Source organism: Mesobaculum littorinae (assembly GCF_004011175.1).
In the GTDB taxonomy this organism is placed as follows: Bacteria; Pseudomonadota; Alphaproteobacteria; order Rhodobacterales; family Rhodobacteraceae; genus Tranquillimonas; species Tranquillimonas littorinae.
Map to the genome: position 1 here is coordinate 1 of NZ_RQXX01000002.1, position 450077 is coordinate 450077.

The window sequence follows — 450077 nt, forward strand, 5'->3', positions numbered from 1 at the left end:
ACTCAATGAGTCCAGAGCCTAGGGTGCCGCCTGTATGATGTGCTTCGAATGGGAATAGCTGATTATCGAAATGTCGCTCCATCCGCTCAGTTGACTTCCCAGCCCGACCGGGGTTCGCAATTGCGACGAACGGCAGCTCTGGCTGGCCGCGCTGCAGCAAATAGGCCAGAGGTTGAAGGTCAGCAACGGGCCGGGAACGCCATGTTGCCCTGCCATGGGGAGCGCTCACCGCTGCACCGCTCCATGACCGCTCCCAGGCCCAAATTCGACATTGCCCAAGGATTGGTGACAGACATCGGGGCCCGTATCCAGCTTAACTGTTGTCCTTGTTCGCAAACGCGCCGGGCGACAGGCCCTCGTGCCGAACAAAGGCCAGTCCGAAGGCGCTGGCGGACCCGTAACCGACCATCACGGCGATTTCGGAAATGGTCAGCCCGCCCTGCCGCAGCAAGGTCTTGGCCAAGGCCATGCGCCATTCGATGGCGTATTGCAGTGGTGCGCGGCCAACCTGCCTGCGGAACCGCTCGAAAAAGCCGGAGCGCGACATGCCCGCCGCCTTCGCCAGTTCTGAAACGGATAGTGGGCTGCCCGGCTCGGCGTGGATGCGTTGCAAAGCCCCCGAGAGCTGCGGATCCGACAGGCCGCGCAGCAGCCCGGGCGGCAGGGTCGTCGCCTGATCAGAGCGCAGGGCTTCAATGAGAAGGACCTCCAGCAATCGCTCGAGGATCATTCCTCGCCCCGGACGGTCGGCGCGGGTTTCCTCGTGGATCATGGGCACCAGGGCCGTCAGGCGGTTCTGATTGGCGACATGGATCATCTCCGGCAGCAGTGATGCGATAAGGCTCCTGGCTGGCGTTTCAAAGCGGCAATGCCCGACGAGGGCGCGCACATCGGCCGGGGTTTCGGTTGGGCCAAGCCGGAATTGTCCGGGACCGGTTTCAAGCGGCAGGCGGGGCACGTGGGGCGGCGGAGGCACCTCGCTGGACATGGTAAATCCCTGCAGGTGGGGGATCAGCACGAAATCTCCAGCCCTCAGCGTGACCGGATCGCGCCCGGTGACGTGCAGCCGGCACCGCCCCTCGACCATCGCGCAGTAGAAGGGGCTGACCATGTCGTGGCGCTCCACCAGCCACTGGCCACCAGCTTCGACCATCTTGGAGACGGAGACCGCAGGCTTGAGCAGGGTGACGACACTGGAAAGAGGATCTACGTGGCTGTCGAGCATCTACTCGGACGATCTATAAAGAATTATGGACGTCTCTGTATATCGAGGGCGAACGCTGCCGTCTATCTCCCTGTCGAACAAGACAAGGAGACCTCGAATGCCCCGTATCCTCATCACCGGTTGTTCCTCCGGTTTCGGTCAGGCCATCGCCGCTCAGTTCGTCGATCAGGGCTGGGAGGTCATTGCCACGATGCGCAGTCCCTCCGTCGAAGGGCTGCCCGAGTCCGAGCGCCTGCAGACGCTGGCCCTGGACGTCACCGACCCCGAAAGCATCGCGGCTGCGATTGCCGACGCGGGCCAGATAGATGTGCTGGTGAACAACGCCGGTGTCGGCATGCTCAATGTGCTCGAAGGCGCTGACATCGCCCGGGCCCGTGAGCTCTTCGAGACCAACGTGCTGGGCGCCATGGCCATGACCCGAGCCGTGATGCCCGCCATGCGCGCGCAACGCAGTGGCGTCGTCGTCAACGTCAGTTCCAGCGTGACGCTGCGCCCGTTGCCTGCGCTGTCGATCTACAGCGCCAGCAAGGCCGCGCTGAACGCCTTTACCGAAAGCTTCGCGCTTGAGGCCGCTGAATTCGGCATACGTGCCCGGCTGGTCCTGCCCGGCAGCGCGCCGTCGACATCCTTCGGACGCAATGCCGTGGCGCGGATGGGCATGGATGTGCCCGAGGCCTACGGCCCCTTCGTTCAGGCCTATTTTCAGAGCCTTCAGTCCGCGACCGAGAAGACCGAGGCGCAGGATGTCGCTCGGGCTGTCTGGCGCGCCGTCACGGACGAGACCGCGCCCATGAAGCTGCCTGCAGGCGCGGACGCAGAGACCTGGTTCCGCGAAGTCGGCCTTGCCACGGCGTGACGCGTCCGATGCCGATATCCCTCTCGATCGGAAACACCCATGAACCGACTGATCACTCTCTCCCGCGCCCTGCCGACACCAGAGCCAGAGATCACCGTAGCCTATACGCCGATCCTTCTGCCGATGCCCGGCCGTCAGCCGCTCGAGCTGCGCCTTACAGCACCTGCTACCGGGAGGGACCTGCCCATCGTGATCCTGTCGCATGGCTTCGGTCCCTCGAACTACATCCCTTCCAAGGACGGCTATGCCCCGCTTGCGCAGTTCTGGGCCGAACGGGGCTTGGCCGTCATCCAGCCGACCCACGCCAGCTCCCGGGTCGGCGGGCTCGACCCGGATTCGCCTGGCGGGCCCTTCTTCTGGCGCGAGAGGGTGGCGGAAATGCGCGCCATCCTCGACCAGTTGGCCGAGGTCGAGCGACAAGCACCCGCCGCGGCCGGGCGGCTGAACCACGACCGGATTGCGGTGGCCGGGCATTCCTTTGGCGGGTACACCTGCAGCCTGCTGCTTGGGGCCCGCCTGCAGGATGAGGAATTTTCCGATCCGCGGATCCGTGCCGGCATCCTGCTGGCCTCTCCTGGCCGTGGCGGTGCGGACCTGACTCCCGAAAATGCCGCGCGCTTTCCGTTCTTCGATGTGGATTTCAGCGGTATCAGCACCCCAACGCTCGTGGTTTGCGGTGCCGACGACGACCCGCATTTCACGCCCCGCGGCCCCGACTGGCACGCCGATCCGTTCCACGAGGCCCCCGGGGCCGAGGCTCTGCTGACGATCAACGGCGTCGGCCATGGCCTGGGCGGCATCGCAGGGTGGGACGCGCGCGAAACCGAAGCAGAAGACCCGGACGCGCTGGAGGCCACACGCCGGCTGACTTTGGCCTGGTTGAGGAGCACCTTTGCGATAGAGCCCGCCGCCTGGAAACAAAGCAAGCTTGAACTCGAAGAGAGCGCGGCATCCATAGCGGAAATCACATCAAGATAGAGGGGACTGTCAGGGGCAGATTTGTCCCGCGCTGCGGTCATTCAAACATTGAGAATGCTGCGCAACGGACGAATGACCGGTTCGGTGAAGTTGCATCGCGGCATGGCCGTACTCAGCTAAGGGCCGCTCTGGGCCTTGAGCGTGGTTCAATGCTACCCACCAGGGGTCCGGCCCGCCGCACTTCCGCACGTCGGCTTCGAACCGCGGGCGGGCGTCCGTTTATTTTCCGACGGTGGCCAGATAAGCCCGGCACATGGCTTTCAGCTCTGACTTCAGACCTAAGATCTCTTCCGGTCCGAGCCCCCTTTCGAAGACATTGCGGACAGAACCGTAGATGACGGTTGTCAGAAGTACGTTCACCTCGCTTGCGTCCGGCGACGAAAAGTCAGAGGCCCGACAGAACATGTCCGTCGTCGCTTTGTCCACGCGCGTGGCGAAAGCATGGAGCAGCGCGTCAGTCTCCAGTTCCGCGACAGAGCGATAGAGCGCTCGTGTCAACTCGGGACGCTCGGTCTTGGCGGCCCAGTAGGTGTCGATCAGCGCCTCGGCCGCCTCCGCAACCGGGCGCCCGTGCATTTGGGCGCAAGTGGCCTCCACGCGCTCGGCCAGTGTCGTCAGGAAGCGTTCGTTCAGGGCGTAGACGAGCGACTGCTTGTTGGGAAAGTACTGGTACATCGTGCCTACCGAGACACCGGCCCGTTCAGCCACGCCGGTGCTCGTCAGTCCGACCATGCCCTGTGACAGCAAAACCTGAATCGTCGCCTCGAAGATCGCATCAACGGTGACACGGGACCGCGGCTGAGACGGTGTTTTCCGGGGCTTCAGAGCCTTGGGCGGCTGCGCAGGCATATGCGAATCCAAAATCTGAAAGATCCTTCATATATTTGGTTAAATCCAAAGGAAGGAAGAACTTATGACACGGACGCGCATTGCCCTTGTGACCGGTGGCAACAAGGGGATCGGTTTCGAAATCGCCCGGAAGCTCGCCGAGGCCGGCGTTCACGTCCTGGTCGGCAGCCGCGACAGGGCGCGAGGGGACGCCGCCGCAGCCGCGCTGACCGAGAAAGGGCTTAGTGCTGAATGCCTTCATCTCGACCTCGACTCCGCAGAGGCCATCGCGGCCGCAACGGCCACGATAGAGTCCCGCTTCGGCCGGCTGGACATCCTCGTCAACAACGCCGGCATCTTCGATTTCGGCGACGCGGCGCCCGGCAAGGCCTCGGTTGAGGCTGTGCGCCGCGTCATGGAGGTCAACTTCATCGGGACGCTGGCGGTGACGCAGGCCATGCTCCCACTGTTGCGAGCCGCGCCGGCGGCAACAATCGTGAACCTCTCGAGCTCGATGGGCTCGCTTGCGGAAAACGCGGACCCCGAGGCGCCCTTCTATTCTCAGCGCTTCGTCGGCTACAACGCGTCGAAGGCGGCGCTGAACATGCTGACGATCCAGCTGCATGAGGAACTGCAGGCCGAAGGTATCAAGGTGAACTCGGTCAGCCCGGGCTTCGTCAAAACCGACCTCACGGGCTTCGGAAAGATGACGCCGGAAGAAGGTGCGCGGTTGCCAGCCGAATATGCGCTACGGGCCGAGGTCAGCGGCTGCTTCGTGGAGCCGGGTGGCACAACGCCTTGGTGAATGCCCGCAAAGTCCGCGCTGCGGACATTGGCGACAGGACAATGCTGCGCGATGCACGAATGGCCGATTCAGGGAAGCTGGGCTGCAGCGATGACCAGTCTTACGGATGACGGCAATGGGCCGGGAGCGACGGCCTAAGCCTGGGTTCCTCCCCCTCACGACGCCTGGCTGAACCGCGCGCCCTCGGGGACGTGGGCGTCGAACTGGCGGGCGATGAGGCGGGTCAGGGGGCGGCCCTCGGGGGGGATCTCCAGCACGTCGTCCGAGACCTCCACCATCTCGCCGAAGCGCTCGGCCAGGAGTGCGAGGTCGGGGCGCAGGGTATCGACCGCCCGCCCGTGATCCGCCCGCAGCGCGCCGAGGTCGAGCCGGAAGTCGCACATGATCATCTCGATCGCACGGGCGCGCAGAAGATCATCCGCCGTCATTACGTGGCCGCGGGCGCCGGCCAGCTGCCCGGCCTCGATCCGCTCGACATAGGCCGGGGTGGCGGCGGCGTTCTGCACATAGCCCGTGGGCAGGCGCGAGATCGATGAGGCGCCGAGCCCGATCAGCGTCGCGCAGGTGTCGTCGACATAGCCCTGGAAATTGCGCCGCAGCCGCCCGGTGCGTGCCGCCACCGCCAGCCCGTCGCCGGGGCGCGCGAAGTGGTCGATGCCGATCGCCGCCATCCCCGCGGCGCGGAACCGGCGGGCGGCGCGCCCGGCCAGCTCGTACCGCTCAAGCTCCCGCGGCAGGGCGGATTCGTCGATCAGCTTCTGCCGCTTCGACATCCACGGCACGTGGGCATAGCCGAACAGCGCGATGCGGTCGGGGGCGAGGTCCAGCACCTTCGACACCGTATCTTCAAGCCGCGCGGCGTCCTGATGCGGAAGGCCATAGACGAGGTCGGCGTTCAGCGACCCGATGCCGGCGGCGCGCAGGTCGTCCACGCAGGCGCGGGTGACGTCGAAGGGCTGCAGCCGCCCGATGGCCTGCTGCACGACGGGGTCGAAATCCTGGATGCCGATGCTGGCGCGGTTCATCCCCTCGGCCGCGAGGGCGTCGATCTTGGCCCGGTCGACCATGGTCGGATCGATCTCGACCGAGAACTCCCAGTCCGGCGTCGGCGGGATCACCGCCTTTACCGCCCGGGCCAGCCGGTGGATCAGCGCGGGGGGCAGGATGGTGGGCGTGCCGCCGCCCCAGTGCATCCGCCCCATGCGCAGCCCCGCGGGCAGGGTCTGGGCAAGCGTCGCAAGCTCCTGCTCCAGCGTGCCGATATAGGCCTCGACCGGGGTCAGCGTCTTGGTGCCCTGAGTGCGGCAGGCGCAGAACCAGCACAGCCGCTCGCAAAAGGGGATGTGGATGTAGACCGACACGGGGTCGGCGGGGTCGAGCGCCGCCAGCGCCCGCGCCTGCGCCGCGGCGCCGACGTCGGCCGAGAATACCGGCGCCGTGGGATAGGAGGTATAGCGGGGCACCCGGGCGTCGAAGAGGCCGAGGGATCTGAGGCGGTCGATCTGTTCCATGGGGGCCGGTATGGCCCGGACGCGCGCGCCGCACTTTGCGCAGGATCAAGTTCAGAGCGGGAAGGGCGACACGCCGATCACGTATTCGTGCAGGTGCAGCAGGCATACCCAAGAAAGCAGTCCCAGTCCCACGCGGATCGCCAGCGCGCGGCCATTGACCCGCAGCCATGCGCGGCGCAGCAGCGGGGCGGGGGACAGGATCGCGGTCGCCGCGAAGAAGGCGGGCGCGCGGGGCCCGAGGGTGCGGCGGGCCTTCGTGTCGAAAGCCGGGATCGCCGACAGCGCCATGGCCAGGAAGCTGCCGAAGAGGATCGCAAGCGCCAGATCCCCGTTCGCCACCAGATGCGCCCCGGACCAGAGCGCCAGCGCCAGAAACAGCGGATGGCGGGACACGGCGGCAAAGCCGGGGTCGGCGGGGTCGACGTCCGCGCCGCGCCGGCCGCCCAGGGTGAAGGGGCTGCGCAGCCCGACGCCGCAGGCAAGCAGCACCAACGCCAGCGGCATGGCAAGGTTCGGCACCCAGCGGGTCCAGGGCAGGGCGGGCCACAGCCCGACATAGGGCGCCCGGATCGCGGCCGAGATCACCCAGATCAGCAGCGCCAGCGACAAGATCCCGTAGGCGCCGAAATAGGCCCGTCGCCCCAGCGCACCGATCAGCCGCTGCCGCAGCCCGCCCACGCGGGGCAGGAAGTGGCTGGCCACGAAAAGCCCCAGCGCCAGTGCATATTCGCTCCACCCGGTCATCTGCCCGTCGCCTCTTCGTCCGCCTTCCGCATCAGTCGCGCGATGTGGCAGGCAAAGGCGTAGGTCGCGGGCAGGCCAAGCGCCAGCCCCCCCAGCACCGCCCCTCCCGGTGTCAGCACGGGCCAGCCCAGCCACGACCCGATGAGCGAGGCGAAGAAGAGGTTCACCGCCATCGCGCCGGCCCCGAACGGGTAGAGCGCGGCCAGAAGCCTTGGCGCGGGTCTCATCGCCGGCTGACCAGCCACTGCACCGCCGCCAGCGCGACGATCAGCGCGATCGAGGCGATCAGGAACCACAGCTCCGCCGCCTCGGTCTGGGGTTGGGGGATCGGCCGTTCGAATCCCGCGGCCCTCGCGGTGGCGGGCAGGACGAAGACGGCGCAGGTAAGCAGGCCCCGGAGGGGAACGCCCGGACGAAAGGGGGCTGGGGCCTCAGGCCGCTCGGTGTCCGGCGTGCCCGGAAGGCGGGCCGTCTGGACACAGTCGGTCGGGACAAAGCGGGTCGGGACACGGGACTTCGGCAGGCCCAATCCGAGCAGCGTCGGGAAGGGCCTCTTGAGGCCCGCCGAGATGGCCCGTGCGCCGCGCGCCGCGCGAGAGCGTCGCGGGGGTGCGACGGCGGTGGGCGACAGGGGGCCGCAACCGGAAAGCAGGGCGGGCACCAGGTCGGAGATCGGGGCGAAGGCGGGGCGGGTGCGTGTCATGTCAGCTCTCCTTTGTCAGGGTCTGGTAGATGTCGGGCAGGGTGCGCGGCAGCCGCGCAGGGTTCGGCATCAGGGTGAAGCCCGCGCGCCCGAAGATGCGGGCGAACCAGTCCTGCCCGTCCTGGTCGACGATGACGCCGTGCACCGCCTGGCCGCGCCCGCGCGCCTCGCGCACGGCCATGCGGCTGTCCTCGATGCCATGCTGTCCCTCGTAGTGGTCGAGGTCGTTGGGCTTGCCGTCGGTCAGCACCAGCAGCAGCCGCCGCGTCGCGCCCTCTTCGTCCAGTTGGGCCGAGACGTGGCGGACCGCGGCGCCCAGCCGGGTGTAGTGCCCCGGGGACAGCCCGCCGATGCGGGCGGTGACGGCGGGGGACATCGGTTCCGCGAAGCTCTTGGCGCGGTGCACGAAGACCCTGTCGCGCCGCAGCGAAGAGAAGCCCCAGATGCCCAGCCGGTCGCCCGCCGTGTCGATGCCCTGGGCCAGCGCGGCCAGCGCCTCGCGCGCGACCTCGATGACCGAGGTGTCGCCGATCGCCGCCTCGGTCGAGCGCGAGCAGTCCATCAGGATCGCGACCGACAGGTCCCGTGCCATCGGGCGGCTGGCCTGCCACACGCGGTCGCTGCCCTCGCGCCCCGAGGCAAGGTCGCTGCGCGAGGCGACGACGGCGTCGAGGTCGATGTCGTCGCCGTCGATCTGCCGGGGCAGCACCACGCGGCGGGGGTGCAGCGGGGCGAACTGGCGCTTCACCCGGGCGACCAGCGCGGGGTCGGGTGCGTATTCGGCGCGCGGCCGTGCCGGCGCCTCGAGGACGCGGGCATGGGCGGGCATGTAGGCCCCGCTGCGCCGGTTCCATTCGGGGTAGGTAAACCGCCCGGCTAGCCGTTCGTGCCGGGCGTCCTGCGGCGACAGGTCCAGCGACAGGCGCAGCCGCGTCGCCGCGCGCCGCATGTTCCGGCTGAGCGTCAGGTGGTCCTGATCCTCGGCCGCCTTGGCCGCGTTGTCCTGATCGTCGTCGTCCACCATCCGGTTGATGTTGAGGCTTTCGGCCCAGGACATGATCGTCTCGAACCGGTGGATGATGAAGCTGTCGGGCCGGTCCGCCTGGTCGCGATCCTCGCGCCGGGCATCCTTGCGCGTCGGCACCGCCATGGCGGGCGCGGGGGCTTGCGGATCCTCGGCCGCGGCCCGGCCCGCCGCCGCCGCGCCACGCCGCAGGCGCAGCCAGATCGGCACGGGGGCATAGCCGCGATAGCCGCGCGGGGCGGGGCAGCCGGGGCATTCGTCGGCGGGGAAGGCGCCGTTCAGCTGATCGAGGATCAGCCGTTCGATCCCCGCCTCGCAGCGGGGCAGGCCGGTGCGGCGCCGCTCGGCCACGATCTGGCGGCAAAGTCCGTCATAGGCCCGGCCCAGCCCCGGGCAGGCGGCATAGGCGCGGTCGGAGGCGGCGGCCATCGCCGCGATCTCGGCCCGGTCGGCGGCCAGCGGGTCGGACACCGGCTGCGGCATCCGGGCGAACGCCGCCAGCGCCGCCAGCCACAGATAGCAGGCGCGGTTCAGCTCCCGCGTCCCGAAGGCGTCGATCACCGGCGGCAGGCGCAGCCGCTCGCCGTCGAAGGCCGCGACATGCGCCTTTTCGCGCGGCGTGCCGATGCGCCGCAGCCGCCCCGTGCGGTGGTCCGAGGCGACGAGGGGCGCCGGCGCGATCTCGACCCCCGGCGCGCCGCCAAGCGCGCGGAAGAGGGCCGAGACCGAGGGCCGCACCGTTTCAAGCCGCACCGCCGTCGCGGCATCGCCTTCGGCCACCGCGCCCAGGCGCGAGGCCATGCCGTGCCAGAGGTTGCCGACCGTCTCTTCTGGCTCCATCAGGTCCGTGACGTGCAACATGGCCGCTACCCGTAGACCACGGCGGCAAGGTCGCGCAGCGCCTGCTGCGTCTCGGCCTCGTCGCTGAGCGGCTGGATGATCGCGGCTTCGATCGCGCGGTCCAGCGCCATGCCCCCCGCGATCAGCGTGCCCGCGTAAATCAGAAGCCGGGTCGACACGCCTTCCTCAAGGTCCATTCCCGACAGCGTGCGGATCCGCCCCGCCAGCCGCACCAGCGCGGCGGCGCGCGCTTCGTCAAGCCCGGCCTCGCGCGCGACGACGGGCGTCTCGACCTCTGCCGCGGGGAAGTCGAATTCGAGCGACACGAAGCGTTGCCGGGTCGACGGCTTCAGCTTCTTGAGGATGTTCTGGTAGCCGGGGTTGTAGCTGGCGACCAGCATGAAGCCCGGCGGCGCCGTAAGCTCTTCCCCGGTTCGGTCGATGACCAGCCGGCGCCGGTCGTCGGTCAGCGGGTGCAGCACGACGGTCACGTCCTTGCGCGCCTCGACCACCTCGTCGAGGTAGCAGATCCCGCCGTCCCGCACCGCCCGCGTCAGCGGCCCGTCGACCCACACGGTTTCGCCCCCCTTCAGAAGGTAGCGCCCGATGAGGTCGGCCGCCGACAGATCGTCATGGCAGGCGACGGTGTGCAGAGGCAGGTCCAGCCGCGCGGCCATGTGTTCGACGAACCGCGTCTTGCCGCAGCCGGTAGGCCCCTTCAGAAGAAGGGGCAGACCGTTGTCGTGGGCCGCCTTGAACACCGCGCGTTCGTCGGCCTGCGGCTGGTAGAAGGGCAGGCCCGGGGTTTGCAGGTCTTTCATCGATCACTCTCCCGGAACGGCCACGGGGCCGGGTTTCACCACCTCGCGGCGCACCACGAGCATCGAGTAGATGAAGAGCAGCGCCCCCAGCACCACCGCCACGCCCGAGCCGAAGCGCATGATGTAGAAGAGGCCCAGCTGGTCCTGCACATCCATGTAGTAGTCGCCGACGATGCGCTGCATGTGGGTCTGGATCGTGCCGGCGAAGGTCAGCGTGAAGGTCATGAAGGCCATGCCGCCGGTCATCAGCCAGAAGGACGCCATGTTCAGCACCTGGTTGTAGGGCGCGCGGTTCCGCAGGATCGGCATCGCGTAGCTGAACATCGCGAGGTTCAGCGCGACATAGGCGCCGTAGAAGGACAGGTGCCCGTGCGCGGCGGTGATCTGCGTGCCGTGGGTGTAGTAGTTCACCCCGTGCAGCGTGTGCAGGAAGCCCCAGACGCCGGCACCGAAGAAAGCGACGGTCGAGGATCCCAGCGACCACAGCAGCGCGGCCTTGTTGGGGTGGTTCTTGCGGCCCTTCCAGACCATCAGGAAGGCAAAGGACATCATCGCGAAGAACGGCACCACCTCGAAGGTCGAGAAGATCGAGCCGACCCATTGCCAGTAGCCCGGCGTGCCGATCCAGTAGAAGTGGTGGCCGGTGCCGAGGATGCCTGAAAACAGCGCGGTGGCGACGATGATGTAGAGCCATTTCTCGATCACTTCGCGGTCGACGCCCGTCAGCTTCAGCATCAAGAAACCCAGGATCGCGGCCATCACCAGCTCCCACGTGGCTTCGACCCACAGGTGCACGACGAACCACCAGTACATCTTGTCGAGGCTGAGGTTGTCGGGGTTGATGAAGGCGAAGACCCACAAAAGGCACAGCATCCACAGGCCCATCAGCAGGATGTTGGTGATCGCCGTCTTGCGCCCCGCGAGGAAGGTGATCGACACGTTGACGAGGAAGATCACCGCCGCGACGAGGATGCCGAACTTGACCCACAGCGGCTGTTCCAGGAACTCGCGCCCGCCGTGGATGCCCACGAGGTAGGACGCCACCGCCCCCAGTGTGCCGACGACGAGGATGGCCAGCTGGATGTAGGCAAGCCGGGTCGAGAAGATCTCGCGCTCGGATTCCTCGGGCACCAGGTAGTAGGCCGCGCCGAAGAAGCCCAGCAGCAGCCAGACGATCAGCGCGTTGGTATGGATCATGCGGATGACGTTGAAGGGCAGGATCTCGGACAGCGTGTTGGGCGCGATGTAGATCCAGCCGGCCATCAGCCCGCCCAGCACCTGGATGGCGAACAGCCCCATGGCGGCCAGGAAGTAGGCGTAGGCCACTTTCTGTGATTGGTATTTCATTTAGGTTCTCTCCTGTGCCCGGGGTGCGCTCAGCCCGCGTCGTTCGGCGGCCAGTTCTGGGTGTCGGTCTGGTCGGCCCAGCGAAGGAATTCGGCCAGCCCGCGCATCTCTTCCTCGGTGATCTCGAAATGCGGCATCTGGCGGCGCCCCTCGATCCCCGAGGGCTGCGCCTGCATCCATCCGTCCAGCATCTCATAGGCCAGGTCGGGGTCGTCGCTGACGCCCCAGCGGGTCATCACGTTGCCGACCTCGGGTGCGAAATACGCGCCTTCGCCGTGCAGCGTGTGGCAGTTGATGCAGGAGTTGCGTTCCCACACATGCTTGCCCAGCCGCACCTCGTCCGTCAGCGGCATGCCCGCGGTGGACCTTGCGACGATGTGGTGGTGGCTTTGCGTCGTCATGGCCACGAACACGACGACGAAGAAGATCGACCCTCCGTAGAACACGTTCCTGGCCCGCGATTTCGTTAGGATTTCTGACATTGCGCGGTTCCGGCGGCTGTTTTCCGATGCCGGGGGTCTAGCCGGGCCTGTCGCCCCGCTTTTTGCGCAAGCGCAAAGACCGGACCGAAAGCCGCTTGCAGGATCGCCGGGAAAGGAACACGCCCATGCGCCGGACCCGACCCGATCCAGACGATCCCGATCTGCCGCTGGCCGATCTCTTTGCCGCGTTTCCCCACGCGGCGCGCCCGTTCCTCGACCGTGGGCTGTTATGCCCCGGCTGCCCGATCGCGCCGTTTCACACGGTCATCAATACCTGCCGCGAATACGCGCTGGACGAAGACGGCTTCCGGGGCGAGATCGCCCGCGCCCTGCGCGGCGCGGCGGCGGCAGGCTAGGCGCTATTGCCAAGCCCCCCGGGGGCATGTGGGGCATCGATCTGTCCGGACGCCGCCGATGTCGCCAGGGGCCGGCGCCTCAGTCGGCGCCGCCGGCCAGGACGACAAGCCGGTGCGGGTCGGTGACGGTGATGTGCTTGCGCGTCGATTCCACCATGCCCGCCTTTTCCCAGCCCGACAGCAGCCGGCTGACAGTGTGCAGGGTCGTGCCCGTCATGTCGGCGATGTTCTGGCGCGTCACCGGAAACGCGATCTCGATCCCGCCGTCCGCCTTGCGCCCGCTTTGGTTGACCATCCGCAGCACCGCCGCGGCGACGCGCTTTTCCACGGCCTGCGTCGCCATCTCGGTCAGCGTCTGCTGCACCTGGCCTATCCGTTCGCCAAGCGTCTTGTAGGTCTCTGTCGCGAAGCCGGGATAGGCGTCGGCGAAGTCGGACCAAAGCCGCACGGGCCAGGACAGCGCGATCGATTCGGCCGCGGCGATGGCGGTGGCGGGGTAGGTGTCGCGCTGCAGCGCCGGGGCGATCCCGAACAGCTGGCCCGGCGAGATGTGCAGCACGATCACCTGATCGCCACCCGGGGTCGATCGCACGACGCGCAGGTACCCGTCGAGCAGCAGGAAGAAGCGGTCGGCGTCATGGCCTTCGCGGAAGACGGTCGCGCCCTCTTCGAACCGGCGCGACGCGGCCTGGTCCAGGATCTCGCGGATTTCTGCACGGTCGAGGCCGGCGAAGGGCGGCAGGCCGCTGAGAAGGCTTTCGTCGAGCTTCGGCAAGATAAAATCCGCGAGTTTGATCAAGAGCAACGTTGCCCGGCGTCGATTAGCCCAGAACGGCGTCAGACGAAACACGCGGACAATGACGAAAGGAAGTTCCGATGTTTGGCAAAGCAATGATGGCCGCCGCCCTTGCGATGACTGCCGCGATGGCCGCGCCGATGGCCAGCGCCGAAACCATCGAGGTCGAGATGCTCAACCGCGGCGAGGACGGGGTGATGGTGTTCGAACCGGCCTTCGTGAAGGCCGCGCCGGGCGACGTGATCCGGTTCCTGCCCACCGACAAGGGGCACAACGTCGAAAGCATCAAAGGCATGCTTCCCGAGGGGGCAGAGGCGTTCAAGTCCAAGATGAACGACACCTTTGAGCTGACCGTCGAGGCCGAGGGGATCTACGGCATCAAGTGCACCCCGCACTACGCCATGGGCATGGTCGGGCTGATCGAGGTGGGCGAGCCTGTGAACCTCGACGACGCCCAGGGCGTCGATCACAGGGGCAAGGCCAAGACCCGCATGGAGGCACTTTTCGAACAGGTCGAATGATCCTCGCTGTCCCTTTCGGACATTCGACCGGGACGGGCGGGGCCGATGGCACCGCCCGTTCTTTTTCGGGGGGCGTGCGGTGCGGCGCGTCCCGTCCGGCCCATCGGTGTCCTTCGCCCCGACAGCCGTCGCAGTCGATGCAGCATCCGGCCATCCCCCCTGATCCGGCCCCCACCCCCTTTTGGCCAAGAGGTTCCCCATGGTTTCCCGCAACAGCTATGACGGCCCGGCGCTGTTCTCCTACGGCTTCCGGCCCTTCTTTCTTTCGGCGGTGCTGTTCGCGCTGGCCGCGATCCCGGCATGGGCGCTGATCTGGCGCGGCACGCTCGGGCTGGCCAGCGGGCTTGCCCCCGTCGACTGGCATATTCACGAGATGGTCTTCGGCTACGGCGCGGCCGTGGTGGCCGGGTTCCTTTTCACCGCCGTGCCGAACTGGACCGGGCGGCTGCCCACGCGCGGCTGGCCCTTGGTGCTGCTGCTGGCGCTTTGGGCCGCGGGGCGGCTGGCCGTCGCGGGTCTGGGCGGGTTGCCGCCGCTTGCCGTCGCCGCGATCGACCAGCTGTTCCTGCTGGCCGTCGCGGCGATGATCGCGCGCGAGATCGTGGCGGGGAAGAACTGGCGCAACCTCAAGGTGCTGATCCCCGTGTCGCTTCTGTGGCTGTCGAACCTTCTGTTCCATGCCGAGGCGATGATGCAGGGCAGCGCCGACATGGGCCGCCGTCTGGGCCTTTCGCTGCTGGTGTTCCTGATCCTGCTGATCGGCGGGCGGATTATTCCCAGCTTCACCCGCAACTGGCTGGTGCAGCGCGGCGCATCCCGGCTGCCCGTGCCCTTCGCCCGCTTCGACGCGCTGTCGCTGCTGGCCGGGGCCTCGGCGCTGGTCGCCTGGACGGTCGCGCCGACAGGCTTTTCCTGCGCGGGGCTGGCCGGGCTGGCGGCGGTGCTGCACCTGCTTCGCCTTGCCCGCTGGCGCGGTGCGGCGACATGGCCCTCGCCGCTTTTGCTGATGCTGCACCTGGCCTATCTGATGGCGCCCCTGGGCCTTGCGCTGATCGCCGCCGCGGCGCTGGGCATGGCGGCCCCGGCCAGCGCGGCGCACGTCCTTGGCATCGGCGCCGTGGGCGGCATGACCGCCGCGGTGATGATGCGCGCCACCATGGGCCATACCGGGCGCCCGCTGGTCGCCGGCCCGGTGCTGAACTCTGCCTTCGTCCTTCTCGCCCTGGCCTGCGCGGCGCGGCTGGCGGGCGCGGCGCCGCTTCTGGGCCCGCTCGACGGGATCACGCTGTCGGCGACGCTTTGGACCGGGGGCTTCGCGTTGATGGCCGTGCAGCTCGGCCCGTGGCTGGCCGGGCCAAAGGTGGCGCGCAAGGCCCCGTCGGGGCGGTCTTGACGGCGCAAGGGACGCCGCCCATGTTATCCTAGGCAGGTGTGCGGGGGCGGCGCCAGCCTTTCGTCGCGGGGGAAGTTCGGGCCGGCAGTGTTCGGGCCGGGGGTGTCCAGGCCCGTGATCATGCGTCATGATGCACCGCGTGGATTTTACCTCAGGGATGGCAGATGCGCCTAACCTCCTTCACGGATTTCGGCCTGCGCATGTTGATGCGGATGGCCAGCGCCCCGGACCGGGCGTTCTCGACCGCCGAACTGGCGGAAGAGCTGCAGCTGTCGCGCAACCACCTGACCAAGATCATGCAAGCGCTGGGCAGGGCCGGGCTGGTGCAGACCCGGCGCGGGGGCGGGGGCGGAGCAACCCTCGCCCGCGCGCCTGAAGAGATCCGGCTGGGCGACGTCGTGCGCCTGCTTGAAGAGGGGCAGGGGCTGGTCGAATGCCTCAAACCCTCGGGCGGGGACTGCACGATCGACGGGTGCTGCCGGCTGAAGATGCGCCTGCGGATGGCCGAGATGGCGTTTATCGACCACCTCAACCGCTCGACCTTGGCCGACGTGGCGCTTTCGGGCCGTATGATCGCCTGAACGGGCACCCGGCGGCCGCTATCCGGGGGATGAGGCCTTCCCCGCGGCGAAGGTCCGGATGACAGCGCCGTCCTGACCGCAAGGCCGGGGGCGGCGCCGCGGTGGACGCGGGTGCGGTCCGCGTCGTCGTCGTCCGGGTCCTCTTCGGCGCCCCCTCCCGTATCGGCCGGATCCGGGCATCCTGCCCGTCGCCGTAAGGGAGGCAGGGAAAGGTATGGCCAAGGGACCAAGCAGGGTAAGGCAACCCCTGACGTCAGCCAGTGCAGCGCCCGAAATTGTCGTCCGAGGTCTCGTCGTCAAGATCGAAGTTGAAGGCCTCGACCGTCCGCTTGCGGCTGGCCTCCGGCCTGCCGCCCGCCACGACAGACAACTTGCGCGGCGCGGCTGCATCTTCGGCGGCCTGCACATGCCGATCTTCCTCGTGACAGCGTTCGCCAAGAACGAGGAAGACACCCCTGCGAAGGCGCAGCAGGCCGGGGCCGTTGAGCTCAGCAAGCGGGTCGTGGCCATGTACGAAGACGAGAGATGAAAGCGAGCGACAGCATCATGCAAGGCCGCGAAGAGGCGTTGCCGTCGCGCAAGGGTAGGGGGATGCATCCGTGACCGACGTCACTGTGCCGGGTATCAATGTCGCGGGGATCCGCCACGAGACAGGCCAGTCCCAACCCCAGTTCGCCCGCGGCATTAACGTGGCGAAGGGAACTCTCCTGGATCGGGACCAAGGCCGCCGCAGGCCCACCGGTCCAGCTCAGGTCCTGCGCGCCCTGATCGCCAAGGGACCCGGTGTGGTGCAGGGCTTGCTGCGATAGTCACATTGCGATGAACCAAAGGCATGGGGCCGAGAAACACCTGTTTTGGCTCCGTCCGCAGGCAGGACAGTTCACGCGCCGCTTGGCGACGTTCCTGATCTGACTTCTTTGGAACGGCGTGATGTACTTGATGCCGGTCCGGCGAGGCGGCCAACCCGTGTCAATGATGCCCTTCTCCAAGCCGTTGGTCTTCAAGACCCCTGCACATACAGGCCGATTATCGGACTGTCGAAAATGATGGCGCTGTCCGTTCCCCCGCCCGATGACGCCGGCGGAGGCGTGACGCCAATGCTGCAAGGTACGAAAGGCGCCCGCACGAGAAACGCGGAGGGGCCGGCGGCAGGGGTGGTCTTTGTCATCGGGGGGCGGCCCCGCCCGGCAAGCGGATCAGCCACATGTAGCCGGTGATCGGGCTTGGGGATGCGAATCCCGAGAAACCGTTTTCGAGCATGGTTGCAGCTGCTGCGAGGTCCCCTTGGGCCAGCGGCAGCATCGTCGGTCCGGTGATGTTCGTCCAAGGGGCTGGCCTGAGGACGGTCTTCCACGACGGTGCTGCGCCCGTATGCGGGTCTGGCTCCTTGATCGATCCGTTCATATCCGATCCGGGGCCCTGCGAGAACAATGGTGCGGCGTCGGCGCGGTCCGGCCCCCCGGGGCATCGGCCATGCCGGTCGTAATCGGGGACGTGCCCGGGGGACGGTGCCCTGGACAAGGAAGGACCCGGGTGCCAGCCACAGGCGTTCCCTGCCGCGCTTTGACGGGCATGGGCCGCCGCAGCTTGGCCCGTGCTGGCAGCTGCTATAGATCGGCCGGATGCTGGGGCCGGTGATCTTGCTGTTTCTCTCTCTCGCTGCGGCGGGCGCGACGCTGTGGGTGCCGGGGGCGGGCGATCTGATCGTGCTCGCGGGGCCCGCGGTGCTGGCCAGCCTGATCCTGCTTTGGCGGGCGGCGCGCCTGCGCCGGCCCCTGGCGCGCGGATGGATCGTCGTGGATGGCTCGAACGTCATGCACTGGAAGGCGGGATCGGCCGATCTTGCGCCGCTGCGCGAGGTTCTGAGGTACATCCGCGACCAGGGATATACGCCGCGCGTCGTCTTCGACGCGAACGCCGGCTACAAGCTGCGCGGCCGCTACATGGATGCGACGGCTTTGGCGAGAAATCTCGGGCTTGCCCGGGGAAATGTCATCGTCGTTGGCCGGGGCAACCCCGCCGATCCAGAGATACTGAAGGCGGCGCGGGATCTTGGGGCCCGGGTCGTTTCGAACGACCGGTTCCGGGACTGGGCCGAGGCCTATCCGCAGGCCACCCGCCCCGACCGGCTGGTCCGTGGCGGATATCGGGGCGGCACGCTCTGGATGGGCCTCGATCCGATATCCCGGGGTCGCGAAAGCCGAACCTCCCCCGCAAGACGGGGGCGGTGATGGGCCGCGTGGACCGACGCCGTTGCCGAAAGGACCGGCACAGCGGCGCGCGGGTGCGTCAGGCGCCGGTGCTGCCGCCCTCGGCCAGGGCAAGCAGGCCACGCAGCGGGATATCCACCCAGTCGGGACGCATGGCCATCTCGTAGCCGACCTCGTAGCCCGCCTTCTGGATCAGGAAGAGATCCAGCAGGGCCTGTTCGAACGCGGGATCCGAGGGGTGCAGGTCGCTGCCGCTGGCCGTTTCGCGGTAGGCGGAGAGGAAGCTGCCCTGCGTGGCGCCGCGCCAGCCCTCGACATGGGCCATTGTGCGCTCGGGGTCGGCACCCAGGTCGATCCGGCGGCGCAGGGTGGACCAGAGCGCGTAGTCGAAGCTGCGCAGCATGCCCGCCACGTCGCGCAGGGGCGACGTCTTGGCCTGCCGTTCCTGCAAGCTGCGCGCGGGCTCGCCTTCGAAATCGATGATCATCACGTCGGTTTCGACGACGAGGACCTGGCCCAGGTGGTAATCGCCGTGGATGCGGCCGATCCCGCCCGAGGGCTGCATGCCGCGCAAAGCCTCGATCCGGCCCAGAAGCGTGTCGCGCCGGTCGAGGACGGCCTGCGCCACGGCGCGGCTCGCCTCGGGGAGAGAGGACAAGTGCGCGCTCAGGCGGTCCAGCGTCCCTGTCAGCTCGGCCGACACGGTGTCGATCAGAGCAGAGACGCCGGCGCTGTCCAGCGGCTCGCGGGCGAAGGCGGTGTCGGGCGCACCGCTGGCCAGCGCCTGATGCAGCTCGGCCGTGCGGCGGCCGAGGACGGTGCCGATGTCGAGTGGACCGCCCAGGACCGGCTGATCCTCCTGCGCGGCGGGATCGGTTTCGCGGCCGCCCATCTCGCGCCGCTCGATGTCGCGGTCGAGCGCCTCGGTCACGTAGGTCCAGGCGTCGCCCTGGTTGCGCACGAAGGCCGAGGCGGCCGCCAACGTGGTGACGCCGCCGGTCCCGTCGATCCAGTCGATGGTGCCCAGAAGCGGCGGGCTGGCGGCGAAGTCCGTTTCCTCGGTCAGGAAGCGCGCGATCTCGATATCCGGCTGCACGCCAGCCTGAAGCCGGCGGTAGAGCTTCAGGATCATCTTGTCGCCGAAGGCGATCGACGCGTTCGACTGTTCGGCAGAGAGCAGACGCGGTTCGCCCGCCTCCTCGTCGTAGGTGTCGAAGCGGTCGGTGCGCTGGAACGCGATGCGCCCGCCGTCGCCATCGATTTCTTCCCCTGCCCGCAGCGCCGAGAGAAGCGCCGTCGCCATGGTTTCATCGACCGCACCGTCGAGGATCGCGCCCACGCGGTTGGCGCGGCGCAGCTTTGCCAACGTGGCGGGCAGGCGCGGCGACAGGGTTAGCGCATCCTCGCCCCAGACGGCGGCGAGCGGCAGGAAGTACTGCTGCGTGGCGCCCCCCGCGGTGACATCGGCCACGGCCAGCATGTGCTGTCCGCCGCCCATCGACGCGAGCGGGTGCAGCGCAACATCCGAGATCCGGCTTTCCTTGGCCGCGAACCAGCGTTGCAGGGGCAGGTAGTCGCGCAGGGTCTGCGAGACGAAGTCGCCAGACGCGCGGTCGGCCAAGGCGCCCGAAAGGGTGCCGTCGCGCGTCGTCAACGTCAGGAAGTCGGGCAGGGGCTGGGTCTGCGGCGTGTGCCAGCCCGGTGCATCCTCGGCATCCGTCAAAAGGAACCAGTAGAAGCCGTAGGCCGGAAGCGTCAGAAGATAAGGCAGGGCGCCCACGGGCGGGAAACTCGACTGGCCGGTCATCTCGATCGGGACGCGGCCCTCGAACGCCGACAGGTCGATCTCGGCCGCCTGGGCCTGGCGCGACAGGTTGGCAACGCACAGCACCGTCTCGCCCTCGGGCGACCGGCGCAGGTAGGCCAGCACCTTGCGGTTGGTGGGATACAGCAACTCGATCTCGCCGCGGCCAAAGACATCGTGGCGCTGGCGCACCGCGATCATCCGCTTGATCCAGTTCAGCAGAGAGGTGGGCGAGGATTGCTGCGCCTCGACGTTGATCGCCTGATAGCCGTGAACCGGGTCCTGGATCGTCGGCAGGTAAAGCTCTTGCGGCAGCGCGCGGGAGAAGCCCGCGTTGCGGTCGGCCGACCACTGCATCGGCGTGCGCACGCCGTCGCGGTCGCCAAGGTAATAGTTGTCGCCCATCCCGATCTCGTCCCCGTAATAGACGATGGGCGTGCCCGGCATCGACAGCAGCAGCGAATTCAGGAGCTCGATCTTGCGGCGGTCGTTCTGCAGAAGCGGCGCAAGGCGGCGGCGGATGCCCATGTTGATCCGTGCGCGCCTGTCTGAGGCGTAGAAATCCCACAGGTAGTCGCGTTCGCGGTCTGTCACCATTTCGAGCGTCAGCTCGTCATGGTTGCGCAGGAAGATCGCCCACTGGCAGTCCTCGGGGATTTCGGGCGTCTGTCGGATGATGTCCGAGATCGGGTAACGATCCTCCTGCGCCACGGCCATGTACATCCGCGGCATCAGCGGAAAGTGAAAGCCCATGTGGCATTCGTCGCCCTCGCCGAAATAGGGGCGCGTGTCCTCGGGCCACTGGTTGGCCTCGGCCAGCAGCATCCGCCCCTCGTAGTGCTTGTCGAGGTCGGCGCGGATCGCCTTCAGCACGTCGTGGGTTTCGGGCAGGTTCTCGTTGTTGGTGCCGTCGCGTTCGACGAGATAGGGGATCGCGTCCAGCCGCAGCCCGTCGACGCCCTTGTCCAGCCAGAAGTGCATGGCGTCCAGCACCGCCTCCATCACGGCGGGATTGTCGAAGTTGAGGTCGGGCTGGTGGTCGAAGAAACGGTGCCAGTAGAACTGCTCGGCCACCGGGTCCCAGGTCCAGTTGCTGTCATGCGTGTCGTTGAAGATCACGCGGGTCTTGTCCATCCACTTCTGCGGGTCGTCGGACCAGACGTAGAAGTCGCGCTCGGGGCTGCCCTTGGGGGCGCGTCGCGCGCGCTGGAACCAGTCGTGCTGATCGCTGGTGTGGTTGATGACAAGTTCGGTGATGACCTTGAGCCCGCGTTTGTGCGCTTCGTCCACCAGCGTCTCGAAATCCTCCATGGTGCCGTAGGAGGGGTTGATCGCCTTGTATTCAGAGATGTCGTAGCCGTCGTCGCGCAGGGGCGAGGGGTAGAACGGCAATAGCCAGATCGCCGTCGCGCCAAGCTCCTGGATATGGTCCAGGCGCTGCATCAGGCCGCGGAAATCGCCGATGCCGTCGCCGTTGGCGTCCTGGTAGGCCTTGATGTGCAACTGGTAGATCACCGCGTCCTTGTACCAGTCGGCGGTGTCGGTGGTCGTGCGGGCGGTCAGGCCCTGGTCCTGCATGTTCATTCAGCCGCCTCCGGGGGGCTCAGTTTCCAGATCGCGTAGGGCCGTTCGTGAGGATCGAGGCCCAGAAAGTGGGATTTTCCGTCCCAGTCGAAGGAATTGCCGTAAAGCATGTCGGTCACGCCGATGCTGCCGTCGTCGGGCAGGCCGAATTCCCACAGCGGCACCTCGAATTCGAAATGCGCGGGGTTCAGCGGGTCGATCAGCACGTGGAACAGCAGGTAGCTGCCCGCGGCCTCGTCGAAGCGGCCGTAGTAGAGCACCCGGTCGTCCGAGGCGTTGTAGAAGCGCAGGTTGCGGAAGTCCCTCATCGCGGGTTCCGTCCGCCGGATGCGGTTGATCAGGCGGATATCGTCCTTGATGTGCCCCGGCGCGTCGTAATCGCGGTGCTTCAGCTCGTATTTCTCGGAGTTCAGGTATTCGTCCTTGGGCGGCAGCCAGTCATCCTCGCACAGCTCGAACCCCGAGTAGAGGCCCCAGTTGCCCGACAGCGACGCCGCCATGATCGCGCGCGTGCGAAAGCCGGGGCGCCCCGAGCTGTGGTTGAAATACGGATTGATGTCGGGCGTGTTGGTGAAGAAGTTCGGCCGCATGTAATCGGCGCACTCTTCTGTCGTAAGCTCGGTCAGGTACTCCGCCAGCTCGCCCTTGGTGTTGCGCCAGGTGTAGTAGGTATAGCTTTGGTTGAAGCCGATCTTGGCCAGCCGCTTCATGATCTTCGGCCGCGTGAACGCCTCGCTGAGGAAGATGGCGCCCGGGTGCTGGGCGCGGACCTCGGTGATGATCCATTCCCAGAAGGGAAAGGGCTTCGTGTGCGGGTTGTCGACGCGGAAGCACAGCACGCCGTGCCCGGCCCAGAACAGGAAGATGTCGCGCACTGCCGCCCAGAACGGCGCGTTGGGCGTGCCGTCGTCGTTGTAGTAGCGGAAGTTGACGATGTCCTCGTACTTCTTCGGCGGGTTCTCGGCGAACTTGATCGTGCCGTCGGGGCGACGTTCGAACCAGTCGGGATGTTCGTCGATCCACGGATGGTCGGGCGAGGCGTTCAGCGCGATGTCGAGCGCGATTTCAAGATCCTTGTCCCGCGCCGCGGCGACCAGGGCATCGAAATCGTCCAGCGTGCCAAGCTCGGGGTGCACCTCCGTCATCCCGCCCTCGGGCGCGCCGATGGCGTAGGGCGAGCCGACGTCGCCGGGTTCGGCGCGCAGTGCGTTGTTCTTGCCCTTGCGGTTGGTCGTGCCGATGGGGTGGATCGGCGGAAAGTAGAGCACGTCGAAGCCCAGGTCGGCCACGTAGTCCAGCCGGTCGATCACGTCGCGAAAGGTGCCATGCCGTCCCTCGGGGCCGGCCGAGCGGGGGAAAAGCTCGTACCATGCGGAAAACGCCGCACGCTCGCGGTCGACCCAGACGGGCACGTCACGCTCGATCCGGGTGACGTTGGCGCGGGGGCCGATCCGGGCCATCAGCCGGGCCGCGTCGGGGGTCAGCAGGGTTTCGGCATCGCCCTTCCTGGCGGCGGTGGCCAGTGCCTTCAGCGCCTTCGCCTCGCCCTTGGGCGCCTTGGCCTGGGCGATGATCTGGGCGGCTTCCATCAGCTCGACCTTCACGTCCTGGCCGGCGTCGATCTTCTTGCGGGTGTCGCGGGCCCAGGCGCCCCACAGGTCGCGCCACGCGATGATCGAAAACCGCGCGGGGCCGGGGGTGTCGAACGTGACCTCGCAGCCCCAGCGGTCGTTGTCGATGAAGGCCATGCGCGTTTCGGATCCGTCGGGCAGGACGACGGCGGCGGCAAAAACTTCGTGTCCGTCGCCGAAGATGTCGGCCGAAACGGCCAGCGGCCAGCCTGCGACCGCCTTGGCGGCAAAGCGCCCGCCGTCGATCAGAGGCGAGACGGCTTCGATCACCATCCGCCGCTGCGCGAGGTCTTCCAATGAGCTGTTGGTGAATTTCGTATCAGGCGACATGCTTGAAGAACCCCGTGACGCAAGATCGTTTCTCACGGTCAAACAGGCGCGCCGCGGAACTGGTTCCACCAGTTGAGGGGCGGATCGGCCTTTGTCGCTTTCCTTGTGCGGGCGACGCTTTCGGCGGGCTCACGTGGGGCTTGCCCGCCGGGGCGTGCGCGCCATGGAGGCGGTCAAAGCCGCCAGATCCGCGGCGCGTTCCTTGAAAGAGCCTTGCGCGGTCTTCGGTCGGCAGTCGGCGACGAGGGTGCGGGGGACCGCGACCGGAGGGCGAGAGGCCCCCGCCCAGGGTGCAGACCGGCCAGTCCCCGCCCCGGCAGAGGCGGTCGGGTCCGAAGATGTCGGCGCCTTGAGCACATGGCTGCCCCGCGTCATGCCACCGTTCAGCATCATGTCCAGCATCACGTTCAGCCGGTCGCCCGCGGCCTGCACGACCCCGTCCAGCTGGTCACAGCGGGCGCGGCTGCCGTCCAGCTGCCGTCCGCCGTGGTTCGAGATCACGACGCCCTGGCTGCCGATATCTGCGGCGCGCACCGCGTCCTCGGCCGCCATCCGACCCTTGAGGCAGAAGGGCCGCCCCAAAGCACCACCATCTCGGTCACGCTTCCCAGGTCATCGCGGGGTTCAGCATTTCGGTGAAATACGGGCCGATGGAGGCGGTGCCGGTCCCCATGTCCACGTGGTCCTACAGCTGCGGCAGGGAGAAGCTTTCGTGCCGAAGGTAGTTCAGCGCCCATGCGGGTTTCGCGGCAAAGCCCGCGATGCCGCGCAGGTTCAGCCTGAACGGGATCGAAAAGCCCATGCGCTTGTCGCGTTCGCGGTTGCCGCCGGTGATCGGCTCCACCGTCAGCATCATCACCTCGCCGCCCGCCTCCTTGGCGCGCTGCATCATGGTGCGGTTCAGGCCGCGGTCCCGGTGGACGTAGAAGTGGTAGACTTGGGAGGTCTTGTACTTCTGCCGCATCTCCTCGATCGACACGGTGCCCAGCGACGACACGCCGAACATGGTGCCATAGGCCTCGGCCGCGGCGCCGACCGCCCTCGTGACGAAACAACCGCTGCAGCGCCGTGGGCGGGCAGAAGGCGGGCAGGTCGATCTTCTGGCCCATCACGGTGGTCCACAGATCGACGTCCCGTACCCTGTGCAAAATGTTCGGGATCAGGTCGACCTCGCCGAAGGACGCGGCATTGCGGGCATAGGTCGTCTCGTCGTCCGCGCCGCCGTCGATGTCGTCGAAAAACGGACCCGGCAGGCGCTGTCGCGCCAGCCTGCGGACGTCGTGGAAATTGTGGCAGTCGGAAAGGCGCAACGCATCGGCGCCCTGCTTGGCATCTGCCGGAGGCCCCCGGCGCGCGAGGCGGGCGCGCCGGGGCGGATCGGATCAGGTGTCGGCGGTCACGTCCTGACGCTGCTGGCCCAGACCTTCGATCCCCAGTTCGACCACGTCGCCGGCCTTCAGGAACCGTTGCGGGGACATGCCGAGGCCCACGCCCGGCGGGGTCCCGGTCGAGATCACGTCACCCGGATGCAGGGTCATGAACTGCGACAGGTAGCTGACCAGGAATGCCACGCCGTAGACCATGGTCGAGGTGGTGCCGTCCTGCATGGTTTCGCCGTTGACGGTCAGCCACATCTTGAGGTTCTGCGGATCGGCGACCTCGTCCGGGGTCACCAGCCAGGGGCCGATCTGGCCGAAGTTGTCGCAGCTTTTGCCCTTGGTCCACTGGCCCTGGCGTTCGGCCTGGAATGCGCGCTCGGACACGTCGTTGGTGATGGCGTAGCCCGCGACATGGGTCAGCGCATCGGCCTCGCTGACGTATTTCGCCTTCTTGCCGATCACGATGGCCAGTTCGACCTCCCAATCGGTTTTCTCCGACCCGCGGGGGATCACGATGGGGTCGTTGGGTCCGCAGATGGCGCTGGTGGCCTTCATGAAGATGATCGGCTCGGACGGGACGGTGGCGCCGGTTTCGGCGGCGTGGTCCGAGTAGTTGAGACCGATGCAGATGAACTTTCCCGTGCCGCCGATGCAGGGGCCGAGGCGGGGATTGCCTTCGACCTTGGGCAGGCTGTCGGGGTCCACGTTCAGCGCGCCGAGGTCGGTCAGGACGTCGCCCGACAGGTCGGCGGTGACGCCGGAGAGGTCACGCAGGCTGCCATCGGCGGCCAGGACGCCGGGCTTTTCCTGGCCGGGCTCTCCGTAGCGGAGGAATTTCATCGGGGTCTCCTTTTTCAGATGGTCCAGCCGCCATCGATACAGACGGCCTGTCCGGTGGTGTAGGTGGCGCGGGCAAGGTAGACGGCCAGGTCCGCGATCTCGTCCGCCTCGCCGATGCGACCCATGGGCTGGCGCGCGATGAAGGCGGTGCGCGCGGCGTCGTAGTCGCCCGTGGCCGCCAGCCGGTCGTCCAGCGACGGCGACTGCACCGTGCCGGGGCAGATGGCGTTGCAGCGGATGCCCTGGTCCACGTAGTCGGCGGCGACCGACTTGGTCAGCCCCAGCACCGCCGCCTTGGTGACGGAATAGGCAAAGCGGTTGGGCACGCCCTTCACCGCGCTCGCGACCGAGCTCATGTTGAGGATGCAGCCCGCGCCACGCTCCAGCATCCCCGGCAGGATGGCGCGGATCGTGCGGACCATCGCCTTGACGTTGAGGTCGAAGGCGAAGTCGAGGTCGGCGTCGCTGGCCTCGAGGATGGTGCCGTTGTGAACCACGCCCGCGCAGTTGAAGAGGATATCGACCGGGCCGATCTGGCTGACCAGCGTGGCGATGGCCGCGTCGTCCAGCACGTCCAGCCGGTGCGTCTGGCAGTCCGAGAGCCCTTGCAGTCCCGCCGCGTTGATGTCGGTGGCGTGGACCGTGGCGCCCGCGCGGGCAAAGGCCAGGGCGCTGGCGCGCCCGATGCCCTGTGCCGCTGCGGTGATCAGCACGGTCTTTCCTTCCAACTCAGCCATTCCGGGGCCTCCGTTCGACGATGTGGATATGTTCGCAGACAAGGCCGGTGTGGTGCCGTTCGTTCAGAACCTCGACCTTCTCGAACAGCCGGGCCGAGTTCGGGCGCTTCGGGTCATCCGCCATCCGCGCATCGGTCCGTCGCGTGCGGATGGTGTCACCGATGAAGACCGGCCGGATGTACCGCAGCCGGTCGTAGCCATGGGAAAACGCCACCGGGTCCACCCCGCTCGCCGTCAGGCCGATGGAGACGACCGGCGTGCCATGCGCGATGCGTCCCTTGAAGTCGCTCCGGGCCATGAACCCGGCGTCCATGTGGTGCATCTGCCCTGCCCCCAGCGGGTGATCCGGTTTCAGTCTTAGGGCATGACGGGTCTCGGTGTCACTGATGTTGGATAGAGCGGGCGTGACTGGACGGCACGGATGCTGAACCCGCGCCGGGTGGGAGGTGGCGAGGGTCTGCCCTTCCACCCGGACCGGTCGCGCGCCCATCTCTTCGGCGCCGAAACCGGCCGGTCGCTGCGCGCCTGAGGGCGCGGACCGAGGGGGAGGGGGCCGGGCCGGAATGGAAGATATCTTTCATGTCGAGTGATCTGCGTCGAAGACTTGCCGCCCCCGCAAAACGCCGCCCCATCGTGATCTTCGGCGCCGGATCCATCCTGGGCTGCAAGCATCTGCCCGCATGGGCTGAGGGCAGCTACGAGGTGGCGGGCACCTTCGACCCCGACGCGGCCAAGGCCGCCGAACCGGCCGCGGCGCACGGCACCAGGGCCTCGTCCGAGGCGCAGGCGCAGGCGGTCGACGGCGCGGTCTTCGACTTCTCCACGCTCTCCGGTTCCGGGGCGGCGAAGGCGGCGCCCTCCCAAAGGGCGCTCCCGATGCCGCCGTCCCCCACGCCGCACCGGCACGTGTGCAGACCCGCTGCCCCCCGGCCGGCCTCTGCCCCTTGTGCCGGGTCAGAATGCGGCCGGGGCGCGGCCGGAGCGCGGTCGTGGCGGTGGCTTCGCAGCCTTCGCACCACTGCCTGAGAGGCCCGCGGCCATGTCGGTGTCGGCCCCGGACCACGTGCTTTCCCCGGCTTTTCCCGGGTGGGCTTGACGTTGCTTTGGGACGGGTGCGGGGGCGTTCGACCCGCGGCCTGTGGAGCCTGCGGGGTCCGCGCCGGTCAGGCGGCGGCCGCGGCGACGCGGAAACCCGCGTTGCAGGTAGAGCTGTCGGGCGTATTGGCGGTGCGCGAGTGGACGTAGAAGCGTTCGCAGTAGCTGTCGTCGCACAGGAAAGACCCGCCGCGCTGGACCCGGCGATCGCCCGCCTCGGGGCCCGCGGGATCGCGCGACAGGCGCGGGGCGGGAGGGCGGCCGAACCAGTCGCCAACCCATTCCCAGACATTGCCGCAGGTGTTCCACAGGCCATAGTCGTTGGGGACGAAGGCGCGGACCGGCGCGGTGCCGACATGGCCGTCCTCGGCGCTGTTTTCCGTGGGGAACCGTCCCTGCCAGACGTTCATCGCGTGCCGTCCGCCGGGCGTGCGTTCGTTGCCCCAAGGAAACTTGGTCCGCGCGCGTCCGCCGCGGGCGGCGAATTCCCACTCCGCCTCGGTCGGCAGGCGCAGGCCGGCCCAGGTGCAGTAGGCCTGCGCGTCGAACCACGACACGTGCACCACCGGGTGGTCGCCGCGCCCCTCGAGGTCGCTGCCGGTACCTTCGGGCGCGGACCAGCAGGCGCCGTCGACCACGCGCCACCACGGCAGGCCGGGCGGATGGTCGGGCCAGCGCACCGGATCGGGCAGCAGCAGGTGGAACACCGACGACCAGCCATCTGTCTCGGCGATCGTGCGGTGCCCGGTCTCGGCCACGAAAGCCGCCCAGTCGTCGTTGGTGACCGCCGTCGCCGAGATGCGGAAGGGCGACACCCGTACCTTGCGCCGCGGCGCATCGAAATCGCCGGGATGGCGGGCGGTGCGCGCGCCCATGTCGAAGAACCCGCCCTTGAGCTCGATCAGCGCCGCGGCGAGGCGCGCGCGGGTTTCGGGCGCCGCCCGCGGCTGGGCGGAGGGCTCGGGCAGGGGGCCGGTGCGGCCGGACGGGGAACAGCAACTGGCGGACATGGAGCCTTGGCTTCGGTCTGGCGTATGGGCCGCGCCGTTCTAGCGCCGCTTCGGGGCGGTGTCACCTGCCGCACCCCACGGACGCCTGTTCAAACGCCGCGGGCTGCGGCATGACGGGCAGAGGGCAGAGGGCAGAGGGCGACGGCGCAGGCCGGAGGCTGCCCGCGACAAGGGGGAGGGCCCGGATGACGACCCGGAAGAACGTCGTTCTGATCAGTTTCGACGATGCGGTGTCCTACTGGCACTATCGCTCGGTCTTCGGTGTGCCGCTGCAGACCCCGAACCTGGACCGGATCTGCGCCGAAGCGACGGTGTTCGACGCGGCCTACTGCCAGGCGCCGATCTGCGGGCCGTCGCGGGCCAGTTTCATGTCCGGCAAGGCGCCGCCGCAGACCGGCATCTACGACAATACGGTCGATGTCTTCGACCGCGTCGCTCCCGAGGATATCTGGACCCGCCGCCTGCGGGACGCCGGCTGGTTCTGTTCCTCGGGCGGCAAGGTGCACCATGGCTATACCCCGCTGAAGCGCCGCCATCACGGACGCATCTACAGCGACCGGCAGAAAAGGTTCGATGCCGATACCAGCCTGCCGCCCGAGGCCGATCTGGTGAAGTTCGGCGGCCATCGCGGCGGCAAGGCCACCGCCGATCCGGCGCATGATGCCAGCTACTACGACCACCAGGTCGCGGACTCGGCCATCGAGTTCCTGACGACCTACGACGGCGACGCGCCGTTCTACCGCGAGGTCGGGTTCTATTCGCCGCACGGGCCGCACTACACGCCCGCCCGGTTCAAGGAGATGTACGACGAAGCCGCCTTTGTCCCCCCCGCAGACTGGGACGCGGGCTGGCCCGAGGACCTGTTCATCCGCGAGCGTGTTCCGCCGCGCGACCTGCTGGAGGAGGGGCGGGCGAAGTGGTGGCGCAAGTCGGTGCGCAACTACTTCTCGGCCATGACCCACGGGGATTACCACCTGGGCCGGGTGTGGGAGGCGCTGATGGCGTCACCGCACGCCGACAACACGCTGGTGCTGATCGTCGCGGATCACGGGTTCCACCTGGGCGACCGCAACAGGTTCTCGAAGTTCACGCTGTTCGATCAGGTGGGGCGGGTGCCCTTCATCCTGTGGGATCCCGCGCGTCGGCAGGGGCAGCGCGTGTCGGATCCCGTGGCGCTGCTGGATCTGGGGCCGACGGTGCTGGACCACCTGGGGCTTTCCCCGATCGAGGGCAGCCCCGGCCGGTCTCTGCGGCCGCTCTGCGACGGCGCGCGGGCGCCCGAGCGGGCGGTGCCGACCTTTTCCAACGACGGGATCGCGGTGCGCCATGGCCGCTACCGGCTGATCCGCTACGCCGACGGCAGCACCCAGTTCTTCGATCTCGAAACGGATTTCTGGCAGCAAAGGGACCTTGGCCAGGGCCATCCCGACTATGCCGCCACGCTGGCCGCACTGGAGCGTACCGCCCACGAGCACGGCGCCGCCTGAGGGGGCTGGGCAGACGGGGCGGAGCAGGCGGGGCGGAGCCCGCCGGACAGGGCAGTTGGGGGAGGGCATCCGGGCGGGGCGGGCATCCGGGGACGAGGCCGTCGAGGTGACCCGCAGAGAACGATCCGCCGTAGGGAGCCGGACGGCGCAAAACCAAACGGGCTGCGTCCGCAGGGATGAACCGACCGGCGCCCGGGCAGTCCCCGCAGCGCGGCGCGCTGGGCGGCGCGGAGGATGACTTGCGCCTCGGGGGCCGTGTCGTGCTCGGGCTCGGCGAAGACCCGGCTGATAGTCACCACCCCCAGCGCGAGAGATCGTGCTGCGCGCTCGGATCGAGGGCAGGGCGCGGTTGCGCTCAAGATGGTCGAGATAGCCCACGGACAAACCCGTGGCCCCGGCCAGCCGCTGCAGCATCAGGCCGCGGGCCCGGCGCGGATCGCGCATGCGCGCGTCGACGATCTCTTGCGTCTCGCGGTCCGGTCGGCTCATCTAGGAAGAGATCGCATTTTCGTACTGACGGCCAGAAATGCGGGTGCAGTAACAACTCTCTTTCAAGGTGGGATACCACCGGCCCGCCCGCCGCGCCCGTGACCGAAGGGGCGGCGCGCGACCCGGGTGCCCGGCCCTTGGCCGACAGAGCGGCTAACGCATCAGCGCGCCGCGAACCTGTATGACCTCGGCGGCGCAGCGCGCGGCGCTGCGCACGGCCTCGTCCGGGGCGGCGCCGTCCAGTGTCGCGGCCAGGAAGGTGCCGGCAAAGCTGTCGCCTGCCGCCGTGGTATCCACCACGCGCGCGACGGGCGCCACCGGAAGGCTGACAGGCTCGGCCCCTTGCGACCAGAGGACGACCGGACCGCCGCCGTTCTTGACCACCACCTGCCGAGCCCCCTGCGCGCGGTAGCGGGCGATGGTGTCGGCCGGCGTGGCATCGCCGAAAAGGGCGGTCTCTTCGTCGAAGCTGGGCAGCAGGATGTCCGAGACGGCGGCCGTGGCCATCACCTCGCGCTGCATGGTCGCGCGATCCTCCCACAGCGCGGGGCGCAGGTTGGTGTCGAAGGATACCGTGGTGCCCGCCGCCCGCGCCCGGGCCAGCGCCGCGCGCAGCGTGTCGCGCCCCGCGGGCGGCAGGATGGCGCAGGTGATCCCCGACAGGTGGACATGCGCGGCACCGTTCAGCACGCCCGCCAGCCAATCGGCGTCCTGGGCCAGCAGGCGGGCGGCGGAGTTGCCGCGCCAGTAGCTGAACGCGCGTTCGCCGTGGGTGAGCGAGATCATGTAAAGCCCGACGGTGCGTCCCGACACCCGGCGCAGGGTGTCCGCGGCGATGCCTTCGCCGGCGATGAACCCCGCCATCTCGTCCGAGATCGCGTCTTCGCCGAGGCAGCTGCCATAGGCCACACGCCAGCCGTCCCCCAGCGCGCGGCGCGCGTACCACGCCGCGTTGAAGGTGTCGCCCGCGAAGCCCCGGCGATAGGTGCCGTCGCCGGCGTCCGACAGCTCGACCATGCACTCGCCGAGGCAGAGCAGGGTGCGTGCGGCGGCCATCGCGCTCAGGCCCCGGCGAAGGTCAGGTGCACCTTGACCGACCTGCGGCGGTCGGCGGCGGCGGCGAAGGCGTCGATCGCCTGTTCCATCGGCCATGTCCCGGTGATCGCCGGGCGCACGTCGATCCGGCGGGTGCCGATGGCGGCGACCGCCTCGGCGAACTCGACGTCGAAGCGGAAGCTGCCCTGGGTCACGATTTCCTTGCCCACGATCTGGTTCAGCGGCACCTGCGTGGGCCCGGCCGAGCCTACCTGGATCAGCCCTCCGCGCGGGCGCAGGCAGGCCACGGCCTGGGCAATGGCCGGCGCCGCGGCCGAGCATTCGAAGACCAGGTCGATCTGCCCCTTGTCCGCGGTCAGCCGGTCGAGTGCAGACGCATCCGTGCGCACGTTCACGACCTCGGTCGCGCCCATCCGGCGCGCGACCTCCAGCGGCATGTCCTCGAGGTCGGTGACCACGATCTCGGCCGCGCCGGCCTGTGCGGCGACGGCGGTGCAGAACGCCCCGATCGGGCCCGCGCCGGTCACCAGCACCCGGCGGCCCGCGATGTCGCCCGCGATGCGCGCGGCATGCAGGCAGACGGCCAGCGGCTCGGCGCAGGCGGCCTCGGCCACCGAGACGTCGCCCCGCAGGGGGTGGCACTGGCCCGCGCCCACGGTCACCCGGTCGCGGAACAGCCCCTGCGCGTGGGGCAGGTACATGGCCGAGCCCAGGAAGGTCATGTTCGGGCATTGGTTCGCCATGCCCGCAGTACAGAAGGCGCAGGTGCCGCAGGGGTGGCTGGGGTTCACCGCGACCAGGTCGCCGGGGGCGAGCCCGGTCACCCCCTCGCCCAGCGCCACGACATGACCCGCGGCCTCGTGGCCGAGGATGATCGGCTCGCGCACCTGGATCGTGCCGATGCCGCCGTCGCGGAAGTAATGCATGTCCGACCCGCAGATCCCGCCGGCGCCGATGGCGACGGTGACCTGGCCGGGCCCGGGGGGCACGGCGCTCTGGGTTTCGATCCGCAGGTCGTCGCGCCCGTGCAGGCGGCAGATGCGGATGGTGTCGTCGGAGGCCATGGAAGCTCCTGTCATCAACGGATCAGTTCAGCAGCGAGGGCAGCCATGTCGCGATCGCCGGGATGTAGCTGACCGCGAACAGGACAACGAGGTTCGTCAGAAGAAAGGGCAGGATCGCCACCACGACGGGCGTCAGCGGGATCCGCGCGATGCCCGCACAGACGAAGAGGCAGACGCCCACGGGCGGGGTGGTCAGGCCGATCATCAGGTTCAGCACCGCGAAGGTGGCAAAGTGGATCGGGTCGATCCCCACGGTGAAGGCCAGCTGCGACAGCGGCACGAAGAGGATGATCAGCGCGGCGATGGTCTCCATGAACATGCCGACGAAGAGCAGCAGCAGGTTGATGATCAGGATCACCAGGATGCGGCTGTCGGTCATCGACAGCACCGCGTTGGCCAGCATCTGCGGAATACGCTCGGACACCAGGATCCAGCCGAAGACATTGGCAAATCCCACGAGCGCGAGGATCCCGGCCGAGGCGACGGCGCTGTCGATCACGATCGCGGGCAGGGCGCGCCAGTCCAGTTCGCGGTAGATCACGCCGCCCACGATCAGCGCGTAGACGCTGGCCACGATGGCGGTTTCGGTCGGCGTCGCCAGGCCCGAGATCAGGCCGTAGATGATGAATCCGGTCATCGCCAGCGCCCAGGACGCCGATCCGAAGGACCGCACGACCTCGCCCCAGCCCTGCCATTCCTGACGGGGGAAATTGCGGCGGCGCGAGATGATCCAGCAGGTGAGCATCATCGCCAGGCCCATCAGGATGCCAGGCACGGCGCCGGCCAAGAACATCTGCCCGACCGAGATCCCGGCCAGCGAGCCCACGATGATCATCGGCACCGACGGCGGGATGATCGGTCCCACGGTCGAGGACGCGGCGGTGACGGCGGCCGAGAAGTCGGCCGGATAGCCCGCCTTCTTCATCCCCGGGATCATCACGCCCCCGATCGAGGCCGCGTCGGCCACCGCGGTGCCGGTGATCCCGCCGAACAGCATCGAGGCGGCGATATTGGTCAGCCCCAGGCCGCCCCGCACCCAGCCGACCAGCGCGGTAGCAAAGCGGATGATCCGCTCGGTGATGCCGCCCTGGTTCATCAGGTTGCCGGCCAGGATGAAGCCGGGGATCGACAGCAGCACGAAGACGTCCATGCCGGCGTACATCTTCTGCGGAATGGCCACCGGGTTCAGCCCGGCGACGAAGATGTAGGCCAGCGACGACAGGCCCAGCGTCACCGCCACGGGCACGCCGATGACAAGCCCCGCGACGAAGACGGAAAACAGAACGGCGACATCCATGGCGTTACTCCTCGCCCTCGGGACGGGGCGCCCGCGGACGGCCGTCGGTTGTGCCGGCCAGCATTCCCACGATCCGCAGGACCGCGAAGAAGGCCAGAAGCGCCAGCATCAGGAAGATGCTGAAATGCACCCAGGCCATCTGCAGCCCCAGGGCGGGCGATCTCTGGAACCAGCCGATCGAGGTGTATTTCCACGCCATCGGCAGCAGGTAGATCCCAAGGAACGCGATCAGCGCCGCCGAGATCAGGCGCAGCGTCCATGACGCCCTTTCGGGCAGGCTTTCCGAGACGATGTCGACGTTGACCAGGTCACCGGTGCGCAGCGACAGGCCCGCGCCGATGGCGGCGAGGTAGAGCAGTGCGAAGCGCGTCAGCTCTTCGGTCCAGACGGGCGAGGCGCCCGACAGGCGTCCGATCACCTGCCACAGCACGGCGACGATCAAGACGAGAAAGGCGAGCCCGACGAGCGCGCGAAAGAACGCGACGACGGCACGTTGCAGCAAGTCGATCTGGCGCATGTCCGGTACCCTCGTTTTCCCGGGATCGTTGCCGCCGCCCCCGTGGTGTCGGGGGCGGCGGTCTTGACTGATCTCGGCGTCACCGCGCCGCCCGCCGTTTCGGGGCGGCGCAGCAGGCGGGCGACGCGGGCCGATCAGTTGCCCGAGGCCTGCGCGTCGAAGAGGTCCTGCACGATGGGGCGGATCTCGTCGCCGACGTTCGACAGGACCGCGTCGCGCGCGGCGGCGGCGAAGGCGGCGTTGTCGACCTCGTTGAAGGTCATGCCGTTGTCTTCGAGATAGGCGCGGTCGGCCTCGATGCTTTCGTTGAACAGCTCGCGCTCATACTCCTGCGCGGTGGCCGCCGCTTCCATGATCGCGTCCTGGTCTTCTTGCGACAGCTGGCCCCAGGTCTGTTCCGAGATGGTGAGGTAGATCCACGACCGGACGTGATCGGTCATGTTCACGTAGTCCTGCACCTCGGCGAAGCTGGCCGAGCGGATCAGCGCGAGCGGGTTCTCCTGCGCGTCGATGGTGCCGTTCTGAAGCGAGGTGAAGACCTCGGAAAACGCCATCGGCGTGGGCTGCGCGCCAAGCGCGGACCACACATCGACGAAAAGCGGCACGTTGGGCACGCGCATCCGCAGGCCGTCCAGATCCTCGGGGGTCGAGATCGCGCGGTTCGCGGTCAGTTCGCGCGGGCCGCGGGCGAAGTAGGCGATCGGCCGGATCTGGGCGCGCTCGATGATCTCCTGCTCGATCCGGTCGCCGATCTCGCCGCTTGCCACCTCGTCCATCTGCTCGAGCGAGCCGTAGGCGTAGGGCACCGCCAGAAGGGCGGCCATGGGCGACCAGTTCTGCAGCGATTCACCGGTGATCGTCATGTCGACGGTGCCCAGCTGCATGCCGTTGATCAGGTCGATCTCCTTGCCGAGGCTTTCGTTCGGGAACACCTCGACCGCGATGCGGCCGTCGGTCAGCCGCTCGACCTCTTCGGCGAACTTCAGCGAGGCCTGGTGCCACGAGTTGTCCTCGTTCGCGAGGTGGCCCAGCTGCAGCGTGCGTTCCTGCGCGGCCAGCGGCGCGGCGAGGGCGGTAAAGGCGGCGGCAAGCGCCAGTTTGCGGGTGAACATCATCATTCTCCTCCTCCGATGATAACGGTGCGGTCCTCGTCCCCGTCGGGGGCGTCGTCGAAGAACGCGGGGTTGGCGGTCACGATCTGCGGCAGGTCGCTCAGGACCTCGCGCAGGTGGTGGCGGGTCGCGGCCTCGGCCCGGGCGGGATCGCCCGCGGCGATGCCGGCGACGATGGCGGCATGCTGGTCGATCAGCTTGTTCACGGGGAATTGCGACAGCGACAGGACCCGCACCCGGTCCATCTGGGCCTTCAGCCCCTGGACCTTGCGCCAGATCCCGGCCTTGCCACCCATTTCCGCCAGCGTCCTGTGAAATGCCTCGTCGGCGCGGATGAACTCAAGCGGGTCGCCCGCGGCGACAGCCCGCTGGCGGTCGATATGGGCATCAAGCTCGGCGAGGTCGGCGCGCCCGGGCGCCTCGGCCAGCAGCCGCACAATGTCCGATTCCACCGCCTCGCGCAGGAACCGCGCCTCGCGCACCGCGACGACGTCGATCCGGCTGACCCGGGTGCCGCGCTGCGGCAGGACCGAGACGAGACCTTCCGAGGCGAGACGGATGAACGCCTCGCGCACCGGCTGGCGCGACACGTCGTATTGCTGCGCGATCTCGGATTCCGAAATCTTCTGGTCGGGGTGCAGGTCGTTGCGGATGATACGCTCGCGCAGGAACCGCGTCAGTTGCCGGGCGATGGGCGCGGTCTGGTCGATCTGGTCCTGTCGCATGATTCGTCCTCCCCGCGACTTGCTACCATACTGCCATACAAGTTATCAATCGGGCCGAGGCGGGCGGGAATCGCGCCGGGCCCGCGCAGCAGGGAGGTTTTGCGATGCGACAGACGTGGCGGTGGTTCGGACCGAAGGATCTGGTGAGTATCGACGATGTGCGCGAAGCCGGCGCCGAGGGTGTGGTGACCGCGCTGCACCACCTGCCGCCCGGGCAGGTCTGGAGCCGGGACGAGATCGCCCGCCGCAAGGACGAGGTCGCGCGTCGCCGCGACGGCCGCGCCTCTGGCCTGACATGGGACGTGGTCGAAAGCCTGCCCGTCTCCGAGGCGGTCAAGACCGCCGCGCCAGACCGCGCCGCCCATATCGCGGCCTGGACCGACAGCCTGCGTAACCTCGCCGCCGAAGGGATCGAGGTCGTGTGCTACAACTTCATGCCGGTGCTGGACTGGACCCGCACCGACCTGGCCTACGAGGTCGCCAGCGGCGCGACCTGCATGCGCTTCGACCTGATCGATTTCGCGGCCTTCGACCTCTTCGTGCTTGAACGTCCGGGCGCGGGCGATGACTACGACGCCGGGCTGCGCGCCGCCGCGAAGGCCCGCGCCGATGCGATGGACGCCGAAGCGCGCGAGGCGATCGCCCGCAACATCGTCTTCGGTCTGCCCGGGGCGGCGGACAACTTCACCCTGCCGGACGTGCGGGCGCGGCTGAACGACTATGCCGCCATCGGCGCGGACGAGCTGCGCGCCAACCTGATCGATTTCCTGTCGCAGGTCGCCCCGGTGGCCGAAGAGCTGGGCCTGCGCCTGTGCTGCCATCCCGACGATCCGCCGTTCCCGCTGCTGGGCCTGCCGCGGATCATGTCGACCGAATCCGACTATGCCCGGGTCATGCAGGCCGTGCCCGAGCGCGCCTCGGGCATCACGCTGTGCACCGGCTCGCTTGGCGCGCGGCCCGACAACGACCTGCCGGGCATGATCGACCGACTGGGCGACCGGGTTCATTTCCTGCACCTGCGCAACGTCACCCGCGAAAGCGACGCGATCCGCGGGTCGTTCTACGAGGCCGAGCATCTGGGCGGCGATACCGACATGGTCGCCGTCATCGCCGCCACGCTGCGCGAGGAACGCCGCCGCCGGGATGCCGGGCGGCCCGATGCCTCGATCCCGTTCCGCCCCGACCACGGGCAGGACATCCTGGACGACAAAACGCGCAAGGCGCAGCCCGGCTACCCTGCCATCGGGCGGCTGAAGGGGCTGGCCGAGCTGCGCGGCGTCATCGCCGGGCTGGGCCATGCGGGGGGCGGGCAGTGACCCGGCTGAGCGAAACGCAGGGCCTGCCGGACGACGTCCGCGTCCCCGCCTATGACCGTGCGGCGCTGGGCGAGGGGATCGTGCACCTGGGCCTTGGCGCTTTCCAGAAATCGCACCTCGCGGTCTATACCGACGACGCGCTGGCGCGCTCGGGCGGGGACTGGCGGATCGTCGGCGTCTCGCTCAGGTCCGATCAGGCGGTGCGCGACCTGACCCCGCAGAACGGGCTTTTCACCGTGATCGAGGCCGGGGTGGACGGGACGCAGGCGCGGGTCGTGGGGGCGGTGTCGCGCGCGCTGGCCCATGCGCATGGCGACGCCGAAGCGGTGCGCGCGGTGCTGGCCGACCCCGCGACGCGTATCGTCACCATCACCGTGACCGAAAAGGGCTACGGGCTGGACCGGGCCCGCGGCGGGGCCGACCCGCAGCATCCCGCCATCGCCCATGACCTGGTCCATCCCGAGGCGCCTGTGGGCGTCGCCGGGCTGCTGGTGCAGGCGCTGGCCGCGCGACGCGCCGCGGGCGTGCCGCCCTTCACGATCCTCAGCTGCGACAACCTGCCGGGCAACGGCGACCTCGTGCGCGGATTGATCCTCGATGTGGCGGGGCGCAGGGACCCCGCGTTGCGCGACTGGATCGCCGGGGCAGTCGCCTGCCCGAACGCGATGGTCGACCGGATCACCCCCGCGCCCGACGCGGAGGTCCGCGCGATGGCCGCGGCGATGACCGGGCGCACGGACGCCGGCGCGATCCTGACCGAGCGGTTCCGCCAGTGGGTGATCGAGGACCGCTTTCCCGAAGGCCGCCCCGACTGGGAGGCCGGCGGCGCGCTCTTCGTCGAGGACGTCGCGCCCTACGAGCACATGAAGCTGCGGATGCTGAACGGCAGCCATTCGATGATCGCCTATGCCGGGGTCCTGACGGGGCACACGCATGTGCGCGACGTGATGGCGGATGCCGCGCTGGCGCGTCTGGTGCGGCGTCACCTTGCAGCGGCCGCCGCCACGCTGGCGCCGTTGCCGGGTATCGATTTCGCCGCCTACGGCGACGATCTGGCGCGGCGGTTCGCCAATCCGCACCTTGCCCACCGGACCGCGCAGATCGCGATGGACGGGACCGAGAAGATGCCGCAGCGCATCTATGCCCCGGCCCGAGACGCACGGACGGGGGGGCAGGACCTGCGGCCCTTCGCCTTCGCCACGGCGCTGTGGATGCGCTTCGCGCTGGGTCGGCACGACGACGGCACCACCTTTGACCTGAACGACCCCCGCTCGGACGAGATCGCGGCGCGGCTGCAGGGCGCTACCACCGCGCCCGGGATCCTTGCCGCGCTGACCGGTGAGGGGAGCTTCTTGCCCACTGACCTGGCCGACGACACGACGTTTGCGGGCGTGGTCACCGACATCCTGGCCGACCTGCTGGAACGCGGCGCCGCCGCGACGATCGCCGACGAGGCACGGGCCGCCGGCTGATCGCCGGGACCTCCGCGGGCACACGGGGGGGGCGTGCTGCGCGCCGGATGCGGCCCCCAAGCGGCCGGGCCGGGCGGCGCGGGCTGCTGTCAGCGCGTGGCCATTCAGGAGCACATCCTATCCATGGCCCCGGGCTTCCGACCTATGGTCGAGCTGTCTTGCAACCTGTCGGGCACCGGAGGCGGTGCCCCGCGTCTTGCATGCCCGGTCCGTCGGTCAGGGCTGGGGAGGTGCCGGGATCTCGGGCGGGCGGCTGAAGATCTGGAAGTACTTCTGGAAGTTCGCGAGCGGCGCGTTGCCCACGTAGATCGCATCGCCGTCCTGAACCTGGAACCGCCCGGCGCGCAGACGCGCGGCGGGGTCGGCATAATCGACGCGGAAGATCACGTCGCCCGTGACCGTGCGCCGCGTGCCTTCGGTTTCGAGCAGGATGAAGGAGTCGCCCGGGTCGAGGTGACGGAACAGGAACACCGCGCGCGGGTTCGCCCGGCTGTCCTGCAGCCCGCCCGCCCGCGCCACCGCCTGCGCGAGGCTGAGCGACCCCTCGGCGAAATCGAAATCCCCCGTGGCGCCAAGCGCGCCGTCGGCGGTGAACTGCGCGTCGCCGCCGCCCACGATCACCGTGTCCCCGGGCAGTAGCGGGATGTTGCGCGCGGGATCCGAGATCACCCGTTCCATCACGTCCTGGCCCCGGCGGCCGCCGCGCAGCACCGTGACGACGCTTGCATCCGGCGCCTCGGTGGCGCCGCCGGCGGTGGCGATGCCGTCCAACACGGTTTCGCCCCGGGCGGTCAGGTTGAACATGCCCGCGGCGCCCACGGCCCCCTGCACGCTGTAGGTGTCGGTTTCCTTCCGGGCGATACTGACGGTGGTATAGGGGTCGACCGCCGACTGGCGCAGGTTCTCGGTGATGGTGCGTTCGGCCGTGGAAACCGACTGCCCACCCACGCGGATGCCGCCGACGAAGGGCAGGGTCACGCTGCCGGACTGAGACACGGTGAAGTCGCCCAGCGGCAGCGCGGCGCTTTCCGCGGCGTTGAAGAGCCCCGACTCTCCGGTGCCGAAGGCGGTGACGGTGATCGTGTCGCCGGGCTTGATGATCCCGGGCACGTAGGTGCCCGCCCCGAGCGACGCGAGCCCGCCGGACGCCCGCGGGCTGCCCAGTGCCCGCACCACCTGATCGCTGAGCGGCAGGATCGGCGTATCGCTCTGCCGCGCCTGCGAAACGACCTGACCCGTCTTGGGCCCGTCCGAGGGGGCGCAACCGACCGCGCCCAGAACCATGCAACATACCGCGAGCTTACGAATATTCATCTGCCTGTCCTGCCTGGTTGTCGGGGGTGTGCGGAAGGCCCCCGTCCTCGGTTGTTCTTGAGCGGAGGATTACTGCCAGGGCCGCAACGTCAAGCGACGCGCCGGCAATCAGGGCATCCTGCGTCAAATGAGTTGCAGCCTGTCGCGAGGTTGCCGCAGTCGCGAGGGTCCGGGCGATGTCGGGCTCGGGCAAAGCGGCGGCCAGCCCGCCCGAGCACAGCAAGAACCTGTCGCCCGGTCGCGCCTCGCCCAGGGCGCTTTCCAGCGACAGCTGCCGCGACGCCCCGACGGCGCGGGTGACGACCGAGGCCAGCACCGGATCGACATGGTCGCGCGTCAGCCGCGACATCTGGCCGTCGCGCAAAAGATAGCAGCGCACGTTGCCCGACCACAGCACCGCATGCCGGTTGCCCTGCACCAGCAGTGTCGCGGCCGAGGCGGCGAAGACCGTGTCGCTGGGCTGACCGCGGGCGCAGAGCATGGCATTGGCGCGCCCCAGCTTGCCCTTGGCCTCCGAGATGAGGTCGCTCATCGAAAACGGCCCGGCAATGGCGGCCAGCGCCTCGCGCACCGTCTCGACGGCGCCGGTAAGGCCGGGATGCGCGCCAAGCCCGCTGATCACGCTCATCGCCTGGCTGTCTTCGCCGATCGCGAAGGCGTCGGTCAGCATCGCGCTGCGGGTGCCTTTCAGCGCGGCGCCGGCGCTGTCGATGTCGATCAGCACCCGCGTCTCGGGCGGGCGCACCGGGGCGGCACCTTCGGGGTGCACGACCGCGGCCGGGCCCGCGGAGGATCCGGCCTGCGGCTGCGTCGTCGGTTTGGAGGCCGCAGTGGAGCCCGCAGAAGAGGTCGCGGATGAAGGGGGGCTTCCAGGCGGCCCCCCCAGGAACACTCGGTGGAACGTCTCGGGCGCGGGCAGGCCGTCGAAGCCCTGCATGGCGGCGGTATCCTCGCCCACCCACCACAGGCTGCGGGCGCCGTCCTGCGGCATGGTGCGCAGCGCGGGCTGGAACCAGCGCTGCGGGCTGAGAGTCTCGAGCGCGGAATCGAGCGTGGCGCGCCGGAACTCTGGCGCCAGCGTCGACAGGGCCAGCGCTTCGGCCCGGTCGAACCACCCCGCCATCTGGCGTGGCAGCGCGGTCAGCGGGCCGCGGTGGTCGGGCAGCGGCACGGCGAGGACCAGGGGAAAGTACCGCCCGATCCGGTCGACGCTGGGCATCATCACCAGCGCCAGCGGATCGGGGCCCAGTCTGTCGCGCGCCACCAGTCCGCGCCAGACCGGCGCCACGAGGAAGGCGTCCAGCCAGCCGCGCCCCAGGTGGCGCTGGCTTTCGCGCACGCATTGCCGCGTCCAGTCGTCCAGCCGGTCGACCACGCCGCGCGACAGGTTGCGTTGGACGAAATCGCCCTGCGTCGGGATCTTGCCGAAATATCCCGTCGCCTCGGTGCCCTGTGTCGGGTCGGGGGCCCCGCGTGCCATGCGCCTACTCCTACTCCAGCATCGTCGCGGGGCAGGCGAAATCGGCCAGCGCCGGCAGGGCAAAGGGGTTGTTCACGCTGCCTGCCGTCACCCGAAACGACACCCTACGCCCGTCGATGCGAAAGGCCGCATCGAATTCGTTGTCCGAGACGCGGGTGGTCGTGGCCGCGTCGAACAGGCGGAAGGGCGACCATTCGCCCCCCGTCTGAAGCGCATTGGCCCGGTCGCCGGGCAGCAGCGTGATGCGCGAGGTCGACGGTGCCTCGCCCGGCCAGGCCAGGGTGCGCTGCTCGGCCCGGTCGAGCCCGTGGACCGAATTGCCGCCGCCGATCTCGACCAGCGCGACGCGCGCGGCGGGGTCGAGGTCGCGCAGGTCGAAGGTGATCTCGACCCGCGGGGCGGTTTCGCCGCTGGGAAAGAAGGCCGTGCGGATCGCCGCGGCGCGCTGGAACTGCTGCAGCGCCTGCGAGCTTTCGCCGGTCGTGCCCAAGCCCCCCTTCCAGCTCCAGGGATCGGTCGAGACATCGACGAAATCCGCGAGGTTCTGGTCGAAGAAGGTCTGGAACATGCCCCCGGGGCCGAAGATCCGGGTAAAGTCGTCCAGCGTCACCTCGGCGGTGCCTTCCGGCGCAAAGGGGTAGCGGCCGGCGATGGCCCGGGTGCATTCCGGTGCCCCGTCGGCGGCCCAGAGCCGGGCGACCTCGTCACGTGCGCGGCCCATGGCGGTTCCGGCCAGCGAGGTGGCAAAGCCCACGGTCCAGGCATCGGCAGGCGCGGGCAGTCCGCGCCCCTTGGCCACCAGCGCCTGCACCGCGGTGTTCAGCTGGCTGTCGGCGGCAAAGACCTCGGTCGCGCGGGCGTCGGTGGCGCTGACGCGGCCCAGCTGCTGGTAGATCTCGTCGAAAAGCGGCCCGAGCGCGGCGATATCGTCGGGCTGGGCCGCCTGGTCGGAGCCTGCCCCGTCCGCAGCGCCATCCGTGGCCCCCGCCGTGCCGGCCCCGCCGGTGTCGAGCGTCCGGCGCAGCCGGCGGAACGGATCGGGGGCGGCCAGCGGGTCGAAGGGCAGATCCCCGGCGCCCGGCTCGGGGGCGGCGATCTCGGTCGCACCCTCGGCCGTCTCCCCCGCCAGGGCGGTCGCGGGCTGGGCCAGGTTCGTCGCGATCGCGATCTCGCGCGACAGCCGCCCGATGGGATCGGCCTGGGAGGCGAGCAGCGCCACCAGGTCGGACGCATCGGCAAGGTTCTCGGGCGAGCGGATCTTGAGGTCCGAGACAAGGTCGCGCCAGCGGCCGTCGAACTCGGTCCAGTAAAGCTGCATCGCATCGCGGGTGACGTCGCTGACATTGCTGACCCGCGCCGCGGCGGGGCCGCGCACCCAGGCCTCGTCGGCGGCGATCTCGGCCAGCGGCCCGATCGAGGCCAGCACGACCTCGCGGTAGCCTTCGCGGGTGAAGAGCCCCGGGATGCCCTGGTCCAGCGGCGTGCCCGAGGCGCGGACGAAGGCGCCGCTGCCGGCGGGACCCAGCGCCTCGGCCGGGGTCCAGAGACCCAGCGCGCGGGCCGATGTCCGCGTTTCCAGCAGATCGAGCGTGCGCTGCGCCGGGCTGCGGTTGCCGATCTCCTCGCGGATGTCGGCGACCAGCGCGTCGTCGATCGCCATCACCGGCAGGTCGCCGCGATCGAGCATCGCCGCCATGTGGCGCATCAGGGCGGCGCGGGTATCGGCCCGGCCAGACCCGGGGTAGAGGTCGGCAAAGACGGTTTCTGCCTGCGCCAGCAACGCGTCGGGGTCGATGGGCCCGAGACCGGCAAGCGCCAGGTAGTGCTTCAGCGTCTCGAAGGCCTCGGCCTCGCCCAGATCCGGGGTCTTCAGCCTGTCCTGCAGCGCCACCATGTAGCGCGGCAGCAGGTAGGCCCCCAGCGCATCGGCATAGACCTCGCCGTGGCGGGCGATGATGCGGTCCTCCTGGCCCAGCCCCATGCCCACACGGTAAAGCGCCGCGTCGTCGGTGCCGCCTTCAAAGGCGTCGGGGGCCTGCTCGATGGTGTTGAGCGCGGGCAGGACCCGCAGGAAATCAGAATCGGCGATGGAGTCGACGGGGATGTTGCGCGCCTGCTCGGTATACTGCGCCAGCTCGTTCTCAGCGTCGGCCAGGGCGCGGGAGTTGAACAGGAACGACGCCACCCAGGATGCCGTCAGCAGCAGCGCCGCCACCGTGACGGCCCCGTAGGCGGCGGTGGTCGCGAGCCGCTTGCGCCGGCTGACACGGCGGTCGCGCGACACCAGCGCCGCCTCGCCCAGGATCACCTCGCCGAACAGGCGGTTGACGAAGTAGCTGCGGTTCATCGACCGCGCCGGGCCGGCCCCGCTGCGCCGCGCCTCGGCCTCCTGCGTGGCGGAGGCGAAGTAGACGCCGCGGATCATCGGCTCGGACACGTTGGCATTGCCCGAGGCCAGCTCCTCGACGATTTCGAGAAGCGAGTCGTGCAGCGCCGCCACCTGCGCGGGAAAGCGGAAGATGGCCCCGCGTCGGGCGATGTCGGTTTCCTGCTGCAGCCGCTCCAGCAGCAGGCCGGACAGGCGATCCTGCAATGCGCGGTATTCGCGGCTGAAGCTCTCGGGCAGGGTGCCGGGCGCCGTCTTGTCCCAGTCGAAGGTCATGCCCCAGACCTGTTCGCGGGACTGGCCGCCCAGTTCCTCGAAGAACTGGGCAAAGCCGTTCAGCTTGTCGGCCTTGGTCAGCACCACGTAGACGGGAATGCGCGCGCCCAGGGACTCTTCGATCTCGGCCAGGCGCTGGCGTACCGCGCGCACTTCGCGCAGGCGGTCGTCGGGGTCCTGCGTCAGCAGGTCGGTCAGCGACAGGGTCAGGATGATGCCGTTGATCGGCTGCGCGCGGCGGTGCTTGCGCAGCATGCGCAGGAAGCCCAGGAACCCCTTGTTGTCGCGCTCGCGCTGGCTGTCCTGCGTGGTATAGCGCCCGGCGGTGTCGATCAGGATGGCGCGGTCGGTGAACCACCAGTTGCAGTTACGGGTGCCGCCCACGCCCTGCACCGGCTCGGCGCCCATCGCGTCGCCCAGGGGGAACTTCAGCCCGGAATTGGTCAGCAGCGTGGTCTTGCCGGCGCCGGGCGGGCCCATCATCAGGTACCACGGGAATTCGTAGGCATAGCCCGTGCGCCGCCGCGCGACCTTGCGCATCAGCGCCATCGCCGCCTTGAGCCGCGATTGCAGTTCCGCGATCTCGGCCCGGCTTTCGCTGGCGGCCCGCTCTTCCGGGGTTTCGGTGGCATCCTCGGCCAGTGCCCGGTCGGCGCGCCGCGCCCGGATCCACGCGATGAGCATCCAGAGGATCCAGCCCAGGATGACCACGCCAATCGCGATCAGGCGGGCCCGGATCGAGCTGAGCGGTGCCACGCCGCCCATCGCGAGGCGGGGGCCGAAGATCCAGATCAGCGCGCAGATCGCGCCGACCCAGATCACCGACAGGAAGCGCCGCCCCAGAACCCCCACGTAGCTGTCGAGGGTCGAGCGGAGGCTGGTCCACATCGCAAGGGGGTTCATGGCCGGGCCTCCTCGGTTGCGCCTGCATCCGCGGGCGTGTCCTGCTCGGTGTTGGGCACGGTGGGGGGCGCCGTGGGGTCAGCCATCCCGTCGGTTGGGGCTGCCTGCGTGTCTTCCGTCGCCCCTTCCGCCGTTTCGCTCGCCGTCTCGACCGCTGTCCCTTGCGTCGTGCCCGCGGGGGTGTCGCCGGATGCGGTCCCCGAGGTCTCCGTGGGCGTCGGGCGCGTCTCGCCGGCCGGTGCCTCGGGCGACGTCCCGGAGCTATCCCCGGGCGTCGTGCCGGATTGCAGCGGCTCCGGCCGCAGCGGGGCGTCGTCGGACACCGCCGCGGGGTCGGGTGCGGTGCCGTCGCCCCGGCTCAGCAGGTCGGGCGAGACGGAAGTGCCCGCGTTGCGCACGATGATCTCGGTCCGGCGGTTGGCCTCGCGCCCTTCGGGGGTGTCGTTGCTGGCGATGGGGCGGGTGTCGGCCTCGCCCCGCACGTCGATCCGGTCGGTGCCGATATAGCTGGCGAGGATGTCGCGCACCGCGCTGGCCCGCGCCTTGGATAGGTGGAAGTTCGACGGGAAGGGCGCCGAGCGGATCGGCAGGTCGTCGGTATGGCCCAGGATGGTGACGTCGAAATCCTCGGCCGTCAGCGCCTGGCCGATCCGGTCGAAGAGCGGCAGGAACTCTGGCGCGATGCGGGCGTCCCCCGGCCCGAAGGCGCCACTGTTGGCGATCCGCACCAGCACCGCGTCGCCGTCGCGGTAAAGCCGGACGAGGCCCTCCTCGACCTCGGGTTCGAGGAACGAGATGAAGGTTTCGATCGGCGCGACCTGCGGCTCCGGCTCTGGCTCGGGGGCCGGCGCAGGGGCCTCCGCGACCTCCGGTTCCGGCTCGGGTTCCGGCTCGGGCTCGGGGGCGGGTTCGGGGATGGCCAGGGTCGGCGTCTCACCGGGCGGCAGGGTTGCCATCCGCGCGAGCGTTTCGTCCGACGCCCGCCCCAGCACCAGCGAGAAGGCCAGGAACACCAGCGCCAGCACCAGCAGCAGCAGACCCAGGAGCAGCCAGAACAGCCGGCCGGTGCGCAGGGGCGCATGGGCGGCGTCCTCGCCGCGCCAGTGCGGCGACAGATCGCGTTCGGCTGTGCCGAACTGCGTGCGCAGGATGCGATAGAGGTTGTCCCGGGTCTGGGCCAGCTCCAGCCCGCCGCGCGCCGACACGCGGGTCCGCCCCTCGAACCCCAGCGAGAGGCAGAGATAGATCAGCAGCAGCACGTCGCGGTTGGCGCCGGGGCTGGCCTGGAAATGGCTCAGCAGTTCGAACACCTTGTCGCCGCCGGTGACGTCGTGGTGAAAGGTCGAGACCAGCCCCTCGACCGCCCAGCCCTCGCCCCAGGGGCGGTTGCGGATGACGTCGTCGAGCGTGGCGCAGACCACGTAGTGCGCCGCGCGGGCCTGCTGCGGCAGGATGCCCGCCGCGCTCAGCCGGGTTTCGTAGGCCTTGACCGCGCCGATGGTGTCGCGCCGCAGCTCGGCCATGCCGGGCGCGGTTTCGCGTTCGCGCAGCGCATGCGCGAGATTCAGAAGCGGCGCCGCCTCGGCCACCAGCGCGGGCACGCTGTCGCCGTCCAGCCGGAACCCCTGCAGGATGTCCGGCACGGAAAGCTGCGGCACCGGGTCCGGCGGCGGCGCCTCGGGCGCGGGCGCCTCGGCGTCGGGGTCGGGGTCGGGACGGCGCCGCCCCGGCGTCGGCAGGACGATGCGGGCCGGTTCGTCGTCCGAGGGGGCGCGGGCGCTCATGCCCGGATCCCCCAGAGTTCAAGCTCGAGGCCCGGAAACTCGGACGAGAAATGCATCGCGATGGTGCCCGAGGCGATGACCTCGCGCCAGATCTCGCCGGTGGTGTCGAGCTCGAAATACGTATTGCCCGATCGGAACGGCAGCTGTCGCGGGGCCACCGGCATCGGCCGGACCTCGACCCCGGGCAGGGCCACGTTGACCAGTTCGGATATCCGTTCGACCGGGCCGACCTTGATCTGGTTGGGCAGAAGGCGGCGCAGCCGTTCTCCGGGGATGTCGGCGCGCACCGCCAGTACCAGGCCTGCCTCGGCCTTCAGGCCCGCATCGGCCAGCATGCCGACGCGCACGCCATGGCGCCGCTCTTCCAGCGGGATCAGGACCGCGCTCTGGTCCAGCACCGCCGACAGGGCGCGCCGCAGCTCGGCCATCACCGGGTCGAAGGTGGCGGCGGGATCGGCGTGGCGATAGTCGGGCAGCTCGGCAGGTAGGCGGGTCGCCGCCGTGAAGGTCGCGAGCTCACCGGCCAGGCTTACCAGCGCGCGGTATGCGGTTTCGGGGTGGATCTGGCCCGCCTGTGCGGCCAGATGCGCGATGCCCGGCGTGTTGCGGTTCAGCGCCTGCAGCATCAGGTAATCGCCCAGCTCGGCCGAGCCGCGCAGCGACGGGTCGCCCGTGCGCCGCGCGATCGCGTCCGAGCGATGGCGCAAAAGGCCCAGAAGCTCGTTCAGATAGCCGGTCAGGCGGGGCGAGGCACCGACGGTCAAGACCGGCGGGATCATCTCGTCATCCAGCACCACGGCCAGGTCCGAGCGGACCTCGACCACCCGCGCGAGGGGGAGGGTTTCGAGGCCGGCAAGCTCTTCGTCGGCGCGCCGCAACGACAGGTCCATGCGCCCGATCTCGATCGCCGCGCTGAAGGAGGTGTCGGCATTGGCGTCGTCGGTGTCGACGTCCTGCCGGATCATCCGCGCGCCCGATCCGCCGCCCGATCCGCCGCCTGTGCCTTCGGTGCCGGCCCCGCCCGCCGGGTCCGGGCCCGGTGCGAATTCGGCGGCGCCGGGGCGCAGCATCGGCAGGGTCAGATGGATCCGCAGGTCCGAGATGCCCTCTTCCAGCTTCACCGGGGCGGGCAGGTCGCATTGTTCGGGCGCCGAAAACGGCGTGCCGTCCGGCAGGATGCCCTTGATCGAGCTCAGCCCGAAGCGTCCGATGCCCAGCGCGGCCCGGTCTACCGCCATCTCGAGGATGCCCCAGGGGTAGGGCGCCAGCGGGCGCGTGGCGTCGCGCACCAGCTGGTCGGTCCAGCGGTCGGCCTGCTGGAAATGCTGCACCCTCAGGAACATGCCTTCGGTCCAGGCGACACGGTTGCGGATTTTCGCCATCAGGGGTCCTCGGGTTGGTCGTCGATCCGCGCGGCGAGCTGGCGTCGCAGTGCGGCGGGGGTCAGGGGGGCATCCTCCGCCGTGCGGCGGCGGCAGTATTCGTCCCACGCCGCCCGTGCGGGCGACAGCCGTGCGGCCGCCCCCCCGCGCGATGCGACGGCGGCACGGATGGTTTCAGGGTCGAACATCTCGCGCGCGGCGGCGAGATCGGCCTGCAGGCTGTCGATCAGCGCGGTCTGCCGCGCCACGATCGCCTGCACCCGCCGCGACAGCGCAAGGCAGGTGTCGCCGCGGTGGTCGGACAGAAGGCTCCCCGGGTCGAGCGTCGCGTGATCCATCGCGGCGGGCAGGGGCTGCGGCACGTTGAGATCCGCCAGCGCCCGCGACAGCGCGCGCTCGATCTCGGCCAAACCGCCCAGGGACGTGGCCAGCGCGGTTCCCGCATTGGCCAGCTGGGTGGCATCGGGCGCGTCGATCTCGCCCTCGTAAAGCCCCAGCGCCTCGCGCAAAAGGCGTGCATCGGGGCCCGTGCGGCGGGCCGCGGGCTCTTGCGGGGCAGGGTCGCCGAAGCTGACCGACTGGCGGTTCGCGGCGCCCTGCGCGATCCGGTTGCCGGTATCGCTGACCGGAGCGTTCCAGTCGTCGGGCAGAAGCTGTCCGCGCGAAGAGCCCAGCGGGTCCGTCCCCGACGGACGGGCGGCCAGCGGATCGGGCTCTCGTGGAGCGGGCCCTAGCGGATCGGGGCCCAGCGCATCGGGCAGCGGCGTATCGGTCCGCGGTGCGGGGTGGGCGCCGCGGGGGGGCAAGGGGTTGTCGGCCCGGGGCACGCCGCCCTGCTCGGGCCCTGTCGCCGCGCCGAAGCGGCCCAGCCGGTCCCAGTCCGGCCTGCTGCTTCGGCTGGAGCCGGGGCCCGTGCTGGTCAGGCTGTCCAGCCACTCTTCGCCCGTGCGCCCGGGCAGCGGACCCGAGGCACCGTCGCCGCCCGGGCTGACGTCAGAAAGGATCGCGCTGATCGTCGGCTGGTGCGCGTCGAAGAACGCATCCGTGGGGCCGCGCCCCGCGTCGTCACCGGTCGAGGATTGCGAGACATGGACGCTCAGCCGGTGCGCGCCGATGACGAGGTCGCTGCCGTGGTGCAGCGGCACTTCGGCGCCGTCCTGCAACGGGTGGCCGCCGATTTCGACCATGCCGCTGCCTTCGACGACGAACCGGTCGCCCGAGCGGCGGATCGCGATCGACGCAGGCTCGGACGGCAGGGCCGCGCCGTCGTCCGGCGGCAGGGTCCAGGTGCAGCCCGGAGCGGTGCCGACCGAAAACGGGCGGCTGCCATCGGTCATCCGGGCGGCGCCCGCCGCGGCGCCGCTGCGCAGGGTGAGGGTCAGCGCGGTCATGCGAGCCCCTCGCTGGGAGGCGCCGCGCGGTGCAGCCGGGCCGAGCCGATCACCGCCTCGTTGCTGTCGCGCGTCGCCGGTTCGCTGCGCGCCCAGGCGTTCCAGCCTAGTCGCGGCGCGGGGCCGTCGCCGCCCAGCTGGGTGCGTGGAATGTCGCGACGGTCGAGGACCAGCTGGATGTCGAAATCCAGCACCGGTCCCACGTAGAACCGGATCAGCCGGCGCAGCCGCTCAAGCCGCGGCTGGCCTTCTTCGAGCGACAGGAAATCGGGATAGCGCACCGGGCCCACCACCAGCCGCACCTGCCCCGACCTGTCTGGAATGCGCGACCCCGCCCCGGTATCGCGCCCCAGCCGCGCGGTGCCGTCCATGCGGGTCTGTTCCTCCAGCGGCAGCGGGCGCCAGCGCAGGTGAAACTGCACGACACGCACCGGCAGGCCCAGTTCGGCCGCGACCAGCGCCTGCAACCCGGCGGCGCTGCGGGTGCGCTGCGCCAGCAGGCCGGCAAAGCGCAGCGTCTGGTCCTCGGGAAGCGGGGTGCGCGTCGTCATCCCGCCGGTGCCCAGCCCCACGAGGCTGCGCAGGACCGACACGATCCGCGGCGCGGCCTGGCCCGGGCCTGACCAGCGCAGCTGCCGGGCGATGTCGTATTTCTCGACCGCCGCGGCATAAAGGTGGGTCAGCCGGTCGGTGAAGACGTCGACGAAGGCGCCCAGCCCGCCCGCGCGGCGGCGCCGGTCCCGCGCGGCAAGCTCGCCGTAGATCGCAGGCAGCGGCGACAGCGGACCCAGAAGCCCCATCACCGGCACCGTCGCCACCACGGCCTCGGCCCGGTCGTCGATCGCCGTGATCGGCGCGGTTGCCGGGCGGTTGTCGGGCGGCGACACGATCAGAAGCGGCCGCCCCGTCCGGGCTGCGTGGGCCTGCGCCACGCGCAGCCCCGTCGCGGCGTCGAAGCGGTCGGGCGCGGCACGCAGGGCGACGATCGCACCGGCGTCCGCATATCCGGCCGGGCCGGTCGCCGGGTGCGGTCCGGCTGGGCCCGCGCAGGCCTCGACCGGCCGCATCGCGCCGGCGTCCTGCGGCGTGCCCCCGGGCGTGGCCGCCCCGGAGGCAAGGCGCGGATCCGCCGACCCGGTCATATCAGCGCCTCGGCGCCCGAGCGGGCGGGGAACCGGGCCAGCGTGTCGGTGCGGGCCTTCAGCCTAAGGGTCAGGCGGGTGAAGGTGTTGAGCGTCACGTAGCTGCCTAGGAACCGGTCCAGCACCGATCCGAAGAGATGCGCGGTCCCGTCATCGATCCGGTCCGGGTCGAAGGTGACCGTGACGTCGATGCCGCTGACCATGACCGACGCGATGCGGGTCACGGCCGGCGCGGTCGAGACATCGAGGATCGCGTCGATCATCTGCGTCGTCTCGCGGCTGTCGCCGGGGTCGTATAGCCGCAGGATCGCGCGCAGTGCCTCGGCCCCGTCGGCGTCGACCGACAGGTGGTTGAGCGACATGTGCGAGATCAGTTTCCAGATCAGGTCTGGCTCGGGCGCGGGGCGGTTCGGCCGCGTCACGGGGCGCAGCGCGGTGACGCTGGCGACGATGTCGAGCGGGGTCGACAGGGCCAGCCGGGGCTGGCCACCGCCGTAGGGCAGCGCGCGCGGCAGGTCGCCATTCGTGGCCAGCGCCTCGACCGAGGCGGTTCCGCCGGTGCGCGACACCGGGCGCGCGCGGTGATCCACGAAGGCAACCGAGGTCGCGCCGGGCCGGTCGTCGCCGTCGGCGCCGTGGCGGACAAGCTGGTAGAACATGCCGCCCGCACGCCGGTCGGCCAGCCGGCTGAAATAGGGAAGCGCGGCGTCGGTCGTGCCGTCGTCGTTGGCGATGGTCACCTGCGTGACCGAATGCACCTGCCGCGTCAGCGGCCGCCGCGCGTCGGCCAGCAGCGGCCACGCGCTGCGGCTGGCATCGAGGATCACCGGCTCGGCCCGCGTGTCGAAGAGGTTGACCACCGGCGTCGCCCCCAGCGTGAAGGCCTCGGGGCCGATGCGCCGCTCGAGATCGCCGGGCGCGGCGTCCAGGTAGACGTAGACGTCCATGCGGTCGGTCTGCTCGGGCGCGATGCCCCCGGCGGCCACGTCGATATCGACGAAGAGAAACTTTTCGGGCAGCGCAAAGAACTCGGACAGCAGGCGGTAGCCGGGCAGGGACCGTTCCGGCGCGGGCAGCACCGCCTCTTCGGGGGCGAAGCCCACGGGGCGCACCGCCGTGCGCGGCAGGTGCCGGGCCGCGGTGTCGCCCGCATGCGCCGCGACGGCCACGCCCGTGGCGTGCTGGGTCAGCAGGTGCGCCAAAGCGCCGGCCTGTCGCCCGGCCCGTCCGAGGTAGAGCCGCAGCGTCCCAAGCCCGAGGTCGGCTATCCGCGCCCGCCCGGTGGGCCGAAGCGTCAGGGCGAGACAGCCCAGCGGGCTTTGGCCGGGGCAGGGCGGCGCCTCGACCGGGCGGGCCATCAGCCGCGCCGCGTCGATGCGGACGGGGGCCAGCGTGACCTCTTGCGTGGTGCGGAACCGGCAGGTGTCGCCCTCGATCTCGTCCGACACGATCTGGGTGCCGCGGGGCACGCAGCGCAGCTCCTCGGTCCCCAGCGCGGGGTCGAAGGACACCACCGACATTGCCGGCACCGGGGCAAGGAAGTGCGGATAGAGCGTTTCCAGCAACCCCTCGCTCAGGTCGGGAAACCCGTCGTCCAGCTTCTGGCGCAGGCGCGCGGTGGAATAGGCGAAGCTCTGGATCAGCCGCTCGACATGGGGGTCGTCGCTGGTTTCGGGCGCAAGCCGCAGGCGCCCGGCGATCTTCGGGAAGGCGTCGGCGAACCGGGCGGCGCGGCGGCGCAGCGCGTCCAGTTCGTCAGAGTAGTGTTCCAGGAACCTGTCAGCCACGTCCGGCCCCGCTTACGATCCTGAAGTGATGCGTCACCGGATCGAGCCGGGTGTCGAAGACCAGCGGCGGCAGGCCCGGCTGCGCGCGGTAGCGCGCCTGGATCCGCAGGCGCAGGCTGCGCCGGTCATCGCCGTCGTTTCCGGGCAGCGACACCGACAGATCCTCGAGCCGCGGTTCGAACCGGGCAAGCCGCTGTTGCAGGCGCCGGGCGAAATGCTGCCTCTGGGTGTCGGTGACGAGGCTCGCGTTGAAGAAATCCTCGACCCCCAGGCTGACGAGGCTGTCGTCCAGATGCGGCAGCCGCGCCGGGGGCGAGACAGGTCGGCAGCGGGTATTGAGCAGGATCGACAGGTCGCGGCGCAGGCTTTCGCGCAGCCCGGCCAGCGTCTCGGCCTCAAGCACCGGCGGGTCGGCGGGACGGTCGGGGGCGTAATCCAGCAACCGGTCCAGCAGGGAGGCCGCGTGCCGGTCCGTCTGTGTCGCGCGGCGCTGCATCAGGCGCTGCCCGCCGTCTGCATCGCCCCCTCTGCCCCGCCGTGGGTCACGGGCGGAAAGCCGAGGGTCTGCGCCTCGTGGCAGGTCAGAACCCTGTCGCCCGCCAGCCAGCAGCGCAGGCCGCGCGCGCCGGTCAGGCCGCCGGGGAGGTCGAGGAAATCGGTGCCGCGGCCCAGCCGGAGGGCGATGTCGGCGGGGGCGGCGGAGGCGGGGGCGTTGGGCGCGGACGTGCCGCCCCGGGGCTCGGGGTAGATGGCGGGCACGCGGATATCCGCGGCCGACCCGTCCTGCAGCGTGACACGGGCGCGGCGCAGCACCATGTCGATCGGCCGGCTGGCGGGGTGAAAGGCAAGCTCGGATATCTGCGCGAAATCGAGCCAGAGGTAGTGGCCCCCCGCGCTCAGCGCCTCGATCGCGTGGGGCAGGCGGTCGTCGAGATCACGCAGGTCTCCGGCTTCGGTCCCGTCGTAGACCACGGGCTGCTCTCCGCGCAGGTCGTCAAGCGCGGCGAGCGCCTTGGCGGCCGCGGCGCCATCCTCGTCGCGCAGGGCGATGTTCAGTCGCAGCGCCAGCGCCGAGAGGGCGGAGGGGCCGGTGGGAAAGGTGGGCAGCGCGCCCTGTGTCCACCACGCGTCGCGGGCATGCAGCGCGCGCAGGTGCTGGCGGAAAACCCCGAGGCCGACCGCCGCGTCGGGCGCGGCTGTGGCGGCCAGCTTGGCGTGGGTTTCGGCACGGTCGAGCTCGCCCGCGATGACGCAGAGCTCGGCCAGGAACATCCGCGCCTCGACATCGCGCGGATGCGTCTTGACCCGCGCCGCGGCCAGGCCACGCGCCGCGGCAAGGTCGTCCTGCGAGAGCGCGGATTTGAGATCCTGGGCAAGTGTCATGCGGAAAGCCTTCTGCCGGTGTCGTCGGTTTCGGCCACGAGCTGGAAGCTCGTCGACACGTCGTCGAGCTGGAAGTGCGGCTGCAGGCGGATCGTGCAGCCAAAGCACCCCGGGCGCCCGGGCAGGGGACGTACGCCGACGCCGGCATCGCGCAGCGGATACTGCGCCTTCAGCTCGTCGTCGGCATCGTCGTTGCCCAGGCAATAGTCGCGCAACCAGTCGTCCAGCCGGCGTTCCAGCACGGCCGGATCGGCGAGCGTCCCGATCTCGTCGCGCATCATGACCTTGAGGTAATGGGCGAAGCGCGAGGTGCAGAGCACGTATTGCAGCATCGCCGCCAGCCGCGCGTTCTGGGTGGCGATGGCGGTGTCGTAGGCCTGTGGCGCATGCACCGACGGCAGTGTGTTGAAGACCGGGTCGGTGTCCAGGTAGAGCGTCGAAAGCGGCACTACGCCCAGCCGGACCATCGCATCCTCCTGCGCGTCGGTCAGCCGCCGGGTGACGGGCGGCTGCGCCGAAAGCCCGTGCAGGTCGGTGCCCATGTCGGCCGGTGTCAGCCCCGAGACGCGGCCGCCGCCCTCCATGTCCTGCCAAGCGCCCCGGATCGCGGCGAACCAGCCGCTGTCGCGGTAGGCGTCGAGGATCGTCGCAGCCAGCCCGAAGGCGCCGTTCAGCACGATGTGCCCCCCTGGCGCGCGGTCGGCCACGAACCCACGGGGCGTGGTGAAATCGATCGGACGGTCGAGCACGAGGTCGGGCGCGACGAGCCCCAGGAACCGCGTATCCGACGCCTGGCGCAAGGACTGCCAGCGGGCATAGGCGGGATCCTCGCGCAGGATCGCGGCGGCCTCGGGCAGGTCTGTCGTCATCTCCAGCGCGTCTGCCGCGCCCAGGCCCATGGTCTCGGGCCCGGCCCGGGCAATCGCGGGGCAGAAGGCCGCGGCGGCGACCGAGGACAGCCGCCGCACGGTTTCGACCGGGTCGGCGCTGCCCGCGTCGGCATGGTGCGACAGGGTGTAATCGCAGACCAGCAGGCCGAAGGGCAGCCCCCCGGGCATCCCGAATTCGCGGTCGTAGACCAGCTTGTGCAGGTGGCTCTGGTCGAAGTCGGCGGCGCGCTCAAGGTCGCGGGCCACCACCGGCCAGCTGGCGTTCAGAACGCGCACCAGCACCGTGTCGCCGGGACCGGTGCGCGCGACCAGTATCTCCAGCCCGCGCCAGCGCGCCTCGAGCCCCGCGAAGGCGGGATCGCGGCGCACCACCTCGACCTGCCGCGATATCGCCCGGTCGATCAGCGAGATCAGCCGGTCGATCCGCGCACAGGTCGCCCGCCGCCGCGCCGCGCCGCCTTCGGCGGCGCCCGGCCCGGCCAACGGCCCCGGCGCAATGGAGAGAGCCTGGTCCACGTCAGGACTTTTCGGGGATCCGGGCAACCATCCGCAGCGAGGTGGTCAGCTCCTCCATCTGAAGCCAAGGGCGCAGCCACGCCACGGCGTTGTAGCTCCCGGGCTTGCCCGGCACCTCTTCGACGGACACCTTGGCGTCGCGCAGCGGATAGGCGGCCCGCGCCTCGGGGCCGGCGCCGTCATTGGCGTTGACGTAGTTGTTGATCCACCGGTTCAGCCAGTCCTCGCAGTCCTCCGCTTCCATGAACGACCCGATCTTGTCGCGGCCGATGACCTTGAGGTAGTGGGCAAAGCGCGAGGTTGCCATCATGTAGGGCAGCCGCGACGAGATCGCGGCATTGGCGGTGGCGTCGGGGCGGTCGTATTTCTTGGGCTTGTGCGTCGTCTGCGCGCCGAAGAACACGGCATAGTCGGTGTTCTTGTAGTGGCAGAGCGGCAGGAACCCCATGCTGCCCAGTTCCGCGTCGCGCCGGTCGGTGATGCCGATTTCGGTGGGACACTTGATGTCGGTGTCGCCCTCGTCCGTCGAGAACAGGTGCGTGGGCAGGCCTTCGACCTTGCCGCCGTTCTCGGCCCCGCGGATGGCGGTGCACCAGCCGGTCTGGGAAAAGGCCTCGGCCATCCGCGTGGCCATGACGTAGGAGGCGTTCATCCAGCAATAGTTGTCGTGCGGGATCTTGGCGCCTTCGTAGGCGATGGCCTCGTCGTAGTCGAACTCGTCGATCCGGCGGCTTTCGTCGCCATAAGGCATCCGCGCGAGCACACGCGGCAGCGTCAGGGTGACGAAGCGGCTGTCGTCGCTGTCACGGAAACCACGCCACTTGGCGTATTCCGAGCTGTCGAAGATCTTCGACAGGTCGCGCGGCTTGGACAGCTCGGTAAAGTCCTCGAACCCGAAAAGCTTTGGCGACGCGGCCGAGATGAAGGGCGCGAAGGCGGCGGCCGAGACCTGGCTGAGACCGGTCAGGGTTTCGATGTCGTCGAAGCTGTTGTCGAACTCGTAATCGCCCACCAACGCGCCGATGGGTTCGCCGCCCGGGGTGCCGAATTCGTCTTCGTAGATCGACTTGAACAGGCGCGACTGGTCGAATTCGACCGCCTTCGACAGATCGCGGCCCAGATCGCGCTTGGATGCGTTCAGCACCCGGATCTTGAGCGTCGAGCCGGTGTTGCTTTCGCGGACGAGATGCCACAGGCCGCGCCAGGATCCTTCGAGGCGGGTGAACTTCTCGTCCTGCATCACGACCGCCAGCTGGCGCGAGATCTTGGCGTCGATGGCCTCGATCGCCTTGGTCAGCGTCACCGTCAGGTTGCGGTCGTAGGTCACCGTTCCCGACAGGGCCGCATCGGTCAGCGTGCGCATCAGTTCGCTGGCGCGGTCGGGTTCGGTCTGGCGAGTCGCCCCGATCACCTGGCTCAGCAGGCCGGGGGCCGCGTCCTGGGTTTCGGTGCCGGTGCCGGTATCGGTCTGGGCTTCCTGTGCCATTACTTGCTCTCCCCGGCGGCTTCGGGCTGCTGCGCCTTCAGTTCCTCGACCATGCGGCGGACGGCGTCGTTGTCCTGCAGGATCTCTTCGAGCAGCGTCTCCAGCTCTTCCGAGCGGTCAGCCTTGGTCAGCAGGTCGCGCAGCTGGTTGCGGCTTTCCAGAAGCGCCTTGAGCGCGGGGACCTGGTCCACCACCCGGGCGGGATCGAAATCCGCCATCGACGTGAAGGCCAGGTTCACAGGGATGGTCCCGCCGTCGTCCGACAGCGTGTTCTCGACCCGCAGGTTCAGACCGGGGCTCATCCGTTCCATCACCTGGTCGAAATTATCCTTGTCGATCTGCACGAACTTTCGATCGCCGAATGACGGAAGCTCTTTCGTCGGGTCGCCCGAGAAATCGCCGAGGACGCCGATCACGAAGGGCAATTCCTTTTCGACCATCGCGCCTTCGGTTTCGACCTCGTATTTGATGTGCACGCGAGGCTTGCGCACCTTGTCGAGCTTGTCATGGACACTGGCCACTAGCGGTCTCCTCTTTCGCGCTCGCAATTGTCGCGGCTATCGGCCACGCATCGCGCGACCAATATGACTGGGCTTAACTCAAACCGAAGGTTACCCTGTCGGACGCGCGTGTCGAGACCAATGTGCAAAGTATCGGCGGGGGCTTGCCGATATTTACAGAACCGTCATTCATGTCTCGGTGTCCGAGCGATCATCGACACGTTTAATGCCGGCGGTCGTGAAGACGTTTTCGCGGGTCATCTCGTCCGGGATCAGTTCGGCCAGCAGTGACATGAAGTCCATTCTGCCGCGGCGGATCAGCGTTTCCAGCGAATGCGACATGGGCGAGTGCGGCTCGGTCCGGCGAAAGAAGGCTGCGACGTCCGAGAGGGCGCGCAGCGCATCCTCGCGCGTTTCGATGCGGCCTGGCTGTGCGGGGGCGGCAGCAGGGGCGGCCGGCGCATTCGTGGTTTCCTGCGTTGCGGTGTCGGAGACCTCGGCGCCGGCGGTGTCAATCTGACCGAGTCGGCGAATCGTGCGGCACGCATCGTCGAGGATGTCGAGGATGCGCGCGAAGGGCGGGGCGTCGGCGCCGCGCAGGTCCGTCAGCGCGGCGTCGAGGTCGGCAAAGGCTGCGCGTGCCTCCTCGGCATGGGTCAGGTGCTGTGCCATCGCGGCAGGCCCGGCCTCGGCCATCGCGGCGGACACGGCGTCGGACCGGCCTGCCGTGCCGCAATCCCACAGGCTGTAGCTGCCGTATTCCCGCCCATGGACCAGCGACAGCAGCCTGAGCGGCTGGATCAGCGTGCCCTCGCGGCCCACCCCGTTCAGCCCGGCGACGGTGCTGAACGTGTCGTCATCGGCGTCCTCGGGTTGCGGGTGCAGCGATTCGCCGTGGCTGCGCACCATTCCGGCGAAGGCGATCGCGGCATCGCGCAGGCCCGCGAAGCCGTCGGTCCGCGCCGCGGCCTCGACCAGCCAGACGGCGATTTCGGCGTCGCGCGAGTGGTCGCGCAGGATCGAAACCGCAAGATCGTGGACCTCGTCCCACTCGGGCAGGCGGCCCAGAACGATGCGCCCGTCCTCGTCCGGGGTTTCCTGCGCGCGTTCCGCCGCGCGGGCTTTCGACCGGGCATCGCGCAGGTTGCGGTAATTCGCCAAAACCGCCGGATCGGTGCGCGGATCTTCGCCAGTGTCTTCTCCGGGTTCGAAAAGCACCTGTGTTTTCTCCTTTTTCAGATTTGGCGGCGGTCATAAATCCGACGCAATTCTGGACCTTTCGACCCGTGAATCGGGGTCGGTGCCGTTTCCCATTCGGTCGTTTCATGCCGATCCGCCAGCCGCGGGATTGCATATGCATGTGGCATTTGGAACTACTACGTCAATTCTTGGTTCATCGATGGTCCGCCTGTAAAAACCTTTTTTCCAGAGGGTCCCGATTTGTCGTCTATTGACCTGCATCTCCTGTTTCAAAGAGCATCGGAAGATGTCTCCGTGGTGTTTGAATCCGCGGCCGCGCTGGCGGTGCGTCATACCCATGGCGCGGTCGAGATCGTCCATCTTGTGTCGGCGCTGGCTGGACATCCGCAGGCGGCCGAGCTGATCGCCCGGGCCGGTGGCGATGCGGCGGCCTGCGGGGGCGAGGCGCGGTCGGCGCTTGAGCAGATGACGCGCGGATCGGCGGGGGCGCCATCGCTGTCGCAGCCGCTGGTCGCCCTGCTGCGCGAGGCCTGGCTGACGGCCACGCTGCGGTTTGGCCGCGACCGGGTAGGCGTGGCAAGTCTGCTTCTGACCATGGTGTCCGAGACCGAGCCGCGGGCGATCCTGCGCCGCACGGTTCCGTCGCTTCTGTCGTTGGACGCGGGCCTTCTGGAACAGGCGATCCGCGATGAAGAAACTGCTCCGACCTCCGGGCCGGTCACATCGCGGCCCGCCCCCTCGGGCGAGGATTTCCTGGCCGAGTATGCGACGGACCTGACGCAGGCGGCCCGGGACGGGCGCGTCGATGACATCGTCGGTCGCGACGCCGAGCTGCGGCAGATGATCGACGTGCTGGTGCGGCGGCGCCAGAACAACCCCATCCTCGTGGGCGAGGCCGGCGTCGGCAAGACCGCGATCGTCGAGGCGCTGGCCCTGGCCATCGCCCGTGGCGAGGTTCCGGGACGGCTGGCGCAGGTCTCTCTTCACGTGCTCGACCTTAGCCTTTTGCAGGCGGGGGCGGGCGTGAAGGGCGAATTCGAACGGCGGCTGAAGGGGGTCGTCGACCAGGTGGCCGCCAGCGAGACGCCCGTGATCCTGTTCATCGACGAGGCTCACACCATGGTGGGCGCAGGCGGTGCCGCGGGCCAGGGCGATGCGGCCAACATCCTCAAACCCGCGCTGGCGCGGGGAGATCTGCGCACCATCGCCGCGACAACCTGGTCGGAATACAAGAAGTACTTTGAAAAGGACCCCGCGCTCAGCCGCAGGTTCCAGACGGTCAAGGTGGATGAACCCGACATCGAACGCGCGATCCGCATGATCCGCGCCGTCGCGCCCAAGTTCCAGGACCACCACGGCGTCGCCATTCGCGACAGCGCCGTGCGCGCGGCGGTCGAACTGTCGGCGCGCTACCTGCCCGAACGGCAACTGCCCGACAAGGCGGTCAGCCTGATCGACACCGCCGGCGCGGCCGTATCCATGAGCCGCGAGACCGAGCCCGAGACGCTGGCGGCGCGGCGCAGCGAGCGTCGCTATCTTCAGGACGAGATCGCCGCGCTGGAGGCCGAACCCCTGACGACCGGTCGCGACACCCGGCTTGAGGAACTGCACCGCGATCTGGCCCGCGCCGAGGACGAGATCGCCCGCCTGGGCCAGGATCTCGATACCCAACGCGCGCTGGCCGACGAAGCCGATGCGGTGCTGACCGAGGGCGGCAGCGACGTGATGGCACGACTGGCCGAGCACGAGGCGCGGTTGGCCGAGGTCGCGGGCGAGGCGCCGATGGTGCATCGCGTCGTCGACGCCGAGGCCATTGCCGCCGTGATCGCCCGCTGGACCGGGATCCCCGCGGGACGGATGCTGCGCAGCCAGATCGAGGCCGTGACCGCGCTGCCCGACCGGATGAAGGCGCGGGTGCTGGGGCAGGACGCGGCGATCGACGCGCTGTGCCAGTCCGTTTCCGTGTCGCGCGCGGGCCTGCGCGATCCGCGGCGCCCGCAGGGGGTGTTCCTGATGCTCGGCACCTCGGGCATCGGCAAGACCGAGACGGCGCTGGCGCTGGCGGACGAGCTGCATGGCGGCAGCTCGGCGCTGACCGTGATCAACATGTCCGAGTTCAAGGAAGAGCATAAGGTCTCGCTGCTGATGGGCTCTCCCCCGGGCTACGTGGGCTATGGCGAGGGCGGCGTGCTGACCGAGGCGGTGCGCCGGCGTCCACATGGCGTTCTGCTGCTGGACGAAATCGACAAGGCGCACGAGGGCGTGCAGGAGATCTTCTACCAGGTGTTCGACAAGGGCGTGCTGCGCGACGGCGAGGGTCGCGACGTGGATTTTCGCAACGTGACGATCCTGATGACCGCGAACAGCGGCACCGAAACGCTGGCCACGCTGGCCGAGGACCCCGAGACGATGCCCGAGGGCGACGCGCTGGTCGAGGCGCTGCGCCCCGAGCTGGACCGCCGGTTCAAGCCCGCGTTTCTGGGGCGGCTCGAGATCCTGCCGTTCCTGCCGCTGGGCAAGGACGTGCTGGCCGGCATCGTCGACCTTCAGATCGACCGCATCGCCGACCGGATGCGCGACAGCCACGGCGCCGACCTGACCGTCACGCCGCAGGCGCGCGACGCGCTTGTCGACCGTGCCGTCGCCGGGGACACCGGCGCGCGCGCGATCGAGGCGATGCTGGGGCGGCAGGTCCTGCCCCGGCTTGCGGATTTCTTTCTGGCCTCGCTTCTGGGCGGGACCAGCCCCTCCACCGTCGAGCTGGGGCTCGACGCGGACGGGGCGTTCCGGGTGAGTTCACCCGATGGGGACGCGCAGCGCCGCGACCCCGAACCGGAGGCGCCCCGTAAAGTGAGCTGAGGTCCCCCAAGGGGCCCCGCTACGGGGCCCGCGTTTCAAAGGCCTCGATCCTGCAACTTCCAACCCGCTCCCACAGCAACCCAACCACGGAGAGAGACGACATGCCAATCTATCTTCAACTCGACGGCATCCCGGGCGACGCGACGCACGAGACCCACAAGAAGTGGATGGATATCGAGTCGCTTCACTGGAACGTGTCGCGCAACATGAACACCTCGGCCGGCTCGACCGCGAACCGCGAAGCCTCCGAGCCCACCGTCAGCGAAATCGTCCTGACCAAGGTGTCGGACAGCTCGTCGACCAAGCTGTTCGCCGAGGCCTGCACCGGCCGCACCGGCAAGACTACGACCATCCACCTGGTGACCACCGGCAACCCCGGCGACACCTACATCGAGTACAAGCTGACCAACACGCTGGTGGCGAACTACTCGGTCGATACCTCGGGCGACCGGCCGGTCGAAACGATCCGGCTGAACTTCACCAAGATGGAAGTGAAGTACATCCCGCACGACGAGAACCACAAGCCGATGTCGCCGATGATCGCCTCTTACGATCTGTCGACCACCAAGGCGGCCTGATCGCGACCGCGATCCTAGGGGAGGGGCGGTCGCCCGACCGCCCGTCCCGTGCCTTGACCCGCCGACCGATCTGCAAGGAACCCCCCCGATGCCCGATCTTCAGGATGTCCTAAACCGCGTCGAGAATACCGAACGCAAGTACGACACCAACTGGGTCCGCCCCCTGTCGAACGCCTACGTCATGGCCCACGCACGGGTCCGGGATGTGCTGGACGATCAGCGCAAGTTCGATGCGCTGGTGGCGGATCTGCTGATCACGGCGGTATCCATGGGGATGGGCGCTGGACTGGGCGCGCTGTTTGCCAAGACGACGCTGAAATCCGTCGCGGCCGATGCGGCGGTCAACTACGTGATCCGCCGCAACATGGTGCGCACCTTCAATGCCATAGCGGCGGTCGACGAGAACAAGGCGCTGAGCTTCCTCATCTCGCGTGGCTGGGACGAGGCCGAGCGCCGGCTGAGCGCGCAGGCCAAGACGGCGGTGGGCAACCTCGCCGCGCCGCGGCCCGGGCTGCAGGCGGCGCTGACCGATCCGCAGATCTTCCAGAACCGTCTAGCCACCTATGTCGACGAGGCGCTGATCGCGATCAGCTCGGTCGCGATGGACCTCAACGAATCCGACCTGCCCGCCGAGACGAAAGAGCGGCTGGCGCAGGCAATGCTCGACTCGGCCGTGATCCGCAACGCGCCGGTTACCCCGGTCTTTCCCGACGAACGCGTCGGCGCCCAGCGGCTTGAGCTGGGCATCTACATGACGCTGATCATGGACAGCGACCGGTTCGTGGAAGGCACCGGTTTCCTGATGGGTGGCGCGGGGGCCATGCGCTGGGACAAGGGACGCCCCATCAATGTGCCCACCGGACATCCCGATTACCCGCGGGCATACTCGCGGCATGAGATCTCGGGAAGCGGGGCGGCGCAATCGGCCAGCCTTGAGGCGGGACGGATCGAATACGATCAGCCGGGGCGCAAGATCGAAAGCCGGATCGATGACCTGCACGAGGCATACTACGGACGCCCCTTCTTTTCCGGCAGGTCGGACCGCGACGAGCTCGTGCGCGCGGAACGCGTCTACCAACGTCTTGCCGGGATGACCGCGCCGGCATTCTAGGCCGACATGCCGGGATGACGACCCGGCGCGGGTCCGCATGGGGCGGGCAATGCGAAAGGAGCGCATGGTGAACGCCGAAACGGATTTCGTTCAAGCCGACCGTATCCTGAGGGTCGAGACCCCGCTGGGCAATGATGTGCTTCTGGCGCAGAAGCTCAGCCTGCGCGAGGCGGTATCGGACCTTTTCACCGGGCGCGTCGCGGTGCGGTCGAAACTGCCCGAGCTGAAGCCCGACATCCTGCTGGGCAAGACCGTCGATGTCAGCCTTGAACTCAGCCATGGCGTGCGGCGGACCTGGAATGCGCTGGTCAGCGACCTGATCGCCGGCCCGCGCCAAAGCCGGGGTCTGCGCAGTTACGACCTGATCCTGAAGCCGCAGCTGTGGTTGCTGGCCCAGACCTCGGACTGTCGGATCTGGCGCGACAAGACCGCGCTCGACGTCGCGCGCGAGCTTCTCGGCGAACACGGCATCCCGGCGCCCGAAACCTCGGGCGTGGTCGATCCGGTCCCGCCGCAGCATTACTCGGTGCAGTGGAACGAAACCGATCTCGCCTACCTCACCCGGCGGCTGGAAGAAGACGGCCTGTTCTACTGGTTCACCCATGAACCGGGCGCACACCGGATGCACATCGCCTCGCACGCAGCGGGCTACATCGGCAACGAGGACGTGCGCTTTGCCGCCGGGTCGAGCGACCGCAACCACATCACCCGGTTCGAGACGACGTTTCGCTATACCCCCGGCCAGCATGCGGGGCGGGACTGGAACTTCGAAACCCCCGGCACGGTGCCGGCGGGCGCGACGCCCAGCCTGGTGTCGCTGGTCCGCAACGGCGGGTTCGAGCATTACGAGTACCCCGTGCAGGCCGGCTACGGCCCGGGCGTGCGCGCGAGCGAAGGGATCGAGGACGCCAATGTCGCGCGCGTCTCAAGGCTGCGGATGCAGGCGACCGAGGCCGATCATGCGCGGATCGAAGGTACCTCGGCCGTGCGTACGCTGGCGGCGGGGGCGCGGTTCACGCCCTATGACGTGGCCGACCCCGGGAACACGTTCGAGCCGCATGTCATGATCGCCATCGACCACGAGGCGGTCGACGTCAGCTATGAGAGCGTCGAGAACCAGCCCGAGTATCTCAACACCTTCACCGCCCTGCCGGCCGAGGTTCCGGCCACGCCGCGGCGCACGACGCCGCATCCGCGCATCGACGGTGCGCAGGTGGGCATCGTCGCCGGTCCCCCGGGCGAAGAGATCCACCCCGACGAATACGGGCGCATCAAGCTGTGGTTCCCCTGGGACCGCCGCGCGGCGAAGGACGGCAGCGACACCTGCTGGGTGCGTGTGGCGCAGAACTGGGCCGGTCCGGGCTGGGGCGGGCAGGTGATCCCGCGCATCGGGATGGAGGTGATGGTGACCTATCTCGACGGCGATCCCGACCGCCCCGTGGTCACCGGCGTCGTGCCCAATGCGCGCCAGCGCGTGCCCTACGAACTGCCCGCCCACAAGACCCGCAGCACCTTCAAGACCGACACCCACAAGGGTGAGGGTTTCAACGAGCTGCGGTTCGAGGATCTGGCCCAGCAGGAAGAGATCCGCGTCACCGCGCAGAAGGACCTCAACACCATCATCCGCAACAACGAGGCGCGCATCGTGATGAACGACGCCGCGCTTGCGGTCATGGACAACAAGCTGTCCGAGGTGATGGGGAACGAGATCAACTCGGTCGCCGGCAGCCTGACCTTTTACACCGGCGCCTCGGGGCCGGGGGCGATGGCAGCGCAGGGCATGGGGGTTCAGTCCAACCTTTTGTCCGAGATGGCCTACGCGCTGGACCGCCCGTCGCTGAAGGAGAACGGCGCGCCGGGGGATTTCACGATCATCTCGGACGGCTCGCATGACGTGACGGTCGGCAAGAGCGCGCAACACCACATCAACCGCAACTTCGACATGTCCGTGGGCGCCAACCACGCCACCCGCATCGTCGGCAACCGCTCGGCCCGGGTGGACGGGGATTCCAGCGAAAACGTCGGCAAGACCCGGACCGAGTTCGTGGGCGACCGCTACGTGCTGGTCTGCGGCCAAAGCCGGATCGAGATGAAGAGCTCGGGCGAGATCCTGATCTCGGGCGTCAACATCCGCGTCGAGGGCAGCAGCCACATCCAGCTGAGCGCACCCAAGATCGACCAGAACTAGGGATCCACGATGACGCCCGAGCAGCAAGCCTATCTGGAGAACCTCTGCCGCATCCTCGATGTGCCGATGTCGACGACCGAGCCCAATCCCGGACTGGCGCTGAACGTGCTGGCGCGGATGTTCCTCGTGCCCACGATCGAGGATCACGGCGAACGCAACCGGGCCCTGAACGAGATCCGCGGCAACCTTGCGCCCTACCGGCAGGAGATGGCCGATTTCATCGGGGTCACGGCCGGGCTGGCGGTGCAGATGCAGGAGTTTCCCTACTGGTTCGATCACCAGCACAGGGACACCGACGCCCTTGTCGAGCAGTACAAGACCCTGTCCTGGACTGTCTATGTGCTGGGCGTCCTAGGCATCGGCGCGGGTACGGGGGCCGCGGTCGCGGGCGCGGTCGAGGCCAGCAAGTCGGGGTCGGTCCGGCAGGGCGCAGCCCGGGCGACCGAGCGGCTTCTGGGCCGGGGGCCGGTGCTGGAAGAAATCCAGCGTCGCATGGGACCACGGATCGGAGTCGGACGGGCGGGCGTCGCCGGCGCCGTCGTCGCAGTGGGCGGCACCATCGCTTACTACAGCGCGATCGAACAGATGGAGGATATCCGCGCCGTCCTGATGCATCGCTTCCAGGAAGGCGACATGACCGACGACCAGTTCAGGGAGGTGTTCGGCGAGTACATAAGACCACAAGACATCAAGAAATACTGGGAGATGTAGGGTGCGGGTGAAACCGATCTATCTCAGTCTTCCGGTGTTCGTGTTCTGGGTCTGCCTCCTGGCACTGCTGATCGTCTCGCTCGCGGCCAGGGTCTTCGGCGTCTACTCCCTCTGGTGGTGGGTCTGCGTGATCCTGTTGTTTCTCTTCGCGCGCTACGGCCTTGGATACCTCGTTCGCGTGGACGACCGGGAATGATCCGGCAAAGCCATGAACACACGGGGCGTTGGGAGGGCCAAGGCGTGTCGACCCGCGGCGTCGCGGTCGGAAGCCCCATGTGCCGGGATCCCGCGGCCCGGGCCACCGCTCTGCTATACCTCGCGGGGATGGGTCCATCTGCGGGCCGCGGGGCATCGGCGGGGGGCGCACCATGTCGGTAAGCCGCACCTTCGACCTGCGCCGGATCCTTGCCGTCAGCGACAGCGGCGTGCCGCTGCTGGAAGGCACGAATGCCCGCATCCTCGCAACCTCGCCCTTCGGGGCAGGGGATGTCGGGCGGATCGCGGTTTGCCAAGCCGTGCTTGATCAGGACGAAGCGACCGTGGTCGCGCTGGGTGTCGTGCACGAGGACCCGGCCCCCGACGATGCGCCCCTGGTCCTGCGGGCGGGCGCCGCGTCGCTGGCGCTTCATCCCGACGGGCGGATCCGGCTTGAGGGCGAGGATGTCGCCGTCGACGCCGCCCGCACCCTGCGTCTGGCCGGCGCGCGCATAGATCTGAACTGATCTATGTGGCAGGTTCGCAACTCCACCCCCTTCGCCCACCACGCCGCAGCGTTCCGCGACCACCGCGGGCGCAGCTTCTGGGGGGTCTGGGTCGCGGCCACATTTGCCTTGCGCGAAGGCCTGCGGCCGCTTTTCGTGATGCCGCAACAGCCCGTGGCGCAGGCCCCCGTCTTTGCCGGCGACGACCCGCAGGGGGTCCTGCTGCGCGACCAGGAGGTCACGCCCGCGCGGGCATCGATCGACCTCGTCCTGCGCGGCGCGGGGCCCGCGACGCGGCGCGCACCGGCCGAGGTGTCCTTTCGCCTTGGCGGGTGGTCGAAGCGGTTGCGCATCTCGCCTGATCCCGATGACGGGGGCCGCGTCCCGCTGGACTGGACGCGCGCGCCGGGCGGGCCCGACGATCCCGACAACCCGCTGGGCCGCTCCGGACGTGGGAACGGTCGGGGGGAAGGCCGGGGGGACGGGCCTTTGCCGCGGCTGACGGCGGTGACGGGCCGGGTGCCCGCGCTGGGCCCGGTGCCGCGGGCATGGCCCGCGCGCGCGGCGCTGGGCGGCACCTACGACCGGGCGTGGCAGCGCACCCGCGCGCCGCTTCTGCCCACCGATTTCGATCCCGCCTTCTGGCAGGTCGCGCCCGAGGATCAGCGGATCGACCCGCCTTGGCCGGACGCGCCCGAGATCCTGATCGGCGGGCTGGAGGGCACCGGGCCGGTCGATGCGCCCTCGGCCTATCCGCTGCCAGCGCTGTCCCTGCTGACCTCGACCCGGATCGGCGGCCGCTGGCAGCCCCGCCCGGGCGCCGTGCAATCGGTCGAGATCGACCTTGAAACCGGGCTTGTCCGGTTGGTTCAGCTGACGACCTGGCCGATCCCCAGCGCGGCCGAAGACGTGACGATCGAACGGACGGTCATCGCGCTGGATGGCCGGACGCGCTTTGCCGTGGCGCCCGGACATGCGCGGCTGTTTCACGGCGCGACGGACCTGGAGGAGGCCCCGACATGAGCGTGACCGTCCGCATCAACGGCCTGACCCTGACCCATCGCGGATCGGGCGGCAGCCACAGCAACTCGACCCCCGATGTCTGCAGGACGCCGGGCGACGGAAAGCCGGTGCCCTACGGGATCACCGCGGTGAACCCCGATATCGTCAAGGGCACGACAACGGTCCTGGCAGACGGCGGCCACATGATCGCGCACAAGCCGTCCGAGTTCTCGCGTTGCACCGGGGACGAGGCGGGCTCGATGAAGGGCGTGTCTTCGGGCACGCACCTCGCGCAGTCGAACTGGATCACCTACTCGCCCAATGTCTACATGGAGGGTCAGAACGTCTGCCGCCTGTCGGACAAGCTTCACATGAACAACTACAACTGCATCTCGGGGCAGGGGGGGCAGGTCGAACGGGTTTTCGACACCGGCGACGAGGTTCTGAACGAGCTGTGCCGGATCTTCTGCGAGGTGCGCGAGGAATGGCAGGCCTGCCGCCGCAACCCGCCACCCGGTGGCTGCCGCCGCCCGTCCCACACCGCCAAGAGCCGCACCCGGACCGCACTGGAGCGCCCGGATTCCCGTCTCAATCGCGGGATCACCTCGCGCCGGGGGCCGCGGGCGCTGGGCGCCGCGGAACGCAGCATCTTCGTAGGGCGCACCCGGGCGATGGCCGAACAGATGGGGCGCCGCGCCTATAGCGAACGCGGGATGCGCAACTACCTGGAACGGCAGATGCGGCGCCTGATCCGTCGCGAAGGTCTCGCGGCGGTCAAGCGGGCGGGCCGCAAGATGTGGATGAAGTTCGTTCCCGGCCTCAACATCATCAGCGGCGTGATGGACGCCATCGACCTTGCCGTCACAGCCGCCGATATCTACCAGGCGGTGCGCAGCATGAACCTGCTGGAAAGCGAGGCGGTGCGCATCGTGCCCGATGTCTCGATCCTGGATCAGGACGGGGCGGTTCTTGATATCTACGACTACAAGTTCGACGCGCCCGGCTATCAGGACGATTTCCAGTCCGATCAGCTGGACCTTTACAAGAACAGGTCCCAAGGCGGTGTCTTCGAGGTCAGCGACGCGACCTGCTCCTGCGATGCCCATCCGGCGACCCCGATCAGCTAGGAGGCAAGTGATGCCGGAGTTTCTTTACCGCGATACCACGCAGGCGTCGGACCAGAAGGTGGGTGCGCCGATCCTGCGGATCACGGCCCTGACCGACCCTCTGGACGGCGCGACGCTGGCCGGTCCCGGGGGCGAGCTTCTGGATCTGTTCCTGACGCAGTTCGGGGCCGACGTCGCCTTCGTGGCGAAGGGCCCCACCACCGGCCGGTCGCGGGCCTCGCGCCTGACCAAGGCGACGGACAAGCGGATCGGTGAGCTGCGCGCGATTCTGCGCGACGGTGGGGTCGAGAAGTTCGGCCTGCGGATTTACGGTCCGGACGATACCGGTTTCGGCCGACCCCTGGCGCCCTATGCCTCGATCGCTCACATGATCGCCGAGACGGACGCGGGGGTGACTCCCTATGCGCAGATCGACTTTGCCCTCCCGCCCGAGGGGGAGGCATCGCAGCGGTTCCTGCACGACAGCGATGAAGTGCTGCGCCGGCTGCCCCTGCGCGCGGGGGTCCAGGGTCTGGGCTTTGCGGGGACGCCGGTCGAGGGGTCGCTGATGTTCCTCTATCCGCCCGCCTTCCGGCGCTATCGGGCCGCCGTGATCGCGGATTGGCGGATCCCATCGGCGCTGGTGTTTCACAACCCCAATGCGACGCAGGTGCACGGCGATTACACCGCGGGCCTGCCCGATATCGGATGGCGCACTTACGTCGGGCCCGAGTTTTCAGAACGGTTGCAGGGCCGCCCCCGCCACCCCGAAGTGACCGTCGAACAGGCGGGCGCGGCGACGGTCGTGACCGCCGGTGCCGCGCCGATCTGGGGCGATCTGAATACCGGTGAAGATATCGGGCCATTTCGCGCCGCGGCGCGGTTCCTTGAACCCGCTCTCGCCAGTCGCGGGCGCCGGATCCGGGAGGCGCCGTGCTACGTGAACGGCAATCCGGAACGCGAGGCGCTGGCGGCCGACTACCTCGACCGGTTCAAGGGGAGCGGGGCGTGACCCGACGCGTGCGGCGAAGCGGGGCGGGGAGCAGAGCCGAGCGCCTGTCTGCGGCGCGGGCCGGACACAGCTTCGCCTGCCGGATGAGCGGTGGGCCTGCGGGCCGCTCGGCCGTCGTCGCCCTGCCATCGTCGGCTTGCCGCGCGGTGCAGGGCCGGGGCAATGGTGGCGCAGCCAAGCCTGCCAAGACGCGAGTGATGATGCCATGACCGACAACGCTCACACCGGCACCCTTGCGGCCCGCGTGTTCGGCGCCGACGCGATCCCTGCGACGGTGACGGGCCTGACGCTGATCCTGCGCCAGACGCCCGCCGCCCTGGCGCGGGGGCTGCGCGACGAGGTTCTGGACGAGCTCGATTTCGCGCTGGGCGATATCGGCGCGCTTCTCGCCACCGGGTACGGCGCCCTCGCGGAGTTCGACCCCTCCGGGCTGTCCATCCACTGCCGCCCCGAGCCCGAGACGGGCCTGACGATCGAGGTGACGGGCGCCCGGCATGGCGCCTTGCTACCCAACCTGCTGATCCGGGCGCTTCATGGTCTGCACCAGACACCCGCGGGCAGCTTCGACCGTCTCCTCGCCATGCTCGACGGGGACGAGGCCGCGGCGCGGGACAGCCACGACCCCAAGGACTTCTCCGCGCTGGTCAAGCGGATCGACCTTTCCGTCCAAGGCGAAGGGCCGCACGCCCCCCTGCCGCTGGATCTGCCGCCGCCATCGCCCGATGCGGCTGCGCTGGTCGACGCGCTGTCGCGCACGGACGCCGCCCGAACCTTCCGCATGCCCGCAGGGGCGCAGCACCTGTCCGAGAGGGCCGAAAACGGCCTGATGTCTCTTTGGTCCTTCGGCGCGTTGCAGTCGCTGGCGGCGCCGGCCCCCGACGATGACGAACCGCTCTTCACGCTCGACCGGGATGCCGAGGGCACGCTCTGCACGGTCGAGGGCTGGAGCGCGGCGCCGGTTCACCTGGCCGAAACTCTGCGCTGCATGTGTCAGGAGCGGGGCACGGGCATCGTGGCGCTGGACGATGCCTGAGTTATCAAGGCCTGAGGTTTCCGTGGCTGAGGTTTCGGTGCCTGAAGCGTCGGAGCCTCGGATGCCGAAGAGTCGGCCGTCAGGGCCTGACCGGAGGGTGCCGCGCGTCTCCGAAGGGCAGCTCGGGGCTGCGTTGCCGCACTGGGCGCCGACGCGCCCCGTCGGGCGCGAGGGGGGCGCCCCGGGGCACGCGCACGCGTGTGAATCGGGGGACTTATGGCGCTTTACGTAACGGCTGCGGGCCTCGCCTCGGTGCTGGCCCCGACGCTTGCGGGGACGCGTGCGGCGCTGCGGGAGGGCCGGACCATGCTGCGCCGCCAGCGTGGTTTCCTGGGGCCGGACTGGGCGCCGCTGACCACGGCACTTGCCGGCGAGCCCGATCCCGCCGGCCCGGTGACCCGGATGACCGCCCTGGCCTGTCAAGCGCTCGACGATCTTGCAGCCGCGGCGCCTGACCTGCCCCAAGAGGACGTTGCCATCGCCGTCCTGCTGCCCGAACCTCGGGACGGGATCGATGCCGACATGGCCCAGAAACTGGGCGACGCGCTGGTGGCCGAGGCGGCGCAGCGTCTGGGGGTCAGGTTCGTCCAGCCGACCCTGCATCTCGATGCCGGGTGCGCGCTGGCCGCCGCCCTGTCCGCGCGCGCGGACGAGGTCGAAGCGGGCCAGACCCTGCTGGTGCTGGCCGTCGACAGCCACGCCGCGCGCGATCGGCTGAACGCCCTGAACAACGCACGGCGCCTGTTCTCGAAGGCCACACCCTACGGCGCGATCCCGGGCGAAGGCGCGGTGGCCCTGGTCGTCACCGCTCGCCCGGACGGGGCGCGCGCCCGGATCGAAGGCCTCGGCATCGACGTGGAAGAGGTCGGCGAATTCGACCTCGGCGACAGCGACTATGCCGCGATCACGGCCAGTTGCTGGGACGCGCTGCCCGACGACGGGCGCATGGTCGACGTCTGGGTGACGGACTGGAACAACAGCCGTTACCGCGCGGCGGAGCTGTCGTATCTGCGGGTGCGGCTGGGATCGGTCCTCGCCCCGGGATGCGCGCCTGCGCACCAGGCGCTCGACACCGGCGATATCGGCGCTGCCGGGCCGGCCTTTGCCGTGGCGCTCGCGCTCGGGACGCCGGGCCTGATGCTGGTGACGGCGGGCTCGCCGGGATCGAACCTGCGCGCCGCCATCGCCCTGACCTTGTTCGAGGTCTGAGGGAAAGGGCGGGCCGGCATGCCCTGTGGCGGGCGAGCCGTCCCGCCAGATCCCGCCGCGATGCCGGAACGACCCCACCAGTCTATCCGCTGAGGTCGAGGGACAGCAGCGCGTATTGATGCTGATCTCAATCTCCACGGACCCCACGCCCGGGGCCCGCAACCTGATGGAGGCCGCCAGCGCCGCACAGATCGAACGGATCGTCTGGAACGTCGACGCCCGCATCCGCAAGGCTGACACCGGCGATCCGGGGGGGAGAAGTGGCGCCCGATCCCGGCGGACCGCCGGGCCAGTGGCCTGCCCTTCACCGCGCTGCAGCCGACCGTCTGCATGGAGAACGTCCTGATCCCCGCGATGGCGGCCAAGGTGGCCGAGATGACCGTGCTGGCCTGCCCGATGCCCCGGGGGGCCAGGACCCGCGTGATCAGCCACCAGGATGCCGCCGCCCACACCGTCGCGGCCCTCTAGTCCGACAATCGCGGCACCCTGATGATTTAGGTGAGCGGGCCCCGAATGCTGACTGGTGCGCAGACTGCCGCGCGGTTCGGTCGCGCGCCTGGCCGCGGGATCACGTCTCCCTCGATGCCGCCCGGAGACGTCGCCAGGGTCATCGCCTTCGGCGGCACCGGCAAGGCGATCGTGACGCATCACCGTAACGTCTTCGATCCCCCCGAGATCATGGCGTCGAACGCCGATCACGCGGCCTCGCTGGCGCAACTGCCGATCACGGCCACCTCGGTCGAGGGCTGGGCCCGGCTTTTCAACGCGGCACTGACGCGCGACTGACGGCGCCCCCCGGCCGACATCGCCCCCTCCGGTCGGGCCCCCCGCGTTTTCGCAGGGAGATCCCATGCTGATCCAGAGCATCTGCTGCCCCCATTTCACCACGACGGACCTGATCTGAGTGCGGCAAACGCTGTCGATGCGGCCCGGCGTCTCTCTCGAGGACATCGCCGCCACGCCGGGCCCCGTGCCCACCGATGCCGGCACCTCGCTTCTGGCCGAGACGTCTTTCGAGCCGCCTCGCGTCAGCCCGACATGATCCTGGTGCCCAGCGGGCAGGCCCCGTCGGTCGACGTGCCCGAAGACCGGCGGATGGTCGACTTCGTTACCGCCAGGGGGAGAGGCCAAGTGGGTCTGCTCGGCTTGCTCGGGCGCACTGCTCCCGGGGGTGACGGGGCTGCTTGAGGGGTATCGCGCCGCCTCGCTCTGGACGGTGATCGGCACGCTCGACTCCTTCGGCGCCATGCCCACGCATGAACCTGTGGTGAACGATCGCAACCAGGCTACCGACGGCGGCGTCGCGGCGGGTGTCGATTTCGGCCCGCCCCTCGCGGCGACAATCGTCGGGGTGGAGTATGCCCGGGTGCTGGAACTGGCCGTCGACCCCAATCCGCAGCCGCCCTTCAGCACACGCTACCCCCCGATCGCCGACGCGGACACGCCGGCCCGCGCGCGGCCCGTGATCGAGGAGAGCGTGTCGCCCGCCCGCATCCGCGCCCCGGACCGGCAGCGTCTTTCGCGGGATAAAGGGGCTCTGTGATCCTCGATAGCCATCGCACCCTCATCCGTCCCGAGGGGCGCACCGGCGGGCCGCGGCGCGGAACGCCGCCGTCATCGCGGCGGATCGGAGGACGCTGGTCGAGGCGACGGCGGCGGACCTGCCGGTCCCGGGCGCCGTCTGCGACGCGGGGCTTGCTGTGGGCACCCTGCATTTCTGGCCCGACCGTCTTGCGCGCCCGTCCGAGCTGCGCCCCTTCGCCCCCTTCGCCCCCTTCCTCCGCGCCTTCACGCCGCCATCCGGCGGCTCGGTCGCCGGCTATCCGGCGCTGTTCTGCCACGCCGGATATCTCGCTGGTTCAGGTCCCCGCGGCGGCCATGATCACGGGGCGGGCCGGACCTGCGGTCGGGCGCGCGCTATCTTTGCGAGCAGGGAGAGCCCGTTGGGTAGGGGAGAGATACTTGCCGGAGCGCGGACGAAGCCGCGGCACGATGCCGTTGTCATTAGGAGCCGGGGCCGTGCAGGGCGCCGCGTCAGGGTGAAGCGGCGTTGCGGGATCAGGAGCATACCGGCACGCCCTCACGGGTGGCCCGTCTGACAGTGCGTGGCGGGCCCCTCGACCCGTCCGCCTTTTCTCGCATGCCTTCCGTGTCTCCGTGACCCTGTTCTCCCGGTTGCGGCACAGCGCTTCTCCACGCCCCAGAAGGTGGATAGCTAACTTCAGGCTCAAGCCATCTGGCCTTCAAAAGAAACGGTGACGCCCGGGCCTTCAAATGTGGCACGCAGGGATAAACTCGGGGTTTGCCGCCCGTATCCCCCTGAAACTACAACAAACGTACCCTCTGCAAGGCAACTGGCACTCGGCTTTCTGGTGTCCAGGGGAGCCCTCTCCTTCCCGTGATAAGGGGAGGGTGTGAAAGCCGATTCGATCGGTCCTTTCAAATGCATCAAATGACCGCGTCAAGAAACTTTCGCCCCTTCAAGCCACCCCTAAGGTGGTTGAAGGGAAAGCACCCGACGTCTTGTGAAAGCGGGGCAGGGTGGTGGTAAAGTTCAATAGCCGTCTCGGACGTTTCAGCCTCTTGCCTTCTCCATGATCGCCAGCCGGAATCCATCACTTTCAGAGGATAGAGTCGTCTTGTCGTAATCGCCGTCACCACGGTTCGCCCACGACCATTCAGGTAGGCGGGTCGAAATGGAGTCGGAAGAAAACTTGTTTTCGACGATCTTTTGCACCTCGTTGAGGTAGCGAATGCGGTCGACTTCGTGCCGCGCCAGTTCTCGGATAAGCGGTGCTACCTCCTCCGGCTTGCAATAGAAGGCAAGATTGGCAAAGACTTCCTCGAATTTTGAGGGCAGTATGCATGGGATACCGGCGATCATTGCTTCGACAATGGTGCGGCCAAAACCTTCGTTGAGGGATGTGTTCGGGAAATATACGAAGGCATCCAGGTTCTGCAGGTATTCCTTCGGCGATATGCTGCCGAACTCGTGTACGGTCCAGTTTGCGGGCAGTGCCCCGAGAATACGGGCGGCATTCTTGGCGCCGCCCAGGATCTCTATGTGAAAGTCATCATCAGTCGGATACGCCGAGAGTAGAAGGTATTTATCCTCAAGCCATTTCTCGCCACCGTCGCGACCATGCCTCCCAATCCGATAGGGCGGTCGAAGTTCAGCGCGGGGTGGTACGTTATAGCTTTCAAGATCGAAAGTGGGCGTCCAGTCTCGTCCCGAAAAAGCATGGTCCCGGACGTCGGAACAGAGCTCGCGACGCATGACCGGGCTGATCGGGCAGATTTCCTTCTTTTCTGCGGAAACGTGATCGATTGTTTCGACCATGTCTGCGATGGAGTAAACCGCCTCCCCGGATGTCCGTTTTTGCGAGTTGTTGATTACGAAGTAGGCGCTGTTTGCGTGAACTTTAGATTCGTGAGCTTGGAAAAGTTGCGAAACTATCACGCCTGGGCTGCGAACGATCAAGGTCTTGCAAGCCAGTCGTGAAAAGTCGCCGAACGTCTTTATCAAGTGACCAAATTCATAGTAGCGTTCGGATATCGGCTTTCCAAGATCCCGGTCGACCGGGCAATGGATGAGCGTGATGTTCAGGCCTTTGCTCTGGAAAAACTTCAGCTCATCAATGGTTGATGACGCGTTCCCGCCGGGGAATCGCAGATCCGTGATAACACAGATATCGGTCGAGACCTCTCGTTCGGAGGATGTCGACGCGACTTTCACGTGCTCTTGGAAAACCTCTGCCGCTTTCCCCGGGGTATTGAGCGCGCTTTCGGGCGCAGGAAAACGTCTGGTGCGTTGCGGGAAATCAAGGTAATATTTATTGCCGCTCAGGCTTTGATGCCATTTCTGGAACTCGGTCTTGTAGTCACGGCGCTCCTTCGCAACCTTTCCCCCCGGCCCGTGGCCGAACTGAGGGTGGTTGGTCAGTCCGTCCGGGTTGTCGAGGCAGAACATTCCCACGGAGTGAAACCTTGGAAGTTGGTCACCCAAGGACGCCTCTAGCCGGTGAATAAGCTCGGAATCCCCGCCGAAGCGCATTTCATCCCAATGCCCGACGCGCTGATCAAGGAATATACGGTCGCACATCATGGATATAAAGCCCGCGACGCAAGCGCCGTCTGCAGTGTTTTTCCCTATGGGGGAGAAACGGCAGAACTTGCCGCTGCCGGTCATGCGAACCATACCCATCAGCGACGCAGTTTTCTTGCTTGCTGTCAGAAATTTTATGTGGCTCTCGAGCCTCTGTGGATGTGCCCAGTCATCTGCATCATGTCCGGTGACCCAAAGCCCCTGTGCATATTTGAGGGCGATATTCTTCGAAACATAAGGGCCAACATTCTGCGTATTGCGCAGAGGCAGTATTCGATCATCCTCCGCTGCGAGGGTTTTGATTATTTGCCAAGTGGTGTCGGTGCTCGCGTCGTCAACGATGATTAGTTGAACCGGCTGCCATGTTTGGTTCAGGATCGAGCGTACGGCATATTCGATGGTGCTGGCGGCATTCCATGCGGGCATGATCACTGTCACGAGTGGCCCGTGTTGGATCTTAGGGAGCTCGGACGTAGTCAGCCGTTCGAACAGCGACCCCAGGTAACCTTTGAGCTTTATAGGAGCGAGGTCAAAGTGGGTCAGGAACTCGTTCACCTGATCCCGCCACGATTCAAAGTTCCGTTTCTTAGACGCCGCATTGGCCTTCAGCAAGCTGAGCGTATGCCGGGTTTTCTCTGAAAGATGTTCGTCGGCAAGTCGAATTGCCCGCGTGTCATGCCCCGCATCTGCATCAAGGCTGGCCGCCCACAGAACCTTGGCCGGGTCAGGTGCAAGATGAGGTTGAGGTTTGCGCGTCAGGTAGTGAAGGAACGGATCCAGATTGTTCTTCTTAACGGTTTTATGGGTGTTCAAGTAAAATTCAGTGGAAAAATCTGGGTTCGGGTCGCGCAGCATTGCTGCGCCATATTTCACATAGTGTTCGACCGGATCCATTCCAAGTGCGGCCACGTCTTGGTATGTTTCCAGATACCATTTTTCATCGCAAAGGCCGGAATCCCGAATTCGAGCGATGTTTTTCATAATCTCGTCATCAGTTTTCCAGTTCATTATTCTTCCTTTGAACTACTTTGAACATGAAAGTCGGATTAATTCTCGCAGATCGATGCTGATCGGCGTTTTGGCTGGGTAATGCCCGCACATACTGTCCGTGACAAGCGTGTTCCCTGCGTCGGCAAGGCTCTGAGATGTCTCGACAGCACAGGCCGTTCAAGGCTTGACCTGTCGGGGCGAGGTCACCCGGGTCGTCTACAGCGGTTTCATGCCGACCCTCCTCGGCCCAAGTATGCTCTGCGTCGTCTGACGATGGATCCGTCGGGGGTATGGGCGGAGGGACAGGATGTCCGGGCGTGGTTCCCCGACGAACAAACTCCGCCGCGGCTTCGGCCGAACAGCATGTTGTAAGCCATTCTGACGCAACGGTTGGGCCTTCTCGAAAGGTCCGATTGACCCGCAACAGCCGTTGATCTTGGTTAGCGTGGTCTTCCTGTAGGTTAGGTGCGTGGATCCGTCGTAACGGGGGGCGATGGAATGGAGTGCAGAGGATCAGAATGAAGGGTCGGACGCCTCGACCCAAGCACCCCGATCCCGATGGCCCCCTGCGGCTGGCCGCCGAGGGGTTGCTTGCCACCCTGACCAACCGCACGACCATCGCGACACCGATCGATTTCGCGGGGCTCGGGCCTTCTTCGATGCGCTGACGCTGGTGTATCGCGTCACCACCAGGGCGGTGGCGCCGCATCATGCGGCCTTCGCCACGGCGGTCGAGGCGCGAGATGTCCCGGCGATGATCGCCAGCAACCGCGAGTTTCATGCCGCCATCGCCGAGGCCGGGAGCACTGCCTGCTATGCCAACCTCATTCGCGGTCTCCTGGACGAAAAGCGGCGGATCCTGCGGCTCTATTGGCGCTCGTACGACGATGATCTGCCGCGCCGCTACGTGACCGAACACGAGGGTTTCCTGGTCGCCATCACCGCCCGCGACGTCGCGGGGGTGGCCGGCTGGCCCGCGCGCATGCCGACCGGATCATGCGTCAGATCCGGACCTTCATCGACACCGAGGGTCGCAGCGATCCGGACCTCGACCTGCCCTGGCAGTTTGTATTTTGTTTGTCGACCGGGCGCGGGCAGGCAGCTACGCTCGCCCCAGTGGCCCGCGGCCGGATGCCGATGCGCCCGCACTGCAAAGGACCCGACATGAGCGACACGATTTTCACCGGCTGCATCCCGGCCCTGATGACGCCCTGCAAGGCGGACCGGACGCCCGATTTCGACGCGCTCGCCCGCAAGGGGCAGGAGCTGATCGCGGCGGGGATGTCGGCGGTCGTCTACTGCGGGTCGATGGGCGACTGGCCGCTTCTGACCGACGCGCAGCGGATGGCGGGGGTCGAGGCGCTGGTGCAGGCGGGCGTGCCGGTCATCGTGGGGACGGGGGCGGTCAACTCGGCCTCTGCGGTGGCGCTGGCCGCGCATGCCGCGCAGGCGGGGGCGGCGGGGCTGATGGTGATCCCGCGGGTGCTGTCGCGCGGCACCTCGGTCGCGGCGCAGCGGGCGCATTTCGGGGCCATCCTCGATGCCGCGCCCGACCTGCCGGCGGTGATCTACAACAGCCCGCACTACGGTTTTGCCACCCGCGCCGACCTGTTCTTCGACCTGCGCAGCCACCATCCCAACCTGATCGGGTTCAAGGAGTTCGGCGGCGCCGCGGACCTGTCCTATGCGGCCGAGCACATCACCTCGGGCGATGCGGCGCTGACGCTGATGGTGGGCGTCGACACGCAGGTGTTCCACGGCTTCGTCAGGTGCGGCGCGACCGGCGCGATCACCGGGATCGGCAACGCCCTGCCGCGCGAGGTGCTGCATCTGGTTGACCTCTGCCGCGCGGCCGCGCGTGGCGATGCCGCGGCCCGGGCCCGCGCGCAGGAGCTGGAAGAGGCGTTGATGGTGCTGTCGAAGTTCGACGAGGGCGTCGACCTGGTCTTGTTCTACAAGTGGCTGATGGTCCTGAACGGCGACGAGGAATACAGCCTGCACTTCAACGAAACCGACGTGCTGACTCCGGCCCAGAAGGCCTTTGCCGAAACGCAGTACACCCAGTTCCGGGCGTGGTACGCCGACTGGGCGGCCTGACCGCGGGATCGAGGAGCGCGCTCCGATGCGGGTGATCGACAGCCATACCGGGGGCGAGCCCACGCGCGTCATCCTGGACGGGTTTCCCGATCTGGGCGCGGGGCCGCTTGCCGACCGGGCCGCGCGGCTGGCGGGGCCGCATCGCGACGCCTACCGCGCCGTGGTGCTTGAGCCACGCGGGCAGGTGGCGATGGTGGGGGCACTGCTGGTGCCGCCGACCGATCCCGGCTGCGTCACCGGTGTGATCTTCTTCGACGTGGCCGCGGTGCTGGGGATGTGCGGGCACGGCACCATCGGTGTGGCCGTGACGCTGGTCAGGCTGGGGCGCATCGGGATCGGGCGCCACCGGATCGAAACCCCTGCTGGCATCGTGACGGTCGAGGTGCATGACCCCGCCACCGTCACCGTGACCAACATCGAAAGCCGCCGGTCCGCGGCAGGCGTCGCGGTCGACGTGCCCGGGCTGGGGCGGTTGACGGGCGATGTCGCCTATGGCGGCAACTGGTTCTACCTGGTCGAGGACAGCCCCCTGCCGGTCGAGCCCGCCAACATTCCGCGCCTGACGGAGGCTGCGATCGCGACCCGCTCGGCGCTGGCGCAGGCCGGAATAACGGGCGATGACGGGGCGGCCATCGACCACGTCATCTTTTACGGGCCCGCGGGCGAAGGGGCGTCGCATGGCGAGCTGACCGCGCCGGAGCGGAGCCAGGCGGGGCGGAGACATGCGGAGCTGAGACAGGCGCATCTGAGACAGGCGGGGCCGGGCGAAACGGGATCGGCGGAGGCAGGCGCTTCCCGGGGCAGGGCGCCGCAGGCAGGCACCGCCCATGGCGGCAGCGCGCAGCCCGGGAGCAGGGCGGCAGCGTGGGCAGTGTCCGGGCCGGCGCCGTCGCCGTCCGCCCCCGGTAGTGCGGGGCAGCCCGGCATGGACCAGTCTGGGGCCGGCAGATCCGGGCCGGACCAACCCGGGGCGGGCCAACCCGGGGACGGCCAATCAATTCCGCCTCGGATGGGCCTCTCCGGCGAAGTGCCGTCCAGCCGCAACTTCGTGCTCTGCCCCGACGACGCCTATGACCGGTCGCCCTGCGGCACCGGGTGTTCGGCGCGGCTGGCCTGCCTTGCCGCCGACGGGCGTCTGGCCGAAGGGGTGGAGATCGTGCAGCACAGCATCATAGGGTCGACCTACCGCCTGTCGTGGCACAGGGGGGGCGCGGGCGGCGTGATCCCGTCCATCACCGGCCGCGCCTACGTGATGGCCGAGGCCACGCTGATCTTCGACCCGGCGGACCCGTTCCGCACCGGCATCGCGCTCTGACCGGGCGCGGCGCGCCGGGGCGGGGCAGGACACCGACAGGAGCCGCGCATGATCCTTCCTCCCGGGGCACACACCACTGGCCCGACCGACCAAGGGCACCACGGCAGCGATCCGCACGCGCCGGGCGCCCCGGGGCGCCGGGTCACCGTGATCGGCGCGGGGATCGTCGGCGTCACCACGGCACTCGCGCTGCAGATCGCCGGCCATGCCGTCACCCTGCTGGACCGTGGCGCGGTCGCGGGGGGCACCTCGGGCGGCAACGCGGGGGCCTTTGCCTTTTCGGACATCGAGCCGCTGGCCTCGCCGGGGATCCTGCGCAAGGCGCCGGGGTGGCTCATGGATCCGCTGGGCCCGCTGTCGCTGCGGCCGGGGCACGCGGTGCGGATGCTGCCGTGGCTCTACCATTTCTGGCGGTCGGGCCAGCCGGGGCGGCAGGCCGGGGCCATCGCCGCGCAGGCCCGGCTGATGGACCTGTCGCGCGCCGCGCTCGACCGGCTGCTCCCCGCCGTCGAGGGGGCGGCGCTGGTCCGGCGCGAAGGGCAGCTGCAGGTCTACGAAGGCGCGGCCGAGTTCCGCGCCAGCCTTCCCGCGTGGGAACTGAAGCGCGCCCACGGCATCGCCTTCGACCTGCTGGGCGGGCCCGGCGCCCTTGCCGAAATCCAGCCGGGGCTGGCGCCGCGCTTTACCCACGCGGGCTTTGTGCCCGGTTGGCTGAACGTCACCGACCCGCTGCTCTGGACGCGGCATCTGGCCCAATCCTTCGTCGCCGCCGGCGGCATGATTGCGCGGGGCGAGGTGCGGGGGCTGACCCAGCGCGACCACGGGGTCGAGATCGCCACGCCCGACGGCCCGCGCCACGCGGATCAGGTCGTGGTGGCGGCGGGGGCGTGGTCGCACCGGCTGGCCCGGACGCTGGGCGACCGGATCCCGCTGGAGACCGAGCGCGGCTACAACACGACCTTTCCCGACGCGCGCATCGCCGAGGGGATCGACCTGCGCACCCATGTCACCTTTGTCCGGCACGGCTTCGTCGTGTCGCGGGTGGGGGAGGGGCTGCGGATCGGCGGCGCGGTCGAGCTGGGCGGGCTGCGCCTGCCACCCGACTATCGCCGCGCCGACGTGCTGGTCGGCAAGGCAAGGACGTTCTTTCCCGGATTCGATCCCACGGGCGGCACGCGTTGGATGGGATTCCGCCCGTCGATGCCCGACAGCCTGCCCGCGATCGGCCGCTCGCCGCGCGCGCCCGGGGTGATCTATGCCTTCGGTCACGGGCACCTGGGCCTCACGCAATCCGCGGCGACGGCCGAGCTGGTCGCCGCGCTGGCCGCGGGCCGGCAACCCGCGCTCGACCTCGCGCCCTACGCGCCGCTGCGCTTCGGCGGAGCGCCGCGTGGCGACGGGACATGACGCGCAGGCGCGGAGCGCCCGACCACAGCTCCCAGCGCGGTCGATATTAAAGGTTGACCGAAACGGTCGGAAAAACTAGGCCTCGCATCGTTCGTCACCTGAGGTTTTCCGATGCACCTTCGTCTCATGCTCTGCGCCTCTGCGCTGGGCCTCTCCGCCGCCAGCCTTGCGCACGCCGATCCCATCACCCTGACCGACATCGCCGGTCGCGAGGTCACGGTCGACGCGCCGGTCGAGCGCGTGATCCTGGGCGAGGGCCGGCAGATCTTCTTCACCTCCGTTCTCGACGGGAATGATCCCTTTGCCCGCGTCGTGGGCTGGCGCGACGATCTGGCCGATGCCGCGCCGGAAAGCTATGCCGCCTATGCCGAGAAGTTTCCCGAACTGACCGAGATCCCGACCTTCGGCGGCTTCAAGGACGGCACCTTCGACATCGAACAGGCGGTGTCGCTCGATCCCGACGTGATGCTGATGAACCTTGAGTCCAAGGCCGCCACGGACGAGGCGGATTACGAGGAGAAGCTTGCCAAGGTCGGTATTCCGATCGTCTACGTGGATTTCCGAGAAAAGCCCTTTGAACACACCCAGCAGTCGATGGAGATCATCGGCGCGCTGTTCGGGGAAGAGGACCGCGCGGCCGAGTTCAACGCCTTCTACGACGCGCAGATGGCGCGGGTCACCGACGTGATCGACGCGCAGCAGGACCTGGAGCGCCCGCTGACCTTCGTCGAACGCGCGGGCGGGTATTCCGAGGATTGCTGCATGTCCTTCGGCGACGGCAATTTCGGCCGCTTCGTCGAACTGGCGGGCGGGCGGAACATGGCCAGCCCCTTCATCCCCGGCACCTTCGGCACGGTGAACCCCGAACAGGTCATCGCCTCGGATCCCGACCAGATCGTCGTGACGGGCGGCAACTGGGAGGCCTACGTGCCGGGCGGGGCCTGGGTCGGCGTGGGCCCCGGGCTCGATCAGGCCGAGGCGCGGCGCAAGCTGGCCGCCCTGACCGAACGGCCCGCCTTTACCGGCGTTGCGGCGGTCGAATCCGGGCAGGTCCATGCGATCTGGCACCAGTTCTACAACAACCCCTACAGCTTCGTCGCCGTGCAAAGGCTGGCGACATGGCTGCACCCCGATCTCTTTCCCGACCTCGACCCCGAGGCGACGCTGAAGGAGCTGCACGACCGCTTCCTGCCCGTCGACTACCAGCCGGGCTACTGGGTGTCGCTGGACGCGACGCCCGCGAACTGATCCCGACAGGGTGGCCCCCGTGCCGGGGCCGCCCCTTGCCCGAGGGCCGCGCATGACCAGCCTGTCGACCGACGCCATTCCCCATGCCCAAAGCTATCGCGGCCTCGTCGCGCGGCGGCTGGCGATCCTTGTCGGGCTTGCCGCGGTTCTGGTGCTGTCGGTCGCGGTGGACGTGTCGCTCGGGCCCGCGCGCTATGCGCTGGGCGACGTTCTGCGCACGATCGTCGCGCCCGGCGCGGCGGACCTGCAGATGCGCGTCGTGATCTGGGACATCCGCATGCCGATGGCCCTTCTGGCCGTGACGGTGGGCGCCAGCCTGTCGCTGGCGGGCGCGCAGATGCAGACGATCCTCGCCAACCCACTGGCCAGCCCCTTCACGCTGGGCCTTTCGGCGGCGGCGAGCTTCGGCGCCGCGCTGGCGATGGTGCTGGGCGTGGCTATCTTTCCCGCGGCGGTGGGGCTGATGGTGCCGATCAACGCCTTTGCCATGGCGATGGCCGCGTCGCTTTTGATCTTCGGGCTGTCCACGCTGCGGGGTGTCACGGTGGAAACCATCGTGCTTCTGGGCATCGCGCTGGTCTTTTCGTTCAACGCGGCGTTGGCACTGCTGCAATACTTCGCGTCCGACCAGGCGCTGTCGGCCGTGGTGTTCTGGACCATGGGGAGCCTGACCAAGGCGACCTGGGGCAAGGTGGCGATCACCGCCGCGATCCTGGCGCTGTGTACGCCGCTCTTTGCCCGCCGCGCCTGGGCGCTGACCGCGATCCGGCTGGGCGAGGCGCGCGCCGCGGCTATGGGTGTGCCGGTCCGGCGGCTGCGGCTCGAGGCGCTGGTGCTGGTGTCGGTGCTGGCGGCGGTGCCGGTCAGCTTTGTGGGCACCATCGGCTTCATCGGCATCGTCGGCCCGCACGTCGCGCGGCTGCTGCTGGGCGAGGATCAGAGGTTCTTCCTGCCCGGCGCCATGTTGTCGGGCGCCGTGATCCTGTCGGCTACCTCGGTGCTGTCCAAGGCGCTGTTGCCGGGGGCGGTCCTGCCCATCGGCATCATCACCGCGCTGGTCGGCGTGCCCTTCTTCGCGGCACTGATCCTGACGAAGGGACGCAAGGCATGGTAAGCCTCGCCCTCGAACAAGTGGGCGCCCGCTATGGCCGGCGCGAGATCCTGTCGGATGCCACATGCGCGCCCGTCGCGGGCGGCGGGCTGACCGCGCTGGTGGGGGCCAACGCGGCGGGGAAATCCACGCTTTTCCGCCGGATTGCCGGACAGTTGCGCGGGCCGGGCATCGTCCGGCTGGAGGGGGCCGCCCCCCATGACCTGCGCTACATGCCCCAAGACACGGGGATGAGCGCGGCGCTGACCGTCTACGAATCCGTCATCCTCGCGCTCAAGCAGGGCGGCGGCGGCTGGCGGCTGTCGGCGGCGGAGCTGGCGGCGGTGGACGACGTGCTGCACCGCTTCGGCCTGGCTGACCTGGCACAGCGGCAACTGCCCGAGCTGTCGGGCGGGCAGCGGCAGTCGGTGTCGATCGCGCAGACGCTGGTGTCGCAGCCCAAGGTGGTGCTTATGGACGAGCCGACATCGGCGCTCGACCTCTTCCGCCAGTACGAGATCCTCGAGGCGCTGCGCCGCTACGCCGAGGAGACAGGCGCGGTGGTTATCCTTGCGCTGCACGACCTTAACCAGGTGATGCGGGCCTGTGCCACGACCCTGGCACTGGCCGAGGGGCGGATCATCGCCGCGGGCCCGACGCTCGAGGTGCTGACGCCCGAGATGATCAGCAGGCTCTACGGCATCGACAGCCGGGTCGAGCGCTGTTCGCGCGGCTGCCCGATGATGATCGTCGATGGCCCGTCGGGCCAGGCGCGGGCGGGCTAGGGGGCCGCGCGCGGACCTGACTGCGGGGCGCTGCGTGGGTGGTCGGTCAAGCGAGGTCGGGCAAGCGAGGTCAGTCAGGCGAGGTCGATCAGCATCCGGTCGCGCGGCAGCCCGGGCAGGGATGTCATGTCAAGCGTCAGGTCCTGCGGCGGCACCTGCCAGTCACGGGCGGCAAGCCAGCGCGCGACCTCTTCCATGATGCCCTTCGTGAACCACTCGCCGGGGCAGCGATGCCCGGTGGCATGGTCGCCGCCGCCCTGCGGGATCAGCGTGAAGGCATCGCCGCGCCAGTCGTGAAACCTGTCCGGGCTGAACCGGCCCGGCGCGGCCCAGGCTCGCGCGTCCCGGTTGGTGCCCCAGATGTCCAGCACGGTGGGCGTGCCCGCAGGTATCGGCACCCCGTCCCAGTCGGTGTCGCGACGCGCCCGGGCGATCAGCATCGGAAAGAACGGCGCGGTGCGGCGCACCTCCTGCACGATATCGGGGATCCTGTCACGTGTCGCGTCGGGAGCCGTGCGCATCTGTTCGGCGACGTCGGGATGCGCGTGCATGGCATGGACGAGAAAGGTCACGAAGGCCGAGATCGCGACCGTGGGGCGCAGCACGTTCAAAAGCTCGACCGCCGCGGTGCGCGGAGGCAGTCGCCGCCCGGCGGGATCGCGCCAGAGCGCGATTTCGCGCAGCGCAGTGTTCGGGGGTGGGGACAGATCGCCCGAGCGCACCGCGGCGATCAGCCGCTCGGCCCAGTCGTCGGCGGCGCGGCGGGCCGTGATACCGCCCAGCACCGACGGCGAAACCGGCACCGCATGTTCGAAAAGCTCGGAGAGCATGCGCGTGCGCCGCCCGAGCTCGTGGTCGGGCAGGGGCACCCCGGCCCAGTCGCAGACGGCGCGGGTCAGCACCCGCTCGGCCGCGTCCTGCACCGCGATCCGGCCCGACAGCCGGTCAAGCCCGCGGCGCACCCGGTCGGTCAGTTCGCTCACCCGGTCCGGGCCCACCAGCCGCAGAAACAGGGCCTTGCGTGCGCGGTGGTCGGGCCCGTCCAGCCCCTGTACCCCGCCACGTCCGAAAAGCGTGAGCTTGAGGAACAGCGGCGCGGCCTCCGCGCGGTGAAAGGCGTCGGAATAGAAGTGCCGGGCGGCGGCGGGGCCGGTCAGGAACACGGTCTTCCGCAGCATCAGGCGCGCGGTGAAGGCATCGCCGTCGCACCCCCGGGCTTGGCGCGAGACAAAGCGATAGGGATCGCGGGCAAGGGCGAGCGAGACGTCGAAGGGCGCATGTCGGGTCATGCCGCCGCAACGGCGCACAGGCCCGGCGGTTCCCTCAGGGTCCCGCCGCGCCCGCCTCACGCCGCGCACTTGTCCCGCCGGTGTCGCGACCCTTCCGGTGGTCGCGCCCGGCTGCCCTGCGCCGGGTCCACAGGAGGGCCTGGGCCGTGGGCTCAGGCAGCGGCGCGCCTTTCGCCCAGAACGTCGGCCGCGATCTCGAACGAGCGTTTGCGCGCCTCGTGGTCGTGGATCTGGCCCGTCAGGATCACCTCGTCGGGGCGGTAGGCCTCGATGAACCCGTCCAGCTGGGTGCGCACGCTCGAAGGGCTGCCGACGGCGGTGATCCGCAGCGCCTCGTCCACGCCGGCGCGCAACTGCGGGCCGATCTCGGCATCGATATCCTCGACCGGGCGGGGCAGCTTGCCGGGCTGGCCCGACCGCAGCCGGGCAAAGGCCTGCTGCATCGAGGTGCGCAGGTACCGGCCCTCGTCGTCCGTGTCGGCGGCAAAGACGTTGACGGCCAGCATGAAATGCGGCCGGTCGAGCGTGGGCGACGGCTTGAAATACCGCCGATAGACCTCGGCCGCCTGATCCAGCGCACCGGGCGCGAAATGCGAGGCAAAGGCGTAGGGCAGTCCCAGGTGCGCCGCGAGCTGCGCGCCGTAAAGGGACGAGCCCAGCATCCACACGGGCACATGCGTGCCTTCGCCGGGAAGTGCGCGCACCGCGGCACCGGGGCGCGGGTCGCCCAGGTAGGTCATCAACTCGACCACGTCGTCGGGAAAGCTGTCGGTCATGTCGCGCGACCGGCGCAGCGCGCGGGCCACCGCCATGTCGCCGCCGGGCGCACGGCCAAGGCCAAGGTCGATGCGGCCGGGGTGGATCGTTGCCAGCGTGCCGAATTGTTCGGCGATGGCGAGAGGGGCGTGGTTGGGCAGCATCACGCCGCCCGCCCCGACGCGGATGGTCGAGGTCGCATCGGCCACGTGCCCCAGCAGGACCGAGGTCGCGGCGCTGGCGATTCCGGCCATGTTGTGGTGCTCGGCCATCCAGAACCGGTGATAGCCCCAGCTTTCTGCCGCGCGCGCAAGGTCGACGGAATTGGCGATGGCCTGACCTGCATCGCTGCCTTCGGGGACGGGCGCGAGATCGAGCATGGAATAGCGCATGGGATCGGATCCTGTTCTTCTGGTTCCTTCGAGATGGGCGCCCGGCAGCGTATCGACAAGGGTTGCCGCGGCTGCGCCCCCGACGTCGCGCGGCCGACGTGGCATACGACGACGCCTGCCGCCACTGCGGCCACCCGAACAGCAGGTGGCGGCCGTCTGCGTCGCGGCGGCGTGGGGAAGGGGGGCACTGGGCGAAACGGGAGAGTGTCGTGCGCGACGGTCACTCGGCCGGGCAGCCGGGGTTGGTATCGGGGCCGCCGTGCCCGGGCTCGTCCCCCCGGGACGGGGAGGGGGTGGGGCCCGTAAAACGCAAGGGGCGGATGCACAACGGATCGCCCCTCCTCTCCCGGTGCAGGGGGGAGGCTGGTTCAGCGTGGCGTCAGGCCCCGGACAGGCCGCGGATCTGGGCCACGATCATGTCGTGGTCGGACAGCGGCGTGCCGTCGGGCCCCAGCGCGGGGCGGATCTCGACCGGGCCGAGGTCGACCCCACGGGCGAGGAACCAGTCCAGCTTCATCGCCCGCTGGGGAAAGCGGGTGATGAGGCTGGGGCGCGTGGTGGGCTGATCTTCGTCACCGCCGTGACGGGCAAACCCCGCGGCCTCGGCCACGGCGAACAGCCCCTCGGCCCGCCAGTCGCCGCCCGCGTGGTTGCCGGTGTTGAGGTCTCCGCCGATCAGCACCGGCAATCCGGGGAAGGCCGTGTCGAGCGCCGCGATCAGGCCTGCGACCTGCGCCTCGCGATGGGCAGCCGGGCTTGCGCTTTCCAGGTGGGTCGAGACGATCAGCAGCGGCCCCGCCGCGGTGTCGATCCGGGCGCCGACGGCGACCCGTTCGCCCAGCCGCGGCTGTTCGGCGTCGGAAAACCACTGCCGGTGCCCGTGAAGACGTAGGGCGAAGGTCTGCGCCAGGGCGGTGCGGGCCAGCACCGCGTTGCCATGCAGCCCGATGGCGTTTTCGGGGTCGGTGGCAAAGGACGCCTCGACCGGCGAGCCGAGGCCGAGCTCCACGAACTCGACCGCGTATGCGTAGCCCATGCCGAGCTTGCCCGCGACGGTGGCGGTCGTGTGCTCTTGCGCGGTGCGGGCCATGCCGCAATCCATCTCGGACAGCAGCAGCACGTCGCAATCGGCGGCGTGACTGGCCGAGGCTTCGGGAAAGAGACAGCGTTCGAGGTTCCATGCCCCCACGGTCAGGGGCAGCGGCAGGGGCGCGGTGGCGGCGCCCTGCGCGACCTCGACCGCGTTCAGCGCCCCGATGCCCGCCGCGTGGGCGTCATGGCTGGCCACGTCGCGCGCCAGCCCCGCGATGTTGCGATCCGCGGCGGTGGGGGCGGGCAGGGCCGGAACGGTGTCGCGGATCATGCCAGTTCACGGGCAGGCTGGGCCGCGGCCTCGTCCATGCGGCGGCCGGTTGCGACGTCGAAAAGATGCAGGGCGCCCGGATCGACCGCCAGCCGCAGATCGGAGGGCAGTGAGTCCGCCCCGGTTTCGGTCACGGCGATCTGCTGGCCTTCGACGAATCCGTGGATGATGCGCTGCGCGCCCAGCTCCTCGACGTAGTCGACCCGCATCGGCAGGGCGCCATCGGCGGCGATGCGCAGATCCTCGGCGCGCAGGCCAAGCGTCACCTCGCCTGCGGGCACGGTGGCGGGGGCCACGGCATGCTCGCCCACCCAGACCCGGCCATCGGCCACCCGTGCGTCCAGAAGGCTCATCGCGGGCGACCCGATGAAGGCCGCGACGAAGGACGAGGCCGGGCGGCGATAGACGTCGAGTGGGGCACCGATCTGTTCGACCGCGCCGTCGCGCAGCACGATCAGCCGGTCGGCCAGTGTCATCGCCTCGAGCTGGTCGTGGGTGACGTAAAGCGACGTGGTGCCCAGCCGCTTCTGCAGGCGCCGGATCTCGCCGCGCATGCTGACGCGCAGCTTGGCATCGAGGTTCGACAGCGGCTCGTCGAACAGAAACGCCGAGGGCTGCCGCACGATGGCGCGCCCCATCGCGACACGCTGGCGCTGGCCGCCCGACAGCGCGCGCGGCTTGCGATCGAGATAGGGGGCAAGTTCCAGCATCCGGGCCGCCTCGTCCACGCGCCGGGTGATTTCGTCCTTGGGCGTGCGGCGGTTCTTGAGACCGTAGGCCATGTTGTCGCGCACGCTCATGTGCGGGTAGAGCGCGTAGTTCTGGAACACCATGGCGATGTCGCGGTCGGCGGGGTCGAGCGTGTTGACCACCCGGTCGCCGATGCGGATCTCGCCATGCGTCACCGTCTCAAGCCCCGCGACCATGCGCAGAAGCGTGGACTTGCCGCAGCCCGAGGGGCCCACCAGCACCACGAATTCGCCGTCCTTGATGTCGACATTCACGTCGCGCACCGCGTCGACGCCGCCTGCATAGGTCTTGCCGACCGCCGAAAGGGTAACCGTTGCCATTACTTGTCGCTTTCCGTCAGGCCCTTGATGAACATGCGCTGGAACACCACCACCACGATGACGGGGGGGATCATGGCCAGCACGGCCAAGGCAAAGGCTTCGTTGTAATCGGGGATCTGGCTGCCGACCCAGACCTGCAGGATCGACTTGATCCCGCGCATCAGGGTGTAGAACGACTCGTCCGTCGTCATGATCAGCGGCCAGAGGTACTGGTTCCAGCCATAGATGAACATGATGATGAAGATCGCCGCCATCATCGTCTTCGACAGCGGCACCAGCACGTCGATGAAGAACTTCCAGGGCCCCGCGCCGTCGATCCGCGCGGCCTCCAGCAGCTCGTCCGGGACGGACTTGAAGAACTGGCGGAAAAAGAAGGTGCCGGTGGCCGAGGCCAGAAGCGGCACGATGAGCCCGGTGTAGGAGTTCAGCAGGCCAAGCGTCGCCATCACCTGGTAGGACGGCATGATCCGCACTTCGAGCGGCAGCAGAAGCGTCGTGAAGATCGCCCAGAACAGGATCGTGGCAAAGCGGAAGCGAAAATAGACCAGCGCATAGGCCGCGGTCATCGACAGCACGATCTTGCCCACGGCAAAGCCGAGGCCCATGATCAGCGAGTTGCCCAGCATCAAAAGGCCGGTGACGTCGCCGGTAAAGCCGCCGCGGGCGGTCAGCACCTTTTCGTAGGTCTGCCCGCCGTCGCCGCCCGGCGTCAGGTAGAGACCGTTCGAATGGATCTCGACCGCCGAATGGGTCGAGGACATGAGCGCCACGATCACCGGCAGCCCCATGAAGAGCGCGCCGAGGATGAGGACAAGGTGGTCGAGGGGTTTCACGCGTTGCATTGGATCACCCGTAGTGGACGCGGCGTTCGAGAAAGCGGAACTGCACCACGGTCAGCGCCGCGACGACCAGCATCAGGATCACCGACTGCGCCGAGGATCCGCCGATGTCGTTGCCTTTGAACCCGTCGAGGTAGACCTTGTAGACCAGCGTCATCGGATTGTTGGCGGGCTTGTCCTTCACCACCACGTCGAAGATCGCGAAGGTGTCGAACATCGCGTAGGTGATGTTGATGATCAGCAGGAAGAACGCGGTCGGCGCCAGCAGCGGCAGCACGATGTCGCGGAACCGCCGCCAGCCCGACCGCGCATCGATCAGGGCCGCCTCGCGCACCGATACGGGCACGGTCTGCAGCCCCGACAGAAAGAAGATGAAGTTGTAGGGGATCTGTTTCCAGACCGAGATCGTGGTGACCGCGATCGTGGTGTCCCAGTAGTTCACGCCGACCTGCAGGTCGCGGCCGAAAAAGCCGAAGAGGGCGGTCATTGGCCCGATATGCTGGTCGAAGATCATCATGCCGATCAGCCCCGCGACGGGGGGCGCGATGGCGTAGACCGAGATCAGCACCGTCTTGTAGGGCCCCGCTCCGCGGATCACCTTGTCGGCCTTCACTGCCAGCAGCAGCCCGATGCCCAGCGACAGCGCCGTGACGACCACGCAGAAAAACGCGGTAAAGGCCGCCGTGGCCTGGTAGCGGGTGTCGGTCAGGGCGTTGGTATAGTTCTCCATCCCCACGAAGGTCGAGCCGAAGCCGAACGGGTCTTCGATGTAGAACGACGACACCACCGCCTGCACCGACGGCCAGTAGAAGAAGATCACGACGACCGCCAGCTGCGGGGCCAGGAACAGCCACGGCGTCAGGGGGCGGTCGAACTGGACCCGTTTCTGGGGCGTCGCGGCGCCGGCCTTGACCAGGCCGCGCATCAGTCGCGCGAAGGGGCGGCGCGGCGCGGAGGCAGGCGGATGAATGAGGCTCACAAGGGCATTTCCCGAAATCCGGAACGAAGAAAGGGACGGAGCGGCGGCCGCTCCGTCCCGTTATGGGGTCTGGTTCAGTTCGAGGCGGTGCGGCCGAACCGTTCCAGCAGCTTGTTGCCCTCGGTCTCGATGATCTCGAAGGCCTCGCCGACCTCGACCTCGTCCGAGAAGATGCGGTTGAACTCGCGCTCCATCACGGTGCGGATCTGCGGGTAGAAGCCCAGGCGATACCCCGAGGTCCATTCGCCGCCTTCAAGCTGCAGCTGCTGGATGCCGACTTCGGCGACGGGCTGCTCGTCGTAGTAGCCTTCGTCCTTGGCCATCTGGTAGGCGGCTTCGGTGACCGGCACGTAGCCCGTGTTCTTGTGGTAGTAGACCTGCACCTCGGGCGAGGTGAGGAAGGTGAAGAACTGCGCGGTGCAGGTGTTCTCTTCCTCGGGGTGGCCGGCCATCGCGAAGAGCGCGGCACCGCCGATGAAGCTTTGCGTGCCTGCGCCCTCGATGCTGTCCCAGTAGGGCATGAACACGGCCGAGAAGTCATCCGACATCGACTGCTGCAACCCGCCAAACGACCCCGAGGAGCCGATCCACATGGCGCTTTCGCCTTCCTCGAAGGGGCGCAGGTTGTCTGCCCAGCCGGCGCCGTAGAAGCCGAAGAGGTCCGCGTCGGCCCATTCCTTGAGCTTTTCGAACATCATCACCTGGTTTTCGTCGGTGACGATGATCTCGGTGCCTTCGATGGCGTCGTAGCCGTTGTTGTTGGTCGCGAACTGCTGGTTGTTCCGCGACTTGAAGTTCTCGACCATCATCCAGGTCAGCTGCGAGGCGGTCATCGGCAGGTAGCCGGCCTCTTTCAGCGCGGGCGCGATCTCTTCGAACTCTTCCCAGGTTTTCGGAGGCTCGACACCGGCCTCCTCGAAGGCCTTGGTGTTGTAGTACATGATCGGCGCGGACGAGTTGAACGGCATCCCGATGAACTTGCCATCGGAATCGGCGTAGAAGCCGCGCACGCCGGGAATGAAGTTCTCGCGGTCGAACTCTTCGCCCGCGTCGAGGATCAGATCCTCTGCCGCGATGGTCGCGCCGTCGGCCGAGATGATCGTCGCCGCGCCGGCGTCGAAGACCTGCAGGATGTTGGGCTGCTCGCCCGAGCGGAAGGCGGCGATGCCGGAGGACAGCGCCTCTTCGTAGGTGCCGCGCGAGATCGGCGTCAGGTTGCACTGGTCCTGCGCATCGTTGAACTGCTGCGAGATCTCGTTGATGACCTCGCCGTTGCGGCCGCCCATGCCGTGCCACCAGCTGATGTCGGTGGCCGCCATGGCGGTTGTGGCGGTCAGCATGGAACCGAGCGCGAGTGTGGTGGTTTTGAACATTACGTCCCCCAAGGTTTGATCGCGGCTTCCCTAGGCCTGCCACATAACAGATTGTTGACAGCTTCGCGACGCCGGGATGACATTGCCTATGCCTGCCGCAACGTCCGTCAGCCGCCGCGCGCGGGCGTTTGAACAGGGGGCGTGTGAATATGGCGAACCGCGGGTCGGGGCAGGGGTGAAGACCCTGGCAGGACGCGGTCAGCAGCCAGGCGACTTTGCCAGAGTTCCGAAGAGTGCAGGGCGTCCGTAGGGTGGGCCGCCCGGCAGCCGTGTCATGTAAGGTGCAGAAAGGCTGGAGCCGACACCGTTGCGGCGATGGGGGGAGAAGCACCGCCGGAGCGCGACGCCTGCGAAGGGCGCGTCAGTGCAGCAGCGTCATCGGGCCGTGGTTGGCCTGGTGTTCGCGCAGGTCGCGGCGGCGCAGGTAGTCGCGGGCGGGGGCGCCGTAGCCGTAGCGGTCGCGCGCGTCGGTCAGAAGGCCGGGGAAGATCTGAAGAAGCTCGCGCAGCGTCGGGTCGTCCAGCGCGGCCAGCCCGATGGGCCCGGGAAAGAAGCTTTCCGACGGCGTGCCTTCGGCAAAGATGATCTGGTGGCGGTCGAACATCAGGTGCACGTAGGTCACCTGCCGCCGCCCGCGCATCGGCGTGACATGACCGCCGGGAAAATCAACGAGGTGCTTGGCCCGGATCAGCCGTTCGCTGCCGTCGCCGGGCAGCTTCACCAGCATCCCGTGCTGGGGCGAGACCACCAGGTCCCGCTCGGTGTTCAACAGGCCCTTGCGGATCACGATGGGCTTCAGCTCGGGTTGGGCGCGCAAGTCGCGATGGCCGAGCACCCGGCGGCCGATCCAGGCCACGGGCTGGGGGCCGTTGTCCTTGGTCATCACCAGGTCGCCCGGCGTCAGCTCCTCGATCGGGCGATAGCCCGAGGGCGTCAGGATCGCGGTGCCCTCGGTATAGCAGGGGATGCCCGCGGCGCGCCGTTGCGCCCCGGTTTCCATCGACGAGGGCGCGACGCCCGACATCGTCACCCGCTCGCCCGTGGGGAAGGTCAAGACCGCGTTGCCCAGCCCGTCGTCGCCGACCTGCACGTCCCAGCTGCGCACCGGCGCGCCGCGCGCGGTCAGCATGCCGGTCACGTCGAACTGGTCCGCGCCGATCCAGCCGCCATTGCCGTCGGGCACCGGCGCCTCGAACCCGGCGATGGTGTCCGATCCGCTGCCGTTGCCCAGAACGACCTCGTCGACGGCGTTGTCATCGGCGCCGAGCGACAGGTGATCGTCGCCGCCACCACCGGTCAGCCGGTCCGCGCCACCGTCGCCGCGCAGCGTGTCGGCGCCCGACCCGCCGGTCAGGGTGTCGTCGCCCGCCCCGGCGTCGATCTCGGTCCCCGTGGACTGGCCGGAGGCATCGACGCTGTCATTGGCGGCGGTCAGGCGCAGCCGCTCGATCTCGGAAAAGCTCAAGGTGTCGGCGCCGTCGCTTGCGGACCCGGCCTCGTCACCCGTGAAGGTGACGGAAACAGGCGTGCCGACGTCGCTGAAATCCAGCGTGTCGTGGTCGTCCCCGGCTTCGCCACCCTCGACCGTGTCGGTGCCGAACCCGGAGTCGACCACGATGGTGTCGGCATCCGCCCCGCCCGAGACGAAATCGTCCCCCGTGCCGCCAGACAGGACATCGTTGCCCTCGTCGCCGTAAAGGCTGTCGCCGCCGCCCATGCCCGACAGCGTGTCGTCGCCGGCCCCGCCGTGGAACACGTTGGTGTAGCGGTCGCTTCCCCAGCCTTCCTTGTCGAAGCCGCTGATCGAATCGTCGAAATCCGACCCGATCACGCCATCGATGCCGGTATAGGTGTCGCCCTCTGCCGTGCCGCCCCGGCCCGTGCCGCCGTTGAGCTCTACCGTCACGGCAGCGTCGGAATCGCTGTAATCCGCGATGTCGAGCCCGGTTCCGCCGGAAAGCGTATCCGCGCCCACGCCGCCCCGCAGGGTGTCGTCGCCCGAGCCACCCGAAAGCCGGTCGCCCCCCGCCCCGCCCGAGAGGAAATCGTCACCCGATCCGCCGGACAGGGTGTCGGCACCGCCGTTTCCGGCAATGGTGTCGTCGTCCGCGCCGCCCTGAAGCGAATCGCCACGCTCCGTGCCGGTGATCTTGTTGGCCGCATCGGGGTCGTAGTCGGCAGAGTCGATTTCGGTGTAGGCGGGGCCCGTGCCGGGGTTGTGGGTCGAGACGATGTCGTAGGTGTTGCCGGGCTGGACAGGGCCGTCGGCGATGTACCCCATGGAATGGCCGCCGATCTCGACCGAGTAGACCGATACCATGTCGCCGTGTTCATCGGCGAAGGTCCACGCCTCATCCACGTAGACCCGCCCTTGGCCTACCACGTTCCCCGCCGCGTCGCGGACGACGGCGTACTGGTTCCCGTCGTCGCCCGACTCGTCGTGATAGCGGTCGCCGCCCAGGTGGCTGTCGTCGTCGGAGATCTCGAATGTCAGGGCATCCCGGTCGGCGTCGAATTCCGGGTCCAGCCGCATCTGCGTGCCCGAGACCGCGACATAGGAGTCGGGCCGGTAGCCTGCGAAGACATAACTCGTCATGCGTCCCACCTTGGTTGCGCAGGAATACCCCGGCCTCCCCCTCATGGGGCGACCCTGGTGAAGGGATTAACGTCCGCTGCGGGCGGAAATGTGGTGCGGGATGGCCGGTTTTCGGACGGTTTCGGCGCAGGCCTGCCGCTTTTCGCCGGACGGCGGGGCGCCTGGGCGGTCGTTTTCGGCCCGCATCGGCCCATGTCGCGCCCATCTCGCGCGCCCGCCGGCGCGTGGGGGCCCGCCCGGCAAGACCAGGCCTGCCCGGATCAGAGCGCGGCCCCCCTGCGCCAAAGCACATTGCGCCGCCGGGGGGGATGGGCATAGCTGGCAAGCGAAAGGACGCGCATCATGGCCCCCATCGTATCCGTCAAGGATCTTACCAAAACCTATACGGGCGGCGTGTCAGCGCTGAAGTCCGTGTCGCTCGACATCGAAGAGGGCGAGATCCTCGCGCTGCTGGGCCCGAACGGCGCCGGCAAGACGACGCTGATCTCGACCATCTGCGGCATGACCATGCCCAGTTCCGGCCGGATCACGGTCGGCGGGCACGACACCGTGCGCGACTATCGCAAGGCGCGCGACCTGATCGGGCTGGTGCCGCAGGAAATCTGGCTGGAGCCGTTCGAGAAGGTTCATGCCACCGTCGCCTTTTCCCGCGGGCTGTTCGGCAAGCGGCGCGACGACGCCCATATCGAACGCGTGCTGCGGCAGCTGTCGCTGTGGGACAAGCGCGACGCCAAGGTGATCGAGCTGTCGGGCGGGATGAAACGCCGGGTGCTGATCGCCAAGGCGCTCAGCCACGAACCGCGGGTGCTGTTCCTGGACGAACCCACCGCCGGTGTCGACGTCGAGTTGCGCAAGGAGATGTGGGAAACGGTGCGAGAGCTGAAATCGCGTGGCGTCACCATCATCCTGACCACCCACTATATCGAAGAGGCCGAGGCGATGGCCGACCGCATCGGCGTCATCGCGCACGGGCAGATCCTGCTGGTCGAGGACAAGACCGCGCTGATGCAGCGGCTGGGCGCCAAGCGCATGGAGATCGAGCTGCAGGAGCGGGTGACGGAGATTCCGCAGGGCCTCGCCGCCTACGACCTCGCGCTGGGCGACGAGGGCAGGCGGCTGGTCTACACCTACGACACCCAGGCCGAGCGGACGGGGATCGGTCGGCTGATGAACGACCTGCAATCGGCGGGGCTGGCGGTCCGCGACGTGCATACCACGCAAAGCAGCCTCGAGGATATCTTCGTCGACATGGTGAAGGAGGACGCGGCATGAACCTTCAGGCCGTCCGGTCGATCTATCTCTTCGAGATGGCGCGCACCTTCCGCACCATCCTGCAATCGATCATCTCTCCGGTGATCTCGACCTCGCTTTACTTCGTGGTTTTCGGCGCCGCCATCGGCAGCCGCATCGACCAGGTCGAGGGGGTCAGCTACGGCGCCTTCATCGTGCCGGGGCTGATCATGCTGAGCGTGCTGATGCAGTCCGTCAGCAATGCGTCCTTCGGGATCTACTTTCCCAAGTTCACCGGCACGATCTACGAGCTTTTGTCGGCGCCGGCGAGCTTTCTCGAAGTGACGGCGGGCTACGTGCTGGCGGCGGCGACGAAATCGCTGATGATCGGCACGATCATCCTGGCGACCGCGTTTCTGTTCGTCGACCTCACGATCCAGCACCCGGTCTGGATGGTAATGTTCCTCGTGCTGACCTGCATCAGCTTTTCGCTCTTCGGCTTCATCATCGGGATCTGGGCCAAGAACTTCGAACAGCTGCAGCTGGTGCCGCTGCTGGTGATCACCCCGCTCGTGTTCCTTGGGGGATCGTTCTACTCGATCTCGATGCTGCCGCCGGTGTGGCAGACGATCACCATGTTCAACCCGGTGGTCTACCTCGTCTCGGGCTTCCGCTGGGCGTTCTTCGGCGTGGCCGACGTGTCGCTGGGGCTGAGCCTTGCCGCGATCACGGGGTTCACGGCGCTGTGCCTCGTCGTGATCTGGGCGATCTTCCGGACCGGCTGGCGACTGCGCGATTGATCTTTCGCCGCCCCCGCTTCTTGTGACGGGGCAGAGGGCGGTCTACATCGCTTGGCATGAAGCGATTTCTTCCTTTCCTGAACCGGCCGCCACGGGTGGCCGTCCTGCGGCTGCAGGGCATGATCGCCACCTCCGGGGCGGGGCGTCTGAACGACGCCACGCTGGCGCCGATGATCGAAAAGGCGTTTCGCCGTGGCAAGCCGGTGGCGGTTGCGCTGGTCATCAACTCGCCCGGCGGCAGCCCGGTGCAATCCTCGCTGATTGCAGCACGCATCCGCCGGCTGGCCGAGGAAAAGGGCGTGCCGGTCTATGCCTTCGTCGAGGACGTGGCCGCCTCGGGCGGGTACTGGCTGGCGACGGCGGCCGACGAGATCTACGCCGACGAAAGCTCGATCCTTGGGTCGATCGGCGTGGTGTCGGCAGGCTTTGGCCTGAACAAGTTCATCAACCGCCACGGCATCGAACGGCGCGTGCATACCGCGGGCCGGTCGAAGACGATGCTGGACCCTTTCCAGCCCGAAAAGCCCGAGGATGTCGCCCGCCTGACGCAGCTGCAAGAGCAGATCCACGACAGCTTCATCGCGCAGGTCCGCGCCCGCCGCGGCGCCAAGCTGGCCGAGGGCGCGGATCTGTTCACGGGCGAGTTCTGGGTCGGGGCCCGGGCGGTCGAGCTTGGGCTGGCCGATGGCATCGGCCATGTCGTGCCGATGATGAAGGACCGCTTCGGCGACGATGTCCGACTGACGTCCTACAAGCAGCGCCGGCCGTTCCTGTCGCGCTTCACCTCGGCGCTGGTGCAGGACACCCTAACCGAGGTCGAGGATCGCGCGGCCCAAGCCCGCTTCGGGCTCTGATGATCGTCAAGATCGTCCTCCTCTTTCTTCTCGCCATGGCTGTGATGGCGATGTTCGGAAAGCTGCGCTTTCCGGGACAGAAACAACTTGCCTCGATGCGGTGCCCGAAATGCGGGCGCTATCGCATCGGCAAGGGACCATGCCCCTGCGGGCGGAAAGGTTGACCATTTGCCTGCGTATCTGAGCGTCGTCGTCGGGCTTGCCCTGCTTCTCGTTGCCGGGGATCTACTGGTCCGCGGGGCGGTCAACACCGCGCTGCGTCTGGGCGTGCCCGCCCTGATCGTCAGCCTGACCATCGTCGCCTTCGGCACATCGGCGCCCGAACTGCTGATCTCGGTCGGCGCGGTGCTCGACGGGGCGCCGGGGCTCGCACTGGGCAACGTGGTGGGGTCGAACATCGCCAACGTCTTCCTCGTCCTCGGGGTGCCGGCGCTGCTTGCGCGGCTGGGGACCGAGGGCGACACGCGGCAAAGCTTCTGGCTGATGATCGCGGCGACGGTGCTGTTCATTGTTCTCGCGTTCATGGGCCCGATCTCGGTGCCGTCGGGCATCATCCTGCTGGCCGGGCTGGCGGTGATGCTGGGGCTGCAGGCGCGCAACGCGCTGGCGCATCGCCGCAGCGCCAAGGCGCAGGCCGAGGCCGAGATGGAGCTTGAGGGCGCCGACCCCTCGCTGCGCTGGTGGAAGATCCTGCTGTTCCTGGCGCTGGGCCTTGTCGGTCTGCCAATCGGTGCGAACCTCCTGATCACCGGCGCGACCGAGATCGCGCTGGCCTGGGGGCTGAGTGAAACCGTGATCGGCCTGACGCTGGTGGCGATCGGGACCTCGCTGCCCGAGCTTGCGACGACCGTGATGGCCGCGATCCGGCGGCAGGCCGACGTCGCGCTGGGCAACGTCATCGGGTCGAACATGTTCAATCTTCTGGGCATTCTCGGGGTTGCGAGCCTGGTCGGGCCGATCCCGGTCGAAGACGCGGCGCTGCATTTCGACATCTGGGTGATGCTGGCTGCCGCCTTGGTCGTGGCGCCCTTCGCCCTGTGGAGCTGGCAGCTGGGGCGGCGTGCGGGCCTTGCGCTGACGCTGGCCTATGTCGCCTACCTGACGGTCACGATCATCTGGGGGACTTGAGGGGCATGCAGGAGAAACGCGCGCTTGTCACCGGCGGAGGAAAACGCCTGGGCCGGGCCATGGCGCTGTACCTCGCCGATCACGGCTTTGACGTGGCGGTGCATTACAACCACTCGGACGCCGCCGCGCGCGACACCGCCGACGAGATCCGCGCCAAGGGACGGGTCGCCGCCACGCTGGCGGCCGACCTGCTGGACGAGGCCAGCGTCGCCACGCTGGTCGACCGCGCGGCCGAGGCGCTGGGCGGGCGGCTGACGCTGCTGGTCAACAACGCCTCGATCTTCGAATACGACGACATGGACAGCATGTCCCGCGACAGCTGGGACCGTGCCATCGAAAGCAACCTGCGCGCGCCGATGCTGCTGACCCAGACCTTCGCGGCACAGGCGCCCGAGCCGGCGCGGGATGACCGCGGCGAACCCGTGGCGCAGGCGCTGGTCGTCAACATGATCGACGAACGTGTGCGCAAGCTGACGCCCTTCTTCATCAGCTACACGGTCGCCAAGATGGGGCTGTGGGCATTTACCCGTACCGCGGCACAGGCGCTGGCGCCGAAGGTCCGGGTGAACGGCATCGGCCCCGGCCCGACGCTGCAGGGCGCCAAGCAGAGCGATGAGCACTTCGCCAAGCAGCGCGCCAACACCATCCTCGAGCGCGGATCCAACCCCGAGGACATCACCGGTGCACTGGGCTACCTGCTGGCCGCCCGGGGCGTCACCGGGCAGCTTCTGTGCACCGACGGCGGCCAGCATCTGGCGTGGAACACCCCCGATATCGACCGCTGAGACTTGGCGCCTCGTCAAGTTACGCACGGGCGCCAAACGGCGTCACAAAGCTGTTAAGTATTATTTAGGGAATCCATCCACTTACGGGCGCGCAAAAAAATTACGTTTGTTATCAGCACCTTGCAGAACGGCCTAATTTTTAAGCGAAGTAACGAAAGCCCTTAAACACAATGCTGAAATCACTTCGCCCCAAACTTATCTGCAGACTTGTCCACAGTTTCGGGGGACATATTCCCTCTTGCCCTCGCCGGGCGCATGATCCTGCCCCACCACGGAATCACAGAGCCGCCCGATGACCACCGATTTCACCCCAGACAGCGACACGGACAGCCAACGTCCGCGGGGGCATGCCTGCGTCCAGAGCTACCTCAAGACGCTGGATTCCTCGCCCGGGGTCTACCGGATGCTCGATGAGAAGGGCGCGGTGCTTTACGTCGGCAAGGCACGCAATCTCAGGAACCGCGTGTCGAATTATGCCCGCCCCGCGGGGCATTCGGCGCGGATCTCGCGGATGATCGCCGACACCGCGTCGATGATGTTCCTGACCACCCGGACCGAGACCGAGGCGCTGCTGCTTGAACAGAACCTGATCAAGCAGCTCAAGCCCCGCTACAACGTGCTTCTGCGCGACGACAAGTCGTTCCCGAACATCCTCGTCGCCAAGGATCACAGCTATCCGCAGATCAAGAAGCACCGCGGCGCGAAAAGCGAGAAGGGCGCCTATTACGGCCCCTTCGCCAGCGCGGGCGCGGTGAACCGGACGCTGAACCAGTTGCAACGCGTCTTTCTGCTGCGCAACTGCACCGATTCCACATTCGAAACGCGCACGCGGCCCTGCCTGCTCTACCAGATCAAGCGGTGCAGCGCGCCCTGCGTCGGCCATATCTCAAAGGATGACTACGCCGGGCTGGTGCACGACGCCGAACGCTTCCTGCAGGGGCGGTCGACCAACGTGCAGTCCCAGCTTGCGAAAGAGATGGAGGAGGCGTCCGAGGCGATGGAGTTCGAGCGCGCCGCCGCCCTGCGCGACCGGATCCGCGCGCTGACGCAGGTGCAGTCGAACCAGGGCGTGAACCCGCAGGGCGTGTCCGAGGCCGACGTCATCGCGCTGCACATGGAGGGCGGGCAGGCCTGCGTGCAGGTTTTCTTCATCCGCGCGAACCAGAACTGGGGCAACCGCGACTACTATCCGCGCACCGGCTCGGGCGCCGACGCGGCCGAGGTGCTTCAGGCCTTCCTGGGCCAGTTCTACGACAATAAAGAGCCGCCGCGGATGCTGCTTCTGTCCGACGACATCGAAGAGACCGAGCTGATGTCCGAGGCGCTGGCCGAACGCGCCGGCCGCAAGGTCGAGATCCTCGTGCCGCAGCGGGGCGAGAAGAAGGAGCTGGTGGCCAACGCCCTGCGCAACGCCCGCGAAAGCCTGGCCCGGCGGATGGCCGAGACGGCGACGCAGACCAAGTTGCTCGCAGGTCTGGCCGAGGCCTTCGACCTGGCCGCGCCGCCGCAGCGGATCGAGGTCTACGACAACAGCCACATCCAGGGCACGAACGCCGTCGGCGGCATGATCGTCGCAGGCCCCGAGGGGCTGATGAAGAACCAGTATCGCAAGTTCAACATCCGCGGCACCGACCTGACGCCGGGCGACGACTTCGGCATGATGAAAGAGGTTCTGACCCGCCGATTCGCCCGCCTGCAGAAAGAGGACCCCGACCGCGAGCGGGGCATGTGGCCCGACCTGCTGCTGATCGACGGCGGCGCCGGGCAGGTGAGTGCCGTGCACGAGATCATGGCAGAGATGGGGGTCGAGGATATCGCCATGGTGGGCGTCGCCAAGGGCATTGATCGCGATGCCGGGAAGGAAGAATTCCACCGGACGGGCAAACGCCCCTTTGCCCTGCGCCACAACGATCCCGTCCTCTATTTCGTGCAACGCCTGCGGGACGAGGCGCACCGCTTTGCCATCGGCACCCACCGCGCGAAAAGGGCCAAGGGCGTCAGTGCAACGCCGCTGGACGAGGTCCCGGGCGTCGGCGCCACGCGCAAGCGCGCGCTGCTGACCCATTTCGGCAGCGCCAAGGCGGTCAGCCGGGCGGGATTGGCCGATCTCAAGGCCGTCGATGGCATCAGCGAAGGCCTGGCCGAGAAGATCTACGACTTTTTCCACGAACGCGGCTAGGCGGCGCGTCCGGCGGCGCTATTCGGGGGGCTTGGCGTGATCGGAGGGCCGCGAGGGGCGTGGTGGCCGCCCCCGACGCCCTCGCCAGGTCCGGAAATCTCTGGCAACGTGTCTTTCCCCGTGGACGGCAACGGACTACATCTGCGTCATGACATGGACCCTACCCAATATCCTTACGGTTCTTCGCCTGCTGGCCGCGCCCGGCGTCGCCGTGATGTTCCTCTTCTTCTTTCGGCCCTGGGCGGACTGGCTGGCGCTGATCCTCTTTGTCGGCGCCGCCGTCACCGACTGGTTCGACGGCTACCTTGCCCGCGCGTGGAAGCAGGAATCGAAGTTCGGCGCGATGCTCGACCCCATCGCCGACAAGGCGATGGTGGTGATCGCGCTGCTGGTCGTTACCGGCTTTTCCGGGATGAACCCCTGGATCCTGCTGCCCGCGACGGTCATCCTGTTCCGCGAGGTCTTCGTGTCCGGCCTGCGGGAATTCCTGGGCGCGAAGGCAGGAACGCTGAAGGTCACCAAGCTGGCCAAGTGGAAGACGACCGCGCAGATGGTGGCCATCGCGGTGCTGTTTCTGGGCACGGGGCTCGATTTCCTCGAACACGGGACCGGCGCCGAAGGCAGTGGCCTCGCCCGCCTGTCCGAGGGTCCGGCGGGCTGGGCAACCTTTCTCGGGATCATCCTTCTGTGGATCGCGGGCGTGCTGACGCTGATCACCGGCTGGGATTACTTCCGCAAGGCGCTGCCCTTCCTGCAGGGCCCGAAATAGGGGGCGCGCCATGATCGATGTCGTGTATTTCGCCTGGCTTCGCGAACGGATCGGTCTGCCGCGCGAACAGGTCGAAACCCGGGCCGAGACGGTCGCCGACCTCGTGGCCGAGCTGACCGCGCGCGAGCCGCGCTATGCCGCGGCATTTGCCGATACCGCCTCGGTGCGGGTGGCGCTTGACCAAAGTCTCGCGGGATTCGACGCGCCGTTGTCGGGCGTGCGCGAGGTCGCGTTCTTCCCGCCGATGACGGGCGGCTAGGCGATGCTGCGCGTCGATGCCGCAGCCTTCGATCCGGGCGCCGAGCTTAACGCCTTTTCTGCGGGTCTGACGACGGCAGGCGCCGTCGTGTCGTTCACCGGCATCGTGCGCGACACCCCGGCGGGCCTCGCTGCCATGGAGATCGAGCACTATCCGGCGATGACCGGCCCCGCCATCGCCGAGATGCAGACCACCGCCGCCCGACGCTGGGATCTGGCTGCAAGCCTGGTGATCCATCGGCACGGGCGGCTGGAGCCCGGCGAGACCATCATGATGGTCGCCACCGCCGCCCCGCACCGCGCCGCGGCCTTCGCGGCGACCGAGTACCTGATGGACTACCTGAAATCCCGCGCACCCTTCTGGAAGAAGGAAATTGCCCGCGACGGGACCGAGACATGGGTCGCGGCCACCCCCGAAGACGAAGACGCCTTGTCGCGCTGGGACTGAGCGCCCGGGCGCAGACACCGAAGCGGCGGCAGGGGTCGCAAAGGCGACCGGCAGGATGGTCCGAAAGGTCGGGACCGCCCTGGGCCCCGGTGTTTCAAGACAAGAGGATACAGGGGGGCGGCCCCCGCCCACCGTCGGGCCGACCCCAGGGAGCGTGCCGAGGGCCGGACGCCTTGGTGTCGGTTCAACCGGACATGCAGGAAGGGCGCGGCGTGCGGCGCGGGCTACCGTGGGTGATGAGCCGAGGGTGCCCAAGGCCCCGCCACGGTGATGACGTGCCGCGGCGCATGCGCGTCGCGCGTGCGCGGTGGCGGCGTCGCAGGGGGGTGATGTTTCCCGGCGCGATTGCCCGGGGCGGGCGCAGCAGGGCGAACGCTTGCTGCCGGGGCCGTGCGGGCGCCGGTCAGCCGGCCTTGTGCGTCCGTTCGATATAGGCGCGCAGCTCTTCGGATTCGTGGCGGGCGTCGCGCAGGCCGTCCATGGCGGCACGCAGCTCGGCCTCGGTCTGGGACAGTTGGCCGGTCATCTCGGCCTCGCGCTGCTGAAGGTAGACCAGTGCCTGATCGCGCGCTTCCTCGGCCTCGTGCAGCTGCTGCGCCATGTTGTCGATCTCGCCCAGATCGGCCTGGCTGACGCGGGTGAGGCGGTGCACCAGCCAGCAGGCGAACCAGCCCAGGGCAAAGGCGACGAAGAGGACGATCGCCGTGACGACGATGAATTCAGTTCTGTTCATTCACTCCGTGTCCCTCAGTCGTCCGTCTGCGGCCGGGGCCGCGGGGTCGGGTCGCCCTCGCCCGGGGTGCGCACCTCGGGCACGACCCCGCTTTCGTCGGGCCGATCCGCGGCGCTGTCATCGGCGGCACCGTCGCCGTTTTCGCCCTCCGCGTCACCGTCCTCGGCGCTGTCACCATCCTCCGCGCCGTCTGCGGCGGTCGCGTCGCTTTGCGTGTCGGTCGCAGCGTCGTCCGGGGTGCCCTCTTCTGCGTCGGCCTGGGCCTGAGCCTGAGCTTCGGCCTGGGCTGCTGCCTCTTCTTCCGACACCAGGAGGGCGAATTCAATACGTCGGTTCGCCTCGCGGCCCTCTTCGGTGCCGTTGTCGGCAATCGGTTCGCTTTCGCCGTAGCCGCGGGCAGTGAGGTTCGAGGTCGGCACGCGGCGGGCGCGCAGGGCGCCCAGCACGGCCTCGGCCCGGGCCTGCGACAGGTCGCGGTTCATCGTCTCGCGCCCCTGGCTGTCGGTATGGCCGCCGACCTCCATCGTCACGTCTTCGCATTTGCGCAGGATGTCGGCGATGCGGTCGACGGTGTCCCGGGCGGCGGAATCGATCATGTCCGAGCCGGGTTCGAAGGTGATCTGCCGCGCCGCGAGGACGGAGTTGGCCTGATCCACGCATTCCTGCGGCGTCGGCAGGCCCAGCGTGGGATCGAGCGTCTTGTCATAGGCCACGTCGATGGTGAAATCGGCCTCCTCGCCCAGCTTGCTGGCGAGGATCCGCGCGATTTCCGAGCGCGCCTTCTGCACGCCGGTCGTGCCCGAGACGGCGATGCTGTCGGGCTCGACGATCACGGTGCCGAACTCCAAAAGCGCCATGGCGTCCAGCGCGGCGAGGATGCGCGGGCCCCACCCCTCGGGCAGGTCGGCGACGGTGCGTGTGGCATCGGTCACCTCGCCATGGCCAAAGCGGGCGCGGGCAAAGGTTTCGATGGCGGCACGGGTGCGGGCGTCGGGCACGCGGCCGCGCAGCCGCACCTCGCCCTCTTCGGTCTGCGTGGCGATGAACTGCGGCGGTCCCTGCGGGGCGGGCGTGGCCTCTTCGGGCGGCGGGGGCAGGGTGGCCTGCAGGGCAAAGACCTCGGGCAGCGCGCCTTCCAGCGCGCCGACCTCGGCGTCGAAGAGCTCGGGCGCGGTGCCCTGCGCGGCGACAAGGCTGATATCGGCATCCGACACGGTCAGGGTTCCGCCGCCCAGCCGCCCCAGCGTTCCGATCGCGGCCGACATCGCCTCGGGCCAGTCGGGCGAGGGCACGCCCAGGCCGATGGTGCAGTCGCCGCCATCCTCCATCCCGGCGTCGGCGGCGGCCTTCAGGATGCGGTCGCGGCCCTGCGTTGTCGCGGCCGAGCACGCGTCGAACCGCGCGCCACGGTCGTCGATCAGGAAGCGCAGGGTGAAGGGGGTGATGACCGGCCGTGGCGCGGCGATGTCGAGCGCAAGGCGCAGCCCTTCGGGGCGGGTCCGCGACAGGCGGGATTCGATGCGCTCCCGGTCCTCGGGCGATTGCGAGATCGCGGTGACGGCGACCCGCCCGGCCGAGATCGAGACCTTGGATTGCGGCAGATTCTCAAGTGCTTCGATGCCGTAGTCGAGCGCGCTCTGCCAGCCTTTGGGAGAGGGGAAATCGGCGCTTTCCAGCAGGTCGGCGACGTCGTCGGTATCGGCAGCGTCCGAGATGCTGGCCGCCAGTGCCGCGCGGTCGGTCGCGGCGGGGATCAGCCCGATCACCGACACGCCGTTGTCGTTGCGCAGGATTTCGACCGAGAAGTCCGGCGCCGCGATGCGTTCGGCCTCGGCCACGGCCATGTCGTCGATCACCCGGGCCGAATCCACCACGCGCCCGGCGATCGACAGGGCGCGGAACCGCGTCGCCTCGGTCTGGGCGGTGCCGGTCAGGCGCAGTTGCAGCCCGTCGGCGCGCACCTCGACCCACTCCTCGCCCGCTGCCGTCAGGGCGCCGCGCACGTCGGTGACGGCCTGTTTCTCGATCTGCGCGACCGCCACCGAGGCGGCATAGAGGGCCGCCGCGGCGGCCACGAGAAGGACGAGGATCGTCGGAACGACGGAGCGAAGGCGCATAAGGCAGGTCTGGGGTCGGCTTCGGGCTGATCGGGGTCTAGTCTGCGGGAGCGGGGCGCACAATCAAACCATTTGTGCGATGGCGAGAAACAGCGCAGCCAAAAGGCCCGTGTCGCGGTTGGCGCGGAAGAGCCGCAGGCACCCCGCCGTGTCGTCGATGTCGAGCCGCGACATCTGCCAGGCCATGTGCCAGCCCAGAGCCCACGGCGCCCCCAGCGCCAGCACCAGCGCCAGCGCATGCACCCGTCCGGGCAGGGCGGTGACGATGGCGGCGGCCATGAAGAGCACGGCCGCCATCAGGAACAGCCGCAGCCAGCGGTAGGTGTCGGTGCCGAAGAGCCGGGCGGTGGACTTGACCCCGATCAGGGCGTCGTCCTCCTTGTCCTGGTGGGCGTAGATCGTGTCGTAGAACAGCGTCCAGGCGATGCCCGCGACGTAAAGCAGCACCGCCGGCAGGTCGAGCGACCCGGTCACCGCCGTCCAGGCCAGAAGCGCGCCCCAGTTGAAGGCGAGGCCCAGGAACACCTGCGGCCACCACGTGAAACGTTTGGCGAAAGGATAGATGCAGACCGGCGCCAGCGCCACGATCCCCATGGCGATCGCCGCCGGCGGAAAGGTCAGCAGGATCACGAAGGCCACGCCCGCCTGCGCCACCAGCCACAGCCGCGCCTGCCGGATCGTCACCTGCCCCGACGGCAGGGGGCGCGAGCGCGTGCGCGCCACGGCGGCGTCGAAATCGATGTCGGCAAGGTCGTTCCAGGTGCAGCCCGCCCCCCGCATCAGCACCGCGCCCAGGGCGCAGCCGATGCCGATCCAGAGGTCGTAAAGCGTGAACCGGCCCAGCGTCAGCGTCGCCAGCAGCAGCCCCCACCAGCAGGGCAAAAGCAGAAGCCATGTGCCGATCGGCCGGTCGGCGCGCGACAGCCGCAGGTAGGGCCGCCACGCCGCGGGGGCGCGCCTGTCGACCCAGTTGCCCTTGACGGCATCGGCGACGTGCCCTTCCTGTGCAGGGGGCGTGGCCTTCGGCGCGTCGTGCATGGAAGGGGATCCTCGAATGGCGGAAAAGGTCAGGCTTTATGTAGAGCATCCCCTCGGTGCGGGGCAAACCGTTCCGCTCGACCGGGGGCAGGCGCACTATCTCTTCGGCGTGATGCGGCTGGCGGCGGGGGCGACGCTGTCGCTTTTCAACGGTGCCGACGGCGAATGGCGGGCCGAGGTCACCGAAGCCGGCAAGCGTGGCGGCACGCTGACCTGCGTGGACCGGACCGCGGCGTTTTCCCGCCCGCCCGACCTGTGGCTGCTGTTCGCGCCGGTGAAGAAGACGCGCACCGATTTCATCGTCGAGAAGGCGACCGAGCTGGGGGTGCGCGACATCCGCCCCGTCAGCACGGATTTCACCAATTCCGAGCGTATCCGCCGCGACCGGCTGCAAGCCCACGCCGTCGAGGCGGCCGAGCAGTGCGGCGGCGTCTTCGTGCCCGAGGTGCACGAGCTGTCGCGACTGGATCGCCTGCTGGCGGACTGGCCCGACGGGCGCGCGCTTTGGTTCTGCGACGAGGCGCAGGCCGGCAGCTCATCGGGCCTTGCGCCCCTTTTCGCCGAGGCCGGCCTCGGCGCCCCGGCAGCCATACTGATCGGCCCCGAGGGCGGTTTTTCCGATGCCGAGCGCGCCCGGCTGCGGACCCACCCCGCGGCCCGCAGCCTGTCGCTGGGCCCGCGCATCCTGCGCGCCGATACCGCCGCGGTGGCCGCGCTGACCTTGTGGCAGGCGTGGCATGGCGACTGGTCCGACCGGGCGGAGGCCCCTTCTTCGGCCGACGCTCCGGACGGGTGGGCCGGTGATGACGGCGGCAGGGTCCGCGAAGCGACCGATGGACCGGCGGGCGGCGCGGCCGCCGGCCGGGACGCCGCGGGATGAGCCTTTTGCGCCCCGAGGCGCGCGCGGCGTTGATCCGCTGGCGCGAGACGCTGACGGGCCTGGCGACGGTGGCCCTGGGCGCGTGGTGGATGACCGGGCCGCGCGGTCTGTTGTTCTGGGTCGGCGCCGTCGTCGTGCTGGCCGGCGCGGCGCTGGCCGTCACCGGCACATTGCGGGCGCGGTTCCGGGCCGTGTCGGGCGGCGCCGGCGTGGTCGAGGTGGTCGAGGGGCAGCTGGCCTATTTCGGCCCCGATCACGGTGGTGTCATCGATCTGGGCGCGATCACCGCGCTCTGGCGCGTCCCCGGCGGCTGGCGGATCGAAGCCGGGCAGGCCCAGCCGCTTCTGGTGCCCCTGGGCGCCACGGGAGGCGAGGCGCTGTTCGACGCCTGCACCCGCCTGCCGGGATTTTCGAGCGCGGCAATGCTGCGCGCCCAGCAGATGCAGCGGGACCTGCCGCACAGGGTCTGGGCCCGTCCCGACGGGCCGAGGGACGCGCCGCGCATGCCGGGCGTGGGGCGGAACGGGGCAGGGGATACAGCCGGGGACGGTGCCGGGGCGGGGGCGCCCGGCGCATTGACTTCCCGCGCGGGTCCGTCCACGACATCGCGAAATTGAATGCGAACGGAGCGGCCAGATGTCGATCCCACAATCCGGCGGCGGCCCGATCGAAAGCCACGATCAGCTCGCAGGTTACCTCGCTTCGGGCTGCAAGCCGCCCGAGGACTGGCGTATCGGAACCGAACACGAGAAGTTCGGCTATTGCCGCGACACGCTGGCGCCCCTCCCCTATGACGGCGACCGGTCGATCCGGGCCATGCTCGAGGGCCTGCGCGACCGCTACGGCTGGGCGCCGGTTAGCGAGGGCGGCAAGCTCATCGGTCTTGAAAAGGACGGCGCGAATGTCAGCCTGGAGCCCGGCGGTCAGCTTGAGCTGTCCGGCGCCGCGCTGGAGACGATCCACCAGACCTGCGACGAGGTGAACGCGCACCTGGCCGAGGTCCGGTCGGTCGCGGACGAGATCGGCGTCGGCTTCATCGGCCTTGGCGCCGCGCCGCACTGGACGCATGACGACATGCCCCTGATGCCCAAGGGGCGCTACAAGCTGATGGACAGCTACATGCGCAAGGTGGGCACGCTGGGCACCCAGATGATGCGGCGCACCTGCACGGTTCAGGTGAACCTCGACTTCGGGTCCGAAGCCGACATGGTGAAGAAGTTCCGCACCTCGCTGGCGCTGCAACCGGTGGCCACGGCGCTTTTCGCCAATTCGCCGTTCCTCGAAGGCAAGCTCAACGGGCACAAGTCGTGGCGGTCGCGGGTCTGGCGCGATCTGGATGCCTCGCGCACGGGGATGCTGCCCTTCGTCTTCGAGGACGGGTTCGGGTTCGAGCGCTACGCCGAATACGCGCTCGACGTGCCGATGTACTTTGTCTACCGCGACGGCGTCTACATCGACGCACTGGGGCAATCCTTCCGCGATTTCCTGAAGGGCGAGCTGCCGGCGTTGCCGGGCGAGAAGCCGACCCTGAGCGACTGGGCCGACCACCTGACCACAGCCTTCCCCGAGGTGCGGATCAAGAAATTCATGGAGATGCGCGGCGCCGATGGCGGCCCGTGGCGGCGGCTTTGCGCGCTGCCCGCCCTGTGGGTGGGGCTGCTTTACGACACGACCGCCCTGGACGCGGCGTGGGACCTGGCCAAGGGCTGGGATGCGGAGACGCGCGAGGCGCTGCGTGTCGCCGCGTCGGTCGATGGGCTGCAGGCCGAGGTCGGCGGCATCCGGATGCTGGACCTTGCCCGCGAGGTCGTGGACATCGCCGAGGCCGGGCTGAAGGCGCGGGCCCGCCCCGGGGCGGGCGGGCTTCTGCCGGACGAGACGCATTTCCTCAACGCCCTGCGCGAAAGCGTCGAGACGGGCCGCGCGCCGGCCGATGACCTGATCGAACGGTTCGAGGGCGATTGGAACGGCGACGCGACGCGGGTCTTCGCGGAATATTCCTACTGAACCGCCGCGCATTCTGACGCACCGCGCATCCTGACGCGCGCCCCGGCCCGCGACGCGCGGCCCGAGCCGCGGTGCGTCGCGTCTGAAGGGCGCCTCCGTCCTGGCGGACGGGATCGCTGCGGACCGGCCCGTAGCCAGGGGGAGCTACGTCTTCTTGCGGCCGATGCGGGGTTCATCCCCCCGCAGGATGCGGGCGATGTTGGCCTTGTGGCGCAGGAAGATCAGCGCCCCCATCAGCAGAAGCGCCAGGGCGAGCGGCGGGCGCCCGAGCGAAAGCGCCCAGATCGGGGCCAGCGCCGCGGCGACAAGCGCCGAAAGCGACGAGATCCGGGTGATCGCGGCGCTGACGAGCCAGGCGCCGCAGGTGAGCAGCCCGATGGGCCAAGCCAGCGCGAGCAGCGTGCCGAGATAGGTTGCCACGCCCTTGCCGCCCTTGAACCCGAGGTAGAGTGGGTAGCAGTGGCCGAGGAATGCCCCCACGCCCGCCGCCTGCGCGGCTTGTTCGTCGAGAAGCGCCCGGGCGGCCAGCACCGCCAGCCCGCCCTTGCCGGCGTCGAGCAGGAGGGTCAGGGCTGCGGCGGTCTTGTTGCCGGTGCGCAGGACGTTGGTGGCACCGATATTGCCCGACCCGATCTGGCGGATGTCGCCCAGACCGAAGGCGCGGGTGATCAGCAGGCCGAAGGGAATCGAGCCCAGCAGGTATCCGGCGAGGGCGAGGAGGATCAGCACGGGCGGGCCTCATGGATCTGGCCGGGGCGCGCGCGGCGCGGGCAGAAGCCTCCGGCGGGAGTATTTTTGAAGAGAAGAAGCGGGGGGCGTGGCGGGGTCCGGACGGGCGCGGGATGTCGCATCGTCAGGCTTCAAAGACGCGGGCGCCCGCGACCCATGTGCCGAGGACGCGCCCCTCCATCCGCTGGCCGTCGAAGGGCGTGTTCTTGGATTTCGAGCGCAGCTTGAAACGGTCGAGGAGGAAGGGCGCATCGGGGTCGAAGAGCACGAGGTCGGCCGGGGCGCCGGTGGCGAGGCGCCCCTGCGGCAGGCCCAGCCTGCGGGCGGGGTTGAGCGACAGCGCGCGCCAGAGGCCGGGCAGGTCGAGCGCGCCCGACTGGTAGAGCCGCATCGCCGCGGGCAGCAGGGTTTCGAGCGCCACGGCGCCCGAGGCGGCCTCTTCGAAGGGCAGGCGCTTGGATTCCTCGTCCTGCGGGGTGTGCATCGAGCAGATGACGTCGATCAGGCCCGAGGCGACGGCGGCGACCATCGCCTGCCGGTCCTCCTCGGCCCGCAGCGGCGGCTTGACCTTGAAGAAGGTGCGGTAGTCGCCGATGTCGAGCTCGTTGAGCGTGAGGTGGTGGATCGATACCCCGGCCGTGACGTCGAGGCCGTTGCGCTTGGCCCGTTCGAGCGCGGGCAGGGCACGGGCCGAGGTGATCTGGTCGGCATGGTAGCGCGCGCCCGTCATCTCGACCAGCGCCATGTCGCGGTCGAGCGCCATGCGCTCGGCCATGGGTGACACCGCCGGCAGGCCGCGCAGCGACGCGACCTTGCCCGAGGTCGCGGCCGCACCGGCGGAAAGCCCCGGGTCCTGGGGGTGGGCGATGACCAGCGCGCCCAGCGACCGCGCGTAGGTCAGGCAGCGCGACAGAACCTTGGTGTCGGTGACCACGCGGTCGCAATCGGTGAAGGCCACCGCGCCCGCATCCATGAGGAGCCCGATCTCGACCATCTCGCGCCCCGCCCGGGCGCGGGTCAGCGCGGCCATGGGCAGCACCCGGACGGGGCTGTCGGCATTGGCGCGGCGGGCCACGAATTCCAGCACCTCGGGCGTATCGATCGCGGGGTCGGTGTCGGGGCGGGTGACCATCGTGGTGACCCCTCCGGCGGCGGCGGCGAGGCCTGCGGTACCGAAGCTTTCCTTGTGCCGCTCGCCCGGTTCGGAGACCTTGACGCCGATATCGACGATCCCGGGGGCAAGGCAGCGCCCGCCCGCGTCGATCCGGGTGGCGGCGGAAAGCCCGGCGCCCTGCGGGTCGTCCGACAGGGCCGCGATGCGGTCGCCGTCGATCAGAAGTGCGCCGGGGCGGTCGGTGCCGGTCTCGGGGTCGATCAGGCGGGCATTGGCGATCAGGGTCGTGGTCATGCTGTGGCGGTCCCGGAGGCGGTGGACTGGATCTGGTGGATAAGGCCCATCACCCGGCGCCCCTCGGCGATGCGGCGAAAGCCCACACGGCGGCGCACCCGGCGCGGGCGCGAGTGGCGGTGCCCCCGGTCGCGGCGGTCGTGATGGCGGATCTCGCGCCAGTCCTCGGCGAACCAGACATCGTCGGGCGGGCCGGGGTCGAGCGTGACGGGCGTGTCGGGGCGGATCGGCCAGGAATTCAGGCGGCGCCGACCGAAAAGCTCGGTCGCGATGAAGGCGCGGCGGTCGGTCAGGGTGTACCAGGTGTGGCGGCGACGCAGCGCGTCCCAGGCAAAGCGCCCGGCCAGCATGTAAAGCCCTATGCCGAGGAAGGGCAACGCCCAGAGCATGGCGAGCGGCGGCCCGTCGGCGGCGATTTCGCGCAGGATGAGGACTGACACGGCCGTGAAGGCCAGACCGAAGACCGACCGGCCCAGCCCGCCCGACAGCACCAGCGCGCCGTCGGGGCGGCCCTGCCAGAGGATCTCCTCGCCGGGATCGAGGATCCCCTCCCAGCCGTCTTCGGGCGCGGGCGAGGTCATCCGCCGCCCCCCGAGGCGCCGCCCCCCGCAGGTCCGGCCGTGCCGGTCACGAGGAGGGCGATGACCAGGATCACCAAGGCTGCGACGGCGAGACCCAGGAACACCGGGACTCGCACCGGGGCGCGGGCGCGGCTGCGGTTTGGTTCGGGCGGCGGTGCGGCCTGCTGTGCCGCCGCTGCGGAGGCTGCGGCAGACTGCGGCGCGGGTCCCGCGGGGCGGGCGCCTGCCTCGTGGAAGGCGCCGACATAGTCCAGCGGCGCGCGGGGGTGCAGGGTCTGGGCCACGCCGCCGAAGGCGCGCGAGGGCAACAGCACGACGGCGCCCGTCACCGCGTCCAGCCGGTCGCGCGCGGCCAGCACGTCCTGCGCCGCGATGCCATGGCCCTCGGTCAGGTAGCCCGAGAGGCCGAGCCCCTCCAGATCGGAAATCGGGAACGCCTCGACCGCGTCGGGATCGAGGTGATCGGCGCCAAGCGCATGGCGCAGCGGCCAAGCCGCGGCGGGGTCGTCGGTATCCTCGCGCCGGTCGCGGAAGCGGGCGATTCCGTCCGCGGGCATATCCAGCGCGAAGACGCGCACGGTGTCGTGGTCATCGGCGGGGATCGTGATGTCGGATGTCATGCGGTCTCCTCTGGCGCGTCACCATGCCAATGCGCGCGGGCCGCGCGCGGTTCGCCGCGGCGAGGCAGGCAGCGGCAGCGGGGGTGGCCCATCATGCCGCCATCACGCCGCGGCCCGCGATGCCCGCAGGTTGCGCGCCAGCAGGTCCATCGCCGCCATCCGCACCGCGACCCCCATCTCGACCTGCTGGCGGATGACCGAGCGGTTGATGTCGTCGGCCAGCGTTCCGTCGATCTCGACCCCTCGGTTCATCGGGCCGGGATGCATGACGATGGCATCGGGGGCGGCATGGGCCAGCTTTTCCGCGTCCAGACCGTAGCGATAGAAATACTCGCGTTCGGACGGGACGAAGCCGCCGTCCATCCGTTCCTTCTGCAGCCGCAGCATCATCACCACGTCGGCCCCCGCCAGCCCCTCGCGCATGTCGTCGTAGACCTCGCAGCCCCACTCGGCGGCGCCCGCGGGGATCAGCGTGGGCGGGCCGATCAGACGGATGCGGCTTTCCATGCGGTTGAGAAGCAGGATGTTCGATCGGGCCACGCGGGAATGCGCGATGTCGCCGCAGATCGCCACGGTCAGGCGGTGCAGCCGCCCCTTGGCCGCGCGGATCGTCGCGGCGTCCAGCAGCGCCTGCGTGGGATGTTCGTGCCGCCCGTCGCCCGCGTTCAGCACCGCGCATTCGACCTTTTCGGCCAGCAGGCCCACCGCGCCCGATTGCGGGTGGCGCACGACCAGCAGGTCGGGGCGCATCGCGTTCAACGTCAGCGCCGTGTCGATCAGAGTCTCGCCCTTCTTGATCGAGCTCGCCTGCATCTGCATCGACATCACGTCGGCGCCCAGCCGCTGGCCGGCCAGTTCGAAACTGGCCTGCGTGCGGGTCGAGTTCTCGAAGAACATGTTGACCTGGGTCAGACCCGCAAGCGCAGTGCCATGCTTGTCGTCCGAGCGGTTCTGGCGGTGATAGTCCTGTGCCAGATCGAGGATCGCGGTGATCTCGTCCGGGCCGAGGTGTTCGATGCCGAGCAGGTGCCTCTGGCGGAAGGTCATGGGGCGGCCCCTTCTGCATTGCCGCGCCGCTTATAGAAGCCGCCGCGCCCTGCGGCAAGGTGAAGCGCCATCGCGGTGCCCGAGACGGTTCCCGTAGCGGGGGCTTTCCCGGCTGGGCAACCGTGGCTCGCGGGACCTCGCGCGGGCCGGTAGCTCACCCGGGCCCGGACATCACGCGGGAATGACCGGTTCGGTTCGGCATCGGGCGCTTGTCGTCTTTTCCTCGCCCGGCCCAGGGCGTAGCTTGGCCGGGATGCTGAGCTGGGATGAATACGAGACGGCGCGGGCGATGCTTGCCTGGCAGGTCGAGCTTGGGGCGGACGAGGCGATCCTCGACGCGCCGGTCGACCGCTATGCCGCGCCACCACCGGGCCCCGCGGCGGCAGGACAGGCTGCAACCGGGCAGGCTGCAACAGGCGCGCCCGCCTCCAACGCCGCCCCGGGCACCGTGGCGCGTGCGGCCCCGCCCCCGGCGGCACCGGCGCCCGAGGTCGACGCCGTGGCGCTGGCCCGGCAGGCCGCGCAGGCGGCGGCCGATCTCGACGGTCTGCGCGCCGCGATCACCGCCTTCGAAGGCTGCGAGCTGAAGCGCGGCGCGCGCAACACCGTTTTCGCCGACGGCAACCCGGAAGCGCGGGTGATGATCGTGGGCGAGGCGCCGGGCGCCGACGAGGACCGGCAGGGGCTGCCCTTCGTCGGCCGCGCGGGGCGGATGCTGGACGCGATGTTCGCGGCCATCGGCCTGTCCCGCGGCGCCGCCGAAGGGCCGTCGGCGCTCTACATCACCAACGTCCTGCCGTGGCGTCCGCCCGGCAACCGCGACCCCGAGGCCGACGAGATCGCGATGCTGATGCCCTTCGTCGAACGCCACATCGCGCTGGCGGAGCCGGACGTGCTGATCGCGATGGGCAACATCTCGTGCCACGCGCTGATCGGGCGGCGCGGAATCACACGGATCCGCGGCCAGTGGGCGCAGGCCTTCGGACTGCCCGTGCTGCCGATGTTCCACCCCGCCTACCTGCTGCGCCAGCCGCATGCCAAGCGCGATGCCTGGTCGGACCTGCTGAGCCTGCAGGCCCGCCTGCGCGAGGCGCCATGAGGCTGCTGGCCTTCTCCGACGTGCATTGCGACCTCGAGGCCTGCGCCGCACTGGTCGCCGCTGCGAGCGACGCGGACCTGGTGATCGGCGCGGGGGATTATGCGCAGATGCACGACGGGCTGGCCCCGACGATGGACGCGCTGGCGCCGCTGGCGGGCAAGGCGGTGCTGATCCCGGGCAACAACGAAACCGACACCGCCCTGCGCGCCGCGACCGCCGCGATGGTGATCCATTGCGAAACGGTGACCCGGGGCGGGCTGGTCATCGCCGGGATCGGCTGCGCGGTCCCGCCGCTGCCGCCGCATGTGGGCTCTTTCGACATGACCGAGGACGCGGCCGCGCAGGTGCTGGACGCGATCCCGGCCGCGGACATCCTTGTCACCCATTCGCCGCCCGCGGGCATCGCCGACCGGTTGCGCGACGGTCGCCGGGTCGGCTCGCACGCCGTGCGGGCGGCGATCGTCCGGCTGCAGCCCCGGCTGGTGCTCTGCGGCCATATCCACGACTGCTGGGGCGAGGAGGGGCGGATCGGCGCCAGCTGGATCCGCAACCTCGGCCCCCGCCCCAACTGGGTCGAGATCTGACATGACCGAGCGCAGCTTCATTCCCGTCCGCATCGCGGTCCTGACCGTCTCGGACACCCGCACCGAGGCCGACGACCGCTCGGGCGAGGTGCTGGCGGGGCGGATCGACGCCGCCGGACACGTCCTGGCCGCGCGCCGCATCCTGCCCGACGACCGGGCCGAGATCGCCGGGGCGCTGCGCGCCTGGTGCGCCGACCCCGGGATCGACGTGATCCTGACCACGGGGGGCACTGGCCTGACCGGGCGCGACGTCACGGTCGAGGCGCACCGCGACGTTTACGAAAAGGAGATCGACGCCTTCTCGACCATGTTCACCATCGTCAGCATGGAGAAGATCGGCACCAGCGCGGTGCAAAGCCGCGCCTGCGCGGGCGTCGCGCAGGGCACGTATCTGTTCGCGCTGCCCGGATCGCCCGGCGCCTGCAAGGACGCCTGGGACGGGATCCTTCTGGCCCAGCTCGACTATCGCCACCAGCCTTGCAATTTCGTCGAGATTTTCCCGCGCCTGACCGAAAAAGAGCGACGGAAATAACGACGCCGCCCGTAACAGGGTTTTGCCTTGTCGCAGTATCGCGGCAGGATACACTTTCTGCTTGTGCCGCCGACCCGGCCGAAAGGGCCCTGCCGTCATGCGTTTTCTGACCCGCTCCCTTCTGGGGATATTCCTGCTGGCCGCGACGCTGGGGCTTCTTGCGCTGGCCGCGGGTACGCTGTTGCGCGCGGTCGAGGTGCGGATGGCGGACGAAGGTTTCTCGCGTCCGGCGCGCGAACGGACCTTTGCGGTCAACGTGCTGTCCTACGATTCCGAGACCGTGGTGCCGGTGCTGTCGACCTTCGGCGAGATCCGGTCGCGCCGGACGCTGGACCTGCGCGCCACGGTCGCGGGCGAGGTGGTCGAACTGGGGCCGGGCGTGGAAGAGGGCGGCGCGGTCGAGGCCGGGCAGCTTCTGTTCCGTCTCGACCCCACGGACGCCGAAACCGCGCTGGAGATCGCGCGCACCGACCTGAAGGATGCCGAGGCCGAGCTGCGCGATGCGCGCCGCAGTCTCGATATCTCGCGCGACGACCTCGCCTCGGCCGAGGCCCAGTCTGAACTGCGCGCGCGGGCGGCGACACGTCAGCGCGACCTGACCTCCCGCGGGCTGGGGGCCGAGTCCGAGGCCGAGACCGCCGAGCTGGCCGCCGCCTCGGCCGAGCAGGCGGTGCTGTCGCGCCGGCAGGCCCTGGCCGACGCACAGGCGCGTATCGACAGCGCCACCACCGCGCTGTCCCGCCAGCGCATCGCCCTGTCCGAGGCCGAGCGCACGGTCGAGGATACCCGGATCGTCGCCGGGTTCGACGGCGTCATCTCGGATCTCGCGGTGACCGAGGGCGGGCTGGTCTCGAACAGCGAGGTTCTGGCCCAGCTGGTCGATCCGCAGGCGCTCGAGGTCGCGTTTCGCGTCTCGACCCCGCAATACGCGCGGCTGCTGGACGCCTCGGGCGGACTGCTGGACGCGGATGTGTCGGTCTCGCTCGACGTGAACGGCTATTCCATCGCCACCACCGGGCAGATCAGCCGCGAAAGCGCGGCGGTGGCCGAGGGGCAGACCGGGCGGCTGCTGTTTGCCACGCTCGACGGCGCCGCGGGCTTTCGCCCCGGCGATTTCGCCACCGTCGCGATCGAAGAGCCGCCCCTGCCGCGCGTCGCCCGGCTGCCCGCCGCGGCGGTCGACGCGGGCAACTCCGTGCTGGTCGTGGGCGAGGATTCGCGCCTCAGCGTCGCCCCGGTCGAGCTTTTGCGCCGTCAGGGCGACGCGGTGCTCGTCCGCGCCGATCTGGAAGGCGCGCGCATCGTCGCCGAACGTTCGCCGTTGCTGGGCGCGGGGATCAAGGTCACGGTGACCGACCCCATGGGCGAGGCCGGCACCGCGGAGGACACGGCGGCGGCCACGGATGCGGAAACGCCCCCCATGGTCGCGCTCAGCGCCGAGCGGCGCGCGCGGCTTGTCGCTTTTGTCGAGGCCAGCGATGCGATGCCGAGCGAGGCCAAGCAACGGGTGCTGGCGCAGCTGCGCGAGGCCGAGGTGCCCAGCGACATGGTCGCGCGCATCGAAAGCCGGATGGGGGGCTGATCCGTGGCACGCAGCCTGTCCGCCGCGGGCGGTGTCCTGTCCTACTTCGCACGCCACCGCACCGCGGCGAACCTTCTTCTGGTGGTGCTGATCGCGCTGGGGATCGCGGCGATGCCGCGCCTGCGGGCGCAGTTCTTTCCCGACATCGTGACCGACGAGGTCGACATCTCCGTCACCTGGGAGGGGGCGGGCGCCGAGGATGTTGACCGGGCCATCGTCGACCTGCTGGAACCGACGCTTCTGGCGGTCGACGGGGTTGAGGCCAGCGAAGCGCGATCCTCCGAGGGCCGGGCGCGGATCGAGCTTGAGTTCGAGCCGGGCTGGGACATGTCGCGCGCGACCGAGGACGTGCAGACGGCCGTCGATTCGGTATCGAACCTGCCCGAAAGCGCCGAAGACCCCGAGATCCGCCGCGGCGGCTGGTACGACAGGGTGACCGACGTGGTGATCACCGGGCCCGTGGGCGTCGACCAGCTGGCCCGCTTCGGCGACGAGTTCGTCGCGCGGCTGTTCCAGGCCGGCGTCACCCGGACCACGATCCGCGGCGTATCGGCCCCCGAAACGGTGGTCGAGGTCCCCTCGATCAACCTGATCCGCTACGACGTGACGCTGTCGGACATCGCGCAGGCCATCGGCGCCGAGGCCGACGCCAACCCGGCGGGCGAGGTGGGCGGCGGCGCCCGCGTGCGCACCGGCAGCGCCCGCCGCAGCGCCGAGGAGATCGCCGCCATCGTCCTGCGCTCGGACCCCACGGGCGCCAACCTGACCGTGGGCGACGTGGCCGACATCCGGGTCGAGGGGGTGGACCGCGACCAGGCCTACTACGTGGGCGGCGACCCCGCGATTTCGATCAGGGTCGACCGGACCGAACAGGGCGACGCGATCAAGATCCAGCGGCAGGTCGAGGAGATTGCCGCCGAGGTCGAGCGTGGCCTTCCCTCGGGCGTGCGGATCGACCTGATCCGCACCCGCGCCGAGGAGATCACCGGCCGGCTGAACATCCTGCTCGACAACGGGTTGACCGGGCTGGGGCTGGTCGTGGTGCTCTTGTTCCTGTTCCTCAATGCCCGCACCGCGATCTGGGTGACGGCGGGCATCCCGGTGTCGATGCTGACGGCGGTGGCGCTGATGTATGCCTTCGGCCTGACGCTCAACATGATCTCGCTTTTCGCGCTGATCATCACGCTGGGCATCGTCGTCGACGACGCCATCGTGGTGGGCGAACACGCCGATTTCCGCGCCCGCCGCCTGCGCGAGGCCGGGCCCGACGCGGCTGAAACCGCGGCCCGGCGGATGTTCGCGCCGGTCTTCTCGTCGACCGTGACGACGGTCATCGCCTTCTTCGGGCTGACCGCCATCGGCGGCTATTTCGGCGCGATGATCGCCGACATTCCCTTTACCGTGATCGCGGTGCTGACGGCGAGCTTTGCCGAATGCTTCCTGATCCTGCCCAATCACATGGCCCACGCGCTGGCCCACGTGGACCGCGACCACTGGTACGACTGGCCGTCGCGGCAGGTGAACCGCGGCTTCGACTGGGTGTCGCGGCGGCTGTTCCGTCCGCTGATGGCCGGCGTGATCTGGGCGCGCTACCCGGTGCTGGCCGGCGTCATCGTGATCTTCGCCAGCCAGGTCGCCATCTTCGTGCGCGGCGATCTTCAGTGGCGCTTCTTTGCGTCGCCCGAACAGGGCTCGATCTCGGCCAACTTCGCGATGACGCCGGGCGCCACCCGCGAAGACACCTATGACTTCATGCGCGACCTGCAGCGCGGGGTCGAGGATCTGGGCGAGGAATATGCCGCCGAATACGGCCGCAACCCGGTAGCCTACGCGATTGCGCAGATCGGCGGCAACACGGGCCGCGGGCTGGCGGGCAGCGACAGCAAGGAAACCTATCAGCTGGGCTCGATCGCGATCGAGCTGATCGAACCCGACCTGCGACCCTATTCCTCCAACGCCTTCGTCTCCGAGCTGCAGGAGAGCGTGCCGGGCCACCCGATGCTCGAGACGCTGAGCTTTCGGAGCTGGGGCGCCGGGCCGGGCGGCGATTCGCTCGACGTGCAGCTCTCGGGGGCCGAGACCGGCGTGCTGAAACAGGCCGCAGAGGAGCTGAAAACGCGGATGGCGGCCTACCCCGAGGTGTCGGCGCTGGAAGATTCGCTGGCCTACGACAAGGACGAGCTGATCCTGAACCTGACCCCCCAGGGGCAGGCGCTGGGGGTGTCGATCGACGCGCTCGGCCAGACCCTGCGGCAGCGCCTGAACGGGATCGAGGCCGCCAGCTATCCCGACGGTACACGTTCGGCCACGATCCGGGTTGAGCTGCCCGAGGACGAGCTGACGGCGGATTTCCTCGACCGGATGCAGATCCGCACCGAAAGCGGCGCCTACGTGAACCTCGCCGATATCGTCACGGTCGAGCGGCGGTCGGGGTTTTCCACGATCCGCCGCGAGAACGGCATCCGGCTGGTATCGGTCACCGGCGAGATATCCGAGGATGACCCCGCCCGCGCGCAGGAGATCAGCGACGAGCTGCGCGACGTGATCCTGCCGGGGCTCGAGGCCGAATTCGGCGTCCAGACCCTGATGTCGGGGCTGGCCGAGCAGGAGAACGAGTTCCTGACCGATGCGGGCGTCGGCTTTTCCTTCTGCATGCTGGGGATTTACCTGACGCTGGCGTGGATCTTCGCCAGCTGGACCCGGCCGCTGGTCGTCATGGCGATCATTCCCTTCGGGCTGATCGGCACCATCTACGGCCACCACCTGTGGGAGGTGCCGCTGTCGATGTTCACCGTCGTCGGCCTGATCGGGATGACCGGGATCATCATCAACGATTCCATCGTGCTGGTGACGACGATCGACGAATACGCACAGACCCGGGGGCTGGTGCCCGCGATCATCGATGCGACGGCGGACCGCCTGCGGCCCGTCCTCCTGACCACGCTGACCACCGTACTGGGCCTTGCCCCGCTGCTTTACGAAGGGTCGAGCCAGGCACAGTTCCTGAAACCCACCGTGATCACGCTGGTCTACGGGCTGGGCTTCGGCATGGTGCTGGTCCTGCTGGTGGTGCCGGCGCTTTGCGCGATGCAAAGCGACCTGTCCCGCCAGATACAGGCCGCGCGCCGGGCCCTAGGTGTCGGGCGCCGGGCGCGGGTGGTCGGCGTCACGGTCTGGGGCGTGGTGCTGGGCATCGCCGCCCTCTTTGCCGCGACGCTGGGCCCGGCGGTGACGGGCATCGGCCAGCCGATGGCCACGGGGCTCTTGTCGGCCGAACTGCCTCTTTTGCAGATGTTCGCGCTCTTCCTCGCAGGGGCCGCCGCGCTCGTCCTCCTGGGCTTCGCGGTCGGCGGCACGGTGCTGGCTGTGCTCTCACGGCGCCGCGCGGCGGGGTAGGACGGCGCAGGGTCTTGGCCGAGGCCTGCCCGGGCCGCCGGGCCCGCGTCCTCCCTGCACGCCTGAAGGGGTCGGTTGCCTTTTGGGGTGGCGCAGACCGGGCAGGCGTAAGGCCCGGCCACGGGTATGACGGTTTTGCCCGGCGATCCTGCGCCCTGCGCTGCGTGCTGCTTAGGATGAAATCCGCCCGGTAAGGGCTTTCCTGCGTCGGATCAGCCGCAGCCGCGCAGGTCGACGGCGCCCGAGGCGCCGATCACCGTCAGGCGCAGGGCAGACCGGTCAACTGCCACCGGGCCACGGCCCGCCGGCAAGATTTCCGCCGTGGCGGCGAGGCGTCCGCCCTGTCGGTCGACGCTGGCCTCGGACACCCAGAGCGCAGGGTCGCCGGTTTCGATCACCGCCGTCTCGTTGCCACCCATGTCGGGCAGGTCGACCTCGGCCCGGACGCTCAGGCCGTCCTTCGTCGGAGACAGCGCGCAGGTGACGGTGCCGGCGCCGGCCTCGACCGCCGAGAGCGGGCGCTGCGCCAGCGCGCCGCGGATGCGCGCGTCGGGGCCTGTGCGGCCCGGGGGCAGCTCGGCCGCGACCTTTGCCGTGACGGGCACGCAGATGGTTTCGCAGATACCGAACTCCAGCGCCCCCTGCAGCGCAATCGGCGCGCCGGGTCGGCTGGGGGTCAGTTCGATCGGAAGCACCAGGTCGCGGGTGTAGCCGATCGAGGTCATGCCGTTCTGGTGGAACACGTGCGGCGACGGCCAGTGCACCCGCACCGAGGCAAGGTTGGTCGAGCCCGACCAGTTGAAGACCGGGGGAATCCCCGCCTCGCCCGGGGCGCGCCAGTAGGTCTTCCACCCCTCGGCCAGCGAGATGTGCAGCGCCGCCATGTGGGTGCCCTCGGACGTGCGCCAACCGCGCAGTACCTCGATCCGGGCGGCGCCCTCGGGGCCCGCGAGGGCGGTGAGCGGAGCGATGAGGAGGGCCGCGAGCGCGGCTGCGAGGCGAGGGATCAGCATGCGCGCGACCCTACCCGGGGCCCCGGCAGAGGGAAATCACTTTGCGGCGAGAGCGCGTGACTGCGCGGGATCGGTAACGCCGGGCGCAGGGCAGGGGGCGTGAAGCGGGAAAGGCGCCCGTCACCTGTGCCTCGGCCGCAATGCCGCAAGCGATGGGAGGCGACGCTGGTCAAGGCTGGGGCCGCGGCCGCTGGTCCGTCTGCCCCCTGAGGCGCCCACACCCCGGGACGTGCCGCCCTGCCGGCGGTGCCGCAGGCCGGGCCGTCCGGGACTGCGGCGGATCCTTGGTCATGGGGCGCGCATGCCGGCGCATCGGGAAGGGCCCATGCCCGAAGGCAAGGAGCCCTAGCGCAGCGCTTCGAGCAGGGCGAGCGAGGCATATCCGTCGGGCACGCGATTGGTGTCGCTCTGGAAGGCGCGGATCGCGGCCATGGTTCGGGGGCCGACGCGACCGTCGATGCCGCGGGTGTCATAGCCCTGCGCAGTCAGGCGGCGCTGCATCTCCTTGCGCTCGGCAAAGCTGAGCGCGCGGTCGTCGCGCGGCCAGTCGGCCTGCAGAGGGCCCGCGCCGGCCAGGCGGTCGCCCAGGTGCCCAACCGCGATGACATAGGCGTTGGCGGCGTTGTACCGCTCGATCACCTTGAAGTTGGGAAAGATCAGAAAGGCCGGGCCGCGCGCCCCGGCGGGCAGCAGCAGCGAGGCCGGGGCGTGGTCGGGGACGGGCGCGCCGTCCGGGCGCACCACCCCCAGCCTCGCCCAGTCCGAGGGCAGCTTTTCCACCGACCGGCTGGCCTGAGTGTAATCGAATCCGTCGGGCAGGCGCACCTCGACCCCCCAGGGCTGACCATGGGTCCAGCCGAACCGGTCGAGATAGGCGGCGGTCGAGGCCAGCGCGTCGGCGGGGTCGTCCGACCAGATGTCGCGCTGCCCGTCCCGCCCGAAATCGACCGCGTAGGACAGGTAGGATGTCGGGATGAACTGCGTGTGCCCCATCGCACCGGCCCAGCTGCCGGTCATCGCGGCAGGGGCGACATCGCCCGCCTGCACGATCTGCAACGCGGCCACCAGCTGGGTTTCGAAGAAGGCGCCGCGGCGGCCGTCATGGGCCAGCGTGGCCAGCGCCTCGACGATCGGTGTGTCGCCGCGAAAGCTGCCATAGGCGCTTTCCATGCCCCAGATCGCGGTCACGATCTCCTTCTCGACGCCGAACTCGGCCTCGATCCGGTCGAGCAGACCGGCGTGCCGCGCCAGCGCCGCGCGCCCGTTCTCGATGCGCATGTCCGAGACCGCACGGTCGAGGTAGTCCCAGATCGCAGTCGAAAATTCCGTCTGGTTGCGGTCGCGGGCGATCACCTCGTCATTGTAGCGCACGCCGGCAAAGGCGGCGTCGAAGGTGCGGCCCGCGATCCCCTGCGCCAGGGCGCGGCTGCGGAACCCCGCGACCCAGGATTGGAATGCCGCGTTCTTCGTGCTGACCGTGACTTCGGCCCTGGCCGGACGGTCGGGGCTGACTCGGGGGCGCGTGGTGGCCCGCGGTGCCGCCGGATCTGCCTGCGCTGCACCCGCGGGGACGGCCCCGGCGAGGGGGGTGTCGGTTGCGGGAGACGCGGCGGGAGGCACGGCAGCGGTGGGCGAAACCGCGTCGGGCGAAGCATGGGGGGGCGAAGCGGCTGCGGGCGTGGCGGCATCGATCCGGGCCAGGCCGGCCGCCGCATCCATCGGCGCGGCCGGCGCTGGCGCAAGGCTCATATCACCGTCGCGGCTGCCATCGGTCCCGTCGGTAGCGACCTTACCGATATCGGCCCCGTCAGTATCTGCGAGGTTGGACCCGGCCCCGTCGGCACCGGGCACCTCGGCATCGGGCACGCCGGCATCGACCGTGACGCGGTCGCGGGCCAGAAGCGTGGCCGGCGCGGCAAGGCCGGCCATCAGCCCCAGAAGGGCGAGCGTCATGCGCATCGGAGACTCCCCTTTCCGTCGATCGGGGAAGTGTAGCAACTTCCCCCCTCCCGAAAAAGCGGGGCGTTCGTCGAATTGGACACGACGGCCGGCGCCGGCGATTACTTGCGCCGACGCGTGACCTTGCGCTCGGCCTTCTTCGCCTTGGCGCGGGACTTGGCCTTGGCCGGGCCGGGCTTGCGCCCGTGGGGTCCGCCGCGCCCCCCGCGCCCGCGTGCGGGCATCGGACCGCGGCGCACCGTCTCGCCATCGACCTCGACCAGTTCCAGAAGGACGCCGCCGGTGACCGGCACGGTTTCGGCCAGCTTCACCCGGACACGCGCGCCAAGCCCGATGGTCAGCCCGGTGTCCGAACCCATCAGGCTTTGCTCGTCAGCGTCGAAATGGAAGAACTCGCGCCCCAGCGACCGCACCGGGATCAGCCCGTCGGCGCCGGTTTCGTCCAGCTTCACGAAGGCGCCGAACCGCTGCACGCCCGAGACCCGGCCCGTCAGTTCCGCCCCCACGCGGTCCGAAAGATAGGCGGCGAGGTAGCGGTCGGTCGTGTCGCGCTCGGCCGTCATGGACCGCCTCTCGGTGTCCGAGATCTGCTTGGCCGTATCCTCGAGCCGCTCGATATCCAGGTCGGAAAGCCCGTCCTTGCCCCAGTGATGCGCCGAGATCAGCGCGCGGTGCACGATGAGGTCGGCATAGCGACGGATGGGCGAGGTGAAGTGCGCGTAGGACCGCAGCGACAGGCCGAAATGCCCGAAGTTTTCGGGGTGGTAATAGGCCTGCGTCATCGACCGCAGGGTGGTCATGTTCATCAACTCGTCGAACTCGGTCCCCCGGGCTTGGGAGAGAAGCGAGTTGATGTGCCGCGTCTGCAGCACCTGCCCCTTGGCCAGCGTGAAGCCCGAGGCCTGCGCCACCTCGCGCAGGGCGTCGAGCTTTTCTGCGCTGGGTTCCTCGTGCACGCGGTAAAGCAGGGGGCGCTGCTTCTTGAACAGCGTCTCGGCCGCGGCGACGTTGGCGAGGATCATGAACTCCTCGATCAGCTTGTGCGCGTCCAGTCGGTCGCGAAAGGCGACAGAGGCAACCTTGCCCTCGGGCGTCAGTTCGATCCTGCGTTCGGGCAGGTCGAGGTCCAGCGGCTGACGCCGGGCGCGCGCGGCCTTTGCGGCCTCGTAGGCGGCGTAGAGCGGCGCGATCACCGTCTCCATCAGCGGGCCGGTGCGGTCAGAGATGTGGCCGTCCTGCGCCTGCTGAACCTCTTCATAGGCCAGCGACGCGGCCGAGCGGATCAGCGCGCGGTGGAAGCGGTGGCGGATCTTGGTGCCCTCGGCATCCAGCACCATCCGCACGGCGATGACCGCACGCGGCACGCCTTCGTGCAGCGAACAGAGGTCGCCCGACAGCCGGTCCGGCAGCATTGGCACCACGCGGTCGGGGAAGTAGGTGGAGTTGCCGCGCTTGCGCGCCTCGTCGTCGATGTCGCCCTGCGGGGTCACGTAGTGGGCGACGTCGGCGATGGCGACCCAGACGATGTGCCCGCCTTCGTTCTGCGGATCACTGTCGGGTTCGGCAAAGACCGCATCGTCATGGTCGCGCGCGTCCGAGGGGTCGATGGTGACGAAAGGCAGCTCACGCAGGTCGTCGCGACCCTTGAGGCCCGCGGGCTTCATCCGGTCGGCGGCCTCCAGCACCTCGGGTGGGAACTCGTCGGGAATGCCGTGCTGGTGGATCGCGATCAGCGACACCGCGCGGGGCCCCGACGGGTCGCCCAGCCGCGCGACGATGCGGGCGCGGGGCAGACCCATGCGGTCCTTGGGGCCGGCCTGCTCGGCCTCGACCAGCTCGCCGTCCTTGGCGCCGTGGGTGGCATCGGCACGGACCAGCCATTCGCGGTCCTGCCCCTTGTCGATGGGGATGATGCGACCGCCCTCGGTCTCCTTGCGGAAGACACCCAGCACCTTGCGGGGACTGCCGCCGATCTTGCGGATCAGGCGGCCCTCGTAGGCGTGATCTCCGGCCTTGACCTCGGTCAGGCGGGCGAGGATGCGGTCGCCCGGGCCCAGGGTCGCGTCGGCGGCGCGCAGGATCAGCAGGATCCGCGGCTCGGGCCCCTCGCCGTGCCATTCCAGCGGGCGGGCGAAGAGGTCGCCATCGGCATCCGGCGCCTGCACCTCGCAGACCGAGACGGGGGGCAGCTTTTCGGGGTCCCGGTAGGACTTGCCGCGTTTCGACAGGTGCCCTTCGCCCTCGAGCTCCTTCAGCAGGCGCTTGAGGTCGATGCGGTCGGCGCCCTTGAGGCCGAAGGCCTTGGCGATGTCGCGCTTGGCGGTCTGGGTGGGGTTGGCCGAGATCCAGTCAAGGATTTCGGCCTTTGAGGGGATCCGGGCCATATCTGCCGCCTAGCACGGCGACGCCGCGGCGTCATCGGGAAAAGCGGGGCCGTGCGGGCGGGCTGTCGCACGGGGCGGCACATCGCGGGTTGCTACGCGGGGAGGGGCACATCGCGCGGCGCCGCCGGGGAGGCGAAGATCGCGCGTTGCCGCGCGGGGAGGTGCGCCTCGGGCGTTACCGCGCGGGGCTTATCTATCGGGCGCAGGCCCTGCGCTGACGTCGCGCGGGCAGGCCCGGGGCCGGGCGGGGGGCGTGCGGCAGATCCTCGACCGTGTCGACGTCGTGCAGGCTGTCCACATGGGCGATGGTCAGGTCACCCAGGCTCGCCTCGGTATCCGCGCGCGCCTGCGGGCTGGACCAGCGGACGGCCTGGAAAAGCGTCGCGGGCGGCGCGGCGGTCCGGCGCAGGCCGATCAGCCAGTAGCCACCGTCGGGGGCGGGCCCGATGACCGCATGGTGCGTCCCCAGCGCAGCGAAAGCGCGGGCGACATGGGCGCGGGTGATGCCGGGAATGTCCCCGCCGATGATGACCGCGGGGCCGGGCGGCAGACTGCGGAGCACGCGGCCCATCCGCTGGCCCAGGTCGCCGCGGCCTTGCGCGCGGCGGGGCAGGTGCGCGGGCCAGACCCGGCTGGCCAGACCCTCGGCATCGGGGGCCACGGCCAGCGTCAGGCGCCAGCGCGGATCCTCCAGCCGCCGCAGCAGGGCCGCGGTCTGGTGGCGGAACCACCACGCGGCGCCGATGGGGCCGAGCCCGCGCGCGAGACGGGTCTTGACCCGACCCGGCCGCGGCTCCTTCACCATGACGACGAGGTGGCGCTGTCTCACGCCGGGGTGTCGCGGGCGGGCATTTGCAGGTCCATGTCGCGGTGCGGCACGGTCCCGTCCAGGTAGCTCTCGCCGTGCGCCACGAAGCCCAGCTTTTCGTAGAATCCCATCGCCTGCACCTGCGCGGACAGCCTTATGATGCGGATGTCGGGCTGCGCGCGAAGCTCGGCAATCGCCGCCCGGACCAGCGCCGCGCCGAGCCCGGTGCCGCGATGCGACCGCAGGACGCAGATCCGGCCGATGCGGCCGATCTCGCCCTCCTGCAGCAGGCGCGCCGTGCCCACGGGCGCGGCGTCCTCCATGGCCAGCAGATGCACGGCACCGTCGTCGCGGCCGTCGAATTCCTCGGCCTCGGTAAAGCCCTGCTCGTCCATGAACACCGTCCGGCGCAGGGCGTGACAGGCGGCAAGATCGCGGGTGGGCGCGATGCGGATCACGCGAAGTAGTCCCGCAGGCAGCGCAGGTAGATGGCTTTCAGCTGTTCGATCTGCTCCACCGGCACGCATTCGTCGACCTGGTGCATGGTACGGCCGACAAGCCCGACCTCGACCACCGGGCAGTGATCCTTGACGAAGCGCGCGTCCGAGGTGCCGCCCGTGGTCGACAGTTCCGGCGTCACGCCGGTTTCGGCCGCGACGGCGCGGGTGACGAGGGCCGACAGATCGCCCGGGGGCGTCAGGAAGCTTTCGCCCGACACCTTGATGTCCATACCGATGTCGATCCCCGTCTCGGCGGCGACCCCGTCCGCCTCGTCGCGCAGCCACGCGGACAGGGTGTCCGAGGAATGGCTGTCGTTGAAGCGGATGTTGACGGTCGCCCGGGCCTGCGCCGGAATGACGTTGTTGGCGGGGTTGCCGACGTCGAAGGTGGTGACCGCCAGCGTCGAGGGATCGAAATGGTCCGTGCCCGCGTCCAGGCGGGCCGAAGCCAGGCGGTCCACCAGCCGCGCCAACGCCGGCACCGGGTTCTTCGCCCGGTGCGGATAGGCCGAATGCCCCTGCACGCCCGTCGCGGTCAGGTAGGCCGTCATCGAGCCTCGGCGGCCGATCTTGATCATCTCGCCCATGCGGTCGGGGCAGGTGGGTTCGCCCACCACGCAGACGTCCATCCGTTCGCCCCGCGCGTCCATCCAGTCCAGAAGCGCGCGGGTGCCGTCGATGCCATCGCCCTCTTCGTCGCCGGTCAGCGCCAGCACCACCGCGCCCTCGGGGGGCGTGTCGCGGACAAAGTCGATGGCGGCGGCGACAAAGGCCGCGACGCCCGATTTCATGTCGGTGGCACCGCGGCCGTACATCACGCCGTCCACGACCCGGGCGCCGAAGGGATCGTGCCGCCACGCAGCGGCATCGCCCACGGGCACGACATCGGTATGCCCGTTGAAGCCGAAGGCGCGGCCGGTGCCCGCCGCGCCCCAGCGCGCGTAGAGGTTCGAGATGCCGCCGCGTTCCACCCATGTGCAGGTGAACCCGGCCTCCGAAAGATGCCGTTCAAGCAGCTGCAGTGCGCCGCCCTCCTCGGGCGTGACCGAGGGGCAGCGGATCAGTTCGGCAGTCAGGGCTATCGGGTCGACGGGGGATGCAGGCATCGCGAACTCCTTTGCCCCTTGCGTAGCGGCGCGGGCAGGGGCCTTCAAGTTTACCCGTCGGACTGGATCTGTTGATCGGGGCCGCTGGAGGCGGTCACCCCCAGGTCGCCGAAGAAGAACAGCGCCGCCGCCAGGGCCACGGCAAGGCCCGCCCAGACGCCCACGGCAGTGAAGATCGACGTCTGGTAGGTGTCCGAAAGATAGCGGTTCGGGCGGATGCCCTTGACCAGGAACACGACCTGCGCGGCAAGATTGATGGCGATGATGTTGGTCAGCACGATGACGATGGCGCGCGCCGCCTGCGCCCAGTACTGGCCGCCCAGCAACAGGCCGAAGGCCGCCAGCGGCGGAAGCAGCGCCGCGGCCACGGTCACCCCGATCAGCGACGTGGTGTTGGCCGAGGCGACCATCAGCGCCGCCGCGGCACCCGCCGCCAGCGGCAGGCCGATGGTTTCCAGCCCGAGCGCCCGGCCATAGGTCATCATCGAGTTGCCGGGATCGACGCGGATGACCAGCCCCATAAGGGTTCCCACGGCCGCAGCGATCAGCAACCCCAGCGCCAGCGACTTGGCCGAGCGGCGCAGCAGGTTGCGGTTGCCGAGGGCCGTGCCGAAGGCCAGCGCCATGATCGGCCCCAGAAGCGGCGCGATCACCATCGCACCGATGACCACGGCCACCTGTTCGGTCTGGATGCCGATGGCGGCGACCAGCGTCGCCAAAGCCGTCATCACCGCGAAATCCCGGCTGAAGGACGCCCCCTCACGCACGTCGTCGTAGATTTCCTCGCGCGCCGTCTGGACGTCCTTTTCTTCCAGTTCGGCCTGCCTCTCCTCGCTTTCGGGGGCGGGCAGGACAGCCTCGGGGGCGAGGCTGACCAGCTGCCAGTTCCGGCCCTCGCCCATGGCTTCGGACACCGCGTCGCTCGCCGCCTGGGCGACCGAGACATGGGTGAGCGCATGCACGACGGCGCCGCCTTCGGTGCCGCTCATGGTCCAGACCTCTGCCGCGCCCGCATCTTCAAGCGCCGATCGTGCCGCATCGGCGCTTTCCTCGGGCAGGGTGATCCGCAGAAGGCGGTAGGGCATGGACGGTCAGGCCTTGTCGTAGAAGGGCGTCATCTGCGCCACGATAACCGCGTTCTCGTCCCGCGCGCGCTCCATCAGGGCCCGCTCGTCATCGTCGATGTCGTGCCCCTCGGCCAGCCGCTCGTCCAGGCTGCCATAGCCCGACACGTCCAGTGGCGCCATGTCGGCCTGCTTCAGGATCGCCACGGTTTCGCGCACCGCCTCGGCCTCGTCGACGCCACCGGCATAGCATACGAGCGCGGCACCGGTGGCGGTGTCGGGAAGCCCGTCGCCGGACTTGCGCCCGACCTCGACCAGCAGGGTATAGACCTGCTGGGGGCGTTTCACCTTGTCGGCCATGCGCCTGTCCCGGGCCGTCAGGCCCGCACCTTGCGCGCGACCCAGATCAGAAGGCAGGCGCCTATGATGCCGACGATCAGCTGCGGCAGCACCGCGCGTTCGGCATAGATGCCCAGAAGACCCAGCAGCAGGTTCAGAACAACCGCGCCGATGATGCCCAGGATGATGTTGAGGAATATGCCGGTATCGGCCTTCATGATCGAAGACGCGATCCAGCCGGCCAGACCGCCGACGATGATGGAAAGAAGAAATCCAAGGCCCATGATGCAAATGCTCCCGTCTCATGCGAACGGGGCGTCGCGGCCTGTTGCCCGACGCCCCGCCTGTCTCGATATCGTCTCGGCTCAGGCGCGTCCACGCACCATGCGCACGATCCAGATCAGGATGCATGCACCGATGAAGCCGACGATCAGCTGACCGATCCAGCCGCCCAGCGTGCCACCCACGACGGCCAGCAGGATGGCGTTCAGGATCACGGCGCCGAGGATGCCGACGATGATGTTCATCAGAAGACCCATGTTGGCCTTCATGACCTTTTCCGCCAGCCAGCCGGCGATGGCGCCGATGATGATGGCCGCAAGCCAACCCACACCAGTCATAAGAAATTCCTTTCGCTGTCCACTCATGGCCCCCTTTTTGCAGGGCCCCGGCGGCGAAACGTGTGGACCGGGATCAGGTTCCCTCCGCCATCTCAGATGGCATGGCAAACCCGCACGTGATCCCGAACCCCGGGACCACGCCGCATCTTCTTCTCTTTTCAAATACTCCCGCCGGAGGCGTTGCGCCGCGCGTCAGCGCGGCGCCAACCGATGGCCTGCGCCGCAGGCGCCCCTTCCGGTCCCGGCCTGCTCGCGGATCAGTCCCGCAAAAGCTCGTTGACCCCGGTCTTGGCCCGGGTCTTTTCGTCCACCCGCTTGACGATGACGGCACAGTAAAGGTGGACGCCGCCCTTCGACGGCATAGAGCCCGAGACCACCACCGAGTAAGGTGGCACTTCGCCATACATCACCTCGCCGGTCTCGCGGTCGACGATCTTGGTCGACTGGCCAAGGTAGACGCCCATGCCCAGGACCGCGCCCTCGCGCACGATCACGCCCTCGACCACCTCGGACCGGGCGCCGATGAAGCAGCCATCCTCGATGATCGTGGGCTCGGCCTGCAGCGGTTCCAGCACGCCGCCGATGCCGACGCCGCCCGACAGGTGCACGTTCTCGCCGATTTGCGCGCAGGAGCCGACGGTTGCCCAGGTGTCGACCATGGTCCCCCGGCCGACATGGGCGCCCAGGTTGACGAAGGAGGGCATCAGCACGACGCCCGGCGCGATATAGGCCGACTTGCGCACGACGCAGTTCGGCACCGCGCGAAAGCCCGCGTCGCGCCAGCGGTTCTCACCCCAGCCCGCGAACTTGCTGTCGACCTTGTCCCACCAGCCGCCACCCTGCGGACCGCCCGGCTGATGCTCCATGTCGCGGATGCGAAAGCCCAGCAGCACGGCCTTCTTGGCCCACTGGTTCACCACCCAGGTGCCGTCGTCGCCACGTTGGGCCACGCGCAGGCTACCGCTGTCCAGCGCCTCGAGCGTGGTCTCGATCGCCTCGCGGGTTTCGCCGCCGGTCGCGGGGGTGATGGTGTCGCGCGCCTCCCAGGCGGCTTCGATGGCGGATTCGAGCTGGGCGTGGGACATCGCGGCAGGGTCCTTTCCTGAAGAATGCGGGCAAACGTGACTGGTCTTGTTAGGACCTTGCCTATAAGGCGGAGGCCTCTCATGCGCAATCAGGCGAGGCCCGATGAAGGACGATCCCAAGACACCGCTCCGCCAGGCCCGCGACGACGTGGCCGAGGCGCGCGAGATTCCGCAGACGGCGCAGACGCAGTCGCCCACCTACCGGCTGGCCTTCGCCGACGACGATTTCCTGTGCCGCGAAGACATGCGCCCCGTCCGGGTGCAGCTCGAACTCCTGAAGCCCGAGCTTGCGCTGACCGAGGCGGGCATCGACTCGACCGTCGTGCTGTTCGGCGGCGCCCGCATCCCCGAACCCGCGCAGGCCGACACCGCCCGGACCGAGACGCTGGCAGACCTGTCGCGGTTCTACGAAGAGGCGCGCGATTTCGCCCGGCAGCTGACGGAAAAGAGCCTGGCCCGGGGCGGTCGCGACTGGATCGTGGTGACGGGCGGCGGCCCCGGCGTGATGGAGGCCGGCAACCGCGGCGCGGCCGAGGCCGGCGGCCGGTCGATCGGGCTGAACGTGGTGCTGCCGCATGAACAGGCGCCCAACGCCTACGTCACACCCGACCTGTGCTTCAACTTCCACTACTTCGCGATGCGAAAGATGCACTTCCTTCTGCGCGCACGGGCGATCTGCGTCTTCCCGGGTGGCTTCGGCACGATGGATGAGCTTTTCGAGGCGCTGACCCTGATCCAGACCGGCCGGATGGAGCGGGTGCCCTTCCTTCTTTTCGGTAAGGATTTCTGGACCCGCATCGTGAACTGGGAGGCGCTGGCCCAGGCCGGCACGATCTCGGACAACGACCTGGACCTCTTCCGCTTCGTCGATACAGCGGAAGAGGCGATGGCGCTGATCGAGGACTGGCCGCTGCCGCTGACCAAGCGCGACGCCATTCCCGGGCGCGAGCAGCGCTAGATCCTGTGGCCGGGCGATGGCGCCCGGCCTGCGGGGCTTTGCCGCGCGCGCACCCAGCAGGGGTGATCGCGGTCAGGACGGCCGCGGGGCAGGGGCAGGACCCCTCTTCGTGTCCCCGCCGTGCCAAGCATCCTCGACCGGGGGAGGGGCGGCGCGGCCTTACGCCGGGGCCTGCGGCGCCGTGCCCGCCGCGCGGCGTTCGCGCTTTGCGCGTTCGCTCTCGGACTTAAGCTGCCCGCAGGCGGCCATGATATCCTCGCCCCGCGGCGTGCGCACGGGCGAGGCATAGCCGGCCTTGTAGACGATATCGGCAAAGCTCTCGATCCGCGACCAGTCCGACCGCTTGTAGGGGGCGCCCGGCCATTCGTTGAAGGGGATCAGGTTGATTTTCGCGGGGATGCCGCGGATCAGTCGAACGAGGCGCCGCGCATCCTCGTCGCTGTCGTTGACGTCCTTCAGCATCACGTATTCGAAGGTGATGCGTTCCGAGTTCGACAGGCGCGGATAGGCCTTCAGCGCGTCGAGAAGCGTCGCGATGTTCCATTTCTTGTTGATCGGCACCAGCTCGTCGCGCACCTCGTCGGTGGTGGCATGGAACGACACCGCCAGCAGGCAGCCGATTTCCTCGGCCGCGCGCGCGATGCCCGGCACCACGCCGCTGGTCGACAGCGTGATGCGCCGGCGCGACAGGGCGATGCCGTCGCCGTCCATCGCGATCTTCATCGCGTCGCGCACGGCGTCGAAATTGTAAAGCGGCTCTCCCATCCCCATCAGCACGATATTGGACAGAAGCCGCGCTTCGTCCTTGGGCTTTCCGGCTTCGGGCCATTCGCCAAGGTCGTCGCGCACGACGAGGATCTGCCCGACGATTTCACCGGCCGTCAGGTTGCGCACCAGACGCTGGGTGCCGGTGTGGCAGAAGGAACATGTCAGCGTGCAGCCAACCTGGCTGGAGATGCACAAGGTGCCACGGCCCTCTTCGGGGATATAGACGGCCTCGACCTCGGACCCGCCGGCGATGCGCAGAAGATACTTGCGCGTGCCGTCCGTCGACACCTGCTTCGACACGACCTCGGGCACCTCGAGGACGAAGTCGCGCGCCAGAGACGCCCGGTAGGGTTTCGCCAGGTTGGTCATCTGTTCGAAATCGCGGATGCCCCGGTTGTAAAGCCAGTGCCACAGCTGCCCCATCCGCATCTTGGCCTGCTTTTCGGGGGTGCCGTGGTCGATCAGCGTCTGGCGAAGCTGCTCGCGGGTCAGGCCGATCAGGTTCACCTGCCCCTCGGGCAGCTTGCGCGGCAGGGTCAGGACATCCTGGGTGATCGGGGCATTCATGGCAAAACCTCGGGGTCTGGCAGCGAAGCGGTAGGTGGTGAAGCGGTGTCGTATGGCACGAACGGGGCGTGCTGCCCATGCCCCATTATATGGGAGCCTTGGTCAAAAGCCAAAGGCCCCGCGCCGGGCGGGGCCTCAGAAGTAGGTCGGGCCGCTTGGCGCGAGCCCGGTCTCAAGGCGCCGTGGCCTGCTTAGCCGGCGCAGCGCGACTGGGCTTCTTCGAACGCGGCGGTGAAGCCGAAGAGCGAGAAGGTATCCTGGGTCTGGGTGCCGCGCGACGAGCGTGCCGTCAGCGTGGCGTCGGCGCCGCGTCGCATGGCCGAGATGATTTCGTTATCGACCGAATCCGAGGCGGGCCACGCCCATTCGCCATCGACGAACATCTCGAACTCGGTGCCGCCGATATCGACGGTCACGGTCGAATCACTGTCGAAGGGATAGCCGCCGGTGAACGACACCTCGCCCTCGACGTCCGAGCCGGGGCGGAAGCTGACGAACAGCAGGATATCCCCCCGCCGCACCGCGACGACCTGGCCGTCGCGCGTGTTCACCGTTTCTGTGGGCGTCGCGACGCTCCAGCATTCCTTGGGGTTATCCTCGACGAAAACGCTCCACGCGGTTTCGACGGCGACACGATTGGTGGATACATCCTGCGCGGTGGCGGAGATGGGCGCCAGTGCCGCGAAGGACAGGGTGGCACAGGTCGTCACGGCGCGCGCGATAGTCGATTTCATTCCGGTCACAGCCTCCAGCTGCCTTCTGCCTCGCAGGCCGCCCGGCCGGCCCCGCTTGCGGAGGCTTGGTGGCCCGGGACCCCGTTTTCATCTTTGCGTGCAGAGACTAACGTGAGAAGCCCGCGATGTGAAAGCCCCCGAGGCGGAAAATCGCTGAACCGTGAGGAAGGAAACTCCTATGACCGCATCCGCCCCCCTGGTCGAGGTCTGGCGTGGAAACCTGCTGGAATCGCTGCACCGCGGCCACGCGGTGATCTGCGACAGCCATGGCATCGTCGAAGCTTGGGGCGATCCGCAGGCGGTGATCTATCCACGGTCGTCCTGCAAGATGATGCAGGCGCTGCCGCTGGTCGAAAGCGGCGCGGCGGACGGGCTGTCGACCGAGCGGCTGGCGTTGGCCTGTGCCTCGCATCAGGGCGCGCCGGTGCATACCGGCATGGTCTCGGCCTGGCTGGCGGAGATGGGGATGTCGGACGACGATCTGCTGTGCGGAACCGAGGTGGCGCGCGACGCGGCCACCCGTGACGCGATGATCGTCGAGGGCGCGGCGCCCTGCCAGGCGCACAACAACTGCTCGGGCAAGCACGCGGGGTTCTTGGCGCTCACCCGGCACCTGCGTGCCGGCGCGGACTATGTCGACCCCGCGCATCCCGTGCAGACCGCCGTGCGCGCCGCCTTTGAGGACCTGACGCAACAGGACAGCCCCGGCTACGGCATCGACGGCTGTTCGGCTCCGAATTTCGCGACGACGGTCGAGGGGCTGGCCCGTGCGATGGCCGCCTTTGCCGCGCCGGGCGGCGGCGTGCGCGGGGCCGCGATGACCCGGCTGGAGCAGGCGATGCGGGCGCATCCCGTGCTGGTGGCCGGCGAGGAGCGGGCCTGCACCGAGCTGATGCAGGCGATGGATGGCAATGTGGCGATCAAGACCGGGGCCGAGGGCGTCTTTGTCGCGATCTGGCCCGAGCGCGGGCTGGGCCTGGCGCTGAAGATCGAGGATGGCGCGACCCGGGCCTCGGAATGCGCGGTGGCGGCACTGCTGTCGCGGATGGGCGCACTGGACCCTGCGCATCCGGCGGCGCTGCGGCGGCGCGAGCCGCCGATCCTGAACCGGGCCGGGCTGGAGGTCGGGCGCATTCAGCCGGCGCCGGCCCTGGCCTGAGGCGCTGGTGGTGGCCGCTGGGCCGGGTGGCCCGCAGCCGCGCCGCGGGGGTTTCACACCCCCGCACCCCCGTGGAGTATTTCCGAAGAGAAGAAGCGCAGACGGGCGCGAGATCGACGGCTAGGCCGAAGCGAAGGCCTCGCGGCTGTAACCCTGCAGGTAGAGCAGGGCGGTGAGGTCGCCGTGGTCGATGCGCACGGGGGCCTGATCCGCGACGACGGGTTTCGCGTGCAGCGCCACCCCGGTTCCGGCGCGCTGGATCATGCCAAGATCATTGGCACCGTCGCCCACGACGATTGCATCGCCCGCGTCGATGCCGAGGCGGACGCAGATGTCGGACAGCGCCGCGATCTTCGCCTCGCGTCCGAGTATCGGGCGGCCCACATCGCCGGTCAGGATCCCGTCGGCGGCGATCAGGGTGTTGGCCCGATGCTCGTCGAACCCCAGTTGCGCGGCAACCCTCGATGTGAAGGCGGTGAACCCGCCCGAGACCAGCGCCGTGTGCGCCCCGGCGGCCCGCATCGTGGCGACCAGGGTCGCGCCGCCCGGGGCCATGGTAATGCGCTCTTCCATGACACGGTCTATGACCGCCGCGTCGAGGCCGGCGAGCAGGCCGACACGTTCAAGCAGCGCGCCCTCGAAATCGAGTTCGCCATTCATCGCCCGCGCGGTGATCGCCGCAACCCGGGGGCCGACGCCGGCCATCTCGGCCAGTTCGTCGATGCATTCCTGCTCGATCATGGTCGAGTCCATGTCGGCCAGAAGCAGGCGCTTGCAGCGGTTGTCGGCGGGCTGTGCGGCGAGATCGACACCGTCGGCGCGCAGGCCGGCTGCGATCTCGGACAGGTTTCCGGGCAGGACCGCGACATCAAATTCCGCGGCCTCGTCGGGCGCGAGCCAAAGGGCCCCGCCGCCGCCCCATGCATCGCGCAGGCTGGTTACCAGGGCGGGGTCGAGGTCGCGCCGGACGGGCGAGGCGATGAGGGTGATGGTGAACATGGGGTCCGGTCCTTTCTGGCGGGCAGGACCTTTGGACCACGACGGCGTGCGGAACGCCAGCCTCGCCGGGGTAGTCGCGCGGTCTGAACAGGCGTCCGGCAATGACCAGGGGCCGGCGCTGTGACGCCGGCCCCTGGTCATTCGTCGAGGCCCGCCCGGATGAGTGCGACCGGGCCCGGCATCTGTCAGCCCTTCTGCAGGACCTTCTGGCCCAGAAGCTCGGCGATCTGAACGGCGTTCAGCGCAGCGCCCTTGCGCAGGTTGTCGCTGACGCACCAAAGATTCAGGCCGTTTTCGACGGTCGGGTCCTGCCGGATGCGGCTGACGAAGGTTGCGAAGTCGCCCACGCATTCGACCGGCGTCACGTAGCCGCCCGCCTCACGCTTGTCGACGACCATGATCCCGGGGCTTTCGCGCAGGATGTCGCGGGCCTCGTCCTCGTCGAGGAACTCCTCGAACTCGATATTGACCGCCTCGGAGTGCCCGACGAAGACCGGCACCCGCACGCAGGTCGCGGTGACCTTGATCGCGGAGTCGATGATCTTCTTGGTCTCGGCGACCATCTTCCACTCTTCCTTCGTATCGCCGGAATCGAGGAAGACGTCGATATGCGGGATCACGTTGAAGGCGATCTGCTTCTGGAATTTCGAGGGCTCGACCTCTTGGCCGGGCACGTACATGCCCTTGGTCTGGTCCCAGAGCTCGTCCATGCCTTCCTTGCCCGCGCCCGAAACGGACTGGTAGGTCGCCACCACCACGCGCTTGATCTTCGCGCGGTCGTGCAGGGGCTTCAGCGCCACAACCATCTGCGCGGTCGAGCAGTTGGGGTTGGCGATGATGTTCTTCTTGGAATAGCCCGTCACCGCTTCGGGGTTCACCTCGGGCACGATCAGCGGCACGTCAGGGTCGTAGCGGTAGAGCGACGAGTTGTCGATCACCACGCAGCCGGCCTTGGCGGCGCGCGGCGCGTGGACCTTGGTCGCGTCCGATCCCACGGCAAAAAGCGCCATGTCCCAGCCGGTGAAGTCGAACTGTTCCAGGTCCTTTGTCTTGAGCGTCTGGTCGCCGAAGCTCACTTCGGTGCCGAGGGACTTGCGCGAGGCAAGCACCGCGATTTCGTCCACCGGGAACTGGCGCTCGGCCAGGATGTTCAGCATTTCGCGGCCCACGTTCCCCGTGGCGCCCGCGACGACGACCTTGTAGCCCATAGCGGCTCTCCTTCAGGGGTCTTTCGAGACGAAACGTCTCATATCGCGGGCGGGGCCGGAACGAAAGGCCCCCGCGTCACGCCGCCGCTGTGTCACGGGATTGAGCGACTGCGGCGCACGTCTTCTGGCTCTCCGGCCCCGGGCAGGGGCCCGCAAGGAGGGTCGCCTCCGGCGGGAGTATTTTAGAAGAGAAGATGCAGGGACCGCGTTGTTTCTTCTCTTCCGAAATACTCCACGGGGGTGCGGGGGTGTGAAACCCCCGCGGCGCGTCCGTGGCGACCAGGTGCGCGCGTCACTCCCCGGCGCGGGACCAGCCCCCGGCGCCCTTGTGAAAGACGTGTCCGCTCTTGTGTTCGAAAACCGGTCGTTCGCCCGCGGCCCAGCGGTCCACGGTGATTTCACCGGGCTGGATGCTGAGCAGGTTGAAGTCGTTCTCTTCTCCGCGCACACGGGTCGAAAGGCCCGTTCCCGCCTGCAGCAGGATGGTGGACGCGCCACCTTCGCGGGCGGTATGCGGGTCCGCACGCCACGAATGCAGGTGACCGCACAGGACGATATCCGCGCCGCATTCGGCGAGGCGGCCGGCAGCCTCGGCCGCGCCGCGCATCAGCTTCTTCTCAACTCCCGGCGCGTGGTCCAGGGGGTGGTGCAGGGCGACGATGCGCACCCGTTTGTGGCGGGTCTGGTCAAAGGCGGAGCAAACTCGCCGCACGGCCTTTTCCCCGATCTTGCCGGATTGCCACACATAGGGGTTCACGGTGTTCACGCCGATGACGTTGATTTCCTCGTCCGACCACGACGGAGCGAGGTTGCGGTCGATGATCCGCCGATAGCGCGAAAACGGACGCACCAGCCGAACCCAGAGGTTGTCGAGCGGCACGTCGTGGTTGCCGGGCACGGTGAGCACCGGCGGATCGATGCGGTCGATGAAGGCCTTTGCCTCCTCGAATTGAGCAACCCTGGCACGCTGGGTCAGGTCGCCAGAGATCACGACGAGGTCCGGGCGCAGTTCGGCGATCTTGTCCACCAGCGGGTCGACGAGGTCGAGCCGGGTGCGGCCGAAATGGATGTCGGAAAGGTGCAGGACGCGCCGCATCAGTGGGGGCCTCCGGTCTTTGCTGGTGTGTCCTGGGGTCGACTGGTCGCGGCTCCGTCATCCGTGCTGCCCGCCGCGCGTCCTCCGGGCAGGATCACCTGAAGCGCATCGTCGCAGCGGGTGAAGCGAATAGGCGCGTGCATTCGTTCGCGCTCGCCGTCGCGGGCGACCAGACGGGTTCCGTGGCCTGCGACCTCGATCTCGCGGCCTTCGATCAGTTCGAAGTTTCGATGCCGGGTCATGTTCCGCCCCAGCAGCATCACCGCGTGCTTGAGCAGACCCCACCGGCCGACGTCGGGTGCGAGGAAAACGGCAAAATTGCCGCGACGGATCATCTCGGCGCCGTCCAGACCGAACTGTTCGAGCTGGTAGGCGGAGTGGGCGACGAAGATCAGCGGCGTGCGGCGGCGGCGGCGCTTGCCGTCGATGGTGACCTCAACCGTGCGCGCGCGCTTGAATCCGGCAAGCGTCAGCAGGACCGACCAGTAGGCGGCCAGCCGCGACCGGCCCCAGCGCTTGTAGACGTTTTCGCGGCGGGCGAGGATCGCGGGGTAGATCCCGAGGCTCGCGTTGTTAAGAAACAGCTTGCCGTTGACTTCGGCCACCGCGACTGGACGGGCCTCGCCCGTCAGAAGAAGGGCGAGCGCCGCGTCGATGTCGAGCGGTATGTCGAGCCCGCGGGCAAAGTAGTTGAACGTGCCCATGGGCAGGATGCCCAGCCGGACGTCGGCGGCACTGCCGTCCCCGCCGCGATCCCCGGACCCTGCGCCATGCAGGGCCGACGCGACCCCGGCAATGGTGCCGTCACCGCCAGCTGCCACCACGATATCCGCCCCCGCCTTCAGCGCCTTGCGGGCGGCATCGTCGGGGCCGGTGTCGCTGGCCAGCTCGTGGATCGTGACACGGTCGCCATGCGCCTCGGCGAAGGCGTGGATCTTGTCGTCGAGCGCGGGGTCGCCCTGCTTGCCCGAGCCGGGGTTCAGCACGATATGGATCCGCTGCGCGTCGGACCGGGCGGCGGGGCGGTCGCCGCCGGGCCCCGGGGATGGGGGCGTGCTGTGCGACGTCGTTTCGGGGGGCATGAAGTTCTCCGCCACTGGGGTTCGCAGGACGAATGCATCCCGTGGCGGTGCAGTTCCCCGTGCCTACCCCGGGGGCGGCAGGGGCACGCGGCCCGTCTCGGTCAGAAGGAAACAGTCGGTGCCGTCGAAGGCGGCGGGGATCAGCGGATTGCCGTAGCCCGCCCCGGCATCAAGGTCGATGCGGTTGCCGAAGTGGGTGGGCGCGTCAAGCGCGGTGTGTCCATGGACGACCAGGCGGCCGTGATCGGTGTCGTCGTCCAGGAAACCATCGCGGATCCAGATCAGGTCGTCCTCGTCCTGTTCGTCCAGCGGGACGCCCGGGCGCAGGCCGGCATGGACGAAAAGCAGCCCGGGTTCCTCGTGCCAGAGCGGCAGGTCCGACAGGAACTGCAGGTGCGGTTCGGGGATCGCGGTGCGGGCGCGGGCGATCAACTCCTGCCCGGTCAGCTGTTCGCCGGTGCCGAGGCCGTAGGACGCCAGCGTCTCCCAGCCGCCATTGGCGGGGTGCAGGAAGGCGGGCGTGCCGGTCGCGGCCAGCCCGTAGGAGCCCAGCGTCTGCGTGCCGCCCAGCCGCGCGTTCAGCCAGGACAGGCGCGAGCGGATGTTGCGGTCGTTCTCCTGCCCCTCGGTCGCGAAGCGCAGGAACATGCGGTCGTGGTTGCCCATCAGGCAGATCCAGTCGCGCCCTTCGGACCTACCGGCGATCAGCCGGTCCAGCACGCCGCGGCTGTCGGGGCCGCGGTCGGTGTAGTCGCCCAGAAAGACGATGCGGGCGTCGCGCCCCCCGTCCTCTCCGATCAGGCGCAGTGCCCGGTCCAGTTCGTCGGAGTATCCGTGAATGTCGGGGACGGCGTAGATCGTCATGCGGGCGCTCCGTTCGCGGTGGTAAAGGCCCGCCGAACGGGCCCCTTTCGCCTTATGTAGCGCGAAAGGGGCCCTTGGGGTCCCGGAAACCTCGGGGGGGGTTAGATGACCTCGAACCGAAGGGGCCGGATCTGTTGGAAGAGGCCGGTGTCCTGCAGCTTGTCCAGCACCTCGGCCGGCGGCTGGTCGTCGAGGTAGAGCAGCGCGATGGCGTCGCGCCCCCGGTCCGACCGGCCCAGCGTGAAGTTGGCGATGTTGACGCCGTTTTCACCCATGGTCCGCCCCAGCGCGCCGATGATGCCCGGCTCGTCGTGGTTCGTGGTGTAGAGCATGTGCGCCCCGATCTCGGCATCGATATTGATGCCCTTGATCTGGATGAAGCGCGGCTTGCCGTCCGAGAACACGGTGCCCGCGATCGAGCGCTCGCGCTCCTCGGTGACAACGGTGACCTTGATATAGGCGTCGAAGACGCCGGTCTTGCCCTGCGTCGTGGTGGTCAGGTCGATGCCGCGCTCGCGCGCCAGAACCGGGGCCGACACCATGTTCACGTCCGGGTTCACCGTCTGCATCAGGCCCGAGATCGCGGCGGCGTTCAGAGCCGCGATGTTCATCTCGGCCACGACCCCGTTGTAGAGGATGTTCACGGCCTTGATAGGCTCGTCCGTCATCTGGCCCGCAAAGGCGCCCAGGTGCTGGGCAAGCTTCACCCACGGGCCCATGACCTTGGCTTCCTCGGCCGTCACCGACGGCATGTTGAGCGCGTTGGTCACGGCCCCGCTCAGCAGGTAGTCCGACATCTGCTCGGCCACCTGCAGGGCGACGTTCTCCTGCGCCTCGGTCGTGGCTGCGCCGAGGTGCGGCGTCACCACCACGTTCGAGAGGTTGAAAAGCGGCGAGGCGGTCGCGGGCTCCTCGGCGAAGACGTCGAAGGCGGCACCGGCGACACGGCCGTCCTGCAGCGCGGCCGCCAGCGCGGTTTCGTCGACCAGCCCGCCGCGGGCGCAGTTCACGATCCGCACACCCGGCTTCAGCTTGGCGATATTCTCCTTGGACAGAATGTTGCGGGTCTTGTCGGTCAGCGGAACGTGGAAGGTGATGAAGTCCGACCGGCCCAGCAGCTCGTCCAGCTCGACCTTTTCGACGCCCAGCTTGTCGGCGCGCTCCTGCGTGAGGAAGGGATCATAGGCGATCACCTTCATCTTCAGCCCGCGGGCACGGTCGATGACGATCGAGCCGATGTTGCCCGCGCCGATCACGCCCAGCGTCTTGGCGGTCAGCTCGACGCCCATGAACTTGGACTTTTCCCACTTGCCCGCGTGGGTCGAGGCGCTGGCCTCGGGGATCTGGCGGGCGACGGCGAACATCATCGCGATGGCGTGTTCGGCGGTGGTGATCGAGTTGCCGAAGGGCGTGTTCATCACGATGACGCCCTTCTTGGACGCCTCGGGGATGTCGACGTTGTCGACGCCGATCCCGGCGCGGCCGATCACCTTGAGGTTCGGCGCGGCGGCCAGGATCTTCTCGGTCACCTTGGTGGCCGAACGGATGGCGAGGCCATCATAGTCGCCGATCACCTCAAGCAGCTTGTCCTTGTCCTTGCCGATAGAGGGGTCGAAGGTCACGTCGATGCCGCGATCGCGGAAGATCTGCACGGCGGTTTCGCTGAGCTTGTCGCTTACGAGAACTTTGGGGGCCATCTGGGGCTCTCCTTCAAAGAAAATGTCGGGAATAGCCGCGCGCCGGGCGCGCAGCCTGCATCCATATCGGGGGCGTCGCAGCGGGGCAGGGGCGGCGGCTCGCGCGGTCGCCGCCCCCCCCATCGCCGCGAGGGCTCCGCTCAGGCGGCCTTTGCCTGCGCGGCAAGCTCGGCCCGGTAGGCCCAGTCGATCCACGGCATCAGCGCCTTGAGATCCGAGGTCTCGACCGTGCTGCCGCACCAGATCCGCAGACCGGCCGGCGCATCGCGATAGGCGCCGATGTCATAGGCCACGCCCTCGGTATCCAGCCGCTTGGCCACGGCCTTTGCAAAGGCGGCGCCGTCGATGATCGCGGGATCGGTGAACTTCAGGCAGACGCTGGTGTTCGACCGGATCTCGGGTGTTTGGGCCAGGAAGGCGATCCAGTCGTTCTCGGCGACGAAGCGGTCGACCACGGCAAAGTTCGCGTCGGCGCGCGCCATCAGGCCCGTCAGCCCGCCTTCGGCCTTGGCCCAGGCCAGGGCCTGCAGGTAATCCTCGACCGCCAGCATCGACGGGGTGTTGATCGTCTCACCCTTGAAGATGCCTTCGTTGATCTTGCCGCCCTTGGTCAGGCGGAAGATCTTCGGCAGCGGCCAGGCGGGGGTATAGCTTTCCAGCCGTTCCACCGCGCGTGGGCTGAGGATCAGCATGCCGTGCGCCGCCTCGCCGCCCAGCACCTTTTGCCAGGAGAAGGTCGTCACGTCGAGCTTCTCCCAGGGCAGGTCCTGCGCAAAGGCGGCCGAGGTCGCATCGCACAGCGTCAGGCCTTCGCGGTCGGCGGGGATCACGTCGCCCGAGGGCACGCGCACGCCCGAGGTGGTGCCGTTCCATGTGAAGCAGACGTCGCGGCTCCAGTCGAGGGCGGCCAGATCGACGATCTGTCCATACTCGGCCTCATGCACGTTGGCGTCGAGCTTCAGCTGCTTGACCGCGTCGGTGACCCAGCCGGCGCCGAAGCTTTCCCAAGCGACCATCTCGACCGGGCGCTGGCCCAGCATGGTCCACATCGCCATCTCGAAGGCGCCGGTGTCCGAACCGGGGACGATGCCGATGCGATACTCGTCGGGGATGCCCAGAACCTCGCGCGTGTCGTCGATGGCCTGCTTCAGCTTGGCCTTGCCGATGGCGGCACGGTGCGACCGGCCCAGCGGGGCGTCGGCGAGCTTGTCCAGCGAAAATGCGGGGGGCTTGGCACAGGGGCCAGAGGAAAAACGCGGATTGGCCGGCCGCGTGGCCGGGGTCTTGTCATCAGACATAGTACCCTTCCAGATATATGCCCCTCGTTGGGGAGGGGTGTCCCACCGCCGGAAATACGCCTGCCCTCTGCAACAAGCAAGATCCAAAGTGGTTTGCATTGAAGCTGGCAGTGGGAACTGCCAGAACGATGAGGGAACATCATCCCCGGATCGGCACAAATCTGACACAGAGATTTTTCGGATGGGGCAGGAAATCAAGCCGATTGGCATGGTCTGGCGGCAGGTTTCCCGCCTGCCGCGCGTGCTGCGACCCCTCCCTGCGCCTTGCCGATTTTCGGACGCTCGGGATCGCTTCACGGCATGGGATCGATCACGGTGACGACCCTCGGGAGAGGGCAGCGCGATGAGTTGCCATGTCGAAGCGCTCTGCGACCGCCGCAGATTCGGCAGCGCCGCCTGCAAGCAGATCGCCATGTACCTCTCGAACAAGGCGAGCGACGACGGCGCCGGGAACTGGTGGTCTAAACACATCATGGCGCGACACACGGACCTGAACCTTGCCACCGTCAAACGGACGTTTCGCGATTTCCTGGACGAGGGCTTGTGCGTCGAAACCGGCGATCGGGGGGCCTGCGATCACGGCCATACCGTCGTCGATCCCTGGTCCACGAAGCTGTTGCCGGACTGGAGCCGCTGCTGCCCCAAAGGGGGGCCAAAGAGTCCGGGGACCCAGTGATCCCTCGGCGGGGGTCACCACGACCCCCTTGGCAACCCTGGGAACATTCCTTTGAAACCTCCTAAGCGCGCAGAGGAGCTTGGCAACGCCTCGGTCGAAGAACTCGTTGCTGCCGCCGCGGCATATACCGCCGAAAACGATGGCTAAACGCGCTCAAGGGTGAGCTTCCTCGCCAACTGGCTGCGGCTCGGAAAATGGCGGCGGCATGTGGATGAGTTGCGGCAGCGAAAGGTCACATCAACGGAGAGTGCCGAGAAGATCCTGAGACAGGTCGCTGGCTGGTTGAAGACCCGCCACGGGATGTGCAGGCACGTGACAAGCAGCCAGCTCGCAGCCGCCTTGCAGCGCAGCCTGATCGCTCACGACGAAGCCAGGGCTGCCGGGGTTATGAAATGACCTCGATACCCGACCGAGGCTTACGGGAGCGAACCAACGGCGCTGAAGCGACAAAAGCGCCGCCGTGTCGGCCCTTCGCCAAACTCACTCGCAGCGTCCACCAGCCGGCTGGCGGAGGGGGGGTGGCAGCCACTGCAAGCGGCTTCGATCCGGAACGGATCGGCGGCAAAGCCGTTCGCGCGGTCGAGGCGGAGTTGACGGCAGCAAAGATAAAGCTGTCCGAAGTAGCCGAACGGGAGCAAGAGGTCGAAACGCGTCTCGCCCGCGCAAGGACTGCGGACGCCAACCTGCGCACCGAGAAGGAGGCCCTGGCTCGCGACCGGAGAGCCTTTGAAGCCGCGAAGATCCGGCAGGTGACCGAAGCCGTTCGGGCGAGCATCAGGGCTGCTATCCGCGTGCTGAGCGGCGTGCTCGGCGGCTCGGCCCGGCCAGGTTGCGGGAAATAGGATCTGGAGATCACCGACAAGGCCCGCGCACAGGAATTCGGCCAGCTTGGCCTCCGTACCGCAATCATCCCGGTGGTACGCGCTTTCGCCGACGTCTGGGAACGGCTGTCGTGCCGCCTGACGAACCGCGAGCGTGCCCACGAGGCGGAAACCGCCGGACGCGCGCCTAGCAGCGTCGACGTCCAGATCGACCACCCCAAACAGAGAGATTTCAAACCATGAGGGAACTGGAGGCAAGGATCGCCGAGGTGAGCCGCCGCCGCAGCCCGAGGGAAGCAGTTCCGGCTTTCTACAGGATCGCGTGAAGGACGGACTGAGCAATCATGCAAAAGCCATGCGTGTCCAGCTTTACACGAAGACACGCCCATTTATGGGCCGCTTGGGGGCTGTTGAACGGGCTCTCGATGAGCTCCTGCAGCATCAGGGGCGCATAAATGTCCCGATTAGGGAAGCCGACAGGCGCGTGGGAACCCTGATTGTCTGGGGCGCCTTGATCTTGGTCGGCCCCGGATTGATCTCATCGCTGTTCTTTGCGACTGTCTTGCTGATTGCGCAAGCGGGCGGCCTTTGATGAGTAACCGTAAAGAGCCACGCCGGCCCATCGATGATTGCTCCTTGGTGACTTTTCGCGGCACCGTCGTCTCGGTGGCGGATCGCGTCACCCATCAGCTCAGGTCAGGACAGCACTCCTCTTCGCCCGTCCGTTCGGTTCCGGAAGTGTGGATCGTCGATTCCGAAGGCCACGAGTTGCGCTTTTGCGACGAAACACTCGGCGAATGCCGCACCGGGCACGAGATCCTGATTGTCGGCGACGGCAAGTCCGATCGCGTGCTGGCAATGCACAACCTATCGACCGCGGGGACCTGGTTTTCGACCAAGGTCTCCGATCTGCCGGTGAACCGGTCGCACGTCTTCACAATCATCTGCCTCTGCGTTGCCCTGACCTTCATGACCTGGTTCGTCACCCTGATGCTATTCGGCGAGCCATCTTACAGGGACAGCTTCTGGGAGGATCTCGGACGAATGCTCTGCTACCTAAGCGCAGTCGCCGTGGGGTGGTGGGGCCCGGAAAAAGCCCGGACCCGCTTCAACAAACGGAACGCGGCCCGGCGCGCGCGGATCGAGGCGGCAGTCGAGGACGCGATACAGTGACCCACTGGTACACCGCCGACCTTCACTTCGGGCATGAGAACATCATTCCCTTCTCTGGGCGACCGTTTCGTCACGCCGGTCACATGGATGCCGTCCTGATCGAGAATCTGTGGGAGAAGGTCGGGCCCGATGACGATCTGTGGATCATCGGCGATTTCGCGTTCGGCCCCAAGGCCAAGGATCAGGATTGGCTGTCGATGATTTTCGGCCAGCTTCCCGGTGCACGCCGCCACCTGGTGGTCGGCAACCACGATGGGCCGCTGACCCAGGGCCTGCCTTGGGATAGCGTCGACTGGATGTGCGAGGTCGAAGATCCCGCTGCATCTTTGCCGATAACGCTCTGTCATTATCCCATGATGACGTGGCACCATGCGCGCAAAGGAGCTTTGCACCTGTTCGGCCACGTTCACCATGGCTGGTGCGGAAGCGCGAACAGCGTGAATGTCGGCGTCGATGTTTGGGATTTCTTTCCGGTCACGGCGCAAGAGGCCGTACAAAGGGCACGCAAGATGCCGGAGCACAAGCATTGGGGCGATGTCGAGCCGCGGGTGCGATGACGCCCCGGGGCTTGGCCCCTTGGTCATTGGCCTGCAAACGCACCATGCGTAGCTGCTATCCGCAGCTCGCCCCATATCGGCATTCGTCTCCCAGCCAGGGGCGACCGGACACAAACGGATCGGGCGGGAAGCGGACGTTCATTGCGATCGGTGCCAAGGTCCGCTGTGCGGGACATTGCGGCCTTTCGGCGGTCATCCGATGCAACTGCTGCATGAAGACGGGAACGCTGGCATCGGGTCCGGGGTGGTGCGTGCAGGTCTTGGTGCATGCCAGCCGGTCGTTTACCTGGGTGCGGGCGAAACATGCTCGTTCAGGGAATCCCCGCTGCCAAGGTCCCAGCGGTTCTGCTCTGACCAGATCTGGCGCAGGGCCTCTCCCTGACCGGTGAAATAGGCGCCTGTCGGCTCACACGCATAGATGCGGTCGGCTCGAAAATGGCGAAGGCCGCCACGAAGCTCGCACCATGCTGCCAGCAGAACAGCGTTGATGTGATAGACGACTGCGATAGGCCGGATGTTGCGCGTCGTCCGCAGGCCCGCCCCATCCTCGTAGTCGATCCACAGCACCCGTTCTTCCCGCACGGCAGCCCGCAGCATCGCTTTCGAAACGCAGCCCAGTTCAGGATCATCATCCGGCGCACCCCAGGGCGACACCTGAAGCCAGTCCGCCGGCGCGTGAAGCGCATCGATCTTTGCCGATATTCGGTCGGCCGCCCGACGCAGCGCGCGGTCGCCCGACCTGCTGAGCATGCAGAGCCCGACGCGAAGCGCCTCCACCTCCTCTTCATCGAAATTGAGCGGCGGCAGATCGTAGCCCCGCCGCATGACATAGCCGATCCCGGGCGCGCCATCGATTGGCGTGCGCATGGCCTGAAGCGACGCGATATCGCGATAGATGGTGCGTACCGACACTTCGAGGCGTGCGGCCAGGTCGTCTGCCCGAACCGGGCCATCCGAGGCCCGAAAGATCTGGATCATTTCAAAAAGGCGGTTTGATTTGGTCATGGCCGGTGTTCGATCGAGGCAAGGCTCCTGACACCATACGCGCGTCCGCTGACAAGACCATGTCAGGAGTGATTGGCGATGCTTCAGCTTCCGAAGCAGGAGAATCGTCGATGAGCTACTACGATCACGCATCCCTTCTCGCCCTGCGCCTTGGCCCCTGGGCCAACCCTGAAAAGCGAGCGTCGTCGAGCGCAGGCAAGGAGATCGAAGCGGCGCTCCTGGCGCATCGGCCATCGGCCATCGCGTCGAAACCCGCCGGGAACGGTGCCGCCCCTGTCGCCGCACTTCGGCGCTTTCTCCGCGATGGATTTTCAGGAAGGTCCTCCTGATTTCCTCGTTAGAGCTGCGGAGCGGCGTTTCCCAAACCGAACGCGCATGACACTCTGCAGAACCTTTCCACATATCGAGGTCGGCTAGGTGCTCAGTCTCCGCCCAGGATGTCACCCAGAACGTTCATCAGGATATCCTCGACGCTGTCCTTGCGCTGTGGCTGGGGGGCGGGCAGGGGCTGACCGCCGCCGTTTTCTGCCAGCGTACCGGACGAGGTGGTGGTGGTTCCCTGGTACTGCGGCGCCGGCGCGGGGGCGGGGGCAGGCTCGGGCGGGCGGCGCATCGGCAGGGGATGCACCGGCAGGCCCTCGTGCACCCGCAGCATGGTTTCCCGCCAGATCTCGGCCGGCAGCCCGCCGCCGGTGACGCCGGTCAGCGGCCTGTTGTTGTCGTAGCCCATCCAGACGCCCGCGACGTAGTCGGCGGTGAAGCCCAGGAACCACGCGTCGCGCGCGGCCTGCGTGGTCCCGGTCTTGCCCGCAGCCTCGCGGTCGGGAAGGTTGGCGCGCTGGCCGGTGCCTGAGGTCACGACCTGCCGCATCATGTAGACCAGCTGCTGCGCCGCCTCGGTCGAGATCACGCGTTCGCCCAGCCCGCCGTCCTGGCCGATCAGCGGGGCCGCGTCGCCCTGAAGGCGCAGGTCGATCAGGCCGTAGGGATCGACCGAGGTGCCGCCGTTCAGGATGCCCGCGTAGGCGCCCGTCATCTCGATCAGCGTCGATTCCGAGGTGCCGAGCGCCAGCGCGGGGCCATTGGCCAGATCGCTGACGATGCCGAAATCCTCGGCCACCTTGCGGACGTTGTCGCGGCCCACCGATTCGCTCACCCGCACGGCGGCGGTGTTGAGCGATTCGCGCAGCGCGTTGGTCAGGGTCACGTCGCCGCGGTAGCGGTGATCGTAGTTCTCGGGCGACCAGTTGCCCGACCCGGGTATGCTGAGCGTCAGGGGCGCGTCGGTCACCGTGTCGTTGGCGTTATACCCCAGTTCCAGCGCGGTGGCGTAGACGAAGGGCTTGAACGCCGAACCGGTCTGACGCTTGGCCATGATTGCCCGGTTGAACTGGCCGGCGACGCCCTTGAACCGGCGCCCGCCGACCATCGCGCGTACCGCGCCGTCGGCCGACATCACCACGATCGCGGCCTGCGCCTCGGAGCCTTCGCGGACCTTGGTGTCGAAGACGTATTGCAGCGCCTCTTCCGCGGCGCGCTGCATGCGCGGGTCGAAGGTCGTGCTCATCAGCACGTCCTCGGTGGTGTCGCGACTGACGAAGCTGGGGGCGGTGTCCATCACCCAGTCGGCGAAATACCCGCCGGCGCGGGCCTCGGCCGCTGCGGAAAGCCGGGCAGGATTGGCGCGGGCCGCCGCGGCCTGCTCGGACGTGATGTAGCCCTGCGCCTCCATCAGGCCGATGATGACCTCGGCCCGGTTCTGCGACCGGGTCAGGTTGTTGGTGGGGGCATAGCGCGTCGGCGCCACCAGAAGCCCTGCAAGCATCGCGGCCTCGGCGGGTTGGACGTCTGCCGCCGACTTGCCGAAATAGCGTTGCGCCGCCGCTTCGAAGCCGCGCGAACCCTCGCCCAGGAAAACCCGGTTCATGTAGATCGTCAGGATCTCGTCCTTGGAGTACTTGGCCTCCATCGCCAGCGCATAGACGGCCTCCTTGGCCTTGCGCCAAAGCGAGGTCTCGCGGCAATCGGCCTCGTACGCCGTTTCGTTTTCCCAGGTGTCGGGGTCATAGGGCACGCCCAGGCACAACAGCTTGGCGGTCTGCTGGGTGATGGTCGAGCCGCCGTGCCCGGACAGCGGCCCGCGGCCTTCGCGCAGGTTGATCTTGACCGCGCTGGCAATGCCGATGGGGTCGACGCCGATGTGATTGTAGAACCGCTTGTCCTCGGTCGCGACGATGGCATGGCTCAGCACCGGGGCGACGCTGTTCGCGGTGATCTGCCCGCCGAACTGTTCGCCGCGCCACGCGAAAATCTCGCCATTGCGGTCGAGCAGGGTCACCGACCCGCGCGCGCGCCCGTCCAGAAGGGCCGACACCGGGGGCAGCTGGGTGTAGACGAAGAACACCGCCGCGGCGAGCAGAAGCCCCACGACAAGCGCGCCGCGCCAGGCAAAGCGCCAGATCAGCGACAGGACCCAACCGAAGAGCGCCGCCAGCCAGCCCAGTGGCCCGCGCCGCCGCTGCGGGGCCGCGGCGCGGGTCTTGCGCCGCTTGGCGGCGGGCTTCGAGGCCGTGCGTTTCTGGGTGCCGCTTCCGCGGGACGGGCGGCGGTCGGCCACCAGTCGGGATTTTCCGTTGCCGGAACGGGGCATGTCCGGTCTCCGATCTCTGCTCGTATTTTTCCGGCAACCTACAGGGAATGACGGCGGAAGTGGATAGAATGCCGGTAAGCTGTCGAATTTTTCATCTGCTTAATATCCCGGCGCTCGGCATGAATTGTGCAAAAATTGTGCATCATTGCGCTCGCCCATCACGCGAACCCGGTCTGTCGGCTTGAGTCCGCTCAGCGACGGCGTGCTTTCTCGCATCGTGAACTCTTTGCGAGGGTCGGCCTGTCTCTCGCACGAATGGAAGGGGACAGACGTGAAACTCATCATAGCAGCAATCAAGCCGTTCAAGCTCGAGGAGGTGCGCGAGGCGCTCACCACCATCGGCGTGCGCGGCATGATGGTGACAGAGATCAAGGGGTTCGGCTCGCAGTCGGGCCACACCGAAATCTACCGCGGCGCCGAATACGCGGTGAACTTCGTGCCGAAGGTGAAGCTGGAGATCGTCGTTGCCGCCGCGATGGCCGACCAGGTGGTCGACACGATCGCCGCCACCGCGAAAACCGACAAGATCGGCGACGGCAAGATTTTCGTCGTCGACGTGCAGAGCGCGGTGCGCGTCCGCACCGGCGAGACCAACGACAACGCGCTGTGACGCTGGGGAATGAGGGAGTCTGAACGAATGTCCAACCTGAAATATATGCTGGCAGCGCTCGCGATGGCGGCGCTGACGAGCGTGTCGCTGGCGCCCGCGCCGGTCTGGGCGCAGGATGAGCCGGCTGCCGAGGCCGTCGACGATGCCGCCGACGCCGCCGGCGCCGCGGTCGAAGAGGCGGGCGATGCCGTCGAAGCCACGGCCGAGGCCGCCGCCGACGCGGTGACGGCCGACACCGCGCCGGCCGAGGCCACCGCCGCCGACACCACGCCGCCGAACGACGAGATCGGCTATATCTTCACCACCTTCATGTTCCTCGTCGCGGGCTTCCTGGTGATGTGGATGGCCGCGGGCTTTACCATGCTCGAAGCCGGGCTGGTGCGTCAGAAGAACACGACGATGCAGCTGATGAAGAACATCGCGCTGTTTTCGATCGCCGGGGTGATGTACTACCTGATCGGCTACAACCTGATGTATCCCGGTGACGGCTGGTCGATCCCGGGGTGGCTCGGTGCCTTCACGATCACCTCGCTCGAACCCGTGGGCCTGGCCGATACCGAGACCGATCTCACCTATGCCTCGGTCGGCGCCGACTTCTTCTTCCAGCTGTTCTTCTGCGCCACCACGGCCTCGATCGTGTCGGGCACGCTGGCCGAACGCATCAAGCTGTGGCCCTTCCTGATCTTCACGGTGATCCTCACCGGCCTGATCTACCCGATCCAGGCGTCGTGGAAATGGGGCGGCGGTTTCCTCGCAGCCGAGGGCGGCTTTATCGACGCGACCTTCGGCGCGCCGTTCCAGGACTTCGCCGGCTCGACGGTTGTGCACTCGGTCGGCGGCTGGGCGGCGCTTGCGGGCGCGCTCATCCTCGGGCCGCGGATCGGCAAGTATCGCGACGGCGGGATCTTTCCGATGCCGGGCGCCAACCTGCCGCTGGCCACGCTGGGCACTTTCATCCTGTGGCTGGGCTGGTTCGGTTTCAACGGCGGTTCGCAGCTTTACATGGACACCGCGGCCAACGTGGCCGACATCAGCCGGGTCATGGTCAACACCAACACCGCGGCTGCGGGCGGGGCCATCGCAGCGCTGTTCCTGACGCAGATCATGTATCGCAAGCCCGACCTCACCATGGTGCTGAACGGCGCCCTGGCCGGCCTGGTGGCGATCACGGCCGAGCCGCTGTACCCGTCGCTGACGGGCGCGCTGCTGATCGGCGCGATCGGCGGTGTGATCGTGGTCTTCGCGGTGCCGTTCCTCGACAAGCTTAAGATCGACGATGTCGTGGGTGCGATCCCGGTGCACCTTTGCGCCGGCATCTGGGGCACGCTTGCGGTCTGCCTGACCAACCCCAATTCGACCTTCATCGGGCAGCTGGTGTCGGTCATCATCGTGGGCGTCTTCGTCTTCGTGGTCAGCTTCGTGGTCTGGCTGATCCTGAAGGCCGTCATGGGCATCCGCGTCTCGGAAGAGGAAGAGATCCTGGGGCTCGACGTTGCCGAACTGGGGATGGAAGCCTACCCCGAGTTCTCGAAGGGCTGAGCCCGCGCATCACCGGTGCGCCCCCGCGGCGCCCCGGTCGAGCATGAAACCAGAAAGGGGCGCGGCGCAGGCCGCGCCCCTTTTTTGCCTGTGGGGCTGGCGTGGACCAGAGGGCACGCGCCGCCGCACCCCGGCGGCGTCGGAAAGCCGGAGGTGGGGCCTCCATAGTTCGGACCGATGGATCATGGAGCGCTGGAAGAAAAGATCGAACCGGGTGGCTGCAGCGCAGGTCACGGCGGGGTCCGACAACTGGCTACCCGGTCTGCGTTCTGCGCCAGCGGAGTCGGCGCGGGGAACGACCCCGGGAGCTAAAAATGGTCCCGGACTTGACGAAAGTGCCCTAACGGACGCCGCGCGGTCCTTGGCCCCTCGGCGCCGCGCAAAGGAAAGGGGGGTGCGGCCCAAGCCGCACCCCCCTTGTCGGATCCGTCGGTAAGCGTCGTTCAGACGTTGCCGAAATCCTGTTTCTTGGCTTCGTTCTCGGTCGCCTTCTCGACGTCGTGGGCGGCGGTCTTGGCGCGCTCCTCGGCCGACTTCAGCGTCTCGGACGCATTTTCCTTCAGGTCGCGGCCAGCCTGACGCAGTTGCGCCTCGGTCTCGTCGCGCGCGGTCTTGGCGACTTCGCCCAGCTTGCTCCGCTCTTCGCGATAGATGCGCTCGGCCTCGTCGAAGAGGTCGTCGCGATACGCGCCGAAGGTCTCGTCTTCACGCTTGGTGCGCGGCAGGGCGGCGCCGACGGCCACACCCAGAACCACGGCCAGACCACCCACGACCAGCGGCTGGTCGTCGTAGAAAGCGGTCGCCTTCTCGCGGCTTTCGCGGGCGTAGTATTCGGCCTTCACTTGCGCCTCGTAGGCGCGGGTGCGGGCCGCCATCACGCGCTTTTTCGCGTCTTCGGACATCTCGTTCGTGCCGTCGCTGATCCGGTCGCGCAGTTGGCGGGCGGACACGGCTGTTTCGCCGTAGCGACGCTCGCCTTCGCGGCGCGCCTTGGCCCAGCGTTCCGAGGCGCTGGCCTTGGCCGCGCCGTAGCGTGCGCGGGCATCGGCCCGGTAACGTGACAGCGAAGCACGGGCACGGCCCCAGGGCGAGCCTTCTTCGTGATGCTCTTCGTCATCCAGCTCGGCCGGGTAGGGCGCGCCTGCCGGCACCGGGCCGCGCGGCTCGGGGTAGCGGGGGCCATGCTCGGCATAGCGGTTGTCGGACGACGAGCTTCGTGCGTTCGAGATGGCGAGCCATGCAAGTCCGGCCGCGGTCAGGGCGAGCGCCGTGGGGTTGCGCTGCACGGTGCGGCTGACGCCGTGCAGAACGTCCGACGAATGCTCGGATACGCTGTCTGACACGCCACGGAACAGGTGGTCGAAGGACAGCTTGTCCTGAATGCTGCCGATCGTCCGCGTCAGCTGCGACCGTTCTTCGGCGATCTCGCGTTCGATTTCTTCGGGCGTGCGGGGTTCGTAACTCATTTGATAGCTCCTTTCACGGCAGCTGCATCTTGTTTGACACTTTCAACGGACCGCTTGGGGGCGAGGCTCGCGCTTTGCAGCTGGCTCAGGCCGGTGCGGACCATGATGAAAGCGATGATCATGAAAACGATGCCGACGATCAGCGCCGACCATCCGGCGTTGAGGTCCGTCACTTCGGCGAGGCCGGCAACGACGGCGGCGACGAGAACGTTCAGCGCCACGAGGATCACGAGGAGGGCCGAGACGATCAGCCCCAGCGCGGTGCCCACCTTGCGCAGGCTGCGGTCGGCCTCGGCACGCGCAAGGTCTATTTCCTTGCGCACGAGGCCGCTCACATGAACCATCGCGTCCGACAGAAGCGTTGTCGTCGAGCGGGGGTCCTGCTCGTTCATTTCACCCCTCCGCCTGCGGTGGTCGTGCCGACGGGCGCTGCCGTGGCACCGCCGCGTGCGGGCGCCGTGGCCGAGGGGGCGGGCGGCACGGGGCCACCCGGGGCGGGCGTCGTGGCCGGCGCGGGCGCAGGGGGCGGGGCCGAGCGGGCCGCCATCGGCGCCACGTTGCCGCGGTCGACGGGATCGTCGTAGTGATCGCCGCGCGCCGAGGATTTGAGGAACCTACCGGCCGCAAAGCCCAGCAGCGCGGCGCCACCCAGGAAGGCAGCCGGGTTGCGGCGGGCGAAGGACGTCAGCTCGTACGCCATTTCGTCCAGTTCCATGCCGCGCATCTGGTCGGCGGTGTCGGCAACGCCGTCGGCGAGGCGGGCAAAGATCTTTTCCTGCGGCGAGCCGTCGCGAAGGTCGCTCGAGGCCTTGCGCAGCGCGTCGGCGACCTTCGAGGTCTCGTCCGCGGTGGCGTTCTTGGTCTCGCGTCCGTACTCATAGGCGCGATCACGGGCGTCGTGGGCGAAATCCGTCGCCTTTTCGCGCGCGGCCGAAGCAAGCTCTTCGGCGCCCGAGCGCGCATCCTGAGCGGCCTTGTCGGCCGCGGCTTTCATCTCTTCGGTAGTGTTGGCCATGGGGTGACCTCCGTTTGCTGTCCGGGCTTGCGCCGTCCTGCGCTGCCTCGTTCCCCTCGTCGCGAGGGGCGCGTGGACGACGCGGTGCGCGTGCTCTCGGGGTCTGAACTGCACGAGGTGAGGAAAAGTTTCGCCGCGCGGTCACGCGGGCGTCATCTAGTGTCAGGGCGCGGGAACGGAGAAGGCTGTGACAGGCGGGCACAGCAAGGCAGGGCCTGCCCGGTCCAGGATGGACGGGGCGGCGTTCCGGCGAAAAGATATGGTTTCAGGGGGGCAGCAGCACGCGGGGCCGGACTCGTGCCTCGTGACGGCCGCGGGGCTGAAGAGGGCGGTCCCGGGCAGAAAACCGCCCGGAACTTGATCGGCCAGGGATGCGGCGCGGGCCTAGGGCCTCAGGCGCAGGTCTGCGCGATGGCGCGGGCCAGCACCGGCACCGTGTCGGCGTTCAGCCCGGCGATGTTCAGGCGGCTGTCGCCCACCATGTAGATTCCGAAATCCTCGCGCATCTTCGCGACCTCGTCGGGCGAGGCGCCGAGGCGCGAGAACATCCCGCGGTGATCGGCGATGAAGTCGTAGCGCGACGAGTTCGTGCGTTGCCGCAGCTCGTCCGCCAGCTGCCGACGGAGCGCGAGCATCGACAGGCGGGTCTCTTCAAGCTCGGCCTGCCAGTCGGCGCGCAGGTCGGCGTCGCCCAGGATTGTCGCCACGATCCGGGGGCCGTGGTCGGGCGGGAAGGAGTAATTCGCGCGGTTGAGTGCGTTCAGCACCAGCTGCACCGTGCCCGCCTCGCTTGCATCCGACACGGTCAGAAGCAGGCCGGCGCGTTCGCGATAGATGCCGAAGTTCTTCGAGCAGGAGGCCGCGATCAGAACCTCCGGCAGGCGCTCTGCCAGAAGCCGGGTACCCGCCGCGTCGGCGTCGAGCCCGTCGCCGAAGCCCTGGTAGGCGATATCGATCATCGGGGTCGCGCCACGCTCGGCCAGAAGATCGGCGACGCGGGTCCAGTCGGCCGCGGTCAGGTTGGCGCCGGTGGGGTTGTGGCAGCAACCATGCAGCAGCACGATGTCACCCTCCGCGACCTCGGCCAGATCCGCCAGCATCCCCTCGACATCGACCTTGCAGGTCGCGTCGTCGAAATAGCGATAGGTGCGGGTGGGCATTTCCATGTGGCGCAGGATGGTGATGTGGTTGGGCCATGTCGGGTCCGACACCCAGACGGTGGCATCCGCGCGTCCATGAGCCTTGACCAGTTCGAATGCCTGCCGCACCGCGCCGGTGCCGCCGGGGGTGGCGATCGCGGCGGTGCGGCCGGGGTCGATGCCTTCGCCCAGGATCATTCCCGCCAGGCCGCGGGCATAGGCGGGATCACCGGCCAGCCCGGTGTAGGACTTCGTCGTCTGCTCGTCCCAGATCCGTTTTTCGGCCGCCTTCACCGCGCGCATCACCGGGGTCACGCCCTCGGGCGTGCGGTAGACGCCGACGCCGAGGTCGATCTTGGCGTCACGCGGGTCCTCTCGGAACATCTGCGTCAGGGCGAGGATCTTGTCGGGGGCGGGGGCTTTCAGGCCGGACAGCATCAGCGGTCTCCAGTGACGACGGCGAGGTCAGAATACATGCCCCATTCGGCCCACGAGCCATCATAGAGCGCGTGATCCCCGTGCCCGATCCGTTCGAGCGCGAGGGAGAGGATCGCGGCGGTGACGCCCGATCCGCAGGTGGTGATGACGGGGCGCCCGAGGTCGACGCCCGCCTGCGCGAAGGCTGCACGCAGGTCGTCGGTGCCGCGCATCGTGCCGTCGTCGTTGAGGACGGCGCGGAAGGGCAGGTTCTTCGAACCGGGGATGTGGCCCGCGCGCAGACCCTGGCGCGGCTCGGGATCGTCGCCGCGGAAGCGCGAGGCGCCGCGGGCATCGACGATCTCGTGATCGCCCAGTTTGGCGGCGGCGGCGACCTGCGTCACGTCGCGCACCAGCTGGTTCTGCTTGCGCGCGGTCATGTGGCGGTCGCGGATCGCCGGGGGCAGGTCGTCGACCGGGTGCCCCTCGGCCCGCCACTTGGGCAGGCCGCCGTCGAGGACGGCGACGTCGGTCTTGCCCATCAGCCGGAACAGCCACCAGAAGCGGGCTGCGGAGAACAGGCCCAGGCCGTCGTAGATCACGACCTGGTGGCCGTCGCCCACGCCGAGCGCGCGCATCCGGCTCATGAACTTTTCCGGCGGCGGGGCCATGTGAGGCAGGTCGCTGCGGCTGTCGGAGAGGTCGGACAGATCGGCAAAGCGCGCGCCGGGGATGTGGGCCACGTCGTATTCCGCACGCGGATCGCGCCCCGCGTCGGGCAGGTACCAGGATCCGTCGAGGATCCGGAGGTCCGGATCGGACAGGTGCCGGGCCAGCCAGTCGGTGGAAACCAGGGTATGCGGATCGTCCTGGGACATGCAGATCACCGTGTCGCAAGGGTTTCCCTGCCTTAGCCGCCCTGCGGACGGGCTGCAAGGTATCGGCGGGGCCACGGGGACGGGGCCACGGGGCATGGGGGCGCATCGGGGGCGGCCGGTCCGCTGGGGGGCAGGCGGGGCGAGAGTGGGTATTTTTGAAGAGAAGAAGCCAGGGGAGGCGCCGTGCGCTGCGCGGGCGCCTTGCCCCACGGTTCGGCGGCGGCGCCCCCGGCTCAGGCGTTCTGGCGCAGGAGGCGCTGTTTCTGGCGCTGCCAGTCGCGCTTGGCTTCGGTGGCGCGCTTGTCGGGCGCCTTCTTGCCCTTGGCGATGCCGATCTTGACCTTGGCGATGCCGCGATGGTTGAAATACAGCACCATTGGCACGAGCGTCATGCCCTTGCGCTGGGTTTCATTCCAGAGCCGCGCGAGTTCCTTGCGCGAAACCAGAAGCTTGCGGCGGCGCCGGTCCTCGTGCCCGAACATCGCCTGTTCGTAGGGAGCGATATAGGCGTTCACCAGCCACAGCTCACCGTTTTCGACGGCGGCATAGCTTTCGGCGATGTTCGAGGTGTTCTGCCGCAACGACTTCACCTCGGACCCCATCAGCTGGATGCCGCATTCGAGGTCGTCGTCGATGGCATAGTCGTAGCGTGCGCGCCGGTTCTCGGCGATCACCTTGTAATTCGGGTTGTCCTTGGGCTTGGCCATTGCGGAGACGTAGAGGGGACGCGTGCCGGGATCAAGGAGGCGATTGAAGACGGGGCACACGAAAGGTTTCGAGCGGGAGGGGGAGCCGGGGGTTTGCACCCCGGCTTCGCCTGTGCAGCGCATCTGCGGGCCCCCGGGCGGTCCGCAGACGCTTCGGGCAGGGTCAGAGCAGGCCTGCGTGTTCCATCGCCGCGCGGATCTCGGCCTTGGTGGCGTCGGTGGGCTGTTCCAGGGGCAGGCGCACCTCGGTCGAGCACAGGCCCAGCAAGGACAATCCGTATTTCGCCCCCGTGAGCCCGGGTTCGAGGAAGATCGCCCGGTGCAGCGGCATCAGCCGGTCCTGCAGCGCAAGCGCGCCGGCCCAGTCGCCCGACAGCGTCGCCGCCTGGAACTGCGCACAGAGCTTCGGGGCGACGTTGGCGGTGACGCTGATGCAGCCTACGCCGCCATGCGCGTTGAACCCCAGCGCCGAGGCGTCTTCGCCCGAGATCTGCAGGAAGTCCGTGCCGCAGGTGATGCGCTGGAGGCTGACCCGCGACACGTCGCCGGTGGCGTCCTTCACGCCTACGATGCGCGGCAGCTTTGCCAGTTCGCCCATCGTCGCGGGCGTCATGTCGACGATCGACCGGCCGGGGATGTTGTAGATCAGGATCGGCAGGTTGGCCGCATCATGCACCGCGCGGAAATGCGCCATCAGACCCGACTGCGTAGGCTTGTTGTAGTAGGGCGTCACGACGAGCGCGCCGTCGGCGCCCACGGCTTCGGCATGCCGGATCAGCCGGATCGATTCCGCCGTGTTGTTCGACCCCGCGCCCGCGATCACCGGGATCCGCCCGGCCACGGCCTGCACCACCAACTCGACCACCTGTTCGTGCTCGGCATGGCTGAGCGTCGGGGTTTCCCCCGTGGTGCCCACCGGCACGAGGCCTGAGGACCCTTCGGCGATGTGCCAGTCGACAAGTTTCTTCAACGTGTCCACATCCACCTTGCCGTCCTTGAACGGCGTGACGAGGGCGGGCAGGGATCCCTTGAACATGGACACGCTTCCTTCGGTCTTCGGGGGCGCGGTTCGCGTTTCGCGGGCGCCCGGTGTTGTGATCGCGGGCGGACCCTATAGGCGTCACACCGCCTTGCCAAGTTTGTGTATTGAACGCGCCCGCATGGAGCTTAGTTTTCCGACCCATGCGTATGATTGCCCTGTCCGCCCTTCTTGCTGCCACGCTGACCGGCCTTCCTGCCGTTTCGGCGCAGGAACGCCTGCCCGGGGGCGCCGCCGCCCGCGCCCTGTCCGACGGCATGGACGAGATGCGCGCCGGCGATTGGTCCGATGCGCTGTCCGAGGCTGCAAAGGCCGGGCCCGTCGCGCGCGACGTGTTCGAGTGGCACCGCCTGCGGGCCGGGCGCGGGACTTTCGACGAGGCCATCGCCTTTCTCCGCCGGCGGGGCGACTGGCCGGGCCTGCCCTACCTCAAGGAGCAAATGGAAGAGTCGCTGCCCTTCGAGGGTCGCGGGCCCGATGTGATCGCCTTTTTCGCCGACACCACGCCGGAGACGGGACATGGTGCCGTCGCCCTGGTCGAGGCCTTTGCCCAGATCGGCAACGAGGGCGATGCCCAGGCCGAGGCCACGCTGGCCTGGCTGACCCTGCCCATGGATGCGGAGTCCGAGGCGCTGCTGCTGGCGCGCTACCCGGACGTGCTTGAACCTCATCATCGCGCGCGGCTTGACATGCTGTTGTGGCGCGGTGCCGAGGCGGCGGCGCGGCGGATGCTGGCCCGGGTGGACGACACCGGGCTTGCCGCGCTGGCCGAGGCCCGGCTGGCGCTGCGCCAGAACCGCGCCGGTGTCGACGACCTGATCGAGGCCGTGCCGGCGGCGCTGCAATCCGATCCGGGGCTGGCCTACGAACGGTTTCGCTGGCGGCTGGGCCACGGCCTGAAGGAGTCGGCCATCGAGCTGATGATCGCCCGCAGTTCCCAGGCGGCGGACCTCGGACAGGCCGACGCCTGGGCCGCGCACCGCGGCGATCTGGCGCGCGAACTGATGCGGGCGGGCGACCACGAGACGGCCTATGCCGTTGCCGCCGCGCATCACCTGCGGGAGGGCGGCACGTATTCCGACCTCGAATGGCTGTCGGGCTACCTCGCGCTGCGGTTTCTCGACGCGCCGGCCAAGGCGCTCGAACACTTCCGGCATTTGCGGCTGTCCGTCGACACGCCTATATCCTTGGGCCGGGCGGGCTACTGGGAAGGGCGCGCGCACGAGGCGCTGGGCGATGTCGAGGGGGCGCAGGCGGCCTATGCCTTCGGCGCGGAGTACCAGACCAGCTTTTACGGCCTTCTCGCGGCCGAGCGCGGTGGCCTTCCGCTGGACCCCGCGCTGACGGGGAAGGAGACCTATCCCTCGGTCTCGGTCTCGGCCTTCCGCGACAGTTCGGTCCTCGAGGCGGCGCTGCTGCTGCAAAGCGCGGGCGAGCGCGATCTGGCCGAGCGTTTCATGGTGCATCTGGGCGAGACGTTGACCGAGACCGAGCTTGGGACGCTGGCCGATGTCGCGCTGGCGCTGGGCGAGCCGCATATCGCGCTGAGGGTGGCGAAGCAGGCGGCGCGCATGGGGTATACGCTGCCGCGGTCCTATTTCCCGGTGATCGAGCTGGGCGTGGCGGACATGCCAGTGTCGCGGGAGCTGGCGCTGGCCATCGCGCGACGCGAGAGCGAGTTCAATCCCGGGGTGTCGAGCGGCGTGGGCGCGCGCGGGCTCATGCAGCTGATGCCCGGGACCGCGCGCGACGTGGCCCGCGAGATCGGCGTGGCCTATTCCTCGGAGCGGCTGTTTACCGACCCGAGCTACAATGCGCGGCTGGGGACCACTTACCTTGCCGGGCTGATCCGGCAGTTCGGCGATACGCCGGTGCTGGTTTCGGCGGGATACAACGCGGGCCCGGGGCGTCCGCTGACATGGATGCGCGACCGCGGCGATCCCCGCAGCGACGAGGTCGACGTTGTGGACTGGATCGAGCACATCCCCTTCGATGAGACGCGCAACTACGTGATGCGTGTGGCCGAGTCGCTGCCTGTCTACCGCGCGCGGCTGACCGGCGAGACCGGGCCGCTGAACTTCACCGACGAGCTGAAGGGGCGGTAGCCGGACCCCGAGGCGCGGATCCTTGCGGATCCGCACGCGATGCATCGGGGCAGGGGGCGGTCCGCCCCCTCTGCGCCTTGCGGCGCATTCACCCCCGGAGAGTATTTGTAGAAGAAGAGAAGATGGGGACGGGAGAAGGGGGCCTGCCTGGCGGCGCGTTGGCGGCGCTTTCGTCGGTGGCGCGTGGCCGTTGCCCGGCGGGAGGTGCGGGCGGGGTGAACTTGACCCCGGGGCCGCGTTTGGCTAGCGCCTTGGCGTCCTAGCCCCGATCAAGGAGATGCGTCCCGTGCCTACCCCCTCTCTTCTCATCCTGCCCGGCGACGGTATCGGCCCCGAGGTCATGACCGAGGTGCGCAAGGTCATCGACTGGTTCGGTGCCAAGCGCGGCCTGTCCTTCGAGGTGTTCGAGGACCTGGTGGGCGGCGCGGCCTACGACGCGCACGGCACGCCCCTGACGGACGAGACCATGGCCAAGGCGCAGGGCGTGGACGCGGTGCTGCTGGGCGCCGTGGGCGGCCCGGCCTACGACACGCTGGATTTTGCCGTGAAGCCCGAGCGGGGTCTTCTGCGGCTGCGCAAGGAGATGGACCTCTTCGCCAACCTGCGGCCCGCGCAGTGTTTCGATGCGCTTGCCGATTTCTCGTCGCTGAAGCGCGACGTGGTGGCCGGGCTCGACATCATGATCGTCCGCGAGCTGACGAGCGGGATCTATTTCGGCGAGCCCCGCGGGATCATCGACGACAACGAGGGCGGGCGCGTCGGCGTCAACACCCAGCGCTACACCACCGACGAAATCCGCCGCGTGGCGCGCGCCGCCTTCGAGCTGGCCAAGAAGCGCGGCAACCGCGTTTGCTCGATGGAAAAGGCCAACGTGATGGAGTCGGGCATCCTCTGGCGCGAAGAGGTGCAGTGGGTGCATGACAACGAGTATCCCGAGGTCGAGCTTAGCCACATGTACGCCGATGCCGGCGCCATGCAGCTGGTGCGTGCGCCCAAGCAGTTCGACGTGATCGTCACCGACAACCTGTTCGGCGACCTGCTGTCGGACGCGGCGGCGATGCTGACCGGGTCGCTGGGCATGTTGCCCTCGGCCTCGCTGGGGGCGCCGATGGAGAACGGCCGGCCCAAGGCGCTCTATGAGCCCGTCCACGGCTCGGCCCCAGACATCGCGGGTCAGGGCAAGGCCAATCCGTCGGCCTGCATCCTGAGCTTTGCCATGGCGCTGCGCTATTCCTTCGACCGGGGCGACGAGGCGACGCGGCTGGAACGCGCGGTTGAGACCGTTCTGGCGCAGGGTGTCCGCACCGCCGACCTGATGCAGGCCGAGGGCGGCAGCCCCGCCTCGACCAGCGACATGGGCGATGCGGTGATCGCGGCGCTTGAGGCGTCTCTCTGAGAAAATCATCGGGCGCGCCATGTGGCGTGCCCGATGTTCCTGCGCCGTGGCCCTTCCGCGCCCGGACCTAGGTCGGGCGGCGCAGGAGCAGCAGGATCGGGATCACCGCCAGCGTCAGCACCAGCATCAGTGCGAAGTTGTCGACATAGGCGATCATCGCCGCCTCGCGGCTGACCAGCTGATCCGCGATCGCGGCATAGAGGCGCGACCCCTCCAGCAGTTGCGGCAGCGTGTTCCGCACGGCCGGCGCCTGAGCGGTGAGGGTCGAGGCAATTTCCTCGTGGTTGACCGTGCTCATCCGCGACAGGGTCACCGTCACGAGCGATATGCCCACGCCTGAGCCCACGTTGCGCACCAGGCTGAACATCGCCGTCGCGTCGCCACGGAACCGCTGGGCGATGGTGGCGAAGGTAAGCGTTGAGAGCGGCACGAAGACGAAGCCCAGGCCGAACCCCTGCATCACGCCGCTGACGATGATGGGGCGGGCGTTCATGCCGCTTTCGAAGCCCTCCATCAGCAGCAGCGACCACGCGGTCATGCACAGGCCGAAGCCGACCAGGAGCCGCGGGTCGAAACGCCCGACGAGGCGCCCGACGATCACCATCGACAGCATCGTGCCGACCCCGCGCGGCGCCATGACGAGGCCGGTTTCGATCACCGGGTATCCCATGATCTTCTGCAGGAGCGGCGGCAGCAGGGCGAGACCCGAAAACAGTGTCATCCCGATGACGAAGATGAAGACGAGACCCATCACGAAGTTGCGGTCGCGGAACATCGCAAGGTCGACGAAGGGATCTTTTGCGCCCCAGCAGTGGATCACGAAGGCCCAGAACCCCGACAGCATCAGCCCGAAGTAAAGCTGGATCTCGAACGCGTCGAACCAGCCGGCGGACTGGCCGCGGTCCAGCATCAGCTGCAGCGATCCGACGGCCAGCGCCAGAAGGCCGAAGCCCATGATGTCGAAGCGGCGCAGCTTGATCTCTTCGCGCGGGATGAAGGCCGCGACGCCCAGAAGGGCTATGGCGCCGAGGGGCAGGTTGATGAAGAAGACGTAGCGCCAGTTGAAGACCTCGGTCAGATAGCCGCCCAGCGTCGGGCCGATGATCGGCCCCACCATGATGCCCATGCCGTAGATCGCCATGGCCTGGCCGATCCTTTCGCGCGGGTTGATGTCCAGCAACAGCGCCTGCGAGAGCGGGATCAGCGCCGCGCCGAAGATGCCCTGGAAGATCCGGAACACCACCATCTCGGGCAGGCTGGTCGAGATGCCGCACAGCATCGAGGACAGCACGAAACCGATGATCGAGCCCACGAACACCATGCGCCTCCCGACCCGGTCGGCCACCCAGCCGGTCAGCGGCGTGGCGATGGCCGAGGCCACGATGTAGGAGGTCAGCACCCAGGTGATCTCTTCCTGCGTGGCGTTCAGGCTGGCCGCCATGTGCGGCAGCGCCACATTGGCGATCGTGGTGTCGAGCACCTGCATCACCGTCGCCAGCATGATCGAGGCGGTCAGAAGCCCCGGGTATGCCACCTTGAGCGCGGGGGGCGAGAGCGTCGCGCCCTTGCCGGAGGCGGCGGAGGCGGGTGACGACGGGGCCGGGGGGAGGTCGTCCATGTCCTCAGCCCCGCAGCGCGTCGAGGCGCGTGGCCCCGGTGTCGACCGAGACGCCGACGCTCATGCCGTCGCGCAGAGGGCGGTCGGAGGTGTCGTCCAGACGGATCCGCACAGGCACGCGCTGCACCACCTTGACCCAGTTGCCGGTCGCGTTCTGCGCGGGGATCAGCGAGAATTGCGAGCCTGTGGCCGAGCCGAAGCTTTCCACCGCGCCGTGCAGTTCCAGCCCCGGGTAGGCGTCGACCTCGATCGTGACGGGCTGGCCCTGGGACAGGGAGCCAAGCTGGGTTTCCTTGAAATTCGCCTCGATCCAGCTGTCGTCACCGTTGACGAGCGTGGCGATGCCGCTGCCGGCGGCGACGAACTGGCCGACATTCAGGCCTTCGATCTGGCTGACCGTGCCGTCGGTCGCGGCGCGCACGGTGGTCCGATCCAGGTCGCGCTGCGCGGCCGCGCGGGTTGCGAGTGCTGCGCGGACGGCGGGCAGGCTATCGGTCTCGGCCTCTGGGTCGCCGCCCAGGGCCGCCGCGGCGGCGGCAAGCTGGCGTTCGGCCACCCGCACCGCGTTCTCGGCGGTACGGCCTGCGATTGTGGCATCGTCCAGCGCCGCCTGGCTGCCGACGCCGCGTTCGGAAAGCTGGCTTTGCCGGTTCAGTTCGCGGGCCTGAACGTCGGCGATGGCGTGGGCCGAGGCCAGCTGCGCCTCGGCCGTGGCATAGGCCGCGCGCTCCTTGGCGACGGTCAGGCGTGCGGCGGACAGCTGCGCCTCGGCCGATTGCAGAGCGATGCGGTAATCAGTGGGATCGATGCGGAACAACGGCGTGCCGGCGGTCACGTGCTGGTTCTCGGTCACCAGAACCTCGGCCACGCGACCGCCGACCTCGGGCGCGGCGGACATCATCGGCTGGTGGATATAGGCATTGTCGGTGCTGACGTAGCGCCCCCCGAACAGCCACAGGCCGCCGCCGATCAGCACCAGCAGAAGCGGCATCGCCAGCATCAAAAGACGTTTGCGGCGGGCGGTGCCCGGCTTGGGCGCGGGGTCGGACTGCGTTTGGTCGGACTGGGCGGGGCCGGACTGGGAGGGGGCGGATTGCACCGCGTCGGGGCGGGCGTCCGAAGGATCGGTATCTGCGGTCATGTCTCGCTCTCCTCGGCCGGGGCGGGGCCCTCGTCGGCCAGGTTGCTCTTGATCTTCTGCAGGCAGGTGCGGAACGACTCGCGCTCGCCTTCGGTGAAATCGGCAAAGACCCGGGCAAAGACGCCGTCACTGATCGACCGCATGGCCGCCAGCCTTTCTGCGCCCTCGGGGGTCAGCGTCAGGGTCTTGGCACGGCTGTCCTGCGGATCGGCCGCGCGGGTCACCAAGTCCGCGGCCGAAAGACGTTCGGCCAAGGCGCTGATCGTCATCGGCGCGGCGTCCAGCGCCTCGCCCATCGCGACCTGTCGCATCGGGCCTTGCCGGTCCAGAAGTCCCAGCGCGCGCCACTGCATCAGGGTCAGCCCCTCGGGCCGGGCGGCCTGTTCGAACCTGCGGCGCAGGCCCATCGCGGTTTCCTGAAGAAGCTGCGGCAGATCGGTCATGGGGCGGATCCTTTCGATACTGACGCATATAGTACGGCTATGTATAATTGCAGTCCACTGGATCTGCGGCCTGCGCATGGCGGCACTGCGCCGCACGAACACCGCGCGACCGCCGGGCCCACCGGACCCCCTGACCGCCGCGGCGTGGCCCGGCGCGCGCGGTTTCGCCGATGCCGGACGGTCACGTGGCCAAGCCCGCTTGACCCCGGGGCGAAACCCCCGGAATGAGGGCAGGGGACCCAGGTCCCTCTCACACCCCCGACATCCACCCCACCGACATCAGGTTCCGCCATGACCGACCTCGGACAGGCCAATCTTCGCGGCGCCAGCCTTGCGCTATTGGCATTTGCCCTGTTTTCCACCCACGACGTCGCGGTGAAGTACCTGGGCGGGCTCTATTCCCCGTTCCAGATCATCTTTTTCAGCGTCCTCCTCAGCTTTCCGCTGGCGACGCTGATGCTGATGCGCGACCCGACGCGGGGCCACCTGCGGCCGGTGCATCCGTGGTGGACGGGCCTGCGGACGATCATGGGCGTCGTCACGGGGATGAGCGCGTTCTACGCGTTCTCGGTCCTGCCGCTGGCGCAGACCTATGCCATCCTCTTCGCCTCGCCGCTTCTGATCACGCTGCTGTCGATCCCGATCCTGGGCGAGAAGGTGGGCCCGCACCGACTGGGCGCGGTGATCGCGGGGCTGATCGGGGTGATGGTGGTGCTGCGCCCCGGCGCGCAGGAGATGCAGCTGGGCCACTTCGCCGCAATGGCTGCCGCCGTCGGGTCGGCGATGGCCGGGGTGATCGTGCGCAAGATCGGCAAGGACGAACGCAGCGCGGTGCTGATGCTGTATCCGATGATGGCCAACGCCGTGGTGATGAGCTGCCTTTTGCCCTTCGTCTACAAGCCCATGCCGTTGGCGGATCTGGGGCTGACGGGCATGCTGGCGGCGTTCAGCTTTACCGCGGGGCTGCTGGTGATCTCGGCCTACCGCGCGGCCGAGGCGGCGATCGTGGCGCCGATGCAGTATTCCCAGATCATCTGGGCCGCCCTCTTCGGCGCGGTGTTCTTCGACGAGGTGCCCGACCCGATGACATGGGTCGGCGCGGCGATCATCATCGTCAGCGGGCTCTACATCGTGATCCGCGAATCGCGCGGCGGGGCCTCGGCCAACATGCCGGTGATCGCCACCCGGTCGCGCCCCGATACCGGCACCTATCCCCGCCCGCCGGCGTTGAAATCCCTGCCCGGGCGGGGGTCGCGTAAGGGCTTGCAAATGCGGCGCCAAGCGGATACCTGACGCGGCACGGTCGGAGTATAGCTCAGCCTGGTAGAGCACTGTCTTCGGGAGGCAGGGGTCGTAGGTTCGAATCCTGCTACTCCGACCAAATGATCTTCGGCGAGGCGTCCCGGACCTCGCCACTTCTCCCCCCCCCTCACATCGTGAAAGTGAAACGCGGGCCGGCGCGGCGCGTTCTTGCTTGGCGCAGTTTCCTGCGTCACGGCGCATCGTCTCTTCGCCTCCGTGCCAGCCGCTTCGCCGGGCGGGGCCGAACCCGGGCCCGGGCCCGGGCCTTGCTTTGTCAGGGGCTTCTCTGCCCCGTTGTCGAGGCGCGCCTTGCTTGGTGACCCCGCAGGCGGCCGCCCGCCGGATGCCGGCTCCGGAAACGACACGCGGCGGCATGTCTCCATGCCGCCGCGCGCTGTCTTCTCTGCGTCTCGCGGCGGGGGGCCGCGCCGGGTCAGGCCGCGTGGGCCTGGGCGGGCAGGGGCCGCATCAGGATGCCCAGCACCGCCAGCGCGCCGATCGCGATGGCGATCCAGTTCGTCGAGATCAGCAGAAGCCCCGCAAGCGTCAGCGCCAGCTTCTCCCACGTGGCCAGCGCCCGCCGGAACCAGCCGATATAGGCCGCCGACAACGCGATCACCCCCACGAGGCCCGAGATCAGCGCGGTGATGAACTGCAGCCAGGTGAAGTCCACGAACAGCAGGCTGGGCGCGTAGATGAACATGAACGGCACCAGCGCCTTGCCCATCGACAGCCGGAAGGCGGTCGTGCCCGTCGTCATCGGCTCGGACCGCGCGAGACCCGCCGCCGCGTAGGCGGCGAGCGCCACGGGCGGTGTCACGTCTGCCAGCACCCCGAAGTAGAAGACGAAGAAGTGCGTGGCGATCAGCGGCACCCCGAATTCGCCAAGAGCGGGCGCGGCGATCGAGGCGAGGATGATGTAGGTGGGCGTCGTGGGAATGCCCGCCCCCATGATGATGCAGGCGATGGCCACGAAGATCAGGCCGAAGAACAGCGCCATCCCCTGCTCGGACAGCAGACCGGTGAAGTCGAACGCCGTCACCACCCCGGCCAGGTCGTTGGCCAGCTGCACCACGGCGGCCGAGAACTTGAACCCAAGGCCCGTGAGCGTGGTCATCCCCAGCAGGAAGCCCACGCAGGCACAGGCCGCGCCGATGGCCAGCGCGAACTTGGCGCCGTCCTCGAAGCCGCGCACCAGCCGCGGCGGCGTCAGCACGGTCGAGGTGTCCATGGTGGTGTTCCCGAGCTTGTGCATCACCAACGGCACGTAGCTGCACACGATCGTCAGGATGATGCCCCAGAACGCGGCCAGGAAGGGCGTGTACTGCATCAGCAGCATCGCCACCATGACCCCCAGCGGCACGAAAAGATGCCATGACTTGGCCAGCACGGCGCCGAACTGCGGGATCTTGTCCTTCGACATGCCCTTGAGACCCAGTTTCTTGGCCTCGAGATGTACCATCAGCAGGATCGCGATGTAGTGGAAGGCCGCGGGCACGATCGCGATCAGGATCAGCTCGTTGTAGGGGATGCCCAGCATTTCGGTCATCACGAAGGCCGAGGCACCCATGATCGGGGGCGTCACCTGTCCCCCGCACGAGGCCGACGCCTCGACCGCGCCTGCGAAGCGCCCCGAGAAGCCGGATTTCTTCATCAACGGAATGGTGAAGGCGCCCGTGGTCACCGTGTTGGCGATGGGCGAGCCCGAGATCATCCCGAAAAAGCCCGACGAGACGACCGATACCTTGGCCGACCCGCCCGAGGCGCGCCCGGCGATGATCGTCGCGAGGTCGATGAACAGCTGCCCCAGCCCGCTCATCTGCGCGAGGATGCCGAAGAGCACGAAGTGGAAGACGTAGGTCGCGACCACGCCCACGGCGACGCCGTAGATGCCTTCGGTCCCGATGAAGAGGTGGTTGATGATCCGGGCGATGGAATAGCCGCGATGCGCGAAGATGCCGGGCAGGTAGGGTCCGAAAAGCGCGTAGAGCAGGCAGCCGATGCCGATATAGGCCAGCGTCGCCCCCATCGTGCGGCGCGTCGCCTCCATCGTCATGACGATGGCGACAAGGCCCATCATGTACGCGGGCTGCGGCGGGCTACCGACGTTCTCGATGAAGATGTAGTGGAAGAAGATCGTCAGATAGGCCGAGAAGCCGGCCCCGAATGCGGCGAACAGCCAATCGCGCAGCGCGACCTTCTGCGGGTCGGCGCCGGGGCGGTTGAAGGGCAGGGTCAGCGCGATCAGCACCAGCATCACGGCGGTGAAGACCCAGGTCAGGGTGCCGCCCGGCAGGGTCGGCACCAGCGACCACAGCAGATAGAGGTAGAAGGCGGCGAAGATGCCGCTTTCCAGCCACGTCTTGCCCGAGGGCGTCGCGCGCTTGCGCGGGAAGACGAGGAAGATCAGCCCCATCACGAAGCTGAGATGAATGGTCCGGTGCATCACCTCGTTCAGAAGCCCGAAGCCCGCCGTGTACACGTGAAACAGCGACAGCGCGACCGAGGCGATCGTGACGATCATCGCGGTCGGGCCCAGCAGGTTGCGGAAATTCGATTCCGAATCGTATTCGCGGACCATCGCCTCAAGTTCGTCGGCGGTCAGCTCACGGTCGTCGTCGGGGGCGGCTTCCTGCCCGCGGCGGTCGTAGTTCGGCGTCTCGTGGCTCACTGGTGGGTCTCCTCGTCGCAGGGGGCAAGGGTTAGGGCGGCCTGCCCGAGATCTGCCAGCGGCAGGTCGCGGTCGGCGATGTGCAGGGTATTCTTGAACTGCGCCTGGATGCGCATCGGGATGGGGCCGGTTTCGCGGTCGAGGTCGAGGATGAACTTGCCGTCCTCGTGCCGCCAGCCCGTGGCGCCCACGTCATCGGCGATCGACGGCAGCCCGGCGCCGTGCGCCTCGAAGACCTCGCTGGTCTGGATGATGCGCCCCGCCTCGACCCGGTAGTGGTCGGTGACCGGCGTGCGGGAAACCGAGTGGATGAAGCTGAGCCGGAACTCGGCCGCGGGGCCCAGCGGATAGCGGGCGACCTCGGCGCCGGTGCCGCGCGTCTGGGTCAGGCAGATCCAGGGGCCGGCGTCGCCTGCCTGCGCGGGGGCCTGGAACACGAAAGGGGCGGCGGCCAGAACCGCCGCCCCCAGTCCGCGCAGTTTCCTGCGCCGGGACATTATTGCGAGACGCCCTGCTCGGTATAGAACTTCTCGGCGCCGGGATGGACCGGGATCGACACGCTTTCCAGCGCCTTGTCGAGCGAGATCTGCTTGCCCATCGGGTGCACCTGACCCAGGGTCTCGGTGTTTTCGTAAAGCGCCTTGGTCACCGCGTAGACCACGTCCTCGGGGACCTCGGCGTGGGTCGCCCAGAGTGCACGGACGGCCAAGGTGTCGACGTCTTCGTCGATGCCGTTGTAGCTGCCTGCGGGCACGACCGCGTTGGCGTAGTAGGGCTGACTTTCCTGGAGCTTCTCGATCGCGGGGCCGTTCAGCGGCACGATGCGCACGTCATGGCCGTTGGCCAGGTCGGTGACCGAAGAGGTCGGCAGGCCGGCGGTGATCAGCGACGCGTCGAGGTTGCCGTCCTTGATCTTGTCGATCGACTGGGCAAACGACGAATAGTCCTCGGACACGTCTTCGCGCGACATGCCATGCGCGGCCAGAAGGTCGCCCAGAAGCTGCCACTGGCCCGAGCCGGGCGAGCCCGACGAGATCGACTTGCCCTTCAGGTCCTCGAAGGTCTCGACGCCGCTGTCGGCGCGCACGACCAGCTGCACGGTCTCGGGGTAGAGCGCCCCGATGACGCGCAGGTTCTCGATCGGCTCGCCCTCGAACTGGTTCTTGCCGTGGTAGGCGGCGTCGACGATGTCGGCGGCGATGAAGGCGGATTCGATCTCGCTCCGGCCCAGCAGCTGGGCGTTGGCGACCGACGCGTTGCCGGTTTCGGCGGTGGCCGACAGGCGGGTGTCGGGCAGCTGCGCCTGGTTCGAGATCAGCTGAGCCAGCATGCCGCCCAGCGGATAGTAGGTGCCGCCGGTGCCGCCGGTGGCGATCCCGAAGAACGTGCGGCCCTGCGCCAGGGCGGGACCGGCCAGCGCGGCCAGGGTGGCCCCGGCCGAGGTGCCAAGGAAATGGCGCCGTGAAATGGTCATGGATCTAGTCCTCCTTGTTCGGTTGCATGGCCCGTCTTGCCCGCGGGTCGGGTCTGTCACGACGGATAGACACATCTTTTGTTGACCTCAATTTTTTGCATGTCAATAAATGTTTTGAAATGTGAAAGACCAAGCAGATGCCATCCGATATCGACGTTTCCTCCCCCACCGCGCTGTGCGACCTGATCCGCGGCGACGGCCCGCTTTTGTTGAACGTGCCCCATGCCGGGCTGGTCCTGCCGCCCGAGGTGGCCGAGGCGTTGCGACCCGAGGCGGCCGGGCTGCGCGACACCGACTGGCACATGGACCGCATCGCGCGCGAGGTGCGGCCCGTCGGCGCCAGCCTGATGGTTGCCCGCGTGTCGCGCTATGCCGCCGACCTCAACCGCCCCCGGGATGATACGCCGCTTTATGACAGTGCCACGACGGGCCTGATCTCGACCATCGATTTCGACGGCGCGCCGCTTTACCGCGACGGGGCCGCGCCGGACGCGGCCGCCCGCGCGGCACGCGTTTCGGCCTACTGGACCCCCTATCACGCTGCGCTGACGGACGAAATCGCGCGCATCCGGGCGGCGCACGGCTATTGCCTGCTGCTCGATCTGCATTCGATCCGCAGCCGGGTGCCACGGCTTTTCGACGGGCGGCTGCCGGATCTCAACCTTGGCACCAATTCCGGGGCCAGCTGCGCCCCCGGCCTGGCGCGCGCCGCCCATGCCGCGATCGAGGGGCACGGGCTGAGCGTGGTCCGCGACGGCCGGTTCAAGGGCGGCTACATCACCCGCCACTACGGCACCCCCGACCGTCACGTGCACGCCCTGCAGATCGAGATCGCGCAGGAGGTCTACATGCAGGAGACGCCGCCATGGACATACCTGCCGGAAAAGGCCGCGCGCCTGACCGGGGCGCTGGGCGCGCTGATCGCCGCCATGGCCGCCTTTTCGCCCGAGCGAGAGGACGGCTGACATGACCGATCCGCAGGCGACACCTGCCGCGGGGCAGGACGGCGACCGCATCGCCGGCGCGCATTTCCGCCAGGCGCTGACGCCCGAGGGCTGGGTCCACGGCCTGTCGATGCATGTCGCGCCCGACGGCACCATTGCCAAGACGTGCCGGGACGACAATCCCGAGGGCCTGCCGGTCTACGACAATCCCGTCGTCCCGGGGATCACCGACCTGCACAGCCATGCGTTCCAGTACGCGATGGCGGGCCTGTCGGAGGTGCGGCGCAACCCGGTCGACAGCTTCTGGTCGTGGCGCGACATCATGTATTTCTTCGCCCTGACCCTGTCGCCCGAGGACATGCGGGCCATCGCCGCGCGCCTCTACCTCGCGCTGCTCAAGGGCGGCTATACCGGGATCGTCGAGTTCCACTATGTCCACAACGACCTGGACGGCACGCCCTATGCCCGGCGCGAAGAGCTGTCGCTGGCGATCTTTGAGGCGGCGCAGGCGACCGGGCTCGACCTGACGCACCTGCCGGTATTCTACGCGCATGCGAATTTCGGCGGTCAGCCGCCCACCGAGGGACAGCGCCGCTTCGTGCAGGATCTCGACGGTTACGCGGCAATGATCGACGCCCTGCGCGGCCCCGCTACCGCGGCGGGCCATACTCTGGGCATCGCGCCGCATTCGCTGCGTGCCGCTACGACAGAGGAAATCACCCGCCTGCTGGAGCTGCGCGCCGACAAGCTGCCCGGCTGTCCGGTGCATATCCACGTGGCCGAGCAGGTGAAGGAGGTCGAGGACGCGCTGGCCTGGAACGGCCGCCGCCCGGTCGAGCAGCTGTTCGACATCGCGCCGGTCGACGACCGCTGGTGCCTGATCCACGCCACCCACCTGACCGCGGACGAAATCACCCGGATCGCCCGGTCGGGCGCGACGGTCGGGCTGTGCCCGATGACCGAGGCCAACCTGGGCGACGGCATCTTCGAGGCCGCGCAGTATCTAGGGCAGGGGGGCAGCTTCGGGATCGGGTCGGATTCCAACATCGCGACGGTCGCCGCACAGGAACTGCAGCAGCTGGAATACAGCCAGCGGCTGCGGGACCGGCAGCGCAACGTGATGGCGGCAGAGACCCAGCCGCATGTCGCGGCCAACCTGTGGTCGCGCGCCGCACGGGGCGGGGCCCGCGCCGCCGGTCGGCCCGAGGCGGGGCTGGCGCCGGGCGGCATGGCAAGCTTCGTCGAGCTGCGCAGCCCTGAACCCGCCGCTTTGCTGGCGACCACGCCCGAAGCGGTGCTGGACTACCACATGTTCGCCGGACGCGGGTTCCACGTGGGCGACGTGGTCGTCCGCGGGCGTCGCGTGGTTCGCGGTGGGCATCACCCGCAGGAAGAGGCGATCGTGTCGGATTATGCGACCGCCATGTCCCGGATCGCCGACAGGCTGGGTTCCCGCCCGCGCTAGCGGCGGGGTACGGGAAAGGGCGCGCGGCTGGGCGCCCGGAGAGGCATGGCGCTCCGATGGCCGGTCCCGCGACGTGGCGCGGCGTGGTCGGGGCCGGTGGCAATGATGGCGGCAAGGATGGCGGCGGGGATGATCGCGGGGCCGGGGACGGGACGTCGCAGGGACCGGGTGGCAGGGGGCAGACGTTAGGCGGCATGGCGAAAGAACCCGACTACAGATCGAACTCCCTCTTGCGCGGGCTCAGCATCCTTGAATGCTTCGGCCACCGGCGGGCCGAGATGACGCTGACCGAGATCGCCGAGGCGATCTCGGTCACCAGTTCCGCGGCCTACCGCTTCGTCGTGACGCTCGAGCACGAGGGGTATTTGGCACGGCAGGACAACCGCTATCGACTTGCCCCCCGGGCGATGTCGCTGGGGTTCCGCTATCTTTCGTCGCTCGACGTCTACGACATCGCGCGCCTGCCGGCCGACGCGCTGCGCGACGAGACCGGGTTCACCGTGCATGTCGCCGTGCTTCATGGGACCGAGATCGTCTATGTCTATCGCGCGCTGTCCGACCGGGCGATGGTGTCGAACGTCCCCGTGGGGTCGCGCCTTCCGGCGTTTTCGACGACCATGGGCCGCGTGCTGCTGAGCGATCTGACCGAGCCCGAGCTGTGCCGCCGGTTCGAGGGCTACGATTTCGCACGGATGAGCCCGCGTGCCCCGGCCACGCTGGATGACCTGAGGGAGCTTCTGCACGAGGACCGGGCGCGGGGTTACGTGGCGCAGCGGTCGCACCTGGCGACGGGGACGCTGTCGATCGCCGCGCCGCTGGTGTCGCGCCATGGCCGGTACGTCGCGGCGATGAACCTGTCGGGCCACGAGATGCAGCTGACGCTGGACGAGGCGGTGATCGAACGCGTGCTCGATACCGCGCGCACGATATCCTCGATGCTCTAGGGGGCCGCCGCGCGCTGGCGCGTCACCGCCCGGCGGGCCGGGGGAAGAGCCAGCGCAAGACGCCGCGCAGGCAGACAAAGAGTATGACCGCCGCGGCGATCGTGTCGAAGGTCAGGACCTCGGGCGCAATACGTTCCAGAGCGTCGCGCCACCAGCCGAGGTCGATCCCGGCAAGACGGGCGGGGATCAGTCCGGCCGCCAGTGGCGCGGCGGCAAGCGCCACGTGAAGGTTCATGCCGCCGGCCCGGCCGCGGGGCATCCGGCGCAAGGGGTGGGGGCCGGGCGCGTCATCCGTCGTCCCGGCCAAGCCTGTCGGCGCGCTTGCGGATCAGCACCGTGCGCAGGTCGTGCATCGCCAGAAGCAGGCGGTCGGTCACCGCGTCCAGCTGGTCGTCGGTGGCGCGCGTCTGCGCCCAGTGCGCGGTCAGGCTCAGGTGGTCGACGGCGCGGTGGATGTCGTCGATGTCGCGCTGCGCCAGCACCTCGCGCCGCTCGGCCATCCAGTCACGGATCGCGTCCAGGTCGGCCTGCGACAGCTGCCGGTCGCCATGCGGCTTCACCTCGCCGTTGCGGATGTTGACCGCCGCGATCTGGTCGAACTCGAGACGGCGCATGCGGTTCTCCGGCTCCACACGGAAGACGAAGGCGCCGTTTTCGCGCACGCGGAAGAAATATTCGGGCAAATCGCCGGTCATGGTCCGATGCCTAGCGCAGGGCGGCGCAAAAGTCGCCGATCCGGTCGCAGGCCCGCTGCAAGGTTTCGTCGTCGGTGGCATAGCTGACACGGAAATGCGGGCTGAGCCCGAAGGCCGCGCCGAAGACGACGGCGACGCCCGCCTCCTCGAGCAGCGCCGTGGCGAAGGCCTCGTCACTGTCGATCAGGGTGCCGCCCGGACTGGTTTTGCCCAGGCAGCCCGAGATGTCGGGATAGACGTAGAACGCGCCGTCGGGCCGCGGGCAGGTGATCCCCGGAACCGTGTCGAGCCGCGCGACGACAAGGTCGCGCCGCCGGGCAAAGGCGCGGCGGAAATCGGCCAGGAACTCCTGCGGCCCCTCCAGCGCCGCCAGCGCGGCATGCTGGCTGATCGACGAGGGGTTCGTGGTGGATTGCGATTGCAGCTTGCGCATCGCCGCGATCAGGTGCGCCGGCCCGCCGGCATAGCCGATGCGCCAGCCGGTCATCGCATAGGCCTTCGAGACGCCGTTGCACGTCAGTACCCGGTCGCGCAGGTCGGGCGCGACGGCGGCGATGGTCGCGACCTCGAACCCGTCGTAGACGAGGTGTTCGTAGATATCGTCGCTCATCACGTGCAGGTCGGGAAAGTCGCGCACGACCTCGGCCAACGCCGCGATCTCGTCACGGGTATAGGCCACGCCGGTGGGGTTGGAGGGCGAGTTCAGCACCAGCCACTTGGTCCGCGGAGTCAGAGCGGCGCGCAGCGCCTCAGGCGTCAGCTTGAACCCCGCCGCCATGGCACAGGGCAGGATGACGGGCGTGCCGCCCGCCAGCCGCACGATATCGGGGTAGCTGACCCAGTAGGGCGCGGGGATCACGACCTCGTCGCCCGGGTCCAGCGTCGCCAGCATCGCGTTGAAGAGGATGTGCTTGCCGCCCGCCGCGACCGAGATCTCGTCGCGCCCGTAGTCCAGCCCGTTCTCGCGGGCGAACTTGGCGGCAACTGCGTCCTTGAGCGCGTCCATCCCGTCGACTGCGGTGTATTTCGTCTCGCCTGCCTCGATCGCGCGGATCGCTGCGGCCTTGATATGGTCGGGCGTGTCGAAATCGGGTTCGCCCGCACCCAGTCCGATCACGTCGCGGCCCGCGGCCTTGAGCGCGCGCGCCCGGTCGGTCACGGCAACGGTGGGCGAGGGGCGGATCCGGTCCAGCGTCGCGGAAAGAAGGCGCATAGTCGTCTCCGAATGGACTGTGGCGGCGCCCTGTCTTAGGATCGGCCACAGGCCCGTTCAAGCGGGAAGGGAGGTAGGAGGCCGCGATGACAGAAAGTGATTTCGAACCCGACGCCGCCGCAAACGGCTGGTATTCCGACGAAAACGCGACTTTCGGCGACCGGCTTGCCGATGCCCGCGAGGCTGTCGGCATGAGCCAGGAGGACCTTGCGCGGCGGCTTGGAATCAAGCTTCGCACCCTGCAGGGATGGGAACAGGATCTGGCGGAACCTCGGGCGAACCGCTTGCAGATGCTGTCGGGACTGCTCAACGTGTCGCTGCGCTGGCTTCTGACGGGCGAGGGCGAGGGGCTGGAGAAGCCCTCCGACGCCGCGCCCCTGCCCGAGGATATGGCCCGCCTTTTGGGTGAACTGCGGCAGATGCGCGCCGACCTGGCCCGGACCAGCGACCGGATCGGGCATATGGAAAAGCGATTGCGCGCCGCCTTTTCGGAGAGTGCATGACGAACGACGAAGATACCGAGATCCGGCTTAAACGCATGCAGATGCGGTCATGGCGCCGCGGGATCAAGGAAATGGACCTGATTCTCGGCACCTTCGCCGAGGATCGCCTGAAGACGCTCAGCGACGACGACCTCGACCTCTACGACGCGCTTCTGTCGGAGAACGACCAGGAACTTTATACTTGGGTCACGGGCCGCGAAGCGGTTCCGCCGCGCTATGACCGCCTGATCGCCGAGATCGCGCGCCACGCCGGGGCCGGATGACGACGGATTATCGGCGTCTCGTAAAAATTTGACGAATTGTTAGGAATTCATCGCGACTCTCTGCTTCGGCATATCAAATGGGGGCCGCGATGAACGTTCTGCCAAGGGTCGACGCAGCCGACGGGCGGCTGTTCAAGACAGAATACCTAGAAAGCCTTGCATTGATCGAGCGATTGCACCGCCTTTTGCTCGACGTGTTGAAGGATGAGTTCGAGCGTGTCGGCATGCTCGAGGTCAATCCGGTGCAGGCGCTGTTGTTGTTCAACATCGGCGATAACGAGGTGACGGCCGGCGAGCTGAAGAGCCGCGGCTACTATCAGGGCTCGAACGTGTCCTACAACCTCAAGAAGCTGGTCGAGCTGGGATACATGCACCATCAGCGCTGCGAGGTGGATCGCCGCGCCGTCCGCGTGCGGCTGACCCCGAAGGGGCGCGAGGTGCACCAGACCGTGGCCGAGTTGTTCAGCCGGCATGGCGACGGGCTGCAGTCGCGCAATATCCTGTCGCTCGATTCGATCGAGGCGATCAACGCCACGTTGCGCCGGGTCGAAAGGTTCTGGACCGACCAGATCCGCTATATCTACTGACCCGCGATCGCGGCATGGGTCGAGGCCGCCGCCCGGGACGGACGGCGGCGAGCCGGGTTACCAGTGCCCGGTATTTTCCATGCTGGCCCAAGGCTCGGCGGGCTCCAGCGGGTCGCCCATCTGAAGCAGTTCGACCGAGGCGTTGTCGGGCGAGCGGACGAAGGCCATGTTGCCGTCGCGCGGCGGGCGGTTGATGGTGACGCCTGCCTTCTGCAGCTTTGCGCACATGTCGTAGATGTTCTCGACCTTGTAGGCGAGATGGCCGAAATGGCGGCTGTCCGAGGGCAGGTCGTCATCACCGTCCCAGTTGTAGGTCAGCTCGACATCGGCGCGGCCGTCTTCCTGTCCCGGGGGGCAGAGGAAGACGAGCGTGAAGCGGCCCTTCTCGTTCTCGGACCGGCGGCGCTCTTTCAGGCCCAGAAGCTCGAAAAAGGCGATGGTGGCGTCCAGGTCCTTCACCCGGAGCATCGTGTGCAGGTATTCGATTTTCATCCTGATCCCTCGTCTGTTGCGGTCGTCTGCGGACATAGGGCGGCGGGGCCGGGCTGACCACCGCGGGATGCGGTCAGTCCCGGCAACGGCGCACGGGGCAGAGGCACCCGGGGTAGCGCCCCACAGGGCGGGGGCGCATCAGTCGCAGGAGCGGCGGATGTGGTCCGCGGCGTCAGAACGAGGAGCGGATCCCCAGCGACACGGCCAGGCTTTCGGTGTCGTAAAGCGCTAGCGACGACCAGGTGCGATCATAGGTGATGTCGATGGCGGGGGCGAAGCCGTAGTAATCGACCCCGGCCAGAAGCATCGTCGTGCCCAGGCTGATGCGGTCGTCATGGCGCGGGTCAGGGGTCAGGAACGGCGCGTCGTACCAGCGTTGCTGCGCCCGGGCCCACAGGTCGACCTCGGCGCCGAATATCGGCTCGGACGGTGAAAATCCCACGCCCAGCGTCAGGCTTTCATGCGCCACCGCCGACGAGGCCGAAGCGGTATCGGCAACGCCGAGCTCGAACCGCAATTGGCCGGGCGCCAAGCGGCGCGTCCAGCTGAGGCCCGCGCTGAAGGTGCTGGCGGAACGCAGGTCGTTGTCCTGCCGCCAGCGCCGTTCGCCCGCCAGTTCAAGACGCAGGCGATCGCGCTCTCCCAGTGCCGTCAAGCGGACCAGCTGCACGCCGGCGCTGTGCGCCAGCGGGTCGCCGCCGTACCAGTCGGCGCCCAGGGTCACCTTGGCCTCGGTCAGGCCGCGGCCATCCGCGTCGCGGGCCAGACGGCCGAAGCCCAGGCGCACGGAGCGATAGGCGTAATCGGCGCCCGATGCATCGGGCGCCTGGTCCTTCGCCTCCTCCGACAGGGTGTAGCTGCGGGTGTCGATGTCCAGCGACAGGGTCAGGTCGGCCCGGGCGCTGCGGGCGATCCGCCAGTCGATGTCGGCGCCCGCGCGCGTTTCGACCCCCGACAGGGCCTGCGCGTCGCCAGAAAGCTCGAACGGAAGGCCACCGATGATCAGCCGGTCCGAGGTGGCGCCGTTGTTGATGTTGGACGAAGGTTGGACACCGAACCGCAGCCGGACCGACACCGGCGTGCGCTCGCGCACTGCGCGGAACTGGCGGATGGCGCGGCCACGCGCGGCCTCGTCCGGGGCGGTCTGCGCCGCGCGTCTCAGCCAGAACTGCGAGCGCCAGCGCTGCCCGCCGAGGGCCAGGGCGGCGGCGGTGGCATTGGCCGCCAGATAGCGTTCCTCGTCCGTCGATGCGGCGCGCCAGGCGTTCTGCCCGGCCTCGCGGGCCCGGTCGATCTGGCCCAGCTGCAGGCTGGATTGCGCCAGGACCAGTTGCGCCACGACATCGCCGGGATCGCGACGCACCAGGGTCTGCGCCAGCTTCTGCGCCGCCTCAAAGGATCCCTCGCTCAGCAGAGCCGCGGCCACGTCGCGCGCGGCGCGGGGCTCAAGGCGGATGGCCCTGGCCGGGGCGGAGTCGGACGCGGACCCGCTCTGCGTGCCGGGGTCGGCCCAGGCCACGCGCGGCCCCCCGGGCGTCAGGAGGACCGCGGCGGCCAGCAGCGCCGTCAGAACCCTGCGCATCGGTGTCCGCGTCGTCCGCCGGGGGTGCGCAGGGCGCATCGCGTGCCGCATAAGCCGCAGGTCAGTCGGCCGCGGTAAAGACGCCACGCTCTTGCACGTCGAAGTCTTCGGCCGTCTCGATCACCGTCGTGTTGCCAAACCGCGCCAGGGCCCCGGGATCGCCGTCGGCGGCCCGGTCGCGGAGGTCGAGGTAGTCCTCGTAGCTCAGCATGCGGGTCGCGGTCTGGCCATTCTGGTCACGGTAGGTTTCCTGGACGCGGCTGCTGTAGAAGGTCCCGTCCAGCGTCACGCTGCCCACGATCTCTTCGCCATCTTCGCCCACGAAAAGGCCCTGGTAGGTGCCGTTGTCGCGCTCGGTGCCGTCGTTGTTGCGGGTCAGCGCGTCGCCCGCGTCGATCACCCCGCCCTCCGAGATCGAGGTGGTGCGGAACACCACGTCGGGCAGGGCGCCAAGGGCCGTGCCGTCGACGCGATAGCGGGTGCGGTCGCCGATGCGCCCCTCGATCGCGCCGCTGCCGTCGAAATCGGCCACGTCGATTTCCAGCAACACGTCGCCTTCCGTCAGCTCGATACCCGTCCGCCCTTCGGGCGTGCGGACGCCGCCGTAGACGCCGGTATAAACGTATTCCCCCGCCGTCGGCATGTCGGTCGTGCCGTTGCGCGTCGCGACCGTGCCGCCAAAGCCGACGTCCTGGTAATCGGGCGAGGCGATGGCCGCGACCGACCCGGCGCCGGAGTCGGTTTCGCGGAAGACGGCATAGTACTTGCGCCGGCCCTCTTCGGTTCCGCTGCGACTTTCGTAGACGCCGAAGTCCTCGAGCGCGGTGGTTTCGGCCACGCGGGTATAGACCCCGTCCTCGCCATCGAAGGGCAGATCCTCGACGACGATCTGGTCGGCGTCGGCATCGAAGCGCAGGCCCGTGACCTCGCCCGTGGCCTGCACCTGAGGACCGCCCGGCCGACCGTCATCCGGCCCATCGCCGGGCCCGTCGCCCGAAATCGGGTTACCGTCGCCGCAGGCCGCCAGCCCGAGACCAAGCGTCAGCATAAGGTGAAGTCGCGTCATGCCCGGAATCTGCCTTCTTTCTGCCCTATTCGTTGCCCGTAACCGTCCCGCTTGGGCCTGCGCAAGTCAACTCTGCCGCGAAAATCCGATGCATTCCGCGCGGGCTTGTGGGAAATCCACACCAATGCCGGCGGCAGTGCGAACCCGACGGCGGGGCAGCCCCCGGGGCGGTTCCGGTGCTGCCAGCCGCGGGATAAGGTGCGCCGACTCACCCACCGCCCGAAGGATGCGCCCATGACCCTGACCCCGGAACAGCAGGCCGAGATCGAGGCGCAGCGCGCCCGCACCCAGCCCACCTTTCGCGCCACCGCCCCGGGGATCGAGGCGCATCTCTACCGGGCGCAGCCGGTGCTGGATCACGGTTTCGTCCGGGTGGTGGACTACATGGGCGACGATGCGGCCATCGTGCAGGCGGCGCGCGTGTCCTACGGGGCCGGGACGAAGCACGTGTCGAACGACGAAGGCCTGATCCGCTACCTGATGCGGCACTGGCACTCGACCCCCTTCGAGATGTGCGAGATCAAGCTTCACGTGAAGCTGCCGGTTTTCGTCGCGCGGCAGTGGATCCGCCACCGCACCGCCAACGTGAACGAATACTCGGCCCGCTACTCGATCCTCGATCGCGAATTCTACGTGCCCGCGCCCGACGCGCTGGCGGCGCAGTCGACGGTCAACAACCAGGGCCGGGGCGAGGTGCTGCAGGGCGAAGAGGCAGAGCGCGTGCTGCGCTGGCTGCGCGACGACGCGATGCAGGCCTATGACCACTACGAAGAGATGCTGAGCCAGGAGGGCCAGCAGGGCCTTGCGCGCGAACTGGCGCGGATGAACCTGCCGGCCTCGGTCTATACCCAGTGGTACTGGAAGACCGACCTGCATAACCTCTTCCATTTCCTGCGCCTGCGCGCCGATGCCCATGCGCAGTACGAAATCCGCGTCTATGCCGACGCCATCGCCGCGATGGTGCGCGACTGGGTGCCCGCGGCCTATGCCGCGTTCGAAGATTACCGGATGGGCGGGGCCACCCTGTCGTCGCGCGCCTTGGACTGCATACGCCGGATGCTGGCGGGCGAAGAGGTCACGCAGGAAAACTCGGGCATGTCCAAGGGCGAGTGGCGCGAGTTCGAGGCGGTTTTGCACCCCTGACACGCCCGCAGCCGGAGGGGGAGGCGATAGAGGAGCGCCCCCCGCGGCCCGCCCGGCATGCGAACCGCCGCGCGCCGCGCGCCGGGTGCCCCGCTGCGCGTGGTATCTGTGCGCGGCGTCGCGCGCGTGCTATGCTGGGTCATCGTTCCGCAGTCCCAAAGGCCTTCGAAAGACCGACCATGACCGCCCTGACCCTCTATGGCATCCCCACCTGTGATACCTGCAAGAAATCCCGCCGCGCCCTGGAAGACGCGGGCCACGACGTCAGCTTCCGCGACGTCCGGGCCGAACCGCTCTCCGAACGCGAATGGGACGAGCTGATCCTGCAATTCGGCGACCGCCTGGTAAACCGCGCCTCGACCACCTATCGCGGCCTGTCGGACTGGATGAAGGCGTCCGAGCCCGAGGCGCAACTGGCCCAGCACCCCACGCTGATGAAGCGCCCGGTGATCCGGGACGAGGACGACCGCCTCTACCTCGGCTGGGACGAAGGCGTGCGCAAGACGTTCCTCTGATACCCCTCAAGCCCCAGCCCTGGCCCCGGGGGCCGCGCCGGGGCCAGACCGCCGCCGAAGCGGTCGCCGGGCAGGAGCAGGGGCAGGGGGCATCATGCGATGGCGTCGATCTCCTCCACCTGTGCCTGCGTCAGGCTCAGGCGCTCTCGCAGAAGCGTGAGGTAGGCGCGGTTCGCCTCCGTCTCGCCATCCACCGCCGCGCGTGATGCAAGGTAGAACTCCTCTGCCGTCTCCTGGTCCCGGATCTCGGCCAGCAGGGTGTCGAGAGGTTGCGGATGCGCGATCTCGCGCTCCATGATCCGCCGGTCCTCGGCATCGCCGCCGGCTGCGTCGATCTCGCCCATGATGCGGTGCCGTTCCTCCAGCGACAGCGCGCCATCGGAATAGGCGGCGGTGATCATCGCGCGGATCAGAAGCAGCGCTGTGCTGTCGCTGAAGCTGTCCGCCGCCTGCGCGTCCGCCTGCATCTCCGCAGGATCGGGATCGGCCGGGCCGCCATGGTTTCCCTGGTCCAAGGCACCCGATACGCGTGCGACCACGTCCTCGACCATGCCCTGCAGGCCACCGCTTCTAGATCCGCGCCGTGTCGCTCCCGATGTCGACGCGCTTCGGGTGCCCGGGGCGCCGTTTGCCTCGCGGCCTTGCCCGCCACGCGAGGTGTCGCGTGCCTGCTGATCGCGATAGGCCTGGTAGGCCATGTAGCCCATCGCGGCGAGACCCAGCTTGCCGCCCCTGCGCGGCCCGCGGCGATACCCTCCGCCGCCCAGCATCGCCGCGGGTCCTAAGGATCCGCGGCGGCGCCCGCGTCCGGCCAACTTGTTGGCCAGCATGGTTCCGAGAATACGTTTGAGGCTCATCAGCGGCGTCCTTTCGGGTTTCTCCGACAACTCGTGCCTGGCCCCGCCCGTTCCCCGGCCGCTTCCCCGCCCGTGCGCGCATTCTCCTTTTCCGAAATACTCCCGCCGGAGGCATCGCGCCGCCGCAGGCGGCGCCACCGGGGACGCGCGCAGCAGGCGCCCGACTATCCGGCTCAGGCCACCAGCGCAGGCCCCAGTCTCAGGCGTCGAGAAAGGCGCGCATCGACGCCTCGACCTCGCGCGGCTTCTCGGCGTGCAGCCAGTGTCCCGCCCCGGGGATCCTGGCAAAGCGGGCCTTGGGAAACAGCCCGCGGATGCGGTCGCGGTGGGCGGGCAGGACATAGTCGCTCTCGCCCCCCGACAGGAACAGGGCGCCGCGCGGAAAGCTGCCCTGCGGATCCGGCCAGCCGGTGATCGTCGCCATCTCGCGACCGAGAACGTCGAGGTTCAGCGTCCAGCATCCCTCGCGCCAGTCGAGCGATTGCAGCAGGAACGCCCGCACGCCCCGGTCGCTTACGGTCCCGGCCAGCCGCGCATCGGCGTCCGAGCGGCTGCGCAGCCCCGCAAGATCCAGCCCGCGCATCGCCTCGATCAGGTGCATCTGGCTGTGCTCATAGGCAACGGGGGCGATATCTGCCACGATCAGCCGGTGCACCAGTTCGGGGGCCGTCAGCGCCAGCATCATCGCCGCCTTGCCGCCCATTGAATGGCCAAGCACGTCCCAGCCGTCTTCCGCGCCCTCCGCCTCGATCAGGTGAGCAAGGTCCGCCGCCATCGCCGCGTAATCATGCGTGTCGGACCAGCCCGAGGCACCGTGGTTGCGCATGTCGACCGCGACCACCCGGCCACGGTCGCTCAGCCGCTTCTGGATCACGCCCCAGTTGCGCGCCGAGCCGAAGAGGCCCGGCACGATCAGCAGGGGCCGCCCGCCCGAGCCCGCCTCGACCCGGTGCAGCCGCATCAGAGGTCGGGGTAAAGCGGGAAGAGCGCGCAAAGCTCGGAGACTTCGCCGCGCACCTTCTCTTCGACCGCGGCGTTGCCCTCGGCCCCGTTGGCAGCCAGCCCGTCGACCACCTCGGTGATCCAGCGCGCGATCTGCCGGAACTCGGCATCGCCGAAGCCGCGCGTGGTCCCGGCGGGCGACCCCAGCCGGATGCCGCTGGTGACGGTGGGCTTTTCGGGATCGAAGGGGATGCCGTTCTTGTTGCAGGTGATGTGCGCGCGCCCCAGCGCCTTTTCGGTCAGGTCGCCGGTCACGCCCTTGGGGCGCAGGTCGACCAGCATCACGTGGCTGTCGGTGCCGCCGGTGACGATGTCCAGCCCGCCCTTGATCAGCTCGTCGGCCAGCGCCTGCGCGTTCACCACGACCTGCTCTTGGTAGGTCTTGAACTCGGGCCGCAGCGCCTCGCCGAAGGCCACGGCCTTGCCGGCAATGACATGCATCAGCGGACCGCCCTGGATGCCGGGGAAGATGGCCGAATTGATCTTCTTGGCGATCGCCTCGTCGTCGGTCAGGATCATGCCGCCGCGGGGGCCGCGCAGGGTCTTGTGGGTGGTGGTCGTCGCGACATGGGCATGCGGAAAGGGCGAGGGGTAGATGCCCGCCGCCACAAGGCCCGCGAAATGCGCCATGTCGACGATCAGGTAGGCGCCGACGCTGTCGGCGATCTCACGCATCCGGGCGAAATCGATGATCCGCGGAATGGCCGAGCCGCCGGCGATGATCGCCTTGGGGCTATGTTCGGCAGCCAGTGTCGCGATCTGCTCGTAATCGATCTGGCTGTCCTGCCGGCGCACGCCGTATTGCACGGCGTTGAACCACTTGCCCGACTGGTTGGGCTTGGCGCCGTGGGTCAGGTGCCCGCCGGCATCCAGGCTCATCCCCAGGATGGTGTCGCCCGGCTGCAGCAGCGCGGTATAGACGCCCTGGTTGGCCTGGCTGCCCGAGTTCGGCTGCACGTTGGCGAACCCGCAGCCGAAGAGTTGCTTGGCCCGGTCGATCGCCAGCGTCTCGGCGATGTCGACGAACTGGCAGCCGCCGTAGTAGCGCTTGCCCGGGTAGCCCTCGGCGTACTTGTTGGTCATCACCGACCCCTGCGCCTCCATCACGGCGGCCGAGACGATGTTCTCCGACGCGATCAGCTCGATCTCGTCGCGCTGGCGACCCAGTTCCTTGCGGATCGCGTCATGGATTTCGGGGTCGCGGCTGGACAGAGGTTCGGAAAAGAAGCCGGTGTCGCGGTGAGTGGCGTTCATGGGGGCGATCCTTCCATGGGACGGTCAGGGATGCGCGGTCTATAGGGGATCGCCCGGTGCGGCAAAAGCCTTGATGCGTCATCCTGCGGGCGAAACGCGGCAGACAGGCACGCCGCGGGCGTGCGAACCAGCCTTTGCCTGGTCTCTCGCTGGTCCCGTCTTTGCGCACGGGGCCCGCGCGCGGCCTCCGCGCATCCGGCCAGGCCACCGCGGAATCGTCGCGCCGCCGGTGCCGACCCCGGACGCGGGCCACCGGATCACCGACACGCCTTGTCTTTCGGCGCTGAACTTGCATGTTGAGCACGGCGCTTGGAGCCGCACCAGAGGGAGGAGCTATGGCGCCGAGGATCGCCTTCATGGCCAGCCGGGCGCGGGTCGCCCAGGATGCCGCCGCGCAGCTGGCCGACCGCTATCACGCGGTGCCGCCCGAAGAGGCCGACGTGATCGTCGCGCTGGGTGGCGACGGCTTCATGTTGCAGACCCTGCACGGGACGATGCACCTCGACACCCCGGTATACGGGATGAACTGCGGCACCATCGGGTTTCTGATGAACGAATTCGACGACGCCCATCTCGAAGCGCGGCTCGAGGCGGCGAACCTCGAAATCGTCCATCCCCTATCGATGGAGGCCGCGGGCGCCGACGGGCGCCTGCACAAGGCGCTCGCGATCAACGAGGTCTCGCTGCTGCGCGCGGGTCCGCAGGCGGCCAAGCTTCGCATCTCGGTCGACGGGACGGTCCGGATGGAGGAGCTGGTCTGCGACGGCGCGCTGGTGGCGACACCGGCGGGGTCGACGGCCTACAACTACTCGGCGCACGGGCCGATCCTTCCCATCGGCGCCGACGTTCTGGCTCTGACCGCGATGGCCGCGTTCCGTCCCCGGCGCTGGCGCGGGGCGCTGTTGCCGCAGCAGGCCGCGGTCCGCTTCGACGTGCTGGAGCATGAAAAGCGGCCCGTGATGGCTGACGCCGACAGCCGCTCGGTCCGCGACGTGCTCTGGGTCGAGATCCGCAGCGAGCCCGAGGTCGTGCATCGCCTGCTTTTCGACCCCGGCCATGGGCTGGAAGAGCGGCTGATCCGCGAACAGTTCACCTGACCGGCGGTGGCAGGGCGCGCCGGGTCTGACCTGCGGCTCTGGCCCCGCCCGTCCCGTCAGGCAGACCGCCCCGCCGGTTCGCCAGACAGCCCCTCCTGCGCGGGGCATCCGCGCATTATCCGTTGCGATCCCGCGTCGATCACTCTGGCGTGAGAGATGTCGATTCCTGACCGCGGTGTCGAAAACAGAGGCGGGGGCCCGTGGGACGTGATGCAGGATGGGGGCGAGGGCCGGGCATGGCGCCCGGCTCCGCACCAAGGACAAGTGTCATGGCCGACAAGAAAGAGCCGAAGAAAGCCCCCTCGAAACCGGGATCGAAGGGCAAGTAACCCCATCCGGGGCGCCCGGGGCCGCATCCCCGCACCCGGGCGCCTTTCGAGAACTTCGCATCTCATGCAGATCCCGCGATGCCGGCCAAGAGGCTCCGGGCCGCGCCGTCATCATACGCCCACAACGATTGATCCACCGCAGCCGGGTCGCCGTCCGGGCGCTCCATCCCAGCAGCGCATCAGCCCCGGCCCGGGCGCAGGCCGCGGTGCCCTCCGCCGCGATATGCCCCTATAGGGCGTTCCAAGCTACGGCTCCGGAACGCCCGTCTGGTCCGTTCGTAAGGCAGAAATGTCGCGAAAAGCAGCTCGCCTTTTTAGGGCATCTCGTTCATAAAAATCGCGCCGCATCGGGGCACCATGATAAGTGGCGGCGGTCTCTGTCGTGACGCGCCAAGTCACGGCAGCGAGGTGCATCAGGTCGGCCGGCGCGGCGTATCTTCGCGCGTCGGATGCCGTTTCTGTTCCGTGCGCCAGCGCCCGCGGCCTCAGCGATACCGTCCCGATCATGACCGAGAAGCCGACAGGTCGTCCGTCTCTGTCCACGGGGGCAGGGCGCACCTCCGACGACGTGCCATCGGAAAGCGCCAGCAGGGCGAAATCAGGTAGGACACGGCCCCCATGCCCCTCAGCGCCCTCCCTAGGACGGTAACGCCCGGGGTTGTCGGAGCCAAGCCGCGCGATACCCTCAGCCTACCTTGATCAAGGACGCGTCCCATGAACCGCTTCTTCCTTCGGCTCTTCCGGGGTATCGGCCGCGGTGCCGGCCGCGGTGCCGGTCGCGCCGCCATCGGACCGGTCTGCCTCAGCGCTGCTGGGGCATTTCTGTCCGGCAGCCTCCCGGCCGCGGCCGAGGCCTGGCGGGTCATCGACACGCAGGGCCGCGCGGGGGCGGAGGTCTGCCCGGTCGATGGCCCTACGTCGCGGGAAACCTTCTGCTTTGCGCTTGCTTGCAGCCCGGGCGGCCCCCCGGGGTTCGAGATCCGTACCTGGGGTCTGACCCTTCCTGCCGAAAGCTATGCCATCGAGATCGGCATCGACGGCGCTCGCGCGGGTTTGCTGCCGATGACCCCCCTGGCGGAGGGTGAGGAGACCGTCCTGCGGTCGGACTGGCGCGGTGATGCGGATGCGGCGCTGGCAGAGGCGATGCGGCGGGGCGGCGCGGCGACGCTCAACATCGATCTGGGGTACTTCGCCTTTGCCCAGCCCCTGTCGCTCGACGGCTCCGCCGTCGCACTCGAGAAGGCTCTTGGCATGTGCCGCACACCCTGATCCGACCCGGGCGCGTGCCGCCGGCTGTTGACGCCTCCGGCGGGAGTATTTTGGAAGAGAAGAAGCTGACCGTTTCTTCTTTTTATAAATACTCCACGGGGGTGCGGGGGTGTGAAACCCCCGCGGCGCGCGGATCGTGTCCGCGCCGCCCTCAGCCGTAATGTGCCACCGGCGTGCCCGCCAGCGCGGACATGTTGAGAAGTCCGCGCGCGGTGATCGACGAGGTCACGATGTGGGCGCGGTTGCCCATGCCCATGAGGATTGGACCGACCTCGAGCCCGCCGGCCTTCATCTTCAGGATGTTCCGCACGCCCGAGGCCGCGTCGGAATTGGCGAAGACCAGCACGTTCGCGGCGCCCTCGAAGCGCGAGTTCGGGAAAATGCGGTCGCGCAGGTCTTGGTTCAGCGCCGCGTCGGTATGCATCTCACCCTCGTAGAGGAAATCGCGCGGCGCGGCGTCGAGCAGGGCCAGCGCGGCCCGCATCCGCCGGCCGCTTTCGCAATCGAGGTTGCCGAACTGCGAATGCGAGCAGAGCGCGATCTTGGGCTGCAGCCCGAAGCGCCGGACATGGCGGGCGGCTCCGATCACGGTTTCGGCAAGCTGTTCGGGCGTCGGCTCCTGGTGGACATGCGTGTCGGCGACAAACAGCGGCCCGTCCTCGAGGATCATCAGCGACAGCGCGGCGACGGGGCGCAGCGTCTCGGTCCCCAGCACCTGCCGGATGTAGTTGAGGTGCCACAGGTACTGCCCGAAGGTGCCGCAGATCATGCTGTCGGCCTCGCCTCTGTGCACCATCACCGCGGCGATGGCCGTGGTATTGGTGCGCATGATGGCGCGGGCCAGGTCCGGGGTCACGCCGCTGCGGGCCATGATGCCGTGATAGGTGGTCCAGTAGTCACGGTAACGGGGGTCGTTCTCGGGGTTCACGATCTCGAAGTCGACGCCCGGGCGGATCGGCAGACCGGCGCGTTCGGCGCGCGAGGCGATAACCTCGGGCCGGCCGATCAGGATCGGCGATTCCGTCGTCTCTTCCAGCATTGCCTGTGCGGCGCGCAGCACCCGCTCATCCTCGCCCTCGGCGAAGACGATGCGCCGTGTTGCGGTCGCGGCAGCGTCGAAGACCGGGCGCATGAGCAGCGTCGACTTGAACACCTGCGCGTCGAGCGACCGCTTGTAGGCCTCGAGATCCTCGATCGGGCGGGTCGCGACGCCGGTTTCCATCGCGGCCTTTGCCACGGCGCTGGCCACCACGCCCATCAGGCGCGGGTCGAAGGGCTTGGGGATCAGGTAGTCTCGGCCGAAGACCATGGGCTCGCCCTGGTAGGCTGCCGCGGCCTCGGCGCTGGTGGTGGCGCGGGCGAGGGCGGCGATGCCCTCGATACAGGCGATCTTCATCTCGTCGTTGATCGTCGTCGCGCCGACGTCCAGAGCGCCGCGGAAGATGAAGGGGAAGCACAGGACGTTGTTGACCTGGTTGGGATAGTCCGACCGCCCCGTGGCGATGATCGCCCCGGGGGCCGCGGCCTGGGCCACCTCGGGCACGATTTCGGGGTTGGGGTTGGCCAGCGCGAAGAGGATCGGGTCGAGCGCCATTTTCGCGACCATGTCCGAGGTCAGCACGTTCGGTCCGGAAAGCCCCAGGAACAGGTCAGCCCCCTCGACCACGTCGGCCAGAGCCCGCGGGCCGCCGGGCTGGGCATAGGCGGCCTTCTGCGGCGTCATCTCGGCTTCGCGGCCCTCGTGCACCAGCCCGTGCAGGTCGCACAGCCAGATATTCTCGCGCTTCACGCCGAGCTTCACCAGCATGTCGAGGCAGGCGATCCCGGCAGCGCCGCCGCCTGTCGACACGACCTTGATCTGGTCGAAGCTCTTGCCGGCCACGTGCAGCGCGTTGGTCGCCGCGGCGCCCACCACGATGGCGGTACCGTGCTGGTCGTCGTGGAAGACGGGGATGTTCATCCGCTCGCGGCAGATCTTCTCGACGATGAAGCAGTCCGGCGCCTTGATGTCCTCGAGGTTGATGGCCCCGAAGGTGGGCTCCAGCGCGCAGACGATCTCGGCCAGTTTCTCGGGGTCGGTTTCGCCCAGCTCGATGTCGAAGCAGTCGATATTGGCGAATTTCTTGAAGAGCACCGCCTTGCCCTCCATCACCGGTTTGGAGGCCAGCGCGCCGATATTGCCCAGGCCCAGCACCGCGGTCCCGTTCGACACAACCGCTACAAGGTTCCCGCGCGAGGTATAATCGCGGGCGGTCTGCGGGTCGGCCTTGATCTCAAGGCAGGCCTCGGCGACGCCCGGCGAATAGGCGCGCGAGAGGTCGCGGCCATTGGCCAGCGGCTTGGTGGCGCGCACCTCAAGTTTCCCGGGCTTCGGATGTGCGTGGTAATCCAGCGCCGCCTGGCGCAGCGCCTCGTTACGTTCGGTGCTCATGTGAACCTGCCTATCGGATGCTCTTAAGCGTCCGATAGCGGATCGCGGGGGCAGGGGAAAGCACGGCTCCTGCCGCAGTGCAGCACGAAGTGGGCGACGCTGCTGCCGGGTGAGGTTTGGCCAAGGGCCTTTTGCCGGCGGAGCCTTGCGGGCCCCGCCGGGCGTCTTGCTGCGGCGGGCGGGCGGGGGTCAGTTGCCGCGGCCGGTCTTTTCCTGCAACTCGTCAATCCGGCGCGAGGCGTCGGCCTTCGAAAGGTCGGGGTCGAACTCGACCCCCGCCTCCTGCGACAAGGTTTCGAGGTAGGAGGCCTGTGCCCCGGTCATCGGCTCGCCCCCCGTAGTCCAGTCTTCGACGGGCTTGTCGGCGTTCCCGGGCGTGTCGGTCTTGGGATGTTCGGTCGCGGTGTCAGGCGTGTCTTGCGTGCTCATCAGGCTGTCTCCGTTGTTTGTTCGTATAATGTTCCGTCCGGAAAAAGGTTCCCGTCGCCCGCGAATGGCCGGTGCCGCGGTCCTTTCGCGCGGGCGGACATCACCCTCAGCCTTTGGCCTTCAGCTCCTCGATCCGCGCGGCGGCGGCGTCCTGGGTGAGACTTTGGTCAAAGGCCTCGCCGTGTTCCTTGCTCAGCGCGGCCAGCTCATCGGCCTGTTCCGAGGTCATGGGCGCGTCGTCCTTGCCCGTGTCGGCGGTGGCGAAGGCGCCGGCGGGGCTGGCGGCGACGGCCAGCGGGTCGTTCTTGTCGCTCATGGCTTATCCTCCTGATCCTTTGGGAAACGAGCGGCCGGGGGGCGGAGTTCCGCAGGGTCCGGGCGCGCGCGGGGGATCTGGGGCCTTGCCCTTGGCGCCGGCATTGCCCACCATGTTCGCCACATCATTCGGAGAGCCGCCCCCATGTCGCTGATCGACGCCGCGCGCGAGGTGCGCGAAAACGCCTATGCCCCCTATTCCCGGTTCAAGGTGGGGGCCGCGCTGCGGACCGAGGCGGGCAATGTCTACAGGGGCGTCAACGTGGAAAACGTGGCCTATCCCGAAGGCACCTGCGCCGAGGCTGGCGCGATCGCGGCGATGGTCGCGGCGGGCGAGACCCGGTTCACCGAATGCGCCGTGATCGCCGACAGCCCCGACCCGGTTCCGCCCTGCGGCGGCTGCCGCCAGAAGCTGGCCGAATTCGCCGCGCCGGGGGCCCGGGTGACGCTGGCCACGACCTCGGGCAAGGAGCTGGTGATGACGGTGCCCGAGCTTCTGCCCGGGGCCTTCACCGCCGACCACATGGACGGGGCCTGAGGGCCGCGATGGATGCCCGCCGCGTCATAGCCGCCCTGCGCGAAGGGCGCGCCGGCCCCGATGAGCTGGCGTGGTTCGCGCGAGGACTGGCCAGCGGGGATGTCTCGGACGCGCAGGCGGGGGCTTTCGCGATGGCGGCCTTTCTCAAGGGGCTGGGGTCCGAGGGGCGCGTGGCGCTGACGCGGGCGATGCGCGACACGGGGCGCGTGCTTGACTGGGATCTGCCGGGCCCGGTTCTGGACAAGCATTCGACTGGCGGCGTGGGCGATTGCCTGAGCCTCGTGCTGGCACCGGCGTTGGCCGCGCTCGGGGCCTATGTGCCGATGATCTCGGGTCGGGGCTTGGGTCATACCGGCGGCACGCTCGACAAGCTCGAGGCGATCCCGGGCCTGAGCGTCGAGCAGGACGAAGCCGCACTGCGCCGGATCGTCGGCGAGACGGGGCTCGCCATCGTTGCCGCGACGCGCGACATCGCGCCGGCCGATCGCAGGCTTTACGCGGTGCGCGACGTAACCGCGACGGTCGAAAGCCTCGACCTGATCACCGCCTCGATCCTGTCGAAAAAGCTGGCGGCGGGGACGGACGCGCTGATCCTCGACGTCAAGATCGGCTCGGGCGCGTTCATGCAGACCGCGGAGGAGGCGCGCGCCCTGGCCCGCGCGTTGGGCGACACCGCGCGGGGGGCGGGCTGCCCTACCACCGCGCTGATCACCGATATGAGCCAGCCGCTGGCCCCCGCCATCGGCAACGCGGTCGAGGTCGCCTGCGCCATCGACACCCTGCGCGGGACGCCGGGGCCGCTGGCCGAGCTTGCCGCCGCGTTGGGCGGGCGGCTTCTGGCGCTGGCGGGCGCGTCCGGGAAGGGCGGGACCGGGGCGGGGCAGGGCACGGCCGACGAGGCCGCGGCGCGCATCGCCGAAACCCTGTCCTCGGGCGCCGCGGCGGACCGCTTTGCCGCGATGGTCGCGGCGCAGGGCGGGCCCGCGGACCTGCTGGACGCCCCCGATCGCCACCTGCCGCGCGCGCCGGTCACCTGCGACATCCTGGCCGAGGCTTCGGGCCACCTGGCGGCGATGGACGGGCGGGCGCTGGGCCTTGCCGCCATCGACCTCGGCGCCGGGCGGCGGCGCGAAAGCGACCGCGTCGATCCCGCCGTGGGCTTTTCCGACATCCTGCGACTGGGGGCAAAGCTTGACCCGGGCCAGCGGATCGCCCGCATCCACGCGGCCACCGACGACGCGGCGGCGCAGGCCGAGGCCGCGTTCCGCGCCGCGCTGCGTATCGAGGATGCGCCGCCCGACGTGCCCCCCCTTATTCATGAAGAGGTGTCCTGATGCCCCGTGCCTTTCTGGTGGTTCTCGACAGTGTCGGATGCGGCGGCGCGCCGGATGCCGCGGCCTTCGGTGACGCGGGCGCCAACACGCTGGGCCATATTGCCCAGGCCTGCGCCGCGGGTCGTGCCGAGACCGGGCGCAGCGGCCCGCTGCACCTGCCCAACCTCGACGCGCTGGGGCTGGGTGCTGCGATCCGGCTGGCCTCGGGCGACGCGACGCCGGGGCTCGAGGCCCTGCCGCGGGGCCGCTGGGGCGCGGCGACCGAGGTGTCGCAGGGCAAGGACACGCCCTCGGGCCACTGGGAACTGGCCGGCCTGCCGGTGCCCTGGGACTGGCACTATTTCCCGAACGAAACCCCGGCCTTCCCCGAGGATCTGTCGCAAGAGGTCGCGCGACTTGCGGGCACTGACGGGATCCTCGGCAATTGCCACGCCTCGGGCACCGCGATCATCGACGCGCTGGGCGACGAGCATCTGCGCACCGGCTGGCCGATCTGCTATACCTCGGTCGACAGCGTCTTCCAGATCGCCGCGCATGAAGAGGTCTTCGGCCTCGACCGCCTGCTGCAGCTTTGCCGGGATCTGGCCCCACAGTTGCACGCGATGAAGGTGGGCCGGGTGATCGCGCGGCCCTTCGTTGGCGGCCCGGGCGAGTTCACCCGCACCCGGAACCGCACCGATCTGGCCATCGCGCCGCCGCAGCCGACGCTGTGCGACTGGGTCACCGGGGCGGGCCGCACCGTCCATGGCATCGGCAAGATCGGCGACATCTTCTCGATGCAGGGGATCGCGACGACGGTGAAGGGTCCCGATGCCGAGCTTTTCGAGCATCTTTCCGACGCCGTCGCCACGGCCGGGGAGGGCAGCCTGACCTTCGCCAACTTCGTCGAATTCGACAGCATCTACGGCCATCGCCGCGACGTCGCAGGCTATGCCCGGCACCTCGAATGGTTCGATGCCGCCCTGCCGCGGCTGACGGGGGCGATGCGGGCGGATGATCTGCTTTGCATTACCGCCGACCATGGCAATGACCCGACATGGCGCGGCAGCGACCACACCCGCGAACGGGTGCCGGTGCTGATCCATGGCACGGGCGCGGGCGAGATCGGCCAGGTGGGCTATGCCGACGTGGGCGCCAGCATTGCCGCGCATCTGGGCGTGCCGGGGCAGGGCCCGGGGAGGAGTTTCCTGTGAGCGTCGCGTCGCTGCCCAAGGTCGAGCTGCACCTGCATCTGGAAGGTGCCGCGCCGCCGTCCTTCATCCGCGGGCTCGCCGCCGAGAAGCATGTCGACCTGACGGGGATCTTCGACACGCGCGGCCACTACGTCTACCGCGATTTCTGGGAGTTCCTGAAGGTCTACGAGGCCGCGACCGGCGTGCTGCAGTCCCCCGAGGATTACGCCCGCCTGACCCGCGCGGTGCTGGCCGACTGCGCCGCCTCGGGCGTGGTCTACGCCGAAACCTTCGTCTCGCCCGATTTCTGCGGCGGGCGCGACGTGGGGGCGTGGCGCGACTACCTCGCCGCGATCCGCGAGGCCGCCGAGGCGGCAGAGCGGTCCGACGGCATCACCCTGCGCGGCATCGTCACCTGCATCCGCCATTTCGGCCCCGAGAAGGCGCGCGAAACCGCGCTCTGCGCCGCCGAGACGGCGGGCGACTGGGTGGTGGGCTTCGGCATCGCCGGTGACGAACAGGCGGGGGCGCCCAAGGATTTCGCCTGGTCCTTCGACTGCGCGCGCGAGGCCGGGCTGCGGCTGACCGCGCATGCCGGCGAATGGGGCGGACCCGATGCGATCCGCGACACGCTGGCGGCGCTGCGTCCCGAACGGCTGGGCCATGGCGTCCGCGCGATCGAGGATCCCGCGCTGGTCGACAGGCTGGCCGAGGACGGCATCGTGCTCGAGGTCTGCCCGGGCTCGAACGTGGCGCTGGGGCTCTATCCCGGCTGGCGGTCGCATCCCATCGACCGGCTGGCGCGGGCGGGCTGCAAGGTCACGGTCTCGACCGACGATCCGCCTTTCTTCCACACGACGATGGCGCATGAATTCGAGCGGTTGCATGACGCTTTCGACTGGGACGAGGGGGAATTCGACCGCATCACCCGCACGGCGCTTGACGCCGTCTTCTGCGACGCCGACACGAAAGCCCGGATCGCAAAGAGACTGGAGCGCGCATGAGCCTTGCCGAACACCTGACCGTCGTCCGCCACCCGCTGGTGCAGCACAAGCTGACGCTGATGCGCGACCGCGACACGCCCACCGCCGTCTTTCGCCAGCTCCTGCGCGAGATCAGCCAGCTTCTGGCCTACGAGATCACCGGCCAGCTTGCGATGACCACGCGGCGCATCGAAACCCCGGTGCAGCCGATGGACGCCCCGGCGCTGGACGGGCGCAAGCTGGCGCTGGTGTCGATCCTGCGGGCGGGCAACGGCATGCTCGACGGGATGCTCGAGCTTATCCCCTCGGCCCGGGTGGGCTTTGTCGGGCTCTACCGCGACGAGGAGACGCTGAAGCCGGTCCAGTATTACTGCAAGCTGCCGACCGAGCTGGGCGAGCGGCTGGTGATCGCGGTCGACCCGATGCTCGCCACCGGCAATTCCTCGGTTGCGGCGATCGACCTTCTGAAGGAGCAGGGTGCGACGGATATCCGGTTCCTCTGTCTTCTGGCCGCGCCCGAGGGGGTCGAGCGGATGCGACAGGCGCATCCCGACGTGCACATCGTCACTGCCGCGCTGGACGAACGCCTCGACGACAAGGGGTACATCGTGCCGGGACTGGGCGACGCGGGCGACCGCATGTTCGGAACAAAGTGACGCATTGCGAAGCTTTACGCAGCGGCCGGGATCGGCCACTCTGACGACTATGGACTGTGCTGGGGGGCACGTGATGACACGACATGGACGCTTTGCGCTGGCGCTGATCGCTGCCACGATCGGCCTCGGCGCTCCGGTGCTGGCCCAGGACGGGCCGGCCGAAACGCCGCCCGACCGTTTCGAGGGGCGGGAATACGTGGACAGCGCGGGATGCGTCTTTGTCCGCGCGGGCTATGACGGCGCGGTCACCTGGGTGCCGCGACTGACCGCGGATCGCGAGCCGCTTTGCGGGCGCGACCCGACCGAGGTTACCTCGGGCACCGGCGCCCCCGCGGCGCCCGCCCCGCTGCCGCAGGTGGCCACGGATACCGCGCCCAGCGTGGCACCGCCGCCGCAGGGGGCGCGTGCCGCGACCCGCGACACCGCGCAGGCCAGCACCACCGATGCGCCCCGAGACGGCGCCGAAGACGCGACCGACGTGGCGGACGCGGCAGCCGACACCGCCCGGGACGATGGCGCGCCGGTGGTTGCTGCGGAACCCGCGGCCGACCCCGCGTCCTCGCCCTTCCGCCGGGCCGACACGCTTCGCGATGCGAAAAGCCCGCAGATAGCCGACCGGGGCACCCGGGCGACGCGGACCCGTGCCGCGACCGTCAGGCAACGCACCGCCCACGCAGCGGCGCCGGTCCCGCGGTCGATACGCAAGACCTACCCCGCGCCGGTTCACAAGGTCCGGAACGTCACCGTCTCGCCCAAGGCGGCGGCGACGGCGGCGATGCTTCCCGACGTGGTGCAGGCCCCGCAGCCGCGCCCGGTGACGACGCCCAAGGGGTACGAACCCGCGTGGGAGGACGGGCGTCTGAACCCGCATCGCGGCAAGCAGACATTCTCGGGCGCCGTGCAGACCGCGCTGGTCTGGACGCAGACCGTGCCGCGGCGGCTGGTCGACAAGCGGACGGGCCGGGATGTCACGCGCGACTACAACTACCTCGTTTTCCCCTACACCGATTATCACAAGCAGCAGCGCGATCTCGAAGGCGGACTGCACGTGGTCGTCCGCACCCAGTCGGGCGACCGCATGATCGTCGAGAAAAGCCGCCTTCGCACCCGGTCCGGCACGTCGCTGCAGGGCGGGGCGGCAGTGGTGCCGTCCTCGAAATCGTCGGTGACACCGCGCACCCCGGCCGGGCCCGCCCCCCGCCACACCGCGCAGTCCGCCGCGGGCGGTGCAGGGCGCTATGTGCAGGTCGGCAGCTTTGCCAATGCCGCGAATGCCGAGGCCACCGCGCAGCGCCTCTCGGGCGCCGGCTATCCAGTGCGGATGGCCCGGTCGGGTGGCCTGCGGGTGGTCATGGCCGGCCCCTTCACGGAGGCGGCGGCGCTGCAACAGGCCCTGACCGCGGCCCGTCGCTCAGGCTTTCGCGACGCCTTCGTGCGCTGAGCCAAAGCCGTCTTCCGGCCCCGGGGCGGGAAAGTCCGCCCGGGGGCGGATGACATCGCCGGCAGTCTGTCGTGCGAGCCGCAGGGCCCTGTAGTCGGGCCCGGGCCCGCCCTGTCGGTCGGCAGAGGCCATCGCGCGACCTGTCTCGCCGGTCACGAAGGGTCCGTCGGAGCGTGGATCTGCGACGGAGGTGCGTGTGCAAGGACCGGGCATGATCACCACGTAAATCGTGATACATCGAGAATCGCGATTTTCCGTCGCGGCCCGGTCCACCATTTCCACGGGCCTGCGCCGCCCCCCGTGCCGTGCCGCCACGTTGCCCGGCCGGTCCGGGGGATCTCCGGCAAGACCCTGCTTTCGGGCTATTCTCCGCAGATGCCCTGCAACAGGACCCAGTCGCGGTCCGACAGCACGGGGCTGCGGTCATCGGGATCGACGGGATCGGCCTCGATCAGTTCCAGTACCGACTCGCCCGACAGATCCAGCGCGTAGGCATAGGGCTTTACGCTGATCCGTGCCTGCGCGAAGCGCGGCAGCAGAAGGTCCAGCGCCACCGGCTGGGGCGGGGCGGCGACGATATCCTCGGCATAGGCGCGCAGAACCTCTTCGGTCAGGTGTCCGCGCGTCAGCAGCCGAACGGCGGCCATCGGGCCCACATGCTCCAGCATCGCGGCCAGCGGGTCGGCGGCGTCGGCGCGTGCCATCTCGGCCAGGACGAAGCCCGCGGCGGGTTCGGGCGACTCGTAATCCTCGATCAGGGCCCGGTCGATCAGGATTAGCCCGCCGGGCAGGTGTTCGCTGGTCGACACCATGCCGGGTAGAACCAGCAGCCGGCGCCGGCTGTCATCGGGGAAGATGCGCCGCGAAAAGCTGCGCAGCGCGGCGGTGGCCGACCGGTTGGTGCAGGCGGGCCCCGAGATCCGCTGGATTTCGGACAGCAGCTCGGCCCCGATCTCGGCCCGTGCCGCCTGCGGCACGACCGAGACGGTATGGCGGATGATGGCGTCAGGCAGCCAGAAGACGGCCAGCAGGATCACCGCGACCAGCCCGGCCGTCAGGATCGTGCGGCGCAGCCAGCCGCGCCGGGGCCGGCGCCGGGCCAGGGCACTGCGCACCTTCTCGATCGCATCGATCATCGTGGGATCGTCGATCTCCAGCTCGTCCGAGGCATCGGCGCCGGGGGTATAGAGCGCGGGCAGCTGGCCGGGATTGCGCCGCTCGATCGCGGGCAGCGACCAGTGGGCCAGAGCGACGTCGTTCATGTCGGTCAGGATCAGGCTGGCCGACCCGAATGAGACGACGACTTCGCGGCGCTGCATGTAATGCGCCACCCGCCACAATCCCCGGGCCTCGAGCTTTTCGTATTCTGCGAGCGCGGTCATAGACCTGCCATGCGGGACCCCTTGCCCGTACCTGAACGTGAGCACGAGATAGACCGTTCACGGGGCGGCGGCAACGCGGTCCTTGCACCTGCACGCTCTGGCCAGCGATGGCGCGGCGGCGCTATGATCCGCGCATGATCCTGTCGCCCGGCCGCCGCTATGTTTTCGTGCACATCCCAAAGACCGGCGGCACCGCGCTGACGCTGGCGCTGGAGGGGCGGGCGATGCGCGACGACATCCTGATTGGCGACACGCCCAAGGCGCGACGACGGCGCGGACGGCTGGCGGGCCTCGCCACGCGCGGTCGGGTGTGGAAGCATGCGACCCTTGCCGACATCGAAGGCGCGCTGCCGCCCGAGACGCTGGCGTCCTGCCGGGTGGTCACGCTGGTGCGAAACCCGTGGGACCGGATGGTCAGCTATTACCACTGGCTGCGGGCGCAAAGCTTTGCGCATCCCGCGGTCGGGCGCGCGCAGTCGATGCCGTTCACGGCGTTCCTGCGCCATCCCGACACGCAGGCGGCGCTGCGCGCGCATCCCTATGGCAGCTATGTAACGGGCTCTGACGGGCAGGAGCGCGAGACGCTTTTCCTGCGCCTGGAACACCTTGAGACGGACCTGCCCCGGTTCGAGGCGCACTTGGGCTTCACGCTGCGGCCGCTGCCGCGGGCCAATACCTCGGACCGCGAGGCGGGGTATCGCCTTTATTACACGCCCGAGACCGCGGCGCTGGTGGGGGCGCTCTGCGCCGAGGACGCAGAGCGCTTTGGTTACAGCTTCTAGGCCGCTTCGGCCGCGGCGGGGGCAAAGCGGGCGTAGAACCCGGTGCCCGCCCCGGCGATGTCGCGCAGAAGGTCCGGCGCGGCAAAGCGGGGCCCGTGCCGGGCGGCAAGATCGTCGCAGATCTCGACCGCGCGTGCCGCACCGATCCGGTCGAGCCAGGCAAAGGGCCCGCCCGACCAGGGTGCAAAGCCCCATCCCAGGATTGCGCCCACGTCGCCTTCGCGGATGTCGGTCAACACACCCTCCTCCAGCGCGCGCACGGCTTCGAGCACCTGTGCGAAGAGAAGGCGATGCTGCACCTCGGTCACCTCGGGGTGGCTGTCGGCGGCCGGGTGGCGTTCGGACAGCCCTTCCCACAGGCCCGTGCGCTTGCCCTTGTCGTCGTAGGCATAGAAGCCCGCGCCCGACTTGCGCCCCAACCGGCCCGCATCGGCCAGCCAGAACATCAGGTCATCCACCGGCGCCATGTCGGCGGGATAGGCGTCGCCCATCCCGGACTTGGTCGCCTTGGCGATTTTTACGGCAAGGTCGATCGACGTCTCGTCAATCAGCTGCAGCGGGCCCAGCGGCATGCCGACCATGCGCGCGGCATTCTCGATCAGCGCGGGCGGCACGCCTTCGGTCACCATCCGCGCGCCTTCGTTCAGGTAGGGAATGATGCAGCGGTTCGCGTAGAAGAACCGCGCATCATTGACGACGATCGGCGTCTTGCGGATCTGGCGCACGAAATCCAGCGCCTTGGCAACGGCGCGGTCGCCCGACTTTGCGCCCTTGATGATCTCGACCAGCATCATCTTGTCGACGGGGCTGAAGAAGTGGATGCCGATGAACTGCTCGGGGCGGGCGCTGGCCTTCGCCAGCTCGGTGATCGGCAGGGTCGAGGTGTTGGTGGCAAAGATGCAGTCCTCGCCCACCACGGCCTCGACCTTCTGCGTGATCTCGGCCTTGACGCCGGGGTCCTCGAACACCGCCTCGACGATCAGGTCGCAGCCCGCCAGCGCGGCGGTGTCGGTGGTGGCGGTGATGCGGTCAAGCACCTGCGCCTTCTTCTCCTCGGTCACCTTGCGGCGCTGGATGCCCTTGTCGAGGATGCCCTCGGAGTAGGCGCGGCCCCGGTCGGCGGCCGCCTGGTCCTGGTCCAGCAAGACGACCTCGATACCCGCATTGGCGGCGACGTAGGCGATGCCCGCGCCCATCATGCCCGCGCCCAGCACGCCCAGTTTGCGCACCGTCTGGTCGGGCGCCTCGGGCCGGTTCGCGCCTTTCTCAAGCGCCTGCTTGTTCAGAAACAGCGACCGGATCATCGCCGAGGATGTCGGGTCGAGCAGGATCTGCGTGAAATACCTCGCCTCGATCTTCAGCGCAGTGTCGAAGGGCACCATCGCGCCTTCGTAGACGGCAGACAGCAGCGCCTGCGCGGCGGGATAGACGTTCTGCGTGCGTCCCGCGATCATCGCCGAGGCGCCGACGAAGGTCTGGAAGCCCGCGGGATGATAGGGCGCGCCGCCCGGCATCTTCCAGCCCTTCTGATCCCAGGGCTTCACACAGTCGCTGTCCTTGGCTTCAAGCACCCAAGCCTTGGCGCGGTCCAGCAGCTCGTCATGGGCGACGACCTCGTCGACCAGGCCGGTCATCCTGGCGGCCTTCGGGTCGAACATCTTGCCTTCCAGCAGGACGGGGGCCGCCGCCATGGCGCCCAGCATCCGCGAGACTCGCGTGGTGCCGCCGGCGCCGGGGAACAGGCCGACCTGGATCTCGGGCAAGCCGATCTTGGCCTTGGCGCCGTCGGTCATGAAGCGGCGGTGACAGGCCAGCGCGATTTCGGTCCCGATGCCTGCGGCGGTGCCATTGATGGCACAGGCGACGGGCTTTGCGCCCTTGAGCGTCTTGGGGTCCATGCCCGCCCGCTCGATCTTGCGTAGGATGCGGTGGCCTTCCATCGTGAAGTCGAACAGCGCGCGCGCCGGATCGCTGCCGGCGCTGTCGCGGATGCCCGCCAGCACGTTCAGATCCATCCCCCCGGCAAAGCCTTCCTTGCCCGAGGTGATGACGATCCCGCGCACCGCCTCGTCGGCCAGTGCCTGGTCGAGGAACCCCTCGACCTCGGCCAGGGCCTCGGCCCGCAGGACGTTCATGGATTTACCCGGCACGTCCCAGGTCAGGATCGCGACGCCGTCGTCGTCGACGTGATAGGTGAAGTCGCTCATGACAAAGCTCCTTGGTTCGGGGCTGCGGTTGTCGCGTCTGGGTCAGAAATGCAGTCCATGCGCTTCGAGCAGGTCGCGCGCAAAGGCGATGTCGCCGGCTTGAAGTTCGACAAGCTCGGTCTGGAGAAGCCCATCGGACGCCCAGCGGCAGAAATAGAGGATCTGCAGCGGCGTGGCCGGGTCGGGCGGGCCGTCCAAGTGCCAGTCGACGCAGATCGGAAAGCGCCCGTCGTTTTCGCTTCCGACAAACGCCATGTGGGCATCGAGCCGGACGACACCCATCGATTCCAGCCTGTCGCGCAGTTGCGAGAGGTAGGAGTGCAGGACGTCCGAGGTTTCGATGACGTAGATGTCTGACCCGACATAGATCGGCAGCGGCAGGGTGTAGCAGGCGGACAGGACGTCGAACCGGCGGTGAAAGAAGTCCTCGCCCTGGGTTTCAAAAAACTTTTTAACGGTCTCGACCATTCAGACACACCCTCCGAAATCTGCCGGATCGGCGGGTGCCACCATCGCGTGAACGACGCGTCGTTTGCAACCATCGGACGACTGTCGTAGGGCCGGCTCGTCCTTCGGGTGGCGCGTACTGCCTGTGCGCCGGGTGTTGATGCGCCGCGTCCCCGGCATTGCCTGGGACGCGGTTCGAACTGGGGGAGGGCGACCACGCTCACACCCGTTCGATGATCGTTGCGGCGCCCATGCCCGAGGCGACGCAGAGCGTGGCGAGCCCGGTCTCGCGGTCGCTGCGCTCCATCTCGTCCAGGAGCGTGCCGAGGATGATGGCTCCGGTCGCGCCCAGGGGGTGCCCCATGGCGATCGCGCCACCGTTGACGTTGACCCGGGCCGGGTCCACCTCGAACGCCTGCATGAAGCGCAGGACCACGGCGGCGAAGGCTTCGTTGACCTCGAAAAGGTCGATGTCCGAAATCTTCATGCCCGAGTCGGCCAGGATCTTCTCGGTCACCGGCACCGGGCCCGTCAGCATGATCGTGGGATCCGTGCCGATCTTGGCCGAGGCGCGGATGCGGGCGCGCGGATTTAGCCCGTGACGCTCGCCGAACTCCTTCGAGCCGAGGAGGATGGCAGCTGCCCCGTCGACGATGCCGCTGGAATTGCCGGCGTGGTGGACATGGTTGATGCGTTCGAGATGCGGATATTTCATCAGCGCTATCTTGTCGAAGCCGGGCATCGTCTCGCCCATGTCCTGGAAGGCGGGCTTGAGCGATCCCAGCGTCTGCATGTCTGTGTCCGGGCGCAGGTATTCGTCGCGCTCAAGGATCGGCAGGCCGTTGCGGTCGCGCACGGGCACGACGCTGCGGTGGAACCGGCCATCCTCCCACGCGGCGGCGGCGCGCTTCTGGCTTTCGACGGCCAGCGCGTCCGCGTCTTCGCGCGAAAAGCCGTATTCGGTGGCGATGATGTCGGCCGAAATGCCCTGCGGGACGAAATAGCTGTCCATGGCAATGCTGGGGTCGACGGCGATGGCCGCCCCGTCAGATCCCATGGGCACGCGGCTCATCATCTCGACCCCGCCGGCAATGTAGCCCGCGCCCGCTCCGGCGCGGATCTGGTTGGCGGCAAGGTTTACCGCCTCAAGCCCGCTGGCGCAGAACCGGTTGATCGACAGCCCCGGGATCCGCTGGTCAAGGTCCGAGGCCAGAACCGCGGACCGCGCGAGGCAGCCGCCCTGTTCGCCCACCTGCGTGGCGTTGCCCCAGATCACGTCCTCAACGGCGTGTCCCTCAAGCTCGTTTCGGCCCTTGATCGCGTTCAGCATCTCGGCCGACAGGCGCAGGCTGGTCACCTCGTGCAGCGAACCGTCCTTTCGGCCGCGGCCGCGCGGCGAGCGGACGGCGTCGTAGATATAGGCGTCGGTCATCAGGCCTCCTTCCCGGCACGCTCAGACGGATTGCCGGGCATCAGATCATAGGGATGTTTCCAGCCGGGCAAGGCGGCGATTCCGTCCAGCCAGCGGGCGATGTTGGGCCATTCGGCCCGGTCGAAGCCGAAGGGCTCGGGGTAGTAGAGGTATCCGCAGCACGAGAAATCGGCGTTGGTCGGCGCGGCGCCGGCGATCCAGTCGCGGCTGGCGAGATGCGCGTCGAGCGTCGCGAAGGCGCCGCGCAGTCGGCCCTTCAGCCAGTCGATGACCTCGACCGAGCGCTTCTCCTCGGGCAGGAAGTTCATCTGGAACCGCAGGGCGCCGGCCATCGACGACAGCTTGTGATTGTCCCACAGAACCCAGCGCAGGATCTCGCGGTCCTCGATCGGGTCGGTGCCGCCGAACCGCTTGGTATGGTCCGAGATCCACTGCTGCATGACGCCCGATTGCGTCATGACGAGGGTGTCGACGCAGCTGTCGTCGTCAGGATCGCAGGGTGCGATCATCACCGGGACCTCGCCCATCGGGTTGATCCTGCGGAACGCATCGGTTCGCGTCTCGCCGTTGAAGAAATCGACGAAGACCGGCTCCCACGCGAGGCCGGAGAATTCCAGGGGCAGTGCAGCCTTGTAGGCGTTGCCGCTCTCTCCAAAACAGTAAAGCTTGATCATCGGGGGCCTTCCCTTGCCGGTGTCGGAGCGGGGGTTTTCCACCCCCGCACCCCCGGAGAGTATTTGCAAAGAGAAGAAACGGGGTAAGATTTCTTTAACCGAACCCCTGTCAGCCTTGGCGCGCGGTACAGCCTGGAGAGGCGATGACCGCAAGAGGAGAAGCCGCCCCGTCGACCGACCCCGAAAAGGTCCGCATTGAGTTGCAGGCGTCGACGGGGCGCACCGCCCCTGCCTTCTTCTCTTTCAAAATACTCCCGCCGGAGGCGGTCCCGTCCCTCAAGCCCGCGCCGCATCATCGTTTCCTCGTATCCAGGTCGGAATTGAAGATCCGCAGTCGGTGGGTCAGCGTGTCGGTGTCCGTCACGCTGTCGAAGTTCTCGAACAGGAACGACAGAGCCTCGCCCTCGTCCAGGCCGGCTTCGGCCGCGAATTTCCGCAGGCGGCGGTAGCCGTCTTCGGTCATCGCGGCCGGGAAGCGGCGCGTCAGGCGAAAGCGTTTCGGCATCGTCGTCCTCCTCCCAAAGGGCCTGCCGGGGTCAGGGGGCGCGGCGGACCTAGAACTGTGCCTCGTCCAGCGCCATCACGGTGTCGGCGCCCGACCGGATGCGGGCGAGGTGCATCCCCGTGGCCGGCAGGTGGCGCTCCATGTAATAGCGGCCCGTCGCGATCTTGGCCTTGAGAAACTCGGGGTTGCCTTGACCTGCGTCAAGCCCGGCACCTGCGGCGCGCGCCATCCGGGCCCACATCAGGCCCAGGCAGACATGCCCGAAGAGGTGCATGAAGTCGTAGGACCCAGCCAGAGCATCATTGGGCGACTTGGCGCCGCGTTCCATGAAGAACATGCCGGCCGCCTGCAGGTCTTTCGACGCCGCCTTGAGCGGCTCGTGGAAGCCTGCGAGATGCGGGTCCTCGGCCGAGTCCTTCAGGAAGGATTTCACCAGCTCGAAGAAGCCCATCACGTGCTTGCCGCCGTCGCGGGCCAGCTTGCGGCCCACGAGGTCGAGCGCCTGGATGCCGTTCGCGCCTTCGTAGATCATCGCGATACGGGCGTCGCGGGCGAACTGCGACATGCCCCATTCTTCGATATACCCGTGCCCGCCGTAGATCTGCTGGGCCTGAATGGCCATGTCGAAGCCCTTGTCGGTCAGGAAGCCCTTGATCACCGGGGTGAGGAGCGAGATCAGGCCCTCGGCCTCTGCATCCTCGGACCGCATGTGGCGGTCGATCAGGTGCGCCCCCCAGAAGGTGAAGGCGCGGGCGCCTTCGACGAAGCTCTTCTGGTCCATCAGCGACCGGCGGATGTCGGGATGCACGATGATCGGATCGGCGGGGCCGTCGGGGTTCTTCGCGCCAGTCACGTCGCGCCCCTGCAGGCGATCCTGCGCGTAGTCGACGGCATTCTGGTAGGCGGCGACCGCCTGGGCATAGCCCTGCAGGCCGACGCCCAGCCGCGCCTCGTTCATCATCGTGAACATGGCGCGCATTCCCTTGTGTTCCTCGCCCAGAAGGAACCCGGTGGCACCGTCATAGTCCATGACGCAGGTGGCATTGCCGTGAATGCCCATCTTCTCTTCGATCTTCGAACAGGTGACGCCGTTGCGGTCGCCGAGGCTGCCATCCTCGTTGACCATGAACTTGGGCACGATGAAGAGCGAGATGCCTTTCGTGCCCTCGCCCCCGCCCGGCGCCTTCGCCAGCACGAGGTGGACGATGTTGTCGGCCATGTCGTGTTCGCCGGCCGAGATGAAGATCTTCTGCCCGGTGATGCGATACGACCCGTCGTCCTGCGGCTCGGCCTTTGTGCGCATGATGCCAAGATCCGTCCCCGCGTGGGGCTCGGTCAGGTTCATCGTGCCGGTCCAGTCGAGCGACACCATCTTGGGCAGATAGGTCTCCTTCTGCGCCTGGGTGCCGTGGGTCAGGATCGCCGAGATCGCGCCATGGGTCAGCCCCTGGTACATGTTCAGCGCCATGTTGGCCGACACCATCATCTCGCCCACCGCGGTGGACATGAGGTAGGGTAGGTCCTGACCGCCGAACTCCTCGGGCAGGTCGAGCCCGTTCCAGCCGCCCTCGCGCAGTTTGCCGAAGGCCTCGGAAAAGCCTTCGGGTGTGCGCACCACGCCGTTTTCCAGCCGGCACCCCTGGCGGTCGCCGATGGCGTTGAGCGGCGCAAGCACGCCCGCGGCCAGCTTGCCCGCCTCCTCGAGGATCGCGGCGGTGGTGTCGCGGTCGAGCATGTCGTAGCCCGGCACCTCGGCCCGATCGACCTGCAGCACGTCGTGCAGCAGGAATTGCATGTCTTCGGCAGGGGCCCGGTAGGTCGGCATCGATCTCTCCTCCTCGATGGTGCCGTGGCAGGCGATACTATTCGGCGGCGGTCTTGTGCACCTTTGCGTTCAGAACACCGTCGTCGTGCTGCATCGTCTGTTGCAGGTCTTCGATCGCCTCGCTCAGCGCGTCCCGCTCGGCGATCATCTCGGCCAGTCGCGCCTGGGCGACCTCGCGCGCGGCGGCAACCTGGCGGCGCGGCCCGTCATCCTGATCGTAGAGGTCCAGCAGCTGCCGGATCTCTTCGAGGCTGAAGCGGAAACGCTTGCCCCTCTGGATCAGCTTCAGGCGCGCGCGGTCGCGACGATCAAACAGGCGTTTCTGGCCTTCGCGGCGCGGAAACAGCAGTTCCTTCGCCTCGTAGAAGCGCAGGGTGCGGGGGGTCACGTCGAACGTGTCGCACATCTGCCGGATCGTCATCAGGTTCTCACTCATCAGTGGCTCCCGGTGGTGTTGGAAAGGCCCCGGAATGCGCGTTTCGAAGACAGCTTACAAGACCGGGTTGCCCACGCGTAATGACAACGTGACGTCATTTACCGGCCGGTAAAATCTTAGGAATACGAAACCGGGAAAAGTGGTAACTTTCTGAGGTTTATCGGCCGCAAGCCAATCGCCCGTCAGCTGTCCCGCCCGAGTTTTGCCGCCACGTCATCGCGCAGCTGCTGCAGGTCGGCAATCGACCGGTCGAGCGATTCGCGTTCTTCGGCCAGCGCGGCCAGCTGCCGGTCGGCCATGCCGATCCACGCCGCGTTCTGCGCGCGGCTGCCCTCGGTATCATAGATTTCCAGCCACTGCCGGATCTCTTCCAGGCTGAAGCCGAAGCGGCGACCGCGCAGGATCAGCGTCATGCGGGCGATGTCGCGGCCGTTGTAGAACCGGCTGCGGCCTTCCCGCTGCGGCTCCAGCAGCTCGATATACTCGTAGTACCGCAGGGTGCGGGGGGTGACCTCGAAACGGGCGCACATCTCCTTGAAGGTCAGGCGTTGATCGGACATCGGCGCGGCTTTCGTGGGACGAGGGGTCGAGGGCGGACTCTAACGCGGCCCCCATTCAGGTGCAATTGTAGCTGCAATTGCCCCGCCCTAGGGCAGAAGTTCGGAAAACAGGGCGGAGAGCGAGCTCTTCTCCTCCGGCTCGGGGCGGGCAATGGCGGGGGTGGCGCGGCTCCATTCTCCGGTTTCGGCGCAGTGCAGCATGAACCGGGCAAGGTCGGCGTGTCGGGTGCGGATCATTCCCTGCGGAATGACGTCGGCCACAACCGTGGCGTCGCCCGTGGCGGGGCCGTCCATCAGCCAGCCCGGGCGCACCGCCGTCCAGTCCAGAGACGAGGCGCGCAGGGCATGCTCCATCTCGCTCATCTGGGCGAAGATGCGGTCGAGGCCCAGGTTCGCCGCCGCCCGGAACCACACCGGGCCGCGGTCGCGCGTGGCGATGAAGGTGGCCGAGATCACGATCAGGCGTTCGGGCCGTCCCGCCGCCTCCATCGCGGCGATGATCGCCCGCGTGCCGTCGGAATAAAGCGGCGGAGGGTCCATCGCCGCCTTGGGCCCGAAGGCGAGGCCGAGCGCCGAGAGCACCGCGTCGCAGCCCGCGACCGCCGCGGCGGGATCGTCGTTCAGCACATCGACCCGCCGATACTCGACGCCCGCGGGCAGGGCGTTGCCGGGGTCCCGGGCCATGTCGCAGGCCCGGACATCGTGGCCGTTGGCGACCGCCGCGTCGACGATGTCGCGGCCCGTGGCGCCCAACGCGCCGAATACACAGAGTTTCATCGCGGCTCCCGAAGTTCCCGATCCGAAGGGGGAACGGCGCGGGCGGCGCGGTGTTCCCTGCGCCGGTCCGCGGTGGGCGGGAAACTCGCCTCCGGCGCCGCGGGGTGGACATGGGCGGGGTTGATCGGATCGTCACCGGCGGGTCAGGGCGGCGACGCTGCCGGGACGTCTTTCGCAACTAGACCTTGCCTGCGGTTCTGCCGGGCGACTATCGCTGGGGCGAGCAACGGAGGCGCATTCCTTGTCCGACGATCAATACCTGCGCATCGCGCAGCAATTCATCGAGGCCCTGCCTCACGCCCGGGTCCTGGGGCTCAGGCTGCTGTCCGTATCGCCCGGGCATGCCGAGATCGAGCTGCCCTGGGCCGCGCACCTGGTGGGCGATCCGGCGACCGGGGTGCTGCACGGCGGCGCGGTGTCGACCCTGATGGACACCTGCGGCGGCGCCGCGGTGATGGCGCATCCCGCCGCCAACGCCGGCGCCGCGACGCTGGATCTGCGGATCGACTACATGCGCGCCGCGACGCCGGGGCAGGCGGTGCGGGCCCGGGCCGAATGCCTGCGTGTCACCCGCTCGGTCGCCTTCGTCCGCGCCACGGCCTCCGACGACGACGTCGAGCGCCCCGTCGCGCTGATGCAGGGTGCCTTTACCCTGCACGCGCCGCGTCTGGCGGGGGAGGCGACATGAGCCGCCGTCCCGAACCCGTGCAGGTCGTGAAAGAGCGGCGCGATGCCGCGCTCGACACGCTGGTGGGCGGTCTGCCCTACCTCGCCTTCCTCGGCATCCGGTTCGAGCGTCGCGGAGACGAGCTGACCGCCGTTCTGCCGTTCCGCGACGAAAACATCGGCAACCCGCTCCTACCCGCGCTGCACGGCGGCGTGACGGCGGCGTTCCTCGAAACCGCCGCGGTGGTCGAGCTGGCGTGGTCGCAGCTCTGGCCGCAGATGGAGGGCGGGGCGGGTGCCGCCGCCCCGGGCGTGCGTCCGCCGTTGCCGCGCACCATCGACTTCACCGTCGATTTCCTGCGCTCGGGTCTGCCGCGCGATGCCTATGCCCGCGCCGTGGTGGTGCGGCAGGGGCGCCGCTATGCCAGCGTCCGGGTCGAGGGCTGGCAGGACAATCGCGCGCGCCTCTTCGCGCAGGCCTCGGGGCATTTCATGATGCCCGACCTTTCGGCCGGTCCCGGTGCGGCCTTCGCCGACGACGAGGCCATGGACCCGGCGCCCCCGGCGTCTGAGCCGCGATGAGCGGCACGCACCCCGGCGCCGCGCCGCGACCGATCACGCATCGCCGCGTGCTGGCCATCGCGGGGCCGATCGTCCTGTCGAACGCCACCGTGCCGATCCTGGGCGCGGTGGATACCGGCGTCGTGGGCCAGCTGGGCGAGGCCGCGCCGATCGGCGGCGTGGGGCTGGGGATGATCATCCTGACCGCGCTCTACTGGGTCTTCGGTTTCCTGCGGATGGGCACGACCGGGCTGGCGAGCCAGGCTTTGGGGGCGGACGACAGGCCCGAGGCCGACGCGCTTCTGTCGCGCGCCTTGTTGATCGGCATGGCCGCGGGCGCCGCGATCATCGCGCTGCAATGGCCGCTTTTCGCGGGCGCCTTCGCGGTCGCCCCCGCCTCGGACGAGGTCGAGGCGCTGGCGCGGACCTACATGGGCATCCGCGTCTGGTCGGCGCCGGCGCTGATCTCGATCTACGGGATCACAGGATGGCTGATCGCGGCCGAACGGACCCGCGCCGTGCTGGTGATCCAGATCGCGATGAACGCGCTCAATATCGGGCTCGACCTGCTGTTCGTCCTGGGGCTCGACTGGGGTGTCGGCGGCGTGGCCGTGGCCACCGTGATCGCCGAGTGGTCGGGCCTTGCGCTGGGTCTGTGGTTCTGCCGCGACGCCTTCCGCGGCACGGCGTGGCGCGACCGGGCTAGGGTGCTTGACCCCGCTCGGCTGACCCGGATGGCGGCCGTCAACGGCGACATCCTGATCCGGTCGCTGCTGCTGCAGGGGGTCTTCGTCTCGTTCATGTTCCTGGGCGCCCGCTTCGGCGACGTGGCGCTGGCGTCGAACCAGATCCTGCTGCAGTTCCTCGAGATCACCGCCTATGCGCTGGACGGTTTCGCCTTTGCGGCCGAGGCCTTGGTGGGCCAGGCCTTCGGCCGCCGTCGCACCGACCTCGTGCGGCGCGCCAGCCTGATGACCTCGGTCTGGGGGCTGGCCGTTTCCGGGTTGCTGGCGCTGGCCTTCGCGCTGGCGGGCGGCACCGTCATCGACATCATGACCACGGCGCCCGAGGTGCGCGAAACGGCGCGGCTGTTCCTGCCGTGGATGGTGCTGGCGCCGCTGGCCGGGCTCGCCGCGTGGATGCTGGACGGCATCTTCATCGGTGCAACCCGGACCGGCGACATGCGCAACATGATGGTGATCTCGGCGCTGGTCTACGCGTTGGCCGCCCTGCTCTTGGTGCCCGCGATGGGCAACCACGGCCTGTGGGCGGCGCTGATCGTGTCCTTCGTCGCCCGCGGCGTGACCCTGGGCCTGCGCTACCCGCGGCTCGAAGCCGCCGCGGCAGGCTGAGGTCCATTTGGGGAGGTCCATTCGGGGGTGGGGGCGCTAGCCCCCCGCGCCGCTGCGCCCGGCCTCATCGGCACGCGCGCGGTCCAGTTCGGCCCGCAGGCCGCGCGCCAGCCTCAGAAGCTGGGCGCGCGCCACGGGAAACGCCTCGGGCCACATGTGGGCCATGTGGAACTGCCCCGGCGCGATGTCGAGCGAGACCGACGCGCCCTGCAGCGCCGCGCGGTGGGCCAGCAGCAGCGTGTCGTCCAGCAGAACCTCGGCCCCGCCCGCCGCCAGCTTCAGCGGTGGCAGCTCGGAGAGATCCTCGAGCAGGGGCGAGACTGCGGGATCGCCGCCCGGTCGGTCTCCGAAAACAAGGCGCGCCAGCGCGGCGTCGTCCGCGTCCGAGTTCATCGCGTCCTCTTCGCTCATCGGCGCGCGGCTGGCGCTCAGCCCGCTGCGGTCGGTATTCGCCGAGATCAGCCCAAGCGCGGCGATGCGCTCGGGCACGGCCAGACCCAGCGTCAGCGCCAGATGGCCGCCGGCACTGATCCCCGCCACGGCGACCGGCCCGGGCAGCGCCTCGAGCAGCGCGAGCGCGGCTTCGGGCTGGGCGGGCCAGGGGTCTTCGGGCGCCAGCGGATAGCGCGGCAGGATCACCCGCAGACCGGCCTCGGCCATCACCTGCGCGGCGGCAACATGGGTTTCAGGCGCGCCGAAAACATAGCCGCCGCCGTGGAAGAACAGGCAATCGGGACCGTCGCCCACCACCAGCGCCTCGACCTGCCCGATCAGCGCGGGACGGGCGGCGGGCTGTGGACCGATCCGGTCGGCAAAGCCCTGCCGCATCTCGGCGGGCGTGCCCGTCACGGGGTGATCGGCGATCCGGCGCCGTACCGCGTCGGGGCTGCGGGGCAGCTCGGGCCCGGCGGTGGGCTGGGCGGTGCTCTGGGCGGCGGGCGGGGGTGTGGTGTCCTGTGTCATCGGCGGGGAAAGTGGCGGCGGGGCCCGGCGGTTCCCGCGGGCTTGCCCTTGGCCGTGCTGCCGCTAGGGTCGGCGCCAGACGAGACAAGGGAGAGGGACCGCGGAATGGACATGAACGAGGTGAAGGCGCGAGGCATCGTGCTGCTGGGCTGCGGGCGCATGGGGTCGGCGCTGCTGAAGGGCTGGCTGGCCGACGGGTTTCCGCCCGCGTCGGTCTACGTGCAGGACCCGGCTCCGTCCGACTGGCTGCGCTCGGTCGACGGGCTGCACCTGAACGGGTCGCTGCCCCAGCGCCCGGCGGTGCTGCTGGTCGCCGTGAAGCCGCAGATGATGGCCGAGGCGCTGCCCCAGATCGCGGGCATCGGCGGTGGCGACACGCTGGCGATCTCGGTCGCCGCGGGCACGCCCATCAGCCTGCTGGAGGAGGCGATCGGAACGGGCACGCCGGTGATCCGCGCCATGCCCAACACGCCCGCCGCCGTGGGCCGTGGCATCACCGCGCTTGTCGGGAACGACGCCGGGACGCCGCATCTCGGCCTTGCCGAGGAGATGCTGAGCGCCGTGGGCCAGACCGTACGACTGGAGGAAGAGGGCCAGATGGACGCGGTCACCGCCGTCTCGGGCTCGGGCCCCGCCTACGTGTTCCACCTGATCGAGACGCTGGCCCAGGCGGGCGAGGCCGAGGGTCTGTCGCCCGAACTGGCCTTGCAACTGGCCCGCGCCACGGTCGCGGGCGCCGGCGCGCTGGCCGAGGGCGCGGGGGAAACCCCGGCCGCGCTGCGCGAGGGGGTGACCAGCCCCGGCGGCACGACGGCCGCGGCGCTCAAGGTGCTGATGGATGACGAGACCGGCTTTCCGCCGCTCCTGCGTCGCGCGGTCAAGGCCGCCGCCGACCGCTCGCGGGAGCTTCGGGGATGAGCGATCTGGGCTTCGACGAATTCCAGCGGGTCGACATCCGCGTGGGCCGCATTTCCCGGGCCGAGCCCTTTCCCGAGGCGCGCAAGCCCGCGATCCGCCTCTGGGTCGATTTCGGCGACGAGCTGGGCGAAAAGAAAAGCTCGGCTCAGATCACCCGGCATTACAGTCCCGCCGATCTGGTCGGCCGACAGGTGCTGGCGGTGGTGAACTTCCCGCCCCGCCAGATCGGCCCGGTGATGTCCGAGGTGCTGGTGCTGGGGATCCCCGACGAAGACGGAGAGGTCGTGCTGCTGCGGCCAGATATCGATGTGCCGCTGGGCGGGAGGATGTTCTGATGCCGAAGGTTCTGATCACGCGGACGCTGCCCGACAGCGTCATGGCCGCCGCGCGCGACGCGTTTGACGTGGCGACCCGCGACAGCGAGATGCCGATGACCGCCGAAGAGGCCGCCGCCACGCTCAGCCTTTACGACGCGGTACTGCCGACTCTGGGTGACGCCTATTCCGCGCAGGCCTTCGGGCTGGTGCCGGAACCGAAGGTGAAGCTGCTCGCCAATTTCGGCGTGGGCTACAACCATATCGACGTGGGCGCGGCCAAGGCGGCGGGTGTCGCCGTGGCCAATACCCCCGGCGCGGTGACCGATGCCACCGCCGATATCGCGATGATGCTGATCCTGATGTCCTGCCGCCGCGCGGGCGAGGGCGAGCGGCTGGTGCGGGCGGGCGACTGGACCGGCTGGCATCCGACGCAGCTTCTGGGCCTGCACCTGGGCGGCAAGACGCTGGGCATCGTCGGCATGGGCCGGATCGGCAAGGCCATCGCACGACGCGCGCAGGCGGGATTCGGGATGGAGGTGATCTTCCACAACCGTTCGCGGGTCGCGGATGCGGGCGTGCCCGCGCGGCAGGTCGACACGCTCGACGAGCTTGCGCGCGCGGCGGACGTGGTGGTGCTGGCGGTGCCGGCCACGCCGGAGACGCGCCACCTTGTCGATGCGGGGTTCCTGTCGGCGATGCGGCCACATGCCCGGCTGGTCAACATCGCCCGTGGCGACATCGTCGACGAGGCCGCCCTGATCGCCGCGCTGGAGGCCGGAGAGATCGGTGGCGCGGGGCTGGATGTCTACGAGGGGGAACCGCAGGTGCCGCAGGCGCTGCGCGACCGTGACGACGTGGCGCTGCTGCCGCATCTCGGCACCGCCGCGCTGGAGGTGCGCGAGGCGATGGGGATGATGGCGGTCGAGAACCTGCGCGCCTTCTTCGCAGGTGAGACGCCGCCGAACCTGGTCGAGCCCTAGGGCCCGGCGGAACCCCCGCGCCCGGCCGGCCGGCCCGTCGTCGCCCCTGCGTGCAAGGGGTGCCGGGCCGGTCGCCAACAGGTGCCGCGCGTCCCTGCGCGGGGACGCGAAGAGCAGTGGCGCCCCCCCTCGGCTGCCCCCCGGAAGACGCCCATTCGCCGCGACGCCCCTTTGCGAGGCACCGCGACGAACCACCGATCAGCCGTCCTTGGGTGGACGCCCGACCGGCGCTCGGAATCTTCGGTCTCGGCTTCGGGCCCCGGTGGAGGAGCGGGGTTGGGTAGGTGGAAGAGCATGCGCCAGGGCAGGGGGGGCATGCCCGGGGCCATGGCCAGGGGCGCGGGGAAGGTGGGTCAGGTCGCGGCGCGGTCTCCGACCGCTTCGCGCCAGTGGCGGCGGCAGAGGGCCACGTAGGTTTCGTTGCCGCCGATCTGGACCTGGTCGCCCTCGGTCGCCACGCGGCCCTCTTCGTCGCGCCGGATGACCATCGTCGCCTTGCGCCCGCAATGGCAGATCGTGCGCACCTCGCGCATCTCGTCCGCCACCGCCAGAAGCGCGGCGGAGCCCGGGAAGAGATGTCCGAGAAAGTCGACCCGCAGGCCATAGCACATCACCGGCAGGTGCAGGTCGTCCACCACGCGCACCAGCTGCCAGACCTGCGCGGGTTCGAGAAACTGCGCCTCGTCGACGAAGACGCAGTGAATATTCTGGTCCCGCAGCCGGTCGCGCAGACGCTCGAACAGGTCCTCGCCCGGGGCGAAGGTATCGGCCGCGCTGCCGATACCGATGCGGGAGGCGATGCGCGCCTCGCCGGCCCGCCGGTCCAGCCGGGCGGTCAGCAGGTAGGTCTCCATCCCCCGTTCGCGGTAGTTGTGGGCCGCTTGTAGAAGCAGCGTCGATTTGCCCGCGTTCATCGTGGAATAGTGAAAATAGAGCTTCGCCATGGACCGAGGGGTTAGCCCCGGCCCCGCGCGGCGGCAAGACCTGACGGCAAGACCGGTGGCGCAGATGGCGATGCGGGCGGTCCCGACCGCCATGGCGATCGGCGCACGGGCCCGCGCAACGGCCCCGGGGACGGTTCCCGGGACAAGCGGCGCCCTGACCGCGCCTGATCAAAGCATGGGCGGGCCGCTGGAGGACCGGCCCGCCCATGCGCCGCCCCTGCGATGTGCCGCCAGGGGCGGGCATCTCGGGGGCGGGCATCCGGGGATGGAGCGCGCCGGGGTCAGGCCATGTTCGACGCCGCCATCTGAGAGGCGGGTCGGACCGACGCCGCCTGCGGCCCCATGCCGTTATTGCCTTCGCGGCTGATCGAAAGGGCGACGGGATCGCCTTCGCTCAGCTGGTCGAAGGCATCGCCGGACACGCTGGCGCGGTGGAACCAGATGTCTTCGCCCTCGGCCGTCTCGATGAAGCCGTAGTCGCCGAACAGCCGCCGGACCCGGCCCGTGGGGGCGGCGTCCAACGTCTTCACGTCGCCGCGCACGGTCTGCGAGAACTGCTCAAGCTGCCGGTCCATGGCGTCGAAGGCGGCGTTTACCGTCTGCAACACGTCATAGCGGTCGGCCTTGCCGGGATCATGGCTGACGACCAGTTCCTTGCCGGGCACGCGGGCCTCGATCCGGACGTGGTAGGCTTTGGCCGCGCCACCGGACTTGTGGTCCAGCTCGACCACCACATGGGCCGAGGTGATGTGCTTGAAGTAGCGCTCCATCTTCCGCGCACGCTCGCGGACCCGCCGTTCGACGGTGGGCGAGGCATCCATGTTGTGGAAGGCGAGTTCGAGAGGGGTGTCCATCGGTTTGTCTCCCGTAGTGTGACAGGAGGGAAACGCCGGGGCGACGGCAGGGTTTCCAAGGCATGCCAACAAGATAGCGCGGATTTGCATGATCCCGCCGGGCGGCGGGGAGGGGACGGCGAAATGCCGCCCGGGGTCGGACGCGCGGTTCACGCCTGCGTCAGACGACGCGCTTCGTAGCCGGCCCGGCGGAACGCGGCCAGGACGGGAATGGGGGCAGAGGGGGAAGGCCGCCCACCACGGGGCAATGACGGTGCCCGCGAGCCACGGGGCGCGGCGACACTTGAGGGGACTATCAGGCCAGGGGGACGCAATCGCCGCGGCCTGCCGGTCCCCGGATCGCGCGAAAGCGGGAGGGTGACGCGGGCTGGCGCGGGGCTGTCGCGGTTTGCCGGCGCGGTCCGAAGTTCTGAGGTGCCGTAACGGGGCCACCGGGACGCGTTGCCGCCCGGTGGCCCCGGCTCTGGTCAGCCTTGCAGGCTGCGCACGCCCAGATCGCTGTCCTGGCGCGCCTGCATCGCCAGCGCGGCGGCGTGGGCGCCCGCAAGCGTGGTGAAGTAGGGGATCTTGTCGTAAAGCGCGACCGAGCGCATGGCGCGGCTGTCCTCGATCGCTTGCGCCCCCTCGGTGGTGTTCATCACCAGGGTGATCGCGCCGTCCTTCATCAGGTCCACGATGTGCGGCCGCCCCTCGTAGACCTTGTTGACCAGCCTCGCCTCGATCCCCTGCTCCTTGAGATAGGCCGCCGTGCCGCGCGTCGCGACAAGGTCCAGGCCCAGCGACAGCAGGGTCCGGGCGGCCTCGATCAGCTCGGGCGTCTTGTCGGCGTCCTTGATCGACAGGAAGGCCGTGCCCTTGCGCGGCAGGTCCACGCCCGCGCCCATCTGCGCCTTGAGGAAGGCGCGGGGGAAATCGCGGTCCCAGCCCATCACCTCGCCGGTCGAGCGCATCTCGGGGCCGAGCAGGGTGTCGACGCCCGGGAACCGGGCGAAGGGCAGCACCGCCTCCTTGACCGAGAACCACGGCATCGCCGGGTCCGCCAGCGTCATCGGGTCGGCGAAGGGCAGCGGATCGTCGGGCCCGGTGCCCGAGGGGTAGGGCGCGCGCGAGGGGAAGGCCGAGAGTTTCTCGCCCGCCATCAGCCGCGCCGCGATCGACGCGATCGCGCTGTCGGTGGCCTTGGCGACGAAAGGCACGGTGCGCGAGGCGCGCGGATTGACCTCGAGCACGTAGATCGTGTCGTCCTTGATCGCGAACTGCACGTTCATCAGGCCGACGACGCCCAGCTTCAGCGCCATCGCCTCGGCCTGACGCTCCATCTCGGCGACCAGTTCGCGCGACAGGGTGTGTGGCGGAAGGCAGCAGGCACTGTCGCCCGAGTGCACGCCGGCCTCTTCGATGTGCTGCATCACGCCCGCGACATGCACCGCCTCGCCGTCGCAGAGGATGTCGACGTCGACCTCGACCGCGCCGGTCAGGTAGCTGTCCAGAAGCACCGGGTTCTTGCCCGACACCACAACCGCGTCGCGGATGTAGCGGGCGAGGTGCGCATCGTCGCGCACGATCTCCATCGCCCGACCGCCCAGCACGTAGGACGGGCGGATGACCAGCGGATAGCCGACCTCGGCCGCGATCTGCATCGCCTCTTCGTCGGAATGGGCGAGGCCGTTCCGGGGCTGCTTCAGACCCAGCTCGTTCAGCATCCGCTGAAACCGTTCGCGGTCCTCGGCCAGGTCGATGGCGTCGGGCGAGGTCCCGAGGATCGGGATGCCCGCGTCCTGCAACTGGTCGGCCAGCTTCAGCGGGGTCTGCCCGCCGAACTGCACGATGACGCCCAGAAGGGTGCCGTTCTCCTGCTCGACCCGCAGGATCTCCATCACGTGTTCGAAGGTCAGCGGCTCGAAATACAGCCGGTCGCTGGTGTCGTAGTCGGTGCTGACCGTCTCGGGGTTGCAGTTGACCATGATGGTCTCGAACCCGGCGTCGCTCAGGGCAAAGCAGGCGTGGCAGCAGCAGTAGTCGAACTCGATCCCCTGGCCGATGCGGTTGGGCCCGCCGCCCAGGATCACGACCTTCTTGCGGTCCGAGGGGCGCGCCTCGTCCTCGACCTCGCCCATCACCGGGGTCTCGTAGGTCGAATACATGTAGGGGGTCTGCGCCTCGAACTCGGCAGCGCAGGTGTCGATGCGCTTGAACACCGCCGTGACTCCAAGCCCGCGGCGGGCGCGCCGCACCTGATCTTCCTCCTGGTCCGTCAGCATGGCGAGCCGGGCATCGGTAAAGCCCATCATCTTGAGCTTGCGCATGCCCTCTTCGTCGGTGGGCAGGCCGTCGCGGCGGACGCCTTCCTCGGCCTCGACGATTTCGCGGATGCGGGCGATGAACCAGGGATCGTATTGCGTGGCCGCCTGGATTTCGAGGTCGGACAGACCGTGCCGCATCGCCTGCGCGATCAGCCGCAGCCGGTCGGGCGAGCGGGCCGACAGCGCCTTGACGATGGCGGCTTCGTCCGGCGCGCCCTCGATCGCGATCTCGTCAAAGCCCGACAGCCCGGTTTCCAGGCTGGCCAGCGCCTTCTGCAGCGATTCGTGGATCGTGCGGCCGATCGCCATGGCCTCGCCCACCGACTTCATCGCGGTGGTCAGTTCAGCCTTCGATCCCGGGAACTTCTCGAAGGCGAAGCGCGGGATCTTGGTGACGACGTAGTCGATGGTGGGCTCGAAACTGGCGGGCGTCACCTTGGTGATGTCGTTGTCGAGCTCGTCCAGCGTGTAGCCGACGGCCAGCTTGGCGGCGATCTTGGCGATGGGGAAGCCCGTGGCCTTGGACGCCAGCGCCGAGGACCGCGAAACGCGGGGGTTCATCTCGATCACCACCATGCGGCCGGTTTCGGGGTCGACGGCCCATTGGACGTTCGACCCGCCGGTCTCGACCCCGATCTCGCGCAGCACGGCGATCGAGGCCGAGCGCATGCGCTGGTACTCCTTGTCGGTCAGCGTCAGGGCAGGGGCCACGGTGACGCTGTCGCCGGTGTGCACGCCCATCGGGTCGACGTTCTCGATGGCGCAGACGATGATGGCGTTGTCGGCGCGGTCGCGCACGACTTCCATCTCGTATTCCTTCCAGCCCAGCAGGCTTTCATCGACGAGGATCTGCCCCACGGGCGACGCGTCCATGCCCGACCGGCAGTAATGTTCGTAGTCGTCGCGGTTGTAGGCCACGCCGCCGCCGGTGCCGCCCAGCGTGTAGGCCGGGCGGATGATCGCGGGCAGGCCGATATGTTCGACCGCCGCCATCGCCTCGGCGACGCCCGCGTTGATGTCGTAGCTGCCGTCGGCGCGTTTCGGGGCCGACACGATGGTGGCCTTGGGGTTTTCCAGGCCGATGCGGTCCATCGCCTCGCGGAACAGCTTGCGGTCCTCGGCCATTTCGATGGCCTCGCGCCGGGCGCCGATCATCTCGACCCCGAATTTCTCAAGCACGCCCAGCTCTTCGAGCTTCAGCGCGGTGTTGAGGCCGGTCTGACCGCCCATCGTCGGCAGCAGGGCGTCGGGGCGCTCTTTCTCGATGATCTTGGCAACCATGTCGGGGGTGATGGGCTCGATATAGGTGGCATCGGCCAGCCCCGGGTCGGTCATGATCGTCGCGGGGTTCGAGTTGACGAGGATGACGCGGTAGCCCTCTTCGCGCAGGGCCTTGCAGGCCTGGGCGCCCGAGTAGTCGAATTCGCAGGCCTGCCCGATGATGATGGGCCCGGCCCCGATGATCATGATCGAGTGGATGTCTGTCCGTTTCGGCATGATCTTTCGTATCCTCTTGGCTGCGCGCAAATCGCCTTGCCTTATAGGCACGGCACCCGCGGACGCAAGGGCGAGCGCCGTCTCGGAAACCGTCCGGTGGACGGTTTCAGGCGCGAGCGGGCGGAGCCCCGGACGATCGCGCCCGCCAAAGATGAAAGCTGCCGGCTCGGGGTCGGACGACATGGTGGGCGTCGGCGCCCTGCCTCTTCAGTCCCGCAGCCAGCGGTCGCGATCGGTGCCCACGGCCTCGGCCAGGGTGGCAAACCCCTCGGCGGCCAAGAGCCCGTCAAGCTCCTGCGCGATGCGGGCGGCGAGCGACAGTCCGCCCCAGATCAGTGCCGAGTAAAGCTGCACCGCGGACGCACCGGCCCGGATCTTGGCCAGCGCGTCTGCGGCCGAGCCGACGCCGCCGACCCCGATCAGCGGCAGCGTCCCGCCGGTTTCCACCGACAGCCGTGCCAGCACGCGGGTCGACGGCGCGAAGAGCGGTGCGCCGGAGAGGCCCCCCGTCTCGTTCGCGCGGGGATCCTTTAGGCCGGTGCGGTCGGTCGTGGTGTTGGTGGCGACCACTCCGGCGATCCCCGCGTCCAGCGCAACCCGGGCGATCGCGGAGATCTGGGCCGCGTCGAGGTCCGGCGCGATCTTGAGAAAGATCGGGACGGGGGCGGACAGCCCGGCATTGGCCTCGCGCACGCCGGCCAGCAGGTCGCCCAGTTCGTCCGCGCCCTGCAGCTGGCGCAGCCCGGCGGTGTTGGGGGACGAGACATTGACGGTCGCGAAATCGACATGCGGGCCGAGCACCCGCAGAACCTCGGCATAATCGTGGGCCCGGTCGGGGCTGTCGCGGTTGGCGCCGATGTTCAGCCCCCAGGGCACGCGGCGCGGCCCGGCGTGGCGCGCCAGACGTTCGGCCACGGCCTGCGCGCCGGGGTTGTTGAAGCCGAAGCGGTTGATGATCGCGCGATCCGCGGGCAGCCGCCACAGGCGCGGCGCGGGGTTGCCGGGCTGGGCCCGGGGCGTGACGCCACCCAGCTCGAGAAAGCCGAAGCCCGCGCGGTCCAGCCGGTGCGGCGCCTCGGCCCCCTTGTCGAACCCGGCGGCCAGCCCCACCGGATTGGGCAGGTCGAGTCCCGCCAGCCGCGACGCCAGCCGGGGCGAGGTCACGGGCCCGGGCTGCGGTGCCAACCCGGCACGCAGGGCGGACAGGGCCACGGCATGCGCCCGCTCGGGGTCGAGCCGGTGCAGGACCGGCAGGCCGACACGTTCGCGCAAGCTCACCAGAGTTTCTCGGGCAGGCGCGGCGCGCCGTCCTTAAGCGGGATGTCGCAGTGCCACGTCACCTCGCCCAGCGACAGGGTGCGGTAGAGATGCGGGAACTTCGCGCCGCCGCGGGCCTCTTCCCAGCGCAGCTCGGGACCGAGGCTGTCGATGTCGAAGGACAGAAGCGTCAGCCCGTCCTCGCCCGCGAAATGCTTGGCCAGCGTGCCCGGCACCTGGTCGGCCGTGGACAGGTGGATATAGCCGTCGGCCAGGTCGACCGGCGCCCCGTCGAAGGACTCGGCGTCCTGGAAGGCGCGCCATTCGGACGCGCGGAGGATCTTGTAGACGTGCATGCAGCAGGGATGCCCCTGCGGCGCTTCGGGGTCAAGCATCGTCGTGCGTGGCGGGCGGGGCCGGGCCTGCCGGGCAGGCGGAAACGGTCAAGCGGGGCGCGCGGAAAAGGTCGTGCGGCGCACGCGGGCAAGGATGTGCGATGCCCGCCCGAGCCTTTGTCCGCCCGCCCCCTTTTCCGCCAAACCCCTTGCCCGGAAAACCCTTTGCAGATGCTTCCCCTCTGCCCGGCGGCCCTCCGCTAGTGCGGGGCCGGCGCGCTGCCCGTTTCGCGGGCGGCCGCGACGTCAGGGCGCTGCGTCATCGGGCTGTCATCCCGTGCGCCTAGGTCGCGGCTTTGACACCTTGCGCAAGCTTCGCCAAGGTCACTGTCACAATAATCAACCCTGGGAGGTTCCCCGATGCCCATCCGTCTTCTGTCAACTGCCGCCGTGCTTGCGCTCAGCGCCGGTGCCGCGCAGGCCGAATTCTCGATGACGCTGCTGCACACCAACGACTTCCACGACCGGTTCGAGCCGATCAACGCCTATGATTCGAGCTGCTCGACCGAGGATAACGAGGCCGGCGACTGCTTCGGCGGCATCGCCCGGATGATCACCGCGGTCGAAGAGGCGCGCGAACGGGCCGGCGACAACGTGCTGCTGCTGGACGCCGGCGACCAGTTCCAGGGCTCGCTGTTCTTCAGCGAATACGGCGGCGAGCTTGCCGCCGAGTTCATGAACCAGCTGGCCTACGACGCGATGGCCGTCGGCAACCACGAATTCGACAACGGCCCCGAGGGCCTGGCCGAGTTCACCGCGCAGGTCGATTTCCCGGTCCTGTCGGCCAATATCGACGTCAGCCAGAACGACCAGCTTTCGGGCGAGGTCGAGAAATCGACCGTGATCGAGGTCGGCGGCGAACAGATCGGCATCGTCTCGGTCCTGGCCGAGGACACGCCCGAGACCTCCTCCCCCGGCAAGTCGGTGATCTTCTCCTCCGACACCGACGGCGCGCAGGCCGAGATCGACCGCCTGACCGACGAGGGCGTGAACAAGATCATCCTGCTGACCCACGTCGGCTTCCCCGCCGACAAGCGCCTGGCCGAAGAGCTGACCGGCGTCGACCTGATCGTCGGTGGCCACAGCCACACGCTTCTGTCGAACGACGACGAGGATGCCGCCGGCGCCTATCCGACCGAGGTCAACGGCGTGCCGATCCTGACCGCCTATGCCTATGGCAAGTACCTGGGCGAGGCGCAGCTGACCTTCGACGACGCGGGTGAGCTGACCGAGATCTCGGGCGATCCGATCCTGCTCGACGCCTCGGTGGCCGAGGACGAGGACGCCGTCGCCCGCATGCAGGAGCTGGCCCAGCCGCTGGAAGAGCTGCGCAACGAGGTCGTCGCCGAATCGACCGGGACCATCGAGGGCTCGCGCGAGGTCTGCCGCGCGAGGGAATGCGAGATGGGCGTTCTGGCCGCCGACGCGATGCTGGACCGCGTCGCCGATCAGGGCATCGTCCTTGCCATCACCAATGGTGGCGGTCTGCGCGCCTCGATCGACGAGGGCGAGGTGACGATGGGCGAGGTCCGCACGGTCCTGCCGTTCCAGAACACGCTGTCGACCTTCGAGGTCTCGGGCCAGGCGATCATCGACGCGCTTGAAAACGGGGCGAGCCAGTACGAAGAGGGCGCGGGTCGCTTCGCGCAGGTCGCGGGCATGTCCTACTCCGTCGATCCCTCGGCCGAGGTCGGCAGCCGGATCTCCGACGTCATGGTCGGCGGCGAGCCCATCGACCCCGAGGCGACCTATGGCGCGGTCTCGAACAACTACGTCCGCAACGGCGGCGACGGCTATGCGATGTTCGTCGATGCCGAGAACGCCTATGACTTCGGCCCCGACCTTGCCGACGTGATGGCCGAGTACCTCGCCCAGAACACGCCCTACGAGCCCTATACCGACGGTCGCATCACCGTCGTGGGCGAGTGATCCCGGGCGCCTGAGCGGTTGCTGACGCAAACTGGGGCGGGCCTTCGGGTCCGCCCTTTTTCGTGGGCGCCTGCTCCGAGGGGCGCGTTGCGACCGCCTGTTTGTCGTGGGCGCGTGATCCCGGGCGTCCGTGCGTTTCCTGCCTAAGGCTCGGCGGGCTTTTGGGTCCGCCCCTTTTTTACGGGCCACCCGCTTCGGGGCGCGCATTGCGACGGCCCGATTGTCATGGCGCGTAATCCCGGGCGCCCGGGCGTTTCTTGACGCAGTCCGGGGCGGGCCCTCAGATCTGCCCCTTTTCCCCGGGCCACCTCGCTCCGATGGGCGCTTCGCGACGGCCTGATCGTCTTGGGCGCGTGATCCCGGGGTTTGGTTCGTCCTCCGCCCCGACCAGGGCGGGCCTTCGAGTACTGTCTTTCCCCAGGCCGTCCGGGCCATGCGGTGTTTCGCAACCGCCACCTCAGGGTGCCTGACGGGTGCGCGCCGACCTTGGAGCATCCCGGCAGCCTGCGCTTCCAAACGGCAGAATCCGGGGCGCCCGTGACAGGGCCGGGGAAGGGGGCGGCGAGCCTCCCAGAGGGGGAGCGGCTGTGCGATCCGTGGGCTCTGGCGCGTCGCGGCTGCCGTGCTAGATTACGGCGCATGTGCGGACGCTTCGCGATCACCCTCCCGCCTGATGCCATGGCGCAGATGTTCGAGGCCGCGCCGTCGAATGATCTGCCGGATGTTCCGAACTACAACGTCTGTCCCACCGACCGGGTGCACGCGGTCCTGGTCGAGGCCGGCGCGCGGCGGCTTCAGGGTCTGCGCTGGGGCTTCCTGCCGCAGTGGTACGACACGCCGGGCGACGGCCCGCTGCTGATCAACGCCCGGGCCGACACCATCGCCGACAAGCCCGCGTTTCGCCAGGCGGTGCGGCAGCGGCGCTGCCTGATCCCGGCCAGCGGCTTCTACGAATGGACCAAGAACGAAGAGGGGCGGCGCCTGCCGTGGTTCATCCACCGTAGCGACGGCGCGCCGCTCGTCTTCGCCGGGATCTGGCAGGACTGGGGTGCCGACGGCCTGCGCACATGCGCCATCGTCACCACCGCGGCGCAGGGCGCGATGACGCAGATCCACAGCCGCGTGCCCGTGGTGCTGGACCCCGCCGACCACGCCCTGTGGCTGGGCGAGGCAGGCCACGGCGCGGCCCGCCTGATGCGGGCGGTCGAAGACGGCGTGCTGACAGCCTACCGCGTCGATCCCAAGGTGAACTCGAACCGCGCCGAGGGGCCCGAGCTGATCGAGCCCGTCTAGGCCGGGCTTTGCCCCGCCCTGCTGCCCGACCCCTGCTACCCGACCCCTGCGACACGTCGCCAGCTAGTCCCGGCCTGCCACCCGCTCTCCGGCCCTATGCTTGTCGAGCAATACCCGAACCCGCGCCGGGCCTGCCGTGCTTGCAGCCGGTCCGCGTTCCGCAGGTTCACTGGCCGAGGGCCTGTGAAAGGCTGCCGGGCCCGACGGCCGACACCCTGAGGGCAGGCTGGCGTGCGGCGGCCAGCGTTTTTGTCCAGCGGCGGCCGCAAAAGCCACATCGACGGACGATCCGCGCCAGCGCCCTAGAACCGAGGCGATGCGCGCCGACCGAAGGTCAAAAAAAAGGCCGTGCGGGGCACGGCCTGTCCAGTCAGGGAGGAACGGGCGCCGCCGACGCCTCTGGCGGGCGTGGGGCAGGGTCCTTGTAAAACGGATGTCACGGTCACTGTCCACTCGGTCCGGGGGCCTCTTGCCGGGCCTCGCCGGGGCCGCTTGGGCGGCTCTTGTCCCCAGGGTGCCCGCGTGGGTGCCGTTGGGGAAGGGGGCATGCCGCTTCTGCCGCCGCCTGTGGCCGATGGGCGACAGCGGGCGGGTCAGTAGGGCGTGCCGTCGCGATGGGCGAAGCGCCAGGCGCCGTCGATCAGCACGGCCTTCAGGTCGTCCTCGGGATAGCCGACCTCGTCGCCGGGGGCCCTGTCCCCGATCTCGAGGTAGACGGCGTCCACCGCGCCGTGGTTGACCAGCTGGTGCGCCGCGCCGCGCGCGGCGAAACCGGCGCACATGCCGGCCTGCAACTCGGTCGACAGGATGCCGGTCTCCGTCTCCTGCCGCAGGGTGGGCGTGCCTTCGAGCACATAGATGAACTCGTCCTGCACCGAGTGGCTGTGCAGCAGTGCAGAGACCGCCCCGGGCCGCAGCCGGGTCAGGTTCACGCCAAAGCTGCCCAGCCCGAAAACATCGCCCAGGGCGCGCTTTTCGCGCCCCTCCATGCGGGACAGGAACGGTTCGGGGTAGCTTGACGGCTTGGTGCGCGGCGGCACCTGCGCGGCGGCAACGGGGCCTTTGGCGGGGACGGACAAGGCGGGCCTCCGGGATGATGTCGTGCTGATGTCGGGGCAATGATGGTGCCGCGGGCGGGGCTGCACAAGGGCCTGTGCGCGACCCGTGCCCGACCTGTGCACGAGGGGCGTGGACGCGGCTTTCCCGCTGCTCTACGGTTCCGGCAAAGAGGAGAGGCCCGGGGGGAAGGCAATGAAGATCGACATGACCGTCAATGGTCGCAACGTCTCGGGCGAGGTCGAGGGGCGCACCCTTCTGGTCGAGTTCCTGCGCGAGGGGCTGGGCCTGACCGGCACGCATGTCGGCTGCGACACCTCGCAATGCGGGGCCTGCGTGGTGCACGTGGACGGCGCCGCGGTGAAGGCCTGTTCGATCTTCGCCGCCGAATGCGACGGCGCGCAGGTCGCCACGATCGAGGGGCAGGGCAATGCCGACGGCAGCCTCGGCGCGATCCAGCAGGCGTTCCAGGACTACCATGGCCTGCAATGCGGGTTCTGCACGCCGGGTATGGTGATGTCGGCGGCAGCACTTCTGAAGGACAACCCGAAGCCGTCCGAGGCCGAGGTGCGCGACTACCTGCAGGGCAACCTGTGCCGCTGCACCGGGTACCACAATATCGTCAAGGCGATCCTGGCCGCCTCGGGGCAAGAGGTCGCTCCGGTGGCCCGGGTCGAGGCCTGAGGGGGGAATCGCGATGTATGATTTCGAACTGATGCGGCCCGCCACGCTGGACGAGGCTATCGCCGCGCTGGGGGACGAGGACGCGCAGCCGCTGAGCGGCGGGCAGACGCTGATTCCGACGCTGAAGAACCGCCTCGCCATGCCCTCGCGGCTGGTCAGCCTGTCGGGCATCGCCGAGCTGCGCGGTGTGACGGTCGAGGGCGACGTGATGCGGATCGGCGGCGGCACCACCCATGGCGCCGTCGCCCGCGAGGCGGCGGACCGGTTCCCGGGGCTTGCGGGGCTGGCCGCCCGGATCGGCGACCCGGCCGTGCGCAACCGCGGCACGATCGGCGGATCGGTCGCCAACAACGACCCCTCGGCCTGCTATCCCGCCGCCGCCATGGCCACCGGCGCCACGATCGTCGTGCAGGGGGCCGAGGGCGCGCGCGACATCGCGGCAGATGACTATTTCCAAGGCATGTTCGCGACCGCGCTGGAGGAGGGCGAGATCGTCACCGGCCTGCGCTTTCCGATCCCCCTTGCCTCGAACTACCAGAAGTTCGAACAGCCCGCCTCGCGCTTCCCGCTCGTGGGGGTGTTCGTGGCGCGGTACGGCGACCGGGTCGGCGTCGGCGTCACCGGCGCCGCCGAGGACGGCGTGTTCCGCTGGGCCGAGGCCGAAGAGGCGCTGGCCGAGGAGTTCTCGCCCCGCGCGGTCGAGGCGCTGCGCCTGCCGGCCGAGGGCCTGATCGGCGATCTGCATGGCACGCCGGAGTATCGCGCGCATGTTGCGCGGGTGATGACGGCCCGGGCGGTCTCGGCCGCGGGCTGACCCGTGCGGGCGCGCCCCGGGGGCGCGTTCGGACGGTGCGTTCGGACAGGGAAGGAGGCGGGCCGCCGGGGAGGGTGGTCCGCAGGATGATGGAAAAGGGGGCCGCACGCGGCCCCGCCGCGCCCGCATCGGGCCGCGGCCACGCCGGAGCGCAAGTCCGGCGGATGGGAGGATGACATGGACAAGATCAAGACGCGTGCGTTCGACAAGTGGGCGCCGCAACTGGGGTGGGAGCGCAAGGACGACGGCAGCTGGCTGATCTGGCGCGACGATCCCTTGGGCGACTATCCGGCCCGGATGAACGAACGTCTGATCCACTGGGCTCGCACGGATCCCGACCGCACCTGGATGGCGCAGCGCGACGGCGACGACTGGCAGCGCATCAGCTACGGTGCGCTCTGGCGCGACGTGCAGGCGCTGGGGCAGGCGTTGCTCGACCGTGACCTGGGGCCGGACCGCCCGGTGATGATCTTGTCGGGCAATGACCTCGACCATGCCCGTCTCGCCCTGGCGGCGCAGCACGTGGGCGTGCCCTCGGCCGCGATCTCGCCGGCCTACTCCCTTGTCTCGACCGACTACGAGAAACTTTCGGGCATCGTCGAGCAGATAACCCCCGGGCTGGTCTTTGCCGCCGACGGCGCCCTGTTTGCCAAGGCGATCGCGGCCGCGGTGCCCTCTGACACGCCCGTGGCCGTCGCGCGCAACCCGGTCGAGGGGCGCGACAGCCCGCTTTTCTCTGATCTGCTCGCCACCGAACCGACCGACGCCGTGGCGCGTGCCTTCGATGCGACCGGCCCCGACACGGTGGCCAAGTTCCTTTTTACGTCGGGCACGACGGGATCGCCCAAGGCGGTGATCCAGACCCAGCGCATGCTCTGCTCTAACCAGGAGATGATCGCCGACAGCTATGCCTTCATGCGCAGCCAGCCGCCCGTGGTGGTGGACTGGGCGCCGTGGAACCACACGGCCAGCGGCAACAAGGTCTTCAACCTCACCATCTACCACGGCGGAACCTACTACCTCGACGAGGGCAAGCCGTCGCCCAAGGCCATCGGCGAAACCATCCGCAACCTGCGCGAAATCTCCCCCACGTGGTATTTCAACGTCCCCGCGGGCTACGAGATGCTGGTCGACGCGATGGAGGACGACGACCAGCTGCGCGAAAGTTTCTTCCGCGATCTCAACATGATGATGTACGCGGGCGCGGGGATGGCGGACCATACCTGGCGCCGCCTTCGCGACCTGGCGGTGCGCACCGTGGGCGCCGAGATCCTGCTGTCGACCGGGCTGGGCGCGACCGAGACCGGCCCCTTCGCGATCAACTGCATGGAGCCGCAGGAGGTGCCCGGCAATGTCGGTATCCCCTCGCAGGGCGTGGTGCTGAAGCTCGTACCCAACGGCGGCAAGCTCGAGGCGCGGCTCAAGGGTCCGCATATCACGCCAGGCTACTGGCGCGCGCCGGAGCTGACCGCGAAGGCCTTCGACGACGAGGGGTATTACCTTCTGGGCGACGCGCTGCGCTTCGCGGTCGAGGATGATCCGGCGCAGGGCTTCCTGTTCGACGGACGCATCGCCGAGAACTTCAAGCTGCGCACCGGAACATGGGTCGCCGTAGGCCCGCTCAGGGCCAAGCTGGTGGACGAGCTGGGCGGTCTGGCCCGCGATGCCGTGATCACCGGGCAGGACCAGGAGGAGCTGGGCGCGATCCTGATCCCCTACCTGCCGACGCTGCGCGCCCTGCTGCCCGCGGCCGACCGCGGGGCCCTGAGCGATGCCGAGGTCGTCGACCACCCGGCGGTGCGCGACGAGCTTGCGCGGAGGCTGGGCGACCATGCCGCCCGTGCCACGGGATCGGCCACGCGGGTCAAGCGGGTGGTCTTCATCGACAGTGCCCCCGCGCTGGACCGCGGCGAGGTGACGGACAAGGGGTCGATCAACCAGCGCGCGGTGCTGCGCCACCGCGACCACCTGGTGCAGGCGCTCTATGCCGACGATCCGCGGGTGATCCACCCCGACATGGGCGAAGCCGCCGCCTGATCGCGGCGGAGGTCCGCCCGCCGCCCGGTTTTCCGGCCGGCGCGTGCCCGGCCCGCCCGCCTGCGTGCCCCGCTCTGCCGCGCGGCAAGCTCGCGCGCGGCTCTCGCTCTGCCGCCTTGCATCCCTGCCGGGGCCTGTGGCGCTGGGGCGCTGGGCAGGCGTCAGTCCAGCGTGAAGCCAATCTCCGGCAGGTCCATCGCGCCGCCGGTCACGTGCTGGCCGCGGGTCACCGCGCCGACGCCTGCGGGCGTCCCCGTCAGCACCAGATCGCCGGGGCGCAGCGCGACCGCCTGCGACAGGTGCGCCAGGATGTCGGGGATGGGCCAGATCATCTCGGACAGGTCGGCGTCTTGCCGGACCTCGCCGTCGACGGCCAGCCAGATCCGCCCGGCTCCGGGGCGCGCGCCTTGCGCGGGCCGCAGCGGGGCGATCGGCGCCGACTGGTCGAAGCCCTTGGCCCAGTCCCAGGGACGGCCCGTGCGCTTGGCCTCGGCCTGCAGGTCGCGCCGGGTCAGGTCGACGGCCACGCCGTAGCCCCAGACATGGTCCCAGGCGTCGCCGGTCGCGATGTCCGCTCCGCCGGCGCCGATCGCCACGGCAAGCTCGATCTCGAAATGCAGATCGGCGGTCATGGGCGGGTAGGGCAGGCGCGGCGCGGCCTCGATCGGGGCCGGCACGGCCGCATCGGCAGGCTTGGAGAAGAAGAAGGGCGGATCGCGGTCGTCATTCCCCATCTCGCGGGCATGGGCGGCGTAGTTGCGCCCGACACAGAAGATCCGGCGCAGCGGGAACCGGGCCGTTCGCCCCTCAACGGGGAGGCTGGCGCGGTCGGGAGGCGTGAAGACGTAGTCTGACATCGGGAAACCTCTTTTTCAAATCAGCGCGGCAGAGTCGCTGCCGCAATGGTTGCGTGACATCCGAGCGCAAGGAAAACCTATGGATACACGCCGATTAGGCGCAAAACCGCCGATGTGCCGAAGCGTCCCGCAAGACAGATGACATATAGACTTAAACTGGTGAAACATCTCCCGATATTACGAGTGAACGCCCTGAAAAGCCTGAATAGAACAGGGCATGATCGAAGGTTCGAGCGGTCCATTGCACGACAAGACCCATGAAGACTCCGCCGGTGACGCGATCCGTGTCGCCGGGGCAACCGGCCATGAAAACCCGGCGTCGCGTGACGCGCGGGCGACGCTGCGCTGGCGTCTGCGGCAGGACACGCGTGATGAGCATGAGGCGCTGGACGCCATGCTTGCCGACTGCGACGTCGCGACCGCCCCGGGGCTGGCCGCCTTTCTTGCCGTGCAGGCCGATGCGCTGGCCCGGTTGGCCCCGATCTGCGCGGATGGCGCGACCCGCCGGTTCGTGATCGATCTGCTTGCCGCAGCCCGGACCGACCTGCGCGCGCTGGGAGTGGTGGACCCGGAGCCTGCCGGGACGGACACCGCCACCAGCGCCTTCGACGGCGTGCCTGCGCCCCGCATGCTCGACCCGCTTGCCGTCGACTACGTGATCTTCGGGTCGCGGCTGGGCAACACGGTGATGCACCGACATTGGAGTGCCACCGCAGATCCCGCGGCGCGGCAGGCCGGGCGGTTCTTGTCCCTGCCTGTCCCTGCCGATGGCTGGCGCGGGCTGACGGCGCGCCTGTCCGCGATGCCCGCGACCGGCGTCGATGCAGATCGCACGATCTGCGATGCGCGGGCCGTTTTCGCACTTTACGGACGGGCGGCGGTCGCTAGAAGGGCTGAAGTTTACAGGGCGAGTGCATGACAGACCAGAACGAGCAAGCGTTCACGCCGCCGGTCGACCTTACCAATTGCGACCGCGAGCCGATTCACATTCTTGGCAAGGTGCAGGGCTTCGGCTGTCTGATCGCCACCTCGTCGGACTGGATGGTCCAGCATGTCTCGGCAAACGCCACCGACATTCTGGGGCTGGACCCGGAGACGCTGATCGGCACGCCGCTCAGCGAACACCTGCCCGCCGAAACCCTGCACCACCTGCGCACAAGGATGCAGATCTCGGGCCAGAACGCCGGCCCGGCGCGGACCTTCGGGCTGGACGTGTTCGAGGACGGGCGCCTGTTCGACGTCTCGGGCCACATCTCGGGCCGGTCCTTCGTGCTCGAGTTCGAGCCGAAGAGCGCGCGCCGCGACCTGCACGACCTGACGATGGTGCAGCCGCTGATCGCGCGGATTTCCGAAGGCGAGGGTATCGAATCGATCTGCCGCCGCGCGGCGCGTGGGCTCAAGGCCCTGTCGGGTTTCGACCGGGTCATGGTCTACAAGTTCAACGAGGATGGCAGCGGAACCGTGCTGGCCGAGGACCGGCAGCCGGAACTGGGCACCTTTCTGGGGCTGCGCTATCCCGCCACGGACATTCCGCAGCAGGCGCGTGAGCTGTACAAGCGCAACCTTATCCGCCTGATCGCCGACGTGAACGGCGAGGTCTCCCCGATCGTGCCGGAACTCAGCCCCGAGGGCGCGCCGGTCGACCTGTCGCTGGCCACCACCCGGGCGGTTTCGCCGATCCACCTGGAATACCTGCGCAACATGGGGGTCGAGGCGTCGATGTCGCTGTCGATCCTGCACCAGGGCGAATTGTGGGGGCTCTTCGCCTGCCACCACTATTCGCCCCGCTACATCGACTACGAACTGCGCACCGCGGTCGAGCTGTTCGGTCAGCTCTTTTCCTACGAACTGGCGCAGAAGACCTCGGATGCCGAGCGGCAGCATATCCGCGACGCGCAGAACCTGCACGACCGCATAGTCGCCCGGCTCAGCCACGATGCGGCCTTCATGGACCGTTTCGACGAACTGGCCGACGAGATCCTGCAGGTGATCCCCGCCGACGGCTTCGCCGTCTTCTCGGATGATCGCTATGCTTCCCGCGGCATCGCGCTGGACGAACCCGAGTTCCGGCGGCTGGCGCGGGTCCTGAACACCGCGATCAGCGGGCAGGTGCTGACCGTGGACAACCTGTCGCGCATCCACCCGCCCGCGGCGGAGTATGCCGACCAGGTGGCGGGCATCCTAGCCATTCCGATCTCGCGGTCGCCGCGCGATTACATCGTGCTGTTCCGGCGTGAGGTCGCGCAGATCGTCAAGTGGGCCGGCGATCCGAAGAAACCGGCGCAGGTCGGCCCCAACGGGCTGCGCCTGACCCCGCGCAAGAGCTTCGAGGCCTGGCAGGAACTGGTGCGCGGTCACTCGACCCCGTGGCTCGAGCCTGAGCGTCGCGCGGCGGAAACGCTGCGGGTGACCCTGCTCGAGGTGGTGCTGCGGTTGTCGGAAGAGGCCAATCGCGAACGCGCCCGGGCGCAGGAAAAGCAGGCGCTTCTGATCGCCGAGCTGAACCACCGCGTGCGCAATATCCTCAACCTGATCCGCGGGATCGTCAAACAGTCGGGCGAGGATGCGAAGAGCGTCGAGGAATTCACCAGCGTTCTGGGCGGGCGCATCCAGTCGCTGGCGGCGGCGCATGACCAGCTGACCCAGCAATCCTGGGGGCCGACGCCCCTGCAACACCTGATCGAGGTCGAGGCCGAGGCCTATGCCGGCGGCGGCGAGGCGCGGGTGGAGATCACCGGGCAGGATGTCGAACTGAACAGCTCGGCCTTCACGACGATGGCCCTTGTGATCCACGAGATGATGACCAACGCCGCCAAGTATGGCGCGCTCAGCCTGCCCGACGGGCGGGTCGAGGTGCGCACCGCGCTTGGCGAAACCGGCGGCCTGGAGATCGAGTGGCGCGAAAAGGGCGGGCCGCAGGTCGTCCCGCCGGAACGACGCGGCTTCGGATCGACCCTGATCGAAAGCTCGATCCCCTTCGAACTGGGCGGCACCGCCGAGGTGACCTATGCCGAAACCGGCATCATCGCCCGTTTCACCGTCCCGAAACGCCACCTGTCGATACCGGCGCGCAACGGGCAGGTGCCCGTGTCCCGCCACGCGCCCGCGCTGCGGGCGGTGGGAGGGGGCGAGGCCGGACAACCCGAGGCGCCGCAGGGCGATCCTGCGCCCGCTGCGCCGCTGTCCAACGTGCTTCTGTTGGAAGACAACATGGTGATCGCGCTCGATGCGTCGGACCTGCTCAAGGAGGTCGGCGCCGAAGCGGTGACGACCTGCGGTTCGGTTGCCGACGCGATGGCGGCGCTGGACGCGGCAACGCCGGATCTGGGTGTGCTCGACCTCAATCTCGGCAGCGAAACGTCCGAGGCCGTTGCCCATAGGCTGGTCGAGCTGGGCGTGCCCTTCGTCTTCGCCACCGGCTACGACAGCGCGGACGATGCCGTGGCGGCTTTCCCGGCCGTGCCGCTGGTGCGCAAGCCTTTCAGCGCGGCCGAGCTGAAACAGGCGCTCGATACCGCGCGTCGCGGGCGGGGCTGAGCGTCAGCTTCGGTCGCGCGGCGCCGGACCACCCGGGGTCGCGCGACAGACCCGTGCCCCATGCGGGAACCGAGTGCTCGACGACAGGGCGCGTGATCCGGGGCAGGGCGTTTGCGGGTCAGGCGTGGGTGGCGCCCTCGGCGGTCACCTTTTCGTCGGGGGCAATGGGGGGGAACCACGTCATGTCCAGCTCGTCGTAGCGATTGACGTAGCGTGCCAGCACATCCAGCTGCGCGCGGTCCAACAGGCGGATGTAGGGACGGTCGATCTCGATCAGCCCCTCGGTCACGAAATCCGACAAGAGCCGGCTGACATAGACCGGCGACAGGCCCAGCGCCTCGGCCAGGTCGGTCTGGCGCAGGGGAAGCCGAAATCGGCGGCCGATGTCGGGGTTGGCGACCATCAGGCGGGCATGCAGATCGACCAGCAGGTTGGCCAGCCGTTCGCGCGCGGTGCCCAACGCCATCAGCGCCAGCCGTTCGCGCAGCGCGATCTGGTCGAGGCTGACGATCGCGGTGAGGAGCGCTGCCAGCCGCGGCTCGTGCAGGTAGATGTCCGACATCCGGTCCAGCGGCATCGGGCAGACGACGCATTCGGTCATGGCGACCGTGTTGTGTACCACCGTCATGCTGCCGATTTCGGGCAGGCCGATCAGCTCGCCGGGCAGGAAGATCCGCAGGATCTGGCTGCGACCGTTGACCTGTTCGGTGCGCACCGCCGCCCAGCCGCTTTTCAGCACGAAGATGCGTTCGCTGTGCATGCCGCGCGACAGGATGGTCCCGCCGGGGGCGATCCGGGTTTCCGGCTTTTCGATGCTGGCGACGAACTCGGCCTCGGAATTCGACAGGTCGATGTATCGCTCCAACCGATGGGCAAAGCAGCTTTTCTGCGCGTCGGAGGGGGCGTTGGTCGTGTCGCGCATGGTCTCGGGTTCCTCGGTCAGGGCCGACACCGGCAAACGCCATTCGACCATGATGTCTGTCCCTCCCTGAATAGCCGCCCCGATCCGGTGTGACAATCGCAGGTGCGCATGGGGGGCCTGTGCCGCGCGAAAGTGCGCCGCGCAAATGGCGTGGCCGGGCCCGGAACTTTCGCTAGGGGCGATGGTTGCCGCTTCGAGACCAGAGGTCCTACCTGAATGCGCGAGATGTTCCCCCTATGACGATTGATCCCGCCGACACCGCCCCCCGCACCGACGCCCGTCCGCTTTGGGGGCTGTGGCCCGCGGGGCCGGGGCGCTGGAGCTACCGCGTCTGGGCCCCCCGGGCCGCGCGCGCCGAGCTTGAGGTCGGCGGCTCCCGCCACCCGATGCAGCGAGACGACGACGGCCTGTGGGAGGTAAGCTTTGCCGCAGAGGAGGGCACCGTCTACCGGCTGGTGCTGGACGGTACCGCCACGCCCGATCCCGCCGCACGGCGGCAGGCCGGCGACGTGCATGCCGCCTCGGTCATCCTCGACCCGCGGGGCGCACATGCGTGGCAGGCCGACTGGCACGGCCGCCCGTGGGAAGAGGCGGTGATCTACGAGATGCACCTGGGCACCTTCACCGAGGGCGGCACTTTTGCCGCGGCGATGGACGAGCTCGACCGGCTGGCCGGGCTGGGGATCACCGCGATCGAGATCATGCCGGTGGCGCAGTTTCCCGGTGACCGGGGCTGGGGCTATGACGGGGTGAACCCCTATGCCCTGCATCCCGCCTACGGCACACGCGACGAGATGCGCGCCTTCGTCGATGCCGCCCAGGCCCGGGGCATGATGGTGCTGCTCGACGTGGTCTATAACCACTTCGGCCCGGATGGCGCCTATATCCACGGCGTCGCGCCCGAGTTCTTCGATGCAGGGCGCGACACGCCGTGGGGGCGTGCCATCGCTTTCGCCAAGCCCGCGGTGCGGCGCTATTTCATCGACAACGCGATCGAGTGGATCCGCGAATTCCGGCTGGACGGCCTGCGACTCGATGCCGTGCATCAGATCGCCGACGACAGCGACCCGCACTTCCTGGTGGAGCTGGGGCAGGCGGTGCGCAAGCTCGACCTCGGCCGCCCCATCCACCTTGTCAACGAGGACGAGCGCAACCTGCGCCGCTATCGCGACGGGCCGGACCCGGACTTTGCCGCAGAGTGGAACGACGACTACCACCACGCCGTGCACTGCCTGCTGACGGGCGAGAGCGAAAGCTACTACGAGAACTTCGCGCAGGACCCGATGGCCGACCTGGTGACAGCGATGGCCGACGGTTATGTCGAACACGGCCAGCCCCGGCATTCGGGCGAGGTGCGGGGCGAACCCGCGGGGGATCTGCCGACGACGGCCTTCGTCAACGCCAACCAGACCCATGACCAGGTCGGTAACCGGGCGCAGGGCGACCGCCTGATCACCCTGGCCGATCCGGAGGCGGTTAAGGTAGCGCATGGCCTACTGCTGCTGTCACCCTTCATCCCGATGCTGTTCATGGGCGAAGAGATCGGCGCCACCGCGCCGTTCCAGTTCTTTGCCGACTTCCATGGCAAGCTGGCCGAGGCCACGCGCAAGGGGCGCGCGGACGAGTTCGCGCGCTTCTCCTCCTTCGAGGGCGACGTGCCCGATCCCATGGCTTGGGACACCTTCGCCCGGTCGCGCCCCTTTGCCGATCCGCCGGCCCATGCCGCGGACTGGGCCGCGCTGACCGAACGTCTTCTGGATCTGCGGGCGCAGCATGTCGTGCCTCTGTTGAAATCGGGCCGCGACGGGCGGGCGCAGGTCGACCGCACCGGCGCGAAATCCCTGGTCGCCGCCTGGCCCTTTGCCGCGGGCACCCTGCGGCTGGCCGTGTCGCTGGGCGCGGCACCCGACCGCGTGCCCGAGATTCCCGATCCCTTCTTCACCATGGGCGACCCCGCGCGTGACGCGCTGTCGCTGACTGCAACCGTGGAGCATTCCGAATGATCCGTCCCCTGACCGCCACCTATCGCCTGCAGATGCGCGGTGGCATGGATTTCGCCAAGGCCGGGACGGTGTTGCCCTACCTGGCCGATCTGGGCGTCAGCCATGTCTACCTGTCGCCGATCTTCACCGCCGACGACGGATCGACCCACGGCTACGACGTGGTCGACCCGACCGAGATCGAGCCCGGGCTTGGAGGTGTCGACGGCTTTCGTCGCCTCGCCGATCAGGCGCACGGGATGGGTCTTGGCGTGATCCTCGACTGCGTGCCGAACCACACCGCCTTTTCCCTGTCGAACCCGTGGCTCTGGGACGTGCTGAAGTGGGGGGCGGTCAGCCGCTACGCGATGCATTTCGACATCGACTGGGCGCTGGGCCGGGTCAAGCTTCCGTGGCTCGAAGCGCCGTTCGAGACAATGCTGGCCGATGGTGCCTTTCGCGTGGTCGACGACGCGGAGGGCGGATTGCTCTTCGACACGGGCGGCATGCAGATCCCGATGCAGCCGCGCACCGAGATCCCCGAGGACCGGCGCGACGACCCCGAGGCGCTGCGCAAGGCGCACGACGCGCAGCACTGGCAGCTTGTCCATTGGGAGATGGAGCGCGACAGCGTCAGCCACCGTCGCTTTTTCAACATCACCGGACTCATCGGCATGCGGGTCGAGGATCCGCAGGTCTTCGAGGACACGCATGCGCTGCTATTCGACCTTGTCGACAGCGGCCATGTCGATGGTGTCAGGCTCGATCATATCGACGGGCTGGCCGATCCCACCGGCTATCTCGACCGTCTGGCGCAGCGTTTGCCACAGACCCCGGTCTGGGTTGAAAAGATCCTTGTCGGGGACGAGCCGCTGCCGGACTGGCCGGTTTCGGGCACCACCGGGTACGAGGCCGGTCGCGCCCTGGCCCGGGTGCTGACCCAGCCCGAGGGGCTGGCCGAGCTGGACCGGCTGTGGCGCAAGGCGACGGGTTATGAGGGCGATTTCCACGCAGCCCTGGACGAGGCCAAGGGCGAGGTTCTGCGCCGCGATCTCGGGGCCGAGCTTCAGGCGCTGCTGGCCCGGGTCGAGACGCTGGCCGAGGCCGACCCGACCGTCGAATTCGGGGCCGAGACCCTGCGCGAGGCACTGATCGCGCTGATCATCGCGTTTCCGCGCTATCGCTCCTACATCACCGAAGACGAGGTGCCGCCGGGCGACGCCGCGCTCTGGACCGAGGTTGCCGACACCGCCGCCGCGCAGCTGCGCATCGATACTGCGCTGCGCTGGCTTGCGGGCAAGATCATCGCGCCCGAAGGCGACGAGGCCGCGGCCTTCGTCAAGCGTCTGCAACAGACGACCGGCGCGCTTCTGGCAAAGGCGCATGAGGATACCGCCGCCTTCCGCTACAACCGCTACCTTGCCGCGAACGAGGTGGGTGCCGAACCCGACGCCCCCTGTCTCGACGCCGCGGGCTTCGACGCGCATCTCGCGCACCGGCAGAAGACCCAGCCGCTGGGCCTGACGCTGACCTCGAGCCACGACACCAAGCGCAGCGAAGACGCCCGGATGCGGCTGGTCGCGATCAGCCACGCACCCGAGGCGTTCTGGGAGCTGTGGGAAAGCGGCGCCGCTATCGACGGCGCGTCCGACGTCGACGCCAACCTGCGCTGGTTCGGGGTTCAGGCGGCGCTGGCGATCTGGGACGGGAACGACCCCGCGATCCCCGACCGCCTGCGCGAGCATCTGACCAAGGCGATGCGCGAGGCCAAGGAGATCACCAACTGGGTGCGCCCTGACGAGGCCGCCGAGGCGCGCGCGCTTGACTGGATCGCCGCGCTGGCCGGGCGCTGGGCGCAGACCCCGCCCGACGGCCTGCTCCGGCTGGCGGCTATCGGCGAAGGGCTGTCTTTGCGGCAGGTGGCGCTGAAGCTGACGATGCCGGGCGTGCCCGACATCTACCAGGGCGCCGAGGGGCCGCTGTTCCAGCTGACCGACCCCGATAACCGGGCCGAGGTCGATTTCGACGCGATGGCGGCCTTGCCGGCGGAGCCGGGCTTTGCCGGGGACAAGGCGCGCCTGACCCGCGCGCTGCTGGCGCTGCGCCGCGATCACCCCGACCTGTTCCGGGACGGCGCGGCCTCGTGGTCCGACGGCACGCTTTATCGTGCCGACGGCGGCACCCGGCTTTCCGTCGCGACCGCGCAGACCGATCCGGTGCCCGGCGGGCGCCGGATCTGGCCGGATACCATGGCCGAAGGGGCAGACGGCGCTCCGCGGCTGACGATTACGGTGAATGCCGATTAAACTAGTGTGACTGGGGCATGAATTCGGCCACCGGGGCGGGAACCCCGGTGGCCCAGCTGGACTTTCCTCCGCGACCATATCAGCGGAGGGTTCCACCATGGCGCAATCGTTCGACGACCGCGACCATCACGCCGGGGCCCCGCTGCGCGGCGTCGCCACCATCCTCCTTGCGGGCGGTCAGGGCAGCCGCCTGCACGAGCTGACCGAGGCCGAGTGCAAGCCGGCCATCCCCTTTGCCACCCGCGAACGCATCGTCGATTTCACCCTGGCCAACGCCGTCCGCTCGGGCCTGACGCTGGTGATCGTTGCCACGCAATATCGCCCCGCGACCCTCACCCGGCACCTGTTCACGTCCTGGCGGCGGCATTTCCCGGGTGGCCTCGTGATCCGCGACGGCGCGACCGTCACCGGTCGGGCCGGGGGCTATGCCGGCACCGCCGACGCCGTGCGCGCCAACCTCGACACGATCGAGGCCGAGGCCCCGACCGAGGTCGTGGTGCTGGCGGGCGATCACGTCTACCAGATGGACTATGCCGCGATGATCGCCGCCCACCGCGCCAGCGGGGCCAAGGCGACCGTGGCGGTCGATGTCGTCGCGGTCGGGGCCGCGCGGGGCTTCGGCGTGCTTGACGCCGATCTCGAGGGCCGGATCCATGCCTTCCAGGAAAAACCCGTCCACCCTGCCGCGATCCCCGGCGACCCGGCCCATGCGCTGGCTTCGATGGGGATCTACGTTTTCGACTGGCCGTGGCTGCGCTCAAGGTTGAACGAAACCGATGCCGCGGGGCAGGGGATGCTGGATTTCGGCGGCGACGTGGTGCCCCGCGCGGTGGCCGACGGCGCCGCGCTGGCCTTTCGCCTGCCGCCGCATGCGGGTCCGCAGGGGGCGCGGGCCAGAGGCTACTGGCGCGATGTCGGCACGCTCGATTCCTACCGCCGCACCGCGCTGGAGTTCCTCGGGAACCGCCCGCCCTGCGATCTGCCCTCGGCCTTGCGCGACAGGGCCCAGGCGCCGGACGAAACCGGCGCCCCCGTGGTGCACAAGATCATCGATCGCGGCCTCTTCCGTCGCTTGGCGGGAACCGTCGTCATGCCCGGGGCATTCCTCTCGGCAGGTATTCGGCTAAGCGACGCCATCGTGGCGCCCGGCACCGTGATCCCCTTCGGCCTCGTGGTCGGAGAGGACGAGGACGAGGATGCCACATGGTTCCGCCGGACGTCCGGCGGGACGACGCTGATCACGGCGCGGATGCTGGCCCGCCGCGCCGCGGAACGGACCAGGACCTATGCAATTCCGGGGATCGGGGCCGTGCGCCCCGCCCCATCCGAGGAGAACGGATTTGACGTCGGACGACTTTGACCTCATCGCGGCCCACAGCGATACGCTGGGCGCGGCCTTTGATGGTGAGGGCACGAATTTTGCCCTGTTCAGCGAAAATGCCGAACGGGTCGAATTGTGCCTGTTCGACGAGGAGGGGCAGGAAACCGATCGTTTGTCCCTTCCCGAAATGGAGGGCGGCGTGTGGTTCGGATACCTGCCCGGCATCCGCCCCGGTCAGCGCTACGGCTACCGCGTGCATGGCCCCTACGCGCCCGAAGAGGGGCACCGCTTCAACCCTGCCAAACTGCTGATCGACCCCTACGCGCGGCAGCTCTCGGGCGATCTTGAGTGGAATGATTCGCTGTTCGGCTATCCCATCGGCGGCAGCGATCTGGACCGCGACGACCGGGATTCGGCCGCCTATATCCCGAAATCGGTAGTGACCGATCCCAACTTCGACTGGGATCAGGATCGCGCCCTGCGTACCCGCTGGCAGGATTCGGTGATCTACGAGGCCCATGTAAAGGGCCTGACGATGCAGCACCCCGATGTCTACGAGGCTGCGCGCGGCACCTTCGCGGGCCTTGCCTCGGATCCGATCCTCGACCATCTGACCAAGATCGGCGTCACCGCGATCGAGCTTCTGCCGATCCACGCTTTCGCGCAGGACCGGCATCTGGTCGAAAAGGGCCTGTCGAACTACTGGGGCTACAACACGCTGAACTTCTTCGCGCCCCAGGCCTCCTACCTGCGATCGGGCCGCCTGGGCGAGCTTAAGGACGCGATCCGGCGCTTCCACCGCGCGGGGATCGAGGTGATTCTCGACGTGGTCTACAACCACACCGCCGAGGGCAACGAAATGGGCCCGACCCTGTCGTTCCGTGGCATCGACAACGCCTCATACTACCTGCTGTCCGAGGACAAGCGGCACTGCTTCGACACCACGGGCACGGGCAACACGCTGAACGTGGCGCACCCCATGGTGCTGCGGATGGTGCTCGATTCCCTGCGCTACTGGGTGCAGGTGATGCATGTCGACGGCTTCCGCTTCGACCTCGCCTCCACGCTCGGGCGCGAACCCGAAGGGTTCGAACGCGGCGGCGCCTTCTTTGCCGCGATCCGGCAGGACCCGGTGCTGTCGACGGTCAAGCTGATCGCCGAACCCTGGGACGTGGGCGAGGGTGGCTACCAGGTGGGCGGCTTCCCCTGGCCCTTCCGCGAATGGAACGACAAGTTTCGCGATGGCGTCCGGTCGTTCTGGCGTCGGGATCCGGGGCAGGCGGGCAAGCTCGCGCCGCGGCTGATCGGCAGCCCGGTGCAGTTCGACCACTCTCGGCGGCCCGCGACCTCGTCGATCAACTTCGTCTCGGCGCATGACGGCTTCACGCTGTGGGACACGGTCTCCTACAACGACAAGCACAATGACGAGAACGGCGAGGGCGGCGCCGACGGGCACAATCACAACCTCAGCGACAACATGGGCGTCGAGGGGCCGAGTGACGACAGCACCGTCACCGCGGCCCGCGAACGGCGGGCCGGGGCAATGCTGGCGACCCTCCTTCTGTCGCGCGGGGTGCCGATGATCCTCGCGGGCGACGAGGTCGGCAACTCGCAGAACGGCAACAACAACGCCTATTGCCAGGATACCGAGGTGTCGTGGATCGACTGGGACGGCGGTCATGATTGCCTGACCGACCTCGTGGCAAAGCTGGCCGAACTGCGCCGGGACCTGCCGCATTTCCGCGCCCGCGGTTTCCCCGGCTCGCAGGAGATCCGCGCCGTCTTCGACCCCGAGATGCAGTGGCTGTCGCCAGAGGGCGGCGAGATCACGGAAGACGGCTGGGCAACGGACGACTGCGTCGGCCTGTCCCTCGCGGGCGAGGGCACGCAGGTGCTGATCGTGGTCAACGGCGGCGATGCGCGGCGCTTCTCCCTTCCCGGCGACGGGTGGGAGGTACGTCTCTCCAGCGGTCCCGATCCCAAGCTCGACGGCGATACCGCCGAGGTCGACTGGCAGACGGTGGCCGTCCTGACCCGTCCCCTCTGACGGCCGCGCCCCCGACCGGCGCCTGACCGCGCCGGTCCCCCGGCCACGCTACGTCCATCATCCTGCCGAGCCGAAAGAAAACCCCGCGCACTTGGCAAAAGATACCTGCCGCAGGCGTGACGCGCCCGGCCGGGCCGCGCACTCTTTTCGCTTCTTCTCTTCGAAAACACTCTCCGGGGGTGCGGGGGTGGAAAACCCCCGCTTCGGCGCCCCGGAAGGGGGCGCCGAATACCCTCACCCGCTCAGGCCAGCGATCCCCGCCTGGGCCACGTCCCGGTCCTGCGCCGGCGTGCCCGAGGACACGCCAATCGCGCCCACGACCTCGCCGTCGACGATGACGGGCAGACCGCCTCCGACCACCATCAGCCGACCACCTATGGCCGAGGCGATGCCGTAGGCCGGTCCACCCGGCTGGCTGATCTCGCCGTATTCGTGCGTCGCCTTCTTGGCGGCCGCCGCGGTATAGGCCTTGTCGATCGCGATGGTGACCGACGTCACCTTGCCGCCGTCCATCCGCTCGAAGGCCAGCAGCGTGCCGCCCTCGTCGGTGACGGCGATGCACATCGGCACACCGATCTCTTGCGCGCGGGCCCGGGCGCCGGCGATCAGGATCCCGGCGTCCGCGATGTCCAGACGTCTGACCGTCAGCATCTCATGCCTCCCGGTAAAGCTCTTTTGCCTCGCGGCGGCGGCGATGAAGGACCGGCTCGGTATAGCCCGAGGGCTGGTTGATCCCGTCGAAGATCAGCTCGCGCGCGGCCAGGAAGGCAGGGCCGTCATAGGCCGGCGCCATCGGGCGATAGGCCGGGTCGCCCGCGTTCTGGGCGTCGACCTTCTTGGCCATCCGCTGCAGGCTGTCGTCCACCTGGTCAGGCGTCACCAGCCCGTGCTCCAACCAGTTGGCCAGGTACTGCGACGAGATCCGCAGCGTCGCGCGGTCCTCCATCAGCGCCACGTCGTCGATGTCGGGAACCTTCGAACATCCCACGCCCTGGTCGACCCAGCGAACAACGTAGCCCAGGATCGACTGGCAGTTATTGTCCAGATCGCGGCGCACCTCGTCGTCGGACAGGTTGCGTCCGGCCAGCAGCGGCGGGGTCAGAAGCGCCGCGCGCGACGCCGCGGCGCGGTCCATCAGGTTGTCCTGCACCTCGAAGACGTCGACCGCGTGATAGTGCGTGGCATGCAGCGTCGCGGCGGTGGGCGAGGGCACCCAGGCGGTGGTCGCACCGGCGCGGGGGTGGCCGATCTTGGCCTCCAGCATCTCGGCCATGCGGTCGGGCTTGGCCCACATCCCCTTGCCGATCTGGCCCTTTCCCTGCAGCCCGGCCGCAAGGCCCGCATCGACATTGCCGTCCTCGTAGGCGGCCAGCCATCCGGCATCCTTCATCTCGGCCTTGGGCACGAAGGCGCCGGCCTGCATCGAGGCGTGGATCTCGTCCCCGGTGCGGTCCAGGAAACCGGTGTTGATGAAGACGATCCGCGACTTGGCCGCCCGGATACACTCGGTCAGGTTCACCGAGGTGCGGCGCTCTTCGTCCATCACGCCCAGCTTCACCGTGTTGCGCGGCAGGCCCAGGATATCCTCGACCCGGGCGTAAAGCGTGTCGGCAAAGGCGACCTCGTCCGGGCCGTGCATCTTGGGCTTGACCACATAGACGTTGCCGGTGCGCGAATTGCGCGGGCCTTGGGTTTTTTTCAGGTCGTGCATGGCCGCGGCCACGGTGACGAGAGCGTCCAGCATGCCTTCGGGCGTCTCGACGCCGTCGCGCATCACCGCGTCGGTCGTCATCAGGTGGCCGACGTTGCGCACCAGCATCAACGCCCGGCCCGGCAGTGTCAGGCGCCCGTTGTCGGGGTCGCTGTACTGCCGGTCGGGGGCGAGGCTGCGGGTGACCTGCCGTCCGCCCTTGTCGAAGCTCTCCTTCAGGTCGCCGCGCATCAGGCCCAGCCAGTTGGCATAGGCGGCCACCTTGTCGGCGGCATCCACCGCCGCGATGCTGTCCTCGCAGTCCTGGATCACGGTCAGTGCCGATTCCAGCACCACGTCCCGCAGGCCCGAGGGGCGCGCGGCGCCGACCGGATGGGCGGGGTCGATCACCAGCTCGATATGCAGGCCGTGGTGGCGGAAGAGGTAGGTCGCGCTGCGCCCCTCCTCGACATAGCCGGCAAAGGATGCCGGGTCCTGCAGCGGTACCTCGCCCGCGGCGGTTTCGGCATGCACGACCGAACCGTCGCGACGATAGCGCGTCACCTCGGTATGGCTGGCGCCGTCCAGCGGCAGGACATTGTCGAGAAATGCCGCCGACCATGCCTCGGCCTGGGCGCCGCGCGCGGGGTCGTAATCCGACCCCTCCGGCGCGCCGGGCAGCGCATCGGTGCCGTAAAGCGCGTCGTACAGAGACCCCCAGCGCGCGTTCGCCGCGTTGAGCGCAAAGCGCGCGTTCATCACCGGGACCACCAGCTGCGGCCCGGCGACACGCGCGATCTCGGGGTCGACCTTGCCGGTCTCGATCTGCAGCGGACCGCCATCCGGGGCGATGTACCCGATCTCGCGCAGGAAGCTTTCGTAGTCGGTGCCGTCGATCGGCTGGCCGCGCCGCTCGCGGCACCACGCGTCGATCTTTTTCTGGAACGCCTCGCGCTGCTCCAGCAGGGCGGCGTTCCGCGGCATCAGGTCGGCCAGCAGCCGGGCATAGCCCTGCCACAGGTCCTCGGGCGTGACGTCGAGACCGGGCAGAACCTCGGACTCGATGAACTCGGCAAGAGGGGCGGCGATATCGAGCCCGGCGCGGGTCACAATGTCAGTCATGGCAATCCTCTGTTATCCTCGTGATCTGACGCACACCGGGCGGAAAATGCAAACTGATACCACTGATCTTTCCCGAAACGAGAGGATACGCGCAACGGTTGCGGCGCAAGGCGGCGGCGACATGCGCCAGCATTGTAATGCGCGGGACCCGCAGGTCGACCGAACCGGGCAAGGTTCCGGCAGGATCCATGCTGGCATTCGTCCCGTGACGTGCCGCGAAACCGGAACCTTCCCGCCCGAGATCCTGCGGCACCCGGGCGGACGGCGGGCCCCGGATGACGCGGCGCCAGGCGCAGGCCGGGACCTTATGCAGGGCGCCGTTTGCGCGGGCCTTGGCCGGCCGGCCCGGGCGGTGCGGCGGCGGGTGGCGGCAACGCTGCGCGCGCGGCTGGCCGCGGCGGTGGCGGCGGTGCTGGCGGCCTGCCTGCCGGGGGCCTCCGCGGCGGGACCGGTTTCGCTGTGCCCCGTCCCCGCGGGTCCGCCGAAGCTGGAGGTGCAGGAGGTCGGGGGCCGCGTGAGCTGTCGCACCACCGACGCCGGGCCTGCCCTGCACGCACGGGCCGGCCCCGCGCGGAAGGGCGTGGTGACCAAGGCCGCCGTGATCCGTCCCTTCCCCCGTGCCCGTGCCCGTGCCGGCGCGGTGATCGAGGCCGAGGCCATGTTCCTCTTTCCGCCAGGGAGCCCGCGCGACTCGGTCCTGCTGATGGATCTGGAGTGCAAGCATTGCGGCCTCGCAGGGAATCCGGGCCCGCGGATGTACCTGCGCGACGGCCAGCTGCGGATCGATCGGGCCAAGATCGGTGTACACCACGCCTGGGCGCGGGCGGATACGCCAAAGATCCCCGCGGGACGCTGGGTGCGCATCCGCTGGCGGCTGCGGCTGGGCGGCGCGGAGGAGGGGCGGTCGCAGGTCTGGCTGGACGGGCGCGAGGTGCTGGACGACCGCGGGCGCACGCTGCCCGAAGGTGGCCGGGTCGCGGCGCTGGACCGGCTTCAGATCGGCATCACCGCGCAGTCGAACGACCGCGAGGCCGAGCTTTTCCTGCGGGATCTGCGGCTGGACGTCCGGCCCTAGGCCGCATCGCGCACCGGGGCCCAGCGGGTCGAACGGACGCCCGCCGCATGGCGCAGGATCGCCCAGGCCATCGCCGCGTGTCCCAGCGTGAACAGCACCGCGGCGGCGGCGCCGGGCACACGGCGGGCGGGGGGTAAGACCAGCGCCGCCAGCGCCAGCCCGTAGACCGCCGCCTGACCCGCCAGCGTCAGGGCATAGAAGGCGCCCGCCCCGGCCAGCGCCAGGTTGACGGCCGCGAAGGCAGGCAACAGGAACGCCACCAGGCGGCGCAGCGCCTTGTGGCAGAAAAGCTGCGGCGCGTAGAGCCCGGTGCACAGCGGGTTCATCAGCCCCGCATGGTGCCAGAGCCCGCGCCAGCCCCGCTCGGTCGATCGCACGCGGCGCCCGAACTCGGCCCCCGTGCGGCCTGTCACGCCCTCCTGCGCGACGGCGCCGGGGGCAAAGGCCAGCCGCCGTCCGCGCGCCACCACGCCCAGCGAGATGACCAGGTCGTCGGCCATGTCGGCTGGGACCTCGCCCACCAGCTCCCGTCGCGCGGCATGCAGGGTGCCCTGCGACGATACGGTCCCGCCCAGCCGGTCTTCGGCGGACTTGAGCGCGTTGTCATAACGCCAGAACACCCTTTCGGCCCGGGCCATCAGGCCGCCGCCCCGGGGAATGTCGAGCCGCCCGGCAACCCCGCCGACCTGTGGATCGGAAAACGGCCGCAAGAGCGCGCGCACCGCCCCGGGGGCCAGCAGGCTGTTGGCGTCCGAGAAGATCACCACCCGGTTCGCCGCGATCCGCGACAGCCCGGCGTTCAGCGCCGCCGCCTTGCCGTCGTGGCCGGGCCGGTCGATCACTGTCACGCGCAGCCCACCGGTCTGGTCGGCCGCGCGCGCGGCGTCGCGGACCCGGTCCACCGTCGCATCCTCCGAGCCGTCCGAGACGACGAGGATCTCGACCTCGTGCGGGCCCAGATCCTGTTCCTGCAGCGACCGCAGCTTGGCCCCGATATCGGCGGCCTCGTTCCGCGCGGCGATCAGCAGCGTCGCGCGCTGCGGGGCCTCGGCGTGCCGCGCCCGGGGCGGGGCGAGCCGGGCCAGCGCCATCCAGAGCAGGCCGTAGCCGCCCAGCGAAAACAGGATGAGAGACAGGAGTGTCCAGTAAAGCGTCGTCATGCGGGGTCCTTCCGGGCCAGCCACGCGGCCTTGGCGCATAGGGCGACGAGGATCCAGAGATACTTGATATCCTCGTTCGGCATGAAGAGGCTGGCCACCAGGAACACCACCAGCGCATGTCCCAGCGCCGAGGCGCGCGCCGCCGCGGCGCCCATGCCCCGCGCCGCGCGCAGGGCCATCGTCACCGCCCCGCCAAGCGCGCCTAGGAATAGGCCAAGCCCAACCAGCCCGGTTTCCGCGGCTACCTCGAGATAGGCGTTGTGCAGCCGCCGCGGCATCAGTTCGCGCCCCGGGTACCAGCGGTAATCCGCGCCGGCATAGTGCTGGGGGAAGCCGCCCGGGCCGGTGCCGAAGACCGGGTTCTGCGACAGCAGGTCCAGCCCGATCAGGTTGTAGGAGATCCGCCGCAGCAGCGTCCGGTCCGAGGTGTTGCCGCCATCGAAGAGGTCGCCCAGCACATCGAACCGCTCCCACAGCGACGCCGGCACGAAGGGCAGCAGCGCCAGTCCGCCCGCAACGCACGCCGCCATCGCCAGCGGAAACCGTGGGTGGCGGCGGTAGCGCCATGCCAGCAGGGCAAGCCCTGTGCCGGTGGCCAGGATCGCGCTGCGTGCCCCCATCAGAGGCAGGCCCATAAGGCACAGCCCCGCGAGCGCCGCCCAAAGCCAGCGGCGCGCGGGGTCGCGCAGCGCCATCACCACGGCCACCATGAAGCTGACCGCGATCAGCTGGGCCGCCGTCGTCGGGTTTTCGGCTGACCCGCCCGAGGACCGGATCTCGCCCCGCCAGTCGGCGATGTCCTGCGCGTCGATCACCGGGGTCAGGCGGATGCCGCCCTTGGCCTCGAGCAGCACCAGTAGCGCCGAGATAGCGCCGCTGGCAGCAAGGATCAGCACCGCGCGGTCAAGGTCCCGTGCCGTGCCGAGCGACAGCGCGATGATCGGCACCAGCAGAAGCGTGGAGAGCAGGTCGATCGTCTGTTCGCGCCCCGCCGCGCCCATCGGCGACAGGAAATGCGTCAACGCCACCCAGAGCGCGAAGAAGAGCGACAGCACGACTGGCCCCGAGGGCGCGGGGCGCCCCGTGCGCGCCTTGGTCCGGGCCAGCAGCAGCGCCAGCGCGGCGAGCGTCGCCGCCGACAGGAGCTTGAACAACGACACCGGGCTGGCGCGGTTGGCGATCTCGACCACGCCATCCAGCTGCGCCATCGCGATCAGGGCCAGCGCGCCCGCGCCCGGCGCGGCGATCAGCACCGCCAGCAGTCCGGCTCCGGCGGCCAGTCCCAGGGCCAGCAGAATCGCCGTCTGGCCCGTCGCCGCAAGCCCGGCCAGCCCCAGCGCCCCCAGAAGCGTCCCCGCCCCGGACCGGTGCGGACGCCCGTCGCCCGTCAGACCGACAGCGATGACGGTGCCGAAGCGGTGGTCGGCCGGGCCCGCCCCGGGAACCCGCCCCCCCACGCGTCGAGGGGCTGCCGCTGCCTGCGCGTCGTAGCCATCTGTGCCGCCTTTATCCGTGCCCCGGCCATCCGCGCCGCCCCGCGATCCGGGACCGTCCGATCCGGGACCGTCCGATCCGCCGCCCGCGGCGGTGCCATGGCGCCCGAAGGGGCGGCGGCGCATCAGCCCCGCTCCCGCCCGGCGGGCAGAAGGGTGACATAGGCGGTCGCGATCTCGACCCCCGGCGCCATCGCGGCCAGCCGGGTCTCGGCCCGGATCAGGTCGTCGGGCGTGCTTTCGCCGCGGCCGGTGGTCAGCACGATCAGCCCCAGTCCGGCCGGCAGATCGCCGGCGTGGCGCACCCCGCTGGCCCGCCCGGCGTGGATATCGGGGTTGTAGGGGTAGCTTTCCGCGATGGCCCCCGCCATGGCGATGGCCCGGTCGGTCTGCGCAAGGTCGAGCACCAGCACGGGGTCGTCGGTGTCGAAGCCCGCGAACCCCATGTAGGGCACGTCGTCGGTCACGCCCGCGCCGCTCAGGCCTTGCGCGGGGATGCGGGCCTCGCCCAGCACCGTCAGCCCGCCGCTGCCGGCAAGATCGGCGGTGGTGGTCATGCGCCCGCCCAGCAGATCGCGCGCCACGACCAGCATCAGTGCCAGCACCAGCCCGGCCGCCGTGCCCATCATCGCCCGCTTCAGCACCTTGGGTTCGGCGGGGTAGAGCGGCGGGCGCGCGGGGTCGATGGGGCGAAGTGTCTCGCGCCCCTCGGACTGGTTGAGCTCGGTCGTCAGCAGCCGCTGGTCGATGTCGCTCAGCCGTTCGCGGGCCTGCAGGATCTCTTCCTGCTTGGCCTCCAGTGGGGCCTCGACCGAGGCCAGCCGCGACAGCTGGGTTTCGAGGTCGACGACGATGCGGTCGCGGGTCGCGACGCTTTCCTGCAGCTCGATCTCGCGCAGCCGGGCGCGGCTCAGCTCGTCCCGCGTCACGTCGTCGAGGCCCGAGCGCCGCAGCCCGGTATCCTCGTCCGACACCTCGGCCAGCTGGGTGCGCGTGGCGGTCAGATCGGCGCGGTCGCTGTCCAGTCGCTCGCGTTCGTTCGACAACCGGGCAATCAGGCTTTGCCGTTGCGACCCGAGGTCGACAATGCCCAGGTCCGAGCGCAGTTCGGTCAGTTCGCTGCGCCGTGCCTCCAGCGCGGCCTCGGCCTCGGCCCGCCGGTCACGCAGGAAGCCCGTCATCTCGTCCGTCGCGGCGCCGGTCTGCTCCGAGGCACGCTCCTGATAGGCCTGGGCCAGGATATTGGCGATCGACGCCGCGGTCTCGGGGTCGTTCCAGCCAACCGAGATGCGCATGATGAAGCTGCTTTCGATCATGCTGACGGATGTCGCGTCCTGGATGTCGGCGATCACCGCCTCGGGGCCCTCCAGTTCGACGAAGCGACCCGAGTTCATCCAGTGCAGCGCGCCGCGGACCGAGCGCTTTACCTGCGACAGCGCGGCGACGAGCGGCGGCTTGGGCGTGGCCTGCGGCGCGCCGCTCGCGCGGTCGACCAGCGTCCGGTAGACGCGGGCGGCGACCTCGTGGCTGCGCAGGTATTCCATGTGGCTTTGCGTGACGACGTTGGCGCTGTCGTAGGGCGAGGACCTCACGTAGCTTTGGGTAAAGCGCAGCTCGGCCTCGGTCGGCTGCACGGTCACGGTGGCCGCGGCGATGTAGACCGGGTTCGTCGCCAGCTTGTAGACCGCGAAGAGCGTGGCCAGCAGACCCGCCGCAACGGTGATCAGCGCGACCAGCCGCAGGTTCTGGCGGAAAAGCTCAAGATAGTGCCCCACCGGGCCGCCAGTTCCCGGCCCCCGCGACGCACCGGCGGCGGTGGCCCGCCCGGTGGCGGTGCGCAGGGCGGGCAGGGTGTCGCCACGGCCCGAGGGCAGGGCGGGCAGCTTGTCGATGAAGGACATCAGGCGGCCTCGCTTTCCGGGATGCGGGCGGGATGGGCCCGGACGAAGGGGGGCGCGCGGCGGGTGGTCGTGCGGCGGGTGGTCGTGCAGCGGGCGGTCGTGCGGGCGACGGCCAAACGGGCGGCGCCCAAGCACATGGCGTGGTTGCGTGCGGCATCCTTGCAGGCGGCGGCCATCGACTGGGGCGCCAGGCCGTTGGTGGGGCCGCTGGTCGGGCCGCCGGGGGCCCTCAGGCGGGGCGGCCTCAGGCGGGGTACGGTCATGCGACGGCCCCGTCGCGTGCCGCTGCGCCGAACAGCGCGTATTGCCGCGCGGCATTGCGGGCCAGATCATACTCGGCTTCGACGAGGGCGCGGCCCCGCAGCGCCATGGCGCGCGCGGCCACGGGGTCGCGGCGGATATCCTCCAGCGCTGCGGCCAGCGCCGCTGCGTCATTCGCAGGCACCAGCCGCCCGGTATCGCCGTCGCGGATCAACTCGGGGATGCCCGACACGTCGGTCGAGATGGCGGGGCGGGCAAAGGCCAGCGCCTCCATCATGACATTGGGAATCCCCTCGGTCCGGCCGCCGGGGCCGATGATCGAGGGCGCCACGCAGACATGTGCGTCGCGGTAAAGCTCGCTCACCCGGGCGAAATCCTGCTGCCCGAGAAACCGCACCCGCGGTCCGAAGCGACGCGCGGCCGCTTCCAGCGCCGCGCGGTCCGGCCCGTCGCCCGCGATGGTCAGCCGCCAGTCGGCGTCCCGCGGCATCCGGTCCAGCGCGTCGAGCAGCACCGGCACCCCCTTGCGCGGCTGCAGCGAGCCCACGTAGAGAATCTCGAACCGCCCTTCCGGCGCGGCGGGCAGTGGGCGGATCCGCGCGGTGTCGACGCTGGAATGGATGACCTCGATCCGCTCGTCCGGGACACCCGGCACGCGGTTGACCAGAAACTTGCGGGCAAAGTCGCTGACGCTGCGCACCGCCGAGGCGGCAGCGAATTTCTCGGCCAGCAGGCGCTGCGAGCGGAAGATGTCATGTGCCCGGCAGGAGATCGAGTAGGGCGTGCCCGAGACGTGGTGCGCGATCCACGCCGCCGTCGCGGGATGGCCGGCGAATTCGGCATGAACATGGTCGGCGCCCCAGGCGCGCAGCTCGTCGCCGATGGCCAGCGCGGCGGGGGTCAGGGCCAGCGACTTGGCCGCGATCCGTCCGTCTTCCCGCTGCACCCGGGCGATCGTTGCCCCCAGCCGGGCGGCAAGACCCCTGTGGCGCAGCGCGGCGCGGGCGGCCTGGACGCCGGCCAGCGGCACGTGCCGGGCATGTGCGGCCAGCGGGGCTGCGAACTCGTGCAGGATCTGGCCGTGGCGCCACCGCGTCAGGTGATAGATGCGCAGATCGGCCCCCATCCGGCGGAACTCCATCAGGTCGCGCTGGATGAAGGTCTCGGTCGTCTTGGGAAACTCGGTGACGAGAACGGCAAGCTTCATGACGCTGCCCTTTCCGGTGATGGCGCAGAGACGGGGCCAGAGACGGGGGCAGAGCCCGCGGCTGTCCGCACGACGGTGCGCGCGCAAGTGTCCGGGGTCCGGCCCATGCCGGTGCCCGCGGAGGCGGCGGGCCGCCGAAGCAGGCGCGCCACGCGGCGGATCGCGGCGATGGCGCACAGCGGCAGCGCCCAGTAGAGGTTGCCCTGGAAGCAGCGGATATGCGCCCGCAGGGCGAGATCGTCGAGCGGGCCGCAGCGGACCCCGGCATAGTCCTGCCCGGCATGCAGGCGGGCTATCACCCGCGGATCCTCAGACGCGGTGTTGCGCCCGGCCCCCGCCGTCGTCGCCAGGTATCCCGCGTTCTGCGCAGCGGTGCGGCCCTCGGGCGTGGCGCGGTTTTCGGGCCAACAGAACAGCCGCGGCGGGCGGCCCAGATGGGTGCGGAACACGCGGTCGACCGTCTGGAAAGTGCGGGCGAGGCGGGCGCGATAGGCGGCATCGGTCTCGATGCCGACGAACCGCCAGCGCCGCGCGGCAAGGGCGGGGGCGCTGGGCCGCAGCACCGCGCCCTCGGCCGGCAGCCAGCGCTCGGTCAGGTGCCAGTCATGCTTGGGCCCCGGCGCGCAGGACCACAGGAGCGGCGCGTGCCGGGCCCGGTCGGCGCCGGTCACGCGGGCCCGGACCTCGGGGCCCGTCTCGACCCGTCCATGGTCGGTCCCGTGCGCCTCGACCTTCAGGCCCTGCGCCTCAAGCTGGCGCAGCTCGCGCCAGCTCATGTAGCCGTCCCACCGCAGGTGGGCGCTGTCGCCCATCCGGGGGGCAAGCGGGCGGTCGGGGGCAATGAAGTCGGTCGAGACGAATACCGTGGCGCAGGCGCCGTGGCCGGCAAGTATCGGCGCCGCCGCGACCCAGGTATCGAGGTATCCGTCGTCGAAATGCAGCGCCACGGCGTTGCGCGGCAGGGGACGCCCCGCAAGCCTGTCGCGCGTGAGGGTTTCGGTGTCGACCACGCGCAGCCCCATCCGGGCGAACAGCCTCAGGTGCCGGTCGAGCGTGGCGGGGCGGATCGACGTGTCGCGCGCCCAGGGCAGCCACGCGGCGTCCTCGGATACCGAATGATAGGTCAGCACCGGCAGGCCACGCGGCAGAATCATTTGCCGGTGCATCAGCAGGGCCCCCAGCACCGCCCCCACGGCTGCGCCGAGGGCTGCCCCGGCTGGCGTCCCGGCGCCGCCCGGCAGGCCCAGCGTGACCGCGGCGATCCCGGTGGCAGCGGAAAGGCCCAGCACCACGGCGCCCCACTGCGCCACCCGGCGATGCCGGTCGCGCCGCCGCGGGGCGGCGTCGTCGTGCGGGGGCGGCAAGGGGGCGCGGCCCGTCATCTCAGGCCGGCAGGACGGAGAGGTCGAGCAGGTAGCGCTCGATCCGGTAGCGGGTGTAGTCCGAGGGGACGGTGTAGGTCGCGTAGGCGATGAAGCCCGACTGCCCCACGCCCATCGGATAGACGGCGCGTATCTCGGCCTCGACCGCGATACGCAGCTGCCGCCCGTGCCGACGGCGGGCGAGGATCTCAAGCCGCGCGGGCCCTTCCTTGGGCGGCAGGGTGGTGACCATCTGGATCACCTCGTCCGACACGCCGCACAGCGCCGCGGTCAGCCGTCGCCCGTCCTGTTCGCCCTCGACCCGGACGTTGCGCAACCGGCGAAAGCCCGAGCGCAGCCAGGTATGCGCCCCCACGGGCGACCGCAATTCGCGGATCGCCTCGGCCAGGCTGGCGATGCTGCGCAGGACCACCCACAGCCCCACGCGGGCCAGAAACAGCGACAGGGCGCCGTAGCGGATCGGCGCGGCGCAGCACATCCGGTTGAACCGGCCGCGCACCTTCTTGGGCGTGCCATGCGGCATCAGCGCCTGGCTGAGCCCGACGAGCCCGGGGCGCACCCGGAAACGCCCGGCATGGGCGGGGTCGGTGACGGCATAGATATGTTCGATCTCGGGCCGCACGGGGCGGGGGCCGAAGAACACCATTTCGCCGCGCAGGATGTTGACCAGCTGCGGCAGCTCGTCCATCCGCGTCTTGCGCAGGTAGCTGCCCAGCGTCGTCTCGATCGTCGTGTGTTTGGGCAGGGTGCCGTGCGCCGTCAGCTTCGCCGCGCCCGCGTCAAGCGTGCGGAATTTGAGGATCCGGAACGGGCGGCGGTCCTTGCCCAGACGGGTCCCCGCGTAGAAGACCGGGCCGCCGCAGGTCGTGCGGCAGAGGAGGTAGAGCAAAAGGAAAAGCGGCGCGGCCGCCACCAGCAGCAGCGCCGCCAGCGTGCGGTTCAGCGCGGCGTCGAGGCGCTCATGCCGCGGCAGGTAGCCCGAGCGTACCGCCGCCGGCGACAAAAGCCCGCGGCACGCGCCCGAAGAGGGGTCCGGACGTCCCGAGGCTCGGGCCCGGCCCGCCGGCCAGAGCGGCTCTGCCGGGTCACGGCGCAGGGGCGCCGCCGGAAGCGGGTGGGAAGAGACCGGATCAGTATCGGTCAGGGCCATCAGATCCCCCGGAAAAAAGACTTTGAAAGACACAATTCTGCGAGAATGCCACGTGTCTGCCGCGTTCAAGACATATTTGTTAACATTTGTTTCATTAAATAGGCGGCCAACTTTCCGGTTGTCGACATTTCTCCCGCGAACAGGCTGTTTCCCTGCCCCGCTCTGGTCACAATTCGATCTCTAATTATCAGAATACAGGGTATTTTGTTGAAAAGGCCGCGCCGCCGACCCACCAGCCACACTGCCGCAGCCTGTCCCGGTGTCGCCTTCGTCCTGCCTCATTTCGAGGTCGGAGGCATCGAAACGGGCGTCCTGGAGTACGCCAACGCCCTGGCGAATCGGGGTTACGCGCCATCGCTCATCCTGTCGTGCAGGCGTGGGGGCCTGTTGTCGCGGCTGGTTGACGGGGTGACGGTCTACGACCTTGGCGGGCGCCGCGCGCTGGTGACGATCCCGGCGCTGGCAAAGGCCATCCGGCTGTCCCGGGCCGAGGTCGTTTATTCCGGCACCAATGCCCGCAACATAGCGACGCTTCTGGCGGTGTCGCTGATCCCCGCGCGGGTGCGTCCGGCGGTCCTGATCTCGGAACATACCTCGCCCGGGGATTACCTGTCCGGCGCGCGGGCGCCGCGGCTGCGCCGGGCGCTGATGCGGCGGCTCTATCCCCGCGCGCAGGCGCTGCTGGCCCCGACCGAGGGCCTGGCCGAGGACTGGCTGAGCGCGCTGGACCTGGACCGCCCGCGGGTGATGTTGCAGCCCAACCCGATCCTGGGGCCCGCGGCCCTGACGATGTCCGAGAGGGTCGCGACCCGGACCGGCCCCTACCGCGACCCCGCGCTGATCGTGGCGGTGGGGCGGTTCGATCCCGTGAAGGGGCATGACCTGCTGATCGACGCCTTTGCCCGGCTGCATCGCCAGTATCCGTGGCTGCGGTTGGTCATCTACGGCGACGGCGCCGGGCGCGCGGCGCTTGAGACGCAGATCGCCTCCGCGGGGCTGGCGCAGACGGTGCGGCTGGCCGGCCATACCGATGATGTCGCCGGGGCGCTTGCGCGGGCGGCGGTGCTGGCGGTGCCGTCGCGACGCGAGGGGTTCGGCAACGTGGTGATCGAGGCCCTGGCGCAGGGCACGCCCGTCGTCGCGACCGACTGCTACGGTCCCGCGTCGCTTTTGCGTCGGGTGGGGGCGGCGGGCCGGATCGTGGCATGCAACGACCCGGCGGCCTTGGCCGAGGGGTTGGCCGCGATCCTCGGGGATCCCGCCGCCCGGCCGGTGGCGCTGTCGCGCGGCCTGAGCCTTGCGCGCGGATACACGGTCGACGCCGCGGTGACGCAGTTCGTGGCGACGGCGCGGTGGGCAGCCGACCAGGCGCGGGGCCGGCCCCACCGCTGACCACTGGGCGCAGGCGGCCTGGGCGACAGGTCCTGCAGGGCGCCCCGCCGGCAGCTCGTCACGCCGGCAGCTTCCCGAACCCGCGCTCCCCGGTCTTTCGTACACTCGACGATGTCCCTCGCAGGGCGTGAGGCTCATCCTTGCGGCAACGGCCCGGCCTTGCGACCCCGGGCATCGGCCCCGGCCCCATGTCCGGGTCGGCCCCGTCGTGAACCGACGTGGTGCGGAGGGCAGGGACGGGGGAGGTGGACCGCGCTCAGGCGCCGGATCCCCGCTGCATCCGTCGCAGGGCCCGCGTTGCCCCGGCCAGCAGGGGGCGCAGCGTGATCTCGTGGGCGGGGACGAGATCGACGATTTCGGGCCGGAACCGCATCTTGAAGCTGTCGCGCCGGGCCGCGGCGGGGTCGCGCGCCTGCGCCTCGGGCCGGCTCAGGCCGCTCATGTCCAGCCAGCGCGGCGGATGCGGGTCGGTGACCGCGTCGCGGATCGCGGTGTCGAAGGCGATGAAGGTGCGCGGCAGCTTGCTGTCGGCCTCGGCCCACGCGACCGAGACGGGTAGGGCGCGGTCGCCGTCGCGATAGGTGACGAAGCCGCCGAAGACCCGCCCCTCGTGCTCGACGATGTTGAAACTGCCGCCGCGCCGCCGAACCCAGTCGAGATGCCCGGCCGCGTCCGGATGGCCCGCGCCTTCGAAGCCGCGCGTGTCGCGGAACGCGGCCACGCAGGCGTCGAACCATGCAAGATCGGCCGCGTCCCGGACCGGGCGCGTGGTCAGCCCCGCCTTGGGGATCGCCCGCAGCTGCCGCCGCATCTTTGCGCCGAACCGTGCATAGATATCGTCCAGGGTTCCGGAAAGGTCCACGAGACCGGTGCGTGTATGCAGCGTCTGCCGTGCCTCGGGCAGAGGGCGGGCGCCATGCGCTGCCAACGCCTTTTCGGCGATGCGCGCCGCCTCGCCGCTCCAGCGGGGGTTCAGCGTCAGGCTCACCACCCCCGCGCCGCGCAGGGCGGGCAAGAGATCGGCCAGCAGGGGGAAGAGGTCGCCGGGCGTCGCGGTGACGGGGCCGCGCCGGAACGCCGCCGTGGCGTATCCGCCGGCAAGACGGGTCAGCCGCAGCACGCCCACCAGCCGCAAGGGACCGGGGCAGCCGTCCGGGGTCGCGGCGTCGGACATTGTGACCAGCCGGTAGGCATGCCGGCGGTTGTTGCGCGGCGCGACCTCGGGCCAGTCAGGGTCCTGCAGGTAGGAGTAGGCGGGCGAGGCTTGCACGAAGTTTAGCGCGGCGGCGCGCGTCGCCGCGTCGGGCAGTGCGTGAATGGCAACCCGGGGCCCGCCCCCCGTCGCGGTCGCGCCGCTCATGGCCGGGGTGTGTCGGTAGCGGACTTGGCCTGAGCCGCGGCGCGGGGCCCGGGCTTGGCCCCCGACCAGCGGCGCAGACGGCGGCGCAGGCCGCGCAGCGCCCGCGCGCTTTCCCACCCCAGCACGGCGGCGGGGTCGAACCGGCGGTGCAGGATCACCCGGTCAAGCGGGCGGCTGTCGGTCGCAAGCTCCTGGTTCAGCTTCGAGGTCCGCATGAAATCCACCCGTGACATCCCCGCCGCGGCGGCCGCCACCGAAACCCGGTGCAACGCAAGCCGGCCCGGGCTGGACTTGGCATAGGTCTCGTTGAACTCGTGGCTGACCGCCAGCCAGGTGTCGCCGTCGCGCAGCGCGAAGTAGCCGCAGACCGGCGTCTGGCCGTCATGCAGCGCACCGAAGCGCGCCCGGTCGGGCCCCAGCCGGTGCGCCAGCCCGCGCAGGAACGCCGCACCCGCCGCATCCGCGCCGAATCCGGTGCCCGCCGCCGCCTTCCACGAGGTTCGCGCCACAGCCAGGTAGCCTTCAAGCGCGCCCTCGGGGTCGTCGGCCGTCTCGGTCCAGGCAAAGCCCGGGGCCTCGTGCGCCTTCTCGGCCCGCCGGATCAGCCGCCGCTGGCTTTTCGAGCGGGTGGCGAGGTAAGCCTCGATCCCGCCTGTCAGCGCGACGCTGTCGCCCTGGATCACCTCGCGTCGTTGCAACGCCAGACCTGCATCCCGGGCAGCCCGCGCGATCATGTCGGCGTCGGCCCGCTCGACCGGGTCGAGCCTCAGGTATCGCCCCCGGCCGAAGCCGCGCAGCAACGCGGCCAGCACCGCCTCGGGCCTCTCCTCCGGGTGGGTGCCGGGGGTAAGGGGCGGCAGCAGCAGGCCGGCAAAGCCCAGCCGTCCTTCGCCCAGGGGCAAGAGCGCCCGGGCCGGCCCCGCCATCAGCGGCAGCGCCCCGACAAGCCGACCGTCGCGATGCGCGGTCACGACACGCAGCGCCGCGTCGCGCCCGTATGACTCGAGCCAGGCCGACAGGAACCCGTGATCGGCATAGACCGTGGCGCGGCTGCGCGCGTGCAGCGCGGTCCAGGCGGGGGCGAGCGCGTCGAAGGCGTCACGCCACTTGATCACGTCGATCCGCAGCCCGGCCGTGGCCCGCGCGTCACCGCGGGATGACGCGACCGCTGGGCGGTGCGAGGCGCTGTCGGTCGGCATCGGGTGGGACCTTTCGCGGCGGTGAAATCTGTCCACTTCGTGACCTGAGAAGCGCCCCAAGGCAACAATTGCGGCGTAAACCGGGCCGTATAGTCGGCTGACGCGCGACAAAGGAAGCACTTCTACCAGTCGAACGCGAATTCCCGAAACAAAAGCGCGACAGAGCTTCCCTCGCCGCGGCAAGGCTGCTTTCCCTGTTCGCATCGGCATGCCGACCGCCCCGGCTCGATTCGTCGTGCCTGCGCCGTGCCACCTGTCCGCCCGCCACGCAGGGCATCGCAAAGGACCGCCGTCCATGTCCCCGACCGCCGCGCGTGTCTATGCCGTGACGCTGATGAAGGCGCTGGGGCTCGTGGTGACGTTCCTTCTGGTGATGGCGCAGGCGGCGATCTTCGGCACGGGCGCGGCGGCTGACGCCTTCTTCTTCGCCCGCCGCACCATCGGTGCCTTCAGCGGGCTCTTCGAACAGGGCGCGCAAAGGCTGTTCGTCCCCGCCTTCGTGCAGGCCTGGGCCGCCGAGGACGACGGGGACGGGCCGCGTGCCGCCCGTCGCGTGCTCTGGCGCGCCACGCTGGGGCTGTCGGCGGCGGTGGCGCTGGGGGCCGTGGGGGCGATCCTGGCGGCGGGGCCGCTGGTCACCCTGCTTGCGCCGGGGTTCGAGGGGCCCGTGCGCGACGGGGCGATCCTCGCGTTCAGGATCCTTCTGGTCGGGTTGCCTCTCAACATGGCCGCGGCGGTGCTGGGCAGCTTCCAGTTCGCCCGGCGCCGCTTCGTTCTGGCCACGGCGGCGACGCTGGCGCCGCGGGTGACTGTGCTGGCCGCCATCGCCGGGATCGGCGCGGCAGTGACGCCTGCCCAGCTTTCATGGGCCGTCAACGCGGGCGTGGCGTTGATGGCGGCGCTGATGCTGTGGAACGCGCTGCGGGCGCTGGCGCCGGCCGCCGACCCCGCCCCCCAGGGCGCGCCCTGCGAGGTGATCGACCCCTCTCTCGCCCCTTCCGACGGTGCGGCCGCACCGCGGCCCGCCGCGTCCCGCAACCGCAAGGCCACTGGTACCGGCACCCGCGCCACCGCCGTCGCGCTGTTCTCGGCGGGACAACTCGCCACCACCTGGATCGACACTGCCCTGGCCTCGCTGGCCGGACTGGGCGCGCTGGCGATCCTCTACCTCGCGCAGCGGCTACTGAACGCGGCACCGGGGTCGGTCAACGCCGCGGTCTCGAACGTGTTCTATACGGAATACGCCCACGCGGCCCTCGCCACGCGCACGAGGCAGGCGGCCGAGGTCGCGACCGGCCTGCGGCTGAGCCTCTTCCTGATCCTGCCCATCGCCGCGCTTCTCCTGGCCGAGGCGCCGCAGATCGTGCGCCTCGTGCTCGAACGGGGCGCCTTCGACGCAGGTGACAGTGCCGCGACCGCGGGGCTGATCCGGGCCCTTGCGCCGCTCTTGGTGGTCAACGCCGTCTTCGCCCTGGCGATCACCGCGATCCTGGCCGATGACGCACTGCCGATGCGGGCGGCTGCCATCCGGGTCTCGCTGGTCTCGATCGCGCTGCGCTGCGTGCTGGGGGCGGCGCTGGTGGGGCCCTTCGGGCTGACCGGCCTCGCGATCACCTTCCTCGTGGCTGATGGGGCGCAGATGGCGACGGCCTACGCGATGCTGCGCCGCGCGTTGGGCCCTATCCTGGCACCGGCCGACCACGCGGGCCTCGCGGGTATGACGGGCGCGGCCATCGCTGCCGGAGGGCTGCTGCTGCTGATGCCCGGGACCGGCCTCCCGGCGTTTGCCCTGCAGGGGGCGGCTTTTGCCATGGCGTATCCCGCCCTTGCCGCGGCCTTCGGCGTGGCCGAGGCGCGCGCGCTGAACCCGCGCAGGCTCTTCTCGCGGGTGGGGCGCCGGGCCCGCTAGCTGCAGATCCCAGCGATCGGCGCTTCGCCCCAGGGCACGAGGACTGTCCCGACCTCGGGGCCCGTCGTCCGGGCCAGCCCGGGGAAATGCGGGGCCAGAAGCGCGCGCAGCCTGTCAGTGCGGGCGCCCTCGGGGTCCAGCGTCCGGCAGCAGACGTATTCCTCGACCAGCGATCCCTGTTGCTCGTAGGAAAACTGCAGAAACCCCCGCCGCTCTCCCAGATCGAACAGATAGGGATCGCCACGGGGGCTGTGCTCGGCCGCGGCGCGTATCGGGTGATACCCCGTCACCGCACGGTTCTGCCATTGCCAGACATGCGTCATCTCGTGCGCCAGCAGCATCGCGCGCGCCAGCGTCAGCCGCTCGGGGTAGGCCTCCATCAGGTCGTCGCGGTAATACCGGCGCGACATGAACATGGTGTCGAACAGCACGAAGGCCGCTGTGCGCGTCACGATCACCGGAGCCACCTCGGGCGGCAGGATGCGCTCTCGGCAGGTCAGGGACGGCCGCGGCGGGCGGCTGTGCCGGATGTCGCCGATCAGCGCACCGTCGACGATGCGCACCCGGCCCATGTCGAGCGCCTCGCCGTGCAGCGTGGCGGTAAACGCCCGTTCGTTTTCGGACAAGGGGCGCCCGCAGCCGCCAGCCAGAAGGCAGATCGCCAGAACGATGCGCAGCACGAGATCCTCCAAACGTCGAAGCCCCGACAGCGTTAGCCCGACGGGCAACCCCGGTCAAAGCCCGCGCGCCCCCTGTTTCTTCTCTTCTTAAATACTCCCGCCGGAGGCATGCCGCCCGCAAGCCCCGGACCGGGGCTGCAGGGCCAGAGGGCGTGCGCCGCAGGCGCTCGATCTTCCACGGCCTCACCCCGGCAGGGCGTCGATCTCCCGCGCGACCATCGCCTGCAACTGCCACAGCCGGGTGTCGTGGATGCCATGCTCTTCCAGCCCCACGACGGTGTTGTGCAGGTATTCCGCGCCCGAGCCGCCGTGCCCGCAGGCCCGCGCCAGCACGTGCGCCACCCGGTCGAGCGGCGGGCGCGGCGTCACGATCTCGCCCGTTGGGCCGGCCCAGAAGACCATCGCCTCGGTCCGTCCCGTTGCGGTCTCGACCGGTGACCAGCGCATCATGTCGCGGTGTTCCAGTGCGGGCATCTCGCGCCTGATCAGCGCCGCGAGCCCCGATCGCAGGGTCTCGGGTGCAAGACGCATCAGCACGCCCGCACTGGCTCCGCCGCGTTCCAGCGCCAGCATCAGGCCGGGCTGTTCGGGGGTGCCGCGGAAATGGTCGAGCTTCAGGCAGAAGCTGCGGTGCCATCCGCGCAGCAGGCCGCGCCGCGTTTCGGCCACGTCGAAGCAGGGGTTCCAGATCAGCGAGCCATAGGCGAAGACCCAGATCTGATCCGGGTCGCGCCCGGCAAGGATCTCTTCGGCCATCCGGTCGTCGTCGGCCGCGTCGGCAAGGGTGAAGCCCGGGATCTCGCCCGGGTCGGGCACCTCGCGCCGGGTGCGGGCAACATGTTCGGCGGTCAGAACCAGACGGCGGCGGGCGGGGCGAGGCGGGAAAGGGGCATCCATATCGGGCGGCACCATGATCCAGCCCCGGTCAGAGGGCAACGTGAAATGCCCCCGTCGCTGGCCGTCACCAGCCCGAGACACCCCTGCGGGGGGCCCGTCGTCGACGGCCTCACCGGGCCTCCGCGGCCTGGGAGGCGGCCGCCCGGGATACCCGCGCGGTCGGTCAGGCCCTCCCGAACCGACCGCCGGCAAAACCGGGGGCCGCCCGGCATCGCCGCGGGGCGGCCAGACTCGGCGGGGCGGTCGGGCGCAGCGGGAGCGGGGCCCAGCGGGGGCTAGGCCCCGTTAGACGTCCAGCTCTTCGACGAAGCGGGCGTTTTCGCTGATGTACTGGAAGCGCAGCTCGGGCTTCTTGCCCATCAGCCGTTCCACCAGGTCGCCGGTCTCGCCGGGCTCGTCCTCGTCGATCGACACCCGGATCAGCTTGCGCGAGCCGGGGTCCATCGTCGTCTCTTTCAGGTCCTTGGCGTCCATCTCGCCCAGGCCCTTGAAGCGGCTGACGTCGATCTTGCCCTTGCCGCCCAGACCCTTGGCCAGCCATTCGTTCTTTTCCGCCTCGTCGATGCAGTAGACCCGCTTGGCGCCCTGGGTCAGGCGGAACAGCGGCGGACAGGCAAGGTAAAGGTGGCCCGCATCGATCATCGGCCGCATCTGGCTGAAGAAGAAGGTCATCAGCAGCGATGCGATATGGGCGCCGTCGACATCGGCGTCAGTCATGATGATGACCTTGTCGTAGCGCAGGTCGTCCAGCCGGAACTTGGTGCCCAGCCCGACGCCCAGCGCCTGGCTCAGGTCCGAGATCTCGGCGTTGCTGGTGAGCTTCGACGACGCCGCGCCCAGCACGTTCAGGATCTTGCCCCGCAGCGGCAGCAGTGCCTGGGTCTTGCGGTCGCGCGCCATCTTGGCCGAGCCACCGGCGCTGTCGCCCTCGACGATGAAAAGCTCGGTGCCCTCGCGCGCCGAGGTCGAGCAATCCACCAGCTTGCCGGGCAGGCGCAGCCGCTTGGTGGCCGACTTGCGCGCCGTTTCCTTTTCCTGCCGGCGGCGCAGGCGTTCTTCGGCCCGCAGCACGAGGTAGTCGAGGATCGCGCCCGCGGCCTTGGTGTCGGCCGCCAGCCAGTTGTCGAAGTGGTCGCGCACCGCGCCTTCTACCATCCGTCCGGCTTCGGTCGTGGCCAGCCGGTCCTTGGTCTGGCCCACGAACTCGGGCTCGCGGATGAAGCAGGAGACCAGCGCGCAGCCGCCCGCGGTCAGGTCCTCGCGGCTGATGTCCTTGGCCTTGCGGTTGCCGACCAGGTCGCCATAGGCGCGGATGCCCTTCAGCACCGCCGCCCAGAACCCGGCCTCATGGGTGCCGCCCTCGGGCGTGGGGACCGTGTTGCAGTAGGACTGAACGAAGCCGTCGCGCGACGGCGTCCAGTTGATCGCCCACTCGACCGACCCGGGCTGGTTGAATTTCTCCTGGAACGCGACCTTACCGGCGAAGGGGCGTTCGGCATAGGTGACCGACCCGCCCAGCGTCTCGGCCAGGTAATCGGCCAGGCCGCCGGGAAAGTGGAACGTGGCCTCCTGCGGGGTGTCGCCATCGGCGATCGCCGATTTCCAGCGGATTTCGACGCCCGAGAACAGGTAGGCCTTGGATCGGACCATCTTGAACAGGCGCGCGGGCTTGAATGTCTGGGTGTTGAAGATCTCGTGGTCGGGGTGAAAGGTCACCGAGGTGCCGCGCCGATTGGGCGCACTGCCCACCTTTTCCACCGGCCCCTGGCTGATCCCGCGGGAAAACTCCTGCGCATAGACCTCGCGGTTGCGCGCGACCTCGACCCGGACATGGTCCGAAAGCGCGTTCACCACCGAGATGCCGACGCCGTGCAGGCCGCCCGAGGTCTGGTAGGCCTTGCCCGAGAACTTGCCGCCCGCGTGCAGCGTGCACAGAATCACCTCGAGCGCGGACTTGCCGGGAAACTTCGGGTGCGGGTCCACGGGAATGCCGCGGCCATTGTCGCGGATGGTGATCGAATTGCCCTCGTGCAGCTCGACCTCGATGCGGTTGGCGTGGCCGGCGACGGCCTCGTCCATCGCGTTGTCCAGCACCTCGGCCACGAGGTGGTGCAGCGCGCGTTCGTCGGTGCCGCCGATATACATGCCCGGTCGCTTGCGCACGGGTTCGAGCCCTTCGAGCACCTCGATCGAGGAGGCGTCGTACTCGGGGTCGGGCGCACCGGTCAGTAGGTCGTCGGCCATGTCGCTGCTCGTGTTGTCGTTGGGGTGGGGGGAAGACTACTGCACCGCGCCGCGCGGGGAAACCCCGCAGCCGCGTCGGCCGGGTCGTCCGGGGCGGAGACCAGGCCGGGCGCGGCGCCGTCCCGGCCTTGCAGCCGGGTCGCACGTCCGTGACGACGGCACCGTCGCGCCGCCGCCCGTTACGCCCCCGCCCTTTACGACCCCGCCCGGTACGCCCCATGCCGGCGCGTTCCGCGGCCCCCCGGGCGACCGCGGCAAGAGGTTGCCTTTGCGCCGCGATGACGCACCTTGCAGGCGACACGCACGGCACGGGTTGCGCGACAGGGAGGCAGGCATGCGGGTTTTCTTCACGGGCGGCAGCGGCAAGGCGGGGCGGCACGTCGTGCCCTATCTGGCCGCGCAGGGGCATCATGTCGTCAATTTCGACCGGGTGCCGCTGGGCGCGCCGGGGGTCGACGATATCGCGGGCGATGTCACCGATGCCGGAGAGGTCTTCGGCGCGATGACCTCTTACGGGAACCTGGGCGAGCTTGAGGCCGGCTCCGGGGTGCCGCGCTTCGACGCGGTGGTGCATTTCGCCGCCGTGCCGCGGATCCTGCTGACCACGGATGGCACGTGCTTTCGCGTCAACACGCAGGGCACCTACAACGTGATCGAGGCCGCGGTGAAGCTCGGCATCCGGAAGATCATCATCGCCTCGTCCGAGACGACCTACGGCATCTGTTTCGCCGACGGCGAGCGACGGCCCGAGTACCTGCCGATCGACGAAGAGCATCCCACGGTGCCCGAGGACAGCTATGCCATGTCCAAGGTCTGCAACGAGGCGACGGCGCGCAGTTTCCAGGCGCGCTCGGGCTTCGACATCTACGCGCTGCGGATCAACAACGTGATCGAGCCGCACGAATACGCCCGCGATTTTCCGGCCTATGTCGAAGATGCCAGCCTGCGCCGGCGCAACATATTCGCCTATATCGATGCGCGCGATCTTGGGCAGATCGTCGATCTGTGCCTGTCCAACAGTGGGCTGGGCTACCAAGTGTTCAATGCCGCGAACGACCACCACTCGGTGGCGCTGTCGACGCAGGAGATCGCCGAGCGGTTCTATCCCGGCGTGCCCTTCCGCCGGGAGATGGGCCCGCGCGAGACGTTCTATTCCAACGCCAAGATCCGCGACATGCTCGGCTTCCGCCAAGAGCACGACTGGCGCGACATTCTGCAGGACTGACCCCGGCCCGGAGATGACCCGCCCGGAAACGACCCGCCCGAGATGACCGGCCCGATATGACACGCCCGATATGACCCGCCCGCGCGCGGCATTCCGGCCGTCTCGGGTGGGCAAGCTGCGGGCGGGCGGGAGCTGATACTTTGGGGCACGGACATTCGGGCAGGGACATTCGGGCAGAGCCGATGGGGCGGGGACATTCCGCCGGTTCCGGCGACCACTGCGCTTGCCGGGGCCCCGGGGTTCGGCTACCGGCTGAGACATGACCTCAGCGCCCCAAGATCCCAGACCCGAGCCCAGCGCGACCGGCCCGGCGGCCCCGGCCGGCGACCTGCCGTTCCGCGGCCACCTGCGGGCGGCGTTCCTACTGGGGCTGCCGCTGGCGGGCAGCCATGTCGCGCAGCTGTCGCTGAACCTCGTCGATGCGCTGATGCTGGGCTGGTACGACGTTGAGGCGCTGGCAGCCGAGGTGCTGGGCGGCACCGTCTACATGGTGCTGCTGATCATGGGCTCGGGCTTTGCCTGGGCCTTGATGCCGATGATCGCCGCCGCCGAGGCCGAAGGCGATACAACGCAGGTGCGCCGCGTCACCCGCATGGGGCTGTGGCTGTCCATCGCCTTCGCGCTTCTGACCGTGCCGATCGTGCTGTCGGGCCATGCGATCTTTGCCGCTCTGGGCCAGCCCGCGCAGGTCGCCGCGCTGGCCGGCGACTACCTGTCGATCCACGGTCTGGGGATCCTGCCCGCGCTGGGGGTGATGGTGCTGAAAAGCTATCTCTCGGCGCTTGAGCGCGCGCGGGTCGTGCTGGTCGTCACCCTTATGGCGCTGCCGCTCAACGCGCTGCTGAACCACATGCTGATCTTCGGCCACTGGGGCGCGCCCGAGCTGGGGGTGCGCGGCGCGGCCATCGCGTCGCTCGCCGTCACCGTGGCCTCTCTGGCGCTGCTCGTGGCCTATAGCCTGCGCGCGCTGCCCGAACACGCGCTCTTCGCCCGGTTCTGGCGCCCGGACCCCGAGGCTCTGGGCCGCGTGTTCCGGCTGGGGTGGCCGATCGGGCTGACCAGCCTGGCCGAGGTCGGTCTCTTTGCCGCCTCTTCGGTGATGATGGGCTGGATCGGCGCGATCCCGCTGGCCGCGCACGGCATCGCGCTGCAGATCACCTCGCTCACCTTCATGGTGCATGTCGGCATGTCCAACGCCGCGACGATCCGCGCGGGCAATGCCTATGCCCGCCGCGACCGGACGAGCCTGCGGCAGGGCGCGCTGGCGGCGATGGCGCTGTCGGGGCTGGGCGTGCTGGCCACCGTGGTCGTGTTCCTGACGGCGGGCGCCCCGCTGGTCGGGCTGTTCGTCGATCCCGGCGATCCGGCGCGCGAGGCGGTGATCGCGGCGGGGCGGGTGTTCCTGGCCGCCGCGGCGCTGTTCCAGCTGGCCGATGCGGGGCAGGTGTTGGCGCTGGGCGTGCTGCGCGGCGTGCAGGACACCCGTGTGCCGATGGTCATCGCGGCGTTCAGCTACTGGGCGCTGGGGGTGCCGGCCTCGTACCTGCTGGCCTTTCACACGCCGATCGGAGGCGTCGGGATCTGGATCGGCATGGCGCTGGGGCTGGCCTGTGCGGGAAGCCTGCTGATGCTGCGGTTCTGGCGCGGGGTGGCCCGGCGGCCCTGAGCACGGTGGGCCTTGGCTCGGCGGCCCTGAGCAAGGTGGACCTGAGCGCGCTGGGCCTGGGCCCGGCGGGACCCGGGTGGGCCGCGGCGGGCGGGGCGCCTGGTCGCGAGGGGGGACGCCTCCGGCGGGAGTATTTTTGAAGAGAAGAAGACCGGGCGTGTGTGACCTGGGCGGCCGTGGCGTGTGGGGCGCCGTTTGTGCGGTCGCGGAAGGGCGGGGGCATCCGTGCCGACGGGGGCACGGGGGAGATCAGGAGCCGGTGAAAGGATCCTCGGGGTAGCCGACATGGGTCAGGTAGAGGCCCTGCGGCGGTGCGACGGGGCCGCAGGCGGCGCGGTCGCGGGCCGCGAGCGCGTGCGAGACGTCGTCGGGCGACCACGCCCCGCTGCCCACCCGTTCGAGCGTTCCGGCGAAGCTGCGGATCTGGTTGTGCAGGAATGACCGGGCGTGGAAGGTCAGGCGGATTTCGGTCGCGGGGCCGGCCGCGCGGGTTTCGACCTGCGCCAGGTCGAGCGTCTTGACCGGGCTTTTCGCCTGGCACATCGTCGAACGGAAGGTGGTGAAGTCGTGCTGCCCCAGAAGCCTGCGCGCGCCCTCGGCCATGGCCTCGGCGTCCAGCGGATGGCGGACCTGCCACGCCAGCCCGGCGTCATGCACCAGCGGGGCGCGGCGCACCAGGATGCGGTAGAGGTAGCGCCGTTCGATCGCGGAGAAGCGGGCATGCCAGTCAGCGGTGACCGCTGCGACGGCGGTCACCGCCACCGGATCGGGCTTCAGGTGGTAGTTGACCGCCTCCATCAGCCGGAACGGGGTCCAGTCGCGCGCCAGGTCGGCATGCGCGACCTGTCCCGTCGCATGTACCCCGGCATCCGTCCGACCCGCTGCCGCGATCGCGTCGAGCCCGGGATCGAGCCGGCGCAGAGCGGTCTCGACCGCCTCCTGTACCGAGGGGACATGGGTCTGCCGTTGCCAGCCCGAGAAGGGGTGGCCGTGGTATTCGATGCGGAAGGCGTAGCGGGGCATGGGCAGGTGACGTAGCCGCAGCCGGGGAGGCTGGCAACCGGCATGATCAGGGCCGCCCGGGAGACGCGGTCGATGGCAGACGGGGTGGGCGGCAGGCGGCGGGCAGCAGGCGGGCGGCGGCAGAGGGGGGGGCGGCAGACGGCGGCGGCAGACGGCGGGCGACTGCCGTTCGACCGATGGATCGACCCATGGTGACGCGTGGCCGCGCGCCCGTTGCCGCGGCGCGGGGACAGGCCGCGGGGGGCTTAGGCCGTTTACCTGTGAGGAGCCATCGGGCGGCGGACGTCGGCGGCAGGCGCGGGGCCGGGCGAGGGGGAGGGCCGTTGCGGGCGGCAGGGGGCGTTGCGCCATGCTGCAGGTGCCGCCGCGGTGGACGGCGCGGCGGTGGACGGTTAGGCCCCGGGCAGGCCCGGTCCGGGCGAGGTCGGCCCTCGATCGTGCCGCCTGGCGTTCGGCCACGGCAGGGGCGCACGGGGCCGGGGGAATCGCGGGACCCGGTGGCGCGACTGGAAGCGGGCCGCGGGCAAGCCTATCTTGCAGGCCAAGACGACGAAGGGGACGGGCAGTGATCATCGCAGACATGGCCGACGGGCTGACGCGCGGGGTCGAACGGCTGGGCGCGGGCGTGTCCGGCACCTTCTTCGAACCCACCATCCGCATCGGCGTTACCGGACTGGCGCGGGCGGGCAAGACCGTCTTCATCACATCGCTCGTTGCCAATCTGCTGGCGCGCGACCGGATGCCTGGGCTTGCCGCCGCGGCCGAGGGTGCGATCCGCACCGCCTACCTGCAGCCGCAGCCCGACGACACCGTTCCGCGCTTCGAGTTCGAGGATCACCTGGCCGCGCTGACCGGGCCCGATCCGCATTGGCCCGACAGCACCCGCAGCGTGTCCGAGCTGCGTCTGTCGCTGCGGGTCCAGCCCTCGGGGCTTCTGTCGGGGCTCTCGGGGCCGCGGACCGTGCATCTCGATATCGTGGACTACCCGGGGGAATGGCTGCTGGATCTGGGGCTGCTGGAGCAGAGCTACGACGAGTGGTCGGCGCGCAGCCTCGCCCGGATCGAGGGGCGGGAGGCCGCCGCGCCGTTCCGGGCCGCGCTGGACGCCGCGCCCGAGGGCCGGTGGGAGGAGCCCGACGCCCAGGCGCTGGCCCGCGCCTGGACCGCGACGCTGGAGGCACGGCGCCGCGAGGGCGGGTCGGACCTGTCGCCGGGGCGATTCCTGCTGCCGGGCGAATTGGAGGGGTCGCCGGTGCTGACCTTCGCCCCGCTGCCGCCCGAGACGGCGGCGGCGCGCGGCGGTCTGCGGCGAGAGATGGCGCGGCGTTTCGACGCCTACAAGACACGTGTGGTCAAGCCGTTCTTTCGCGATCACTTTGCCCGGATCGACCGTCAGATCGTTCTGGTGGACGCGCTGGGGGCGATCCACCGCGGGCCCGCCGCGGTCGAGGATCTGCGCCGTACGCTGGCCGATATCCTGGGTGCGTTCCGTCCGGGACGCAACGCGTGGCTGAGCCGCCTGTTGCTGGGGCGTCGGGTGGAGAAGATCCTGTTCGCGGCAACCAAGGCCGACCACCTGCACCACACCCAGCATGCGCGGATGGCCGCGATCATGGAGGCGCTGGTGGCCGATGCCAAGTCGCGCGCGGATTTCGCGGGCGCGCGGACGGCGGCGATGGCGATCGCATCGCTGCGCGCCACGACCGAGGACCAGGTCCCGCACGAGGGCGGTTCGCTGGACGTGGTTCGCGGCATCCTGGCCGAGACGGGGCGTCGCGCCGCGTTCCACCCCGGAGAGTTGCCGCAGGATCCCGGGCGGCTTCTGGTGCCCGCGCGGCAGGGGGCCGAGGCCTGGCTGGACGGGGATTACGGCGCGATGCGCTTTGCGCCGCAGCCGCTGAGCCTGAAGCCCGGAGAGGGGCCGCCGCATATCCGGCTGGACCGGGCGGCGCAGTTCCTGATCGGGGATCGGCTGTGAGCCCTGTGCGCGAAGGGCAGGCGGATCGGTGGAGGGCGCGCGCTGACGCCTCCGGCGGGGGAGTATTTTTGAAGAGAAGAAACCGCAGGCGCGGTCCGGGCGGACGGGCGTGCGGGATGTCGATTTTCTCGGTTTGCGGCGGGCTGCGCGGCGGTGCCGAAGGGCAGGGGGGTGCGCGATGAGCGACGACAGGGACGATCCACGCACGGCCCGGGGCGGCGAGGCGGCGCGGCAGCAGGCACGGCGCGGTCCGGTTTTGATCGAGGATGACGCGGGGGAGCCTGCCTCTCCTCCGCTCAGCCCCGCCGAGGCGCCGCCGGTGCCGGATACGGTGTCGGCGCGGCCCCGGGGGCAGGCGATGCGCACCATGGCGGCGCTGGCCGCGCGGCGGCCGTCGCGGTTGGCGCGATGGTTCTGGCGGCTCCTGGGAGCGCTGATCGCCTTCGGCGTGTCGGTCCTGACATGGCGGGCAGTGGCGGCGTTGATCGCGACCTATCCGCTGCTGGGCTATGCCGCTCTGGCGCTGACGGTCGCCTTCCTGTCCGTTTGTGTCGCGATCATCGTGCGGGAGGCCGCGGCGCTGGCCCGGCTGGGACGGCTGGACCACCTGGGTCGCGCCGCCGAGGCGGCGCTGCGCGACGCCGACCTGAAGGCCGCGCGGCGGGTGACGGGGCAGCTGTCGGACCTTTATGCCGGGCGCGAGGCGCTGAGCTGGGGCCGAGACCGGCTGGCCGAGCGGCAGGGCGACGTCTTCGATGCCGAGGCCCTGCTGCACCTGGCCGAGGCCGAGCTTCTGGCCCCGCTCGACGACGCGGCGCGGGCCGAGGTCGAGGCGGCGGCCCGGCAGGTGGCGACGGTCACCGCCATCGTCCCGCTGGCGCTGGCCGATGTCGCCACCGCGCTGACCTCGAACCTGCGGATGATCCGGCGGATCGCCGAGATCTACGGCGGGCGCGGCGGCACGCTGGGCAGCCTGCGGCTGATCCGCGCGGTGATGACCCACCTTGTGGCCACGGGCGCGGTCGCGGTCGGCGATGATCTGGTGCACACGGTGGCGGGCGGATCGGTGCTGTCGCGCCTGTCGCGCCGCTTTGGCGAGGGGTTGGTGAACGGCGCGCTGACCGCGCGGGTGGGCGTCGCCGCGATGGAGGTCTGCCGTCCGCTGCCGTTCTCGGGGCGGCCGCGTCCCTCGGTCACTGGGATCATTCGGCGCGCCCTGACCGGCCTGTTCCCGGCCGGGCGGGACGAGGACGACGCGGACCGGTGACCCCGGGCGTCCGGGTCGGACGGGGGCGGTGTAAGGCGCCGTGACGCTTGACGCGGGCCGGGCCGGGTCGGTCGGGCCGCGCCGGCCCTGACGGGAGACGCCCCTCACACACACCCCGGCGGGATCCGTCGTCCTTCTCCGCGGGGCGCCTTTCCGAATGCGACCGCGACGCGGTGGCGGCCGGATCCCGCACCGTGGCGGGACGGGGCCCCTTTTCTCTGCCATCGTGCAGAGGTATGTGGGCCGGGCATCTTTCGGGAGCAGACGCAATGGGCCGGCCAAGACGGACCTTCGCCATCATCGGACTGGGCAATTTCGGCAAGACGGTCGCCGGAGAGCTGGCCCGCTTCGGAAACTACGTCATCGGGCTGGACCGGGACGAGCGCGCCGTCGAGGCGATGGTCGATCGGCTGGGGCAGGCGATGATCGTCGATGCCCGTGACGACGCGGCGCTGCGCGAGGCCGGGATCGGCGATTGCGATGCCGCGCTGATCGCGCTGGGCAACGACCTGGAAAGCTCGATCCTGGCGACGATCAACTGCAAGGTCATCGGCGTGCCGACGATCTGGGCCAAGGCCGTCAGCCGCACCCACCACCGGATCCTGTCGAAGCTGGGCGCCGACCGGGTGATGCATCCCGAAGAGCTGATCGGCCTGCATATCGCGCAGATGCTGCACAACCCGCTGGTGCGCGACTACGTCAGCCTCGGCAACAGCTACCACGTGGTCAACTTCATCGTGCCCGAGTCGCTGCGTGGTCAGCCCCTGTCCGAGCTCAAGCTCATGGAGAAGTGGGAGCTGCGCTGCCTCGGCCTGATGCGGGGGCGCGATTTCGTGGGCCGCGATGGCGATGGCTGCGTTCTGAAGGAGGACGACCTGCTGATCCTTCTGGGGTCGCGCCACCAGCTGCGGGCCTTCGGCGCCTCGCTATGAGCCTGCCGCTGCTGCGCGGCCGGCTGCGGCCACGGACATGGACGCACCTGCTGAACCTGCCGCCGCCGGCGCTTCTGGCGCTGCTCTACGCGGGGCTGATCGTCACCGGCGCCGTCGCCCTGATGCTTCCGCTGTGCAACACCGGCACTATCGGCTTTTTCGACGCGATCTTCACCTCGACCTCGGCGGTCACGGTGACGGGGCTCGTGGTTTTCGACATCGGGACCGAGCTGACGCCTCTGGGGCAGGGGGTGATCGCGCTGCTCATCCAGATGGGCGGGCTGGGGCTGATGACCTTCGCCGTACTGATCCTGATGGCGCTGGGCCTGCCCGTCGGCATGCCGCAGCGGGTGATCCTGCGCGAGGATCTGGAGCAGACGTCGCTGACCGACCTGACCGTGCTGGTGCGGCTGATCCTCAAGGCCGCGCTGATCTGCGAAGGCGGCGGCGCGATCGTGATGGCCATGCTCTTCGTGCCCGAACTGGGCTGGGCCGAGGGGCTGTGGGCGGCGGTCTTCCACACCATCTCTGCCTTCAACAACGCGGGGTTCGCGCTGTGGCCCGACAGCCTGAGCCGGTGGGTCGGCCACCCGGTGGTCGTCTTCGCGGTGCCGGCGATGTTCGTCATCGGCGGGCTGGGTTTCGTCGTGCTGGCCGATCTCTTCGAGGCGCGGACGTGGCGCCGCCTGACGCTGCACACCAAGCTGACGCTGGTGGGCACGGTGGCATTGGGGCTGCTGGGGATCGTGGGGTTCGGCCTGCTTGAATGGCGCAACCCGGCGACGCTGGGCGGGCTCGAAGGAGTCTGGCCGCGGGTGGGCGGCGCGATCTTCCAGGGGCTGACGCCGCGGACGGCGGGGTTCAACACGGTCGATATCTCGGGCATCCACGATTCGACGGCGCTGATGATGATCTCGCTGATGCTTGTCGGCGGCGGCGCGGCCTCGACCGCTGGCGGCATCAAGGTGACGAGCGCGATCGTCCTGTTGCTGGCCACCATTGCCTTTTTCCGCCGCCGCCAGACGCTGCATGCCTTCGGGCGTTCCCTGGGCGTCGAGGAGGTGATGAAGTGCATGGCGCTGACCACCGTGTCGATGCTGGTGGTGATGATGGGGATCTTCCTCGTCTCGCTCAGCCATGACGGCAATTTCCTGGACTACGTATTCGAGGTCGCGTCGGCCTTCGGGACCACCGGCCTGTCGCGCGGGGCCACGGGGGATCTGGATGCGCTGGGGCGTCTGACGATCATGGGGATCATGTTCCTTGGACGGGTGGGGCCGCTGACGCTGGGCTTTTTCCTGGCCACCCAGCATCGCCCCCGCATCGGCTACCCCTCCGGCAAGGTTTATTTGGGGTGAGGCGCGCCCGGAAAACCGTCCGGTGGACGGTTTTCAGCGCCGAACGGGCGAAGCCCCGGGCCGAAGGCAGATGCGCGCACTTTACGGGGGCGAGGGTGTCGCAGGGTGGTGCCTCCGGGCGTTGCGGAAGCCAAGGGCTGCGTGTCGCGGCACGTCGCGCACCGGGCGCAGGTGGTGGCGCGGCCCGTCTCTAGCTGGCAGAGCCACCGCCGTGGGGTCGGCCTCGGCCCGCCGGTTGCGGAGGGGCCGCCCCCCGCCTTGCCCAGCCGGGGGGGCGGGCGTATAGGGGGCGCATGGCTCTGACGTTGCTCATCACGACCGGACCCGGGGCGCGAATTACGCGCCCGGCACGCGCCTGACGGCGCGGCGCCGGGACCAAGGCGCCTGCACCGCCGCGCCGCCCCCATTTCCCTGACCAAAGACCGCCCGAGGACCGCCCCCATGTGCGCCGACACGCCTGACGACATGCCCGACACCACCCCCGCCACCGATGCAGCCCTGCCCGACTACAAGGACACGCTGAACCTGCCGCAGACGGGGTTTCCGATGCGCGCGGGCCTGCCCAAGCGCGAACCCGGCTGGCTGGAGCGGTGGGAGAGGATCGGCGTCTACGACCGCCTGCGCGACAGCGCCGCCGGCCGGACGCCCTTCACGCTGCATGACGGCCCCCCCTACGCCAACGGGCACCTGCATATCGGCCACGCGCTGAACAAGACGATCAAGGACATGATCGTGCGCAGCCACCAGATGATGGGGCATGACGCGCGCTACATCCCCGGCTGGGATTGCCACGGCCTGCCCATCGAGTGGAAGATCGAGGAGCAGTACCGCCAGAAGGGCCGCGACAAGGACGAGGTTCCGGTTCTGGAGTTCCGTCAGGAATGCCGCGACTTCGCCGCCGGCTGGGTCGATGTGCAGCGCGAAGAGTTCAAGCGGCTGGGCGTCACCGGCAACTGGGCTGCGCCCTACCTGACGATGGATTTCCACGCCGAGCGGGTGATCGCCGAGGAATTCATGAAGTTCCTGATGAACGGCACGCTCTACCAGGGCTCGAAACCCGTGATGTGGTCGCCGGTGGAGAAGACCGCGCTGGCCGAGGCCGAGGTCGAATATCACGACAAGGAAAGCCCGACGATCTGGGTGAAGTTCAAGGTGGCCGAGGCCGGGGAGACCGACCTTGGCGGCGCCTACGTGGTGATCTGGACCACGACGCCCTGGACCATCCCGTCGAACAAGGCCGTGGTCTACGGCGAGGGGATCTCCTACGGCCTTTACGAGGTGACTGGCCGGCCCGAGGAATGCTGGCTGTCGATCGGCGACCGCTACCTGCTGGCCGATGACCTCGCCGCCGACGTGATGGGCAGGGCCCGGCTCGACCCCGACATGTACCGGCGCCTGCGCGACGTGACGGCGGACGAGCTGGCGCAGCTGAGCCTCACCCACCCGCTGGCCGGGGCCGAGGGGGCGGGCGGCGAATGGGATGATCCGCGCGATTTCCGCGCCGCCGAGTTCGTCACGGATACCGAAGGGACGGGCTTCGTTCACTGCGCTCCGTCGCACGGGATGGAGGAATACGACCTCTATCGCGGGCTTGGGATGCTGGACCAGGTCATCACCTACAACGTGATGGACGACGGCTCATTCCGCGAGGACCTGCCGTTCTTCGGCGGCAAGCGCATCCTGGCCGCCAAGGCCAAGAAGGGCGACTGGGAAGGCGACGCCAACAAGGCCGTCATCGCCAAGCTGACCGAGGTCGGCGGGCTGCTGGCGCGTGGACGGATCAAGCACTCCTACCCCCATTCGTGGCGGTCCAAGGCGCCGGTGATCTACCGCAACACGCCGCAATGGTTCGCCGCCATCGACCGCAAGGTCGGCGACGGGCAGGACCGGAACGGCGAAACCATCCGCGACCGTGCGCTGACATGCATCGACCAGGTGAAGTGGACGCCGAAATCGGGCCGCAACCGCCTGCATTCGATGATCGAGGCGCGCCCCGACTGGGTGCTGTCGCGCCAGCGCGCCTGGGGCGTGCCGCTGACCTGCTTCGTCAAGGCGGGCGCGCTGCCGACCGACCCCGAGTTCCTGCTGCGCGACCCGGGCGTCAACGCCCGCATCGCCGAGGCGTTCGAAACCGAGGGGTCGAACGCGTGGTACAAGGATGGCGCCAAGGAGCGTTTCCTGGGCGGCGATCACGACCCTGCCGCCTATGATCAGGTGTTCGACATCCTCGACGTCTGGTTCGACAGCGGGTCGACCCATGCCTTCGTCCTGCGCGACCGCGAGGACGGGACCGAGGACGGCATCGCCGATGTCTACATGGAGGGGACCGACCAGCACCGCGGCTGGTTCCATTCCTCGCTGCTGCAATCGGTGGGCACCACCGGCCGCGCGCCCTATCGCAACGTGGTGACGCATGGCTTCACGCTGGACGAGAAGGGCATGAAGATGTCCAAGTCGCTCGGCAACACCATCGTCCCCGAAGAGGTGACGAAGCAATACGGCGCCGACATTCTGCGGCTCTGGGTGGCGCAGGCCGACTATACCGGCGACCAGCGCATCGGGCCCGAGATCCTCAAGGGTACCGCGGACAGCTATCGCCGCCTGCGCAACACCCTGCGGTTCCTGCTGGGCTCGGTCGGTGGCTTTGATGCCGCGAAGGCGGTCGATCCCGACGACATGCCGGACCTCGAGCGGCTGATGCTGCATCGCCTGTCCGAGCTGGACCAGGTGGTGCGCGAAGGCTATGCGGCGTTCGATTTCCAGAAGGTGTTCCAGGAAGTCTTCCACTTCGCCACCATCGACCTGTCGGCCTTCTACTTCGACATCCGCAAGGACGCGCTATACTGCGACCCCGAGGACAGCCCGGTGCGGCTGGCCGCGCTGACCGTGCTGGATGCGCTGTTCCACCGGCTGACGACCTGGCTGGCGCCGATCCTCGTCTTCACGATGGAGGAGGTCTGGCTGGAGCGGTTCCCGGGCGAGGAGAGCTCGATCCACCTGCAGGACATGCCCGAGACGCCCGAGGGGTGGCGCGACGACGCGCTGGCCGCCCGGATGCAGAAGGTGCGGGCGGTGCGCCGCGTGGTGACAGGTGCGCTGGAGCAGGCCCGCCGCGACAAGGTGATCGGCGCCTCGCTCGAGGCCGCGCCGGTGGTGCACCTTTCGGCCGAGCTGGCCGAGGCGATCCCGGATGCCGAGAGCTTTGCGACGCTCTGCATCACCTCGGACATCCGGCTGACCGGCGATCCTGCCCCGGCCGAGGCGTTCCGCCTGCCCGAGGTGCCGGACGTCGGCGTGGTCTTCGAACGCGCCGAGGGTCAGAAATGCCAGCGGTGCTGGAAGATCCTCCCGGACGTGGGCCGCCACGCCCATCCGGGGGTCTGCGAGCGCTGCGACGAGGCGCTGGGCTGAGGCCCGGCGCGGTCCGGGCCTCGGCCCGGACCGGCATTGAGGAATGATCGGGTGGGAGCGCCGGTCGCACGGGGGACGTGCGGCCGGCGCTTTTCTGTCAGGGCCAGGCGGTGCCGCCCGTGGCGGGGCAGGAGCCTCCGGCGGGAGTATTTTGGAAGAGAAGAAACCGAGGCGCGCGCAGAGGGATGCGACCTTGGGCACGGGCACGGGACGGGGAATCGTTGCCGCGTTGGGCCCCCGTGTCGCGCGGCGTCAGGCGCGCCGGGGCGGCAGGATCTGCTGCAGCGGGCCCGCGACCAGAAGGTAGATCGAGCTGAGCGTCAGGAGCGTGTGCACCAGGGGCTGCGTTTCGAAGTCGTGCCAGGCCGACCAGCCGGCCAGAAGCGTCCAGAGCAGCGCCACGGGCAGCGACAGCGTGCGCCAGCGCTTGGTGCGGACCGGGTGGATGAACTTCAACGGGGCGAACATGGCGGCTGCCAGCACGATCACCAGCGCGAGGATCACCCAGAAGTTGGGGGCGAGCGCGAACATCACTACGACCATCATGTTCCAGCAGCCGGGAAAGCCCAGGAACGAGTTGTCCCTGGTCTTCATCCGCGTGTCGGCGAAGTAGACGACGCTGGCGAAGGTGATGACGATGATCGCGATCCAGCCCGTCCAGCCCGGCAGCAGGTCGGATTCGAAGAGCGCGAAGGCCGGAATGAAGACGTAGGTCAGGTAGTCGATGATCAGGTCCATCAACACCCCGTCGTATCGCGGCGCGTTGGCCTTGGTGTCGTAGCGGCGCGCCAGAGGGCCGTCGATGCCGTCGACCGCGAAGGCCACCACCAGCCATAGGAACATCACGCCCCAGTCGCGGTCGGCGGCCGCGAGCATCGCGAGCATCGCGAAGACGGCACCGGTGGCGGTGAGGAGATGGACGAGGGTGGCTTGTCGGGCAGGCGTCATCGTTCCGTCATGACGCAAACCGGCCTGCGGCGCAAACATGTTCGCAGCTCGGCGGGCGGCCCGGCGTCGCTGCGTGGCCAATGCGCTGCGGGTTCGGCCGGGGCAGGCGGGCGCCGAGGCTCGGGCGGCGGCGCGGGGAGCGCGCCGCCGGGGCGCGGGGGTCGGTGGAGGGGACGGTGCCTCAGCGCCGGGGATGTGCGCTGTGGTAGACCTCCATCAGGCGCGCGGTGTCGACCGCGGTATAGCCCTGCGTGGTGGAAAGCGAGGCATGGCCCAGAAGCTCCTGGATCGCGCGCAGGTCGCCGCCGGCGCCCAGAAGGTGGGTGGCGAAGCTGTGCCGCATCGCGTGGGGGGTCACGGTGGCGGGCAGGCCCAGCTGCATCCGCGCATTCTCCATCACCCGCTGCACGAGGCGCGGCGACAGGGCGCCGCCGCGGACCCCGCGGAACAGCGGCGCCCCGGGCGTCAGCTCGTGCGGGCAGAGCTTGGCATAGGCGGCGACGGCGTCGCGCGCGGCGGGAAGCACGGGCACCACCCGTTCGCGCCCGCCCTTGCCCCGGATGCGCAGGGTATCGGGAAGCGGGTTGTCGCGGCCCCTGAGCGACAGCGCCTCGGAAATCCGCAGCCCGCAGCCGTAGAGCACGGTGACGACGGCCACGTCCCGCGCCGCGGCCCAGCCCTGCGGCGCCTGCATCTCGACCGTGTCGATCATCGCCCGGGCGGCGTCTTCGTCCAGCGGGCGTGGCAGCTTGCGCTGGAACTTGGGTGCCCGGGCCGACAGGATGGCGGTGACGTCGTGCCCCTCGCGTTCGGCGATCCAGCGGGCGAAGCCCTTGACCGCCGACAGCGCCCGGGCGAGCGAGCGCGCCTGCAGCCCGCGGCCGCGTTCATGCGCCATCCACGCCCGCATCTCGGGCAGGGTGGTGTCGGCCACGGGACCGAGGCCCGAGGCCCCGCCGCGGTGGGTCTGCAGGAACTCCAGCCAGCCCAGAACATCGGCGCGGTAGGCCTCGACCGTGGCGGGGGCGGCGCCGTCCAGCGCCGCCAGCCCTTCGAGCCAGCGCGCCACGGCGTCGCGCAGCGCGGGCGAGATCACGCCAGCCAGTTCCTCAGGCACCGCTCGAACACGCCGCAGAAAAAGCCGAGCAGCTCGGTCCCCTGCGCCGGCGAGAACTGGTTGGGATCCTCGGCGCCAAGCGCCAGCATTCCCGGCATACGGCCACGCCCGAGGTCGAGCTTCAGGCAGGCCTCGGACCGCAGCCACGCGGCGCGGTCGCCGTGCACCGACGCGTCCAGCCGGTCGGACTGGCGCAGCGTCACCTGCCGGTCGGGACCGTCGCGCCCCGGCGCGAGGTAGGAGGCGACGAAGCCCGGAGGCGCCAGCGACAGCACGTCGTCCAGCTTGCGCGCGGTCTCGTCCTCTTCGGAGTCCTGCGTTTCGAGAACCAGGCGCACGGAATCCACACGCAGCGTTTCGGCGACGTTGCGACCGAGATTCTGCACGAAGCTTTCGAAGGTCGACGGCTCCATCATCGTCAGGATCGCCCGGTGCACCTGATTGGTCGAGGCGAGGTTCTCGTAGGCCGCCGCGATGACGGAGCGGTGGGTGTCCTCGAGCCGGTCGAGCCGGGCTTCCAGCCGCTCCATCGCGATGCCGCGCAGGTCCACGACATTGCTGCCGAGCGCACGCTCATTTGCGGCGACGAGCGCGCGCATCAGGTCTATGTCTTCGAGAATCACGTCTGGTTCAGAGATGATGCGCTTGCGCAGATCATCCTCGATCAAGGCGGTATTGCCCATTCCGGCCCCTTGTTTTTATGTATCGTTTGCTCGATGGGCGCCACTATACCCCGAGCCCGCGCGCTTTGCGCAGCCCTTTTTCGCAGCTTATTTCCAAGCGTTGCATTCCGTCCCGCGGACCCTGCGACCGGCTGGGGTGACGGAGGAGGCGCCCCCCGCAACGCAAAGGACCGGCCGCGGGCGATGCCGGGGCCGGTCCTGACCGCTGCGGGGCGGGACGATCAGAGGATCTTCTGACCCGTCGATTCCCAGTCCTTCAGGAAGGTCTCGATCCCCTTGTCGGTCAGCGCGTGGCCGGCCATCGCCTGGATCACTTTCGGCGGGGCGGTGGCGACGTCGGCACCGATCAGGGCGGCGTCCTTCATGTGGTTGGCGGTGCGGATCGAGGCGGCGAGGATCTGCGTCTCGAAGCCGTAGTTGTCGTAGATGGTGCGGATCTCGCGGATCAGCTCCATCCCGTCGAGGTTCAGGTCGTCCAGCCGGCCGATGAAGGGCGAGATGAAGGTCGCCCCCGCCTTCGCCGCCAGCAGCGCCTGGTTGGCCGAGAAGCAGAGCGTGACGTTGACCATATAGCCTTCGTCCGACAGCACCTTGCAGGCGCGCAGGCCGTCCCAGGTCAGCGGCACCTTGACGGCGATGTTGTCGGCGATCTTGCGCAGCTCGCGGCCCTCGGCGATCATGCCCTCGGCATCGAGCGCGACGGTTTCGGCGCTGACGGGGCCATCGACGATCGAGCAGATCTCGGCCGTCACTTCCTTGATGTCGCGGCCGGCCTTCATGATCAGCGAGGGGTTGGTCGTGACCCCGTCCACCATGTTCAGCGCGAGAAGCTCGCGGATCGCGTCCACGTCCGCGGTATCGACGAAGAATTTCATCTTGGCGTCCTCCTGACTATATCGGGCACTCCGGCCGCGCGGGGCCGGGCGCGTTAGCGCCGTCATATCGCAGCCCGGCAGGCGGCGAAACCGCTTTGTCGCAAAGCGCGCGGCGTGGTGGGGCGCCGAGGCCCGCCTGACAGAGCGCATGGACGGCCCCGCATCCGCGTGGCAACTAGGAAAGAGAAGATGAGGGACGCCTTGCCCCAGCCAGGCCATTACGAAGAGGGCGCGCGCATCGCCGTGCTGACCACCCAGCCGCTGCCGGGCCCGCTCGATTACCGGGCTCCCGAGGGCGGCTGCTGGGACGGCGCCTTCGTCGAGGTCCCGCTGGGCCCGCGGCGGGTGCTGGGCGTGGTCTGGGGCCCGGGCGAGGGCGGCTTCGACGCGGCGCGGCTGCGGCCCGTGAACCGCGTGCTCGACGCCGCGCCGATGCGGGCGGAGATGCGTGAGTTCATCCTGAAGGCTGCCGACTATACCCTGACGCCGCTGCCCGCGATGCTGCGGCTGGCGACGCGGGCACCGGGCCTTGGCGGGGCGCCCACGATGCGGCGGGTGCTGCGGCGGGGCGACGGCGCGCCCGACCGGATGACGGATGCCCGCACGCGGGTGATGGAGGCGCTGGACGAATGGGGCGGCGCGGCGGTGACGCTCAAGGAGCTGTCGGATGCCGCGGGCGTCACCTCGTCCGTGGTGAAGGGGCTGGTCAAGGCGGGCGCCATCCTCGAAGAGGACAGCCCCCGCGACACGCCCTATCCATGGCTCGACCCCGATCTGCCCAGCGTCGAGCTGACCCCCGATCAGGAGGCCGGCGCGACGATGCTGCGCGAGGCCGTCGGCTCGGGCCGCTACGGCACCACCATGCTGCGCGGGGTCACCGGGTCGGGCAAGACCGAGGTCTACATGGAGGCCGTGGCCGAATGCCTGCGGCAGGGTCGGCAGGCGCTGGTGCTGTTGCCCGAGATCGCGCTGACGTCCGAGTTCCTGACCCGGGTGCAGGACCGCTTCGGCGCCCGGCCCGCCGAATGGCATTCGGGCGTCACCATGACCGAACGCCGCCGCTGCTGGCGCATGGTGGGCGAGGGCGGGGCAAGCCTTGTCGTCGGCGCCCGCTCGGCGCTGTTCCTGCCCTATCGCGACCTTGGCCTCATCGTCGTCGATGAGGAGCACGACACCTCCTACAAGCAGGAGGACGGCGTGCTTTACAATGCCCGCGACATGGCGGTGCTACGTGCCTCGCTTTGCAGCGCGCAGGTTGTTCTGGCCTCGGCCACGCCGTCGCTGGAAACATGGGTGAACGCCGAGGCGGGGAAGTACCGCCGGCTGGATCTCGCGTCCCGTTTCGGCACGGCGGTGATGCCCGAACTGCATGCCCTCGACATGCGGACCGAGGATCTGCCGGGATCGCACTGGATCTCGCCGACGCTGGCGGATGCGGTGCGCGCACGCATGGAAAAGGGGGAGCAGGCGCTTCTGTTCCTCAACCGCCGCGGCTATGCGCCGGTGACGCTGTGCCGGGCCTGCGGCCAGCAGATCGGCTGCGACCACTGCGACGCGCGGATGGTCGAACACCGGTTCCTCAAGCGGCTGATCTGCCACCAGTGCGGCGAAAGCAAGCCGATCCCCGAGGCCTGCCCCTCCTGCGGGGCAGAGGGGCGGCTGGCCCCCGTGGGCCCCGGCGTCGAACGGCTGGCCGAAGAGGCGGCCGAGGCTTTCCCCGGCGCGCGGATCTCGCTTCTGTCGTCGGACCTCTTCGGGTCGTCCCGCGCGCTCAAGGCCGAGATCGAAGGCATCGCCGCGGGGCAGGCCGACATCATCATCGGCACCCAGATCGTCGCCAAGGGGCACAATTTCCCCCTGCTGACGCTGGTGGGGGTGATTGACGCCGATCTTGGGCTGCAGGGGTCCGACCTGCGCGCGGCCGAGCGGACGTTCCAGCTGATGCGCCAGGTCGCGGGCCGCGCGGGGCGGGCCGAAAAGCCCGGTCAGGCGCTGCTTCAGACGTTCCAGCCCGAACATGCGGTGATCCGGGCGATCCTGTCGGGCGACGAAGAGGGCTTCTGGCGCGCCGAGGCGGACGAGAGGCGGGCGGCCGGGATGCCGCCCTTCGGACGCATGGCCGGCATCGTGCTGTCCTCGACCGAGGTGGGCGAGGTGTTCGATTTCGCCTCGGAACTGGCGCGGCGCGACGCGCCTCTGCGCCGGATCGGGGCGCAGGTCTTCGGCCCCGCGCCCGCCCCCATCGCCCGGATCCGGGGGCGTCACCGCGTGCGGTTGCTGGTCAAGGCCGACAAGGGCACGCCCTTCCAGGCCGCGCTGGCCGACTGGATTTCGCAGCTGAAGCCGCCCACCAACCTGCGCCTTGCCGTCGATATCGATCCGCAGAGCTTTCTCTAGGAGACGGAGCCCCCGCGGGTGGCGACGGGGCAGGGCTGGTGGATGCGGCAGGCGTGCCTATATTACGGGCCAACCCCCTTTGACTTCGGAGGATACCCCGATGAACCTGTTCATGCGCAAGAAGGCCGAGATGGTTTCGGAAGGCGATGCGCTTCCGGGCCGGGCTGCCCCGATCCCCACCGCCGAGACGCATTTCGTCAACGGCCAGCCGCTGACCGCCGACGTGCCGCAGGGCATGGAGCAGGCGGTGTTCGGCATGGGCTGTTTCTGGGGCGTCGAACGGATGTTCTGGAAGCTGCCCGGCGTGCACGTCACCATGGTGGGCTACGCGGGGGGCTACACGCCGAACCCGACCTACCAGGAGGTCTGCACCGGGCAGACCGGTCATAACGAGGTGGTGCGCGTGATCTACGACCCCGCCCGGACCAGCTACGAGGATCTGCTCAAGGTCTTCTGGGAGGGGCACGACCCCACCCAGGGCATGCGGCAGGGTAACGACGTGGGCACGCAGTACCGCTCAGGCATCTATACCTTCTCGGACGCTCAGGCAAAGGCGGCACAAGACAGCCGCGAGGTCTTTGCCAAGCGGCTGGCCGAGAAGGGCTTTGATGCCCCCACGACCGAGATCCGCCCGGCGCCCACCTTCTACTTCGCCGAGGATTACCACCAGCAATACCTCGCCAAGAACCCGGGCGGCTATTGCGGTATCGGCGGGACCGGCGTGACCTGCCCGATCGGTACCGGCGTCGCCGCGGGGTCCTAAGGCCGGGCCGATTTGCTAAGGGTCAAGCGGCCCGCCCCCGGTGGCCGCCTGCGTCCCGTCCGCCAGGGATCCGGCGGGCGGCCGTTGGGGGATCTCGTGACGAGATCAGGACGCCCGGGATCCGCGCGGCTGGACAAGCTGCGCGGCGCGCCCTAGGGAGCGGGCGGCCGAGGAAAGGACCGCCGATGCCCACCTTCACCGCTTTGACGACGCTGACAGGACAGGACGCTGCCGAAGGGCTTGGCGCCGCGCTCGACGAGCTCGACCCCGCGCCCGAGGGGGTGGGGGTCTTCGAGATGGAGGACGGCTCGGGCCTGTGGGAGGTCGGCGGCTACTTCACCGAACAGCCCGACGAAACCGCCCTGGCGCTTCTGGCTGCCGCCTATGGCGCGCAGGCCTTCGCGGTGTCCGAGCTGCCAGAGATCGACTGGGTCGCCAAGGTGCGCCGCGAACTCGTCCCCGTCGAGGCGGGGCGCTTCTTCGTCTATGGCAGCCACGATTCCGCGCGTGTGCCCGAGGGGCGCGTCGCGCTGCTGATCGAGGCGGCGATGGCCTTCGGAACCGGGCACCACGGCACCACGCTGGGCTGCCTGCGCGCGCTCGACCGGATGATCGAGGCGGGCGAGACGCCGCGCAACGTCGCCGATATCGGGTGTGGCACCGCGGTGCTGGCCATGGCCGCGGCCAAGACGTGGCAGGTGCCGATCTACGCCTCGGACATCGACGCCGTCGCGGTCGAAGTGGCCGAGGCCAACCTGTGCGTCAATGATCTGGAGGGTCGGGTGAGCTGTCTCGAGGCGACGGGCTTCGACCATCCCGACCTGCAGGCCGCCGGCCCCTTCGACCTGGTGTTTGCCAACATCCTCAAGGGCCCGCTGATCGATCTGGCGCCCGAGATGGCGCAACACACGGCGACCGGCGGGCAGGTGATCCTGTCGGGCCTTCTGAACCCTCAGGCCGACGAGGTGCAGGCCGCCTATGTCGACGCGGGCTTCACCCCGGTGCACCGTGACGAGATCGGCGACTGGACAACGCTGGTCCTGCGACGCGCCGCCTGACGGGGCTGACGGGCTGACCGGAAGCGCTGGCTGACCGGGCGGGCGGAGACGGGTGTCTTTCGAAGGCGCGCGCCCCTTCCTGCCCCAATTTCGCCACAAGGGGCCTTGCCTCGTCGCAAATTCGCCGTATTCTGGTCATCGTTGGTGGGGGCCAACACGACGGATACTTCCGCATGCCGGACGACACGCAACGACAGACGTTCGAAGAGCGCAAGGCGCGCATCGCTGCGCGGCACGCAAGGCTGGCGCGCGGATCCACGGCCCGCGTCTTGCCCGACGGCCGGATCGAGGCGCGGGCGCAACGCAGACGCTTCGCCTTTCCCTGGACCGGTCTCGCCGCCGCGCTGGCCTGCGCCCTGATCGTCAAGACGGTGTTCCTCGCCCATTTCGGGGCCGAGGACTATGCCGGCAGGGTCGACCGGCTGTGGCAGGGATCGGCGCTGGATCGGGCCGGGGCATGGGTGCTGACGCCGGACGACTTGACCCTGACCGCCGCCGCGCATCTTGAACCGATGCTGCCCTGACCCGGACACGCACCGCCCCCGGGATCTGCGCCCGAGCGTCCGCCTCTGCGCACCGGAACCCGTGCCCGGGGACCTGCGCACGAAAAAGGGCCGCACCCCGGAGCAGGAGGTGCGGCCCTTGCGCCGAACGCCGAAGCGTGGGATCAGCGGTAGCCGGACACCCGGGCGATGTCCTTGCGGCTCAGGCCGATATCGTCCAGGGCCTGATCGCTGAGCGAGCTGAGCATCTTGCGGGTCTGACGCGACGTGTTCCAGGCCTTCAGGTTCGCAACCGACCGGCGGGTCATGCGAAGCAGGGCGCCCGACGAGATGCGGACGTCGCTGGGGGTGCGGGTGGTGTCGATAAAGGCCATGATGGAGCTCCTACAGGTCAAGTGTTCGCGTCGTGCTTATTTAGGCGCCGTAGCCGGGCTCGAGAGCCCGATCAATACGCGTTTTTTGCATCTCAGCCATGCAGTTAGCGCCGCCTCTCAAGCGTCGCTTTCGGATCTGTAAGCTGGTCTTCAACGACCTGCGCGGCGGATGCCGCAAAACGGATCGCTTGGGTCGCAAACGCACCGCGACGCTAGGGAACTCCGGTCGAAAAAGCGCCGCTTTGCGGTTGGCGGATGTTCGCGTTTCGTGCTAGCGATCTGTAAAACACGCGATAAAGCGAGCAGGGATATGCGGATACTAGGCATCGATCCGGGCCTCACATGCCTCGGTTGGGGGGTGATCGAGGTCGATGGCAGCCGAATCAGGCACGTCGCGAACGGACAGATCAAGCCCGAGGGCACGGTGCTGGCCGACAGGCTTCTCAGCCTGCATCGGCGGCTGAGCGCGGTGATCTCCGAGCAGGCCCCCGGGCGGGCCGCCATCGAGCAGACCTTCGTCAACCGTGACGGCGCCGGCACGCTGAAGCTGGGGCAGGCCCGCGGCGTCGCTCTGCTGGCACTGGCACAGGCCGGACTGGCGGTCGGTGAATACGCGCCGAACGCGGTCAAGAAGACGGTCGTCGGCGTGGGCCATGCCGACAAGCGCCAGATCGACCACATGGTGCGGATGCAGCTGCCCGGCGCGGTGCCCGTGGGCTCGGACGCGGCCGACGCGCTGGCCATCGCGCTTTGCCATGCCTTCCACAGCCGTACCCCCGCGGCCCCGGCCGAGGTCGCGGGCCGTGCCGCAGGGCGGAGATCGGGGCGGGCGGGACCCGCGACGGGACAAGGCCGGCACACGTCAGGGCGGGGCGCGGCATGATCGGGCGCATTGCAGGGCGGATCGATCATCGCGGTCCCGACCATGTTCTGATCGACGTGCGCGGCGTGGGCTACATCGTCTACGTCTCGGACCGGACGCTGGCGACCCTGCCCGGGCCGGGCGAGGCCGCGGCGCTTTATACCGAGATGATCGTGCGCGAGGATCTGCTGCAGCTCGTGGGCTTTCCCACCCTGATCGAGAAGGAGTGGCACCGCCTGCTGACTTCGGTGCAGGGCGTGGGGTCGAAGGCGTCGATGGCGATCCTGGGCACCCTGGGCCCCGACGGGGTGGGGCGGGCGATCGCGCTGGGCGATGCGGCGTCGGTCCGCGCCGCCCCCGGTGTCGGCCCGAAGCTGGCCCAGCGGATCGTTAACGAACTCAAGGACAAGGCGCCCGCCGTGATGGCGATGACGCCCGCAGGCGCCGCCCCCGCGCCCGCCACTCCGCAAGACGAGCCGGGCGAGGTGATCGAGCCCGCCACCGGCGCCCCGTCGCCCGCTCCATCTCCGGCGCCGTCCCCCCGCGGCGCGGCCCAGTCCGAGGCGCTTTCGGCGCTGTCCAACCTGGGCTATGCCCCGTCCGAGGCGGCGCGCGCCGTGGCCGAGGTGTCGGACGAGGCCGGGCCCGACGACACCGCCGCGATGATCCGCCTTGCGCTGCGCCGTCTGGCGCCCAAGGGATAACCCCCCGAGGGACACGCCATGAGTGACAGCCCCGATCCGACCCTGCGCCCCGCGCCGCTGCCCGAGGACGACCGCGCCCTGCGCCCCGAAACGCTGGACGATTTCATCGGCCAGGCCGAGGCTCGGGCCAACCTGCGCGTCTTCATCGAAAGCGCGCGGATGCGGGCGCAGGCGATGGACCACGTGCTGTTCCACGGCCCCCCCGGCCTGGGCAAGACGACGCTGGCGCAGATCATGGCGCGCGAGCTTGGCGTGAACTTCCGCATGACCAGCGGTCCGGTGCTGGCCAAGGCCGGCGATCTTGCCGCGATCCTCACCAATCTCGAGGCCCGCGACGTCCTCTTCATCGACGAGATCCACCGCCTGAACCCGGTGGTGGAAGAGGTGCTTTACCCCGCGCTCGAGGATTTCGAGCTAGACCTCGTGATCGGCGAAGGCCCCGCGGCGCGCACCGTGCGGATCGAGCTTCAGCCCTTCACGCTGGTGGGCGCCACGACCCGGCTGGGGCTTCTGACCACGCCGCTGCGCGACCGGTTCGGCATTCCTGTGCGGCTTCAGTTCTACTCGATCGAAGAGCTGCACCGGATCGTGTCGCGGGGGGCGGGCAAGCTGGGCATCCCCTGCGAACCCGACGGCGCGCGCGAGATCGCGGCGCGGGCCCGCGGCACGCCGCGGATCGCCGGGCGGCTTCTGCGCCGGGTCGTCGATTTCGCGCTGGTCGAGGGCGACGGGCGCCTGACGCGCGACATCGCCGACAGCGCGCTGACCCGGCTGGGCGTTGACCGGCTGGGTCTCGACGGGGCTGACCGGCGCTACCTGCGGCTGATCGCCGAGGCCTATGGCGGCGGCCCGGTGGGGGTCGAAACCCTGTCCGCCGCGCTGAGCGAAAGCCGCGATGCGCTGGAAGAGGTGATCGAGCCCTACCTGTTGCAGCAGGGCCTGATCCAGCGCAGCCCGCGCGGGCGGATGCTGACGCAGGGGGCCTTTGCGCATCTGGGCCTGCCCGTGCCGAAGGCGCCCGGCACCGGCGACCTCTTCGGCGGCTAGGGGCCACGGGGCGCGCGCCGCCGCGTCGTGAGCGGGCGCGGGGTCTGAAAGCGGGGCGTGCCGGTAGGGCTTGCAGCCTCGGGTCCGGGCAGGGTAGGCGCAGGACATGACTGATCCTTCCTTCGGGCCCGACGAGATCGCGCGGCATTTCACCCGTTCCGACGGCAGCTATGCCTTCGCACGCTGGGCCCGGCCCTTCGCGCCCGTGGTCTTCGGGGTCGAGGACGAGACCATCCCGGTCATCAAGGGCGCGATCGAGGCGGTGGGCCGCCTGAACCGGCAGGGCATCGCCGACACCGACCGCGAGCTGGGCGTCAACCTGATGATCTTCTTCCTGCGCGACTGGGACGAGATGGCCGGCGTGCCCGACCTCGACCGGCTGCTGCCCGATGCGGCAGGGCTTTCGGCGCGGCTGGCGGCGGCGCAGGCGACGCAGTACCGCAGCTTCCGCTTCGATCCGCAGGGCGCGATCCGGGCCTGCTTCGTCTTACTGCGGATGGATGCCGAAATGGCCGCCCTGCCGGCCGAGGCCCTGGCGCTGGACCAGGCCGTGCGCGCCGCGCTTCTGTGGTCCGACCAGGCCTTCGCGACGCGGTCGCCGCTGGTCACCCTGCCGGCGGGCGGCACCGTCCTGCGCGCCGAGATCGCGCAGCTGATCCGCGCCGCCTCGGACCCGGTGATGCCGGACGTGGCGCAGGACCCCGCCCACGCGCTGCGGCTGGCCGCGCGGATCGCCGCGGGTGCAGCCCCGGCACCGACGTCGACCCCGACGTCACCCCCGACCGGGCCCGCCGCGCAATGAGCCACGCCTTCGAGACCCGCGTGTTCTACGAGGACACGGACCTGGGCGGTATCGTCTACCACGCCAATTTCCTGAAGTTCATCGAACGCGCCCGCAGCGACTGGGTGCGCGACCTTGGCGTCGACCAGATGCGGATGCAGCGCGAATTCGGCACCGTCTTCGTCGTCCGCCGGATCGAGGCGGATTACCTGCGCCCGGCCTATCTGGACGACATCCTGCAGGTCTCGACCGAGGTGTCCGAGCTGCGGCCCGCCCGGCTGGTGCTGACCCAGGCCGTGCGGCGCGGGGACGACACGCTTTTTGCCGCGCGGGTCACGCTGGTTGCGATGGGGCCCGGCGGCCGCGCGGTGCGTCTGCCGCAGGTGCTGCGCGACCTGCCGGTCTGAAGGCCCCCGTACCGGCCCCCGCAAGCGGCGGCAGGGGCAGGGCGACGGCACCGCAACGCACGTTCCGCGCCCGCGTCTACCGGCAGGGCCTTGCCCATATCGCGGGCACTGACGCGGTTGTGTTGGCGTCGGGTCGCTTTCGCGCTAGACTTTCGCCCAATCCGCGCCGCAAAGACGCGCAACGCGACAATAAAGAGCAGTGATTGATGGAAACCGAGACACTCGTGCTTGCGCAGGAGATCGACTTCTCCATGTGGGGCCTCTTTGCCCGTGCCACCATCGCGGTGAAGCTGGTCATGATCCTGCTGATCATCGCGTCGATCTGGTCCTGGGCCGTGATCATCCAGAAGCACATCGCCTTTCGCGCCGCCCGGCGCGAAGCGCGGCGCTTCGACCGGGCCTTCTGGTCGGGCGAGCCGCTCGATGAGCTTTACCAGCAGATCGGTCCCGATCCTGCGGGCCGGCAGGCGGGGGTTTTCGCCGCCGGCATGACCGAATGGCAGCGCAGCCACCGCGACGACGGCGCGCTGATCCCCGGCGCGCAGGCCCGCATCGACCGGTCGATGGATGTCGCCATCGCCCACCAGTCCGAGGACCTGGAAAAGGGTCTGCCGCTGCTGGCGACGGTCGGCTCGACCTCGCCCTTCGTGGGGCTGTTCGGCACGGTCTGGGGCATCATGTCGGCCTTTATCGAGATCGCCGAGGCGCAGAACACCAACCTCGCCGTCGTGGCGCCCGGTATCGCCGAGGCGCTGCTGGCCACCGGCCTCGGCCTGCTGGCCGCGATCCCGGCCGTGATTTTCTACAACAAGCTGTCGACGGAACAGGGCCGTCTGGTCGCGGGCTACGAGAGTTTCGCCGACGAGTTCTCGACCATCCTCAGCCGCCAGCTGGACGCCTGACATGGGCGCGGGCGTCATATCGAAGGGCGGCAAGGGCGGCCGCCGGACCCGGCGCAGCGGCCGGTCCCAGCCGATGGCGGAAATCAACGTCACGCCCTTCGTCGACGTGATGCTGGTGCTGCTGATCATCTTCATGGTCTCGGCGCCGCTTCTGACCGTGGGCGTCCCGGTCGAGCTGCCGCAGACCGCGGCGCAGTCGCTGCCCACCGAACAGGAAGAGCCGCTGTCGATCACGCTCACCGCCGATGGCCGCGTTCTGCTGATGTCGAACGAAACCGAGTCCGAGGACCTGATCGGCCAGCTGCGTGCCATTGCCGCCGAGCGGTCGAGCAACAAGATCTTCCTGCGGGCTGACGGCTCGATCCCCTACGAGCGTGTGGTGCAGGTGATGGGCGCGCTGAACCGCGCGGGCTTTGCCAATATCGGGCTGGTCACGGATACCGGCGGGCCGCGGCTCGACGGGCAGGGCGAGTGAGGAGCCGTCCTTGGATACGGGCTGGATAACCTCTCTTGCGCTGCACGCCGCGCTGATCCTCTTCGCGCTGTTCGGGGGCCTGTTCCGGGCCGACCCGCTGCCGCCGACGCAGAACACCGAAGTCACCATCCTGTCCGAGGAGGAGTTCGCGGCGTTGTCGCGGCCCGATCTCGCCGAAGAGCCGACCGCCGCCGGTCCCGCGACCGAGCCGGTCGAAGAGCCGACGGACCAACCGGTCGAGGAGACGCCGCCCGAGGTCGCCCCCGATATCGGTGACATGGCCCCGCCGCCGACACCCCCCGCCACGGAAGAGCCCGCCCCCGAGGCGATCGAGGAACCCACGCCCGAGCCGCAGCCCGAGCCCACGCCCGAGCCTGCGCCCGAACCCGATCCGGTACCCGAAACCATCCCCGAGCTTGCGCCCGAGGCCGAGGTGTCGGACGTGCCGCCCGAGCCGCTGGCCCCGCCTCCGGCCGAAGAGGTCGCCGAGGCGCCTTCGGACGTGCGCCCGCGTCCCGCGCCGCGCGTGTCGCCCGATCCCGCGCCACCGCCGCCGCCCGACGCCGAAACCGCGCCCGAGGCCAACGAACCTCCGCCGCCGCCCGAAGAGGCGCTCGAGCCCGAACCCGAGCCGGTGGAGGAGGAAGAGCCCGCAGCGCCCGAGGAATCCGCGCCCGAGATCGTGACCGAAGCCGAGCCCCCGGCGCCGCAGGGGCCCGAGGTCTCGCTGCGTCCGCGCACCCGGCCCGCGCGCCCGACGCAAACCGCCGCCGCGCCCGAAGCCGAGGCGGATCCCGAGCCTGCCCCGCAGACGCCGGGCAGCACGACCGAAGCCGCATCGGAGCCCGAGCCCGAGACGCCCGCGGAAGAGACCGGGGGCCGTGACGTGGTCGCCGACGCGGTGGCCGAGGCGCTGGCCCAGTCCAACGCCGAAACCGGCAGCGGAGCGGATGCGGCCGACGCCGCGCCGACCCAGGGCGCGCCCGCCGGTCCGCCGCTGACCCAGGGCGAGCGCGACGCGCTGCGCGTAGCGGTGCAGCAGTGCTGGACGGTCGACGTCGGCTCCGAGGCGTCGAGCGTCACCGTGACCGTCGGCTTCGACATGGAGCGGACCGGGCAGGTCGTTTCGTCCTCGATCCGGATGCTGAATGCCGAGGGTGGGTCCGACGCGGCCTCTCGCACCGCGTTCGAGGCCGCGCGCCGCGCGATCCTGCGCTGCCAGTCGGGCGGCTATGACATGCCCGCTGAGAAGTACGAGCGCTGGCGGCAGGTCGAGATCACCTTCAACCCCGACCAGATGCGGGGCCGCTGATGCTTGAGCTTCTGTTTCTCGCCGGCCTGCTGTTCGTGGGCGTTGCCCCGGGCGGGTCGGTTCCACCCGTTGCCGCGCCTTCGACCGAACCTCCGTCTGCCTCGGCGCCGCAGGCGCCCGGGGCACCCTTGCCGCGGTCGCTGCCGCGATCAGAGGGGAAGGATCGGAATCAAGCCGCGGAGACGGCTGATATTGTCGACGCACTCAGGCGCGCCGTCCTCCCCTGCTGGGTAGTTCGGCCCGGCACCGCTGCGGCGCAGACCCCCGTGACCGTTCGTTTCCAGCTTAATGGTGACGGGCACATCGCCATGGACCGCGTCGAACTGGTGACGAATGGCGGTCCGGTCGGCGAAGCCGAAAAGCAGGCCTTCGAGGCCGCGCGCAACGCGGTTCTGCGCTGCGAGGGCGAGGGATACGATATCCCGGGGCTATCGCGCCCCATGGACATAGAGCTGGCATTCGACCCTACCGCACCCGCGGAGCCGCGTCAGTGACCCGAATGCGCCTCTCTGTGCGTGGCTTCGGACTGGACCGGGCCCGCCGCCACGCAACACCCGGGCGCAGGATGTCCGGCGTCGGCCGGCAGCGCGCAAGCAGGCATCCCATGACGGGGGCGGGCAGGATGGCAGAGCGGGTTCACACGGAATTGTGTCGCCCGTTCGCCGCACACGCCCTTAAAGGCTGGCGGGACCTGCACGACACTGGAACGGAAGAGTGAAGGACACGTTAATGCGCCCGATGACTGCGAGGACCCGCATGAAGACACTACTCTCCCTGATCGCGCTTTCCGTTGCCGCGGCAGGTGCCCCCGCCGTGGCCCAGGACAGCCCCGGACCGCTGAGGATCGAGATCACCGAAGGTGTGATCGAACCCTTGCCCTTCGCGATCCCCACCTTCGTGGCCGAAAACGCCGCCGCGCAGGAATGGGCCGACCGGATCACCCGCGTCGTGTCCGAGGACCTGACCGGCACGGGCCTGTTCCGCGAATTGCCGCGCGACGCCTTCATCACGCAGGTGTCGAGCTTCGATTCCAACGTCTCCTACGCCGACTGGAAGGCGATCAACGCGCAGGCGCTGATCACCGGCGCCGTGTCGGCCACGCCCGACGGCCAGTTGACGGTAAAGTTCCGCCTCTTCGACGTCTTCGCCGAAAGCCAGCTGGGCGAGGGGCTTCAGTTCAACGGCACCAGCGACGGCTGGCGCCGCATCGCGCACAAGGTCGCCGACGCGGTCTACAGCCGGATCACCGGCGAGGGCGGCTATTTCGACAGCCGCGTCGTCTTCGTGTCCGAGCGCGGGCCCAAGGACGACCGCCAGAAACGGCTGGGCGTGATGGATTACGACGGCGCCAACGTGCAGTACCTGACCGACAGCTCGACCATCGTGCTGGCGCCGCGCTTCTCGCCCTCGGGCGACCGGGTGCTTTATACCAGCTACGAAACCGGGTTCCCCAAGATCTACGAACTCGACGTCGGCACCGTCAGCCGCACGGCGCTGCCCGTTCCGGCCGAAGGTATGACCTTTTCGCCGCGCTACGCGCCCGACGGTCGGACGATCATCTTCTCGCTCAGCGACAACGGCAACACCGACATCTATCGCCTGCGTCCGGGCGGCGCGCCCGAGGCGCTGACCACCGCGCCGTCGATCGAGACCGCGCCCAGCTATTCGCCCGACGGCAGCCAGATCGTCTTTGAATCCGACCGCTCGGGCACGCCGCAGCTTTACATCATGCCCGCCAACGGGGGCGAGGCGCGGCGGATCTCGTTCGGCGAGGGGCGTTACGGCACCCCCGTCTGGTCGCCGCGCGGTGACCTGATCGCCTTTACCAAGCAGAACGCGGGCCGCTTCCACATCGGCGTGATGCGCACCGACGGCTCGGAAGAGCGGCTGCTGACGGCCAGCTTCCTCGACGAGGGGCCGACCTGGGCACCCAATGGCCGCGTGCTGATGTTCACCCGGGAAACCAGCGGGGCGGGCGGTGAATCGGCGCTCTACTCGGTCGATGTCTCGGGCCGGAACCTCAAGCGTGTGCCGGTCGACGGTGCGGCGTCGGACCCCGCGTGGTCGCCGCTTCTGCCATAAGCGGGGGCGTTCCCTCCGGCTCTGGTCAATGATACACTCCTCGCCTTATAGGGCAGAGAATTTTCGCACAGGATACTGACTATGAAACATATCGGTAAGGTCATCGTGCTGACCGCCACCCTCGGGCTCGCCGCCTGTTCGAACCCCGACCGCTTTGGCGCCGGCGGCGCGGACGGCATGGGCACCGACCCCTATGGCGCGGGCGCAGGCGCCGGCATGGGTCAGGTGACCAGCGGCGCGCTGGACCCCACCACGCCCGCCTATTTCAACCAAACCATCGGCGACCGCGTGCTGTTCGCCGTCGACACCTCGACCCTGTCGCCGCAGGCACGCGAGACGCTGACCGCGCAGTCGAACTGGCTGATGCAGAACCCCGAGTTCACCGCCATCGTCGAAGGTCACGCCGACGAGCAGGGCACGCGGGAATACAACCTCGCCCTGGGCGAGCGTCGCGCCAACGCGGTGCAGGACTTCCTGATCGCGCAGGGCGTGCCCTCGACCCGCCTTCGCACGGTGTCCTACGGCAAGGAACGCCCGATCGAGGTCTGCTCGGACGAGGCATGCTATGCCAAGAACCGCCGTGCCGTGACCGTCGTCGCCGCCGGCGGCCTGACGAGCTGATCCCGACCCCCGAACGGAGGCCCATGATGATCCGACATTTGCCCAAGGCGGCCCTGATCCTCTCGCTAGGCCTCGCGGCGGTGCCTGTCGCGCCCGTGCCCGAGGCACAGGCGCAGACAGAGGCCAGTGACGAGACGCTGGCCGATATCCGGCAGGAACTGCAGGTTCTCTATGTCGAGGTGCAGCGGCTCAAACGCGAGCTGTCGACGACCGGCGCGCCCGACATGAACCTGCAGGGCACGTCGGTGCTGGACCGGGTCGACCGGATGGAGGCCGAGCTTTCGCGCCTGACGGGCGAGGCCGAGGAGATGCAGTATCGCATCGACCGGGTCGTCAGCGACGGCACGAACAAGATCGGCGATCTTGAATTCCGGCTGTGCGAGCTTGAGGAGGGCTGCGATATCGGCAGCCTCGGCGACACGCCCACGCTGGGCGGTGACGCGGGCGCTGCACCCGCGCCCACGGCGGCCCCGGCCCCCGCGACGCCCCCCGCCGGGTCGGGCGGCGGTGCCGAACTTGCAATGTCGGAACAGGCGGACTTTGATCGGGCGAAGGAGGCCCTCGACTCCGGTGACTTTCAAGGCGCCGCTGACCTCTTTGCGTCCTTTACCACGACCTACACGGGCGGCCCCCTGACGGGGGACGCGCATTACTACCGGGGCGAGGCGCTGTCCAAGCTCGGCAATACGTCAGACGCCGCGCGCGCCTATCTCGAATCCTTCTCGGGCGCGCCGAATGGGCCGCGCGCGCCGCGGGCGCTGCTGAACCTCGGGCTTGCGCTGGACCAGCTGGACCAGCGCCCCGACGCCTGTGTCACGCTGGGCGAGGTGTCGAACCGCTTTCCGCAAAGCGATGCCTCGGTCGAGGCGCAGACCGCCCGCGCCAACATGGGCTGCTCCTAGGCCGGGCCGTGGCGCCCGATGCGCTGACCCGGCAGGCGGGCGCCCATTTCGACCCCGACCCACCCGCCCGGCTCGGCATTGCCGTTTCGGGCGGTGGCGATTCCATGGCCCTGTTGCACATGCTGTCGGACTGGGCGGGGGAGGCTGGGGTCCGGCTTTCCGTCGCGACGGTCGATCACGGGCTGCGCGCGGAATCGGCGGAGGAGGCCACAGGCGTTGCCCGGGCCGCGGCGCGGCTGGGCCACGATCACACCACCCTGACCTGGCGTGAAAGGCCCCCGGGCAACCTGCAGGACGCGGCGCGACGGGCGCGATATGCGCTGCTGGCCGACTGGGCCCGGCAGCGGGGCCTGTCCGACATTGCGCTGGGGCATACCCGCGACGACCTGGCCGAGACCTTGCTGATGCGCCTCTCACGAAAGGCCGGCGTCGACGGTCTGGCCGGCATGGCGCCGGAATTCGACCGCGACGGCGCGCGGTTCCACCGGCCGCTGCTGTTCGCCGGCCGCGCCGACCTGCGGCAGTGGCTGCGCGACCGCGGGGTGGACTGGGTTGACGATCCGAGCAACGACGATCCCGCCTACCTGCGCAGCCGCGCCCGCCATGCCCTGCGCGACCTGTCCCCGCTGGGCATCGACGCCGCGGGGCTGGCACAGACCGCTCGCCACATGGCCGAAGCCCGCGACACCCTGCGTGCCGTCACGGCCGAGATTTTCGGCGCCATCGGCCGGACCGAGGCCGGCGACGTGATCCTCGACTTCGCAGGGCTGGCGCGTACGCCTGACGGTATCCAGCGACGGGTTCTGCGCGGGGCCATCGGCTGGATCGCCGGGGGCGACTACGGCCCGCGTGAAACCGCGCTGGACCATGCCCGCGCCGCGCTTGCGGGGCAGGGGGCGGCGACGCTCGGCGGTGTGCTGATGCGAATTCGGGGGGACGAGCTGCGGCTGACGCGCGAATACGCGGCCGTCGCTGGCTGCACCGCCACGCCCGGGGCGATCTGGGATGGTCGCTGGCTGCTGCGGGCCTCCGACGGGGCGCCCGGCGGGGTGGGCGACACCACGGGAATGGCGATTCGCGCGCTGGGGCCTGCGGGGCTGCGGCAGTGTCCGACCTGGCGCGCGGCGGGCATCCCGCGCGAAACGGTGCTGGCCGCCCCGGCGGTCTGGTGCGAAAACGTCGTCATTGCCGCCCCTCTGGCGGGGCTCGGGACCGCATGGCGCGCGGTTCTGGCGAAGAACCGCGACGATTTTACCGCCTATCTGTTATCGCATTGAAGTGAGCGTCTCGATCCTTATCTTAGGACCAACGCCTGGCGGGGCTCTCGACCGGGCGCGACTTTCATAGGAGAATTCCTTGGGCAACGCGCGCAACATCGCCTTCTGGGTCGTCCTGTTTCTGCTGATACTGGCGCTCTTCAACCTCTTTTCCGGCGGTCAGAACTCGATCTCGTCCCGCTCGATCAGCTACTCCGACTTCGTCGAGGCGGTAGACAACGGCGAAGTGTCGTCGGTCACGCTGGATGGCGAGCGGGTGATGTTCCGCGGAAACGACGGCAACGACTATGCAACGATCCAGCCCGACGGGGCGGACATCACCGACCGCCTGATCGACCAGGGCGTGACCGTGAACGCCAAGCCGCAGGAGCAGTCGGGCTTTACCACGATCCTGATGACCTTCCTGCCATTCATCCTGCTGATCGGCGTTTGGATCTATTTCATGAACCGGATGCAGGGCGGCGGACGCGGTGGCGCGATGGGCTTCGGCAAGTCCAAGGCAAAGCTTCTGACCGAAAAGCACGGGCGGGTGACCTTCGACGACGTCGCGGGCATCGACGAGGCGAAGGACGATCTGGAAGAGATCGTCGAATTCCTGCGCAACCCGCAGAAGTTCTCGCGCCTTGGCGGCAAGATCCCGAAAGGCGCGCTGCTGGTGGGCCCTCCGGGCACTGGTAAGACGCTGCTGGCCCGCGCCGTTGCGGGCGAGGCAGGCGTGCCCTTCTTCACCATCTCCGGCTCGGACTTTGTCGAGATGTTCGTGGGCGTCGGTGCCAGCCGCGTGCGCGACATGTTCGAACAGGCCAAGAAGAACGCGCCCTGCATCGTCTTCATCGACGAGATTGACGCCGTTGGGCGCAGCCGTGGCGTGGGCTACGGCGGTGGCAACGACGAGCGCGAGCAGACCCTGAACCAGCTTCTGGTCGAAATGGACGGGTTCGAGGCGAACGAGGGCATCATCATCGTCGCGGCCACCAACCGCCCCGACGTGCTGGACCCCGCGCTGTTGCGCCCGGGCCGCTTCGACCGGCAGGTGCAGGTCCCGAACCCCGACATCAAGGGGCGCGAGAAGATCCTGGGCGTTCACGCCCGCAAGGTGCCGCTGGGCCCCAACGTCGATCTGCGCATCATCGCCCGTGGCTGCCCCGGTTTCTCGGGCGCCGATCTCGCCAACCTCGTGAACGAAGCCGCCCTGATGGCCGCGCGCGTCGGCCGCCGCTTCGTGACGATGGAGGATTTCGAGAACGCCAAGGACAAGGTCATGATGGGCTCGGAGCGCCGGTCCATGGTGATGACCGAGGACGAGAAGAAGCTGACCGCCTATCACGAGGCCGGGCATGCCATCGTCGGCCTGAACGTCCCGCAGCACGACCCGATCCACAAGGCGACGATCATCCCGCGCGGCCGGGCCCTGGGCCTGGTGCTGTCGCTGCCCGAGCGTGACCAGCTGTCGGTGACGCTGACCAAGTACAAGTCCAAGATCGCCATGGCGATGGGCGGGCGCGTGGCCGAAGAGATCATCTTCGGAAACGAGAACGTCACCTCGGGCGCCGCGTCGGACATCCAGCAGGTGACCAAGATCGCCCGCGCGATGGTCACCCAGTTCGGCTTTGCGCAAGAGCTGGGCTATGTCGACTACGCCAACGAACAGCAAAGCTATCTGGGCTCCTACGGCTCGGGCAAGGACCACTCGGAAGAGACGCAGAAGCGGATCGACGCAACCGTCCGCGAACTGGTCGACGAAGGTTACCAGACCGCGACGCGCATCCTGACGGAGAAAAGCGACGATCTGCATCGCTTGGCGCAGGGTCTTCTGGAATACGAGACCCTGACCGGCAACGAAATCCTGAAGGTCATCGCGGGCGAGCCCCTGAACCGCGGTGATGACGAGGATGATCGCCCTGATCAGGGGAACACGCCCTCGATCACGGCGATCCCGAAAACCTCGAAGCCGAAGCCGCCCAGCGATGGGGGCCTGAACCCCGAACCTTCGGCCTGAAGTCGGACCGGCTCAATACGGCCCCGCCCCATAGGCGGGGCCGTTTTCGTTTCGGGGGGCGACAGGGTATTCGCGTCGCCTTACGTGCCACGTACCGGTGCATCAGAAGCTAAGGCCGATTGGCCGCCCGACGGCTATGGCCGGTCCCTGAACTGCGCTTGACCCCCGCGCTTTCCCGGGGGCTTTACTGACCTGGGCCGCGGCTCATGCGTGATGGCGCGTTCCGGCTGGACCTCTGCTGCGCGGGGCTGCGTCCTGGGCGCGACGTCTCGGCCTGCGCCCGCCCCACCGCTTCACCAATGGGTCCGCGATGCGGTGGATTACCAGAGACTTGGCGACTGCGGTCATCTTCGCCTCCCTTGCGATCTACGACGACGCCCTTGGCCGGGTCTATCTCGTGGCACGGGACGCGCGGCCTTCTGCCCTGTCCGGCGTCTGTCCTTCGTGCTGACCCGCCCACCCTTGGCCGCTTGCCCTTCACGAACGGATTGGGAATAGTCGCGTCACCCTAGGGGAAGGAGCCTCACTATGCCCACGCTTGTCGACACTGGCCTCGCGGCCCGGATCACATGGCTGGGCACGGTGCCGAACCGCGACCGGGCGCCCATCGATGGTGTCGCGCTGGACGAGATGACCCTGGGGTGGGAGGGGTATGCAGCCGAGGTGCATGCAGGCCTGACCCGCCCGTCCTGTTCGCGGGTGAAGAACCTTTATCCCCGCGGAACCGAGATCCGGAACACCCGCCAGCTGTCGATCCTGAGCGCGGAAGAGCTGGCCGGGATCGCCGCCGACCTCGACCTCGACGCCATTGATCCGCGTTGGTTGGGCGCCTCGGTGGTGGTGGAAGGGCTGAGGGATTTTACCCACCTGCCGCCCTCGTCGCGCCTGCAGTCCGAGGACGGGACAACTCTGACCGTCGATCTGCTGAATGGGCCATGCCAGTTTCCCGCGATGTCGATCGAAGAGGCGCATCCGGGCCACGGCAAGGCCTTCAAGAGGGTGGCCGAGGGGCGGCGCGGCGTGGTTGCTTGGGTCGAACGTCCCGGGCGGCTGCGGATCGGGGACGCGCTGCGCCTTTTCGTGCCAGAGCAACGAGCGTGGACCGGACAGGCCGCCCCTGTCATGGCGGAGTGACGGCTGTGTCTGCTTCGCAAGGCGTGCCGAAATAGGAAAACGCCGGGCCTTTGCTGGCCCGGCGTCTTGGAACGATCAGTCTTGGGTCGACTGGTACCGGCGGATCAGGCCAGCAGGATGGTCGCTGCGAGACCGAGACCTGCAAGAAAACCGGCGTGGATGGCGAGCGTGGCGTTAAGCATTTCTTGACTCCGTCCTGTTGCATCCACAACGCCGTTGAAGCGATTCGGTTTCATACACGGCTGCGTGATCGTGTGGGACGGGCGGGCGGAGCGCAGGCTTGCTTGCTGCACCGGCCTTCGATACCACCCCATGTATACATTGCTGCTGAAGGAGGAGCAGGGCATGAGCGCTGATGTCATCGACGGAAAGGCCTTTGCCGCCAATATCCGCGAGAAGGTCGCGGCCGAGGTCGCGCGGATGAAAGAGACGGCCGGCGTCACGCCGGGTCTTGCCGTGGTTCTGGTGGGCGAGGATCCGGCGAGCCAGGTCTATGTCCGCTCCAAGGGGCGCATGACCCGCGAGGTCGGCATGGAAAGCTTCGAGCATCGTCTGAACGACGACGTGTCCGAGCAGGAGCTTCTGGATCTGGTCGAGACGCTGAATGCCGACCCCAAGGTGCATGGCATCCTGGTACAGTTGCCCTTGCCCGGCCACATGGACAGCGAAAAGGTCATCAACACGATCGACCCGCGCAAGGATGTCGACGGCTTTCACATCCAGAACGCCGGCCGCCTGATGACTGGTCAGAAAAGCATGGTGCCCTGCACGCCGCTGGGGTGCCTGATGCTGCTGCGCGACCGGCTGGGCGACCTTGCGGGGCTCGAGGCTGTGGTGATCGGCCGGTCGAACATCGTCGGCAAGCCGATGGCGCAGCTGCTTTTGAACGAACGCTGTACCGTCACGATCACCCATTCCAAGACGAAGGACCTGCAGGCGCATCTGAAGCGGGCCGATATCGTCGTGGCCGCGGTGGGCCGGGCCGAGATGGTCAAGGGCGACTGGCTGAAGCCCGGCGCCTGCGTCATCGACGTGGGCATCAACCGGCTGGAGCCCGAGCCGGGCAAGGAAAAGGGGCGGCTGGTCGGCGATGTCGATTTCGCCAGCGCGAGCGAGGTTGCGGGCGCGATCACACCCGTCCCGGGTGGGGTTGGCCCGATGACCATCGCCTGCCTTCTGGCCAACACCGTGACGGCCTGCTGCCGCGAAAACGGCCTGGCCGAGCCCGAGGGCCTGACCGCCTGACCATCGTGGCCCGACCCTGCGCGACGCGGGCATCAGCCGCGGCGTCAGGCCCGGCGTCAGGCGCGTCGGCGGGCCTGATGGCGCGGCAGCGGAAAGGCATGCGGGGTGGGTCCGGTCAGGACCGCGCAGGCCTCGTCCCCCATCAGGTTCTGCAGCACCGGATCGGTCCAGCGCAGACCGCCGGTATAGGTGCCATAGGCGGGCAGGATCAGCCGCGCGGCGTCGAACAGGAAACAGGGGCGCGAGAGGCTGCGCCCGCGCAGGGCCACCCGCGCCTTGGGGTGGTAGTGGCCCGAGACCTCTCCCTCGGCCTCGGACGCGGCGATGTGGCGGAAGGTGAGGGGCCCGAGCTGCGCCTCGCCAGCCGTCTCGCCCCCGGGGCCCGCGGTGTCGGCATCGTGGTTGCCGGTGATCCAGAGCCACCGCCGCCCCGCCTGCATCCGCGCCAGCGGGTCGGTGACCGCCGGCGCCACGGCCACCGCCGCGGCATCGTCGTCGAAGCTGTCGCCAAGGCAGAGAACCAGCGCGGGGGCGTGGCGGGCAATGTCGGCGGCAAGGCGGGCCAACGTATCCTGCACCTCGTAGGGGGGCAGCAGGGTGCCGCGCCGCCGCGCCCAGCGTTCGGACTTGCCCAGGTGCAGGTCCGACACGGCCATCAGCCCGGCCTCGGGCCATAGAAGCGCGCCGCTGCCCGTGGCGACAAGCCGCGCGCCGCGCAGGGTGAAGGAGAAACCGTTCATGCCTTGTTCGTGCCGTAGAGCGGCCGCCGGGGCAAGCCCCCGCGTGATGCGCGCGGCAGGGCGCCCGTCCCGGACCCCGCCGCGGTGACCGTCCGGGGCTCGGGCCACGCCGCGGTTTCCGAGGCCGCTGCCGTCGTGCCCCATCGCCCTGATCTTCACCGCAGCGACAGCCCCGACGCGAGCGAGGCAAGCGGCGCCGCGCCGTCCTCCAGCCCCGCGGCCTGCATCACCGCCTGCGCTTCCTCGGCCAGCAGGCGTTCGGTCGCCGCCCCCTCGACCGGGACGCGCCCGGGTTCGAGGAAGAGCGGCGCGGCCAGGGGCGTCACCCGGTCCAGCACAACGTGATCGATCCGGCCCTGCGTGCGGGCCAGCATCTCTTCGATCCGTCCGTAGTCCACGAGGCCCTTCAACGCCTCTTCCCGCGTGATCCGCAGCATCAGGTGGTCGGGGTCGTAGCGGCGCAGCGTGTCGTAAAGGATCTCGGCCGACAGGCTTTGCTGCTTGCCGGTGCGGCGTTCGCCGGGACGCGTTACCCGGTCGACCAGCCCCGCGATGGTGGCCGAGGCCTTGAACGTGCGCTTCATCACCGCGTTGCCGCCCAGCCAGGTCTCGAAATCCTCGCGCAGGTTGGCGGGATCGAAAAGCGGCGCGGGGTCGACGACCCGGTCGAGGCCCCAGATCAGCACCGCGTAGTCCGTGGCGACAAAGCCCATAGGGTGCAGGCCCTCGCGCTCCATCCGCTGGGTCGCGAGAAGGCCCAGCGTCTGCATCGCATTGCGCCCGGCAAAGCCGTAGACGCAGGTATGCTGGCGGCCGTCATGCGGAAAGCTTTCCACCAGCAGCCGGTCGGCCTGCGGCAGGTGCGATCGCTGGCGCTGCAGCGCCAGCCACTCGGCGGTGTGGGCGGGGAGCCCGGGCCAGTCGTCCTGCCGGAACATCGTCAGGATACGTTGCGACAGCTGCGTCGAGGTGGCGAACTTAGTGCCCATGTAGGCCGCGATCTTGGGCGGCTTGTCGGCGCGGCGCGTGACCTCGACCACCATTTCGCGCATCGATTCGTAGCGCACGATCTGGCCGCCCATGAGGAAGGTGTCTCCGGGGGTAAGGGTCGCGGCAAAGCCTTCCTCGATCTCGCCCAGAAGGCCGCCGCCGCGGCCGCGCATCCGTACCTTGACCAGATCCGTGTCCATGATCGTGCCGATGTTCATGCGGATGCGCTGCGCCGCGCGGGGGTCGCGCAGGTGCCACTGACCGTCCCGCTCCATCAGTCGCTGCCAGCGATCATAGGCGCGCAGGGCGTAGCCGCCGGTGGCCACGAAATCGAGGCAGTCGTCGAACTGCGCGCGGGTGAGGCTTGCGTAGGCCCCGGCGGACTTCATTTCGCGGTAAAGGTCGTCGGCGTCGAAGGGGCCCGAACAGGCGGCGATCAGGATATGCTGGCACAGCACGTCGCGGGGGCCGGGGCCGCGCGGGTCGCCATCGAGGTCGCGTTCGCGCACCGCGGCAAGGGCCGCCACGCATTCCACGATCTCGAACCGGTTGGCAGGCACCAGCAGCGCCTTGGACGGCGCGTTGTAGCGGTGGTTGGCGCGGCCGATGCGCTGCACCAGCCGCTTGACGTTCTTGGGCGCGCCCACCTGGATTACCAGGTCCACGTCGCCCCAGTCGATGCCAAGGTCCAGGCTGCCGGTGCAGACGATGGCACGCAGCTGGCCCGCGACCATCGCCGCCTCGACCCGGGCGCGTTGTTCGCGCGACAGGCTGCCGTGGTGAATGCCGATGGGCAGGTCATCCTCGTTGGCGAGCCAGAGTTCGTGAAAGAAGATCTCGGCCTGTGCGCGGGTGTTGTGGAAGATCAGCGTGGTCTTGTGCTTTTTCACCTCTTCTAGCACCGCGGGGATTGCGTAGCGCCCGCCGCCGCCCGCCCAGGGCGGGGGGGCGTCGGTGCGCAGCATGGCAATGTCGGGCTCGGGCCCCGGATCGGCATAGAGGATGTCGCAGGGGTCGGGATGGCGGGCGAGGAAGGACGCGATGGCGGCCGGATCCTCGACCGTGGCCGACAGCCCCACGCGGCGCATGTCGGGCACGAGGCCCTGAAGCCGCGCCAGCCCCAGCATCAGCTGATCGCCGCGCTTGCTTTCGGCGAGCGCGTGGATCTCGTCCACGATCACCCGGCGCAGGCCGCGGAAGATGCGCGGCGCGTCCTCGTAGCTCAGCAGCAGGGCCAGGCTTTCGGGCGTGGTCAGCAGGATGTGCGGCGGATCGGCGCGCTGCCGCCGCCGCTGGGTGTAGGAGGTGTCGCCGGTGCGATCCTCGACCCGGATATCCAGCCCCATCTGGTCGATGGGCGCGGTCAGGTTGCGGCGGATGTCGGCGGCCAGCGCCTTCAGCGGCGAGACGTAGAGCGTGTGCAGCCCCTCGTGCCCGTCGGCCAGCTCGACGAGGCTGGGCAGGAAACCGGCCAGCGTCTTGCCGCCGCCGGTGGGCGCGATCAGCAGCAGCGACGGGTCGGCGGCGCGCGCCAGCATGTCGGCCTGGTGCGGGTGGATGGTCCAGCCCTTCGAGGCGAACCATGTGTCGAACTTGGGGGGCAGGGCGGTCATGCCCCAGATATGGGGCCCACGATGCCCGCGGGCAATCGCGGCGCGCCCGGCGATCGCGCCGCCCCGGGCGATCTATCGCAGGATCTCGCTGTCCTCGACGAAAAGGTTGGCCCAGGCGCGGTCGATCAGCTCGGGCGACATCTGGTAGGGGATGCCCTCGAAGTCGCAGATCGAGATCATCTGGTCGACGAGGAACCCGGGCTGATAGTTGGCATAGACATTGTCGATCTCGGGGTATTTCCGCTTGAGCAGGTAGACCAGCGACGCCTCGTCCAGCGGCATCTTCTTCTTCTTCGCGATCAGAGCGAAGATCTTTAGGAAATCCGCCTGGCTGGGGCCGTCGATCTTGATCTTGTAGAAGATCCGGCGCAGCGCCGCCTGGTCGAAGATCTTGTTCGGGTGGAAGTTGGTGGAAAAGATCACCAGCGTATCGAACGGCACGGTGAACTTCTCGCCCGATTGCAGGGCGAGGATGTCCTTGCCCTCTTCCAGCGGCACGATCCAGCGGTTGATCAGCGCCTGCGGTGGCTCTTCCTGCCGGCCAAGGTCGTCGACGATGAAGATGCCGCCGGTGGATTTGAGCTGCAGCGGCGCCTGGTAGGTCCGCGCCGTCGGGTTGTAGACCAGGTCCAGCATCGACAGCGACAGCTCGCCCCCCGTCACCACGGTCGGCCGGTCGCACAGCACGTAACGCGTGTCGAACCGGGTGCGGCGGCGCAGCTGGGTGGGGTCCTCCTCGTCCGTTTCGGCGGCCGAGTGGACGATGGGGTCGTAGATGGTGATCACCTGCCCCGCGTACTCGATCGCGCGGGGGACATAGATCTTGTCGCCCAGGGCATCGCGGATCCCGTTCGAGATCGAGGATTTGCCGTTGCCGGGGGGGCCGTACATCAGGATCGACCGGCCCGACCCCACGGCGGGCCCGAGGTGGTCCAGCAGGCTGTCGGGCAGGATCAGGTGGCCCATCGCCTCGGTCAGTTGGCGGCGGGTGATCTGCACGTTGCGGATCGACTGGCGCTTGACCTGTTCGCGGTAGACGTCCAGCGGCACCGGCATCGCGCCGTAGTATTCCGACTGCCCCAGCGCGTCGAGCGCGCGTTCCTTGCCCGCGTCCGACAGCTGGTACGCCATCTCGGCCGAGGAAGTGGCGTGCAGCGTGCCCTTGGCCTCGACCAGCCGCTGGGTGCGGGCCTGGTCCACCAGCTCCTGCGTGACCTGCACCGGCAGGCAGATCGTTCGCGCGATCTCGGACACGTGTTCGAGGGTCTGGCGGAACATGGTCTTGAGCAGGATGTCCCGCATCATCACCCGCGGCAGCTGCATCTCCTCAAGGCTGCGGGGCACCGGGGGGGCCACGACGGGGGCGGGGGTCAGGGTCATCGGCTGCTCCGTCTGCCCGTGCGTGATCCCCGCGCCGCGGTCGCGGGCCTAGGCGGGGCGCCCCGGGCGCTAATGTTTGTCGCGTCGAACCTGCCCGGCTAGTGTGGCTAAAAAATGGAACAGGGGCAGGGATGCGCAGACCAAATCCGGTCATTTTACTGGCCGTGACGGCCACGATCGGCATCGCGATGGCGGGGCTGACGCTGTCGATGGGCGGGCTTTACGTCGACGTCTACGACGGAGACAGCCTGCACCTTGTCGACCTGGTGATGCGCATGGCGGCCGGGCAGCGGCCGCACCTGGATTTCGTCACCCCGATCGGCGACCTGGCGATCCTGCCGCTGGCGCTGTTCGTCGAGGCGGGGACGGGCATCGGCCATGCCTTCGTCTATGCCCAGATCCTGGTCGCCGCGGTGCTTCTGGTCCCCGCCGTCTGGATCGGGTGGAGCCGGTTTCCCGGCTACTGGGGCATTCTTTTCGCCGCCGCCATCATGGTGCTGTCGCTGGCACTGGTTCACGGGCAGGCCGAGACGGCATTCTCGGCCTCGATGCATTACAACCGCTGGGCCTGGGCCCTGGGGTTTCTCGCCGTCGGCACGGCGTTTCTGCCGCCGCGCGGGGAAAGGCCGCGCCACGGGATCGACGGTGCGGTTCTCGGTGCCGCGATGACGGCGCTGGGCCTGATCAAGGTGACCTACGTGCTGGCCTTCGCACCGCCCATCGTGGTGATGCTGCTGCTGCGCGGGGCATGGCGGACGCTTGCCGTGGCGCTGGCGGTCACGGCGCTGGCCTGCCTGACGCTGACGGCCTGGCTGGGCCCGGATTACTGGGGCGCCTACCTGGGCGATCTGACCGCGGTGTCGGGGTCGGAGATACGCAGCTATCCCACGTATCCGCTGTCGACGGTGCTGGGCGGTCCCGCCTTCCTGCCCGGCACGCTGCTGGGCTTTGCCGCGGTGGTGCTGCTGCGGCAGGGGAATGCGGACCGCGCGCCCTACGGGCTGGGGCTTTTGCTGCTGCTGCCGGGCTTCTTCTTCGTGACCTACCAGAACTTCGGCAATGATCCGCAATGGGTGCTGCTGCTGGGCCTGTTGCTGATCCCGCTGGCGCCCTGGTCCGCCGAGGAGGATCCCACCGGCGCCCTGCGCATGGCGGGCGCGGCGATCATCGCGGCGCTCTTTGCGTTGGCGGCGCCCTCCTATCTCAACATGGCGACCAGCCCTCTGACGCTGATGACGCGCGACACGACATGGGTGCCGATCTTTCCGCGCAACCCGCCGCATGACGATTTCTACAGCAGCGAGCCGCAGGCCCTGCGCTACAACGTCGTTACCCCGGGGCCCGGGGTCTCGGATGTCGCGGATCTGGGCGACCGCGACGCGCCTGCGATGGTGAATGGGGCGGCGCTGCCCGATTGCGCGCTGACCTCGGGCCTTACGCTTTATCTGCGCAGCATGGCGCGGGACCTGGGCTCTCGCGGCTATGGCGGCCCGGGGGCCGAGGTCGTGGTGGCCGACCTGCTAAGCGCGCTGTGGCTTTTCGACGGGCGCATCCTGCCGGTGCGGGGCGCGGCGCCATGGAGCTACGGCGGGACGCCCGGATGGGCGCAGGCGCGCTACCTGGTGGTGCCGCTCTGTCCGCTGTCGCCCGAGACGCGGGTCGCTTGGCTGACCGCGCTGGACGACCGGGGAGAACGCTTGCGCGAGGTGACGCGCACCGCGCTTTACATCGTCTTCGAACGCGCCTCAGAGCGCGGCGGCGAGGATGAGGTAGAAAAGTAGCGTGCCCGCCAGCGGCAGGCCCATCGGGAAATCCCGCCGCGTCCAGCTTTCCCACTCGGGCACGCGGTTGCGCAGGGCGGGCAGGGCCCGCGCGGCGCGATGCGCGGCGAAGGCGGCCAAAAGGACCGCGGCCAGCAGATAGACCACCGGCATCGCGTCGGGCAGCGGCACGAAGGGCGCCGCGGCGGCGGCGAACTTGGCGTCGCCCGCCCCCATGACCCCGGCAAGGTTGGCGACGAACCCCGCCGCGAGGATCACCGCCAGGTGCACCCACTGCCATCCCCAAAGCCCGAGCGGCAGCGCGATGGGCCCCACGACGAGGAAGACCAAGACCAGCGCCCCGCAGGCGAGGTTGGGGATCTTCATCCGGGCCATGTCGCTCCAGGCGACCCAAAGGCAGATCGGCAGGACGAAGGGCAGAAACCACAGGGCCGCGTAGCTGGGCAGGGCCATGCGCCTAGTTCACCACGTTGCCTTCGAGCGCGCGCAGCGCCCGCACCGCGGCCTCGAAATGCTGGGGATGGGTGTCGATCGCTTCGCGCAGAAGACCCTTGCCGATCTCGACATCGCCCTGCTTGATTGCCGACAGGGCCATGGTGTGCATCAGCTCCGCCTGTTCGACCTGGCTCATCGGCACGACCGGCAGGTCGTAGCGGCGCTGGGCACCGCGGGCCAGGACCATGTTGTTCTTGGCGGTGAAGAGGTCGTCGTCATAGGTCAGCGCCTCGCCGAACAGACGCTCGGCCTCGGCGTAGTCGCCGCGCGACAGCTTGGAAAAGCCCCAGTTGTTCAGCACGCCCGACGGCTTGGTCGTCAGGCCCACGGCGGTTTCGTAGAAACTGTCCGCCTTCGTCCATTCCTTGTTGCTGTCGGCGATCATCGCCTCGAGCCGGTAGCGTTCGTAGGTTTCGAAGGTGGGGGGCACGGTGTCCAGCGTCGCCTCGGCGCGCTGCCAGTCGCCGGCGCGGATCAGCGCGTCGGCATAGGCCACGCGGTCGGCATCGGTGGCCTCGGGCGTGGCGCTGACACGCCCCCAGACCGATACTGCCTCGGTCGGGCGCTTGGCCCGGATCAGCGATTTCGCCAGCCCGCGCTGCAGATCGAGGCGCCCGGGATTCTCGGCCGCGGTGCGCTTGAAATAGGCGACCGCCTCGTTCGGGTCGGCCACGGTCAGCATGATGTCGTTGAGGTTGCTTTCGTCGATCACGTTGACCGATTTCATCGCGCGCTCGACCTCGGCGTCGCCGGATTTCTGGCACGCCGCAAGCGCCATCGCTCCGCCGAGGCAGAGCATCAAAGGGATGTTCGGACGCATTGTGGTGTCCTTGTCCTGCTCGGGTCTCCCCCGCCTCAGGGTGTGGACAGGATCAGGTACTCGCTGCTCCCGCGCCGCACGAGGGCGAAGTTGTTTTGCGGTTGAGCGTAGTCGGATTTTTCCAGCTTGGCGAGCGCGAGGGTCAGATTGTCCCGGATGTCGTCACTTTCGCCACTGTCGAGCGCGAAGGCCTGACGGAAGACCCGCGCGGCCTCGGCCGTTTCGCCCTGTTCCATCAGCACGACGCCGAGGTTGTTCCACGCGGGCACGAAGGTTTCGTCCTTCTCGACCGCGCGGCGCAGCAGGCGTTCGGCCTGACCCAGCCGCCCGAGTTTAAGGTTGGCCGACCCCAGTGCCGACAGCACGTCGACATTGGTGCCGTGCTCGGCCGCGCCGCGGTAATAGGCCTTGAGCGCAAGCTCGTACTCCCCCGCCGCCATCAGCCGGTGACCGACCAGCAGCCCGTCGACGCTGTCCTCGGCCGGATCGACACCCTGGGGCGCATAGGGGCCCAGGCCCTGACGCGAAAGACCGCCCGCGTTTCCGCAGGCGGCCAGGAGAAGCAGAAGCAAAGCCGTGGTACGCAGGCCGAACCCTCACATGGCAAACTCGCCCAAAGTCACGACGATGCTGTAGATCGACGGACCGAGCAGGATGATAAGCAACGGCGGCACCGTCAGCATCATTGTGGCAAGGGTCATCTTCGTGGGCAAGGTGTTCGCCTTCTCCTCGGCGCGCATCACGCGTTTGTCACGCATCTCGCCCGCGTAGACCCGCAGCGCCTCGGCCACCGAGGTGCCGAAGGTCGCCGACTGGATCAGCACTGTGACAAAGCTCGCCACGTCGTTCACGCCCGAGCGTTCGGACATGTCGCGCAGCACGGCGATCTTGTCCTTGCCGGCCTTGATCTCGAAGCTCACCATCTCGAATTCCTCGGCCAGCGCGGGATAGCCCGCGCGGATCTCGCGGGCGACGCGGATGATCGACTGGTCCAGCGATTGCCCGGCCTCGACGCAGACCAGCATCATGTCCAGCGCGTCCGGAAAGCCGTTGGTGATTTCTTCCTGTCGTTTCTGAAGCCGCTTCGTGACCCAGTACTTGGGCAGCATGTAGCCGACCAGCCCGGGGCCGAGGATGGCGAAAATCATCGCCTGCGTGCCGATCGGCACCTCCGAGGCGGCATTGCGCGCCATCACGTAGATCACCCCCACGGCAAGCAGGCCAAGGCCCAGGGCGAACTGCGCGAAGTGGAAGATCCGCACCGCGTTCTTGTTGCGGTAGCCCGCGCGCACCAGCTTGAGCTTGGCCGCCGAATACTCCGCCTCGTTCTTGGGTTCGAGGAAGGTCGAGTACTTCGCCAGCTTGTCGCCGCTGTCACCACGACGCAGCGCCTTGTGATCGTCGCTGCGCACGGTGTCCGAGGTGCGCGCGGCCTTGATCTTGTCCAGCGGATCGGACTGCCGTTTCAGCAGGATGGGCAGGGTGACAAGGATCAGCACCAGCCCCAGTCCGCCCACCGCGATCAGCGGTCCCGCGGGCCCGAGCATGTCGATCAGTATCCGGTTCACGGCCTCCATGGGCGACGCTCCTTCAGACCTTGATGTTCACGAGCGCCTTCATCACGAAGATGTTGACGACGAGAAAGGCGGCGACGACGAGGCAGGCCGGGATGAAATACACCGTCTCCTTGACCTCGTTGTAGTATTCGGGGCTGAGCACGTTGATCGCGACAAGCGCCAGCAGCGGGAAGACCGACAGGAACATCCCCGACCACTTGGCCTCGGCCGTGATCGCCTTGACCCGGCGAAAGAGCTTGAAGCGCGAGCGGATGACCTTGGCCAGCCCGTCGAGAATCTCGGCCAGGTTGCCGCCCGACTGCTGCTGGATCGTCACCGCCACGGCGAGAAAGCGCAGATCCTGCATGTCCATCCGCTCGGCCATCGCCTTGAGCGATTCGCCCACGTCGCGGCCATAGGCGCTTTCATCCGCGATGACGCCCATTTCCGACCCAAGCGGATCGGGGACCTCCTTGGCGACGATGTTGATGGCCGAGGAAAAGGGGTGCCCAACCCGCAGGCTGCGTACCATCAGTTCGACGGCGTCGGGCAGCTGTTCCTCGATCATGCCCAGCCGCTTCTTGGCCTTACCGTTGATCCAGACGTAGACGCCGCCCACGCCCATCGCGACCGACACGGCGAGGCGTACGCCCAGGCCCGCGCTGGTGGCCTGCGTCAGGCAGACATAGGCGATCGTGCCCAGCACGACCATCACCATGATCAGCTGCGTCGGAGTGAAGGCGATGTTGGCCTTCTGCGCCTTGTCGGCCAGCAGGGCATAGACCGGGATCTTCTGGCTTTTCATGTGCTGGCTCATCTCCTTGCGGAGTTGCTCCAGCACCTGTTCGCGGCCCTTGCCCTTCTCGAGCATCTCGAGACGGCGGTTCACGCGGCTGTTAAGGCTGATCGACCGGCCGAAGACCGTCAGGTAGAGGCCTTCGACCAGGACCAGCACGGCCACGAAGATCAGGCCGTAGATCAGCGGTTCGGCAGAGATGATCATGGATCAGCGTCCCGGGTTGAAGGGCTCGAACACTTCGGCGGGCAGGTTGTAGCCCCACATCTTGAAGCGGTCGGAGTAATGCGAGCGCACGCCCGTCGCGGTGAAATGGCCCAGGATCTTGTTGTCCGGCGTCAGGCCCACGCGCTGGTAGCGGAACACCTCCTGCATCGAGATCACGTCGCCCTCCATTCCCGTCACCTCGGTGATCGAGGTCATGCGGCGCGACCCGTCCTGCAGGCGGCTGACCTGCACGATCAGGTGGACGGCGCTGGCAATCTGGCTGCGCACCGCTTTCAGCGGCATCTCGATCCCCGCCATGGCGATCATGTTTTCAAGCCGGCTGATCCCGTCGCGGGCGCTGTTGGCGTGGATCGTGGTCATCGACCCGTCGTGGCCGGTGTTCATCGCTTGCAGCATGTCGATGACTTCCTCGCCGCGGGTTTCGCCCACGATGATGCGGTCGGGCCGCATCCGCAGCGCGTTGCGCAGGCAGTCGCGCTGGCTGACCGCGCCCTTGCCCTCGACGTTGGCGGGGCGGCTTTCCATCCGGCCCACATGCGTCTGCTGCAGCTGAAGTTCGGCCGTATCCTCGATCGTCAGGATGCGCTCGGAGTTGTCGATGAAGCTCGACAGCGCGTTGAGCGTCGTGGTCTTGCCCGACCCCGTCCCGCCCGAGACGATGACGTTCAGCCGGGTGCTGACCGCCGCCTCGAGATACAGCGCCATCTCCTCGGTGAAGGCGCCGAAGTTCACCAGGTCCTGGATCGCCAGCTTGTCCTGCTTGAACTTCCGGATCGACACCAGGCTGCCATCGACCGCGATCGGCGGGACCATGGCGTTGAAGCGCGATCCGTCGGCAAGTCGGGCGTCGACATAGGGGTTGGATTCGTCGACGCGGCGTCCCACGGCCGACACGATCTTGTCGATGATCCGCAGCAGGTGGCGTTCGTCCTTGAAGGTGATGTCGGTGATCTGCAGCTTGCCGTTGCGTTCGACGAAGATCTGGTTCGGCCCGTTGACGAGGATGTCGTTGACCGTCTCGTCCTTGAGCAGCGCCTCGAGAGGGCCGAGGCCGCGCACCTCGTCGTAGAGGTCCTGGATCAGGTTCTGCCGCTCTTCGCGGTTCAGGACGACGCCCAGCTCCTCCAGCGCCTCGGACGAGATCGCGGTGATCTCGGCGCGCAGGTCGGCCTCGGCGGCGCTTTCCAGCGCGCTGAGGTTGAGGTTGTCCAGAAGCCGCTTGTGCAGTTCGACCTTGATGTCGCCCAGCCGCTCCTTGCGCTTGCGATCGCGGTCGACGGGGGCGGCCTTGGCCGGCTGGCGGGTCTGGCGGGCGGCGCTGCCGATCCCGCGGCGTGCCGCCTGCGGTGCCTCGGTGCTGTCACGGGTGTCGGGCAGGGGGTCGGGCACCGCCACCGGGCGCGACGGGGGCGCAGACTTGACCGCGGCCGCCTTGGACACGACGTTCAGCGGCTTCGGCGCCGGATCGTCGCCCTTGGGTTGGCTTTTCTTGTAGCGGGAAAACATCTGCGTCCCCTCCCTCAGCCGGCCTTGGCCTGGGCACGATTGAGATCGTGCGCCGAGACGGCAATCTTGTGAATTTCCTTGCGCAGTGGGTTCTTCTTGGCCGATTCCGCCAGAGGCAGCCCATGGTCGCAGGCTTCCAGAACCTGCCGGGCGCCGTCGGGCAGCTGCACGTCGAGCGAAATGTCGAGGCTTTCGGCCAGGCGCTTGACCCGGCTCTTGCCGTTCAGGTCGGTGAACTTCGGCGCCCGGTTCAGGATGAAGCGCAGCTTGTCGGTCGGCAGATCCTCGGCCTTGAGCGCGCGCACCAGCCGCAGCGTGTTCTGCGCCGACCGCATGTCGAGCTCGATCAGGGCGAAATAGACATGGGCGGCGTTCAGCACCGTTTCCGTCCACTGCACGACCGTCGATGGCATGTCGATGATGACGTAGTCGAAATTGGCGCGCGCCATCTCGATGACCCGCTCGATATCCTCGGCGTTCAGAATGTCCAGCGGCAGCATGTCCGCCGGGGCGGTCAGCACGCTCAGCTTGTCGTTGAAGCTGAGCAGCGCCTGCATGAAGCTGTCGCTGTCCATCTGCTCGGTATCCGACAGAAGCTCGAACACCGCGTCGCGTCGGGGCAGGTCGAGATAGGTGCCGACCGAGCCGTATTGCAGGTCGAAGTCGAGGATGCAGACCCGCGGCGCCGGATCGCCGCCGAGGTTGGCCAGCTCCCACGCGAGGTTGACGGCGAAGGTCGTCGCGCCGACGCCGCCCGAAAGTCCGTGCACCGGCATCACCACGCCGTCGCAGTCGCCCTTGGATTTCAGCTTTGGCTGATGGTCGTCGGACACGACCGGCGCCGCCGGAACAGGGGCGCGCAGGCGGTCGATGGCCTCGTGCAGCGCGCCTTCGGGCAGAGGGTAGGGCACGAATTCCTTGGCGCCCAGCCGCAGAAGCTGGTGCAGCACCATCGGGCTGACCTCTTCCGCGATCACCACGACCTTGATGTCGCGCGCCACGGCGGTCTTGATCAGCGCTGCGATGGTGGTCACGTTGCTTTCGTCGTCCTCGTCCATCGCGATGGCAATGAATTCAAGGTGGTCCGCGTCGGGCTGGTCGAGGAACACCGCCGCGTCTGCAAAGCCGAGATCGCCCCAGCCTTCGCCCAGCTCGGTTTCCATGTCCTCGATCAGCAGGTCGAAATTCTGGATGTCCCGGCACACCGTGCAGGCCACGATAGGGTCGGGATCACTCTGCACTGCCACGTTACTCGCCATAGCCTCACGATCCTCGTAAATTCCGGCCGCGACCGCGTCCGATGCGGGCCGTCCCGCTTTTGTCCGCCCTCCGCACGCATCTGTCTCGGGACGGGGGCGGTTTACCTCAAGTCCTTAGATGGATGGTAAAGAGGGCGACATTACGGCCAAAAAACCGTAATTATCCGGTTTTGCTGGACACTATCCCGTTACGGAACACGACGTTCCCTCCCTGTCTTGCGACGGCGGGTATCGCCGAAAGGCGGGTGTCGTTCGGGACGAATCGGCCCGGGATCTCGGGGGAGTAAGAGGCCGCGCGCGGGCGGGCCCCCGGGGACGTCAGCCGCCGCCGCCCGCGGCCGCGATGGCGGCCAGCCCGCTCTCTTCGGTGCGGGGGGCGGGGACCGCGCTGTCGACGTATTCGCGGAAGATCACCTGCGCATACTTGCCGTTCAGCAGCATCGGGTGACCCGAGACGAATCCAACGACCTCGGTCACCGTCCTGCGGTTGCGGCGCTCGCGGCCCTGCGTGACGATCAGCGGCTGGGTTTCGCCGTAGGACACCACGGCCTCCAGCCGCGACCGGCTGATGCCCTGCGCGGTCAAGAACGCGACCGCCGCCTGGGCGCGCCGCAGCCCCAGCGCCCGGTTGTAGGCATCGGGGCCCACAAGGTCGGTGTGGCCGTAGACGCGGAACCGCACCTCGGGGAACTGGCGGATCCACGACGCCTGCCGGGCCAGCGTGGCCCGCGCGGTGGCGTCCAGAACGGCGCTGTCGAAGGGGAAGGTGACGGTGGGGTCGACCTCGGTCGAGAAGCGGGTGTTGAGGCTGACCAGGATGTCTGTCTGCCCGGTCTGGACCTGATGGTTGTTCATCGTCGCGTTGCCGAAGGTGCCCGAGTCGATGGACGCGCCCGCGGCGGTGTTGAAATCCCGGGCGCCCTCGGGCGTGCAGGCCGCGATCGTCGCGCCCGCCAGGGCCAGTGCTGTCAGTCTGCCGCGCATCGCCGTCACTCCATCACGTAGCCGTAGGACCCGTTGAAGTCCTGTTGCGCCACCTCGCCCGCGGCGCCGCGCGTGGGGGTCCGGCCGTTCGTGCCCGCGACCTGCCCGTTGAGGAACAGATCGCGTTCGGACGGCGGGGTGATCCGGTCGGTCGGCAGGGCCAGAGCCTCGCCCCGGGTGGGCGATACCAGATGCGCGGTGATGATGATCACCAGTTCGCTCTGCTGCCGTTCGTACGAGGCGCTGCGGAACAGTGCGCCCAGCACGGGGATGTCCCCAAGCCACGGAACCTGGCCTGCGAGATCCTGGAAATCGTCCTGCAGAAGCCCTGCGATGGCAAAGCTTTCGCCGTCGCGCAGTTCGACCGTGGTCTGGGTTTCACGACGGCGGAAGCCGTTGACGGCGAAGCCGCCGTTCTGGACCGTGATCGTGTTGTCGATGCCCGAGACCGCGGCCTGAAGCTGCAGGTTGATGATGTCGTCGGCGACGACGGTCGGGGTAAAGGTCAGCTCGACGCCGAAGGGCTTGTACTGGATGGCGATGCCGTCCTCGTCGCCGACGACCGGGATCGGGTATTCGCCGCCGGCCAGGAAACTCGCCTCCTGTCCCGACAAGGCGGTCAGGTTGGGCTCGGCCAGCGTGCGCACGACGCCCTTGGATTCCAGCGCCTCGAGCAGGACGGCGAATTGCAGGCTGCCGGCGTTGAACCCCAGCGTGACCGCGCCCTGCCGCTCGGTCGGAGACGTGAAGGGCTGGCCGTCCAGCACCGCATCCTGGCTGGCCCCGTTCGAGAAGACGCCATTGCCGCCGTCGATGCCCAGGTCGCCGTCGAAGCCGGTGCCGGTGACCGCCAGCGATGACGACAGCGATTTTGACACCGACCGCTGCATCTCGGCGAAGCGGACCTTCAGCATCACCTGCTGGGTGCCGCCCACGGTCATCAGGTTCGACACGCGTTCCGGAGCGTAGCGGGTGGCGAGGTCCAGCGCCCGGTCGAGCGAGACGATCGACGACACCGTACCAGAGAGCACGATGCCGTCATTGGCGGTGCGCACCTCGATGGGTTCGCCCGGAAGGATCTGGCGCAGGCGTTCCTTGAACTCGGCGATGTCTGGCGCGACGTGCACCTCGACATTGGTGATCAGCCGGCCTTCGGCATTCAGAAGCGTCAGCGTGGTGCGGCCCGGCGCCTTGCCCAGCACGTAGATCGTGCGGTCCGACAGGGTCGAGATGTCGGCGATGGCGGGGTTGGCGATGGAGAGTTCCGCGAAGGGCACATCGCTTTCCACCACCACGGCACGGTTCATCGGCACGTTGAGGTTGGACGAGGTCGATCCGCCCATGACCCGCAGGGTTTCGGCCATACCTGCGCCCGGGACCCCCGCAGCGAGGGTCAGGCCGACGAGGGCGGCCCTGAATACTCCGTCAAATCGCATGTGACCTGCCTCTCTGATCACGGGCGCGCGACATCTCGCCGCCCGCCCACCGGGTCTCGTCCGCCCGTTTTGCGATAACCATGCGGCACCGTGGCCATTTTTGCAACAATCGGTCGCACGGCGCGCGGGCGCTCTGTGGAGACGCGGCAACAGGCGCGGGGCGCCGCGATGGCCACCCCGCGGCGGCCGTGCACAGGACCGCCGCGCACACGCAAATAGGCGCCCGCGGTCGAGACCGGGGCGCCTTGCGGGTGTGTGTGCAAAGGATCAGTTGGTGCAGGGGATGGCGATCTCGACCGCCTCGCCGCCGCGCCGGGTCTTGATGGTGCAGACCCTCTCGCGCTGGATCTCGGGCGCGGCCTCCTGCTCGATCCCCAAAAGCTCCTGCTGGCCGATCTCGACCGTCTCGGCGATACTCGTGTCCTCGGCCCCCACGAGGCTGAGCGACAGCCGCCCCGTCGACTGGGCCTGGGCCAGCGACGCGACCTGCCGGGGCGTCGCCTCGACCGTCACGGTCCGGGCGACGGTGGGCGAACTGCGGTCCTCGTCCGCGGACTGGTCGATGGCCACCAGCCTTATGTTGGTCTCGATCAGCTTGGTCACCTCCTGCCGGCCGTTCTGCGCGCCGGGGATGTTGCCCGACCAGTAGACGTCAACCTTGTCGCCCGGCCGCAGGAAGCCCGAGACGCCCGAGGCGACATCGACGCTGATCGCGAAGGCACGCATGCCCGCCGACAGGCGCGAGGATACGCCCGCATCCTGCCCCGGGTCGGTCACCTTGGTGGCCATCACGGCCTCGTCCGTCTGCATGGTGCGCAGGACCGACCGAAGCTCGCCGTTTTCGGGAAACAGCACCGCGGGATCCTGAAAGCTGCCCTCGGGGATCGCGTCGACGGGCCAGCGAACCAGGCGCACGTCCTCTTTCTGCAGCGTTTCGCCGTAGCGGATGTCGCGGCGCACGACGAAGACCTGCGTCGTCTCGACCATCTCCGCGCGGGCGGCGCGCTCGGCCTCGAGCTGTGCCTGATTCTGCGAGATGAAGTCCTGCGCCATGTACACGGCGAAACCGGCAAGCCCGAGGCCGACCAGCAGGACGAGACCGAAAACCATTCGCATGGTCATTCCTTTCTTCTCATGCTCCGACGGCCTTCTGCCGTGGGACCCTTCCTCTCCCCTCAGCCTGACGGCTCATTGGGGCGGAATCGTGCAAGATTCGCGGTGTTGCAAAGAAACGTTCGCGATCCGGGGGCAATCGGGCTGCGCTTCGGCGCCTGGCCCTTGATGAGCGCGGATCGGAGAAAGCGGCGCAACATGCCGCGGAACTTTTGAACATCAACCTGTGTGTTCAAGGCGGGCCCTGAACGAATCGCCCGCCCCCGCATGACGGGGGGCGGAGCGGTTTGATCGCGATGGTGCCGGCGCGGTGAGGCGCCGTGCAGAACTCAGTCGAAGGTTGTGTCGACGGTGGCCGAGCTCATGTTGCTGGTGACGCTGTTCGTCACGGTCTGCGTGCTCGACCGGACCGAGGTCAGGACGGCGATGCCGAGGCCGACGATGGCGGCGGTCAGCACAACCCAGTCCACCGTCACGGCGCCGTCTTCATCTTTGCGGAAGCTGTTGGCGAGTTTGAAGAATTTCATCTTTGGGTCTCCTTGGGTATCTTTGGTATGACGTCTGGTCCTGCCTCGAAGAAACGATGTCCGGGATCCCCCGGGCGCCTGCTCTTGTCGGATGATGCCTTTTTGGCCTGACATTCTGGCGGGGATGCGGCGCAGATCGTGTCGTGATGCGGCGCTTCGCGGAAATACGTCAGAAGTTTTCCGGGTCAGCGCCGCGCCGGATGCAGGTCGCCGATCAGAAGGTCGTCACGACCTTCGTGCCGTTGAGTTCGGACGCGACGCTGTCGGTCACGGTCTTGGTGGCGCCCCGGACCGAGGTCAGCACCGCGATGCCGAGCCCGACAATGGCAGCGGTCAGCACGACCCAGTCCACCGTCACGGCACCGTCTTCGTCATTGCGGAACGTCTTGGCGAGCTTGAAGAACTTCATAATGTGCCTCCGTTGGGGCAGGGGGTTACGCACGTACTATTTTCATTACCCGGGCAGCGGGGCGGGACCTTGCGGGACATCACGGTCCCCGCCGTCGGAATGGGGGCATATAGCTGTCGGATTGAGGCAGGAATTTGTTAGCCAACAGGCGATTTCAAAGTGATTCAGAGATTAACGACGCCGCGACGTAACGGCATTTCCCGCCCCGCATAACAGGTCTGCGCGCGCGACAATTCCCCACCGGTCCGGGCGCGCGCGGTGCGCCGAATGCCCTGCGGTTTCGGAGAAAGGGCGGATAATCGAGCAGGGCAATTCCGCATCACGGCGAAGCGAAACGACCCCGAGTCGCCCGGAGGTGTAGCCGCAGCAGAATCCTCTCCGTAAGAAAATCACATAAAAACGCGACGCAGGCAGAGCAGGACGACGACATGCGGCATTTTGCGATCCCGCTGGCGCTGGCCTTGGGGCTGGTCACGGGCCCGGCCCCGGCCGAACCGCCGGCTTTCAAGGATTTCACCTTCAAGCGGGTCAAGCCGCCGGCACCCGGTGCGAAAAAGCGGATCGACGTGCAGATCACGGCCGAGGAATTCGCCGCCCAGTCCGCGCCCCCGCCCAAACCTGCGACCGCCGCCGACCCCACGCACGACGTTTCGGACGCGATCGCGGCCGAGGCGGCGACGCCTCGTGCCCCCAGCGGGTTCGAATGGTTCTGGGCCCAGCTGTCACCGGGGATCGGCGAGAACCCCGCCAACCGGGCGCGCGATGCCCTGACGCTTCTGGCCGAGGGGCCGGCCGGAACGCCCGTCGCGGGGCCGCGGCTTGAGACGTTGCGCAAGATCGCCGATGCCTATGGCGCCGATATCCTGAAGGCGACGATCGGCACGCGGGTCTCGCCGGCCTTCGCGCTGGCCGTCATCTCGGTCGAATCGGGGGGGCGGCACGATGCCGTCAGCCACGCGGGTGCGCGCGGCTTGATGCAGCTGATGCCCGCCACCGCGGATCGTTTCGGCGTCTCCGACAGCCTGGTCGCCGCGCAGAACATTCGCGGCGGGGTCACGTATCTCGACTGGCTGATGGGCGAATTCGGCGACGATCCGGTGCTGGCGCTTGCGGGCTACAACGCGGGCGAGGGCGCCGTGAAGCGGCATGCCGGCGTGCCGCCATACCCCGAGACGCGCGCCTACGTGCCCAAGGTGCTGGCGGCGTGGAGCGTGGCCCGGGGCCTCTGCCTGACCCCGCCCGAGCTCTTTTCCGACGGCTGCGTCTTCGTGGGGCCGCGGAGCGTCACGAATGGCTGAGGCCGCGCCGCGCCTCGTCCCCCTCGAAGGCGGCGTCATCGCCAGCGACCTGTCGGTCGAATTGTTCTGGTCGGCCCTGGGTGCCCGGCCGCTGGCCACCCTGCGCGCCTGCCTGCGCCACGCGGGCCGTCCCGCCGCGCGCCGGGCCGGGATCGCCCGGCTTGCCCCCCTGCGGCTGGATCTGCTGCCCACGGCCCCCGGTGCCGAGGCGCGCATCGCCGCGGCCGGAGGCTCGGCGGCAGGCGTGATTTCCACCGCCGACAAAAGCGTCGCGTCCCGAATCGCCGCGGCACGGGGGCTGGCAGGGCCGGTCCTTGCCTCGGACGGCCGTACGTTGATGCGGGGGCGGCCCCGCGCCGCCGCCCTGTCCGCGCTGGGCGCGGCAGAGCCCGGTCCGGCACCGCGCCGGCCTGTGGCGGCGGGGGCGCTGTTGCGGGCGCTGCGGCCGCACCAGTGGGTCAAGAACGTGCTGCTGCTTCTGCCGATGATCGCCGCGCACGACTTCACGCTGGCCACCCTGTGGCCCGTCCTTCTGGGCGTCGCCGCGTTTTCGCTGGGAGCTTCGGCGATCTACGTGGTCAACGACCTTCTCGACCTCGATGCCGATCGGCTGCACCCGACCAAGCGTCACCGCCCTTTCGCCAGCGGACAGGTGCCCGCGCGGTTGGGGACCTTGCTGGGGCTGGGCGCGGGCGCTGCGGCGCTGGCGCTGGGGCTGGTCGCCGGGCCCGGGTTCCTGGCGGTGCTCGTCCTCTACATGGTGCTGTCGCTGGCCTATTCGCTGCGGCTTAAGCGGCTGCGCTGGATCGATATTTTCACGCTTGCCATGCTCTACACCTTGCGGGTGGTCGCGGGCGCCGCCGCCGGGCAGATCGCGCTGTCGCTTGCCATGCTGGTCTTTGTCTTTCCGATCTTCCTGGTCCTGGGTTGCGTCAAGCGTATGACCGAGCTGGCCTTTGCCCGCGGCGATGCGCGCCTGCCGGGGCGCGGCTACGGGCGGCGGGACAGGGGGGACCTGCTGAACATGGCGGCCCTGGGGACGGTGGCGACGCTGGTGATCTTTGCGTTCTACACCACCACGGGGCAGGCACAGGCGCTCTATCCCGACCGCTGGATCCTGTGGCTGGCGCTGTTGCCGATGGCGCTGTGGCTGCTGCGGATGGTTCTTCTGGGCTATCATGGCCGGCAGGACCACGATCCCATCGTCTTTGCCCTGCGCGACCTGATGGGGCTGGGCCTGCTGTGCCTGACGCTGTCGCTGATGTTCTGGGCGGCCGGGCTCTGGGCCGAGTGGTTCGGCTAGGTCAGATCTTCAGCTTCTTGAAGATCGGCTCGGGGATCGCGCGGATGATCGCCATGATCGCCCGCCAGAAGCCCGGGACGTAGATCACGTTGCGCCGTGCCTCGACCCCCTTCAGGATTGCCGCCGCCACCGCCTCGGGCGAGGCGACGAGGAACATGCCGCCCAGGCCCCAGGTCATCGCCGTGTCGACGAAACCGGGCTTGACCGTCATCACGTGACCGCCGCGCCGCGCCAGCCTGTTGCGCAGGCCCGACAGGTATGTGGCAAAGGCGGCCTTGGAGGCGCCGTAGACGTAGTTGCCCAGGCGCCCGCGATCGCCCGCGACCGACCCGACGCCGACGATGACGCCCGTGCCCTGCGCCTCGATCCTCGGGGCCAGCAGTGACAGTACGCGGGCGGGGCCGGTGAAGTTGGTCTCGCACACCGCGGCGATCAGGGCCGGGTCGGCGTCGATCGCGGACTGGTCGGGCATGGCGCCGGCGAAGACGGCGGCATTGACCGGCCCCTCGCCCAGATTCTCGAATAGCGCGGCAAAGCCCTCGGGCCGGCGCGCATCGAAGGCGACGGCGCGGGCAAAACCGGCACCGCGCAGCCGCAGGTCGCGGGCCTGCTGTTCGGCCTCGTCGAGATCGCGCGCGGCCAGCACCAGCCCTGCGCCGCGGTCGGCCAGCGCCCGGGCGAAGGCACGCGCCATGGCCGAGGTCGCGCCGAGGATGATCCATGTCTCGGTCATTCAGACGCCTCGCGCAGGCGCAGACGACGGACGAGATCGGTGGCGAAGACCCCGTCAGGGTCGGCCTGCCGAACCGCGTCGGCCCATTGTGACAGAGCGGGGTACATCCGCGCGACGCGCTCGGGCGCGGCAAGCGCGTCCTTGGCCAGGTAGACGCGGCCCCCGGATGCGACCACGCGCGCTTCGAGCCTGTCGATCAACTCGGCCGCCTCGGGCCGGTTGCGCAGGTCCAGCGCCAGGGTCCAGCCCGCCATCGGAAAGGACAGATCGCCCGCCCGCCCGTCGCCCAGCCGCTTGAGCACGGCCAGGGGCGAGGCAAGCTTCGAAGCCGCGACATCCTCCAGCAGTTCGCGCAGCCGGGCGTCGGATCCATGCGGCAGGACGCACTGGAACTGGTGAAACCCGCGCCGTCCGTAAAGCCGGTTCCACGCCGAGATCCGGTCGAGCGGGAAGAAGAACTCCGGCAGGGCGCGCTGCCGGTCGCGTCCGTCTGCGGGCACGCGTGACAGGTAGGCGGCGTTGAAGGCGCGCACCACGGGCGCGGAAAGCAGCGCGCCGGGGGCGTCGAAGGGCACTGTCGCCGGGGCGCGGGGCGATACTGGCGGCGGCGCGCCTGCCGCGATCTCGGCCTCTTCCAGAATGCCGCGCCCGAGACCCGCGCCGCGGGCGGTGGCGTCGATCCAGCCCACGCAATAGGTGGCGCGACTTTCGCCAAGGCGGTCGAGGAACGTGTCGAGCCCCGCAATCCGGCTTTCGCGCACCTGCACGGCCTGGCCGGGGCAGGGGGCAAGGCGCAGCCCGACGTCGAGGATCACGCCGGTCTGGCCCAGCCCCCCCACTGTCGCACGGAAGAGGTCCGAGCCGGGGCGCACCTCGCGCGCCACGCCATCGGCGCCCAGCAGCCGCAGCCACGTCACATGCTGGCCGAAGCTGCCGGCGCCATGATGGTTCTTGCCGTGCACGTCGTTCGCGATGGCGCCGCCCAGTGTCACCGCGCCGGTGCCGGGCAGCACCGGCGGCATCCAGCCGCGCGGCGCGAAGAGACGCAGAAGCGCGCCCAGCGTCACGCCTGCCTCGGCGGTCAGTTCGCCGGTCTCGGGATCGAAATCCGACACCCGGTCCAGCCGCGTCATGCGGATCGCCGCGCCGTCGCCATTCAGGCAGGCATCGCCGTAGGAGCGCGCGTTGCCGATGGCGGGGCAGGGCATGTCGTGCAGGATCGCCGCCAGATCCGCCCGCTTTTCCGGCCGGGCCAGCCGCCCGTGCGCGCGCAGGGCCCGGCCCCAGCCGTGCCACTCTCCCTCAGACCAGCGCATGGCGTCCGTCCCGGCTGTGGGCCTCGGCCAGGGGAAACAGAGCGACCCCGATCGCCACCGCGAACCACAGGGTCGCGATGCGGGCGATCGCGGTGGCGGGAAGGGCGGTGTCCAGCGGAACGCCCGCGGCGGCCAGAAGGGCGATCATCGCGGCCTCGGCCCCGCCGATCCCACCGGGTGCGCCTGTCAGCCCGCCCGCCAGCGTGGCGAAGACGAAGATACCCGCCGCCTGCCACAGCCCGATCTCGGCGCCGAGCCAGTGCAGCAGAAGGTGGAAGCCCACAGCCTCGGCCAGCCATCCCACGAGCCCCAGGGCCAGCACGGGCACCAGCACCCGCGGCCGCCAAAGCCGCGCGGCGGACCGCGCCGCCCGGCGCCCCCGGGCAAAGATGCGTGCGCCGCGTCCGGTCAGGCGATAGCCTGCGGCGGCGAGGGCCATCAGCACCTCGGGCCGGGTTGCCAGCCCGGCCAGCGCCAGCGCGCCGGCAACCGTCGCGGTCCCGGCGGCCAGCGGTGCCCCCCCGGCCACCCCCCCTGCCAGCCCCGCGGCCGGGCCCAGGCAGGCGGCTAGCAGCAGCGCCATCGCCGCCAGGTCGCCCGCCCGGTCCGCCAGCGCCAGCGGCGCGGCCCGGTCCAGCGGGGCGCCCGTCGCGGTGGCGGTCCAGCGCAGACGGACCAGTTCGCCGACGCGCCCCGGGGTGACGGCCATCGCCAGCCCGGCGATGAAATGCAGAACCGATATGGGCAGGGGCAGCCGCAACCCCGCACCGCCCAGCAGCACGTGCCAGCGCACCCCGCGGGCGAGGTAGTTGATCAGGCTGAGGCCAAGGAGGACGGCGATCTCGGCAGGACCGAGCCGCGCCAACTGCGCGCCGATCTCCTGCCAGCCCGTGGCCCGGGCAAGCCCCGCAAGCCCGATCACCAGAAGGACCGCAGTCCCGGCCAGCACCCAGACATCGCGACGCCGTCGGAAGACGGCGCGCGACGCAGGCACGCAATCGGCGGCAGAGAGGACAGGGCGGGTCATACGGTCACGGCCCTTAGAAACCAATTCCGGCGACAATAAGGTCATCTTGGCCTTTGCGGAATCGATTTTGCAGCGGTGGGGCACCGTCTGCGCAACCAGGGAAACCCCGGGCCCGCTTTCCGCCAAGGGGGCCAGCGGGAGGGCGGTCCGGCAAGCCCGCGATGTAGCGGGCACGGGATAAACCGGCCCGGGAACCGCCGGGCGGGGAGATCAAAGTTCGATCACGTCCTGCCAGTCGGCGTGACGCTGTCCCATGGCGCGGACGAAGGGGCAGGTCGGCACCACGGTCAATCCCTCGGCACGGGCATCCTCGACCATCCGCGCGACCAGCGCCCGACCGAGGCCTCGCCCCTCCAGCGCGGAAGGCACCCCGGTGTGGTCGGCGATGATCCGGGCCGGGGACAGGCGGCTGTAGGTCAGCTCGGCCTCCTGCCCGTCGACCTGCAGGACCCAGCGCCCGCGCGTGTCGCTGTCTTCGCGGGTGATGCGTGGTTCAGACAAGGGTGGCCTCGGTCGCGGCGCGGATATCATCCTCGGACACGCCGGGGGCGGTCTCGACGATCCTGAGCCCGCCCTCGACCACGTCGAGAACGCCCAGGTTGGTGATGATCCGATCGACGACCCCGGTACCGGTCAGCGGCAGCGTGCAGTCGTGCAGCAGCTTCGAATCGCCCTTCTTGTTCTGATGATCCATCACCACGACCACGCGCTTGACCCCGGCGACGAGGTCCATCGCTCCGCCCATGCCCTTGACCAGCTTGCCGGGGATCATCCAGTTCGCCAGGTCGCCGTTCTCGGCCACCTCCATCGCGCCCAGGATCGCCATCGCGATCTTGCCACCGCGGATCATGCCGAAGCTGGTGGCGCTGTCGAAATAGGCGGTCTTGGGGATCTCGGTGATCGTCTGCTTGCCCGCGTTGATCAGGTCGGGATCGACGGCATCCTCGGTCGGGAAGGGGCCCATGCCCAGCATCCCGTTTTCGGATTGCAGCGTCACCTCCATCCCCTCGGGGATGTAGTTGGCGACCAGCGTGGGGATGCCGATGCCGAGATTGACGTACATCCCGTCCTCAAGCTCCTGCGCGGCGCGCTCGGCCATCTGATTGCGATCCCAGGCCATGCCCGTCCCTCCCTATTCCTTTTGCGTCTCGCCGACGCGCGGCACGTCGACCGAGATAACGGTGCCCGCGGCCCCGCGTGCCACGTTGAGCGACCCGCCGAGACTGTCGACCATGCCCGCGATCAGCCGCCCGCCGAGCGACCCGGGCTGCGGCCATACCTTGCCCTCGGGCATGCCGACGCCGTCGTCCGACACGCTCAGCCGCAGGCCCCCCTGGGCAAGGGCGGCCATCTTTACATCGACCAGCCCTTCGCGGCGGCCCTCGAAGGCGTGCTGGAACGCGTTGGTCAGCACCTCCGACAGGATCAGGCCAAGCTGCGTGGCGGTGTGCACCGGCGCTTCGAGCGGTTCGACCGCAACGTTGACACGCACGCCCGGACGCCCGGCGATGTGCGACACGGCGTTGGAGATGCGCGACAGGTAGCTGCCCAGCGGGATCGCATCGCGGTTATGGGTCTCATCCGCGCTCGACATCTCTTCGTAGAGCAGCTGGAGGCTTTCGATGCGGCGCGCCAGCGCCGAAAACTGGGTGGGGTCGGAGGAATCGCGCGACTGCATCCGGATCATGCCGATGATCATCGACAGGTGGTTCTTCACCCGGTGCTGGATCTCGCGCAGTTGCGAATCCACCGCCTCCGCCGCTTCGGCCGCACGGCCGTCGCGGGCCAATTGCAGGCCGACGAACAGGGCGCAGTCTTCGTCCCCGTCGTGGATCGGCGACACGATCAGCTGGTTCTTGAACTCCGTCCCGTCGGCCCGGTAATTCGTGATCTCGACCGAGACCTCCTTGCAGTTCCCAATCGCATCGCGAAGCTTCTGGACTTTGGCCGAGTCGGTGTCGGGTCCTTGCAGGAACCGGCAGTTCCGCCCCAGGGCCGCGCTGCGGGAATAGCCCGTGACCCTTTCGAACGCCTCGTTGACGTAGACGATCGGGTTATCCTCAAGCCGCGGGTTCGTGATCACCATCGCGATGCGCGAGCGGGAGAAGCCGGCCAGCGCCTGGCCGTCGTCGATTTCGGAGAGGGGGAAGGCGGGGGTCTGTTCGGTATCTGGCATCGCAGTCTCCTTCAGGCTGCGCGAACTGTCCGCTGCTCGATACGCTTCTCGTGTTCACCCTGGATCAGGCGGTGCACGTAGATCCCCGGCAGGTGGATCGCGTCTCCATCGAGCGATCCGCGCGGCACGATCTCTTCGACCTCGGCGACACAGACCTTGCCGCACATCGCGGCCACGGGATTGAAATTGCGGGCGGTCTTGCGAAAGACGAGGTTGCCGGTCTCGTCGGCCTTCCAGGCCTTGACGATGGACAGATCGGCGACGATCCCGCGTTCCAGGATATAGGTTTCGCCGTCGAAGTCCTTGTGTTCCTTGCCCTCGGCGATCAGCGTTCCGACCCCCGTCTTGGTATAGAACCCCGGGATGCCCGATCCGCCCGCGCGCATGCGCTCGGCCAGCGTGCCCTGGGGGTTGAATTCAAGCTCCAGCTCCTCCGACAGGTACTGGCGCATGAACTCGGCATTCTCGCCGACATAGGACGAGATCATCTTTTTCACCTGCTTGCTTTGCAGCAGCACGCCCAGTCCGAAATCGTCGACGCCCGCGTTGTTCGAGGCAAAGGTCAGATCCCGGGTTCCCGCGGCGCGGATCGCGTCGATCAGAAGCTCCGGAATGCCGCAGAGGCCGAAGCCGCCGGCGGCAATGAACATGCCGTCGAAAAGCAGGCCGTCCAGGGCCTCCTGCGCGGATCCAAAGACCTTTTTCATGACGTCCCCCACCTCTTGCGTCCGAAATCGAGTATCCGAACCGAGCGGACGAAAGTCAATTCGAAGCCCGGCCGCGGCCAATTTCCGGCCCTTGTTTAAACTGGTTTATCCGGGGTCGGGGCCGATCAAGCCGCTCCGTCGTCGGAGGACGATCCCCCGTCTGCGGGGCGGGTCTTCTTTGCTGCCGTCTTGCGCGGGGTGGCCGATTTCGAGGCCGTCGTCTTGGTGCCCGCCGCGGACTTTGTCGCCGCGGACTTGGTCGCCGCTGTCTTCTTGGCGGTCGCCGTCTTCGCCGCGGGTTTCTTCGCTGCAGGCTTCTTGGCCGCCGTCTTCTTCGGCGCGGCTTTCTTCTTTGCCGGAGCCTTCTTGCCGCTCTTGGCGGCCTTCTCGGCGATCAGCTGAACAGCCTGGTCCATCGTCACCGCTTCGGGTTCGATGTCCTTGGGCAGGGTGGCGTTGACCTTCTGCCACTTGACGTAGGGGCCGTATCGACCGGACATCACCTGCACCGGGCCGCCTGCCTCGGGGTGCTCGCCCAGCTCTTTCAGCGGCGCGGCGGCGGTCCGGCCCCGGCCGCGGCTGGCCTTCTTGGCCAGCTCCTCGACCGCACGGTTCATGCCGATGTGGAAGACGTCGTCGACCTCTTCGAGGTTGGCATAGATGCGCCCGTGCTTGACGTAAGGCCCATAGCGGCCGATCCCCGCCTCGACCAGTTCGCCATCCTCGGGGTGGGGGCCGATCTCGCGCGGCAGGCTCAGCAGCATCAGCGCGCGCTCAAGGTCGATCTCGGAAATCTCCCACCCCTTGGGCAGGCTGGCGCGCGGCGGCTTGGGCTGTTCCTCGGTGGGCTCGCCGCGTTGCACATAAGGTCCGAAGCGGCCCTTGCGCAGCGTGATGGTGTCGCCCTTGTCCTCGCCAAGGATCTTGCCGTCGGGACCGATCTCGTCGCCTGCCTCCATGCCCGGGGGGCCGAAGGGGCGGGTAAAGCGGCACTCGGGGTAGTTCGAGCAGCCGATGAACGCCCCGCCCGAGCGCGCGGTGCGCACCGACAGGCGGCCTTCGCCGCAATGCGGGCAAAGGCGCGGGTCGCTTCCGTCCTCGGTGGGCGGGAACAGGTGCGGTTCGAGCACCTCGTTGATCTTTTCCAGCACGTCGGTGATGCGCAGCTCGCTGGTCTCGGCGATGGCGGCCGAGAAATCGCGCCAGAACTGCCGCAACACCTCCTTGTAGTCGCGGTCGCCCGCGCTCACGTCGTCAAGCTGCTCTTCCAGCTCGGCGGTGAAATCGTACTCGACGTAGCGGCGGAAGTAGTTCGACAGGAAGGCCGTCACCAGCCGGCCCTTGTCCTCGGGGATCAGTCGCCCCTTGTCCTTGCGGACGTATTCGCGGTCCTGGATCGTGGTGACGATGCTGGCATAGGTCGAGGGGCGGCCGATGCCCAGCTCTTCCATCCGCTTGACCAGCGTCGCCTCGGTGTAGCGCGGCGGCGGCTGGGTGAAGTGCTGTTCGGGCGTCACGCCCTGCTTCTTCGCGGCCTCGCCTTCGTGGATCTGCGGCAGACGCTTGTCGTCGTCGTCGATGACGCTGTCGTCGCGGCCCTCTTCATAGACCCGGATGAAGCCGTCGAAGGTGACGACCTGGCCCGTGGCGCGCAGCACGACCTCGCCATCCTGCGAGGCGACGTCGACCGTGGTGCGTTCCAGCCGCGCGGCTTCCATCTGGCTGGCGATCGTGCGCTTCCAGATCAGGTCGTAAAGCTTGCGCTGGTCGGCGTCGGTGATCCGCAGCGACGCGGCGTCGCGCGACATGTCGGTCGGGCGCACGCATTCGTGCGCCTCCTGCGCGTTCTTCGCCTTGTTCTTGTACATCCGCGGAGACTTCGGGACGTAGTTTTCGCCGAAGCGGTCCTTGATCGCGTCGCGTGCGGCCATCACCGCCTCGGGCGCCATGTCGATGCCGTCGGTCCGCATGTAGGTGATGTGCCCGGCCTCGTAGAGCCTTTGCGCCGCGCTCATGGTCTGGCGCGCGCCCATGCCGAACTTGCGGCTGGCCTCCTGTTGCAGGGTCGAGGTCATGAAGGGCGCCGAGGGGTTGCGCGTGCCGGGCTTGGCCTCGACCGAGCTGACCGTCAGGTCGCGGCTCTGGATCGCCTGCACGGCCATCTCGGCCGAGGTCGAATCCTTCAGGCTGAAGCGTTCGAGCTTTTCGCCGGAAAGCTGGGTCAGCCGCGCCTCGAAGGTCTGGCCGCGCGGGGTTTCGAGGATCGCCTTGACGGTCCAGTATTCCTGCGCGCGGAACGCCTCGATCTCCATCTCGCGGTCGACGATCAGCCGCAGGCAGACCGACTGCACCCGGCCCGCCGACTTGGCGCCCGGCAGCTTGCGCCACAGCACGGGGCTGAGGTTGAACCCCACGAGGTAATCGAGCGCGCGGCGCGCCAGATAGGCCTCGACCAGCGGCGCATCGACCTGCCGGGGGCTTTTCATAGCCTCGGTCACGGCGGTCTTGGTGATCGCGTTGAAGACGACGCGGCTGACGGGCGTGTCCTTCTTGATGGCCTTGCGGTTGCGCAGCGCCTCTTCAAGGTGCCACGAAATCGCCTCGCCCTCGCGGTCGGGGTCGGTGGCGAGGATCAGCGCGTTGTCGTCCTTGAGCGCGTCCGCGATCGCCTTGACGTGCTTGCGGCTGTCGGTCGCGATCTCCCATGTCATGTCGAAATCATGCTCGGTATCGACCGAGCCGTCCTTCGGCGGCAGGTCCCGGACGTGGCCGTAGGACGCCAGAACGGTATAGTCGCTGCCGAGATACTTGTTGATTGTCTTTGCCTTGGCAGGCGATTCGACGACGACGACCGGCATGTGAGTCCTTTCGAGACTTTGGCGTGCGCTTAGGCGGCGCTAGATGTGGGGTCAGCCCCGTCCTTGTCAATCCACCGCGCTGCCGCAGGGTCCCTGACACTCGACCCGGCGCATCGCGCAAGGACGGCCTGCCGCCGCGGCGGTGCCGCAAGGGGTGTGGTGCGTGGGAGTAGCGTCGGCCCTGTCCGCGGAAGGCGGCCGGCGCGTATCAGGGCCCGCATTCCCGCGCCTTTGCGCTTCCGGCCCGAGCCTTGCACGACAGAGGTCGCTCAGCGGTCGGGCAGGCGGCTGAGGAACCCACCCGGGTGGCGCTCGATCCGGCCCTGCAATTCCAACGTCACGATTTCGGGAAGAACCCGCCCGGCGCTCAGCCCGATGTCTCGGATCAGGTGATCCTCCAGCACCGGGCTTGCGCCAAGATGGGACAGGATGTCGGCGTGCAGATCCCGGTTGCGGGAATTGGGGGCGGACTGGCCGGAGCCGGCGCCGGCCCCTCGGCTGGACGGCCCCGAGACCCGGGGGCCGGCCGTGGACGAGGGCCCGGACCGCGATGAGGTGGCCCGTGTTCCGGCGCCAGCAGACCGTGCGGCGTCATCGGGCGCGGTCTCGTCATGGTGCGCCGGGGCGGCGGGGTCCGCCGCTGGTCGCGCATCCTGCCTGCGCCGGCGCTTCAACGGCACCACCTGACCTCTGCCGTCACGCGTCACGGATCCGTCGGGATCGGCGCCGGTGTCGGGCAGGGGAAGGTCTGGTTGTGGCGGGGCGGGGCACGCGGCCTCGGCGGGGCCCAGAGCCTCGAGCACATCGGCGGCGTTGCGCACCAGCGTCGCGCCGTCCCGAAGCAGCATGTTGCAGCCCGCGGCGCGTGCGTCGAAGGGATGGCCGGGCACCGCCAGCACGTCGCGCCCGATATCGAGCGCGTCGCGCGCGGTGATCAGACTGCCCGACTTGGCCGTCGCCTCGACGACCACAACGCCGCGGGCAAGCGCGGCGATCAGCCTGTTGCGGCGGGGAAAGTGGCGCGCCTGCGGTTGCAGGCCCATGGGCTGTTCGGTCAGCCGCAGCCCCGTTTCGCCGATCTCCTGCGCCAGCACAGCGTTTTCGGCCGGGTAGACGACGTCGACGCCGCCCGCCATCACCGCGATCGTGCCGGTGCGCAGGGCCGCCAGATGCGCCGCAGTATCGACGCCCCGCGCCAGGCCCGAGGTCACGACATAGCCTGCGGCACCCAGGTCTTCGGCCATCCGGCGCGCCATACGAAGCCCGAGCGACGAGGCATTGCGCGCGCCCACCATCGCCGCGCCGGGGCGGGCGGCCAGGTCGGTGTTTCCCAAGGCCCAGAGAATCGGGGGCGGGTCCGTCAGGTCCAGCAGCGCGGCGGGATAGTCCGGCATGCCCACGGTCAGCAGCCGCGCCCCGCTCAGGCGTCCGGCGCGCAGCTCGTGCGCGGCGACCTCTTCGGGGCAGGGGCGGTAATCGGTCAGGCCCGAATCGCGGGCGACTCCGGGCAGGGCATCCAGCGCGGCGGCGGCATCGCCGTGCTCGCGCATCAATCTGTAGAAGGTCGAGATCCCCACGCGTCTCGAGCGCAAGAGACGAAGCCAGAACAGCTTTTCTTCCTCGGAGTGGGGTGGGGTGAGGGGGGTCGGGGAAGGGATTAGATCCTCAGCCATTCTGGCTCCGTCGTCTTACGGGTACAACCATGCGGCGAACGGAGTTAACAGAAGGTGAATGGCGGGGCGGCGCGCGGGGAAAACTCGCAAGCCCGCGCGCCTGCTGGATTCTTTTTCCGAAAAGGCGGCCCCGGCGGTCAGCCCGCGGCGCTGCCGCCCACGGTCAGTCCGCCGATCAGCAGGGTGGGCTGCCCCACGCCCACCGGCACCCACTGGCCGGCCTTGCCGCAATTGCCGATTCCCGGGTCCAGCGCCATGTCGTTGCCGACGCCGCGGATCTGGCCCAGGGCGGTGGGGCCGTCGCCGATCAGCGTGGCACCCTTGACCGGGGCGCCGACCTTGCCGTCCTTCACGCGATACGCCTCGGTGCAGGAGAAGACGAACTTGCCGGAGGTGATGTCGACCTGTCCGCCGCCGAATCCCACGGCCCAGATGCCGTCCTTCAGATCGCCCAGAAGCGCGCCGGGATCGGCGTCGCCGCCCAGCATGTAGGTGTTGGTCATCCGTGGCATCGGCGGGTGGGCATAGCTTTCCCGCCGGCCGTTGCCGGTGGCTTCGGCGCCCATAAGCCGCGCGTTCTGGCGGTCCTGCATGTAGCCCACGAGGATACCGTCCTCGATCAGGACGTTCTTGCCCGAGGGCGTGCCCTCGTCGTCGACCGTCAGCGATCCGCGGCGGTCGGGGATCGTGCCGTCGTCCAGAACGGTGACCCCGGGCGCCGCGACGCGCTGCCCCATGAGCCCGGCGAAGGCCGAGCTCTTCTTGCGGTTGAAGTCGCCCTCCAACCCGTGTCCCACGGCCTCGTGCAGCAGGATCCCCGGCCAGCCGGGGCCGAGCAGGACGTCGAGCACGCCGGCCGGCGCCGGTTCGGCGCGCAGGTTGACGTCGGCGATGCGCACCGCCTCGCGGACGAGACCCTGCCAATGGTCGCGCTCCATCAGGCCCGACAGGCCGAAGCGTCCGCCGCCGCCCATGCCGCCCTGTTCGCGGCGGCCGTTCTCTTCGATGATGACGGACACGTTCATCCGCGCCATGGGGCGGGTGTCGCTGACGCGCAGACCCTCGGGGCGCAGGATCTCGACCTCCTGGATCGAGGCGGCGAGGCTGGCAGAGACCTGCACCACCCGCGAATCGAGATCGCGGGCAAAGGCGTCGATCTCGCGCAGAAGGTCGATCTTTACCGGGAACGCCGCATCCGACAGGGGGTCGACGTCGCCGTAGAGCTTTCTGTTGGTCGGTACCGGCGGCGGGGCCATGGTGCCGCCGCCATCGCCCACAGCCAGCCGCGCGGTTTCGGCCGCACGCCGCAGGGCAGGGTCATCGATGCGCGAGGCATGGGCATAGCCCGCGGTGGCGCCACGCACGGCCCGCAGGCCGAATCCCTCGCTGGCGTCGTAGCTTGCGGTCTTCACCCGCCCGTCATCGAAGCTCAGCACCTCGGACCGGCGCCGTTCGAGAAACAGCTCGCCGTCATCGGCACCGGCGGTCGCATCGCGCAGGATGGCGAGCGCCTCGGGCTCGGCGATCTGGTCCTCGAACGGGCGAAAGGGGGTATCGATCATGCTGTCTCCTCGGCCCGGCGGCCATGACTTGGATCAAGAAGCGGCCGAATGCCGCAATGCTTTGGCTTGTTCCCGGGACCCTAATATGGTTTCAGATCACCGGGACACAACGGGAGGATGCCGCCCGCCGTCACCGCACGCCGCCGCCATCGTCGCGGCACGGTGCGGAAGACGCGGTTTGCGGCTGCTTCCGGCGGGCCTTGCCGCGCGGTGCGGACACCGCCCGCAGCCGATAACGATGCCGAACAGGATGGGCACATGCTGACACATTCTCTGCCGGGCTTTTTCGCCAGCACTTCCCGCCGTCTCGCCGCGTTTGCCGGCGCCGCCGTCGCGCTGGGCAGCGCCGGGGCGGCCGTCGCTCAGAACGCGGCCGAGGGCGAGGCCCTGCCGATCATCGGCAAACCGCACGACGGCGGGATCGGCTTCCAGCCGGCGGCCACCGACCTGGCGCGCGACCTGCATTCGCTGGACGGCATGCTGGTGGTGATCATCACCGCGATCACGCTGTTCGTCGTGGCGCTGCTGGCTATCGTGCTGGTGCGCTACAACCACCGCCGCAACCCGATCCCGGCGCGGTTCACCCACAACACCCCGGTCGAGATCACCTGGACGCTCGTCCCCATCGTGATCCTGCTGTTCATCGGCGCCTTCTCCCTGCCGGTCCTCTTCGATCAGCAGGAGATCCCCGAGGCCGACCTGACCATCAAGGCGACCGGCTACCAGTGGTACTGGGGCTACGAATATCCCGACGAAGGCATCGCCTTCGACAGCTTCATGATTGGGCAGGGCTCGAACTACGTCACGCCCGAGATCCGCGAAGAGCTCGAATCGCGCGGCTACACGGATGACGAGTTCAAGCTGGCCACCGACACCGCCGTCGTGATCCCGGTCGACACCACGGTCGTCGTGCAGGTCACCGCCGCCGACGTGATCCATTCCTGGACGATCCCGGCCTTCGGCGTGAAACAGGACGGCGTGCCCGGCCGCCTGGCCGAACTGTGGTTCGAAGCGGACACCGAGGGCGTGTATTTCGGCCAGTGCTCCGAGCTGTGCGGGATCAACCACGCCTACATGCCGATCACCGTGCATGTCGTGAGCCAGGAGGCCTACGACACGTGGCTGGCCGAGGCCAAGGAGCTGTATGCCGAGAACGGCACCGTGCCGCCGGCGCCGATGACCAAGTCGTCGGACGTGCAGCTGGCGCTGGCCGACTGATCGCGGCACTCCGGTCGCGGGCGGCTGACCGCAGTCGCCCCACCGCACACGCAACCGTCGTGCGGGCCGTTCGGGCCCGCGCCATGTCAGGCACCCGAGGCTTCGACCCGCGCGCCCACCGGGCATCGGGACGCAAGCCGGGCACTTACACCAGGGCGGTCCGGCCGCCAGCGGAAGACATATGACCGACGCAACCCTTCACGAAGCCTATGACAGCGCCCTGCCCGGCGAGGCGCAGTTCGGCGATTACCTCGCGCTTCTCAAGCCGCGGGTCATGTCGCTGGTCGTGTTCACCGCGCTGGTCGGTTTGATCGTCGCACCGGGATCGATGCACCCGATCGAGGCCTTCGCCAGCGTGTTGTTCATCGCCATCGGCGGCGGCGCCTCGGGGGCGCTGAACATGTGGTGGGACAGCGACATCGACGCCGTGATGAAGCGCACGCAGGGCCGTCCGATCCCGTCGGGCCGGGTCGGCCGGGACGAGGCGCTGGCCATCGGGCTGGCGCTGTCGGGCTTTTCCGTCGTGATGCTGGGGCTGGCCGCGAATGCCGCCGCGGCGGCCGGTCTCGCCTTCACCATCTTCTTCTACGTCGTGGTCTACTCGATGTGGCTGAAACGCTCGACACCGCAGAACATCGTCATCGGCGGCGCCGCGGGCGCCTTTCCCCCGATGATCGGCTGGATCGCAGCAACCGGCACGCTGTCGATCGAACCCGTCCTGATGTTCCTGCTGATCTTCATGTGGACGCCGCCGCATTTCTGGGCGCTCGCCCTCTTCATGCGGTCGGATTACGACGACGCCGGCGTGCCGATGTTGACCGTGACCCATGGCCGCCGCAAGACCCGCGCCCACATCCTGGCCTATACCCTGCTGCTGTGCCCCGTCGCGCTGGCGCTGGCGTTCAGCCCGGTTGGCGGCCCCGCGACGCTTGCCACCGCGATCCTGTGCAACGCATGGTTCGTCAAGGGCGCGGTCACGCTTTGGCGCCGCGACGAAGAGATCGCTGCCGCCGACGGCTACAAGGCCGAGAAATCGGTGTTCCGCTTCTCGCTGCTCTACACCTTCGCGCATTTCGGCGCGCTGCTCGTGGATGCCGCGCTCAGGACCGGAGGTCTGATTTGATGCCGATCAATCCCACCCACCCGATGCACGCCCGCCGCCTGTCCCGCAACGTGGGGCTGGGGCTCGTGCTGGCCTTCTTCGTCGCGCTCGTCTTCGCGCTGACCGTGGTCAAGGTCCAGCGCCTGGGCCCCATCGAATCGCCTGAGCAGGCGCTGCAATCCGCAGCCCCCGCCGGCGCCGGCCCCGCCGAGACGACGGTCAGCCCCGATGTCATGCCGGCCGAGGATGCGACGCGATGAAACTGGAACCGACGACCAAGACCGCGCTCGGCGCCGTGGCCGTCATCCTCTTCATGGGGTCGATGGCGTGGGCGGCGGTGCCGTTCTATTCCTGGTTCTGCCGTGTCACCGGCTTCGGCGGCGTGACCTCGACCGCCGAGGCGGGGTCGGACACGGTGCTGGACGAAACCATCACCGTGCGGTTCGACAGCAACCTCGACCGCGACATGCCGTGGGAGTTCCGCCCCAAGGTACGCGAGATGGAGCTGAAGATCGGCGAGACCGGGCTGGCCTTCTACGAGGCCTACAACCCCACCGACCATCCCGTGGCGGGGCAGGCGACCTATAACGTCGCCCCCTACGAGGCCGGTGGCTTCTTCACCAAGATCGACTGTTTCTGCTTTACCGAACAGGTGCTGCAGCCGGGCGAGCGGGTGGACATGCCGGTGACCTTCTACGTCGACCCCGAGATCACCACCGACCGCGACGCGAAGTTTGTCAAACACATCACCCTGTCCTACACATTCTACGAGATCGACCTGCCGCAAGAACAGGCGAGCCTCACCGGCGGGGCCGAAAGCCCGGCAGCTGCAGCGACAGATATAAACTAGCCCCCAAAGGGACGACCTCAGAGGGACCGCCGATGGCGCACGAGAAAAACCACGACTACCACATCCTGCCACCCTCGATCTGGCCTCTGCTCAGTTCGGTCGGGGCCTTCGTTATGCTGTTCGGCGCCGTCAAGTGGATGCACGACTCAGGGCCCTGGCTGTTCCTGATCGGTCTGGCGCTGGTGCTTTACACCATGTTCGCATGGTGGTCCGAAGTCGTCGCCGAATCGAAGATCGGCGACCACACCCCGGTGGTGAACATCGGCCTGCGCTACGGCTTCATCCTGTTCATCATGTCCGAGGTGATGTTCTTCTCGGCGTGGTTCTGGTCGTTCTTCAAGCACGCCATCTACCCGATGCAGCAATTCTCGGAAGGTCAGTGGCCGCCCCCGTCGATCGAAACCTTCGATCCCTGGCACCTGCCGCTGATCAACACGCTGATCCTGCTGTGCTCGGGCGCCGCCTGCACCTGGGCGCACCACGCGCTGGTGCATGAGGATAACCGCAAGGACATGGCCTCGGGCCTGATCATCGCGGTGCTGCTCGGCCTGATCTTCACCGTGTTCCAGGCCTACGAATACAGCCACGCGGCCTTCGGCTTTGCCGGCAACATCTACGGCGCCAACTTCTTCATGGCGACGGGCTTTCACGGCGCGCACGTGATCATCGGCACGATCTTCCTCTTCGTGTGCTACCTGCGCCTGCGCATGGGCCAGTTCACGGCCGAAAAGCACGTGGGCTTCGAAGCCGCCGCCTGGTACTGGCACTTCGTCGACGTGGTGTGGCTGTTCCTCTTCGCCTCGATCTACATCTGGGGCGGCTGACGGCCCGGCGCGGTGGTGCACGCGATGCAGCCCGGTTCGGGCCTGACACGCGCCGCGCCCGCCCGACGACAGATCCATAAGGCCGCCGCCCGCTAGCGGCGGCCTTTCTCTTTTCAGATCCCAGGAGACTGCGATGACCCGTCGGATCCTGCTGCCATGTCTCGCGGGTGTGCTCGGCGTGGCGATCCTCCTCTGCCTCGGCATCTGGCAGGTGCACCGGTTGGAGTGGAAAACTGCGATGTTGGCCGACATCACGGCACGCATCTCCAGCGCGCCCGTGGACCTGCCCCAAGACCCCGACCCCGAGGCCGACCGCTACCTGCCGGTGCGCGTGCCGGGGCAATTCACGGGCGAAGCGCTGCACCTTCTGGTGTCGGTCAAGCAGGTCGGCGCCGGCTACCGCATCGTCGAGGCGTTCGAAACCGACACAGGCCGTCGCATCATGGTCGACCGCGGCTTCGTCCCGAACGCCGAAAAAGACGCGGACCACCCCGCCGCGCCGGGCCCCGTCGGGGGCAACCTGCACTGGCCGGAAGAGACCGACAGCTTCACGCCCGAGCCCGAGCTCGACCGCAACATCTGGTTCGCCCGCGACGTGCCGCGCATGGCCGACGCGCTAAAGACCGAGCCGCTGCTGGTCGTCGCCCGCGCCGACACGGGCGGCGGCGTCACGCCGCTGCCGGTGGGGACCGAGGGCATTCCCAACGACCACCTGGGCTATGCAATCACGTGGTTCTCGCTCGCCGCGATCTGGGCGGGGATGACAGGGTTCTATCTGTGGCGTATCAGGCGCGGGTCCGGAAGAGGGGAAGACTGATGCGTTACGTGTCGACGCGGGGCCGCGCGCCCGAACTCGGCTTCGAAGAGGCGATGCTGGCGGGACTTGCGCGTGACGGCGGGCTCTACGTCCCCGAGACCGTTCCGCAACTGGGGCCCGAGGCCTTTGCCGCCATGGCGGGCCTGCCCTACGAAGAGGTCGCGCTTCGCGTCCTGCGCCCCTTCGTCGGCGACGACCTGCCCGAGGCCGAGCTGCGGGACGCCATCGCCCAGGCCTACGCCGCCATCGCGCACACCGCCCGCGCGCCCATGGTGCAGCTGGCGCCGGGGCACTTCCTGCTTGAGCTTTTCCACGGGCCCACGCTGGCCTTCAAGGACTTCGCGATGCAGCTGATCGGGCAGCTTTTCAGCCGCGCGATGCAGAAGCGGCAGGACCGCATCACCATCGTCGGCGCCACCTCGGGCGATACCGGCTCGGCAGCGATCGAGGCTTTCCGGGGCCTGCCGCGGACCGACGTCTTCATCCTCTTCCCCGAGGGCCGCGTGAGCGAGGTGCAGCGCCGCCAGATGACGACGCCGGACGAGGCCAACGTGCATGCCATCGCGGTCAAGGGTGATTTCGACGATTGCCAGGCCCAGGTGAAGGCGATGTTCAACGATCACGCCTTCCGCGACGAAGTGGGGCTCTCGGCGGTGAACTCGATCAACTGGGCGCGGGTGCTGGCGCAGGTTGTCTATTACGTGACGGCGGCGGTGGCTCTGGGCGCGCCGCACCGGGCGGTGGACTTCACCGTGCCCACGGGCAATTTCGGCGACATCTTCGCGGGCAACATCGCCCGGCGCATGGGGCTGCCCATCGGGCGGCTGGTGATCGCCACCAACCGAAACGACATACTGCACCGCACCTTCGCCACGGGGCGGCATGAAAAGGAAGGCGTCGAACCCACGATGTCGCCGTCGATGGACATCCAGGTCAGCTCGAACTTCGAACGCGCGCTCTTCGAGGCCTACGGGCGTGACGGAGGCGCCGTGTCGCAGCTGATGGACGAGCTGCGCGACAAGGGCGGTTTCGGCGTCAGCCAAGGCGCGATGGAGGCCCTGCGCGAAACCTATGCCTCGGGCCGTGCGTCCGAGGAGGAGACCCGCGACACCATCCGCCGCATCCATGCCACGACGGGCGAGATTCTATGCCCGCACAGCGCCGTCGGCGTGAAGGTCGCGGAAGAGCACCTGGACCCCGCGCGCCCGATGGTGACGCTCGCCACCGCGCACCCCGCCAAGTTCCCCGACGCTGTCGAGGCCGCGACGGGCCTGCGGCCGGGGCTTCCAAAGCGGATGGCGGATCTTTATGACAGGCCCGAGCGGGTGACGCCGGTCGACAACGACCTCGTCGCCCTGCAAGACCTCATCAGGGAGCGCCGCACCACGTGACCGTCAGACTCCACACGCTCGACAACGGCCTGCGCATCGTCACCGAAACCATGCCCAGCCTCAAATCCGCCTCGGTCGGCATCTGGGTCAATGCAGGAGGGCGGCACGAGCGGCCCGAGCAGAATGGCATCGCGCATTTCCTCGAACACATGGCCTTCAAGGGCACGACGACCCGGTCCGCGCTGCAGATCGCCGAGGCGATCGAGGACGTCGGCGGCTATATCAACGCCTATACCAGCCGCGAGATGACGGCCTATTACGCGCGTGTCCTGCAGGCCGACGTGCCGTTGGCGCTGGACGTGATTTCGGACATCGTGCTGAACCCCGTCTTCGACGACAACGAGATCGAGGTCGAGCGCGGCGTGATCCTGCAGGAAATCGGCCAGGTCCTGGATACGCCCGACGATATCGTCTTCGACTGGCTGCAGGAGGTCGCCTATCCCGACCAGCCGCTGGGGCGCAGCATCCTGGGCCCCTCGGACCGCGTCAGCGGCTTCTCCAAGTCCGACCTCGCGACCTTCGTCACCGAACGCTATGGTCCCGACCAGATGATCCTGGCCGCCGCGGGGGCGGTCGATCACGACGCCATCGTCGCGCAGGCGAAAGAGCTTTTCGGCGACCGGCCCGGGCGCAGCTCGGGCGCGCCCGAACCGGCCGCCTTCATCGGCGGCGAGCGGCGCGAGTCGCGGGCGCTGGAGCAGGTGCATTTCGCGCTGGCGCTCGAGGCGCCGGGCTACCGCGAGCCCGGTTTCTATACCGCGCAGATCTATGCATCGGCCCTGGGCGGCAGCATGTCGTCGCGCCTGTTCCAGGAACTGCGCGAACGGCGTGGGTTGTGCTACTCGATCTTCGCCCAGTCCGGAGCCTATTCCGACAGCGGCATGATGACCGTTTATGCCGGCACCTCGGCCGACCAGATCGGCGGGCTGGCCGAGGTCACGATCGACGAGATCCGCAGGTTCTCGGGCGACCTGTCCGAGGCCGAGGTCGAGCGCGCCCGCGCGCAGATGAAGGCGGGCTTGCTGATGGGGCTGGAAAGCCCGTCGTCGCGGGCCGAGCGCCTGGCGCGGTTGATTTCTATCTGGGGCCGGGTGCCCGAGCTGGACGAGACCATCGCGCGCATCGACGCCGTCACGCCTGACGACGTGCGCCGCTTCGGCACCGGCATCACCCAAGCGGGGCGCGCGGCGCTGGCGCTTTACGGGCCCTGCGACAACGCACCGGGGCTGGGGGCCCTGACGGACAGGCTTGCCGCCTGATGCTGTCGGCGCGCCGGCGGGTCCGGATAGAGACCGAGCGGATGACCCTGCGCGCCCCCCAGCACGCCGATTTCCGGCCATGGACCGAGCTGCGTGTCCAGTCCGCTGATTTCCTCAAGCCTTGGGAGCCGACCTGGGCGCCCGACCACCTGTCGCGAAAGAGTTTCACCAACCGCGTCTACTGGGCGCAGAGGGCGATCACGAACGGCACGGCGCTGCCGCTGTTCCTTATCCGGCGCGAGGACGACGTGCTGCTGGGGGCGATCACGCTGGACAACATCCGGCGCGGCCCGGCGCAGACCGGGACGACCGGCTACTGGATCGGCGCGCGCTTCGCGCGGCAGGGCTACATGCGCGAGGCGATCGACGCAGTGGTCCACCATGCCTTCACGGTCATGGACCTGAGCCGCATCGACGCCGCCTGCCTGCCGGAAAACGCAGCCTCGCGCGGGGTGCTGGAGCGGTGCGGCTACAAGTATGAAGGCGTGGCGCAAAGCTATCTTCAGATCGCCGGCCGGTGGCGCAACCACGTGCTTTACGCCAACCTGCGCGCCGACCGGCGCGGCCGGGCGCAGACAGGCTGACCCGGGGCCGGGCGAGCGGTGAAGGCGGGGAGCCGCCTGAGCGCGGTTTGGCGACAGGGCAGGGGGCATCCTGCCCCCTCTTCGGCCCGAGGGGCCGAATTCACCCCCTGGGAGTATTTTCGAAGAGAAGAAAGACCCCAGGTCAGTCCGCGGCGGAGGCCTTGCCGCGGTGGTGGCCGATGCGCGTGGGAAAGGGGAAGACGGGGCGGTCCTCGGGCGCTGTGTCGCGCGCGGCAATCCATCGGGCATAGGCGCGGGCGGCGGGCGCGGCCGAGGCGCCGTGCAGGATCACGCTGCCCGCGACGGTGAGTAGGATCGCGGGGGCCAGGTCGCCTCCGAGCTGGACGCCGTCCTCTTCCAGGATCAGCAGCAGGTAGAGGATCGAGGCCAGGCCGCGCGGTCCGAACCAGCCCAGGAACAGGGCCGTGACGGGACGCAGGCGCGTGCCTGTCAGTGCCAGCGCCACCGGCACCATGCGCAGCACGGTAAGGGACAGCGCGGCATAGACGACATGGCGCCAGGTAAGCGTGTCGAAGGCCGTGGGCAGCAGAACCGCGCCGAATAGCAGGAACACCACGAGGCTTAGCAACTGGCCCTCGGTTTCGCCGAAATCCTCGAGCGCGTCGAGCACGCGGCGGGTCGAGGTGGCGACCGCCATGCCGGCGGCAAAGGCGGCGATGAACCCGTTGCCATGCGCGAGCTCGGCGCCGCCATAGGCCAGGAGCGCCAGTGACAGGACCGCGATCTGCAGAAAGACCTGGTTCATCAGCCGCGCCTCGGCCGCGGCGTTGATCGCCCGGACCCCCAGCCAGCCCACGGCAATCCCGACCGCGGGCCCCACCAGCAGCTGACCCGCGATGAAGAGGCTCCATCCGCCTGCGCCGCGCCCCTCGACGGCCTCGAAGGCCAGGCTTAGGACGATCAGCAGGACGGGAAAGGCCAGTCCGTCGTTCAGCCCGGATTCGACGTTCAGCGCCTGGCGCACCCGCTGCGGGATGGCGCCGTTCGTCACGACCGCCTGGCCCAGCGCCGCGTCGGTCGGGGCGAGGATCACGCCCAGCACCGCCGCCTGCCAGAGGCCCAGGCCGGGAAAGATCCACCATGCCGCAAGCGTGCCCAGGACCATCGTCATGGGCAGGCCGATCGCGAGAAGGCGCAGGGGGACGTCGTGATCGCGGCTGAGCCGGGTGACGTCGATCCGCGCGGCATCGGTAAAGAGAACGAGGACCAGCGTGACCTCGGCCAGCATGTGAAGCGCGGAGTTGCGGACGGGGAAGGCCACGAGATCCAGCACCGCCTCGCCCAAGACGAGCCCCATGGCGGTAAAGACCATGGGTCCGGTCAGCGACCCCGATTCGCCGCGTCGCGAGACGAGCGCGTAGCCAAAGACGCCCAGGGCGATGATGAAGAGGTCCGATGGCGCCATGACAGGGGGCAATCTGTGGCGCAAGCCGGACGAGGGAAGGGGCATTGGCCGAAAACCCGCGGGTTTTTCGATCCAAAGCCGGGATGCCTGCCCATCCAACCGCCCGCGCAAACGTGATCGCCCCCGGGGGATGGGACAGGCAGGGGGCGGCCGTGGCGTGCTAACCTAGGGGGAAGTCATCGGATCCGAGGGGCCCGCCATGCCGCGCCTTCGTTTGACACGCGTCGGGATTGCCGCCGCCCTCTACGCGTCCGCGACGCGAACTGCCGTGCGGATCGGCGGGATATGCGTCGCGCTGTCCCTCGGGCTCGGTGCACCGGCGGTCGCGCAGGACAGCCGCGTCAGCCACTGCATCGCCATCGCGGAGGCGGCGCCGGGGCTCGATTATCTGCACAAGGCTTCGTGGCGCGATCCCGTGCCGGACGACGAGGTGCGGATCAGCTATCTTGACCACTCGATGATGCTGATCCAGACGGCCGGCGGGCTTTCCGCCGTCACCGACTATGCCGGGCACCTCGGGTCCGCCGATCTGGTTCCCGACGTGGTGACGATGAACCACGCGCATTCCAGCCACTGGACCGCCAGCCCGGACGCGCGCATTCCGCATGTGCTGCGCGGGTGGGGCGACGGGCGGACGCCCAACCTGCATCACCTCGACCTGGGCGAGATGCTGGTGCGCAACGTGCCCACCGACATCCGGTCGACGTGGGGCGAGGGGGTCGAGCGCTACGGCAATTCGATCTTCGTGTTCGAGGTGGCGGGGCTTTGCATCGGGCACCTGGGTCACCTGCACCACGAACCGACGCCTGAACAATACGCGGCCCTGGGCCGGCTCGATATCGTGATGGCGGCGGTGGATGGCGGCATGACCATGGACCTCGACACGATGACGGCCATCCTCGGGCGGCTGAGAAGCTCGATCGTGATCCCGATGCACTGGTTCGGGGCCGCAACCCTCGACCGGTTCCTGGATCGGATGGCGGGCAGCTTCGAGGTTCGGCGCGATGGCGTCACCAGCCTGACGGTCGGATTGCGCAGCCTGCCCGCCCGCCCGACCATCGTGGTGCTGGAACCGCGGCTTCTGGCAGGGGACTAGCGCGGCGGCGCTTGCGCGGCCGGGCGCCCCGGTTATCTATGGCGGCATGACACAGGACCTGACGCCCGACCTGAGCGACGCGCTCGCCCGCCTGCTGCCGGCCGACACCCTGCGCCCGGCCGAGCCGCGCTATCTGGAAGAGCCGAGGGGCAAGTGGCGGGGCCGCGCTGCGATGCTGGCCCTGCCGCGGAACACGGACGAGGTCGCGACCATCCTGCGCTTTGCGCATGACCATGCTGTCCCCGTCATTCCCTATGGCGGCGGTACCGGGCTGGTGGGCGGCCAGCTGACCGGTGCCGGCGCGCCGATCGTCGTGTCGGTGGAGCGGATGACGCAGGTGCGCGCGGTGTACCCGGATGAAAACGTGATGGTGGTCGAGGCGGGCGCCGTGCTGGCCGACGTGCAGGCCGCCGCGGCCGAGGGGGGGCGGCTTTTCCCGCTGTCCCTGGCCTCTGAGGGGTCGGCCCGGATCGGCGGGCTTCTGGCGACGAACGCGGGCGGCGTCAACGTTCTGCGCTACGGCAATGCCCGCGACCTGTGCCTGGGGCTGGAGGCGGTGCTGCCCGACGGGCAGGTGATGCACGGGCTGCGGCGCCTGCGAAAGGACAATACCGGCTACGATCTGAAGAACCTGCTGATCGGGGCCGAGGGCACGCTGGGCCTGATTACCGCGGCCAGCCTGAAGCTGGTCCCGCAACCGGCCCGCCGCGGTGTCGCGCTGATCGTCGTGGACAGCCCCGAGGCGGCGCTGCGGCTGCTCACCCGGACGCAGGCGCTGGCGGGCCCGGGCCTTTCTGCGTTCGAGCTGATTTCGGGGCAGGGGCTGCGCTTTATCGAAGAGACGCAGACCCCCGCGCGCCAGCCATTCGAGACGATCCCCGGGTGGATGGCGCTGATCGACCTCGGGCTGCCAGCCAGCCTCGACCCCGACGCGCTGCTGGAAGAGGTGTTCGCCTGGGCCTTCGAGGAAGGCGTGGCAAGCGACGGGGTCATCGCGCAGAGTGACCAGCAGCGGCAGGACCTGTGGACACTGCGCGAGTCGATCCCCGACGCGAACCGCAAGATCGGGGCGATTGCCTCGCACGACATCTCGGTCCCGATTTCGCTGATCCCGGGGTTCCTGGCGCGGGCGGATGCAGCGCTGGACGGGTTCGACGTGCGGATCAACGCCTTCGGACATCTGGGCGACGGCAACCTGCACTACAACGCCTTCCCCGCGCCGGGCCGGACGCGGGATGCCTATGACGCCGCGCAGATCAGCCGCGTGGTGCATGATCTGGTCCACGACTTCGAGGGCGCGTTTTCCGCCGAGCACGGAGTTGGGCGGCTGAAGGTCGCGGATCTGGAGCGCTATGGCGATCCCGCCCGGCTGGCAGCGATGCGGGCGATCAAGGCCGCTCTCGATCCGCGCGGCATCATGAACCCCGGCGCCGTACTGCGGCTGCCCGACGCGCCTATCGACGGCGCACCCGCTGACGACGCACCCGCTGACGACGCACCCGCTGACGACGCACCCGCTGACGACGCACCCGCTGACGACGCACCCGCTGACGACGCACCCGCTGACGACGCACCCGCTGACGACGCACCCGCTGACGACGCACCCGCTGACGACGCACCCGCTGACGACGCACCCGCTGACGACGCACCCGCTGACGACGCACCCGCTGACGACGCACCCGCTGACGACGCACCCGCTGACGACGCACCCGCTGACGACGCACCCGCTGACGACGCACCCGCTGACGACGCACCCGCTGACGACGCACCCGCTGACGACGCACCCGCTGACGACGCACCCGCTGACGACGCACCCGCTGACGACGCACCCGCTGACGACGCACCCGCTGACGACGCACCCGCTGACGACGCACCCGCTGACGACGCACCCGCTGACGACGCACCCGCTGACGACGCACCCGCTGACGACGCACCCGCTGACGACGCACCCGCTGACGACGCACCCGCTGACGACGCACCCGCTGACGACGCACCCGCTGACGACGCACCCAGTGACGACGCACCCAGTGACGACGCACCGACTGCCGTGGCGCCCACCGAAGGCGCGCCCGCCACGCCCGACCACCCCGAAGGAGACCGCCATGACCCGCCCACGACATAGCGCCCGACTGGCGCTTTGCGCCCTCAGCTGCATCGCCCCCCTCACCACGACGGCCAGCCTTGCCGCGACGGGCGATTTGGCGCTGTCGCTTTCCCTGCCGCAGGATGACCGAACCACCGTCATTCCGGCTGACTACGACTGCGACCAAGGACCGGACCTGTCCGTGCGCTACATCAACGCCGGAGCCAACAGCCTTGCGCTGATCCCGGTCGAAGGCGCCGAACTGGTCTTCGTGCAGACGCTTTCGGCCTCGGGCGCCCGCTACGTCTCGGGGGTTTGGGAGTGGTGGTCGAAGGGCGATGGCGCCACTTTGCGGAACCTCACCGACGACAGCGCGCGCAGCTGCACGGCACGGGACGCGGGCGTCGCCGACGACTGACAGGGGCGCGCCACCTCGGCCTTTCCCTTCCCGGTGCCTCGTCCCCTTGCCGCATGCCCTTCCGCTGGGGCACGCGGCTGCCAAGGCCGAGGTTGGGCAGGCCGTTTTCACCCCACACCGATCATCCCGCGCGCCGTTCCTGCGACAGCGCGATGCCTGGCGGGCAGCGCGCCCGGAGCCCCGGCATAAGGGAAACGCCGGTTCCACGCGCGCTTTCTTCGCCCTGCCTCAGGCAACCGGGGCAATCCGCGTCAGACCCTGCGGAAAAAGGCGATCCCGTAGGGCGGCAGCTGACCCTCGACAACGCCGGTCTGCGGCGCGTCCTCTTCTGGCACCCACCCCTCGGGCGCGGTCCATTCGGCGGGCGCGTTCGACAGGTTGAAGACGCAGAGCACGGTTTCGCTGTCGTTCTCGCGCGAAAAGGCCAGCACCGTTTCGGGCCCAGGCGCACAGTCGAGGCTGCCGCAGCGCATCGCGTGCCGCTCTTGCCGCCACGCGAAAAGAGCCTTGGCGAAATGCAGCGTCGTGCCTTGCGTGCCGTCCTGCGCGGCGACCGACAGCGCGGCGTGGTCGGGGCCCACGGGCAGCCACGGGGTGCTTTCGGAAAAGCCGAGCGCCTCGCCCTCGGACGTCCATGGCATCGGCGTGCGCGATCCGTCGCGGCCCTTGTAGTCGGGCCAGAAGGCCAGCCCGTAGGGGTCGACGATGGCTTCGAAGGGCAGGTCCACCTCGGTCAGGCCCAGCTCTTCGCCCTGGTAAAGGATCACCGATCCGCGGATCGACACCAGCACCGCCAGCACCAGCCGCGCGACGGCGGCGGTATCGCCCGTCAGGTGATCATGCGCGGCCCAGCGCGTCACGGTCCGTTCGACGTCGTGGTTGCCGAAGGCCAGCGTCGGCCAGCCGCCATTCATCTCGTTGGCATAGCGGTCGATCAGCTTGCGCAGGTTCGGTGCCGTGGGCAGGGCATTCAGCAGCTGGAAGGTATAGCAGGAGTGCAACCGGTCTTCGCCGTGGGAATACTTGGCGGAGACGGGAATGGAATCGACATCGCCGACCTCGCCCAGCAGGAAGCGGTCGCCGTAGTCGTCGGTCAGCGCGCGCAGGCGTTCCAGCAGCGGCAGGATATGCGGCAGGTCCCGGTCGTACTTGTGGTTCTGCATCCGGAAGGGCGAGCCCGGGGCACCGCCCACGTCGATGCTGTCGCCGTCTTCTAGGGGCGGGTTGTCGCGAAGCTCCGGGTCCACGACCAGCGCGGGGATCGCGTCCAGCCGCAGCCCGTCGACGCCCTTGTCCAGCCAGAACCGGCATTCGCCCAGCATCGCCTCCACGACCTCTTCGTTGTTCCAGTTCAGCGCGGGCTGGGAGGACAGGAAGTTGTGCAGGTAGTATTGCTTGCGGGTATGGTTCCAGCTCCACGCGGGGCCGCCGAAGACCGACAGCCAGTTGTTGGGCGGGTTGCCGTCGGGCTTTGCGTCGCGCCAGACGTACCAGTCGGCCTTGTCGTTGTCGCGCGACGACCGGCTTTCGGCAAAGAAGGGATGCTGGTCCGACGTGTGGCACAGCACCATGTCGACCATGACCTTGAGCCCGAGGTCATGGGCCCGGGCCAGCAGGTCGTCGAAATCCTCGTTGCTGCCGAACATCGGGTCGACCTGCCGGTAGTCGGCAACGTCGTACCCGAAATCCTTCATCGGCGAGAGGAAGAAGGGCGAGATCCACAGAGCGTCGACCCCGAGGCTGGCGATATGCTCCAGTTTCTCGGTGATCCCCGGCAGATCTCCGATGCCGTCGCCGCCCGTGTCCCGGAAGGACCGGGGATAGACCTGATAGATCACCGCGCCCCGCCACCAGGGGTCGCCCTTCGTTGCCGTCATACTGATCGCCTCACTCGTCCCGTTTCACATAACCCATCGTGTCGGCGGCTCAGCTAGCGCCTCGGTAAGGGGCGGCAAGACAGGGGCGCGGGCCGGGCGCGGCGGGGGCGATTACGCGCCCGCGAACTCGCACAGGATGTGGACGGGGTGGCCCAGGTCCTCGAGGATACGGCGCCCGCCCAGCTCGGGCAGGTCGACGACGAAGGCACAGCCCATGACCTGCGCCCCGAGCCGGGACAGCAGCTTCAGCCCGGCGGCGGCGGTGCCGCCGGTGGCCAGCAGGTCGTCGACCAGCAGGACCCTTGCACCGGGGGCGATGGCGTCGTCGTGCACCTCGACCGTGGCTTGCCCGTATTCCAGGGCATAGTCCTCCGAGATCGTCCGCCCGGGCAGCTTGCCGGCCTTGCGGATCGGCAGGAACCCGGCGCCCAGCCGGTCGGCCATGGCGCCCCCGATGACGAAGCCGCGCGCCTCGATCCCGGCAATCATGTCGATATCGGCGTCGCGGTAGGGCGCGACCAGCTCATCGATGCAGCGGCGCAGGCCCTGCGGGTCGGCGAAAAGCGTGGTCACGTCGCGAAACATGATGCCGGCATGCGGAAAATCCGGGATGGTGCGGATGTAGTCCCGCACGGGGGTGGCATCGGTCATTGCGGGGAAATCTCCTTGGGGTCGGCCGGGCCCGGCGCGGGACCAGCACGGGGGCAGTCTCGGGCGCGCCCCTCATGGCAAGAACCCGCGGAGGGATCAAGCGACAGGCGCGGCCCGGTCGGGGCGTGCCGGCCTGGAAATGGGCGCTGGCGGGCATTGGTCGGGCAATGACGGACGTTGCAGGCAGGATCGGTGACAGGATGGCAGACGCGGCAGACGGGATCATCGACCTTTATCGCCGTCATGGCGCCGCCTGGGTGGCCGCCCGCGGTGCGGTCCTGACCGAAGGCATGTGGCTGGACCGGTTCGCGGGCTTGCTGGGGGCGCGGGCGCGGGTCCTCGACATCGGGTGCGGCGCCGGCGTGCCCATCGCCCGCGCCATCGCCGACAGGGGGCACGAGGTGACCGGGGTCGCTTCCGCGCCCGGCATGATCGCGCTGTTCCGCGCGAACCTTCCCGGCGCTGCGGCCTACGTGGCGGACATGCGGGGCCTCGATCTGCGCGCCCGCTTCGACGGGCTGATCGCGTGGGACAGCTTCTTTCACCTCGATCGCGATGCCCAGCGGACCATGTTCGCCATATTCCACAGGCATGCCGCGGCCGGCGCGCCGCTTCTCTTCACCAGCGGTCCGGCCGAGGGCGAAGTCATCAGCACGCTGGAGGGCGAGCCGCTGTTCCATGCCAGCCTCGATCCCGGCGAATACCGCCGCCTGCTGGACAAGGCGGGGTTCGACGTGATCGCCCATGTCGCCGAGGACCCGCAGTGCACGGGGCACACGGTCTGGCTGGCCCGCCGCAGGTGATCGCGACGGGCGGGGGCGATGGGCGCGACAAAAGGTTGGCCCGGGTCCGTGACGCCCCGGCCCGGAGCTAGCCCAGGACCCGGCCCGCCACCGCGTCGAGCCTGGCCAGAAGGTCCGGGTCACGCTTGTCGGGCGCGGTCATCAGCGCAAATTCCAGCGCCCGGTCGCAGCCATGCGGGCAGGGGGCGCGGTCGGCGCCCAGAAGAGCGGGCAGGCGGCGGACCAGTCCGCGACCCTTGTCGGCGTTGCCCGTCAGGATGCGGATGATGTCGTTGATGTCGACCGCGCCGTGGTCGGGATGCCAGCTGTCGTAGTCGGTGATCATCGCGACCGAGGCATAGCAAAGCTCGGCCTCGCGGGCGAGCTTGGCCTCGGGCATGTTGGTCATCCCGATCACGTCGGCGCCCCAGGCGTCGCGGTACATCTTCGACTCGGCCATCGACGAGAACTGCGGCCCCTCCATCGCCAGATAGGTGCCGCCGTCGTGCACCTTGATGCCTTCGGCCCGCGCGGCCTCGACACAGGCGGCACCGAGGCGCGGACAGGTGGGATGCGCGACCGAGACATGCGCCACGCAGCCCTTGCCGAAGAAGCTTTTCGCCCGGGCGAAGGTGCGGTCGATGAACTGGTCGACGACGACGAAATCGCCCGGCGCCATCTCTTCGCGGAACGACCCGCAGGCCGAGACCGAGATCACGTCGGTCACGCCCAGCCGTTTCAGCGCGTCGATATTGGCGCGGTAGGGCACGTCCGACGGCGCATGCACGTGGCCCCGCCCGTGCCGCGGCAGGAAGGCCATCGCCATCCCGTCCAGCCGCCCGGTCAGGATCTCGTCCGAGGGCGCGCCCCAGGGGCTTTCCACCGCCCGCCATTCCGCGTCCTGCAACCCGTCGATCTGGTAAAGCCCCGATCCGCCGATCACCCCGATCATCGTGTCCGTCATGTCCGGTCCCATCCTGTCCTGTCGCGCGGCAACCTAGGGCAGACCAAAGGGAAGAGGGAAGAGCCCCGTACACCGCACGCCGCAGCTGGGCCGCGGCTGGATCGGGGCGAGGGTCGCGCGGCATCGGGGCGTGTCGCTGGGGCCCGTCGCCGCGTGCGAAAGCTGCGTCACCGCGGCGCGCGCGGACCGTGTGGAGCGCGGAACGGAGCGCGCCACGGACGGCGTGGATCAGGCCCGGGGGCTTCGGGATGGACGCGTCAGGGCATGAGCGCGCAGCCCCACGCAGGGAGACGCAGGTCGGCGGCGCCGGGGGGGCTGCGCTGCGGCGCAAATGCACCTATGCGTTGCGGCCGACGCCGCATCCCGCTAGGGGGCGGTTATATCCGGCGCCGGCCTGTGTTATGGGCTGGGGCAAATCGCACATCCCGAACAGACAGGACTCACGCTCTTGGCCAGATCGCTGCTGGCGGGCATCGCCCCCTCTATTTCCCGAATGAACCTGAAGAGCGACCTGACGCCCGCGCAGGCCAAGACCGACGTGCTGTCGGGATTGACCGTGGCGCTGGCGCTGGTGCCCGAAGCGGTGGCCTTCGCCTTCGTGGCGGGCGTGCATCCGCTGGTGGGGCTTTACGCCGCCTTCATCGTCGGGCTGATCACCGCCTGCATCGGCGGCCGCCCCGGCATGATCTCGGGCGCGACCGGCGCGCTGGCCGTGGTGATGGTCGCGCTCGTCGCGCAGCACGGGGTCGAATACCTCTTTGCCACCGTCGTGCTGATGGGTGTCCTGCAGATCGCGGCGGGGATCTTCCGGCTGGGCAAGTTCATCCGGCTGGTGCCGCACCCCGTGATGCTGGGCTTCGTCAACGGCCTGGCGATCGTCATCTTCCTCGCCCAGCTCAGCCAGTTCCAGGTGCCCGGCTCGGGCGAGGCGTCGGGCCATGGCGTGGGCGGCGGCGAGTGGCTGTCGGGCTGGCCCATGGTGCTGATGCTGGCGCTGGTGGCGCTGACCATGCTGATCGTCTGGGGGCTGCCCAAGATTACCAACATCATTCCCGCCCCGCTGGCGGGCATCGGCATCGTCGCGATCCTCGTCATCGCGCTGGGCCTCGACGTGCCGCGGGTGGGCGACCTGGCCTCGATCCAGGGCGGTCTGCCGTCGTTTCACCTGCCGATCGTGCCGCTGAACTGGGAAACGCTGCAGATCATCCTGCCCTATTCGCTGATCCTTGCCGCCATCGGCCTGATCGAAAGCCTGCTGACGCTGAACCTCGTGGGCGAGATCACCGGGAAGCGCGGCGGCGCCAGCCAGGAATGCGTGGCGCAGGGCATCGCCAACTTCGTCACCGGGTTCTTCGGCGGCATGGGCGGCTGCGCGATGATCGGCCAGTCGATGATCAACGTGAAATCTGGCGGACGCACGCGGCTGGCCGGCATCTCGGCCGCGCTGTTCCTTCTGGCCTTCATCGTGGTCGCCAGCCCGATCATCGAGCTGATCCCGCTGGCCGCTCTGGTGGGCGTGATGTTCATGGTGGTGATCGGGACCTTCGCGTGGAATTCGTTCCGCATCCTGCGCAAGGTGCCCGTTACCGACGCCTTCGTCATCGTGCTGGTGACCGCCGTGACCGTGGCCTACGACCTGGCGACGGCCGTGGTGGTCGGCGTCATCGTCTCGGCGCTGGAATACGCCTGGACCAACGCCACCCGGATCCACGCCCGCACCTACCGCACGCCCGAGGGCGCCAAGGTCTACAAGGTGCAGGGTCCGCTGTTCTTCGGGTCCGCCGCAGGGTTTGGCGAGCTGTTCGACATCGGTCACGACCCCGATCTGGTGATCGTGGATTTCGAGGGCAGCCGCGTCGCCGACCAGTCGGCCCTGACCGCGATCGAGGCCATCGCCGCGAAATACGAGGCCGCGGGCAAGCGGGTTCAGCTGCGCCACCTGAGCGCCGACTGCCACCGTCTTCTGCACCGCGCGGGCCAACTGGTCGTCGAAAGTGACGATGACCCCGCCTACGGCGTCGCGGTGGATTACGACGTGCGCACGGGGGTGCTGGGCGCGGGGCACTGACCCCCCCGCTCAGCCCTCGCGCCCCCGGGCGCGTCTCGCCGCGGCCGGATCAGTCGGGCCGCGGCATCGCGAAGACCTCGGTCACGCTGGCGTAATCCTGGTAGCCCAGCCGCGACAGGGGCTGGTAGCGGGTCACGTCGAAGATCCCGTCGACAAGGCAATCGTCGCGCAGGTGCACGCCCACGACCTCGCCGATGGTGAGGAAATTGGCCGCGCCCTTCAGCGTGACGATCTGGGTCAGGCGGCATTCCAGCGCGGCGGGCGCGCCCGACACGCGCGAACAGGGGATCGTCTCGCAGTCCTCCCGGCCCAGCCCAGCCCGGTCGAATTCGTCGGTGCCGCGCGGATAGCTGCCAGAGCTCGCATTCATCGCCTCCTGCATCTGCGTGCCCACGATGTTGACGCAGAACACCCCCGTCTGGCGGATGTTCGACAGGCTGTCCTTGGTCCCGTCGCGGTCGGGCTTGGCCCCGATCGAGGCAAAGACGACCTGCGGCGGGGTGTAGGCCACGGCGTTGAAAAAGGAGTAGGGGGCGAGGTTCTCGTCCCCCGCCTCTCCGCGGGTCGAGATCCAGCCGATGGGCCGGGGCGAGATCACTGCGTTCATCGGGTTGTGCGGCAGGCCATGGCCCTCGTGCGGTCGGTAGAACATGCGCGTCCCTCCTTAGATGTCCGGGCCCGCCCTCGCGGCAGGCGTTTGTCGGTGATTACCGTCCATGCTAGGGGCGTGCCAGCCGAATGAAACGGGGCAGGCGGGGCGGGAAAGCGGATGATCCGGCTTGAGGAAGAGCGGGCGGAGGACCTTTGGGAGGTCGAGGCGCTCTATGATCTGTGCTTTGCCCCGGGGCGCGAGGCGCTGTCGTCCTACCGGCTGCGCGACGGGGTGGCGAAGGTGCCGGACCTGTGCCTGACCGCCCGCGACGAGGCGGGCATACTGGGCGCCGCGATCCGCTACTGGCCGGTCACCATCGCCGAGCCGCAAAGCGCCGAAAAGGGCGACGTCGATACCCCGCGGGCATGGCATGCCCTGCTGCTGGGGCCCGTCGCGGTGCACCCGACCCGTCAGGGCGAGGGGCTGGGCGCGCTGCTGATCAACGAAAGCCTTGCGCTGGCCCGTGGAACCGGCTGGTTCCGGGCCATGCTGGTGGGTGACGCGCCCTATTACGCGCGATTTGGCTTTACCCGGCTCGCTAAGGTCGAGATGCCGCCGCCGACCAATCCCGAGCGTGTCCTCGGCCTCGATCTCGTGCCGGGCGCTTGGAGCGGCGTGCGCGGGCAGGTGGGACGGAGCACCCTGAACGAATTCGTTTGAATTAGCCGTTTTTCCGAGGAACCAATCCCTGTCGCGGATGTTGGAGCACCATATCCAACAGCGCATTACGCGCACCACGGAAGACGGAGTTACATAATGAAAAAGTTCATGATTGCCACCGCCCTCGTCGCTGCTACCTCGACCGGCGCCGCCTTTGCGCAGGAAAACGACGGCCAGCTGCGCGAACTGGTGTCGACCGAGCTTGAGACCATGGAACTTGGCGTCGACGTCGATGCGCTGCCGAACAGCGCCGTCAGCCAGCTGCACCTGATCCTGACCAGCGACATGAGCGAGAGCCAGCAGAACAACCGCGTCCGCGGCGTTCTGGAAGACTACGGCATGAACTTCTCGAACGGCATGATGTACGAAGACGACGGCAGCACCATCGCCGTGACCGTCCCTTCGAACCAGCTGCGTGCCCGCGTCGCGAACGAACTGGCTTTCTATGAAGCCGGTGCCGAAGCCGACGTCGCCACCATGTCGAACGAGCAGGTTTCGGAGCTCTACCTCATCCTGACCAGCACGATGGACAGCTCGGAAAAAGAAAACCGCGTCCGCGGCGTTCTTGCTGAGTAATCGGATCCGACCTTCGGGTCTTTAAGGGGTCGCCCTCGGGCGGCCCTTTTTTCGTGTCCAGACGGTAATGGACGGCGAGCCGGCTGTCATGCGGGCGTCGCCCCGACGGGCCCGGCATCCTTCCGCCTCTCGATGTATCGCGGGATCGCCACACCTTGTGCGCCGGCCCGCATGCGCCCATCTTGACGGCATGGATGACCACCGCACCTCAGACACCTCTGGCCACGACCGCGCGCTGCCCCCGGATCTCAGCGCTGAGGTCGAGGCGCTCGCGACCCGCTTCCGCTCGGCTGACGGGCTGGGAATGCAGGTGCTCAACCTCATCGGCGGCCGGGCCGAGGGGCTGATCGAGCGTCTGCCGGTATCGGTACGCGACCGGATCGACGATGCGACTCAACGCGCGCTGACCATCGCGTCGGAGGCTGCGCACAGGTCGCGCGGACGGGTCGGCGACGGCTCGGACTGGCTGAACAGCGCCGTGACCACCGCGATGGGCGCCGCGGGCGGCTTTGGCGGCCTGCCGACCGCCCTGACCGAACTGCCGGTGACCACGACCGTCCTTCTGCGCGCGATCCAGGGCATTGCGGCCGAGCATGGCTTCGACCCCGCCGATCCGCGCGTGCGCATGCAGTGCCTGCAGGTCTTTGGCGCCGCGGGCCCGCTGGCGCGCGACGACGGGGCGGATATCGCCTTTCTGTCGACCCGGATTACCCTGACCGGGTCGACGATCCATGGTCTCATAGCGAAGATCGCCCCGCGTCTTTCGGCGGTGCTGGGCCAGAAACTGGCGGCGCAGACGGTGCCCGTGCTGGGCGCGGTGGCGGGGGCGGCGACGAATTACGCCTTTACCAGCTACTATCAGGAAATGGCGCATGTCTATTTCGGCCTGCGTCGGCTGGCCCGCGATGCCGATGTCCCGGTCGAGGATCTGCTGGCCGAGTTCCGGCTGGCCCTGACCCCGCCGACCGAGATCGGCTGATCTCCAAGATACCCGACGCTCGGCACCTTCCTACGTCAAAGGCCAGCTTCCCCCGGGCCGCCCGCGGCCTGCGGCAGCAGGTAGACGGCGCCGCCCGCGGGGGGCGTGTTGAGCCGCAGGCGGCATCCGTAGGCGCGCGACAGGCGGTCGTCGGTCAGCACCCGGGCCGGCGGACCTTGGGCGTCGCACCGGCCGTCGGTGATCAGCGCGACGCTGTCGGCGAACATCGCGGTCAGGTTCAGGTCGTGCATCACCGCCACGACCCCTCCGCCCGCATCGGCATAGTCGCGCGCCAAGGTCATCACCTCGATCTGGTGCCCGATATCGAGGCTTGCCACCGGTTCGTCCAGGAACAGCCACCGCGCGCGGCCCTCTGGCGTCACCGGGGTCCAGACCTGCACCAGCACCCGGGCAAGGTGGACGCGCTGCTGTTCGCCGCCTGACAGGTGCTGGTAGTACCGCCCCTCGAACCCGGCCAACCCGACACGGGCCAGCGCGTCGTGCGGAAGGTGGCGCTGCGCGGCCTCAAGGCCGTCGATCAGCCCCAGGCGCACCACCTCGAGCACCGTGAAGGGAAAGGAGAGGCTTGCCGCCTGGGGCAGGACCGCCCGTCGCGCGGCCAGCTCGGTGGGCGGGATCGCGGCCAGCTCGCGGCCGTCCAGCGTGATCCGGCCGCGATGGGCGACGTCGCCTGTCAGGGCCTTGAGCGTGGTGGACTTGCCCGACCCGTTCGGCCCGACGATGGCGGTCAGCGCGCCGGAGCGGGCGGTGAAATCGAGCCCCCGCAGGATCGGGCGCCCGCCCGCCTCGACCGTCAGGTCACGTGCGATCAGCGTCACAGGTCCAGGACCCCGCGATTGCGCAGCAGGATCCACAGGAAGAACGGCCCGCCCAGCGTGGCGGTGACGATGCCGATGGGCAGCTCGGCCGGCGCGATGATGCTGCGCGATACCATGTCCGCGGCGACCAGCAGGCTTGCCCCCAGAAGCGCCGCGTTGGGCAGAAGGTAGCGGTGATCCGGGCCGGTCAGCAGCCGCAGCAGGTGCGGCACGACGATCCCGACGAAGCCGATCCCGCCCGACACCGCGACGGCCGCTCCGGTCGCGCCCGCGACGGTCAGGATCGCGGTGTTCTTCAGCCGCTGCACCGGCACGCCCAGGTGCGCCGCCGACGCTTCTCCCAGGGCCAGCCGGTTCAGCCCGCGCGCCATCGCCGGGGCAAGGACCAGCGCCGCCCCGATCAGGGGCGTCGCGGCAAGGACCTTGGTCCATGTGGCACCGGCGAGCGATCCGAGCCCCCAGAACGTCAGGTCCCGGAGCTGCGAATCGTCGGCGATGTAGACCAGCATGCCCGACACGGCGCCCGCCAGCGCCCCCATCGCGATCCCGGCCAGCAGCATCACCGCGACCGAGGTGCGCCCGCCCCGCGTCGAGACGCGGTATAGAAGCAGCGTGGTCGCCCACCCGCCGAGGAAGGCGGCGACAGGCACCACATAGTGCCCCAGGTAGACGGCCAGCCCGGCGGGCAGCAGCCCGCCCAGCACAATGGCCGCGATCGCGCCCAGCCCCGCGCCGGCACCGACCCCGACCAGCCCCGGGTCGGCCAGAGGATTGCGGAACAGTCCCTGCATCACCGCCCCCGAAACGGCGAGGCCGGCGCCCACCAGCATCCCCAGCGCAAGGCGCGGGAGACGGATGTCGAAGAGGATCACCCGCTCGGTCGCGTCCAGCGCATCGCCCCGGGCGAGGGCCGAGAGAGCCGCGCCGAAGGACGCGCCCGACGCCCCGGTGGACAGCGACGCCACCGCGGTCAGCGCCAGCAGCGCGGCAAGGGTGATCATCACCACCCGTGCGCGGACCTCGCGGTCGCCCGGGCCTGTCCGGGCGGCGGGCAGGGGAAGGGGGAGGATGACGGACAGGCTCATTCCGCGTCCGCCACGGTCTGTGCCAGCGCCTCGGAAAGCCGCTCGACCGCGTCCGGCGTGCGCGGGCCGAAGCCCAGAAGCAGCAGGCCATCCATGCGCACCACCGATCCGGTGCGGGCTGCGGGCGTGGTCGTCAGGGCAGGGTGCGCGAAAAGCGCGTCGTCATCGGCGGCATGGTCGCCCGAACGGTCCATCATCAGGATCACCTGCGGCGCCGCGGCGGCCAGCGCCTCGTCCGTCAGCGGCTTGTAGCCCGCAAAGGCGGTGACGGCGTTCTGACCGCCGGCGAGGTCGATGATCCCTGCGGCGGCGGTGTCGCGCCCCGCCGCCAGGATGCGCCCGCCCTGGATCGACAGGATGAACAGCACCCGCGGCGGGGTGTCGCCCGTCGCCGCACGGGCGCTGTCGCGGGCGGCGGTCAGCCGGTCGTCGATGTCGCGCACCAGCGCCTCACCCGCTTCATCGAGGCCCAGGGTGGCGGCGACGATGCGCACCTTGTCGGCCACCGCCTCGGTGTCGAAGCCCTCGGGCACCTCGACGAAGGGGACCGAGGCGGCGCGCAGCACCTCCAGCGTTTCGGGCGGGCCGCTGCCCTCTTCGGCGATGACGAGGTCGGGCCGGGTCGACAACACGCCCTCGGGCGAGAGCGCGCGCATGTAGCCCACGTCGGGAAGTTCCTCGACCCGCGGCGGGTAGGACGAGGTCGTGTCGCGCGCCACCACCCGGTCGAGCGCACCAAGGGCCGCGATGATCTCGGTCACAGACCCGCCGACGGACACGATGCGCCGCGCCTCGGGGTAGCTTTGCGCATGGGCCGCGGCGGCGAAGGCGATGCCCAGCAGCGCCCCGGCAAGCGCGAGGTGGATGCGGGCGAGGGGGCTTGCAAGGGGCATCATGCCTCCAACGCGTGGGTGGTCGCGGGCAGGGCGCCCAGCAGGGTGGCAAAGGCGCGGCCCTCGGGGTCGGCGTCGTCGCGGCGGGCAAAGATCTGCAGGATCAGCCCGCCCTCGGCGTCGAAGCATTCAAGCGACAGGGCCGGTCCGCGTTTCGTCGGCTTGGTCACGCGCCAGATCTCGGCGATGCGGTCGCCACGCAGGTGCAGGTTGAACCCGGGGTCGAGGATGTTGAACCACGGCTCCACCGTCTTGGGCGTGCCAACCGGGCCGCCGTGGATCTGGATGCAGCCGCGATTGCCGACGAAGATCATCGCCGCGGTGCCGCTGGCCGCCAGCGCGGTGACCAGCGCCTCGGTCGCGCCGGGGGCCAGGCGTTCGGCGCGCGGCGCACCGGCCAGGCGGTAGGCGCCCAGGCGATTCATCCGCAGCTTCGACGTCAGCCTCAGGAACTGGTGGGTGTCGGTCATCCGGTCCCACTCGGCCAGCAGGACATCGCGTTTCTCCGGCACCGACTTGGCCGCCTCGACCGGGTCGCGCGGAACAAGGTCGAGGTGGTCGGTCATGTCCTCGGTCGCAAGGTCGGTCACCAGCGCCGCAAAGGCGTCTGCGTCCGAGCCGTCGCGCAGGTGGATCTTGTGCACGGCGTCGCCCGCGGCGTCGAAGACCTGGATCGACCGGCGCAGGCGGCCGTTCTGCTCGGTCTCGACCGCGAAGGCGTGGACCCAGTGGCGCGGAAAGATCCGCAGGTCGATCTCGCCCGACAGCACCATCGCGGCATGCTGGCCCGGGACATAGGCATCGTAGACGCCGATCTTTTCCGAGACCGCGTGGTCGTTGCGCGTCAGCCCCATCACCGGCCCCAGCGCTGTGAGCCGCGGGATCAGCCGGTCCGGGGCGGGGTCGATGCGCGTCGCGCCGTCGCCCACACGCGCGGCGACAAGCTCGGCCTCGCGCAGGCCAAGCTCTTCTGCCATGTCGCGCGGCCGCCTGTGGGCTCCGACCGGGGCGGCGTGAAGGCCAGTGCGCGAGGTATCGGCAGGTGGGGCAGGCGTGGTCGTGGCGAAAGGCGGCATTATCGGGTCTGCCATGGGGCCAGTCCTTCTGATCGATCGTAAGCGATTGAGGATGCTGGCGGTCAGGGGCGCTGTCCGCGCGACCGACCTGCTGGCGCTGCGGCGCGGAAATATTGCGCCGACATTCTTGACGCTTTCTATCAGTCATTCTAACCGATGCAAGAGCCCGGGCGAGATCCTCTGTCGGACGACCCCGGAACCACGAGCCAGCGACACCCCATGCCAGCCTCGGACCAAAAGAAAATCTGCGAGGGACTGCCATGGGACACCGCGCCCACCTACGACCACTTTTCGCCAGCGTTTCGATGCTTGCGCTGCTCGCCGCCCCGGCGGCCACGGCGCAGGACGACACGCCCGGCCTGTTCACCCGTCTCGGCCGCGTCGTGCTGGGCTTCGGCGCGGAGCGGGTCGCCATCGACACGCCGCAGGCCGTGACCGTGCTGGATCAGGCCGACATCGACGACACCCAGCCGACCACGGTGGCCGAGCTTTTCGATTTCGTGCCCGGCACGCAGGCCATCGGCTCGGACCGGGTCGGGGGGCTGTCGTTCAACATCCGCGGCGTGGGCGAGCTGTCGGCTTCGGACGAATCAAAAATCATCGTCACCGTCGACGGCGCCACGAAGTTCTACGAACAATACCGCATGGGGTCGTTCTTTGCCGACCCCGAGCTTTACAAGCGGGTCGAGGTTCTGCGTGGTCCGGCGTCGGCGACGCTGTACGGATCGGGCGCGCTGGGCGGCGTCATCAACTTCGAAACCAAGGATCCCGGCGATTTCATCGCCGCAGATGCGACGAACGCGCTGAGGCTGAAATATTCCTACGATTCCAACGGCCAGGGCAACCTGGGCTCGGTCATCTATGCCACGCGCCCCTCGGACCGGGTCGAGATGCTGGGCGCGCTGACCTATCGCACCGCCGAAAACTACGAAGACGGCGACGGGCGCGAGATCGAGGGGTCGGAGTTCGACGCCGCCTCGGCGCTGGTGAAGGGAACCTACCACTTTGGCGACGGGCTGTCGCAAAGCCTGACCGCCTCCTATTCGCTGTGGGATTCCGAGGCCGACGACACCGCCTATTCCCAGACCGGCAGCCTGTCGGCCTTCGGCACCATCGACCGCGATATCCGCGACCAGACCGTGTCGCTGCGCTGGCAGAACCCCGCGCCGGGCAACCCGTGGATCGATCTCGACGCGGTGCTGAGCTATTCGAACACCGAGGTCGAACAATACAACGCCTCGGCGCCGATCCCCTCGCCGCTGTTCGAGGACAGCGACTACGCCTACCGCACCACGTCGCTCAAGGTCGAGAACACCGCCCGCATGTCGGGGCCCGCGTGGGAAAACTACCTGACCTTCGGCATGCAGGTGTCGCACCAGGAGCGCGAGGCGCAGGCGACGTCGGGGAACATCCTGTTCCACCCCGAGGGGACTGACGACAAGATCGGCCTTTTCGCGCAAAGCGAGCTGATCCTCGGCGAACGGCTGACGCTGATCCCGGGCATCCGGGCGGATTTCGTATCGCTCGATCCCGACAGCTCGATCCCCGACACCCGTAGCGTCGATGAGACCGCGATCTCGCCCAAGCTTGCCGTGATGTACGACGTCAACGACGCGATCTCGGTCTTCGGTTCGGTCGCGCGGACCGAACGCGTCGCCACGTTGGACGAGCTGTTTTCGACCGGTCCGGGCGAGGCGGCAAGCCTGTCTCTCGACCCCGAGACGGCGAAAAGCGCCGAGCTGGGCTTTGCCTGGTCGCGTGAGGGGGTGCTGGCCCCGAGCGACGCGATGCAGCTGAAGACGACGGCCTTCTACAGCGACGTGCAGGACCTGATCGCCCGCGATAACACGGTGGGCACGCCCTACTATCGCAACGTCGACGAGGCCGAGCTCTGGGGTGTCGAGGTCGAGGCCGCCTATGAATCCGAGCGTGCCTTCGCCCGGCTGGCCTATTCCGATGTCCGCGGCGAGGACAAGGCGACGGGCGAGACGCTGTCGTCGGTGCCCGCGCAGTCGCTGGCGCTGTCCCTCGGCGGGCGGGTGCCGGCGCATGGGCTGGATTATGGCTGGCGCGGTCAGCTGGTCGATTCGATCGCCTACGGCACCCAGTCCTTCGACAGCTACACGCTGCACGAGGTCTTCGTGGACTGGACGCCCGAGGGTGGCGCGCTCGAAGGCATGAATGTCCGCGCGTCGGTCGAGAACCTTTTCGACGAAACCTACCAGAACAGCCTGTCCGGCGATTATGGCCGCGGCCGGACCTACAAGCTGACCCTGTCCAAGGCCATCGACTGGTGAGAGGACCAATGCAAGCAAGACTGATTCCAGCCACGCTGACCCTCCTGGCCGCGACCGTTTCGGTCGCGGCGGCACAGGAGACGGCAGCCGACGCCGATCCCGCGATGCAGGCCGCCGACGCCACCCCGGCGCTGTCGGTCGAACTGAACGCGATGACGCCCACCGAGGGCGCCTGCCGTCTGACCTTCCTTGTCGAGAACCGGCTGGGCGCGGATCTAGACAAGGCGGTGTTCGAAACCGTGCTGTTGACGGACGAGGGGATCGTCGACCGCCTGACGCTGTTCGATTTCCGCGATCTGCCGCAGGATCGCCGCCGGGTGCGCCAGTTCGACCTGCCGAACCTCGATTGCGGCGGGCTGGGGCAGGTGCTGTTCAACGCCGCCGACAGCTGCGACGGCGCGGGCATCGCGCCCGGGGCCTGCATGGATGCGCTCGACCTTAGCTCGCGCACGGATGTGGAGATGGCGGGATGATTGATCTGACCTCGGGCCTCGACCGTCTGCGCGGCCTCGTCGAACTGGGCGGGCCGGTCGTCGCGATCCTGATCCTTCTGTCGGTGATCGCGGGCGCCGTCCTGATCTACAAGCTGGTGCAGTTCCGGCGGCTGGGCGTGGGACGGCACCGCGCCATCCGCCGTGGGCTGGACCACTGGGACGGTGGGGCCGAGGCGCGCGCGATCTCGGACTTCCGCGAAAGCCGCAACCACCTTGCCCCGGTGCTGGCGCAGGCCGCCGCGGCCCGGGCCGGCACGGCGCCCGCAGCTGCGGCGGACATGGGCCCCGGCACCGCGCCCGACCTTCTGAAATCGCGGATCGAGGCGCTGGCGGCGGTGCGCCTGGCGCGGCTGGAGCGCGGGTTCCGCATGCTCGACAGCATCGCCCAGATCGCGCCGTTGCTGGGTCTCTTCGGCACCGTGCTGGGGATGATCGACGCGTTCCGCGCGCTGCAGGACGCGGGTTCGTCCGTCGACCCCTCGATCCTTGCCGGCGGGATCTGGGTCGCGCTGATGACCACCGCGGTGGGCCTCGCGGTGGCAATGCCGTCGTCACTGGTGCTGACCTGGTTCGAAACCCGGGTCGAACGCGAGCGTGGGCTGATCGAGGCCGCGATCGAAACCGTCTTCTGCCCGATGGGCGCCCGCGTCGACAGCCCTGCTGCGCAGGGGGCGGCGCCTGCGCCACGCACCGCGGGGCTGCATGCCCATTAGGCGCCCCACCCGCCGCCGCAAGGCCCTGTCGATGACGTCGCTGATCGACGTCATCTTCCTTTTGCTGCTGTTCTTCATGCTGTCCTCGACCTTCACCCGGTTTTCCGAGCTGCAGCTGACCGGCGGTGCGGCCTCGGCCGCCCCCGCCACCGGCGCGCCGCCGGTGTTCCTGCGTCTCGGCCCCGAGGCGTTGCGCCTCAACGGGGCCGAGGTCGCGATGACGGACCTGCCCGCCCGGCTGGCCGACCTGGCCGAGCCCGGTGCCGCGCTGCTGGTGCAGCCGGGGCAGGGGACCAGCGCGCAGAGACTGGTCGACCTGATGGTCGCGCTGGCCGGGATCGAGACGCCGAAACTGGCCGTGCGGGTGCTGGAGTAACTCATGGCGATTCCCAAACCCCGCCCCCGCAGCAAGGGCGAACCCACCATCGCGCTGATCAACATCGTGTTCCTGATGCTGATCTTCTTCCTGATCGCGGGCAGTCTCGCCCCCCCGCTCGACGGGCGGGTCGAGCTGGCCGATGCCGAAGAGATCGCCGGTCGCGCGCCCCCCGACGCGCTGGTGGCGCTTGCAGACGGCACGCTGCTGTTCCGTGGCGAGCCGGTGACGCCGGAAACCGCGCTGGATCTTCTGCCCGAGGCCGAGCGGGGCGAGGACGGAGCCGCCGTGCGGGTGGTGCCGGACCGGGACCTGCCCGCCACGGATCTCGTCGCGCTCAGCGCCGCGCTCAGGCGTGCGGGGGCCGAGGAGGTCTGGATCGTCACCCGCCGGGGACTGGAGTAACGACATGTCGATGACCCCACGCCGCGTGATTGCGGTGTCCGCCGCATTGGTGACCTCGGGGGCGCTGCATGCGCTGGCCCTCGCGCTGGAGCCCGGTTCGCCACCGATCGAGATGAAGGGTGGCGGCGCGGCCGCGCCCTCGGCCGTCGGATCGAGCTTTGCCGACATGATCGACGGGACCAATGCGGCGCAACCGGTCGAGCCGGTGGAAACCGCCGCCGTGCCCGAGCCTGCCGCCGTGACCCCGCCGCCGCCCGAGGTCGCAGAGACGTCGCAGCCCGAGACACCTCAGGCTGAGACGCCGCAGCCCAGGGCGGTTCGGGCCGAAAGCCCGCAGGCCGAGGCCGCGCGGCGAGCCGCGGCGCCGCAGGCCGACGCCGCCCCCCTTGCGGCGGCACCCGACGGAGACGTGCCGCTTGCCGCGGCGCCCAACGCCGAAACCCCGCCCGAGGCCCCGACGGTCGCCGCGCCTTCCGACCCGCAGGAGGCGCCTTCGGTCGAAGCTTCCGGACAGGCCGAGGCGGAGCCGATCGAGGATCCCGCCCCGGCCCAGGCCGCGACGAGACCCGAGGTCGCCACCACGGCGCCGGTCACGCCGCCCGAGGCCGCGACCCCGGTCGAACCAGCGGACGACAACGAGCAGGCGCCGCAATATTCGCGGCGCCCCAACGCGCGCCCCGAGGTGCCCGAGGAGTTCCTTGAGCGGCAACGGCAGCGACAGGCGCCCGATCCCGCCCCCCAGCGGCAGGCCGAGCGCACGCCCGAGCCGCAGCGTCGGCAGGCCGCGCCACAGGGCAACGCGCAGGCCAATGCGCGGCGTGGCGACACCAATGGCAGCAGCACGGCCTCCGCGGGGCCGTCGGGCTCGGGCGGGCGGCAGGCGCAGTCCGGCAACGCCGCCGCGGCGAATTACGGCGGCCAGGTGATGCGAAAGATCTCGCGCACCCGCAAACCGCGGGTGAATGCCCGGGGGTCGGCCGTCGTGTCTTTCACCATCGCGCCGTCGGGCGGGCTGGCGGGCCTGGGCATCGCCCGGTCCTCGGGCAACGCCCAGCTGGATCGCGCCGCGCTGGAACACCTGCGCCGCGCGGCGCCCTTCCCGGCACCGCCCCGCGGCGCACGGCGCAGCTGGTCGGTCGAGTTCGTGGGCGGCAGCTGATCCCGGCGGGCCTTGCCGCGGCAGGCGTCGTGCGGGCCGGACTGCGGCCCGCCCGGACTACGGCCCGCCCGGCCCGCCGGGATATGGCGCCTTCGCCTGTATTCCGTGGGAAATTGAGCGCGCCGCGACCCTTGGTAAGCCCACAAAATAAGTTTCCCGAGATGCTATAAGAGCGTATGAACGGGACAGGGGCGGGACGAACCTGTTGCCACCAGCTTGCAGGGCCTTTGCGTGGTGGTGCCGTTCGGACGCTGTAACGGGAAGAAGGCTTGGGACAAATGACATGCGAACTTAGCCGCATTCTTCACGTCGACGACGATGACGATATCCGCGAGGTTGTCAGTGTCGCCCTGCAAATGGTCGGTGGCTTCGACCTTGTGCAATGCGCCTCGGGGCGCGAGGCGCTGGACAAGGTGGTCGAGGCGAAGCCGGATCTCATCCTGCTGGACGTGATGATGCCGGGAATGGACGGGCCGGAAACGGCCCGGGCGCTGAAGGCCAACCCCGAGACTGCCGATATCCCGATCGTCTTCGTCACGGCCCGCGGAAATGACCAGTCGCGGGGCGAGTTGCTCGAAGCCGGGGGCGTCGACGTGATCGGCAAACCCTTCGATCCCATGACCCTCTCGGATCAGGTGCGGGCGGTCTGGGATCGCAGATCCTGAACACCCCGCGCCGCCGGTTTCTGTCCCGCTGGGTGCGCTGTCTCCGTGCCTCTCGGCGCGGTAGCCTTAGGAGGCGATGAGTCTTCGGACCTCGTTTTCGCGCAGGCACTCGGCCATCCGGTCCAGCATGGCCCGCACGCTTTTCATCATCTGCGACAGCGCTTCGCGGTCGCGATTGCCACGAAGGACGTGGCGAATGGCCGTTTCCGCATCGCTCGCGCTGGCACCCAGATCCTCAAACGCGAATGACCCGGCCAGCCCCGCGATCCGGTGCGATTCGGACATGATCGTGGTCAGGTTCGCCGTAACGTCCCTGCCGTGGCGGGCGGCTTCGAAACTATCGCCAAGGTCGGGCTTCAGCTTTGCGATCCGGTCGATAAACCGGGCGCGCAGACGTTCAAGGACAATATCTTGGTGCATAAAGGCATTTCCAGTCTTGGCCCGTGAACGGAAAAGAACTCAGGCGCTTGCGATACTGTGCAGGTTGCCCTGGTGGGACAGGCGCAGCGGAGAAATCGCGGTGCGTGCCGATTCGATGGCATCGTGAATGGTCGCGGTGGGAGAGCCGCCAAAAAACAGGCTTTTCGATTTGACCGCGCCCATGGCAAGCGTCACGCGGCACTGCGATCCGTCGTCGTATTCCAACCCCAGATCGTTGATCGCGAACTGGATCTGACGCTGCAGATCGTCGGTCAGCGCCGGCGAGGCGCGGTGCGTCAGCACGACGTAAATGCCCGAGCCGACATAGGACATGATGAAATTGGATTGCTTGAACTGATCGGCGATGCATTCGGCCACGTCGGTCAAGGTCAGGAATAGTTCAGAGGGTTTCGCACGGGCATGGATGCCATCGAATTCCTCGATGCGAAAGCCCACGGCGACAGAATTGTACTGCTCGCTCCGCGACATCTGCAGAACGAAGTTCTCGAGCTCGACCTCGTCCACGACGCCGTCGATATCCTGGATCGAGATCGCCTGATCGGGCGCGAAGCGGTTGCGGTTTTCGTATTCCTTCTTGAGGTTCTGCAGCGCGAAGATCTTCTCTGCCACCACCCGGTTCTGCTGGATCGTCTGCTCGGCCAGGCGCAGGCGGGTGACCAGTTCGAACGGGTCGAAGGGTTTCGAGACGTAGTCGTTTGCGCCGGCAATGAAGGCGCGTTCGACGAAGCTGCGTTCGGTCATCGCGGTGATCATCAGGATCGGCGTCTGCTTGTAGAGTTCCTGCGCGCGGATCCTCTTGCACAACTCGATCCCGTCCATCCCCGGCATCTGGATGTCGAGCAGGATGCACCGGTAGGGGGCGAGCGCCTGATCGATCATCTCCAGCGCTTCGTGTGCCGACGAAGCCAGTGAGACATCCGTGTAGCCCGAGCTGGACAGCGTCGCTTCCAGCAGTTCGAGCATCATGGGATCGTCGTCGACGGCAAGGATCTTCATCTGTCCGGACCCAATCTGAGCAATTCTCTGACGAAACCGCCACCCTCGGCCGGGCGGTGGCCTTTTGGCAAATTTGCCGGACAAGCGGGCATAACTGTGGCATAGACCTGACAATCTTCGTCTATCTCGACGGTACTGTCAGGGCATCCGGCGTCAGGCGGCCTGCCCCGGGCGTCAGGTGGCCTGACGCGAAAGGGGAGGCGGGCGCGCAACAGGTGGCGCTCTTTATACCTCTCAGCATTGAAAACGGGCCGCGGTAGGTTACCCCGACGTGAGTTCGACGTATTCTTCATACCGGCGTCATGGTGAAGGAGTCATGGATGCCGTGGAGGACAAACGCCCCCTGATTATCGGTTGCCGGTGTTCTTGTGCGCTGGGGGCACAGCGTATTTGAAGGACATGACATGACCGACGGCGTGATCTACGTCGCCGCAGGGAAGGACTATCTCGATCTGGCCGAGCAATCGGTCCGTTCCCTGAAGGCCGCCAATCCGCAGCTCGAGGCGGATATCTTCACCGATATGACGCCCGGGACCGATCTGTTCGACCGGGTGCACCCGATTCCCGCCGGCCCGACGGCCAAGCTGGCATCGCTGCCGCATTCGCGGTTCGACCGGACGCTCTACCTCGATTGCGACACGCTGATCCTTTCCCCCTTCGGGGACCTCTTCGATCTGCTCGACCGGTTCCAGCTGGCGGTGGCGCATGACGTCCGCCGCACCTCCGAGCTGATCCGGCAGGGGTTCCAGCACGCCACACCCTACGCGTTTCCACAGATGAACTGCGGCGTGCTGCTTTACCGAACCTCGCCGGAAATGATGGCGTTCCTGGGCGAATGGCAGTCGCGCTATACCGCTTCGGGGCTCAAGCGCGACCAGCCGACGTTCCGCGATCTGGTTTGGTCGTCGGACCTGCGGTTCTATGTCCTGCCGCCCGAATTCAACCTGCGCCGTGTCACGATGCTGGACGCGTGGGAGCCGCTGGATGTGCGGCCCACGATCATGCATTCGCACCGCCTGCTGCAGCACCTGCGCGGGCACGAGGAGCGGTTCAGCGACCTGGGCTCGATCCTCGCGGTCGAGCGGGAAGCGTTGGACGACGAGTGGGCCGCGTTCGAGACTGCGCCCGTCGACGAAGAGGGCAACGGCCCCGCGCGGCGGTTCCACCTGGCCGAGGCCGAGGCGGCGCGTGGAACGGACCTCAAGGTGCCCGATCTTGCCGCGGCGCCCCGCCGCGACGCCCAGCAGCCTGCCTTCGGGATCGACGGGCGCGGGGACTGGCACGACCACGAACCCGAGACCGCCCGGCGGATGATCCGCTCCTGACCGACGCGGGTCGGGCCGGTCTTGGCCCGACCCGTGGCCCGACCCGCGCAGGGGAAGGCCCGGCGTGTACGCCACCGAAACGCCCGCCTGTGCGGCGTGCCGCCGGAGGGCTGTCCGGGGCACCGCCGCCGCGCGGCGGCTCAGCCGGTCGGTTCGCCCGGGTCATCGGTTTGCAGGAAACCGCCCGACTGCCGGGTCCAGAACCCGGCATAAAGCCCGCCGTGGCGCAGCAGCGCGTCATGGGTGCCGTCCTCGGCCACGCGGCCCTGGTCCAGCACCACGATCCGGTCCATGTGCGCGATCGTCGACAGGCGGTGGGCGATGGCGATGACCGTCCGGTCGCGCATCGCCTCGTCCAGCACGTCCATCACCGCGGCCTCGACCTCGCTGTCGAGCGCGCTGGTCGCTTCGTCCAGGATGAGGATCGGCGCGTCCTTCAGGATCACCCGGGCGATGGCGATGCGCTGACGCTGGCCGCCCGACAGGGTGACGCCGCGTTCGCCGACATGGGCGTCATAGCCGCGCCGGCCCTTCGCGTCCTTCAGCTGCAGGATGAAATCATGCGCCTGCGCCCGGCGCGCGGCGGCGATCATCGTCTCTTCGGTCGCGTGGTCGTTTCCGTACATCAGGTTTGCGCGGATCGAGCGGTTCATCAGCGACGGATCCTGCGTCACCACGCCGATCTTTTCGCGCAGGCTGTCCTGGGTCACGGCGCCCACCGGCTGGCCGTCGATCAGGATGCGCCCGCCCTCGGGGTCGCGGAACCGCAAGAGCAGGTTGACCAGCGTCGACTTGCCCGCGCCAGACCGGCCGACCAGGCCCACGCGCTGGCCCGCGGGGATCGTCAGGTCGACCCCCGCCAGCCCGCCTTCGTCGCGCCCGTAACGGTGGCGCAGGTCCTCGATCCGGATCTCGCCCTGCCGCACCTCGATGGGGCGGGCGGCGGCGGTGTCGGTCACCGTGTGCGGCTGCGAGACCGAGCGCAGGCCTTCGCGGATGATGCCCGCGTTTTCGAAAAGGCGGGTGGCGACGAACATGATCCAGCCGGTCATCCCGTTCAGCCGGATCGTCAGCGCCGAGACGGCGGCGACCTGTCCCAGCGACACGACGCCCGCGGTCCAAAGCCACACCGCGGGGCCCAGCACCGCGACGATCATGATCCCGTTGAGCGTGTTCATGCCCAGCCCCAGCTCGGTCATCAGCCGCCGGAACCGCTGCGCCCGCAGCCGCAGCCGCCGCATCGCCGACAGCGCATAGGCCGCTTCGCGCGAGCCGTTGGCGAACAGCTTCACCGTCTCGATGTTGGAGTAGGCGTCGACCACGCGGCCCGTCACGTTCGACCGCGCGTCCGACCAGCCCTCGGAGGCATCGGCGATGCGCACCACCATGCGGCGCACATAGAGTATGTAAACCACGACCCAGACCGCCAAAGGCAGGCCCAGCCGCCAGTCGATGTCCGACAGCAGGAAAATCGCCGAGGCGACGTAGACAAGGCTGAACCAGATCGCTTCGAACCCCGAATAGAAGCTTTCCTCGACCGCCTTGCCCATCTGCATCACGCGGTTGGTCAGGCGGCCCGAGAAATCGCTCTGGAAGAAGCCCGGCGCCTGTCCCAGCAGGTGGCGGTGCGATTGCCATCGCACCTGCTCCTGGATGTTCGACCCCAGCGTCTGGTCGAGAAACAGGTGGTTCAGGCCGATGATCGCCGGGCGCACGAACAGCACCAGCAGCGTGACGACCATCAGTTCCACCCGGTGCTGCGCCCAGAACATCTCAGGCCCCGAGGCCGTCATCAGGTCGACCAACCGCCCGGCGTAGAAGATCAGCCCGACCTCGACCGCCGCCTTGAGGAAGCCGGTCAGGCCCATCCAGGGCAAAAGCCGCCGGTAGGGGCGGACCTGGCTGCGCAGGTAGGCCGTCAGCGTAGAGGGCGGCGCCCCGGCGTCGGTCCCGCGGAAGGGATCGACGAGGTTTTCGAAGTATCTGAACACGGTGGGCCCCGGTCTCCTCGTATCATCCGCGGCAGACGACAGGCCGCGTCGTTCGTCAAGCGGCCGCAATGGGGCAGCAGGCCGGTCGTCGTGTGCAATGCAGCAACGGTAACGCCTTATCGCCGGAACCTACAGTGGACTTAGCGACCAGAACGGCGCAAATAATTCCGGTGACACAGGTGTGAGTCAGTTGCGCAACGCCCGAACGCGATCAGGGGAGCAGGACATGAAACAGGTCATCCAGGCATGCGTTTTCATTCTGACCCTTGCTGCCCCGGCCTTGGCCCTGGCCGGGCCGCAGCTGACGGTCACCACCGCCGATGGCGAGGCCCGTGCCTACGAGCGGCAGGACCTGCTTGAAATCGAAGCGCACGACGTCACGACCGACAATGATTACATCGACGGCACCGCGACCTTTACCGGTCCGCGACTGTCGACGCTGTTGCAGGACGCGGGGCTTAAGCCGGACGACCAGCTTCAGGTGACGGCGCTGAACGACTACCGCACGATCATCCCGGCGCACGAGGTGCTGGACTACGACGTCATCATCGCCGTGCTGATGGACGGTGAGGAAATGTCGGTTCGCGACAAGGGGCCGTTCTGGGTGATCTACCCGATGTCGGACCACGCCGAGCTGCAGGAGCCCAGCTTCAACGATCGGTTGATCTGGCAATTGTCCGAAATTCAGATCCTGCCCTAGACGATGCTGGTCCAGATCAGGCTTTTCCGCTGGTTCGCGATCCTCACCATCCTGGTGACGCTCTGCCTGGTGGCGCTTGGCCTGTTCCGTCTTCAGGACGAGATCGACGAACTGGCCGAGACTAAGCGCGCCGGACCCACCTGGATCGCGAACCAGATGGAGTTCGAGCTTCTGCGCTTTACCCAGGCGCTGGCACGGTTCGCCCAAGGCGCGCCCGAGGTCACGCCAGACAACGTCGTGTTCCGCTTCGACATCCTTTGGAGCCGCCATGCCGTGGCCGTCGAGGGGCAGTCGGGCCGACCCGCCGCCGCCGAAACCGACGAGGCCGCGGTGCTGGACGCGCTCGGGGATGAGTTGCGCCGGCAGGAGGCCTCGGTGATCGACCTCTCGCCCGGCGACGTCGTCGAGGCCGAGCGCCTGCTGGCCGTGTTCCTGCCCTATGGCGATCCGCTTCACGACTACACGCTCGCGGCCAAGGACGAACAGGCGGCGGTGGCCCTGGCGGCGCGGTCGGACCTGGCGTTCTACTCGCAGATATCGGTCTATCTCAGCCTTGCGATGGGGGTCGCCTCGCTAATCCTGGCGGTGCAGTTCTTCGTCGAAAGCCGGTTTCACAAGCGCATCTCGATGGAGAATGCCGAGCTTCTGGAAAAGTCGCAGGCGGCCTACCGCGCGAAATCCCAGTTCCTCGCCACGGTCAGCCACGAACTGCGCACGCCCGTCACCTCGATCAAGGGCACGCTGGGCCTGATCAAGGGCGGCATGCTGGGCGAGCTGTCGGACAAGATGCGGCGCATGGTCGAGATCGCGCATGGCAACAGCGAACGCCTCGCCTCGATGATCAACGACATCCTCGATTTCGAAAAGGCGGAATCGGGCGAGCTGTCCTACAGGTTCGAGATCCTCGACCTTGTCACCGTCGTCGACGAGGCGGTCGAGGCCAACCGCGATTTCGAAGCCCACCGCCGCGTCTCGGTGGTGTTCGAACGGCCCGCGGGCCCGATCTGGGTCGATGGCGACGGGTTCCGCCTGGTGCAGCTGGTGGCGAACCTTCTGTCGAACGCGGTGAAGTTTTCCGAGCCGGGGCAGGAGGTCATCGTCGGCGTCACCAAGGTGGGCGAGGCCGCCCGTGTCTCGGTCCGCGACTACGGCTCGGGCATCCCGGACGATTTCAAGCGCCGGGTGTTCGAAAGGTTCACGCAGGCCGACAGTTCCGACACGCGCAAGGTCGGCGGCACCGGGCTGGGCATGAGCATCTCGCGCGCAATCGCCGAGAACCACAACGGCCGGGTGCATTTCGAAAGCAAGATCGGCATGGGCTCGACCTTCTACTTCGACATTCCGCTGGCCCCGCAGGACGCTGTCGCCCACCGCGACAGCGCCGCCTGACCGCAGCGCCCGCGGGCGGTCTCCGCACGTCTCTCAAGGTATCTGCCGTCACGGGGCCGGGCCATTGCGCCGCGACGGCCAGGGCAGCCTGACGGGCAGGCGCCCCTGGTCGCCGCCGCGCGCTTCCCGCGCCCTGTCCGGCCCGCGGGTGGCCCCGGGGTCAGCCGGCCCGCCCGCTGTGCCGGGGTCGCGAGGTCGTGCGCCCGCGCGTGCGGCCGGCCTCTGGTCACGTGAATCAGGCGGGGTGGGGCACGCGGGCTGGAGCAGGCGGGGTGGGGCAGGCGGGCGCTACCGGCCCGCGCGGATGTCCGACAGGGTCTTGCCGGGGCGAATCGCCTCGGGGTCGATGGGGCAGTGCAGCAGCGCCGCGCGGCCGCTGGCGCGGGCGCGTTCGAATGCGGCCGGAAAATCCTCGGTCCGGTCGACCCGTTCCGCATGGGCGCCGAAGGCCGCGGCATAGGCGGCAAAGTCTGGGTTGGTCAGGTCCGTGCCCGAGGGTCGGCCGGGATACTCCCGCTCCTGGTGGGCGCGGATCGTGCCGTAGATACTGTTGTCGAGAAGCACGATGATCGGCCTGGCGCCCAGGTGCATGGCGGTCGCAAGCTCCTGCCCCGTCATCAGGAAATCGCCGTCCCCGGTGACGCAGACCACGGTCCGTTCGGGCGCGCGGGCGCTGACCGCCACGGCGGCGGGAAGCCCGTAGCCCATCGATCCGCTGGTCGGTGCGATATGCCTCTGGCCGGGACGGAAGCGGAAATGGCGGTGCACCCAGGTGGCGAAGTTGCCCGCCCCGTGGGTGATGACGGCATCGTCGGGCAGGGCTTCGCGCAGCCAGGCCACCATCTCGCCGGGGTGGAAGGGGCCCGGGGCGGGCAGGGCCGTCTCGCCCCACGCGCGCGCGGCGTCGTTCAGGCGGCGGGCCCAGCCCGCGCGGTCGCGGTCCGTGGGCGGCAGGGTCGACAGCGCGGGCAGCAGGCCGCCGGGGCTGGCCACGATACCGAGGTCGGGCTGGTAGACGCGGCCGATCTCCTCCGGGTCGGGGTGAATGTGGATCAGCCTCCGCGGATCGGTGGGGATGCCCAGCCGGGTGTAGCCGCCCGAGGGGCTTTCCGACATCCGGCTGCCGATCATCAAAAGCAGGTCCGCCTCGGCCAGCGCAGAGGTCAGGGCCGGGTCGGGCCCGAGGTTCAGATCGCCGCCGTAAAGCGGGTGCGTGCCCGCGAAGAGATCGGTGCGGCGAAAGGTGGTAATGGCGGGCAGGCCCTGCGCCTCGGCAAAGGCGGTGAGCGCTTCGCGGTCGGCTGGGGTCCAACGGCTGCCGCCGAGGATCATCACCGGCCGCTCTGCCGCCTCCAGCATCTCGCCCAGCCGGGCAAGGTCAGCCTCGGCCGGGGCGCTTTCGGCGGCTGTGACGCGGGGGGCGAGGGGGCTTTCGACAGGCTCGGTCAGCATGTCCTCGGGCAGGGCCACGACGACGGGGCCCGGGCGGCCCTGCAGCGCGGTGCGGAAAGCGCGGGCGACAAGCTCGGGCATGCGGGCGGGGTCGTCGATCTCGACCACCCATTTCGCGAACGAGCCGAAGACGGCGCGGTAGTCGAGTTCCTGAAACGCCTCGCGGTGGCGCATGCGGCGCGCGATCTGGCCGACAAAAAGGATCAGCGGTACGGAATCCTGCGCCGCCACGTGCACCCCGGCCGAGGCGTTGGTGGCCCCGGGCCCGCGGGTGACGAAGCAGACGCCGGGCCCGCCGGTCATCCGCGCATCGGCATCGGCCATCATCGCCGCGCCCCCCTCCTGCCGGCAGGGGACGAAGTCGATCTTTCCGCCGTGCAGCGCGTCGAGCACGGCCAGGTAGCTTTCCCCGGGCACCCCGAAGACCCGGGTGACGCCCTGCACCTCGAGCTGCTCTACAAGGCACTGGGCGGCGGTGCGTGGGGCGGGCATGAGGCAGGTCTCCGGGCTGGGGTCAGGCATGGGCGCAGGCTAGGACAGTGCGGGGCCGGGGGGAAGGGTGACGCGTGTCGGTCCGGAAGGCAGGCGCGCGTCGCGACGCCCCTTGCTGTCGCCCCCGCGCAAGGCCATCGGCCTGCCACCAGCGGCCCCTCCCATCCGCCTGCCAACAGCGGCCCGCCCGTGGCGCCGCCACGCCGCCCCGGGAAGGGCCATCCATAATCAGGCTGAAAGGCCCGGCGCGCGCGGCTCAGGCGTAGTGCAGCGACACCGGGCGGCCGTGGATCTCGGTCACGTCGATGGGCGTATCGAAGAGGTCGGTCAGCGCCGCACCGGTCAGCGTGTCCCCGGGCGGGCCGTTGCGCACCACGCGGCCGTCCTTCATCGCCACGATCCGGTCGGCATGGGCGGCGGCATAGTTGATCTCGTGCACCACGATCACGACGGTACGGCCATGCGTCCGCGCGACCTCGCCCAGCCGCAGCATCAGCGCCCGCGCATGGCTCATGTCGAGGTTGTTCAGCGGCTCGTCCAGCAGCAGGTAATCGGTGCCCTGGGCAAAGGTCATCGCCACGAAGGCACGCTGGCGCTGGCCGCCCGACAGCGTGTCGATCTGCCGCCCCGCCAGCGGTTCCAGCCCGAAGGTCGCGATCGCCTCGTCGACCGCGGCCCGGTCGGCCGCGCCGGGGCGCCCCTTGTGATGCGGGTAGCGGCCGAAGGAGACCAGGTCGCGCAGGGTCAGCCGCGTGGCGATGCGTGTCTCCTGCCGCAGGATCGCCAGCACCCGCGCCAGCTGGCCCGTGGGCGTCTGCGTCACGTCCAGACCGTCGAACCGGATGCGTCCCGTCTGCACCCGTTCGAGCCGCGCCATCAGCGACAGAAGCGTCGATTTGCCGGCGCCGTTCGGGCCGATCAACGCGGTGACCCCGCCCTTCGGGATCGTCAGGTCGATGTCGCGCAGGATTGGCACGCCCGACAGGCTGTGGCTGACGCCTTCGATCTCGATCATCTCTTGGGCTCCCTCAGGATCAGCAGCAGGAAGACGATCCCGCCCGCGAATTCGACCACCACCGACAGGGTGGTGGAAAGGTCGAGCACCCGCTCGACCAGCGTCTGTCCGGCCACCAGCACGAGACCGGCCAATAGCGCCGCGGCGGGCATCAGCACGGCATGGCGGTGATCGCCGGTGATCCGGTGCGCCAGTGCCGCGACCAGCAGGCCGAAGAAGGTCACCGGCCCCACCAGCGCCGTCGACACCGACACCAGCACCGCCGTCAACGTCAGCGCGGCCAGCACCGTGGCACGGTGCGGCAGCCCCAGGCTGACCGCCGCGTCGCGCCCCAGCGCCAGCACGTCCAGCCGGTGCCGCATCGCCCAGGCCGCCGCCAGCGCCGCGACGCAAAGCACGCCCGAGATCGCCAGAAGCTCGGTCGGGATGGTGGTGAACCGCGCGAAGGAGGCGCTTTGCACCACCGCGAATTCGTTGGGGTCGATCATCCGCTGCAGGAAGGACGCGACCGAGCGGAACATCACGCCAAAAATGATGCCGGTCAGGATCATCCGGTGGATGTCCTGCCGTCGTCCGCCCAGCAGCGTCCCGAACAGCAAAAGCGCCGCCGCCAGCAGCAGCAGAAGTTCGAGGCCAAAGCGCGCCTCGGCCGACAGGGCGGCCAGCCCGAAGCCGCCCAGGCTGAAGACCAGGCCGGTCTGCAGCAGCACGAAAAGCGCGTCGAACCCCATGATCGACGGCGTCAGGATGCGGTTGCCGCTGATCGTCTGGAAGATCACCGTCGACACCGCGATCGCCGCGCCGACGATCAGCAGCGCGGCCAGCTTCTGGCCCCGGTAGCCCAGCACGAAGCTCCACGACCCGCGGGCGCCGAGGGTCAGGAACAGCACGCTTGCGACGCCCAGCGCCAGCGCCAGAGGGATCAGGCGCCTAGCGGCCATCGGGAGGGGCCGTACGGGCGGGGCCCGCGTAGAGAAGCCACAGGAAAACCGCGCCGCCCAGGATGCCGAAGATCGTGCCCACGGGGATTTCATAGGGATAGCGCAGGATCCGTCCCAGCAGGTCGCAGGCCAGCACCAGCACGGCGCCCGACAGCGCGACGCAGGGCAGGGTGGCGCGCAGGTTGTCGCCCATCAGGCGGCTGACCACGTTGGGCACCACGAGGCCCACGAAGGGGATCATCCCCACCGTCGTCACGGTCAGCGCGGTCACCACCGACACGATCAGCAGCCCCGCGATGACGACCGAATCGTAGTTCAGGCCCAGGTTCACGCTGGCCTCGCGCCCCAGCCCCACGATGGTGAACTGGTCGGCCACGACATACGCCACCAGCGTCAGCGCCCCGGTGATCCACAAAAGCTCGTAGCGCCCGCGCAGAACGCCCGAGAATTCGCCGTTCATCCAGACCTCGACATATTGCAGCAGGTCCAGCTGATACCCGAGAAAGGTGACCGCGGCGCCGATGATGCCGCCATAGATCAGCCCCACAAGCGGCACCAGCAGCGGCTGCGACGGCGGCAGGTGGCGGATCAGCGCGAGAAACCCGGCGCTGCCGGCGATGGCGGCGAGGCTCGCCAGGCTCATCTGCGCCCAGAGCGGTGCGGTGGGCCACAGCATCGTGGCGACGAGGATGCCGAGTGCGGCGCTCTGACCCGTGCCGGCGGTCGTGGGTTCGATGAACCGGTTGCGGGCCAGCATCTGCATGATCATCCCCGCCACGGCCATCGACGCGCCGGTCAGGATCACGGCGGCGGTGCGGGGAAAACGGCTGACCGCCAGCAGGCGCAGCGCCTCGGGGTCGTGCCAGGCCGTGCCGGGGTCGAGCGTGATGACCCCGGTGAAAAGCGACGCGACCGCCAGGCCGAAAAGCACGGCGGCGGTCGCGGCAAGGGCTGATCCTGTCGGCCTCACTGCTCGGCGTCGGCGAAGCCTTGCGCGAGCGTGTCCAGCGTTCGGGTCATCGAGCGGATGCCGCCCCCGGCGATATAGGCGTCGGCGGCGTTCAGGTAGACGACCTGGCCCTGTTCCCAGGCGGTGGTCCCGGCGACCAGCTCGTTGTTCAGCGTCTCCTCGGCGCGCGCGCCTTCTTGGCCGATGGCCGCCGCCCGGTCGATCACGATCAGCCAGTCGGGATTGGCGTCGCGGATGAACTCAAAGCTGATGGCCTCGCCATGCGTGGCTGTGTCGACGTCCTCGACCGCCGGGGCCAGGTCCAGCGCGTCGTGGATCCAGCCAAAGCGCGACCCGGGGCCATAGGCCGAGATCTTGGGCCCGTTGGTCAGGACGATCAGCGCGGTGCCTTCGTCCGCGGCGGTTTCGCGCACCCCGGCCAGCCGGGTTTCGAATTCGCCGATCAGGGCGGCGGCCTCGGCCTGGCGTTCGAACAGCGTGCCATAGGCCTCGATGCGGTCCATCGCGACGTCGACCATGTCCTCGCCCGGGATCGTCATGTCGATCGTGGGGGCAATGCCGGACACCGCGTCAAGCTGTTCGGCCGAGCGGCCGCCAATCACCACAAGGTCGGGCTGCATGGCGTTTAGGGCTTCCATGTCGGGTTCGAAGATCGTGCCGACGACCTCCGCATCTTCGGCCATCTCGGCGAGGTAGTCGACGAAGACGCGGTCGATGGTGCCCGCGATCTCGACCCCGAGCGCGTCCAGCGTGTCGGCGGCGGCGATGTCGAAGACGGCGATCGTTTCGGGCGCGGGCGGCATCGACACCTCGCCCCGGGCGGTGTCGAAGGTGACGTCGGGGGCGGCCACGGGGGCCGTGTCGGCCAGTGCGGGCGCCTCGGTCTCGGTGTCCTGCGCGGCGACGGGCAGGGCAGACAGCAGGGCCAGCGGCAGCACGGCAAGGGAAAGGCGGCCAGAACGGATGCGATGGGTCATGATCGGGCTCTCCGTGAACGGATACAGGTCTGAAAGCGGCGCAAGCGCCTGTCGGGACGGGGGCTAGGCCATTGCGGCTGCCGCGTCCAGTCCTTATCTCCGAGAAGAATAGTCGGAGAAAGGATTGCGACAATGCCTACGGCCACTGCCCGCTTCGAGACGCCGAACGCCCGGCGCTACCTGCAGCAGGTTTGCAAGCACTTCGCCCACAAGATCGAGGTCGACTACACCGAGACCGAGGCGCACTGCGCCCTGCCCGTGGGGCCCGCGACGCTGAAGGCCGACGATGCAGGGCTCGACATGCAGGTCGAGGCCGCGGATGCCGAGGGTCTGGCCCGCGGCGAGCATGTCCTTTGGGACCACATCAAGCGCTTCGCCTTCCGCGAAGAGCCGGCGGATGTCGTCTGGCGGGAAACCGCCTGAGACCACCCCGCTGTCGGGCGGATCGCAGCCGGGCCCATGGCTGCGGCCTTCGGAGACCGGCCAGCGGCGGGCGCGCCCCGCAGCAGGCAAGACGACTAAAGACAGGATGGGCCCGGGCAGGACTGGCCCGGCGTAGACCGGCCTAGGCGAGAGGGGTCGGGCTTGAACCGTCGCCAGCAGGGCGGCCGCAGCGGTGGTCAGGCAATGTCGCGTCCGGGTGAGTGCGTGCAAACGGGGTGATGAGGCGGCGCCCACTGGTGGAGCGGGTGCGGTCGCTGCTCCGGGCCAGCGGTCGCCTACGATGCTGTCGGCCCCGGTGTCTGCCCCGGTGTCGGGCCCGGCGGTGGTGCAGGACCCGGCCGACGGGCGCGGCGTCAGCCTGTCAGGGCGTGGGCGGCCAGACGGTCATGAAACGGCTGGTGATGCGCCAGAAGATCACGCAGCCGCGGCGACGTCTGCGCGGCCTCCTCGAACTGGCGGGCCTTCTTTGCACGCTCGGCCTCCGACACCGGCTTGATCCCGGTCGAGCTTTCGGCCTGCCCGTGCCAGTCGCCCACCTGCGCCCAGTCCTCGGGCGGCGCCTCGGACCAGTCGAAGGCGCTGGCGACATACTGCAGGCCCAGCCGCTGCCAGAGCGCGCCGATCACCCGTTCGGGCGCGCCGCGCACATCCTCGGCCCGGACCACCGGCGCGTCGAGGCCCCTGTCCCGCAACCCCCGGAACAGCCGCCACTGCGCCTCGAGCCCGACCTCCTCGCAGGTGAGGTCGGGGTCGATCCTGTAGTAGGAGGCCAGCGCCGCGGCGGGATCGCGGATCAGAAAGGCATGCCGCATCCGCTGCAGAAGCTCGGGGTCCTCGAGGATCCGCGGGACCACGTAGTAGGCCATGTCCTTCAGGAACACCGGCCCGGCCGCTGCCCGGTCCAGCAGCATTGCGCGGATGTCGTCGTAGCTGCGCGGATGATCCGGCTGCGGCTCGAAATGCGGAAAACGCCGGACCTGCCGGTGGACGTAGTAGTCGTACATGAAGGGTTCGTGCAGGCAGTCCAGATCACCGCGCTCGCGCATCAGGCGTTCGGTCGCCGTCGACATCGACCGCGGATGGCTCCAAAGCACGATGATCGGGTTCGGCCGGTCCATAAGGTCCCCCTCCTGCAGGAATTGCCGCGCCCCCGGGTGGGGCGCCCGCCCACAATCGCAAAGACCGCGAGGGGGTGCAATCCGGGCCTGCCGCCGTGCCGTGCCGCGGCCGGCCGGCCGCGCGCCCGGCGCACCCACGCGCACCGACGCGTACGCCAGGGGGCGGGGCGATCAGTCCTCGTCGCCGATCAGCACGATCTCCTTGGCGTCCATGAGGGTGCGGATCGCATCCAGAACCTCGCGCCGGGCAATGTCGGCCTGCTTCGATTTCACGGCGTCGACTTCGGTCGCGTCGTCGCGGATCGCGCCGGCCAGACGCTTGGACATGTTGTCGAGCAGGAAGTCGACGGCCTCCTGCATGCGCGGATCCTTGGCCGCGACGATGGTGACCAGCGCCGCCTGATCGACGCCGCGCAGGATCGTGGGCACGTCCAGCGGCTCGATCCGCTTGGGGATGTCGGGGAAGGTGAAGATCGACCGGCGCACCTCGTCGGCGAAGCCCTTGTCCTCTTCGTCCAGCCCGGCCAGCACGTCTTCGCGGGTTTCGAGCTCGGACATGTTGAGGATCGCGCCGACACGGTCGACTGCGGCGGTCACGAATTCCTTCGGCGGCTCGGCCTGCAACGTCGCGGCCAGTGACAACCCGATGCGGCGCACCGTGACCGGTGCGACAGTTTCTGTCTCCGAGACGGCGTAGGTGATGCGCCGCGCGCGTTCACCGGGCAACCGCGACAGCAGCTCGGCTGCCTTGCCCGCCTTGAGCTTGGACAGGATCACCGCCGCGACCTCGGGGCTTTCGTTCTGCAGGAAGGGCAGCAGGCGCCCGCTGTCGATGGCCGAGATCGTGTCCCATGGGTCATGCGTCCAGATCAGGCCGGACTGCTTGCGCAGCCGCGCCGCGATGTCGGGCGAGATCACGCCTTCCAGGATCTGCAGCGTGCCTTCGATCCCGGCGGGGAAGGCCAGCCCGATATCGTCCAGCTCTTCGGCAAATTCCTCGATCACCTCGCGCAGGGTGCCGCGGTCGACGTAGCGCATCTGGCTCATCTGCGTGGCCAGTTCGCTCTGCAGCGATTCGGGCAGCTCGTTCAGCGGCACCTTGACGCCTTCGGCCAGCAGCAGGCGCACCACGATCGCGGCCTTCTGCCGGCGGCTCAGATCGCCGCGCGGCGGCATCGGCGCGTCGGTGGCGGGGAGGCTCTGGCCGGGGATGGGCGCCAGGTCGTTGGTCATGTTTCGGGGTCTCCCTTCCGTGCAGGGCGACCATGACAGGACAGGGTTAAAGAGGCGCTGACAGCGGCGCCGTTTCCGCTGCGGCGCGCGACGATGGGCGACGACGCGCGCCGACCGGTCGCGCGGCGCAGACGGCGGATCCCCCGGGCGTGGTCGGCACACCTGCCGCCCGGGGGATCCGGCGTCGACAACAGGGCGTCAGGCGGTGCCGAAGACCCGGGCGAAGATCGTGTCGACGTTCTTGGTGTGGTAGCCCAGGTCGAACTTCTCCTCGATCTCGGAGACGCTCATCACCGCGGTGACGTCGGCATCGGCCTTGAGCTCGGTCATGAAGTCGGCGCCCTGTTCCCAGACCTTCATCGCGTTGCGCTGCACCAGCGCATAGGCGTCTTCGCGGCTGACACCCTTCTGCGTCAGCGCCAGAAGGACGCGCTGCGAATGGACGAGCCCGCCCAGCTTGTCGAGGTTGGCCTGCATCTGGTCGGGATAGACCACCAGCTTGTCGACCACCTGCGTCAGCCGCGACAACGCGAAGTCCAGCGTGACCGTCGTGTCGGGGCCGATGTTCCGCTCGACCGAGGAATGCGAGATGTCGCGTTCGTGCCAGAGCGCGACGTTCTCCATCGCCGGCACCACCGCCATGCGCACCAGCCGGGCAAGGCCCGTCAGGTTCTCGGTCAGGACCGGGTTGCGCTTGTGCGGCATCGCGCTGCTGCCCTTCTGGCCCTTGGAAAAGAACTCCTCGGCCTCCAGCACCTCGGTCCGCTGCATGTGCCGCACCTCGATCGCCACGTTCTCGATCGAACTGGCGATGACGCCCAGCGTGGCGAAGAAGGCGGCGTGGCGGTCGCGCGGGATCACCTGCGTGCTGATCGGCTCGGGGCTCAGGCCCAGCTGCGCGCAGACGTGTTCCTCGATCGCGGGGTCGATATTGGCAAAAGTGCCCACGGCGCCCGACAGCGCGCCGGTCGCGATCTCGGCCCGGGCGGCCTGCAGGCGGGTCCTGTTGCGCGCCATCTCGGCGTAGAACCGCGCGAAGGTCAGCCCCATCGTCGTGGGTTCGGCATGGATGCCGTGGCTGCGGCCGATGCGGACGGTCATCTTGTGTTCGAAGGCCCGCCGCTTCAGCGCCTCCAGCAATGCGTCCATGTCCGCCAGCAGGATGTCGGCGGCGCGGGTCAGCTGGATGTTGAAGCAGGTGTCGAGCACATCCGAAGACGTCATACCCTGGTGCACGAAGCGCGCGTTGTCGGCGCCCACGATCTCGGACAGGTGGGTGAGAAAGGCGATCACGTCGTGCTTGGTCACGGCCTCGATCTCGTCGATGCGGGCGACGTCGAACTGCGCGTCCTTGGCGGTCCAGACGGCCTGCGCGTTTTCCTTCGGGATCACGCCCAGGTCGGCCATCGCGTCGCAGGCATGCGCCTCGATCTCGAACCAGATGCGGAACTTCGACTCGGGCGACCAGATCGCGACCATGTCGGGGCGGGAATAACGGGGGATCATCGACGTGCCTTCGCGTTGCGGAAACCTGCGCTGCGGTCTTAGACTGCGGGGGCAGGGGCGGCAACCGCCGGTCCCGGTAGGACGACGCATCATGACCCACGCCACACGACCCTTCCGGCACGACCGGGTCCGCGATGCAGCCGGCGGGCCAAAGTCCGGCGGGGCGGCGTCTGGCGCGGGGCGGCTGGCGGCGGGCGCCGGCACCCCGCGCAACCCTTCCGCCGGAAGCCCGCCCGCGACTGCGACCGCCTCCGCCACCACGACCGAGACCGGGCAAGCCGAGTGGGCGGCGACCCCGGTGCCGCCCCGGACCGTCGATCTGCCGGATTTCCTTTCGGGCCTCTGGCACCTGTCCCGCATGGTCGAGGATCACCGGACCGGCCAACGCATGACCTTCGAGGGCGAGGTCGTCTTTGCCCCCGACGCGGCGGGGCTGGAGCAGCGGGAAACCGGGTGCTGGACCGCAGGGCCCATGGCGGGCCTGCGGGCCGAACGCCGCTATCTCTGGCGCTTTCCCCCGGGCGCTTCGGCGCGGGTCCTTTTCGACGACGGCCGTTTCTTTCACGACCTGACGCTGGATGCAGTGGGTCGGGGCCGGGCGCAGCACCCCTGCGGCGCGGACGCCTATGCCGGCAGCTATGCCTTCTCCGCGGCGACCTGGCGGGCGGTCTGGCGGGTCGAGGGGCCGCGCAAGGCCTACACGATGACGACGGACCACCGCCGCTGACGGCGCGCCGCGGCCGGAAAAGATCGCGCGCTTCGCATGCCCCCGGCGCGGCTTTACCTTGCAGGATGGCGGGGGCTGGGGCAAAACGCGAGGCAACACCGAACTTGTCACGCATAAAGGGGACATGGACATGGCAGCGGCGACGAACAGCGTTCTGGCAGAGGCGATCGGCCCCGGCGCCGGCAGCGCGAAACGGGTAAAGCAGGTGGCTCTGTTCCTTGCGGGGATCGTGATCCTGACGGTCGCGGCGAAGATCAAGGTGCCGGTGCCGGGCTCGCCCGTGGCGATCGGCATGGCCACCTTCGCGGTGCTGACCGTCGGCGCCGCCTACGGGCCGCGCCTGGGTCTGGCCACGATCATGGGCTACATGATGCTGGGGATGGTCGGCTTCGACATCTTCCAAAGCTCGACCGCCGACCTGAACGGCGTCGAATACATGATGGGATCGACCGGCGGCTACCTTCTGGGCTACGTGCTGGCGGTGCTGACGCTGGGCGCCTTCGCCCGCCGCGGCTGGGACCGGACGACGGCGCACATGATCGTCGCGCTGCTGGTCGGCAACATCGTCATCTACGCGCCGGGCCTTCTGTGGCTGGGTCAGCTTTACGGGTGGGATCAGCCGATCCTCGCCTGGGGCCTGACGCCCTTCATCGTCGGCGACCTGCTGAAGCTGGCGCTGGCCGCGCTGCTTGTGCCCGCGCTGTGGAAGATGGTGGGCTCGGCCCGCCGCTGACCCGGGGCCAGGACGTGCCCGACCGGCGGGCAGAGCGACGGGGCGCGGAGGGCGAGACCTTCCGCGCCCCGTTTTCCGTTCGGGACCCCGGATTGGGCCGGGCCGCGTGAGGCGGTGCCGCGAGGTGTCAGGCGCCCGAAAAGACGCGCCGGGGTTTCGGTTCCCGCCCCCGCAGCGCCCTTGACAGGGCGCGTGGTGCGATAGCGTGGCGCGGTCGGCAATTTGCCCCAGCTTGGGGCAGGGCGGCCGGCCTGCCGCGCGTCGCAGCGGACGGGCCGGGGGCAAGGCCGTTACGATGGGCGCGTGCGGCATCGCACATTATGGGCGGCGCCCGCCTTTGGCGAAGATGAGGGGAAGGGCGCGGCTATGAGGATCCTGCGGGGCGGACTGATCTTGGCTATGGCCGGCCTCGGGCTGGTCCTGCTGGCGGGCTATGGGGGCGCGCTGCATCCCGCGGGCGACAGCCTCGCGGTCTTCCGGCCGGAACTGGCGCTGCTGCTGCTGGCGCTGTCTTGCCTCGGCGCGTTGGCCGGGGCGCGGCGGTCGGGGCTTTGCGGTGCGGCGCTGGGCCTTGCCGCCGCCGCCGGCCCGATCTGGTCCATGGCCATGCCCGAGCCGCCGGCCGGCGCCTATGCCCTTTACCAGAAGAACCTGCTTTACCGGAATGCGACGCCCGGCGCCGTGGCGCGCGACATCCTGTCCGCCGCGCCCGATCTCGTGACGCTGGAGGAGCTGTCTCGCGGCAATGCCAGGGTGCTGGACCTTCTGTCCGACGCCTATCCCACCCGGGCCACCTGCCCCGGGGTGGGCGGAGTCGCGGTGCTGTCGCGCTGGCCGGCGATCCCCGGCACCCTGCGCTGCGACGGTGGGCTGCGCGCGCATGGAACCGTCGCGGTGCAGGTTCGCAGCCCCGAGGGGCCGCTTTGGGTCGTGGCATTGCACCTGCACTGGCCCTGGCCTGAAAACCAGGCCGCCCAGGTCGCGCGGATGCGCCCGCTGCTGGGCGGGCTCGACGGGCCGGTGGTGGTGGCGGGCGATTTCAACATGGTGCCGTGGTCGCACACACTGGCGCTGATTTCGCGGGCAACGGGGACGCACCGGATCGGCCGGGTTCGGCGCAGCTTCGATTTCGGGCTTGCCGCGGTGCGTCTTCGGATCGACCATGTGCTTGTCCCCGAAGGCTGGACCGGCCGGACCGTGCTGCGTGCGCGCGCCGGGTCCGACCATTTCGGGGTTCTGGCCCGGTTCGGGCCCGAGGGGGCGCGATGACCACGATCCTGCACGACACCCTGCCTTACGACGCCTTCGATCCGCGCCACCTGCGCCTGCCGGGCACGCAGCCTGACAGTCCAGACAGCTGGCTTTCGGTCGACGACCGCTTTGCCGCGCAGATGGCACTGCGCGACCGGCTGGTGGCCGAACGTCCCGAGGTGGTGCTGGCCGATACCGGTCAGGCCAACGTTGCCCTGGCCGAGCTGCGCGCAACGGTGCTGGCGCAGCTTGAGGCGACGCCGGGCTATGTCGTCGGGGTGGGGCAGGTGGTGCGGCCCGACGGCGTGGCGGTGCCGCTCGACTTGCCTACCCTGCCGCTGCTGGCGCGGCTGGTGCAGGAGGATATCTGCCTGCTCGACAAACCCTTGGGCGAGACCGAGCACAGGTTGATGGCCGCGGCGGTGTGCTTTCCCGCGAACTGGGCCCTGGCCGAGAAGATCGGCCGCCCGCTGGGCGCGATTCACCACCCGGTCGCCCCCTATGACGCCGACATGGCGCGCCGGGTGCAGCGGCTGTTCGATGGCATCGCCCCGGGGTGGCCGATGTACCGGGTGAACCGCCTGCCCACGTACCTGTCGGACCTGCACACACCGAAATCCGAAGCCGCGCCGAGGCGCGACCAGGGGCCGAGGCGCCCTACCTGCGGTCCGAGAGGCAGGGGCTGCTGCGCTTGCCCGAGAGCCGGGCGGTGGTCTTCACCATCCACACCTACATGGTGCGTCGCGCGGGTCCGGGCACCCAACTCTGACCGCGCGGACCCAGGGTGTCGAATGTCGAGCGAACGCGGCTCGACGCTACTGATTTTCTGAGTGTTGTCAGTCGACCGTGCCAAGCAATCCTGACCAAGCCTCCCAGCATCGCCGACCCAAACCGGACCTTGCCCCCCTCGCGCGCATCTTCGATGCGAACCGAACGGACATTCCCCGCGCGGTGCTCGAATGACCGCTAAAGGTGCTTTTCCATGAAGATGTCGGGGTATGGGTCGTCGTTGAACCTTTCGATCTCGGTCCAGCCCATTCGTTTATACAAGCTGACGGCCTCGAAAAGCGTGCTGTTCGTATCCAGCCGTAGCGTCGTGATCGAGAGCGCTCGTGCCGCGTCTTCCGCCTTTGTCATGAGACGACGACCCAAGCCCAATCGGCGGGCTGCCGGTGCGATCCACATGCGCTTTACCTCGGCGAGGGGACCGCCGTTCCCTTTGACGCCGACGCACCCCAACGGCATGGCACCGAGGCTCGCGACGACGAACGTTCCATGGGGATGCTGCATTTGCGACAGCTCTGGATCGCCGGACTTCTTGAGGTCGAAAATCAGATTGAGCCTTCGACTAAGTTCCGCCGCAAAGGCGTTGAGGCATTTGGTTGCGAGTTCCGAGGAGTAATCCACTTCCTCGAACACAATATCTTCCCGGGACAGGGCGACAGTCACGACGTCCATCGCATCGAGAAGGTGGCGGACATCCGCATGTCGCGCCAAGACCCGTTCGGCCCGTTGGTCGGAGAGCGCCTCGTAGATTTCAAACTCCCGTACGCCCATCGGGGTAAGGGTCGTGACACGACTGCGCCGATCATCCGGCTTGGGGTTCGTTTCGATCAGACCTTCCGCCTCAAGCCCCCTCAACAATCTACTGAGAAGTCCCGTATCCAAGTCCAGGAAAGCGCGCAGATCAGAGACATCCTCATATCCGAGGCCGATCGCGTTGAGTACGCGCGCGGAGCCAAGCGAGCGACCTCGGTTGAGAAACGAGTCTTCGAGTGCGCCGATCTCGATGGCGACAGCACGGCTGAAGTTACGGAAGCGGGTGATTTGGTCCTGATCCATTTACCTGACCTTAGTCAGGTAAATGGATCGTGCAAGCAATTTTCACGGTGCCACCGAAAACAGTCGACCATGACGTATGCTGCATCCGGCAAAGCGGGCTCGAAGCCGTCTTTCGCTGTAAGGCGCACGACCGGCGGCTTCTTTTTGGACAAGGCGATCTGGGTCAGCGCCCCGACCGAAAAGTTAGCTTTGCCGGACATCCGATACGGACGTCGCTTTGTGCGCGGCGGCGCTGGCGTGCCGCTATGAATGTGCAACGTCCGGCGCGCCGCCTTAATGGCGTGGACGTTCGCGTGCCCCTCCGATGGCGCGACCGGTGTGCAGTGCCCCCGGGATCTGGTGGCTTGCGCGACTAGAGCAGCGCTGCCGTGAGGTCGGCGCCCATCGGCTGGCCCAGGATCGTCAGCGCGACACCGGTCAGCGCGATGGCGCTGGCGGTCGCGCGGACCGACCCGCCGTTGCCGCGCAGAAGGTTGTAGGTCAGAAGGCCGGCGCCGACGGGAAAGGCCATGATGCACAGGGTCGAGTTCATCGTGTAGATCGTCAGCTTCGTCGGCAGGTTCAGCTCCTGCCGCCGGTCCTCGGCCAGGTCCGCCTGGCTGGCACGCAGGGCTCGGATCGTCGCGGCCTCATCGGGTTCGTAGTCGTTGGCAGGCTCGACGGGGCTGGCCTCCATCAACCGGTCGCGGGCGCGGCGCCGGGCAGCGGTCGCGTCGCGGCGCAGGTCGGCCTCGGCCATTGCGCGACGGCGACGTTCGGGCGTCAGCGCGATCGGGGCCGAAGGCGCCCCGGCATCGTCGGTATGCGCGTCCGTAGCGACGGCACCGACGTCCGCGGCATGTGCCGCCGCACGGCGGGCCGCCTTGGCTACGGCGGTATCGCCGGTCACCTGCGCGCGGCGCACGGGCTTGCGCTGGATCTCGATCTCGCGCCCCGGGGCGGTCAGGTAGCGGCCCCCCTTGTGGTGCCAGATGACCTCCTCCGCGGCGAGGCCTGCCACGAAGTGGCGCACGGCCAAGGAGCACAAGGTGAACCGATCGCGCGCCGTCTGGCGCGGGTTGGCGACGTCCACCGGGCTTTCGGCGGTGACGATCAGGATGCGCGGGTCGTCGTCGTCCCGTCCGATCGTGAGGATCAGCTCGGGGCTGATATACTGGATTTCATTTTCCCCGATCATGCCGATGATGCTGAAGTCAAAGCCGGCATCTTCGAGGCTCGGTGTCAGGCCTTCGGCGCGCGGCGCGAAGGAAAAGGCAGTTCCGCCCTGATACCGGATCGAGGCGGTGGAGACTTCGAATCTCTGCCGCATGGCCTTCTGGCTCCCGTCGATGTGTGATCTCATCATCATTGGGTAGACGCAGAATGAGGTGAATCTTCGGCGCATTCTGGGGCATTGCGTGGTGCCCACGCGCCGACCAGCCCCGCCTGCCGGCCACCGCTTCGACCATGGGGAAGGCGATGCGGGGCCCTGTGAGGCCCGTTGCAGACCGATCCCCCGGGGGCTTCGGGGGTTTGAGGGCATAGGGACCCGGCGAGCGCCTCCCGCACCCCACGGGGCACCCTCCACCCGCAGGGCAAACATGCGAAGGGGCGCCCGTTTCGGGGCGCCCCTTGCGACTGTCGATGCGACGCGGTCGCGGATCAGCAGCTGTAGTAGAGCTTGAATTCCACCGGGTGGGGCGTGTGCTCGTAGGTGTAGATCTCTTCCCACTTGAGGTCCATGTAGCCCTTGATCTGGTCGCGGGTGAACACGTCACCGGCCAGCAGGAAGTCCATGTCCTTCTCGAGCTCCTCCATCGCCTCGCGCAGGCTGGCGCAGACGGTGGGGATGCCGGCCAGTTCCTCGGCGGGCAGGTCGTAGAGGTCCTTGTCCATCGGGTCGCCGGGGTGGATCTTGTTCTTGATCCCGTCGATGCCGGCCATCAGCAGGGCCGCGAAGCACAGGTAGGGGTTCGCCGACGGATCGGGGAAGCGGGCCTCGACGCGCTTGGCCTTCGGGCTTTCCGCCCACGGGATCCGCACGCAGCCCGACCGGTTGCGGGCCGAGTAGGCGCGCAGCACGGGGGCCTCGAAGCCCGGGATCAGGCGCTTGTAGGAGTTGGTCGAGGGGTTGGTGAAGGCGTTCAGGGCCTTGGCGTGCTTGAGGATCCCGCCGATGAACCAGATCGCCTCGTCGCTGAGGTCGGCATACTTGTCGCCGGCAAAGAGCGGCTTGCCGTCCTTCCAGATCGACATGTTGACGTGCATGCCGGTGCCGTTGTCGCCCGCGATGGGCTTGGGCATGAATGTCGCCGACTTGCCGTAGGCGTGGGCCACGTTCTGGATGACGTACTTGTACTTCTGAAGGTGGTCGGCCTGCGCGGTCAGCGTGTCGAAGATCATGCCCAGCTCGTGCTGGCACGACGCGACCTCGTGGTGGTGCTTGTCGACCTTCATGCCGATGCGCTTCATCGTCGACAGCATTTCCGACCGGATGTCCTGGCCGTCGTCGATCGGGTTGACCGGGAAGTAGCCGCCCTTGACGCCCGGGCGGTGGCCCATGTTGCCCATCTCGTAGTCGGTGTCCGAGTTCCACGCCGCGTCGAGCGCGTCGACCTCGTAGCCGACCTTGTTCATCGACACCGAGTACTTGACGTTGTCGAACAGGAAGAACTCGGCCTCGGGGCCGAAGAAGGCCTGGTCGCCGATGCCGGTCGACTTGAGGTATTCCTCGGCGTTGCGGGCGGTGCCGCGGGGATCTCGGTCGTAGCGTTCCATCGTGTCGGGTTCGAACACGGTGCAGTGCACGGCCAGCGTCTTCTCGGCATAGAACGGGTCCATGTAGGCCGAGGTCGTGTCGGGCATCAGCTTCATGTCGGACTGGTCGATCGACTTCCAGCCGGCGATCGACGAGCCGTCGAACATGAAGCCTTCTTCGAAGAAGTCCTCGTCGACCTCGTGGGACATGACCGTGACGTGCTGCAGCTTGCCGCGCGGGTCGGTGAAGCGGATGTCGACGTATTCGACGTCTTCATCCTTGATCATCTTCAAAACGTCAGAGGTGCTCATTTTATCCTATGGTCCCTTCGGTCTCTCTCTTAGGGTTTCTGACTGGGCGTCGAGGGGTCTGACGGCGGACGTCAGAGCGCGTCGAGCCCGGATTCTCCGGTGCGGATGCGGATCGCCTGCTCGACCGAGGTGACGAAGATCTTGCCGTCGCCGATCTTGTCGGTCTTGGCGGCGGCGACGATCGCCTCGATCGCCGCGTCGACCTGATCGGTATCGAGCACGACCTCGATCTTCACCTTGGGCAGGAAGTCGACGACGTATTCCGCACCGCGATACAGTTCGGTGTGGCCTTTCTGGCGACCGAAGCCCTTGACCTCGAGCACGCTCAGCCCCTGAACGCCGATCTCCTGTAGCGCCTCCTTCACCTCGTCGAGTTTGAAGGGTTTGATGATCGCTTCGATCTTCTTCATTGGCGCCGACTCCTCACATACCGTTGCCTTCGCGACAGATCACTTCCGTTTGCCCGGCTCAATTCGCTAGTCTTGGCGTGCAAGGGACCGGCGGCGGGAATTGGATGATGAGATTAAAAATTAGGCAATCAGCCCTGCTAATGGGCGAAATGAGAACGCGCGGCGGGGCCGCATGAGCCAGCTTCTGACAGCCGCCGAGATGCGCGACGTCGAGGCCGCCGCGATCGCCACGGGCGAGGTCACGGGCGCCGAGCTCATGGCCCGCGCGGGGGCGGCGGTGGTGGCCGCGATCCGGGCTGAATGGGAGGGCGAGCTGCCGACGCAACCGCGCGCCGTGGTGCTGGCGGGCCCGGGCAACAACGGCGGCGACGGCTTTGCCATAGCGCGGGGTCTGCGCGATCTGGGCTGGTCTGTGCGGGTGCTCCTGGCCGGGCAGGCCGGGGCGCTGCCGCCGGACGCCCGCGCCCAGCACGACCGCTGGGCCGCCGGCGGCGCGGCGCGGGGCGCGGTCCTGCCGCTGACGCTTGAGACGCTACGGGACGAGCCCGCGGCCGATATCTACGTCGATGCGCTTTTCGGGATCGGCCTCGGGCGGCCGCTCGGCGGTGATCTGGCGCGGGTCGTGGCGCACCTGGCGGGCGCCGACGGGACCCTGGGGCTTTACCAGCCGCGAATGGTCGCGGTCGACGTGCCCTCGGGCCTCGACGCGGACAGCGGGCGGGTGCCGGGCGATCCCGCGGGCGCCGCGGCGGTCCGGGCGCGGCTGACCGTGACCTTCGACAGCCCCAAGCCCGGCCATTACCTTGGCCACGGGCCGGACCTCTGCGGTAGGCTGGTGGTGGCCGATATCGGGCTGGCCCATGCCCGCGCCCGGCAGGGGGCCGCACGGGGGCTGGCCCCGGCACGGACACGGGTGGTGCCGCCGCTCGGCATCGCCGATCCGCGCCGGTCGGTCTGGCCCGACATCGCCGGCCTTCTGACCAAGCGGCAGGGGCACAAGTACCAGCACGGTCACGCCATGGTGCTGACCGGGGGCGTCGGGCGCGGCGGCGCCGCCCGCATGGCGGCAAAGGCCGCACTGCGGATCGGCGCGGGGGCGGTCACGCTGGGCTGTCCCCCGGCGGCGGTACTCGAATCCGCCAGCCACGTCGATGCGCTGATGCTGCACAGGGTGCCGGACGCGGCGGCCCTGACAGAGGCGCTGTCGGGCGGGCGCATCACCGCGCTCTGCCTCGGGCCGGGACTGGGAACCGGCGAACGCGAGGCCGCGCTGGTCGGCGCCGCGCTCGATTGGGGCGGGGCGGTTCTGCTAGACGCCGATGCCATTACGCTGATGGCGGGGGAGGCGACGCTTGCCGCCAAGCTGCACGACCGCTGCCTTCTGACCCCGCACCCCGGGGAATTCCGCCGCCTCTTTCCCGATATTGCAGGGCGGCTCGACGATCCCGATCCGTCGCTGCGCTATGACGAGGCGGCCGACGCCGACGCGCAGGCCCGGTCACGGGCCGCGCGGGAGGACCTTGCGGCACAGCGCGGGCCGATGATGTCGACCCTCGATGCCGCGCGCGAGGCCGCGGCCCACTGCGGCGCGACGGTCCTGCTGAAGGGGCCCGCGACGGCGATCGCCGCGCCTTCGGGCGCGGCGGTGGTGCATCGTGCGGTCTATGACCGCGCCGCGCCGTGGCTCGCCACCGCGGGGGCGGGGGATGTGCTGGCCGGGCTGGCCTGCGGGCTTCTGGCGCGCGGCCTGGCGCCGCCGGTCGCGGCCGAACTGGCCGCGCAGATCCATGTCGACGCCGCGCTGTCCTTCGGCCCCGGCCTGACGGCAGAGGATCTGCCGCGGCAGGTTCCGCAGGTGCTGGCGCGTTATCTGGCGCCCTGACGGCGAGGGCGGGCGTTCGTGGGCATACCTCCGACCAGGGGGGAGGGCCCGGCGGCGTCGGGGAGGTTTGCGCGGTGCCGCCCGCCGCAGGTCGCGGCCAGCATGTCCGCTGCTTGGCGATCGGGGTCCGGGCGGCGGCGGCCGGTCGCCATCGTCGCGGCCCTGCACGACGCGTCCCTGTCTGGCCCTCGGACGCTGATCCTGACGACCGGCGCGACCTCGCGCTCTCGATGAAGACTACCGGAGCGGGCAGACCAGTGGCATCTGCATCGCCGTCCGCTTCCGCGTGCCGTCAGGGCCGGGCGGTGATGATGAAAGGCGTGGCCAGCCAGTGTTCTTCGAGGTTGGCCTCGGTCCCGATGCGGTCCACGACGGCAAACAGGCCGGGGGCATGCAGCGGGGTCAACACCCCGTGCCAGGTGCCGCGATGCAGGTTGATGCCCTGTCCCGGCGTGGTGACGAAGGCAACGGGCCGGCCCGGCACGCCGCTGTCGTCCGGCGCGACGATGACGAGGAAGGGATGCAGGCTCATCGGCAGGAAGGCCTGGCTGCCCAGCGGGTGGCGTTCCAGCATCTCCAGCCGATAGGGCAGGCGGCGCGGTTCGGCCGAAAACAGGCTGATCCCCGCCCGCCCGCCGCCGGTATCGATCCGGGCAAGGTCATGGTATCGCCCGCAAAGCCCCTGGTTGATGATCCTGTCTGGCAGGCCCACGACCTGCAGGACGTCGCCGAAGGGGGCAAAGGCCGCGGGGGTCAGCGGCTGCGCCGCGATCTCGCCGCTCATGCGCCCATGCGCGCCGACACAGGCGCGCGCCGGTGCCCGGCGGCCCGTCCGGACCCCCATCCTGTCGCGCGTCCGGCCACCCGTGCAAGGGGGCGCCCGACCGCCCGCGCCGCGGCGAGCCACCATCCCCGACCCACCGCGCACGCCGCCCGCGCGGCATCCGGTGCAAGGTTGCGACGTTGGCCCGCAGGGACCCGACGCCCGCGCCGGGACTGCCCGCTCATGGCAGCCGCTCGGCCAGCCGCAGGGCGGCGATGCGCTCGACCTGCCGCGCGGCTGTGGCGATCTCGGTGTCGCGGTCGTTCTCCAGCCGCTGGCGAAAGGCGGCCAGTATCCCGGCCTTGTCGTGGTCGCGCACGGCGATGATGAAGGGAAACCCGAACTTCTCCTGATAGGCGGTGTTGAGCTCGGTGAACGCCGCACGCTCGTCGTCGGTCAGCGCGTCGAGCCCGGCGGAGGCCTGCTCGGCGGTGCTGTCGGCGGTCAGCCGCTGCGCCGCGGCCAGCTTGCCTGCCAGGTCGGGATGGGCGCGCAGGACGTCCAGCCGCTCGTCGTCCGAGGCCGTGCGGAATACCCGTGCAAGGGCCTGGGCTAGCCCCACCGCGCTGTCATGCGCGGGTCCCAGTTCAAGGCCATGCGCCCGCTCGGCGATCCACGGCGAATGCTCGTAGACTCCGCCCCAGTCCGCGACGAAGGCGTCGCGGTCCATCTGCGACGGACGCGCATGGTCCTGCGGCGGATGCGTCGCCGCCCAGTGGCGGGCGATGTCGATGCGCCGCGCGACCCAAACGCCCTCGTGCGCGGCAATGTGGTCCAGGAACCGCTCAAGCCCCCGAATCCGCCCCGGCCGCCCGATCAGGCGGCAATGCAGGCCGATGGTCATCATCTTGGGCTGCCCCGCCGCGCCCTCGGCATAAAGACAGTCGAAGGCGTCGGTCAGGTAGGATTCGAACTGCGCGCCGGAGTTGAAGCCCTGCGCCGTGGCGAAGCGCATGTCGTTGGCGTCCAGCGTGTAGGGAATCACCAGCTGATCCCGCGCGCCCACCCGCAGCCAGTAGGGCAGATCGTCGTCGTAGGTGTCAGACAGGTAGGTAAATCCGCCGTCCTCGGCCGCCAGCCGCACCGTGTTCATCGACGACCGTCCCAGGTAGAACCCCTGCGGCCGGGCGCCCGTCACCTCGGTATGCAGGCGGATGGCTTCGTTCAGGTGGTCGCGTTCGGTGGCTTCGTCGATGTCCTTGTACTCGATCCACTTCAGCCCGTGGCTGGCGATCTCCCAGTCGGCGTCCTGCATGGCCGCCACCTGGGCGGGGCTGCGGGCCAGCGCCTGGGCGACACCGTAGACGGTGACCGGCAGGCCGCGGCCCGTGAACAGGCGGTGCAGCCGCCAGAACCCGGCGCGGGCGCCGTATTCATAGATCGATTCCATGTTCCAGTGCCGCTGCCCGGGCCAGGGCTGGGCGCCGACGATCTCGCTCAGGAACCCTTCCGAGGCGGCATCGCCGTGCAACAGGTTGTTCTCGCCGCCCTCTTCGTAGTTCACCACGAACTGCACGGCGATCCGCGCGCCGCCGGGCCATTGCGCATCGGGCGGGGTGGGGCCGTAGCCGGCCATGTCGCGGGGGTAACGCGGCGTCTCGCTCATCTCGTCATCCTTCGTCTGCGACCTAGACTTAGAGCCGTCGCGCGGCGCCGATGCAAGGCCCGCTCCCCACTGCAACGACCGGAGTCACCATGGCCGAAGGCTATCTCACCACCCATGTCCTCGACACTGCCCATGGCCGCCCGGCCGCGGGCCTGATGATCGAGCTCTTCCGCATCGACGCCGACGGCGACCGGCACCAGATCGCCCAGGTCACCACCAACGACGACGGGCGCACGGACGCGCCCATCCTGCCCGCCGAGGCGTTCGAGATGGGCAGCTACGAGCTGGTCTTTCACGCGGGCGAATACCTCGATCACCATGGCCTCGCCCCCGACGCGCCGCGGTTTCTCGACGCGGTGCCGATCCGCTTCAAGATGGACACCGACACGCATTACCACGTGCCGCTGCTGCTGTCGGCCTACGGCTACTCAACCTATCGCGGCAGCTAGTCAGCCGGGCGCCGGGTCCGGCCGCCGCCCCGGTGCCTTGCCCGCACAGACCCTGTGCGGGCAAAGGCTCTGGCGCGTCGTACCCGCCTGCGCCACCTCTGGGCCAGCGAATGCGAAGGAGACGCAGATGGAAGTCGGACTTTACACCTTCGGCGACGTCGGAACCGATCCGGTCAGCGGCGAAAACGTCGATGCGGCCACGCGGCTGACCAACCTGATCGAGGAGATCGAGCTGGCCGACCAGGTCGGGCTCGACATCTTCGGCCTGGGCGAACACCACCGTCCGAACTACGCGATCTCCTCGCCCGCGACGGTGCTGGCGGCGGCGGCGCGGACCACGAAGTCGATCCGCCTGTCCTCGGCGGTCTCGGTGCTCAGCTCCGACGACCCGATCCGCGTGTTCCAGCAGTTCTCCACGCTCGACAACCTGACCGGCGGCCGGGCCGAGCTGATGGTAGGCCGTGGCAGCTTCATCGAAAGCTTCCCGCTTTTCGGCTACGACCTCGACGACTACAACGCGCTTTTCGAAGAAAAGCTCGCCATGCTGATGGCGATCAACGAAGACGAGCGGCTGGACTGGCCCGGCACCCGCTTCACGCCCCGCGTGGCAGGGCAGGGGGTCTATCCCCGCCCGGTCCAAGACCCGCTGCCGCTCTGGATCGCCGCTGGTGGCACGCCGGAAAGCATGGTGCGCGCGGGCGGGCTGGGTCTGCCGCTGGCGCTGGCGATCATCGGCGGCCAGCCGCGGCGTTTCGCGCCCCTGGCCGATCTCTACCGCCGCGCCGCCGCCCAGGCGGGCCACGCCGACAAGGCGCGCGTGTCTCTCAACGTCCACGGCTTCGTGGCCGAGGACAGCCAGCACGCCGCCGATACCTTCTTTCCCGCGCAGAAACAGGTGATGGACCAGATCGGGCGCGAACGCGGCTGGCCGCCGCAAAGCCGGGCGCAGTACGATGCTTCGATCGCGCGCGAGGGGGCGATGTTCGTGGGCTCGCCCGCGCAGATCACCGACAAGATACTGGGCCTGCGCGAAGATCTGGGGTTCGACCGCGTCACCCTGCAGATGGCCATCGGCATCCTGCCGCATGCCGAGATGCTGAAGGCGATCGAGGTTCTGGGCACCCAGGTCGCCCCCGAACTGCGCAAGGTGGCCTGACCCCCCGCGCCGCCGTTCCCCCCCTCAGCCGACCGTCCCCCATCCCCGACGCCGCGCAGCCGAAGGCGCCCCGCCCTCCCGCCTCCCCGCACTGCAGCGGCGTCCCAGCGGGGCGGCTGTCTTCTTCTCTTCCCAAATACTCCCGCCGGAGGCATCGCCCGGCACGGGCGACCGGCGCGGGTCCCCCGGGGCCCGCGACGCCCGGGCCCGCCCGGCCGCAAACCCGGGCGGCACCGCCGCGGCGCAGCGGGCGGCTTCCCTCCCGGTCCGACCCCGGTATAGGGTCGGGCCAAAAGCGTCAGAGGGACAGCCATGCAAGACTTCGCCATCCTGTGGGACTGGGCCGCCTTCGCGGTCCGATGGCTTCACGTCGTCACCGCCATCGCCTGGATCGGGTCGAGCTTCTATTTCATCGCGCTGGATCTCGGGCTCAACCGTCGCATCCCCGGCCCGGCGGATGGAGAGGAGTGGCAGGTCCACGGAGGCGGCTTCTATCACATCCAGAAATACCTCGTGGCGCCCGACGCGATGCCCGAGCATCTGACCTGGTTCAAATGGGAAAGTTACTGGACGTGGATGTCCGGCGCCGCGATGCTGATGATCGTCTACTGGGCGGGGGCCGAGCTCTACCTGATCGATCCCGCCAAGGCCGACCTCGCCGTCTGGCAGGGCATCGCGATCTCGGCCCTGTCGCTGGCGATCGGCTGGCTCGTCTACGATGCCCTGTGCAAGTCGCCGCTGGGCGCCCGGCCGACGACCCTCATGCTGCTGCTCTTCGTGCTGCTCGTCGCGATGTCCTGGGGCTACAACCAGGTCTTCACCGGGCGGGCGGCGCTTTTGCATCTCGGCGCCTTCACCGCCACGATCATGACGGCCAATGTCTTCTTCATCATCATGCCGAACCAGCGCGTGGTGGTGGCCGACCTCAAGGCCGGCCGCAAGCCCGACCCCAAGTACGGCAAGATCGCCAAGCTGCGTTCGACCCACAACAACTACCTGACGCTTCCGGTGGTGTTCCTGATGCTGTCGAACCACTACCCGTTGGCCTTCGGCACCGACAACGCCTGGATTATCGCCGCCCTGGTCTTCCTGATGGGCGTTACCATCCGGCACTGGTTCAACACCCGTCACGCCAGGGCCGGCAGCCCGCACTGGACCTGGGCCGCGACGGTCATCCTCTTCATCCTTATCGCATGGCTGTCGACCGCCCCGGCGTTCCAGCCGATCGAGGCCGCCGAGGCCCGTCCGATGACACCTTACGAGACGCGCTTTTCCCAGGCGCAAGGGTTTGACGAGGCCTATGACATCGTGCTCGGTCGCTGTTCGATGTGCCATGCGCGCGAGCCTGTCTGGGACGGGATTCGCCGGGCACCCAAGGGCGTGACGCTGGAAACCCGGGCCGACGTCGCCCGCCACGCGCGCGAGATCTACCTGCAGGCCGGCGTCAGCCACGCGATGCCGCCCGCGAACCTCACCGCGATCCCGCAGGAGGACCGCGACCGGCTGGCTGCATGGTATCGCGCCGGACGCTGAGGGCCCGCCCCGGCGCGCAAGCCGAGGACTGCCCGGCCCCAGGGCGGCGCCCACCCCTGTCCGCAATCGGCAGGGCCGCTCTCGGCAAACCTTCGCGCTCCCCGGTTCGTGCCCTAAATGGGGGCCGCAGGGTCAGGCGCCTTAGCTTTCCAGCCAGATCGTGACTGGCCCGTCATTGGTCAGGGTTACCGCCATGTCCGCCCCGAACCGCCCGGTCGCGACCTGCACGCCCTGGACGCGCAGTGCCGCGGCATAGGCCTCGTAAAGCGTCCGGCCCAGCTCGGGCGCGGCGGCGGTGGAAAACCCCGGTCGGTTGCCGCTGCGGGTGTCGGCGGCAAGCGTGAACTGGCTGATCACCAGGGCCGCGCCACCGGTATCCAGCAGCGACCGGTTCATCCGCCCCTCCGCGTCGCGGAAGATGCGCAGCTTCGCCGTCCGTCGCGCCAGCTTCTCGGCCGCTGCGGCATCGTCGCTCTCCATCGCGCAGACGAGGATGGCCAGCCCCGCGCCGATCTCGCCCAGTGTCTCGCCCGCCACATCGACCTTCGCAGTGCTGACCCGTTGCAGCAGGGCCCGCATCAAAGCTCCTCCGACCAGGGCGGATTGGCCCCGGCCCGCGACACTGTGACCGCGGCGGCCCGGATGCCCAGCGACAGCGCCGCCTCGATATCCTCGCGCGACAGCCCGGCAAGGCCTGCCCGGCTCAGCACGCCCGCCCGGTTCAGCCCTGCAAGGACGCCCGCGTTGAAGGTGTCCCCGGCGCCCACGGTGTCGACCACCTCGACCTTGCGCGCGGGCACGAAAACCTCGTCCGCCTCCGTCACCCCCAGCGCGCCTTCGGCCCCCCGGGTCAGGCATACCAGCCGCGGCCCCCGGCCCTGCGCATCATTGGCCAGCGCTTCACCGCCCAGCATTCCGCGGGCCAGCGCTGCCGGGTCGCCCGGTCCCTCCAGCCAGTGCAGATCCTCGTCCGAAATCTTCACGATGTCGGCGGCGGCGATCATCCGGCCGATGCGGGCGCGGTAGGCGGGCTCGTCCGCGACGAAGCCGGGGCGCACGTTGGGGTCGATCATCGTCACCGGGCCGGAGGCGCGGGTCGACAGTTCCAACATCAGCGTCTCGTAAGCCGTGCCGCAGGGCTCGACAGCAAGGGATATGCCGCCAAAGAACGCCGCCGCGATCTCGGGGCCGACCTGCGGCAGATCAGTGTCGCGCAGCATCCGCCCGGCCGTGCCCTCGTCGTAGAAGGCATAGCGCGCCTGCCCCTCGGCCAGCTGAACGAAGGCCAGCGTGGTCGGCCTGTCGCTGCGCGCCGCCCGGTCCGCACTGACGCCCGAGGCATCGAGCGCCGCGATCAGCTGAGCGCCGAAAAGGTCGGTTGAGAGGCCTGAAAAAAACGACACCGGCGCGCCCAGCCGTCCCAGCGCGATGGCGGTGTTGAATACCGCGCCACCGGAATACGGGGCGAAAGCGGGCTCGCCCCTCTCGGACACGCGCGGCAGCATATCGATCAGCGCCTCGCCGCTACACAGGATCATGCGCACCCCCCATTTTCTCGGCCCCAATTTTCCGGGCCCTCATTCTGCCTGTGCGCTTCTAGGCTGCCGCAAGCCGTCCGGCAATCCATGCCCATGGTCGAGCCCCCCGTCCACGACCCGCTTTCGCCCCCGACACCGACCCGGGCGACGCCGCGCCCTTTCTTCTCTTCCAAAATACTCTCCGGGGGTGCGGGGGTGGAAAACCCCCGCCGCGCCACATCGGCCATCGGCACGCCGCGGATCCTGGCTGCGCCACGCCTGCGGCCAGCGCACCTCCCGCATGCCCGACGGTCCGGTCAGCTCGTCCCGTCGAGGTATTCTCCGGCGATCACCCGGGCGAGTTCTCCGGCCGCGTCCGCGTCCATACCGGGTCGCATCCGCGGGTCGTAAAGCATCCTCAGCATGTACTCGTCCATCTCGGTCAGCAGGGCGAATTCCTCGTCGTCGTTGAAGACCGAGGGCCGCGCGGCGGGGCTGTCATTGGCCAACCCCATGCCTTGCGCGATTTCCTCGTGCACGCAGGACAGGCGCAAGAGGTCGGGCGTTTCCGCGCGGATCACCGCCACCGCCTTGGAGTACTCCCCGGTGTCGTTGGGATCGAGCGCGAAGACCAGGCAATAGGTCGTCCGCGGCAGGTCGATCACGGTGTCCAGGGCGGCGCGGCTGATCCCGGGGATGAAGGCACGGAACTCGGGTTCGAGCGCGCGGCGCTCGGCCTCGTTGACGACGTAGACGCGGAAGTTCCCGCCAGACGACACCTGCGAAATCGGGTGCCCCGTCACCCGCGACAGGCGCGCGGCATAGCCGACGATATCCGCGCGGTCGCTCGCCTTCTGCGCCTCAGGCACGGCGTCGCCGAACTCGATCTGCATCGAGATCGGGCGCTCCCACCGATGCAGGCGGCTGGGACGTTCGAGGGCGACCAGCCGCCCGCCCTGCGCGGTGTACTCCTCGAAAAGGGCAATCCGGACAAAACTGTCGGCCAGCCGGCGGGAATCGATCGGCGTGTCTGGCCCGCCACCGTCGGTGCGCAGCAGTCCGCGGGCCTGGAATCCCGTCTCGATGCGCCCGTAATAGGCGGCCAGTTCCTCGCTCGTCGGGTCGGGGCGGGCGCGGACGGCCGGCGGTTCGGGCACGGGCGGCGGCGCCAGCTCGGCTGGCCGTTCGGGCGGGCGCGGTACGGGCTCGACCGGCGCCACCACCTCGCAACCGGCCAGCGCCAGCGCCAGCGTGGCGCCCGCGGCCCAAAGGCCTGGGCCGCGCGTCGCGCCCTTGCGTCCCGGAACCTCGGTCCGATCCATCTCGCTACCTCCTCGGAACCGAGCGGCCAGCCGCCGCGGCGGGGCCAGACCGGGTGTGCGCGGCCGAAAGCGCCTCGCGCAGGTCGCGCTCCATTTGCTCAAGGTCGGCTTCGGCGGCGGCGCGGGTCTCGCGCCCCTCGTCGGCGATGGCGAGGCTTTCCTCGATCGTGTCGATCAGCTCGGCATTGGCCTGCCGCACCGTCTCGATGTCGAAGGCGCCGCGCTCGACCTCTTCTCGGACGGTGCGGTTTGCCTCGCGCAGGTTCTGCGCGTTCGAGGTCAGAAGCTCGTTGGTCAGGTCCGTCGCCTCGCGGACCGCGTCCGCGGCTTCGGCCGAACGCTGGATCGTCAGCCCCTGCGCCAGCTGGGTTTCCCAAAGCGGCACGGTGTTGACGAGGGTCGAGTTGATCTTGGTGACCAGCGCCTTGTCATTTTCCTGGACCAGCCGGATCGAGGGCAGCGCCTGCATCGTCACCTGCCGCGTCAGCCGCAGGTCGTGCACCCGCCGGTCGAGATCGTCGCGCGCGGCGCGCAGGTCGCGCAGCTCCTGCGCGCGCAGCACTTGTTCGGCCTCGGGCGCGGCGTCGACCTCGGCCGCCTTGGCCGGAATATCCTCGGCATCCACGCGGCGCAGCTTTTCCACGCCCGCCGCGATGTAGAGCCCGAGCTCGTCGTAGAATTCGAGCGTCCGCTCGTAGAGCTTTTCGAGCGCCTTGATATCCTTGAGCAGCCTGTGCTCGTGTTCCAGCAGGTTGTCCGTGATATGGTCGATCTGGCCCTGCACCGTCTCGAACCGTGCCGAGAAGCGTTGGATGGGGGCCATCTGGCCCGTGATCCGCTCCCACCACGACCGTGTACGCCGCATGTCGAGTTCGGACACGGAAAAGCCGCGCAGCGTCGTCACGATCTGGCGCAAACTGTCGCCGGCGGGGCCGATATCCTTGTTGCGCACATCGCCCAGCATCGACTGGCTGATCTTCTGCAGCTCGTCCTGCGCGCCGGCGCCGAAATACATCACCGTCCCGATGTCCGACAGGTCGAGCTCGGCGATGCGCCGCTCGATCTCGGGCGCCTGTGCGGCGGCGGGATCGTAGGGCGCGGGTTCGGCCTGCGGCTCGGGCAGGTCGACCGACGCGATCTCGTCGACGAGCGCGCCTGTCTCTTCGGCCTTGGCGCGTGTGGTATCGGACATGACGTCGGTCTTCCTTTTCGATTGCCGTCTCGCGGTCGGCCTACCGGCTCAGAACACCCTCGCGGCCCAAACGATCCCTCAGCACCTCGATCTCGATATCGAGGTCCGAGCGGTCGTCAAGCAGCATGCGCTCGCGCCGCGCGTCGAATCCGCGTTCGAGGTCGTCGAGCAACGCAAGGTAGTCGGCGCGCGCGGTGGCGTCGGGGCGGCGGGCGTAGAGATCGGCGAACTTGGCCGAGGCATCGCGCGCGCCCAGAAGGTAGACCCCGAGGTAACGCCGGGCCTGCGACAGCTCGCGCGGATCGCTTTCGACCTGCCGGCACATGTCGCGGGCCGTGTCGCGGAAGGCGGCCACCCGCGCGTCGAGCTCGGGGTCGCCCAGCCGCGCGATGGCCTCCCGCATCGCGGCCAGATGCGCCTCGGCCTCGTCCACGACGCGGGCGATGCGCGCGGATTGCAGATCGTCGATTCCCTCGGCGGTCTTGTCCCGCAGCGGGTCCGCGCCGAAGGCCATGACATGCAGCCCGGCCCCAAGGACGGCAAAGATCGCGGCATCGGCGAACCCGGGATCGGCAAGCCCGGGCAGGGCCAGCGCCGCGCCCGAGAGGCCCGCGCCGAAGATCTTGCGCGGAATGGCGGGGCGCTTGGCCGTGACGCGGTCGTCATAGGCGGCCTCGGCCTTCAGCCCTTCGCGGGTCAGGGCGGCGGCGGCGACCAGCCCTCCGCCCGCCAGAAGGTGCAGCGCCAGGCCCAACGGGTCCTGCCAGAAACCCGACAGGATCAGCGGTGCCGCGGACAGCGCCAGCATGTTGGTGCGCCCGGTGCCGCGGACCGGGCGGGACAGCCGCCGCCCGGGACGCCGCGATCCGGGTCCCTTCGGCCGTGTCTTGTCAGCTAGCGGCCCATCCTGCCGGGGGCCGTCTGAGCTGGCCCCTTCGGCACGCGGGCGCCGTCGGATCCCGGGCACCTTGCGCGGATCGTCCGAGGGCGTGACGGCCGTGTCGCGGCCCCGGTCGTCAACCGGGTCGCGACGTTGGTCGCGCCGGGGCACAGCGTCGTCATAGCCGTCGGCCATCGCGTCAGCCCCCCGCGACCGAGACGTAGAACACCAGCGCAACCAGAAGCGCAAAGGCCGTTTTCTGCATGATCCCTCCCCCGGGCGCATCGATCGGTGACACGGAACGCGCGTCGCTGCGACTGTCGGGACGTGTCGCCGAACGCCCCTGCCGCGTGGCGGCGCGCAGGATCTCGACCACGACCAGAACGGCGGCCAGCAGGGCCGCCAGGCAGAAGACAGCGAAAATCAGTCTCGACATGTGCGTCCGCCCCTCGCGTTTCGCGTGTACCCCTTCACGATATGGGAAGGGCGCCGGGGTTTTCACCCCCTTGCCGGTCCGACCATGGCCCGAACGCCTGTCAGGATTGAACCTGTGCCGCCCGCGCGCCGCCGCGGGCCTTCAGGGGGGGCAGGGAAGTGGCCGGCCCCGGGGTCATGTCCCGTCAGGTCCCGGGGCCGCGCGTCGGGCCCCGGGTGGTCGGGTCAGAGCGGGCGCTGCCCCTCGGCGCGGCGCTGGCCCGGCAGCTCGCCCTTGCGGGCGGCGCGGCGTTCGGCGTCCAGCTTGCGGGAATAGCCCGACTGGATCACTTCGACCAAGACAAGCACGATGACCGAGAAATAGAACGTCGTCTTTGACATCGGCACCAGCGCGTAGTCGAAGATGTGGATTGCCAGCGTCTCGTCATGCATCGCATGCGAGGCCGCGAGCCCCGCCTCGCCCAGAAGCACCACGCCGACGATCAGCAGGATGAAGAGGCCCAGCACCTCGTACATCCTGTTCTTCTGCAGGAACGCGGTCACGGTATCGGCCAGAAGCAGCATAGCCAGGCCCGACAGGACGATGGCCACGGCCAGCACGACAAAGACGTCGGTGATCGCGATGGCCGACAGCACCGAATCGAACGAGAAAATCAGGTTCATCGTCACGATCAGGGCGATCACCCCGGCCGCGGACTTGCTCGACTTGGCCTCGACATCCGTTTCCAGATGTTCGACCGCCAGCATGTGGCTGATCTCCTTGACCGCGGTGTACATGATGAAGATGCCGCCCACGAGGTAGACGAGGGTGGCGAAGTTCACGCCGCCCTCGAGCACGCCGTCCCAGTCGAGCACGAAGAACGGTTCGGACAGAAGACCGATCAGGTGCAGCATCACGAAGAGCAGGACGACCCGCAGGACCACGGCGATGATGATGCCCCAGAACCGCACGGCGCGTTGCTGCGCGACCGGCGCGCGCTGGCTTTCGATCGAAATGTAGAGCAGGTTGTCGAAGCCCAGAACTGCCTGCAGGAACAGCAGCATGAGCAGGTTGCCCGCGTTTTCGAAGGTCAGAAGGTCGGCCATGCGTCGCGCTCTCCGTGGTGTGGTCGTCTAGGGGAATGATCGTGGGGCAGGGGCCCGGGCAGGGCGTCCCCGGTTCGGTATGCTCCGGTCGGGCAAGCTCCGGGGGCGGGGGCCCCGGTGTCGGACGTTCCGGTGTCAGCCACGCGATGGCTTGCCCCGCCTGTTGTTCGGGGTGGCGCCGGATTTCGGGCCATTCGACGCCGCCCCGCGTGGTTTCTGCCCGCCGGAGTTGGACCCTTTGGAGTTGGAGCCACCAGACTTCTGCCCACCGGAGTTCGGCCCACCAGTCCTGGAACCGCTGCTTTTCGAGCCGTCGGACCTGGGGCTGGCCGCGCGTGACCCCGCGGACCTCGGCCCGTTTGCCGCGAACCGTTTCGTCCCGAAGCCTTCCGGCGCTGAGGTCCTGCCCGATCGGCCCTGGCCATCCGAGGGCGCTTTGCCCCGGGGCCCCGACGCGGTGCCGGTTGCCTTTCCGGTGCCGGACCGTCCCGGGGCGCCCTTGGCGTCCCCGGTGCGGGGCTTCGCGACGCCCGGTCGTGCGGATTTGCCAGGGAGTTTGCCCGCGGGGCGGTCCGTGTTTCGGTCCGTGCTTCGGGCCGGGCGGGGCGCGTCGGGGCCGCGTTCGGAGGCCGGTTTGGGGGCGTCGCCATGGCCGGGTTTGCGGCGGCGTTGCGGCTGCGGGCGCGGCGTGTCGTCCAGCCCCAGCTGATCGCGCACCACGCGCGGCTTCACCTCCTCGACCGCGCCGGGCTTCAGATCGCCCAGCCGGAAGGGGCCGTAGCTGATCCGGATCAGGCGCGACACCGGCAGGCCCACCGCCTCCATCGCGCGGCGGATCTCGCGGTTGCGGCCCTCGCGCAGGCTGACGGTCAGCCAGGCATTGGCGCCCTGCTGGCGGTCGATCGTCACGGTCATGCCCTGGAACGTCTCGCCCTCGACCGTGATTCCGCGCCGCAGCGGGGCCAGGTCTTCATCCTTGGGCGATCCGTTGACCCGCACCCGGTACTTGCGCACCCAGCCTGTCGTGGGCAGCTCCATCCGGCGCTTGATATCGCCGTCGTTGGTCAGGATCAGCAGACCTTCGGAGTTGAGGTCGAGCCGACCCACCGACATCACCCGCGGCATGTCGTCGGGGAGGGTGTCGAACACCGTTTCGCGCCCCTTCTCGTCGCGCGCGGTGGTCACGAGGCCCGAGGGCTTGTGATAGAGCCACAGGCGGGGCGGTTCGGCCGCGCCGATCTCGGCGCCGTCCAGCGTGATGCGGTCGGCCTCGGTCACGTTCAGCGCGGGGCTCAGGATCTTGCGGCCGTTCACCGCAATGCGGCCGGCCTCGATCATGCGTTCGGCATCGCGGCGGCTGGCGACGCCGGCGCGGGCCAGAACCTTGGCGATGCGGTCGCCGGGGGGCGGTGTGTCGGTCATGTCCCTGCGATAGCGCGGAGGGGCTGCGAAGGAAAGCGGCTTGCGGTCCGCCGGGCGCCGCGGGTCGGTCGGGCGCCGCTGTCTGCCCTCTTCCGGCACCGGGACGACGATGCGAGACGCCGCGCTCGGCGGCCCTGGCCCGGCGTTGCCATAGGCGCCGCCCGGACCGGACCCGGCCAGGCCCTTGCGACTGGCGGCGCTTGCGGGGCATGTGGGGCGTCATGAGCCCGTTTCGCAGCCACATGGACCTGGCCCTGAGCCAGGCGCGTGCCGCCGCCGCCCGGGGCGAGGTGCCGGTCGGCGCCGTCGTCGTGGCGCCCGACGGCCGGGTGCTCGCGGCCGAGGGCAACCGGGGCCGCGAGCGCGCCGACCCCACCGCCCATGCGGAGATGCTGGCGATCCGGGCCGCCTGCGCCGCCTTGGGCTCGGAGCGGCTGACGGGCTGCGCGCTGTACGTCACGCTCGAACCCTGCCCGATGTGTGCCGCGGCGATCGGGGCGGCGCGGATCGCGCGGCTATACTACGGCGCCGCCGACCCGAAATCGGGGGGCGTGGCGCAGGGGCCACGGATCTTCGGCCATCCCCAGTCGCATCACGTGCCCGAGGTCTATGATGGCCTCGCCGCCGAGGACTGCGCTGCCCTCCTGCGCCGCTTCTTCGCGGAACGACGCGGGTAGCGCCGCCGCCCCTGGCGGGCGCAGGGGCGGACCCTCCCATGGGGCGATTGGAGCCCCGGCGAGGGGCGCGCCGCCTCCGTTGCGGCGGGCGCTGGGCGATACAGGGCAGGCAGCCGGGTCCGGGACCCCGGGGTGCCGATCCGCGGGCAGAAAGTGTCACCTGTCGCCGACGCGCAGACAGTGACCCCCGTGGACGGCCCCATCCGAGCATGACAGGGCGCCCGCCCTGCATGCGCGGCGGCTGCCGCGGTCGCCCGCGGCCCCGGCCCCTGGTGGTCCGCCTGCGGCCAAGGGCCGCGCGCCGCGTGCCCGCCAGGACCACGCGGAACATCCCCGCAGGCTCGGGGCTTTCCCCGGTACCCGGACGGCGGGGTGCGATGGCCCGGACGGCAGGGCGCGATGGAAGGACGAGGATTATGGCGAACCCGCTCTATGACATGCTTCTGGCCCGTGGAGAGGGCTCGGACGCCCCCTTCCTGATCCAGTCCGGCCCTCAACCGGGCGGCGACCCGATCAGCCATGGCGCCTTTCACGACCTGACTGGCGCCATGGCCAACGCGCTGACCGAGCTGGGCCTTGTCCCCGGCGACCGGATGGTGACGGCGCTGCCGACATCGGCACTGTACCTGGGGCTGGTCTATGGCGCGGTGCGGGCCGGGGTCGTCGTCGTCCCGCTCGATCCGGCGGGGGACGCAGCCATGGCGGCGCGCGTGATCGCCGACTGCACCCCCGCGCTGGTCGTCACGGAGGCGGGCGGCGGCGACGATGACAGCGCCCCCGAAGCTGGCGCTGGCGCGCGGGAGGCTGCCGCCGCGGCCGGGGTGCGGTGCGAACGGCTTGGGCCGGGCGGCCGGCTGGGCGCGGCGGCCACGGCGACCGGCGCCGCGGCCGCGCAAGAGCCCATGGACCGCGAGCCCGACGACCCCGTCGCGCTGTTCTACGCACCCGACGGGCCGTTGCGGGGCGTGATCGCGACCCAGATGAACCTGCTTTCGACAGCCCTCACCCTGTCGGACCTCTGGCGCCTGTGGGACAGCGATGTCGTCCTGCACGCCCTCCCCGGATGGGCGCGCGACGGCGCCTTTGCCGCCCCCGGCACGATGCTCGAGGTCGGCGGCGCGATGATCCTTGTGCCGGCGGACGATCCGGAGGCCACCATGCAGGCGCTGCCGCAGGCGACGGTGATGATGGGCCGGGCGGACCCCTATGCCCGGCTGATCGGCACGCCCGGGTTCGCGGTGCAGGAGGGGGACGGCCCACGGGTCTTCATCGCCTGCTGGGACCGGGTCGCGGAGCCGGATCTGGCGGCATTCCACGACCGGACCGGCCAGCGCATCCTGCAGGCCTACGGCATCGCCGAGGCCGGCATCGTCGCCTCGCCCCCGGGCGAGGGCGAGCGGCGCGCGGGAAGCGTGGGCTTTCCGCTGCCGGACGTCGAGCTGCGGATCACCGATCCCGCGGATGGCAAACCCTTGCCGGACGGCGAAACCGGGGTGGTCGAGCTGCGTGGTCCCAACGTCTTTCCCGGATACTGGGCCCAGCCCGAGGCGACGGCCGAGGTGCTGCGCGCCGACGGATTCCTCGTCACCGGCGATCTCGGACGGATCGACGAAGACGGCTACGTGCAGATCGTCGGCCGGGTGTGAGCGCAGGCCAGAGCGGCCCGCCGCGCGCCGCTTGTCCCGGTCCGCGCAGGCCCGGTTGCGGCTTTAACGGCCCCAAGGGCTGGGCCGGTCCGGGATGCCCCGACCGGGGCTAGTCGCGCAGGCTGAACGCGTATCGCGTGTGCTGTCGGTAGGTCTGGCCGGGGTCGAGCCGGACCGACGGAAACTCAGGCCGGTTCGGCGCGTCGGGCCAGCCCTGCGGCTCGATCGCGAACCCGCAGCCGGGCCCGTAGGGCACGCCCAGATGGCCTTCATGGGGCTGCGTGTCGGTGGGCGCGCTGTCGAAGACCTGCAGGCCGGGCTCGGTCGTGGACAGCGTCATCCGCACCCCATCGCGCCCGGTCAGGACCAGCACCTCGGTCATCTCGCGGCGCCCGGAGGCAAGGCAAAAGTTGTGGTCGAGCGGCGGCGCCTCGCCGGGTCGGATCTGTCGCGTGGTGCGGAAATCGTAGGGCGTGCCGGCCACCGCGGCGATCTCGCCCGTGGGCAGCGTTTCGGCGTCGACGGGCAGGTAGTGTTCGGCCGCGATCTGCAGGCTGTGGCCCGCCCAGTCCGGCGCACCGTCGAGGTTCCAGAACGCGTGGTGCGCAAGATTCATCAGCGTCGTGGCATCCGTCTCGGCCTCGATCGTCAAGTCGAGCGTGGCCTCGGCGGTCAGGCGATATTCGGCCCGGATGCGCCTTGCGCCGGGAAAGCCGTCGGTCCCGTCGGGCAGATCAAGCGCAAGGGTCACGCGGTCGGGGGCGTGCGACACGACCTCCCATATCCGGGCGTGCAGGCCGGTGAAACCGCCGTGCAGGGTGTGACGTCCGGCCTGGTTAGCGTCGAAGTCGTAGACATTGGCGTCGATCCGGGCGCGGCCGCCCGAGATGCGGTTCGCCACCGGGCCGACGATCGCGCCGAAATAGGCCAGGGGGCCCTCATAGGGGGGCAGGTCGGGGGCGCCCAGCACCAGCGACTGCGGGCGCGGGGCAAAGGTCAGCTCTTGCAGGATCGCGCCGCGCGTCAGGATTCCCGCCCGAAGATCGCCTTTCTCCAGGGCGATGCGATGCACCATGCGCCCCTGCGCATCTCTCCCGAACTCCGTGATCTGCGCGCCCTCGTTGCGTTCCGTGGTCATCAGCACTCCCTCCCGGCCACCTGCGCGACCGGCCCCCATGGGACGGCCGGGCCCGGGCGGCCCCGTCATCGCGCGCAGTCTGTCGCAGTGCGCCGGGCAGGACAACCGGCGGGCGGCATCCGGGTCGGTCGCGACGGCGATGTCGGGGGACGCGGGGCGCGCGACGGCCCGCCCCGATCGCGCAGCGTCCCCGCGGCGGGCGGGCTAGTCCGGTCGGGTCAGCACGAAGGTCGCCGCCCCGGCAAGGCACAGGCCCTGCAACGTCAGCGCCAGCGGAGGCAGTCCCAGCGCCACGCCCAGCCCGAAGGCCGCGGCCATGGCCACCGCGGCCGCGATCTTGGCCCGGCGCGAGATCGCGCCGTTCGCCTCCCAGTGGCGGATCGGCGGGCCGAGGCGGGGGTGATCGATCAGCCAGGCCCGGGCGCGCGGGCTGCCCTTACCGAACAGGAACGCGGCCAGCAGCAGAAACGGCGTCGTGGGCAGCATCGGCAGCGCGATCCCGACGAACCCGAGCGCCACGGCGATCCAGCCCAGGCAGAGATAGACATACCGGCGCATTGCGACATCCTTCGGCCTTTGCGGACCCGGCGCGGGGCAGGCGCCCCCGTCGCGTGCTGCGACGCGCGCGGTCCGACGGGGCGAACCTAGGGCGGCCGCGGGGCCCCCGCCAGTGGGCGGCGGGCCGAAGCGCCGGGGCAGGGGGCCGGTGCGTCGCGGTTCAAATGGGCTTACCTTACGCCATGGTTTTGGCCTATAGAGACGGCGTTTGCCATTAGCCTGCGAGATTTTGCGCCCCATGTCCGGACAGTTGTCGCCCATCGATACCGCCAAGTTTGTCGCCGCCAAACGGGCCTGCGATTTTGTCGAGGACGGAATGCGTCTGGGGCTCGGCACCGGATCGACCGCCGCGTGGCTGGTGCGCTGCCTTGGCGAGATGGTGCGCGAGGACGGGCTGCGGATCACCGGGGTGCCGACCTCGGTCCGCACGGCCGAGCTGGCGCGGCAGGTCGGGATCACCGTCACCAGCCTGGACGAGGCCAAGTGGCTGGACCTGACCATAGACGGCGCCGACGAAGTCGACCCCGAGCTGAACCTGATCAAGGGCGGCGGCGGCGCGCTGCTTCAGGAAAAGATCGTCGCCACGGCCTCGGACCGGATGCTGGTGATCGCCGACGTCTCGAAGCAGGTGCAGGCGCTGGGCGCCTTTCCCCTGCCGATCGAGGTCGTGCCTTTCGGCTGGCGTACCACCAAGGCATTGATCGAGGAAACGCTGACCTCGCTCGACGTGCTGGGCGACCAGGCCTCGCTTCGGCTGAACGGCGATCAGGCCTATGTCACGGACGAGGGGAACTATATCCTGGACCTGCATCTGGGCCGCATCGGCAACCCCCGGCAGCTGGCGCTGGTGGTCAACCAGATCCCCGGCGTGGTCGAGAACGGGCTGTTCATCGACATCTGCGACGTGGTCATCACCGGCCACGGCTCGGGCAAGGTCGAGGTGCGCGACATCAATACCGGCACAACCGAGGAAGACCGCATCGAGTTCGTCGATAATTCGAACCTGTTTTCCGACCTGAACGACTGAGGCGCCTGCGCGTCCGGGCCGTGCGCTCAGGCTGCGCCCCGGCCGGCGCGCCGCGTGTGCCCGGCCCCCCGGTGCGTCATCTCGGCGGGTCGGGGGCAGTGGGCAGAGTGCGGCGGGCGCCGGACTGGCCATGGGGCATGGTTTGTGAAATACCCCTTCCGGCAGCCGAGGGATGGACAGCGACGTGAGCGAATTCGACTACGACCTCTTCGTGATCGGTGGCGGATCGGGCGGCGTGCGCGCGGCGCGGATCGCGGCCGGCGAGCACGGCGCCCGCGTCGGCCTGGCCGAGGAATACCGCATGGGCGGCACCTGCGTGATCCGCGGCTGCGTGCCCAAGAAGCTGATGGTCTTCGCCAGCGGCTACGCCCAGCAGGTCGCCGACGCGGCCGAGTACGGCTGGGACGTACAGCCCGGCGGCTTCGACTGGTCGGTCTTCCGGCCCAGGCTGCGGGCCGAACTCGACCGGCTCGAGGCCGCGTATCGCCGCAATCTCGAACGGGCCGGCGTCACCATCCACGACACCCGCGCAACGCTGGCCGACGCGCATACCGTGCGGCTGGCCGACGGCGGCGAGGTGACGGCGAAGCATATCCTCATCGCCACCGGCGGCACCCCCTTCGTGCCCGAGACGGTGAAGGGCTGGGAACATGTCCTGACCTCGAATGACATCTTCCAGATGGAGCGGCTGCCCAAGCGGCTTCTGATCGTCGGCGGCGGCTATATCGCCTGCGAATTCGCCTGCATCCTCAACGGGATGGGCGTCGAGGTGACGCAGTATTACCGCGGTGCGCAGATCCTGCGCGGCTTCGACGAAGAAGCCCGCGGCCATATCTCGGAACTGATCCGGTCGCGCGGCATCGACCTGCATGTCGGCGCGGACGTGGCCGAGATCGACAAGCGTCCGGGCGGCGTCTGGGTCAAGACCACTGATGGCCGCGAAGAGACCTTCGACGATGTGCTCTACGCCACCGGCCGCGCGCCGCTGACGGCGGGCCTCGGGCTGGAAGAGCTGGGGGTCGAGCTGGGGCGGCGCGGCGAAATCGTGGTCGACGAATGGTCGCAGACCTCGGTGCCCTCGATCTATGCCGTGGGCGACGTGACCGACCGCATCAACCTGACCCCGGTGGCGATCCGCGAAGGCCATGCCTTCGCCGACACCGTCTTCGGCGGTCGGCAGGTCAAGGCAGACCACGATCTGGTGCCGGGCGCGGTCTTTACCCAGCCGGAATACGGCTATGTCGGCATGACCGAGGAACAGGCGCGCGAGGCGGGTCCGATCGAGGTCTATTGCGCCAACTTCGCACCGATGAAGAATGCCTTCATCGGGCGCACCGAACGCGTGCTCTTCAAGCTGATCGTCTGTGCCGACACGCGCCGCGTTCTGGGCTGCCACATCGTGTCCGAAGAGGCAGGGGAATTGATCCAGATGGCCGCCATCGCGATCAAGATGGGCGCGACCAAAGAGGATTTCGACCGCACCGTGGCCGTCCACCCGACAGTGTCGGAGGAACTCGTCACCATGCGACAGCCTGTCCGCACAGCTTGAATTCGGCGGATTCGCGCCCAGATGCAGATCTAGGGCGCACCATGATTACAAAAGCTTCACCTGACCAAGGGGGATGACACCTATATGGCCAGCAACAACGGCGGACCCTGGGGCGGAGGCCCGCGCGGCGGATCGGATGGCGACGAGAGCCGTCCGGGACCCGGGCCGCGCCGTCCCGCGAACAACGGCGGCGACCGGCCGCAGGTTCCCGACATCGACGACATCGTCCGCAAGGGGCAGGAACACCTGCGCGTCCTGATGGGCGGCCGCGGCAACCGCCCGCCCTCGAACGGCGGCGGATCGGGCGGGCCGGGCGTTTCGCGCGGGACCGTGGGCATCGCGGTGTTGGTCCTCGTGGCGCTCTGGGCCTTCTCCAGCTTCTACACCGTCCGTCCCGAGGAACGCTCGGTCGAGCTTTTCCTGGGCGACTTTTCGGAGGTGGGGCAGCCGGGCCTGAACTTCGCGCCGTGGCCGGTGGTCACCGCCGAGGTGATCCCCGTCACCACCGAGCGGACCGAGGATATCGGCGTCGCCCGCGGTGCCGGCGATGTCGATGCGGGCTTCATGCTGACGACCGACGAAAACATCGTGGACATCGACTTCCAGGTCGTATGGAACGTCACCGACCCGGCGGAATTCCTGTTCAACCTGCGCGACCCCGAGCAGACCGTGCGCGCGGTGTCGGAATCCGTCATGCGCGAGGTCATCGCCCAGTCCGAACTGGCGCCGATCCTGAACCGCGACCGGGCCACCATTGCCCAGACCGTGCAGGAACGTATCCAGTCGACGCTGGACAGCTACCAGGCCGGCATCAACATCGTGCGCGTCAACCTCGACAAGGCCGACCCCCCGGGCGACGTCATCGCGTCCTTCCGGGAGGTGCAGGAGGCCGAGCAGGAGCGTGACCGCCTGCAGCGGCAGGCCGATGCCTATGCCAACCGCGTTCTCGCCGGGGCCCGTGGTGAAGCCGCGCAGGTTCTCGAGGAGGCCGAGGCCTACCGCGCCCAGGTCGTCAACGAGGCCGAGGGTGACGCCAGTCGCTTCACCGCCGTTCTGACCGAGTACCAGAATGCCCCCGAGGTGACGCGCAAGCGCCTCTATCTCGAGACGATGGAAGAGGTCTATGGCCGCATCGACAAGATCATCCTCGATGACAGTGCGGGCGGTGCCGGGGGGCAGGGGGTCGTGCCCTATCTGCCTTTGAACGAACTGCGCCGCTCGTCCGGCCAGTCCGCCACCCAGACCGGAGATCAGAACTGATGCGCAAGCTTACCATTCTCGTGCCGATCCTGATCGTGGCGGTGGTTCTGCTGCTGTCGTCGATCTTCATCGTGAAAGAGACCGAAAAGGCCCTGGTTCTGCAGTTCGGCCAGATCAAGAAGGTGCAGGAAGAGCCCGGCATCGGGTTCAAGGTGCCCTTCGTCCAGCAGGTCGTGCGCTACGACGACCGGATCCTGTCGCTCGACACCGAACCTTTCGAGGTGACGCCGTCGGACGACCGTCGTCTGGTCGTCGATGCCTTCGCGCGCTACCGCATCGCCGACGTGGTGCAGTTCCGCGAAGCCACCGGCGCGGGTGGTGTGCTCGACGCCGAGCGGCGGCTGGCCAACATCCTGAACGCCCAGACCCGCGCCGTTCTGGGCGCCGAGGGCGTGACCTCGAATACCATCCTGTCCGAGGAGCGTTCGGTCCTGATGGAGCGGATTCGCGACGAGGCACGCGAACGGGCGCAGGCCATCGGCCTCGATGTCGTCGATGTCCGGCTCAAGCAGACCAACCTGCCCGAGCAGAACCTCGAAGCCACCTTTGCCCGGATGCGGGCCGAGCGTGAACGCGAAGCCGCCGACGAGGTGGCGCGCGGCGAAGAGGCGGCGCAACGGGTCCGTGCGCTGGCCGACAGGACGGTGGTCGAACTGGTCTCCGAGGCCAACCGCGAGGCCGAGATCGTCCGCGGTGAGGCCGACGCCCGCCGCAACGCGATCTACGGCCAAGCTTACGGTGCGAACCCCGAGTTCTTCGAGTTCTACCGGTCGCTCGAAGCCTACCAGCGGGCGCTGAACGGCGACAACTCGACCATGGTGATGTCGCCCGAAGGCGAGTTCTTCAACTACCTGCGCTCCGATCAGGTGCGGGGCGAGGGCGGGTCCCAGTCCGGCGCCGCTCCGGCAGCGGCTGCGGGCGAAGAGGCTGCCGCGTCGCAGTCCCAAGCGGACGACGCCGTGACCGATACGGGCACCGGCGCGCTTGCCGAGGACGAGGATGTCGCCCTCCCCGAGGGAACCGACACGGATGCCGCCGACACGGGCGCGTCCGACACTGATGGGTCGGGTACGAGCGAGGCGCAGGCCGCGGCAAACGGCCCTGCCGCCGCGTCCGATGACGCCACGGAGACGGGCGATCCGGCGGCGGCACCCGCCACCACAGGCGCGGACGAAACCGACTGATGGCGACGATCCTGCTCGGGATCGGTCTTGCCTGCGCGTTCGAGGGGCTGGTGTTCGCACTGGCCCCTCGTCGTCTTGAGGAGGCCCTCGCTGCCCTCCAGCGCCTGCCGATCGACGCGCGGCGCCTCATGGGCCTTGTCTTCCTGGCCGGCGGCGTCGCGATGGTGTGGCTCGCCCGCCTTTTCGGAGCGTGACGCGCGCGCCTTCCCCGGCCGGGGTTTTCCAATGTGTCAAGCGCTCACGCCGCTTTTACGCAAAGAGATCCGAGCTTGTGTTGCCTTCGGGCCGCTCTGTCGTCAGGTTGAGCCCCGGGACGCCGGGACCTCCGGCCACCCACAAGAATTATTCGAGCAAAGGAGTTCGGTGTGAGATCACAAGCCGCAACCCTGGGCCAGCACCGCGACGCCTCGCTGCGCGCGCTCTGGGCCCTGATCCTCGGCGCCGCGCTGGTCATTGCGCAGACGCTGCAGGCCGACGCGCGCGGCGCGCCGGAAAGCTTCGCCGATCTGGCCGAGCAGGTCAGCCCCTCGGTGGTGAACATCACGACCACGACCACCGTCGCCACCCGCGGGGGACCGATCCCGGAACTGCCCGAAGGATCCCCGTTCGAGGATTTCTTCCGCGACTTCATGGACCGCAACGGCCCAGGCGGCCCGGATCAGGCACCGCGCCGCAGCCAGGCGCTGGGCTCGGGCTTCGTGATTTCCGAAGACGGCTACATCGTCACCAACAACCACGTCATTGAAGGTGCCGACGAGATCAGTGTCGAGTTCTTCTCGGGCACTATCCTCGACGCCGAGATCGTTGGCACGGATCCCAATACCGACATCGCCCTGCTGAAGGTCGAGGCTGACACGGCGCTGCCGCATGTCTCGTTCGGCGACAGCGAAGCCGCGCGGGTCGGAAACTGGGTGATGGCGATGGGCAACCCGCTGGGGCAGGGCTTTTCGGTGTCGGCCGGGATCGTCTCGGCCCGTGGTCGGGCGCTGTCTGGCCAGTATGACGACTACATCCAGACCGACGCTGCCATCAACCGCGGCAACTCGGGCGGGCCGCTCTTCAACATGGATGGCGAGGTGATCGGCGTGAACACCGCGATCCTGTCGCCCAACGGCGGTTCGATCGGCATCGGCTTCGCGATGGCGTCCAACGTCGTCACCCGCGTTGTCGATCAGCTTCAGCAATACGGCGAAACCCGCCGCGGCTGGCTGGGCGTGCGCATCCAGGACGTGGGCGAGGACATCGCCGAAAGCCTCGGGCTGGAAGAGGCGCGCGGCGCGCTTGTCACCGACGTTCCCGAAGGGCCGGCAGCCGAGGCGGGCGTGGAATCCGGTGACGTGATCCTCAGCTTCGACGGCGCCGATGTCGACGACACCCGCGGCCTCGTCCGTCGTGTCGGCAACACCGAGGTCGGCAAGGTGGTGCGGATGACCGTCTACCGCGACGGCGAGACCCGCACGCTGAAGATCACCCTCGGCCGCCGCGAAGAGGCGGAGGGCCCCGTGCCCGCAGCCGCTGGCGCCGATGAGGCAGAGCCTGACGAAAGCGACGTGCTGGGCGTCAGCGTGTCGTCGATGACCGAAGAGTTGCGCAACCAGCTGGGCCTGCCCTCGGGCTCGGACGGTCTGGTCGTGACCGACGTCGACGAGATGAGCGAGGCCTACGAGAAGGGCGTGCGCGCCGGCGACGTCATCACCGAGGCCGGCCAGCAAAAGGTCGCCACGCCGGACGAGCTGGAGGCCCGCATCGACGAGGCGCGCGAGGCCGGACGCAAGTCGCTGCTGCTTCTGGTCCGCCGCGAGGGCTCGCCCCGCTTCGTGGCCCTGCCGGTGGACGAAGGCTGACGCGCCGATCTTTCTGATCACGGCGGAAGGGCGCCCCCTGGGGGCGCCCTTCTTTCGTTTGGGGGGTGTCAGGGCGCGTGGCCCTCCACGATCCCGGACGGACACCCGGTCACTGCGCCTTTCGAACGGGACGAACGGACAGCCGCGGCCAGCGGTCCAGCCACCCCTTGGCGGCGATCCGCGCCCGGAACGCGGCTACCTTGCGGGCGTCGCTGCTGGTAGGTCGCAGGACCAGCCCCCGAAGATCGTGCAGGCCGAAGGGGGCCGCAATCCGGCAGGTTCCGCCCGCGCGGGACACGGCTATGGCTGTTGCGGTCTCGGGCCAGAACCGCATGGCGTCCGCGACCGACGTGTAGGGTAGGTCGCCGTTGCGTTCATGCATGCGGGCCTGATTCCGCACGCTCCACGAAAGCCCGGGAACGGCAGTCGCGAGACGGCTCTCAAGCTCGGCTTCGTAATCGCGGCTCGGCCGCCCGGGGTCGAAGAACAGAACATCCACGTCCGCGTCGCGGCAGTCGCTTGCCCGACCGTGAAGATGGTCCCAGACGAGATTTCTGACGAACCCGGCGCCGATACACCCTTGGGGAAGCCCCAGGGCCTCGACAGCGGCAAGCGCGGTCCAACGCTGCGCATCCGCCCGGATCAGGGCGGCGATATCGATATCCTGAGGGTGTCTCATGGCGTTGAAACCGGGCGCGGGCATAGCTGTCAGTCCGGGGCAGGCAGCGCCTCTTTGCGGTCGTAGATGATCAGGCCCAGCCGCTTAGCCGCGGCGATGCTGAGGACGCCGCTGTTCAGCCCCTCGGTGCGCTGGAAGCGGCGGACAGCGTCCCGGGTCGCCGCGTCGGCCAGGCCCGTGACCGGCCCGGTGTAGAAGCCCCGAACCTTCAGCGCGCGCTGAAGCGAGGCGACGAATTCCTCGGTCATCTCGGGCGGGCAGGGGGTTTCGAACCAGACCTCGCGTCGTTCGGTCACGATCCTCGGGCGGCGCTCGGTGCGGGTCTGCGCCGGGGTCGCGACCGTTCCGTCCGGGGCCAGGACGGCGGGGGTGAGTTCGATCTCCTCGGTGACGGTTTCGATCACCGCGGGCGTTACGTCGCGGCCATAGCAGGCATCGGGATCGGCGCCCTCGGGGATGTCCGATCCGCCCGAATCGACCTGTGGTTCAAGGAAACGGCTGACCGCGGGCGGGGTCGGCGCGCAAGCGTTGAGGGCGAGGCAGAGGCCGATGCCCACGCCGGCGACGGACCATACCGGGCCGGTCGCGCGGCGCGTCCGGCCCTGCGTTTGCGACCGTGGTGTCGGCGGCGTGAACATCCCGTGGTGCCTCGCATTTCTGCCGGGACCGCCCCGGGCGCAGAGCGCAGGATAGCCGCGCGGCCCCCCTCGCGGAAGCAACCCGGGCGCGATCGTCGTGCCGGTGGTGCCGCGGTGCCGCAGCCCGGAGGCGCGCGCACCGGCGGGGTATCCGCCGGATCCATGGACCGGGGCCGGGTGCTGTCGAGGCTTTCGCTGCGACGCCGGGCGCCCGCGCATGGCCTGTCGGGGCCGCGGATGTCGCGATCGGCCGACCGCTCCGACTGCGGCCCGAGCACCTCGCCATAGCGCGCGTGCAGTGCGGCTTTACGGGGTCAGTCCGCAGGGCGCAGAAGCTCGTCCAGCATCGGGCTGATATCCTCGATCACCTCGGCGATCACGTGCACCACCGCGCCGTCGCGCTGCAGCCGCCCCGTCACCCGCAGACAGCGCCCGGCGATCACCGCGCGGCGGAATCGTTCGTAAAGCGCGCGCCAGACGATGACGTTGCAGATTCCGGTCTCGTCTTCGAGCGTCAGGAAGATCACGCCCTTCGCCGTCCCGGGCCTTTGCCGGACCAGCACCAGCCCCGCGACCGCCACCCGCGCGCCATTGGGCGGATCCGCCAGCCGCGCATGCGGCAGACAGGCCGGCGGCCGCGGCCATCCCGCAGGCTGTGCGGGGGCGGGCAGGGGGGCACCCTGGTCCGAAGCCATGGCCGGGGGAGTCGTCGGTGAAGACAGGTTTCGCATGTGAACATATATAGAACATGTCTACCCCGATGCCAAGCCGCAGCGTGAGGGGCCAAAGGACCAGAGGCCCCCGGGGCCCGCCCCGGTGCCTTGTGTGGCAAGCCCGCCCCTGCAGATCGCGGAGCGTTCGGGGGGCTGGCCACCGCGCCCGCGGCGCCTTACCAGTGATCCGACTATATGCACGATGAGGGAGTGACATGGCCAAGATCACCTATGTGGAGCACGACGGCACCGAACACGTGGTCGACGTGCCCAACGGTCTGACCGTGATGGAAGGCGCGCGGGACAACGGGATCCCGGGCATCGAGGCCGATTGCGGCGGCGCCTGCGCCTGTTCCACCTGCCATGTCTACGTGGCCGAGGACTGGGTGGAAAAGCTGCCCGCCAAGGAAGCGATGGAAGAGGACATGCTGGACTTCGCGTACGAGCCCGATCCCGCGCGGTCGCGACTGACCTGCCAGCTCAAGGTTTCGGATGAGCTGGACGGCCTGCGGGTGCAGATGCCCGAGAAGCAGATCTGAGGTGTCGCGCGGCCCGGTTTCGGGCCGCGCCTGACGAATCGATCTGACGCGTTCGTGCTCAGGAAGCCGGACGCCGGATCGCCAAGGGTCGGGGCCTGCGTCCCGGGCGTCCGTCCGGCGTCGTCGATTAGGCTGCCATCGGTGGGCGGTAGCAGCCGAGCCCGTCCGTTCTCGCCCCGATCGAGGCGGGATCCTGCGTGGCGGCTCCATCCGGGCCACACATACGCTCAGACGCCCAGCCGGTCGCGCATCGCGAACCAACTCATCGCGAGGGTCAGCAGCGGGGCACGCAGGCGGCTGCCGCCCGGAAAGGCGGGGGTGGGCACGCGCGCCAGCAGGTCGAAGCCCGCGCTGTCGCCGCGCGTGGCCTCGGCCAGCAACCGCCCCGCCATCACCGCCATCGCGACGCCGTGACCGGAATAGCCCGAGGCCGTCAGGACACCCGGCGCCACGCGTGCGAAATACGGCATCCGGCTGCGGGTGATCGCCAGGGTCCCGCCCCAGGCGTGGGTGATGCGCGCGCCGTGAAGCTGGGGATAGACCTCGAGCATCGGGCGGCGCACCTTGGCGGCGATGTCGGCGGGGAAACGGTAGGAATAGCTTTCGCCGCCGCCGAAGATCAGGCGCCGATCCTCGGACAGGCGCCAGTAGTTGACCACGAAGTTGCTGTCGAAGGCCGCCACGTCCTGCGCCAGCAGATCCGAGGCACGCGCGCCTAGCGGCTCGGTCGCGATGACGAAGTTGTTGATCGGCATGACCCGGGACGCGATGTCGCCGGACAGACCGCCAAGGTAGCCGTTGGCGGCAAGGATCACGTGATCTGCCCGAACGACACCTCCGTCGGTATGCACCCGCGCGCCGGGCCCGGGATCGACATCGTGCACCACGGTGCCTTCGTAGATCTGCGCGCCCGCGGCTTCGGCCGCGCGCGCAAGACCCAAGGCCAGCCGCAGGGGGTGCACGTGCCCCGCGCCCCAGTCGATCAGCCCGCCCGCGAAATGCGGCGAGCCGATCAGCGCGCGGATCCCTGCGCGGTCCAGCGGTTCGGCCTGCGTGTAGCCATAGTCGCGGGCCAGCCTGTCGGCATAGGCGCGCGCGGCGGTGGCGCCCTGATCGGTCCGTTCGGCGTTGACGATGCCCGGAGCCCAGCCGATCCCCATGCCGTGCCGCGTATCCAGATCGCGGATCAGCGCCTTCGCGTCCTCGGCGATCTGCCACAGCGCCTGCGCGGCGGCATGGCCCATCCGTGCCTCGAGCCAGTCTTGACCCTGTCGCTGTCCCGATCCGACCTGGCCTCCGTTGCGCCCCGAGGCGCCGAAGCCCGCGCGATGCGCCTCGACCACCACGACACTGGCGCCAGCCTGTGCAAGGTGCAGCGCGGCCGAAAGACCGGTGTATCCCGCCCCCACGACGCACACGTCGGCGCGCACCTCGCCCGAAAGCGCCGGCCGCGCCTGGGCCGCGCGGGCGGTTTCGGCGTACCAGCTGGGCGGGTAGGCGCCCGGCGCGTCGTTGGCGAAAAGCAGGTTCATACGTTCAGCAGCAGATGCTCCCGCTCCCACGGGCTGATGACCTGCAGGAACTGGTCGTATTCGGATTGCTTGACGATGGAATAGACCCGCGCGAACTCGGGATGCAGAAGCTCATGCATGTCGGCGGCGTTGTCGAAGAGGTCGAGCGCCGAGAAGATGCCCCGCGGCACGTCTTCTTCCGCGTCATAGGCATCCCCCCGCCACTCGGGCGAGGGCTCTTCCTTGTTGACGAGACCCAGGTAGCCCGCCGCAAGCGATCCCGCGATCCCGAGATAGGGGTTGCAGTCCATCCCCGAGAGCCGGTTTTCCACGCGCCGCGCCTCGGGGTCCGAGACGGGAATGCGGATGCCCGTCGTGCGGTTGTCCCGCCCCCATGCCAGGTTGATCGGCGCGGCGTGGTCCTTCACGTAGCGGCGGTAGGAGTTCACGTAGGGCGCCAGCATCGCGATCGCGGCGGGCAGGTGGGTCTGCAGCCCGCCGATGAAATAGCGGAACTCGGGCGTTTCCTGCCCTTGCGCATCGGAAAAGATGTTCTGTCCCGTGACCGTGTCGATGACCGAGTGGTGCACGTGCATGGCGCTGCCCGGCTCACCCTCGATCGGCTTTGCCATGAAGGTGGCAAAGCAGTCGTGGCGCAGCGCGGCCTCGCGGATCAGCCGCTTGAAATAGAAGATCTCGTCGGCCAGCTTCACCGGGTCGCCGTGACGCAGGTTGATCTCGACCTGTCCGGCGCCGCCCTCCTGTGTGATGCCGTCGATCTCGAACCCCTGCGCCTCGGCAAAGTCGTAGATGTCGTCGATGACGGGGCCGTATTCGTCGACCGCCGACATCGAATAGGCCTGTCGCGCGGCGGCGGGCCGCCCCGAGCGGCCCATCATCGGGGCGATCTCCTTCGCCGGGTCGACGTTGCGCGCGACGAGGTAGAATTCCATCTCGGGCGCGACCACGGGCTTCCAGCCGCGTTCGTTGTAGAATGACACCACGCGTTTCAGCACGTTGCGCGGTGCGACCGGCACCGGGTCGCCCGATTGCGACCAGAGGTCGTGTATCACCTGTATCGTCCGGTCCGCGGTCCACGGCGCGGCGCTGGCTGTGGCGAAGTCGGGGGTCAGGATCATGTCGGGCTCGGTATAGCCTTCGTCCCCCGCGGCGTCGGCCCAATCGCCGGTGATCGTCTGGTAGAAGATCGAGTTCGGAAGGTAGAACCGCCCCTGCTTGGCGAATTTCGAGGCGGGCATCGCCTTGCCGCGGGCAATGCCCGGCAGGTCCGACACGATGCACTCGACCTCGTCCAGCCGCTGGTCCTGCAGGTAGCGCCGCGCCGCGCCGGGCAGCTTGTCGGTCCAGTCAGCCATGGGCGGGCTGTCCCTTGAGCACGCCGGCCAGAATGTCGGCCACGCGCTGCGCATCCTGGGGCTTGCCCAGATCCGCCTCGGCCTGCCGCAGAAGCGGGTCCGGCACCACGCCGGGACCCCGGGTGGCCAGCAGCCCTTCGATCGCGCGGTCTTCGAATTCGGGATGGGGCTGCACGGTCAGGATGCGCGGCCCGTAGGCGATGGCGGCGGCGTTGCAGAATTCGTTCTGCGCCACCACCGTGCCGCCCACCGGTACCGCCGTCACCTGGTCCTGGTGCCAGGCGTTCAGGTGAACCTCGTCCCCGCCCCAGTCGTAGCGGCGCCGGCCCACGGCCCAGCCGCCCGAGAACTTCTCGACCCGCCCGCCCAGGGCCTGCGCGATGATCTGGTGGCCGAAGCAGATGCCGATCATCGGCATGTCGCGGTCGCGGATGGCGCGGATCAGATCCTCAAGCGGGGCGATCCACGCGTGATCCTCGTAGGCGCCGTGCTTCGAGCCGGTGACCAGCCAGCCCTGGGCCGCGTCGGGCCCGGGCGGAAAGTCGCCATCGACCACGGCCCAGGTCGTCCAGGTAAAGCCGTGGCCGTCGAACAGGCGTTCGAACATCGCCGGGTAGTCGCCGGTCGTGGAACTGAGGATGTCCGGGGCGTGCCCGGTTTGCAGAATGCCGATATGCATGATGCACCAGTGCTGGGAAGACGCGCGGACGGTAGTCCGCGGCGCCCCCCGCGGCAACCCCGGGCAGGGGGCAGGCGTGCGCCCGGCGCGGGACGCCGCGGCGCAGGGTCGGCGAGGCGGGGTCGACAGCCGCCCGGGCCCGGCCGCGCGGTGGGGCAGGGCGGGGCACCGGGTGGCCTGCGTGAAACTCCGGTGGAGCCCGGACGGCAGGCAGGCTAGGGTCGCGTCCGTCATCGAGGATGGGAGACAGGCGCATGATTCCGGTTCCGGGTTTCGAGGGGCGGCGCGTGGCGGTTCTGGGGTTGGGCCGGTCGGGCCTTGCCGCCCTGCGGGCGCTGTCCGCCGGCGGCGCCGAGGCGGTGGGCTGGGACGACAGTCCCGAAAGCCGCGACCGCGCGCAAGATGCGGGCATGGAGTTGCGCGACCTCGGCGCGCGCGACGGGTTCGAGGGGGTCGACCGGCTGATCGTGTCGCCCGGCATTCCGCATCTCTACCCCACGCCCAACCGCCATGTCGCCGCGGCGATGGCGGCGGGGGTGCCCGTGGACAACGACATCGGCCTGTTCTTCCGGTCGCTGGGCCGGGGCGAGTGGCTGCGCATGGACCAGCCGCCGCGGGTGGTCGCCGTCACCGGATCGAACGGCAAGTCGACGACCGCCGCCCTGATCCATCACATCCTGACCGAAACCGGCCGGCCGTCGCAGCTGGCGGGCAATATCGGGCGCGGCGTGCTGGACATCGATCCGCCGCAGGAGGGGGGCGTCGTGGTGCTGGAGCTGAGCTCGTACCAGACCGAGCTGGCGCGCGCGCTGACCCCCGACATCGCGGTCTTCACCAACCTCACGCCAGACCACCTGGACCGGCACGGCGGCATGGGGGGCTATTTCGCGGCCAAGCGGCGGCTTTTCTCCGAAGGCGGGCCGGACCGCGCGGTGATCGGCGTGGACGAGCCCGAGGGCCGGTTCCTGGCAAACCAGATGGCCGAGGCGCCCGAGGACGACCGGCTGATCCGCGTGTCGGTCGAGGCAAAGCTCTCCGGTCCGGGCTGGCTGGTCTACGCCCGCAAGGGGTTTCTGACCGAGTGGCGCAAGGGGCGGCAGATCGCGTCGATCGATCTGCGGGACATTGCCGGGCTGCCGGGGGCGCACAACCACCAGAACGCCTGCGCCGCCTTTGCCGCGACGCGTGCGCTGGGCCTGTCGCCCCGCGACATCGAGGCGGCGCTGAATAGCTTCTCGGGCCTGCCGCACCGCAGCCAGCTGGTGGCCGAGATCGACGGCGTGCGCTTCGTCAACGACAGCAAGGCCACGAATGCCGACAGCGCGGGCAAGGCGCTGCAGGCCTTCGACCGGATCCGCTGGATCGCCGGCGGGCTGGGCAAGGATGGCGGCATCGGGTCGCTGGCCCCCTACCTTGGCCGGGTCAGCAAGGCCTACCTGATCGGCCACTCCGCCCGCGATTTCGCGCTGGCGCTGGCCGACGTGCCGCACGAGGTCTGCGGCACGATGTCCGAGGCCGTCGCGCGCGCCGCGTCCGAGGCCCTTCCGGGCGATACCGTCCTGCTGGCCCCCGCGGCGGCGAGCTTTGACCAGTATCCCGATTTCGAGAAGCGCGGCGATGATTTCGTCGACCGCGTCCGCCTGCTGCGCGGCTGACCCCGCCCCGGGGGCTCCGGAGAGCCTTCGGCAAGGCTTGGTGGCCTCTCGCACGCCTCGCAGGCGCCCCTGCGGGAAAGCGGCGAGGTCTGGACAGGGGTGAGGACCCGCGGGCGTGACGCCCCGGAGCCGGGGGGGACGGCGATATCGGCGACGTCTTGCCGAAATCGGGGCAAACGGCGCCCCGAACGGACGGCTTTCGGCGCGGGACGCGTGCCCCTTTTGGGCCGCGGCCCTCCGGCACGCGGGGGGAAGTTGCCGCTAGCCTGAGCGTGCGTTTACCGTTAGGATACCATGGCAGACCCGGACAACCGGGCGCGAGCAGTGACAAGGCAGGCGGTGTCCCATGACGGAAATGGTCTATGGCACACTCCCCCTCGGGGGCGGTGAACCTATTCTTCCGCGCTGGTGGCGGACCATCGACAAATGGTCGCTTTCCTGCGTGCTTCTTCTCTTTGGTGTCGGGCTTCTGTTGGGCCTCGCCTCGTCGCCGCCGCTGGCGGCGCGCAACGGGTTCGAACCCTTCTACTACGTGCAGAAGCAGGCGATCTTCGGCTCCTCGGCATTGCTGGCGCTGTGGATCACCACATTGATGACGCCGCAGCTGGTGCGGCGGCTGGCGATCCTGGGCTTCCTGCTGGCCTTCGTGGGCCTTGCCCTGCTGCCGATCTTCGGCACCGATTTCGGCAAGGGCGCGGTGCGGTGGTATTCGCTGGGCTTTGCCAGCGTGCAGCCGTCCGAGTTCCTTAAGCCCGGCTTCGTCGTCGCGGCGGCCTGGATGATGGCCGCGGCGCAGGATCTCAACGGCCCGCCGGGACGACTGTGGTCCTTCTGCCTTGCCGTGGCGATCGTCGCGATGCTGGCGATGCAGCCCGACTTCGGACAGGCCTGCCTGGTGCTGTTTTCCTGGGGCGTGATGTACTTCGTCGCCGGTGCGCCGATCATGCTGCTTCTGATCCTCGCGGGCGGCGTCGCGCTGGCCGGCACCGTGGCCTACAACAGCTCGGAACACTTCGCCCGCCGGATCGACGGCTTCCTGTCGCCCGACCTCGACCCGACGACGCAGCTGGGTTACGCCGCGGGCGCCATCCAGGAGGGCGGCTTCTTCGGCGTGGGCGTGGGCGAGGGCCAGGTGAAATGGTCGCTGCCCGACGCGCATACCGACTTCATCATCGCCGTCGCGGCCGAGGAATACGGCCTGATCCTCGTGCTCTGCATCATCGCGCTCTACACCATCATCGTCGTGCGCTCGCTGTTCCGGCTGATGCGCGAACGCGATCCCTTCATCCGGCTTGCCGGGACCGGGCTCGCCTGTTCCTTCGGGGTGCAGGCGATGATCAACATGGGCGTCGCGGTGCGGCTGCTGCCCGCCAAGGGGATGACGCTGCCCTTCGTCAGCTACGGCGGCTCGTCGCTGATCGCGGGCGGCATCGCCGTGGGCATGCTGCTGGCCTTCACCCGCTCCCGGCCGCAGGGCGAGATCGGGGACATCCTTCTCTCGCGCGGGCGCTAGGTCATGGCGGCCCCGCTTCTGGTGATCGCGGCGGGAGGGACCGGGGGCCACATGTTCCCCGCCCAGGCCCTGGCCGAAACCATGCTGGCGCGTGGCTGGCGGGTGAAACTTTCCACCGACGCCCGCGGCGCGCGCTACACGCAGGGCTTTCCCGGTGCGGTCGAGATTTCCGAGCTTCCCTCGGCCACCTTCGCCCGCGGCGGCATCCTGGCCAAGGCTGGCGTGCCCTTCCGCATCGCGGGCGGGGTGGCGGCGGCACAGCTGGGGTTCTGGCGCGACCGCCCGACCGCGGTGGTGGGCTTCGGCGGCTACCCGTCGATCCCGGCACTGGCGGCGGCGTGGATGCTGCGCATCCCGCGGATGATCCATGAACAGAACGGCGTTCTGGGACGGGTGAACAAGCTGTTTGCCAGCCGCGTCGACGCGGTGGCCTGCGGTACGTGGCCCACCGACCTGCCCGACGGCGTCGAGGGGTATCACACCGGCAACCCGGTGCGCGCATCGGTGCTGGAGCGTCAGAACGCCCCCTATATCACGCCGGGCGACTACCCGATGTCGCTGCTGGTGATCGGTGGCAGCCAGGGTGCGCGCATCCTGTCGGATATCGTGCCCCCCGCCATCGCGGCCCTGCCGATGGAAATGCTGCGCAACATCCGCGTCGCCCACCAGGCGCGCGGCGAGGATCAGCAGCGCGTCGCGGACTTCTATGCCGAGCACGGCGTCGATGCCGAGGTCGAGCCCTTCTTCGCCGACGTGCCGCGCCGGATGACCGAGGCGCAGCTGGTGATTTCGCGGGCGGGCGCATCCTCGGTCGCCGATCTCGCGGTGATCGGGCGGCCTGCGATCCTGGTGCCTTTCGCCGCCGCGACGGCGGATCACCAGACTGCAAATGCGCGCGGGCTGGTGGATGCCGGCGCCGCCTCGCTCATCCCGGAATCGCTGCTTGAGCCGCAGGCGCTTTCAGAGCAGATACGCCTCATCCTCTCCGATCCGGATGGTGCCTTGCAGATGTCGCGTCGCGCGGCCCGGCAGGGCATGCCCGATGCGGCCACGCATCTGGCGGACATGGTCGAGGCATTGGCGGCACGCTCCGAAGAGGGCGGCGGAAAGAAAAAGGGACAGGCATGAACGCGGCGGTCACCAAACTCCCCACCGAAATGGGGCCCATCCACTTCGTCGGCATCGGCGGCATCGGCATGTCCGGCATCGCCGAGGTGCTTCTGAACCACGGCTACACGGTGCAGGGGTCTGACCAGAAATCGTCGAAGATCACCGAGCGGCTGGAGAGCCTGGGCGCGAAGATCTTCCTGGGCCAGAGCCCAGACAATCTGGATGATGCCGAGGTCGTCGTGATCTCGTCCGCGATCAAGCCGGGCAACCCCGAGCTGGACGCCGCGCGCGCCCGCGGCATGCCGGTCGTGCGCCGGGCCGAGATGCTGGCCGAGCTGATGCGGCTCAAGTCCAACGTCGCGGTGGCGGGCACCCACGGCAAGACCACGACGACGACGCTGGTGGCGACGCTGCTGGACGGCGGCGGGATCGACCCCACGGTCATCAACGGCGGCATCATCCATGCCTACGGATCGAATGCGCGGGTGGGCGAGGGCGACTGGATGGTCGTCGAGGCCGACGAAAGCGACGGCACCTTCAACCGTCTGCCCGCCACCATCGCCATCGTCACCAACATCGACCCCGAGCACATGGAGCACTGGGGCAGCATCGAGAACCTGCGGCGGGGGTTCTACGACTTCGTGTCGAACATCCCCTTCTACGGGCTCGCCGTCTGCTGCACCGACCATGCCGAGGTGCAAAGCCTCGTGGGCAAGATCACCGACCGCCGCGTCGTGACCTACGGCTTCAACGCGCAGGCCGACGTGCGCGCGATCAACCTGCGCTACGAGAGCGGGCGTGCCTGCTTCGACGTGGCGCTGCAGGCCGAGGACATCGTGATCGAGGGCTGCTGCCTTCCGATGCCGGGCGATCACAACGTGGCGAACGCGCTGGCCGCGATCGCCGTGGCACGGCACCTCGGCATGAAGACGGCCGAGATCCGCGAGGCGCTGCTGGGGTTCAAGGGCGTCAACCGCCGCTTTACCCGGGTGGGCGAAGTCAACGGCGTCACCATAATCGATGATTACGGTCACCACCCGGTCGAGATCTCGGCGGTGCTGAAGGCCGCGCGCCACGCAACCAAGGGCCGGGTCATCGCGGTGCACCAGCCGCACCGATATTCGCGCCTGCACGCGCTGTTCGACGATTTCTGCGCCTGCTTCAACGAAGCCGACGTGGTGGGCATCGCCGAGGTCTACGGTGCGGGCGAGGACCCGATCGAGGGCGCCAGCCGCGACGATCTGGTGCAGGGGTTGATCCGGCACGGCCACCGCCATGCCCGGGCCGTGACCTCGGAAGAGGATCTTGAGCGTCTGGTGCGCGAACAGGCGGGGCCGGGCGACATGGTCGTTTGCCTGGGGGCCGGCACGATCAGCACCTGGGCCAACAGCCTGCCCGACCGGCTGACCGAGACCCGGCTGCGGGCGTGACCGCGTGCCGGGGCGCGCCATCCCGCGACGCAGGACCCGGCCCGAGATCTGCCTTCTGCCCTGCACCAACAAGGATGCGTCGGGTGGGGCCACGGATCGGACCCGTGGACGCAGGGCCCGCGGACCGGCGTCGACGCACCAAAGCGGCGCAGGCCGGATGCGGGTGGCCGGCGGCAGGCTCGGGGCATGAGCGGACCGGTCCTTTTCGCCTGCCTCTGGGCGCTGGCCGGCACCGTCACCGCGCTGCTGCCGATGCGCTGGCAACTGCTGCCGGGGCTCCTCCTGCTGATTTCGGCACCTGTCCTGATCGCATGGCTCGGCTTCGTGCACGGCCTCTGGGTCGCACTGCTGGCGGGCGCGGGCTTCGTGTCGATGTTCCGCCGTCCGCTGCGCCATCTCTGCCGACGCGTCCTGCGCCGCGGCGGATGCGCGGGGCCCGGGGCATGAGCCTGTCGCTGCTTCTGGCCTGCCTCTGGGCCGTGGCGGCGAACGTGATCGCGATCCTGCCGTCGCGCCGCAACCACTGGCCCGCGGCCTACGGGCTGATCGTCCTGGGCGTCCCCCTCGTGGGGTTCGTCACCTACCAGAACGGCCCGTGGATCGGGCTATTGGCTCTGGCCGCGGGATGTTCGATCCTGCGCTGGCCGCTGCACGCGCTGTGGCGCTGGGGCAAACGACGACTGAGAGAGACCGACAGATGACCGACACGCCGACGCCATCCTCCCCCGCGACCACGTCTGCCGCGACGCCCGAGGCGATCCCCGGCCTGCGGGGCCGCCTGACGCCGGACCGGTCGCTGGCCGACCTAACCTGGCTGCGCGCGGGCGGCCCGGCACAGTGGCTCTACCAGCCCGCCGATGCCGAGGACCTCGCCGCCTTCCTCGCCGGGCTCGACCCGGCGGTGCCGGTGTTCCCGATGGGCGTGGGCTCGAACCTCATCGTGCGCGACGGCGGCATCCGCGGCGTGGTGATCCGCCTGGGCCGTGGGTTCAACGGGATCGACTGCGGAGGCGGAACGGTCACCGCCGGCGCGGCCGCGCTCGATGCCCACGTGGCGCGACGCGCGGCGGATGCGGGGCTCGACCTGACCTTCCTGCGCACGATCCCCGGCGCCATCGGCGGGGCGGTGCGGATGAACGCGGGCTGCTACGGCTCCTACGTTGCCGACCACCTGGTACGCGCCACCGCGATCACCCGCGCGGGCGAGGTGCTGGAACTGGCGCCCGCGGACCTGGAGTTCCGCTATCGCGGGTCGACCCTGCCCGAGGGCGCGGTGCTGACCGAGGCGGTGTTCCGCGCCGCGCCGGGCGACCCGCAAGTGCTGCACGCGAAGATGGAGGACCAGCTGGCCCGCCGCGACGCGACGCAGCCCACCAAGGAGCGCACGGCAGGCTCGACCTTCCGCAATCCGGCGGGCTTTTCCTCGACCGGAAAGGCTGACGACACGCATGAACTCAAGGCGTGGTCGGTGATCGACGCGGCGGGGATGCGGGGCGCCATGCTGGGTGCTGCGCAGATGTCGCCCAAGCATCCGAACTTTCTGGTGAATACCGGAGGCGCGACGGCTGCCGATCTGGAAGGATTGGGCGAGATGGTCCGCGAAAAGGTATTCCAAAACGCCGGAATATCGTTAGAGTGGGAGGTCATAAGGGTCGGTGAACCGGCCCCGTCTGAGGCAGACACCAATCAATAAGGGCGCAGATCGAAGCGTCCGATGAAGGCAAGAACGGGCATGTCGAGCGGGACGGCCCCGAAAGTCGCGGTATTGCTGGGCGGACCCTCGTCTGAACGCGAGGTTTCCCTGTCCACCGGGCGCGAATGCGTCGCCGCGCTCAGGGGCGAAGGATATCAGGTCGAAGAGATCGACGCCGGGCCGGATCTGCCCGCGCGTCTGGCAGCGTCGCAACCCGACGTCGTCTTCAACGCCCTGCATGGGCGCTGGGGCGAAGATGGCTGCGTGCAAGGTCTGCTGGAATGGCTGCGGCTGCCCTATACCCATTCGGGCGTGCTGTCCTCGGCGCTGGCGATGGACAAGGAACGCACGAAGGATGCGTTCCGCAGGGCCGGACTGCCGGTCGTGCCGTCGCGACTGGCCCGCGCCGACGAGGTTCGGGCGGGCCACGTGATGGACCCGCCCTACGTGGTAAAGCCTTATAACGAAGGCTCTTCGGTGGGGGTCTACCTTGTTCACGACGCCGCCGACGGCCCGCCGCAGCTGGGGCCAGAGATGCCCGATGTGGTGATGGTCGAACGCTTTGCCCCGGGGCGCGAGCTGACGACGGCGGTGGTGGGCGACGGGCCGGACGATCCCGGCGCGCTCTGCGTCACCGACATCCTGACCGACGGCTGGTACGACTACGACGCGAAGTACAAGGCCGGCGGATCGCGCCATGTCCTGCCCGCCGACATTCCCGACGAGATCGCCTCGGCCTGTCTGGACTACGCCTTGCGCGCGCACCGGGCGCTGGGCTGCCGCGGCGTGACGCGCACCGACTTCCGCTGGGACGAGGCGCGCGGCCTCGACGGCCTCGTGCTGCTCGAACTCAATACCCAGCCGGGCATGACGCCCACGTCCCTGGTGCCCGAACAGGCGCAGCACTGCGGCATGTCCTTTGGCGCGCTCTGTCGCTGGATGGTGGAGGACGCGTCATGGCAACGATAGGCTTCCGCGCGCAGGAGCGGGCGCAGCACGACCCCGCGCCCTCGGTCCTGTCCTACCGCCTGCAGCGGCTCTACCTGACGCCGGCGTTCCGCTACATGATGCGGTTCGGGCTTCCGATCCTGCTGCTGGCCCTGGTGCTTTTCATCACCTTCGCCGAACAGGCCCGGCGCGACGCGGTGGTGATGTGGGTCAACGATATCAAGCGGTCGATCCAGGAGCGGCCCGAGTTCATGGTCAAGATGATGGCCGTCGACGGCGCCTCGGAAAGCGTGGCGCAGGACATCCGCGAGATCCTGCCGGTCGAGTTCCCGCTGTCGTCCTTCGACCTCGACCTGCCCGAGATGCAGAAGACCGTGGCCGGGATCCCGGCCGTCGAGCGGGCCGACCTGCGGATCCGCGCGGGCGGCGTGCTCGAGGTGCGGGTCGTCGAACGCGAGCCGGTCGCCGTCTGGCGCAGCTCGACCGGGCTCGACCTGGTCGACATCCATGGCAAGCGCGTCGCGCCGCTTGACACCCGGGGCGAGCGGGGCGACCTGCCGCTGGTGGCGGGCCGCGGGGCAGGGGAGGCCGCCGCCGAAGCGATGGCGATCTTCGATGCCGCCGGGCCGATCGCGGACCGCATCCGCGGGCTTGTCCGGGTGGGCGAGCGGCGCTGGACGGTGTCGCTGGCCGAAGGTCAGAGCATCCTGTTGCCCGAACGCGAGCCCGTGCGCGCGCTTGAGCAAGTGATCGCCCTGCACGAAGCGCAGGACATTCTCGACCGCGATGTCGCCGCCATCGACATGCGCAACCCCAGCCGCGCCACGGTGCGGCTGCGCGAAACCGCGCTGGAGGAAATCCGGCGCATTCGAATGATCGAACTGGGAGCCCGCCCTAAATGACCGCCCTCTACGAATCCCAGCGCGCCATGCGCGCCATGCGCAAGGCCGCGATGCAACGGGGCGTGATCGCTATCCTCGATGTGGGCACGTCCAAGATCGCCTGCCTCGTGCTGCGGTTCGACGGGCCCGAGCAGTTCCGCGACAGCGACGGCGTGGGGCCGATGGCGGGGCAGTCGTCGTTCCGCGTGATCGGCGCCGCGACCACCCGGTCGCGCGGCGTCCGCTTCGGCGAGATCGACGCGATGCACGAAACCGAGCGTGGCATCCGCACCGCCGTGCAGGCCGCACAGAAGATGGCCAATGTCCGGGTCGACCACGTCATCGCCTGCATCGCCGGCGGGCAGCCGCGGTCCTACGGGCTGGAAGGCGCCATCGATCTCGAAGGCCAGATGATCTCGGAACAGGAGGTCGGCCGGGTGCTGGCCGCCTGCGAGGCGCCGCCGCTGGGACACGGGCGCGAAGTGCTGCACGCCCAGCCGGTCAATTTCGCCATCGACCACCGCACCGGCCTGTCGGACCCGCGCGGCCAGCTGGGCACCCGGCTGCATTGCGACATGCACCTTCTGTCGGTCGACGGCACGGTTATCCAGAACCTGCTTTACTGCATCAAGCGCTGCGACCTAGAGCTTGCCGGTCTCGCCTCGTCCTCTTACGTCTCGGCGGTATCGAGCCTGGTCGAGGACGAGCAGGAGCTGGGCGCGGCCTGCATCGACATGGGCGGCGGTGCGACCGGTCTTTCGATCTTTATGAAAAAGCACATGATCTATGCCGACAGCGTCCGGCTGGGCGGCGATCACGTGACCAGCGATATCTCCAAGGGTCTGCAGGTGCCGTTGGCGATGGCCGAGCGGATCAAGACCGTGCATGGCGGCGTCGTCGCCACGTCGCGCGACGACAGCGAGCTGATCGAGGTCGGCGGCGAAACCGGCGACTGGGAGCTTGATCGCCGCACCGTCAGCCGGGCCGAGCTGATCGGGATCATGCGCCCGCGGGTCGAGGAAATCCTCGAAGAGGTCCGCGCGCGGCTCGATGCCGCGAATTTCGAATACCTGCCCAGCCAGCAGATCGTGCTGACCGGCGGGGCCAGCCAGATCCCCGGTCTCGACGGGCTGGCACCGAAGATCCTGGGCCAACAGGTTCGAATCGGCCGCCCCCTGCGTGTGCAGGGCCTGCCGCAGGCGGCGACGGGCGCCGCATTCGCCAGCGCCGTCGGCCTGTGCCTCTTTGCCGCGAACCCGCAGGACGAATGGTGGGATTTCGAGATCCCCGCCGATCGCTACCCCACCCGGTCGCTGCGTCGCGCGGTGAAGTGGTTCAAGGACAACTGGTAACCGCTATATCTGGGTGTGTCGGCGAGATGCCGCTGACGATAAAAGTTTCCCGGGCATATTTTGTGGCGGGACCGTGTTTTTCGGGTGACGCACGATGCGATAGCATATAGATTTTGGGGAAATCGACGCCCCTGTGCGGGCAGTCGTCGTCGGATCAGGGCGGTTAACGAAAACAGGCGGATGTACCCATGACACTCAACCTCACGATGCCACAGCACGAAGAGCTCAAGCCGCGGATCACCGTGTTCGGCGTCGGGGGCGCGGGCGGCAACGCGGTCAACAACATGATCGAGAAGCAGCTTGAAGGGGTCGAATTCGTTGTCGCGAATACCGACGCGCAGGCGCTGCAGCAGTCCTCCGCCCCGGCCAAGGTTCAGATGGGCGTCAAGGTCACCGAAGGTCTGGGCGCCGGCGCGCGCCCCGCGGTCGGCGCCGCCGCCGCCGAAGAGACCATCGAGGAGATCGTCGATCACCTTGCCGGTGCGCACATGTGCTTCATCACCGCCGGCATGGGCGGCGGCACCGGCACCGGCGCCGCGCCGATCATCGCGCAGGCCGCCCGCGAACTCGGCGTGCTGACCGTCGGCGTCGTGACCAAGCCCTTCCAGTTCGAAGGTGCGAAGCGGATGAAGCAGGCCGAGGAAGGCGTCGAGAACCTGCAGAAGATGGTCGATACGCTGATCATCATCCCCAACCAGAACCTGTTCCGGCTGGCCAACGAGAAGACGACCTTTACCGAGGCCTTCGCGCTGGCCGACGACGTGCTTTACCAGGGCGTCAAGGGCGTGACCGACCTGATGGTGCGTCCGGGGCTCATCAACCTCGACTTCGCCGACGTCCGTGCCGTGATGGACGAGATGGGCAAGGCGATGATGGGCACGGGCGAGGCCGACGGCGAGGACCGCGCGCGCCAGGCCGCCGAAATGGCGATCGCCAACCCGCTGCTGGATGAAATCAGCCTGAACGGCGCCAAGGGCGTTCTGATTAACATCACCGGCGGCGAGGACCTGACGCTTTACGAACTGGACGAGGCCGCCAACGTCATCCGCGAAAAGGTCGACCCCGAGGCCAACATCATCGTCGGCTCGACCCTCGACCCGGTGATGGAAGGCCGGATGCGCGTTTCCGTCGTGGCCACCGGCATCGACGCGACCGACAAGTCGCACGATATCCCGCTGCCCCGCCGCCGCCTGTCCGAGCCGGTCGCCGAGACGCATATCGAAGAAGAGCCCGCGCCGCAGCCCACCCAGCGTTCGGCCCAGCAGACCCGCGCCGCCGCCGCGGTGCGCACCCAGGCGCCCGCCCCGCGCCACGAGGCCCGGCACGACGAGCGGCATGACGACCGGGACGAGCGCAACTTCTTCTCCGACATCGAAAGCCAGCGCGCGCAGTCCAGCGATCAGGACCTGTTCGGCGACGCGATGGAGTCGGATGCCGACGATCTGCCGCCCCCGGCCTACCAGCCGCGCCCGGCCGCCGAAGCCCGCCCTGCGCCTCAGCCCTCCGCGCCCCGTCAGGCCGGTCAGCCGACGCCCGAGGCGATGGATCGCCTGCGCGCCGCCGTCAGCCGCAGCCCCGCCGCCGCGCAAAGCGGCGACCGCGCGCCGCGTCCGGCCGGCGCCGCGCCGGCAGCCCGCGGCACCGAGGCCGAGCGCACCCGCTTCGGCATCAATTCGCTGATCAACAAGATGACCGGCCACCCCTCGGAAGGTCAGCCCGAGGCGCGGCCCGCCGCGGCCGGCGGCCAGCAGCCCGCGATGCGGCGCCCGCAGCCGCGGGCCCAGCAGGCCTACGAAGAGGACGAGGAACTGTCGCCCGAACAGGAGCGGATCGAGATCCCCGCCTTCCTGCGCCGGCAAGCCAACTGATCCGGGCGACCTGATCTTGCAACACAGGGGGCACGCCATGGCGTGCACCCTCGAAGGGCCGGCACCGCGCCGGCCCTTTTTGCGTTCCAAGGCAACGGGTTGGCTTCGGCGGTCCGCCGCCGGGCCGAGGTCTTGATGTTACAATCTGTAGCAAAGGTTTATTTGTTCTGGCCGGCGCCAATCCTTAATTCCCAATGAACAGGGGGCCGCCCGTCGCGGTGCCCGCCGCGGATCCCGCGGCAGTGCCGGCCCCCCAGGGGGCGCCGCACCGCCACATCCCCGGCCCCGGAACCGCAGTCCTCGGAGGCGCAATGCAAACCACGATCCGCAAGCCTGTGAGCTTCGAGGGCAGGGGCCTGCACAGCGGCATTCCCGCCCGCATGACGCTGCGCCCCGCCTCGGCCGAACAGGGCATCTGGTTCCGCCGCACCGACGTGGCCGACCGCGACCCGATGGTGCCCGCCCGATGGGATGCCGTCTTCGCGCCGCGCCTGTGCACCCGCGTGGGCAACGACGACGGCGTGTCGGTCTCGACCATCGAACATGTCATGGCGGCGATCGCGGGCACCGGTCTGCACAACGTCGTGATCGACATCGACGGACCCGAGGTTCCGATCCTCGACGGCTCTGCTGCCCCCTTCGTGGCCGAGATCCTGCGCCAGGGTCTGCGCCGCCTGCCGGCCCCGATCCGTGCGTTCGAGATCCTCGACACGGTCGACGTGCGCAACGGCGATGCCTGGGCCCGGCTGGACCCTGCAGAGGCGATGGAGATCGAGTTCGAGATCGACTTTCCCGACGCCGCCATCGGCCACCAGCACAAGCGGCTCGATCTGTCGAACGGCGCCTTCGTTCACGAGCTGTGCGATTCCCGCACCTTCTGCCGCCAGTCCGACATCGCGCGGATGCAGGCCGACGGTTTGGCCCTGGGCGGCACCTTCGAGAATGCCGTCGTGATCGACGGCGCGCGCGTGCTCAGCCCCGGCGGGCTGCGCCACGACGACGAGGCCGTGCGCCACAAGATGCTGGACGCGGTCGGAGATCTGGCGCTGGCCGGGGCGCCGATCCTCGGGCGCTATACCGGCAACCGCGCGGGCCACGCGATGACCAACGCGCTTTTGCGGGCGCTTTTCGCCCGTCCCGGCGCCCAGCGGCTGGTGACCTGCACGGCCCCGATGGCAGCACGCCTTCCGGGGGCGGGCCTCAGCCGCGCCGATCTGCCGCTGGCGGCCTGAGCCGCCGCGAGGGGGGGCAGACCCGCCCCGCGGGCACTCGTGCGGCGGGTTGGACCCGGCGCGGCACATGGCTGGGGCAAAGGGCGTTTTGCCCGGCATTCTTCTATGCTAGACCACAGGCCGAGACGACCGGGTGAGAGGCAGCATGCAAGCTAAGTTGTTGGGCGGAAAGGGCGCGATCGCGGCGCTTTCCCTACTTGTTCTGGCGTCATGCGGTGGCGGTTCCGGCGGTGACGTGCCCCTCGACGATCTGACGGCGCAGGAGATCTTCAGCCGCGGCGAAGCCTCGCTCGAGGCGTCCGAGCCCGAGCAGGCCGCCAGCTATTTCGCCGAGGTCGAGCGGCTTTATCCCTATTCCGAATGGGGCAAGCGCGCGTTGGTGATGCAGGCCTATGCCTACCACCGCGACCGGGATTACGAGAATTCCCGCTCTTCCGCGCAGCGTTACATCGATTTCTATCCCGGCGACGAGGATGCCGCCTGGGCTCAGTACCTGCTGGCGCTCAGCTACTACGACCAGATCGACGACGTCGGCCGCGACCAGGGCCTGACCTTCCAGGCCCTGCAGGCGTTGCGGGCGGTGATCGAGAACTACCCCGACAGCGAATATGCCCGCTCGGCCGTGCTTAAATTCGACCTCGCCTTCGACCATCTCGCGGCGAAGGAGATGGAAATCGGGCGCTACTACCTCAAGCGCAAGCACTATTCGGCCGCGATCAACCGGTTCCGCGTGGTGGTCGAGGATTTCCAGACCACGACCCACACGCCCGAGGCGCTGCACCGCCTGGTCGAGGCCTACCTGTCGCTGGGGCTTGAGGACGAGGCGCGGACCGCCGGCGCGATCCTGGGCTACAACTACCGCTCGACCGAGTGGTACGAGGATTCCTATGCGCTGCTGACCGGGCGTGGCTTGACGATGGAGCCTTCGGGCGACAACTGGCTGACGACGGTCTACCGGCAGGTGATCCGCGGCGAATGGTTGTGAGGCGCGGTGCGTGGCGACACGCACCCTTAGGGCTGGCATGTGATGCTGCGCGGACTTGAAATCCGGGACATGTTGCTGATCGACCGGCTGGATCTCGATTTCCAGTCCGGTCTCAACGTGCTGACCGGCGAAACGGGGGCGGGCAAGTCGATCCTGCTCGATGCGCTCGGCTTCGTGCTGGGCTGGCGCGGCCGGGCCGAACTGGTGCGACAGGGCGCCGAGACGGGCGAGGTCACGGCCGAGTTCGATCTGCCGGAGGGCCATGCCGCCCGCGCCGTGCTGGAAGAGGCCGGCATCGACGCCGAGGACGGGTTGCTTCTGCGCCGGGTCAACACCCGCGAGGGGCGCAAGACGGCGTGGGTCAACGACCGCCGCGCCAGTGGCGAGGTGCTGCGGCGGCTGTCCGAAACGCTGGTCGAACTGCATGGCCAGCATGACGACCGGGGCCTTCTGAACCCGCGCGGGCATCGCAGGCTTCTGGACAGTTTCGCGGGGGCTGACGCGGCGCTCGATGCGGCGCGCCGTGCGTGGCGGGCGCGCAGCGATGCCCGGCGCGCGGCCGAGGCCGCCCGCGCCCGTCTGGCCGAGGTGCAGGCCGAAGAAGAGTTCCTGCGCCACGCGGCGGGCGAGCTGGACGCGCTGGCGCCCGAGGCGGGCGAGGAGGCGGCGCTGGACGTCCGCCGCCGCCAGATGCAGGCGGCTGAGCGGGTCCGCGAGGACGTGGCCCGGGCCCTGCAGGCGCTGGGGGGCGAGGGGGCCGAGGGGCTGGCCGCCGATGCTGCACGCTGGCTCGACGGTGCGGCGGCGGGGCTCGAAGGCGCGCTCGACACCGCGATGGAGACGCTGGAGCGCGCGCGCAACGAACTTGCGCTCGCCGAGCAGGAGGTCGCCGGTGCTCTCGATGCGCTGGACATCGACCCGGGCGAGCTCGAACGCACCGAAGAGCGTCTGTTCGCGATCCGCGGGCTAGCGCGCAAACACGGGGTGCTGGCCGACGACCTGGCGGGGTTTGCCGAGGACCTGCGCACCAAGCTGGCGCAGCTGGATGCCGGCGCCGCGGATATCGAGGCGCTGGACGCGCAGGTGTCGCAGGCGGATGCCGCCTATGACCGAGCTGCCGGGGCGCTGAGCGATCTGCGGCGAGAGGCCGCCGGACGGCTCGACGCCGCGATGGCGGCCGAGCTCGCGCCGCTCAAGATGGAGCGCGCGGTCTTCGCCACCACGATCGAGCAGGGCGAGCCGGGCCCCGAGGGCCGCGACCTCGTGGCCTTTACCGTCGCCACCAACCCCGGCGCGCCTCCGGGACCCCTGGACCGGATCGCCAGCGGGGGCGAGCTGTCGCGGTTCCTCCTGGCGCTCAAGGTCTGCCTGACGCGGGATGCCTCGGGCATGACGCTGATCTTCGACGAGATCGACCGCGGCGTGGGCGGTGCCACGGCGGACGCCGTCGGTCGCCGGCTGGCGCAGCTGTCGGGCGAGGCGCAGGTGCTGGTTGTCACCCATTCGCCGCAGGTCGCAGCGCTTGGCGCGCATCACTGGCGGGTCGAGAAAAGCGTGGCCGATGGCATGACCACCTCGCGCGTCGTGCCGCTGGACCATGACGAGAGGGTGGACGAGATCGCGCGGATGCTGGCAGGCGACATCGTGACCGAAGAGGCTCGCGGCGCCGCCCGGGCCCTGCTGGGAAGCGCCGCCGCGGCCTGAGCGGCGGGATCGGCCTGCGCCGCTCGCCCTTTGGCCCGAGTGGCGGGGAGATTTGCGGCGGGCCCCGTTGGCCGCGCTTGCACGGACGCCCCCGCGGCCCCGTTGGCGGGGCGGCTGGACGGTCTCAGGAGAGGGTTCGGGTCGAGCGGGGCAAGGCGTCTGGCAGTCCCGGCCACGCCCGGGGGGTGCCGCGTCCGGTGGCCGGTCGTTGCCGGGCACCGACAGGGCTGCCGCGGGTCGCAGGGTTTAGCGGTAGTCCTGCGGTGTCGTCCCCTGCGGCCCGCTCAGGTGGGTTTCCGCGCCGGCGATCACCTCGCCGTTTTGCGCGGCGACGCAGATCCAGCCGTCCGTTCGCCGCTCCATGACGAACAGGAACAGCGTCGTGCGGGGCCCGGCCTTGGACCCGTCGGGGGCCAGCTGGCCGCTCAGGTGCATCCGCGCCTGCACCACCGCCGCCCTGCCGCCCAGGTCCCTGGTCTTCACCCGCCCCACGCGCAGCCGGCTGTCGCGGAAAAAGGTCGTCAGGCCGTAATGATGCGCGGCGCGGATCGCGGCGCGGTCGTGCCACCAAAGGCCCACGACATTCACGAAATCCGCATCCTCGGCAAAAAGCGCGGCCAGCGCGTCGGCGTCCCGCGCCGCCCACGCCCGCGCGAAGGCGACCGGCATGTCCTCGGGCGTGGGCAGGGTCACGGGGCGGGCAGGCTCATGGCGTGGACAGGGTCACGGCGTGGAGCGAACGGCACGACACGGGGGCAGGATGGCCCGGAACGAGCCCGCCCGCGCCTGTCCCGACGCCGTGCCGGAGGCTCACAGCCGCACCGTCTTGCCGGGGTTCAGCAGGTTGCCGGGGTCGAGCGCGCGCTTCAGCTCGGCCATCACGGCCCACCCCTCGCCATGCTCGCGCTCCATGTAGCCCAGCTTGCCCAGGCCCACGCCGTGTTCGCCGGTGACGGTGCCGCCCAGCGACAGGGCGCGGTCGGCCATCCGTGCCGACAGCGCCTCGGCCGCGCGCATTTCTTCGGCATCGCCCTGGCGCACCAGCAGGATCGCATGGAAATTGCCGTCGCCGACATGGCCCAGGATCGGGCCGGGGATGGGCGACGCGGCGATGTCGGCGCGCGTCTCCTCGACCGCCTGCGCCAGCCGCGACAGGGGCACGCAGATGTCGGTGACGATTGCCGTGGTGCCGGGGCGCGACTGCAGGATCGACCAGTAGGCTTGGTGCCGCGCGGCCCAGAGGCGGTTGCGTTCCTCGGCCAGCGTCGACCAGGCAAAGCCGGTGGCGCCGAACTCTTCGGCGATCTCGCCGAACCGCGCCGCCTCTTCGGCGACCGCCGCCTCGGAGCCATGGAATTCGACCATCAAATGCGGCGTCTCGGGCAGCCCCAGCTTCGACGCCGCGTTGCAGGCGGCGACGGTATCGCTGTCGAGGAATTCGATCCGGGCCATATTGATGCCCGACTGGATGGTGGCAATCACCGCTTCGACCGCGGGGCCGATATCGGCAAAGGCGCAGACCGCCGACGACACCGCCTCGGGCTGGCCATGCAGCTTCAGCGTCAGTTCGGTGACCAGACCCAAGGTGCCCTCCGAGCCGACCATGAGTCCCGTCAGGTCGTAGCCCGACGCGGTCTTGCGCGCCCGGCTGCCGGTGCGGATGGCGCGGCCATCGGCCAGCACGACCTCGAGCCCCATGACGTTGTCGCGCATCGTGCCGTAGCGCACGGCGGTGGTGCCGCTGGCGCGCGTCATCGCCATCCCCCCGATCGAGGCATTGGCGCCGGGATCCACGGGAAAGAACAGGCCCGTCGCGCGCAGCTCGGTGTTCAGCGTCTCGCGGGTGATGCCGGGCTGCACACGGACGTCCATGTCCTCGGGGTTGATCTCGAGGATCGCGGCCATGCGCGCGAAATCCACCACGACGCCGCCCGAGGTCGCCAGCGCCTGCGCCTCGAGCGACGTGCCCGCGCCCCAGGCGGTGACGGGCAGCCCGTGCTCGCCGCAGATCCGCACCAGCGCCTGCACTTCTTCGGTGGTCTCAGGGTAGGCCACGGCATCGGGGGCGGCGGCGGCAAAATGGGTTTCCGACCGGCTGTGCTGGTCCAGTTCCGCCTTGGACGCGACAAGGCGATCGCCTAACAAGGATGTAAGCTTATCAAGAGCCGCGGGGATCGGCATCGGTCCTCTCCTTTTCGAATGACGCGGACCCTAGGCCACGCGGGCGGCCGGGGAAACCCCGACCCGACGCCCGGACGAAGCAGGTGCGACAGCATGGCCGAGCCGGGCCAATGGAGCCTGACAGACGAGGTGGGTCGCGCCCGCGCCGCGCTGCTTCACGCGTGGGAGGTGCTGCGCCACCGCGGCCCCAGCCAGCTGCAGTTCTGGTTCATCGCGCTGGTGATCGGCATCGCCGCGGGCTTTGCCGCGCTGTTCTTTCGCAAGGGCATCAACGCGCTGCAGGCGACGCTTTACGGCACCGAGGACATCCTTCACCTGCGCAGCTTTGCCGAAACGCTGGACTGGTACTGGATCCTGCTGATCCCCGTCGCGGGCGGGCTGATCGTGGGGCTTATCCTCGACCACTTCACTCCCGACGGGCGCGTGCGCTCGGTCTCCGAGGTGATCGCGGGCGCGGCGCTGAACGAAGGCCGTGTCGAGACGCGCGCGGGCCTTGCGTCGGCCGCGGCGTCGCTGATCACGCTGTCCTCGGGCGGTTCGACCGGGCGCGAAGGGCCGGTGGTGCACATGGCGGGCGTGATCGCGACATGGGTGTCGAACCGGATCAACGCCAGCGGCATCACCGGACGCGACCTGCTGGGCTGTGCCGTGGCCGCCGCCGTCTCGGCCAGTTTCAACGCGCCCATCGCGGGCGCGCTCTTTGCGCTGGAGGTGGTGCTGCGGCACTTTGCCATGCACGCCTTTGCCCCCATCGCCATCGCCAGTGCTGCGGGCACGGTCATCAACCGGATCGAGTTCGGCGACGTCACCGAATTCGTTCTGGCCGAAGAGGGCGCGCTGTCCTTCTATGTCGAGCTTCCCGCCTTCGTCCTGCTGGGGCTTCTCTGCGGTCTGGTGGCAACGGCGCTGATGCGGGCGGTCTTCTTTGCCGAGGATGTGGGCAACCATGTCCAGCGCCGTTTCGGCATGCCGCGCTATCTGCGCCCGGCCTTGGCGGGGCTGATCCTGGGCGCCCTGGCGATCCCCTTTCCGCACATCATCGGCGTGGGGTACGAAACGACGTCCGAGGCACTGACCGGCGGCCTGCTTCTGGGGGAGGTCGTGGTTCTGGCGGTGCTCAAGACCATCGCGGTCGCGGTCACGATGGGCGGGCGCATGGGCGGCGGCGTCTTTTCGCCTTCGCTGATGCTCGGGGCGCTGACGGGGCTGGCCTTCGGGCTGGTGGCCACGGGTCTCTTTCCCGAGGTGTCGGGGTCCGAGACGCTTTATGCGCTGGCGGGGATGGGGGCGGTCGCGGCCTCGGTGCTGGGCGCGCCGATCTCGACCACGCTGATCGTGTTCGAACTGACGGGTGACTGGCAGACGGGGCTTGCGGTGATGGTCACCGTCTCGATCGCCTCGGCGCTGGCGTCGCGGCTGGTCTACCGCTCGTTCTTCCTGACCCAGCTTGAGCGGCGCAATATCCACGTCGCCAAGGGGCCGCAGGCCTATCTTCTGTCGATGTTCAGGGTGGCCAACGTGATGCGCAAGCCCGAGGATCCGCGCGCCGCCCCCGACGACGCCGTGTGGGACGCGATCGAGGCCGGGGTGCAGATCGAATCCAACGCCACGCTCGACGCTGCGATGCCCCTCTTCGAACGGACGAACCGGATGTTCCTGCCGGTGGTGCGGATGGGGGCCAAGGGCGAAAGCCCCGAGATCGTGGGCGCCCTGTTCCACGTCGACGCGCTGCGCGCCTATAACCGCGCGCTGGCGGCCACCGCGGCGGAAGAGCATTCCTGAGCCTCGGGGACGTGGCCGCGACGGCCCGCCCGCGGCGTCAGCCCCGTCCCCGGCATGGCCCGCGCCGTTTCACGTGACCCAACCTCCTGAGACGTGGTCCCCGCCGTGCCGCCGTTCCCGCGGTGACACCGCCCGGACGCCCGGCATCGGGGTTGCGCCGGATCATGCAGGGGGTGACAGCTTAGGCCAGGCCGCTTTGGCCGCCGCGATGGCGGAGGGTGGCCGGAACCGGGCGGAGGCGGACCGGACGCGGTCCGGCCTCAGATCTCTTCGACGGTCGCCTTGTCGGCGTAGAAGGCGATGTGGCCGGTGATGTCCTGCGCGCCTTCGATGGGCGATTCATAGGACCAGGCCGCGTCCTGGATCGCCCCGCTCTTGCCCTGGATCGAGTAGTGCCGCGCCTCGCCCTTCAATGGGCAGCGCGTCACCGTGTCCGATGATTCGAGCAGGGCCATCGCGATATCCGCACGCGGAAAATAGATGACAGGGTCGTGCCCGGTTTCCTCCAGCCGCAGGGCGGTGGTGGTTTCCCCGATGACGGCACCCCCCGCACGGACCACCCAGGTGCCGGATGCCGGCGAGATCGTGATCTTGTCGCTCATATCGTGACCTTGTGTTGTGCACCCCAGCCTAGCAGGCGTTCCGCGACAGGACCATGTCGCTTTGCAACGTCGGCGGGTCCGGGCGTGAGGGCCTCACCCCGGGGTCGCAAGCTTCATCAGGACCAGCCCGCACAGGATCAGCGCCGCGGCGGCCAGGCGCAGGGGGCCCATCGCCTCGCCCAGCACCGCGATGCCCAGGACAAAGGCGCCGAGCGCGCCGATCCCGGTCCAGATCATGTAGGCGGTGCCCAGGGGGAGGCTGCGCATCGACACCGACAACAGGCCGAAGCTGCCCAGCATCGTCACCACCATCACCGCCGTCGGCAGGGGACGGGTGAAGCCGTCCGACTGCTTCATCGCGAAGGCCCAGCACACTTCGAGCAGGCCAGCGATGACGAGATAGATCCACGCCATTGGCTGTCATCCTTGCAAAGCCGGGCGGCCGTTTCGGGACGGCCGCAAAGGGATGGGGCAGGGCGCCGCCGGGCCTGGGCGCGGTTACATGCGCGCCGCCCGGCCCCCGCACGGCCCCCCGAAGATCAGATCGGCGCGGTGGCGCGGGCGAGCCACGCGGCGGCGTCGCCCTCGACCCGATCGGCGAGCTTGGCCGCGACCTCGGCATGGTAGGCGTTCAGCCAGTCGCGTTCGCCCCCCGACAGCATCGCCGCGTTGATCAGCCGCCGGTCGATGGGCGCGTAGGTCAGCGTGGAGAAGCGCAGGAAGTCGCGCCCCGCATCGGCGCCGGGCAGGTCCGCCGTTTCGACCACCAGCAGGTTCTCGATCCGGATGCCGAAGCTGCCCTCGCGGTAATAGCCGGGCTCGTTCGACAGGATCATCCCGGGGCGTAACGGCACCTCGCTGATCCGGCTCAGCCGCTGCGGGCCCTCGTGCACGCCAAGGTAGACGCCGACGCCGTGGCCCGTGCCATGGTCGTAATCCTGCCCCGCCATCCACAGCGGCATCCGCGCCAGCGCGTCCAAATCGCGCCCGGCGAGGCCCGCGGGCCAGACCGCGCGCGACATCGCGATCATTCCCTTGAGTACACGGGTAAAGCAGGCCCGCGCTTCGGCCGAGGGTTGGCCTATGGCGATGGTGCGGGTGATGTCGGTGGTGCCATCGAGGTACTGCGCCCCCGAATCCACCAGCATCAGCTCGCCCCTGGACAGCGGGCGATTGCTGTCTTCGGTCACGCGGTAATGCACGATGGCGCCGTTCGGACCGGCGCCCGAGATGGTGTCGAAGCTGATCTCCTTCAGCTCGCCGGTCTCGGCGCGGAACCCTTCGAGCGCGCGCACGACGTCGATCTCGGTCGGGCGGGTTTCCGAGCGGGTCAGCCCCTCGGCCTGCGTCTCCAGCCAGTGCAGGAAGCGGCAGACCGCTGCACCGTCGCGCAGGTGCGCGGCCCGGGTCGCGGCGATCTCGGCCGGGGTCTTGCAGGCCTTGCGCAGGATGCAGGGATCGCCGGCCCAGGAGATGTCGATCGCGGCCTCTTCCAGCCGCCGCGCGACCTCATACGGAACACTGTCGCGGTCCAGCCGCACGGGCCCTTCCAGGTGGCCCAGCGCCTCGGGGAACTCATCGGCGGGGCACAGCGCGACCTCGTCGCCCAGGTGGTCGCGCAGGCCCTCGGCCTTTGCAGGATCGACGAAAAGCTCGGCCCGGCCGGTATCGTAGAGGATGCAGAAGGCATGGGCGACGGGCGTATGCGCGATGTCGGCGCCGCGGATGTTCAGAAGCCACGCGATACTGTCGGGCAGCGTCAGGATCAGCGCGGTCTCGCCCGCCTTGCGCAGATCCTCGGCCGCCTCGGCACGCTTTTCGGACGAAAAGCGCCCGGCAAGCGTGACGGGGTAGGGCTGGATCGGCGCGGCGGGCGGGGCGGGCTGATCTGCCCAGATCCGATCGACGAGGTTCATCGTCTCTACCAGCTCGATGCCCTTCAGCGCAAGGGTGGCGCGCAGATCCTCGATTTCGCGCACCGTGTGCAGCCAGGGGTCGAAACCCACCTCGGCGCCGTCCTCCAGCGCCTCGGCCAGCCACGGGCCCAGCCGGGTGGCGGGCCATGCGACGGGGGTGATGAGGTCGGTGGCCACCTGCGTCCGTGCCTGCAGCGTGTAGCGGCCATCGACGAAGAGCCCGACGCGGTCGGTCAGCACGGCGGCGAACCCGGCCGAGCCGGTGAACCCGGTGAGCCAGGCGAGGCGTTCGTCGTGCGGGGCGACGTATTCGCCCTGATGCACGTCGGCGCGGGGAACGAGAAAGGCCGACAGGCCGTCGGCCGCCATCTCCTCGCGCAGGGCGGCGACGCGGGGCGGGCCCTGTTCGGGGCTGCTGGTTGCGGTGAATTCCTGGAACATCACGACGCCTTTCTCATCCCCAGCACGCGGGCCCGCTTTCGCGGATCGCTGTCGAACAGGCCGGCCAGCTGCTCGGTCATCGCGCCGGCCAGCTGTTCGACGTCGGTGATCGTGACCGCACGGTCGTAGTAGCGCGTCACGTCGTGACCGATGCCGATGGCCAGCAGT

Annotated in this window: 410 protein-coding genes, 1 tRNA gene and 3 pseudogenes (1 of these 414 running past the window's edge); 195 read left to right on the forward strand and 219 right to left on the reverse strand. The window is 69.1% G+C overall.

Annotation, left to right across the window (positions count from 1 at the left end):
- Positions 1-313: 313 nt before the first annotated feature.
- Entirely contained in the window at positions 314-1225 is a 912-nt protein-coding gene (locus tag EKE94_RS04840; RefSeq protein ID WP_127905494.1) for an AraC family transcriptional regulator, read from the reverse strand.
- 97 nt (positions 1226-1322) lie between these two features.
- On the opposite strand from EKE94_RS04840, the gene EKE94_RS04845 reads away from it, so the two are divergent.
- Positions 1323-2081: an SDR family NAD(P)-dependent oxidoreductase gene (locus EKE94_RS04845; protein ID WP_127905495.1), complete on the forward strand. Its 759-nt coding sequence runs from the start codon at positions 1323-1325 to the stop codon at positions 2079-2081.
- Positions 2082-2120: 39 nt separating this feature from the next.
- Complete coding sequence (locus EKE94_RS04850; RefSeq protein WP_127905496.1) at positions 2121-3059, forward strand: alpha/beta hydrolase family protein; 939 nt, start codon at positions 2121-2123, stop codon at positions 3057-3059.
- A gap of 219 nt (positions 3060-3278) precedes the next feature.
- Here the strand turns inward: EKE94_RS04850 and EKE94_RS04855 are convergent, their stop codons facing one another.
- Positions 3279-3920, reverse strand: coding sequence for a TetR/AcrR family transcriptional regulator (locus tag EKE94_RS04855; RefSeq protein WP_206615019.1), 642 nt, complete (start codon positions 3918-3920; stop codon positions 3279-3281).
- A gap of 52 nt (positions 3921-3972) precedes the next feature.
- Here EKE94_RS04855 and EKE94_RS04860 point away from each other — a divergent pair, with 52 nt between their 5' ends.
- A complete protein-coding gene (locus tag EKE94_RS04860) occupies positions 3973-4692 on the forward strand; it encodes an SDR family NAD(P)-dependent oxidoreductase (protein WP_127905497.1) in 720 nt (239 codons plus the stop codon).
- 155 nt (positions 4693-4847) lie between these two features.
- On the opposite strand, the gene hemN is transcribed toward EKE94_RS04860, so the two are convergent.
- The 8 genes from hemN to EKE94_RS04900 are packed head-to-tail and all read right to left on the reverse strand — an operon-like array spanning position 4848 to position 12164.
- Positions 4848-6203 (reverse strand): oxygen-independent coproporphyrinogen III oxidase, encoded by a 1356-nt coding sequence (gene hemN, locus EKE94_RS04865; protein WP_127905498.1) that lies wholly within the window; start codon positions 6201-6203, stop codon positions 4848-4850.
- 51 nt (positions 6204-6254) lie between these two features.
- Entirely contained in the window at positions 6255-6947 is a 693-nt protein-coding gene (locus EKE94_RS04870; protein ID WP_127905499.1) for an NnrU family protein, read from the reverse strand.
- Positions 6944-7174: an NnrT protein gene (locus EKE94_RS04875; protein ID WP_127905500.1), complete on the reverse strand. Its 231-nt coding sequence runs from the start codon at positions 7172-7174 to the stop codon at positions 6944-6946. The genes EKE94_RS04870 and EKE94_RS04875 overlap by 4 nt, the downstream gene beginning before the upstream one ends.
- Positions 7171-7650, reverse strand: coding sequence for a hypothetical protein (locus EKE94_RS04880; RefSeq protein ID WP_127905501.1), 480 nt, complete (start codon positions 7648-7650; stop codon positions 7171-7173). Before EKE94_RS04880 ends, EKE94_RS04875 begins: the two co-directional genes overlap by 4 nt.
- Before the next feature lies 1 nt (position 7651).
- Positions 7652-9535 carry a nitric oxide reductase activation protein NorD gene (locus EKE94_RS04885; RefSeq protein ID WP_127905502.1) on the reverse strand — a complete coding sequence of 628 codons (1884 nt, stop codon included), beginning with the start codon at positions 9533-9535 and terminating at the stop codon, positions 7652-7654.
- A 5-nt stretch (positions 9536-9540) separates the two neighbouring features.
- A complete protein-coding gene (locus EKE94_RS04890; protein ID WP_127905503.1) occupies positions 9541-10335 on the reverse strand; it encodes a CbbQ/NirQ/NorQ/GpvN family protein in 795 nt (264 codons plus the stop codon).
- Between the two features lie 3 nt (positions 10336-10338).
- Entirely contained in the window at positions 10339-11682 is a 1344-nt protein-coding gene (locus tag EKE94_RS04895) for a cbb3-type cytochrome c oxidase subunit I (RefSeq protein ID WP_127905504.1), read from the reverse strand.
- A gap of 29 nt (positions 11683-11711) precedes the next feature.
- The gene (locus EKE94_RS04900) at positions 11712-12164 is read right to left on the reverse strand and encodes a c-type cytochrome (RefSeq protein ID WP_127905505.1); all 453 of its coding nucleotides are present in this window, start codon (positions 12162-12164) and stop codon (positions 11712-11714) included.
- A 125-nt stretch (positions 12165-12289) separates the two neighbouring features.
- Here EKE94_RS04900 and EKE94_RS04905 point away from each other — a divergent pair, with 125 nt between their 5' ends.
- Positions 12290-12520 carry a hypothetical protein gene (locus tag EKE94_RS04905; RefSeq protein WP_127905506.1) on the forward strand — a complete coding sequence of 77 codons (231 nt, stop codon included), beginning with the start codon at positions 12290-12292 and terminating at the stop codon, positions 12518-12520.
- A 79-nt stretch (positions 12521-12599) separates the two neighbouring features.
- On the opposite strand, the gene EKE94_RS04910 is transcribed toward EKE94_RS04905, so the two are convergent.
- Entirely contained in the window at positions 12600-13295 is a 696-nt protein-coding gene (locus tag EKE94_RS04910) for a Crp/Fnr family transcriptional regulator (protein WP_127905507.1), read from the reverse strand.
- 101 nt (positions 13296-13396) lie between these two features.
- Here EKE94_RS04910 and EKE94_RS04915 point away from each other — a divergent pair, with 101 nt between their 5' ends.
- The 3 genes from EKE94_RS04915 (at position 13397) to EKE94_RS04925 (ending at position 15811) form a co-directional block, all read left to right on the forward strand.
- Positions 13397-13837 carry a pseudoazurin gene (locus EKE94_RS04915; RefSeq protein ID WP_127905508.1) on the forward strand — a complete coding sequence of 147 codons (441 nt, stop codon included), beginning with the start codon at positions 13397-13399 and terminating at the stop codon, positions 13835-13837.
- Positions 13838-14036: 199 nt separating this feature from the next.
- A complete protein-coding gene (locus tag EKE94_RS04920; RefSeq protein WP_127905509.1) occupies positions 14037-15230 on the forward strand; it encodes an NnrS family protein in 1194 nt (397 codons plus the stop codon).
- A gap of 164 nt (positions 15231-15394) precedes the next feature.
- Positions 15395-15811 (forward strand): Rrf2 family transcriptional regulator, encoded by a 417-nt coding sequence (locus tag EKE94_RS04925; protein WP_127905510.1) that lies wholly within the window; start codon positions 15395-15397, stop codon positions 15809-15811.
- Positions 15812-16064: 253 nt separating this feature from the next.
- On the opposite strand, the gene EKE94_RS18615 is transcribed toward EKE94_RS04925, so the two are convergent.
- Positions 16065-16217, reverse strand: a complete 153-nt coding sequence (locus tag EKE94_RS18615; RefSeq protein WP_164870829.1) for a hypothetical protein — start codon at positions 16215-16217, stop codon at positions 16065-16067.
- On the opposite strand from EKE94_RS18615, the gene EKE94_RS04930 reads away from it, so the two are divergent.
- Entirely contained in the window at positions 16218-16340 is a 123-nt protein-coding gene (locus EKE94_RS04930) for an addiction module toxin RelE (protein ID WP_127905511.1), read from the forward strand.
- 635 nt (positions 16341-16975) lie between these two features.
- Here the strand turns inward: EKE94_RS04930 and EKE94_RS04940 are convergent.
- Positions 16976-17215: a hypothetical protein gene (locus EKE94_RS04940; RefSeq protein WP_127905512.1), complete on the reverse strand. Its 240-nt coding sequence runs from the start codon at positions 17213-17215 to the stop codon at positions 16976-16978.
- A gap of 218 nt (positions 17216-17433) precedes the next feature.
- Between EKE94_RS04940 and EKE94_RS04945 the strand changes: the two genes are divergently transcribed.
- Positions 17434-18042, forward strand: a complete 609-nt coding sequence (locus EKE94_RS04945; RefSeq protein WP_127905513.1) for an NYN domain-containing protein — start codon at positions 17434-17436, stop codon at positions 18040-18042.
- A gap of 58 nt (positions 18043-18100) precedes the next feature.
- Here the strand turns inward: EKE94_RS04945 and treS are convergent, their stop codons facing one another.
- The 8 genes and pseudogenes from treS to EKE94_RS04980 all read right to left on the reverse strand — a co-directional run bounded on the left by treS (position 18101) and on the right by EKE94_RS04980 (position 28431).
- On the reverse strand, positions 18101-21409 hold the full coding sequence (gene treS / locus EKE94_RS04950; protein WP_127905514.1) for a maltose alpha-D-glucosyltransferase: 3309 nt from the start codon (positions 21407-21409) through the stop codon (positions 18101-18103).
- On the reverse strand, positions 21406-23370 hold the full coding sequence (locus EKE94_RS04955) for an alpha-1,4-glucan--maltose-1-phosphate maltosyltransferase (RefSeq protein ID WP_127905515.1): 1965 nt from the start codon (positions 23368-23370) through the stop codon (positions 21406-21408). The genes treS and EKE94_RS04955 overlap by 4 nt, the downstream gene beginning before the upstream one ends.
- A gap of 129 nt (positions 23371-23499) precedes the next feature.
- The gene (locus EKE94_RS19035; protein WP_268878272.1) at positions 23500-23922 is read right to left on the reverse strand and encodes an alpha-hydroxy-acid oxidizing protein; all 423 of its coding nucleotides are present in this window, start codon (positions 23920-23922) and stop codon (positions 23500-23502) included.
- 133 nt (positions 23923-24055) lie between these two features.
- Positions 24056-24680: pseudogene (locus EKE94_RS19040) on the reverse strand (alpha-hydroxy acid oxidase).
- 72 nt (positions 24681-24752) lie between these two features.
- Positions 24753-25589 (reverse strand): fumarylacetoacetate hydrolase family protein, encoded by an 837-nt coding sequence (locus tag EKE94_RS04965; RefSeq protein WP_127905516.1) that lies wholly within the window; start codon positions 25587-25589, stop codon positions 24753-24755.
- 14 nt (positions 25590-25603) lie between these two features.
- Complete coding sequence (locus EKE94_RS04970; protein WP_127905517.1) at positions 25604-26326, reverse strand: SDR family oxidoreductase; 723 nt, start codon at positions 26324-26326, stop codon at positions 25604-25606.
- Positions 26319-26648, reverse strand: a complete 330-nt coding sequence (locus EKE94_RS04975) for a MaoC family dehydratase (protein WP_127905518.1) — start codon at positions 26646-26648, stop codon at positions 26319-26321. Before EKE94_RS04975 ends, EKE94_RS04970 begins: the two co-directional genes overlap by 8 nt.
- Before the next feature lie 841 nt (positions 26649-27489).
- A complete protein-coding gene (locus tag EKE94_RS04980; protein ID WP_127905519.1) occupies positions 27490-28431 on the reverse strand; it encodes a formylglycine-generating enzyme family protein in 942 nt (313 codons plus the stop codon).
- A gap of 185 nt (positions 28432-28616) precedes the next feature.
- On the opposite strand from EKE94_RS04980, the gene EKE94_RS04985 reads away from it, so the two are divergent.
- Positions 28617-29918, forward strand: a complete 1302-nt coding sequence (locus EKE94_RS04985) for a sulfatase family protein (RefSeq protein WP_164870830.1) — start codon at positions 28617-28619, stop codon at positions 29916-29918.
- Positions 29919-30560: 642 nt separating this feature from the next.
- Here the strand turns inward: EKE94_RS04985 and EKE94_RS04990 are convergent.
- The 6 genes from EKE94_RS04990 to EKE94_RS05015 form a co-directional block, all read right to left on the reverse strand.
- Positions 30561-31463 (reverse strand): sugar kinase, encoded by a 903-nt coding sequence (locus EKE94_RS04990; RefSeq protein WP_127905521.1) that lies wholly within the window; start codon positions 31461-31463, stop codon positions 30561-30563.
- A 5-nt stretch (positions 31464-31468) separates the two neighbouring features.
- Positions 31469-32527: an L-idonate 5-dehydrogenase gene (locus EKE94_RS04995; RefSeq protein WP_127905522.1), complete on the reverse strand. Its 1059-nt coding sequence runs from the start codon at positions 32525-32527 to the stop codon at positions 31469-31471.
- 22 nt (positions 32528-32549) lie between these two features.
- Entirely contained in the window at positions 32550-33824 is a 1275-nt protein-coding gene (locus EKE94_RS05000) for a TRAP transporter large permease (protein WP_127905523.1), read from the reverse strand.
- Positions 33825-33828: 4 nt separating this feature from the next.
- Positions 33829-34341, reverse strand: a complete 513-nt coding sequence (locus EKE94_RS05005) for a TRAP transporter small permease (RefSeq protein ID WP_127905524.1) — start codon at positions 34339-34341, stop codon at positions 33829-33831.
- A 134-nt stretch (positions 34342-34475) separates the two neighbouring features.
- On the reverse strand, positions 34476-35459 hold the full coding sequence (locus EKE94_RS05010; RefSeq protein WP_127905525.1) for a TRAP transporter substrate-binding protein: 984 nt from the start codon (positions 35457-35459) through the stop codon (positions 34476-34478).
- Entirely contained in the window at positions 35456-36178 is a 723-nt protein-coding gene (locus EKE94_RS05015) for a GntR family transcriptional regulator (protein ID WP_127905526.1), read from the reverse strand. Before EKE94_RS05015 ends, EKE94_RS05010 begins: the two co-directional genes overlap by 4 nt.
- 104 nt (positions 36179-36282) lie before the next feature.
- Here EKE94_RS05015 and uxuA point away from each other — a divergent pair, with 104 nt between their 5' ends.
- On the forward strand, positions 36283-37494 hold the full coding sequence (gene uxuA / locus EKE94_RS05020; RefSeq protein WP_127905527.1) for a mannonate dehydratase: 1212 nt from the start codon (positions 36283-36285) through the stop codon (positions 37492-37494).
- Positions 37491-38966, forward strand: a complete 1476-nt coding sequence (locus tag EKE94_RS05025) for a mannitol dehydrogenase family protein (protein WP_127905528.1) — start codon at positions 37491-37493, stop codon at positions 38964-38966. The genes uxuA and EKE94_RS05025 overlap by 4 nt, the downstream gene beginning before the upstream one ends.
- A gap of 216 nt (positions 38967-39182) precedes the next feature.
- Here the strand turns inward: EKE94_RS05025 and EKE94_RS05030 are convergent, their stop codons facing one another.
- The 14 genes from EKE94_RS05030 to tssA form a co-directional block, all read right to left on the reverse strand.
- A complete protein-coding gene (locus EKE94_RS05030; protein ID WP_127905529.1) occupies positions 39183-40280 on the reverse strand; it encodes a polysaccharide biosynthesis/export family protein in 1098 nt (365 codons plus the stop codon).
- On the reverse strand, positions 40267-41760 hold the full coding sequence (tagF, locus tag EKE94_RS05035) for a type VI secretion system-associated protein TagF (protein WP_127905530.1): 1494 nt from the start codon (positions 41758-41760) through the stop codon (positions 40267-40269). Before tagF ends, EKE94_RS05030 begins: the two co-directional genes overlap by 14 nt.
- 10 nt (positions 41761-41770) lie before the next feature.
- On the reverse strand, positions 41771-45325 hold the full coding sequence (gene tssM, locus EKE94_RS05040; protein ID WP_127905531.1) for a type VI secretion system membrane subunit TssM: 3555 nt from the start codon (positions 45323-45325) through the stop codon (positions 41771-41773).
- Entirely contained in the window at positions 45322-47109 is a 1788-nt protein-coding gene (gene tssL, locus EKE94_RS05045) for a type VI secretion system protein TssL, long form (protein WP_127905532.1), read from the reverse strand. Before tssL ends, tssM begins: the two co-directional genes overlap by 4 nt.
- Positions 47106-48491 (reverse strand): type VI secretion system baseplate subunit TssK, encoded by a 1386-nt coding sequence (gene tssK, locus EKE94_RS05050; protein WP_127905533.1) that lies wholly within the window; start codon positions 48489-48491, stop codon positions 47106-47108. The genes tssL and tssK overlap by 4 nt, the downstream gene beginning before the upstream one ends.
- Positions 48491-49882, reverse strand: coding sequence for a hypothetical protein (locus tag EKE94_RS05055; protein ID WP_127905534.1), 1392 nt, complete (start codon positions 49880-49882; stop codon positions 48491-48493). The genes tssK and EKE94_RS05055 overlap by 1 nt, the downstream gene beginning before the upstream one ends.
- Positions 49879-51024, reverse strand: a complete 1146-nt coding sequence (gene tssG / locus EKE94_RS05060; protein ID WP_127905535.1) for a type VI secretion system baseplate subunit TssG — start codon at positions 51022-51024, stop codon at positions 49879-49881. The genes EKE94_RS05055 and tssG overlap by 4 nt, the downstream gene beginning before the upstream one ends.
- Positions 51021-52811: a type VI secretion system baseplate subunit TssF gene (gene tssF, locus EKE94_RS05065; protein ID WP_127905536.1), complete on the reverse strand. Its 1791-nt coding sequence runs from the start codon at positions 52809-52811 to the stop codon at positions 51021-51023. The genes tssG and tssF overlap by 4 nt, the downstream gene beginning before the upstream one ends.
- Positions 52804-53307: a type VI secretion system baseplate subunit TssE gene (gene tssE / locus EKE94_RS05070; protein ID WP_127905537.1), complete on the reverse strand. Its 504-nt coding sequence runs from the start codon at positions 53305-53307 to the stop codon at positions 52804-52806. The genes tssF and tssE overlap by 8 nt, the downstream gene beginning before the upstream one ends.
- Positions 53307-54194 carry a type VI secretion system accessory protein TagJ gene (locus EKE94_RS05075; protein WP_127905538.1) on the reverse strand — a complete coding sequence of 296 codons (888 nt, stop codon included), beginning with the start codon at positions 54192-54194 and terminating at the stop codon, positions 53307-53309. The genes tssE and EKE94_RS05075 overlap by 1 nt, the downstream gene beginning before the upstream one ends.
- Entirely contained in the window at positions 54191-55600 is a 1410-nt protein-coding gene (tssC, locus tag EKE94_RS05080; protein WP_206615020.1) for a type VI secretion system contractile sheath large subunit, read from the reverse strand. Before tssC (EKE94_RS05080) ends, EKE94_RS05075 begins: the two co-directional genes overlap by 4 nt.
- A 1-nt stretch (position 55601) precedes the next feature.
- Entirely contained in the window at positions 55602-57086 is a 1485-nt protein-coding gene (tssC, locus tag EKE94_RS05085; protein ID WP_127905539.1) for a type VI secretion system contractile sheath large subunit, read from the reverse strand.
- A complete protein-coding gene (gene tssB / locus EKE94_RS05090) occupies positions 57086-57607 on the reverse strand; it encodes a type VI secretion system contractile sheath small subunit (RefSeq protein WP_127905540.1) in 522 nt (173 codons plus the stop codon). The genes tssC (EKE94_RS05085) and tssB overlap by 1 nt, the downstream gene beginning before the upstream one ends.
- 168 nt (positions 57608-57775) lie before the next feature.
- Positions 57776-58804, reverse strand: coding sequence for a type VI secretion system protein TssA (tssA, locus tag EKE94_RS05095; protein WP_164870831.1), 1029 nt, complete (start codon positions 58802-58804; stop codon positions 57776-57778).
- A gap of 276 nt (positions 58805-59080) precedes the next feature.
- Here tssA and tssH point away from each other — a divergent pair, with 276 nt between their 5' ends.
- The 16 genes from tssH to EKE94_RS05165 all read left to right on the forward strand — a co-directional run bounded on the left by tssH (position 59081) and on the right by EKE94_RS05165 (position 73839).
- Positions 59081-61645: a type VI secretion system ATPase TssH gene (gene tssH, locus EKE94_RS05100; protein ID WP_235855907.1), complete on the forward strand. Its 2565-nt coding sequence runs from the start codon at positions 59081-59083 to the stop codon at positions 61643-61645.
- A gap of 101 nt (positions 61646-61746) precedes the next feature.
- A complete protein-coding gene (locus EKE94_RS05105) occupies positions 61747-62223 on the forward strand; it encodes an Hcp family type VI secretion system effector (RefSeq protein WP_127905543.1) in 477 nt (158 codons plus the stop codon).
- An 88-nt stretch (positions 62224-62311) separates the two neighbouring features.
- Positions 62312-63334: a hypothetical protein gene (locus tag EKE94_RS05110; RefSeq protein WP_127905544.1), complete on the forward strand. Its 1023-nt coding sequence runs from the start codon at positions 62312-62314 to the stop codon at positions 63332-63334.
- 64 nt (positions 63335-63398) lie between these two features.
- On the forward strand, positions 63399-65522 hold the full coding sequence (locus EKE94_RS05115) for a type VI secretion system Vgr family protein (protein WP_235855908.1): 2124 nt from the start codon (positions 63399-63401) through the stop codon (positions 65520-65522).
- Positions 65523-65531: 9 nt separating this feature from the next.
- Entirely contained in the window at positions 65532-66233 is a 702-nt protein-coding gene (locus EKE94_RS05120) for a hypothetical protein (protein WP_127905545.1), read from the forward strand.
- Between the two features lies 1 nt (position 66234).
- Positions 66235-66429 carry a hypothetical protein gene (locus EKE94_RS05125; RefSeq protein ID WP_164870832.1) on the forward strand — a complete coding sequence of 65 codons (195 nt, stop codon included), beginning with the start codon at positions 66235-66237 and terminating at the stop codon, positions 66427-66429.
- A gap of 172 nt (positions 66430-66601) precedes the next feature.
- Entirely contained in the window at positions 66602-66955 is a 354-nt protein-coding gene (locus EKE94_RS05130; protein WP_127905547.1) for a hypothetical protein, read from the forward strand.
- Positions 66956-66958: 3 nt separating this feature from the next.
- The gene (locus tag EKE94_RS05135) at positions 66959-67957 is read left to right on the forward strand and encodes a DUF2169 domain-containing protein (RefSeq protein WP_127905548.1); all 999 of its coding nucleotides are present in this window, start codon (positions 66959-66961) and stop codon (positions 67955-67957) included.
- Positions 67954-69063 carry a DUF4150 domain-containing protein gene (locus EKE94_RS05140; protein WP_127905549.1) on the forward strand — a complete coding sequence of 370 codons (1110 nt, stop codon included), beginning with the start codon at positions 67954-67956 and terminating at the stop codon, positions 69061-69063. Before EKE94_RS05135 ends, EKE94_RS05140 begins: the two co-directional genes overlap by 4 nt.
- Before the next feature lie 10 nt (positions 69064-69073).
- On the forward strand, positions 69074-70054 hold the full coding sequence (locus tag EKE94_RS05145) for a hypothetical protein (RefSeq protein WP_127905550.1): 981 nt from the start codon (positions 69074-69076) through the stop codon (positions 70052-70054).
- A gap of 205 nt (positions 70055-70259) precedes the next feature.
- Positions 70260-71087 carry a hypothetical protein gene (locus EKE94_RS05150; protein WP_127905551.1) on the forward strand — a complete coding sequence of 276 codons (828 nt, stop codon included), beginning with the start codon at positions 70260-70262 and terminating at the stop codon, positions 71085-71087.
- Between the two features lie 216 nt (positions 71088-71303).
- Positions 71304-72296, forward strand: coding sequence for a hypothetical protein (locus tag EKE94_RS05155; RefSeq protein ID WP_127905552.1), 993 nt, complete (start codon positions 71304-71306; stop codon positions 72294-72296).
- A gap of 330 nt (positions 72297-72626) precedes the next feature.
- Entirely contained in the window at positions 72627-72764 is a 138-nt protein-coding gene (locus EKE94_RS18620; RefSeq protein ID WP_164870833.1) for a hypothetical protein, read from the forward strand.
- Between the two features lie 114 nt (positions 72765-72878).
- Positions 72879-73082 carry a hypothetical protein gene (locus EKE94_RS05160; protein ID WP_127905553.1) on the forward strand — a complete coding sequence of 68 codons (204 nt, stop codon included), beginning with the start codon at positions 72879-72881 and terminating at the stop codon, positions 73080-73082.
- A gap of 118 nt (positions 73083-73200) precedes the next feature.
- Positions 73201-73338: a hypothetical protein gene (locus EKE94_RS18625; protein ID WP_164870834.1), complete on the forward strand. Its 138-nt coding sequence runs from the start codon at positions 73201-73203 to the stop codon at positions 73336-73338.
- A gap of 129 nt (positions 73339-73467) precedes the next feature.
- A complete protein-coding gene (locus EKE94_RS05165) occupies positions 73468-73839 on the forward strand; it encodes a type 1 glutamine amidotransferase family protein (protein ID WP_127905554.1) in 372 nt (123 codons plus the stop codon).
- A 1032-nt stretch (positions 73840-74871) separates the two neighbouring features.
- On the opposite strand, the gene EKE94_RS05170 is transcribed toward EKE94_RS05165, so the two are convergent.
- Entirely contained in the window at positions 74872-77409 is a 2538-nt protein-coding gene (locus tag EKE94_RS05170) for a glycosyltransferase (protein WP_127905555.1), read from the reverse strand.
- A 500-nt stretch (positions 77410-77909) separates the two neighbouring features.
- Here EKE94_RS05170 and EKE94_RS18755 point away from each other — a divergent pair, with 500 nt between their 5' ends.
- From EKE94_RS18755 to EKE94_RS05210, 8 genes are all read left to right on the forward strand, one after another.
- Positions 77910-78059 carry a hypothetical protein gene (locus EKE94_RS18755; protein ID WP_206615021.1) on the forward strand — a complete coding sequence of 50 codons (150 nt, stop codon included), beginning with the start codon at positions 77910-77912 and terminating at the stop codon, positions 78057-78059.
- A 5-nt stretch (positions 78060-78064) separates the two neighbouring features.
- Complete coding sequence (locus EKE94_RS18760) at positions 78065-78559, forward strand: FCD domain-containing protein (RefSeq protein ID WP_206615022.1); 495 nt, start codon at positions 78065-78067, stop codon at positions 78557-78559.
- The gene (locus tag EKE94_RS05180; RefSeq protein WP_127906284.1) at positions 78556-79488 is read left to right on the forward strand and encodes a dihydrodipicolinate synthase family protein; all 933 of its coding nucleotides are present in this window, start codon (positions 78556-78558) and stop codon (positions 79486-79488) included. The genes EKE94_RS18760 and EKE94_RS05180 overlap by 4 nt, the downstream gene beginning before the upstream one ends.
- Before the next feature lie 25 nt (positions 79489-79513).
- Positions 79514-80803 (forward strand): proline racemase family protein, encoded by a 1290-nt coding sequence (locus EKE94_RS19135; protein ID WP_328590466.1) that lies wholly within the window; start codon positions 79514-79516, stop codon positions 80801-80803.
- A 48-nt stretch (positions 80804-80851) separates the two neighbouring features.
- Complete coding sequence (locus EKE94_RS05195; RefSeq protein ID WP_127905556.1) at positions 80852-82210, forward strand: NAD(P)/FAD-dependent oxidoreductase; 1359 nt, start codon at positions 80852-80854, stop codon at positions 82208-82210.
- 111 nt (positions 82211-82321) lie between these two features.
- On the forward strand, positions 82322-83458 hold the full coding sequence (locus EKE94_RS05200) for an ABC transporter substrate-binding protein (RefSeq protein ID WP_127905557.1): 1137 nt from the start codon (positions 82322-82324) through the stop codon (positions 83456-83458).
- A 52-nt stretch (positions 83459-83510) separates the two neighbouring features.
- Positions 83511-84572, forward strand: a complete 1062-nt coding sequence (locus tag EKE94_RS05205) for a FecCD family ABC transporter permease (RefSeq protein WP_127905558.1) — start codon at positions 83511-83513, stop codon at positions 84570-84572.
- Positions 84566-85333, forward strand: coding sequence for an ABC transporter ATP-binding protein (locus EKE94_RS05210; RefSeq protein WP_127905559.1), 768 nt, complete (start codon positions 84566-84568; stop codon positions 85331-85333). The genes EKE94_RS05205 and EKE94_RS05210 overlap by 7 nt, the downstream gene beginning before the upstream one ends.
- Before the next feature lie 74 nt (positions 85334-85407).
- Here the strand turns inward: EKE94_RS05210 and EKE94_RS05215 are convergent, their stop codons facing one another.
- The 8 genes from EKE94_RS05215 to EKE94_RS05250 all read right to left on the reverse strand — a co-directional run bounded on the left by EKE94_RS05215 (position 85408) and on the right by EKE94_RS05250 (position 95990).
- Positions 85408-86622 (reverse strand): cytochrome P450, encoded by a 1215-nt coding sequence (locus EKE94_RS05215; protein WP_127905560.1) that lies wholly within the window; start codon positions 86620-86622, stop codon positions 85408-85410.
- A 152-nt stretch (positions 86623-86774) separates the two neighbouring features.
- The gene (locus EKE94_RS05220) at positions 86775-87770 is read right to left on the reverse strand and encodes an LLM class flavin-dependent oxidoreductase (protein ID WP_127905561.1); all 996 of its coding nucleotides are present in this window, start codon (positions 87768-87770) and stop codon (positions 86775-86777) included.
- Between the two features lie 379 nt (positions 87771-88149).
- On the reverse strand, positions 88150-89133 hold the full coding sequence (locus tag EKE94_RS05225) for an endonuclease/exonuclease/phosphatase family protein (protein ID WP_127905562.1): 984 nt from the start codon (positions 89131-89133) through the stop codon (positions 88150-88152).
- Complete coding sequence (gene ugpC, locus EKE94_RS05230) at positions 89130-90203, reverse strand: sn-glycerol-3-phosphate ABC transporter ATP-binding protein UgpC (protein WP_127905563.1); 1074 nt, start codon at positions 90201-90203, stop codon at positions 89130-89132. Before ugpC ends, EKE94_RS05225 begins: the two co-directional genes overlap by 4 nt.
- A complete protein-coding gene (locus EKE94_RS05235; protein WP_127905564.1) occupies positions 90203-91045 on the reverse strand; it encodes an ABC transporter permease subunit in 843 nt (280 codons plus the stop codon). The genes ugpC and EKE94_RS05235 overlap by 1 nt, the downstream gene beginning before the upstream one ends.
- A gap of 4 nt (positions 91046-91049) precedes the next feature.
- A complete protein-coding gene (locus EKE94_RS05240) occupies positions 91050-91967 on the reverse strand; it encodes an ABC transporter permease subunit (RefSeq protein WP_127906285.1) in 918 nt (305 codons plus the stop codon).
- Positions 91968-92095: 128 nt separating this feature from the next.
- On the reverse strand, positions 92096-93394 hold the full coding sequence (locus tag EKE94_RS05245; RefSeq protein ID WP_127905565.1) for an extracellular solute-binding protein: 1299 nt from the start codon (positions 93392-93394) through the stop codon (positions 92096-92098).
- A gap of 361 nt (positions 93395-93755) precedes the next feature.
- Positions 93756-95990 (reverse strand): Hint domain-containing protein, encoded by a 2235-nt coding sequence (locus EKE94_RS05250; RefSeq protein WP_164870835.1) that lies wholly within the window; start codon positions 95988-95990, stop codon positions 93756-93758.
- A gap of 342 nt (positions 95991-96332) precedes the next feature.
- On the opposite strand from EKE94_RS05250, the gene EKE94_RS05255 reads away from it, so the two are divergent.
- The 9 genes from EKE94_RS05255 to EKE94_RS05295 all read left to right on the forward strand — a co-directional run bounded on the left by EKE94_RS05255 (position 96333) and on the right by EKE94_RS05295 (position 104441).
- On the forward strand, positions 96333-97262 hold the full coding sequence (locus tag EKE94_RS05255) for an ABC transporter ATP-binding protein (RefSeq protein ID WP_127905567.1): 930 nt from the start codon (positions 96333-96335) through the stop codon (positions 97260-97262).
- Positions 97259-98020 carry an ABC transporter permease gene (locus EKE94_RS05260; protein WP_127905568.1) on the forward strand — a complete coding sequence of 254 codons (762 nt, stop codon included), beginning with the start codon at positions 97259-97261 and terminating at the stop codon, positions 98018-98020. Before EKE94_RS05255 ends, EKE94_RS05260 begins: the two co-directional genes overlap by 4 nt.
- 56 nt (positions 98021-98076) lie before the next feature.
- On the forward strand, positions 98077-98874 hold the full coding sequence (locus tag EKE94_RS05265) for a S49 family peptidase (protein WP_127905569.1): 798 nt from the start codon (positions 98077-98079) through the stop codon (positions 98872-98874).
- A 168-nt stretch (positions 98875-99042) separates the two neighbouring features.
- Positions 99043-100002: a calcium/sodium antiporter gene (locus EKE94_RS05270; protein WP_127905570.1), complete on the forward strand. Its 960-nt coding sequence runs from the start codon at positions 99043-99045 to the stop codon at positions 100000-100002.
- Positions 100003-100007: 5 nt separating this feature from the next.
- Positions 100008-100787 (forward strand): SDR family oxidoreductase, encoded by a 780-nt coding sequence (locus EKE94_RS05275; protein WP_127905571.1) that lies wholly within the window; start codon positions 100008-100010, stop codon positions 100785-100787.
- A 292-nt stretch (positions 100788-101079) separates the two neighbouring features.
- The gene (gene uvrC / locus EKE94_RS05280) at positions 101080-102966 is read left to right on the forward strand and encodes an excinuclease ABC subunit UvrC (RefSeq protein ID WP_127905572.1); all 1887 of its coding nucleotides are present in this window, start codon (positions 101080-101082) and stop codon (positions 102964-102966) included.
- Between the two features lie 148 nt (positions 102967-103114).
- Complete coding sequence (pgsA, locus tag EKE94_RS05285; protein WP_127905573.1) at positions 103115-103735, forward strand: CDP-diacylglycerol--glycerol-3-phosphate 3-phosphatidyltransferase; 621 nt, start codon at positions 103115-103117, stop codon at positions 103733-103735.
- 13 nt (positions 103736-103748) lie between these two features.
- Positions 103749-103994 (forward strand): molybdopterin converting factor subunit 1, encoded by a 246-nt coding sequence (moaD, locus tag EKE94_RS05290; RefSeq protein WP_127906286.1) that lies wholly within the window; start codon positions 103749-103751, stop codon positions 103992-103994.
- Positions 103995-103997: 3 nt separating this feature from the next.
- On the forward strand, positions 103998-104441 hold the full coding sequence (locus EKE94_RS05295; RefSeq protein ID WP_127905574.1) for a molybdenum cofactor biosynthesis protein MoaE: 444 nt from the start codon (positions 103998-104000) through the stop codon (positions 104439-104441).
- A gap of 403 nt (positions 104442-104844) precedes the next feature.
- Here the strand turns inward: EKE94_RS05295 and EKE94_RS05300 are convergent, their stop codons facing one another.
- The 3 genes from EKE94_RS05300 to ubiA all read right to left on the reverse strand — a co-directional run bounded on the left by EKE94_RS05300 (position 104845) and on the right by ubiA (position 108329).
- The gene (locus tag EKE94_RS05300; RefSeq protein ID WP_127905575.1) at positions 104845-105174 is read right to left on the reverse strand and encodes a hypothetical protein; all 330 of its coding nucleotides are present in this window, start codon (positions 105172-105174) and stop codon (positions 104845-104847) included.
- 14 nt (positions 105175-105188) lie between these two features.
- A complete protein-coding gene (locus EKE94_RS05305) occupies positions 105189-107291 on the reverse strand; it encodes an OmpA family protein (RefSeq protein WP_127905576.1) in 2103 nt (700 codons plus the stop codon).
- Between the two features lie 63 nt (positions 107292-107354).
- Positions 107355-108329, reverse strand: a complete 975-nt coding sequence (gene ubiA, locus EKE94_RS05310) for a 4-hydroxybenzoate octaprenyltransferase (RefSeq protein ID WP_127905577.1) — start codon at positions 108327-108329, stop codon at positions 107355-107357.
- 16 nt (positions 108330-108345) lie between these two features.
- Between ubiA and EKE94_RS05315 the strand changes: the two are divergent.
- The 3 genes and pseudogenes from EKE94_RS05315 to EKE94_RS05325 form a co-directional block, all read left to right on the forward strand.
- Positions 108346-109077: pseudogene (locus EKE94_RS05315) on the forward strand (16S rRNA (uracil(1498)-N(3))-methyltransferase); the annotation flags it as partial.
- A 128-nt stretch (positions 109078-109205) separates the two neighbouring features.
- Positions 109206-109826, forward strand: a complete 621-nt coding sequence (locus EKE94_RS05320) for a hypothetical protein (protein ID WP_127905579.1) — start codon at positions 109206-109208, stop codon at positions 109824-109826.
- A gap of 19 nt (positions 109827-109845) precedes the next feature.
- Positions 109846-111216, forward strand: coding sequence for a glutamate--cysteine ligase (locus EKE94_RS05325; RefSeq protein ID WP_127905580.1), 1371 nt, complete (start codon positions 109846-109848; stop codon positions 111214-111216).
- A 144-nt stretch (positions 111217-111360) separates the two neighbouring features.
- Here the strand turns inward: EKE94_RS05325 and plsY are convergent, their stop codons facing one another.
- The 5 genes from plsY to EKE94_RS05350 all read right to left on the reverse strand — a co-directional run bounded on the left by plsY (position 111361) and on the right by EKE94_RS05350 (position 115601).
- The gene (gene plsY, locus EKE94_RS05330; protein ID WP_127905581.1) at positions 111361-111945 is read right to left on the reverse strand and encodes a glycerol-3-phosphate 1-O-acyltransferase PlsY; all 585 of its coding nucleotides are present in this window, start codon (positions 111943-111945) and stop codon (positions 111361-111363) included.
- A 124-nt stretch (positions 111946-112069) separates the two neighbouring features.
- The gene (gene pyrC / locus EKE94_RS05335; protein WP_127905582.1) at positions 112070-113353 is read right to left on the reverse strand and encodes a dihydroorotase; all 1284 of its coding nucleotides are present in this window, start codon (positions 113351-113353) and stop codon (positions 112070-112072) included.
- Complete coding sequence (locus EKE94_RS05340; RefSeq protein ID WP_127905583.1) at positions 113350-113934, reverse strand: hypothetical protein; 585 nt, start codon at positions 113932-113934, stop codon at positions 113350-113352. Before EKE94_RS05340 ends, pyrC begins: the two co-directional genes overlap by 4 nt.
- Positions 113931-114554 (reverse strand): hypothetical protein, encoded by a 624-nt coding sequence (locus EKE94_RS05345; protein ID WP_127905584.1) that lies wholly within the window; start codon positions 114552-114554, stop codon positions 113931-113933. The genes EKE94_RS05340 and EKE94_RS05345 overlap by 4 nt, the downstream gene beginning before the upstream one ends.
- 102 nt (positions 114555-114656) lie before the next feature.
- Entirely contained in the window at positions 114657-115601 is a 945-nt protein-coding gene (locus EKE94_RS05350; protein ID WP_127905585.1) for an aspartate carbamoyltransferase catalytic subunit, read from the reverse strand.
- Positions 115602-115854: 253 nt separating this feature from the next.
- Here EKE94_RS05350 and EKE94_RS05355 point away from each other — a divergent pair, with 253 nt between their 5' ends.
- The 5 genes from EKE94_RS05355 to EKE94_RS05375 all read left to right on the forward strand — a co-directional run bounded on the left by EKE94_RS05355 (position 115855) and on the right by EKE94_RS05375 (position 122794).
- Complete coding sequence (locus tag EKE94_RS05355) at positions 115855-116700, forward strand: uracil-DNA glycosylase (RefSeq protein WP_127905586.1); 846 nt, start codon at positions 115855-115857, stop codon at positions 116698-116700.
- On the forward strand, positions 116697-117284 hold the full coding sequence (locus tag EKE94_RS05360) for a metallophosphoesterase family protein (protein WP_127905587.1): 588 nt from the start codon (positions 116697-116699) through the stop codon (positions 117282-117284). Before EKE94_RS05355 ends, EKE94_RS05360 begins: the two co-directional genes overlap by 4 nt.
- Position 117285: 1 nt before the next feature.
- A complete protein-coding gene (moaB, locus tag EKE94_RS05365; RefSeq protein ID WP_127905588.1) occupies positions 117286-117816 on the forward strand; it encodes a molybdenum cofactor biosynthesis protein B in 531 nt (176 codons plus the stop codon).
- 97 nt (positions 117817-117913) lie between these two features.
- Positions 117914-119398 carry an efflux RND transporter periplasmic adaptor subunit gene (locus EKE94_RS05370; RefSeq protein ID WP_127905589.1) on the forward strand — a complete coding sequence of 495 codons (1485 nt, stop codon included), beginning with the start codon at positions 117914-117916 and terminating at the stop codon, positions 119396-119398.
- Between the two features lie 3 nt (positions 119399-119401).
- Positions 119402-122794 carry an efflux RND transporter permease subunit gene (locus tag EKE94_RS05375; RefSeq protein WP_127905590.1) on the forward strand — a complete coding sequence of 1131 codons (3393 nt, stop codon included), beginning with the start codon at positions 119402-119404 and terminating at the stop codon, positions 122792-122794.
- Positions 122795-123006: 212 nt separating this feature from the next.
- On the opposite strand, the gene EKE94_RS05380 is transcribed toward EKE94_RS05375, so the two are convergent.
- From EKE94_RS05380 to dapD, 11 genes are all read right to left on the reverse strand, one after another.
- On the reverse strand, positions 123007-123807 hold the full coding sequence (locus tag EKE94_RS05380; RefSeq protein WP_127905591.1) for a protein-disulfide reductase DsbD domain-containing protein: 801 nt from the start codon (positions 123805-123807) through the stop codon (positions 123007-123009).
- A 345-nt stretch (positions 123808-124152) separates the two neighbouring features.
- Positions 124153-125526 carry a lytic murein transglycosylase gene (locus EKE94_RS05385; RefSeq protein ID WP_127906287.1) on the reverse strand — a complete coding sequence of 458 codons (1374 nt, stop codon included), beginning with the start codon at positions 125524-125526 and terminating at the stop codon, positions 124153-124155.
- 341 nt (positions 125527-125867) lie between these two features.
- A complete protein-coding gene (gene rnr, locus EKE94_RS05390) occupies positions 125868-128150 on the reverse strand; it encodes a ribonuclease R (RefSeq protein ID WP_127905592.1) in 2283 nt (760 codons plus the stop codon).
- A 193-nt stretch (positions 128151-128343) separates the two neighbouring features.
- Positions 128344-128955, reverse strand: a complete 612-nt coding sequence (locus EKE94_RS05395) for a TIGR04282 family arsenosugar biosynthesis glycosyltransferase (protein WP_127906288.1) — start codon at positions 128953-128955, stop codon at positions 128344-128346.
- 20 nt (positions 128956-128975) lie between these two features.
- The gene (locus EKE94_RS05400; RefSeq protein WP_164870870.1) at positions 128976-129413 is read right to left on the reverse strand and encodes a GNAT family N-acetyltransferase; all 438 of its coding nucleotides are present in this window, start codon (positions 129411-129413) and stop codon (positions 128976-128978) included.
- Positions 129413-130564 carry a succinyl-diaminopimelate desuccinylase gene (gene dapE / locus EKE94_RS05405; protein WP_127905594.1) on the reverse strand — a complete coding sequence of 384 codons (1152 nt, stop codon included), beginning with the start codon at positions 130562-130564 and terminating at the stop codon, positions 129413-129415. The genes EKE94_RS05400 and dapE overlap by 1 nt, the downstream gene beginning before the upstream one ends.
- Before the next feature lie 50 nt (positions 130565-130614).
- Positions 130615-131649: a TIGR00341 family protein gene (locus EKE94_RS05410; protein ID WP_127905595.1), complete on the reverse strand. Its 1035-nt coding sequence runs from the start codon at positions 131647-131649 to the stop codon at positions 130615-130617.
- Positions 131650-131655: 6 nt separating this feature from the next.
- Positions 131656-131988: a hypothetical protein gene (locus EKE94_RS05415; RefSeq protein WP_127905596.1), complete on the reverse strand. Its 333-nt coding sequence runs from the start codon at positions 131986-131988 to the stop codon at positions 131656-131658.
- Positions 131989-132005: 17 nt separating this feature from the next.
- The gene (locus EKE94_RS05420) at positions 132006-132251 is read right to left on the reverse strand and encodes a GlsB/YeaQ/YmgE family stress response membrane protein (protein WP_127905597.1); all 246 of its coding nucleotides are present in this window, start codon (positions 132249-132251) and stop codon (positions 132006-132008) included.
- 81 nt (positions 132252-132332) lie between these two features.
- Positions 132333-132587 carry a GlsB/YeaQ/YmgE family stress response membrane protein gene (locus EKE94_RS05425; RefSeq protein ID WP_127905598.1) on the reverse strand — a complete coding sequence of 85 codons (255 nt, stop codon included), beginning with the start codon at positions 132585-132587 and terminating at the stop codon, positions 132333-132335.
- Positions 132588-132844: 257 nt separating this feature from the next.
- Positions 132845-133672 (reverse strand): 2,3,4,5-tetrahydropyridine-2,6-dicarboxylate N-succinyltransferase, encoded by an 828-nt coding sequence (gene dapD / locus EKE94_RS05430; protein WP_127905599.1) that lies wholly within the window; start codon positions 133670-133672, stop codon positions 132845-132847.
- A 103-nt stretch (positions 133673-133775) separates the two neighbouring features.
- Here dapD and EKE94_RS05435 point away from each other — a divergent pair, with 103 nt between their 5' ends.
- Positions 133776-134630, forward strand: a complete 855-nt coding sequence (locus EKE94_RS05435) for an LOG family protein (protein ID WP_127905600.1) — start codon at positions 133776-133778, stop codon at positions 134628-134630.
- Positions 134631-134789: 159 nt separating this feature from the next.
- Here the strand turns inward: EKE94_RS05435 and rlmN are convergent, their stop codons facing one another.
- Together rlmN and EKE94_RS05445 are read right to left on the reverse strand one after the other, a co-directional pair.
- Positions 134790-135965, reverse strand: a complete 1176-nt coding sequence (gene rlmN / locus EKE94_RS05440) for a 23S rRNA (adenine(2503)-C(2))-methyltransferase RlmN (protein WP_127905601.1) — start codon at positions 135963-135965, stop codon at positions 134790-134792.
- Between the two features lie 191 nt (positions 135966-136156).
- Complete coding sequence (locus tag EKE94_RS05445; protein ID WP_235855909.1) at positions 136157-136699, reverse strand: invasion associated locus B family protein; 543 nt, start codon at positions 136697-136699, stop codon at positions 136157-136159.
- 178 nt (positions 136700-136877) lie between these two features.
- Here EKE94_RS05445 and EKE94_RS05450 point away from each other — a divergent pair, with 178 nt between their 5' ends.
- Positions 136878-137858, forward strand: coding sequence for an asparaginase (locus EKE94_RS05450; protein WP_127905602.1), 981 nt, complete (start codon positions 136878-136880; stop codon positions 137856-137858).
- A gap of 120 nt (positions 137859-137978) precedes the next feature.
- Here EKE94_RS05450 and serB read toward each other — a convergent pair whose 3' ends face one another.
- The 7 genes from serB to EKE94_RS05485 form a co-directional block, all read right to left on the reverse strand.
- Complete coding sequence (gene serB, locus EKE94_RS05455; RefSeq protein WP_127905603.1) at positions 137979-138857, reverse strand: phosphoserine phosphatase SerB; 879 nt, start codon at positions 138855-138857, stop codon at positions 137979-137981.
- Between the two features lie 185 nt (positions 138858-139042).
- The gene (locus tag EKE94_RS05460) at positions 139043-140065 is read right to left on the reverse strand and encodes an aspartate-semialdehyde dehydrogenase (RefSeq protein ID WP_127905604.1); all 1023 of its coding nucleotides are present in this window, start codon (positions 140063-140065) and stop codon (positions 139043-139045) included.
- A gap of 292 nt (positions 140066-140357) precedes the next feature.
- The gene (locus EKE94_RS05465; protein ID WP_127905605.1) at positions 140358-141161 is read right to left on the reverse strand and encodes a metallophosphoesterase family protein; all 804 of its coding nucleotides are present in this window, start codon (positions 141159-141161) and stop codon (positions 140358-140360) included.
- Entirely contained in the window at positions 141161-142243 is a 1083-nt protein-coding gene (locus tag EKE94_RS05470) for a diacylglycerol/lipid kinase family protein (RefSeq protein ID WP_127905606.1), read from the reverse strand. Before EKE94_RS05470 ends, EKE94_RS05465 begins: the two co-directional genes overlap by 1 nt.
- A gap of 63 nt (positions 142244-142306) precedes the next feature.
- Positions 142307-143107: a metallophosphoesterase gene (locus EKE94_RS05475; RefSeq protein ID WP_127905607.1), complete on the reverse strand. Its 801-nt coding sequence runs from the start codon at positions 143105-143107 to the stop codon at positions 142307-142309.
- A gap of 101 nt (positions 143108-143208) precedes the next feature.
- On the reverse strand, positions 143209-144804 hold the full coding sequence (gene serA / locus EKE94_RS05480; protein WP_127905608.1) for a phosphoglycerate dehydrogenase: 1596 nt from the start codon (positions 144802-144804) through the stop codon (positions 143209-143211).
- 140 nt (positions 144805-144944) lie between these two features.
- Positions 144945-146102 carry a phosphoserine transaminase gene (locus tag EKE94_RS05485; RefSeq protein WP_127905609.1) on the reverse strand — a complete coding sequence of 386 codons (1158 nt, stop codon included), beginning with the start codon at positions 146100-146102 and terminating at the stop codon, positions 144945-144947.
- A 343-nt stretch (positions 146103-146445) separates the two neighbouring features.
- On the opposite strand from EKE94_RS05485, the gene EKE94_RS05490 reads away from it, so the two are divergent.
- The 6 genes from EKE94_RS05490 to EKE94_RS05515 all read left to right on the forward strand — a co-directional run bounded on the left by EKE94_RS05490 (position 146446) and on the right by EKE94_RS05515 (position 149329).
- Positions 146446-146778: a hypothetical protein gene (locus tag EKE94_RS05490; protein ID WP_127905610.1), complete on the forward strand. Its 333-nt coding sequence runs from the start codon at positions 146446-146448 to the stop codon at positions 146776-146778.
- A gap of 159 nt (positions 146779-146937) precedes the next feature.
- A complete protein-coding gene (locus EKE94_RS05495; RefSeq protein ID WP_127905611.1) occupies positions 146938-147174 on the forward strand; it encodes a hypothetical protein in 237 nt (78 codons plus the stop codon).
- Between the two features lie 122 nt (positions 147175-147296).
- Positions 147297-147620, forward strand: coding sequence for a hypothetical protein (locus tag EKE94_RS05500; RefSeq protein WP_127905612.1), 324 nt, complete (start codon positions 147297-147299; stop codon positions 147618-147620).
- 301 nt (positions 147621-147921) lie between these two features.
- The gene (locus EKE94_RS05505; protein ID WP_127905613.1) at positions 147922-148191 is read left to right on the forward strand and encodes a hypothetical protein; all 270 of its coding nucleotides are present in this window, start codon (positions 147922-147924) and stop codon (positions 148189-148191) included.
- On the forward strand, positions 148191-148772 hold the full coding sequence (locus EKE94_RS05510) for a hypothetical protein (protein ID WP_164870836.1): 582 nt from the start codon (positions 148191-148193) through the stop codon (positions 148770-148772). Before EKE94_RS05505 ends, EKE94_RS05510 begins: the two co-directional genes overlap by 1 nt.
- Positions 148769-149329 carry a metallophosphoesterase gene (locus EKE94_RS05515; protein WP_127905615.1) on the forward strand — a complete coding sequence of 187 codons (561 nt, stop codon included), beginning with the start codon at positions 148769-148771 and terminating at the stop codon, positions 149327-149329. The genes EKE94_RS05510 and EKE94_RS05515 overlap by 4 nt, the downstream gene beginning before the upstream one ends.
- A gap of 282 nt (positions 149330-149611) precedes the next feature.
- Here the strand turns inward: EKE94_RS05515 and EKE94_RS05520 are convergent, their stop codons facing one another.
- Positions 149612-150334 carry a helix-turn-helix transcriptional regulator gene (locus tag EKE94_RS05520; RefSeq protein ID WP_127905616.1) on the reverse strand — a complete coding sequence of 241 codons (723 nt, stop codon included), beginning with the start codon at positions 150332-150334 and terminating at the stop codon, positions 149612-149614.
- A gap of 110 nt (positions 150335-150444) precedes the next feature.
- Between EKE94_RS05520 and EKE94_RS05525 the strand changes: the two genes are divergently transcribed.
- A complete protein-coding gene (locus EKE94_RS05525) occupies positions 150445-150663 on the forward strand; it encodes a hypothetical protein (protein ID WP_127905617.1) in 219 nt (72 codons plus the stop codon).
- Positions 150664-150755: 92 nt separating this feature from the next.
- On the opposite strand, the gene EKE94_RS05530 is transcribed toward EKE94_RS05525, so the two are convergent.
- Positions 150756-152984 carry a transglycosylase domain-containing protein gene (locus EKE94_RS05530; RefSeq protein ID WP_206615023.1) on the reverse strand — a complete coding sequence of 743 codons (2229 nt, stop codon included), beginning with the start codon at positions 152982-152984 and terminating at the stop codon, positions 150756-150758.
- 271 nt (positions 152985-153255) lie between these two features.
- Between EKE94_RS05530 and EKE94_RS05535 the strand changes: the two genes are divergently transcribed.
- Entirely contained in the window at positions 153256-153594 is a 339-nt protein-coding gene (locus EKE94_RS05535; RefSeq protein ID WP_127905618.1) for a P-II family nitrogen regulator, read from the forward strand.
- A gap of 27 nt (positions 153595-153621) precedes the next feature.
- Positions 153622-155133, forward strand: a complete 1512-nt coding sequence (locus tag EKE94_RS05540; protein ID WP_127905619.1) for an ammonium transporter — start codon at positions 153622-153624, stop codon at positions 155131-155133.
- 443 nt (positions 155134-155576) lie between these two features.
- Here EKE94_RS05540 and EKE94_RS05545 read toward each other — a convergent pair whose 3' ends face one another.
- The 7 genes from EKE94_RS05545 to dapA form a co-directional block, all read right to left on the reverse strand.
- Positions 155577-156599 carry a DUF3618 domain-containing protein gene (locus tag EKE94_RS05545; protein WP_127905620.1) on the reverse strand — a complete coding sequence of 341 codons (1023 nt, stop codon included), beginning with the start codon at positions 156597-156599 and terminating at the stop codon, positions 155577-155579.
- Positions 156596-156991, reverse strand: a complete 396-nt coding sequence (locus EKE94_RS05550) for a phage holin family protein (protein WP_127905621.1) — start codon at positions 156989-156991, stop codon at positions 156596-156598. The genes EKE94_RS05545 and EKE94_RS05550 overlap by 4 nt, the downstream gene beginning before the upstream one ends.
- Positions 156988-157614, reverse strand: coding sequence for a hypothetical protein (locus EKE94_RS05555; protein ID WP_127905622.1), 627 nt, complete (start codon positions 157612-157614; stop codon positions 156988-156990). The genes EKE94_RS05550 and EKE94_RS05555 overlap by 4 nt, the downstream gene beginning before the upstream one ends.
- A 392-nt stretch (positions 157615-158006) precedes the next feature.
- The gene (locus tag EKE94_RS05560) at positions 158007-159191 is read right to left on the reverse strand and encodes an amino acid aminotransferase (protein WP_127905623.1); all 1185 of its coding nucleotides are present in this window, start codon (positions 159189-159191) and stop codon (positions 158007-158009) included.
- Positions 159191-160048: a 3-mercaptopyruvate sulfurtransferase gene (sseA, locus tag EKE94_RS05565; RefSeq protein ID WP_127905624.1), complete on the reverse strand. Its 858-nt coding sequence runs from the start codon at positions 160046-160048 to the stop codon at positions 159191-159193. Before sseA ends, EKE94_RS05560 begins: the two co-directional genes overlap by 1 nt.
- A gap of 233 nt (positions 160049-160281) precedes the next feature.
- Positions 160282-160755: an SsrA-binding protein SmpB gene (smpB, locus tag EKE94_RS05570; protein WP_127905625.1), complete on the reverse strand. Its 474-nt coding sequence runs from the start codon at positions 160753-160755 to the stop codon at positions 160282-160284.
- A gap of 163 nt (positions 160756-160918) precedes the next feature.
- The gene (gene dapA / locus EKE94_RS05575; protein ID WP_127905626.1) at positions 160919-161791 is read right to left on the reverse strand and encodes a 4-hydroxy-tetrahydrodipicolinate synthase; all 873 of its coding nucleotides are present in this window, start codon (positions 161789-161791) and stop codon (positions 160919-160921) included.
- A gap of 146 nt (positions 161792-161937) precedes the next feature.
- On the opposite strand from dapA, the gene EKE94_RS05580 reads away from it, so the two are divergent.
- Positions 161938-163899, forward strand: a complete 1962-nt coding sequence (locus EKE94_RS05580; RefSeq protein WP_235855910.1) for a lytic transglycosylase domain-containing protein — start codon at positions 161938-161940, stop codon at positions 163897-163899.
- A 286-nt stretch (positions 163900-164185) separates the two neighbouring features.
- Positions 164186-165295: a 3-isopropylmalate dehydrogenase gene (leuB, locus tag EKE94_RS05585; RefSeq protein WP_127905627.1), complete on the forward strand. Its 1110-nt coding sequence runs from the start codon at positions 164186-164188 to the stop codon at positions 165293-165295.
- Between the two features lie 67 nt (positions 165296-165362).
- Here the strand turns inward: leuB and EKE94_RS05590 are convergent, their stop codons facing one another.
- The 3 genes from EKE94_RS05590 to EKE94_RS05600 are packed head-to-tail and all read right to left on the reverse strand — an operon-like array spanning position 165363 to position 168497.
- Positions 165363-166913, reverse strand: a complete 1551-nt coding sequence (locus EKE94_RS05590) for a DHA2 family efflux MFS transporter permease subunit (protein WP_127905628.1) — start codon at positions 166911-166913, stop codon at positions 165363-165365.
- 4 nt (positions 166914-166917) lie between these two features.
- Entirely contained in the window at positions 166918-168054 is a 1137-nt protein-coding gene (locus tag EKE94_RS05595; protein ID WP_127905629.1) for an HlyD family secretion protein, read from the reverse strand.
- On the reverse strand, positions 168051-168497 hold the full coding sequence (locus tag EKE94_RS05600; RefSeq protein ID WP_164870837.1) for a MarR family winged helix-turn-helix transcriptional regulator: 447 nt from the start codon (positions 168495-168497) through the stop codon (positions 168051-168053). The genes EKE94_RS05595 and EKE94_RS05600 overlap by 4 nt, the downstream gene beginning before the upstream one ends.
- 291 nt (positions 168498-168788) lie before the next feature.
- Between EKE94_RS05600 and EKE94_RS05605 the strand changes: the two genes are divergently transcribed.
- The gene (locus tag EKE94_RS05605) at positions 168789-169790 is read left to right on the forward strand and encodes a DMT family transporter (protein ID WP_127905631.1); all 1002 of its coding nucleotides are present in this window, start codon (positions 168789-168791) and stop codon (positions 169788-169790) included.
- Between the two features lie 11 nt (positions 169791-169801).
- Positions 169802-169878, forward strand: a tRNA-Pro gene (locus EKE94_RS05610).
- 354 nt (positions 169879-170232) lie between these two features.
- Here the strand turns inward: EKE94_RS05610 and EKE94_RS05615 are convergent.
- From EKE94_RS05615 to EKE94_RS05625, 3 genes are read right to left on the reverse strand one after another with little or no spacing between them, the layout of a single operon-like run.
- Positions 170233-172470: a TRAP transporter permease gene (locus EKE94_RS05615; RefSeq protein ID WP_235855911.1), complete on the reverse strand. Its 2238-nt coding sequence runs from the start codon at positions 172468-172470 to the stop codon at positions 170233-170235.
- Positions 172467-172967 carry a DUF1850 domain-containing protein gene (locus tag EKE94_RS05620; protein WP_127905632.1) on the reverse strand — a complete coding sequence of 167 codons (501 nt, stop codon included), beginning with the start codon at positions 172965-172967 and terminating at the stop codon, positions 172467-172469. Before EKE94_RS05620 ends, EKE94_RS05615 begins: the two co-directional genes overlap by 4 nt.
- A complete protein-coding gene (locus EKE94_RS05625; RefSeq protein WP_127905633.1) occupies positions 172967-173944 on the reverse strand; it encodes a TAXI family TRAP transporter solute-binding subunit in 978 nt (325 codons plus the stop codon). The genes EKE94_RS05620 and EKE94_RS05625 overlap by 1 nt, the downstream gene beginning before the upstream one ends.
- A 137-nt stretch (positions 173945-174081) precedes the next feature.
- On the opposite strand from EKE94_RS05625, the gene hutG reads away from it, so the two are divergent.
- The 3 genes from hutG to EKE94_RS05640 all read left to right on the forward strand — a co-directional run bounded on the left by hutG (position 174082) and on the right by EKE94_RS05640 (position 177297).
- On the forward strand, positions 174082-174909 hold the full coding sequence (hutG, locus tag EKE94_RS05630) for an N-formylglutamate deformylase (protein WP_127905634.1): 828 nt from the start codon (positions 174082-174084) through the stop codon (positions 174907-174909).
- A gap of 1 nt (position 174910) precedes the next feature.
- Entirely contained in the window at positions 174911-176353 is a 1443-nt protein-coding gene (locus tag EKE94_RS05635; protein WP_127905635.1) for a formimidoylglutamate deiminase, read from the forward strand.
- Positions 176354-176547: 194 nt separating this feature from the next.
- A complete protein-coding gene (locus EKE94_RS05640; RefSeq protein ID WP_164870838.1) occupies positions 176548-177297 on the forward strand; it encodes an IclR family transcriptional regulator in 750 nt (249 codons plus the stop codon).
- 22 nt (positions 177298-177319) lie between these two features.
- On the opposite strand, the gene EKE94_RS05645 is transcribed toward EKE94_RS05640, so the two are convergent.
- The 3 genes from EKE94_RS05645 to EKE94_RS05655 are packed head-to-tail and all read right to left on the reverse strand — an operon-like array spanning position 177320 to position 179205.
- Positions 177320-177532, reverse strand: a complete 213-nt coding sequence (locus tag EKE94_RS05645) for a hypothetical protein (RefSeq protein ID WP_127905637.1) — start codon at positions 177530-177532, stop codon at positions 177320-177322.
- Between the two features lie 52 nt (positions 177533-177584).
- Positions 177585-177992, reverse strand: a complete 408-nt coding sequence (locus tag EKE94_RS05650) for a hypothetical protein (RefSeq protein ID WP_127905638.1) — start codon at positions 177990-177992, stop codon at positions 177585-177587.
- A 10-nt stretch (positions 177993-178002) separates the two neighbouring features.
- Entirely contained in the window at positions 178003-179205 is a 1203-nt protein-coding gene (locus EKE94_RS05655; RefSeq protein WP_127905639.1) for a pyridoxal phosphate-dependent aminotransferase, read from the reverse strand.
- A gap of 86 nt (positions 179206-179291) precedes the next feature.
- Here EKE94_RS05655 and EKE94_RS05660 point away from each other — a divergent pair, with 86 nt between their 5' ends.
- The 3 genes from EKE94_RS05660 to EKE94_RS05670 all read left to right on the forward strand — a co-directional run bounded on the left by EKE94_RS05660 (position 179292) and on the right by EKE94_RS05670 (position 180558).
- Positions 179292-179708, forward strand: a complete 417-nt coding sequence (locus EKE94_RS05660) for a helix-turn-helix domain-containing protein (RefSeq protein WP_127905640.1) — start codon at positions 179292-179294, stop codon at positions 179706-179708.
- On the forward strand, positions 179705-179971 hold the full coding sequence (locus tag EKE94_RS05665) for a succinate dehydrogenase assembly factor 2 (protein ID WP_127905641.1): 267 nt from the start codon (positions 179705-179707) through the stop codon (positions 179969-179971). Before EKE94_RS05660 ends, EKE94_RS05665 begins: the two co-directional genes overlap by 4 nt.
- A gap of 89 nt (positions 179972-180060) precedes the next feature.
- Positions 180061-180558: a MarR family winged helix-turn-helix transcriptional regulator gene (locus EKE94_RS05670; protein ID WP_127905642.1), complete on the forward strand. Its 498-nt coding sequence runs from the start codon at positions 180061-180063 to the stop codon at positions 180556-180558.
- Positions 180559-180615: 57 nt separating this feature from the next.
- Here EKE94_RS05670 and EKE94_RS05675 read toward each other — a convergent pair whose 3' ends face one another.
- The 3 genes from EKE94_RS05675 to EKE94_RS05685 all read right to left on the reverse strand — a co-directional run bounded on the left by EKE94_RS05675 (position 180616) and on the right by EKE94_RS05685 (position 183698).
- A complete protein-coding gene (locus EKE94_RS05675; RefSeq protein WP_127905643.1) occupies positions 180616-181050 on the reverse strand; it encodes a VOC family protein in 435 nt (144 codons plus the stop codon).
- A 172-nt stretch (positions 181051-181222) separates the two neighbouring features.
- On the reverse strand, positions 181223-182632 hold the full coding sequence (locus EKE94_RS05680) for a tetratricopeptide repeat protein (protein ID WP_164870839.1): 1410 nt from the start codon (positions 182630-182632) through the stop codon (positions 181223-181225).
- A 61-nt stretch (positions 182633-182693) separates the two neighbouring features.
- The gene (locus EKE94_RS05685; RefSeq protein ID WP_127905645.1) at positions 182694-183698 is read right to left on the reverse strand and encodes a HupA family protein; all 1005 of its coding nucleotides are present in this window, start codon (positions 183696-183698) and stop codon (positions 182694-182696) included.
- 234 nt (positions 183699-183932) lie between these two features.
- Between EKE94_RS05685 and thyX the strand changes: the two genes are divergently transcribed.
- Both thyX and EKE94_RS05695 read left to right on the forward strand, forming a co-directional pair.
- A complete protein-coding gene (gene thyX / locus EKE94_RS05690) occupies positions 183933-184841 on the forward strand; it encodes an FAD-dependent thymidylate synthase (protein WP_127905646.1) in 909 nt (302 codons plus the stop codon).
- A 188-nt stretch (positions 184842-185029) separates the two neighbouring features.
- The gene (locus tag EKE94_RS05695; RefSeq protein WP_127906293.1) at positions 185030-185356 is read left to right on the forward strand and encodes an arsenate reductase family protein; all 327 of its coding nucleotides are present in this window, start codon (positions 185030-185032) and stop codon (positions 185354-185356) included.
- Between the two features lie 92 nt (positions 185357-185448).
- On the opposite strand, the gene EKE94_RS05700 is transcribed toward EKE94_RS05695, so the two are convergent.
- The 3 genes from EKE94_RS05700 to glyA all read right to left on the reverse strand — a co-directional run bounded on the left by EKE94_RS05700 (position 185449) and on the right by glyA (position 188469).
- Entirely contained in the window at positions 185449-186213 is a 765-nt protein-coding gene (locus EKE94_RS05700; protein WP_127905647.1) for a DUF533 domain-containing protein, read from the reverse strand.
- A gap of 199 nt (positions 186214-186412) precedes the next feature.
- The gene (locus tag EKE94_RS05705) at positions 186413-187174 is read right to left on the reverse strand and encodes an alpha/beta fold hydrolase (protein ID WP_127905648.1); all 762 of its coding nucleotides are present in this window, start codon (positions 187172-187174) and stop codon (positions 186413-186415) included.
- Positions 187174-188469 (reverse strand): serine hydroxymethyltransferase, encoded by a 1296-nt coding sequence (gene glyA, locus EKE94_RS05710; RefSeq protein ID WP_127905649.1) that lies wholly within the window; start codon positions 188467-188469, stop codon positions 187174-187176. The genes EKE94_RS05705 and glyA overlap by 1 nt, the downstream gene beginning before the upstream one ends.
- A 335-nt stretch (positions 188470-188804) precedes the next feature.
- Here glyA and EKE94_RS05715 point away from each other — a divergent pair, with 335 nt between their 5' ends.
- Positions 188805-189566: an NAD kinase gene (locus EKE94_RS05715; protein WP_127905650.1), complete on the forward strand. Its 762-nt coding sequence runs from the start codon at positions 188805-188807 to the stop codon at positions 189564-189566.
- Between the two features lie 1043 nt (positions 189567-190609).
- On the forward strand, positions 190610-191164 hold the full coding sequence (locus tag EKE94_RS05720; protein ID WP_127905651.1) for a hypothetical protein: 555 nt from the start codon (positions 190610-190612) through the stop codon (positions 191162-191164).
- A gap of 151 nt (positions 191165-191315) precedes the next feature.
- Here the strand turns inward: EKE94_RS05720 and EKE94_RS05725 are convergent, their stop codons facing one another.
- The 3 genes from EKE94_RS05725 to EKE94_RS05735 form a co-directional block, all read right to left on the reverse strand.
- Positions 191316-193595, reverse strand: coding sequence for an NADP-dependent malic enzyme (locus EKE94_RS05725; RefSeq protein WP_127905652.1), 2280 nt, complete (start codon positions 193593-193595; stop codon positions 191316-191318).
- Between the two features lie 189 nt (positions 193596-193784).
- A complete protein-coding gene (locus tag EKE94_RS05730; RefSeq protein ID WP_127905653.1) occupies positions 193785-194024 on the reverse strand; it encodes a DUF3072 domain-containing protein in 240 nt (79 codons plus the stop codon).
- A 106-nt stretch (positions 194025-194130) separates the two neighbouring features.
- Positions 194131-194340, reverse strand: a complete 210-nt coding sequence (locus tag EKE94_RS05735; protein ID WP_127905654.1) for a DUF3072 domain-containing protein — start codon at positions 194338-194340, stop codon at positions 194131-194133.
- Between the two features lie 144 nt (positions 194341-194484).
- Between EKE94_RS05735 and EKE94_RS05740 the strand changes: the two genes are divergently transcribed.
- From EKE94_RS05740 to EKE94_RS05765, 6 genes are all read left to right on the forward strand, one after another.
- Entirely contained in the window at positions 194485-194877 is a 393-nt protein-coding gene (locus EKE94_RS05740; RefSeq protein ID WP_127905655.1) for a cytidine deaminase, read from the forward strand.
- Positions 194878-194885: 8 nt separating this feature from the next.
- Positions 194886-196211 (forward strand): thymidine phosphorylase, encoded by a 1326-nt coding sequence (locus EKE94_RS05745; protein WP_127905656.1) that lies wholly within the window; start codon positions 194886-194888, stop codon positions 196209-196211.
- Positions 196211-197404 (forward strand): phosphopentomutase, encoded by a 1194-nt coding sequence (locus EKE94_RS05750; RefSeq protein ID WP_127905657.1) that lies wholly within the window; start codon positions 196211-196213, stop codon positions 197402-197404. Before EKE94_RS05745 ends, EKE94_RS05750 begins: the two co-directional genes overlap by 1 nt.
- A complete protein-coding gene (locus EKE94_RS05755) occupies positions 197401-198387 on the forward strand; it encodes an adenosine deaminase (RefSeq protein ID WP_127905658.1) in 987 nt (328 codons plus the stop codon). Before EKE94_RS05750 ends, EKE94_RS05755 begins: the two co-directional genes overlap by 4 nt.
- Positions 198384-199022 (forward strand): uracil phosphoribosyltransferase, encoded by a 639-nt coding sequence (gene upp, locus EKE94_RS05760; protein ID WP_127905659.1) that lies wholly within the window; start codon positions 198384-198386, stop codon positions 199020-199022. Before EKE94_RS05755 ends, upp begins: the two co-directional genes overlap by 4 nt.
- Positions 199023-199095: 73 nt before the next feature.
- A complete protein-coding gene (locus EKE94_RS05765; protein WP_127905660.1) occupies positions 199096-200463 on the forward strand; it encodes an SPOR domain-containing protein in 1368 nt (455 codons plus the stop codon).
- A gap of 362 nt (positions 200464-200825) precedes the next feature.
- On the opposite strand, the gene EKE94_RS05770 is transcribed toward EKE94_RS05765, so the two are convergent.
- Positions 200826-201845, reverse strand: coding sequence for a hypothetical protein (locus EKE94_RS05770; protein ID WP_127905661.1), 1020 nt, complete (start codon positions 201843-201845; stop codon positions 200826-200828).
- A gap of 134 nt (positions 201846-201979) precedes the next feature.
- Between EKE94_RS05770 and EKE94_RS05775 the strand changes: the two genes are divergently transcribed.
- Positions 201980-202627: a sulfotransferase domain-containing protein gene (locus EKE94_RS05775; protein WP_127905662.1), complete on the forward strand. Its 648-nt coding sequence runs from the start codon at positions 201980-201982 to the stop codon at positions 202625-202627.
- On the opposite strand, the gene EKE94_RS05780 is transcribed toward EKE94_RS05775, so the two are convergent.
- The 9 genes from EKE94_RS05780 to EKE94_RS05820 form a co-directional block, all read right to left on the reverse strand.
- Positions 202624-204834 carry a 3-hydroxyacyl-CoA dehydrogenase NAD-binding domain-containing protein gene (locus EKE94_RS05780; RefSeq protein ID WP_127905663.1) on the reverse strand — a complete coding sequence of 737 codons (2211 nt, stop codon included), beginning with the start codon at positions 204832-204834 and terminating at the stop codon, positions 202624-202626. The genes EKE94_RS05775 and EKE94_RS05780 overlap by 4 nt on opposite strands.
- Positions 204835-204876: 42 nt before the next feature.
- On the reverse strand, positions 204877-205302 hold the full coding sequence (locus EKE94_RS05785) for a hypothetical protein (RefSeq protein WP_127905664.1): 426 nt from the start codon (positions 205300-205302) through the stop codon (positions 204877-204879).
- Positions 205303-205501: 199 nt separating this feature from the next.
- A complete protein-coding gene (locus tag EKE94_RS05790) occupies positions 205502-206713 on the reverse strand; it encodes an acetyl-CoA C-acetyltransferase (protein WP_127905665.1) in 1212 nt (403 codons plus the stop codon).
- Complete coding sequence (locus EKE94_RS05795; protein ID WP_127905666.1) at positions 206713-207387, reverse strand: glutathione S-transferase family protein; 675 nt, start codon at positions 207385-207387, stop codon at positions 206713-206715. Before EKE94_RS05795 ends, EKE94_RS05790 begins: the two co-directional genes overlap by 1 nt.
- Before the next feature lie 292 nt (positions 207388-207679).
- Entirely contained in the window at positions 207680-207892 is a 213-nt protein-coding gene (locus EKE94_RS05800; protein WP_127905667.1) for a hypothetical protein, read from the reverse strand.
- Positions 207893-207941: 49 nt separating this feature from the next.
- Complete coding sequence (locus EKE94_RS05805; RefSeq protein WP_127905668.1) at positions 207942-209717, reverse strand: acyl-CoA dehydrogenase C-terminal domain-containing protein; 1776 nt, start codon at positions 209715-209717, stop codon at positions 207942-207944.
- Between the two features lie 37 nt (positions 209718-209754).
- Positions 209755-210153 carry a MerR family transcriptional regulator gene (locus EKE94_RS05810; protein ID WP_127905669.1) on the reverse strand — a complete coding sequence of 133 codons (399 nt, stop codon included), beginning with the start codon at positions 210151-210153 and terminating at the stop codon, positions 209755-209757.
- A 182-nt stretch (positions 210154-210335) separates the two neighbouring features.
- The gene (locus EKE94_RS05815; RefSeq protein ID WP_127905670.1) at positions 210336-210713 is read right to left on the reverse strand and encodes a MerR family transcriptional regulator; all 378 of its coding nucleotides are present in this window, start codon (positions 210711-210713) and stop codon (positions 210336-210338) included.
- Between the two features lie 87 nt (positions 210714-210800).
- Complete coding sequence (locus EKE94_RS05820) at positions 210801-211490, reverse strand: NAD(P)-dependent oxidoreductase (protein ID WP_127905671.1); 690 nt, start codon at positions 211488-211490, stop codon at positions 210801-210803.
- A gap of 241 nt (positions 211491-211731) precedes the next feature.
- On the opposite strand from EKE94_RS05820, the gene EKE94_RS05825 reads away from it, so the two are divergent.
- The 3 genes from EKE94_RS05825 to EKE94_RS05835 are packed head-to-tail and all read left to right on the forward strand — an operon-like array spanning position 211732 to position 214069.
- Entirely contained in the window at positions 211732-212178 is a 447-nt protein-coding gene (locus EKE94_RS05825) for a PaaI family thioesterase (protein ID WP_206615024.1), read from the forward strand.
- Complete coding sequence (locus EKE94_RS05830; protein WP_127905672.1) at positions 212175-212738, forward strand: PaaI family thioesterase; 564 nt, start codon at positions 212175-212177, stop codon at positions 212736-212738. Before EKE94_RS05825 ends, EKE94_RS05830 begins: the two co-directional genes overlap by 4 nt.
- Positions 212735-214069, forward strand: coding sequence for an MATE family efflux transporter (locus tag EKE94_RS05835; protein WP_127905673.1), 1335 nt, complete (start codon positions 212735-212737; stop codon positions 214067-214069). Before EKE94_RS05830 ends, EKE94_RS05835 begins: the two co-directional genes overlap by 4 nt.
- Before the next feature lie 36 nt (positions 214070-214105).
- On the opposite strand, the gene EKE94_RS05840 is transcribed toward EKE94_RS05835, so the two are convergent.
- Positions 214106-215032, reverse strand: a complete 927-nt coding sequence (locus EKE94_RS05840) for an alpha/beta hydrolase fold domain-containing protein (RefSeq protein WP_127905674.1) — start codon at positions 215030-215032, stop codon at positions 214106-214108.
- Between the two features lie 105 nt (positions 215033-215137).
- Between EKE94_RS05840 and proC the strand changes: the two genes are divergently transcribed.
- From proC to EKE94_RS05855, 3 genes are read left to right on the forward strand one after another with little or no spacing between them, the layout of a single operon-like run.
- Complete coding sequence (proC, locus tag EKE94_RS05845) at positions 215138-215950, forward strand: pyrroline-5-carboxylate reductase (protein ID WP_127905675.1); 813 nt, start codon at positions 215138-215140, stop codon at positions 215948-215950.
- Positions 215947-216285, forward strand: coding sequence for a tRNA-binding protein (locus EKE94_RS05850; RefSeq protein WP_127905676.1), 339 nt, complete (start codon positions 215947-215949; stop codon positions 216283-216285). The genes proC and EKE94_RS05850 overlap by 4 nt, the downstream gene beginning before the upstream one ends.
- The gene (locus EKE94_RS05855) at positions 216285-217247 is read left to right on the forward strand and encodes a 2-hydroxyacid dehydrogenase (RefSeq protein ID WP_127905677.1); all 963 of its coding nucleotides are present in this window, start codon (positions 216285-216287) and stop codon (positions 217245-217247) included. The genes EKE94_RS05850 and EKE94_RS05855 overlap by 1 nt, the downstream gene beginning before the upstream one ends.
- A gap of 353 nt (positions 217248-217600) precedes the next feature.
- On the opposite strand, the gene EKE94_RS05860 is transcribed toward EKE94_RS05855, so the two are convergent.
- The 5 genes from EKE94_RS05860 to EKE94_RS05880 form a co-directional block, all read right to left on the reverse strand.
- Positions 217601-218191, reverse strand: a complete 591-nt coding sequence (locus EKE94_RS05860) for a thymidine kinase (RefSeq protein ID WP_127905678.1) — start codon at positions 218189-218191, stop codon at positions 217601-217603.
- 281 nt (positions 218192-218472) lie between these two features.
- Positions 218473-219045, reverse strand: coding sequence for an HPF/RaiA family ribosome-associated protein (locus EKE94_RS05865; protein ID WP_164870840.1), 573 nt, complete (start codon positions 219043-219045; stop codon positions 218473-218475).
- 467 nt (positions 219046-219512) lie between these two features.
- Positions 219513-222845, reverse strand: a complete 3333-nt coding sequence (gene carB / locus EKE94_RS05870) for a carbamoyl-phosphate synthase large subunit (protein ID WP_127905680.1) — start codon at positions 222843-222845, stop codon at positions 219513-219515.
- Positions 222846-223052: 207 nt separating this feature from the next.
- Positions 223053-224123 (reverse strand): quinone-dependent dihydroorotate dehydrogenase, encoded by a 1071-nt coding sequence (locus tag EKE94_RS05875; protein WP_127905681.1) that lies wholly within the window; start codon positions 224121-224123, stop codon positions 223053-223055.
- Positions 224120-224458 carry a DUF952 domain-containing protein gene (locus tag EKE94_RS05880; protein ID WP_127906295.1) on the reverse strand — a complete coding sequence of 113 codons (339 nt, stop codon included), beginning with the start codon at positions 224456-224458 and terminating at the stop codon, positions 224120-224122. The genes EKE94_RS05875 and EKE94_RS05880 overlap by 4 nt, the downstream gene beginning before the upstream one ends.
- Before the next feature lie 399 nt (positions 224459-224857).
- Here EKE94_RS05880 and EKE94_RS05885 point away from each other — a divergent pair, with 399 nt between their 5' ends.
- Complete coding sequence (locus EKE94_RS05885) at positions 224858-226426, forward strand: bifunctional metallophosphatase/5'-nucleotidase (protein WP_127905682.1); 1569 nt, start codon at positions 224858-224860, stop codon at positions 226424-226426.
- Positions 226427-227065: 639 nt separating this feature from the next.
- Positions 227066-227719 (forward strand): SOS response-associated peptidase, encoded by a 654-nt coding sequence (locus EKE94_RS05890; RefSeq protein ID WP_127905683.1) that lies wholly within the window; start codon positions 227066-227068, stop codon positions 227717-227719.
- A 593-nt stretch (positions 227720-228312) separates the two neighbouring features.
- On the opposite strand, the gene EKE94_RS05895 is transcribed toward EKE94_RS05890, so the two are convergent.
- Entirely contained in the window at positions 228313-228798 is a 486-nt protein-coding gene (locus EKE94_RS05895) for a cupin domain-containing protein (protein ID WP_235855912.1), read from the reverse strand.
- A 172-nt stretch (positions 228799-228970) separates the two neighbouring features.
- Here EKE94_RS05895 and EKE94_RS05900 point away from each other — a divergent pair, with 172 nt between their 5' ends.
- The 3 genes from EKE94_RS05900 to EKE94_RS05910 all read left to right on the forward strand — a co-directional run bounded on the left by EKE94_RS05900 (position 228971) and on the right by EKE94_RS05910 (position 232310).
- On the forward strand, positions 228971-229459 hold the full coding sequence (locus EKE94_RS05900) for a (2Fe-2S)-binding protein (protein WP_127905684.1): 489 nt from the start codon (positions 228971-228973) through the stop codon (positions 229457-229459).
- Positions 229460-229472: 13 nt separating this feature from the next.
- Complete coding sequence (locus EKE94_RS05905; protein WP_127905685.1) at positions 229473-230273, forward strand: FAD binding domain-containing protein; 801 nt, start codon at positions 229473-229475, stop codon at positions 230271-230273.
- 177 nt (positions 230274-230450) lie between these two features.
- Entirely contained in the window at positions 230451-232310 is a 1860-nt protein-coding gene (locus EKE94_RS05910; RefSeq protein ID WP_127905686.1) for a feruloyl-CoA synthase, read from the forward strand.
- 161 nt (positions 232311-232471) lie between these two features.
- On the opposite strand, the gene EKE94_RS05915 is transcribed toward EKE94_RS05910, so the two are convergent.
- Positions 232472-233167, reverse strand: coding sequence for a fumarylacetoacetate hydrolase family protein (locus EKE94_RS05915; RefSeq protein ID WP_127905687.1), 696 nt, complete (start codon positions 233165-233167; stop codon positions 232472-232474).
- 217 nt (positions 233168-233384) lie between these two features.
- Here EKE94_RS05915 and EKE94_RS05920 point away from each other — a divergent pair, with 217 nt between their 5' ends.
- Positions 233385-234086, forward strand: a complete 702-nt coding sequence (locus EKE94_RS05920) for a biliverdin-producing heme oxygenase (protein WP_127905688.1) — start codon at positions 233385-233387, stop codon at positions 234084-234086.
- Complete coding sequence (locus EKE94_RS05925; RefSeq protein ID WP_127905689.1) at positions 234083-236704, forward strand: HWE histidine kinase domain-containing protein; 2622 nt, start codon at positions 234083-234085, stop codon at positions 236702-236704. Before EKE94_RS05920 ends, EKE94_RS05925 begins: the two co-directional genes overlap by 4 nt.
- A 118-nt stretch (positions 236705-236822) precedes the next feature.
- On the opposite strand, the gene EKE94_RS05930 is transcribed toward EKE94_RS05925, so the two are convergent.
- Positions 236823-237677 carry a Crp/Fnr family transcriptional regulator gene (locus EKE94_RS05930; protein WP_127905690.1) on the reverse strand — a complete coding sequence of 285 codons (855 nt, stop codon included), beginning with the start codon at positions 237675-237677 and terminating at the stop codon, positions 236823-236825.
- Positions 237678-237862: 185 nt separating this feature from the next.
- Between EKE94_RS05930 and treZ the strand changes: the two genes are divergently transcribed.
- The 4 genes from treZ to glgX all read left to right on the forward strand — a co-directional run bounded on the left by treZ (position 237863) and on the right by glgX (position 245279).
- A complete protein-coding gene (gene treZ, locus EKE94_RS05935) occupies positions 237863-239629 on the forward strand; it encodes a malto-oligosyltrehalose trehalohydrolase (protein ID WP_127905691.1) in 1767 nt (588 codons plus the stop codon).
- Positions 239626-241911, forward strand: a complete 2286-nt coding sequence (treY, locus tag EKE94_RS05940; protein WP_127905692.1) for a malto-oligosyltrehalose synthase — start codon at positions 239626-239628, stop codon at positions 241909-241911. The genes treZ and treY overlap by 4 nt, the downstream gene beginning before the upstream one ends.
- Positions 241912-242008: 97 nt before the next feature.
- Complete coding sequence (locus EKE94_RS05945; RefSeq protein ID WP_127905693.1) at positions 242009-243271, forward strand: sugar phosphate nucleotidyltransferase; 1263 nt, start codon at positions 242009-242011, stop codon at positions 243269-243271.
- Complete coding sequence (glgX, locus tag EKE94_RS05950; protein ID WP_127905694.1) at positions 243198-245279, forward strand: glycogen debranching protein GlgX; 2082 nt, start codon at positions 243198-243200, stop codon at positions 245277-245279. Before EKE94_RS05945 ends, glgX begins: the two co-directional genes overlap by 74 nt.
- A gap of 234 nt (positions 245280-245513) precedes the next feature.
- Here the strand turns inward: glgX and EKE94_RS05955 are convergent, their stop codons facing one another.
- Both EKE94_RS05955 and EKE94_RS05960 read right to left on the reverse strand, forming a co-directional pair.
- Positions 245514-245930 carry a GlcG/HbpS family heme-binding protein gene (locus tag EKE94_RS05955; protein ID WP_127905695.1) on the reverse strand — a complete coding sequence of 139 codons (417 nt, stop codon included), beginning with the start codon at positions 245928-245930 and terminating at the stop codon, positions 245514-245516.
- Between the two features lies 1 nt (position 245931).
- Positions 245932-248091, reverse strand: coding sequence for a malate synthase G (locus EKE94_RS05960; RefSeq protein ID WP_127905696.1), 2160 nt, complete (start codon positions 248089-248091; stop codon positions 245932-245934).
- Positions 248092-248398: 307 nt separating this feature from the next.
- Between EKE94_RS05960 and EKE94_RS05965 the strand changes: the two genes are divergently transcribed.
- Positions 248399-249166, forward strand: a complete 768-nt coding sequence (locus EKE94_RS05965) for a hypothetical protein (RefSeq protein ID WP_127905697.1) — start codon at positions 248399-248401, stop codon at positions 249164-249166.
- Here EKE94_RS05965 and EKE94_RS05970 read toward each other — a convergent pair.
- The 7 genes from EKE94_RS05970 to EKE94_RS06000 are packed head-to-tail and all read right to left on the reverse strand — an operon-like array spanning position 249163 to position 257720.
- On the reverse strand, positions 249163-250326 hold the full coding sequence (locus EKE94_RS05970) for a glycosyltransferase (protein WP_164870841.1): 1164 nt from the start codon (positions 250324-250326) through the stop codon (positions 249163-249165). The two genes, EKE94_RS05965 and EKE94_RS05970, sit on opposite strands and share 4 nt — an antisense overlap.
- The gene (locus tag EKE94_RS05975) at positions 250323-251945 is read right to left on the reverse strand and encodes an O-antigen ligase family protein (RefSeq protein ID WP_127905699.1); all 1623 of its coding nucleotides are present in this window, start codon (positions 251943-251945) and stop codon (positions 250323-250325) included. Before EKE94_RS05975 ends, EKE94_RS05970 begins: the two co-directional genes overlap by 4 nt.
- Positions 251945-253720, reverse strand: coding sequence for a GumC family protein (locus EKE94_RS05980; RefSeq protein ID WP_127905700.1), 1776 nt, complete (start codon positions 253718-253720; stop codon positions 251945-251947). The genes EKE94_RS05975 and EKE94_RS05980 overlap by 1 nt, the downstream gene beginning before the upstream one ends.
- Positions 253720-253983, reverse strand: coding sequence for a hypothetical protein (locus tag EKE94_RS05985; RefSeq protein WP_206615025.1), 264 nt, complete (start codon positions 253981-253983; stop codon positions 253720-253722). Before EKE94_RS05985 ends, EKE94_RS05980 begins: the two co-directional genes overlap by 1 nt.
- The gene (locus tag EKE94_RS05990) at positions 253980-255188 is read right to left on the reverse strand and encodes a glycosyltransferase family 4 protein (protein ID WP_127905701.1); all 1209 of its coding nucleotides are present in this window, start codon (positions 255186-255188) and stop codon (positions 253980-253982) included. The genes EKE94_RS05985 and EKE94_RS05990 overlap by 4 nt, the downstream gene beginning before the upstream one ends.
- Entirely contained in the window at positions 255185-256552 is a 1368-nt protein-coding gene (locus EKE94_RS05995) for a polysaccharide deacetylase family protein (protein WP_164870842.1), read from the reverse strand. Before EKE94_RS05995 ends, EKE94_RS05990 begins: the two co-directional genes overlap by 4 nt.
- A 19-nt stretch (positions 256553-256571) precedes the next feature.
- A complete protein-coding gene (locus tag EKE94_RS06000) occupies positions 256572-257720 on the reverse strand; it encodes a sugar transferase (protein ID WP_127905703.1) in 1149 nt (382 codons plus the stop codon).
- A gap of 207 nt (positions 257721-257927) precedes the next feature.
- Here EKE94_RS06000 and EKE94_RS06005 point away from each other — a divergent pair, with 207 nt between their 5' ends.
- Positions 257928-259112 (forward strand): glycosyltransferase, encoded by a 1185-nt coding sequence (locus EKE94_RS06005; protein ID WP_164870843.1) that lies wholly within the window; start codon positions 257928-257930, stop codon positions 259110-259112.
- Positions 259113-259368: 256 nt separating this feature from the next.
- Here EKE94_RS06005 and EKE94_RS06010 read toward each other — a convergent pair whose 3' ends face one another.
- Together EKE94_RS06010 and EKE94_RS06015 are read right to left on the reverse strand one after the other, a co-directional pair.
- Entirely contained in the window at positions 259369-260472 is a 1104-nt protein-coding gene (locus tag EKE94_RS06010) for a GNAT family N-acetyltransferase (protein WP_127905705.1), read from the reverse strand.
- Positions 260469-261671, reverse strand: a complete 1203-nt coding sequence (locus EKE94_RS06015) for a GNAT family N-acetyltransferase (protein ID WP_164870844.1) — start codon at positions 261669-261671, stop codon at positions 260469-260471. The genes EKE94_RS06010 and EKE94_RS06015 overlap by 4 nt, the downstream gene beginning before the upstream one ends.
- A 295-nt stretch (positions 261672-261966) precedes the next feature.
- Between EKE94_RS06015 and EKE94_RS06020 the strand changes: the two genes are divergently transcribed.
- Complete coding sequence (locus EKE94_RS06020) at positions 261967-263580, forward strand: lipid II flippase MurJ (RefSeq protein WP_164870845.1); 1614 nt, start codon at positions 261967-261969, stop codon at positions 263578-263580.
- On the opposite strand, the gene EKE94_RS06025 is transcribed toward EKE94_RS06020, so the two are convergent.
- The 3 genes from EKE94_RS06025 to parE form a co-directional block, all read right to left on the reverse strand.
- Positions 263577-264260 (reverse strand): hypothetical protein, encoded by a 684-nt coding sequence (locus EKE94_RS06025; protein WP_206615026.1) that lies wholly within the window; start codon positions 264258-264260, stop codon positions 263577-263579. The two genes, EKE94_RS06020 and EKE94_RS06025, sit on opposite strands and share 4 nt — an antisense overlap.
- Positions 264261-264443: 183 nt before the next feature.
- Positions 264444-265157: a gamma-glutamylcyclotransferase gene (locus tag EKE94_RS06030; protein WP_127906297.1), complete on the reverse strand. Its 714-nt coding sequence runs from the start codon at positions 265155-265157 to the stop codon at positions 264444-264446.
- A 285-nt stretch (positions 265158-265442) separates the two neighbouring features.
- Positions 265443-267401 carry a DNA topoisomerase IV subunit B gene (gene parE / locus EKE94_RS06035; RefSeq protein WP_127905709.1) on the reverse strand — a complete coding sequence of 653 codons (1959 nt, stop codon included), beginning with the start codon at positions 267399-267401 and terminating at the stop codon, positions 265443-265445.
- A gap of 334 nt (positions 267402-267735) precedes the next feature.
- Between parE and EKE94_RS06040 the strand changes: the two genes are divergently transcribed.
- A complete protein-coding gene (locus EKE94_RS06040; protein WP_127905710.1) occupies positions 267736-268626 on the forward strand; it encodes an NAD-dependent epimerase/dehydratase family protein in 891 nt (296 codons plus the stop codon).
- A gap of 259 nt (positions 268627-268885) precedes the next feature.
- Complete coding sequence (locus EKE94_RS06045) at positions 268886-270292, forward strand: MATE family efflux transporter (protein WP_127905711.1); 1407 nt, start codon at positions 268886-268888, stop codon at positions 270290-270292.
- A 249-nt stretch (positions 270293-270541) separates the two neighbouring features.
- Here the strand turns inward: EKE94_RS06045 and truA are convergent, their stop codons facing one another.
- Positions 270542-271315 carry a tRNA pseudouridine(38-40) synthase TruA gene (gene truA, locus EKE94_RS06050; RefSeq protein WP_127905712.1) on the reverse strand — a complete coding sequence of 258 codons (774 nt, stop codon included), beginning with the start codon at positions 271313-271315 and terminating at the stop codon, positions 270542-270544.
- A 565-nt stretch (positions 271316-271880) separates the two neighbouring features.
- On the opposite strand from truA, the gene EKE94_RS06055 reads away from it, so the two are divergent.
- The 5 genes from EKE94_RS06055 to ileS all read left to right on the forward strand — a co-directional run bounded on the left by EKE94_RS06055 (position 271881) and on the right by ileS (position 280261).
- Complete coding sequence (locus EKE94_RS06055) at positions 271881-273293, forward strand: YcjX family GTP-binding protein (RefSeq protein WP_127905713.1); 1413 nt, start codon at positions 271881-271883, stop codon at positions 273291-273293.
- Between the two features lie 178 nt (positions 273294-273471).
- A complete protein-coding gene (locus EKE94_RS06060; protein WP_127905714.1) occupies positions 273472-274560 on the forward strand; it encodes a YcjF family protein in 1089 nt (362 codons plus the stop codon).
- 269 nt (positions 274561-274829) lie between these two features.
- Positions 274830-275492, forward strand: coding sequence for a potassium channel family protein (locus EKE94_RS06065; protein ID WP_127905715.1), 663 nt, complete (start codon positions 274830-274832; stop codon positions 275490-275492).
- Positions 275489-276850 (forward strand): TrkH family potassium uptake protein, encoded by a 1362-nt coding sequence (locus EKE94_RS06070; protein WP_127905716.1) that lies wholly within the window; start codon positions 275489-275491, stop codon positions 276848-276850. Before EKE94_RS06065 ends, EKE94_RS06070 begins: the two co-directional genes overlap by 4 nt.
- Positions 276851-277291: 441 nt before the next feature.
- Positions 277292-280261 (forward strand): isoleucine--tRNA ligase, encoded by a 2970-nt coding sequence (ileS, locus tag EKE94_RS06075; protein WP_407940872.1) that lies wholly within the window; start codon positions 277292-277294, stop codon positions 280259-280261.
- Between the two features lie 252 nt (positions 280262-280513).
- Here the strand turns inward: ileS and EKE94_RS06080 are convergent, their stop codons facing one another.
- The 4 genes from EKE94_RS06080 to fsa form a co-directional block, all read right to left on the reverse strand.
- Positions 280514-281209 (reverse strand): CDP-alcohol phosphatidyltransferase family protein, encoded by a 696-nt coding sequence (locus tag EKE94_RS06080; protein WP_127905717.1) that lies wholly within the window; start codon positions 281207-281209, stop codon positions 280514-280516.
- A gap of 181 nt (positions 281210-281390) precedes the next feature.
- Entirely contained in the window at positions 281391-282305 is a 915-nt protein-coding gene (locus EKE94_RS06085) for a tyrosine recombinase XerC (protein ID WP_206615040.1), read from the reverse strand.
- On the reverse strand, positions 282302-283009 hold the full coding sequence (locus EKE94_RS06090) for a DUF484 family protein (protein ID WP_127905718.1): 708 nt from the start codon (positions 283007-283009) through the stop codon (positions 282302-282304). Before EKE94_RS06090 ends, EKE94_RS06085 begins: the two co-directional genes overlap by 4 nt.
- Positions 283010-283230: 221 nt before the next feature.
- Complete coding sequence (gene fsa, locus EKE94_RS06095; RefSeq protein ID WP_127905719.1) at positions 283231-283884, reverse strand: fructose-6-phosphate aldolase; 654 nt, start codon at positions 283882-283884, stop codon at positions 283231-283233.
- Positions 283885-284073: 189 nt separating this feature from the next.
- Between fsa and EKE94_RS06100 the strand changes: the two genes are divergently transcribed.
- The 4 genes from EKE94_RS06100 to EKE94_RS06115 all read left to right on the forward strand — a co-directional run bounded on the left by EKE94_RS06100 (position 284074) and on the right by EKE94_RS06115 (position 288626).
- Entirely contained in the window at positions 284074-286281 is a 2208-nt protein-coding gene (locus EKE94_RS06100; RefSeq protein ID WP_127905720.1) for a primosomal protein N', read from the forward strand.
- 100 nt (positions 286282-286381) lie between these two features.
- A complete protein-coding gene (msrA, locus tag EKE94_RS06105; RefSeq protein ID WP_127905721.1) occupies positions 286382-287044 on the forward strand; it encodes a peptide-methionine (S)-S-oxide reductase MsrA in 663 nt (220 codons plus the stop codon).
- Positions 287045-287229: 185 nt separating this feature from the next.
- Positions 287230-288102: a 50S ribosomal protein L11 methyltransferase gene (locus tag EKE94_RS06110; protein WP_127905722.1), complete on the forward strand. Its 873-nt coding sequence runs from the start codon at positions 287230-287232 to the stop codon at positions 288100-288102.
- Positions 288103-288275: 173 nt separating this feature from the next.
- Entirely contained in the window at positions 288276-288626 is a 351-nt protein-coding gene (locus EKE94_RS06115; protein ID WP_127905723.1) for a hypothetical protein, read from the forward strand.
- Between the two features lie 143 nt (positions 288627-288769).
- Here the strand turns inward: EKE94_RS06115 and EKE94_RS06120 are convergent, their stop codons facing one another.
- The gene (locus EKE94_RS06120) at positions 288770-288979 is read right to left on the reverse strand and encodes a DUF1127 domain-containing protein (protein WP_127905724.1); all 210 of its coding nucleotides are present in this window, start codon (positions 288977-288979) and stop codon (positions 288770-288772) included.
- A 310-nt stretch (positions 288980-289289) separates the two neighbouring features.
- On the opposite strand from EKE94_RS06120, the gene ruvC reads away from it, so the two are divergent.
- The 15 genes from ruvC (at position 289290) to EKE94_RS06195 (ending at position 303484) form a co-directional block, all read left to right on the forward strand.
- Entirely contained in the window at positions 289290-289862 is a 573-nt protein-coding gene (gene ruvC / locus EKE94_RS06125; protein WP_127905725.1) for a crossover junction endodeoxyribonuclease RuvC, read from the forward strand.
- A complete protein-coding gene (gene ruvA / locus EKE94_RS06130) occupies positions 289859-290545 on the forward strand; it encodes a Holliday junction branch migration protein RuvA (RefSeq protein ID WP_127905726.1) in 687 nt (228 codons plus the stop codon). The genes ruvC and ruvA overlap by 4 nt, the downstream gene beginning before the upstream one ends.
- Positions 290546-290563: 18 nt before the next feature.
- A complete protein-coding gene (gene ruvB, locus EKE94_RS06135; RefSeq protein WP_127905727.1) occupies positions 290564-291592 on the forward strand; it encodes a Holliday junction branch migration DNA helicase RuvB in 1029 nt (342 codons plus the stop codon).
- A 106-nt stretch (positions 291593-291698) separates the two neighbouring features.
- Positions 291699-292394 (forward strand): hypothetical protein, encoded by a 696-nt coding sequence (locus tag EKE94_RS06140; RefSeq protein WP_127905728.1) that lies wholly within the window; start codon positions 291699-291701, stop codon positions 292392-292394.
- Positions 292391-292780, forward strand: a complete 390-nt coding sequence (gene ybgC, locus EKE94_RS06145) for a tol-pal system-associated acyl-CoA thioesterase (RefSeq protein ID WP_127905729.1) — start codon at positions 292391-292393, stop codon at positions 292778-292780. Before EKE94_RS06140 ends, ybgC begins: the two co-directional genes overlap by 4 nt.
- Before the next feature lie 206 nt (positions 292781-292986).
- Complete coding sequence (gene tolQ / locus EKE94_RS06150) at positions 292987-293682, forward strand: protein TolQ (RefSeq protein ID WP_127905730.1); 696 nt, start codon at positions 292987-292989, stop codon at positions 293680-293682.
- A gap of 1 nt (position 293683) precedes the next feature.
- The gene (gene tolR, locus EKE94_RS06155; protein ID WP_127905731.1) at positions 293684-294157 is read left to right on the forward strand and encodes a protein TolR; all 474 of its coding nucleotides are present in this window, start codon (positions 293684-293686) and stop codon (positions 294155-294157) included.
- A 10-nt stretch (positions 294158-294167) separates the two neighbouring features.
- A complete protein-coding gene (locus EKE94_RS06160; protein WP_164870846.1) occupies positions 294168-295469 on the forward strand; it encodes a cell envelope biogenesis protein TolA in 1302 nt (433 codons plus the stop codon).
- 266 nt (positions 295470-295735) lie between these two features.
- Positions 295736-295963 carry a hypothetical protein gene (locus EKE94_RS06165; protein ID WP_127905732.1) on the forward strand — a complete coding sequence of 76 codons (228 nt, stop codon included), beginning with the start codon at positions 295736-295738 and terminating at the stop codon, positions 295961-295963.
- Positions 295964-296225: 262 nt separating this feature from the next.
- On the forward strand, positions 296226-297551 hold the full coding sequence (gene tolB / locus EKE94_RS06170) for a Tol-Pal system beta propeller repeat protein TolB (protein ID WP_127905733.1): 1326 nt from the start codon (positions 296226-296228) through the stop codon (positions 297549-297551).
- Between the two features lie 81 nt (positions 297552-297632).
- The gene (pal, locus tag EKE94_RS06175; RefSeq protein ID WP_127905734.1) at positions 297633-298172 is read left to right on the forward strand and encodes a peptidoglycan-associated lipoprotein Pal; all 540 of its coding nucleotides are present in this window, start codon (positions 297633-297635) and stop codon (positions 298170-298172) included.
- 26 nt (positions 298173-298198) lie between these two features.
- Entirely contained in the window at positions 298199-299074 is an 876-nt protein-coding gene (gene ybgF, locus EKE94_RS06180) for a tol-pal system protein YbgF (RefSeq protein ID WP_127906301.1), read from the forward strand.
- A gap of 8 nt (positions 299075-299082) precedes the next feature.
- Positions 299083-300351, forward strand: coding sequence for a tRNA lysidine(34) synthetase TilS (gene tilS, locus EKE94_RS06185; RefSeq protein ID WP_235855913.1), 1269 nt, complete (start codon positions 299083-299085; stop codon positions 300349-300351).
- Between the two features lie 79 nt (positions 300352-300430).
- On the forward strand, positions 300431-302350 hold the full coding sequence (gene ftsH, locus EKE94_RS06190; RefSeq protein WP_127905735.1) for an ATP-dependent zinc metalloprotease FtsH: 1920 nt from the start codon (positions 300431-300433) through the stop codon (positions 302348-302350).
- A 528-nt stretch (positions 302351-302878) separates the two neighbouring features.
- A complete protein-coding gene (locus EKE94_RS06195; protein WP_127905736.1) occupies positions 302879-303484 on the forward strand; it encodes an MOSC domain-containing protein in 606 nt (201 codons plus the stop codon).
- 104 nt (positions 303485-303588) lie between these two features.
- Here the strand turns inward: EKE94_RS06195 and EKE94_RS19045 are convergent, their stop codons facing one another.
- A complete protein-coding gene (locus EKE94_RS19045; RefSeq protein ID WP_268878274.1) occupies positions 303589-303720 on the reverse strand; it encodes a hypothetical protein in 132 nt (43 codons plus the stop codon).
- 109 nt (positions 303721-303829) lie between these two features.
- Between EKE94_RS19045 and folD the strand changes: the two genes are divergently transcribed.
- Positions 303830-304729, forward strand: coding sequence for a bifunctional methylenetetrahydrofolate dehydrogenase/methenyltetrahydrofolate cyclohydrolase FolD (gene folD / locus EKE94_RS06205; RefSeq protein ID WP_127905738.1), 900 nt, complete (start codon positions 303830-303832; stop codon positions 304727-304729).
- Positions 304730-304785: 56 nt separating this feature from the next.
- On the opposite strand, the gene pdeM is transcribed toward folD, so the two are convergent.
- From pdeM to EKE94_RS06220, 3 genes are all read right to left on the reverse strand, one after another.
- Positions 304786-305469: a ligase-associated DNA damage response endonuclease PdeM gene (gene pdeM, locus EKE94_RS06210; RefSeq protein ID WP_127905739.1), complete on the reverse strand. Its 684-nt coding sequence runs from the start codon at positions 305467-305469 to the stop codon at positions 304786-304788.
- A gap of 155 nt (positions 305470-305624) precedes the next feature.
- Positions 305625-308072: a ligase-associated DNA damage response DEXH box helicase gene (locus EKE94_RS06215; RefSeq protein WP_127905740.1), complete on the reverse strand. Its 2448-nt coding sequence runs from the start codon at positions 308070-308072 to the stop codon at positions 305625-305627.
- Positions 308073-308144: 72 nt separating this feature from the next.
- A complete protein-coding gene (locus tag EKE94_RS06220) occupies positions 308145-309452 on the reverse strand; it encodes a P-loop NTPase family protein (protein WP_127905741.1) in 1308 nt (435 codons plus the stop codon).
- A gap of 131 nt (positions 309453-309583) precedes the next feature.
- On the opposite strand from EKE94_RS06220, the gene EKE94_RS06225 reads away from it, so the two are divergent.
- On the forward strand, positions 309584-311233 hold the full coding sequence (locus EKE94_RS06225) for a hypothetical protein (RefSeq protein ID WP_127905742.1): 1650 nt from the start codon (positions 309584-309586) through the stop codon (positions 311231-311233).
- On the opposite strand, the gene EKE94_RS06230 is transcribed toward EKE94_RS06225, so the two are convergent.
- The 12 genes from EKE94_RS06230 to EKE94_RS06285 all read right to left on the reverse strand — a co-directional run bounded on the left by EKE94_RS06230 (position 311198) and on the right by EKE94_RS06285 (position 322362).
- Positions 311198-311662, reverse strand: coding sequence for a prepilin peptidase (locus tag EKE94_RS06230; RefSeq protein WP_407940885.1), 465 nt, complete (start codon positions 311660-311662; stop codon positions 311198-311200). The genes EKE94_RS06225 and EKE94_RS06230 overlap by 36 nt on opposite strands.
- 28 nt (positions 311663-311690) lie before the next feature.
- Positions 311691-312548: a tetratricopeptide repeat protein gene (locus tag EKE94_RS06235; RefSeq protein WP_127905744.1), complete on the reverse strand. Its 858-nt coding sequence runs from the start codon at positions 312546-312548 to the stop codon at positions 311691-311693.
- A 35-nt stretch (positions 312549-312583) separates the two neighbouring features.
- A complete protein-coding gene (locus EKE94_RS06240; RefSeq protein ID WP_235855914.1) occupies positions 312584-313120 on the reverse strand; it encodes a tetratricopeptide repeat protein in 537 nt (178 codons plus the stop codon).
- 24 nt (positions 313121-313144) lie between these two features.
- Positions 313145-314125 carry a type II secretion system F family protein gene (locus EKE94_RS06245; RefSeq protein ID WP_127905745.1) on the reverse strand — a complete coding sequence of 327 codons (981 nt, stop codon included), beginning with the start codon at positions 314123-314125 and terminating at the stop codon, positions 313145-313147.
- Positions 314126-314138: 13 nt separating this feature from the next.
- Positions 314139-315107 carry a type II secretion system F family protein gene (locus tag EKE94_RS06250; protein ID WP_127905746.1) on the reverse strand — a complete coding sequence of 323 codons (969 nt, stop codon included), beginning with the start codon at positions 315105-315107 and terminating at the stop codon, positions 314139-314141.
- 3 nt (positions 315108-315110) lie between these two features.
- Positions 315111-316634, reverse strand: a complete 1524-nt coding sequence (locus EKE94_RS06255) for a CpaF family protein (RefSeq protein ID WP_235855915.1) — start codon at positions 316632-316634, stop codon at positions 315111-315113.
- A gap of 14 nt (positions 316635-316648) precedes the next feature.
- Positions 316649-317893 (reverse strand): AAA family ATPase, encoded by a 1245-nt coding sequence (locus EKE94_RS06260; protein ID WP_127905747.1) that lies wholly within the window; start codon positions 317891-317893, stop codon positions 316649-316651.
- Between the two features lie 318 nt (positions 317894-318211).
- The gene (locus tag EKE94_RS06265) at positions 318212-318877 is read right to left on the reverse strand and encodes an OmpA family protein (RefSeq protein ID WP_127905748.1); all 666 of its coding nucleotides are present in this window, start codon (positions 318875-318877) and stop codon (positions 318212-318214) included.
- Positions 318878-318882: 5 nt separating this feature from the next.
- Positions 318883-320313, reverse strand: coding sequence for a type II and III secretion system protein family protein (locus EKE94_RS06270; protein WP_127905749.1), 1431 nt, complete (start codon positions 320311-320313; stop codon positions 318883-318885).
- 267 nt (positions 320314-320580) lie between these two features.
- Positions 320581-321429, reverse strand: a complete 849-nt coding sequence (gene cpaB / locus EKE94_RS06275; protein WP_127905750.1) for a Flp pilus assembly protein CpaB — start codon at positions 321427-321429, stop codon at positions 320581-320583.
- A gap of 326 nt (positions 321430-321755) precedes the next feature.
- Positions 321756-321953 (reverse strand): Flp family type IVb pilin, encoded by a 198-nt coding sequence (locus EKE94_RS06280; protein WP_127905751.1) that lies wholly within the window; start codon positions 321951-321953, stop codon positions 321756-321758.
- A 214-nt stretch (positions 321954-322167) separates the two neighbouring features.
- Positions 322168-322362: a Flp family type IVb pilin gene (locus EKE94_RS06285; protein ID WP_127905752.1), complete on the reverse strand. Its 195-nt coding sequence runs from the start codon at positions 322360-322362 to the stop codon at positions 322168-322170.
- A gap of 428 nt (positions 322363-322790) precedes the next feature.
- Here EKE94_RS06285 and EKE94_RS06290 point away from each other — a divergent pair, with 428 nt between their 5' ends.
- Positions 322791-323660 carry a lytic transglycosylase domain-containing protein gene (locus tag EKE94_RS06290; RefSeq protein ID WP_127905753.1) on the forward strand — a complete coding sequence of 290 codons (870 nt, stop codon included), beginning with the start codon at positions 322791-322793 and terminating at the stop codon, positions 323658-323660.
- Complete coding sequence (locus tag EKE94_RS06295) at positions 323653-324963, forward strand: UbiA family prenyltransferase (protein ID WP_127905754.1); 1311 nt, start codon at positions 323653-323655, stop codon at positions 324961-324963. Before EKE94_RS06290 ends, EKE94_RS06295 begins: the two co-directional genes overlap by 8 nt.
- Position 324964: 1 nt before the next feature.
- Here the strand turns inward: EKE94_RS06295 and EKE94_RS06300 are convergent, their stop codons facing one another.
- The 11 genes and pseudogenes from EKE94_RS06300 to tldD all read right to left on the reverse strand — a co-directional run bounded on the left by EKE94_RS06300 (position 324965) and on the right by tldD (position 337015).
- Positions 324965-325696, reverse strand: coding sequence for an SDR family oxidoreductase (locus tag EKE94_RS06300; protein ID WP_127905755.1), 732 nt, complete (start codon positions 325694-325696; stop codon positions 324965-324967).
- A complete protein-coding gene (locus EKE94_RS06305) occupies positions 325693-327012 on the reverse strand; it encodes an FAD-binding oxidoreductase (RefSeq protein ID WP_127905756.1) in 1320 nt (439 codons plus the stop codon). The genes EKE94_RS06300 and EKE94_RS06305 overlap by 4 nt, the downstream gene beginning before the upstream one ends.
- A complete protein-coding gene (locus EKE94_RS06310) occupies positions 326999-328039 on the reverse strand; it encodes a lysylphosphatidylglycerol synthase transmembrane domain-containing protein (protein ID WP_127905757.1) in 1041 nt (346 codons plus the stop codon). The genes EKE94_RS06305 and EKE94_RS06310 overlap by 14 nt, the downstream gene beginning before the upstream one ends.
- Before the next feature lie 210 nt (positions 328040-328249).
- Complete coding sequence (locus EKE94_RS06315) at positions 328250-328540, reverse strand: GNAT family N-acetyltransferase (RefSeq protein ID WP_235855916.1); 291 nt, start codon at positions 328538-328540, stop codon at positions 328250-328252.
- Complete coding sequence (locus EKE94_RS06320; protein WP_127905759.1) at positions 328533-329159, reverse strand: 3-oxoacid CoA-transferase subunit B; 627 nt, start codon at positions 329157-329159, stop codon at positions 328533-328535. Before EKE94_RS06320 ends, EKE94_RS06315 begins: the two co-directional genes overlap by 8 nt.
- Before the next feature lie 12 nt (positions 329160-329171).
- Positions 329172-330215, reverse strand: a complete 1044-nt coding sequence (locus tag EKE94_RS06325) for a PAS domain-containing protein (protein WP_127905760.1) — start codon at positions 330213-330215, stop codon at positions 329172-329174.
- A gap of 11 nt (positions 330216-330226) precedes the next feature.
- Positions 330227-330922, reverse strand: a complete 696-nt coding sequence (locus EKE94_RS06330; RefSeq protein ID WP_127905761.1) for a CoA transferase subunit A — start codon at positions 330920-330922, stop codon at positions 330227-330229.
- Positions 330923-331047: 125 nt separating this feature from the next.
- Positions 331048-333780: a type I DNA topoisomerase gene (topA, locus tag EKE94_RS06335; RefSeq protein WP_127905762.1), complete on the reverse strand. Its 2733-nt coding sequence runs from the start codon at positions 333778-333780 to the stop codon at positions 331048-331050.
- Positions 333781-334049: 269 nt separating this feature from the next.
- On the reverse strand, positions 334050-334487 hold the full coding sequence (locus EKE94_RS19265; RefSeq protein WP_456237824.1) for a DprA-like winged helix domain-containing protein: 438 nt from the start codon (positions 334485-334487) through the stop codon (positions 334050-334052).
- Positions 334488-334520: 33 nt separating this feature from the next.
- Positions 334521-335453: pseudogene (gene dprA / locus EKE94_RS19205) on the reverse strand (DNA-processing protein DprA); the annotation flags it as partial.
- Between the two features lie 137 nt (positions 335454-335590).
- Positions 335591-337015, reverse strand: a complete 1425-nt coding sequence (gene tldD, locus EKE94_RS06345) for a metalloprotease TldD (protein ID WP_127905763.1) — start codon at positions 337013-337015, stop codon at positions 335591-335593.
- A gap of 258 nt (positions 337016-337273) precedes the next feature.
- Between tldD and coxB the strand changes: the two genes are divergently transcribed.
- The 9 genes from coxB (at position 337274) to EKE94_RS06390 (ending at position 345060) form a co-directional block, all read left to right on the forward strand.
- Positions 337274-338233 (forward strand): cytochrome c oxidase subunit II, encoded by a 960-nt coding sequence (gene coxB, locus EKE94_RS06350; RefSeq protein ID WP_127905764.1) that lies wholly within the window; start codon positions 337274-337276, stop codon positions 338231-338233.
- A gap of 181 nt (positions 338234-338414) precedes the next feature.
- Positions 338415-339356 (forward strand): heme o synthase, encoded by a 942-nt coding sequence (cyoE, locus tag EKE94_RS06355; protein WP_127905765.1) that lies wholly within the window; start codon positions 338415-338417, stop codon positions 339354-339356.
- Positions 339356-339595 carry a hypothetical protein gene (locus EKE94_RS06360; RefSeq protein WP_127905766.1) on the forward strand — a complete coding sequence of 80 codons (240 nt, stop codon included), beginning with the start codon at positions 339356-339358 and terminating at the stop codon, positions 339593-339595. Before cyoE ends, EKE94_RS06360 begins: the two co-directional genes overlap by 1 nt.
- Entirely contained in the window at positions 339592-340185 is a 594-nt protein-coding gene (locus tag EKE94_RS06365; RefSeq protein WP_127905767.1) for a cytochrome c oxidase assembly protein, read from the forward strand. The genes EKE94_RS06360 and EKE94_RS06365 overlap by 4 nt, the downstream gene beginning before the upstream one ends.
- 32 nt (positions 340186-340217) lie before the next feature.
- The gene (locus tag EKE94_RS06370; RefSeq protein WP_127905768.1) at positions 340218-341009 is read left to right on the forward strand and encodes a cytochrome c oxidase subunit 3; all 792 of its coding nucleotides are present in this window, start codon (positions 340218-340220) and stop codon (positions 341007-341009) included.
- Between the two features lie 133 nt (positions 341010-341142).
- A complete protein-coding gene (locus tag EKE94_RS06375; protein ID WP_127905769.1) occupies positions 341143-341826 on the forward strand; it encodes an SURF1 family protein in 684 nt (227 codons plus the stop codon).
- Positions 341826-343217 carry a threonine synthase gene (gene thrC / locus EKE94_RS06380; protein WP_127905770.1) on the forward strand — a complete coding sequence of 464 codons (1392 nt, stop codon included), beginning with the start codon at positions 341826-341828 and terminating at the stop codon, positions 343215-343217. The genes EKE94_RS06375 and thrC overlap by 1 nt, the downstream gene beginning before the upstream one ends.
- On the forward strand, positions 343214-344476 hold the full coding sequence (locus EKE94_RS06385; protein WP_127905771.1) for a M16 family metallopeptidase: 1263 nt from the start codon (positions 343214-343216) through the stop codon (positions 344474-344476). The genes thrC and EKE94_RS06385 overlap by 4 nt, the downstream gene beginning before the upstream one ends.
- Positions 344476-345060 carry a GNAT family N-acetyltransferase gene (locus EKE94_RS06390; protein WP_127905772.1) on the forward strand — a complete coding sequence of 195 codons (585 nt, stop codon included), beginning with the start codon at positions 344476-344478 and terminating at the stop codon, positions 345058-345060. Before EKE94_RS06385 ends, EKE94_RS06390 begins: the two co-directional genes overlap by 1 nt.
- 142 nt (positions 345061-345202) lie before the next feature.
- Here the strand turns inward: EKE94_RS06390 and EKE94_RS06395 are convergent, their stop codons facing one another.
- Positions 345203-346486: a cation:proton antiporter gene (locus tag EKE94_RS06395; RefSeq protein WP_164870848.1), complete on the reverse strand. Its 1284-nt coding sequence runs from the start codon at positions 346484-346486 to the stop codon at positions 345203-345205.
- A 199-nt stretch (positions 346487-346685) separates the two neighbouring features.
- On the opposite strand from EKE94_RS06395, the gene EKE94_RS06400 reads away from it, so the two are divergent.
- The 3 genes from EKE94_RS06400 to EKE94_RS06410 are packed head-to-tail and all read left to right on the forward strand — an operon-like array spanning position 346686 to position 350083.
- The gene (locus tag EKE94_RS06400; RefSeq protein ID WP_127905774.1) at positions 346686-347582 is read left to right on the forward strand and encodes an MBL fold metallo-hydrolase; all 897 of its coding nucleotides are present in this window, start codon (positions 346686-346688) and stop codon (positions 347580-347582) included.
- Between the two features lie 46 nt (positions 347583-347628).
- Positions 347629-349704, forward strand: coding sequence for an FAD-binding oxidoreductase (locus EKE94_RS06405; protein WP_127905775.1), 2076 nt, complete (start codon positions 347629-347631; stop codon positions 349702-349704).
- Complete coding sequence (locus EKE94_RS06410; protein WP_127905776.1) at positions 349685-350083, forward strand: MliC family protein; 399 nt, start codon at positions 349685-349687, stop codon at positions 350081-350083. The genes EKE94_RS06405 and EKE94_RS06410 overlap by 20 nt, the downstream gene beginning before the upstream one ends.
- Positions 350084-350334: 251 nt before the next feature.
- Here the strand turns inward: EKE94_RS06410 and EKE94_RS06415 are convergent, their stop codons facing one another.
- Together EKE94_RS06415 and EKE94_RS06420 are read right to left on the reverse strand one after the other, a co-directional pair.
- Complete coding sequence (locus tag EKE94_RS06415; RefSeq protein ID WP_127905777.1) at positions 350335-351960, reverse strand: alpha-glucosidase family protein; 1626 nt, start codon at positions 351958-351960, stop codon at positions 350335-350337.
- A gap of 111 nt (positions 351961-352071) precedes the next feature.
- On the reverse strand, positions 352072-352611 hold the full coding sequence (locus EKE94_RS06420) for an adenine phosphoribosyltransferase (RefSeq protein ID WP_127905778.1): 540 nt from the start codon (positions 352609-352611) through the stop codon (positions 352072-352074).
- Positions 352612-352811: 200 nt separating this feature from the next.
- Here EKE94_RS06420 and EKE94_RS06425 point away from each other — a divergent pair, with 200 nt between their 5' ends.
- Positions 352812-353414, forward strand: coding sequence for a class I SAM-dependent methyltransferase (locus EKE94_RS06425; protein WP_127905779.1), 603 nt, complete (start codon positions 352812-352814; stop codon positions 353412-353414).
- A gap of 67 nt (positions 353415-353481) precedes the next feature.
- Here EKE94_RS06425 and EKE94_RS06430 read toward each other — a convergent pair whose 3' ends face one another.
- On the reverse strand, positions 353482-354357 hold the full coding sequence (locus tag EKE94_RS06430; protein WP_127905780.1) for an S-methyl-5'-thioadenosine phosphorylase: 876 nt from the start codon (positions 354355-354357) through the stop codon (positions 353482-353484).
- 493 nt (positions 354358-354850) lie between these two features.
- Between EKE94_RS06430 and EKE94_RS06435 the strand changes: the two genes are divergently transcribed.
- The gene (locus EKE94_RS06435; protein ID WP_127906305.1) at positions 354851-356425 is read left to right on the forward strand and encodes a SulP family inorganic anion transporter; all 1575 of its coding nucleotides are present in this window, start codon (positions 354851-354853) and stop codon (positions 356423-356425) included.
- A gap of 49 nt (positions 356426-356474) precedes the next feature.
- Here EKE94_RS06435 and EKE94_RS06440 read toward each other — a convergent pair whose 3' ends face one another.
- Positions 356475-357077, reverse strand: coding sequence for a flavin reductase family protein (locus EKE94_RS06440; RefSeq protein ID WP_127905781.1), 603 nt, complete (start codon positions 357075-357077; stop codon positions 356475-356477).
- Positions 357078-357194: 117 nt separating this feature from the next.
- On the opposite strand from EKE94_RS06440, the gene EKE94_RS06445 reads away from it, so the two are divergent.
- From EKE94_RS06445 to EKE94_RS06455, 3 genes are all read left to right on the forward strand, one after another.
- Positions 357195-357737 carry a GNAT family N-acetyltransferase gene (locus EKE94_RS06445; protein WP_127905782.1) on the forward strand — a complete coding sequence of 181 codons (543 nt, stop codon included), beginning with the start codon at positions 357195-357197 and terminating at the stop codon, positions 357735-357737.
- A 96-nt stretch (positions 357738-357833) separates the two neighbouring features.
- Positions 357834-358313, forward strand: coding sequence for a hypothetical protein (locus tag EKE94_RS06450; protein WP_127905783.1), 480 nt, complete (start codon positions 357834-357836; stop codon positions 358311-358313).
- A gap of 190 nt (positions 358314-358503) precedes the next feature.
- Positions 358504-359292 carry an EcsC family protein gene (locus EKE94_RS06455; protein WP_127905784.1) on the forward strand — a complete coding sequence of 263 codons (789 nt, stop codon included), beginning with the start codon at positions 358504-358506 and terminating at the stop codon, positions 359290-359292.
- Positions 359293-359327: 35 nt separating this feature from the next.
- Here the strand turns inward: EKE94_RS06455 and EKE94_RS06460 are convergent, their stop codons facing one another.
- Genes EKE94_RS06460 through EKE94_RS06475 form a run of 4 tightly spaced genes read right to left on the reverse strand, consistent with a single transcriptional unit; the run spans position 359328 to position 363200 of the window.
- Complete coding sequence (locus tag EKE94_RS06460; protein ID WP_127905785.1) at positions 359328-360131, reverse strand: heme ABC transporter ATP-binding protein; 804 nt, start codon at positions 360129-360131, stop codon at positions 359328-359330.
- Positions 360128-361216: a FecCD family ABC transporter permease gene (locus EKE94_RS06465; protein WP_127905786.1), complete on the reverse strand. Its 1089-nt coding sequence runs from the start codon at positions 361214-361216 to the stop codon at positions 360128-360130. Before EKE94_RS06465 ends, EKE94_RS06460 begins: the two co-directional genes overlap by 4 nt.
- Positions 361213-362112: a heme/hemin ABC transporter substrate-binding protein gene (locus tag EKE94_RS06470; protein WP_127905787.1), complete on the reverse strand. Its 900-nt coding sequence runs from the start codon at positions 362110-362112 to the stop codon at positions 361213-361215. The genes EKE94_RS06465 and EKE94_RS06470 overlap by 4 nt, the downstream gene beginning before the upstream one ends.
- On the reverse strand, positions 362109-363200 hold the full coding sequence (locus EKE94_RS06475) for a hemin-degrading factor (RefSeq protein ID WP_235855918.1): 1092 nt from the start codon (positions 363198-363200) through the stop codon (positions 362109-362111). The genes EKE94_RS06470 and EKE94_RS06475 overlap by 4 nt, the downstream gene beginning before the upstream one ends.
- A gap of 245 nt (positions 363201-363445) precedes the next feature.
- On the opposite strand from EKE94_RS06475, the gene EKE94_RS06480 reads away from it, so the two are divergent.
- The 7 genes from EKE94_RS06480 (at position 363446) to EKE94_RS06510 (ending at position 369294) form a co-directional block, all read left to right on the forward strand.
- The gene (locus EKE94_RS06480; protein WP_127905788.1) at positions 363446-365482 is read left to right on the forward strand and encodes a TonB-dependent receptor domain-containing protein; all 2037 of its coding nucleotides are present in this window, start codon (positions 363446-363448) and stop codon (positions 365480-365482) included.
- Between the two features lie 8 nt (positions 365483-365490).
- Complete coding sequence (locus tag EKE94_RS06485) at positions 365491-365955, forward strand: hypothetical protein (protein ID WP_127905789.1); 465 nt, start codon at positions 365491-365493, stop codon at positions 365953-365955.
- Positions 365952-366689, forward strand: a complete 738-nt coding sequence (locus tag EKE94_RS06490; RefSeq protein ID WP_127905790.1) for a MotA/TolQ/ExbB proton channel family protein — start codon at positions 365952-365954, stop codon at positions 366687-366689. The genes EKE94_RS06485 and EKE94_RS06490 overlap by 4 nt, the downstream gene beginning before the upstream one ends.
- A 31-nt stretch (positions 366690-366720) precedes the next feature.
- A complete protein-coding gene (locus EKE94_RS06495) occupies positions 366721-367065 on the forward strand; it encodes a biopolymer transporter ExbD (protein WP_127905791.1) in 345 nt (114 codons plus the stop codon).
- Positions 367066-367068: 3 nt separating this feature from the next.
- Complete coding sequence (locus EKE94_RS06500) at positions 367069-367470, forward strand: ExbD/TolR family protein (protein WP_127905792.1); 402 nt, start codon at positions 367069-367071, stop codon at positions 367468-367470.
- Between the two features lie 4 nt (positions 367471-367474).
- Positions 367475-368629, forward strand: a complete 1155-nt coding sequence (locus EKE94_RS06505) for a TonB family protein (RefSeq protein WP_127905793.1) — start codon at positions 367475-367477, stop codon at positions 368627-368629.
- Positions 368630-368907: 278 nt separating this feature from the next.
- On the forward strand, positions 368908-369294 hold the full coding sequence (locus EKE94_RS06510; RefSeq protein ID WP_127905794.1) for a response regulator: 387 nt from the start codon (positions 368908-368910) through the stop codon (positions 369292-369294).
- A 66-nt stretch (positions 369295-369360) separates the two neighbouring features.
- Here EKE94_RS06510 and EKE94_RS06515 read toward each other — a convergent pair whose 3' ends face one another.
- Both EKE94_RS06515 and EKE94_RS06520 read right to left on the reverse strand, forming a co-directional pair.
- Entirely contained in the window at positions 369361-369714 is a 354-nt protein-coding gene (locus EKE94_RS06515) for an Hpt domain-containing protein (protein ID WP_127905795.1), read from the reverse strand.
- Positions 369715-369753: 39 nt separating this feature from the next.
- A complete protein-coding gene (locus EKE94_RS06520) occupies positions 369754-370731 on the reverse strand; it encodes a response regulator (RefSeq protein WP_127905796.1) in 978 nt (325 codons plus the stop codon).
- Positions 370732-371135: 404 nt separating this feature from the next.
- Between EKE94_RS06520 and EKE94_RS06525 the strand changes: the two genes are divergently transcribed.
- Complete coding sequence (locus tag EKE94_RS06525; RefSeq protein WP_206615027.1) at positions 371136-372056, forward strand: glycosyltransferase family protein; 921 nt, start codon at positions 371136-371138, stop codon at positions 372054-372056.
- A gap of 140 nt (positions 372057-372196) precedes the next feature.
- Here the strand turns inward: EKE94_RS06525 and EKE94_RS06530 are convergent, their stop codons facing one another.
- A complete protein-coding gene (locus tag EKE94_RS06530; RefSeq protein WP_127905797.1) occupies positions 372197-374047 on the reverse strand; it encodes an ABC transporter ATP-binding protein in 1851 nt (616 codons plus the stop codon).
- 226 nt (positions 374048-374273) lie between these two features.
- Here EKE94_RS06530 and EKE94_RS06535 point away from each other — a divergent pair, with 226 nt between their 5' ends.
- Both EKE94_RS06535 and EKE94_RS06540 read left to right on the forward strand, forming a co-directional pair.
- Entirely contained in the window at positions 374274-374747 is a 474-nt protein-coding gene (locus EKE94_RS06535; protein WP_127905798.1) for a molybdopterin-dependent oxidoreductase, read from the forward strand.
- A 3-nt stretch (positions 374748-374750) separates the two neighbouring features.
- Positions 374751-376136 carry a sensor histidine kinase gene (locus EKE94_RS06540; RefSeq protein ID WP_127905799.1) on the forward strand — a complete coding sequence of 462 codons (1386 nt, stop codon included), beginning with the start codon at positions 374751-374753 and terminating at the stop codon, positions 376134-376136.
- A 288-nt stretch (positions 376137-376424) separates the two neighbouring features.
- On the opposite strand, the gene EKE94_RS06545 is transcribed toward EKE94_RS06540, so the two are convergent.
- The 5 genes from EKE94_RS06545 to EKE94_RS06565 all read right to left on the reverse strand — a co-directional run bounded on the left by EKE94_RS06545 (position 376425) and on the right by EKE94_RS06565 (position 381983).
- On the reverse strand, positions 376425-378080 hold the full coding sequence (locus EKE94_RS06545; RefSeq protein ID WP_127905800.1) for a thiamine pyrophosphate-binding protein: 1656 nt from the start codon (positions 378078-378080) through the stop codon (positions 376425-376427).
- 256 nt (positions 378081-378336) lie between these two features.
- Entirely contained in the window at positions 378337-379095 is a 759-nt protein-coding gene (locus tag EKE94_RS06550; protein WP_127905801.1) for an iron ABC transporter ATP-binding protein, read from the reverse strand.
- Positions 379092-380036: an iron chelate uptake ABC transporter family permease subunit gene (locus tag EKE94_RS06555; RefSeq protein ID WP_127905802.1), complete on the reverse strand. Its 945-nt coding sequence runs from the start codon at positions 380034-380036 to the stop codon at positions 379092-379094. The genes EKE94_RS06550 and EKE94_RS06555 overlap by 4 nt, the downstream gene beginning before the upstream one ends.
- Positions 380026-380967: an ABC transporter permease gene (locus EKE94_RS06560; RefSeq protein WP_127906307.1), complete on the reverse strand. Its 942-nt coding sequence runs from the start codon at positions 380965-380967 to the stop codon at positions 380026-380028. The genes EKE94_RS06555 and EKE94_RS06560 overlap by 11 nt, the downstream gene beginning before the upstream one ends.
- 35 nt (positions 380968-381002) lie before the next feature.
- A complete protein-coding gene (locus EKE94_RS06565) occupies positions 381003-381983 on the reverse strand; it encodes a siderophore ABC transporter substrate-binding protein (RefSeq protein WP_127905803.1) in 981 nt (326 codons plus the stop codon).
- Positions 381984-382115: 132 nt separating this feature from the next.
- On the opposite strand from EKE94_RS06565, the gene EKE94_RS06570 reads away from it, so the two are divergent.
- The gene (locus tag EKE94_RS06570) at positions 382116-382406 is read left to right on the forward strand and encodes a DUF2218 domain-containing protein (RefSeq protein ID WP_127905804.1); all 291 of its coding nucleotides are present in this window, start codon (positions 382116-382118) and stop codon (positions 382404-382406) included.
- 374 nt (positions 382407-382780) lie between these two features.
- Here the strand turns inward: EKE94_RS06570 and EKE94_RS06575 are convergent, their stop codons facing one another.
- From EKE94_RS06575 to purB, 3 genes are all read right to left on the reverse strand, one after another.
- A complete protein-coding gene (locus EKE94_RS06575) occupies positions 382781-383545 on the reverse strand; it encodes a sulfotransferase-like domain-containing protein (RefSeq protein WP_127905805.1) in 765 nt (254 codons plus the stop codon).
- A gap of 171 nt (positions 383546-383716) precedes the next feature.
- Complete coding sequence (locus EKE94_RS06580; protein ID WP_127905806.1) at positions 383717-384778, reverse strand: flagellar motor switch protein FliG; 1062 nt, start codon at positions 384776-384778, stop codon at positions 383717-383719.
- A 198-nt stretch (positions 384779-384976) separates the two neighbouring features.
- Positions 384977-386284, reverse strand: a complete 1308-nt coding sequence (purB, locus tag EKE94_RS06585; RefSeq protein WP_127905807.1) for an adenylosuccinate lyase — start codon at positions 386282-386284, stop codon at positions 384977-384979.
- Between the two features lie 91 nt (positions 386285-386375).
- Here purB and EKE94_RS06590 point away from each other — a divergent pair, with 91 nt between their 5' ends.
- The 4 genes from EKE94_RS06590 to EKE94_RS19270 all read left to right on the forward strand — a co-directional run bounded on the left by EKE94_RS06590 (position 386376) and on the right by EKE94_RS19270 (position 389825).
- Entirely contained in the window at positions 386376-387011 is a 636-nt protein-coding gene (locus EKE94_RS06590; protein WP_127905808.1) for a DUF6314 family protein, read from the forward strand.
- A gap of 130 nt (positions 387012-387141) precedes the next feature.
- Positions 387142-387744, forward strand: coding sequence for a biotin transporter BioY (locus tag EKE94_RS06595; protein ID WP_407940873.1), 603 nt, complete (start codon positions 387142-387144; stop codon positions 387742-387744).
- 366 nt (positions 387745-388110) lie between these two features.
- Positions 388111-389013, forward strand: a complete 903-nt coding sequence (locus EKE94_RS06600) for an endonuclease/exonuclease/phosphatase family protein (protein WP_127905810.1) — start codon at positions 388111-388113, stop codon at positions 389011-389013.
- Entirely contained in the window at positions 389010-389825 is an 816-nt protein-coding gene (locus tag EKE94_RS19270) for a heme-dependent oxidative N-demethylase subunit alpha family protein (RefSeq protein WP_456237823.1), read from the forward strand. Before EKE94_RS06600 ends, EKE94_RS19270 begins: the two co-directional genes overlap by 4 nt.
- A 136-nt stretch (positions 389826-389961) precedes the next feature.
- Here the strand turns inward: EKE94_RS19270 and EKE94_RS06610 are convergent, their stop codons facing one another.
- The 4 genes from EKE94_RS06610 to EKE94_RS06625 form a co-directional block, all read right to left on the reverse strand.
- Positions 389962-390837 (reverse strand): bifunctional helix-turn-helix transcriptional regulator/GNAT family N-acetyltransferase, encoded by an 876-nt coding sequence (locus tag EKE94_RS06610; protein ID WP_127905811.1) that lies wholly within the window; start codon positions 390835-390837, stop codon positions 389962-389964.
- Positions 390838-391189: 352 nt separating this feature from the next.
- A complete protein-coding gene (locus tag EKE94_RS06615) occupies positions 391190-392146 on the reverse strand; it encodes a hypothetical protein (RefSeq protein ID WP_127905812.1) in 957 nt (318 codons plus the stop codon).
- A 332-nt stretch (positions 392147-392478) separates the two neighbouring features.
- Positions 392479-393885 carry a type I glutamate--ammonia ligase gene (gene glnA / locus EKE94_RS06620; RefSeq protein ID WP_127905813.1) on the reverse strand — a complete coding sequence of 469 codons (1407 nt, stop codon included), beginning with the start codon at positions 393883-393885 and terminating at the stop codon, positions 392479-392481.
- 71 nt (positions 393886-393956) lie between these two features.
- Positions 393957-394295, reverse strand: a complete 339-nt coding sequence (locus EKE94_RS06625; RefSeq protein WP_127905814.1) for a P-II family nitrogen regulator — start codon at positions 394293-394295, stop codon at positions 393957-393959.
- Between the two features lie 172 nt (positions 394296-394467).
- Between EKE94_RS06625 and EKE94_RS06630 the strand changes: the two genes are divergently transcribed.
- Entirely contained in the window at positions 394468-396177 is a 1710-nt protein-coding gene (locus EKE94_RS06630; protein ID WP_127905815.1) for an NAD(P)H-hydrate epimerase, read from the forward strand.
- 292 nt (positions 396178-396469) lie between these two features.
- On the opposite strand, the gene EKE94_RS06635 is transcribed toward EKE94_RS06630, so the two are convergent.
- The gene (locus EKE94_RS06635) at positions 396470-396961 is read right to left on the reverse strand and encodes an ureidoglycolate lyase (RefSeq protein ID WP_127905816.1); all 492 of its coding nucleotides are present in this window, start codon (positions 396959-396961) and stop codon (positions 396470-396472) included.
- Positions 396962-397181: 220 nt separating this feature from the next.
- The gene (puuE, locus tag EKE94_RS06640; RefSeq protein ID WP_127905817.1) at positions 397182-398606 is read right to left on the reverse strand and encodes an allantoinase PuuE; all 1425 of its coding nucleotides are present in this window, start codon (positions 398604-398606) and stop codon (positions 397182-397184) included.
- Between the two features lie 89 nt (positions 398607-398695).
- On the opposite strand from puuE, the gene uraH reads away from it, so the two are divergent.
- From uraH to EKE94_RS06655, 3 genes are all read left to right on the forward strand, one after another.
- Entirely contained in the window at positions 398696-399055 is a 360-nt protein-coding gene (uraH, locus tag EKE94_RS06645; protein WP_127905818.1) for a hydroxyisourate hydrolase, read from the forward strand.
- A gap of 127 nt (positions 399056-399182) precedes the next feature.
- The gene (locus tag EKE94_RS06650) at positions 399183-400211 is read left to right on the forward strand and encodes an LLM class flavin-dependent oxidoreductase (RefSeq protein ID WP_127905819.1); all 1029 of its coding nucleotides are present in this window, start codon (positions 399183-399185) and stop codon (positions 400209-400211) included.
- 312 nt (positions 400212-400523) lie between these two features.
- On the forward strand, positions 400524-401744 hold the full coding sequence (locus tag EKE94_RS06655; protein ID WP_127905820.1) for a urate hydroxylase PuuD: 1221 nt from the start codon (positions 400524-400526) through the stop codon (positions 401742-401744).
- Between the two features lie 141 nt (positions 401745-401885).
- Here EKE94_RS06655 and dtd read toward each other — a convergent pair whose 3' ends face one another.
- The 8 genes from dtd to EKE94_RS06695 all read right to left on the reverse strand — a co-directional run bounded on the left by dtd (position 401886) and on the right by EKE94_RS06695 (position 409598).
- Positions 401886-402323, reverse strand: coding sequence for a D-aminoacyl-tRNA deacylase (gene dtd / locus EKE94_RS06660; protein ID WP_127905821.1), 438 nt, complete (start codon positions 402321-402323; stop codon positions 401886-401888).
- Positions 402323-403282: a carbohydrate kinase family protein gene (locus EKE94_RS06665; RefSeq protein WP_127905822.1), complete on the reverse strand. Its 960-nt coding sequence runs from the start codon at positions 403280-403282 to the stop codon at positions 402323-402325. The genes dtd and EKE94_RS06665 overlap by 1 nt, the downstream gene beginning before the upstream one ends.
- 296 nt (positions 403283-403578) lie before the next feature.
- Entirely contained in the window at positions 403579-404583 is a 1005-nt protein-coding gene (locus EKE94_RS06670) for a DUF2927 domain-containing protein (RefSeq protein ID WP_127905823.1), read from the reverse strand.
- 4 nt (positions 404584-404587) lie between these two features.
- Entirely contained in the window at positions 404588-405775 is a 1188-nt protein-coding gene (locus tag EKE94_RS06675) for a toxic anion resistance protein (protein ID WP_127905824.1), read from the reverse strand.
- A 40-nt stretch (positions 405776-405815) separates the two neighbouring features.
- Positions 405816-406583 carry a 5-bromo-4-chloroindolyl phosphate hydrolysis family protein gene (locus EKE94_RS06680; RefSeq protein WP_127905825.1) on the reverse strand — a complete coding sequence of 256 codons (768 nt, stop codon included), beginning with the start codon at positions 406581-406583 and terminating at the stop codon, positions 405816-405818.
- A 271-nt stretch (positions 406584-406854) separates the two neighbouring features.
- Positions 406855-407091 carry a hypothetical protein gene (locus EKE94_RS06685; protein WP_127905826.1) on the reverse strand — a complete coding sequence of 79 codons (237 nt, stop codon included), beginning with the start codon at positions 407089-407091 and terminating at the stop codon, positions 406855-406857.
- 224 nt (positions 407092-407315) lie between these two features.
- The gene (locus EKE94_RS06690; protein WP_127905827.1) at positions 407316-408176 is read right to left on the reverse strand and encodes a TerC family protein; all 861 of its coding nucleotides are present in this window, start codon (positions 408174-408176) and stop codon (positions 407316-407318) included.
- A gap of 135 nt (positions 408177-408311) precedes the next feature.
- Positions 408312-409598 carry a pseudouridine synthase gene (locus EKE94_RS06695; RefSeq protein ID WP_127905828.1) on the reverse strand — a complete coding sequence of 429 codons (1287 nt, stop codon included), beginning with the start codon at positions 409596-409598 and terminating at the stop codon, positions 408312-408314.
- 221 nt (positions 409599-409819) lie between these two features.
- On the opposite strand from EKE94_RS06695, the gene EKE94_RS06700 reads away from it, so the two are divergent.
- Positions 409820-410275, forward strand: a complete 456-nt coding sequence (locus tag EKE94_RS06700) for a nucleoside deaminase (RefSeq protein WP_127905829.1) — start codon at positions 409820-409822, stop codon at positions 410273-410275.
- A gap of 416 nt (positions 410276-410691) precedes the next feature.
- Positions 410692-411921 carry an AMP-binding protein gene (locus EKE94_RS06705; protein ID WP_164870849.1) on the forward strand — a complete coding sequence of 410 codons (1230 nt, stop codon included), beginning with the start codon at positions 410692-410694 and terminating at the stop codon, positions 411919-411921.
- 109 nt (positions 411922-412030) lie between these two features.
- Here the strand turns inward: EKE94_RS06705 and EKE94_RS06710 are convergent, their stop codons facing one another.
- On the reverse strand, positions 412031-413059 hold the full coding sequence (locus EKE94_RS06710; protein ID WP_235855919.1) for an aldose epimerase family protein: 1029 nt from the start codon (positions 413057-413059) through the stop codon (positions 412031-412033).
- Positions 413060-413263: 204 nt separating this feature from the next.
- Positions 413264-413617, reverse strand: coding sequence for a YbaN family protein (locus tag EKE94_RS06715; protein WP_127905831.1), 354 nt, complete (start codon positions 413615-413617; stop codon positions 413264-413266).
- Positions 413618-413855: 238 nt separating this feature from the next.
- Between EKE94_RS06715 and rpiA the strand changes: the two genes are divergently transcribed.
- The 6 genes from rpiA to EKE94_RS06745 all read left to right on the forward strand — a co-directional run bounded on the left by rpiA (position 413856) and on the right by EKE94_RS06745 (position 420481).
- Entirely contained in the window at positions 413856-414644 is a 789-nt protein-coding gene (rpiA, locus tag EKE94_RS06720; protein WP_127905832.1) for a ribose-5-phosphate isomerase RpiA, read from the forward strand.
- Between the two features lie 172 nt (positions 414645-414816).
- The gene (gene gorA, locus EKE94_RS06725) at positions 414817-416193 is read left to right on the forward strand and encodes a glutathione-disulfide reductase (RefSeq protein WP_127905833.1); all 1377 of its coding nucleotides are present in this window, start codon (positions 414817-414819) and stop codon (positions 416191-416193) included.
- Positions 416194-416277: 84 nt separating this feature from the next.
- Positions 416278-417453, forward strand: a complete 1176-nt coding sequence (hflK, locus tag EKE94_RS06730) for an FtsH protease activity modulator HflK (RefSeq protein ID WP_127905834.1) — start codon at positions 416278-416280, stop codon at positions 417451-417453.
- A complete protein-coding gene (hflC, locus tag EKE94_RS06735) occupies positions 417453-418637 on the forward strand; it encodes a protease modulator HflC (protein WP_127905835.1) in 1185 nt (394 codons plus the stop codon). Before hflK ends, hflC begins: the two co-directional genes overlap by 1 nt.
- Positions 418637-418831 carry a DUF2065 domain-containing protein gene (locus EKE94_RS06740; RefSeq protein ID WP_127905836.1) on the forward strand — a complete coding sequence of 65 codons (195 nt, stop codon included), beginning with the start codon at positions 418637-418639 and terminating at the stop codon, positions 418829-418831. Before hflC ends, EKE94_RS06740 begins: the two co-directional genes overlap by 1 nt.
- A 171-nt stretch (positions 418832-419002) precedes the next feature.
- Positions 419003-420481, forward strand: coding sequence for a DegQ family serine endoprotease (locus EKE94_RS06745; RefSeq protein WP_407940874.1), 1479 nt, complete (start codon positions 419003-419005; stop codon positions 420479-420481).
- Positions 420482-420590: 109 nt separating this feature from the next.
- Here the strand turns inward: EKE94_RS06745 and EKE94_RS06750 are convergent, their stop codons facing one another.
- From EKE94_RS06750 to EKE94_RS06760, 3 genes are all read right to left on the reverse strand, one after another.
- A complete protein-coding gene (locus tag EKE94_RS06750) occupies positions 420591-421160 on the reverse strand; it encodes a nucleotidyltransferase family protein (protein WP_127905837.1) in 570 nt (189 codons plus the stop codon).
- A gap of 29 nt (positions 421161-421189) precedes the next feature.
- Positions 421190-421717: a peptidoglycan-binding domain-containing protein gene (locus EKE94_RS06755; protein WP_235855920.1), complete on the reverse strand. Its 528-nt coding sequence runs from the start codon at positions 421715-421717 to the stop codon at positions 421190-421192.
- Between the two features lie 395 nt (positions 421718-422112).
- A complete protein-coding gene (locus tag EKE94_RS06760; protein ID WP_235855921.1) occupies positions 422113-422493 on the reverse strand; it encodes an OB-fold nucleic acid binding domain-containing protein in 381 nt (126 codons plus the stop codon).
- A 233-nt stretch (positions 422494-422726) separates the two neighbouring features.
- Between EKE94_RS06760 and EKE94_RS06765 the strand changes: the two genes are divergently transcribed.
- Positions 422727-423050 (forward strand): 2Fe-2S iron-sulfur cluster-binding protein, encoded by a 324-nt coding sequence (locus EKE94_RS06765; protein ID WP_127905840.1) that lies wholly within the window; start codon positions 422727-422729, stop codon positions 423048-423050.
- A 227-nt stretch (positions 423051-423277) separates the two neighbouring features.
- Here EKE94_RS06765 and EKE94_RS06770 read toward each other — a convergent pair whose 3' ends face one another.
- From EKE94_RS06770 to EKE94_RS06780, 3 genes are read right to left on the reverse strand one after another with little or no spacing between them, the layout of a single operon-like run.
- Positions 423278-424582, reverse strand: coding sequence for an NAD(P)/FAD-dependent oxidoreductase (locus tag EKE94_RS06770; RefSeq protein WP_127905841.1), 1305 nt, complete (start codon positions 424580-424582; stop codon positions 423278-423280).
- On the reverse strand, positions 424579-425937 hold the full coding sequence (locus EKE94_RS06775) for a glutamine synthetase family protein (RefSeq protein ID WP_127905842.1): 1359 nt from the start codon (positions 425935-425937) through the stop codon (positions 424579-424581). Before EKE94_RS06775 ends, EKE94_RS06770 begins: the two co-directional genes overlap by 4 nt.
- Positions 425930-426616, reverse strand: coding sequence for a type 1 glutamine amidotransferase (locus EKE94_RS06780; protein WP_127905843.1), 687 nt, complete (start codon positions 426614-426616; stop codon positions 425930-425932). The genes EKE94_RS06775 and EKE94_RS06780 overlap by 8 nt, the downstream gene beginning before the upstream one ends.
- A 254-nt stretch (positions 426617-426870) precedes the next feature.
- Between EKE94_RS06780 and murD the strand changes: the two genes are divergently transcribed.
- From murD to recN, 14 genes are all read left to right on the forward strand, one after another.
- Entirely contained in the window at positions 426871-428271 is a 1401-nt protein-coding gene (murD, locus tag EKE94_RS06785; protein WP_127905844.1) for a UDP-N-acetylmuramoyl-L-alanine--D-glutamate ligase, read from the forward strand.
- 346 nt (positions 428272-428617) lie between these two features.
- Positions 428618-429784, forward strand: a complete 1167-nt coding sequence (locus EKE94_RS06790; RefSeq protein WP_127905845.1) for a peptidoglycan glycosyltransferase FtsW — start codon at positions 428618-428620, stop codon at positions 429782-429784.
- Positions 429785-429787: 3 nt separating this feature from the next.
- Positions 429788-430912 (forward strand): UDP-N-acetylglucosamine--N-acetylmuramyl-(pentapeptide) pyrophosphoryl-undecaprenol N-acetylglucosamine transferase, encoded by a 1125-nt coding sequence (locus EKE94_RS06795; protein ID WP_127905846.1) that lies wholly within the window; start codon positions 429788-429790, stop codon positions 430910-430912.
- Entirely contained in the window at positions 430909-432324 is a 1416-nt protein-coding gene (gene murC, locus EKE94_RS06800) for a UDP-N-acetylmuramate--L-alanine ligase (RefSeq protein WP_127905847.1), read from the forward strand. The genes EKE94_RS06795 and murC overlap by 4 nt, the downstream gene beginning before the upstream one ends.
- Before the next feature lie 186 nt (positions 432325-432510).
- A complete protein-coding gene (locus EKE94_RS06805; RefSeq protein ID WP_127905848.1) occupies positions 432511-432771 on the forward strand; it encodes a DUF2484 family protein in 261 nt (86 codons plus the stop codon).
- Positions 432768-433025 (forward strand): DUF2484 family protein, encoded by a 258-nt coding sequence (locus EKE94_RS06810; RefSeq protein WP_127905849.1) that lies wholly within the window; start codon positions 432768-432770, stop codon positions 433023-433025. Before EKE94_RS06805 ends, EKE94_RS06810 begins: the two co-directional genes overlap by 4 nt.
- A complete protein-coding gene (murB, locus tag EKE94_RS06815) occupies positions 433022-434017 on the forward strand; it encodes a UDP-N-acetylmuramate dehydrogenase (RefSeq protein ID WP_127905850.1) in 996 nt (331 codons plus the stop codon). The genes EKE94_RS06810 and murB overlap by 4 nt, the downstream gene beginning before the upstream one ends.
- Before the next feature lie 39 nt (positions 434018-434056).
- On the forward strand, positions 434057-434986 hold the full coding sequence (locus EKE94_RS06820; protein WP_127905851.1) for a D-alanine--D-alanine ligase: 930 nt from the start codon (positions 434057-434059) through the stop codon (positions 434984-434986).
- Positions 434974-435867, forward strand: a complete 894-nt coding sequence (locus EKE94_RS06825) for a cell division protein FtsQ/DivIB (protein WP_127905852.1) — start codon at positions 434974-434976, stop codon at positions 435865-435867. The genes EKE94_RS06820 and EKE94_RS06825 overlap by 13 nt, the downstream gene beginning before the upstream one ends.
- Complete coding sequence (gene ftsA / locus EKE94_RS06830) at positions 435864-437198, forward strand: cell division protein FtsA (protein ID WP_127905853.1); 1335 nt, start codon at positions 435864-435866, stop codon at positions 437196-437198. Before EKE94_RS06825 ends, ftsA begins: the two co-directional genes overlap by 4 nt.
- A 188-nt stretch (positions 437199-437386) precedes the next feature.
- Positions 437387-439066 (forward strand): cell division protein FtsZ, encoded by a 1680-nt coding sequence (ftsZ, locus tag EKE94_RS06835; RefSeq protein WP_127905854.1) that lies wholly within the window; start codon positions 437387-437389, stop codon positions 439064-439066.
- Positions 439067-439377: 311 nt separating this feature from the next.
- A complete protein-coding gene (lpxC, locus tag EKE94_RS06840; RefSeq protein WP_127905855.1) occupies positions 439378-440298 on the forward strand; it encodes a UDP-3-O-acyl-N-acetylglucosamine deacetylase in 921 nt (306 codons plus the stop codon).
- A gap of 145 nt (positions 440299-440443) precedes the next feature.
- Positions 440444-441283, forward strand: coding sequence for an outer membrane protein assembly factor BamD (locus EKE94_RS06845; RefSeq protein ID WP_127905856.1), 840 nt, complete (start codon positions 440444-440446; stop codon positions 441281-441283).
- A gap of 42 nt (positions 441284-441325) precedes the next feature.
- Positions 441326-442987: a DNA repair protein RecN gene (gene recN, locus EKE94_RS06850; protein ID WP_127905857.1), complete on the forward strand. Its 1662-nt coding sequence runs from the start codon at positions 441326-441328 to the stop codon at positions 442985-442987.
- A 246-nt stretch (positions 442988-443233) separates the two neighbouring features.
- On the opposite strand, the gene EKE94_RS06855 is transcribed toward recN, so the two are convergent.
- Positions 443234-443680: an SgcJ/EcaC family oxidoreductase gene (locus EKE94_RS06855; RefSeq protein ID WP_235855922.1), complete on the reverse strand. Its 447-nt coding sequence runs from the start codon at positions 443678-443680 to the stop codon at positions 443234-443236.
- 117 nt (positions 443681-443797) lie between these two features.
- Complete coding sequence (locus tag EKE94_RS06860; RefSeq protein ID WP_127905858.1) at positions 443798-445168, reverse strand: FAD-binding oxidoreductase; 1371 nt, start codon at positions 445166-445168, stop codon at positions 443798-443800.
- Positions 445169-445261: 93 nt separating this feature from the next.
- Between EKE94_RS06860 and EKE94_RS06865 the strand changes: the two genes are divergently transcribed.
- The gene (locus EKE94_RS06865; protein WP_127905859.1) at positions 445262-446950 is read left to right on the forward strand and encodes a chloride channel protein; all 1689 of its coding nucleotides are present in this window, start codon (positions 445262-445264) and stop codon (positions 446948-446950) included.
- A gap of 260 nt (positions 446951-447210) precedes the next feature.
- Here the strand turns inward: EKE94_RS06865 and EKE94_RS06870 are convergent, their stop codons facing one another.
- The 4 genes from EKE94_RS06870 to cobT form a co-directional block, all read right to left on the reverse strand.
- Entirely contained in the window at positions 447211-447552 is a 342-nt protein-coding gene (locus EKE94_RS06870) for a DUF427 domain-containing protein (protein ID WP_127905860.1), read from the reverse strand.
- Positions 447553-447645: 93 nt separating this feature from the next.
- Complete coding sequence (locus EKE94_RS06875; RefSeq protein ID WP_127905861.1) at positions 447646-447966, reverse strand: DMT family transporter; 321 nt, start codon at positions 447964-447966, stop codon at positions 447646-447648.
- A gap of 125 nt (positions 447967-448091) precedes the next feature.
- Entirely contained in the window at positions 448092-449909 is a 1818-nt protein-coding gene (locus EKE94_RS06880) for an aminopeptidase P family protein (RefSeq protein ID WP_127905862.1), read from the reverse strand.
- On the reverse strand, positions 449909-450077 hold the final stretch of the coding sequence (cobT, locus tag EKE94_RS06885) for a cobaltochelatase subunit CobT (RefSeq protein WP_127905863.1). It continues 1709 nt past the right edge of the window; only the last 169 of its 1878 coding nucleotides appear in the window; its start codon lies off the right edge, out of view; it ends in the stop codon at positions 449909-449911. The genes EKE94_RS06880 and cobT overlap by 1 nt, the downstream gene beginning before the upstream one ends.

What these genes read in the sequence shown, in the direction of transcription:
- EKE94_RS05985 (WP_206615025.1), bottom strand. Translation starts at nt 253,983, where the DNA reads ATGACCGTACCCCGCCTGAGGCCGCCCCGCCTGAGGGCCCCCGGCGGC.
- EKE94_RS06520 (WP_127905796.1), bottom strand. Translation starts at nt 370,731, where the DNA reads ATGAAGATCCTTGCCGTCGACGACGATCCCATGATGCTCGAACTGCTG.
- EKE94_RS05600 (WP_164870837.1), bottom strand. Translation starts at nt 168,497, where the DNA reads ATGACCGATCTGCCGCAGCTTCTTCAGGAAACCGCGATGGGCCTGCGC.
- EKE94_RS05580 (WP_235855910.1), top strand. Translation starts at nt 161,938, where the DNA reads ATGCGTATGATTGCCCTGTCCGCCCTTCTTGCTGCCACGCTGACCGGC.
- EKE94_RS06480 (WP_127905788.1), top strand. Translation starts at nt 363,446, where the DNA reads ATGGGACACCGCGCCCACCTACGACCACTTTTCGCCAGCGTTTCGATG.
- EKE94_RS06550 (WP_127905801.1), bottom strand. Translation starts at nt 379,095, where the DNA reads ATGATCGAGATCGAAGGCGTCAGCCACAGCCTGTCGGGCGTGCCAATC.
- fsa (WP_127905719.1), bottom strand. Translation starts at nt 283,884, where the DNA reads ATGAAATTCTTCGTCGATACCGCGGACGTGGACGCGATCCGCGAGCTT.
- EKE94_RS05890 (WP_127905683.1), top strand. Translation starts at nt 227,066, where the DNA reads ATGTGCGGACGCTTCGCGATCACCCTCCCGCCTGATGCCATGGCGCAG.
- moaB (WP_127905588.1), top strand. Translation starts at nt 117,286, where the DNA reads ATGACCGAGCGCAGCTTCATTCCCGTCCGCATCGCGGTCCTGACCGTC.
- EKE94_RS06540 (WP_127905799.1), top strand. Translation starts at nt 374,751, where the DNA reads ATGCTGGTCCAGATCAGGCTTTTCCGCTGGTTCGCGATCCTCACCATC.
- EKE94_RS06510 (WP_127905794.1), top strand. Translation starts at nt 368,908, where the DNA reads ATGACATGCGAACTTAGCCGCATTCTTCACGTCGACGACGATGACGAT.
- EKE94_RS06000 (WP_127905703.1), bottom strand. Translation starts at nt 257,720, where the DNA reads ATGGCCCTGACCGATACTGATCCGGTCTCTTCCCACCCGCTTCCGGCG.
- EKE94_RS05850 (WP_127905676.1), top strand. Translation starts at nt 215,947, where the DNA reads ATGAGCGATCTGGGCTTCGACGAATTCCAGCGGGTCGACATCCGCGTG.
- EKE94_RS06505 (WP_127905793.1), top strand. Translation starts at nt 367,475, where the DNA reads ATGTCGATGACCCCACGCCGCGTGATTGCGGTGTCCGCCGCATTGGTG.
- EKE94_RS06870 (WP_127905860.1), bottom strand. Translation starts at nt 447,552, where the DNA reads ATGAGCGACAAGATCACGATCTCGCCGGCATCCGGCACCTGGGTGGTC.
- EKE94_RS05120 (WP_127905545.1), top strand. Translation starts at nt 65,532, where the DNA reads ATGACGCCCGAGCAGCAAGCCTATCTGGAGAACCTCTGCCGCATCCTC.
- glyA (WP_127905649.1), bottom strand. Translation starts at nt 188,469, where the DNA reads ATGAACGCCACTCACCGCGACACCGGCTTCTTTTCCGAACCTCTGTCC.
- EKE94_RS04875 (WP_127905500.1), bottom strand. Translation starts at nt 7,174, where the DNA reads ATGAGACCCGCGCCAAGGCTTCTGGCCGCGCTCTACCCGTTCGGGGCC.
- EKE94_RS06760 (WP_235855921.1), bottom strand. Translation starts at nt 422,493, where the DNA reads ATGGCTTCGGACCAGGGTGCCCCCCTGCCCGCCCCCGCACAGCCTGCG.
- EKE94_RS05530 (WP_206615023.1), bottom strand. Translation starts at nt 152,984, where the DNA reads ATGCCCCGTTCCGGCAACGGAAAATCCCGACTGGTGGCCGACCGCCGC.
- puuE (WP_127905817.1), bottom strand. Translation starts at nt 398,606, where the DNA reads ATGAGCGAGACGCCGCGTTACCCCCGCGACATGGCCGGCTACGGCCCC.
- lpxC (WP_127905855.1), top strand. Translation starts at nt 439,378, where the DNA reads ATGCAAACCACGATCCGCAAGCCTGTGAGCTTCGAGGGCAGGGGCCTG.
- EKE94_RS06360 (WP_127905766.1), top strand. Translation starts at nt 339,356, where the DNA reads ATGCCGATCAATCCCACCCACCCGATGCACGCCCGCCGCCTGTCCCGC.
- EKE94_RS05670 (WP_127905642.1), top strand. Translation starts at nt 180,061, where the DNA reads ATGAACGTTCTGCCAAGGGTCGACGCAGCCGACGGGCGGCTGTTCAAG.
- EKE94_RS06325 (WP_127905760.1), bottom strand. Translation starts at nt 330,215, where the DNA reads ATGCCAGATACCGAACAGACCCCCGCCTTCCCCCTCTCCGAAATCGAC.
- EKE94_RS05170 (WP_127905555.1), bottom strand. Translation starts at nt 77,409, where the DNA reads ATGAACTGGAAAACTGATGACGAGATTATGAAAAACATCGCTCGAATT.
- EKE94_RS06740 (WP_127905836.1), top strand. Translation starts at nt 418,637, where the DNA reads ATGGCGACGATCCTGCTCGGGATCGGTCTTGCCTGCGCGTTCGAGGGG.
- EKE94_RS05200 (WP_127905557.1), top strand. Translation starts at nt 82,322, where the DNA reads ATGCACCTTCGTCTCATGCTCTGCGCCTCTGCGCTGGGCCTCTCCGCC.
- EKE94_RS05830 (WP_127905672.1), top strand. Translation starts at nt 212,175, where the DNA reads ATGAGCCGCCGTCCCGAACCCGTGCAGGTCGTGAAAGAGCGGCGCGAT.
- EKE94_RS04980 (WP_127905519.1), bottom strand. Translation starts at nt 28,431, where the DNA reads ATGTCCGCCAGTTGCTGTTCCCCGTCCGGCCGCACCGGCCCCCTGCCC.
- EKE94_RS06765 (WP_127905840.1), top strand. Translation starts at nt 422,727, where the DNA reads ATGGCCAAGATCACCTATGTGGAGCACGACGGCACCGAACACGTGGTC.
- EKE94_RS06630 (WP_127905815.1), top strand. Translation starts at nt 394,468, where the DNA reads ATGAGCCAGCTTCTGACAGCCGCCGAGATGCGCGACGTCGAGGCCGCC.
- EKE94_RS06375 (WP_127905769.1), top strand. Translation starts at nt 341,143, where the DNA reads ATGACCCGTCGGATCCTGCTGCCATGTCTCGCGGGTGTGCTCGGCGTG.
- EKE94_RS05540 (WP_127905619.1), top strand. Translation starts at nt 153,622, where the DNA reads ATGTCCAACCTGAAATATATGCTGGCAGCGCTCGCGATGGCGGCGCTG.
- EKE94_RS05925 (WP_127905689.1), top strand. Translation starts at nt 234,083, where the DNA reads ATGACAGACCAGAACGAGCAAGCGTTCACGCCGCCGGTCGACCTTACC.
- EKE94_RS05920 (WP_127905688.1), top strand. Translation starts at nt 233,385, where the DNA reads ATGATCGAAGGTTCGAGCGGTCCATTGCACGACAAGACCCATGAAGAC.
- EKE94_RS05305 (WP_127905576.1), bottom strand. Translation starts at nt 107,291, where the DNA reads ATGCGCCTTCGCTCCGTCGTTCCGACGATCCTCGTCCTTCTCGTGGCC.
- EKE94_RS05685 (WP_127905645.1), bottom strand. Translation starts at nt 183,698, where the DNA reads ATGACGCGACTTCACCTTATGCTGACGCTTGGTCTCGGGCTGGCGGCC.
- EKE94_RS05475 (WP_127905607.1), bottom strand. Translation starts at nt 143,107, where the DNA reads ATGACGATCTACGCCGTCCCCGACATTCACGGATACTCCGACGAACTG.
- EKE94_RS05415 (WP_127905596.1), bottom strand. Translation starts at nt 131,988, where the DNA reads ATGGCCGACAAGGTGAAACGCCCCCAGCAGGTCTATACCCTGCTGGTC.
- EKE94_RS04895 (WP_127905504.1), bottom strand. Translation starts at nt 11,682, where the DNA reads ATGAAATACCAATCACAGAAAGTGGCCTACGCCTACTTCCTGGCCGCC.
- EKE94_RS05275 (WP_127905571.1), top strand. Translation starts at nt 100,008, where the DNA reads ATGCAGGAGAAACGCGCGCTTGTCACCGGCGGAGGAAAACGCCTGGGC.
- EKE94_RS05470 (WP_127905606.1), bottom strand. Translation starts at nt 142,243, where the DNA reads ATGCCCCCCGAAACGACGTCGCACAGCACGCCCCCATCCCCGGGGCCC.
- EKE94_RS05255 (WP_127905567.1), top strand. Translation starts at nt 96,333, where the DNA reads ATGGCCCCCATCGTATCCGTCAAGGATCTTACCAAAACCTATACGGGC.
- EKE94_RS05705 (WP_127905648.1), bottom strand. Translation starts at nt 187,174, where the DNA reads ATGCGGCTGCACCGGGTCGAGGCGGGCTCGGGCGGGCGGCCCCTGCTG.
- ileS (WP_407940872.1), top strand. Translation starts at nt 277,292, where the DNA reads ATGTGCGCCGACACGCCTGACGACATGCCCGACACCACCCCCGCCACC.
- EKE94_RS06435 (WP_127906305.1), top strand. Translation starts at nt 354,851, where the DNA reads ATGAACCTGAAGAGCGACCTGACGCCCGCGCAGGCCAAGACCGACGTG.
- EKE94_RS05660 (WP_127905640.1), top strand. Translation starts at nt 179,292, where the DNA reads ATGACAGAAAGTGATTTCGAACCCGACGCCGCCGCAAACGGCTGGTAT.
- hemN (WP_127905498.1), bottom strand. Translation starts at nt 6,203, where the DNA reads ATGGAACAGATCGACCGCCTCAGATCCCTCGGCCTCTTCGACGCCCGG.
- EKE94_RS06245 (WP_127905745.1), bottom strand. Translation starts at nt 314,125, where the DNA reads ATGGAGGCCGTGAACCGGATACTGATCGACATGCTCGGGCCCGCGGGA.
- ubiA (WP_127905577.1), bottom strand. Translation starts at nt 108,329, where the DNA reads ATGCACGACGCGCCGAAGGCCACGCCCCCTGCACAGGAAGGGCACGTC.
- EKE94_RS05550 (WP_127905621.1), bottom strand. Translation starts at nt 156,991, where the DNA reads ATGAACGAGCAGGACCCCCGCTCGACGACAACGCTTCTGTCGGACGCG.
- EKE94_RS05960 (WP_127905696.1), bottom strand. Translation starts at nt 248,091, where the DNA reads ATGACTGACATTGTGACCCGCGCCGGGCTCGATATCGCCGCCCCTCTT.
- EKE94_RS06650 (WP_127905819.1), top strand. Translation starts at nt 399,183, where the DNA reads ATGGAAGTCGGACTTTACACCTTCGGCGACGTCGGAACCGATCCGGTC.
- EKE94_RS19135 (WP_328590466.1), top strand. Translation starts at nt 79,514, where the DNA reads ATGCGGGTGATCGACAGCCATACCGGGGGCGAGCCCACGCGCGTCATC.
- EKE94_RS04940 (WP_127905512.1), bottom strand. Translation starts at nt 17,215, where the DNA reads ATGAACGGATCGATCAAGGAGCCAGACCCGCATACGGGCGCAGCACCG.
- EKE94_RS06365 (WP_127905767.1), top strand. Translation starts at nt 339,592, where the DNA reads ATGAAACTGGAACCGACGACCAAGACCGCGCTCGGCGCCGTGGCCGTC.
- ruvB (WP_127905727.1), top strand. Translation starts at nt 290,564, where the DNA reads ATGAGTGACAGCCCCGATCCGACCCTGCGCCCCGCGCCGCTGCCCGAG.
- EKE94_RS05510 (WP_164870836.1), top strand. Translation starts at nt 148,191, where the DNA reads ATGAGTAACCGTAAAGAGCCACGCCGGCCCATCGATGATTGCTCCTTG.
- EKE94_RS06875 (WP_127905861.1), bottom strand. Translation starts at nt 447,966, where the DNA reads ATGGCGTGGATCTATCTCGTCATCGCTGGCCTGCTCGAAGTGTGCTGG.
- pdeM (WP_127905739.1), bottom strand. Translation starts at nt 305,469, where the DNA reads ATGAACGGTTTCTCCTTCACCCTGCGCGGCGCGCGGCTTGTCGCCACG.
- EKE94_RS05595 (WP_127905629.1), bottom strand. Translation starts at nt 168,054, where the DNA reads ATGACCGCAGATACCGATCCTTCGGACGCCCGCCCCGACGCGGTGCAA.
- EKE94_RS05295 (WP_127905574.1), top strand. Translation starts at nt 103,998, where the DNA reads ATGCTGCGCGTCGATGCCGCAGCCTTCGATCCGGGCGCCGAGCTTAAC.
- EKE94_RS04985 (WP_164870830.1), top strand. Translation starts at nt 28,617, where the DNA reads ATGACGACCCGGAAGAACGTCGTTCTGATCAGTTTCGACGATGCGGTG.
- EKE94_RS05425 (WP_127905598.1), bottom strand. Translation starts at nt 132,587, where the DNA reads ATGACTGGTGTGGGTTGGCTTGCGGCCATCATCATCGGCGCCATCGCC.
- EKE94_RS04880 (WP_127905501.1), bottom strand. Translation starts at nt 7,650, where the DNA reads ATGACACGCACCCGCCCCGCCTTCGCCCCGATCTCCGACCTGGTGCCC.
- EKE94_RS06490 (WP_127905790.1), top strand. Translation starts at nt 365,952, where the DNA reads ATGATTGATCTGACCTCGGGCCTCGACCGTCTGCGCGGCCTCGTCGAA.
- EKE94_RS06260 (WP_127905747.1), bottom strand. Translation starts at nt 317,893, where the DNA reads ATGGCGAGTAACGTGGCAGTGCAGAGTGATCCCGACCCTATCGTGGCC.
- EKE94_RS05840 (WP_127905674.1), bottom strand. Translation starts at nt 215,032, where the DNA reads ATGACACAGGACACCACACCCCCGCCCGCCGCCCAGAGCACCGCCCAG.
- rnr (WP_127905592.1), bottom strand. Translation starts at nt 128,150, where the DNA reads ATGGCCCGGATCCCCTCAAAGGCCGAAATCCTTGACTGGATCTCGGCC.
- EKE94_RS19035 (WP_268878272.1), bottom strand. Translation starts at nt 23,922, where the DNA reads ATGGCGGCCGAGGACGCGGTGCGCGCCGCAGATATCGGCAGCCAGGGC.
- sseA (WP_127905624.1), bottom strand. Translation starts at nt 160,048, where the DNA reads ATGTCCCAGGACGATCCGCATACCCTGGTTTCCACCGACTGGCTGGCC.
- EKE94_RS05780 (WP_127905663.1), bottom strand. Translation starts at nt 204,834, where the DNA reads ATGAGCGACTTCACCTATCACGTCGACGACGACGGCGTCGCGATCCTG.
- EKE94_RS05265 (WP_127905569.1), top strand. Translation starts at nt 98,077, where the DNA reads ATGAAGCGATTTCTTCCTTTCCTGAACCGGCCGCCACGGGTGGCCGTC.
- murC (WP_127905847.1), top strand. Translation starts at nt 430,909, where the DNA reads ATGAACGCGGCGGTCACCAAACTCCCCACCGAAATGGGGCCCATCCAC.
- EKE94_RS06415 (WP_127905777.1), bottom strand. Translation starts at nt 351,960, where the DNA reads ATGACGGCAACGAAGGGCGACCCCTGGTGGCGGGGCGCGGTGATCTAT.
- EKE94_RS05110 (WP_127905544.1), top strand. Translation starts at nt 62,312, where the DNA reads ATGCCCGATCTTCAGGATGTCCTAAACCGCGTCGAGAATACCGAACGC.
- EKE94_RS06775 (WP_127905842.1), bottom strand. Translation starts at nt 425,937, where the DNA reads ATGGCTGACTGGACCGACAAGCTGCCCGGCGCGGCGCGGCGCTACCTG.
- EKE94_RS06595 (WP_407940873.1), top strand. Translation starts at nt 387,142, where the DNA reads ATGGCAGCGGCGACGAACAGCGTTCTGGCAGAGGCGATCGGCCCCGGC.
- treZ (WP_127905691.1), top strand. Translation starts at nt 237,863, where the DNA reads ATGACGATTGATCCCGCCGACACCGCCCCCCGCACCGACGCCCGTCCG.
- EKE94_RS06045 (WP_127905711.1), top strand. Translation starts at nt 268,886, where the DNA reads ATGACCTCAGCGCCCCAAGATCCCAGACCCGAGCCCAGCGCGACCGGC.
- EKE94_RS05010 (WP_127905525.1), bottom strand. Translation starts at nt 35,459, where the DNA reads ATGATGATGTTCACCCGCAAACTGGCGCTTGCCGCCGCCTTTACCGCC.
- ftsA (WP_127905853.1), top strand. Translation starts at nt 435,864, where the DNA reads ATGACCGCCCTCTACGAATCCCAGCGCGCCATGCGCGCCATGCGCAAG.
- EKE94_RS04955 (WP_127905515.1), bottom strand. Translation starts at nt 23,370, where the DNA reads ATGTCGCCTGATACGAAATTCACCAACAGCTCATTGGAAGACCTCGCG.
- EKE94_RS06580 (WP_127905806.1), bottom strand. Translation starts at nt 384,778, where the DNA reads ATGACCAACGACCTGGCGCCCATCCCCGGCCAGAGCCTCCCCGCCACC.
- EKE94_RS05815 (WP_127905670.1), bottom strand. Translation starts at nt 210,713, where the DNA reads ATGTCCGATCAACGCCTGACCTTCAAGGAGATGTGCGCCCGTTTCGAG.
- EKE94_RS05955 (WP_127905695.1), bottom strand. Translation starts at nt 245,930, where the DNA reads ATGCTGACGGTCAGACGTCTGGACATCGCGGACGCCGGGATCCTGATC.
- carB (WP_127905680.1), bottom strand. Translation starts at nt 222,845, where the DNA reads ATGCCGAAACGGACAGACATCCACTCGATCATGATCATCGGGGCCGGG.
- EKE94_RS05260 (WP_127905568.1), top strand. Translation starts at nt 97,259, where the DNA reads ATGAACCTTCAGGCCGTCCGGTCGATCTATCTCTTCGAGATGGCGCGC.
- EKE94_RS06795 (WP_127905846.1), top strand. Translation starts at nt 429,788, where the DNA reads ATGGCGGCCCCGCTTCTGGTGATCGCGGCGGGAGGGACCGGGGGCCAC.
- EKE94_RS06555 (WP_127905802.1), bottom strand. Translation starts at nt 380,036, where the DNA reads ATGGCCGCTAGGCGCCTGATCCCTCTGGCGCTGGCGCTGGGCGTCGCA.
- EKE94_RS05380 (WP_127905591.1), bottom strand. Translation starts at nt 123,807, where the DNA reads ATGCTGATCCCTCGCCTCGCAGCCGCGCTCGCGGCCCTCCTCATCGCT.
- EKE94_RS05700 (WP_127905647.1), bottom strand. Translation starts at nt 186,213, where the DNA reads ATGAGCCTCAAACGTATTCTCGGAACCATGCTGGCCAACAAGTTGGCC.
- EKE94_RS06300 (WP_127905755.1), bottom strand. Translation starts at nt 325,696, where the DNA reads ATGACCGAGACATGGATCATCCTCGGCGCGACCTCGGCCATGGCGCGT.
- EKE94_RS05490 (WP_127905610.1), top strand. Translation starts at nt 146,446, where the DNA reads ATGAGTTGCCATGTCGAAGCGCTCTGCGACCGCCGCAGATTCGGCAGC.
- EKE94_RS06780 (WP_127905843.1), bottom strand. Translation starts at nt 426,616, where the DNA reads ATGCATATCGGCATTCTGCAAACCGGGCACGCCCCGGACATCCTCAGT.
- EKE94_RS06070 (WP_127905716.1), top strand. Translation starts at nt 275,489, where the DNA reads ATGAGCCTGCCGCTGCTGCGCGGCCGGCTGCGGCCACGGACATGGACG.
- EKE94_RS05395 (WP_127906288.1), bottom strand. Translation starts at nt 128,955, where the DNA reads ATGGTGAAGGAGCCGCGGCCGGGTCGGGTCAAGACCCGTCTCGCGCGC.
- dapE (WP_127905594.1), bottom strand. Translation starts at nt 130,564, where the DNA reads ATGCCTGCATCCCCCGTCGACCCGATAGCCCTGACTGCCGAACTGATC.
- rlmN (WP_127905601.1), bottom strand. Translation starts at nt 135,965, where the DNA reads ATGAATGCCCCGATCACCCAGGATGTCCTGACCCTGCCGCGCAAGCTG.
- EKE94_RS05860 (WP_127905678.1), bottom strand. Translation starts at nt 218,191, where the DNA reads ATGGCGAAGCTCTATTTTCACTATTCCACGATGAACGCGGGCAAATCG.
- EKE94_RS06225 (WP_127905742.1), top strand. Translation starts at nt 309,584, where the DNA reads ATGCGCAGACCAAATCCGGTCATTTTACTGGCCGTGACGGCCACGATC.
- EKE94_RS06400 (WP_127905774.1), top strand. Translation starts at nt 346,686, where the DNA reads ATGCCGCGCCTTCGTTTGACACGCGTCGGGATTGCCGCCGCCCTCTAC.
- EKE94_RS06120 (WP_127905724.1), bottom strand. Translation starts at nt 288,979, where the DNA reads ATGGCCTTTATCGACACCACCCGCACCCCCAGCGACGTCCGCATCTCG.
- EKE94_RS06635 (WP_127905816.1), bottom strand. Translation starts at nt 396,961, where the DNA reads ATGAGCGGCGAGATCGCGGCGCAGCCGCTGACCCCCGCGGCCTTTGCC.
- EKE94_RS05030 (WP_127905529.1), bottom strand. Translation starts at nt 40,280, where the DNA reads ATGAATATTCGTAAGCTCGCGGTATGTTGCATGGTTCTGGGCGCGGTC.
- EKE94_RS06700 (WP_127905829.1), top strand. Translation starts at nt 409,820, where the DNA reads ATGAGCCCGTTTCGCAGCCACATGGACCTGGCCCTGAGCCAGGCGCGT.
- EKE94_RS06500 (WP_127905792.1), top strand. Translation starts at nt 367,069, where the DNA reads ATGGCGATTCCCAAACCCCGCCCCCGCAGCAAGGGCGAACCCACCATC.
- EKE94_RS06455 (WP_127905784.1), top strand. Translation starts at nt 358,504, where the DNA reads ATGGATGACCACCGCACCTCAGACACCTCTGGCCACGACCGCGCGCTG.
- serA (WP_127905608.1), bottom strand. Translation starts at nt 144,804, where the DNA reads ATGGCCCCCAAAGTTCTCGTAAGCGACAAGCTCAGCGAAACCGCCGTG.
- thrC (WP_127905770.1), top strand. Translation starts at nt 341,826, where the DNA reads ATGCGTTACGTGTCGACGCGGGGCCGCGCGCCCGAACTCGGCTTCGAA.
- EKE94_RS05370 (WP_127905589.1), top strand. Translation starts at nt 117,914, where the DNA reads ATGCGTTTTCTGACCCGCTCCCTTCTGGGGATATTCCTGCTGGCCGCG.
- EKE94_RS05725 (WP_127905652.1), bottom strand. Translation starts at nt 193,595, where the DNA reads ATGAGCACCGAACGTAACGAGGCGCTGCGCCAGGCGGCGCTGGATTAC.
- EKE94_RS06790 (WP_127905845.1), top strand. Translation starts at nt 428,618, where the DNA reads ATGACGGAAATGGTCTATGGCACACTCCCCCTCGGGGGCGGTGAACCT.
- upp (WP_127905659.1), top strand. Translation starts at nt 198,384, where the DNA reads ATGAGCCTTGCCGAACACCTGACCGTCGTCCGCCACCCGCTGGTGCAG.
- EKE94_RS05655 (WP_127905639.1), bottom strand. Translation starts at nt 179,205, where the DNA reads ATGCGCCTTCTTTCCGCGACGCTGGACCGGATCCGCCCCTCGCCCACC.
- dapA (WP_127905626.1), bottom strand. Translation starts at nt 161,791, where the DNA reads ATGTTCAAGGGATCCCTGCCCGCCCTCGTCACGCCGTTCAAGGACGGC.
- EKE94_RS04885 (WP_127905502.1), bottom strand. Translation starts at nt 9,535, where the DNA reads ATGTTGCACGTCACGGACCTGATGGAGCCAGAAGAGACGGTCGGCAAC.
- EKE94_RS04840 (WP_127905494.1), bottom strand. Translation starts at nt 1,225, where the DNA reads ATGCTCGACAGCCACGTAGATCCTCTTTCCAGTGTCGTCACCCTGCTC.
- EKE94_RS06295 (WP_127905754.1), top strand. Translation starts at nt 323,653, where the DNA reads ATGGCTGAGGCCGCGCCGCGCCTCGTCCCCCTCGAAGGCGGCGTCATC.
- EKE94_RS05975 (WP_127905699.1), bottom strand. Translation starts at nt 251,945, where the DNA reads ATGCGCCGCCGCCCCTTCGGGCGCCATGGCACCGCCGCGGGCGGCGGA.
- EKE94_RS06610 (WP_127905811.1), bottom strand. Translation starts at nt 390,837, where the DNA reads ATGGATCAGGACCAAATCACCCGCTTCCGTAACTTCAGCCGTGCTGTC.
- EKE94_RS05240 (WP_127906285.1), bottom strand. Translation starts at nt 91,967, where the DNA reads ATGCGCGGCCTGGTCAAGGCCGGCGCCGCGACGCCCCAGAAACGGGTC.
- EKE94_RS06715 (WP_127905831.1), bottom strand. Translation starts at nt 413,617, where the DNA reads ATGCGCCGGTATGTCTATCTCTGCCTGGGCTGGATCGCCGTGGCGCTC.
- ybgC (WP_127905729.1), top strand. Translation starts at nt 292,391, where the DNA reads ATGAGCCACGCCTTCGAGACCCGCGTGTTCTACGAGGACACGGACCTG.
- EKE94_RS06770 (WP_127905841.1), bottom strand. Translation starts at nt 424,582, where the DNA reads ATGAACCTGCTTTTCGCCAACGACGCGCCGGGCGCCTACCCGCCCAGC.
- EKE94_RS05195 (WP_127905556.1), top strand. Translation starts at nt 80,852, where the DNA reads ATGATCCTTCCTCCCGGGGCACACACCACTGGCCCGACCGACCAAGGG.
- msrA (WP_127905721.1), top strand. Translation starts at nt 286,382, where the DNA reads ATGAACCTGTTCATGCGCAAGAAGGCCGAGATGGTTTCGGAAGGCGAT.
- EKE94_RS05800 (WP_127905667.1), bottom strand. Translation starts at nt 207,892, where the DNA reads ATGCCGAAACGCTTTCGCCTGACGCGCCGCTTCCCGGCCGCGATGACC.
- EKE94_RS05520 (WP_127905616.1), bottom strand. Translation starts at nt 150,334, where the DNA reads ATGACCAAATCAAACCGCCTTTTTGAAATGATCCAGATCTTTCGGGCC.
- EKE94_RS04970 (WP_127905517.1), bottom strand. Translation starts at nt 26,326, where the DNA reads ATGGCTGAGTTGGAAGGAAAGACCGTGCTGATCACCGCAGCGGCACAG.
- EKE94_RS05245 (WP_127905565.1), bottom strand. Translation starts at nt 93,394, where the DNA reads ATGTTCAAAACCACCACACTCGCGCTCGGTTCCATGCTGACCGCCACA.
- tssG (WP_127905535.1), bottom strand. Translation starts at nt 51,024, where the DNA reads ATGACCGGGTCGGCGGATCCGCGCCTTGCCTCCGGGGCGGCCACGCCC.
- EKE94_RS18755 (WP_206615021.1), top strand. Translation starts at nt 77,910, where the DNA reads ATGAAGGGTCGGACGCCTCGACCCAAGCACCCCGATCCCGATGGCCCC.
- EKE94_RS06665 (WP_127905822.1), bottom strand. Translation starts at nt 403,282, where the DNA reads ATGATCCTGTGTAGCGGCGAGGCGCTGATCGATATGCTGCCGCGCGTG.
- EKE94_RS05965 (WP_127905697.1), top strand. Translation starts at nt 248,399, where the DNA reads ATGCAGGGCGCCGTTTGCGCGGGCCTTGGCCGGCCGGCCCGGGCGGTG.
- EKE94_RS06570 (WP_127905804.1), top strand. Translation starts at nt 382,116, where the DNA reads ATGCCTACGGCCACTGCCCGCTTCGAGACGCCGAACGCCCGGCGCTAC.
- EKE94_RS06485 (WP_127905789.1), top strand. Translation starts at nt 365,491, where the DNA reads ATGCAAGCAAGACTGATTCCAGCCACGCTGACCCTCCTGGCCGCGACC.
- EKE94_RS05300 (WP_127905575.1), bottom strand. Translation starts at nt 105,174, where the DNA reads ATGAACAGAACTGAATTCATCGTCGTCACGGCGATCGTCCTCTTCGTC.
- murB (WP_127905850.1), top strand. Translation starts at nt 433,022, where the DNA reads ATGACCGACACGCCGACGCCATCCTCCCCCGCGACCACGTCTGCCGCG.
- EKE94_RS19045 (WP_268878274.1), bottom strand. Translation starts at nt 303,720, where the DNA reads ATGAAACCGAATCGCTTCAACGGCGTTGTGGATGCAACAGGACGGAGT.
- EKE94_RS06825 (WP_127905852.1), top strand. Translation starts at nt 434,974, where the DNA reads ATGGCAACGATAGGCTTCCGCGCGCAGGAGCGGGCGCAGCACGACCCC.
- murD (WP_127905844.1), top strand. Translation starts at nt 426,871, where the DNA reads ATGATTCCGGTTCCGGGTTTCGAGGGGCGGCGCGTGGCGGTTCTGGGG.
- EKE94_RS05180 (WP_127906284.1), top strand. Translation starts at nt 78,556, where the DNA reads ATGAGCGACACGATTTTCACCGGCTGCATCCCGGCCCTGATGACGCCC.
- EKE94_RS06750 (WP_127905837.1), bottom strand. Translation starts at nt 421,160, where the DNA reads ATGAGACACCCTCAGGATATCGATATCGCCGCCCTGATCCGGGCGGAT.
- EKE94_RS05355 (WP_127905586.1), top strand. Translation starts at nt 115,855, where the DNA reads ATGCTGAGCTGGGATGAATACGAGACGGCGCGGGCGATGCTTGCCTGG.
- EKE94_RS05205 (WP_127905558.1), top strand. Translation starts at nt 83,511, where the DNA reads ATGACCAGCCTGTCGACCGACGCCATTCCCCATGCCCAAAGCTATCGC.
- EKE94_RS06820 (WP_127905851.1), top strand. Translation starts at nt 434,057, where the DNA reads ATGTCGAGCGGGACGGCCCCGAAAGTCGCGGTATTGCTGGGCGGACCC.
- EKE94_RS06495 (WP_127905791.1), top strand. Translation starts at nt 366,721, where the DNA reads ATGACGTCGCTGATCGACGTCATCTTCCTTTTGCTGCTGTTCTTCATG.
- proC (WP_127905675.1), top strand. Translation starts at nt 215,138, where the DNA reads ATGGACATGAACGAGGTGAAGGCGCGAGGCATCGTGCTGCTGGGCTGC.
- EKE94_RS06310 (WP_127905757.1), bottom strand. Translation starts at nt 328,039, where the DNA reads ATGACCCGCCCTGTCCTCTCTGCCGCCGATTGCGTGCCTGCGTCGCGC.
- tagF (WP_127905530.1), bottom strand. Translation starts at nt 41,760, where the DNA reads ATGGCACGCGGGGCCCCCGACCCGACACAGGGCACCGAGGCGACGGGA.
- EKE94_RS06535 (WP_127905798.1), top strand. Translation starts at nt 374,274, where the DNA reads ATGAAACAGGTCATCCAGGCATGCGTTTTCATTCTGACCCTTGCTGCC.
- EKE94_RS05675 (WP_127905643.1), bottom strand. Translation starts at nt 181,050, where the DNA reads ATGAAAATCGAATACCTGCACACGATGCTCCGGGTGAAGGACCTGGAC.
- EKE94_RS04845 (WP_127905495.1), top strand. Translation starts at nt 1,323, where the DNA reads ATGCCCCGTATCCTCATCACCGGTTGTTCCTCCGGTTTCGGTCAGGCC.
- EKE94_RS05590 (WP_127905628.1), bottom strand. Translation starts at nt 166,913, where the DNA reads ATGGACGACCTCCCCCCGGCCCCGTCGTCACCCGCCTCCGCCGCCTCC.
- EKE94_RS06080 (WP_127905717.1), bottom strand. Translation starts at nt 281,209, where the DNA reads ATGACGCCTGCCCGACAAGCCACCCTCGTCCATCTCCTCACCGCCACC.
- EKE94_RS05450 (WP_127905602.1), top strand. Translation starts at nt 136,878, where the DNA reads ATGACCGCATCCGCCCCCCTGGTCGAGGTCTGGCGTGGAAACCTGCTG.
- EKE94_RS04965 (WP_127905516.1), bottom strand. Translation starts at nt 25,589, where the DNA reads ATGAAATTCCTCCGCTACGGAGAGCCCGGCCAGGAAAAGCCCGGCGTC.
- EKE94_RS06590 (WP_127905808.1), top strand. Translation starts at nt 386,376, where the DNA reads ATGACCCACGCCACACGACCCTTCCGGCACGACCGGGTCCGCGATGCA.
- EKE94_RS05350 (WP_127905585.1), bottom strand. Translation starts at nt 115,601, where the DNA reads ATGACCTTCCGCCAGAGGCACCTGCTCGGCATCGAACACCTCGGCCCG.
- EKE94_RS06090 (WP_127905718.1), bottom strand. Translation starts at nt 283,009, where the DNA reads ATGGGCAATACCGCCTTGATCGAGGATGATCTGCGCAAGCGCATCATC.
- truA (WP_127905712.1), bottom strand. Translation starts at nt 271,315, where the DNA reads ATGCCCCGCTACGCCTTCCGCATCGAATACCACGGCCACCCCTTCTCG.
- EKE94_RS05715 (WP_127905650.1), top strand. Translation starts at nt 188,805, where the DNA reads ATGGCGCCGAGGATCGCCTTCATGGCCAGCCGGGCGCGGGTCGCCCAG.
- EKE94_RS06395 (WP_164870848.1), bottom strand. Translation starts at nt 346,486, where the DNA reads ATGGCGCCATCGGACCTCTTCATCATCGCCCTGGGCGTCTTTGGCTAC.
- EKE94_RS05855 (WP_127905677.1), top strand. Translation starts at nt 216,285, where the DNA reads ATGCCGAAGGTTCTGATCACGCGGACGCTGCCCGACAGCGTCATGGCC.
- hflC (WP_127905835.1), top strand. Translation starts at nt 417,453, where the DNA reads ATGCGCAAGCTTACCATTCTCGTGCCGATCCTGATCGTGGCGGTGGTT.
- EKE94_RS05980 (WP_127905700.1), bottom strand. Translation starts at nt 253,720, where the DNA reads ATGTCCTTCATCGACAAGCTGCCCGCCCTGCCCTCGGGCCGTGGCGAC.
- smpB (WP_127905625.1), bottom strand. Translation starts at nt 160,755, where the DNA reads ATGGCCAAGCCCAAGGACAACCCGAATTACAAGGTGATCGCCGAGAAC.
- tssE (WP_127905537.1), bottom strand. Translation starts at nt 53,307, where the DNA reads ATGCAGCGCCGCGCGACACAGACGGACCGGCACGCGGCCTCCCTGCTG.
- EKE94_RS05790 (WP_127905665.1), bottom strand. Translation starts at nt 206,713, where the DNA reads ATGACCGACGCCTATATCTACGACGCCGTCCGCTCGCCGCGCGGCCGC.
- EKE94_RS05115 (WP_235855908.1), top strand. Translation starts at nt 63,399, where the DNA reads ATGGTGAACGCCGAAACGGATTTCGTTCAAGCCGACCGTATCCTGAGG.
- EKE94_RS05970 (WP_164870841.1), bottom strand. Translation starts at nt 250,326, where the DNA reads ATGACGACGCTTTACTGGACACTCCTGTCTCTCATCCTGTTTTCGCTG.
- EKE94_RS05720 (WP_127905651.1), top strand. Translation starts at nt 190,610, where the DNA reads ATGAACCGCTTCTTCCTTCGGCTCTTCCGGGGTATCGGCCGCGGTGCC.
- EKE94_RS05835 (WP_127905673.1), top strand. Translation starts at nt 212,735, where the DNA reads ATGAGCGGCACGCACCCCGGCGCCGCGCCGCGACCGATCACGCATCGC.
- EKE94_RS06220 (WP_127905741.1), bottom strand. Translation starts at nt 309,452, where the DNA reads ATGACCCTGACCCCCGCCCCCGTCGTGGCCCCCCCGGTGCCCCGCAGC.
- treS (WP_127905514.1), bottom strand. Translation starts at nt 21,409, where the DNA reads ATGAACATGCAGGACCAGGGCCTGACCGCCCGCACGACCACCGACACC.
- EKE94_RS05820 (WP_127905671.1), bottom strand. Translation starts at nt 211,490, where the DNA reads ATGAAACTCTGTGTATTCGGCGCGTTGGGCGCCACGGGCCGCGACATC.
- rpiA (WP_127905832.1), top strand. Translation starts at nt 413,856, where the DNA reads ATGTCCGGACAGTTGTCGCCCATCGATACCGCCAAGTTTGTCGCCGCC.
- EKE94_RS04995 (WP_127905522.1), bottom strand. Translation starts at nt 32,527, where the DNA reads ATGGCCTCCGACGACACCATCCGCATCTGCCGCCTGCACGGGCGCGAC.
- EKE94_RS05145 (WP_127905550.1), top strand. Translation starts at nt 69,074, where the DNA reads ATGCCGGAGTTTCTTTACCGCGATACCACGCAGGCGTCGGACCAGAAG.
- EKE94_RS05900 (WP_127905684.1), top strand. Translation starts at nt 228,971, where the DNA reads ATGAAGATCGACATGACCGTCAATGGTCGCAACGTCTCGGGCGAGGTC.
- EKE94_RS05605 (WP_127905631.1), top strand. Translation starts at nt 168,789, where the DNA reads ATGACCGACCTCGGACAGGCCAATCTTCGCGGCGCCAGCCTTGCGCTA.
- EKE94_RS05445 (WP_235855909.1), bottom strand. Translation starts at nt 136,699, where the DNA reads ATGAAATCGACTATCGCGCGCGCCGTGACGACCTGTGCCACCCTGTCC.
- EKE94_RS06270 (WP_127905749.1), bottom strand. Translation starts at nt 320,313, where the DNA reads ATGCGATTTGACGGAGTATTCAGGGCCGCCCTCGTCGGCCTGACCCTC.
- EKE94_RS05945 (WP_127905693.1), top strand. Translation starts at nt 242,009, where the DNA reads ATGGCGCAATCGTTCGACGACCGCGACCATCACGCCGGGGCCCCGCTG.
- EKE94_RS06515 (WP_127905795.1), bottom strand. Translation starts at nt 369,714, where the DNA reads ATGCACCAAGATATTGTCCTTGAACGTCTGCGCGCCCGGTTTATCGAC.
- EKE94_RS05680 (WP_164870839.1), bottom strand. Translation starts at nt 182,632, where the DNA reads ATGCGCAGGGTTCTGACGGCGCTGCTGGCCGCCGCGGTCCTCCTGACG.
- EKE94_RS05635 (WP_127905635.1), top strand. Translation starts at nt 174,911, where the DNA reads ATGACCGATCCGCAGGCGACACCTGCCGCGGGGCAGGACGGCGACCGC.
- EKE94_RS06860 (WP_127905858.1), bottom strand. Translation starts at nt 445,168, where the DNA reads ATGCCGATCCCCGCGGCTCTTGATAAGCTTACATCCTTGTTAGGCGAT.
- EKE94_RS06065 (WP_127905715.1), top strand. Translation starts at nt 274,830, where the DNA reads ATGGGCCGGCCAAGACGGACCTTCGCCATCATCGGACTGGGCAATTTC.
- EKE94_RS04930 (WP_127905511.1), top strand. Translation starts at nt 16,218, where the DNA reads ATGCCGATCTTCCTCGTGACAGCGTTCGCCAAGAACGAGGAAGACACC.
- EKE94_RS05765 (WP_127905660.1), top strand. Translation starts at nt 199,096, where the DNA reads ATGACACGACATGGACGCTTTGCGCTGGCGCTGATCGCTGCCACGATC.
- EKE94_RS06115 (WP_127905723.1), top strand. Translation starts at nt 288,276, where the DNA reads ATGCCGGACGACACGCAACGACAGACGTTCGAAGAGCGCAAGGCGCGC.
- EKE94_RS05325 (WP_127905580.1), top strand. Translation starts at nt 109,846, where the DNA reads ATGTCGATCCCACAATCCGGCGGCGGCCCGATCGAAAGCCACGATCAG.
- EKE94_RS06450 (WP_127905783.1), top strand. Translation starts at nt 357,834, where the DNA reads ATGAAAAAGTTCATGATTGCCACCGCCCTCGTCGCTGCTACCTCGACC.
- dtd (WP_127905821.1), bottom strand. Translation starts at nt 402,323, where the DNA reads ATGCGGGCCCTGCTGCAACGGGTCAGCACTGCGAAGGTCGATGTGGCG.
- EKE94_RS04870 (WP_127905499.1), bottom strand. Translation starts at nt 6,947, where the DNA reads ATGACCGGGTGGAGCGAATATGCACTGGCGCTGGGGCTTTTCGTGGCC.
- EKE94_RS04905 (WP_127905506.1), top strand. Translation starts at nt 12,290, where the DNA reads ATGCGCCGGACCCGACCCGATCCAGACGATCCCGATCTGCCGCTGGCC.
- EKE94_RS04860 (WP_127905497.1), top strand. Translation starts at nt 3,973, where the DNA reads ATGACACGGACGCGCATTGCCCTTGTGACCGGTGGCAACAAGGGGATC.
- EKE94_RS05910 (WP_127905686.1), top strand. Translation starts at nt 230,451, where the DNA reads ATGGACAAGATCAAGACGCGTGCGTTCGACAAGTGGGCGCCGCAACTG.
- EKE94_RS05215 (WP_127905560.1), bottom strand. Translation starts at nt 86,622, where the DNA reads ATGACCCGACATGCGCCCTTCGACGTCTCGCTCGCCCTTGCCCGCGAT.
- glgX (WP_127905694.1), top strand. Translation starts at nt 243,198, where the DNA reads ATGCAATTCCGGGGATCGGGGCCGTGCGCCCCGCCCCATCCGAGGAGA.
- EKE94_RS06235 (WP_127905744.1), bottom strand. Translation starts at nt 312,548, where the DNA reads ATGCGTCCGAACATCCCTTTGATGCTCTGCCTCGGCGGAGCGATGGCG.
- EKE94_RS05735 (WP_127905654.1), bottom strand. Translation starts at nt 194,340, where the DNA reads ATGAGCGACAAGAACGACCCGCTGGCCGTCGCCGCCAGCCCCGCCGGC.
- EKE94_RS05930 (WP_127905690.1), bottom strand. Translation starts at nt 237,677, where the DNA reads ATGGTCGAATGGCGTTTGCCGGTGTCGGCCCTGACCGAGGAACCCGAG.
- EKE94_RS06845 (WP_127905856.1), top strand. Translation starts at nt 440,444, where the DNA reads ATGCAAGCTAAGTTGTTGGGCGGAAAGGGCGCGATCGCGGCGCTTTCC.
- EKE94_RS05160 (WP_127905553.1), top strand. Translation starts at nt 72,879, where the DNA reads ATGCCGCCCGGAGACGTCGCCAGGGTCATCGCCTTCGGCGGCACCGGC.
- EKE94_RS06390 (WP_127905772.1), top strand. Translation starts at nt 344,476, where the DNA reads ATGCTGTCGGCGCGCCGGCGGGTCCGGATAGAGACCGAGCGGATGACC.
- EKE94_RS05865 (WP_164870840.1), bottom strand. Translation starts at nt 219,045, where the DNA reads ATGGACACCCCTCTCGAACTCGCCTTCCACAACATGGATGCCTCGCCC.
- glnA (WP_127905813.1), bottom strand. Translation starts at nt 393,885, where the DNA reads ATGAGCACCTCTGACGTTTTGAAGATGATCAAGGATGAAGACGTCGAA.
- tolR (WP_127905731.1), top strand. Translation starts at nt 293,684, where the DNA reads ATGGGCGCGGGCGTCATATCGAAGGGCGGCAAGGGCGGCCGCCGGACC.
- EKE94_RS06305 (WP_127905756.1), bottom strand. Translation starts at nt 327,012, where the DNA reads ATGCGCTGGTCTGAGGGAGAGTGGCACGGCTGGGGCCGGGCCCTGCGC.
- EKE94_RS05740 (WP_127905655.1), top strand. Translation starts at nt 194,485, where the DNA reads ATGTCGCTGATCGACGCCGCGCGCGAGGTGCGCGAAAACGCCTATGCC.
- EKE94_RS06010 (WP_127905705.1), bottom strand. Translation starts at nt 260,472, where the DNA reads ATGAGCGGCGCGACCGCGACGGGGGGCGGGCCCCGGGTTGCCATTCAC.
- EKE94_RS05320 (WP_127905579.1), top strand. Translation starts at nt 109,206, where the DNA reads ATGAGCCTTTTGCGCCCCGAGGCGCGCGCGGCGTTGATCCGCTGGCGC.
- pyrC (WP_127905582.1), bottom strand. Translation starts at nt 113,353, where the DNA reads ATGACCACGACCCTGATCGCCAATGCCCGCCTGATCGACCCCGAGACC.
- EKE94_RS06255 (WP_235855915.1), bottom strand. Translation starts at nt 316,634, where the DNA reads ATGTTTTCCCGCTACAAGAAAAGCCAACCCAAGGGCGACGATCCGGCG.
- tssK (WP_127905533.1), bottom strand. Translation starts at nt 48,491, where the DNA reads ATGGCGAAAATCCGCAACCGTGTCGCCTGGACCGAAGGCATGTTCCTG.
- purB (WP_127905807.1), bottom strand. Translation starts at nt 386,284, where the DNA reads ATGATCCCCCGTTATTCCCGCCCCGACATGGTCGCGATCTGGTCGCCC.
- topA (WP_127905762.1), bottom strand. Translation starts at nt 333,780, where the DNA reads ATGCCGGTCGTCGTCGTCGAATCGCCTGCCAAGGCAAAGACAATCAAC.
- hutG (WP_127905634.1), top strand. Translation starts at nt 174,082, where the DNA reads ATGCCATCCGATATCGACGTTTCCTCCCCCACCGCGCTGTGCGACCTG.
- EKE94_RS06320 (WP_127905759.1), bottom strand. Translation starts at nt 329,159, where the DNA reads ATGGCCTGGGATCGCAATCAGATGGCCGAGCGCGCCGCGCAGGAGCTT.
- EKE94_RS06440 (WP_127905781.1), bottom strand. Translation starts at nt 357,077, where the DNA reads ATGTTCTACCGACCGCACGAGGGCCATGGCCTGCCGCACAACCCGATG.
- EKE94_RS06215 (WP_127905740.1), bottom strand. Translation starts at nt 308,072, where the DNA reads ATGACCGCCCTGCCCCCCAAGTTCGACACATGGTTCGCCTCGAAGGGC.
- EKE94_RS05410 (WP_127905595.1), bottom strand. Translation starts at nt 131,649, where the DNA reads ATGCCCTACCGCCTTCTGCGGATCACCCTGCCCGAGGAAAGCGCCGAT.
- EKE94_RS06675 (WP_127905824.1), bottom strand. Translation starts at nt 405,775, where the DNA reads ATGTCCGATACCACACGCGCCAAGGCCGAAGAGACAGGCGCGCTCGTC.
- EKE94_RS05210 (WP_127905559.1), top strand. Translation starts at nt 84,566, where the DNA reads ATGGTAAGCCTCGCCCTCGAACAAGTGGGCGCCCGCTATGGCCGGCGC.
- EKE94_RS05130 (WP_127905547.1), top strand. Translation starts at nt 66,602, where the DNA reads ATGTCGGTAAGCCGCACCTTCGACCTGCGCCGGATCCTTGCCGTCAGC.
- dapD (WP_127905599.1), bottom strand. Translation starts at nt 133,672, where the DNA reads ATGTCCCACGCCCAGCTCGAATCCGCCATCGAAGCCGCCTGGGAGGCG.
- EKE94_RS05555 (WP_127905622.1), bottom strand. Translation starts at nt 157,614, where the DNA reads ATGGCCAACACTACCGAAGAGATGAAAGCCGCGGCCGACAAGGCCGCT.
- EKE94_RS06525 (WP_206615027.1), top strand. Translation starts at nt 371,136, where the DNA reads ATGACCGACGGCGTGATCTACGTCGCCGCAGGGAAGGACTATCTCGAT.
- EKE94_RS04890 (WP_127905503.1), bottom strand. Translation starts at nt 10,335, where the DNA reads ATGAAAGACCTGCAAACCCCGGGCCTGCCCTTCTACCAGCCGCAGGCC.
- ftsZ (WP_127905854.1), top strand. Translation starts at nt 437,387, where the DNA reads ATGACACTCAACCTCACGATGCCACAGCACGAAGAGCTCAAGCCGCGG.
- EKE94_RS05075 (WP_127905538.1), bottom strand. Translation starts at nt 54,194, where the DNA reads ATGACACTTGCCCAGGATCTCAAATCCGCGCTCTCGCAGGACGACCTT.
- EKE94_RS05795 (WP_127905666.1), bottom strand. Translation starts at nt 207,387, where the DNA reads ATGATCAAGCTTTACTGTTTTGGAGAGAGCGGCAACGCCTACAAGGCT.
- EKE94_RS05620 (WP_127905632.1), bottom strand. Translation starts at nt 172,967, where the DNA reads ATGTCCCGGCGCAGGAAACTGCGCGGACTGGGGGCGGCGGTTCTGGCC.
- EKE94_RS05750 (WP_127905657.1), top strand. Translation starts at nt 196,211, where the DNA reads ATGCCCCGTGCCTTTCTGGTGGTTCTCGACAGTGTCGGATGCGGCGGC.
- EKE94_RS05650 (WP_127905638.1), bottom strand. Translation starts at nt 177,992, where the DNA reads ATGACCGGCGATTTGCCCGAATATTTCTTCCGCGTGCGCGAAAACGGC.
- EKE94_RS05005 (WP_127905524.1), bottom strand. Translation starts at nt 34,341, where the DNA reads ATGCGCCAGATCGACTTGCTGCAACGTGCCGTCGTCGCGTTCTTTCGC.
- EKE94_RS05745 (WP_127905656.1), top strand. Translation starts at nt 194,886, where the DNA reads ATGGATGCCCGCCGCGTCATAGCCGCCCTGCGCGAAGGGCGCGCCGGC.
- EKE94_RS06430 (WP_127905780.1), bottom strand. Translation starts at nt 354,357, where the DNA reads ATGACGGACACGATGATCGGGGTGATCGGCGGATCGGGGCTTTACCAG.
- EKE94_RS06810 (WP_127905849.1), top strand. Translation starts at nt 432,768, where the DNA reads ATGAGCCTGTCGCTGCTTCTGGCCTGCCTCTGGGCCGTGGCGGCGAAC.
- EKE94_RS05810 (WP_127905669.1), bottom strand. Translation starts at nt 210,153, where the DNA reads ATGAGTGAGAACCTGATGACGATCCGGCAGATGTGCGACACGTTCGAC.
- EKE94_RS04925 (WP_127905510.1), top strand. Translation starts at nt 15,395, where the DNA reads ATGCGCCTAACCTCCTTCACGGATTTCGGCCTGCGCATGTTGATGCGG.
- EKE94_RS06880 (WP_127905862.1), bottom strand. Translation starts at nt 449,909, where the DNA reads ATGTTCCAGGAATTCACCGCAACCAGCAGCCCCGAACAGGGCCCGCCC.
- EKE94_RS05420 (WP_127905597.1), bottom strand. Translation starts at nt 132,251, where the DNA reads ATGGGCCTTGGATTTCTTCTTTCCATCATCGTCGGCGGTCTGGCCGGC.
- EKE94_RS05625 (WP_127905633.1), bottom strand. Translation starts at nt 173,944, where the DNA reads ATGACCATTTCACGGCGCCATTTCCTTGGCACCTCGGCCGGGGCCACC.
- EKE94_RS06545 (WP_127905800.1), bottom strand. Translation starts at nt 378,080, where the DNA reads ATGCCCGCCCCACGCACCGCCGCCCAGTGCCTTGTAGAGCAGCTCGAG.
- cyoE (WP_127905765.1), top strand. Translation starts at nt 338,415, where the DNA reads ATGACCGACGCAACCCTTCACGAAGCCTATGACAGCGCCCTGCCCGGC.
- ruvC (WP_127905725.1), top strand. Translation starts at nt 289,290, where the DNA reads ATGCGGATACTAGGCATCGATCCGGGCCTCACATGCCTCGGTTGGGGG.
- EKE94_RS06060 (WP_127905714.1), top strand. Translation starts at nt 273,472, where the DNA reads ATGAGCGACGACAGGGACGATCCACGCACGGCCCGGGGCGGCGAGGCG.
- EKE94_RS05905 (WP_127905685.1), top strand. Translation starts at nt 229,473, where the DNA reads ATGTATGATTTCGAACTGATGCGGCCCGCCACGCTGGACGAGGCTATC.
- EKE94_RS06445 (WP_127905782.1), top strand. Translation starts at nt 357,195, where the DNA reads ATGATCCGGCTTGAGGAAGAGCGGGCGGAGGACCTTTGGGAGGTCGAG.
- EKE94_RS06370 (WP_127905768.1), top strand. Translation starts at nt 340,218, where the DNA reads ATGGCGCACGAGAAAAACCACGACTACCACATCCTGCCACCCTCGATC.
- EKE94_RS05560 (WP_127905623.1), bottom strand. Translation starts at nt 159,191, where the DNA reads ATGCTGTCCGGCCTGAAAGCCCCCGCCCCCGACAAGATCCTCGCCCTG.
- EKE94_RS06670 (WP_127905823.1), bottom strand. Translation starts at nt 404,583, where the DNA reads ATGGATCGGACCGAGGTTCCGGGACGCAAGGGCGCGACGCGCGGCCCA.
- EKE94_RS05385 (WP_127906287.1), bottom strand. Translation starts at nt 125,526, where the DNA reads ATGGATGCGGCGGCCGGCCTGGCCCGGATCGATGCCGCCACGCCCGCA.
- EKE94_RS06710 (WP_235855919.1), bottom strand. Translation starts at nt 413,059, where the DNA reads ATGACCACGGAACGCAACGAGGGCGCGCAGATCACGGAGTTCGGGAGA.
- gorA (WP_127905833.1), top strand. Translation starts at nt 414,817, where the DNA reads ATGGACAGCGACGTGAGCGAATTCGACTACGACCTCTTCGTGATCGGT.
- EKE94_RS04850 (WP_127905496.1), top strand. Translation starts at nt 2,121, where the DNA reads ATGAACCGACTGATCACTCTCTCCCGCGCCCTGCCGACACCAGAGCCA.
- EKE94_RS05775 (WP_127905662.1), top strand. Translation starts at nt 201,980, where the DNA reads ATGATCCTGTCGCCCGGCCGCCGCTATGTTTTCGTGCACATCCCAAAG.
- EKE94_RS04920 (WP_127905509.1), top strand. Translation starts at nt 14,037, where the DNA reads ATGGTTTCCCGCAACAGCTATGACGGCCCGGCGCTGTTCTCCTACGGC.
- EKE94_RS05150 (WP_127905551.1), top strand. Translation starts at nt 70,260, where the DNA reads ATGACCGACAACGCTCACACCGGCACCCTTGCGGCCCGCGTGTTCGGC.
- EKE94_RS05465 (WP_127905605.1), bottom strand. Translation starts at nt 141,161, where the DNA reads ATGCGGCGCGTCCTGCACCTTTCCGACATCCATTTCGGCCGCACCCGG.
- hflK (WP_127905834.1), top strand. Translation starts at nt 416,278, where the DNA reads ATGGCCAGCAACAACGGCGGACCCTGGGGCGGAGGCCCGCGCGGCGGA.
- treY (WP_127905692.1), top strand. Translation starts at nt 239,626, where the DNA reads ATGATCCGTCCCCTGACCGCCACCTATCGCCTGCAGATGCGCGGTGGC.
- EKE94_RS04915 (WP_127905508.1), top strand. Translation starts at nt 13,397, where the DNA reads ATGTTTGGCAAAGCAATGATGGCCGCCGCCCTTGCGATGACTGCCGCG.
- EKE94_RS05155 (WP_127905552.1), top strand. Translation starts at nt 71,304, where the DNA reads ATGGCGCTTTACGTAACGGCTGCGGGCCTCGCCTCGGTGCTGGCCCCG.
- tolQ (WP_127905730.1), top strand. Translation starts at nt 292,987, where the DNA reads ATGGAAACCGAGACACTCGTGCTTGCGCAGGAGATCGACTTCTCCATG.
- EKE94_RS06330 (WP_127905761.1), bottom strand. Translation starts at nt 330,922, where the DNA reads ATGAAAAAGGTCTTTGGATCCGCGCAGGAGGCCCTGGACGGCCTGCTT.
- EKE94_RS04975 (WP_127905518.1), bottom strand. Translation starts at nt 26,648, where the DNA reads ATGCACCACATGGACGCCGGGTTCATGGCCCGGAGCGACTTCAAGGGA.
- EKE94_RS19270 (WP_456237823.1), top strand. Translation starts at nt 389,010, where the DNA reads ATGACCACGATCCTGCACGACACCCTGCCTTACGACGCCTTCGATCCG.
- EKE94_RS04945 (WP_127905513.1), top strand. Translation starts at nt 17,434, where the DNA reads ATGCTGGGGCCGGTGATCTTGCTGTTTCTCTCTCTCGCTGCGGCGGGC.
- pgsA (WP_127905573.1), top strand. Translation starts at nt 103,115, where the DNA reads ATGACATGGACCCTACCCAATATCCTTACGGTTCTTCGCCTGCTGGCC.
- EKE94_RS06040 (WP_127905710.1), top strand. Translation starts at nt 267,736, where the DNA reads ATGCGGGTTTTCTTCACGGGCGGCAGCGGCAAGGCGGGGCGGCACGTC.
- EKE94_RS05990 (WP_127905701.1), bottom strand. Translation starts at nt 255,188, where the DNA reads ATGAAGCTTGCCGTTCTCGTCACCGAGTTTCCCAAGACGACCGAGACC.
- cpaB (WP_127905750.1), bottom strand. Translation starts at nt 321,429, where the DNA reads ATGCGAATGGTTTTCGGTCTCGTCCTGCTGGTCGGCCTCGGGCTTGCC.
- EKE94_RS04990 (WP_127905521.1), bottom strand. Translation starts at nt 31,463, where the DNA reads ATGGCCGCCGCACGCACCCTGCTCTGCCTCGGCGAGTGCATGGTCGAG.
- EKE94_RS06020 (WP_164870845.1), top strand. Translation starts at nt 261,967, where the DNA reads ATGTCCCCGACCGCCGCGCGTGTCTATGCCGTGACGCTGATGAAGGCG.
- EKE94_RS06100 (WP_127905720.1), top strand. Translation starts at nt 284,074, where the DNA reads ATGAGGGACGCCTTGCCCCAGCCAGGCCATTACGAAGAGGGCGCGCGC.
- EKE94_RS06425 (WP_127905779.1), top strand. Translation starts at nt 352,812, where the DNA reads ATGGCAGACGCGGCAGACGGGATCATCGACCTTTATCGCCGTCATGGC.
- EKE94_RS06470 (WP_127905787.1), bottom strand. Translation starts at nt 362,112, where the DNA reads ATGATGCCCCTTGCAAGCCCCCTCGCCCGCATCCACCTCGCGCTTGCC.
- EKE94_RS05360 (WP_127905587.1), top strand. Translation starts at nt 116,697, where the DNA reads ATGAGGCTGCTGGCCTTCTCCGACGTGCATTGCGACCTCGAGGCCTGC.
- EKE94_RS06140 (WP_127905728.1), top strand. Translation starts at nt 291,699, where the DNA reads ATGACTGATCCTTCCTTCGGGCCCGACGAGATCGCGCGGCATTTCACC.
- EKE94_RS05235 (WP_127905564.1), bottom strand. Translation starts at nt 91,045, where the DNA reads ATGCAACGCGTGAAACCCCTCGACCACCTTGTCCTCATCCTCGGCGCG.
- pal (WP_127905734.1), top strand. Translation starts at nt 297,633, where the DNA reads ATGAAACATATCGGTAAGGTCATCGTGCTGACCGCCACCCTCGGGCTC.
- uxuA (WP_127905527.1), top strand. Translation starts at nt 36,283, where the DNA reads ATGCGACAGACGTGGCGGTGGTTCGGACCGAAGGATCTGGTGAGTATC.
- EKE94_RS05220 (WP_127905561.1), bottom strand. Translation starts at nt 87,770, where the DNA reads ATGCGCTATTCCATGCTCGATCTCGCGCCCGTCCCCGAAGGCAGCGAT.
- EKE94_RS05545 (WP_127905620.1), bottom strand. Translation starts at nt 156,599, where the DNA reads ATGAGTTACGAACCCCGCACGCCCGAAGAAATCGAACGCGAGATCGCC.
- EKE94_RS05665 (WP_127905641.1), top strand. Translation starts at nt 179,705, where the DNA reads ATGACGAACGACGAAGATACCGAGATCCGGCTTAAACGCATGCAGATG.
- EKE94_RS06030 (WP_127906297.1), bottom strand. Translation starts at nt 265,157, where the DNA reads ATGGATGCCCCTTTCCCGCCTCGCCCCGCCCGCCGCCGTCTGGTTCTG.
- EKE94_RS18620 (WP_164870833.1), top strand. Translation starts at nt 72,627, where the DNA reads ATGGAGAACGTCCTGATCCCCGCGATGGCGGCCAAGGTGGCCGAGATG.
- ugpC (WP_127905563.1), bottom strand. Translation starts at nt 90,203, where the DNA reads ATGGCAACGGTTACCCTTTCGGCGGTCGGCAAGACCTATGCAGGCGGC.
- EKE94_RS06475 (WP_235855918.1), bottom strand. Translation starts at nt 363,200, where the DNA reads ATGGCAGACCCGATAATGCCGCCTTTCGCCACGACCACGCCTGCCCCA.
- ybgF (WP_127906301.1), top strand. Translation starts at nt 298,199, where the DNA reads ATGATCCGACATTTGCCCAAGGCGGCCCTGATCCTCTCGCTAGGCCTC.
- tolB (WP_127905733.1), top strand. Translation starts at nt 296,226, where the DNA reads ATGAAGACACTACTCTCCCTGATCGCGCTTTCCGTTGCCGCGGCAGGT.
- EKE94_RS06565 (WP_127905803.1), bottom strand. Translation starts at nt 381,983, where the DNA reads ATGACCCATCGCATCCGTTCTGGCCGCCTTTCCCTTGCCGTGCTGCCG.
- EKE94_RS05015 (WP_127905526.1), bottom strand. Translation starts at nt 36,178, where the DNA reads ATGCGACAGGACCAGATCGACCAGACCGCGCCCATCGCCCGGCAACTG.
- EKE94_RS06250 (WP_127905746.1), bottom strand. Translation starts at nt 315,107, where the DNA reads ATGATCATCTCTGCCGAACCGCTGATCTACGGCCTGATCTTCGTGGCC.
- tldD (WP_127905763.1), bottom strand. Translation starts at nt 337,015, where the DNA reads ATGATCGATACCCCCTTTCGCCCGTTCGAGGACCAGATCGCCGAGCCC.
- EKE94_RS05460 (WP_127905604.1), bottom strand. Translation starts at nt 140,065, where the DNA reads ATGGGCTACAAGGTCGTCGTCGCGGGCGCCACGGGGAACGTGGGCCGC.
- recN (WP_127905857.1), top strand. Translation starts at nt 441,326, where the DNA reads ATGCTGCGCGGACTTGAAATCCGGGACATGTTGCTGATCGACCGGCTG.
- EKE94_RS05105 (WP_127905543.1), top strand. Translation starts at nt 61,747, where the DNA reads ATGCCAATCTATCTTCAACTCGACGGCATCCCGGGCGACGCGACGCAC.
- EKE94_RS06600 (WP_127905810.1), top strand. Translation starts at nt 388,111, where the DNA reads ATGAGGATCCTGCGGGGCGGACTGATCTTGGCTATGGCCGGCCTCGGG.
- EKE94_RS06805 (WP_127905848.1), top strand. Translation starts at nt 432,511, where the DNA reads ATGAGCGGACCGGTCCTTTTCGCCTGCCTCTGGGCGCTGGCCGGCACC.
- EKE94_RS05880 (WP_127906295.1), bottom strand. Translation starts at nt 224,458, where the DNA reads ATGCACGTCTACAAGATCCTCCGCGCGTCCGAATGGCGCGCCTTCCAG.
- EKE94_RS06680 (WP_127905825.1), bottom strand. Translation starts at nt 406,583, where the DNA reads ATGCTGGCGCTGTCCGCGGCACCGCTGATCCTGTCGGGTTTCTGGCAG.
- EKE94_RS05770 (WP_127905661.1), bottom strand. Translation starts at nt 201,845, where the DNA reads ATGACCGCGCTCGCAGAATACGAAAAGCTCGAGGCCCGGGGATTGTGG.
- EKE94_RS04900 (WP_127905505.1), bottom strand. Translation starts at nt 12,164, where the DNA reads ATGTCAGAAATCCTAACGAAATCGCGGGCCAGGAACGTGTTCTACGGA.
- thyX (WP_127905646.1), top strand. Translation starts at nt 183,933, where the DNA reads ATGACCCTGACCCCGGAACAGCAGGCCGAGATCGAGGCGCAGCGCGCC.
- uvrC (WP_127905572.1), top strand. Translation starts at nt 101,080, where the DNA reads ATGACCACCGATTTCACCCCAGACAGCGACACGGACAGCCAACGTCCG.
- EKE94_RS06410 (WP_127905776.1), top strand. Translation starts at nt 349,685, where the DNA reads ATGACCCGCCCACGACATAGCGCCCGACTGGCGCTTTGCGCCCTCAGC.
- EKE94_RS05785 (WP_127905664.1), bottom strand. Translation starts at nt 205,302, where the DNA reads ATGGTCGAGACCGTTAAAAAGTTTTTTGAAACCCAGGGCGAGGACTTC.
- EKE94_RS06265 (WP_127905748.1), bottom strand. Translation starts at nt 318,877, where the DNA reads ATGCGCGGCAGACTGACAGCACTGGCCCTGGCGGGCGCGACGATCGCG.
- folD (WP_127905738.1), top strand. Translation starts at nt 303,830, where the DNA reads ATGAGCGCTGATGTCATCGACGGAAAGGCCTTTGCCGCCAATATCCGC.
- EKE94_RS05640 (WP_164870838.1), top strand. Translation starts at nt 176,548, where the DNA reads ATGGCGAAAGAACCCGACTACAGATCGAACTCCCTCTTGCGCGGGCTC.
- EKE94_RS05885 (WP_127905682.1), top strand. Translation starts at nt 224,858, where the DNA reads ATGCCCATCCGTCTTCTGTCAACTGCCGCCGTGCTTGCGCTCAGCGCC.
- tssC (WP_127905539.1), bottom strand. Translation starts at nt 57,086, where the DNA reads ATGGCACAGGAAGCCCAGACCGATACCGGCACCGGCACCGAAACCCAG.
- EKE94_RS05340 (WP_127905583.1), bottom strand. Translation starts at nt 113,934, where the DNA reads ATGACCTCGCCCGCGCCCGAAGACGGCTGGGAGGGGATCCTCGATCCC.
- EKE94_RS06685 (WP_127905826.1), bottom strand. Translation starts at nt 407,091, where the DNA reads ATGTCGAGACTGATTTTCGCTGTCTTCTGCCTGGCGGCCCTGCTGGCC.
- EKE94_RS06705 (WP_164870849.1), top strand. Translation starts at nt 410,692, where the DNA reads ATGGCGAACCCGCTCTATGACATGCTTCTGGCCCGTGGAGAGGGCTCG.
- EKE94_RS05485 (WP_127905609.1), bottom strand. Translation starts at nt 146,102, where the DNA reads ATGTCTGATGACAAGACCCCGGCCACGCGGCCGGCCAATCCGCGTTTT.
- EKE94_RS06015 (WP_164870844.1), bottom strand. Translation starts at nt 261,671, where the DNA reads ATGCCGACCGACAGCGCCTCGCACCGCCCAGCGGTCGCGTCATCCCGC.
- EKE94_RS06695 (WP_127905828.1), bottom strand. Translation starts at nt 409,598, where the DNA reads ATGACCGACACACCGCCCCCCGGCGACCGCATCGCCAAGGTTCTGGCC.
- EKE94_RS06280 (WP_127905751.1), bottom strand. Translation starts at nt 321,953, where the DNA reads ATGAAATTCTTCAAACTCGCCAACAGCTTCCGCAAAGATGAAGACGGC.
- EKE94_RS06110 (WP_127905722.1), top strand. Translation starts at nt 287,230, where the DNA reads ATGCCCACCTTCACCGCTTTGACGACGCTGACAGGACAGGACGCTGCC.
- EKE94_RS06195 (WP_127905736.1), top strand. Translation starts at nt 302,879, where the DNA reads ATGCCCACGCTTGTCGACACTGGCCTCGCGGCCCGGATCACATGGCTG.
- EKE94_RS05000 (WP_127905523.1), bottom strand. Translation starts at nt 33,824, where the DNA reads ATGGATGTCGCCGTTCTGTTTTCCGTCTTCGTCGCGGGGCTTGTCATC.
- EKE94_RS06405 (WP_127905775.1), top strand. Translation starts at nt 347,629, where the DNA reads ATGACACAGGACCTGACGCCCGACCTGAGCGACGCGCTCGCCCGCCTG.
- EKE94_RS06865 (WP_127905859.1), top strand. Translation starts at nt 445,262, where the DNA reads ATGGCCGAGCCGGGCCAATGGAGCCTGACAGACGAGGTGGGTCGCGCC.
- ruvA (WP_127905726.1), top strand. Translation starts at nt 289,859, where the DNA reads ATGATCGGGCGCATTGCAGGGCGGATCGATCATCGCGGTCCCGACCAT.
- tssM (WP_127905531.1), bottom strand. Translation starts at nt 45,325, where the DNA reads ATGAACCCCCTTGCGATGTGGACCAGCCTCCGCTCGACCCTCGACAGC.
- EKE94_RS05345 (WP_127905584.1), bottom strand. Translation starts at nt 114,554, where the DNA reads ATGACATCCGACATCACGATCCCCGCCGATGACCACGACACCGTGCGC.
- EKE94_RS06655 (WP_127905820.1), top strand. Translation starts at nt 400,524, where the DNA reads ATGCAAGACTTCGCCATCCTGTGGGACTGGGCCGCCTTCGCGGTCCGA.
- tssL (WP_127905532.1), bottom strand. Translation starts at nt 47,109, where the DNA reads ATGAGCGCCCGCGCCCCCTCGGACGACGAACCGGCCCGCATCGTCCTG.
- serB (WP_127905603.1), bottom strand. Translation starts at nt 138,857, where the DNA reads ATGTTCACCATCACCCTCATCGCCTCGCCCGTCCGGCGCGACCTCGAC.
- uraH (WP_127905818.1), top strand. Translation starts at nt 398,696, where the DNA reads ATGGCCGAAGGCTATCTCACCACCCATGTCCTCGACACTGCCCATGGC.
- EKE94_RS05730 (WP_127905653.1), bottom strand. Translation starts at nt 194,024, where the DNA reads ATGAGCACGCAAGACACGCCTGACACCGCGACCGAACATCCCAAGACC.
- EKE94_RS06290 (WP_127905753.1), top strand. Translation starts at nt 322,791, where the DNA reads ATGCGGCATTTTGCGATCCCGCTGGCGCTGGCCTTGGGGCTGGTCACG.
- EKE94_RS06575 (WP_127905805.1), bottom strand. Translation starts at nt 383,545, where the DNA reads ATGGACCGGCCGAACCCGATCATCGTGCTTTGGAGCCATCCGCGGTCG.
- EKE94_RS05225 (WP_127905562.1), bottom strand. Translation starts at nt 89,133, where the DNA reads ATGATCCGCGACACCGTTCCGGCCCTGCCCGCCCCCACCGCCGCGGAT.
- EKE94_RS05645 (WP_127905637.1), bottom strand. Translation starts at nt 177,532, where the DNA reads ATGAACCTTCACGTGGCGCTTGCCGCCGCGCCACTGGCGGCCGGACTG.
- EKE94_RS05250 (WP_164870835.1), bottom strand. Translation starts at nt 95,990, where the DNA reads ATGACGAGTTATGTCTTCGCAGGCTACCGGCCCGACTCCTATGTCGCG.
- EKE94_RS05805 (WP_127905668.1), bottom strand. Translation starts at nt 209,717, where the DNA reads ATGCCGACCTACCGGGCCCCTGCCGAAGACATGCAATTCCTGCTGCAC.
- EKE94_RS05435 (WP_127905600.1), top strand. Translation starts at nt 133,776, where the DNA reads ATGAAGGACGATCCCAAGACACCGCTCCGCCAGGCCCGCGACGACGTG.
- coxB (WP_127905764.1), top strand. Translation starts at nt 337,274, where the DNA reads ATGCTGACACATTCTCTGCCGGGCTTTTTCGCCAGCACTTCCCGCCGT.
- EKE94_RS06615 (WP_127905812.1), bottom strand. Translation starts at nt 392,146, where the DNA reads ATGCGGCAGAGATTCGAAGTCTCCACCGCCTCGATCCGGTATCAGGGC.
- EKE94_RS06420 (WP_127905778.1), bottom strand. Translation starts at nt 352,611, where the DNA reads ATGACCGATGCCACCCCCGTGCGGGACTACATCCGCACCATCCCGGAT.
- EKE94_RS05915 (WP_127905687.1), bottom strand. Translation starts at nt 233,167, where the DNA reads ATGTCAGACTACGTCTTCACGCCTCCCGACCGCGCCAGCCTCCCCGTT.
- EKE94_RS06625 (WP_127905814.1), bottom strand. Translation starts at nt 394,295, where the DNA reads ATGAAGAAGATCGAAGCGATCATCAAACCCTTCAAACTCGACGAGGTG.
- EKE94_RS06465 (WP_127905786.1), bottom strand. Translation starts at nt 361,216, where the DNA reads ATGAGCCTGTCCGTCATCCTCCCCCTTCCCCTGCCCGCCGCCCGGACA.
- EKE94_RS05055 (WP_127905534.1), bottom strand. Translation starts at nt 49,882, where the DNA reads ATGACCGCGCTGACCCTCACCCTGCGCAGCGGCGCCGCGGCGGGCGCC.
- EKE94_RS05140 (WP_127905549.1), top strand. Translation starts at nt 67,954, where the DNA reads ATGAGCGTGACCGTCCGCATCAACGGCCTGACCCTGACCCATCGCGGA.
- EKE94_RS06285 (WP_127905752.1), bottom strand. Translation starts at nt 322,362, where the DNA reads ATGAAGTTCTTCAAGCTCGCCAAGACGTTCCGCAATGACGAAGACGGT.
- EKE94_RS05525 (WP_127905617.1), top strand. Translation starts at nt 150,445, where the DNA reads ATGAGCTACTACGATCACGCATCCCTTCTCGCCCTGCGCCTTGGCCCC.
- parE (WP_127905709.1), bottom strand. Translation starts at nt 267,401, where the DNA reads ATGGCCGACGACCTACTGACCGGTGCGCCCGACCCCGAGTACGACGCC.
- EKE94_RS05135 (WP_127905548.1), top strand. Translation starts at nt 66,959, where the DNA reads ATGTGGCAGGTTCGCAACTCCACCCCCTTCGCCCACCACGCCGCAGCG.
- EKE94_RS06690 (WP_127905827.1), bottom strand. Translation starts at nt 408,176, where the DNA reads ATGGCCGACCTTCTGACCTTCGAAAACGCGGGCAACCTGCTCATGCTG.